At 52.7% G+C, this 427,711-nt stretch carries 340 protein-coding genes, 16 tRNA genes, 12 rRNA genes, 43 pseudogenes and 2 riboswitches (1 of these 413 only partly in view); of the genes and pseudogenes, 143 read left to right on the forward strand and 268 right to left on the reverse strand.

The features are described 5' to 3' along the window. The 3 genes from ghxP to soxR all read right to left on the reverse strand — a co-directional run. Nucleotides 1-188 carry the start of a guanine/hypoxanthine transporter GhxP gene (ghxP, locus tag P2W74_RS21380; RefSeq protein WP_276293142.1) on the reverse strand. It extends 1,162 nt beyond the left edge of the window, so the window shows 188 of its 1,350 coding nt (coding positions 1-188); it begins with the start codon at nt 186-188; its stop codon lies off the left edge, out of view. A 331-nt stretch (nt 189-519) separates the two neighbouring features. Further along, complete coding sequence (locus tag P2W74_RS21385) at nt 520-1,188, reverse strand: glutathione S-transferase family protein (RefSeq protein ID WP_276293143.1); 669 nt, start codon at nt 1,186-1,188, stop codon at nt 520-522. A gap of 357 nt (nt 1,189-1,545) precedes the next feature. Then, a complete protein-coding gene (gene soxR, locus P2W74_RS21390) occupies nt 1,546-2,004 on the reverse strand; it encodes a redox-sensitive transcriptional activator SoxR (protein WP_203359279.1) in 459 nt (152 codons plus the stop codon). 86 nt (nt 2,005-2,090) lie between these two features. On the opposite strand from soxR, the gene soxS reads away from it, so the two are divergent. Beyond that, entirely contained in the window at nt 2,091-2,414 is a 324-nt protein-coding gene (gene soxS, locus P2W74_RS21395) for a superoxide response transcriptional regulator SoxS (protein ID WP_162381798.1), read from the forward strand. Between the two features lie 2 nt (nt 2,415-2,416). Here soxS and P2W74_RS21400 read toward each other — a convergent pair whose 3' ends face one another. Next, nucleotides 2,417-4,003 carry an EAL domain-containing protein gene (locus P2W74_RS21400; protein ID WP_276293144.1) on the reverse strand — a complete coding sequence of 529 codons (1,587 nt, stop codon included), beginning with the start codon at nt 4,001-4,003 and terminating at the stop codon, nt 2,417-2,419. Between the two features lie 757 nt (nt 4,004-4,760). Between P2W74_RS21400 and P2W74_RS21405 the strand changes: the two genes are divergently transcribed. Continuing rightward, nucleotides 4,761-5,042, forward strand: a complete 282-nt coding sequence (locus P2W74_RS21405) for a YjcB family protein (protein WP_192613759.1) — start codon at nt 4,761-4,763, stop codon at nt 5,040-5,042. 105 nt (nt 5,043-5,147) lie between these two features. Here the strand turns inward: P2W74_RS21405 and ssb1 are convergent, their stop codons facing one another. Continuing rightward, entirely contained in the window at nt 5,148-5,666 is a 519-nt protein-coding gene (gene ssb1, locus P2W74_RS21410; RefSeq protein ID WP_276293145.1) for a single-stranded DNA-binding protein SSB1, read from the reverse strand. A 249-nt stretch (nt 5,667-5,915) separates the two neighbouring features. On the opposite strand from ssb1, the gene uvrA reads away from it, so the two are divergent. After that, a complete protein-coding gene (gene uvrA / locus P2W74_RS21415; RefSeq protein WP_276293146.1) occupies nt 5,916-8,738 on the forward strand; it encodes an excinuclease ABC subunit UvrA in 2,823 nt (940 codons plus the stop codon). Between the two features lie 61 nt (nt 8,739-8,799). Here uvrA and P2W74_RS21420 read toward each other — a convergent pair whose 3' ends face one another. Both P2W74_RS21420 and aphA read right to left on the reverse strand, forming a co-directional pair. Beyond that, nucleotides 8,800-9,150, reverse strand: a complete 351-nt coding sequence (locus tag P2W74_RS21420; RefSeq protein WP_192613762.1) for an MmcQ/YjbR family DNA-binding protein — start codon at nt 9,148-9,150, stop codon at nt 8,800-8,802. Between the two features lie 140 nt (nt 9,151-9,290). Next, nucleotides 9,291-10,004 carry an acid phosphatase AphA gene (aphA, locus tag P2W74_RS21425; RefSeq protein WP_276293147.1) on the reverse strand — a complete coding sequence of 238 codons (714 nt, stop codon included), beginning with the start codon at nt 10,002-10,004 and terminating at the stop codon, nt 9,291-9,293. 394 nt (nt 10,005-10,398) lie between these two features. Between aphA and P2W74_RS21430 the strand changes: the two genes are divergently transcribed. Beyond that, on the forward strand, nt 10,399-12,147 hold the full coding sequence (locus tag P2W74_RS21430; RefSeq protein WP_412767248.1) for an ATP-binding protein: 1,749 nt from the start codon (nt 10,399-10,401) through the stop codon (nt 12,145-12,147). Continuing rightward, nucleotides 12,137-13,495 carry a sigma-54-dependent transcriptional regulator gene (locus P2W74_RS21435; RefSeq protein ID WP_276293149.1) on the forward strand — a complete coding sequence of 453 codons (1,359 nt, stop codon included), beginning with the start codon at nt 12,137-12,139 and terminating at the stop codon, nt 13,493-13,495. Before P2W74_RS21430 ends, P2W74_RS21435 begins: the two co-directional genes overlap by 11 nt. On the opposite strand, the gene P2W74_RS21440 is transcribed toward P2W74_RS21435, so the two are convergent. From P2W74_RS21440 to dnaB, 12 genes are all read right to left on the reverse strand, one after another. Continuing rightward, nucleotides 13,484-14,557 (reverse strand): Ldh family oxidoreductase, encoded by a 1,074-nt coding sequence (locus tag P2W74_RS21440; RefSeq protein ID WP_276293150.1) that lies wholly within the window; start codon nt 14,555-14,557, stop codon nt 13,484-13,486. The two genes, P2W74_RS21435 and P2W74_RS21440, sit on opposite strands and share 12 nt — an antisense overlap. A gap of 11 nt (nt 14,558-14,568) precedes the next feature. After that, nucleotides 14,569-16,068 carry a DASS family sodium-coupled anion symporter gene (locus tag P2W74_RS21445; protein ID WP_203359286.1) on the reverse strand — a complete coding sequence of 500 codons (1,500 nt, stop codon included), beginning with the start codon at nt 16,066-16,068 and terminating at the stop codon, nt 14,569-14,571. Between the two features lie 211 nt (nt 16,069-16,279). Continuing rightward, on the reverse strand, nt 16,280-17,152 hold the full coding sequence (sucD, locus tag P2W74_RS21450) for a succinate--CoA ligase subunit alpha (RefSeq protein WP_276293151.1): 873 nt from the start codon (nt 17,150-17,152) through the stop codon (nt 16,280-16,282). A gap of 12 nt (nt 17,153-17,164) precedes the next feature. Next, nucleotides 17,165-18,334, reverse strand: coding sequence for an ADP-forming succinate--CoA ligase subunit beta (gene sucC, locus P2W74_RS21455; protein ID WP_276293152.1), 1,170 nt, complete (start codon nt 18,332-18,334; stop codon nt 17,165-17,167). Nucleotides 18,335-18,358: 24 nt separating this feature from the next. Further along, a complete protein-coding gene (lpdA, locus tag P2W74_RS21460) occupies nt 18,359-19,777 on the reverse strand; it encodes a dihydrolipoyl dehydrogenase (protein WP_276293153.1) in 1,419 nt (472 codons plus the stop codon). 11 nt (nt 19,778-19,788) lie between these two features. After that, complete coding sequence (gene odhB / locus P2W74_RS21465) at nt 19,789-20,946, reverse strand: 2-oxoglutarate dehydrogenase complex dihydrolipoyllysine-residue succinyltransferase (protein ID WP_276293154.1); 1,158 nt, start codon at nt 20,944-20,946, stop codon at nt 19,789-19,791. A gap of 23 nt (nt 20,947-20,969) precedes the next feature. Continuing rightward, nucleotides 20,970-23,714, reverse strand: a complete 2,745-nt coding sequence (locus tag P2W74_RS21470; RefSeq protein WP_276293155.1) for a 2-oxoglutarate dehydrogenase E1 component — start codon at nt 23,712-23,714, stop codon at nt 20,970-20,972. 200 nt (nt 23,715-23,914) lie between these two features. Continuing rightward, complete coding sequence (gene tyrB / locus P2W74_RS21475; protein ID WP_276293156.1) at nt 23,915-25,108, reverse strand: aromatic amino acid transaminase; 1,194 nt, start codon at nt 25,106-25,108, stop codon at nt 23,915-23,917. Between the two features lie 75 nt (nt 25,109-25,183). Then, a complete protein-coding gene (locus tag P2W74_RS21480) occupies nt 25,184-26,194 on the reverse strand; it encodes an AAA family ATPase (RefSeq protein WP_276295250.1) in 1,011 nt (336 codons plus the stop codon). Further along, the gene (pnuC, locus tag P2W74_RS21485) at nt 26,191-26,748 is read right to left on the reverse strand and encodes a nicotinamide riboside transporter PnuC (protein WP_276293157.1); all 558 of its coding nucleotides are present in this window, start codon (nt 26,746-26,748) and stop codon (nt 26,191-26,193) included. Before pnuC ends, P2W74_RS21480 begins: the two co-directional genes overlap by 4 nt. Before the next feature lie 22 nt (nt 26,749-26,770). Continuing rightward, nucleotides 26,771-27,850, reverse strand: coding sequence for an alanine racemase (gene alr / locus P2W74_RS21490; RefSeq protein WP_276293158.1), 1,080 nt, complete (start codon nt 27,848-27,850; stop codon nt 26,771-26,773). A gap of 145 nt (nt 27,851-27,995) precedes the next feature. Continuing rightward, a complete protein-coding gene (gene dnaB / locus P2W74_RS21495) occupies nt 27,996-29,411 on the reverse strand; it encodes a replicative DNA helicase (protein ID WP_276293159.1) in 1,416 nt (471 codons plus the stop codon). Between the two features lie 81 nt (nt 29,412-29,492). Here dnaB and P2W74_RS21500 point away from each other — a divergent pair, with 81 nt between their 5' ends. Then, complete coding sequence (locus P2W74_RS21500; RefSeq protein WP_276293160.1) at nt 29,493-30,476, forward strand: quinone oxidoreductase; 984 nt, start codon at nt 29,493-29,495, stop codon at nt 30,474-30,476. 174 nt (nt 30,477-30,650) lie between these two features. On the opposite strand, the gene pspG is transcribed toward P2W74_RS21500, so the two are convergent. The 3 genes from pspG to P2W74_RS21515 all read right to left on the reverse strand — a co-directional run bounded on the left by pspG (nt 30,651) and on the right by P2W74_RS21515 (nt 32,662). Then, the gene (pspG, locus tag P2W74_RS21505; RefSeq protein WP_162381757.1) at nt 30,651-30,893 is read right to left on the reverse strand and encodes an envelope stress response protein PspG; all 243 of its coding nucleotides are present in this window, start codon (nt 30,891-30,893) and stop codon (nt 30,651-30,653) included. 133 nt (nt 30,894-31,026) lie between these two features. Continuing rightward, entirely contained in the window at nt 31,027-32,022 is a 996-nt protein-coding gene (gene dusA, locus P2W74_RS21510; RefSeq protein ID WP_276293161.1) for a tRNA dihydrouridine(20/20a) synthase DusA, read from the reverse strand. 151 nt (nt 32,023-32,173) lie between these two features. Beyond that, entirely contained in the window at nt 32,174-32,662 is a 489-nt protein-coding gene (locus P2W74_RS21515) for a cupin domain-containing protein (protein WP_276293162.1), read from the reverse strand. 114 nt (nt 32,663-32,776) lie between these two features. Between P2W74_RS21515 and zur the strand changes: the two genes are divergently transcribed. Beyond that, nucleotides 32,777-33,292 carry a zinc uptake transcriptional repressor Zur gene (zur, locus tag P2W74_RS21520; RefSeq protein ID WP_276293163.1) on the forward strand — a complete coding sequence of 172 codons (516 nt, stop codon included), beginning with the start codon at nt 32,777-32,779 and terminating at the stop codon, nt 33,290-33,292. Between the two features lie 66 nt (nt 33,293-33,358). On the opposite strand, the gene P2W74_RS21525 is transcribed toward zur, so the two are convergent. From P2W74_RS21525 to P2W74_RS21540, 4 genes are all read right to left on the reverse strand, one after another. Beyond that, a complete protein-coding gene (locus P2W74_RS21525; protein WP_192614421.1) occupies nt 33,359-33,568 on the reverse strand; it encodes a CsbD family protein in 210 nt (69 codons plus the stop codon). A gap of 130 nt (nt 33,569-33,698) precedes the next feature. Beyond that, a complete protein-coding gene (dinF, locus tag P2W74_RS21530; RefSeq protein ID WP_276293164.1) occupies nt 33,699-35,024 on the reverse strand; it encodes an MATE family efflux transporter DinF in 1,326 nt (441 codons plus the stop codon). A gap of 67 nt (nt 35,025-35,091) precedes the next feature. Further along, nucleotides 35,092-35,700 (reverse strand): transcriptional repressor LexA, encoded by a 609-nt coding sequence (gene lexA / locus P2W74_RS21535; RefSeq protein WP_276293165.1) that lies wholly within the window; start codon nt 35,698-35,700, stop codon nt 35,092-35,094. Nucleotides 35,701-35,809: 109 nt separating this feature from the next. Continuing rightward, on the reverse strand, nt 35,810-36,178 hold the full coding sequence (locus P2W74_RS21540; protein WP_276293166.1) for a diacylglycerol kinase: 369 nt from the start codon (nt 36,176-36,178) through the stop codon (nt 35,810-35,812). Between the two features lie 165 nt (nt 36,179-36,343). On the opposite strand from P2W74_RS21540, the gene plsB reads away from it, so the two are divergent. Further along, the gene (gene plsB, locus P2W74_RS21545; protein WP_276293167.1) at nt 36,344-38,764 is read left to right on the forward strand and encodes a glycerol-3-phosphate 1-O-acyltransferase PlsB; all 2,421 of its coding nucleotides are present in this window, start codon (nt 36,344-36,346) and stop codon (nt 38,762-38,764) included. A 95-nt stretch (nt 38,765-38,859) separates the two neighbouring features. On the opposite strand, the gene ubiA is transcribed toward plsB, so the two are convergent. The 5 genes from ubiA to malK form a co-directional block, all read right to left on the reverse strand. Next, nucleotides 38,860-39,732: a 4-hydroxybenzoate octaprenyltransferase gene (gene ubiA, locus P2W74_RS21550; RefSeq protein WP_276293168.1), complete on the reverse strand. Its 873-nt coding sequence runs from the start codon at nt 39,730-39,732 to the stop codon at nt 38,860-38,862. An 11-nt stretch (nt 39,733-39,743) separates the two neighbouring features. Next, complete coding sequence (gene ubiC, locus P2W74_RS21555; protein ID WP_276293169.1) at nt 39,744-40,241, reverse strand: chorismate lyase; 498 nt, start codon at nt 40,239-40,241, stop codon at nt 39,744-39,746. Between the two features lie 180 nt (nt 40,242-40,421). Then, nucleotides 40,422-41,375: a maltose operon protein MalM gene (gene malM / locus P2W74_RS21560; RefSeq protein WP_276293170.1), complete on the reverse strand. Its 954-nt coding sequence runs from the start codon at nt 41,373-41,375 to the stop codon at nt 40,422-40,424. Nucleotides 41,376-41,488: 113 nt separating this feature from the next. Further along, complete coding sequence (locus P2W74_RS21565; RefSeq protein ID WP_276293171.1) at nt 41,489-42,814, reverse strand: maltoporin; 1,326 nt, start codon at nt 42,812-42,814, stop codon at nt 41,489-41,491. Nucleotides 42,815-42,888: 74 nt separating this feature from the next. Further along, nucleotides 42,889-43,998 (reverse strand): maltose/maltodextrin ABC transporter ATP-binding protein MalK, encoded by a 1,110-nt coding sequence (gene malK / locus P2W74_RS21570; protein WP_276293172.1) that lies wholly within the window; start codon nt 43,996-43,998, stop codon nt 42,889-42,891. A gap of 371 nt (nt 43,999-44,369) precedes the next feature. Here malK and malE point away from each other — a divergent pair, with 371 nt between their 5' ends. From malE to malG, 4 genes and pseudogenes are all read left to right on the forward strand, one after another. Then, a complete protein-coding gene (malE, locus tag P2W74_RS21575) occupies nt 44,370-45,560 on the forward strand; it encodes a maltose/maltodextrin ABC transporter substrate-binding protein MalE (protein WP_276293173.1) in 1,191 nt (396 codons plus the stop codon). A 13-nt stretch (nt 45,561-45,573) separates the two neighbouring features. Further along, nucleotides 45,574-45,732, forward strand: a pseudogene (locus tag P2W74_RS23730) (hypothetical protein); the annotation flags it as partial. Beyond that, a complete protein-coding gene (gene malF, locus P2W74_RS21580) occupies nt 45,687-47,231 on the forward strand; it encodes a maltose ABC transporter permease MalF (protein WP_276293174.1) in 1,545 nt (514 codons plus the stop codon). The pseudogene P2W74_RS23730 and the gene malF, both read left to right, overlap by 46 nt. Before the next feature lie 156 nt (nt 47,232-47,387). Further along, entirely contained in the window at nt 47,388-48,278 is an 891-nt protein-coding gene (malG, locus tag P2W74_RS21585; RefSeq protein ID WP_276293175.1) for a maltose ABC transporter permease MalG, read from the forward strand. 118 nt (nt 48,279-48,396) lie between these two features. On the opposite strand, the gene psiE is transcribed toward malG, so the two are convergent. Then, nucleotides 48,397-48,807, reverse strand: coding sequence for a phosphate-starvation-inducible protein PsiE (gene psiE, locus P2W74_RS21590; protein ID WP_276293176.1), 411 nt, complete (start codon nt 48,805-48,807; stop codon nt 48,397-48,399). 141 nt (nt 48,808-48,948) lie between these two features. Between psiE and P2W74_RS21595 the strand changes: the two genes are divergently transcribed. Next, nucleotides 48,949-49,401 (forward strand): acyltransferase, encoded by a 453-nt coding sequence (locus P2W74_RS21595; RefSeq protein ID WP_276293177.1) that lies wholly within the window; start codon nt 48,949-48,951, stop codon nt 49,399-49,401. An 84-nt stretch (nt 49,402-49,485) separates the two neighbouring features. Here the strand turns inward: P2W74_RS21595 and P2W74_RS21600 are convergent, their stop codons facing one another. The 5 genes from P2W74_RS21600 to pgi all read right to left on the reverse strand — a co-directional run bounded on the left by P2W74_RS21600 (nt 49,486) and on the right by pgi (nt 55,280). Beyond that, the gene (locus tag P2W74_RS21600; RefSeq protein ID WP_276293178.1) at nt 49,486-51,582 is read right to left on the reverse strand and encodes a YjbH domain-containing protein; all 2,097 of its coding nucleotides are present in this window, start codon (nt 51,580-51,582) and stop codon (nt 49,486-49,488) included. Then, nucleotides 51,579-52,319 (reverse strand): capsule biosynthesis GfcC family protein, encoded by a 741-nt coding sequence (locus P2W74_RS21605; RefSeq protein WP_276293179.1) that lies wholly within the window; start codon nt 52,317-52,319, stop codon nt 51,579-51,581. The genes P2W74_RS21600 and P2W74_RS21605 overlap by 4 nt, the downstream gene beginning before the upstream one ends. Continuing rightward, nucleotides 52,316-52,954 carry a YjbF family lipoprotein gene (locus P2W74_RS21610; RefSeq protein WP_276293180.1) on the reverse strand — a complete coding sequence of 213 codons (639 nt, stop codon included), beginning with the start codon at nt 52,952-52,954 and terminating at the stop codon, nt 52,316-52,318. The genes P2W74_RS21605 and P2W74_RS21610 overlap by 4 nt, the downstream gene beginning before the upstream one ends. A 63-nt stretch (nt 52,955-53,017) precedes the next feature. Then, nucleotides 53,018-53,266, reverse strand: a complete 249-nt coding sequence (gene yjbE, locus P2W74_RS21615; protein WP_276293181.1) for an exopolysaccharide production protein YjbE — start codon at nt 53,264-53,266, stop codon at nt 53,018-53,020. A gap of 364 nt (nt 53,267-53,630) precedes the next feature. Continuing rightward, nucleotides 53,631-55,280 (reverse strand): glucose-6-phosphate isomerase, encoded by a 1,650-nt coding sequence (gene pgi / locus P2W74_RS21620; protein ID WP_276293182.1) that lies wholly within the window; start codon nt 55,278-55,280, stop codon nt 53,631-53,633. 413 nt (nt 55,281-55,693) lie between these two features. Here pgi and lysC point away from each other — a divergent pair, with 413 nt between their 5' ends. The 4 genes from lysC to P2W74_RS21640 all read left to right on the forward strand — a co-directional run bounded on the left by lysC (nt 55,694) and on the right by P2W74_RS21640 (nt 59,851). Continuing rightward, nucleotides 55,694-57,043 (forward strand): lysine-sensitive aspartokinase 3, encoded by a 1,350-nt coding sequence (lysC, locus tag P2W74_RS21625; protein ID WP_276293183.1) that lies wholly within the window; start codon nt 55,694-55,696, stop codon nt 57,041-57,043. Nucleotides 57,044-57,135: 92 nt separating this feature from the next. Next, on the forward strand, nt 57,136-58,077 hold the full coding sequence (gene panS, locus P2W74_RS21630; protein ID WP_276293184.1) for a ketopantoate/pantoate/pantothenate transporter PanS: 942 nt from the start codon (nt 57,136-57,138) through the stop codon (nt 58,075-58,077). 280 nt (nt 58,078-58,357) lie between these two features. Further along, nucleotides 58,358-59,341 (forward strand): integrase core domain-containing protein, encoded by a 984-nt coding sequence (locus P2W74_RS21635; protein ID WP_276293185.1) that lies wholly within the window; start codon nt 58,358-58,360, stop codon nt 59,339-59,341. A gap of 237 nt (nt 59,342-59,578) precedes the next feature. After that, nucleotides 59,579-59,851 carry a YjbD family protein gene (locus tag P2W74_RS21640; protein WP_192613803.1) on the forward strand — a complete coding sequence of 91 codons (273 nt, stop codon included), beginning with the start codon at nt 59,579-59,581 and terminating at the stop codon, nt 59,849-59,851. On the opposite strand, the gene rluF is transcribed toward P2W74_RS21640, so the two are convergent. Both rluF and P2W74_RS21650 read right to left on the reverse strand, forming a co-directional pair. Then, the gene (gene rluF / locus P2W74_RS21645) at nt 59,852-60,721 is read right to left on the reverse strand and encodes a 23S rRNA pseudouridine(2604) synthase RluF (RefSeq protein ID WP_203359318.1); all 870 of its coding nucleotides are present in this window, start codon (nt 60,719-60,721) and stop codon (nt 59,852-59,854) included. A 168-nt stretch (nt 60,722-60,889) separates the two neighbouring features. Beyond that, a complete protein-coding gene (locus P2W74_RS21650) occupies nt 60,890-62,521 on the reverse strand; it encodes a Na/Pi cotransporter family protein (protein ID WP_203359319.1) in 1,632 nt (543 codons plus the stop codon). A 51-nt stretch (nt 62,522-62,572) separates the two neighbouring features. Between P2W74_RS21650 and P2W74_RS23735 the strand changes: the two are divergent. Further along, a pseudogene (locus P2W74_RS23735) lies at nt 62,573-62,668 on the forward strand (hypothetical protein); the annotation flags it as partial. Nucleotides 62,669-62,761: 93 nt separating this feature from the next. Here the strand turns inward: P2W74_RS23735 and metH are convergent. Beyond that, nucleotides 62,762-66,445 (reverse strand): methionine synthase, encoded by a 3,684-nt coding sequence (gene metH, locus P2W74_RS21655; protein WP_276293186.1) that lies wholly within the window; start codon nt 66,443-66,445, stop codon nt 62,762-62,764. Between the two features lie 195 nt (nt 66,446-66,640). Here metH and iclR point away from each other — a divergent pair, with 195 nt between their 5' ends. Continuing rightward, nucleotides 66,641-67,465 carry a glyoxylate bypass operon transcriptional repressor IclR gene (iclR, locus tag P2W74_RS21660; protein WP_276293187.1) on the forward strand — a complete coding sequence of 275 codons (825 nt, stop codon included), beginning with the start codon at nt 66,641-66,643 and terminating at the stop codon, nt 67,463-67,465. A 77-nt stretch (nt 67,466-67,542) separates the two neighbouring features. On the opposite strand, the gene aceK is transcribed toward iclR, so the two are convergent. From aceK to metA, 4 genes are all read right to left on the reverse strand, one after another. After that, the gene (gene aceK, locus P2W74_RS21665) at nt 67,543-69,276 is read right to left on the reverse strand and encodes a bifunctional isocitrate dehydrogenase kinase/phosphatase (protein ID WP_276293188.1); all 1,734 of its coding nucleotides are present in this window, start codon (nt 69,274-69,276) and stop codon (nt 67,543-67,545) included. Between the two features lie 111 nt (nt 69,277-69,387). Continuing rightward, entirely contained in the window at nt 69,388-70,692 is a 1,305-nt protein-coding gene (aceA, locus tag P2W74_RS21670; RefSeq protein WP_276295251.1) for an isocitrate lyase, read from the reverse strand. Nucleotides 70,693-70,810: 118 nt separating this feature from the next. Beyond that, nucleotides 70,811-72,412 (reverse strand): malate synthase A, encoded by a 1,602-nt coding sequence (aceB, locus tag P2W74_RS21675; protein WP_276293189.1) that lies wholly within the window; start codon nt 72,410-72,412, stop codon nt 70,811-70,813. Between the two features lie 269 nt (nt 72,413-72,681). After that, complete coding sequence (gene metA / locus P2W74_RS21680; RefSeq protein ID WP_276293190.1) at nt 72,682-73,611, reverse strand: homoserine O-acetyltransferase MetA; 930 nt, start codon at nt 73,609-73,611, stop codon at nt 72,682-72,684. A 156-nt stretch (nt 73,612-73,767) separates the two neighbouring features. Here metA and P2W74_RS21685 point away from each other — a divergent pair, with 156 nt between their 5' ends. Continuing rightward, nucleotides 73,768-74,211, forward strand: coding sequence for an acetyltransferase (locus tag P2W74_RS21685; protein ID WP_276293191.1), 444 nt, complete (start codon nt 73,768-73,770; stop codon nt 74,209-74,211). 400 nt (nt 74,212-74,611) lie between these two features. Here P2W74_RS21685 and rrf (P2W74_RS21690) read toward each other — a convergent pair. The 4 genes from rrf (P2W74_RS21690) to P2W74_RS21705 all read right to left on the reverse strand — a co-directional run bounded on the left by rrf (P2W74_RS21690) (nt 74,612) and on the right by P2W74_RS21705 (nt 79,729). Then, nucleotides 74,612-74,731 (reverse strand): 5S ribosomal RNA (rrf, locus tag P2W74_RS21690). Between the two features lie 96 nt (nt 74,732-74,827). Next, nucleotides 74,828-77,786: ribosomal RNA gene (locus P2W74_RS21695) — 23S ribosomal RNA — on the reverse strand. A gap of 221 nt (nt 77,787-78,007) precedes the next feature. Continuing rightward, nucleotides 78,008-78,081, reverse strand: a tRNA-Glu gene (locus P2W74_RS21700). Nucleotides 78,082-78,168: 87 nt separating this feature from the next. Next, nucleotides 78,169-79,729 (reverse strand): 16S ribosomal RNA (locus P2W74_RS21705). Together the 16S, 23S and 5S rRNA genes with 1 tRNA gene alongside form the textbook arrangement of a ribosomal RNA operon. 625 nt (nt 79,730-80,354) lie before the next feature. Here P2W74_RS21705 and purH point away from each other — a divergent pair. Together purH and purD are read left to right on the forward strand one after the other, a co-directional pair. Then, entirely contained in the window at nt 80,355-81,944 is a 1,590-nt protein-coding gene (gene purH, locus P2W74_RS21710; RefSeq protein WP_276293192.1) for a bifunctional phosphoribosylaminoimidazolecarboxamide formyltransferase/IMP cyclohydrolase, read from the forward strand. A 15-nt stretch (nt 81,945-81,959) separates the two neighbouring features. Continuing rightward, nucleotides 81,960-83,249 (forward strand): phosphoribosylamine--glycine ligase, encoded by a 1,290-nt coding sequence (gene purD / locus P2W74_RS21715; protein WP_276293193.1) that lies wholly within the window; start codon nt 81,960-81,962, stop codon nt 83,247-83,249. Here the strand turns inward: purD and zraR are convergent. Beyond that, on the reverse strand, nt 83,246-84,571 hold the full coding sequence (zraR, locus tag P2W74_RS21720) for a sigma-54-dependent response regulator transcription factor ZraR (RefSeq protein WP_276293194.1): 1,326 nt from the start codon (nt 84,569-84,571) through the stop codon (nt 83,246-83,248). The two genes, purD and zraR, sit on opposite strands and share 4 nt — an antisense overlap. Then, nucleotides 84,568-85,980, reverse strand: coding sequence for a two-component system sensor histidine kinase ZraS (zraS, locus tag P2W74_RS21725; protein ID WP_276293195.1), 1,413 nt, complete (start codon nt 85,978-85,980; stop codon nt 84,568-84,570). Before zraS ends, zraR begins: the two co-directional genes overlap by 4 nt. A gap of 251 nt (nt 85,981-86,231) precedes the next feature. Between zraS and zraP the strand changes: the two genes are divergently transcribed. Continuing rightward, on the forward strand, nt 86,232-86,675 hold the full coding sequence (gene zraP, locus P2W74_RS21730; protein WP_276293196.1) for a zinc resistance sensor/chaperone ZraP: 444 nt from the start codon (nt 86,232-86,234) through the stop codon (nt 86,673-86,675). An 11-nt stretch (nt 86,676-86,686) separates the two neighbouring features. Here zraP and P2W74_RS21735 read toward each other — a convergent pair whose 3' ends face one another. From P2W74_RS21735 to nudC, 6 genes are all read right to left on the reverse strand, one after another. Next, nucleotides 86,687-87,379 (reverse strand): DUF1481 domain-containing protein, encoded by a 693-nt coding sequence (locus P2W74_RS21735; protein WP_276295253.1) that lies wholly within the window; start codon nt 87,377-87,379, stop codon nt 86,687-86,689. Nucleotides 87,380-87,390: 11 nt separating this feature from the next. Continuing rightward, nucleotides 87,391-87,663 (reverse strand): nucleoid-associated protein HU-alpha, encoded by a 273-nt coding sequence (gene hupA, locus P2W74_RS21740; RefSeq protein ID WP_001044509.1) that lies wholly within the window; start codon nt 87,661-87,663, stop codon nt 87,391-87,393. A gap of 186 nt (nt 87,664-87,849) precedes the next feature. Further along, the gene (locus tag P2W74_RS21745) at nt 87,850-88,440 is read right to left on the reverse strand and encodes a YjaG family protein (protein WP_192613819.1); all 591 of its coding nucleotides are present in this window, start codon (nt 88,438-88,440) and stop codon (nt 87,850-87,852) included. A 42-nt stretch (nt 88,441-88,482) separates the two neighbouring features. After that, a complete protein-coding gene (nfi, locus tag P2W74_RS21750) occupies nt 88,483-89,154 on the reverse strand; it encodes a deoxyribonuclease V (RefSeq protein ID WP_276293197.1) in 672 nt (223 codons plus the stop codon). Nucleotides 89,155-89,163: 9 nt separating this feature from the next. Next, nucleotides 89,164-90,228: a uroporphyrinogen decarboxylase gene (gene hemE, locus P2W74_RS21755; RefSeq protein ID WP_276293198.1), complete on the reverse strand. Its 1,065-nt coding sequence runs from the start codon at nt 90,226-90,228 to the stop codon at nt 89,164-89,166. A 39-nt stretch (nt 90,229-90,267) separates the two neighbouring features. After that, a complete protein-coding gene (gene nudC, locus P2W74_RS21760) occupies nt 90,268-91,041 on the reverse strand; it encodes an NAD(+) diphosphatase (protein ID WP_276293199.1) in 774 nt (257 codons plus the stop codon). Between the two features lie 97 nt (nt 91,042-91,138). Here nudC and rsd point away from each other — a divergent pair, with 97 nt between their 5' ends. The 10 genes from rsd to P2W74_RS21810 all read left to right on the forward strand — a co-directional run bounded on the left by rsd (nt 91,139) and on the right by P2W74_RS21810 (nt 99,929). After that, nucleotides 91,139-91,627, forward strand: coding sequence for a sigma D regulator (rsd, locus tag P2W74_RS21765; protein ID WP_276293200.1), 489 nt, complete (start codon nt 91,139-91,141; stop codon nt 91,625-91,627). Nucleotides 91,628-91,679: 52 nt separating this feature from the next. Beyond that, a riboswitch (TPP riboswitch) is annotated at nt 91,680-91,789 on the forward strand. 82 nt (nt 91,790-91,871) lie between these two features. Next, nucleotides 91,872-93,767: a phosphomethylpyrimidine synthase ThiC gene (gene thiC / locus P2W74_RS21770; RefSeq protein ID WP_276293201.1), complete on the forward strand. Its 1,896-nt coding sequence runs from the start codon at nt 91,872-91,874 to the stop codon at nt 93,765-93,767. Next, nucleotides 93,767-94,402 carry a thiamine phosphate synthase gene (gene thiE / locus P2W74_RS21775; RefSeq protein ID WP_276293202.1) on the forward strand — a complete coding sequence of 212 codons (636 nt, stop codon included), beginning with the start codon at nt 93,767-93,769 and terminating at the stop codon, nt 94,400-94,402. The genes thiC and thiE overlap by 1 nt, the downstream gene beginning before the upstream one ends. Then, the gene (gene thiF / locus P2W74_RS21780) at nt 94,395-95,150 is read left to right on the forward strand and encodes a thiazole biosynthesis adenylyltransferase ThiF (protein ID WP_276293203.1); all 756 of its coding nucleotides are present in this window, start codon (nt 94,395-94,397) and stop codon (nt 95,148-95,150) included. Before thiE ends, thiF begins: the two co-directional genes overlap by 8 nt. Then, nucleotides 95,134-95,334: a sulfur carrier protein ThiS gene (gene thiS / locus P2W74_RS21785; protein WP_276293204.1), complete on the forward strand. Its 201-nt coding sequence runs from the start codon at nt 95,134-95,136 to the stop codon at nt 95,332-95,334. The genes thiF and thiS overlap by 17 nt, the downstream gene beginning before the upstream one ends. A gap of 1 nt (nt 95,335) precedes the next feature. Continuing rightward, nucleotides 95,336-96,106, forward strand: coding sequence for a thiazole synthase (thiG, locus tag P2W74_RS21790; protein ID WP_276293205.1), 771 nt, complete (start codon nt 95,336-95,338; stop codon nt 96,104-96,106). After that, nucleotides 96,103-97,236: a 2-iminoacetate synthase ThiH gene (thiH, locus tag P2W74_RS21795; protein ID WP_276293206.1), complete on the forward strand. Its 1,134-nt coding sequence runs from the start codon at nt 96,103-96,105 to the stop codon at nt 97,234-97,236. Before thiG ends, thiH begins: the two co-directional genes overlap by 4 nt. A 342-nt stretch (nt 97,237-97,578) precedes the next feature. Continuing rightward, nucleotides 97,579-99,120, forward strand: coding sequence for a sensor domain-containing diguanylate cyclase (locus P2W74_RS21800; RefSeq protein ID WP_276293207.1), 1,542 nt, complete (start codon nt 97,579-97,581; stop codon nt 99,118-99,120). A 181-nt stretch (nt 99,121-99,301) separates the two neighbouring features. Further along, nucleotides 99,302-99,607, forward strand: coding sequence for a PTS sugar transporter subunit IIB (locus P2W74_RS21805; RefSeq protein ID WP_271445733.1), 306 nt, complete (start codon nt 99,302-99,304; stop codon nt 99,605-99,607). Nucleotides 99,608-99,611: 4 nt separating this feature from the next. Continuing rightward, nucleotides 99,612-99,929 (forward strand): PTS lactose/cellobiose transporter subunit IIA, encoded by a 318-nt coding sequence (locus P2W74_RS21810; protein ID WP_061075636.1) that lies wholly within the window; start codon nt 99,612-99,614, stop codon nt 99,927-99,929. Nucleotides 99,930-100,044: 115 nt separating this feature from the next. Here P2W74_RS21810 and rpoC read toward each other — a convergent pair whose 3' ends face one another. The 13 genes from rpoC to P2W74_RS21875 form a co-directional block, all read right to left on the reverse strand. Continuing rightward, nucleotides 100,045-104,268 (reverse strand): DNA-directed RNA polymerase subunit beta', encoded by a 4,224-nt coding sequence (rpoC, locus tag P2W74_RS21815; protein WP_276293208.1) that lies wholly within the window; start codon nt 104,266-104,268, stop codon nt 100,045-100,047. A 76-nt stretch (nt 104,269-104,344) separates the two neighbouring features. After that, on the reverse strand, nt 104,345-108,373 hold the full coding sequence (gene rpoB / locus P2W74_RS21820) for a DNA-directed RNA polymerase subunit beta (protein WP_203359346.1): 4,029 nt from the start codon (nt 108,371-108,373) through the stop codon (nt 104,345-104,347). Nucleotides 108,374-108,692: 319 nt separating this feature from the next. Continuing rightward, nucleotides 108,693-109,058 carry a 50S ribosomal protein L7/L12 gene (gene rplL, locus P2W74_RS21825; RefSeq protein ID WP_162379677.1) on the reverse strand — a complete coding sequence of 122 codons (366 nt, stop codon included), beginning with the start codon at nt 109,056-109,058 and terminating at the stop codon, nt 108,693-108,695. 66 nt (nt 109,059-109,124) lie between these two features. Continuing rightward, nucleotides 109,125-109,622 (reverse strand): 50S ribosomal protein L10, encoded by a 498-nt coding sequence (gene rplJ, locus P2W74_RS21830; RefSeq protein ID WP_007704673.1) that lies wholly within the window; start codon nt 109,620-109,622, stop codon nt 109,125-109,127. 295 nt (nt 109,623-109,917) lie between these two features. Then, nucleotides 109,918-110,625 carry a 50S ribosomal protein L1 gene (gene rplA / locus P2W74_RS21835; RefSeq protein WP_213135426.1) on the reverse strand — a complete coding sequence of 236 codons (708 nt, stop codon included), beginning with the start codon at nt 110,623-110,625 and terminating at the stop codon, nt 109,918-109,920. Nucleotides 110,626-110,628: 3 nt separating this feature from the next. Further along, nucleotides 110,629-111,057 carry a 50S ribosomal protein L11 gene (gene rplK, locus P2W74_RS21840; protein WP_003033122.1) on the reverse strand — a complete coding sequence of 143 codons (429 nt, stop codon included), beginning with the start codon at nt 111,055-111,057 and terminating at the stop codon, nt 110,629-110,631. A gap of 156 nt (nt 111,058-111,213) precedes the next feature. Further along, nucleotides 111,214-111,759 (reverse strand): transcription termination/antitermination protein NusG, encoded by a 546-nt coding sequence (gene nusG / locus P2W74_RS21845; RefSeq protein ID WP_002438628.1) that lies wholly within the window; start codon nt 111,757-111,759, stop codon nt 111,214-111,216. 1 nt (nt 111,760) lies between these two features. Continuing rightward, entirely contained in the window at nt 111,761-112,144 is a 384-nt protein-coding gene (gene secE, locus P2W74_RS21850) for a preprotein translocase subunit SecE (protein ID WP_162379675.1), read from the reverse strand. Between the two features lie 229 nt (nt 112,145-112,373). After that, on the reverse strand, nt 112,374-113,558 hold the full coding sequence (tuf, locus tag P2W74_RS21855) for an elongation factor Tu (RefSeq protein ID WP_276293209.1): 1,185 nt from the start codon (nt 113,556-113,558) through the stop codon (nt 112,374-112,376). 117 nt (nt 113,559-113,675) lie between these two features. Then, a tRNA-Thr gene (locus tag P2W74_RS21860) sits at nt 113,676-113,751 on the reverse strand. A 6-nt stretch (nt 113,752-113,757) separates the two neighbouring features. Further along, nucleotides 113,758-113,832: transfer RNA gene (locus P2W74_RS21865), tRNA-Gly, on the reverse strand. Nucleotides 113,833-113,948: 116 nt separating this feature from the next. Continuing rightward, a tRNA-Tyr gene (locus P2W74_RS21870) sits at nt 113,949-114,033 on the reverse strand. Between the two features lie 8 nt (nt 114,034-114,041). After that, nucleotides 114,042-114,117: transfer RNA gene (locus P2W74_RS21875), tRNA-Thr, on the reverse strand. A gap of 391 nt (nt 114,118-114,508) precedes the next feature. Here P2W74_RS21875 and coaA point away from each other — a divergent pair. Continuing rightward, nucleotides 114,509-115,459 (forward strand): type I pantothenate kinase, encoded by a 951-nt coding sequence (gene coaA / locus P2W74_RS21880; protein WP_276293210.1) that lies wholly within the window; start codon nt 114,509-114,511, stop codon nt 115,457-115,459. Between the two features lie 31 nt (nt 115,460-115,490). Here coaA and birA read toward each other — a convergent pair whose 3' ends face one another. The 9 genes from birA to btuB form a co-directional block, all read right to left on the reverse strand. Then, a complete protein-coding gene (gene birA, locus P2W74_RS21885) occupies nt 115,491-116,453 on the reverse strand; it encodes a bifunctional biotin--[acetyl-CoA-carboxylase] ligase/biotin operon repressor BirA (protein WP_276293211.1) in 963 nt (320 codons plus the stop codon). Beyond that, nucleotides 116,450-117,478 (reverse strand): UDP-N-acetylmuramate dehydrogenase, encoded by a 1,029-nt coding sequence (murB, locus tag P2W74_RS21890; protein WP_276293212.1) that lies wholly within the window; start codon nt 117,476-117,478, stop codon nt 116,450-116,452. Before murB ends, birA begins: the two co-directional genes overlap by 4 nt. A gap of 147 nt (nt 117,479-117,625) precedes the next feature. Beyond that, nucleotides 117,626-117,741: ribosomal RNA gene (gene rrf, locus P2W74_RS21895) — 5S ribosomal RNA — on the reverse strand. 93 nt (nt 117,742-117,834) lie between these two features. After that, a 23S ribosomal RNA gene (locus P2W74_RS21900) occupies nt 117,835-120,763 on the reverse strand. 207 nt (nt 120,764-120,970) lie between these two features. After that, nucleotides 120,971-121,046, reverse strand: a tRNA-Ala gene (locus tag P2W74_RS21905). Between the two features lie 65 nt (nt 121,047-121,111). Continuing rightward, nucleotides 121,112-121,185: transfer RNA gene (locus P2W74_RS21910), tRNA-Ile, on the reverse strand. Nucleotides 121,186-121,257: 72 nt separating this feature from the next. Further along, nucleotides 121,258-122,809, reverse strand: a 16S ribosomal RNA gene (locus tag P2W74_RS21915). Nucleotides 122,810-123,188: 379 nt separating this feature from the next. Beyond that, nucleotides 123,189-124,040 (reverse strand): glutamate racemase, encoded by an 852-nt coding sequence (gene murI / locus P2W74_RS21920; RefSeq protein ID WP_276293213.1) that lies wholly within the window; start codon nt 124,038-124,040, stop codon nt 123,189-123,191. Then, complete coding sequence (gene btuB / locus P2W74_RS21925; protein WP_276293214.1) at nt 123,985-125,823, reverse strand: TonB-dependent vitamin B12 receptor BtuB; 1,839 nt, start codon at nt 125,821-125,823, stop codon at nt 123,985-123,987. The genes murI and btuB overlap by 56 nt, the downstream gene beginning before the upstream one ends. Before the next feature lie 65 nt (nt 125,824-125,888). Continuing rightward, nucleotides 125,889-126,083: riboswitch (cobalamin riboswitch) on the reverse strand. Nucleotides 126,084-126,197: 114 nt separating this feature from the next. Here btuB and trmA point away from each other — a divergent pair. Continuing rightward, entirely contained in the window at nt 126,198-127,298 is a 1,101-nt protein-coding gene (trmA, locus tag P2W74_RS21930) for a tRNA (uridine(54)-C5)-methyltransferase TrmA (protein WP_276293215.1), read from the forward strand. A gap of 52 nt (nt 127,299-127,350) precedes the next feature. Here trmA and P2W74_RS21935 read toward each other — a convergent pair whose 3' ends face one another. Beyond that, nucleotides 127,351-127,710, reverse strand: a complete 360-nt coding sequence (locus tag P2W74_RS21935) for a YijD family membrane protein (protein WP_203359353.1) — start codon at nt 127,708-127,710, stop codon at nt 127,351-127,353. Between the two features lie 15 nt (nt 127,711-127,725). Then, nucleotides 127,726-128,361 carry an HTH-type transcriptional repressor FabR gene (gene fabR, locus P2W74_RS21940; protein ID WP_162380271.1) on the reverse strand — a complete coding sequence of 212 codons (636 nt, stop codon included), beginning with the start codon at nt 128,359-128,361 and terminating at the stop codon, nt 127,726-127,728. Nucleotides 128,362-128,559: 198 nt separating this feature from the next. Here fabR and sthA point away from each other — a divergent pair, with 198 nt between their 5' ends. Beyond that, nucleotides 128,560-129,960 (forward strand): Si-specific NAD(P)(+) transhydrogenase, encoded by a 1,401-nt coding sequence (gene sthA / locus P2W74_RS21945; protein ID WP_203359354.1) that lies wholly within the window; start codon nt 128,560-128,562, stop codon nt 129,958-129,960. Here sthA and oxyR read toward each other — a convergent pair. From oxyR to argC, 6 genes and pseudogenes are all read right to left on the reverse strand, one after another. Continuing rightward, nucleotides 129,943-130,860 (reverse strand): DNA-binding transcriptional regulator OxyR, encoded by a 918-nt coding sequence (gene oxyR, locus P2W74_RS21950; RefSeq protein WP_192613843.1) that lies wholly within the window; start codon nt 130,858-130,860, stop codon nt 129,943-129,945. The genes sthA and oxyR overlap by 18 nt on opposite strands. Nucleotides 130,861-131,167: 307 nt before the next feature. After that, entirely contained in the window at nt 131,168-132,451 is a 1,284-nt protein-coding gene (locus tag P2W74_RS21955) for an MFS transporter (RefSeq protein ID WP_203359356.1), read from the reverse strand. Between the two features lie 116 nt (nt 132,452-132,567). Then, nucleotides 132,568-132,699 (reverse strand): annotated as a pseudogene (locus tag P2W74_RS23740) (bifunctional D-altronate/D-mannonate dehydratase); the annotation flags it as partial. 544 nt (nt 132,700-133,243) lie between these two features. Continuing rightward, nucleotides 133,244-134,617, reverse strand: a complete 1,374-nt coding sequence (argH, locus tag P2W74_RS21965) for an argininosuccinate lyase (protein WP_276293216.1) — start codon at nt 134,615-134,617, stop codon at nt 133,244-133,246. Nucleotides 134,618-134,734: 117 nt separating this feature from the next. Beyond that, on the reverse strand, nt 134,735-135,511 hold the full coding sequence (gene argB, locus P2W74_RS21970; protein WP_276293217.1) for an acetylglutamate kinase: 777 nt from the start codon (nt 135,509-135,511) through the stop codon (nt 134,735-134,737). A gap of 7 nt (nt 135,512-135,518) precedes the next feature. Further along, nucleotides 135,519-136,523, reverse strand: a complete 1,005-nt coding sequence (gene argC, locus P2W74_RS21975) for an N-acetyl-gamma-glutamyl-phosphate reductase (RefSeq protein WP_276293218.1) — start codon at nt 136,521-136,523, stop codon at nt 135,519-135,521. Between the two features lie 178 nt (nt 136,524-136,701). On the opposite strand from argC, the gene argE reads away from it, so the two are divergent. The 7 genes and pseudogenes from argE (at nt 136,702) to gldA (ending at nt 145,999) form a co-directional block, all read left to right on the forward strand. After that, nucleotides 136,702-137,853, forward strand: a complete 1,152-nt coding sequence (argE, locus tag P2W74_RS21980; protein WP_276293219.1) for an acetylornithine deacetylase — start codon at nt 136,702-136,704, stop codon at nt 137,851-137,853. Between the two features lie 344 nt (nt 137,854-138,197). Beyond that, nucleotides 138,198-140,849, forward strand: coding sequence for a phosphoenolpyruvate carboxylase (gene ppc / locus P2W74_RS21985; protein ID WP_276293220.1), 2,652 nt, complete (start codon nt 138,198-138,200; stop codon nt 140,847-140,849). A gap of 186 nt (nt 140,850-141,035) precedes the next feature. After that, nucleotides 141,036-142,769, forward strand: a complete 1,734-nt coding sequence (locus P2W74_RS21990; protein WP_276293221.1) for a phosphoethanolamine transferase CptA — start codon at nt 141,036-141,038, stop codon at nt 142,767-142,769. 98 nt (nt 142,770-142,867) lie between these two features. Then, nucleotides 142,868-143,728 (forward strand): AraC family transcriptional regulator, encoded by an 861-nt coding sequence (locus P2W74_RS21995; protein ID WP_276293222.1) that lies wholly within the window; start codon nt 142,868-142,870, stop codon nt 143,726-143,728. Between the two features lie 412 nt (nt 143,729-144,140). Then, nucleotides 144,141-144,209: pseudogene (locus P2W74_RS23745) on the forward strand (PTS sugar transporter subunit IIA); the annotation flags it as partial. A gap of 11 nt (nt 144,210-144,220) precedes the next feature. After that, the gene (gene fsa, locus P2W74_RS22005) at nt 144,221-144,883 is read left to right on the forward strand and encodes a fructose-6-phosphate aldolase (protein WP_276293223.1); all 663 of its coding nucleotides are present in this window, start codon (nt 144,221-144,223) and stop codon (nt 144,881-144,883) included. Nucleotides 144,884-144,895: 12 nt separating this feature from the next. Next, the gene (gene gldA, locus P2W74_RS22010) at nt 144,896-145,999 is read left to right on the forward strand and encodes a bifunctional L-1,2-propanediol dehydrogenase/glycerol dehydrogenase (RefSeq protein WP_276293224.1); all 1,104 of its coding nucleotides are present in this window, start codon (nt 144,896-144,898) and stop codon (nt 145,997-145,999) included. A gap of 81 nt (nt 146,000-146,080) precedes the next feature. Here the strand turns inward: gldA and P2W74_RS22015 are convergent, their stop codons facing one another. The 4 genes from P2W74_RS22015 to P2W74_RS22030 form a co-directional block, all read right to left on the reverse strand. Beyond that, nucleotides 146,081-146,995 (reverse strand): DMT family transporter, encoded by a 915-nt coding sequence (locus tag P2W74_RS22015; protein ID WP_276293225.1) that lies wholly within the window; start codon nt 146,993-146,995, stop codon nt 146,081-146,083. Between the two features lie 113 nt (nt 146,996-147,108). Further along, entirely contained in the window at nt 147,109-149,289 is a 2,181-nt protein-coding gene (gene katG / locus P2W74_RS22020) for a catalase/peroxidase HPI (RefSeq protein ID WP_276293226.1), read from the reverse strand. A 165-nt stretch (nt 149,290-149,454) separates the two neighbouring features. Next, a complete protein-coding gene (gene metF / locus P2W74_RS22025) occupies nt 149,455-150,345 on the reverse strand; it encodes a methylenetetrahydrofolate reductase (RefSeq protein WP_203359367.1) in 891 nt (296 codons plus the stop codon). Nucleotides 150,346-150,572: 227 nt separating this feature from the next. Next, on the reverse strand, nt 150,573-152,126 hold the full coding sequence (locus P2W74_RS22030) for a bifunctional metallophosphatase/5'-nucleotidase (RefSeq protein ID WP_276293227.1): 1,554 nt from the start codon (nt 152,124-152,126) through the stop codon (nt 150,573-150,575). 133 nt (nt 152,127-152,259) lie between these two features. Here P2W74_RS22030 and P2W74_RS22035 point away from each other — a divergent pair, with 133 nt between their 5' ends. After that, complete coding sequence (locus P2W74_RS22035) at nt 152,260-153,384, forward strand: cytoplasmic protein (protein WP_276293228.1); 1,125 nt, start codon at nt 152,260-152,262, stop codon at nt 153,382-153,384. Here P2W74_RS22035 and P2W74_RS22040 read toward each other — a convergent pair. Continuing rightward, a pseudogene (locus P2W74_RS22040) lies at nt 153,368-153,508 on the reverse strand (IS630 family transposase); the annotation flags it as partial. The gene P2W74_RS22035 and the pseudogene P2W74_RS22040 overlap by 17 nt on opposite strands. 223 nt (nt 153,509-153,731) lie before the next feature. On the opposite strand from P2W74_RS22040, the gene P2W74_RS22045 reads away from it, so the two are divergent. From P2W74_RS22045 to P2W74_RS22060, 4 genes are all read left to right on the forward strand, one after another. After that, a complete protein-coding gene (locus tag P2W74_RS22045; protein WP_276295254.1) occupies nt 153,732-155,282 on the forward strand; it encodes a bifunctional metallophosphatase/5'-nucleotidase in 1,551 nt (516 codons plus the stop codon). Nucleotides 155,283-155,333: 51 nt separating this feature from the next. Next, the gene (locus tag P2W74_RS22050) at nt 155,334-156,944 is read left to right on the forward strand and encodes a bifunctional metallophosphatase/5'-nucleotidase (protein ID WP_412767207.1); all 1,611 of its coding nucleotides are present in this window, start codon (nt 155,334-155,336) and stop codon (nt 156,942-156,944) included. A 125-nt stretch (nt 156,945-157,069) separates the two neighbouring features. Continuing rightward, entirely contained in the window at nt 157,070-157,930 is an 861-nt protein-coding gene (locus P2W74_RS22055) for a nucleoside-specific channel-forming protein Tsx (protein ID WP_276293230.1), read from the forward strand. Between the two features lie 430 nt (nt 157,931-158,360). Beyond that, nucleotides 158,361-159,344 (forward strand): MFS transporter, encoded by a 984-nt coding sequence (locus tag P2W74_RS22060; RefSeq protein ID WP_276293231.1) that lies wholly within the window; start codon nt 158,361-158,363, stop codon nt 159,342-159,344. Between the two features lie 83 nt (nt 159,345-159,427). On the opposite strand, the gene metL is transcribed toward P2W74_RS22060, so the two are convergent. Continuing rightward, entirely contained in the window at nt 159,428-161,860 is a 2,433-nt protein-coding gene (gene metL, locus P2W74_RS22065) for a bifunctional aspartate kinase/homoserine dehydrogenase II (RefSeq protein WP_276293232.1), read from the reverse strand. A 2-nt stretch (nt 161,861-161,862) separates the two neighbouring features. Continuing rightward, on the reverse strand, nt 161,863-163,023 hold the full coding sequence (metB, locus tag P2W74_RS22070; RefSeq protein WP_276293233.1) for a cystathionine gamma-synthase: 1,161 nt from the start codon (nt 163,021-163,023) through the stop codon (nt 161,863-161,865). Between the two features lie 264 nt (nt 163,024-163,287). Here metB and metJ point away from each other — a divergent pair, with 264 nt between their 5' ends. After that, nucleotides 163,288-163,605, forward strand: a complete 318-nt coding sequence (gene metJ / locus P2W74_RS22075) for a met regulon transcriptional regulator MetJ (RefSeq protein WP_162380293.1) — start codon at nt 163,288-163,290, stop codon at nt 163,603-163,605. A gap of 66 nt (nt 163,606-163,671) precedes the next feature. Then, nucleotides 163,672-164,277, forward strand: a complete 606-nt coding sequence (locus P2W74_RS22080; RefSeq protein WP_276293234.1) for a YiiX family permuted papain-like enzyme — start codon at nt 163,672-163,674, stop codon at nt 164,275-164,277. 76 nt (nt 164,278-164,353) lie between these two features. Here P2W74_RS22080 and P2W74_RS22085 read toward each other — a convergent pair whose 3' ends face one another. From P2W74_RS22085 to rpmE, 3 genes are all read right to left on the reverse strand, one after another. Next, nucleotides 164,354-165,778: an MFS transporter gene (locus tag P2W74_RS22085; protein WP_276293235.1), complete on the reverse strand. Its 1,425-nt coding sequence runs from the start codon at nt 165,776-165,778 to the stop codon at nt 164,354-164,356. A 296-nt stretch (nt 165,779-166,074) separates the two neighbouring features. Then, nucleotides 166,075-166,755, reverse strand: a complete 681-nt coding sequence (locus tag P2W74_RS22090) for an oligogalacturonate-specific porin KdgM family protein (protein WP_276293236.1) — start codon at nt 166,753-166,755, stop codon at nt 166,075-166,077. A gap of 339 nt (nt 166,756-167,094) precedes the next feature. Next, nucleotides 167,095-167,307 carry a 50S ribosomal protein L31 gene (gene rpmE / locus P2W74_RS22095; RefSeq protein WP_103177500.1) on the reverse strand — a complete coding sequence of 71 codons (213 nt, stop codon included), beginning with the start codon at nt 167,305-167,307 and terminating at the stop codon, nt 167,095-167,097. 201 nt (nt 167,308-167,508) lie between these two features. Here rpmE and priA point away from each other — a divergent pair, with 201 nt between their 5' ends. From priA to P2W74_RS22135, 8 genes are all read left to right on the forward strand, one after another. Further along, a complete protein-coding gene (gene priA, locus P2W74_RS22100) occupies nt 167,509-169,707 on the forward strand; it encodes a primosomal protein N' (protein WP_276293237.1) in 2,199 nt (732 codons plus the stop codon). A gap of 157 nt (nt 169,708-169,864) precedes the next feature. Next, complete coding sequence (gene cytR, locus P2W74_RS22105) at nt 169,865-170,890, forward strand: DNA-binding transcriptional regulator CytR (protein ID WP_276293238.1); 1,026 nt, start codon at nt 169,865-169,867, stop codon at nt 170,888-170,890. A 92-nt stretch (nt 170,891-170,982) separates the two neighbouring features. Further along, nucleotides 170,983-171,987: a cell division protein FtsN gene (gene ftsN / locus P2W74_RS22110; protein WP_276293239.1), complete on the forward strand. Its 1,005-nt coding sequence runs from the start codon at nt 170,983-170,985 to the stop codon at nt 171,985-171,987. A gap of 91 nt (nt 171,988-172,078) precedes the next feature. Beyond that, nucleotides 172,079-172,609, forward strand: coding sequence for an ATP-dependent protease subunit HslV (gene hslV, locus P2W74_RS22115; protein WP_007369227.1), 531 nt, complete (start codon nt 172,079-172,081; stop codon nt 172,607-172,609). 9 nt (nt 172,610-172,618) lie between these two features. Beyond that, on the forward strand, nt 172,619-173,950 hold the full coding sequence (gene hslU / locus P2W74_RS22120) for an HslU--HslV peptidase ATPase subunit (RefSeq protein WP_276293240.1): 1,332 nt from the start codon (nt 172,619-172,621) through the stop codon (nt 173,948-173,950). A gap of 66 nt (nt 173,951-174,016) precedes the next feature. Further along, entirely contained in the window at nt 174,017-174,946 is a 930-nt protein-coding gene (gene menA, locus P2W74_RS22125; RefSeq protein ID WP_276293241.1) for a 1,4-dihydroxy-2-naphthoate polyprenyltransferase, read from the forward strand. A gap of 92 nt (nt 174,947-175,038) precedes the next feature. After that, entirely contained in the window at nt 175,039-175,524 is a 486-nt protein-coding gene (gene rraA, locus P2W74_RS22130) for a ribonuclease E activity regulator RraA (RefSeq protein WP_103779966.1), read from the forward strand. A gap of 191 nt (nt 175,525-175,715) precedes the next feature. Continuing rightward, entirely contained in the window at nt 175,716-176,459 is a 744-nt protein-coding gene (locus P2W74_RS22135) for an SDR family NAD(P)-dependent oxidoreductase (protein WP_046493430.1), read from the forward strand. A gap of 93 nt (nt 176,460-176,552) precedes the next feature. On the opposite strand, the gene zapB is transcribed toward P2W74_RS22135, so the two are convergent. Next, nucleotides 176,553-176,798, reverse strand: coding sequence for a septal ring assembly protein ZapB (gene zapB, locus P2W74_RS22140; RefSeq protein ID WP_276293242.1), 246 nt, complete (start codon nt 176,796-176,798; stop codon nt 176,553-176,555). A 392-nt stretch (nt 176,799-177,190) separates the two neighbouring features. Here zapB and P2W74_RS22145 point away from each other — a divergent pair, with 392 nt between their 5' ends. From P2W74_RS22145 to fpr, 4 genes are all read left to right on the forward strand, one after another. Beyond that, nucleotides 177,191-178,036, forward strand: coding sequence for an MIP/aquaporin family protein (locus tag P2W74_RS22145; RefSeq protein WP_276293243.1), 846 nt, complete (start codon nt 177,191-177,193; stop codon nt 178,034-178,036). Nucleotides 178,037-178,056: 20 nt separating this feature from the next. Beyond that, nucleotides 178,057-179,565 carry a glycerol kinase GlpK gene (gene glpK, locus P2W74_RS22150; RefSeq protein ID WP_203361346.1) on the forward strand — a complete coding sequence of 503 codons (1,509 nt, stop codon included), beginning with the start codon at nt 178,057-178,059 and terminating at the stop codon, nt 179,563-179,565. Between the two features lie 139 nt (nt 179,566-179,704). Next, a complete protein-coding gene (gene glpX, locus P2W74_RS22155; RefSeq protein ID WP_203359379.1) occupies nt 179,705-180,715 on the forward strand; it encodes a class II fructose-bisphosphatase in 1,011 nt (336 codons plus the stop codon). A gap of 221 nt (nt 180,716-180,936) precedes the next feature. Then, nucleotides 180,937-181,683 (forward strand): ferredoxin--NADP(+) reductase, encoded by a 747-nt coding sequence (gene fpr / locus P2W74_RS22160; protein WP_276293244.1) that lies wholly within the window; start codon nt 180,937-180,939, stop codon nt 181,681-181,683. A 30-nt stretch (nt 181,684-181,713) separates the two neighbouring features. On the opposite strand, the gene P2W74_RS22165 is transcribed toward fpr, so the two are convergent. Further along, nucleotides 181,714-182,136: a DUF805 domain-containing protein gene (locus P2W74_RS22165; RefSeq protein ID WP_276293245.1), complete on the reverse strand. Its 423-nt coding sequence runs from the start codon at nt 182,134-182,136 to the stop codon at nt 181,714-181,716. A 100-nt stretch (nt 182,137-182,236) separates the two neighbouring features. Between P2W74_RS22165 and P2W74_RS22170 the strand changes: the two genes are divergently transcribed. Both P2W74_RS22170 and tpiA read left to right on the forward strand, forming a co-directional pair. Beyond that, nucleotides 182,237-182,833 (forward strand): YiiQ family protein, encoded by a 597-nt coding sequence (locus P2W74_RS22170; RefSeq protein ID WP_276293246.1) that lies wholly within the window; start codon nt 182,237-182,239, stop codon nt 182,831-182,833. Between the two features lie 109 nt (nt 182,834-182,942). Continuing rightward, on the forward strand, nt 182,943-183,710 hold the full coding sequence (gene tpiA, locus P2W74_RS22175; protein WP_276293247.1) for a triose-phosphate isomerase: 768 nt from the start codon (nt 182,943-182,945) through the stop codon (nt 183,708-183,710). 45 nt (nt 183,711-183,755) lie between these two features. On the opposite strand, the gene P2W74_RS22180 is transcribed toward tpiA, so the two are convergent. From P2W74_RS22180 to P2W74_RS22320, 28 genes are all read right to left on the reverse strand, one after another. Further along, nucleotides 183,756-185,228: a DASS family sodium-coupled anion symporter gene (locus P2W74_RS22180; protein ID WP_276293248.1), complete on the reverse strand. Its 1,473-nt coding sequence runs from the start codon at nt 185,226-185,228 to the stop codon at nt 183,756-183,758. A gap of 137 nt (nt 185,229-185,365) precedes the next feature. Continuing rightward, a complete protein-coding gene (locus tag P2W74_RS22185) occupies nt 185,366-186,670 on the reverse strand; it encodes an SLC13 family permease (protein WP_276293249.1) in 1,305 nt (434 codons plus the stop codon). Between the two features lie 72 nt (nt 186,671-186,742). Then, the gene (locus tag P2W74_RS22190; RefSeq protein WP_276293250.1) at nt 186,743-187,492 is read right to left on the reverse strand and encodes a CDP-diacylglycerol diphosphatase; all 750 of its coding nucleotides are present in this window, start codon (nt 187,490-187,492) and stop codon (nt 186,743-186,745) included. A 105-nt stretch (nt 187,493-187,597) separates the two neighbouring features. After that, complete coding sequence (sbp, locus tag P2W74_RS22195; RefSeq protein WP_276293251.1) at nt 187,598-188,587, reverse strand: sulfate/thiosulfate ABC transporter substrate-binding protein Sbp; 990 nt, start codon at nt 188,585-188,587, stop codon at nt 187,598-187,600. Between the two features lie 203 nt (nt 188,588-188,790). Continuing rightward, nucleotides 188,791-189,753 (reverse strand): 6-phosphofructokinase, encoded by a 963-nt coding sequence (gene pfkA / locus P2W74_RS22200; RefSeq protein ID WP_276293252.1) that lies wholly within the window; start codon nt 189,751-189,753, stop codon nt 188,791-188,793. Nucleotides 189,754-189,938: 185 nt separating this feature from the next. After that, on the reverse strand, nt 189,939-190,841 hold the full coding sequence (fieF, locus tag P2W74_RS22205) for a CDF family cation-efflux transporter FieF (RefSeq protein ID WP_276293253.1): 903 nt from the start codon (nt 190,839-190,841) through the stop codon (nt 189,939-189,941). 1,043 nt (nt 190,842-191,884) lie between these two features. Next, nucleotides 191,885-193,609, reverse strand: coding sequence for a hypothetical protein (locus P2W74_RS22210; RefSeq protein ID WP_276293254.1), 1,725 nt, complete (start codon nt 193,607-193,609; stop codon nt 191,885-191,887). 6 nt (nt 193,610-193,615) lie between these two features. Beyond that, nucleotides 193,616-194,167, reverse strand: coding sequence for a baseplate complex protein (locus tag P2W74_RS22215; RefSeq protein WP_276293255.1), 552 nt, complete (start codon nt 194,165-194,167; stop codon nt 193,616-193,618). Next, nucleotides 194,139-194,861, reverse strand: coding sequence for a hypothetical protein (locus P2W74_RS22220; RefSeq protein WP_276293256.1), 723 nt, complete (start codon nt 194,859-194,861; stop codon nt 194,139-194,141). The genes P2W74_RS22215 and P2W74_RS22220 overlap by 29 nt, the downstream gene beginning before the upstream one ends. Further along, nucleotides 194,851-195,393, reverse strand: coding sequence for a tail fiber assembly protein (locus P2W74_RS22225; protein WP_276293257.1), 543 nt, complete (start codon nt 195,391-195,393; stop codon nt 194,851-194,853). Before P2W74_RS22225 ends, P2W74_RS22220 begins: the two co-directional genes overlap by 11 nt. A gap of 18 nt (nt 195,394-195,411) precedes the next feature. Next, on the reverse strand, nt 195,412-197,109 hold the full coding sequence (locus P2W74_RS22230) for a phage tail-collar fiber domain-containing protein (RefSeq protein ID WP_276293258.1): 1,698 nt from the start codon (nt 197,107-197,109) through the stop codon (nt 195,412-195,414). A gap of 11 nt (nt 197,110-197,120) precedes the next feature. Further along, nucleotides 197,121-197,714, reverse strand: a complete 594-nt coding sequence (locus P2W74_RS22235) for a phage tail protein (protein WP_276293259.1) — start codon at nt 197,712-197,714, stop codon at nt 197,121-197,123. Further along, complete coding sequence (locus P2W74_RS22240; RefSeq protein WP_276293260.1) at nt 197,707-198,891, reverse strand: baseplate J/gp47 family protein; 1,185 nt, start codon at nt 198,889-198,891, stop codon at nt 197,707-197,709. Before P2W74_RS22240 ends, P2W74_RS22235 begins: the two co-directional genes overlap by 8 nt. Continuing rightward, entirely contained in the window at nt 198,884-199,219 is a 336-nt protein-coding gene (locus tag P2W74_RS22245; protein WP_276293261.1) for a DUF2590 family protein, read from the reverse strand. Before P2W74_RS22245 ends, P2W74_RS22240 begins: the two co-directional genes overlap by 8 nt. Further along, nucleotides 199,216-201,195 carry a phage tail tape measure protein gene (locus P2W74_RS22250; RefSeq protein WP_276293262.1) on the reverse strand — a complete coding sequence of 660 codons (1,980 nt, stop codon included), beginning with the start codon at nt 201,193-201,195 and terminating at the stop codon, nt 199,216-199,218. The genes P2W74_RS22245 and P2W74_RS22250 overlap by 4 nt, the downstream gene beginning before the upstream one ends. Before the next feature lies 1 nt (nt 201,196). Beyond that, nucleotides 201,197-201,376: a DUF6890 family protein gene (locus P2W74_RS22255; RefSeq protein ID WP_276293263.1), complete on the reverse strand. Its 180-nt coding sequence runs from the start codon at nt 201,374-201,376 to the stop codon at nt 201,197-201,199. 8 nt (nt 201,377-201,384) lie between these two features. Beyond that, entirely contained in the window at nt 201,385-201,654 is a 270-nt protein-coding gene (locus P2W74_RS22260) for a putative phage tail assembly chaperone (protein ID WP_276293264.1), read from the reverse strand. 102 nt (nt 201,655-201,756) lie between these two features. After that, nucleotides 201,757-202,140: a hypothetical protein gene (locus P2W74_RS22270; protein WP_276293265.1), complete on the reverse strand. Its 384-nt coding sequence runs from the start codon at nt 202,138-202,140 to the stop codon at nt 201,757-201,759. Next, a complete protein-coding gene (locus P2W74_RS22275) occupies nt 202,140-202,478 on the reverse strand; it encodes a M15 family metallopeptidase (protein ID WP_276293266.1) in 339 nt (112 codons plus the stop codon). The genes P2W74_RS22270 and P2W74_RS22275 overlap by 1 nt, the downstream gene beginning before the upstream one ends. Further along, entirely contained in the window at nt 202,465-202,776 is a 312-nt protein-coding gene (locus P2W74_RS22280) for a phage holin family protein (protein WP_276293267.1), read from the reverse strand. The genes P2W74_RS22275 and P2W74_RS22280 overlap by 14 nt, the downstream gene beginning before the upstream one ends. Nucleotides 202,777-202,780: 4 nt before the next feature. Then, complete coding sequence (locus P2W74_RS22285) at nt 202,781-203,236, reverse strand: phage protein (RefSeq protein WP_276293268.1); 456 nt, start codon at nt 203,234-203,236, stop codon at nt 202,781-202,783. Between the two features lie 3 nt (nt 203,237-203,239). After that, complete coding sequence (locus tag P2W74_RS22290; RefSeq protein ID WP_276293269.1) at nt 203,240-204,382, reverse strand: DUF2586 domain-containing protein; 1,143 nt, start codon at nt 204,380-204,382, stop codon at nt 203,240-203,242. Between the two features lie 2 nt (nt 204,383-204,384). Continuing rightward, a complete protein-coding gene (locus P2W74_RS22295; RefSeq protein ID WP_276295255.1) occupies nt 204,385-205,041 on the reverse strand; it encodes a hypothetical protein in 657 nt (218 codons plus the stop codon). Nucleotides 205,042-205,076: 35 nt separating this feature from the next. Next, entirely contained in the window at nt 205,077-205,553 is a 477-nt protein-coding gene (locus P2W74_RS22300) for a phage tail protein (RefSeq protein ID WP_276293270.1), read from the reverse strand. Continuing rightward, nucleotides 205,550-206,023, reverse strand: coding sequence for a head completion/stabilization protein (locus P2W74_RS22305; protein ID WP_276293271.1), 474 nt, complete (start codon nt 206,021-206,023; stop codon nt 205,550-205,552). Before P2W74_RS22305 ends, P2W74_RS22300 begins: the two co-directional genes overlap by 4 nt. Before the next feature lie 102 nt (nt 206,024-206,125). After that, the gene (gene gpM, locus P2W74_RS22310; RefSeq protein WP_276293272.1) at nt 206,126-206,827 is read right to left on the reverse strand and encodes a phage terminase small subunit; all 702 of its coding nucleotides are present in this window, start codon (nt 206,825-206,827) and stop codon (nt 206,126-206,128) included. A gap of 3 nt (nt 206,828-206,830) precedes the next feature. Next, the gene (locus P2W74_RS22315; RefSeq protein WP_276293273.1) at nt 206,831-207,853 is read right to left on the reverse strand and encodes a phage major capsid protein, P2 family; all 1,023 of its coding nucleotides are present in this window, start codon (nt 207,851-207,853) and stop codon (nt 206,831-206,833) included. Nucleotides 207,854-207,881: 28 nt separating this feature from the next. Then, nucleotides 207,882-208,934 carry a GPO family capsid scaffolding protein gene (locus P2W74_RS22320; protein ID WP_276293274.1) on the reverse strand — a complete coding sequence of 351 codons (1,053 nt, stop codon included), beginning with the start codon at nt 208,932-208,934 and terminating at the stop codon, nt 207,882-207,884. Nucleotides 208,935-209,111: 177 nt separating this feature from the next. Between P2W74_RS22320 and P2W74_RS22325 the strand changes: the two genes are divergently transcribed. Genes P2W74_RS22325 through P2W74_RS22335 form a run of 3 tightly spaced genes read left to right on the forward strand, consistent with a single transcriptional unit; the run spans nt 209,112 to nt 212,304 of the window. Further along, entirely contained in the window at nt 209,112-210,923 is a 1,812-nt protein-coding gene (locus P2W74_RS22325) for a terminase large subunit domain-containing protein (RefSeq protein ID WP_276293275.1), read from the forward strand. Beyond that, nucleotides 210,920-211,981 carry a phage portal protein gene (locus P2W74_RS22330; RefSeq protein ID WP_412767208.1) on the forward strand — a complete coding sequence of 354 codons (1,062 nt, stop codon included), beginning with the start codon at nt 210,920-210,922 and terminating at the stop codon, nt 211,979-211,981. The genes P2W74_RS22325 and P2W74_RS22330 overlap by 4 nt, the downstream gene beginning before the upstream one ends. Nucleotides 211,982-212,028: 47 nt before the next feature. Then, entirely contained in the window at nt 212,029-212,304 is a 276-nt protein-coding gene (locus tag P2W74_RS22335) for an Ogr/Delta-like zinc finger protein (protein ID WP_276295257.1), read from the forward strand. A 48-nt stretch (nt 212,305-212,352) separates the two neighbouring features. Here P2W74_RS22335 and P2W74_RS22340 read toward each other — a convergent pair whose 3' ends face one another. From P2W74_RS22340 to P2W74_RS22375, 8 genes are all read right to left on the reverse strand, one after another. Further along, a complete protein-coding gene (locus tag P2W74_RS22340) occupies nt 212,353-213,645 on the reverse strand; it encodes a hypothetical protein (RefSeq protein ID WP_276293276.1) in 1,293 nt (430 codons plus the stop codon). A gap of 119 nt (nt 213,646-213,764) precedes the next feature. After that, a complete protein-coding gene (locus P2W74_RS22345) occupies nt 213,765-216,344 on the reverse strand; it encodes a replication endonuclease (protein WP_276293277.1) in 2,580 nt (859 codons plus the stop codon). An 8-nt stretch (nt 216,345-216,352) separates the two neighbouring features. Further along, entirely contained in the window at nt 216,353-216,610 is a 258-nt protein-coding gene (locus P2W74_RS22350; protein ID WP_276293278.1) for a hypothetical protein, read from the reverse strand. Then, the gene (locus tag P2W74_RS22355) at nt 216,607-216,834 is read right to left on the reverse strand and encodes a ParE family toxin-like protein (RefSeq protein ID WP_276293279.1); all 228 of its coding nucleotides are present in this window, start codon (nt 216,832-216,834) and stop codon (nt 216,607-216,609) included. The genes P2W74_RS22350 and P2W74_RS22355 overlap by 4 nt, the downstream gene beginning before the upstream one ends. Then, nucleotides 216,834-217,817, reverse strand: coding sequence for a DNA adenine methylase (locus tag P2W74_RS22360; protein WP_276293280.1), 984 nt, complete (start codon nt 217,815-217,817; stop codon nt 216,834-216,836). Before P2W74_RS22360 ends, P2W74_RS22355 begins: the two co-directional genes overlap by 1 nt. Nucleotides 217,818-217,887: 70 nt before the next feature. After that, on the reverse strand, nt 217,888-218,277 hold the full coding sequence (locus tag P2W74_RS22365) for a hypothetical protein (protein ID WP_276293281.1): 390 nt from the start codon (nt 218,275-218,277) through the stop codon (nt 217,888-217,890). Nucleotides 218,278-218,292: 15 nt separating this feature from the next. Further along, nucleotides 218,293-218,523, reverse strand: coding sequence for a phage filamentation protein Fil family protein (locus P2W74_RS22370; protein WP_276293282.1), 231 nt, complete (start codon nt 218,521-218,523; stop codon nt 218,293-218,295). Then, nucleotides 218,520-218,792, reverse strand: a complete 273-nt coding sequence (locus P2W74_RS22375; protein WP_276293283.1) for a Cox family DNA-binding protein — start codon at nt 218,790-218,792, stop codon at nt 218,520-218,522. The genes P2W74_RS22370 and P2W74_RS22375 overlap by 4 nt, the downstream gene beginning before the upstream one ends. Before the next feature lie 161 nt (nt 218,793-218,953). Between P2W74_RS22375 and P2W74_RS22380 the strand changes: the two genes are divergently transcribed. Next, nucleotides 218,954-219,247: a helix-turn-helix domain-containing protein gene (locus tag P2W74_RS22380; RefSeq protein ID WP_276293284.1), complete on the forward strand. Its 294-nt coding sequence runs from the start codon at nt 218,954-218,956 to the stop codon at nt 219,245-219,247. 142 nt (nt 219,248-219,389) lie between these two features. Next, nucleotides 219,390-220,370 carry a phage integrase gene (locus tag P2W74_RS22385; protein ID WP_276293285.1) on the forward strand — a complete coding sequence of 327 codons (981 nt, stop codon included), beginning with the start codon at nt 219,390-219,392 and terminating at the stop codon, nt 220,368-220,370. Nucleotides 220,371-220,560: 190 nt separating this feature from the next. Here P2W74_RS22385 and cpxP read toward each other — a convergent pair whose 3' ends face one another. Next, on the reverse strand, nt 220,561-221,061 hold the full coding sequence (gene cpxP, locus P2W74_RS22390; protein WP_192613885.1) for a cell-envelope stress modulator CpxP: 501 nt from the start codon (nt 221,059-221,061) through the stop codon (nt 220,561-220,563). Nucleotides 221,062-221,211: 150 nt separating this feature from the next. Here cpxP and cpxR point away from each other — a divergent pair, with 150 nt between their 5' ends. Together cpxR and cpxA are read left to right on the forward strand one after the other, a co-directional pair. Further along, nucleotides 221,212-221,910: an envelope stress response regulator transcription factor CpxR gene (cpxR, locus tag P2W74_RS22395; RefSeq protein WP_038635960.1), complete on the forward strand. Its 699-nt coding sequence runs from the start codon at nt 221,212-221,214 to the stop codon at nt 221,908-221,910. Continuing rightward, on the forward strand, nt 221,907-223,280 hold the full coding sequence (cpxA, locus tag P2W74_RS22400) for an envelope stress sensor histidine kinase CpxA (RefSeq protein WP_203359388.1): 1,374 nt from the start codon (nt 221,907-221,909) through the stop codon (nt 223,278-223,280). Before cpxR ends, cpxA begins: the two co-directional genes overlap by 4 nt. A gap of 35 nt (nt 223,281-223,315) precedes the next feature. Here the strand turns inward: cpxA and yiiM are convergent, their stop codons facing one another. Next, nucleotides 223,316-223,990 carry a 6-hydroxyaminopurine reductase gene (yiiM, locus tag P2W74_RS22405; protein ID WP_276293286.1) on the reverse strand — a complete coding sequence of 225 codons (675 nt, stop codon included), beginning with the start codon at nt 223,988-223,990 and terminating at the stop codon, nt 223,316-223,318. 153 nt (nt 223,991-224,143) lie between these two features. Between yiiM and P2W74_RS22410 the strand changes: the two genes are divergently transcribed. Continuing rightward, complete coding sequence (locus P2W74_RS22410; RefSeq protein WP_276293287.1) at nt 224,144-225,040, forward strand: dihydrodipicolinate synthase family protein; 897 nt, start codon at nt 224,144-224,146, stop codon at nt 225,038-225,040. A gap of 45 nt (nt 225,041-225,085) precedes the next feature. Here P2W74_RS22410 and sodA read toward each other — a convergent pair whose 3' ends face one another. Continuing rightward, entirely contained in the window at nt 225,086-225,706 is a 621-nt protein-coding gene (gene sodA / locus P2W74_RS22415; RefSeq protein WP_192613889.1) for a superoxide dismutase [Mn], read from the reverse strand. A 286-nt stretch (nt 225,707-225,992) separates the two neighbouring features. Between sodA and rhaT the strand changes: the two genes are divergently transcribed. After that, nucleotides 225,993-227,027, forward strand: coding sequence for an L-rhamnose/proton symporter RhaT (rhaT, locus tag P2W74_RS22420; protein ID WP_276293288.1), 1,035 nt, complete (start codon nt 225,993-225,995; stop codon nt 227,025-227,027). Here rhaT and rhaR read toward each other — a convergent pair. Both rhaR and rhaS read right to left on the reverse strand, forming a co-directional pair. After that, a complete protein-coding gene (gene rhaR / locus P2W74_RS22425; protein ID WP_276293289.1) occupies nt 227,024-227,872 on the reverse strand; it encodes an HTH-type transcriptional activator RhaR in 849 nt (282 codons plus the stop codon). The genes rhaT and rhaR overlap by 4 nt on opposite strands. 88 nt (nt 227,873-227,960) lie before the next feature. Continuing rightward, nucleotides 227,961-228,797 (reverse strand): HTH-type transcriptional activator RhaS, encoded by an 837-nt coding sequence (rhaS, locus tag P2W74_RS22430; RefSeq protein WP_276293290.1) that lies wholly within the window; start codon nt 228,795-228,797, stop codon nt 227,961-227,963. A gap of 303 nt (nt 228,798-229,100) precedes the next feature. Here rhaS and rhaB point away from each other — a divergent pair, with 303 nt between their 5' ends. From rhaB to rhaM, 5 genes are all read left to right on the forward strand, one after another. Next, complete coding sequence (gene rhaB, locus P2W74_RS22435) at nt 229,101-230,570, forward strand: rhamnulokinase (RefSeq protein ID WP_276293291.1); 1,470 nt, start codon at nt 229,101-229,103, stop codon at nt 230,568-230,570. Next, nucleotides 230,567-231,826 (forward strand): L-rhamnose isomerase, encoded by a 1,260-nt coding sequence (rhaA, locus tag P2W74_RS22440; protein ID WP_276293292.1) that lies wholly within the window; start codon nt 230,567-230,569, stop codon nt 231,824-231,826. Before rhaB ends, rhaA begins: the two co-directional genes overlap by 4 nt. 149 nt (nt 231,827-231,975) lie before the next feature. Further along, on the forward strand, nt 231,976-232,800 hold the full coding sequence (gene rhaD / locus P2W74_RS22445) for a rhamnulose-1-phosphate aldolase (RefSeq protein ID WP_276293293.1): 825 nt from the start codon (nt 231,976-231,978) through the stop codon (nt 232,798-232,800). 70 nt (nt 232,801-232,870) lie between these two features. Continuing rightward, nucleotides 232,871-234,019, forward strand: a complete 1,149-nt coding sequence (gene fucO / locus P2W74_RS22450; RefSeq protein WP_276293294.1) for a lactaldehyde reductase — start codon at nt 232,871-232,873, stop codon at nt 234,017-234,019. Then, the gene (rhaM, locus tag P2W74_RS22455) at nt 234,016-234,330 is read left to right on the forward strand and encodes an L-rhamnose mutarotase (RefSeq protein WP_276293295.1); all 315 of its coding nucleotides are present in this window, start codon (nt 234,016-234,018) and stop codon (nt 234,328-234,330) included. The genes fucO and rhaM overlap by 4 nt, the downstream gene beginning before the upstream one ends. A gap of 41 nt (nt 234,331-234,371) precedes the next feature. Here the strand turns inward: rhaM and P2W74_RS22460 are convergent, their stop codons facing one another. Together P2W74_RS22460 and P2W74_RS22465 are read right to left on the reverse strand one after the other, a co-directional pair. Continuing rightward, nucleotides 234,372-235,763, reverse strand: coding sequence for a carbohydrate porin (locus P2W74_RS22460; protein WP_276293296.1), 1,392 nt, complete (start codon nt 235,761-235,763; stop codon nt 234,372-234,374). A 345-nt stretch (nt 235,764-236,108) separates the two neighbouring features. Further along, nucleotides 236,109-236,657, reverse strand: coding sequence for a helix-turn-helix domain-containing protein (locus P2W74_RS22465; RefSeq protein ID WP_276293297.1), 549 nt, complete (start codon nt 236,655-236,657; stop codon nt 236,109-236,111). Nucleotides 236,658-236,757: 100 nt separating this feature from the next. Here P2W74_RS22465 and P2W74_RS22470 point away from each other — a divergent pair, with 100 nt between their 5' ends. After that, the gene (locus P2W74_RS22470; protein ID WP_276293298.1) at nt 236,758-237,417 is read left to right on the forward strand and encodes an AzlC family ABC transporter permease; all 660 of its coding nucleotides are present in this window, start codon (nt 236,758-236,760) and stop codon (nt 237,415-237,417) included. Further along, on the forward strand, nt 237,417-237,740 hold the full coding sequence (locus P2W74_RS22475; protein WP_276293299.1) for an AzlD domain-containing protein: 324 nt from the start codon (nt 237,417-237,419) through the stop codon (nt 237,738-237,740). The genes P2W74_RS22470 and P2W74_RS22475 overlap by 1 nt, the downstream gene beginning before the upstream one ends. Before the next feature lie 41 nt (nt 237,741-237,781). On the opposite strand, the gene P2W74_RS22480 is transcribed toward P2W74_RS22475, so the two are convergent. From P2W74_RS22480 to fdhD, 10 genes are all read right to left on the reverse strand, one after another. Next, nucleotides 237,782-238,834 (reverse strand): YiiG family protein, encoded by a 1,053-nt coding sequence (locus tag P2W74_RS22480; protein WP_276293300.1) that lies wholly within the window; start codon nt 238,832-238,834, stop codon nt 237,782-237,784. 135 nt (nt 238,835-238,969) lie between these two features. Further along, nucleotides 238,970-239,530, reverse strand: coding sequence for a P-loop nucleotide/nucleoside kinase family protein (locus P2W74_RS22485; protein ID WP_276293301.1), 561 nt, complete (start codon nt 239,528-239,530; stop codon nt 238,970-238,972). Continuing rightward, on the reverse strand, nt 239,527-239,964 hold the full coding sequence (locus P2W74_RS22490) for a PTS sugar transporter subunit IIA (protein ID WP_276293302.1): 438 nt from the start codon (nt 239,962-239,964) through the stop codon (nt 239,527-239,529). Before P2W74_RS22490 ends, P2W74_RS22485 begins: the two co-directional genes overlap by 4 nt. A 32-nt stretch (nt 239,965-239,996) precedes the next feature. Next, complete coding sequence (locus tag P2W74_RS22495) at nt 239,997-240,266, reverse strand: hypothetical protein (protein WP_276293303.1); 270 nt, start codon at nt 240,264-240,266, stop codon at nt 239,997-239,999. 59 nt (nt 240,267-240,325) lie between these two features. Further along, the gene (locus P2W74_RS22500) at nt 240,326-241,168 is read right to left on the reverse strand and encodes a class II fructose-bisphosphate aldolase (RefSeq protein WP_276293305.1); all 843 of its coding nucleotides are present in this window, start codon (nt 241,166-241,168) and stop codon (nt 240,326-240,328) included. After that, nucleotides 241,155-242,522 (reverse strand): PTS sugar transporter subunit IIC, encoded by a 1,368-nt coding sequence (locus P2W74_RS22505; RefSeq protein ID WP_276293306.1) that lies wholly within the window; start codon nt 242,520-242,522, stop codon nt 241,155-241,157. Before P2W74_RS22505 ends, P2W74_RS22500 begins: the two co-directional genes overlap by 14 nt. Beyond that, nucleotides 242,515-242,829, reverse strand: a complete 315-nt coding sequence (locus P2W74_RS22510) for a PTS sugar transporter subunit IIB (RefSeq protein WP_276293307.1) — start codon at nt 242,827-242,829, stop codon at nt 242,515-242,517. Before P2W74_RS22510 ends, P2W74_RS22505 begins: the two co-directional genes overlap by 8 nt. Nucleotides 242,830-242,840: 11 nt before the next feature. Continuing rightward, nucleotides 242,841-243,821: a 6-phosphofructokinase gene (locus P2W74_RS22515; RefSeq protein ID WP_276293308.1), complete on the reverse strand. Its 981-nt coding sequence runs from the start codon at nt 243,819-243,821 to the stop codon at nt 242,841-242,843. Nucleotides 243,822-244,224: 403 nt separating this feature from the next. Further along, the gene (locus tag P2W74_RS22520) at nt 244,225-244,437 is read right to left on the reverse strand and encodes a YdgH/BhsA/McbA family protein (RefSeq protein WP_276293309.1); all 213 of its coding nucleotides are present in this window, start codon (nt 244,435-244,437) and stop codon (nt 244,225-244,227) included. Nucleotides 244,438-244,566: 129 nt separating this feature from the next. After that, complete coding sequence (fdhD, locus tag P2W74_RS22525) at nt 244,567-245,403, reverse strand: formate dehydrogenase accessory sulfurtransferase FdhD (RefSeq protein WP_276293310.1); 837 nt, start codon at nt 245,401-245,403, stop codon at nt 244,567-244,569. Nucleotides 245,404-245,594: 191 nt separating this feature from the next. Here fdhD and fdnG point away from each other — a divergent pair, with 191 nt between their 5' ends. Genes fdnG through fdhE form a run of 4 tightly spaced genes read left to right on the forward strand, consistent with a single transcriptional unit; the run spans nt 245,595 to nt 251,118 of the window. Beyond that, nucleotides 245,595-248,645 (forward strand): formate dehydrogenase-N subunit alpha, encoded by a 3,051-nt coding sequence (fdnG, locus tag P2W74_RS22530; protein ID WP_276293311.1) that lies wholly within the window; start codon nt 245,595-245,597, stop codon nt 248,643-248,645. A gap of 12 nt (nt 248,646-248,657) precedes the next feature. Continuing rightward, entirely contained in the window at nt 248,658-249,560 is a 903-nt protein-coding gene (gene fdxH / locus P2W74_RS22535) for a formate dehydrogenase subunit beta (protein WP_276293312.1), read from the forward strand. Next, the gene (fdoI, locus tag P2W74_RS22540; RefSeq protein WP_192613906.1) at nt 249,557-250,192 is read left to right on the forward strand and encodes a formate dehydrogenase cytochrome b556 subunit; all 636 of its coding nucleotides are present in this window, start codon (nt 249,557-249,559) and stop codon (nt 250,190-250,192) included. The genes fdxH and fdoI overlap by 4 nt, the downstream gene beginning before the upstream one ends. Next, nucleotides 250,189-251,118, forward strand: a complete 930-nt coding sequence (gene fdhE, locus P2W74_RS22545) for a formate dehydrogenase accessory protein FdhE (protein WP_276293313.1) — start codon at nt 250,189-250,191, stop codon at nt 251,116-251,118. The genes fdoI and fdhE overlap by 4 nt, the downstream gene beginning before the upstream one ends. Before the next feature lie 39 nt (nt 251,119-251,157). On the opposite strand, the gene P2W74_RS22550 is transcribed toward fdhE, so the two are convergent. Continuing rightward, nucleotides 251,158-251,532: a type II toxin-antitoxin system VapC family toxin gene (locus P2W74_RS22550; RefSeq protein WP_276293314.1), complete on the reverse strand. Its 375-nt coding sequence runs from the start codon at nt 251,530-251,532 to the stop codon at nt 251,158-251,160. Next, nucleotides 251,532-251,774, reverse strand: coding sequence for a ribbon-helix-helix domain-containing protein (locus P2W74_RS22555; RefSeq protein ID WP_192614423.1), 243 nt, complete (start codon nt 251,772-251,774; stop codon nt 251,532-251,534). Before P2W74_RS22555 ends, P2W74_RS22550 begins: the two co-directional genes overlap by 1 nt. A gap of 205 nt (nt 251,775-251,979) precedes the next feature. Here P2W74_RS22555 and P2W74_RS22560 point away from each other — a divergent pair, with 205 nt between their 5' ends. Continuing rightward, the gene (locus tag P2W74_RS22560) at nt 251,980-252,888 is read left to right on the forward strand and encodes an alpha/beta hydrolase (RefSeq protein ID WP_276293315.1); all 909 of its coding nucleotides are present in this window, start codon (nt 251,980-251,982) and stop codon (nt 252,886-252,888) included. Between the two features lie 181 nt (nt 252,889-253,069). Here the strand turns inward: P2W74_RS22560 and fabY are convergent, their stop codons facing one another. The 11 genes from fabY to yihU form a co-directional block, all read right to left on the reverse strand. After that, complete coding sequence (gene fabY / locus P2W74_RS22565) at nt 253,070-254,011, reverse strand: fatty acid biosynthesis protein FabY (protein WP_203359406.1); 942 nt, start codon at nt 254,009-254,011, stop codon at nt 253,070-253,072. A 44-nt stretch (nt 254,012-254,055) separates the two neighbouring features. After that, nucleotides 254,056-254,493, reverse strand: coding sequence for a D-aminoacyl-tRNA deacylase (gene dtd, locus P2W74_RS22570; RefSeq protein ID WP_276293316.1), 438 nt, complete (start codon nt 254,491-254,493; stop codon nt 254,056-254,058). Next, on the reverse strand, nt 254,490-255,362 hold the full coding sequence (locus tag P2W74_RS22575) for a virulence factor BrkB family protein (RefSeq protein ID WP_276293317.1): 873 nt from the start codon (nt 255,360-255,362) through the stop codon (nt 254,490-254,492). Before P2W74_RS22575 ends, dtd begins: the two co-directional genes overlap by 4 nt. After that, a complete protein-coding gene (gene yihX, locus P2W74_RS22580; protein WP_203359408.1) occupies nt 255,356-255,955 on the reverse strand; it encodes a glucose-1-phosphatase in 600 nt (199 codons plus the stop codon). Before yihX ends, P2W74_RS22575 begins: the two co-directional genes overlap by 7 nt. A 140-nt stretch (nt 255,956-256,095) precedes the next feature. After that, on the reverse strand, nt 256,096-258,834 hold the full coding sequence (locus tag P2W74_RS22585; protein WP_276293318.1) for an autotransporter outer membrane beta-barrel domain-containing protein: 2,739 nt from the start codon (nt 258,832-258,834) through the stop codon (nt 256,096-256,098). 511 nt (nt 258,835-259,345) lie between these two features. Further along, a complete protein-coding gene (locus P2W74_RS22590) occupies nt 259,346-260,221 on the reverse strand; it encodes an aldose epimerase family protein (RefSeq protein WP_276293319.1) in 876 nt (291 codons plus the stop codon). 4 nt (nt 260,222-260,225) lie between these two features. Next, nucleotides 260,226-261,578 carry an MFS transporter gene (locus P2W74_RS22595; protein ID WP_276293320.1) on the reverse strand — a complete coding sequence of 451 codons (1,353 nt, stop codon included), beginning with the start codon at nt 261,576-261,578 and terminating at the stop codon, nt 260,226-260,228. Between the two features lie 89 nt (nt 261,579-261,667). Continuing rightward, nucleotides 261,668-263,101 carry an MFS transporter gene (locus P2W74_RS22600; RefSeq protein WP_203359412.1) on the reverse strand — a complete coding sequence of 478 codons (1,434 nt, stop codon included), beginning with the start codon at nt 263,099-263,101 and terminating at the stop codon, nt 261,668-261,670. A gap of 69 nt (nt 263,102-263,170) precedes the next feature. After that, complete coding sequence (locus tag P2W74_RS22605; protein WP_203359413.1) at nt 263,171-264,181, reverse strand: zinc-dependent alcohol dehydrogenase; 1,011 nt, start codon at nt 264,179-264,181, stop codon at nt 263,171-263,173. Nucleotides 264,182-264,213: 32 nt separating this feature from the next. Next, nucleotides 264,214-265,101 (reverse strand): aldolase, encoded by an 888-nt coding sequence (locus tag P2W74_RS22610; RefSeq protein ID WP_276293321.1) that lies wholly within the window; start codon nt 265,099-265,101, stop codon nt 264,214-264,216. A gap of 25 nt (nt 265,102-265,126) precedes the next feature. After that, a complete protein-coding gene (gene yihU, locus P2W74_RS22615; RefSeq protein ID WP_276293322.1) occupies nt 265,127-266,017 on the reverse strand; it encodes a sulfolactaldehyde 3-reductase in 891 nt (296 codons plus the stop codon). Between the two features lie 172 nt (nt 266,018-266,189). Here yihU and P2W74_RS22620 point away from each other — a divergent pair, with 172 nt between their 5' ends. Together P2W74_RS22620 and P2W74_RS22625 are read left to right on the forward strand one after the other, a co-directional pair. Beyond that, nucleotides 266,190-267,086 (forward strand): sugar kinase, encoded by an 897-nt coding sequence (locus tag P2W74_RS22620; protein ID WP_276293323.1) that lies wholly within the window; start codon nt 266,190-266,192, stop codon nt 267,084-267,086. A gap of 39 nt (nt 267,087-267,125) precedes the next feature. Then, on the forward strand, nt 267,126-267,914 hold the full coding sequence (locus P2W74_RS22625) for a DeoR/GlpR family DNA-binding transcription regulator (RefSeq protein WP_276293324.1): 789 nt from the start codon (nt 267,126-267,128) through the stop codon (nt 267,912-267,914). A 69-nt stretch (nt 267,915-267,983) separates the two neighbouring features. On the opposite strand, the gene P2W74_RS22630 is transcribed toward P2W74_RS22625, so the two are convergent. The 4 genes from P2W74_RS22630 to typA form a co-directional block, all read right to left on the reverse strand. After that, on the reverse strand, nt 267,984-269,249 hold the full coding sequence (locus P2W74_RS22630) for an MFS transporter (RefSeq protein WP_276293325.1): 1,266 nt from the start codon (nt 269,247-269,249) through the stop codon (nt 267,984-267,986). 104 nt (nt 269,250-269,353) lie between these two features. After that, entirely contained in the window at nt 269,354-270,334 is a 981-nt protein-coding gene (locus tag P2W74_RS22635) for a sugar phosphate isomerase/epimerase family protein (RefSeq protein WP_276295258.1), read from the reverse strand. A 7-nt stretch (nt 270,335-270,341) separates the two neighbouring features. Next, nucleotides 270,342-271,052, reverse strand: coding sequence for a GntR family transcriptional regulator (locus tag P2W74_RS22640; RefSeq protein WP_276293326.1), 711 nt, complete (start codon nt 271,050-271,052; stop codon nt 270,342-270,344). 243 nt (nt 271,053-271,295) lie between these two features. After that, the gene (gene typA, locus P2W74_RS22645) at nt 271,296-273,119 is read right to left on the reverse strand and encodes a ribosome-dependent GTPase TypA (RefSeq protein ID WP_276293327.1); all 1,824 of its coding nucleotides are present in this window, start codon (nt 273,117-273,119) and stop codon (nt 271,296-271,298) included. Between the two features lie 378 nt (nt 273,120-273,497). Here typA and glnA point away from each other — a divergent pair, with 378 nt between their 5' ends. The 3 genes from glnA (at nt 273,498) to glnG (ending at nt 277,652) form a co-directional block, all read left to right on the forward strand. Further along, a complete protein-coding gene (glnA, locus tag P2W74_RS22650; protein ID WP_276293328.1) occupies nt 273,498-274,907 on the forward strand; it encodes a glutamate--ammonia ligase in 1,410 nt (469 codons plus the stop codon). A 274-nt stretch (nt 274,908-275,181) separates the two neighbouring features. After that, nucleotides 275,182-276,231, forward strand: coding sequence for a nitrogen regulation protein NR(II) (gene glnL, locus P2W74_RS22655; RefSeq protein WP_276293329.1), 1,050 nt, complete (start codon nt 275,182-275,184; stop codon nt 276,229-276,231). A gap of 11 nt (nt 276,232-276,242) precedes the next feature. Beyond that, the gene (glnG, locus tag P2W74_RS22660; RefSeq protein WP_203359422.1) at nt 276,243-277,652 is read left to right on the forward strand and encodes a nitrogen regulation protein NR(I); all 1,410 of its coding nucleotides are present in this window, start codon (nt 276,243-276,245) and stop codon (nt 277,650-277,652) included. 71 nt (nt 277,653-277,723) lie between these two features. Here the strand turns inward: glnG and hemN are convergent, their stop codons facing one another. From hemN to P2W74_RS22675, 3 genes and pseudogenes are all read right to left on the reverse strand, one after another. Next, nucleotides 277,724-279,097, reverse strand: coding sequence for an oxygen-independent coproporphyrinogen III oxidase (hemN, locus tag P2W74_RS22665; RefSeq protein ID WP_276293330.1), 1,374 nt, complete (start codon nt 279,095-279,097; stop codon nt 277,724-277,726). 188 nt (nt 279,098-279,285) lie between these two features. Further along, on the reverse strand, nt 279,286-279,792 hold the full coding sequence (gene yihI, locus P2W74_RS22670) for a Der GTPase-activating protein YihI (protein WP_412767209.1): 507 nt from the start codon (nt 279,790-279,792) through the stop codon (nt 279,286-279,288). A 117-nt stretch (nt 279,793-279,909) separates the two neighbouring features. Then, nucleotides 279,910-280,093: pseudogene (locus P2W74_RS22675) on the reverse strand (hypothetical protein). Nucleotides 280,094-280,373: 280 nt separating this feature from the next. Here P2W74_RS22675 and yihA point away from each other — a divergent pair. Next, on the forward strand, nt 280,374-281,006 hold the full coding sequence (yihA, locus tag P2W74_RS22680; RefSeq protein ID WP_192613922.1) for a ribosome biogenesis GTP-binding protein YihA/YsxC: 633 nt from the start codon (nt 280,374-280,376) through the stop codon (nt 281,004-281,006). Between the two features lie 244 nt (nt 281,007-281,250). On the opposite strand, the gene spfP is transcribed toward yihA, so the two are convergent. Together spfP and polA are read right to left on the reverse strand one after the other, a co-directional pair. Continuing rightward, the gene (gene spfP / locus P2W74_RS23855; protein ID WP_071892919.1) at nt 281,251-281,298 is read right to left on the reverse strand and encodes a small protein SpfP; all 48 of its coding nucleotides are present in this window, start codon (nt 281,296-281,298) and stop codon (nt 281,251-281,253) included. A gap of 165 nt (nt 281,299-281,463) precedes the next feature. Continuing rightward, nucleotides 281,464-284,250 carry a DNA polymerase I gene (gene polA, locus P2W74_RS22685; protein ID WP_276293331.1) on the reverse strand — a complete coding sequence of 929 codons (2,787 nt, stop codon included), beginning with the start codon at nt 284,248-284,250 and terminating at the stop codon, nt 281,464-281,466. 363 nt (nt 284,251-284,613) lie between these two features. Between polA and P2W74_RS22690 the strand changes: the two genes are divergently transcribed. Beyond that, nucleotides 284,614-285,549, forward strand: coding sequence for an acyltransferase (locus P2W74_RS22690; RefSeq protein WP_276293332.1), 936 nt, complete (start codon nt 284,614-284,616; stop codon nt 285,547-285,549). A 12-nt stretch (nt 285,550-285,561) separates the two neighbouring features. Here P2W74_RS22690 and dsbA read toward each other — a convergent pair whose 3' ends face one another. The 3 genes from dsbA to P2W74_RS22705 all read right to left on the reverse strand — a co-directional run bounded on the left by dsbA (nt 285,562) and on the right by P2W74_RS22705 (nt 287,543). Then, nucleotides 285,562-286,185 (reverse strand): thiol:disulfide interchange protein DsbA, encoded by a 624-nt coding sequence (dsbA, locus tag P2W74_RS22695; protein ID WP_276293333.1) that lies wholly within the window; start codon nt 286,183-286,185, stop codon nt 285,562-285,564. Nucleotides 286,186-286,210: 25 nt separating this feature from the next. Next, nucleotides 286,211-287,197 carry a serine/threonine protein kinase gene (locus tag P2W74_RS22700; RefSeq protein WP_276293334.1) on the reverse strand — a complete coding sequence of 329 codons (987 nt, stop codon included), beginning with the start codon at nt 287,195-287,197 and terminating at the stop codon, nt 286,211-286,213. A 76-nt stretch (nt 287,198-287,273) separates the two neighbouring features. Next, nucleotides 287,274-287,543: a YihD family protein gene (locus tag P2W74_RS22705; protein ID WP_276293335.1), complete on the reverse strand. Its 270-nt coding sequence runs from the start codon at nt 287,541-287,543 to the stop codon at nt 287,274-287,276. 69 nt (nt 287,544-287,612) lie between these two features. Here P2W74_RS22705 and mobA point away from each other — a divergent pair, with 69 nt between their 5' ends. Continuing rightward, complete coding sequence (gene mobA / locus P2W74_RS22710; RefSeq protein ID WP_276293336.1) at nt 287,613-288,197, forward strand: molybdenum cofactor guanylyltransferase MobA; 585 nt, start codon at nt 287,613-287,615, stop codon at nt 288,195-288,197. Further along, nucleotides 288,179-288,700 carry a molybdopterin-guanine dinucleotide biosynthesis protein MobB gene (mobB, locus tag P2W74_RS22715; protein WP_276293337.1) on the forward strand — a complete coding sequence of 174 codons (522 nt, stop codon included), beginning with the start codon at nt 288,179-288,181 and terminating at the stop codon, nt 288,698-288,700. Before mobA ends, mobB begins: the two co-directional genes overlap by 19 nt. Before the next feature lie 409 nt (nt 288,701-289,109). On the opposite strand, the gene rrf (P2W74_RS22720) is transcribed toward mobB, so the two are convergent. The 9 genes from rrf (P2W74_RS22720) to pepQ all read right to left on the reverse strand — a co-directional run bounded on the left by rrf (P2W74_RS22720) (nt 289,110) and on the right by pepQ (nt 298,738). Beyond that, a 5S ribosomal RNA gene (rrf, locus tag P2W74_RS22720) occupies nt 289,110-289,225 on the reverse strand. A gap of 94 nt (nt 289,226-289,319) precedes the next feature. Further along, nucleotides 289,320-292,296, reverse strand: a 23S ribosomal RNA gene (locus tag P2W74_RS22725). A gap of 212 nt (nt 292,297-292,508) precedes the next feature. Then, a tRNA-Ala gene (locus P2W74_RS22730) sits at nt 292,509-292,584 on the reverse strand. Nucleotides 292,585-292,645: 61 nt separating this feature from the next. Beyond that, nucleotides 292,646-292,728, reverse strand: a tRNA-Ile gene (locus P2W74_RS22735). Between the two features lie 71 nt (nt 292,729-292,799). Then, nucleotides 292,800-294,368 (reverse strand): 16S ribosomal RNA (locus P2W74_RS22740). A gap of 372 nt (nt 294,369-294,740) precedes the next feature. Further along, on the reverse strand, nt 294,741-295,292 hold the full coding sequence (gene hemG, locus P2W74_RS22745) for a menaquinone-dependent protoporphyrinogen IX dehydrogenase (RefSeq protein ID WP_276293338.1): 552 nt from the start codon (nt 295,290-295,292) through the stop codon (nt 294,741-294,743). 11 nt (nt 295,293-295,303) lie between these two features. Continuing rightward, a complete protein-coding gene (gene trkH, locus P2W74_RS22750) occupies nt 295,304-296,755 on the reverse strand; it encodes a Trk system potassium transporter TrkH (RefSeq protein WP_276293339.1) in 1,452 nt (483 codons plus the stop codon). Nucleotides 296,756-296,792: 37 nt separating this feature from the next. Beyond that, on the reverse strand, nt 296,793-297,407 hold the full coding sequence (locus P2W74_RS22755) for an IMPACT family protein (RefSeq protein ID WP_276293340.1): 615 nt from the start codon (nt 297,405-297,407) through the stop codon (nt 296,793-296,795). After that, complete coding sequence (pepQ, locus tag P2W74_RS22760) at nt 297,407-298,738, reverse strand: Xaa-Pro dipeptidase (RefSeq protein ID WP_276293341.1); 1,332 nt, start codon at nt 298,736-298,738, stop codon at nt 297,407-297,409. The genes P2W74_RS22755 and pepQ overlap by 1 nt, the downstream gene beginning before the upstream one ends. A 185-nt stretch (nt 298,739-298,923) precedes the next feature. Between pepQ and fadB the strand changes: the two genes are divergently transcribed. After that, entirely contained in the window at nt 298,924-301,113 is a 2,190-nt protein-coding gene (fadB, locus tag P2W74_RS22765) for a fatty acid oxidation complex subunit alpha FadB (protein ID WP_276293342.1), read from the forward strand. Between the two features lie 9 nt (nt 301,114-301,122). Then, a complete protein-coding gene (gene fadA / locus P2W74_RS22770) occupies nt 301,123-302,286 on the forward strand; it encodes an acetyl-CoA C-acyltransferase FadA (RefSeq protein WP_276293343.1) in 1,164 nt (387 codons plus the stop codon). A gap of 168 nt (nt 302,287-302,454) precedes the next feature. On the opposite strand, the gene fre is transcribed toward fadA, so the two are convergent. Then, the gene (fre, locus tag P2W74_RS22775; RefSeq protein ID WP_276293344.1) at nt 302,455-303,156 is read right to left on the reverse strand and encodes an NAD(P)H-flavin reductase; all 702 of its coding nucleotides are present in this window, start codon (nt 303,154-303,156) and stop codon (nt 302,455-302,457) included. A 41-nt stretch (nt 303,157-303,197) separates the two neighbouring features. Beyond that, nucleotides 303,198-304,691: a 4-hydroxy-3-polyprenylbenzoate decarboxylase gene (gene ubiD, locus P2W74_RS22780; protein ID WP_276293345.1), complete on the reverse strand. Its 1,494-nt coding sequence runs from the start codon at nt 304,689-304,691 to the stop codon at nt 303,198-303,200. A gap of 167 nt (nt 304,692-304,858) precedes the next feature. Here ubiD and rfaH point away from each other — a divergent pair, with 167 nt between their 5' ends. Then, nucleotides 304,859-305,347 carry a transcription/translation regulatory transformer protein RfaH gene (gene rfaH / locus P2W74_RS22785; RefSeq protein WP_276293346.1) on the forward strand — a complete coding sequence of 163 codons (489 nt, stop codon included), beginning with the start codon at nt 304,859-304,861 and terminating at the stop codon, nt 305,345-305,347. Here the strand turns inward: rfaH and tatD are convergent. The 9 genes from tatD to udp form a co-directional block, all read right to left on the reverse strand. Then, nucleotides 305,344-306,126, reverse strand: a complete 783-nt coding sequence (gene tatD / locus P2W74_RS22790; protein WP_276293347.1) for a 3'-5' ssDNA/RNA exonuclease TatD — start codon at nt 306,124-306,126, stop codon at nt 305,344-305,346. The two genes, rfaH and tatD, sit on opposite strands and share 4 nt — an antisense overlap. A 41-nt stretch (nt 306,127-306,167) precedes the next feature. Next, on the reverse strand, nt 306,168-306,965 hold the full coding sequence (gene tatC / locus P2W74_RS22795; protein ID WP_276293348.1) for a Sec-independent protein translocase subunit TatC: 798 nt from the start codon (nt 306,963-306,965) through the stop codon (nt 306,168-306,170). Nucleotides 306,966-306,967: 2 nt separating this feature from the next. Beyond that, on the reverse strand, nt 306,968-307,513 hold the full coding sequence (gene tatB / locus P2W74_RS22800) for a Sec-independent protein translocase protein TatB (RefSeq protein ID WP_276293349.1): 546 nt from the start codon (nt 307,511-307,513) through the stop codon (nt 306,968-306,970). A gap of 3 nt (nt 307,514-307,516) precedes the next feature. Then, on the reverse strand, nt 307,517-307,771 hold the full coding sequence (gene tatA / locus P2W74_RS22805) for a Sec-independent protein translocase subunit TatA (RefSeq protein ID WP_276293350.1): 255 nt from the start codon (nt 307,769-307,771) through the stop codon (nt 307,517-307,519). Nucleotides 307,772-307,849: 78 nt separating this feature from the next. Next, nucleotides 307,850-309,490 carry a ubiquinone biosynthesis regulatory protein kinase UbiB gene (gene ubiB / locus P2W74_RS22810; RefSeq protein WP_276293351.1) on the reverse strand — a complete coding sequence of 547 codons (1,641 nt, stop codon included), beginning with the start codon at nt 309,488-309,490 and terminating at the stop codon, nt 307,850-307,852. Next, complete coding sequence (gene ubiJ, locus P2W74_RS22815) at nt 309,487-310,092, reverse strand: ubiquinone biosynthesis protein UbiJ (RefSeq protein WP_276293352.1); 606 nt, start codon at nt 310,090-310,092, stop codon at nt 309,487-309,489. Before ubiJ ends, ubiB begins: the two co-directional genes overlap by 4 nt. 13 nt (nt 310,093-310,105) lie before the next feature. After that, nucleotides 310,106-310,861 (reverse strand): bifunctional demethylmenaquinone methyltransferase/2-methoxy-6-polyprenyl-1,4-benzoquinol methylase UbiE, encoded by a 756-nt coding sequence (gene ubiE, locus P2W74_RS22820; protein ID WP_276293353.1) that lies wholly within the window; start codon nt 310,859-310,861, stop codon nt 310,106-310,108. A 94-nt stretch (nt 310,862-310,955) separates the two neighbouring features. Next, entirely contained in the window at nt 310,956-312,383 is a 1,428-nt protein-coding gene (gene rmuC / locus P2W74_RS22825) for a DNA recombination protein RmuC (RefSeq protein WP_276293354.1), read from the reverse strand. A gap of 160 nt (nt 312,384-312,543) precedes the next feature. After that, nucleotides 312,544-313,305 (reverse strand): uridine phosphorylase, encoded by a 762-nt coding sequence (udp, locus tag P2W74_RS22830; RefSeq protein ID WP_192613944.1) that lies wholly within the window; start codon nt 313,303-313,305, stop codon nt 312,544-312,546. Nucleotides 313,306-313,565: 260 nt separating this feature from the next. On the opposite strand from udp, the gene P2W74_RS22835 reads away from it, so the two are divergent. After that, nucleotides 313,566-314,375 (forward strand): dienelactone hydrolase family protein, encoded by an 810-nt coding sequence (locus tag P2W74_RS22835; protein ID WP_276293355.1) that lies wholly within the window; start codon nt 313,566-313,568, stop codon nt 314,373-314,375. A gap of 74 nt (nt 314,376-314,449) precedes the next feature. On the opposite strand, the gene metE is transcribed toward P2W74_RS22835, so the two are convergent. Next, entirely contained in the window at nt 314,450-316,711 is a 2,262-nt protein-coding gene (gene metE / locus P2W74_RS22840; protein ID WP_276293356.1) for a 5-methyltetrahydropteroyltriglutamate--homocysteine S-methyltransferase, read from the reverse strand. Between the two features lie 249 nt (nt 316,712-316,960). On the opposite strand from metE, the gene metR reads away from it, so the two are divergent. Further along, nucleotides 316,961-317,914 (forward strand): HTH-type transcriptional regulator MetR, encoded by a 954-nt coding sequence (metR, locus tag P2W74_RS22845; RefSeq protein ID WP_276293357.1) that lies wholly within the window; start codon nt 316,961-316,963, stop codon nt 317,912-317,914. On the opposite strand, the gene P2W74_RS22850 is transcribed toward metR, so the two are convergent. From P2W74_RS22850 to pldB, 3 genes are all read right to left on the reverse strand, one after another. Beyond that, on the reverse strand, nt 317,802-318,701 hold the full coding sequence (locus P2W74_RS22850; RefSeq protein ID WP_276295260.1) for a carboxylate/amino acid/amine transporter: 900 nt from the start codon (nt 318,699-318,701) through the stop codon (nt 317,802-317,804). The two genes, metR and P2W74_RS22850, sit on opposite strands and share 113 nt — an antisense overlap. Nucleotides 318,702-318,781: 80 nt before the next feature. Continuing rightward, a complete protein-coding gene (gene yigL, locus P2W74_RS22855; RefSeq protein WP_276293358.1) occupies nt 318,782-319,582 on the reverse strand; it encodes a sugar/pyridoxal phosphate phosphatase YigL in 801 nt (266 codons plus the stop codon). Nucleotides 319,583-319,597: 15 nt separating this feature from the next. Continuing rightward, nucleotides 319,598-320,614, reverse strand: a complete 1,017-nt coding sequence (gene pldB / locus P2W74_RS22860; protein ID WP_276293359.1) for a lysophospholipase L2 — start codon at nt 320,612-320,614, stop codon at nt 319,598-319,600. A gap of 110 nt (nt 320,615-320,724) precedes the next feature. Between pldB and rhtB the strand changes: the two genes are divergently transcribed. Next, nucleotides 320,725-321,345: a homoserine/homoserine lactone efflux protein gene (gene rhtB / locus P2W74_RS22865; RefSeq protein WP_276293361.1), complete on the forward strand. Its 621-nt coding sequence runs from the start codon at nt 320,725-320,727 to the stop codon at nt 321,343-321,345. A gap of 40 nt (nt 321,346-321,385) precedes the next feature. Here the strand turns inward: rhtB and rhtC are convergent, their stop codons facing one another. From rhtC to pldA, 3 genes are all read right to left on the reverse strand, one after another. Then, nucleotides 321,386-322,006 (reverse strand): threonine export protein RhtC, encoded by a 621-nt coding sequence (gene rhtC / locus P2W74_RS22870; protein WP_276293362.1) that lies wholly within the window; start codon nt 322,004-322,006, stop codon nt 321,386-321,388. A gap of 64 nt (nt 322,007-322,070) precedes the next feature. Next, complete coding sequence (recQ, locus tag P2W74_RS22875; protein ID WP_276295261.1) at nt 322,071-323,900, reverse strand: ATP-dependent DNA helicase RecQ; 1,830 nt, start codon at nt 323,898-323,900, stop codon at nt 322,071-322,073. A 77-nt stretch (nt 323,901-323,977) separates the two neighbouring features. After that, nucleotides 323,978-324,847 (reverse strand): phospholipase A, encoded by an 870-nt coding sequence (pldA, locus tag P2W74_RS22880; protein ID WP_276293363.1) that lies wholly within the window; start codon nt 324,845-324,847, stop codon nt 323,978-323,980. 162 nt (nt 324,848-325,009) lie between these two features. On the opposite strand from pldA, the gene yigI reads away from it, so the two are divergent. Both yigI and rarD read left to right on the forward strand, forming a co-directional pair. Next, the gene (gene yigI, locus P2W74_RS22885) at nt 325,010-325,477 is read left to right on the forward strand and encodes an acyl-CoA thioesterase YigI (protein ID WP_192613959.1); all 468 of its coding nucleotides are present in this window, start codon (nt 325,010-325,012) and stop codon (nt 325,475-325,477) included. Nucleotides 325,478-325,528: 51 nt separating this feature from the next. Beyond that, nucleotides 325,529-326,425: an EamA family transporter RarD gene (rarD, locus tag P2W74_RS22890; RefSeq protein WP_276293364.1), complete on the forward strand. Its 897-nt coding sequence runs from the start codon at nt 325,529-325,531 to the stop codon at nt 326,423-326,425. Between the two features lie 82 nt (nt 326,426-326,507). Here rarD and corA read toward each other — a convergent pair whose 3' ends face one another. The 8 genes from corA to lptM form a co-directional block, all read right to left on the reverse strand. Then, nucleotides 326,508-327,458, reverse strand: coding sequence for a magnesium/cobalt transporter CorA (gene corA / locus P2W74_RS22895; RefSeq protein WP_276293365.1), 951 nt, complete (start codon nt 327,456-327,458; stop codon nt 326,508-326,510). A 153-nt stretch (nt 327,459-327,611) separates the two neighbouring features. Continuing rightward, on the reverse strand, nt 327,612-327,668 hold the full coding sequence (gene ysgD, locus P2W74_RS22900; protein WP_238340021.1) for a YsgD/CorL family protein: 57 nt from the start codon (nt 327,666-327,668) through the stop codon (nt 327,612-327,614). 148 nt (nt 327,669-327,816) lie between these two features. Beyond that, on the reverse strand, nt 327,817-329,979 hold the full coding sequence (gene uvrD, locus P2W74_RS22905) for a DNA helicase II (RefSeq protein ID WP_192613962.1): 2,163 nt from the start codon (nt 329,977-329,979) through the stop codon (nt 327,817-327,819). Between the two features lie 76 nt (nt 329,980-330,055). After that, nucleotides 330,056-330,772, reverse strand: a complete 717-nt coding sequence (gene yigB, locus P2W74_RS22910; protein WP_276293366.1) for a 5-amino-6-(5-phospho-D-ribitylamino)uracil phosphatase YigB — start codon at nt 330,770-330,772, stop codon at nt 330,056-330,058. Next, nucleotides 330,772-331,674, reverse strand: coding sequence for a tyrosine recombinase XerC (gene xerC / locus P2W74_RS22915; RefSeq protein WP_276293367.1), 903 nt, complete (start codon nt 331,672-331,674; stop codon nt 330,772-330,774). The genes yigB and xerC overlap by 1 nt, the downstream gene beginning before the upstream one ends. Continuing rightward, nucleotides 331,671-332,378: a DUF484 domain-containing protein gene (locus tag P2W74_RS22920; RefSeq protein WP_276293368.1), complete on the reverse strand. Its 708-nt coding sequence runs from the start codon at nt 332,376-332,378 to the stop codon at nt 331,671-331,673. Before P2W74_RS22920 ends, xerC begins: the two co-directional genes overlap by 4 nt. Next, entirely contained in the window at nt 332,375-333,199 is an 825-nt protein-coding gene (gene dapF, locus P2W74_RS22925) for a diaminopimelate epimerase (RefSeq protein WP_276295262.1), read from the reverse strand. Before dapF ends, P2W74_RS22920 begins: the two co-directional genes overlap by 4 nt. 36 nt (nt 333,200-333,235) lie before the next feature. Beyond that, nucleotides 333,236-333,439 (reverse strand): LPS translocon maturation chaperone LptM, encoded by a 204-nt coding sequence (lptM, locus tag P2W74_RS22930; protein WP_192613966.1) that lies wholly within the window; start codon nt 333,437-333,439, stop codon nt 333,236-333,238. A 137-nt stretch (nt 333,440-333,576) separates the two neighbouring features. Between lptM and cyaY the strand changes: the two genes are divergently transcribed. After that, nucleotides 333,577-333,897: an iron donor protein CyaY gene (gene cyaY, locus P2W74_RS22935; protein ID WP_276293369.1), complete on the forward strand. Its 321-nt coding sequence runs from the start codon at nt 333,577-333,579 to the stop codon at nt 333,895-333,897. 77 nt (nt 333,898-333,974) lie between these two features. Here the strand turns inward: cyaY and cyaA are convergent, their stop codons facing one another. After that, nucleotides 333,975-336,521 (reverse strand): class I adenylate cyclase, encoded by a 2,547-nt coding sequence (gene cyaA, locus P2W74_RS22940; protein WP_276293370.1) that lies wholly within the window; start codon nt 336,519-336,521, stop codon nt 333,975-333,977. Nucleotides 336,522-336,912: 391 nt separating this feature from the next. Here cyaA and hemC point away from each other — a divergent pair, with 391 nt between their 5' ends. The 4 genes from hemC to hemY are packed head-to-tail and all read left to right on the forward strand — an operon-like array spanning nt 336,913 to nt 341,023. Beyond that, nucleotides 336,913-337,854: a hydroxymethylbilane synthase gene (hemC, locus tag P2W74_RS22945; protein WP_276293371.1), complete on the forward strand. Its 942-nt coding sequence runs from the start codon at nt 336,913-336,915 to the stop codon at nt 337,852-337,854. Further along, nucleotides 337,851-338,591, forward strand: coding sequence for a uroporphyrinogen-III synthase (gene hemD / locus P2W74_RS22950; protein WP_276293372.1), 741 nt, complete (start codon nt 337,851-337,853; stop codon nt 338,589-338,591). Before hemC ends, hemD begins: the two co-directional genes overlap by 4 nt. A gap of 21 nt (nt 338,592-338,612) precedes the next feature. Further along, nucleotides 338,613-339,824 carry a uroporphyrinogen-III C-methyltransferase gene (gene hemX / locus P2W74_RS22955; RefSeq protein WP_276293373.1) on the forward strand — a complete coding sequence of 404 codons (1,212 nt, stop codon included), beginning with the start codon at nt 338,613-338,615 and terminating at the stop codon, nt 339,822-339,824. A gap of 2 nt (nt 339,825-339,826) precedes the next feature. Further along, complete coding sequence (gene hemY / locus P2W74_RS22960) at nt 339,827-341,023, forward strand: protoheme IX biogenesis protein HemY (protein ID WP_276295263.1); 1,197 nt, start codon at nt 339,827-339,829, stop codon at nt 341,021-341,023. Between the two features lie 594 nt (nt 341,024-341,617). On the opposite strand, the gene P2W74_RS22965 is transcribed toward hemY, so the two are convergent. From P2W74_RS22965 to trxA, 20 genes are all read right to left on the reverse strand, one after another. Further along, a tRNA-Pro gene (locus tag P2W74_RS22965) sits at nt 341,618-341,694 on the reverse strand. Nucleotides 341,695-341,736: 42 nt separating this feature from the next. Further along, a tRNA-Leu gene (locus P2W74_RS22970) sits at nt 341,737-341,823 on the reverse strand. Between the two features lie 22 nt (nt 341,824-341,845). After that, nucleotides 341,846-341,921: transfer RNA gene (locus tag P2W74_RS22975), tRNA-His, on the reverse strand. Nucleotides 341,922-341,977: 56 nt separating this feature from the next. Continuing rightward, nucleotides 341,978-342,054: transfer RNA gene (locus P2W74_RS22980), tRNA-Arg, on the reverse strand. A gap of 102 nt (nt 342,055-342,156) precedes the next feature. Next, the gene (gene thrP / locus P2W74_RS22985) at nt 342,157-343,542 is read right to left on the reverse strand and encodes a bifunctional threonine/serine APC transporter ThrP (RefSeq protein WP_276293374.1); all 1,386 of its coding nucleotides are present in this window, start codon (nt 343,540-343,542) and stop codon (nt 342,157-342,159) included. Nucleotides 343,543-343,818: 276 nt separating this feature from the next. Next, nucleotides 343,819-344,559 (reverse strand): lipopolysaccharide N-acetylmannosaminouronosyltransferase, encoded by a 741-nt coding sequence (wecG, locus tag P2W74_RS22990; protein ID WP_276293375.1) that lies wholly within the window; start codon nt 344,557-344,559, stop codon nt 343,819-343,821. A 2-nt stretch (nt 344,560-344,561) separates the two neighbouring features. Continuing rightward, nucleotides 344,562-345,914 (reverse strand): ECA oligosaccharide polymerase, encoded by a 1,353-nt coding sequence (wzyE, locus tag P2W74_RS22995; RefSeq protein ID WP_276293376.1) that lies wholly within the window; start codon nt 345,912-345,914, stop codon nt 344,562-344,564. Further along, a complete protein-coding gene (locus P2W74_RS23000) occupies nt 345,911-346,990 on the reverse strand; it encodes a TDP-N-acetylfucosamine:lipid II N-acetylfucosaminyltransferase (protein ID WP_276293377.1) in 1,080 nt (359 codons plus the stop codon). Before P2W74_RS23000 ends, wzyE begins: the two co-directional genes overlap by 4 nt. Further along, nucleotides 346,987-348,237, reverse strand: coding sequence for a lipid III flippase WzxE (gene wzxE / locus P2W74_RS23005; protein ID WP_276293378.1), 1,251 nt, complete (start codon nt 348,235-348,237; stop codon nt 346,987-346,989). The genes P2W74_RS23000 and wzxE overlap by 4 nt, the downstream gene beginning before the upstream one ends. Before the next feature lies 1 nt (nt 348,238). Continuing rightward, nucleotides 348,239-349,369: a dTDP-4-amino-4,6-dideoxygalactose transaminase gene (rffA, locus tag P2W74_RS23010; protein WP_276293379.1), complete on the reverse strand. Its 1,131-nt coding sequence runs from the start codon at nt 349,367-349,369 to the stop codon at nt 348,239-348,241. 4 nt (nt 349,370-349,373) lie between these two features. Next, nucleotides 349,374-350,051, reverse strand: a complete 678-nt coding sequence (rffC, locus tag P2W74_RS23015) for a dTDP-4-amino-4,6-dideoxy-D-galactose acyltransferase (protein ID WP_276293380.1) — start codon at nt 350,049-350,051, stop codon at nt 349,374-349,376. Next, a complete protein-coding gene (gene rfbA / locus P2W74_RS23020) occupies nt 350,029-350,910 on the reverse strand; it encodes a glucose-1-phosphate thymidylyltransferase RfbA (RefSeq protein ID WP_276293381.1) in 882 nt (293 codons plus the stop codon). Before rfbA ends, rffC begins: the two co-directional genes overlap by 23 nt. An 18-nt stretch (nt 350,911-350,928) precedes the next feature. Beyond that, entirely contained in the window at nt 350,929-351,996 is a 1,068-nt protein-coding gene (gene rffG, locus P2W74_RS23025) for a dTDP-glucose 4,6-dehydratase (RefSeq protein ID WP_276293382.1), read from the reverse strand. Continuing rightward, a complete protein-coding gene (gene wecC / locus P2W74_RS23030) occupies nt 351,996-353,258 on the reverse strand; it encodes a UDP-N-acetyl-D-mannosamine dehydrogenase (RefSeq protein WP_276293383.1) in 1,263 nt (420 codons plus the stop codon). The genes rffG and wecC overlap by 1 nt, the downstream gene beginning before the upstream one ends. Beyond that, nucleotides 353,255-354,385 carry a non-hydrolyzing UDP-N-acetylglucosamine 2-epimerase gene (gene wecB, locus P2W74_RS23035; protein ID WP_276293384.1) on the reverse strand — a complete coding sequence of 377 codons (1,131 nt, stop codon included), beginning with the start codon at nt 354,383-354,385 and terminating at the stop codon, nt 353,255-353,257. Before wecB ends, wecC begins: the two co-directional genes overlap by 4 nt. 55 nt (nt 354,386-354,440) lie before the next feature. Continuing rightward, a complete protein-coding gene (gene wzzE / locus P2W74_RS23040) occupies nt 354,441-355,487 on the reverse strand; it encodes an ECA polysaccharide chain length modulation protein (protein WP_276293385.1) in 1,047 nt (348 codons plus the stop codon). 12 nt (nt 355,488-355,499) lie between these two features. Then, nucleotides 355,500-356,603 carry a UDP-N-acetylglucosamine--undecaprenyl-phosphate N-acetylglucosaminephosphotransferase gene (wecA, locus tag P2W74_RS23045; RefSeq protein ID WP_276293386.1) on the reverse strand — a complete coding sequence of 368 codons (1,104 nt, stop codon included), beginning with the start codon at nt 356,601-356,603 and terminating at the stop codon, nt 355,500-355,502. A 225-nt stretch (nt 356,604-356,828) separates the two neighbouring features. Continuing rightward, nucleotides 356,829-358,088: a transcription termination factor Rho gene (gene rho, locus P2W74_RS23050; protein WP_002437993.1), complete on the reverse strand. Its 1,260-nt coding sequence runs from the start codon at nt 358,086-358,088 to the stop codon at nt 356,829-356,831. Between the two features lie 87 nt (nt 358,089-358,175). Then, complete coding sequence (locus P2W74_RS23055; RefSeq protein ID WP_276295264.1) at nt 358,176-358,295, reverse strand: rho operon leader peptide; 120 nt, start codon at nt 358,293-358,295, stop codon at nt 358,176-358,178. A gap of 130 nt (nt 358,296-358,425) precedes the next feature. Beyond that, the gene (trxA, locus tag P2W74_RS23060) at nt 358,426-358,755 is read right to left on the reverse strand and encodes a thioredoxin TrxA (RefSeq protein WP_001280776.1); all 330 of its coding nucleotides are present in this window, start codon (nt 358,753-358,755) and stop codon (nt 358,426-358,428) included. Between the two features lie 118 nt (nt 358,756-358,873). Between trxA and rhlB the strand changes: the two genes are divergently transcribed. Both rhlB and gppA read left to right on the forward strand, forming a co-directional pair. After that, complete coding sequence (gene rhlB, locus P2W74_RS23065) at nt 358,874-360,139, forward strand: ATP-dependent RNA helicase RhlB (RefSeq protein WP_276293387.1); 1,266 nt, start codon at nt 358,874-358,876, stop codon at nt 360,137-360,139. Nucleotides 360,140-360,145: 6 nt separating this feature from the next. Further along, nucleotides 360,146-361,633, forward strand: coding sequence for a guanosine-5'-triphosphate,3'-diphosphate diphosphatase (gene gppA / locus P2W74_RS23070; protein ID WP_276293388.1), 1,488 nt, complete (start codon nt 360,146-360,148; stop codon nt 361,631-361,633). A gap of 40 nt (nt 361,634-361,673) precedes the next feature. Here the strand turns inward: gppA and rep are convergent, their stop codons facing one another. Then, nucleotides 361,674-363,695: a DNA helicase Rep gene (gene rep, locus P2W74_RS23075; protein WP_276293389.1), complete on the reverse strand. Its 2,022-nt coding sequence runs from the start codon at nt 363,693-363,695 to the stop codon at nt 361,674-361,676. A gap of 84 nt (nt 363,696-363,779) precedes the next feature. Between rep and ppiC the strand changes: the two genes are divergently transcribed. Then, nucleotides 363,780-364,061: a peptidylprolyl isomerase PpiC gene (gene ppiC / locus P2W74_RS23080; RefSeq protein ID WP_015960967.1), complete on the forward strand. Its 282-nt coding sequence runs from the start codon at nt 363,780-363,782 to the stop codon at nt 364,059-364,061. Between the two features lie 86 nt (nt 364,062-364,147). Here the strand turns inward: ppiC and ilvC are convergent, their stop codons facing one another. Beyond that, entirely contained in the window at nt 364,148-365,623 is a 1,476-nt protein-coding gene (ilvC, locus tag P2W74_RS23085; RefSeq protein ID WP_276293390.1) for a ketol-acid reductoisomerase, read from the reverse strand. Nucleotides 365,624-365,790: 167 nt separating this feature from the next. Here ilvC and ilvY point away from each other — a divergent pair, with 167 nt between their 5' ends. Next, a complete protein-coding gene (gene ilvY, locus P2W74_RS23090) occupies nt 365,791-366,681 on the forward strand; it encodes an HTH-type transcriptional activator IlvY (RefSeq protein ID WP_276293391.1) in 891 nt (296 codons plus the stop codon). 75 nt (nt 366,682-366,756) lie between these two features. Here ilvY and ilvA read toward each other — a convergent pair whose 3' ends face one another. The 7 genes from ilvA to ilvL form a co-directional block, all read right to left on the reverse strand. After that, a complete protein-coding gene (gene ilvA / locus P2W74_RS23095; RefSeq protein WP_276295265.1) occupies nt 366,757-368,301 on the reverse strand; it encodes a threonine ammonia-lyase, biosynthetic in 1,545 nt (514 codons plus the stop codon). A 2-nt stretch (nt 368,302-368,303) separates the two neighbouring features. Then, nucleotides 368,304-370,154 carry a dihydroxy-acid dehydratase gene (ilvD, locus tag P2W74_RS23100; protein ID WP_276293392.1) on the reverse strand — a complete coding sequence of 617 codons (1,851 nt, stop codon included), beginning with the start codon at nt 370,152-370,154 and terminating at the stop codon, nt 368,304-368,306. Nucleotides 370,155-370,214: 60 nt separating this feature from the next. After that, nucleotides 370,215-371,144 (reverse strand): branched-chain amino acid transaminase, encoded by a 930-nt coding sequence (locus P2W74_RS23105; RefSeq protein WP_276293393.1) that lies wholly within the window; start codon nt 371,142-371,144, stop codon nt 370,215-370,217. 17 nt (nt 371,145-371,161) lie between these two features. Then, nucleotides 371,162-371,425, reverse strand: coding sequence for an acetolactate synthase 2 small subunit (gene ilvM / locus P2W74_RS23110; protein WP_276293394.1), 264 nt, complete (start codon nt 371,423-371,425; stop codon nt 371,162-371,164). Then, a complete protein-coding gene (gene ilvG, locus P2W74_RS23115; RefSeq protein WP_276293395.1) occupies nt 371,422-373,068 on the reverse strand; it encodes an acetolactate synthase 2 catalytic subunit in 1,647 nt (548 codons plus the stop codon). The genes ilvM and ilvG overlap by 4 nt, the downstream gene beginning before the upstream one ends. A 2-nt stretch (nt 373,069-373,070) precedes the next feature. Continuing rightward, on the reverse strand, nt 373,071-373,121 hold the full coding sequence (ilvX, locus tag P2W74_RS23750) for a peptide IlvX (protein ID WP_203361354.1): 51 nt from the start codon (nt 373,119-373,121) through the stop codon (nt 373,071-373,073). Nucleotides 373,122-373,207: 86 nt separating this feature from the next. Continuing rightward, the gene (ilvL, locus tag P2W74_RS23120; protein WP_015966468.1) at nt 373,208-373,306 is read right to left on the reverse strand and encodes an ilv operon leader peptide; all 99 of its coding nucleotides are present in this window, start codon (nt 373,304-373,306) and stop codon (nt 373,208-373,210) included. Nucleotides 373,307-373,657: 351 nt separating this feature from the next. On the opposite strand from ilvL, the gene P2W74_RS23125 reads away from it, so the two are divergent. Next, nucleotides 373,658-375,178: a YifB family Mg chelatase-like AAA ATPase gene (locus P2W74_RS23125; protein ID WP_276293396.1), complete on the forward strand. Its 1,521-nt coding sequence runs from the start codon at nt 373,658-373,660 to the stop codon at nt 375,176-375,178. A gap of 26 nt (nt 375,179-375,204) precedes the next feature. Here the strand turns inward: P2W74_RS23125 and maoP are convergent, their stop codons facing one another. Then, nucleotides 375,205-375,543, reverse strand: a complete 339-nt coding sequence (maoP, locus tag P2W74_RS23130; protein WP_162380306.1) for a macrodomain Ori organization protein MaoP — start codon at nt 375,541-375,543, stop codon at nt 375,205-375,207. A 118-nt stretch (nt 375,544-375,661) separates the two neighbouring features. On the opposite strand from maoP, the gene hdfR reads away from it, so the two are divergent. Next, nucleotides 375,662-376,495: an HTH-type transcriptional regulator HdfR gene (gene hdfR, locus P2W74_RS23135; protein WP_276293397.1), complete on the forward strand. Its 834-nt coding sequence runs from the start codon at nt 375,662-375,664 to the stop codon at nt 376,493-376,495. A gap of 116 nt (nt 376,496-376,611) precedes the next feature. Here the strand turns inward: hdfR and P2W74_RS23140 are convergent. The 6 genes from P2W74_RS23140 to P2W74_RS23165 form a co-directional block, all read right to left on the reverse strand. Next, a tRNA-Trp gene (locus tag P2W74_RS23140) sits at nt 376,612-376,687 on the reverse strand. A gap of 53 nt (nt 376,688-376,740) precedes the next feature. Continuing rightward, nucleotides 376,741-376,817, reverse strand: a tRNA-Asp gene (locus P2W74_RS23145). Between the two features lie 51 nt (nt 376,818-376,868). Beyond that, a 5S ribosomal RNA gene (gene rrf, locus P2W74_RS23150) occupies nt 376,869-376,984 on the reverse strand. A gap of 93 nt (nt 376,985-377,077) precedes the next feature. Then, nucleotides 377,078-379,988: ribosomal RNA gene (locus P2W74_RS23155) — 23S ribosomal RNA — on the reverse strand. Between the two features lie 219 nt (nt 379,989-380,207). After that, a tRNA-Glu gene (locus P2W74_RS23160) sits at nt 380,208-380,285 on the reverse strand. Between the two features lie 84 nt (nt 380,286-380,369). Further along, nucleotides 380,370-381,914 (reverse strand): 16S ribosomal RNA (locus tag P2W74_RS23165). Between the two features lie 481 nt (nt 381,915-382,395). Between P2W74_RS23165 and P2W74_RS23170 the strand changes: the two are divergent. Further along, nucleotides 382,396-383,101: pseudogene (locus tag P2W74_RS23170) on the forward strand (FadR/GntR family transcriptional regulator). A gap of 11 nt (nt 383,102-383,112) precedes the next feature. Beyond that, nucleotides 383,113-384,539, forward strand: a pseudogene (gene mdtD / locus P2W74_RS23175) (multidrug transporter subunit MdtD). Here the strand turns inward: mdtD and rbsR are convergent. The 7 pseudogenes from rbsR to kup form a co-directional block, all read right to left on the reverse strand. After that, a pseudogene (gene rbsR / locus P2W74_RS23180) lies at nt 384,505-385,477 on the reverse strand (ribose operon transcriptional repressor RbsR). The pseudogenes mdtD and rbsR overlap by 35 nt on opposite strands. 29 nt (nt 385,478-385,506) lie before the next feature. Then, nucleotides 385,507-386,441, reverse strand: a pseudogene (gene rbsK / locus P2W74_RS23185) (ribokinase). A gap of 147 nt (nt 386,442-386,588) precedes the next feature. Continuing rightward, nucleotides 386,589-387,483, reverse strand: a pseudogene (gene rbsB / locus P2W74_RS23190) (ribose ABC transporter substrate-binding protein RbsB). A 24-nt stretch (nt 387,484-387,507) separates the two neighbouring features. Then, nucleotides 387,508-388,474, reverse strand: a pseudogene (gene rbsC / locus P2W74_RS23195) (ribose ABC transporter permease). Between the two features lie 5 nt (nt 388,475-388,479). After that, a pseudogene (gene rbsA / locus P2W74_RS23200) lies at nt 388,480-389,989 on the reverse strand (ribose ABC transporter ATP-binding protein RbsA). Between the two features lie 17 nt (nt 389,990-390,006). Further along, nucleotides 390,007-390,418: pseudogene (gene rbsD / locus P2W74_RS23205) on the reverse strand (D-ribose pyranase); the annotation flags it as partial. Nucleotides 390,419-390,611: 193 nt separating this feature from the next. Continuing rightward, nucleotides 390,612-392,485, reverse strand: a pseudogene (kup, locus tag P2W74_RS23435) (low affinity potassium transporter Kup). A 220-nt stretch (nt 392,486-392,705) separates the two neighbouring features. On the opposite strand from kup, the pseudogene ravA reads away from it, so the two are divergent. Then, a pseudogene (ravA, locus tag P2W74_RS23235) lies at nt 392,706-394,203 on the forward strand (ATPase RavA). Further along, a pseudogene (gene viaA / locus P2W74_RS23240) lies at nt 394,197-395,651 on the forward strand (ATPase RavA stimulator ViaA). The pseudogenes ravA and viaA overlap by 7 nt, the downstream one beginning before the upstream one ends. A 26-nt stretch (nt 395,652-395,677) precedes the next feature. Here the strand turns inward: viaA and asnA are convergent. After that, on the reverse strand, nt 395,678-396,346 hold the full coding sequence (gene asnA, locus P2W74_RS23245) for an aspartate--ammonia ligase (protein WP_412767249.1): 669 nt from the start codon (nt 396,344-396,346) through the stop codon (nt 395,678-395,680). Continuing rightward, nucleotides 396,342-396,578, reverse strand: coding sequence for a class-II aminoacyl-tRNA synthetase family protein (locus tag P2W74_RS23755; RefSeq protein ID WP_412767250.1), 237 nt, complete (start codon nt 396,576-396,578; stop codon nt 396,342-396,344). The genes asnA and P2W74_RS23755 overlap by 5 nt, the downstream gene beginning before the upstream one ends. A 231-nt stretch (nt 396,579-396,809) precedes the next feature. On the opposite strand from P2W74_RS23755, the pseudogene asnC reads away from it, so the two are divergent. From asnC to phoU, 25 genes and pseudogenes are all read left to right on the forward strand, one after another. Next, nucleotides 396,810-397,271, forward strand: a pseudogene (gene asnC / locus P2W74_RS23250) (transcriptional regulator AsnC). Between the two features lie 87 nt (nt 397,272-397,358). Beyond that, a pseudogene (gene mioC / locus P2W74_RS23255) lies at nt 397,359-397,807 on the forward strand (FMN-binding protein MioC). A 374-nt stretch (nt 397,808-398,181) separates the two neighbouring features. Beyond that, nucleotides 398,182-398,427 carry an FAD-dependent oxidoreductase gene (locus P2W74_RS23760; RefSeq protein WP_412767210.1) on the forward strand — a complete coding sequence of 82 codons (246 nt, stop codon included), beginning with the start codon at nt 398,182-398,184 and terminating at the stop codon, nt 398,425-398,427. After that, the gene (locus P2W74_RS23765) at nt 398,315-398,941 is read left to right on the forward strand and encodes an FAD-dependent oxidoreductase (RefSeq protein WP_412767211.1); all 627 of its coding nucleotides are present in this window, start codon (nt 398,315-398,317) and stop codon (nt 398,939-398,941) included. The genes P2W74_RS23760 and P2W74_RS23765 overlap by 113 nt, the downstream gene beginning before the upstream one ends. After that, nucleotides 398,901-399,560 carry an FAD-dependent oxidoreductase gene (locus P2W74_RS23770; RefSeq protein ID WP_412767212.1) on the forward strand — a complete coding sequence of 220 codons (660 nt, stop codon included), beginning with the start codon at nt 398,901-398,903 and terminating at the stop codon, nt 399,558-399,560. The genes P2W74_RS23765 and P2W74_RS23770 overlap by 41 nt, the downstream gene beginning before the upstream one ends. Next, nucleotides 399,553-399,963 (forward strand): annotated as a pseudogene (gidA, locus tag P2W74_RS23775) (tRNA uridine-5-carboxymethylaminomethyl(34) synthesis enzyme MnmG); the annotation flags it as partial. The gene P2W74_RS23770 and the pseudogene gidA, both read left to right, overlap by 8 nt. Before the next feature lie 216 nt (nt 399,964-400,179). Beyond that, nucleotides 400,180-400,809: pseudogene (gene rsmG / locus P2W74_RS23265) on the forward strand (16S rRNA (guanine(527)-N(7))-methyltransferase RsmG). Between the two features lie 618 nt (nt 400,810-401,427). Further along, nucleotides 401,428-401,809, forward strand: a pseudogene (atpI, locus tag P2W74_RS23270) (F0F1 ATP synthase subunit I). An 8-nt stretch (nt 401,810-401,817) separates the two neighbouring features. Continuing rightward, nucleotides 401,818-402,636, forward strand: a pseudogene (gene atpB / locus P2W74_RS23275) (F0F1 ATP synthase subunit A). A gap of 46 nt (nt 402,637-402,682) precedes the next feature. Continuing rightward, the gene (gene atpE, locus P2W74_RS23280) at nt 402,683-402,922 is read left to right on the forward strand and encodes a F0F1 ATP synthase subunit C (protein WP_003023794.1); all 240 of its coding nucleotides are present in this window, start codon (nt 402,683-402,685) and stop codon (nt 402,920-402,922) included. A 59-nt stretch (nt 402,923-402,981) separates the two neighbouring features. After that, nucleotides 402,982-403,435, forward strand: a pseudogene (gene atpF / locus P2W74_RS23285) (F0F1 ATP synthase subunit B); the annotation flags it as partial. A 36-nt stretch (nt 403,436-403,471) separates the two neighbouring features. After that, entirely contained in the window at nt 403,472-404,005 is a 534-nt protein-coding gene (gene atpH, locus P2W74_RS23290) for a F0F1 ATP synthase subunit delta (RefSeq protein WP_276295266.1), read from the forward strand. 12 nt (nt 404,006-404,017) lie between these two features. Continuing rightward, nucleotides 404,018-405,568 (forward strand): annotated as a pseudogene (gene atpA / locus P2W74_RS23295) (F0F1 ATP synthase subunit alpha). 50 nt (nt 405,569-405,618) lie between these two features. After that, a pseudogene (gene atpG, locus P2W74_RS23300) lies at nt 405,619-406,483 on the forward strand (F0F1 ATP synthase subunit gamma). Nucleotides 406,484-406,509: 26 nt separating this feature from the next. Then, nucleotides 406,510-407,891 (forward strand): annotated as a pseudogene (gene atpD, locus P2W74_RS23305) (F0F1 ATP synthase subunit beta). A 20-nt stretch (nt 407,892-407,911) separates the two neighbouring features. Next, entirely contained in the window at nt 407,912-408,331 is a 420-nt protein-coding gene (locus tag P2W74_RS23310; protein ID WP_276293403.1) for a F0F1 ATP synthase subunit epsilon, read from the forward strand. Between the two features lie 330 nt (nt 408,332-408,661). After that, nucleotides 408,662-410,027: pseudogene (gene glmU, locus P2W74_RS23315) on the forward strand (bifunctional UDP-N-acetylglucosamine diphosphorylase/glucosamine-1-phosphate N-acetyltransferase GlmU). Nucleotides 410,028-410,226: 199 nt separating this feature from the next. Then, nucleotides 410,227-412,061, forward strand: a pseudogene (gene glmS / locus P2W74_RS23320) (glutamine--fructose-6-phosphate transaminase (isomerizing)). Between the two features lie 313 nt (nt 412,062-412,374). Continuing rightward, nucleotides 412,375-413,417: pseudogene (gene pstS, locus P2W74_RS23325) on the forward strand (phosphate ABC transporter substrate-binding protein PstS). A 144-nt stretch (nt 413,418-413,561) separates the two neighbouring features. Beyond that, nucleotides 413,562-414,522: pseudogene (gene pstC / locus P2W74_RS23330) on the forward strand (phosphate ABC transporter permease PstC). Beyond that, nucleotides 414,522-415,412 (forward strand): annotated as a pseudogene (gene pstA, locus P2W74_RS23335) (phosphate ABC transporter permease PstA). Before pstC ends, pstA begins: the two co-directional pseudogenes overlap by 1 nt. 135 nt (nt 415,413-415,547) lie before the next feature. After that, the gene (locus tag P2W74_RS23340; RefSeq protein ID WP_276293404.1) at nt 415,548-415,694 is read left to right on the forward strand and encodes a hypothetical protein; all 147 of its coding nucleotides are present in this window, start codon (nt 415,548-415,550) and stop codon (nt 415,692-415,694) included. Nucleotides 415,695-415,701: 7 nt separating this feature from the next. Continuing rightward, the gene (locus tag P2W74_RS23345; RefSeq protein ID WP_276293405.1) at nt 415,702-416,130 is read left to right on the forward strand and encodes an ATP-binding cassette domain-containing protein; all 429 of its coding nucleotides are present in this window, start codon (nt 415,702-415,704) and stop codon (nt 416,128-416,130) included. After that, nucleotides 416,084-416,326, forward strand: a complete 243-nt coding sequence (locus P2W74_RS23350; protein ID WP_276293406.1) for an ATP-binding cassette domain-containing protein — start codon at nt 416,084-416,086, stop codon at nt 416,324-416,326. The genes P2W74_RS23345 and P2W74_RS23350 overlap by 47 nt, the downstream gene beginning before the upstream one ends. Nucleotides 416,327-416,340: 14 nt before the next feature. Beyond that, nucleotides 416,341-417,070, forward strand: a pseudogene (gene phoU / locus P2W74_RS23355) (phosphate signaling complex protein PhoU). A 103-nt stretch (nt 417,071-417,173) separates the two neighbouring features. Here the strand turns inward: phoU and yieH are convergent. Continuing rightward, nucleotides 417,174-417,844 (reverse strand): annotated as a pseudogene (gene yieH / locus P2W74_RS23360) (6-phosphogluconate phosphatase). Nucleotides 417,845-418,010: 166 nt separating this feature from the next. Here yieH and P2W74_RS23365 point away from each other — a divergent pair. Continuing rightward, nucleotides 418,011-419,362 (forward strand): annotated as a pseudogene (locus P2W74_RS23365) (NCS2 family permease). Between the two features lie 52 nt (nt 419,363-419,414). Here P2W74_RS23365 and P2W74_RS23370 read toward each other — a convergent pair. The 10 genes and pseudogenes from P2W74_RS23370 to P2W74_RS23860 form a co-directional block, all read right to left on the reverse strand. Continuing rightward, a pseudogene (locus tag P2W74_RS23370) lies at nt 419,415-419,982 on the reverse strand (NADPH-dependent FMN reductase). Nucleotides 419,983-420,023: 41 nt separating this feature from the next. After that, nucleotides 420,024-420,772 (reverse strand): annotated as a pseudogene (locus P2W74_RS23375) (4'-phosphopantetheinyl transferase family protein). A gap of 113 nt (nt 420,773-420,885) precedes the next feature. After that, a pseudogene (yidZ, locus tag P2W74_RS23380) lies at nt 420,886-421,879 on the reverse strand (HTH-type transcriptional regulator YidZ). Continuing rightward, nucleotides 421,848-423,022, reverse strand: a pseudogene (locus P2W74_RS23385) (MdtL family multidrug efflux MFS transporter). Before P2W74_RS23385 ends, yidZ begins: the two co-directional pseudogenes overlap by 32 nt. Nucleotides 423,023-423,219: 197 nt before the next feature. Continuing rightward, a pseudogene (gene mnmE, locus P2W74_RS23390) lies at nt 423,220-424,588 on the reverse strand (tRNA uridine-5-carboxymethylaminomethyl(34) synthesis GTPase MnmE). Between the two features lie 70 nt (nt 424,589-424,658). After that, nucleotides 424,659-426,309 (reverse strand): annotated as a pseudogene (gene yidC, locus P2W74_RS23395) (membrane protein insertase YidC). Nucleotides 426,310-426,311: 2 nt separating this feature from the next. Beyond that, the gene (gene yidD / locus P2W74_RS23400) at nt 426,312-426,557 is read right to left on the reverse strand and encodes a membrane protein insertion efficiency factor YidD (protein WP_001347271.1); all 246 of its coding nucleotides are present in this window, start codon (nt 426,555-426,557) and stop codon (nt 426,312-426,314) included. Continuing rightward, a pseudogene (gene rnpA, locus P2W74_RS23405) lies at nt 426,533-426,893 on the reverse strand (ribonuclease P protein component). The gene yidD and the pseudogene rnpA overlap by 25 nt, the downstream one beginning before the upstream one ends. Nucleotides 426,894-426,911: 18 nt before the next feature. Continuing rightward, nucleotides 426,912-427,055, reverse strand: a pseudogene (gene rpmH / locus P2W74_RS23410) (50S ribosomal protein L34). A gap of 228 nt (nt 427,056-427,283) precedes the next feature. After that, entirely contained in the window at nt 427,284-427,439 is a 156-nt protein-coding gene (locus P2W74_RS23860) for a hypothetical protein (protein ID WP_459560536.1), read from the reverse strand. Nucleotides 427,440-427,711: the final 272 nt, after the last annotated feature.

Here is a 427,711-nt window from a genome sequence, read left to right on the forward strand (position 1 = left end):
GCCACAAATACGGCGGCTGGCGGGAATCCTGCTTTACCCAGCATCCCCGGGACGACGATCACAGAGTAGACCATCGCCAGAAACGTCGTTAATCCGGCAACCACTTCCTGACGGACGGTACTTCCACGGTGTGAAATTTTAAACCAGGCGTCGAGTGAACCGCCGGTACGCGCTGAAGGCGTAGACATAGAAAACATCCCCTGAGAGTTTATTTTTCGTCGATATGCGTGGTGGACAATCCACTGCCAGCGAAACGTCATCTCCATGTGCTACGTTTGCGACAATAGGGGTGTCGCAAAAAAGCAAACGTTTAGCTCCGCGCATAAAAAACGGGTAGTAAAAAAAAGCAAACGATTATCCAGCGATTCTACGGGGGTTTTCAACTGAACTTTGTCCCTTTTTACGCATTTCTTTTTAGAATGGCGAAGAAACAGACAATCGATGCGCAAACGTTATCGTCGCTGCGCAATCTGATAACAATTTTCGCCTGCATTGATTAAAACTCAACCAGTGGGATATTTACTCGCCCGGTATCTCAAAAGATCCCCCCTGATGAATCGCGCGTTGCCAGGCGGGTCGCGTTTCCACCCGTTTTTTCCAGGCGCTGATGTGCGTCAGGTCATCAATTCCGCTTCTGGCGAGCAGTGCAAACAGCGGGAAGCTCATTTGAATGTCCGCCATGCTGATATGATCTCCGGCAAACCAGGGACGTCTCGCCAGATGCGCATCAATATAGCGGGCGTGCGTTTCCAGTTGCGGATTGAGCCAGGCTTTTTGCACCCCTTGTCCCAGCACGCCACCCAGCGTACGCAACCCAAAGGGGACGGGATGTTTGCCGAGGCTAACAAAGACCAACTTCAACAGTAGCAGCGGCATCAGCGAACCTTCGGCATAATGAAGCCAGAACCGGTACTGCCGTTTCTGTTCGCTATCAACAGGTTTAAAGTGTCCTGCGCTGTCATAGGTTTCCTGCAAATACTCAAGTATTGCCCCAGATTCGGCGAGGATGGCGCCGTTGTCTTCAATCACCGGAGACTTACCAAGAGGGTGGATTTTTTTCAGCGCCGGCGGCGCCAGCATCGTCTTTTCACGCTGATAACGAATAATCTGGTAAGGCAGCGATAACTCCTCTAATGCCCACAGTACGCGCTGGGATCGGGACTGATTCAAGTGATGTACTGTCAGCATGGTTGCCTCCTGTTTTTCATTCCAATTAACTATAGAAAATTGTCGAAGATGACGTAAATATTTCGGCTAAAAAAGCGGCATTACACTGGCAAACCTGCGGTCGTGGCATACAATTACAGTATCAACACAGACCGGAACCTCCACCACGTGCTCGACTGAGGGGTGTTGACGTCGGGGGAAACCCTCCCGTGAACCAGCGGGATAGAGTGAAAGACAAAGACCGGAAACAAACTAAAGCGCCCTCCTGTGGCGCTTTAGTTTTGCCCTGTTTTTACGGGAGAGCGCGTTTTCCGTCCTGCAAAAGCGCGTAAATGACAGCCCCGATACACATCCCGCCAGCGGGTCAACATAAACCGTTTAATCATCTTCCAGCAATCGCGCGCCCGTTCCCTGCTCACCCAGCTGATCGCCAGGGTTACGCAATGGGCAGTCGCTACGTGAAAGACAGCCGCAGCCAATACAACCGTCCAGCTCATCACGCAACGCCTCCAGCGTGTGGATGCGTCGGTCCAGTTCCTCACGCCACTGCGATGAAAGCTGCCGCCACTCTTTTACACTCAATGTATGGCCTTCCGGCAGTACGCCCAGCGCCTCGCTAATGGTCGCCAGAGGAATGCCAATTCGCTGAGCAATTTTGATGATCGCCACATAACGCAACACATCGCGTTTATATCGTCGCTGATTGCCGCTATTGCGAATACTGCTGATCAGCCCTTTGCTTTCGTAAAAGTGCAAAGCGGATACCGCCACGCCGCTACGCTTTGCCACCTCGCCCGGCGTCAAAAGGGCTTTAATGCGGGGTAATTTCTTTTCCATAAATCGCTTTACCTCAAGTTAACTTGAGGAATTATACTCGCCCGCAGACAAAACGACGAATTGAACACTGAGAAAGAGGCAGCAATATGTCCCATCAGCAGATTATTCAAACCCTTATTGAATGGATTGATGAACATATCGACCAACCGCTGAACATTGATGTGGTCGCAAAAAAATCAGGTTATTCGAAGTGGTACTTGCAGCGAATGTTCCGAACGGTGATGCGCCAGACGTTGGGCGACTATATTCGCCAGCGTCGACTCCTGCTGGCCGCCGTTGAACTACGAACGACCGAGCGCCCCATTTTTGATATTGCGATGGATCTGGGATATGTGTCGCAACAAACCTTTTCGCGCGTCTTCCGCCGTGAGTTTGATCGCACCCCCAGCGACTACCGCCATAGCCTGTAGCATTACTGCTCGCGCTGCATCATGCTCGCGGGCGGTCGTTGTAACCATTGCATGAACTCTTGCGCCGATAGCGCTTTCGCAAAGTGCCATCCCTGACAATACTGGACGCCGCGCTTAAGCAGCCAGGTGACCTGCTCCGCCGTTTCCACACCTTCCGCAATGGTCTTCAGACGCAGGCTTTGCGCCATCTCAATAATATGTTCCGCGATAAGATGGCTGGTACTGTTGGTGGTCAACGTATCGACAAACGATTTGTCGATCTTCAGAATGTCGACATTCAACGAATACAGGTTGTGCAGGTTCGAATACCCTGTGCCGAAATCATCAATGGCAACTTCATAGCCTGCCTGACGAAACGCCTGAATCACCGGCGTCATTTTGGCTACATCAATAAATCCGCGCTCCGTCACTTCCACTTTAATTTGTTGCGCAAGCATCGAATGCTGGCGTGCTTTATCCGCAATGAACGCAATCAGGCGCGAGGAGTGAAAGTCGGAAGCCGAGAGGTTGATCGATATATACAGCTGGGGATGCCGCGCGAGGAAATGGCCCAAATCATTGAACACCCCTTCTACGACATAATCCGTAATCTGTTCGATCATGCCTTCTTTTTCTGCCAGTTGGATGAACTCCGTGGGGCTCATGACCTGACCTTCGCATCCCGGCCAACGCAACAATGCCTCCGCACCGACGCATTTTTCATTTTTGACATCAATGATCGGCTGGTAATGAACACAGAGTTGACGTTTATCAATCGCACGCTGCAGCAAACGGCGGGGAGAGTGATATTCCTGGCGGGTACGCCACCACATCAATAGCAGAATAATGCTACAGATAATGCCTAACGGCAGTGTCAGCGTGGCCTGGTGATACAGGTTCTGGTAAAAACGATCGCTTGAAGTCGAAACAATAACCGCAATCGGGCGTTTTGCGGAACGCACAATAGTGTAGAAACGATTGTCTTCCTGAAAAATTAATTTATCGCGACGTATCAGCGGCAGTAATTGTGCAACATTGGCCCACTCGCTGACCGAGAAAAATGATTCGGTGACCGTATCGTACACTCCCCAGGCCAGAGACTGATCGTCAGACATCACTTCGCTGTAAGATAACGGATTTATCACCGCCACATAGTTTCCCCTTTGCATATACGTCATTTTATAGCCTGCAAAAAAAGGGGTATCACGATAGTAATAAATAGCGGTATCTGGTTTTCGTTGATAATCGGCGGAGGGAATAATATAAGGGCTGGCGGGCGCCATAACGGTCGAACATAAGAAATGTTCGCCCTGAGCATAAATTAGCTCGCTAATATACAGGCGGCTACGAATAATATTCAGCATGCGTTGCTGATGCGCGGAAGTGCACGCTTTGCCATGATACTGTTCTGCTGCATCACGCGCTAAATCAGCCTGTAAGATCACCAGCTCTGTTTTATCTAACGCCAGCTGTGCAAAAGAGTGAAGCTGGTTATGCGTTTCTGATACCGCGCGTCCCTGAGCGAACCATAGCGCCAGCATCACGGGGAGCAATGCCACCATAATTGTTCCGAGGAACTTCAGCATCTTGCTGCGCGCACTACGATTCATTTCAGCCCTATTTCCCTGCAGTATATGTGCCCGTCATCATCAAGGCTGGATGTTCTGGCTCAATAATTCGAGTTGCAGGACCAGGCGTAGTGACACGGCACGTAAAAGCGAACCCAGGCACTAACAAAACGCAATGACCGGGGTGAACGAATGCAGCCGTAGCACATGCAACTTGAAGCACGTCGAGTCTATAACAAACAGGTGATTAAATTGCATGAATCTATCAACATTAGCAACAGACTTTTCTTAGTAAAGGTCTGATATTGACGGATGAAGATAATATTTTCCCGTAAGACAAACTTAAAGTTACGCTTATTTTTATTAAGGAATACGCACCCCGACAAGGATTCGGATTTGTCTTAAAAAATAACAAGCGTGTTTTTAAAAATTTCGTTAATTTTTCTGAATGGTTAATTTTACTGAAAATATAAAAGAGTAATAAAGATACATCTTTATTTTCCAACGCTTGCCGCTAAATAATTTGAGTAACCGCGCATACAACCTGAAGCATGACCACCAGAAAGCCTCTTCTCGCCATTTACCACACATTTATTATGGTTATAAAACAGACAAAAAAGGGCGCTTTACGCTAGCGGACAAATAACTCAATGTGATATAGTTCACAAAAATAATGAAACAGAAACGACGTTTCATTAAGTCTTGTTCTCAAAGCCCGCCGATAGCCAGAGTGCACCACGTCTCCCGTGAACAGCACCGTGCTGTCCAGGGCAGCAGCTACTCTCAGAGGATTTGTTTCATGGCAACCATCACCACTGGCGTGGTTCTTCTTCGCTGGCAATTGCTGAGCGCCGTGCTCATGTTTTTAGCCAGCACGCTGAATATTCAGTTTCGTAAATCAGACGCGATTGGGCTGTCAGTCATCAGTAGCGCTCTTGGCGTGGTCTCCGCCTGTTGGTTTGCAACCGGTCTGCTCGGTATTACTCTGGTGGATATCTCGGCCATCTGGAGCAATATCGAATCGGTGATGGTGGAGGTGATGAGCCATACGCCACCCGAGTGGCCGATGGTGTTAGTCTGACGTTGAGAAGAGCCTCCTCCGTGGAGGCTTTTTATTAGGCAATAAAAAACCCCCTGTCTCGACAGGGGGTTGCAGAAAACACGTTACCGTATTAACCCATACTTATCAGAACGGGATGTCGTCATCGAAATCCATCGGCGGTTCGTTAGACGGTGCTGGTGCAGACTGCTGCGGACGAGACTGCGCGCCGCCGCTGAACTGATTGCCACCCTGAGGCTGTTGAGGCTGACCCCAACCACCCTGCTGCTGACCGCCTGCCGGAGCACCGCCGCCCTGACGGCCACCCAGCATCTGCATGGTGCCACCCACGTTAACCACCACTTCCGTCGTGTATTTTTCTACGCCGGACTGATCGGTCCATTTACGGGTGCGCAGCTGACCTTCAATATAGACCTGAGAACCTTTACGCAGGTATTCGCTGGCCACTTCCGCCAGTTTGCCAAACAGCACAACACGGTGCCATTCGGTCTGCTCTTTCATCTCACCGGTCGCTTTATCACGCCAGGATTCGGAAGTAGCCAGCGTAATGTTGGCAACTGCGCCACCATTCGGCATATAGCGTACTTCCGGGTCCTGGCCCAGATTACCGACGAGAATCACCTTGTTTACGCCTCTGCTGGCCATGATCGTGTCTCCTGAAAAACGTTCTTAATAAGTGTAAGCGCGGGATTGTAGCATTTCCAATAGCGCTTTTACTACGTTGCGAGGTCGATTCCAGTCAACAACCTCAGCCAGACATTGTTGCACAGACACCTGCGTTTTGCATTCCAATACTGGATATCCACTCAGGCTTTATTGTGTCATAATTAACCGTTTGTAGTCACCGGTGGCTCCATGCGACCGGGCAAAAAGCGTTTAATCCGGGAAAGGTGAATGGATAAGATCGAAGTTCGGGGCGCCCGCACCCATAATCTCAAAAACATCAACCTCGTCATCCCCCGCGACAAATTAATTGTCGTGACCGGGCTTTCGGGTTCTGGCAAATCCTCGCTCGCTTTCGACACCTTGTATGCCGAGGGGCAGCGTCGTTACGTTGAATCCCTTTCCGCGTATGCGCGTCAGTTTCTGTCGCTAATGGAAAAGCCGGACGTCGACCATATTGAGGGGCTGTCGCCTGCCATCTCAATTGAACAGAAATCGACCTCCCACAACCCGCGCTCTACGGTCGGGACAATTACCGAAATCCACGACTACCTGCGTCTGTTGTTCGCCCGCGTCGGTGAGCCGCGCTGCCCGGACCACGATGTTCCGCTGGCGGCCCAGACCGTCAGCCAGATGGTGGATAACGTGCTGTCGCAGCCAGAAGGAAAGCGCCTGATGCTGCTGGCGCCGGTGATCAAAGAGCGTAAAGGCGAACACACCAAAACGCTGGAGAATCTGGCAAGCCAGGGCTACATCCGCGCCCGTATTGACGGCGAAGTGTGCGATCTCTCCGACCCGCCAAAGCTGGAACTGCAAAAGAAACATACCATTGAGGTGGTGATCGACCGCTTCAAAGTGCGCGACGATCTGTCCCAACGTCTGGCCGAATCCTTTGAAACGGCGCTGGATCTTTCCGGCGGTACGGCGGTGGTGGCCGACATGGACGACCCAAAAGCGGAAGAGCTGCTCTTCTCCGCCAACTTCGCCTGTCCGATTTGCGGCTACAGTATGCGTGAACTGGAACCCCGGTTGTTTTCATTCAACAACCCGGCGGGCGCCTGTCCGACCTGCGACGGCCTTGGCGTACAACAGTATTTCGACCCCGACCGGGTGATCCAGAATCCTGAGCTGTCGCTGGCGGGCGGTGCTATCCGCGGTTGGGACCGTCGTAACTTCTATTACTTCCAGATGCTGAAGTCGCTGGCTGAGCACTACAAGTTCGACGTGGATGCGCCGTGGGCCAGCCTGAGCGCGAACGTTCACAAAGTCGTGCTGTACGGTTCGGGTAAAGAGAACATTGAATTTAAGTACATGAACGATCGCGGCGATACCTCAGTGCGTCGCCATCCGTTCGAAGGCGTGCTGCACAATATGGAGCGACGTTATAAAGAGACGGAATCCAGTGCGGTACGCGAAGAGCTGGCGAAGTTCATCAGCAATCGTCCGTGCACCAGTTGCGAAGGTACGCGCCTGCGTCGTGAAGCACGCCATGTGTTTGTTGAAAATACGCCGCTGCCTGCGATTTCCGACATGAGCATCGGCCATGCGATGGACTTCTTCAACAACCTCAAACTCGCCGGTCAGCGTGCGAAAATCGCAGAGAAAATCCTTAAAGAGATCGGCGATCGCCTCAAGTTCCTCGTCAACGTCGGCCTGAATTACCTGACGCTTTCCCGTTCTGCGGAGACGCTCTCCGGCGGCGAAGCGCAGCGTATCCGTTTGGCCAGCCAGATTGGCGCGGGGTTAGTCGGCGTGATGTACGTGCTGGATGAGCCGTCGATTGGTTTGCATCAGCGTGACAACGAACGTCTGCTGGGGACGCTTGTCCATCTGCGTAATCTTGGTAACACCGTTATCGTCGTAGAACACGACGAAGATGCGATTCGCGCCGCTGACCATGTGATCGATATCGGTCCTGGCGCTGGCGTTCATGGTGGTCAGGTGGTCGCAGAAGGCACCCTCGACGATATCATGGCGGTTCCGGAATCCCTCACCGGCCAGTACATGAGCGGCAAACGCAAGATTGAAGTGCCCAAACAACGCGTTGCGGCGGATCCGGAGAAAGTGCTGCGACTGACGGGCGCGCGAGGCAACAACCTGAAAGACGTGACGCTGACGCTGCCCGTGGGCCTGTTTACCTGCATTACCGGCGTTTCCGGTTCCGGTAAATCCACCTTGATTAACGACACGTTGTTCCCGATTGCGCAAACGCAGTTGAATGGCGCCACGCTTGCTGAACCCGCACCGTATCGTGATATTCAGGGTCTTGAACATTTTGATAAGGTCATCGACATCGACCAAAGTCCGATTGGCCGTACACCGCGCTCCAACCCGGCGACCTATACCGGCGTGTTTACCCCCGTACGTGAACTGTTTGCCGGTGTGCCGGAATCACGCTCGCGCGGGTATACGCCAGGACGCTTTAGCTTTAACGTGCGTGGCGGACGCTGCGAAGCCTGTCAGGGCGATGGCGTGATCAAAGTCGAAATGCACTTCCTGCCGGATATCTATGTGCCGTGCGATCAGTGCAAAGGCAAACGCTACAACCGCGAAACGCTGGAGATTAAGTACAAAGGCAAGACCATCCACGAAGTGCTGGATATGACCATCGAAGAAGCACGCGAGTTTTTTGATGCCGTTCCGGCGCTGGCGCGTAAGTTGCAAACCCTGATGGATGTCGGTCTGACCTACATTCGTCTCGGTCAGTCGGCAACGACGCTCTCCGGTGGTGAAGCGCAACGCGTGAAACTGGCGCGCGAGTTATCCAAACGCGGTACCGGGCAGACGCTCTATATTCTGGATGAGCCAACAACCGGTCTGCACTTTGCGGATATTCAGCAGTTGCTGGACGTGCTGCATCAGTTGCGCGATCAGGGCAACACCATTGTGGTGATTGAGCACAACCTTGACGTGATTAAGACGGCGGACTGGATTGTCGATTTAGGCCCGGAAGGCGGCAGCGGCGGCGGGGAAATTCTCGTTTCCGGTACGCCAGAAACCGTTGCAGAGTGCGAAGCCTCACACACTGCCCGTTTCCTCAAACCGATGCTGTAGTCGTACAAATGCCGCTTCCTGGGATGTCAGGAAGCGGCACTCATCGCCCCGAAGTTCAGTGTTATATCAACTGTTTACGTTTCTCGTCGGGTAGCGTGTTCACTGCCTGCTGATAAGAGGCGTCAACCAGGTAATAGATCTGCGAATCCGGCAGAGAGCCGTCCAGATATACCGTGCTCCAGTGCGCTTTGTTCAGATGTCGACTGGGACGCACGTCGCTGTGTTGCTGGCGCAACAACTCTGCCAGTTCAGGGCTGGTTTTCAGAGAGACTGCAGGACGTTCTTCCACCTCTTTCACCATCGCGAAGAGGACATCTTCCACTTTAATTTGTGTGGCCTTCCAGTCGCTGTGCACGCTCTGCTCTGCGCCTGTTTTTGCCATGCAATATTGCAGTAACTCCGAATTGGTCATCTTTATTCCCCTTACACGCATGCCGCCCACTGAGAACATCTTTTATTCAGTGTGCAGCAAGTCAGCGAAAGGTAAAAGTGAACAGCTCAATTTTGTTTAAAAAAACAGCAATCAGGCAAGTGCAACGCGCCCCCGCTGTTTTAATATTCTGAGTTGACGATCACTTCTTCACCAAACGCACCCGCCTGCGGCAACGGTTTGTAGGTTGAGTTAGAGGCACGCAGAATACGAACACCACGAATCCCCACGTCGCGAGCGGCGGAGATATCGTTATCCGAATCTCCGTAGAACATCAGGATATTTTTACTCTGTAACCACTGTGTTTTCGTGTTCTGGCCTGATTTATCACCCGCGAAAATCACCGGATTCATCGCCGTTGCCGGAATATGGAAGTTATCGGCCAGCGTTTTGGAGACGGTTTCAGTTTTCGTCTGGCTGCGTCCGGTAACAAAGAAGATGCTGTCGCCGCGGCGAACGTGCATATCAATGAGATGACGCGCGACCTCTTTCGGAATGCTGAACTCATCCCAGCCATTATTCATCTTCTCCCAGAATGCCGGATTCTTCAGGTAATCCTCACTGTCCGGAGACCAGGTTTTTTTGCCGCGCCAGAAACCTGGGCTGGAAAACAGCACGGTGTCATCAATATCAAATCCGACGGCCATCGGGGGGCGCCCTGTCAGACTGTTTTCAATCTGTGCAACAGAGACCCAGTGAATGGGGGCTTGCTCTGCGAGCTTAGCGACATTGGTTCCGGGGTTTAACGGAGAAGGAGAAGAGGCCAGAGCTTCGGCGGGACCGTTTAGTGTGAACAATAAGCAAACGGCGCTCAATGCCAACGTTATCTTGCGCATATTTTTCCCTAAATAGTCATCTAGTTATGATTATAAAATTGAGCCTGCGCTCAATAAAACTCTCTGACCATAACCCCGGAGGGGGGTTAATGGAAGAATTATCTCCGGTTTTGTTATAGAAAAAGAGCATGATCACATCCGCCCCTTAATTTATGTTACTGAATGTAATAATTCTCGATATAACAACCTGTGTGATAAACCACACAAGACCTGATGTATTCTGCTCACTTACTCACACAATGGTACTATTTCATTTCTCATCATCACTGCGTAAGGAATATACTCGTCGCATTTATCATTACACATCCATGGATACTGAATGAGAACACCATGCTCTTTTATTATAAAAAATAGGTGGCGCTTTCACATCACAAGTATTTTTCTCCTGCTATTAATGCTGACTATCTCTATATTATTTTTGCATATGCGTTTTATGACATTAGTCGGCACTGATAAAATGCGTTTAGAGATGTACAAGTCAACATTATATTCAACGATAGATCAATACTATATTTTGCCTTATATGCTATCGATGGATAATGTAATAAAACAATCTATGGAGCAACCGGGCGATAATGTTTCCGAGAAACTGAATAAGCATGTTGAATTTTTCAACACACAATTAAAAACAGCTGCGATATTTATTCTTGATGCGCAAGGAAAAACAATTGCTTCCAGTAACTGGAAAGAACCCGGAAGCTATGTGGGTCAGGACTATAGCTATCGTCCCTACTATAAACAAGCGATGATGGGACTGAACGGCAGATTCTATGGTATCGGCAGCACCACGAACACCCCGGGATTCTTCCTGTCTACCGGTATCAAGCATGAGGGAAAAATCGTTGGCGTCGTGGTCGTTAAAATCAGCCTTAATGACATTGAAAACGTATGGGCAGAAGGTCCTGAAAACATTATCGTGAGTGATGAACACAGCATTATATTTTTAAGTTCAAAGTCACAATGGCGAATGAGAACCTTAGAACCATTACCGTCTCAAATAAAAGAAAAATTACAATTAACACGACAATACAGTTTAAATAACCTTTTACCTGCCGATTATTACCCATGTTTTACATTTAATAATTTTCTTTTTTTAAAAGAAAAAGCAAATCAATTTTGTTTATTACCGCGTTTTTATACTCAGCAAATTTCCATTCCAGAGTTTAACTGGAAAATGACGATCATTGTGCCATTAGATAATTTCTACTGGACATGGGTAATTTCACTGACCATCACCCTCATTTTGTATTTACTGGTACTGGTTATCATCAAATACTGGCGCATGCGCTCGCATGCTCAACAGTTATTAACACAGGCAAACGAAACGCTTGAGATGCAGGTTAAAGAACGTACTTATGCCCTTGAGTCCATGAACCAAAAACTGCTTCAGGAGATGAAAGAACGCAGCCAGGCAGAGCACATTATTCAGCTAACGCGCAGCGAACTGGCCGAATCCAACAAGCTTGCCGCCTTAGGCCAGATGGCAACAGAAATCGCCCATGAGCAAAACCAACCGCTGGCCGCGATCCATGCCCTGACGGACAACGCCCGCACGATGCTGGCGAAAAAGATGTATTCACAGACAGACCAGAATCTCAAATACATCATTTCCGTTGTCGAACGAATGACCCAGTTAATGTCGGAGCTAAAAACCTTCGCCTCCCGCCATCGGGTGCCAAAAGGTTCTGCGGATGTAATTAAAGTGATGTACAGCGCGGTCGCGCTGCTGAATCACAGCATGGAAAAAAATAATCTTGAACGCCGGATTAAAGCACCGTCCAGCCCCCTCTTCGTCGGTTGTGATGAATTGGGTCTTGAGCAGATCTTTAGTAATTTGATAACCAATGCGCTGGACGCAATGGAGGATCAGCAACGTAAACGTCTGGATATATCAATTTATAAGGAAGATCATAAAGTTATCATCACACTGAAAGATAATGGCTGCGGATTTTCACCCCAAATTATTGAGCGAATATTTGAAGCGTTTTTCACCACTAAACGTCGAGGTATTGGGCTCGGTCTCGCTATTGTCAGCGAAATAGTCAGAAACTCAAATGGAACAATCCACGCCAGTAATCATCCGGAAGGTGGTGCGATGGTTACTTTATCATGGCCAGAATGGAGAGAAGACAATGGTAAATAATGCAAGCGAGATTACCATTATTTATATTGAAGACAGCGATGATGTGCGCTTTGCCTGTGAGCAAACGCTGACCCTCGCAGGTTATCGAGTGATATCTTGTTCTAATGCTGAGCAGAGTTTACCCGTCATTGAGAGTCAAACGAATATTATTGTACTCACGGACGTCAGGCTTCCCGGCATATCCGGTTTAGAATTATTAAGTCGTATTATTGAAATCGATGCCAAAATTCCCGTCATTTTAATCACCGGCCATGGCGATGTTGAAATGGCCGTTGAAGCCATGCGTAATGGCGCCTGCGATTTTATCGAAAAACCCTGTAGCTCCGATAAATTGCTCAACATTATTGCAAAGGCGGTGGAAAAACGCCGACTGGTATTAGAGAACAAGCAATTACTCACCCGCCTGCAACAAGAAAATGGTCCGATTCTGATAGGCCGTAGTCCGCAAATGCAGCAGCTGCGGAAAATGATCATGAATGTCGCTGATACGGATGCCGACGTGCTTATTTACGGCGAAACAGGCTGCGGCAAAGAAGTTGTCGCCCGCATGTTGCACCACTGGAGCACCCGCCATAAAGGTCAGTTTGTCGCATTAAACTGTGCAGGATTACCTGAAACCCTTTTTGAGAGTGAAATTTTCGGTCATGAGCCCGGCGCTTTTACCGGCGCGCTGAAAAAACGGATTGGAAAAATAGAACACGCTAACGGTGGCACACTCTTTCTGGATGAAATTGAAGGCATGCCGCCTGGTATGCAGGTGAAACTTTTACGTGTATTGCAGGAAAGAACGATTGAGCGACTCGGCGCCAACCAGTTAATTCCGGTGAACTGCCGCGTTATTGCCGCGACGAAAGAAGATCTGCTGCGCCAGAGTGAAGAAAATCATTTCCGCGCCGACCTTTATTACCGTCTGAATGTGGTGAGTCTGAGTATTCCCCCTCTGCGCCAGCGCCGGGAAGATATTCCGGAGCTTTTTTACTGGTTCGCCAGTCAGGCCGCGCAAAAATACAATCGCCCCCTGCCCGATATTTCGCCCATGCTGCTTGCCTGGCTGCAATCACAAAGTTGGCCAGGCAATGTGCGGGAACTTAAACACAATGCCGAGCGCTTTGTATTAGGACTCCTGGCCCAGCACCAGTCAGTGCCGATGACCCAGCAAGAAGAACGTGGTCTGACCGCCTGTATTGATGCGTTTGAGAAAAAACTCATTGAGGATATGCTGCGACAAACAGAAGGTCAGGTCAGTTTGACTGCGCGGCTACTGCAACTGCCGCGCAAGACGTTATATGACAAACTGAATAAGCACCAGATCCAGCCCCAGCTCTACCGGCTGGATTCAACCAGCTAGCGCAGGTGTCTGGGGATGCAGACCCAAATCAATGCCTTTGCGGGCGTAGTGTTCCACGACCCATGACCAGAACTCTGCCGGGATCGCGATCGTTTTGCTATTGCGTTCCCGTGTTTCGGCCTCCGGCATTCCTGGATAAATGACCGGCCGGCCCCCCGGCTGCGGCCGGGTTGCCAGCAGGTAGTCGGCAAAAAACTGTCCTTTCGCCTCCGCCTGATCGCTGAATTTTGCGGGATCAATGACCAATGCGAAGAGATGGTTATGCGCGGATCCATCGGCCTGATGATCTTCTGCGATCGTATCCCCACCGGACAAGATCCCCGCCATCATTTCAATCATCAACGCCAGACCAAAGCCTTTATGTTCGCCAAACGGCAACAGCGCACCCGATGGCGAGGTAAACAGCACCCCCGGATCGGTGCTGGGATTGCCTTGCGCATCAATCACCTGCCCCGGCGCTGCCTGCTTACCCTCGACAGACATCACCCGCGCTTTGTTCAACGCCATACTGCTGGTCGCAAAATCAACCAGCATCGGCGGCCTGCCATCGTTAAACGGCCAGGCAAAACAGAACGGATTGGTCGTCATGCGGGCCTGCGCTCCCCCCCAGGGAGCGACCAGCGCCGGTCTTCCGGTAACATTGCTCATCGCCAGCATCGCCAGCCCTTTATCGCTCGCCATCTGACCGAAGTGTCCCATACGCCCTAAATGGTGCGCGTGGCACAAGGTGAGCAGGCAAAAACCATGCTCTTTTGCTCGCTCAATGGCTGCATTCATCGCCACTTTTGCCGCATGCTGGCCAAAACCATTATGGGCATGGTAACGCAGCAGATGGCCTTCGCTGACCAGCGCTTCCGGTCGGGCATTGGGTGTTACGTCGCCTCTGGCGATGTTCTCAAGATATTTGGGCAATAGTGTGACGCCGTGGCTGGGAAAACCATAACGTTCGGCCTCAATCATGTGTTCAGCGACATCCTGGGCGATATCCGCATCGCAGCCGTTCAACTCCAGTAATCCCGCCGTTAACCAACGGACTTTTTCCAGTGCAATTTGCAGTGACATGGCGTATCTCCTTACATCAGACCCAGAAATTTCCACCAGGTGGCGGCAAAAAACAGCAGTAGCAAATAGCCAATCACCGAGAGCCAAATCCCCACGCGGGTGAACTGGCGCGGCGAGAAGGTATCGGTCCCCAGACACACCATGTTTTGCGGCGCATTAATCGGCAAAATAAAACCAAAACTGACGCTAAAGGCCAACAGAATGGTCATACCGATCGGGTTAACACCCAACTCCGGCGGCAGACTGCTCAACAGGCTGATCAGAATCGGCAGCAGCGCGGCAGTTAACGCGGTGGCGCTGGCGAATCCAAGGTGGATGACAATCAGGAACGCGGCGAGAATGGCGAAGATCGCCAGCGGAGGTAACGCATCCAGACCAAAACCTTGCACGACGTAATTCGCCATCCAGGATGCCGCCTGAGTATCAAGCAGCGTAGAACCGAGGCTGATCCCGATACCAAACATCAGCAACGTCCCCCACTGCACGCGCTTCTCAACTTCTTTCCACTGCATCACACCAATGCCCGGCATCAGCATGACTGCCAGCCCTGCCAGCGTCACGGAGGTCGTGTCGATACTGTGCAGCTTTCCGCCAGTCGACCAGAACACCAGCAACAACAACGAGATAGCAATCAGGCGTTTTTCTTTGCCTGTCGTTGGCCCCAATTCCACCAGCGCTTTTTTAATCGCATCGCTGCCTCCTTCTACCGCTTCCGTTTCCGGCGGCAGCAGTTTTCGGGCCAGGAAGTAGAGGATCACTGACATCGCCAGGCTCCAGGGGGCGCCCGCTAACAGCCAGTCGAGCCAGCTGATCGAATGGCCAGCACCAAAGGTTTTATTGATAAATCCAATAGAAAGCAGGTTCTGCGCGGCGGAAGTCTGGATCCCCACGTTCCAGATACTGGTCGCCTGAGCGATAACGATCATCATGGATGCCGCAAGGCGGGAGTGTTTATCGACCTTAAATGCCGCAATGACCCCCATCATAATCGGCACTACACAGGCAGTACGGGCCGTGGCGCTGGGAACCACCAGGCTTAATACGATGGTCACGACAATCGCGCCAATAATAATGCTCCGGCTACTGGCGCCTATTTTTGACATGGTAAATAACGCGATCCGCTTATCCAGACCGGTTATTGTCATTGCCGCCGCAATAAACATCGCCGCAGCGACCAGGGCGAGCGCAGAGTTAGAAAACCCTGAAAGCGTCATTTTCAGGGCTTTCTCTGTTCCCAGAATAGTGTCCGGATGGTTCATATCCGGCGCAAAGCCAACCATGAAAATAATCAACGCCGAAATCACAATTGCGCTGGCGGTATAATCCATCGCTTCGCTTATCCAGACAATGATCGCAAAAACTAAAATCGCAATCATATGTTGCCCGGCGACCGGTAATGAGTCGCCTAGCGGCAGGAACATAATAATAAGACCGGCAATAATGGCGAGCAATAAACCGGGGTTAGGGATGATGCTACGCTTTTGCGCAACATTATTAGGGACTGATGACATAATCACCTCAATGTAAATGATAAAAGACCTGTTTCTCTAATGCAGGTGTTATGCCATCTTTTAAAAACACACTAACATTCTGTTATATAACGATTTTAATAAAAGCCATCATCAATAAAATGCGTGAATTTCCGCACAGGTAAAAAAAGGTGAATATAAAACCGCACACATAAAAAAGGGGGCTTATCGCCCCCTGTTACATTACCGTTAATTACTTAATGGCATTCCACAATGTCTCGCCGATTAATGCCGGGTTTCGTGTCCAAGCCATACCTGCTTGATCAAAGGCACGGAATTTATCTTCGGCGCTGCCGCTACCGCCAGAAATAATGGCGCCGGCGTGTCCCATACGTTTTCCTTTCGGCGCTGTAACGCCCGCAATATAGCCAATGACCGGTTTGTTCATTTCGTGACGAATAAACTCTGCGGCGCGTTCTTCTGCATTCCCACCAATTTCGCCAATCATAATGACCGCATTAGTTTGCGGATCATCAGCAAATAAACGTAGCGCATCAATAAAGTTCGTTCCGGGAACCGGATCACCACCAATACCGATACAGGTCGACTGGCCTAATCCCAGCGCCGTGGTCTGCGCAACGGCTTCATAGGTCAATGTCCCTGAACGGGAAATAATGCCTATGCGTCCTGGACGATGAATATCGCCCGGCATAATACCGATCTTACACGCCCCTGGCGTAATAATGCCCGGGCAGTTCGGGCCGATTAAACGGACATCCGGATGACAATCCAGCAGGCGGCGTACTTTCACCATATCCAGCGTGGGAACGCCTTCGGTGATCACCACAATCAATTTCACGCCAGCCTCAACGGCCTCAACAACCGAATCCAGCACAAACGGCGCAGGCACATAAATCACGCTGGCATCCGCTTCTGTCTGTTTCATCGCCTCTTTCATCGAATTGAAAACAGGGCGATCCAGGTGCAGTTGCCCGCCTTTCCCTGGCGTGATGCCGCCGACGATGTTTGTGCCATACGCAATCGCCTGCTCGGTATGAAACGTCCCATTTTTACCGGTAATGCCCTGCACCAGAACCCGGGTATGCTTATCAATCAAAACGCTCACGCTAACCTCCAGTTAATTCAGTAATGCGATAATGCGCTTAGCGGCATCATCCAGAGAGCCAACGGCTTCCACCGCGAGGCCGCTTTCCGCCAGCAAACGTTGCCCTTCGGCCGCATTATTGCCAGACAGACGTACAACGACCGGTAAGGTAATTTCCGTTTCCCGCAGGGAGTGAATGATGGCGCGGGCGATCATGTCGCAGCGCACAATCCCACCGAAAATGTTGACCAGAATGGCCTGTACTTTGTCGTCAGAGACAATCAGCCTGAACGCTTCGCTCACGCGTTCCTGTGTCGCACCGCCGCCCACATCGAGGAAGTTAGCCGGTTGCTCGCCATAGAGTTTAATGATGTCCATGGTCGCCATCGCAAGCCCAGCGCCATTGACCATGCAGCCGATATTGCCGTCCAGCGAGACGTAGTTGAGATCGAGTTTTGCCGCCTGGCTTTCGCGAGGATCTTCCTGCGTTTCATCACGCATCGCCTGCAATTCCGGGTGGCGATACAGTGCGTTGTCATCTAACGACACTTTCGCGTCAGCACACATAAATCCACCGTCTTCACGCAGCACCAGCGGGTTAATTTCCAGCAGGGCGAAATCCAGTTCGTTAAAGGCCTTCCATGCCTGATTCGCTAAACGACTGAACGCCGGGAACAGCGAATTTTCAAGGTTCAAAACCGTGAACATCTCCCGAATATGGCAGGGTTGAATGCCCGTCAGCGGATCCACGCTGACGCTGCCGATTTTCTCAGGCGTCTCATGAGCGACTTTTTCAATCTCGACCCCACCTTCCGCGCTGACAATAAACGTCACACACTGACTTTCACGATCCACCACCATGCCAAAGTAGAGTTCCTGGCGTACCGGATAGATGTTTTCACACACCAGGATGCTGCTGACATACTGGCCTTCGGGTCCGGTCTGATAGGTGACCAGCTGCGAGCCGAGCATTTGCTCAGCAAAGGCTTCAGCCTGCTGGAACTGCGTCAGCACCTTCACGCCGCCCGCTTTGCCGCGTCCTCCGGCATGCACCTGCGCTTTCAGCACGGCGCCTTTGCTTTCGCTGGCGATGCGGCTCCACGCTTCAGGTAACTCCGTAATATGTTGAATCGCAACTTCTTTCGGGCATGGCATTCCCATGCCGGCCAGTAAGGATTTGGCCTGATACTCATGTAAATTCATAATGTCTCTCGGTGGTATTGAACGTTATCCGTGGAGCGCCTGTTTATTCAGCGCCATTGCCGCTTCGTGTATGACTTCACTCAACGTGGGATGCGCATGTACCGCGCAGGCGATATCTTCGCCCGAGGCGCTAAACGTCATCGCCAACCCAATTTCGTTAATCAGTTCAGAAGCCTGCGGGCCGATAATCGCCCCGCCCAGTACACGATCGGTGCGTTTGTCGGCATAGAGCGTACAGCGCCCGCCATCCTGCCCCAGCGCCAGCGCGCGACCGTTGCCCGCAAACAGTGAATGACCTTTGGTGAAGTCGGTACCGGAGGCTTTCAGCGTCGATTCGCTTTCACCCACCCACGCCACTTCCGGCTGGGTGTAAATCACAGAAGGGATCAGCGAGAAATTGACCGGCTCGACGGGCAGTCCCGCGATTTGATCGGCCACGTTCAGGCCCTCTTCCATCGCTTTATGCGCCAGCATCGGCCCACGTACGACATCGCCAATCGCCCACAGACCGGGTTTTCCCGTGCGGCACAGCGCATCAACCTCAATACCGCCGCGCCCATTCGATGCCAGCCCCAGCGCCGCCAGATCAATCCCGGACAAACGTGGCTCACGGCCAATGGCGACAATCAGCTTGTCGACGCGCGTTTCCTGTACGTTTCCGCCCTGCTGCCAGCGAATAACGACCTCGTCACCCTGGCGTTCGACCGCATCAATGCTGACCCCGAACTGCATCTCCAGACCGCTGGCAACCATCGCTTTACGCACTTCGTTCGCCATTCTCGGCTCCAGGGCGGGCAGGAAGGTTTCCGCCATTTCCAGCAGCGTGACCTGTGCGCCCACGCGATTCCAGACAGAACCAAGCTCCAGGCCGATCACCCCCGCGCCAATCACCCCCAGACGCGCCGGGCATTCGGTTAATGACAGCGCGCCGCGATTATCCAGAATGTGCGTGTTGTCCGTCGCCACGTCCGCAAGCTGGCGCGGCTGTGAGCCGGTCGCAATCACCACATTTTTGGCGCTCACCGTCTGCTCGTTGACCTGCACCTGCCAGAGCCCCTCATGCTGTTCCCGCAGCGTTGCCTGACCAGAAATATGCGTCACCTTATTTTTTTCAAACAGCAGGCGAATCCCCTGTGTCAGGCGACGCACGATGGCGTCTTTACGCTGGATCATCGAAGGAACGTCAAACGACACCTCCTTGACCTTAACGCCGTGAACTGCCGCTTCATGCTGGATCTGGGCAAACAGTTCGGACGATTGCAGCAGCGATTTTGACGGGATGCAGCCAACGTTCAGGCAGGTGCCACCCGGCGACGGTTCGCCTTGCGCGTTGACCCCATCATCAATACACACAACATTCAGCCCGCGCTGCGCCGCCCGCAGCGCCGCCACATACCCACCGGGGCCGCCGCCGATGACCGCGACGTCAAAAAATGCACTCATCACTCTTCTCCTTACAGATCCAGCAACAGTTGTTCTGGCGCTTCCAGCAGTTCACGGATCGCCACCAGCGTTTGTACCGCTTCTTGTCCATCGATAATGCGATGGTCATAGCTGAGGGCGAGGTACATCATCGGGCGAATTACGACCTGACCGTTTTCGGCAACCGGACGCGGGGTAATGGCGTGCATACCGAGAATGGCTGACTGCGGCGGGTTGATAATCGGCGTGGACATCATGGAGCCAAACGTGCCGCCGTTGGTGATGGAGAACGAGCCGCCCTGCAACGCTTCCAGCGGCAGTTTTCCTGCACGTGCCAGCGCGGCGTAATCGGCGATTTGCCGTTCGATATCGACAAGAGAAAGGGTTTGCGCATTGCGCAACACAGGTACCACCAGCCCACGGTTGCTGCTGACCGCAATCCCGATATCGCAGTAGTCGCGCCAGACAATGTCATTGCCCACAACGCTGGCATTGACGATTGGAAAACGCTCAAGCGCGCGGGTGACGGCTTTCACGAAGAACGACATAAAGCCCAGCTTCACGCCGTGTTTTTCGGCAAAGCGGTCTTTCCAGCGGGCGCGCAAATCCATCACGTTCTGCATATTCACTTCGTTGAACGTGGTCAGAATGGCGTTATCCCGTTGCGAGGCCAGCAGACGTTCGGCGATACGTGCGCGCAAACGTGACATGGGCTCGCGACGTTCCTCGCGAGAACCGGCGGGGGCGACAGGACGCGGGGTAGCTGGTGTCATCGTCGGCGCTGGCGCTGGAGCGGCAGGCTGAGCATGTTGCAGCACATCTTCTTTCAGGATGCGACCCTGACGTCCGCTCCCGGCAACCTGTGCAAGATCCACATTGCTGCGCTGGGCTTCAAGACGCGCAGCCGGCATGGCGGTCGGTTCGACCTCTGCGATGACCGCTTCGGCAGCGGCGGCCTGCGGCTCCAGATAAGCCAACAGTTGAGAGGACGCCACCTCATTGCCTTCCTCGACCAAAATGCGCGCCAATACGCCATCCTGCGGCGCAGGAATTTCGAGGATCACTTTGTCGGTTTCCAGCTCCGCGACGACTTCGTCACGGCGAACGAAATCGCCTTCTTTTTTACACCACGTCGTCAACGTGCCTTCCGTTACAGACTCCGGTAATTGAGGGACAGTAATTTCAATCATCAGATATTTTCCTTGTTATTTTTTTATGGCTGGATGTGCGCGAACGCATCCGCAAGAAAATCGTCAATTTGTTGTTTATGAACGCGGCCATAGCCCGTTGCCGGTGCAGCAGCGGCCGGGCGTCCCGAGTAGTGCCAGAACGGTTTATCCAGCGTCAACGCCGTCAGTTCATGGTGAATTTGCCGCCACGCGCCCTGATTCTCCGGTTCTTCCTGTAGCCAGACCCAGCGTGAACACTGCGGCCATTGCGCCAGCGCGGCGTTAAGCTCGTCGGTCGGGAACGGATAGAGTTGCTCCACGCGCACAATCGCCACGCACTCATCAAGACCGCGCTGTTTGCGGGCTTCCAGAGCGTCGTAATAGACCTGACCACTGCACAGAATGACCTGCTTAACCTGCGCCGGGGAGCGCGGGAAGGTGTCGGTAATGACCGGGCTGAAACTCCCTGAACTCAACGCGGAAATCTCGCTCATCGCACCTTTGAATCGAAGTAAGCGCTTACTCATAAATACCACCAGCGGTTTGCGCATTGGGCGTAACGCTTGCCCGCGCAGCAGATGGAACATTTGCGCTGAATCCCCCGGCATCACCACATGCATGTTTTGTTCTGCACAGAGTTGTAGCCAGCGTTCAGGACGACCCGAAGAGTGCTCCGGCCCCTGTCCGTCGTAGCCATGTGGCAACAGAATGGTTAACCCGCTGTAGCGCCCCCATTTGGTTTCGCCAGAGCAGATAAACTGGTCGATGGCGACCTGTGCGCCATTGGCGAAATCGCCAAACTGCGCTTCCCAAATCACCAGTTGCTGCGGTGCAGAGGTGGAGTAACCGTATTCCCAGGCCAGCAGCGCTTCTTCGTTCAATACGGAGTCAAAAACCTCGAAAGACGCCTGCCCCTCGCGGATATGCTGTAACGGCAGATAGCGACTCGCATGCGTCTGGTGATGCACCACGGCATGCCGATGGCTGAACGTGCCGCGTCCAGAATCTTCGCCGGACAACCGCACGCCGATGCCTTGATCGACCAGCGAGGCGTAAGCCAGCGTTTCCGCCATCCCCCAGTCCACCGGTTGGGTGCCCGCCGTCATCTCTTTGCGCAAGGCAAGCTGACGCTTGATGGTGGGATGGGCGACCACGTCGTGTGGAAGTGTGGTGAGGAGGTCGCCGTAACGGGCCAGTTCTTCACCCGACAGGGCAGTTTCCGGCTGCGCGCTCCACTGCGGGTTGCTTAAGCCATCCCAGTTAGCGCTGAACGGATGTGTGGCATCCGGCACCGGCAGCGGATCGCGTTTCTGGCAGGCATCCAGCCAGTCGCGATAGGCACTGACTTTTTCATCCTGCTGGGCGGGTGTCAGAACACCACGGCGGGAAAGCATCTCACCGTAGCGGGTTCGCGTTCCCGGATGACTGTCTACCGCCTGGTACATCTGCGGTTGCGTCAGACGAGGTTCATCACTTTCGTTATGACCGTGCTTACGGAAACAGACCAGATCGATGACAATGTCGCGGTGAAAGGTATTTCGCCAGTCGCAGGCCAGCTCAATCGCCTGACAAACGGCGTCGACATCATCGCTGTTAACGTGGATCACCGGTGCCGCCACCATTTTGGCGATATCCGTGCAGTAGCGTGAAGAACGCATGTCCTGTAAACGGGCGGTGGTAAATCCGACCTGATTGTTGACAACCAGATGAACGGTACCGCCGGTACCGTAGCCTGTGGTTTGCGACAGGTTAAAGGTGGTCTGGTTTACGCCAAGCCCGCCGAGTGCGGAATCGCCATGAATCAATACGCCCAAGACGCAAGCCTGGCCATTTTCGCCACGCCGATTCTGCCGCGCCCGTACCTGCCCAAGCACCACCGGGTTAACAATTTCCAGGTGCGACGGGTTATAGGCCAGCGCAATGTGCAGCAACCCCGCCGGCGTCTGCATATTGGTGGAATACCCCATATGGTATTTCACATCGCCAGAACCGGTGCCAATTGTCTGTTTTCCTTCGAATTCCGCAAACAGTTGCGCCGGATCTTTACCCAGTAAATTGATCAGTACGTTCAGACGCCCGCGATGCGCCATACCGATGACCAGCTCATCGACGCCCTGCTCACGTACGCGTTTCGCCAGCGTATTCAGCGCCGGGATCGCGCTTTCCCCGCCTTCCAGCGAAAAGCGTTTTTGACCGACGTAACGGGTATGCAGATAGCGTTCCAGCGTTTCTGCGGCCACCAGGTTTTCGAATCGCTCCAGACAGGTTTGCGCATCCGCCTGCGGCGCATTACTGCGCTCAATTCGCGCCAACAACCAGGTGATTTCGTCACGGTTATCCAAATGCGCCAGCTCATATGCGCGGCTTCCCGCCCATGCCTGTTCCTGCATGGAGATAATCTGCTTAAGCGGCATCTGGGTGCTGTGTTCGCCAAAGGTGACGTTAAATTCCTGGCGTAAATCGTCCTCCGCTAAGCCCCAAAATGCGGGCGTCAGTTGCGGCACGTCGGGGAGTTCCACCAATGACAGCGGATCCAGCTTCGCTCTGAGGTGTCCGAAATGTCGCCAGGCATGAATCAACTGCGTTACCGCAGCCTGTTTTTTTAATGCCGGGCCAGACGCCATTACCGCTGAACAGGTTTCAGTGGAAGACAATTCCTGAGAAATAAAAAAACGCCGCCAGTCTTCCGGGAGCTGTTCGGGTGAGTGCAACCAGGTCTGGTAATACTCTTCAAGCCAGGTCGCATTGTCTCCATTGAGCAGCGTTCCGGGTGAGGTCATGTTCTCCATGTTGTTCTCCTGAGGGTCGTAGACTGCTGTTGTATTGCAGTATTCGTACCAACATAGAAAAACATGATTAATCAATGCATTAACAATAAAGGGGAGTGAGAAAGTGAGTGGAAACAGGAACAGTCATGCGAGGGGTGGCTGGAGTTAGAAACACCGGAAGAAAAAGAGGCTGGCCAGACGCCAGCCTCACAGGCAGGAGATTACATTACTGCGGCAAACGCCTTCGCGACACGCTGAACGTTATCGGAATTAAGACCGGCAACGCACATGCGTCCGCTGGCGATCAGGTAGACGCCAAACTCATCACGCAGGCGATCCACCTGATGCGCGCTGAGGCCGGTATAGCTGAACATACCGCGCTGTTGCAGCAGATAGTCAAAGTTACGCCCCGGGATTTCGGTACTCAGGACTTTCACCAGCTCCTGGCGCATCGCCAGAATGCGGGTTCGCATCGCTTCCACTTCCGCTAACCAGCTGGCTTTCAGCGCCTCATCACCCAATACGGCAGCAACCACCTGCGCACCAAAATTCGGCGGGCTGGAGTAATTGCGACGTACCGTGGCTTTGAGTTGACCCAGCACGCGAGTGGCAGCGTCAGCATCTTCACACACCACGGAAAGACCGCCGACACGCTCGCCATACAGAGAGAAAATCTTCGAGAAGGAGTTACTGACCAGCGCGGGCAGCCCGGCGCTGGCGATCGCGCGAATAGCGTACGCATCATCGTCCATGCCCGCGCCAAAGCCCTGGTAGGCGATGTCGAGGAACGGGATCAGATCGCGGGCTTTCAGTATCTCAATGACCGCGTCCCACTGCGCGTGCGTTAAATCTGCGCCGGTTGGGTTATGACAGCATGGATGCAGCAATACAATGCTACGCGCCGGTAAGGTATCAAGGGTCGCCAGCAGGTCGTTGAAGCGAACACCGTTGGTCGCCTTGTCATACCAGGGGTAAGTACTTACTTCGAACCCAGCGCCTTCAAAAATCGCAATGTGGTTTTCCCACGTCGGATCGCTGACCCACACGGCGGAGTCCGGAAAATAACGTTTCAGGAAATCAGCGCCCACTTTCAGCGCACCTGACCCTCCCAGCGTCTGAATGGTCGCGACACGCTGCTGCGCAAGCACAGGATGGTCAGCGCCAAACAACAGCGGCGCAATGGTGTGGCGGTAGGTGTTCAGACCTTCCATCGGCAGATACAGCGAAGCGCCATGCGGCTGGGCATTGAGACGGGCTTCCGCTTCGGCTACCGCCTTCAGTTGCGGGATAATCCCTTCCTCGTTGTAGTACAGACCGATGCTGAGGTTCACTTTGTCGCGGCGCGCATCTTCTTTGAAGCGCTCCATGAGCGAAAGAATCGGGTCGCCTGCGTAGGCGTCAACTTTTTGAAACACGTGAAGGTTCTCCAGGTTTACAGGCAGGGGGTGAAGACACAATAGACCGGAAGTGAGAGAAGATCGAGAGGATGTTTAGGCGAACATTGCCAGATGCTGGCGGATCTGTGCGATACGTTCCGACAGCGAGCCGTACACACGTAAAAAGGGGATCCCTCTGCGCGACAACTCAGCTTCATACCACGCCTGCTGCCGTGTCCGAAAATTCACACCCTGGCGAGTGCCATCCTGCACAAACGGAAATTCATCCCCGCAAAGGATCACCAATGAATAAGCCCGTTCCGCCAGGTCGTGCAGTTCCTGTGGCGCAACGCCGAACTGATCAAGCGTATAAAACAGCGTGGTTAACGGCGAGGTATCGCAGACAAGATATCGGTTCGGACGCGCCAGCTCCTCCCGGCGAACCTGTTCACGGGCGATATGCAGTAAGTCCTCATATTCCAGCAACCCGCGCTTTTCTTCCCAATACTCACGACCAAACTCTGCAATAAACTCCGTATTGAGCGCCGCCGCCAGCGCTTTTGAGAGCGTACTTTTGCCCGTAGATTCCCCACCCAGCAGGCAGAGACGAAAAACAAAGCTGCGATAAACATCAGCCGCCAGCAGAGTACGGTAACGGTGGACATCAGAGCGGATCAACGTTCCGGATGGGGCATCAGGCCCCACAGGGCGCTGCAGACGAACATGCGTCACCCGCTGCCCGAAACGCTGACTCAGCACGGCGGCAAACCCATCGCCATACGCTTCTGCGGTAAAGACGGCCTGCGGCTGGCAACACAAAACCTGCTGGCAGAGCGTCGCAACGTAATGGCGATGAACATCAGCCTCAGCATCATTATGTGGAACAGGAGCCAGCCCCTGGCGGGAGACAACCTCCGGCGAGAGCACCAGCGCTTCGCATTGGGGAAAACGCTGATGAAGCCACCATAAACGTTTTTCCGGCTCGCAGCCCGGCATTTCAGGTACCGAGTAGCTGATGATAAAGACCTTGTCACACTGCGCCAGCGCGGCGTTAATGAGCCGCTCATGACCCGAATGTAATGGGGCGAATTTGCCGACCACCAGTCCGCTGGAGAAAGGTTTCACTGTGCCCGGATCGCCTTTCGCCACTGATACAGACCATGCCAGGCATTGAACCAGAACACCAGATATAAGCCTGCAGTCAGGTTAAGCCCACGCGCCGCATACAATGGCACCGCCAGCGTATTGACCGCCAGCCAGACGTACCAGTTTTCTATACGCCGCCCCATCAACATAAATTGCGCCAGAACGCTGAAGGTGAGAATAAGCGAGTCCAGCCAGGGGGCCCACGCATTCGTGAACGTATGCAGCAGAAACCCGTAACCGCCCGCAACCAGAACGGCGCAGGCCAACAGCATTAAAAAGTGTCCCGAGCGGGTACGGCGAATCGGCAGAACATCGCCATGATGACCTTTCAGCCAGTGTATCCAGCCAGTGATACTGGTCGCAATGAAGAAGAGTTGCAGCGTGACGTCGGCGTACAGCTGTACTGACCAAAATACCCAGCCGTACAGCGCGCTGCCAATAATCCCAATCCACCACGTATGCACACTATTTCTGGCCGCCAAACCGACGGAAACAGCGTAAGCCAGGCAAGCGGCGATTTCAGACGGTGACATTGTCCCTCCCTGGAACGGTTCGTTAGTCGACGTACTTCATCGCCACCCTTGAAGTCAGGCGCGTGATAAGTTCGTAAGCACTTACTTTTGTCATTTCAGCGATGCGTTCAACCGGCAGTCCGTCACCCCATAAGATGACCGGATCGCCCGCTTTATCCTGTGCCTCTGGCCCCAGGTCAACGCAGATCATATCCATCGCCACGCGGCCCACAATCGGGACTTCGCGACCGTTTACCAGTACTGGTGTTCCGGAAGGTGCGGCTCGCGGGTAGCCATCGCCGTACCCCATCGCCACCACGCCCAGACGCGTGTCGCGTTCACTTCGCCAGGTTCCGCCGTAACCGACCGGCTCGCCCGCTTTATGCTCGCGTACGGCAATCAGGCTGGAGGTCAGCGACATCACCGGCTGGCAACCAAAATCAGCGCCCGTGGACTGGTTTTCCAGCGGCGAAACGCCATAGAGGATGATCCCCGGACGCGCCCAGTCAAAGTGAGACTGCGGCCACAGCAGAATACCGCCAGAGGCCGCAATGGAACGCTGCCCCGGCTTACCTTCACAGAAGGTGTTAAAAATATCGAGCTGCTGCTCGGTCGCGCCACATTCTGGTTCGTCTGCGCGGGCGAAATGGCTGACGATGTTCACCGGCTGGCGCACGTTTTTACACTGCGTCAGGCGCTGATAAAATGCCTCGGCCTGTTCGGGAAGGACACCCAGACGGTGCATACCGGTATCGAGTTTCATCCACACGGTCACCGGTTCATCCAGCACTGCTGACTCTAATGCGACGAGCTGTTCCTGATTGTGCACGGCGGTATGCAGATGCTGCGCGGAGATGGTCGGCAGATCGGCGGCATCAAAAAAGCCTTCGAGTAACAGGATGGGTTGCGTGATCCCACCTGCACGCAGTCGCAGGGCTTCTTCGAGACGCGCGACGCCAAAGGCGTCAGCGTCGGGGAGCGTCCGCGCGGTCTCTAACAGACCGTGTCCGTAAGCGTTCGCTTTCACGACCGCAACCAGTTTGCTGGCAGGTGCCAGTTCACGCAGTCGTTGCAGGTTGTGTCGCAGAGCGCGGCGGTTAATCACAACAGTTGCCGCTTGCATTTCAAATCCTTATAAAAAGAATCGCCTAAATCGTTCACGTTGCAGGACGGCGACAAGCCCGAGGCTCCCCGGGAACTTAGATAACTCAGTGACCGGGGTGATCGAGCGCAGTCAACGCATCTGCGGCGTGAAGAATGACGGAGATTTATTCGTCGTCGTACTGCGGCCCCGCATAATTATCAAAACGCGACCACTGACCGTTAAATGTCAGACGTACCGTACCAATGGGGCCGTTACGTTGTTTACCAATAATAATTTCTGCGATGCCTTTTAAGTCGCTGTTCTCGTGATAAACCTCGTCACGGTAGATAAACATGATCAAATCCGCATCCTGCTCAATGGAGCCAGATTCACGCAAATCGGAGTTAACCGGGCGTTTATCGGCACGTTGTTCCAGTGAACGGTTAAGCTGTGACAGCGCCACGACCGGAACATGAAGTTCTTTCGCTAACGCTTTGAGCGATCGGGAGATTTCGGCGATCTCCAGCGTACGGTTGTCGGAGAGCGACGGCACGCGCATCAGCTGAAGGTAGTCGATCATGATAAGCCCGATACCGCCGTGTTCGCGGGCGATACGCCGCGCGCGGGAGCGCACTTCCGTCGGCGTCAGGCCAGAGGAGTCATCAATATAAATATTGCGCTTTTCAAGCAAAATCCCCATGGTGCCGGAGATCCGCGCCCAGTCTTCATCGTCCAGTTGCCCGGTACGAATTTTGGTTTGATCCACGCGCGAAAGCGACGCCAGAGAACGCATCATAATCTGCTCTGAGGGCATCTCAAGAGAGAAGATCAGAACCGGCTTATCCTGCAACATCGCGGCATTTTCGACGAGGTTCATCGCAAATGTCGTTTTACCCATCGACGGACGCGCCGCAACGATGATCAGATCCGACGGCTGCAAACCCGCCGTCTTTTTATTGAGATCGTCATACCCGGTATTCACACCGGTGACACCATCGTGCGGCTGCTGGAACAACTGTTCGATACGCGCAACGGTGGCATCCAGCACATCCGCGATGTTTTTCGGGCCTTCGTCTTTATTGGCGCGGCTTTCGGCGATTTTAAAGACGCGTGATTCCGCCAAATCGAGCAGATCTTCACTTGAGCGACCCTGCGGGTCGAAACCCGCATCCGCTATTTCATGGGCGACAGAAATCATGTCGCGAACGACGGCGCGTTCGCGGACAATATCGGCATACGCGCTGATATTCGCCGCACTTGGCGTATTTTTGGATAACTCCGCCAGATACGCAAAACCGCCGACGCTGTCCAGTTGCCCCTGTACTTCCAGCGATTCCGCCAGGGTGATCAGGTCGATAGGCTTGCCCATCTCCTGCAAGCGGTGCATTTCGGTAAAAATGTGACGGTGCGGGCGGGTGTAAAAGTCTTCTGCCACCACGCGCTCAGCCACATCATCCCAGCGTTCGTTATCCAGCATTAAACCGCCCAACACCGACTGCTCCGCTTCAATCGAGTGCGGCGGCACTTTCAGCCCGGTAACCTGCGGATCGCGGTCACGAGCTTCAGTCTGTTGTTTGTTGAAGGGTTTGTTTCCTGCCATAGTGAATGGAGTTACCGAGATAAAGAGTGGGTCGAAAGATTACCATATAAGTAGACCCTAACGATACGTTCTGGAGGAAGCATGGCAACACGAATTGAATTTCACAAGCATGGTGGCCCTGACGTACTAAAGGTGGTGGACTTTATGCCCGCAGACCCGGCGGAGAACGAAATCCAGGTCGAAAATAAAGCCATTGGCATTAACTACATTGATACCTATATTCGCAGTGGCCTGTATCCGCCTCCCTCGTTACCCAGTGGATTAGGCACAGAAGCGGCGGGGATTGTCAGTAAAGTTGGCAGCAACGTCAAACATGTCAAAGCTGGCGACCGCGTCGTTTATGCCCAATCAGCGCTCGGGGCCTACAGTTCTGTGCACAATGTCCCTGCCGATAAAGCCGCCATTTTACCGAACGCTATCTCTTTCGAGCAGGCGGCGGCCTCTTTCCTCAAAGGCTTAACCGTCTATTATCTGCTGCGCAAAACCTATGAAATCAAACCCGATGAGCCTTTTTTATTCCATGCCGCCGCGGGCGGTGTAGGGCTGATTGCCTGTCAGTGGGCGAAAGCGCTGGGCGCTAAACTTATCGGTACGGTTGGCAACGCGCAAAAAGCGCAACGGGCTTTGCAGGCGGGCGCCTGGCAGGTGATCAACTACCGTGAAGAAAATATCGTCGATCGGGTCAAAGAGATCACCGGCGGCAAAAAAGTGCAGGTCGTTTACGACTCAGTTGGCAAAGATACATGGGAAGCTTCGCTGGATTGTCTGCAACGTCGTGGCCTGATGGTCAGTTTTGGCAATGCGTCAGGACCGGTCACCGGCGTCAACTTAGGTATTCTGAACCAAAAAGGCTCGCTGTATACGACCCGCCCTTCTCTGCAAGGGTATATCACCAATCGTGACGAACTCACCGAGGCCAGTAATGAGCTGTTCTCGCTGATTGCCAGCGGCGTTATCAAGGTCGATGTAACAGAAAATCAGAAGTATGCGTTGAAAGATGCACAGCGCGCGCATCAGGCGCTGGAGAGCAGAACGACGCAGGGTTCGAGCCTGCTAATCCCTTAATGGCGTAGAAAGAAATTGGGCTTCCACATGGGAAGCCCTTTCTTTTTTTTGTTCGGCTGTATGTAGGGTACAGCTCGATGAATTCGTTAGACGCGCAATAGTGACAGGTTTGATAATCAATTCCTAATGGGTTCTAAGAGCAAAGTTTCAGGTTGTGACGCATCCCTCACATCTTTAGTAACGCCAACGGTTATTGCGCTGATATTGTGGGATTTTCGGTGCTTTTATCGCCTTAATGGCCCACACCACCGCAATGGCCAGTAACAGCCAGGGCAGCAGTTTAAACATCAGTGCAAACAGCCCCCCCAGAAACATCACCACCGTCGCCACCACCAACGCGGCCAGAACGCCCAACAGGGAAACCCCCGTCGCCATCAACATGATGAAAAATCCAATTACAAACAGTAGTTCCAGCATGATGCTCTCCCCTAATGAAATCTGCACAGACCATTACAAGAAACATGCCAAAAAATAACACATTGATTTTAAAGAAAAACGCCCCGCAACATTGTGCAGGGCGTGGTGAATTTGACCAGGTTTTAGTGAAAAATTAACGCTTATCCGCCACCAACTTCAGCGCGTGCTCCAGCACGTTGATATCGGCACCGGCTTTATGGGCATTTTCACTCAGGTAGCGACGCCACTGACGCGCGCCCGGAATGCCCTGGAACAGACCCAGCATATGGCGGGTGATATGACCCAGATAGGTGCCGTTACTGAGTTCGCGCTCAATATACGGGTACATCGCACGCACCACCGCAACCGGATCGGCATCGCCCATCGTCGCACCGAAAATCTCACGGTCGACAGAGGCCAGAATACCGGGGTTTTGATAGGCTTCGCGCCCGACCATCACGCCGTCCATGTGCTGCAGATGCGCTTTCGCATCAATCAGCGATTTAATGCCGCCGTTGATCGACATCGTCAGATGCGGAAAATCACGCTTCAATTGGTAGACACGCGGGTAATCCAGCGGCGGGATCTCCCGGTTTTCTTTCGGGCTTAACCCGGAGAGCCAGGCTTTGCGTGCGTGGATGATAAACATCTCGCATTCGCCCTTACCGGCAACCGTATTAATGAAATCGCAGAGAAATTCGTAGCTGTCCTGATCGTCAATGCCGATTCGGGTTTTGACCGTCACCGGAATCGACACCACATCACGCATCGCCTTCACGCAATCCGCCACCAGTTGCGCATTGCCCATCAGGCAGGCGCCGAACATGCCGTTTTGTACACGGTCAGAAGGGCAACCCACGTTGAGATTGATCTCATCATAACCGCGCTCTTGTGCCAGCTTTGCACACTGCGCCAGCGCCGCAGGGTCGCTACCGCCCAGTTGCAGCGCGATCGGATGTTCTTCTTCGCTGTACGCCAGGTAGTCGCCCTTGCCATGAATGATCGCGCCAGTCGTGACCATTTCGGTATAGAGCAGCGTCTGGCGGGAGAGCAAGCGCAGGAAATAGCGGCAATGTCTGTCCGTCCAGTCGAGCATCGGCGCGATAGAAAAACGATGGGCAGGAAAAACGGGGGACGAAGTTTCTGACATGGCGATTAATTAAGCATTCTGAAAAAGGGGCGCTACTATAGCATAAAGCAAAACCAGAGAGGCAAGACCACACGCAGATGGCTGCATTGCGTGTGAGCCGGGCCGACGGCGCAGACCGTCCCTGCCCGATGGTCAACGACAAGGAACAGCACTATTTTCGCCCTGGTTTTCCGTCGTGCGAGCCAAAAAACTGCGGCGGATGGTCAACCCAGCGATCTTCTCGTGTGGCGGCATACACCGGATTAAGCGGGTAGTAGATGCGATTGTGTTTTTTATTCGCCTCCCCGACAACAAGCAGGCAAACCTCTGCACTGGTGTTATTGATAAAGGTGTGGCACACCCCTGTTCCCGCCGGAAAACCGACGCTGTCTCCGGGTTCTAATTTCCACAGATAGCCGTTTATCCAGACTTCGGGATAGCCTTCCAGCACATAGATGAACTCTTCTTCGTCGCTTTCCGCATGCGGATATGAGGTACGACGACCCGGCGGGAGGCGTTCATGGTGAATGCCAAGCCGACGCAATCCGAGCGTTCGCGCCAGCGGTGCCCCGATGGAAAATAGCTCATCGCTATCAGGATAGGTAGAGTCATCGGCGCCTTCTGCGTCGCGCCAGTGACGAATGCAATCAGGTCTTTTCATTTTGGTTTTCCAGTGTGCAATGCGTCAGGTATAGCACACCGCGGGGGATCTCGGTGTTTTAAGAAGAACATGATAAAGTAAGGGATTAACGTTTCACGTACTCCGGGGTGCCAAATGGAAAAGATCACAACACAAGACCTATTGGCGCAAGCTGAGAAACTCTGTGCGCAGCGCAATGTGCGACTCACTCCTCAGCGCCTCGAAGTGTTGCGTTTGATGAGCCTGCAACAAGGGGCCATCAGCGCCTATGATCTGTTGGACCTGCTACGTGAAACTGAACCGCAGGCCAAGCCGCCTACGGTGTACCGTGCGCTCGATTTTTTGCTCGAGCAGGGCTTTGTTCACAAGGTCGAATCCACCAATAGCTATGTGCTCTGCCATCTGTTCGATCAGCCGACCCATAGTTCAGCCATGTTCATTTGTGACCGGTGCGGCGTGGTGAAAGAAGAAAGCACCGAGGGCGTGGAAGATATTATGCATACGCTGGCGGCAAAAATGGGCTTTGCCCTGCGTCATAACGTGATTGAAGCGCACGGGTTATGCCCGGCGTGCGTTGAAGTTGAAGCGTGTCGCCATCCTGATGAGTGCCAGCACGATCATTCGATTCTGGTGAAGAAAAAACCGCGTTAAGCAGGTTGGGCGGCAAAACCGCCCAATGGACTGTACATCCTTGTACTTTCGGGTCACCGCGGCTGATTACCAGCGGTATTTATTACGCGTTTCCCAGTCGCTCACTTCCTTTTCCGCCTTGTCTCTGGCGTAACCGTAACGTTCCTGGACCTTACCGACCAACTGGTCGCGCTTACCTTCAATGACCGTCATATCATCATCGGTCAGCTTGCCCCATTGCTCTTTCACTTTCCCTTTGAACTGTTTCCAGTTACCGCTGACTTCGTCTTTATTCATCATCGAGTCCTCATGATTAGTGGTGATTAGCGATATTGCTTCGCCCAAATACACTACGTTTTCTGCTGGACGTGAGATTAATTGTAGTCAGTGATCCCATGTTCATTTTGATATTCGGAACTTTTAACCATCACGCTCGGGCAAACCAGGTTCCATGCCGCCAGTGACGTCGCCAGATCCAGGCCAACGAGAGTCCACGAAGCGCCAGAAAAACGGCTAACGCCAGCCACAGTCCATGATTGCCGAGCCAGGGCAACGCACACAGCGTGAGGGCAAATCCCAGCGCCGCAACGGCCATACTGTTGCGCATTTCCGCCGCACGCGTCGCCCCGATAAACATGCCATCCAGCAAATAACACCAGACACCGATTAACGGCAACACCACCTGCCAGATAAGGTAGCGATCGGCCAAAAGTTGAATTTGCGGCAACGACGTCAGCAGCGCGATGATGTGCTCGCCCGCCAGGGCATAAACGAGGGCAAAGAGCAGCGCCACAATCCCTGACTGCCGACATGCAGCACGCCAGACATCCAGCAACTGGCTGCCGTCACGCGCGCCATACGCCTGCCCGGAATGCGCTTCGACAGCATAAGCAAATCCATCAAGGGCATAGGCGGTAAAGGTCAGCAGGGTCATCAGAACAGCGTTCACCGCAATGATGTCGCTGCCCAGCCGCGCGCCCAGAACCGTGATCGCACCGAAGCACAGTTGCAACAGCAACGAGCGCAGCATGATGTCCCGGTTAAGCGCCAGCAAGCGGCGGAAATTCCCCCGCCAGGCGTGTTTCAGCATCATGGACGACACGCCGCGCAGAGGAAGAACCTTGCGCACCATCATCAGGCCAAGCAGCAACGTGGCATATTCTGCGATCACCGTCGCCAGTGCTGCGCCCTGCACGTTCATATGCAAGCCCATCACCAGCCACAGATCGAGCACAATATTGAGGATGTTGCCGACAACCAGCAGGATCACCGGCGCACGGGCATACTGAACGCCCAACAACCAGCCAAGCAGAACCAGGTTCGCCAGCGATGCCGGGGCGCTCAGCCAGCGGATCTCCAGAAAACGTCGCGCCTGTACCAGCACCGCTTCATTTCCACCGACGATATGCAATGCAAGATCGATTACTGGCGTACGGAACAACGCGATTAAGGCCCCCGCTCCCAGCGCCAGAATCAGTGGCTGCACCAGCGCGCGCGCCAGTGCCTGGGGGTTTTTGGCGCCAAACGCCTGAGCCGTCAGCCCGGTGGTGCTCATGCGTAAGAAGAGCAACAGCATAAAGAGAAAACTGGTTGCCGTTGCGCCCACGGCAACGCCGCCCAGATACACAGGGCTGTCCAGATGCCCAATGACCGCAGTATCCACCAGTCCCAGCAAGGGAACGGTGATATTGGAGAAGATCATCGGTAACGCGAGACGCCAGAGCGCTTTGTCGGAAGAGGTAAAGAAAGGCATGCAGGAAAGCCTGAGCAGGAGTTAAAACAAACAGTGGCGCGAGATGCGCCACTGTATCAAAACAATATTACAACCACTCACCGTTGCGGATGACACCGACCGCCAGCCCTTCAATCGTGAAGTTTTGCTCGCGCAGGTCAACCACGATCGGTTTGAATTCACTGTTCTCTGGCAGAAGCTCGATTTTATTGCCCTGTTTTTTCAGGCGTTTTACGGTGACTTCATCGTCAATACGCGCCACGACCACCTGGCCGTTACGCACGTCCTGGGTTTTGTGTACCGCCAGCAAATCGCCGTCCATAATCCCAATATCTTTCATCGACATACCGCTGACGCGCAGCAGGAAATCGGCATTAGGTTTAAACAGCGACGGGTCGACTTGATAGTGGCCTTCAATATGCTGCTGTGCCAGAAGGGGTTCCCCTGCCGCCACGCGGCCCACTAAAGGCAGCCCCTCTTCTTCTTCCACCAGCAGACGGATACCGCGAGAAGCACCGGAGACAATCTCAAGGACGCCTTTACGTGCCAGCGCTTTCAGGTGTTCTTCAGCCGCATTTGGGGAACGGAACCCCAAACGCTGCGCGATCTCCGCACGCGTCGGTGGCATGCCTGTCTGGCTGATGTGATCCCGAATGAGATCGAACACCTCTTGCTGCCTGGCCGTTAACGCTTTCATTCCGCCCCCTGGGTGTATATACAGTTATGCTGTGAGTATATACAGTTAAAGGCGATTTTGGAACCACAAACAGCACAAAAAACAAGAGATTTATCGGATTATGGAACCCTTATCGAAAATGCGACCACAGCAGGATTCCCCAGGTGATCATCGCGACAAAGATCGACAGCAATACTGCCGCCGACCCCATATCCTTCGCCCGCCCGGAAAGCTCATGGTATTCAGAGCCAATGCGGTCAACCACTGCCTCAATCGCGCTGTTGAGGATTTCCACTATCATCACCAACATGACAGAACCAATCAACAAAACACGCGTGATGGCATCCACATCCAGCCAGCAGGCAATCGCTACCCCCAGCAGTACAGCAACACTTTCCTGACGAAATGCTGCTTCATTAATCCATGCAGCACGAAAACCTTTCCAGGAATAACCAGCAGCTTTAATAATTCGGGTAAGTCCAGTGGTATTATTGGCCATCAAAAGAACCTTTTTGCATTATCAGCGTCAATGACATTATATCGTTAACCCACGAAATTCGGGTTACAGCGGCGCGAAGTATGACGGGATACACCAGAAATTCGCTAGACTTTCTGATATCCTTGCAGCGCATTTGCATTATTAACCAGAGGCTTTACATCGTTTATGTCTGGCTGGCCACGAATTTACTACAAATTACTGAATTTACCATTAAGCGTACTGGTAAAAAGCAAGTCTATTCCAGCGGAACCCGCTCCGGAATTGGGGCTCGATACATCTCGTCCCATTATGTACGTTTTACCGTACAACTCAAAAGCGGACTTGCTGACGCTGCGCGCCCAATGCCTGGCGCACGATCTCCCCGACCCGTTAGAGCCGTTGGAGATCGACGGAACTCTGCTGCCGCGTTATGTGTTTATTCACGGCGGCCCGCGCGTATTCACCTACTACACGCCGAAAGAAGAGTCGATCAAACTCTTTCACAATTACCTCGACCTTCACCGCAGTAATCCAGACCTGGATGTACAGATGGTGCCGGTATCGGTGATGTTCGGCCGCTCTCCGGGGCGTGAAAAGGGTGAGGTAAATCCCCCTCTGCGTATGCTGAACGGCGTACAGAAATTCTTTGCCGTCTCCTGGCTGGGACGCGATAGTTTTGTCCGCTTCTCGCCTTCCGTTTCCTTACGACGGATGGCTGACGAGCACGGAACCGACAAAATTATTGCCCAAAAACTGGCGCGTGTGGCGCGAATGCATTTCGCCCGTCAGCGTCTGGCGGCGGTCGGTCCGCGTCTGCCTGCCCGACAGGATCTGTTTAACAAGTTGCTGGCGTCAAAAGCCATTGCTCGCGCGGTAGAAGACGAAGCGCGCAGCAAAAAAATCTCTCATGAAAAAGCGCAGCAGAACGCTATTGCGCTGATGGAAGAGATTGCCGCCAACTTCTCCTACGAGATGATCCGCCTGACCGACCGCATTCTGGGTTTCACCTGGAACCGACTGTATCAGGGGATCAATGTCCATAACGCAGAGCGTGTACGCCAGTTGGCGCACGATGGGCATGAAATCGTCTATGTGCCCTGCCACCGCAGCCATATGGACTATCTGTTGCTCTCGTACGTACTCTATCATCAGGGGCTGGTGCCGCCGCATATCGCTGCCGGTATCAACCTGAACTTCTGGCCAGCTGGCCCGATTTTCCGCCGCCTGGGCGCGTTCTTTATTCGTCGAACCTTTAAGGGCAACAAACTCTACTCCACCGTCTTCCGCGAATATCTCGGCGAGCTGTTTAGCCGTGGTTACTCCGTTGAATATTTTGTGGAAGGCGGGCGTTCCCGTACCGGCCGTCTGCTGGATCCGAAAACCGGCACCCTGTCGATGACCATTCAGGCGATGCTGCGCGGCGGTACGCGTCCGATCACTCTGGTACCCATTTACATCGGTTACGAGCACGTGATGGAAGTGGGAACCTACGCCAAAGAGTTGCGTGGCGCGACGAAAGAAAAAGAGAGCCTGCCGCAAATGCTGCGTGGCTTGAGCAAGCTGCGTAATCTGGGTCAGGGCTACGTCAACTTTGGCGAACCGATGCCGTTGATGACGTACCTGAATCAGCATGTTCCTGAGTGGCGTGAATCTATCGATCCGATCGAAGCCGTGCGTCCCGCCTGGCTGACGCCAACGGTCAATGGTATCGCTGCTGAGTTGATGGTCCGCATTAACAAAGCGGGCGCGGCAAACGCCATGAACCTGTGTTGCACCGCGTTGCTCGCATCCCGTCAGCGTTCGTTAACGCGTGAGCAACTGACGGAGCAGCTCGAGTGTTATCTGGATCTGATGCGCAATGTCCCGTATTCCACCGACTCTACGGTTCCTTCGGTCAGCGCCAGCGCGCTGATTGACCACGCGCTGCAAATGAACAAGTTCGAGGTCGAGAAAGATACCATCGGCGATATCATCATTCTTCCGCGCGAGCAGGCGGTACTGATGACTTACTATCGCAACAACATTGCGCATATGCTGGTTCTGCCTTCACTGATGGCGGCCATCGTGACACAGCATCGCCGCATCTCCCGCGACGCGCTGCTTGAGCATGTTGAAATTCTCTACCCGATGCTGAAAGCAGAACTGTTCCTGCGCTGGGAGCGGGATGAACTGGCGGGCGTCATCGACGCGCTGGTAAGCGAAATGCAGCGTCAGGGGCTGATTACCGTCCAGAATGACGAGTTGAATATCAACCCCGCGCATTCCCGTACGCTGCAACTGTTAGCAGCGGGCGCGCGTGAAACGCTGCAACGTTATGCCATCACCTTCTGGCTACTGAGTGCAAATCCGTCGATTAACCGCGGCACGCTGGAAAAAGAGAGCCGCACCGTGGCTCAACGTCTTTCTGTGCTGCACGGGATCAACGCGCCGGAGTTCTTCGACAAAGCGGTATTCAGCTCTTTGGTGTTGACCCTGCGTGATGAGAAGTACATCAGCGATACCGGTGATGCGGAGCCTGAAGAGACGATGAAGGTTTATCAGATGTTGGCTAATCTGATCACCTCAGATGTGCGTTTAACCATTGAAAGCGCAACGCAGGACGAGTGATGTTAAAAAGCCGGGTAGCGGCTTCGCCTTACCCGGCCTACGGTTCTGCGCAATAATGTAGGCCCGGTAAGCGCGAGCGCCACCGGGCTTTTTTATCAGAAGTGCCAGTAACTCATCGCCAGCCCCAGAAACAGCACCAGGCCAACATAGTTGTTATTCATGAATGCTTTAAAACAGGCTTCGCGTTCACGGTGCGCAATCAGTTTTTGTTGATAGACAAACAGGGCGCCAGCCACCAGCAGCGACCAGTAATATCCCAGTCCCAGCCCGTTCATCCAGCCAATCAGCGCCATCAAGGCCAACACCCCCACCTGCAGGATGCCAATGATCGCCTTGTCATACTGACCGAACAGGATGGCCGTTGATTTAATGCCGATTTTCAGGTCATCGTCCCGATCCACCATGGCGTATTGCGTATCGTAAGCCACTGCCCAAAGAATGTTGGCGAGGAACATCAACCAGCAACTCAGCGGGACTGACTCACTGACGGCGGCAAACGCCATCGGTATCGACCAGCCAAACGCCGCACCCAGCACCACCTGGGGTAAATGCGTGTAACGCTTCATGAAGGGATAAACCCACGCCAGGGCCAGCGCGGCGACCGACAGCAGAATCGTCATCGTATTCAGCGTCAACACCAGCAGGAAAGCGAGGAGCACCAGAACCACAAAAAGCGCCCGCGCTTCTTTCTCGGTAACGGCGCCGCTGGGCAGCGGTCGGTTCGCCGTGCGTTTGACGTGCCCGTCGAATTTGCGATCGGCATAGTCGTTCACCACGCATCCCGCCGCGCGCATCAACCAGACGCCCGCCACAAACACCGCCAGAATCCACAGCGGCGGCGCACCGGGTGTCGCCAGCCACAGCGCCCACAGTGTTGGCCAGAGCAGCAGTAACGCGCCGATTGGCTTATCCGTACGCATCAAGCGGTGAAACGCCAGTAGCTTATTCTGCGTCAGACTCCACTCCATATCTTTTCCTCTCAGTACAACGGCGATGCAGGCAAAAACAATTCTGTCAGCAGGAGCGGTTTTCCGCTCAACCGCAGACGGGAACGACGCCCCCACAGCGCTGCATCACGACCAATCTCAATAAAATCGCGGGTCAACGTCGACGATGTAAACAGGTAACGCCCGAGCGGGGTTTTACCCAAATTTTGCAACGCCAGCTCAGGGCCGCACAACGTTGACTCAGGCACCACAGTACGCCCGGCAAGCCAGGGTTCGCCATCCGCGCATAACAGAATTTCACGTAACCAGTAGCGGGATTCCGTCGGCAATAGCGGCAGTTCTTCCGCCACTTCATGTTGGCCAACAAATCCTTCCCGAATCAACGTCACGCTTACCTGTTTTCCCTGCTGCTCAAAACGTTTGGTCATGGAATCTTCCAGTAACAGCCAGTCCAGCTGTTGGGAGTCCAGCGCAGGGATTGCGTCAAAATAGCGCAGCGCACGCAGTTGCGTTAACGCAGGGTGTGGCATGCCTTGCTCTCCAGTTCATAACGTGAGGGCATTGTATCGCAGAAAAGAGATTACGGGAGGCGTAAACATAATTAAGTGAACTGTTGCGCAACAGGAGTGTAACAATTCGCATGGAATGATAAAAAAAGGTGCGTCAGGAGACGCACCAGTTGTTGCAAAATCAGCAATGCGGGGAGACGGTTACCCCTTGCCTTTTACACTGCTGATAAAGGTGGAACGGGCAGATGTGGACCCCAGGCGTTCAGCTTCATCAAGCAGTTTCAGCGCTTTATCCACGTCACCTGCGGCGACGGCATCTTTGATGGCTTTGTTGAAGTAGCTCTCGGTATCGTTCAGCATGGGCTCACTTTTCTTCGCCGGTGCTGGCGCGACGACAGGCGCGGCAGCAACCGCCGCCGGGGAAGCATACGCTGGCGCAGGCGCCGCCGTGTTGCCGACGGTAACCGGACCCGGAGCGGAAGAGCCAAACAGCGGCCCCACCAACACACTGGAGCTGCTGTTGGTTTTCACTTTCAGTTTCAACAGGCCGTCGGTGGTATGACGCGCGATAGGATCAGGGATATCCGGAATGGCGTTACCGACGCCTTTTGCATATGCCTTAGCGGGATCGAGCAGCTTAGTGGTCTGCTGGAGATCTTTTTCGGTGGTAAAGACCAGAACATAGAGCTTCTGCTGGCCCAGGGCTGGCGTGAGACGCATCACCCCTTCCAGGCTATCCGCGCTCATCACGCCCGGCTCCTGGTAGGTAAAGTAGCTGCTGGGGAAGAAAGCAGAAGGCGTCATGTTCTGATCAAGAATAAGAACGTTCGGCGCAAATACGCTGGTTTGCTTGTTCACTTCGCTGGTCAGCGTCAGGTTCAGCTCACCAATGTTTGCCGGTACACTATAGGCAGCAACCGGGCCACTAATACCTGCGACATCAAGGCGTTGACCGCCGGTGGCAAGTTGTGTGGACTGCGTTTTGCTCTGGTCGACAGGCGTCCAGGTTAATTGTTGTAACGCAGCAGTTGGAATCGCAGGCGCAGCACTGGTGTTTTGCGGAACATAATTCACGTCCGCCAGCGTCACGCCCGGTGCGCTTGCGAATAACCCTGCAGATAAACAAAGGGCAACGAGACTTTTCTTCATTTTCATTGTTATCACCTCAGATAGCATGGGTTCAGCGGTGGCCAGGCAATAGCGCGCTAAACTCCAGAACAGAGGGGCTTGCGCCCCTCTTTAGGTCTTTACGTCAGATTAGCGATGTATTACCACCAGATTTCCATCTGGGCACCGAAGGACCACTCATCGTTGTCGCCACGGCTGTAGGTTGTGGTGCTGGTGTCGCTGAATGCAACGCCGTTGTCATAGCCCCATTTCTCATCCCACTTCGCGTAGGTTGCGAAGAGACGGATTGCCGGACGAGACCAAATACTGTCGCCAGCCTGCCACTGTTGCGCCAGGGTGATTTTGAACTGGTCGTTGGTATCGTCGGTTTTCTGAGATTTGACGTTGTCGTAGCCCACTTCCATCAGGGTGCTCATGATCGGCGTCCATTTGTACATCGGACGAATACCCACGGTGTACCAGGTGGTACCGTTGTTATCATCACGATCGATATCCTGATACATACCGACGTACATCAGGTCCCAGCTGTCACCCAGAGAGATGGCGCCGTGGTCAAGGATACGAACCAGGCTACCGTTGTTGTTGATGTCGTTGTTAACGAAACCATCGTTGTTGCCATTTGGGAAGGTATTGCCAGTGAAGGAACCTTGTGGAATGCCTTTACCCTGGGTGGTCATTGCGTCAGTCGCGTACTGAACCACAAACTTGTTGTAGCCTTTCAGCATGCTCTGGGTATGTTCAGCAGTAAACATCCAGCCGTCTTTGGAGGCGCCGTCAGCAAAGCTGAAGCCGTCGGTCTTATTAGCGCGGCCGTAGTCAACGCCCAGTTCCAGCACACCGTCCGGGTTAATTTCCATTTGCGCTAAACGAACGTCGAAGACGTCGTTTGCCGTGTCTTTGAAGTCACGATAGATATCGTTGCTGGAGAAAATGTAAGAACCGCCCGCTTCCTGGGAACGGGTCGCCGCCAGGGAGAGTTTACCGAAGCCCAGATCGATGTTTTCGATACCTGCACCAGGACCAGAGATATCCCAGTAGTAGAAGTCGATCATATGAACGTCGTGACGTTGATAGAAGCGCTTACCAGCCCAAATGGTCGAACCCGGCAGCCAGTCGATCAGGTTTTTACCCTGCACGTTCGCCTCACGGAATGCCGGATCAGTGGCTTCCCAGTCGTTCTGCTGTGCTACGGAGTAGGCGACGTTAGTGTCGAAGTAGAAGCTCTTATCGCCTTCTTTCCACACTTCCTGACCCAATTTCAATTCCGCATAGGTTTCACATTCGTTACCGAGACGGTATTTACTTTGAGCACCGGTTGCCTGGAAACATTGTTGTTCGCCGCCACTACCCGTCCAGCCAATGCCGGAACGAGCATAACCATGGAAATCCACGGCCATTGCCTGAGCAGACATAACGCCTGCTGCAACTGCAACTGCCAGAGGGAGTTTGCGCAGAGTAATCATCATTCTATCTCCTGAGATCATTGCTTTTCTTTTTTACACATCGTCTTTTGCAGACTTCGCGTATTTAATGGGAATGCTTAAACGCCCGGCTCTTGATGCAACCGACGACATGCAGTGCCATCCTCACGGAACAAATGGCAACGCTCTGGCGGCAGGCCGATAGCGAATGTGGCACCCTCTTCTACCAACACCACGTCATTCTGGCGGTACACCAGGTTTTGACGGATGGCGGGGATCTGGATATGAATTTGCGTTTCGTGACCAAGTTGTTCGACGACCTGAACCTCGCCTTCCAGGGTGACATCGGCGATATCACTGGGCAGCAGATGCTCCGGACGAATACCTAAAGACATATTTGCGCCGACCTGAACATCGCGGCTTTCAACCGGCAACCAGACGTGTTGGTGATTCGGCAACTCCACCTGAACCTGATCGATCGCCGTCGCGGTGACTTTCACCGGCAGGAAGTTCATCTTCGGAGAACCGATAAAGCCCGCCACGAAGCGGTCTGCCGGATAGTGGTATAACTCCAGCGGTTTACCGACCTGCGCGACGCGACCGGCGTCCAGCACGACAATCTTGTCGGCCAACGTCATCGCCTCGACCTGATCGTGGGTGACGTAAATCATCGTGCGACCCAGGCGTTTATGCAGACGGGAGATTTCGATACGCATCTGCACGCGCAGTGCGGCATCGAGGTTGGAAAGGGGTTCATCGAGCAGGAACACGCGCGGTTCAGCTACCAGAGTACGGCCAATCGCCACACGCTGACGTTGTCCGCCAGAGAGTGCTTTCGGTTTGCGTTCCAGCAGGTGCGCCAGCTGCAGCACTTCCGCCACCTGATTGACGCGTTGGTTCATCACCTCTTTTTTGGCGCCCGCCAGCCTGAGTCCAAACGACATATTTTCGGCAACAGAAAGGTGGGGATAGAGCGCATAAGACTGGAATACCATGCCGACGCCACGCTCGGCGGGCGGGATGTCGTTCATCCGGGTTTCACCGATGTACAGGTCCCCGCTGGTGATGGTCTCAAGCCCGGCGATCATACGCAGCAATGTCGATTTACCGCAGCCTGACGGTCCCACAAACACCACGAATTCCCCTTCGTGAATGTCGAGATTGATATCTTTCGATACCACCACGTCACCCCAGGCTTTCGTTACATTTCGCATCTGTACGCTCGCCATGCCCTTCTCCCTTCGTTACAACCTGTCATCGACAGCAACATTCATCATGTCCCGACTATGCGTTATCGATTGGCCGCGTGAATCCTCCACCCCCCGGCTTTTTTATGGGGGAGGAGGCGGGAGGATGAGAAAGCAGGCTCTGAGACCCGGGCTGCACACTGCAGGGGAATTTCGTGACGTAGCCTGCAAAAAGCAGTGTGTTTTTATGTGCGCCAACACGCATTACTCACATTTATGCAACACAAGTCACATAAAGCAGGGGTGGGGCGTAGTGACAAGGAGGATGGAAAGAGGTTGCCGTATAAAGAAACTAAGAACCGTCAAGCCACCTCTGAGTATCCACGAGCACTTCACCAAAAAGGATGGGGAATATGAAAATCAAGACTGGCGCACGCATCCTCGCATTGTCCGCACTGACGACGATGATGTTTTCCGCCTCGGCTCTCGCCAAGATTGAAGAAGGTAAGCTGGTTATCTGGATTAACGGCGACAAAGGCTACAACGGCCTCGCTGAAGTGGGTAAAAAATTCGAGAAAGACACCGGTATCAAGGTGACCATTGAGCACCCGGATAAGCTGGAAGAAAAATTCCCGCAGGTTGCCGCAACCGGTGACGGTCCGGACATTATCTTCTGGGCACATGACCGTTTCGGCGGCTACGCGCAGTCTGGCCTGCTGGCAGAAATTACCCCGGACAAAGCGTTCCAGGACAAACTCTATCCGTTCACCTGGGATGCCGTACGTTACAACGGCAAACTGATCGCCTACCCCATCGCGGTTGAAGCGCTGTCTCTGATTTACAACAAAGACCTCGTTCCAAACCCTCCGAAAACCTGGGAAGAGATCCCTGCCCTGGATAAAGAGCTGAAGGCGAAAGGTAAGAGCGCCCTGATGTTCAACCTGCAAGAACCGTACTTCACGTGGCCACTGATTGCCGCCGACGGCGGTTATGCGTTTAAGTTTGAAAACGGCAAATACGACGTGAAAGACGTGGGTGTCGATAGTGCGGGCGCGAAAGCGGGCCTGACGTTCCTGGTTGATCTGATCAAGAACAAACACATGAACGCAGACACCGATTACTCCATCGCTGAAGCGGCCTTTAACAAAGGCGACACCGCGATGACCATCAACGGTCCGTGGGCGTGGTCGAACATCGACAAGAGCAAAGTGAACTACGGCGTCACACTGCTGCCGTCCTTCAAAGGCAAACCGTCTAAACCGTTCGTTGGGGTTCTGAGCGCCGGTATCAACGCCGCCAGCCCGAACAAAGAACTGGCGAAAGAGTTCCTCGAAAACTACCTGCTGACCGATCAGGGTCTGGATGTGGTGAACAAGGACAAACCGCTAGGCGCCGTTGCGCTGAAATCCTTCCAGGATCAGTTAGCAAAAGACCCGCGTATCGCTGCCACCATGGATAACGCCCAGAAAGGCGAAATCATGCCGAACATTCCGCAGATGGCCGCTTTCTGGTACGCGGTTCGTACAGCTGTCATTAACGCCGCCAGCGGCCGTCAGACTGTTGACGCTGCGCTGAAAGACGCGCAGGGCCGTATCACCAAGTAATGCTGTCGATGCGCCTGATGGCGCTGCGCTTATCAGGCCTACAGAAGATCGTAGGCCGGATAAGGCATTTATGCCGCCATCCGGCGCATTTGCCACAAGATTTCAATGCTGTAGAGGAAGATCCCCATGGATGTCATTAAAAAGAAACATTGGTGGCAAAGCGACACACTGAAATGGTCAGTGATTGGTCTGCTGGGCTTGCTGGTGGGTTACCTTGTCGTTTTAATGTATGCACAAGGGGAATATCTGTTCGCCATCATGACGCTGATTTTAAGCTCAGCTGGCCTGTATATTTTCGCCAATCGTAAGGCTTACGCCTGGCGCTATGTTTATCCGGGTATGGCCGGTATGGGGCTGTTTGTTCTGTTCCCGCTGATTTGTACTATCGCCATCGCATTTACTAACTACAGTAGCACCAACCAGCTTTCCTTCGAACGCGTCCAGCAAGTCCTGATGGACCGTTCTTATCAGGCGGGAAAAACCTACAATTTTGGTCTGTATCCGGCGGGTGACGAGTGGCAACTGGCCCTCACCGACGGTGAAAGCGGTAAAAATTATCTCTCCGACGCCTTTAAATTTGGCGGCGAGCAAAAACTGCAACTGAAAGAGACCGACGCCCTGCCAGCCGGTGAGCGCGCGAATCTGCGTGTGATCACCCAGAACCGCCAGGCGCTGACCCAGTTAACCGCCATCCTGCCGGATGAAAGCAAAGTTATTATGAGCTCACTGCGTCAGTTCTCCGGCACACGACCGCTCTACTCGCTGGCTGACGACGGTACGCTAACGAACAACCAAAGCGGCGTGAAATACCGTGCGAATAACGACATTGGTTACTACCAGTCCGTCAACGCCGAGGGAAACTGGGATACTCAGAAACTGAGCCCGGGCTATACCGTGACCATTGGCTGGAAGAACTTCACCCGCGTCTTTACCGATGAAGGGATCCAGAAACCGTTCTTCGCTATCTTCGTCTGGACGGTGGTGTTCTCCGTTCTCACCGTGCTTCTGACCGTGGCGGTGGGCATGGTGCTGGCGTGCCTGGTACAGTGGGAAGCGCTGAAAGGCAAAGCGATTTACCGCGTGCTGCTGATTCTGCCTTACGCCGTTCCGTCGTTTATCTCGATTCTGATTTTCAAAGGTTTGTTCAACCAGAGCTTTGGTGAAATCAACATGATGCTGAGCACGCTGTTTGGCATAAAACCGGCCTGGTTCAGTGACCCGACCACCGCCCGTTCGATGATTATCATCGTCAACACCTGGCTCGGTTATCCGTACATGATGATCCTGTGCATGGGCCTGTTGAAAGCGATTCCGGACGACCTGTATGAAGCCTCGGCAATGGATGGTGCAACCCCGTTCCAGAACTTCTTTAGAATTACGCTGCCGCTGCTGATTAAGCCGCTGACGCCGCTGATGATCGCCAGCTTCGCCTTTAACTTTAACAACTTCGTACTGATTCAACTGTTGACCAACGGCGGTCCGGACCGACTCGGTACGACCACGCCAGCCGGGTATACCGACCTGCTTGTCAGCTACACCTACCGCATCGCCTTCGAAGGCGGCGGCGGCCAGGACTTTGGTCTGGCGGCGGCGATTGCCACGCTGATCTTCCTGCTGGTCGGTGCGCTGGCGATTGTGAACCTGAAAGCCACGCGTATGAAGTTTGATTAAGCCTGATTAACCAGGCGTTATTGGCGCAGCCAGTTTGGACACGGACTGCGCGGAAAAACCGGAGCGTACACGTAGTACGTGAGGATTTTGAGCACTGCCCGGGTTCAAAATGGCAAGCAAAATAGCCTGGAGCGATGCTAAGGAGTAATGAAAATTATGGCTATGGTACAACCGAAATCTCAGAAACTGCGCCTGTTTACCACGCATCTTCTGCTGCTGATCTTCATCGCGGCCATCATGTTCCCGCTGCTGATGGTTATCGCTATCTCACTGCGCGAAGGTAACTTCGCCACCGGGAGCCTGATCCCGGAAAACATCTCCTGGGAGCACTGGCGACTGGCGTTGGGTTTCAGCGTGGAACACGCTGATGGTCGCGTCACGCCGCCCCCCTTCCCGGTTTTGCTGTGGTTGTGGAACTCGGTGAAAATTGCGGGCATCACCGCGATTGGTATCGTCACGCTCTCCACGACCTGTGCTTACGCCTTTGCCCGTATGCGTTTCCCGGGCAAAGCGACCCTGCTGAAAGGGATGCTGATTTTCCAGATGTTCCCGGCGGTGCTGTCTCTGGTGGCGTTGTACGCGTTGTTTGACCGCCTAGGCCAGTACATTCCGTTTATCGGTCTGAATACCCACGGCGGGGTGATCTTCGCCTATCTGGGCGGCATTGCGCTGCACGTGTGGACCATTAAGGGCTATTTCGAAACCATCGACAGTTCGCTGGAAGAAGCGGCAGCGCTGGATGGTGCAACCCCGTGGCAGGCCTTCCGCCTGGTGCTGTTGCCACTCTCCGTACCGATTCTGGCCGTGGTGTTTATTCTGTCGTTTATCGCCGCCATCACCGAAGTGCCGGTCGCCTCTCTGCTGCTGCGAGATGTGAATAGCTACACCCTGGCCGTCGGTATGCAGCAATATCTCAACCCACAAAACTATCTGTGGGGCGACTTTGCCGCCGCCGCCGTACTGTCTGCTATTCCAATCACCCTCGTGTTCCTGCTGGCGCAGCGCTGGCTGGTTAACGGCCTGACGGCAGGCGGTGTGAAAGGCTAAGTTTCATCGAAGTACCTGTGTTAGACCCGCCCGGCAACGGGCAATGCCACTGCTACCCTCAACTTACGTTATCCCAACTTGTGACTGTGATTTGGCGCTCTACGGAGCGCCCTTTTTTTTATTCCCGTTTTAGCCGTTTTGAATTACACAGCCACAGGGTGATCACCAGCAGCAGGATCGCCGCCGAGTAGATCAATACATCCATGGGAGATTTATGATCGACGATGATCAACCGCACAATGGCCGTGATCCCGATATAGACAAAGTAACGCAGCGGAAAGTGAAAGCCTGACTGAAAATACTTCACAATCAGCGCGATAAACTCAAAATAGAGGAAATAGACCACCAGCCCTTCCACCAGCTGATACTTGCTGGTTTGCTCAGGCGCGAACAGCGCATCCGCCAGATGTAGGGTCTCTTTGCCAAGAAAGACGACCAGGATCAGGCCCAGGCTCAACAGTCCAAGGTTCAGCACGGTCTGGAGGATCGTGGAGATAAACTCAACACGCGGACGAGATAGCGACGTCATAACAGCACCTCTTTCTCAGTAGCGAGGTTCCTGTATAACGCAGAAATGTGACAGAGATCTACATTTTTTGTTTATATTTTGTTCAGGCAGAGTCAACAGGCGATCATCATTGCTTCAACTGATTTCAACGGAAAATGAAAAATGCAGTTAAAACAGTCCACCGTCCATAACGTTAGCTGCGGCGAAAATGTGGTGATCTATGAGCCCGCCAACCTCTATGACTGCACGCTCGGCGACAACGTCTTTGTCGGGCCTTTCGTTGAGATACAGGCCAACACGCAGATTGGCGCCGACACCAAAATCCAGTCGCACACCTTTATCTGCGAATATGTCACTGTCGGAAGCCGGTGCTTTATCGGGCACGGCGTGATGTTCGCCAACGATATGTTTCGGGAAGGAAAACCCAATGCCGACCGTAGCAGCTGGGGGCGAATTACCCTTGGCAATGAGGTTTCCATCGGCAGCGGTGCGACGATTCTGGCCGTCAGCATCTGCGATGGTGCCGTGATTGGCGCAGGCAGCGTGGTGACAAAATCAATTACCGAGAAAGGAGTCTACGCGGGAAATCCGGCCAGGCTCTTGCGCAGACTGTAGGCCTGATAAGACGCATCAGTGTCGCCATCAGGCACCGCGCAAATGCCTGATAGCCGCGTAAAAGCCTTATCCGGCAAAACCCCATCAACGGAAGTTGACGCTGCGATCGCTGGTCATATTGTACAGCTGGAACTTGCGACCCAGTTGCTGGCCGCCATCACGCGTCAACGGCGTCCAGCCGATCGCCGCGCGGCTACGGGTCGGGCCGGAAGAGAACAGATCCAGCGGAACGGAGATATAGACGCCTTTGGTGAAGTCCCCTTCCCCATACTCATCCGGCGAGACATCAGTGATGGTCGCGTAACCGCCCACCACCACACCGCTGTCAAAGCGTTTGGCAATTTCCAGCGTGCCGCCTTTATCTCCCGCCAGATACTGACCGACGCTCGCCTTCACCAGCACATCCTGGGCAAACGACGGCGTCCAGTACGCCGTTAAATGCCCGGTCTTCACGCTGTAGTCGGTAAACTTCATCATGTCCTGTGCGCTGCGCCAGTCACGCTGTTTCACATAGTTAGCATCCAGACCAAACGCCCAGTTGCTGTCTACCGGACGATAGAGCACTTCTGCCCCGGCACCGCCGAACATGGTCTCCAGATAACCGCCGTAGACCTGCCCATAGAAACCCTTCCCCAGATACTGGAAGTAGTTGGCCTGGAGATTATTGACGTAAATGTCATTCTCGACGTATTCACGCACGTGGGTACGCACGCGCGGCAGCTGCGAGTCATTCGGTGGATTGGTGTAATTGAACTTGTCGTAGTTGTTGGCGATATTCGCGAACAGACTGCCGGTGGTAAGCAGATGATCCGTCAGCCACAGATCCGCCGTTCCCATCACGCCTAGCTGATACATATAGAAGTTTTCCGGGCCGCCAATGGATTGGTTCAACACCGGATCGATGTGGAAATCAAAGCGCGATTTATCGATATACCAACCCTGTTCAGTGGCTTCCGGCACCACCGGCTCCACGCGTTTTTGCGCCAGTGGGGTTTCATGACCCAGAGGTTCGCCTTCCAGGTGACGCTTCAGGCTGGAAACCTCGGTTTCGGTCGTCACCTGCGGCATATTGAGCCGATTTTCCGTCACCCGGATCGTGCGGATCCCTTCCGGCAGATCGTTCATGATGATCCGGTTAGCGCGTTCGATCCCTTCGCGGGAGTCGCGGTATTTCACCTGCTCGCCGGTGACGTACAGCGTGTCGCCTTTCACCTGAATGTTCGGATCCGTCAGCCCGGCATTGTATTTCAGCAATGTCAGCTGATTCGCCACCACCGAATGCTGGAGGATGGGGTCCTGCGGCTCTGGCTGGTATTTCGGCCGGGCGTTATCGTTATAAGTGGGTCGCAGATCGTTAAAGTTGGTGCGCAACGTGACGCCAAACATGAAGGTGTTGCCGCGCTCATAGCTGAGGTTAACGTCGGCCCAATCGGTAACGCGATAAATGGCGCCGACGTTAAACTTGCTTTTCTGTTCCAGCTTACCGGCAAAATCCTGTTGATAGTTATTGCCTTCGTATTCCAGTTTCAGGCGCAGCGGCTGCCAGGGGGTCTGGTATTCCACGCCGCCAAACAGCGATGCCGGGCCGTGGAACATCTCGCTGCCATCGACAGAACCCGCCTGTTTGTAGCTGTTATCGCGATCGCAATATTTGTCGCTGACGGAACAAAATGGGTTGCTCACATTGCCGCTGGTGCCCAGGTAGCCCCAGCCAAGACCCAGCGAGAAATCAAACGGTCCCCAGGCTTTGTTGGCGACAATGTATTCCGCATCAAACAGGCCGGTACCGCCAATATCGCGTGCGCCGACCGCCACCTGCGGCATCCAGTAGCTCTCTTCCCACAAACGCAATTTCACGTCGAAGGCTTTATCTTTATAGGTCTGATCGCCGGAAAACGACGCCACGCTGCTGTACTGTTTGGTGCGAACATCGGTGTAGCGCAGCGTGGTTTCCAGCCATGGGAAAAGCTGCACGGAGGCGGAGTAGTAGCGGTACTGATCGTTATCACGGTAGTTCAGGCTCATCTCACCTTCCCGCGCCATGCGCGCCGTGGGCGTTTGTAGTAACCCCACGCCGCCAAAATCAGACTGTGACGGCCCAATGGGGGCGGGAAACGTTTCACCGTGACACGCCGCGCTGACGCCCAGCGCCAGTATGCTGAGCAGATATGTTTTTTTCATGATTCGGGTATCCGCTGCGTCAGGGTATGAAGAATGTCGGCATTAAGCGCATCGGGGGTGCTACTCCAGACGGAATCGGAAAGACCGACAAAAATAATGCTGCCGGGCATCGGCTCAACGTGGCGTTTATTCCAGTACGCCACCGGCACTTTTTGTGTGCGCCCGTCGGGATAAACGACCCATGCATAGCTGCGATCCGCTCCAGCAATCAGGCTTTGTCCTTCGAGGTAGCTCACAACATCGCGACCGGGGGTAAACGGCTGACTGCCCGGTCGGCTCACCAGACCGAACAGCGTGACGTTCGTTGGCTGCGGCCCCACCCACAGGGTGTAATTTCCCTGAAGCGGCGGATTACTCCGCTCACCGACGCGTACGATGTCCGGATCGAGGGGGATAAATTGCCTGCCGGTCACCTTCAGTGCCTGAATTTGCTGACAAAGCACACGGATTGCCGCTGCATCACCGCCGTTATCATCTCTCCCATACGCTGCCAGACGCGCTAACAGCGCCTGCTGCTCACGTTGCGCCGCAGCAGTCGCCTGTTCTTCGCTGATGACCGCAGCAGGCCACCAGCTGTTCACCAGTCTGGGCTGCCCTACCAGGTCAATCAGATGTTCCGCACCGGTCAGCGTTTTCGGCTCTGTCGTGCCTGTGGTGAAAACCTTAACGGTGCCCGCAGCAAAGACAGATGACGCGCTCAGACTGAGGATCAGCGCCGCAATAGACTGTTTCATCATGGTTTCGCCGCCTTAATGAGCGTGGTTTTCACCGGGAAGAAATTTGCCCCCAGATACTGCTCTGACTGGCGAATGTGTCCTTCGTTGTCAATCCAGTAGCGGTTATGCCAGCGTGTTTGGCTGGTCGTGACGTCCTCATCCAGCACACGCACCGGCGTCGCTTCACTGCCAAGTGTGAGGGTGTCGGTGCCAGCCCATGTGAAGACCGAACGGGCGGTGGCGTAGCGCACCTGCTTATACTCGGTCCAGCCCATCGTGCGGGTCCACGTTGCGCCATCCCTAATCTGCGAAGGTTTTGCCAGCGGATCAGCGGACAGGTTATTCACGTCAATGAGGTTGTCGCCGCCGAGCTGTGTTTTCACCAAACGGCCATGCTGGGTCACGAGGGTGGCCTGGTCCTGCGTCACCCATTTCTGCTGCCCGTTCTCTGCGAAAGCGAGCACCACAAACAGCTGAGGCCCGCCGTTAAGCTGCATATACTGGCTGGCGTAGGGCATGTTATGAATATCATCGTCCGTCAGTTGCACGCCCGGTGTGCCAAACAGACTTTCCCACAATGAATTACCCAGCCCTTTGGTGGTGGCTGAACATGCCTGTAGCAGCAGGCAAATGACGATGAGTACAGGTCGCTTCACGACTCTTCTCCAGAGGGGCAAAATAACCACACCGAAGTGTGGTTAGAATTAAACGTACCGGTATTACTGGGTACGGGTGGTCGTGGTAGTGGTAGTGGTGGTCCCGGTATTAGAACCATCACCACCGCCGGTCGCCGCCAGTGCGACGCCCACCGCAGAACTTACGGTGCTTACGCTGGTGGCGGAGGAACTTCCCGCCGATACCGACGTTGCTGCCACACCTGCCGCTTCTCCCACCTGAACGGGAGCTGCCCAGGCGGAGGCTGCCGTAAGCGCAGAGATGGCAAAAATGCCATACAGAACTTTTTTCATAGCTATTTCCCTTCATTGAATGAATGGAGATTTACCCAAAATAATTTCAGGCGGGATCGAGTATACACAATTAAGACAAGCCAACTGACGTGAGGGGAAATAGCAAAGCCGTTTTAGGATGATTAGACTTTTAGAATAAAAACAATTTAAGTTTAAATTAAAAACAACATTAAAATCATGTAATTATAATTTTTATAGTGTTATTTATTATCCGTATTATCTGAAAATGACACAGAGTGATTTGCAGGTTATTGGTTATTTTAGGATTAAGCTCAATATAGGAATGAGCACTAAAACACAGACAACAGGAATTATCCGATAAAAAAATGCCGGCATTTCGCCGGCATTCATTACGTAATATTAATTACCCACGCCATTGCTTATAACGGTTAATCAGACCGTTCGTCGAACAGTCATGGCTGTCGATTTCTTTATCATCATTCAGCTCCGGCAGAATACGGTTTGCCAGCTGTTTGCCCAGCTCTACGCCCCACTGGTCGAAGGTGAAGATGTTCAGAATTGCGCCCTGAGTAAAGATCTTGTGCTCATACAGCGCAATCAGCGCACCCAGGCTGAACGGTGTAATTTCACGCAGCAGGATAGAGTTGGTCGGGCGGTTGCCTTCAAACACTTTGAACGGCACGACATGATCCAGCGTGGCCGGATCTTTACCCTGGTCACGGTATTCCTGCTCAACCACGTCGCGGGATTTACCAAACGCCAGTGCTTCAGTCTGCGCGAAGAAGTTAGACAGCAGCTTCTGATGATGGTCAGACAGCGCGTTGTGGGTCTGCGCTGGCGCGATGAAATCGCATGGGACCATTTTGGTGCCCTGGTGAATCAGCTGATAGAACGCGTGCTGACCGTTGGTGCCTGGTTCACCCCAGATGATTGGGCCCGTCTGGTAATCCACGGCGTTGCCGTTACGGTCAACGTATTTGCCGTTGGATTCCATGTTGCCCTGCTGGAAGTAGGCCGCGAAACGGTGCATATACTGGTCATACGGCAGAATGGCTTCGGTTTCTGCGCCGAAGAAGTTGTTGTACCAGATGCCAATCAGCGCCAGCAGCACCGGCAGGTTTTTCTCAGCCGGAGTGGTGGAGAAGTGCTTGTCCATCGCGTGCGCGCCGGAGAGCAGCTCAACGAAGTTGTCGTAACCTACGGACAGAATGATCGACAGACCAATCGCTGACCACAGGGAATAGCGGCCGCCCACCCAGTCCCAGAACTCGAACATGTTTGCCGTGTCGATACCGAACTCGCCCACCGCTTTGCCATTGGTAGAGAGCGCCGCGAAGTGTTTCGCCACGTGCTTGTTATCGCCCGCCGTTGCCAGGAACCAGTCGCGCGCACTGTGGGCGTTGGTCATGGTTTCTTGCGTGGTGAAGGTTTTAGACGCGACCAGGAACAGGGTAGTTTCCGGGTTTACTTTCTTCAGCACTTCGGCGATGTGGGTGCCATCGACGTTGGAGACAAAGTGCATGTTCAGATGGTTTTTGTACGGACGCAGCGCTTCGGTCACCATGAATGGGCCGAGGTCAGAACCGCCGATACCGATGTTCACGACGTCGGTGATCGCTTTACCGGTGTAACCTTTCCAGTTACCGGAGATGATCGCTTCAGAGAAGGTTTTCATCTTCTCCAGCACCGCGTTGACTTCCGGCATCACATCTTTGCCGTCAACGATAATCGGGGTATTGCTACGGTTACGCAGTGCAACATGCAGCACCGCACGATCTTCGGTGCGGTTGATCTTCTCACCGGAGAACATCGACTTGATGGCACCCGCCAGGTCAGTCTCTTTGGCCAGCGCCTGTAACTTGCTCAGCGTCTCTTCGGTGATGCGGTTTTTGGAGAAATCCACCAGCATCAGATCGTCGAACGTTGCAGAAAATTTAGAGAAGCGATCGCTATCTTTCGCGAACAGCTCCGCGATCGTAACGTCTTTCATCTCTTCAAAGTGTTTTTGTAGTGCCTGCCAGGCTGAGGTCTGCGTTGGATTGATGTTTTTCATTAGCAATACTCTTCTGATTTTGAGAATTGTGACTGAGATCGATTGTAACGCCAGTCACAGAAAAGTGTGATTGTTTTAGTGCCGTAACCCAGGCATGTGTCAAACGCGGATGAAAAGCAGCAAAAATTCGAGTTGCAGGAAAACGGCACGCAAAAGAATCCCGAAGCGCCTGGTCAGATAAGTGATTCGGGCGTGCGGGCGTAGTCAACGCACAGGCGACTCGAAGTACGACGAGTATAGCTGTTATAAGCACCATTACTCAGAGCCTGGGCAGCATGAAAAATCCGCATAATCCCGTCGTTGACAGTGTCCTCCACACCTTTTATTTATAAATACGGTATTTGCGCCTGCACCGGTTTTTGTTTCGCCCTTGTGCCATGGTCGCTCTTTTCATTCCCTGACACGAGGTTGTAATGACAAATATTGTTGTCTCCAAGTTTGGTGGTACAAGCGTAGCCGATTTTGATGCCATGAACCGCAGCGCCGACGTGGTGCTTTCCGATACCAGCGTCCGTTTAGTGGTCCTTTCCGCCTCTGCCGGGATTACCAACCTGCTGGTTGCACTGGCTGAAGGTCTGGAGCCAACGGAGCGTTTTGAGAAACTCGACGCCATCCGCAAAATTCAGTTCGATATTCTGGAACGTTTACGTTATCCCAACGTGATCCGCGAAGAGATCGAACGTCTGCTGGAAAACATCACCACGCTGGCAGAAGCCGCGTCGCTGGCGACCTCAACGGCACTCACTGACGAACTGGTCAGCCACGGTGAACTGATGTCCACCCTGCTGTTTGTGGAGATTCTGCGCGAGCGCAATGTCCAGGCACAGTGGTTTGACGTGCGTAAAGTGATGCGCACCAACGATCGTTTTGGTCGTGCGGAGCCGGATATCGCGGCGCTGTCCGAACTGGCCGCGCAACAGCTGGCTCCACGACTGAATGAAGGATTAGTGATTACCCAGGGCTTTATCGGCAGCGAAAGCAAGGGCCGCACGACGACACTGGGCCGTGGCGGCAGCGATTACACCGCCGCGCTGCTTGCAGAAGCGCTACACGCGACGCGCGTTGATATCTGGACGGACGTTCCGGGCATTTACACCACCGATCCGCGCGTCGTCCCTTCCGCGCAGCGCATTGATGAAATAGCCTTTGAAGAGGCGGCGGAAATGGCCACCTTCGGCGCGAAAGTGTTGCACCCGGCTACCCTGCTACCCGCCGTGCGCAGTGATATTCCGGTCTTTGTCGGCTCGAGCAAAGATCCAAAAGCAGGCGGTACGCTGGTGTGCAACCAGACGCAAAATCCGCCGCTGTTCCGCGCGCTGGCACTGCGTCGTAAACAAACCCTGTTAACGCTGCATAGCCTGAATATGCTGCACTCCCGTGGCTTCCTCGCAGAAGTCTTCGGCATTCTGGCGCGCCACAATATCTCGGTCGATCTGATAACCACCTCTGAAGTGAGCGTGGCATTGACGCTGGACACCACCGGTTCCACCTCAACAGGCGATACGCTGCTGACACAGTCGCTGCTGATGGAGCTCTCAGCGCTTTGTCGGGTAGAGGTCGAGGAAGGTCTCGCGCTGGTGGCGCTGATTGGCAACGATCTGTCAAAAGCCTGCGGTGTAGGTAAAGAGGTCTTCGGCGTACTGGAGCCGTTCAACATCCGTATGATTTGCTATGGCGCCTCCAGCCATAACCTGTGCTTCCTGGTGCCTGGCACCGAAGCCGAGCAAGTGGTGCAGAAACTGCATCATAATTTGTTTGAATAAAATTCGAACACACGATAAATAATAACAATAGCCGGGCTCGAACCCGGCTTTTTTATAACAAGCAAACACAACATTATCGCAAGGAATATAACATGCTCGCTGTACTGACCCGGCTGTTCCCGTTATGGGCGCTGCTACTCTCTGTTATTGCCTACAACACGCCAACCACCTTTACCGCCATCGGCCCGTGGGTCGCCACGCTGCTGATGCTGATTATGTTCGGTATGGGCGTGCACCTGAAAATTGACGATTTCAAACGCGTGCTCTCGCGCCCCGCGCCGGTTGCGGCAGGGATATTCCTGCACTATCTGGTCATGCCGCTCGCCGCCTGGGTGCTGGCGCTGTTGTTTAAGATGCCGCCGGAACTCTCCGCCGGAATGGTGTTAGTCGGCAGTGTTGCCAGCGGCACGGCGTCCAATGTCATGATTTATCTTGCGAAAGGCGATGTTGCCCTGTCGGTGACTATCTCGTCCGTTTCCACGCTGGTCGGCGTCATTGCCACTCCACTACTGACGCGCCTGTATGTCGACGCGCATATTCAGGTGGATGTGATGGGCATGCTGCTCAGCATTCTGCAAATCGTGGTGATCCCGATTGGCCTCGGACTTATCGTGCACCATCTCTTCCCACGCGTCGTGAAAGCGGTGGAACCGTACCTGCCCGCCTTTTCGATGGCCTGCATTCTGGCGATCATCAGCGCAGTGGTTGCCGGTTCCGCATCGCATATTGCGTCGGTCGGTTTTGTGGTGATTATCGCCGTTATCCTGCATAACACCATCGGCCTGCTTGGCGGTTACTGGGGCGGGAAATTATTCGGATTTGACGAGTCCACCTGCCGTACGCTGGCCATTGAAGTCGGGATGCAAAACTCCGGCCTCGCGGCGGCGCTGGGCAAAATCTACTTCGGCCCGCTCGCTGCATTGCCTGGCGCGCTGTTCTCCGTCTGGCATAACCTTTCCGGCTCGCTGCTGGCAGGGTACTGGTCAGGAAAGCCGATTGATGAGAAGTCGCGTGACCAGGTAAAAGTGAATTAAAAAAGTGCCGGGTGGCCCGAGGTATGAACCGGAAACATGGGTAACACTTTAGACCGGATACATGGGTAACAGTTATAACTGGCATAGAAGAGGAGACTCCCTATGCCCTGGACTGAGACCCGACCTATGCAACGCCTTGATTTTATCCGTGCCTGCCATGCAGGTACGGACTCCTTTTCTGCCCTGTGTCGTCTCTTCGGCATCAGTCGCAAGACCCGGCTACAAATGGCTTGAAACGCTTCGACCCTTCCGATCTTTCGTCTCTTTCTGGACCGTTCACGTGCTTCCACTCTCTCATTCCCGGACAGTTCCGGACGATATCATCAGTCAACTGACCGCTCTGCGGCAAAAGCACCCTGACTGGGGTCCAAAAAAACTGCGGATGTGGTGCCTCAACCACCCGGTGGATTTTGCCGTACCGGCTGCCAGCACCATCGGCGACATTCTTAAACGGGAGGGACTGGTGCCGGATAAAAAACGAAAACGCAGAACACCGGGAAATCGCCAGCCGCTGACGACTATCAGTGCAAACAATCAGGTCTGGAGCGCTGATTTTAAAGGTTGCTTCAGACTGCTGAGCAGAGAGTACTGCCACCCTTTCACCCTGACAGACAATCACAGCCGGTATCTTCTGAGCTGCCGCGGAACATACCGTGAGAGCGAGCCCTTCGTCAGGCAGTGCCTGACGGATGCATTCCTGGAATACGGGCTCCCGGATGTGCTCAGAACGGACAACGGGCAGCCGTTCGCAGGAACAGGTATCGCCGGGTTAAGCAGCCTCGCGGTCTGGCTAATAAAGCTGGGCGTCAGACCGGAACGTATCCGGCTGGGACATCCGGAGGAAAATGGTCGTCATGAGCGAATGCACCGTTCTCTGAAGAGTGCGCTGAAGCTCGGAAACACCTTCATGACGATGGAAGAACAACAGCGATGGTTCAGTGACTACCGTGAAGAGTTTAACTATGAAAGGCCGCATGAAGCACTGGCCGGCGCAACGCCCGGAACGGTGTGGCGACCCTCGAGCCGACAGTGGGATGGCAGTGTTCCTGAATATGTTTATCCGGCAGAAGGTATGGTCTACAGGGTGAAATCGAGGGGAACACTTTATATGGGTAAAAAGGGGACTGTGTTCCTGAGTGAAGCGCTGACTGGCGAGTACATTATGCTGAAAGAACAAGATGATGACCTGGAGGCCATCATCTTTAATGGGATAACGCTTGCGTACTACGACCGAAAAACCCAGAGTGTGCTCCGGATAGACTAGAAAGTGTTACCTATGTTCCCGGTCTGATCTGTCACCTATGTCTTTAATGGGATAACGCTTGCGTACTACGACCGAAAAACCCAGAGTGTGCTCCGGATAGACTAGAAAGTGTTACCTATGTTCCCGGTCTGATCTGTCACCTATGTATCCGGTCATACACGAGCTTACCCGGCATGCCCTATCAGATTGCACCACATTACCGTACACTGGGTCATCTGGCTGACTGAGGGCACACCTATGGCACTCCCCCGCATTACCCAAAAAGAGATGACTGAACGCGAACAGCGTGAACTGAAAACGCTGCTGGACCGCGCCCGTATTGCACACGGTCGTCCGTTGACTAACGCGGAGACCAACAGCGTGAAAAAGGAATACATCGACAAACTGATGGCGCTGCGGGAAGCAGAAGCAAAAAAAGCCCGCCAGTTGAAGAAAAAGCAGGCTTATAAACCGGATGCCGAGGCATCTTTTTCCTGGTCGGCCAATACGCCAACGCGAGGTAAACGCTAACTAGCGCCCTTTCTTCTTACGTCCCGGCGCCGTAAAGCGCTTACCGTTTGACGCCGGGCGTGCTTTCTCGTTCGTTTTTTCCATCTTCACGACCGGGCGTTTGATGCCCGCCGTTTTCGGCTTCGCTTTCGCTTTTGGCTTCGCCTCGGAAGAGGATCCTTCGATAAGCTTGAAGAGGTCAATCAGCTCATCATCGGTTAAATCACGCCATTCACCCAGCGGAATACCGCTTAAGCTGACGTTCATGATCCGCGTACGCTCCAGCTTTTTGACTTCGTAGCCAAAGTGCTCGCACATACGGCGGATCTGGCGGTTCAGCCCCTGCACCAGCGTGATACGGAAGACAAACGGGGCTTCTTTTTTCACTTTGCACTTCTTGGTGACCGTGCCAAGAATCGGTACCCCTGCCGCCATCCCACTGACAAACTCATCCGTCACCGGTTTATCCACCGTGACCAGATACTCTTTTTCGTGATCGTTACCGGCGCGCAGGATTTTATTGACCAGATCGCCGTGGTTGGTGAGGAAGATCAGCCCCTGTGAGTCTTTGTCCAGACGACCAATCGGGAATACGCGTTTGCTATGGTTAACAAAGTCGACGATGTTGTCACGTTCGCCATCTTCCGTGGTGCTGACAATACCTACCGGTTTGTTCAGGGCGATAAGCACCAGATCTTCTGCTTCGCGCGGCTCAATCAACTGACCGTTAACTTTTACAACGTCGCCAGGGTTTACCTGATCGCCAATGGTGGCGCGTTTACCGTTCAGGAAAACGTTGCCTTGTTCGATATAACGATCGGCCTCGCGACGGGAGCAAATTCCACTTTCGCTGATGTATTTATTTAATCGGATGGATGAGTCGGGCAGCATAAATTCTCCTGTAAAAGCGAAATATACCTCACCTTGCGGGCGAGAAAAAATAATCGTGGCGCAACACATTGGCGATAAATGTGATCTACGGCGCTTTTCAGTCGTGGGGGTTATTCGTGAGTGAGTCGGAAACCTGACAGCGCGATGCGTATCAGGTTTCCGGTTTTATCAATAATCATCCCGCTCGTCGTCTTCATCCGCCTGCTCCAACACGTTATAGGCGACGGAACAGAACAGTGAATTGAGACGCTGCATATCCCCCAGCAGGCCCAGGTGCAGTGAGCTGGTTTCAATGCTTTGCACGTTCTGCTGATGCAGACGATCAACGTGAGCATGCGAGTAACGGCGATTGAGGATACGAAAACGATGTTTACTCCGGCGCAGACGACGCGCGGTTGTCACATCTCCTGAGAAGAAGACAGACATCGCCAGTCGCAGGTTATTGAGCAACTGGTCGTACAGTGCATCCAGTTCCTTCAGCCCTTCCACGGAGAAGGCCCGGCGCGCCGCCAGTGATTTGTCGGCAATCTCGCTCCCCATCCGTTCGACGATATCGGAGGCCTGCTCCAGGTTGAGTGACATTTCGATGATTTCAGCCCAGCGGCGTGACTCCTCTTCCGCCAGTTCCTCTTTTGGCATCCGCGCCAGGTAGAGCTTGATCGCGGTATACAGCACGTTGATATCATCCGCCATCTTGCGAAGCTCTTTCTCTTCGCGTGGCTCACCGTGCATCACGCGCTTAAGCCCTTCCATCATCTGCTCCATGGCATCGCCAATACGCAGCGCTTCACGCGCGGCATTGGCCAGTGCAAGGGTCGGGGTGTCCAGGGCGCTGACATCCAGATGTTTCGGTTTCAGGTGACCATCCAGTTCCGGTTCGTCGCGAATAATACGCTTACAAAATCGCGCCATCGACTCGGCAAAGGGCACCATGGCCAGACAACGCACCAGGTTGTAAAAGACGTGGAAGTAGATAACCAATTCAGATTTTGGCAGTGGCAGTTCATCCATCGCGTTCGCCAGCATGTGAACAAACGGCAGAATCAGCAGACTCCCCACCAGCTTGAACAACAAACTGCCGAGCGCCACACGACGCGCCGCCGCATTAGCCGCACTGTTGTTGAGCATCGCCAGCAGGCCGGAACCGAGGTTGGCGCCGATCACCAGACAGAGCGCCACCGGGAACGAAATAATCCCCGCCGCCGTCAGGGTTGCCGTCAGCAGCACAGCCGCCAGGCTGGAATAACTGATAATGGCGAACAGCGCGCCAATCAGCGCATCCAGCATGATATCGCCGGTTAACGAGGCGAAAATCACCTGCACCCCGTTGGCCTGCGTTATCGGCGTCACCGCCTGCACAATCAATTCCAGTGCCAGCAGAATCAGACCAAGGCCGATCCCTACCCTCCCCAGTTGCCCGACCCGGGACTGTTTACGCCCCAAAAAGAAGATCACGCCGATGAAAATCAGCAACGGCGACAGCCAGGACAAATCGAAGGTCAGGATACGCGCCATCAGCGCGGTCCCCACATCTGCGCCTAATACAATCACCAACGCGGGCGTTAGGGCGACAAGATCCTGGGCGACAAATGAGGTGACCAGCATGGTCGTGGCGTTACTGCTTTGTACCAGCGCAGTCACGCCAATGCCCGCGCAGAAGGCGAGCGGTTTCTTTTCAACGCTACGGCTGAGAACAGTACGCAGACGCGCGCCAAAAACACGCATCACGCCGGTACGCACAATGTGAGTGCCCCACACCAACAGAGCAACTGCAGAAAGTAGGTGCAACAGAGTTAACACGGAATCAGGTTCTCCTTATATTTATATGTTCCTGAGGTTCATGGCACCGGCATCATGCCTGATGGCGCTGCGCTTATCAGGCCTACAAATAACCCCGGTAGGCTGGATAAGGCGTTTACGCCGCCATCCGGCAAGCAACGCTCATGAACCTGCTTCCAGTATAAGGGTTTACCATCAATAAAGAGATAAGGCGCTCAAAGAGCGCCTTATGAGTGGTAAGGAAAGTAGATGTTTTATGAATTAATCTGCGTCATATCCCAGATTTGGTGCTAACCAGCGCTCGACCTCGGCAACCGGCATACCTTTGCGCAGCGCATAGTCCTCCACCTGATCGCGTTGAATCTGCGCGACGGCATAGTACTTGCTATCCGGATGGCTGAAGTACCAGCCCGACACCGACGCCCCCGGCCACATGGCGAAAGATTCGGTGAGCTTCATGCCGGTGTGTTTTTCCACCTCCAGCAGTTCCCAAATTGTGCCTTTCTCCGTGTGTTCAGGACAGGCCGGATAGCCTGGAGCCGGGCGGATACCCTGGTAGTTTTCGCGGATCAGCTCCTCATTGCTGAGGTTCTCGTGGGCCGCATAACCCCAGTAGACTTTACGCACGCGCTCATGCAGATATTCCGCGAAGGCCTCCGCCAGACGGTCGGCAATCGCTTTCACCATAATCTTGTTGTAGTCGTCGTGTTGGGCTTCAAATGCATCGGCCAGCGCATCTTCTTCCAGCCCACCGGTGACGGCAAAGGCACCGATGTAATCCGCTTTACCACTCAGTTTCGGCGCCACAAAGTCAGACAAGCAGTAGTTGGCGAAACCCACTTTCTCGGTTTGCTGGCGAAGATGGTGGCTGACCGCTTGCACATGAGTACGCGTCTCGTCACGATAGATTTCGATGTCATCACCGACGCGGTTCGCCGGGAACAGCCCCACCACGCCGCGCGGGTTAAGGGATTTCTCCGCACTTAACATATCGAGCATATCGTTGGCATCTTTAAACAAGCGCTGCGCTTCCTCACCCACCACTTCGTCTTCCAGGATGCGCGGATATTTACCGGCCAGCGACCAGGTCATAAAGAACGGTGTCCAGTCGATGTAATTGCGCAGGGTTTCAATACTGGCTTCGACTTCCTGTACGCCCAGACGATGCGCCACCGGCGGCGTGTAGCTTGCCCAGTCGAACGCCAGATCATTGTCACGCGCTGCCGCCAGCGTGACCGGCGGCGTGCGCGGTTTCTTGCGCCCGTGTTGGATACGCACGGTTTCGTACTCTTTGCGGGTACGGGCGACAAAGTCATCACGCTGCGCGTCGGAGAGCAAGGCCGCCACCACGCCAACAGTACGCGACGCGTTCTGCACATAGACCGTCGGACCGCTGTAGTTCTGCTCGATTTTCACCGCCGTGTGCGCTTTCGAGGTGGTCGCGCCGCCAATCAGCAGCGGAATGGTAAAGCCCTGACGCTCCATCTCCTTCGCCACGTTGACCATCTCATCGAGCGACGGAGTAATCAGCCCGGAAAGACCAATCAAATCCGCGTTCACTTCTCTGGCGGTTCTGAGGATTTTCTCCGCCGGAACCATCACACCCAAATCAACAATTTCGTAGTTATTACACTGCAACACCACGCCGACGATGTTTTTACCGATGTCGTGCACGTCGCCTTTTACGGTGGCGATGACCATTTTGCCGTTGCTGGAGCCTTTCTCTTTGCTGGCCTCAATATACGGTTCAAGGTAAGCCACCGCTTGCTTCATCACGCGGGCGGATTTCACCACCTGCGGCAGGAACATTTTCCCTTCGCCGAACAGGTCACCGACCACGTTCATGCCATCCATCAGCGGGCCTTCAATAACTTCAATCGGGCGTGCCGCCTGCTGACGCGCTTCTTCGGTATCCAGCTCAATGAACTCGGTGATCCCTTTCACCAGTGAGTATTCGAGGCGTTTTTTTACGTCCCAGCTACGCCATTCGGCCTGCTGAGCGTTAGCAGAATCATCCGTTTTGCTGCCACGGTATTTCTCAGCCAGCTCCAGCAGACGTTCGGTGCCGTCGTCACGACGGTTGAGGATCACATCTTCAACCGCGTCGCGCAGGTCGGCAGGCAAGTCGTCGTAAATCGCCAGTTGTCCAGCGTTGACGATCCCCATATCCATCCCGTTACGAATGGCGTAATAGAGGAACACGGCGTGAATCGCTTCGCGTACCGGGTCATTTCCACGGAACGAGAACGAAACGTTAGAGACACCACCGGAGATCAACGCATGCGGCAACTCGCGTTTAATGTCTTCGCAGGCGCCAATGAAATCCTGCGCGTAGTTGTTGTGCTCTTCGATACCGGTCGCCACCGCGAAGATGTTCGGGTCAAAGATGATATCTTCTGGCGGGAAACCGACCTCTTCGGTGAGGATTTTGTACGCCCGACGGCAGATCTCGATTTTGCGCGCGCGGGTATCGGCCTGGCCCTGTTCATCAAAGGCCATCACCACCACCGCCGCCCCGTAACGACGCAGCAACTTCGCTTGATGGGTAAAGGTCTCTACCCCCTCTTTCATCGAGATGGAGTTAACGATGCCTTTGCCCTGAATGCACTTCAGCCCTTTTTCGATGACCTCCCATTTCGAGGAGTCGATCATGATCGGCACGCGAGCGATGTCCGGCTCTCCGGCGATCAGGCTAAGGAAACGCACCATCGCCGCTTCGGCGTCAAGCATCCCCTCATCCATGTTGATGTCGATAATCTGTGCGCCGCTTTCCACCTGCTGCAACGCCACTTCCAGCGCTTCGCTGTATTTCTCTTCTTTGATCAGGCGCTTGAATTTAGCGGAACCGGTCACGTTGGTCCGTTCGCCCACGTTGACAAACAGGCTGTCCGCGCCGATGTTGAGCGGCTCAAGCCCGGCAAGACGGCAGGCCACCGGAATTTCCGGAAGCTGGCGCGGCGGTAACCCTGCAACCGCACGACTCATCGCCGCAATGTGTTCCGGCGTGGTACCGCAGCAGCCGCCGACGATATTCAGGAAGCCCGCTGTCGCCCATTCGCGAATCTGAACCGCCATGGTGTCAGCATCAAGGTCATATTCGCCAAAGGCGTTCGGCAGTCCGGCGTTCGGGTGCGCGGTAACATAGCATTCGGCAATACGCGACAGCTCCTGCACATACTGGCGCAGTTCGTCCGGCCCCAGCGCACAGTTGAGGCCAAAGGTGAGCGCTTCGGCGTGGCGCAGAGAGTTGTAGAACGCTTCCGTCGTTTGGCCGGAGAGCGTGCGCCCGGAAGCGTCGGTGATGGTGCCGGAGATCATAATGGGCAGTTCAACGCCCAGCGCTTCAAATTCTTCTTTCACCGCAAAAATAGCGGCTTTGGCGTTGAGCGTATCAAATACGGTTTCAATCAGGATCAGGTCACTACCGCCCTCCACCAGCGCTTTGGTGGATTCACGGTAAGCCGCCACCAACTGATCAAAGGTGATATTACGGAATGCCGGATCGTTAACGTCTGGCGAGATGGACGCCGTGCGGTTGGTTGGGCCGAGAACACCCGCCACGTAGCGTGGTTTTTCCGGCGTGCGCGCCGTCCACTCGTCGGCGCAGGCACGCGCCAGTTTTGCTGCGGCAAAGTTGATTTCCGCTGACAGGGATTCCATCTGGTAATCCGCCATCGCGATGGTCGTGGAGTTGAAGGTGTTGGTTTCGATGATATCCGCGCCCGCTTCAAAGTAGGCGTTATGAATCGCGGTTATCACCTCCGGTTTGCTCAGCACCAACAGATCGTTGTTGCCTTTGAGGTCACACGGCCAGTCGGCAAAGCGTTCGCCGCGGAAATCCTCTTCACTCAGACGATAGCCCTGGATCATGGTGCCCATACCGCCGTCCAGCACCAGAATACGTTCTTTTAACTGCTGACGTAATTGTTCAACTTTGCTGCTCACACTCGCTCCCGACAACGCTCAACCCAGACCAGAAATGGCCAACAAACCATACTGGCACAAACTGATGTGACGGAAAAGCAAACAGCGGGCAACATGAGACATGTTCAGCTTCACTCATCCGATCAGTACAGGAATTCTTGCATTATAATTAAATAAAACGAAAATGATTTCCACGATACAGAAAAGGAGACGGCTATGGTTGCCCCCGTTCCCGCAAAACGCGGTAGAAAACCCGCGGCTGCTACGACCCCCGCGACCGGACAGGTTCAGTCTCTCACCCGTGGACTGAAGCTGCTGGAATGGATTGCTGAGTCTAACGGTAGCGTTGCGCTGACCGAACTGGCGCAACAGGCGGGTTTACCGAATTCAACCACTCACCGTTTATTGACCACCATGCAGCAACAGGGATTTGTGCGCCAGGTCGGTGAACTGGGCCACTGGGCGGTAGGCGCTCATGCGTTTACCGTTGGCAGCAGTTTTTTACAAAGCCGGAATCTGCTGGCAATTGTTCATCCGATCCTGCGCAAGTTGATGGAAGACTCCGGCGAAACGGTCAATCTGGCGGTGCTTGACCAGAGCGACCATCAGGCGATTATCATCGACCAGGTACAATGTACCCAGCTGATGCGTATGTCTGCGCCTATCGGCGGCAAACTGCCGATGCACGCGTCCGGCGCGGGTAAAGCATTCTTATCGCAGTTGAGCGAAGAACAAGTCACCGGCTTACTGCACCGTAAAGGGCTGCACGCTTATACTCATGCCACGCTGGTGTCGCCCGTGCATCTTAAAGATGACCTTGCCCAGACGCGTAAGCGCGGTTATTCGTTTGATGATGAAGAACATGCGCTGGGTTTGCGCTGCGTGGCATCGTGCATTTATGACGAGCATCACGAGCCGTTTGCCGCGATTTCCATCTCTGGGCCGATTTCGCGCATCACCGATGACCGGGTGACTGAGTTCGGTGCTATGGCGATTAAGGCTGCGAAAGAGGTGACGCTGGCGTACGGCGGATTCCGCTAAGTCGGGTAAAGCGTTTTAAGCCGCCATCCGTCGACCAAATACCTGATGGCGCCACGCTTATCAGGCCTACGGATGACTTATCCGGCCTGATTATAGCGCACGCTAAACCGCTGACGGCGGCGGTAGGCGTAAACATCTTCCACGTGCCCCTCACGAATTCGTGTCTGTAATGCACGCCAGTAGTCGGCGCGAAACAGGTCAGCGTGCATCTCTTCAAACAGCGGCCCAATTCTGGGGTCTGCACAGAGCCAGTGACGAAACTCCTCCGGAAAAACATCGCCCGGCGAAACGCTGTACCACGGTTCGCTGGCCAGCTCATCTTCCGGATAACGCGGCGGCGGAATAGTGCGGAAATTCACTTCCGTCATGTAGCAAATTTCATCGTAGTCATAGAATACGACGCGCCCGTGGCGGGTGACGCCGAAGTTTTTAAACAACATGTCACCGGGAAAAATATTGGCGGCAGCAAGCTGGCGGATCGCGTTGCCGTACTCCTCAATCGCGTCACGCAGCTGTTGACCTTCCACCTGCTCCAGCCAGATATTGAGCGGCACCATACGACGTTCAATGTACAAATGACTGATGACAATGCGATCGCCGAGATCGGTGATTTTCTCTGGCACCTCCTGCATGAATAGCGCCATTAATGCCGGATCAATTTGCCGCTTCTCAAGGACGAAATTCTCAAACTCCTGGGTGTCCGCCATACGCCCCACGCGGTCATGTTCTTTAACCAACTGATAGCAGGCGCGCACGTGGGCGGCAGACATCTCTTTTTGTGGAGCAAATTTGTCTTTGATGATTTTAAAAACCCGGTCGAAGCCCGGCAGGGTAAACACCAGCATGACCATGCCGCGTATGCCTGGCGCTTCAATAAACGACTCATCGCACTCTGCCAGATACCACAAGTACTCACGGTAGCTTTCGGTTTTCGCATGTTTCTGGCAGCCGATCGCCATATACAGCTCCGCGGTTGTTTTGCCCGGCAGGATCTCTCGCAACCATTCAACCAGCGCGGCTGGCAGCGGCGCGTACACCATAAAATAGGAGCGGGCAAAACCAAATACGATGCTGGCTTCCGCCGTGGTGGTCAGGCAGGTATCGATAAACAACTCGCCTTCATCGGTGCGGTGAATCGGCAGCAAAAAAGGCAGCGTGCCTGTCGGGGTCATCAGCTTCCCCACCAGCCAGGCGGCTTTGTTGCGGTAAAACAGCTCGTTTGCCACCTGCAGATGACAATGGTGCAGCCCTTCCGCGCCGCAGGCCTCTGTCAGATGCTCAATGATGTAGTGAATATCACGACTTTTGTTCTGCCAGGGTAAGCGAAGCGGAAGATCGCTCAGCACGCGCGTTAATAGCGGTTCCCAACCATTCACAGGAAAAAAATCTTTTGCCAGCGGACGAGGAATCGTGCGGAAACGGCGTTCCGGCTGAGAACTAAAAATAAATAACCGCTCGGGGGTCAGTGAGCGGTGGTCAAATAACCGGCAATAGACAGAGTTAAAAAAGCTCTCCGCAATTTCGAAGCGCGGGTAATCCGGCAGCAGCCGGGTGTAATGTTCTTTGACGCACAGCAAAAACGCCGCATCGGCACTTTTGCCGCCAGTAATACAGCGCAGCTGTTCCACGACCAGACCCACATGGTGATCGTAAAGGTGGATACGGCTTTTCATTGCCTGCTGCACCGCATGCCAGTCGGCCTGTTCAAAGCGCTGTTGAGCGCCGGACGTCACTTCCAGAAATCGACCATACTGCGCGTCAAAGCCTTGCAGGATGGTTTGAGCAATCAGTAATTCCAGGCCACGCGACATATTCAACCTCGTTCAGTGCACGATGTTGCCGGATGGCGGTGCAAGCACCTTATCCGGCCTACAGGCTGTCGTAGGCCGGATAAGCAAATGCGCCATCCGGCTTGCGCTACATCAGAACTGAGATTCTTCAGTGGACCCCGTCAGTGCGGTGATCGAAGAGGTGCCCCCCTGAATAATGGTGGTAACTTTATCGAAGTAACCGGTACCCACTTCTTGTTGGTGCGAGACGAAGGTATAGCCGTCTTTGCCTGCGGCGAACTCCGGCTGCTGGACCTTCTCGACGTAGTGCTTCATGCCTTCACCCTGCGCATAGGAACGCGCGAGGTCGAACATGTTGAACCACATGCTGTGGATACCTGCCAGCGTGATGAACTGGTATTTGTAGCCCATATCCGACAACTGCTGCTGGAAGCTGGCAATCGTTTTGTCGTCCAGCTTCTTCTGCCAGTTAAATGATGGAGAACAGTTGTAGGCCAGCAGTTTGCCCGGATACTTCGCATGAATGGCATCGGCAAAACGTTTAGCCAGTTCGAGGTCTGGCGTAGAGGTTTCGCACCACACCAGATCCGCGTACGGCGCATAGGCCAGGCCACGGCTGATCGCCTGTTCGATACCGGCGTGCGTGCGATAGAAACCTTCACTGGTACGCTCACCGGTAATGAATTCGCTGTCATAGGGATCGCAGTCTGAGGTGATCAGGTCTGCCGCATCCGCATCGGTACGGGCAATCACCAGCGTCGGTACGCCCATCACGTCGGCCGCCAGGCGCGCAGCCACCAGTTTTTGAATCGCTTCCTGCGTCGGCACCAGAACCTTACCGCCCATGTGACCACATTTCTTCACTGACGCCAGCTGATCTTCGAAGTGAACAGCCGCTGCACCGGCCTCAATCATCGATTTCATCAGTTCAAATGCGTTCAGCACGCCGCCAAACCCGGCTTCCGCATCGGCGACGATCGGCAGGAAGTAATCCACATAGCGAGGATCGTTGGGTTCAATACCGGTGGACCACTGGATCTGATCCGCACGACGGAAAGTGTTGTTGATCCGATCCACCACGGCCGGGACGGAGTTCGCCGGGTACAGTGATTGATCCGGGTACATGCTCGACGCCAGGTTGGCATCCGCCGCCACCTGCCAACCAGACAGATAGACCGCTTCAATACCGGCTTTCGCCTGCTGCAATGCCTGACCACCGGTCAGCGCGCCGAGGCTATTGATGTAGCCTTTTTTCGATTCGCCGTGCAGCAGACGCCACATTTTGGCGGCACCCAGCTGTGCCAGCGTGCATTCCGGATTGACCGAACCGCGTAATTTCACCACTTCCTCCGCGCTATAAGGGCGACGAATGCCTTCCCAGCGCGGTTGTGTCCATTCTTGCTGTAATTCTTCGATTTGTTGAGTACGGGTTTTCATGTGCAGATGCTCCATATTATTTTCCTGGCTTCCCAGGCGTTATTGGTGAAAGCAGTTTGGTCACGGGCAGTGTGAGCACTGCCCGGGTACAAAATGGCGAACAAAATAACCAGGGTATTTACGCCAGCAGGCGGTAGCCTGGCAGGGTCAGGAAGTCGATTAACTCCTCAGAGGTGGTGATCTGCTCCATCAGACGTGCGGCCTCATCGAAACGCCCGCTGCTAAAGCGGTGCTCGCCCAGCTCTTCCTGAATCACCAGCATCTCTTCTGCCAGCATCTGGCGGAACAGCGCTTTAGTGACGGCTTTGCCGTTGCTCAGGGTTTTCTCGTGATGGATCCACTGCCAGATAGAGGTACGGGAGATTTCCGCCGTCGCGGCATCTTCCATCAGGCCGTAAATCGGTACGCAGCCGTTGCCGGAGATCCACGCTTCGATGTACTGCACCGCCACGCGAATATTGGCGCGCATCCCCTCTTCAGTACGCTCACCTTCACAGGGCGCCAGCAGTTGTTCTGCGGTAATCGGCGCATCGTCATCACGCGTGACGAACAGCTGGTTTTTATGCTCGCCGAGGATTTCATCGAACACCGCCATCGCGGTATCCGCCAGGCCCGGGTGAGCAACCCAGGTGCCGTCGTGGCCGTTATTGGCTTCCAGCGATTTGTCCGCTTTTACCTTGTTGAGTACCTGATTATTGCGTGTGGCATCTTTGCTCGGAATGAATGCCGCCATGCCGCCCATCGCAAATGCGCCGCGCTTGTGACAGGTTTTGATCAGCAGACGTGAGTAAGCGCTGAGGAACGGTTTGTCCATCGTCACCACCTGGCGGTCTGGCAGTACACGATCCGGGTGATTCTTCAACGTTTTGATATAGCTGAAAATGTAATCCCAGCGGCCGCAGTTGAGACCGACAATATGGTCACGCAGCGCATGCAGGATTTCGTCCATCTGGAACACTGCCGGCAGCGTTTCAATCAATAACGTCGCTTTGATGGTGCCCCGCGCCAGATTAAAACGATCTTCGGCATAGCTGAACACTTCACTCCACCACGCCGCTTCCTGCCAGGCCTGGGTTTTCGGCAGGTAGAAATAGGGACCGCTGCCTTTTGCCAGCAACGCTTTGTAGTTGTGGAAGAAATAGAGGGCAAAATCAAACAGGCTGCCCGGGATCGCTTCACCGCGCCAGGTGACATGTTTTTCCGGTAAATGCAGGCCGCGCACGCGGCAAATCAGTAACGCAGGATCGGGTTTGAGCTGGTAGATTTTTCCAGCTTCATTGGTGTAGCTAATGGTGCCATTGACCGCGTCGCGCAGGTTAATTTGGCCATCAATGACTTTATTCCAGTCCGGCGCCAGGGAATCCTCAAAATCCGCCATGAAGACCTTCACGTTAGCATTCAGGGCGTTAATCACCATTTTGCGCTCAACAGGACCGGTAATTTCTACGCGCCGATCTTGTAAGTCCTCGGGAATCCCACGAATTTTCCAGTCACCATTACGAATGGAAGCCGTTTCCGAAATAAAATCAGGCAACTTACCATTGTCGATATCCTGCTGTTGCTGGATACGTGCGGCCAGCAGTTTATTACGCTTCGGCGTAAACCGCGTCACCAGTTCGGTCAGAAACTCCACCGCTTCTGCGGTCAAAACGTGCTTTTCTTGCTCACCATATGGCCGGGTAAACAGCAATTCGTCAGTTGTCGTTACCTGTTGATTCATTGTGCAGCTCCTCGTCATGGATCCGAATACTTCCCCCAATGCGAACGAAGGATCGTTGTGTGGTTTTCGTTCAGCACAACTAAGACTACTCAATTAAAAATCAAAATCAAAAACAATTTCCATTTTTAATTTAATTTATAATTAACCTATTGATAACAATAAAAATAAAATTCAATTACACTGTGAGGTGCATTTCGGAAATAAAAAAGGCACCCGAAGGTGCCTGATTCAACATGCTGAAACGCTTTAGGATCGTTAGCTGCAGAAGATTAATCCAGTGTTGGATTCATGTGACGCAGATCATATGGCGTGATCTGATAGACGTAATAGTTGAGCCAGTTGATGAACAACAAATTGCCATGGCTACGCCATGTTGCGCGTGGTCTGTTTTGTGGATCGTTTTTCGGGAAATAGTTGTACGGTACATCCGGGTTTAGTCCCGCCTCAACATCCCGAAAATATTCACTGCCCAGCGTATTCGCATCGTATTCCGGATGACCCGTCACAAAGGCAATGCGCTTATCTTTACTGGCAAACAGGTAAGCATCGCCATCCTCGGTTTCAGCCAGGATCTCGAGATCGGTATAATCACGGATCAGTGCCGCCGGGAAATCCGCATAGCGTGAATGCGGGGCGAGAAACGAATCATCGAATCCGCGAGTCAGCAACGCATGAGGATGAAGAATATGGTGCTCATAAACACCAGAAAGTTTATCTGTGCGCGTCTGCTTCGGGATCCCGTAGAGGATATTCAGCGCGGCCTGTACTGCCCAACAGACAAACAACGTCGAGGTGACGTGATCCTTCGCCCATTCCAGTACCTGCCTGATCTGCGGCCAATAAGCGACGTCATTAAATTCAACCAGACCCAGCGGCGCGCCAGTCACAATCAGACCATCAAAGTTCTGATCGCGGATATCTTCAAAGTCACAGTAAAAGTTATTCAGATGTTCCGCTGGCGTATTACGCGACTCACGAGCATCAATACGCAGTAATTGAACATCAACCTGAAGCGGTGAGTTCGACAACAGACGCAGGAACTGGTTTTCCGTTTCAATCTTCTTCGGCATCAGGTTGAGAATAAGCACCTTCAGAGGGCGAATTTCCTGACCGGAAGCGCGAGACGTCGTCATCACAAAGACGTTTTCCTCACGCAAGAAATTGACGGCGGGCAGCTCGTCCTGTACGCGAATCGGCATAACCTGATAACCTCACTACATACGTTTAAACGTTTAGACATCCAGATAGCTGAAGATACCCAGGAATTGCACGGATGTCGAGCCTGCATGCTAAAGGTGAGAAAGTTTCACGACGGTATCTACGATAAAATATAAGCATAAATAAAAGGAGAAGATATGGTTATTAGCATTCGCCGGTCGCGGCGTGATGAAGGCGAGAAATTGATTGCCATCTGGTGTCGCTCAGTCGATGCCACACATGATTTCCTGTCAGCGGAATATCGCGTTGAACTGGAAGAGCTGGTCAGTTCGTTTTTACCGGAAGCACCATTATGGGTAGCCGTGACGGAACGGGATGAACCTGTAGGGTTTATGCTGCTCACCGGCGAACATATGGATGCGTTATTCGTCGATCCTGATGTTCGTGGTTGTGGCGTGGGGAAATGGCTGGTTGAGCATGCGCTGGCGCTGGCTCCCGGGTTAACGACCGACGTTAATGAGCAAAATGAACAAGCCGTTGGGTTCTATAAGAAGATGGGATTTACAGTGACGGGACGTTCAGAGGTTGATGATCTTGGAAAACCGTATCCGTTATTGAACCTGGCGTATGCCGGAGAATAAGAAGTTTAGTACGGTTTGTATTGCCGGATAGCGCTGCATCTGCGGTTCTCTGTAACCCACAGGCCGGATAAGGCGTGCAAACGACGCTATCCGGCATTTTTCACAAACCGCAGACGCAAAAAAGCCCATCCGTCAGGATGGGCTTTTCACTTGTTTGATGCCTGGCAGTTTATGGCGGGCGTCCTGCCCGCCACCCTCCGGGCCGTTGCTGCGCAACGTTCAAATCCGCTCCCGACTCCATAGTACTCGTATCATCCTGATACTCGCCCCTGCGGGGCCGCCGTAAACGGCGTTCAAAATCGTTCCCGACGATTTTGTCCTGCTCCGGAGAGCTTTCACCGACAAACAACAGATAAACAAAAGGCCCAGTCTTTCGACTGAGCCTTTCGCTTTGATTGATGTCTGGCAGTTCCCCTACTCCTCGCATGGGGAGACCCCACACACTACACATCGGCGCTACGGCGTTTCACTTCTGAGTTCGGCATGGGTCAGGTGGGACCACCGCGCTACAGCCGCCAGGCAAAATTCTGTTCTATTAACCCGCTTTTCGCCGGTTAATCTTATCTGTATCAAGCTGAATCTGATGTCTCTTCGCCAAAAACACCTTTGGCGTTGTAAGGTTAAGCCTCACGGTTCATTAGTATCGGTTAGCTCAATGTATCGCTACACTTACACACCCCGACCTATCAACGTCGTAGTCTTCAACGTTCCCTTCAGGAGACTTATAGTCTCAGGGAGAACTCATCTCGGGGCAAGTTTCGTGCTTAGATGCTTTCAGCACTTAATCTCTTCCGCAATTTAGCTACCGGGCCAATGCCATTGGCATGACAACCCGAACACCAGTGATGCGTCCCACTACGGTCCTCTCGTACTAGGAGCAGCCCCCCTCAATCTCCAGCGCCCACGGCAGATAGGGACCGAACTGTCTCACGACGTTCTAAACCCAGCTCGCGTACCACTTTAAATGGCGAACAGCCATACCCTTGGGACCTACTTCAGCCCCAGGATGTGATGAGCCGACATCGAGGTGCCAAACACCGCCCGTCGATATGAACTCTTGGGCGGTATCAGCCTGTTATCCCCGGAGTACCTTTTATCCGTTGAGCGATGGCCCTTCCATTCAGAACCACCGGATCACTAAAGACCTGCTTTCGCACCTGCTCGAGCCGTCACTCTCGCAGTCAAGCTAGCTTATGCCTTTGCACTAACCTCCTGATGTCCGACCAGGATTAGCCTAACCTTCGTGCTCCTCCGTTACTCTTTAGGAGGAGACCGCCCCAGTCAAAACTACCCACCAGACACTGTCCGCAACCGGATTACGGGTCTACGTTAGAACACCAGCCATTAAAGGGTGGTATTTCAAGGTTGGCTCCATGCAGACTGGCGTCCACACTTCAAAGCCTCCCACACTATCCTACACATCAAGACCAGTGTTCAGTGTCAAGCTATAGTAAAGGTTCACGGGGTCTTTCCGTCTTGCCGCGGGTACACTGCATCTTCACAGCGAGTTCCAATTTCACTGAGTCTCGGGTGGAGACAGCCTGGCCAATCATTACGCCATTCGTGCAGGTCGGAACTTACCCGACAAGGAATTTCGCTACCTTAGGACCGTATAGTTACGGCCGCCGTTTACCGGGGCTTCGATCAAGAGCTTCTCCTTACGGATAACCCCATCAATTAACCTTCCGGCACCGGGCAGGCGTCACACGTATACGTCCACTTTCGTGTTTGCACAGTGCTGTGTTTTTAATAAACAGTTGCAGCAAGCTGGTATCTTCGACTGATTTCAGCTCCACGAGTAAATCGCTTCACCTACATATCAGCGTGCCTTCTCCCGAAGTTACGGCACCAATTTTGCCTAGTTCCTTCACCCGAGTTCTCTCAAGCGCCTTGGTATTCTCTACCTGACCACCTGTGTCGGTTTGGGGTACGATTTCTGTGTTACCTGATGCTTAGAGGCTTTTCCTGGAAGCAGGGCATTTGTTACTTCAGCACCGTAGTGCCTCGTCATCACACCTCAGCGTTAATAAACGACCGGATTTACCTAATCGTTCCGCCTACATGCTTAAACCGGGACAACCGTCGCCGGCTAACATAGCCTTCTCGTCCCCCCCTTCGCAGTAACACCAAGTACAGGGAATATTAACCTGTTTCCCATCGACTACGCCTTTCGGCCTCGCCTTAGGGGTCGACTCACCTGCCCCGATTAACGTAGGACAGGAAACCCTTGGTCTTCCGGCGAGCGGGCTTCTTCACCCGCCCTTTATCGTTACTTATGTCAGCATTCGCACTTCTGATACCTCCAGCAACCCTCACAGGCCACCTTCAACGGCTTACAGAACGCTCCCCTACCCAACAACACATAGTGTCGCTGCCGCAGCTTCGGTGCATGGTTTAGACCCGTTACATTTCCGCCGCAGCCGACTCGACAGTGAGCTATTACGCTTTCTTTAAATGATGGCTGCTTCTAAGCCCAACATCCTGGCTGTCTGGTGCCCTCTCCACATCGCTTTCCCACCTTAACCATGACTTTGGGACCTTAGCTGGCGGTCTGGGTTGTTTCCCCTCTTCACGACGGGACGTTAGCACCCGCCGTGTGTCTCCCGTGATAACAATCTCTTCGGTATCGCAGTTTGCATCGGGTTGGTAAGTCGGGATGACCCCCCTAGCCGAAACCAGTGCTCTACCCCCGAAGATGAGTTCCACGAGAGCGCCTACCTAAATAGCTTCGGGGAGAACCAGCTATCTCCGGTTTGATTGGCCTTCTTCACCCCCCCAGCCACAAGTCATCCGCTAATTTTCAACAACTTAGTCGGTTCGGTCCCTCCCAGCTTAGTGTTACCAACCTTCAACCTGCCCATGGCTAGATCACCGGGTTTCGGGTCTATACCCTGCAAACTTAACGCCCAGTAAGACTCGGTTTCCCTTCGGCTCCCCCCCCCCACCTATTCGGTTAACCTTGCTACAGAATATAAGTCGCTGACCCCATTATACAAAAAGGTACGCAGTCACACCCCATAAAGAGGCTCCCCACTGCTTGTACGTACACGGTTTCAGGTTCTTTTTCACTCCCCTCGCCGGGGTCTTTTCCGCACCTTTCCCCTCACCGGTACTGGTTCACTATCGGGCAGTCAGGAGTATTTAGCCTTGGAGGATGGTCCCCCCCATATTCAGACAGGACTACCACGTGTCCCAGCCCCTACTCTTCGAGTTCACAACACATGCAGTTTGGTGTACGGGACTATCACCCTGTACCGTCGGACTTTCCAGACCGTTCCACTACCACACATGCTGATTCAGACTCTGGGCTGCTCCCCGTTCGCTCGCCGCTACTGGGGGAATCTCGGTTGATTTCTTTTCCTCGGGGTACTTAGATGTTTCAGTTCCCCCGGTTCGCTTCATTACGCTATGTATTCACGTAATGATAGTGTGACGGATCACACTGGGTTTCCCCATTCGGAAATCGCCGGCTATAACGGTTCATATCACCTTACCGACGCTTATCGCAGATTAGCACGTCCTCTCATCGCCTCTGACTGCCAGGGCATCCACCGTGTACGCTTAGTCGCTTAACCTCACAACCCGAAGGTGTTTCGTAAAACACATCGTGTTGCGAAAATTTGAGAGACTCGAACACACCGCTTATCTGTTCTTATTACGGAGAACAGACACAGTGTGTCGTTTCAATTTTCAGCTTGATCCAGATTTTTAAAGAGCAAATATCTCAAACATGACTCGGAAGTCAGTTTTGAGATACTGAGGCAGGTGACTTTCACTCACGAACCCAGCAAGTGGCAGTCCCCTAGGGGATTCGAACCCCTGTTACCGCCGTGAAAGGGCGGTGTCCTGGGCCTCCTAGACGAAGGGGACACTTAAGTCTCACATCGCAAGACCGCCTTGCTATTTACTTTTCATCAGACAATCTGTGTGAGCACTACAAAGGCAGGTTCTTTAAGGTAAGGAGGTGATCCAACCGCAGGTTCCCCTACGGTTACCTTGTTACGACTTCACCCCAGTCATGAATCACAAAGTGGTAAGCGCCCTCCCGAAGGTTAAGCTACCTACTTCTTTTGCAACCACTCCCATGGTGTGACGGGCGGTGTGTACAAGGGCCACGGGAACGTATTCACCGTGGCATTCTGATCCACGATTACTAGCGATTCCGACTTCACGGAGTCGAGTTGCAGACTCCTCGATCCGGGACTACGACATACTTTATGAGGTCCGCTTGCTCTCGCGAGGTCGCTTCTCTTTGTATATGCCATTGTAGCCACGTGTGTAGCCCTACTCGTAAGGGCCATGATGACTTGACGTCATCCCCACCTTCCTCCAGTTTATCAATGGCAGTCTCCTTTGAGTTCCCCGGCCGAACCGCTGGCAACAAAGGATAAGGGTTGCGCTCGTTGCGGGACTTAACCCAACATTTCACAACACGAGCTGACGACAGCCATGCAGCACCTGTCTCACGGTTCCCGAAGGCACTAAAGCATCTCTGCTAAATTCGTGGATGTCAAGAGTAGGTAAGGTTCTTCGCGTTGCATCGAATTAAACCCACAATGCTCCACCGCTTGTGCGGGCCCCCGTCAATTCATTTGAGTTTTAACCTTGCGGCCGTACTCCCCACGGCGGTCGACTTAACGCGTTAGCTCCGGAAGCCACTCCTCAAGGGAACAACCTCCAAGTCGGACATCGTTTACGGCGTGGACTACCAGGGTATCTAATCCTGTTTGCATCCCCACGCTTTCGCACCCTGAGCGTCAGTCTTTGGTCCAGGGGGCCGCCTTCGCCACCGGTATTCTCCAGATCTCTACGCATTTCACCGCTACACCTGGATTTCTACCCCCCTCTACAAGACTCTAGCCTGCCAGTTTCGGATGCAGTTCCCAGGTTGAGCCCGGGGATTTCACATCCGACTTGACAGACCGCCTGCCGTGCGCTTTTACGCCCAGTAATTCCGATTAACGCTTGCACCCTCCGTATTACCGCGGCTGCTGGCACGGAGTTAGCCGGTGCTTCTTCTGCGGGTAACGTCAAACGACACGGTTATTAACCGTATCGCCTTCCTCCCCGCTGAAAGTACTTATACAACCCGAAGGCCTTCTTCATACACGGCGGCATGGCTGCATCAGGCTTGCGCCCCATTGTGCAATATTCCCCACTGCTGCCTCCCGTAGGAGTCTGGACCGTGTCTCAGTTCCATGTGTTGGCTGGTCATCCTCTCAGACCAGCTAGGGATCGTCGCCTAGGTGAGCCCGTTACCCCACCTACTAGCTAATCCCATCTGGGCAACATCCGATGGCAAGAGGCCCGAAGGTCCCCCTCTTTGGTCTTGCGACATTATGCGGTAATTAGCTACCGTTTCCAGTAGTTATCCCCCTCCATCGGGCAGTTTCCCAGACATTACTCACCCGTCCGCACTCGTCACCCAAGGAGCAAGCTCCTCTGTGCTACCGTTCGACTTGCATGTGTTAGGCCTGCGCCAGCGTTCAATCTGAGCCATGATCAAACTCTTCAATTTAAGTTTGATGCTCAAAGAATTAAACTTCGTAATGAATTACGTATGTTCACTCTTGAGACTTGGTATTCATTTTTCGTCTTGCGACGTTAAGAATCCGTATCTTCGAGTGCCCACACAGATTGTCTGATAAATTGTTAAAGAGCAGTGCAACGCGGCTTTCGCTCACCGTTGCGAGGTGGCGTATATTACGCTTTCCTCTTTCAGAGTCAACCCTGATTTTCAGGATTTTTCTCTTCAACCGAACCGGCTGTTTGTGTGAAGTTGATTCACATCCGCCGTGTCGATGGAGGCGCATTATAGGGAGTTCTCTGGCGCCCGCAACCCTTAAATGACAGAAAAATGACTGACTGCTGCATTCCACAGCAAAACCCCGCCTTATACCCATTTACACACAGAGTTATCCACAAAAGACCCGATCATTTCTGCGATCTTCTTTCTATATGTACGATCTTCAGTGAGCGAAAGTGGGGTCAATATTGAAAAAGAAAAATTCGCGAGCGTTGCGCAAACGTTTTCGTTACAATGCCACCGCCAGACAAGGATGCCCCGTAAGGGGCGTTAGCTGAGTTTTTCACGAAAAATTCAGCTAACGCTCTCTGTAATCGTCAAATCCAGGGGATTTACCATGCAACAACGTCGTCCAGTCCGCCGCGCTCTGCTCAGTGTTTCTGACAAAGCCGGTATCGTCGAATTCGCCCAGGCACTTTCCGCACGCGATGTGGAGCTGCTGTCCACAGGCGGTACAGCCCGTCTGTTAGCAGAGAAAGGTCTGCCAGTGACCGAAGTTTCCGATTACACCGGTTTCCCGGAGATGATGGATGGACGTGTGAAGACCCTGCATCCAAAAGTCCACGGCGGCATTCTCGGTCGTCGCGGCCAGGACGACGGGATTATGGAACAGCACGGTATCGCCCCCATTGATATGGTGGTCGTTAACCTTTATCCGTTCGCTCAGACCGTTGCCCGTGAAGGCTGCTCACTGGAAGATGCGGTAGAGAATATTGATATCGGCGGCCCGACCATGGTGCGCTCCGCCGCCAAGAACCATAAAGATGTCGCCATCGTAGTAAAGAGCAGCGACTATGACGCCATTATTAAAGAGATGGATGCCAACGACGGTTCTCTTACCCTCGACACCCGTTTCGACCTCGCCATCAAAGCGTTTGAGCACACCGCCGCCTATGACAGCATGATCGCCAACTACTTCGGCAGCATGGTTCCGGCCTACCATGGCGAAAGCAAAGAAGCCGCTGGTCGCTTCCCGCGCACCCTGAACCTCAACTTCATTAAGAAGCAGGATATGCGTTATGGTGAAAACAGCCACCAGCAGGCGGCCTTCTATATAGAAGAGAATGTGAAAGAAGCCTCCGTTGCCACCGCAACCCAGGTTCAGGGGAAAGCCCTCTCTTATAACAACATCGCGGATACCGACGCAGCGCTGGAGTGTGTGAAAGAGTTCGCCGAACCCGCCTGTGTGATTGTGAAGCACGCCAACCCATGCGGCGTCGCCATCAGCAACTCTATCCTCGACGCTTACGATCGCGCATACAAAACCGACCCGACCTCCGCATTCGGCGGCATTATCGCCTTTAACCGCGAGCTGGATGCAGAAACCGCGCAGGCCATTATCTCCCGTCAGTTTGTCGAAGTGATCATTGCGCCGTCCGCCAGCGAAGAAGCATTGAAAATCACCGCAGCCAAACAGAACGTGCGCGTACTGACCTGCGGCCAGTGGGCTGAGCGTGTTCCGGGCCTCGACTTCAAACGTGTGAACGGCGGTCTGTTGGTTCAGGATCGTGATCTGGGGATGGTCGGCGCGGAAGATCTGCACGTGGTCACCCAACGTCAGCCGACCGAACAGGAACTGCGTGACGCGCTGTTCTGCTGGAAAGTGGCGAAATTCGTGAAATCCAACGCCATCGTCTATGCCAAAGGCAATATGACTATCGGTATCGGCGCGGGCCAGATGAGTCGCGTTTACTCAGCGAAGATTGCAGGCATCAAAGCGGCCGACGAAGGTCTGGAAGTGAAAGGGTCATCGATGGCCTCTGATGCCTTCTTCCCGTTCCGCGACGGTATTGACGCTGCAGCCGCGGCTGGCGTGACCTGCGTCATTCAGCCTGGCGGTTCTATTCGTGATGATGAGGTGATTGCCGCCGCCAACGAGCACGGTATTGCGATGCTCTTCACTGACATGCGCCACTTCCGCCATTAATTCACGGAGCAGACGATGAAAGTATTAGTGATTGGTAACGGCGGGCGCGAGCATGCGCTGGCCTGGAAAGCGGCGCAGTCGCCGCAGGTTGAAACTGTCTTTGTGGCACCGGGCAACGCAGGTACGGCGCTGGAGCCAGCCCTGCAAAACGTCGCTATCGGCGTGACCGATATCCCGGCGCTGCTGAGCTTTGCCCAGAATGAGAAGATTGACCTGACCATCGTCGGTCCGGAAGCGCCGCTGGTCATTGGCGTGGTTGACGCGTTCCGTGCTGCGGGCCTGAAAATCTTCGGCCCAACCGAAGGCGCCGCACAGCTGGAAGGGTCGAAAGCGTTCACCAAGGATTTCCTGGCACGCCATCAGATCCCAACGGCGGAATACCAGAACTTTACCGAGATTGAGCCAGCTCTGGCTTATCTACGTGAGAAAGGCGCGCCTATCGTCATCAAAGCTGACGGTCTGGCGGCGGGTAAAGGCGTTATCGTCGCGATGACGCTGAGCGAGGCCGAAGCGGCCGTTCACGATATGCTGGCGGGTAACGCCTTTGGCGACGCGGGTCACCGCATTGTCATTGAGGAGTTCCTCGACGGTGAAGAAGCCAGCTTTATCGTGATGGTTGACGGCGAGCACGTGCTGCCGATGGCCACCAGCCAGGATCACAAACGCGTGGGTGATAAAGACACCGGGCCTAATACCGGTGGGATGGGCGCTTACTCCCCTGCCCCGGTGGTAACGGATGAAGTCCACCAGCGCACCATGGAACGCATCATCTGGCCAACCGTGAAAGGCATGGCGGCGGAAGGCAACACCTACACCGGTTTCCTGTATGCTGGTCTGATGATCGATAAACAGGGCAATCCGAAGGTTATTGAGTTCAACTGCCGCTTTGGCGACCCGGAAACCCAGCCAATCATGCTGCGCATGAAGTCCGATCTGGTTGAGCTATGCCTGGCCGCCTGCGAAGGCAAGCTGGACGAGAAGACCTCCGAGTGGGACGAGCGTGCTTCTCTGGGCGTTGTCATGGCTGCGGGCGGTTATCCGGGCGACTACCGCACGGGTGACGTGATCCACGGCCTGCCGCTGGAAGAAGTCGCGAACGGTAAGGTGTTCCACGCCGGGACTAAACTCGCCGATGACGATCGGGTACTGACCAGCGGTGGGCGCGTGCTGTGCGCCACTGCGCTGGGCCATACCGTCGCCGAAGCGCAGAAACGCGCTTACGCGCTGATGAATCATATCCACTGGGACGGCAGCTTCAGCCGTAACGATATCGGCTGGCGCGCCATCGAACGAGAGCAGAACTAGCGCGACAGTTTTGCCAGCAGCGTTTTGCGCGTAATCCCTAACTGACGGGCGGCTTCGGTTTTGTTGCCGCCCGTTTTCTCCAGCGCCGCCAGAATCACCTCTTTCTCAACATCCACCAGCGGTTGGATCTCGCGATCATCGTCGACATTCACCTGCGTCGTCGCAATGGCCAGCGGCAGTTCTCGCTCAGAGATGTATTCCCCCGTTAGCAAAACCACCGCGCGCTCAATGGCGTTTTCCAGTTCACGGATATTCCCGGGCCAGTCATAGTGAATCAACAGATCCATCGCCTGCGGGGTAAATCCCTTCACCGCTTTACGGTTTCGCTCAGCAAATCGCCGACGAAAATGTTCGGCCAGTAGTGGAATATCTTCCCGACGCTGGCGCAAAAGCGGCATCTCAATCGTCACCACATTCAGACGATAATAGAGATCCTGACGAAAACGCCCGGCACTGACTTCCGCCGCCAAATCACGGTGAGTCGCCGCAATCAGCCTGACATCAACAGAAATCGTCTGATTACTCCCGACCCGCTGCACCTCACGCTCCTGAATAACCCGCAGCAGACGAACCTGCATCATCGGCGAGATATCGCCAATTTCGTCGAGAAACAGCGTGCCGCCGTCGGCTTCCACAAAACGCCCTTCGCGCCGTTTATCTGCTCCTGTGAAGGCGCCTTTTTCATGCCCAAATAGCTCAGACTCCAGCAGCGACTCATTCAGCGCCGCGCAGTTAAGCGTTATCAATGGTTTTTCGCAGCGTGCACTGCTGGCATGGAGCGCCCTGACCACCAACTCTTTACCGGTTCCCGAGTCGCCATGAATCAATACCGTGGCATCGGAGGGCGCAACCATCGCAATTTCAGTGAGCAAATGCTGCATCGCCGGGCTTTCGCCGATCATGCCGAACTGAGCGGCAGAGGCTGAAGGTGATTCAACGGCGATGTTTCGCGTATGTGCCAGCGCTTTCTCGATCGTGTCCTGTAAGCTGTCGAAATCCAGCGGTTTAATTAAGTAATCCAGCGCGCCTGCTTTAAGTGCTTCTACCGCAGTTTCTACGCTGGAGTAAGCCGTCATAATCAAAATGGGAATCGCCGGATTCAGCGCTTTGATCTCTTTGAGCGTTTCGATGCCGTCCATCTCTGCCATACGCACATCGCATAACACCAGATCGAAAACATGTTCGCGTACCTGCGCTATGGCCTCGCGCCCACCGTAAGCCAGCGCCACGTCATAACCCCATCCACGAAGCAACGCCTGTAAAATCGTGCAATGGCTGATGTCGTCATCCACGACCAGAATATCGATTTTTACGCGTGTCATCCTTGTCTGTCCTGTTCTCTCGCTTTCATCGGTAGATAAAGAGTAAAGACGGCGCCTTTACCTGGAACGCTTGTCGCCTGAATGGTTCCGCCATGCTGCTCAACGATGTTCTGTACCACCGCTAATCCAAGCCCGGTACCGTCGGCTTTGGTCGTAAAGTAAGGCGTAAATATCGCATCCAGGTCTTCTGCCGCAATCCCTTTTCCACTGTCGGTGACCACAATTTTAACGCGATCGCCTCCGCATTCGCCCACCTCGACCGTAATGACGCCCTGATGACCAATAGCATGAATCGCGTTCAGATAGAGGTTCAGTAATACCTGCGTTAGCCGGTCAGGATCGGCCTGAATAGCAGGCAGCGACACATTGGCGGTAAACTGCAGCTGAATCGCCCTGCTCCGCGCATCCTGGCTGACCAGCTGTAACGAGTGGGTGATGATGTCATTGAGATCCACCGACTGCAGTGTCAGATGCGTGGGCCTCACCAGTTCTAGCAGTTCGCTCACCACCCGATTTAGCCGATCGGCCTCTTTTGCCATCACCTGCGCCAACTCATAGGATTCGCCACCCGCAGGTGAGCGCTCGGCAAAATACTTCGCCAGCCCTTTGATGGAAGAGAGCGGGTTGCGAATTTCATGCGCCACCCCCGCCGCCAGATGCCCGAGCGCCACCAGCTTCTCTTTGCGTTTCATCTCGTCCTGCAACAGCTGACGAGAACGCAAGTAGCGACGATATAAGAAATAAGAGAGCATTGTTGCCAGCAATACACCTGCCAGCGCAGAAAGAACAATTACCGTATTGCGCCACTCTCTTGCCTGAGTCGCGACCAGATCGCTGGCGTCGAACGCAATAAAAATGGTCTGCGGTGCAGATGCCGCTTGCCCGCCACTCTCCTCACAACGTGGCTGACTACGCATGCCATGCCGTTTTGACGCAAACATGGGCTGGAACTGACGATAAATTTCCAGCGCCGGTGTGGGTTCTCCGCCATTCTGATGAATGGCGATCGGCCGCGAGCTTTCCTCATCGCCGGGATTTAACTGGCGCATTTCGTCCGCAGAGTAGAGTGATTTTCCGACGCGGCCAGGGTCGCTGTGGGTCACGATAATGCCCTGCGCATCGGTGATGGCAAACCACAGCACGCCCGGTTGTCCGGCCATTTCCTCCAGCAGGGTCTGCTGCTGAGCATGGTGCATACGCATTCCCATCCCCACCCGAGAGCCAGATTCCAGCGCACGGATCAGCACGCTGCCTTTTTCCAGCAGCGTTTGTCGCGCAGCATCACTCTCACGTCCGTAATCCCGTAGGGTCATGACGGAAAAAAAACCAACCAGGACGAGAATAGCCGCAGGAAGAACGCCGCTCAGCCATCTCGCCACCGTATCCTTATGTTGCCGCATATCACGCATACGCTCTCTCTATTGCCAGATCCACTCCTTGTTCCAGCAGAAATCATGCCACTTTTCGCTCCCTGTAACCCTGTCTTTCGACACAAACTGCTGATGCCACTGAGTAAAAATGACCCGCATCGAAAAACCGGCGAGTCATTTTTACTCGCGTTAACCGCTCAACGGCTCACATTTCTCCCGCAGACTGGGGATGTCTCACCTGGCATGAAAGATGCAAAAGGGAAGGAAGTTAATCAACAAGAGGACAAAATATGAAACGGAATAACACGACTGGTCTGGCGCTGATCGCACTCTCCCTGATGGTTCTGGGCTCCAGCCCAGCCATAGCCCGAAATCACTGGGGGAATGGCGACGGTGAGATGTGGCAACAAAATGTCAGCGCGCTCACAGCGGAACAGCAAACCGCCGCCCAGAAAATCGATAATGATTACGACTCACAGACCCGTTCGTTACGTCAGCAATTAACGTCCAAACAGTATGAGTACAATGCGTTATTAACCGCCAGCTCACCCGATAGCGCGAAAATTAGCGCCGTGGCGAAAGAGATGACCTCTTTGCGTCAGTCGCTGAATGATCAACAGGTGAAACGCGATATTGCGATGGTGGAGGCAGGCGTGCCGCGTGGTACAGGAATGGGTTGCGGCGGTGGTGGATATCATCGGGGTGGCGGCCATATGGGGATAGGCCACTGGTAAACCCCGATGTATCAGAAACTTTTCTCTTTTGGCTGCCAGCGACAGAAGTCTTCATTCGCCACCAGTAGCAACTGAGAACCTGCAGGCGCCTCCAGCCATGCCACGCTCACCTCAACCGACGAGCGGCTCTGGCGGCGCTCAATATGGCTGATTGCCCACGCGTCTAAATCGGGCTTCAGCGTTTCGCCTTCGCAGGTGGTGATGGTCTGATTGGCGTGCCAGCGTCCCTGGCGTAAAACCACCCGCCCCTGACGCAACGCGTCGCTGGTCTGGCGGATTTGATCGGCGCGATAGCGGTATAACGCAATTTGATCGCTGGAAAGCTGCTGTTTTTGCCCGCCAACCTCACGCTGCATAAAGCTCAGTTCACCACGATCGTCGAAACGGGTGCGGATATGCTCTGCCGGTTTGCCGTAAACGTTGAATTCAATCAGAGAGAGCGTATCGCCCTGCCAGCGATATTCAGCCGTGGTCGTCTCGCCGCCACGCCATGGGCTAAAGACGGAAAGCAGATGGACATCACCACCGGAATCTTTACGCCAGATACGCACCGCCCCCTGATCGTCCGCGTAACCGCTGGCCGTAAAGGGGGGAAGCGCAGAGTTATGACTGCACGCGGTCAGCAATAGCGCGCCTGCCAGCGTCAGCGTACGACGCCAGACAGACAAAAGGGGCGAACCCGCCCCTTCGCTAAAACTGTTCACTGCCACGCGAATTACTTAACTGCGTCTTTCAGTGCTTTGCCAGAAACAAATGCCGGCACGTTAGCTGCGGCGATTTTGATTTCTTTACCGGTCTGCGGGTTGCGGCCAGTGCGCTCAGCGCGGTGGTTCACTTTGAAGGTACCGAAACCAACCAGTTGTACAGCATCGCCTTCTTTCAGAGACTCAGTAATAGCAGCCAGAGTGGATTCCAGAGCAGCTTTAGCCTGGGTTTTGGACAGTTCTGCTTTGTCTGCAATTACATCAATCAGTTGAGTCTTGTTCATAAGTTATCCTTACAATGTGTTTATCGCTTGCTAAGCATCGAGTGCGACGAAAATGCCAGAAAAGCACTCTCCTGCATACACGCACCGATAGCCACTTTTTTTCGCCCCCCAAATGTAGACCAGACGGGGGGCGGAAGGGAAGCCTTCAGGCATGACAAATCAGGCGTTAAATCACGTTTTCTGGTCTCATTGCTGAAAATTTATACCGATGTTGCTCTCGCCGGACTCGCGCAGGTCTGCGCGTAACCCTTTTATCAGCTCAATATCGCGTTCTTCGCAATCGGCCAAAAGTCGGAATATTTCCCACTGAATGTCCCATTCTTGCTCAACCGCAGGGTTCTCTTTGAGCTCCTCATCGGTCATTTCTCGCCCGGCCTGGGTCATTTCCAGCATGGCAACGGTGGTAATAGACGTCTTACTGACTTCAATTGCGTGTTCCAGCGTTTCGCCGCTCAGACGCGAGTGCATCAATTCACTTAATGCCACGCAGGCATCAATCGCGGGATAAACGCCGTACAGATCGTAATCATCTGCCGACGGAATGGCCTCTTCAAACTTTTCCAGCTGGCTGTCGAAATTGATTTTCGCATCTTTGACCGTCAGCACTTCCCAAATCAAATCCAGAATTCGGCGGTAAATCTGCCCATCGCCAAATTCAGTCTGCTGACAGAACATGGCGTAGTTGGGGTACATGCGTTCGCACAAACAGGCCATAAAAGTGACATGTTGCCAGCTTTCCAGCTTCTCAAGGCGCAGATGAATCGGGTTTTGTAACATGATGAGATCTCGAAAACGATAATTAGCGGAAGTGTACCTGAATCAAGGCTGAATTTCTTGCCAACGCGCAAATGCCGGACGGTCCGACGCCACAGCGTCTGCCCAACGCGTAGGCTCAGGTAAGCGATACCCTTTCGTACAGCGTTGTACCCATGCCAGGGCGCTGTCCAGCCCAACCCGATGCCCGGTAGAAACAAACAGCGGATTGCAGCGCGCTTTGCTACGCCAGACCCATGCCAGTTGCTCGCCCTTATCCATTAACGGCGCCAGAGCACCGGGTTCGGCAGAGAGAGGGTCAAATTTGCCGCACAGCCGTTTTTTCGCCACGCCGATGGTCGGCACATCCACCAGCAGCCCAAAATGGCTGGCAACGCCGAGGCGACGCGGATGAGAAATACCGTGACCATCGACAAACACTAAATCAGGCTTTTGCGAGAGTTGTTCCCACGCGGCCAGCAGCGCGGGATATTCACGAAAGGAGAGAAAACCAGGAATATACGGCATGGTGGTGGCGATACGCGCCACCTTGTACTCCACCAGTTCAAGCGAAGGATACTTCAACAGCACCATTGCGGCTCGCGTCACTTCACCGCCCTGCTCAAACCCAACATCAGCGCCTGCGATCAGATCCGGGGGATCGTTATCCAGACGATCTTCGCGGGAAACCGATGCAGCCAGTTCACATTGTTGAGCGCGTAGCGACGCGAGATCCATGCCGATCCCTTACTGGTGATACTGCGCTGAAATCCGGTGTACTGCCTCCACAAAGGTGCCAGCATGTTCTGGCGGCACATCCTGGTGAATGCCGTGCCCGAGGTTAAAGACGTGGCCTTCACCCTGGCCGAATCCCGCCAGAATCGTCGCGACTTCTTCTTCAATACGCGCCGCAGGGGCATACAGCATGGAGGGGTCCATATTCCCCTGCAGCGCCACTTTGTGTCCTATGCGACGACGCGCATCGGCAATGTCTGTGGTCCAGTCGAGCCCCAGCGCATCACAGCCCGTTTCCGCCATCGCTTCCAGCCATTGGCCGCCGCCTTTGGTAAACAGCGTGACCGGCACACGACGCCCTTCATTCTCACGCAGGAGACCATCGACAATTTTATGCATGTAATAAAGTGAGAACTGCTGATAATCGCGCCCGGTCAGCACGCCGCCCCAGGTATCGAAAATCATCACCGACTGCGCGCCCGCTTTGATCTGCGCATTGAGATACAGCGTGACGCTTTTCGCCAGTTTATCGAGCAGTAAATGGAGCGCTTGCGGGTCTGCATACATCATCTTTTTAATGACGGTAAAGGCTTTGCTGCTACCGCCTTCCACCATGTATGTCGCCAGCGTCCATGGACTGCCGGAAAAACCAATCAACGGGACTTCGCCTTTCAGTTCGCGACGAATAGTACGTACCGCATTCATCACGTAGCCCAGTTCATCTTCGGGATCAGGGATTGGCAGTTTATCGACGTCGGCTTTGCAGGTCACCGGCGCGGTAAAGCGCGGGCCTTCTCCGGCTTCAAAGTAAAGCCCCAGGCCCATCGCATCCGGAATGGTCAGGATGTCCGAAAAGAGGATCGCCGCATCAAGCGGGTAACGGCGCAGCGGCTGGAGGGTGACTTCGCACGCCAGCTCGGCATTTTTGCACAGTGACATAAAATCGCCCGCTTGTGCACGGGTGGCTTTATACTCCGGGAGATAACGGCCTGCCTGCCGCATCATCCATACAGGGGTGATATCAACGGGCTGGCGCAGCAGCGCACGCAGGTAACGATCGTTTTTCAGTTCGGTCATTTTTACATTCCTTTAGCGTTATGCGCCCAGTGTATCATGTCACTCGTACTCTGCCCGACACATTGCCACCGTATCTTCGATCAACCGACGTGCGACAGTGCCCGGCGGCGGCAGTAACGGAAGATCGTCATAACGGTACCAACCCGCGTCCAGTAACTCCTTCGGATCGATCACAATCTCCCCGCTGTCGTACTCCGCCATAAACGCCGTCATGAGCGACATCGGGAAGGGCCACGGCTGAGACGTGACATAGCGCAGGTTCTTCACTTTAATACGGCTTTCTTCCATGACTTCACGCGCCACCGCTTGTTCCAGGGTTTCCCCCACTTCAACAAATCCGGCCAGCACCGTATGCACACCATTGCGATGGCGGGTATGTTGGGCGAGCAAAAGGGTGTCATCCCGGCGAATAGCCACAATAATACAAGGGGCTATTTGAGGGTAATAGCGTTCGCGGCAATGGCTGCACAACATGGCCCATTCGGTTTTACTCGGGTACATCGAATGACCGCAGTAGCCACAGAATTTATGCGAACGGTAAAACTCCGCCAGTTGCACGCCGCGCCCGGCCAGTTGAAACAGGCCGACATCCTGATCGATAACCTGCCGTACGGATCCCATATCATGGCGGCGATGCTGCTGTACCAACCAGACGGGTTCGCCTTCCCACTCCCCGATCTGGAGTGCGCGCTGCCCCGTCAGATCAAAACTTGCCGCTTCGCCATGTGGCAGCTCTCCGCGAGGTAGCCATATTTTTTGCTCATGACTGACAATCCACCAGCCGCTGTCTAATTTTTCAATTATACGATCCATATCTCTTGCGCTACCTTTGCTTCACAGGCATGTTGTTTACATTATTTTTACATTTTTGAGTGAGCAGTTTTTTGAATCTAAACTTGCGGAGTCAATCATGTTAAACCAGCTGGATAACCTGACAGAACACGTCAGAGGAAGTAATAAACTGGTTGATCGCTGGCTACATGTACGTAAGCATCTGCTCGTGGCTTACTACAATCTGGTTGGCATTAAGCCTGGCAAAGAATCGTATATGCGCTTAAACGAAAAAGCGCTGGATGATTTTTGTCAAAGCCTGGTCGATTACCTTTCCGCCGGACACTTCAGTATTTATGAACGTATTCTCCATAAATTGGAAGGTAACGGGCAGCTTTTAAACGCAACGAAAATCTGGCCATTGCTGGAAGCCAATACCCAATGCATTATGGATTACTACGACTCCAGCCTGGAAATGGCCATCGATCATGATAACTACCTTGAATTTCAAAAGGTTTTATCAGATATCGGCGAAGCGCTGGAATCCCGATTTATCCTTGAAGATAAGCTAATTATGCTGGTCTTTGACGCGATGCACGACAGCGCCAGGGATAAACGTCCTGCTTGAGTTCGACGCTATTAACGCGTAACTTACTTTTATCGCCCCCTTTAGCGGGGGTTATTTCTTGTCGGAGTGCCCAGTGTGAAAGCACGGGCTGAGACCGTTAATTCGGGATCCGCGGAACCTGATCAGGTTAAAACCTGCGAAGGGAACAAGAGTCAATCTGCTATTGCATCGCCATTGCGGCGATCGTCTCTCTTGCTTCATCCGTCGTCTGACAAGCCATGTCCTTACTTTTTTGGAATGAGCTATGTCTGCAACAAAATTAACCCGTCGCCAGCAACGCGAACACGCCCAACACTTCATCAATACGCTGGAAGGCACCGCCTTTCCGAACTCCAGACGGATCTATATCACCGGCTCGCAGTCGGATATCCGCATCCCAATGCGCGAAATCCAGCTTAGTCCGACGTTAACCGGCGGCACAAAAGACCATCCACAATACGAAGAAAACGAAGCCATTCCGGTGTATGACACCTCGGGCCCGTATGGCGATCCTGATATCGCGATTAATGTTGAACAGGGTCTGGCAAAACTGCGTCAACCGTGGATTGACGCCCGCGCCGATAGCGAAGCACTGACCGACCGCAGCTCTGCCTATACCAAAGAGCGTCTGGCCGATGACGGCCTCGATGAACTGCGTTTTAGCGGCCTGTTAACGCCGAAACGTGCCAAAACCGGAAAATGCGTCACGCAATTGCATTATGCGCGCCAGGGTATCGTCACGCCGGAGATGGAGTTCATCGCTATCCGTGAAAACATGGGGCGCGAGCGCATTCGCAGTGAGGTGTTACGCCACCAGCATCCAGGCGAAGGCTTTGGCGCACGCCTGCCGGAAAACATCACCCCGGAGTTTGTCCGTGATGAAGTGGCCGCCGGACGCGCGATTATTCCTGCGAACATTAACCATCCGGAATCTGAGCCGATGATTATCGGCCGCAACTTCCTGGTCAAAGTAAACGCCAATATCGGCAATTCGGCGGTCACGTCTTCCATCGAAGAAGAAGTCGAAAAACTGGTCTGGTCCACCCGCTGGGGGGCAGATACGGTGATGGACCTTTCAACGGGCCGCTATATCCACGAAACCCGCGAGTGGATCCTGCGTAACAGCCCGGTGCCGATCGGTACTGTGCCGATCTACCAGGCGCTGGAGAAGGTCAACGGGATCGCCGAGGATCTGACCTGGAAAGCCTTCCGCGATACGCTGCTGGAACAGGCGGAACAGGGGGTGGATTACTTCACCATCCACGCAGGCGTGCTGCTGCGCTACGTGCCGATGACCGCTAAACGGCTGACCGGGATTGTCTCGCGCGGCGGTTCGATTATGGCGAAATGGTGCCTGTCCCATCATCAGGAAAACTTCCTCTACGAGCACTTCCGCGAGATTTGCGAAATCTGCGCCGCCTACGACGTTGCGCTCTCTCTCGGCGATGGCCTGCGTCCTGGCTCAATTCAGGATGCCAACGACGAAGCGCAGTTTGCCGAACTGCACACCCTCGGTGAACTGACCAAAACCGCCTGGGAATATGACGTGCAGGTGATGATCGAAGGCCCAGGGCATGTCCCGATGCAGATGATCCGCCGCAACATGACCGAGGAACTGGAGCACTGTCATGAAGCGCCGTTCTACACCTTAGGCCCATTGACCACTGATATCGCACCGGGTTATGACCATTTCACTTCCGGGATTGGCGCGGCGATGATTGGCTGGTTTGGCTGCGCGATGCTCTGCTACGTCACCCCGAAAGAGCACCTCGGCCTGCCAAACAAAGAAGACGTGAAACAGGGGCTGATTACCTACAAAATCGCCGCGCACGCCGCCGACCTGGCAAAGGGCCATCCGGGCGCACAAATCCGCGATAACGCCATGTCGAAAGCGCGTTTTGAATTCCGTTGGGAAGACCAGTTTAATCTGGCCCTCGACCCGTTCACCGCCCGCGCGTACCACGATGAAACGCTGCCGCAGGAATCGGGCAAAGTCGCCCACTTCTGCTCAATGTGTGGGCCGAAGTTCTGCTCGATGAAAATCAGCCAGGAAGTTCGCGACTACGCCGCCGCACAAACCATTGAAGTGGGCATGGCAGACATGTCGGAGAACTTCCGTGCCAAAGGCGATGAAATCTATCTGAAGCGGGAGGAAGCCTGATGTACCAGCCTGATTTCCCAACTGTCCCTTTCCGTCTCGGACTTTATCCGGTGGTGGACAGCGTACTCTGGATTGAACGCCTGCTGGAGGCGGGCGTGCGCACGATTCAACTGCGGATTAAAGATAAGCGCGATGAAGACGTCGAAGCGGACGTTATCGCCGCGATTACGCTGGGGCGTCGTTTTGACGCCCGGTTGTTCATCAACGACTACTGGCGACTGGCGATCAAGCACAACGCGTACGGTGTCCATCTGGGTCAGGAAGATCTCGAAACCACCGATCTGAAGGCGATTCAGGCGGCAGGGCTGCGCCTTGGCGTCTCGACCCATGATGATATGGAAATTGACGTGGCGCTGGCCGCGCGTCCTTCGTATATCGCGCTGGGGCATGTCTTCCCAACACAAACCAAACAGATGCCCTCCGCCCCGCAAGGGCTGGAACAGCTGGCACGCCATATTGAACGTCTGGCTGATTATCCTGCCGTCGCCATCGGCGGGATTAGCCTTGAGCGCGCGCCTGCGGTACTGGCTACCGGTGTCGGCAGTATTGCCGTCGTCAGCGCGATTACGCAGGCAGCAGACTGGCGTGCTGCCACCGCGCAGTTGCTGGAGATCGCAGGAGCTGGCGATGAATGATCGTGACTTTATGCGCTACAGCCGCCAGATCATGCTTGGCGATATCGCGATTGAAGGGCAGCAAAAGCTGCTCGCAAGCCACGCGCTGGTCATCGGTTTAGGCGGATTAGGCTCGCCCGCCGCGCTCTATCTTGCGGGTGCGGGCATCGGCACGTTGGTTCTGGCTGACGATGACGATGTGCATCTGAGCAACCTGCAACGGCAAATCCTCTTCACCACCGATGATATCGCCCGCCCAAAATCGCACGTCACGAAGCAGAGGCTGGCGCGCCTCAACCCGGATATTGAACTGGTGGCGTTACAGCAACGGCTCACCGGCGATGCGCTTCGACACGCGGTAGCAAATGCTGATGTGGTGCTGGATTGTACCGATAACATGGCCACCCGCCAGCAGATCAACGCCGCCTGCGTCGCGCTCAATACTCCACTGATTACCGCCAGCGCCGTTGGTTTTGGCGGTCAATTGATGGTTCTGACACCCCCCTGGGAGCAGGGTTGTTATCGCTGCCTGTGGCCGGACGACGAAGAACCGGAACGCAACTGCCGTACCGCAGGCATCGTTGGGCCAGTGGTCGGCGTGATGGGCACATTGCAGGCGCTGGAGGCCATTAAACTCCTGAACGGCATGGAAACGCTCACGGGTAAACTGCGTCTGTTTGACGCCAAAACCAGCCAGTGGCGCAGCCTGGCGTTACGACGCGCCAGCGGCTGCCCGGTATGCGGAGGGCAACATGCAGATTCAGTTTAATGATCAGCCGATGCAGTGCGCCGGGGGAATGTCTGTTACCGACCTGCTGAATCAGCTCGACCAACTCAAGCCTGGTGCCGCGCTGGCGCTGAATCAACAGATCCTGCCGCGCGAACAGTGGGAACAGCAAATCGTGCAGGACGGTGATCAGATCCTGCTTTTTCAGGTTATTGCCGGGGGCTGATATGTTACGTATTGCAGATAAAACGTTCGACTCACATCTGTTCACGGGGACCGGGAAATTCGCCTCTTCATCCTTAATGGCAGAGGCGATTCGTGCCTCCGGCAGCGAGCTTGTGACGCTGGCGATGAAGCGCGTTGACTTGCGTCAGCACAACGACGCTATTCTGGCACCGCTCATCGAAGCGGGCGTCACGCTGTTGCCCAATACCTCTGGCGCCAAAACGGCGGAAGAGGCCATCTTTGCCGCGCAATTAGCGCGGGAAGCGCTGGGCACTCACTGGCTGAAACTGGAAATTCACCCCGACGCGCGCTGGTTGCTACCAGACCCGATAGAAACACTGAAAGCCGCCGAGGCGCTGGTCAAGCAAGGTTTTGTGGTGTTGCCCTACTGCGGGGCCGACCCGGTGCTGTGCAAACGTCTTGAAGAGGTCGGCTGTGCCGCCGTGATGCCACTCGGTGCGCCGATTGGTTCAAATCAGGGGCTGGAAACCCGCGCCATGCTGGAGATTATTATCCAGCAGTCAACCGTGCCGGTCGTCGTCGATGCGGGGATCGGTGTCCCTAGCCACGCCACACAGGCCCTGGAATTGGGTGCCGACGCCGTGCTGGTGAACACGGCGATTGCGGTGGCTGACGATCCGGTGATGATGGCGAAGGCCTTCCGTTTGGCGGTGGAAGCGGGCATTCTGGCGCGTCAGGCCGTACCGGGAAGACGTAGCGCACATGCTCACCCCACCAGCCCGTTAACCGGATTCCTGGAGACATCGGCATGAAGACGTTCACCGACCGCTGGCGCGAGTTGGACTGGGACGATATCCACCTGCGCATCAACAGCAAAACGGCTGCTGACGTCGAACGGGCGTTGAACGCCACGCAACTGAGTCGCGATGACATGATGGCGCTGCTCTCTCCTGCTGCAAGTGCGTACCTGGAGCCGCTGGCACAACGGGCGCAACGCCTCACCCGCCAGCGGTTTGGCAATACGGTCAGTTTTTACGTCCCGCTCTATCTTTCCAACCTTTGTGCCAATGACTGCACCTATTGCGGCTTTTCGATGAGCAATCGCATCAAGCGCAAAACGCTGGATGACAATGAGATTTCCCGTGAATGTGAAGCCATTCGTGCCCTGGGATTTGAGCACCTGCTGCTGGTAACCGGAGAGCATCAGGCGAAAGTAGGCATGGACTACTTTCGCCGCCATCTGCCGGCCATCCGCCGCCAGTTCGCCTCTTTACAGATGGAAGTACAACCGCTGTCAGAGGCAGAGTACGCCGAGCTCAAAACCCTGGGACTGGATGGCGTAATGGTCTATCAGGAAACCTACCATCAGGCGATGTACGCACAGCACCATCTAAAAGGGAAAAAGCAGGACTTCTTCTGGCGGCTGGAAACGCCAGACAGGCTGGGTCGTGCGGGGATCGATAAAATCGGGCTGGGTTCGCTGATTGGTCTGTCTGACAGTTGGCGGGTTGATTGTTATATGGTGGCTGAGCATCTGCTCTGGATGCAGAAACAGTACTGGCAGAGCCGCTACTCAATCTCTTTCCCGCGTCTGCGTCCGTGCACGGGAGGGATTGAGCCCGCGTCCATCATGGATGAGCGTCAACTGGTACAAACCATCTGCGCATTTCGCCTGCTTGCTCCGGAGATCGAACTGTCGCTCTCTACGCGTGAATCGCCGTGGTTTCGCGATCACGTTATCCCCCTGGCGATTAACAATGTCAGCGCGTTTTCGAAGACACAACCTGGCGGTTATGCTGATGATCACCCTGAACTGGAGCAGTTTTCCCCGTACGACGCCCGGCGTCCTGAAGATGTTGCCGGGGCGCTGGCAGCGCAAGGATTACAGCCGGTCTGGAAAGACTGGGACAGCTACCTGGGGCGTGCCTCGCAAGCGCGGTGAATCAGATTGTAATCGGCTGAATAGTTTACGAGACAATACGTAATGTGAAAAACGGGAGATAGCGTTCAGACTCCCGTTTTTTTATGTTGTCGATGTCAGCAACGGAAGCTGACCAGGGCGGAATTTTTCTTCCTCATTTTCGCCCTGCCCTCAAACCGCTGTGTAGCACAAAATTCTCTTTACGCCATAAGCAGAGACAATCTTATTTGTTATTAAGATAAATCATCTTTAGCTATATCCCCACAGTTATAATTGCATACATTCTGTCCTGATGTGCGGAACTCTGTTGTCGGCTTTACTCACCTTTTCAGGACTTACACCTTCAGGGATGACTCACAGCCAATGGCACGTCACAATAGAAAACTTTCCTTCACGACCCCCATGTTAGTGAGTTTCGGGGGGATTTTGCTCAGTTTCATTCTGATCGCAATTTTCATCACCTTCACGCAGCGAAAAGATTTCCTGGAGGATTACCACAACATTAACCGCAACTTCACGCATAACCTTGCGGTTAACTATACGGAGACGTTGCTGCGCGAAAACGACTATATCCTCGCGCGTGCGGCAACCTTTTTTTCTCGTGAGGACAAGCTCAATGAAACGGTGAATATCAACCCAGAGGAAGGTCTGAGGTTGCTAATGCAGTTACAGACGCTGATGCCAACCGTCTCTTCCATTTCGCTGGCGGATACCGAGGGCAATTACCTGCGAGCCCCGGAAGTGTTAACCGATGAAAATAGCAAAGCATTTGATGCAAAAACGCGTCCATGGTTTGTACACCAGGCAAAAGCCAGTACATTCAGCCACTATACAAATCCTCACATGGACTACTTCACCCATTACCCAACGGTGGCCATCTACAAGCCGGTCATTTCGCCCGAAGGCAAACTGAAAGGCAGTGTCGCGTTTCACCTTGATCTCACGTCAATGAGTTATACCCTGCGTCAGATGGTTGCCCCTGTTCAGGGTGAATTTTTTGTCGCTGACCGTGATGGGAAAGTTGTGTTGCATCCGGATACTGGCGCGTTATTTAAACAGTATGTCAGTGAAAAGATGATGGACAAGATGACCAGTGGTGAAGGGTATGTTTTAGATTCAGAAAGTAATGTCTGGTACTACTATTACTCTTTTACGAATCCAGACTGGTTTGTCGTTTACCGGGTCTCTGACACCATGCTGATGGATCTCACTCGCCACGAAACCAATATTGTGTCCTGGGGATTCGCGCTGGCAGCCATGATGGTCGTGCTGTTTGGGCTTTATCTGCGGCATACCTCCCGAACGGTATTGATGAACATCATCAACGCCATCAAGACAGGGGATGTGAATCGGGCGCCCCGACTGGAAGCCATGCTCAGTAAGGCCATCGAGTTAAATAAAGAGCGTGAGATGGCCTATGTCCGCCAGGCGACGATTGACGCACTGACTGGCTGCAAAAACCGTCGCGCGTTCGACAGTGACATTGCCGTGCTGATGAACGATCACCAACCCTTCACCCTGGCGCTGGTGGACATTGATAATTTTAAATCTATCAACGACACCTGGGGACATCTGAGCGGCGACATTGTTCTGCGTAACGTAGCCCGCGAAGGCATTCAGGTGATGCAGCCCCGTTCTGTTTCGCTTTACCGTTATGGCGGTGAAGAATTTGCCGTTCTCTTTGCAGGCGATCATGCTAAAGAAGCTTTTACGTTGCTTGAACAATGGCGCACGATCGTCGAGCAGAGAACCTGGCGCGAAGAGAATCTGGTCGTCACCTTCAGCGCGGGTATGAAAGAGTGGAATATGGAATCGCTGGAGCAGTTAATCATCAGTGCCGATGAAGCGCTCTATCGCGCCAAACAACAGGGGAAAAACCGTATCCTGCCAATTCCTCATCTGTAAATATTCTCAAGCACCAGGCCCGTCACGACGGGCCTTTTTGATGCGTCCTGCCTTACCGTAACCGGTTTCATTTTTTATGGCGTATCTTTGTGATGCTTTACACACATTCACTTTAAGACAGTTGTCCTCTCCCCTGTCAGGGACTAAAGATGAATGACCAGGGAAATTGTGAGAGCCCATTATGAAGAATATCGTTTTATGCTGTGCTGCCGGAATGTCCACCAGTATGTTGGTACAACGAATGAAAGACGCTGCGCAAAAAAAAGGCGTTGAGGTCAATATCAAGGCTGTTCCTGTTGCTGAATTCAAAGAGAATATTGCCGCGGCGGATATTGTCCTGCTTGGTCCACAGGTGAAGTATGAGCAGGCGAAGCTTCAGGCGCTTGCCGACCCATTAGGGAAGAAAGTCGCGGTGATCGATATGATGGATTACGGCATGATGAAAGGTGATGTCGTGCTGGAGAAAGCCCTCAAGCTTATGGAGTAAGGACATGGAAGAGTTAGAAACTATCATCATGGAGCTACTGGTGAATGCAGGCGCCGCGCGCAGCCAGGCGCTGACAGCACTACAACTGGCACGTAAAGGCGATTTTGCGGGCGCAGAGCAGGCAATGGAAGAGTCACGCGATTACGTCAAACTGGCGCATAAAATCCAGACGCAGCTTATCGGTATTGACGAAGGTACGGGCAAATTACCGGTGAATCTCATCACCGTTCACTCCCAGGACCATTTGATGAACGCCATGGTGATTCAGGATCTGGCGGGAGATATGATCGAACTTTATCGTCGATTGCCGCCGGTAAATTAATACGCATCATGTTTTGCCGGATGGCGTCACAAGCGACTTATCCGGCCTACAAACGGCATGCCCGAGGGCAAAAAAAAACCCGCCGAAGCGGGTTTTTTATTATGGTCATCAACGATTAATCGTTGTCAGACCCACCCAGGCCTGCGTTCAGCAGCTCTGCCAGGCTGGCAGTCGCATCTTCAGCAGTCACCTGCGGCGCTGCAGGCATTTCGCCAGCGGCACGGCGGCGCATACGATCCTGGTGGTACGCATAACCGGTACCCGCCGGGATCAGACGACCCACGATGACGTTCTCTTTCAGACCGCGCAGTTCGTCGCGTTTGCCCGCCACAGCTGCTTCGGTCAGGACACGCGTGGTCTCCTGGAACGATGCTGCAGAGATGAAGGACTCGGTTGCCAGAGACGCTTTGGTGATACCCAGCAGGTCGCGGGAATACGTTGCCGCAACTTTGCCGTTCGCTTCCAGATCGCGGTTAGCGATCTTGACGCGGGAGTATTCAACCTGCTCGCCTTCCAGGAAGTCGGAGCTACCTGCACTTTCGATGGTCGCTTTACGCAGCATCTGACGAACGATAACTTCAATGTGTTTATCGTTAATCTTAACGCCTTGCAGACGGTATACGTCCTGTACTTCGTTGGTGATGTAACGCGTTACCGCGTGTACGCCACGAAGACGCAGGATGTCATGCGGTGCTTCCGGACCGTCGGAAACCACATCACCACGTTCTACACGTTCACCTTCGAACACGTTGAGCTGACGCCATTTCGGAATCATCTCCTCGTACGGATCGCTGCCGTCTAACGGAGTGATCACCAGACGACGCTTCCCTTTGGTTTCTTTACCGAAGGAAATGATACCGCTGATTTCCGCCAGGATTGCCGGCTCTTTCGGACGACGTGCTTCGAACAAGTCCGCAACGCGCGGCAGACCACCGGTGATGTCCTTGGTACCGCCGGATTCCTGCGGTACACGCGCCAGGGTGTCACCAGAACTGATCTGTACGCCATCTTCCAGCTGAACAATCGCTTTACCCGGCAGGAAGTACTGAGCAGGCATATCGGTGCCTGGGATCAGAACGTCGTTGCCCTGAGCATCAACAATTTTCAGTGCCGGACGCAGGTCTTTACCACCCGCAGTACGCTCTGCAGAATCCAGAACCACCAGAGAAGACAGACCGGTCAGCTCGTCGGTCTGACGAGTAATGGTCTGGCCGTCGATCATGTCAGTGAAGCGGATGAAACCACTCACTTCGGTGATAACCGGCATGGTGTGCGGATCCCAGTTTGCAACGGTTTCGCCGCCGGCAACCTGTTCGCCATCACCTTTCGCCATAACAGAGCCGTAAGGCACTTTATAGCTTTCTTTGGTACGGCCGAATTCGTCGATCAGTTTCAGTTCGGTGTTACGGGAGGTGATAACCAGTTTACCACTGGAGTTCACAACCGACTTCGCGTTGCTCAGACGGATGCTACCTTTATTTTTCACCTGGATGCTGGATTCAGCAGCCGCACGAGATGCCGCACCACCAATGTGGAACGTACGCATCGTCAGCTGTGTACCCGGCTCACCGATGGACTGTGCCGCGATAACGCCGATGGCTTCACCTTTGTTGATGATGTGGCCACGCGCCAGGTCACGACCATAGCAGTGCGCACATACACCAAAGTCGGTGTCACAAGATACAACGGAACGTACCTTGACGGAGTCAACAGAGTTCGCTTCCAGCAGGTCACACCACTGTTCGTGCAGCAGCGTGTTGCGTGGAACCAGAATGTCTGCCGTACCCGGCTTCAGCACGTCTTCTGCAGTCACACGACCCAGAACGCGATCGCGCAGCGGCTCTTTAACGTCACCACCCTCGATAACCGGGGTCATGGTGATGCCTTCCAGCGTGCCACAATCGTCTTCGGTCACAACCAGATCCTGCGCGACGTCAACCAGACGACGAGTCAGATAACCGGAGTTCGCTGTTTTCAGTGCGGTATCCGCCAGACCTTTACGCGCACCGTGCGTGGAGATGAAGTACTGGAGTACGTTCAGACCTTCACGGAAGTTCGCGGTGATTGGCGTTTCGATGATGGAGCCATCTGGCTTCGCCATCAGACCACGCATACCAGCCAGCTGACGAATCTGTGCTGCAGAACCACGCGCACCGGAGTCGGCCATCATGTAGATGCTGTTGAAAGACACCTGCTGCTCTTCTACGCCGTCACGGTTAATAACGGTTTCAGTTTGCAGGTTGTCCATCATCGCTTTGGATACACGATCGTTCGCCGCAGCCCAGATATCGATAACTTTGTTATAGCGTTCGCCCGCGGTTACCAGACCAGACTGGAACTGCTCCTGGATCTCAGCAACTTCAGCTTCCGCTTCAGAGATGATCTCGTGTTTCTTCTCTGGGATGACCATGTCATCAATACCAACAGATGCACCTGAACGCGCTGCATAAGCAAAGCCGGTGTACATGGTCTGGTCAGCGAAGATAACGGTCGGCTTCAGGCCCAGAATGCGGTAACAGGTGTTCAGCATTTTGGAGATAGCTTTCTTACCCAGCGCCTGGTTGACGATGGAGAAAGGCAGACCTTTCGGTACGATCATCCACAGAATGGCACGGCCAACGGTCGTGTCTTTAATGCTGGTAACCGCGACGAATTCGCCGTTTTCATCTTTTTCGTATTCAGTGATACGCACTTTAACGCGCGCATGCAGAGAGGCCAGGCCAGCGCGATAAATACGCTCAGCTTCTTTCGGGCCAGTCAGCACCATGCCTTCGCCTTTGGCGTTAACACAGTCACGGGTCATGTAGTACAGACCCAATACAACGTCCTGAGACGGAACGATGATAGGTTCGCCGTTCGCAGGTGACAGGATGTTGTTGGTAGACATCATCAGCGCACGCGCTTCGAGCTGGGCTTCCAGCGTCAGCGGTACGTGAACAGCCATCTGGTCACCATCGAAGTCGGCGTTATATGCCGCACAAACCAGCGGGTGCAGCTGGATAGCTTTACCTTCGATCAGTACCGGTTCAAATGCCTGGATACCCAGACGGTGCAGTGTTGGTGCACGGTTCAGCAGTACCGGGTGTTCGCGGATAACTTCGTCCAGGATATCCCAAACGACAGCTTCTTCACGCTCAACCATTTTCTTAGCGGCTTTGATGGTGGTGGCGAGGCCACGCAGTTCCAGCTTGCCGTAGATGAACGGTTTGAACAGTTCCAGTGCCATTTTCTTCGGCAGACCGCACTGATGCAGACGCAGGTATGGACCTACGGTGATAACAGAACGACCGGAGTAGTCAACACGCTTACCGAGCAGGTTCTGACGGAAACGACCCTGTTTACCTTTGATCATGTCGGCCAAAGATTTCAGAGGACGTTTGTTAGAACCGGTGATCGCACGACCGCGACGACCGTTATCCAGCAGGGCGTCAACCGCTTCCTGCAGCATACGTTTTTCGTTACGTACGATGATGTCCGGCGCAGCCAGATCCAACAGACGTTTCAGACGGTTGTTACGGTTGATAACGCGACGATACAGATCGTTCAGATCCGACGTTGCGAAACGACCACCATCCAGCGGAACCAGCGGACGCAGATCTGGCGGCAGAACCGGCAGAACGGTCAGGATCATCCACTCCGGCTTGTTGCCAGACTGAACGAACGCTTCCAGCAGTTTGATACGCTTGGTCAGCTTCTTACGCTTGGTTTCAGAGTTGGTTTCGTTCAGCTCTTCACGCAGAGTTTCACACTCTTGCTCCAGATCCATGCTCTTCAGCAGGGCCTGAATAGCTTCCGCACCCATCTTCGCGTCGAATTCGTCACCGAACTCTTCCAGCGCATCCAGATACTGTTCTTCAGTCAGGATCTGCTGGCGTTCCAGGTTAGTCATACCGCCTTCGATAACCACATAGGATTCGAAGTACAGTACGCGTTCGATATCGCGCAGCGGCATATCGAGCAGCAGGCCGATACGGGACGGCAGAGATTTCAGGAACCAGATGTGCGCAGTTGGAGACGCCAGTTCGATGTGGCCCATACGCTCACGGCGTACTTTAGTCTGGGTCACTTCAACGCCGCACTTCTCACAGATCACACCACGGTGTTTCAGGCGCTTGTACTTACCGCACAGGCACTCGTAGTCTTTTACTGGCCCAAAGATACGGGCGCAGAAAAGGCCGTCACGCTCAGGCTTGAACGTACGGTAGTTAATGGTTTCCGGCTTCTTAACTTCACCAAAAGACCATGAACGGATCATGTCTGGCGAGGCCAGAGCAATTTTGATCGCATCAAACTCTTCGGTTTTAGTTTGCGCTTTCAGAAACTTTAATAAGTCTTTCACGGATTTGCTCCCGTCGGAGTTAGCACAATCTGGTGCTGGCTGTTACGCCAGCACCAGTGACCTGTTTGAGCGAGAGTTACTCGTCTTCCAGCTCGATGTTGATACCCAGCGAACGAATCTCTTTCAACAGTACGTTGAAGGATTCTGGCATGCCCGGCTCCATCTGATGGTTGCCGTCCACGATGTTCTTATACATCTTGGTACGACCGTTCACGTCATCAGACTTAACGGTGAGCATTTCCTGCAGGGTGTATGCCGCGCCATATGCTTCCAGCGCCCACACTTCCATCTCCCCGAAGCGCTGACCACCGAACTGCGCCTTACCACCCAGCGGCTGCTGAGTAACCAGGCTGTAAGAACCGGTAGAACGCGCATGCATCTTGTCATCAACCAGGTGGTTCAGTTTCAGCATGTACATGTAGCCAACGGTAACCTGGCGCTCGAATTGCTCACCGGTACGACCGTCGAACAGTGTGATCTGACCGGAAGTCGGCAGGCCACCCAGCTGTAACAGTTCCTTGATTTCAGACTCTTTCGCACCGTCGAAGACCGGCGTTGCGATCGGCATACCTTTTTTCAGGTTTTCAGCCAGACGCAGAACTTCATCATCGCTGAAGGTGTTCAGGTCAACTTTCTGACGAACGTCAGAGCCCAGATCGTACGCACGCTGGATGAACTCGCGCAGTTTCGCGACTTCTTGCTGCTGTTTCAGCATGGCGTTGATCTTATCGCCAATGCCTTTCGCAGCCATACCCAGGTGGGTTTCCAGAATCTGACCGATGTTCATACGAGACGGTACGCCCAGCGGGTTCAGTACGATGTCTACCGGCGTGCCGTTTTCATCGTAAGGCATATCTTCGATCGGGTTGATCTTAGAAATAACACCCTTGTTACCGTGACGACCCGCCATCTTATCACCAGGTTGGATCCGACGTTTAACCGCCAGATAAACCTTAACAATCTTCAGCACGCCCGGTGCCAGATCGTCGCCCTGAGTGATTTTGCGGCGTTTCGCTTCGAGTTTCTTCTCGAACTCGTGCTTCAGCTCGTCGTACTGTTCAGCCAGCTGTTCCAGCTGATTTTGTTTCTCTTCGTCGGTCAGGCCGAGTTCCAGCCAGCGATCGCGAGGCAGTTTGTCGAGCTTCTCAGCTTCAACGCCACCGGCAACCAGCACCGCATAGATACGGCTAAAGAGGCCAGCTTCGAGAATCTGCAGTTCTTCAGACAGGTCTTTCTTCGCCTGCTTCAGCTGCATTTCTTCGATTTCCAGCGCACGTTTGTCTTTTTCTACGCCATCGCGAGTAAAGACCTGAACGTCGATAATCGTACCGGAAACACCGTTTGGTACGCGCAGAGAAGAGTCTTTAACGTCAGACGCTTTCTCACCGAAGATCGCACGCAGCAGTTTCTCTTCCGGGGTCAGCTGAGTTTCACCTTTCGGCGTTACTTTACCTACCAGAATGTCGCCACCGGTCACTTCTGCGCCAATATAAACGATACCGGATTCATCCAGTTTGGAGAGCGCAGCTTCACCCACGTTCGGGATGTCAGCGGTGATCTCTTCTGGCCCCAGCTTGGTGTCACGGGACACACATGCCAGTTCCTGAATGTGGATAGTGGTGAAACGGTCTTCCTGAACAACACGCTCGGAAACGAGGATGGAGTCTTCGAAGTTGTAACCGTTCCATGGCATGAACGCCACGCGCATGTTCTGACCGAGCGCCAGTTCACCGAGGTCAGTGGACGGGCCGTCTGCCAGCACATCACCACGTTCAACCGGCTCACCCAGAGACACACACGGCATCTGGTTGATACAGGTGTTCTGGTTAGAACGGGTGTATTTGGTCAGGTTATAGATGTCGATACCTGCTTCGCCCGGGTACATCTCGTCTTCGTTAACTTTGATAACGATACGGGAAGCATCCACGTACTGAACGGTACCGCCACGTTTAGCCACCGCAGTAACACCGGAGTCAACGGCAACAGCACGTTCCATACCGGTACCAACCAGCGGCTTATCAGCGCGCAGAGTCGGAACCGCCTGACGTTGCATGTTCGCACCCATCAATGCACGGTTGGCGTCATCGTGTTCCAGGAACGGGATCAGGGACGCACCGACGGATACCACCTGTTGAGTGGATACGTCCATGTAGTCAACCTGGTCGCGGCTGAACAAGCTGGATTCGCCTTTGCTACGGCAGGTAACCAGATCTTCTACAAAGTGCCCTTCGTCATCCAGGTTGGAGTTCGCCTGAGCGATAACGAAGTTGCCTTCTTCAATAGCAGACAGGTAATGAATTTCGTCAGTCACCACGCCATCAACAACACGACGGTACGGCGTCTCAAGGAAGCCATATTCGTTAGTCTGTGCATACACGGACAGGGAGTTGATCAGACCGATGTTCGGACCTTCAGGCGTTTCGATTGGACATACGCGACCGTAGTGAGTCGGGTGTACGTCTCGAACTTCAAAGCCTGCGCGTTCACGGGTCAGACCGCCTGGGCCGAGTGCGGAGATACGACGTTTGTGCGTAATCTCAGACAGCGGGTTGTTCTGGTCCATAAACTGAGACAGCTGGCTGGAACCGAAGAACTCTTTCACTGCGGCAGAAATCGGTTTGGCGTTGATCATATCCTGAGGCATCAGGGTATCCAGATCGCCCAGAGACAGACGCTCTTTCACCGCACGCTCTACACGTACCAGGCCAACGCGGAACTGGTTTTCCGCCATTTCGCCGACGGAACGGATACGACGGTTGCCGAGGTGGTCGATATCATCGACTTCGCCTTTACCGTTACGGATATCGATGAGCTTCTTCATCACTTCAATGATGTCGTCTTTGCTCAGGATACCGGAACCTTCGATTTCGTCGCGCAGCAGAGAACGGTTGAACTTCATACGACCAACCGCAGACAGGTCATAGCGGTCTTCGGAGAAGAACAGATTCTCAAACAGGCTTTCAGCCGCTTCACGAGTCGGCGGTTCACCCGGGCGCATCATGCGGTAGATTTCTACCAGCGCGCTCAGACGATCGTTAGTTGGGTCGACGCGTACAGTCTCAGAGATGTACGGACCGTGGTCCAGATCGTTGGTGAACAGCGTTTCGATACGTTTGTGGCCGGACTGGCTCAGCTTAGCCAGCAGATCCAGGCTCAGCTCCATGTTCGCGGCGCAGATCAGCTCGCCAGTAGATTCGTCAACGTAATCTTTAGACGCCACTTTGCCAGCAATGTACTCAACCGGAACTTCGATATGTTTGATATCGTCTTTTTCCAGTTGGCGAATGTGGCGCGCAGTAATGCGGCGGCCTTTTTCGACGTACACTTTGCCGTTAGCTTCGATGTCAAAAGATGCGGTTTCGCCACGCAGGCGTTCCGGCACCAGTTCCATCTGCAGCTTGTTGTCACGAATTTCGAAAACAACTTTCTCAAAGAACAGGTCAAGGATCTGCTCAGTGGTGTAGTTCAGCGCACGCAGAATAATGGTCGCAGGCAGTTTGCGGCGACGGTCGATACGTACGAACAGGTTGTCCTTCGGATCGAATTCGAAGTCCAGCCAGGAACCACGGTAAGGGATGATACGCGCGTTATACAGTACTTTACCCGAAGAGTGGGTTTTACCTTTGTCGGAGTCAAAGAAGACGCCCGGACTACGGTGCAACTGAGAAACGATAACACGCTCAGTACCGTTGATTACAAAGGTACCGTTGTCAGTCATGAGCGGAATTTCACCCATGTAGACTTCTTGTTCTTTAATGTCTTTTACGGTGCCTTCCGGCGCTTCGCGCTCGTAGATCACCAGACGTAGTTTGACGCGCAGCGGTGCGGAATAGGTCACGCCACGGATCTGACATTCCTGAACGTCAAACACCGGTTCGCCAAGGCGGTAGCTGACGTATTGCAGCTCGGAATTACCGCTGTAGCTCTGAATCGGGAACACGGAACGGAAGGCTGCTTCCAGACCATACTGCCCTTCAGGATCTTGCTCGATAAACTTCTGAAACGAGTCAAGCTGGATAGAAAGGAGATAAGGTATGTCCAGAACTTGTGGACGTTTACCAAAATCCTTACGAATACGTTTTTTCTCGGTATAGGAGTAAACCATAGGGTTCCTCAGCTCGCTGACAAGTCGACCCATCTGTCCGACGAAGGGACAGTTTGTGCAACACTATTTTGTTGATCGGAAAATTGAATACTTTCCGCAATGCCTGTTGCTATCACGCTTAAACCATTTCGTTGCGATTTACACAGAGCGAGCACCCTGTCGCAGTATATTAAGTCGTCGATAGAAACAAGCATTGAAAGGCACAACAGTAGTCAAACAGTGTGAAATGCTACTGGCGCCTTACAGCGCAAAAAGGCTGGTGACTAAAAAGTCACCAGCCATCAGCCTGATTTCTCAGGCTGCAACCAGAAAAGTTGGCTTATTTAACTTCAACTTCAGCGCCAGCTTCTTCCAGAGATTTTTTCAGTGCTTCTGCGTCATCTTTGCTCACGCCTTCTTTCAGAGCGGCCGGAGCAGATTCTACCAGGTCTTTAGCTTCTTTCAGACCCAGGCCAGTTGCGCTACGTACTGCTTTGATAACAGCAACTTTGTTAGCGCCAGCAGCTTTCAGAATTACGTCGAATTCAGTTTTTTCTTCAGCAACTTCAGCCGGGCCAGCAGCTACAGCTACAGCAGCAGCAGCGGAAACACCGAATTTTTCTTCCATTGCAGAAATCAGTTCTACAACGTCCATTACAGACATAGCGGATACTGCTTCAATGATTTGATCTTTAGTGATAGACATTTAAATTGTTCCTGAAAATCAGAATAAGTTTATACGTAAGCAGATGCTTGATAAAGATAACTGCGATTAAGCAGCTTCTTTCGCATCGCGAACAGCAGCCAGAGTGCGAACCAGTTTGCCAGCCGAAGCTTCTTTCATGGTTGCCATCAGGCGTGCAATTGCTTCTTCGTAGGTCGGCAGAGTTGCCAGGCGATCGATTTGCGATGCCGGGATCAATTCACCTTCAAAGGCTGCGGCTTTGACCTCAAATTTTGCATTCGCTTTCGCGAAATCTTTGAACAGACGAGCAGCTGCGCCCGGGTGTTCCATAGAATATGCAATCAGGGTCGGACCAACGAACGCGTCTTTCAGGCACTCAAACTGAGTACCTTCAACAACACGGCGCAGCAGGGTGTTACGAACAACACGCATGTATACGCCGGCTTCGCGACCTGCTTTACGCAGTTCAGTCATTTTGTCTACAGTTACGCCACGGGAATCCGCAACTACTGCAGACAGCGCGCCTTTGGCTACTTCGCTGACTTCAGCAACAATCGCTTGTTTGTCTTGAAGATTTAAAGCCATTAGCTTTGCTCCTGGATGTTTGCCGGAACTCATGTTCCGGAACTCACTTCACTCTTCCCAACGGACAGAGCGTCTAAATACGGTGAGCAGAAACAAGCCAGAGTATCAAAAATAATCTTAGCGTTCTGTCACCGTCTACGCAGGGCATTAAGCTTCTTACGAAACACCTGCGGTCTTCGACGGAGGCCTGGATTAGGCCAGGCTCCAACGAACAAATCTTTTTATCTGCTAACTTTCGTTAACAAACGTGGGGGTAGAATTGTAGACAAATCCACCGCCCACGTAAAGGCGAATATTAGTTCGCCACAGTCGCAGTCAGACCGGACTGATCAACGGCAACGCCAGCACCCATGGTGGTGGAGAGGCTAACTTTCTTGATGTACACGCCTTTTGCCTGAGTCGGCTTCGCTTTTTTCAGCGCAACCAGCAGAGATTCCAGGTTTTCTTTCAGTTTGTCAGCGTCAAAATCCACTTTACCGATGGTGGTGTGGATGATGCCGTTTTTGTCGTTACGGTAACGAACCTGACCTGCTTTAGCGTTCTTAACCGCTTCAGCAACGTTAGGGGTTACAGTACCGACTTTCGGGTTTGGCATCAGGCCGCGCGGACCCAGAACCTGACCCAGCTGGCCAACAACGCGCATTGCATCCGGGGAAGCAATAACAACGTCAAAGTTCATTTCGCCTTTCTTGATCTGGTCAGCCAGATCTTCCATACCTACCAGTTCAGCACCTGCAGCTTTAGCAGCTTCAGCGTTTGCACCCTGGGTAAATACGGCTACGCGAACGGAACGGCCAGTACCGTGCGGCAGTACAGTTGCACCACGTACGTTCTGGTCAGATTTACGAGCGTCGATGCCGAGGTTAACAGCAACGTCTACGCTTTCTACGAATTTAGCAGTGGCCAGCTCTTTCAGCAGAGCAATAGCTTCGTTGATGTCGTACTGTTTAGTTGCATCAACTTTGTCACGGATCACGCGCATACGCTTGGTCAGTTTAGCCATTTCTTAGTCCTCCACTACCAGGCCCATGGAACGTGCAGTACCTTCAATGGAGCGAGTCATCGCTTCAATGTCGGAACCAGTCATGTCGGCAGCTTTGGTCTGCGCGATTTCCTGCAACTGAGCGCGGGAAATTTTACCCACTTTGTCTTTGTTCGGCTTGCCGGAACCAGACTTGATACCAGCCGCTTTCTTCAGCAGTACTGCTGCCGGAGGCGTTTTGGTAACGAAAGTGAAAGAACGGTCAGCGTAAACGGTAATAACAACCGGGATTGGCAGACCTTTTTCCATGGAATCAGTTTTTGCGTTGAACGCTTTACAGAATTCCATGATGTTCACGCCTTGTTGACCCAGTGCTGGACCTACCGGCGGACTCGGGTTAGCCATACCAGCTGCAACCTGCAGCTTGACATAGGCTTGTACTTTCTTAGCCATTCTAAAATCCTCTAATTGGGTTATAGCGCCTCAAGGAGGCTCCCCGTGATAAATATCGTCTTTACGGGCTGGGCCCATAAAAACAAAAGGCGCGAAATTGTATTCCAATATCGCGCCTTGTGCAACGATTAAATCGCCGCTTTTTTGATCGACGTGTTACGCTTTTTCTACCTGAGCAAAGTCCAGTTCTACCGGGGTCGCACGACCGAAGATAGAAACGGAAACTTTCAGGCGGGACTTCTCGTAGTCGACTTCTTCAACCACGCCGTTAAAGTCAGCAAACGGACCATCGCTAACACGAACCATCTCACCCGGTTCAAACAGCGTTTTCGGACGCGGCTTATCACCCACCTGCTGCAGGCGGTTCATAATTGCATCAACTTCTTTGTCGCTGATTGGCGCCGGACGGTCGGAAGTACCACCGATGAAGCCCATCACACGCGGTACGCTGCGCACCAGGTGCCAGCTTGCGTCGTTCATTACCATCTGGACCAGTACGTAGCCCGGGAAGAATTTGCGCTCGCTTTTGCGACGCTGGCCACCACGGATTTCGACCACTTCTTCGGTCGGCACCATGACTTCACCAAACAACTCTTCCATATTGTGTAATTTGATATGCTCACGCAGCGACGTCGCTACGCGGCCTTCAAAACCGGAAAACGCCTGAACGACGTACCAGCGCTTTTTAGGAGCTTCAGACATCTCAGAACCTCAGGCCAGTGATAAAGGATACCAGGCGGACCAGAATACCATCCAGTCCCCACAGGATTAGTGACATTACTGCAGTAACCGCAGCCACAATCAGTGTGGTGTGCAATGTTTCCTGGCGAGTCGGCCAAATGACCTTACGGACTTCAGTACGCGCTTCACGGGCAAAAGCAACCGTCGCTTTACCTTTTGTCGTCAACAGCGCAACACCACCCGCTGCCGCAATCAGAATCACTACGGCCAGCGCACGCAGCGGCAGCATCATGTCACGATAGAGGTAGTTGCCAACGATAGCCACAAGCAGCAATAGGGCTACAGCCACCCACTTCATCGCTTCCAGGCCACGCCCGCTTCCTTGAGCTTCGGTATTCGCACTCATAAACCAACCTGTCAGAAGTATTCTACAAACATTTTCACCCCGCGTAAGCGAGGCAATCCAAACCGAAATGCTCTGATGAGTTTCGGACTAAACGCCCTCTTCAGAGCCTGTCTCAGCAATGATTATGACAAAAAAAATCACTGATGAGCCAGGTTCTGGTTCGAAAGCGTGCAAAAAGGGCATCAAATGATGCCCTTTTATTGCGCATTGCGTCAAATGTTATCAGCGATTAAGCGATAACTTTAGCAACAACGCCCGCGCCTACAGTACGGCCGCCTTCACGGATTGCGAAACGCAGACCGTCGTCCATCGCGATCGGGTGAATCAGGGTAACAACCATTTTGATGTTGTCGCCCGGCATTACCATCTCTACGCCTTCCGGCAGTTCGATGGTGCCAGTCACGTCAGTAGTACGGAAGTAGAACTGCGGACGGTAGCCTTTGAAGAACGGAGTATGACGGCCGCCTTCATCTTTGGACAGGATATAAACTTCAGATTCGAACTGGGTGTGCGGCTTGATGGTACCCGGCTTAGCCAGTACCTGACCACGTTCGATTTCTTCACGTTTGATACCACGCAGCAGAACACCAACGTTCTCACCAGCACGGCCTTCGTCCAGCAGTTTGCGGAACATTTCAACGCCAGTACAGGTAGACTTGGCAGTCTCTTTGATACCAACGATTTCAACTTCTTCGCCCACTTTGACGATACCGCGCTCTACACGACCGGTAACAACGGTACCACGACCGGAGATGGAGAATACGTCTTCGATAGGCAGCAGGAACGGCTTGTCAATCGCACGCTCTGGTTCTGGGATGTAAGAATCCAGGAAGCCAGCCAGTTCGATGATTTTCGCTTCCCACTCTGCTTCGCCTTCCAGCGCTTTCAGAGCAGAACCACGAACGATCGGAGTGTCGTCGCCCGGGAAATCGTACTGAGACAGAAGTTCACGAACTTCCATTTCTACCAGTTCCAGCAGCTCTTCGTCATCAACCATGTCGCATTTGTTCAGGAACACGATGATGTACGGAACGCCTACCTGACGACCCAGCAGGATGTGCTCACGAGTCTGCGGCATCGGGCCGTCAGTCGCAGCAACAACCAGGATCGCGCCGTCCATCTGCGCAGCACCAGTGATCATGTTTTTAACATAGTCGGCGTGGCCCGGGCAGTCTACGTGTGCGTAGTGGCGAGTCGGGGTGTCATATTCAACGTGAGACGTGTTGATGGTGATACCACGAGCTTTTTCTTCCGGTGCGTTATCGATCTGGTCGAATGCGCGAGCAGCACCGCCGTAGGTTTTAGCCAGTACGGTAGTGATGGCAGCGGTCAGCGTTGTTTTACCATGGTCAACGTGGCCGATAGTACCGACGTTAACGTGCGGTTTTGTACGTTCAAACTTTTCTTTAGACATCGATTGTCCCTCTAAGACACGGATAAATCGGTGATATCACCACATCAACCAGGCGATATGCCTGAACTGTTGAATGCTTTTAACGTAAACAGAGAGAAACGGGAAGGAGAAGTGAAGTGGTGCTGATACCCAGAGTCGAACTGGGGACCTCACCCTTACCAAGGGTGCGCTCTACCAACTGAGCCATATCAGCACGTCTTGGAGCGGGCAGCGGGAATCGAACCCGCATCATCAGCTTGGAAGGCTGAGGTAATAGCCATTATACGATGCCCGCATCCTGAAACTCGGCTACCCAGTTCTTTCTGTAACAAAAAAGAGATTGCTCTCTTTTTATGTTTTGAGTTGATTAATTTTTTAACCAACCCAGGCGGCGAAAACGCTGCCAGAAAGTGGTGGTGGGGGAAGGATTCGAACCTTCGAAGTCTGTGACGGCAGATTTACAGTCTGCTCCCTTTGGCCGCTCGGGAACCCCACCGGACTTGATGGTGCCGACTACCGGAATCGAACTGGTGACCTACTGATTACAAGTCAGTTGCTCTACCTACTGAGCTAAGTCGGCATCAAGTAGCGCGCATTCTATGGAGACATTCGCACTCATGCAACTAAAAAATTGCATAAAATGTTCTTTCGCTCACATTTTGCACTATGAGATCGATAAATAGTCGATTTTCATTGCCGCATGTGCATTTTTTCAGCTCTCGCTCCGTTTACCACCACTATCTGACATCACCTAACAGAGCGCGCATGTCTTATATATAGGGTATATCCGTCACATTGCTCCTCAGTTAAAGCTTCTCATGAGAGATTTTTTCTTATTATTCCCTCCCATCTGGTGTTACCCTCCTGCCCATTGTCCAAATTAACTGAAATGTGACGTGCCATTGCATGCCGGGGATGATTCGCCTTTTTATCATTGACCTGATAGAGCAGTGACCGTCAGAAACATGCTTATGAGTATAAAAGAGCAAACGTTAATGACGCCTTACCTACAGTTTGATCGCAACCAATGGGCTGCACTCCGTGATTCCGTGCCAATGACGTTGGCAGAGGATGAGATTGCGCGACTCAAAGGTATTAATGAAGATTTGTCGCTGGAAGAAGTTGCCGAGATCTATTTACCTCTTTCACGCCTGCTCAATTTTTACATCAGTTCAAACCTGCGTCGGCAGGCTGTTCTGGAGCAATTTTTAGGTACTAACGGTCAGCGTATCCCCTACATCATCAGTATTGCGGGTAGTGTTGCTGTAGGTAAAAGCACCACTGCGCGTGTCCTGCAAGCACTACTGAGTCGCTGGCCCGAGCACCGTCGCGTTGAATTGATTACGACTGATGGTTTCCTTCATCCTAATCAGGTTTTAAAAGATCGCGGCTTGATGAAGAAGAAAGGATTCCCTGAGTCTTACGATATGCGTCGACTGGTGCAATTCGTTTCTGATCTTAAATCAGGCGTGCCAAACGTCACGGCCCCAGTCTACTCACACTTAATTTATGACGTGATCCCGGATGGGGATAAAACGGTTGCGCAGCCTGATATATTGATTCTTGAAGGATTAAATGTATTGCAAAGCGGAATGGACTATCCGCACGATCCGCATCATGTATTTGTTTCTGATTTTGTCGATTTTTCTATCTATGTCGACGCACCAGAAGAGTTACTTCAATCGTGGTATATCAACCGCTTCCTTAAGTTCCGCGAAGGGGCGTTTACCGATCCAGACTCCTATTTCCATAACTATGCAAAATTAACTAAAGATGAAGCTATCAATACGGCTACATCGCTATGGAAAGAAATCAACTGGTTGAATTTAAAGCAAAATATATTGCCAACTCGTGAGCGTGCCAGTCTTATCATGACGAAGAGTGCCAATCACGCAGTTGAACAAGTACGGCTGAGAAAATAATTTAACAGGGGAGCCATAGCTCCCCTTTTTATTATTCTGCGCTTCTCAGCGATATTTCCCCGCCCATCCAGGATTTAATCTCACCATCCTGTTCAAGTAGTAATGCTCCTTGAGTATCGATTCCTCGAGAAATACCGAATATCTCTTTATCACCGATGATCAACTTCACAGGGCGATTAATAAAGTTATCCAGTTTTTCCCAGCGAGACAGATAAGGAGTCAAACCTTCTTGTTCAAATAATTCCAGCGCGGCGCGCAGTTCTCTAATGAGTCTCGCTGCCAGTGTATTGCGATCAAGGGTAATCCCGGCTTCCTGAAGGTTAATCCATCCCTGATTCACAATCCCTTCTTCAACACGGCGCATCGCCATATTGATCCCTGCCCCGATGACAATTTGCGCGGCATCACCTGTTTTTCCTGTTAACTCGACAAGAATACCGGCAAGTTTCCGATCCAGAAGGTAAAGGTCGTTGGGCCATTTAACCCGGACTTTATCGGCACCCAGTTCACGCAACACCTCTGCCATGACGATACCGATAACCAGGCTCAGGCCAATCGCCGCGGCTGGGCCTTGCTCCAGACGCCAGAACATAGAGAGGTACAGATTGGCGCCAAACGGTGAAAACCATTTGCGCCCACGTCGGCCACGACCAGCCTGCTGGTATTCTGCCACGCAGGCATCACCAGAATTCAACTGGCCGATACGGTCCAGTAAGTACTGATTAGTAGAATCTATAACGGGAAGTACTGAAACATTGCCGCCATCCAGTTGGCTAAGGATACGAGAAGCATCCAGTAGCTGTATCGGCTCCGGCAAACTGTATCCTTTGCCTGGAACGGTAAACACATCCACACCCCAGTCGCGTAACGTCTGGATATGCTTGTTAATTGCCGCGCGACTCATTCCCAGCTTTTCACCCAGTTGCTCACCGGAATGAAATTCACCATCGGCCAATAATGAAATGAGCGTCAGAGGAACGGTATTATCCTTCATGCGATGACCTCCACAGCGTTTATTTCACCTGTAGGTCCAATGAAGCGAACCTCTGGCTCCAGCCAGACATTAAATTTTTCGCCCACTTTCTCACGCACAAGGTGTGCAAGCTGCACAACGTCTTCACTTGTCGCATTATCTGCATTGATCAGCACCAGTGCCTGCTGCCGGTGTACAGCGGCACCACCGATACCCACGCCTTTCAATTGACACTGGTCGATGAGCCAGCCTGCAGCCAGTTTCACCGAACCATCCACCTGCGGATAATGTGGCGCTCCAGGGAATTTTGACAGCAGTACCTGTGCAATCTCAGCTGTGACAACCGGATTTTTAAAGAAGCTCCCCGCATTACCGTTTACTTTTGGATCGGGCAGCTTTGTGGTACGCATATGGCAGACGGACTCAAAAACTTGCTGAGGTGTGACCGTTGCAGGATCCAGACGCGCGAGATCTCCGTAAGTCAGTACCGGCTGCCAATGTTTAGGCAAGCGCAGGCCAACGGCGACAATCACGAAGCGATCCTGATATTCATGTTTGAAAATACTGTCGCGGTAACCAAAACGGCATTCTTCAGCACTTACGCGCAGATGTTTACCTGTCGACAACTCAACGCAGTCAACATATTCGCAGACACGTTGTAGCTCTACGCCATAAGCACCGATATTCTGGATAGGGGATGAACCAACACAGCCGGGAATTAGCGCCAGATTTTCCAGGCCAGGCATTCCCTGCTGAAGAGAGTACTGCACCAGATGATGCCAGTTTTCACCCGCACCGACGTGCAAGTGCCACGCATCCGTTTTTTCCGTCACTGCAATTCCCTTGATACGGTTAATGATCACCGTACCCCGGAAAGATTCAAGGAAGAGCACATTACTCCCCTCACCCAGTATCAATACCGGATGACCAAGTGAGTCTGCTAATTGCCATGCGTTCAGTACTTGTTGTTCATTTTCAGCACAAACAATTGCATTGGCGCATTGTTCAATACCGAAGGTATTCCAGGGTTTAAGGGAGTGATTCATAGACGCTTTCCTGATGCAAAATCGCGCTTAGTTTACAGCATAAGCAGCAGTATGGCTTGTGGTTATAGCGAGGGGGAGAGACAAGAGGATGTATGTGAAAACGCAAAAAGCCCTGTACGTCAGTACAGGGCTTTTCACTTGTTTGATGCCTGGCAGTTCCCTACTCTCGCATGGGGAGACCCCACACTACCATCGGCGCTACGGCGTTTCACTTCTGAGTTCGGCATGGGGTCAGGTGGGACCACCGCGCTACAGCCGCCAGGCAAATTCTGTTTATTAACCCGCTTTTCGCCGGTTAATCTTATCTGTATCAAGCTGAATCTGATGTCTCTTCGCCAAAACACCTTTGGCGTTGTAAGGTTAAGCCTCACGGTTCATTAGTACTGGTTAGCTCAATGTATCGCTACACTTACACACCCCAGCCTATCAACGTCGTAGTCTTCAACGTTCCTTCAGGAGACTTATAGTCTCAGGGAGAACTCATCTCGGGGCAAGTTTCGTGCTTAGATGCTTTCAGCACTTATCTCTTCCGCATTTAGCTACCGGGCAATGCCATTGGCATGACAACCCGAACACCAGTGATGCGTCCACTCCGGTCCTCTCGTACTAGGAGCAGCCCCCCTCAATTCTCCAGCGCCCACGGCAGATAGGGACCGAACTGTCTCACGACGTTCTAAACCCAGCTCGCGTACCACTTTAAATGGCGAACAGCCATACCCTTGGGACCTACTTCAGCCCCAGGATGTGATGAGCCGACATCGAGGTGCCAAAACACCGCCGTCGATATGAACTCTTGGGCGGTATCAGCCTGTTATCCCCGGAGTACCTTTTATCCGTTGAGCGATGGCCCTTCCATTCAGAACCACCGGATCACTAAGACCTGCTTTCGCACCTGCTCGAGCCGTCACTCTCGCAGTCAAGCTAGCTTATGCCTTTGCACTAACCTCCTGATGTCCGACCAGGATTAGCTAACCTTCGTGCTCCTCCGTTACTCTTTAGGAGGAGACCGCCCCAGTCAAACTACCCACCAGACACTGTCCGCAACCCGGATTACGGGTCTACGTTAGAACACCAAGCCATTAAAGGGTGGTATTTCAAGGTTGGCTCCATGCAGACTGGCGTCCACACTTCAAAGCCTCCCACCTATCCTACACATCAAGGGACCAGTGTTCAGTGTCAAGCTATAGTAAAGGTTCACGGGGTCTTTCCGTCTTGCGCGGGTACACTGCATCTTCACAGCGAGTTCAATTTCACTGAGTCTCGGGTGGGAGACAGCCTGGCCATCATTACGCCATTCGTGCAGGTCGGAACTTACCCGACAAGGAATTTCGCTACCTTAGGACCGTTATAGTTACGGCCGCCGTTTACCGGGGCTTCGATTCAAGAGCTTCTCCTTACGAGATAACCCCATCAATTAACCTTCCGGCACCGGGCAGGCGTCACACCGTATACGTCCACTTTCGTGTTTGCACAGTGCTGTGTTTTTAATAAACAGTTGCAGCCAGCTGGTATCTTCGACTGATTTCAGCTCCACGAGCAAGTCGTTTCACCTACATATCAGCGTGCCTTCTCCCCGAAGTTACGGCACCCATTTTGCCTAGTTCCTTCACCCGAGTTCTCTCAAGCGCCTTGGTATTCTCTACCTGACCACCTGTGTCGGTTTGGGGTATCGATTTTGTGTTACCTGATGCTTAGAGGCTTTTCCCTGGAAGCAGGGCATTTGTTACTTCAGCACCGTAGTGCCTCGTCATCAACCTCCAGCGTTAATAAACCGACCGGATTTACCTAATCGTTCCGCCTACATGCTTAAACCGGGACAACCGTCGCCCGGCCAACATAGCCTTCTCCGTCCCCCCTTCGCAGTAACACCAAGTACAGGAATATAACCTGGTTTCCCATCGACTACGCCTTTCGGCCTCGCCTTAGGGGTCGACTCACCCCTGCCCCCGATTAACGTTGGACAGGAACCCTTGGTCTTCCGGCGAGCGGGCTTTTCACCCGCTTTATCGTTACTTATGTCAGCATTCGCACTTCTGATACCTCCAGCAACCCTCACAGGCCACCTTCAACGGCTTACAGAACGCTCCCCTACCCAACAACACATAGTGTCGCTGCCGCAGCTTCGGTGCATGGTTTAGCCCCGTTACATCTTCCGCGCAGGCCGACTCGACCAGTGAGCTATTACGCTTTCTTTAAATGATGGCTGCTTCTAAGCCAACATCCTGGCTGTCTGTGCCTTCCCACATCGTTTCCCACTTAACCCATGACTTTGGGACCTTAGCTGGCGGTCCTGGGTTGTTTCCCTCTTCACGACGGACGTTAGCACCCGCCGTGTGTCTCCCGTGATTAACATTCTTGCGGTATTCGCAGTTTGCATCGGGTTGGGTAAGTCGGGATGACCCCCTAGCCGAAACAGTGCTCTACCCCCGAAGATGAATTCACGAGGCGCTACCTAATAGCTTTCGGGGAGAACCAGCTATCTCCCGGTTTGATTGGCCTTTCACCCCCAGCACAAGTCATCCGCTTAATTTTTCAACATTAGTCGGTTCGGTCCTCCAGTTAGTGTTACCCAACCTTCAACCTGCCCATGGCTAGATCACCGGGTTTCGGGTCTATACCCCTGCAACTTAACGCCCAGTTAAGACTCGGTTTCCCTTCGGCTCCCCTATTCGGTTAACCTTGCTACAGAATATAAGTCGCTGACCCATTATACAAAAAGGTACGCAGTCACCCCATAAAAGAGGCTCCCACTGCTTGTACGTACACGGTTTCAGGTTCTTTTTCACTCCCCCTCGCCGGGGTTCTTTTCGCCTTTCCCTCACGGTACTGGTTCACTATCGGTCAGTCAGGAGTATTTAGCCTTGGAGGATGGTCCCCCCATATTCAGACAGGATACCACGTGTCCCGCCCTACTCTTCCGAGTTCACACCACATGCGATTTTGTGTACGGGACTATCACCCTGTACCGTCGGACTTTCCAGACCGTTCCACTACCACACATGCTGATTCAGACTCTGGCTGCTCCCCGTTCGCTCGCCGCTACTGGGGGAATCTCGGTTGATTTCTTTTCCTCGGGGTACTTAGATGTTTTCAGTTCCCCCGGTTCGCTTCATTACGCTATGTATTCACGTAATGATAGTGTGTCGAAACACACTGGGTTTCCCCATTCGGAAATCGCCGGTTATAACGGTTCATATCACCTTACCGACGCTTATCGCAGATTAGCACGTCCTTCATCGCCTCTGACTGCCAGGGCATCCACCGTGTACGCTTAGTCGCTTAACCTCACAACCCGAAGGTGTTTCGTAAAACACATCGTGTTGCGAAAATTTGAGAGACTCGAACACACCGCTTGCCTGTTCTTATTACGGAGAACAGACACAGTGTGTCGTTTCAATTTTCAGCTTGATCCAGATTTTTAAAGAGCAAAACTTCGCAGTGAACCTTTTCAGGTACACTCTGAAGTTTTCTTGGTATTTTTGCAGTAAGTAATGGTGGAGCTATGCGGGATCGAACCGCAGACCTCCTGCGTGCAAAGCAGGCGCTCTCCCAGCTGAGCTATAGCCCCATCGAAGTTATCTCGTTCACCTTAGTTCATTCTGAAGCACCCTACGGTATCAGAAGGAATTTGGTTAGGCCTGAGTGGACTTGAACCACGACCTCACCCTTATCAGGGGTGCGCCTCTAACCACCTGAGCTACAAGCCTTGCAGAGATTTCTTACTGCTAATTTTCAATCAGACAATCTGTGTGAGCACTACAAAGGCAGGTTCTTTAAGGTAAGGAGGTGATCCAACCGCAGGTTCCCCTACGGTTTACCTTGTTACGACTTCACCCCAGTCATGAATCACAAAGTGGTAAGCGCCCTCCCGAAGGTTAAGCTACCTACTTCTTTTGCAACCCACTCCCATGGTGTGACGGGCGGTTGTGTACAAGGCCAGGGGAACGTATTCACCGTGGCATTCTGATCCACGATTACTAGCGATTCCGACTTCACGGAGTCGAGTTGCAGACTCCGATCCGGAGCTACGACATACTTTAGGAGGTCCGCTTGCTCTCGCGAGGTCGCTTCTCTTTGGTATATGCCATTGTAGCACGTGTGTAGCCCTACTCGTAAGGGCCATGATGACTTGACGTCATCCCCACCTTCCTCCAGTTTATCACTGGCAGTCCTCCTTTGAGTTCCCGGCCTGAACCGCTGGCAACAAAGGATAAGGGTTGCGCTCGTTGCGGGACTTAACCCAACATTTCACAACACGAGCTGACGACAGCCATGCAGCACCTGTCTCACGGTTCCCGAAGGCACTAAAGCATCTCTGCTAAATTTCGTGGATGTCAAGAGTAGGTAGGTTCTTCGCGTTGCATCGAATTAAACCACATGCTCCACCGCTTGTGCGGGGCCCCCCGTCAATTCATTTGAGTTTTAACCTTGCGGCCGTTACTCCCCAGGCGGTCGACTTAACGCGTTAGCTCCGGAAGCCACTCCTCAAGGGAACAACCTCCAAGTCGACATCGTTTACGGCGTGGACTACCAGGGTATCTAATCCTGTTTGCTCCCCACGCTTTCGCACCTGAGCGTCAGTCTTTGTCCAGGGGGCCGCCTTCGCCACCGGTATTCTCCAGATCTCTACGCATTTCACCGCTACACCTGGAATTCTACCCCCCTCTACAAGACTCTAGCCTGCCAGTTTCGGATGCAGTTCCCAGGTTGAGCCCGGGGATTTCACATCCGACTTGACAGACCGCCTGCGTGCGCTTTACGCCCAGTAATTCCGATTAACGCTTGCACCCTCCGTATTACCGCGGCTGCTGGCACGGAGTTAGCCGGTGCTTCTTCTGCGGGTAACGTCAATGGCTAAGGTTATTAACCTTAACCCCTTCCTCCCCGCTGAAAGTACTTTACAACCCGAAGGCCTTCTTCATACACGCGGCATGGCTGCATCAGGCTTGCGCCCATTGTGCAATATTCCCCACTGCTGCCTCCCGTAGGAGTCTGGACCGTGTCTCAGTTCCCAGTGTGGCTGGTCATCCTCTCAGACCAGCTAGGGATCGGTCGCCTAGGTGAGCCGTTACCCCACCTACTAGCTAATCCCATCTGGGCACATCCGATGGCAAGAGGCCCGAAGGTCCCCCTCTTTGGTCTTGCGACATTATGCGGTATTAGCTACCGTTTCCAGTAGTTATCCCCCTCCATCGGGCAGTTTCCCAGACATTACTCACCCGTCCGCCACTCGTCACCCAAGGAGCAAGCTCCTCTGTGCTACCGTTCGACTTGCATGTGTTAGGCCTGCCGCCAGCGTTCAATCTGAGCCATGATCAAACTCTTCAATTTAAGTTTGATGCTCAAAGAATTAAACTTCGTAATGAATTACGTATGTTCACTCTTGAGACTTGGTATTCATTTTTCGTCTTGCGACGTTAAGATCCGTATCTTCGAGTGCCCACACAGATTGTCTGATAAATTGTTAAAGAGCAGTGCCGCTTACGCTTTTTCTCAGCGGCGCGGGGTGTGCATATTACGCCATCCCGCTACAGAGTCAAGCATTTATTTTTGCTTTCTCTGCCGGAGTTCTCAGTGGAACCCCGCTGACCCGGCGGCTTGCGTGCCGTTGTTCCGTGTCAGTGGAGGCGCATTATAGGGAGTTATTTCTGGCTGACAAGCGGAAATTTAAAATAACTTTCCAAGTGTTTTCTTTTTAAGCAAAACACATTTAAACAGCCAGTTTTTCGAGCGTTTTGAAGCCATAGCGCTGTAAAACGGGTAATAACTGTTCAGTCTCTGGCGTAGCCGCCATGCAAAACGCAATGTTCGCATCCGTTGATTTTGCATCTGGTGCTTCATGTTCTAACAGCCAGGCCGTACGGCGCGCAATTGCTGCACCGGAATCTACCAGCCGCGTCCCTTCAGGAAGCACCTGTAATAATTCTTCCTGTAATAGAGGGAAATGCGTGCATCCCAATACCACCGTATCGGGCGGCTCTTGCATGCGAAGCCAGGGACGCAGGATGCGTCGCAACTCTTCCAGGGGAACAGGAGCGCCGTGCAGCTTGGCTTCAGCCAGCTCTACCAACTCTGCAGAACCCAACATGGAAATCTGACATTCATTAGCAAAGCGCGCAATCAGCTCATGGGTATAAGGTCGTTTAACCGTCCCTCGCGTCGCCAGTAGCCCCACCACGCCATTCGCCGTCAGTCTCGCCGCCGGTTTAATGGCAGGAACGACCCCCACAACCGGGAAAGCAAACTTTTCACGTAATGCAGGAAGTGAAACCGTACTGGCCGTGTTGCAGGCAATAACGGCCAGCGCGAGTGGGTAACGCTGCTGAACTGCAGTGACAATTTCAACAACACGCTCAACGATAAACTCTTCGCTTTTCTCCCCATAGGGAAAAGCGACGTTGTCGAATGCGTATATATAGTGGAGATCCGGCAGGAGATGCCGAATCTCATCATAAACTGACAGCCCACCGACGCCGGAATCAAACACCAGCACGGTGGGACGTGGATCAGAAGGTGTAGCTGCCAGACAAGGTGTATTCCCGTCCTGCAGTTGGGTAGCCATAAACCGTCTCGTAATCTTTGTCGAACAGGTTAGCTATTTTACCACGAACTGTCAGTTGTGAGGTGAGTGGATATGAAACAGCAAGATCCCACAAACTCACGCCGCCCATTTTGACGTTCTCATAAGTGACAAAGTCAGTATCGTAGCGGGTGCCTAAATACTGGTACGTCAGGCCCCAGTCAAAATCATGCACCTGCCAGTCAAGTTGGTATTTGACCAGTTGTTTTGAGCGACGAGGCAGCGGTTGGTCGGTAATGGCATTACGGGCATCAACATAATCGTAGCTGAGCGTATGCGCCAACGGCCCGGTATCAAAGTTCGCGGTTGCCTCAACCCCTTTAATACGGACCTCCCCCTCGTTGTAATATTTCTGGGCATGATCGTCATAATCGATCATGTCATCGATATCGTTACGATAACCTGAAATACGCCAGCTAACGCCTGCCGTTAACCCTTCAAACGCGCCTTCCCACTGCTTACTTTCTTCAGGATTCAGATTTGAATTGCCGTAGAAGCCATACAGTTGGCCCAGATTCGGGGCTTTGTAAGAGGTGCCGTAGGAAGCAATAAAACGATAGCCTTCAATAAATTCCCATCCGGCGCTGGTTTGCCAGGTACTATGACGGCCAAACTGAGAATTATCATCACTGCGCACTGCACCTTCAAAGGTGAAGTCACCCAGTTGCTGCAGCCCTGTCAGGTAGAGCCCCGTGTTGCGCTGTTCATTGCCTTCAGCCACATAACCCGTTCCGGGCGTCGTGGTTTGTTTCTGCCAGTCGATACCTGTCCCGACATTACCGTGACCAACAACGACACTGTTTGACCACTGGACATTGTATTGCTTCATATCATCCAGCGTTGCGGAATCATCATAGCGACCATATTCAGGGTCGTAGTTATAGTCCTTACTGTGGCTATAACTGGAAACCAGTTGAGATTGAATGCTCTCGCCGTTGAAGCGTAATCCGGCATCCCAGCTCTGGCTATAGAGTTGACGAGTGTCGATCAGCGGTGTGCCCGGCCAGTAGTAGGAGTCATAATTAGTACGATTATCATAGCCATAGCCGCGCACAAACCCGCTCCAGGTCTCGGAAAAATTGTGCTCCAGCGCGCCATAAAGCGTCTTGCTCTGGAAGCCATCCCGATCGGATTGCGGCTGAACGCCTGTACCACCGTAAGCGACAACATCAAAACCACGGGTATAGGCATAATCCCCCATCAGCGTGACGCGTGTGTTTTCACCAAGCTGTTGCTGCGTTGAAATATTATAGTTCTGATAATTGTTCGTTCCCCATCCGGCAGACAACTCTGTGCCAGGTTTCTCGCGCGTTGTAATGATGTTTACCACGCCGCCAATCGCATCCGAACCATAAATGGCTGAGCGCGGGCCCCGGATGTATTCAATACGCTGAACGAGAGACACCGGGAACTGACTGAGATCCGCAGATCCACTGACCCCCGCCAAATTCAAACGGACACCGTCAACCAACACCAGCACATGGCTGGAATTCGTCCCACGAACAAAAATGGAAGAGAGCTGTCCGGAGCCGCCGCTTTGCGAAATATCTACCCCAGGCAGACGGCGCAGTACATCGTTCACGGAAGTCGATTGCCAGCGATCAATATCCTGACGCGTAACCACAGTCACAGGAGCAAGTACGGCACTGAGGGGCTGTTGAAAACGGTTTGCGGTAACGACCATGGTGTCCGGGTTAACATCCTGCGCCCACCCAGAAAATGCCGTGACGGAGAGCGCCGTCAACAGCGAGGTTTTTTTTATCATTGTAAAGCATCCACAATATAAGAAGGATGCCGCAGGCCCCATCGATAGTACGCGATGATGAAAACCAGATGCGACGTTAGCCGGCAGGTCTTCGGGCTTGGAAGATTATCTATGTACCAGATAAACAGAGATGAAGACTTCCCACCTGACGGCAGTGTCTGCTTACGCTCCCATCTCATCTTTCCTTACCGCTGCGCGTCAGCCCCAGATTTACACTGGGTTCCCTTTTAACTCACAGGACCGGAGCACAGATGCTACATTCTGCTATAACCTATTGTCCAGGCTGGATATCACAAATCCGTAATCATCAATGACTGGACATCTGATGAGCAATCCCTACAATCCCCGCGTACTTTTATTATTCAGGATGCATCATGACCCCCGAACACCTTCCGACAGAACAGTATGACGCGCAGCTTGCCGAGAAAGTCGTCCGTTTGCAGAGTATGATGGCGCCGTTTTCTGACCTGATGCCGGAAGTGTTTCGCTCGCCGGTCAGTCACTACCGTATGCGTGCCGAATTTCGTTTATGGCACGATGGTGATGACCTTTACCACATCATGTTTGATCAGCAGACCAAAAACCGCATTCGCGTCGACAGCTTCCCGGCCGCCAGCGAGCTGATCAACCAACTGATGACTGCCATGATTGAAGGCGTTCGTGGCAATCACACGCTACGCCACAAACTGTTCCAGATTGATTACCTCACCACGATGAGCAATCAGGCGGTGGTATCGCTGCTGTACCATAAAAAACTGGATGATGCCTGGCGTAAAGAAGCCGAAGCCCTACGCGATGCGTTACGCGCAAAAAATCTGAATGTGCATCTGATTGGCCGGGCGACCAAAACCAAAATTGAGCTGGACCAGGATTTCATTGACGAACGTCTACCGGTTGCCGGGAAAGAGATGATCTACCGCCAGGTAGAGAACAGTTTTACCCAACCCAACGCAGCGATGAACATTCAAATGCTGGAATGGGCGCTGGATGCCACCAAAGGATCGACGGGCGACCTGCTTGAGCTGTACTGCGGTAACGGTAACTTTTCGTTAGCGCTGGCGCGCAATTTTGACCGCGTACTGGCGACGGAAATCGCCAAACCGTCAGTGGCAGCAGCACAGTACAATATTGCTGCGAATCACATTGATAACGTGCAAATTATTCGTATGGCTGCGGAAGAGTTTACCCAGGCGATGAACGGCGTGCGCGAATTCAACCGTCTGCAGGGCATTGATCTGAAGAGTTATCAGTGCGAAACCATTTTTGTTGATCCGCCACGTAGCGGTCTGGACAGTGAAACCGAAAAAATGGTGCTGGCGTATCCGCGTATCCTCTACATCTCCTGTAACCCACAGACGCTCTGCAAGAACCTGGAAACATTAAGCCAGACGCACAATGTGTCACGCCTGGCGTTGTTCGATCAGTTCCCGTATACGCACCATATGGAGTGCGGGGTCTTGCTGACAGCGAAGTAAAACGTGTTGCCGTTGTAGGCCTGATAAGCGTAGCGCCATCAGGCCTACAACATTACTCTGCCAATTCCTGCTTACGATTGCGAACCTTAAAGCCAATCCAGAACACCAGAGCCACCGACAGTACCGCCGGGAAGAAGTTGGAGCCGATATCCGGATATTCCGCACGCACCACGGTACTGTAAAGCAGCACACCCAGAATAAAGCAGGCGGCAGCAAGACCTGGTAGCCCTACAGGCATCGTGCGATTTTGATAGCGTTGATGCAGGCAATACACCGCCAGTATCAGCGCAATTAACGGGAAGACAGAAAATGGCACAATGGAGCTAAACAGCGCCGCAAATGTACCATTGATTGACAAGCCAGCGACCAGCGCCAGCAATAGCGTACCTTTATCTTGACCTGACTGTTTCATTGCTCATCCTTCACGTTACTCGGAGTGATGTGACATTTTCTCTTGTTCACGGCGATACCAGTAATATGCCCCTTTCGCAATCATGCGCAGTTGCAATACCAGTCGCTCTTCTAATTGCCGACGCTGTTCTGCGCCAACATCCAATGCCTCCGCGCCCGCACTGAAGACAATCGTCACCATGGCTTCGGCCTGAGCTTCAGTGAACGCACGCGGCATATGGTTTTCGAGTTCAAGATAGTCCGCAAGTTCCGCGATGAAATGTTGAATTTCACGCGCAACGGCCGCACGAAACGCGGCAGAGGTACCCGAACGTTCACGCAATAATAAACGGAAGGCGTTTGGATTGTTGCCTATGAACTCCATAAATGTGGAGACCGAGGTGCGGATCACACTCCCGCCTTTAGCAATACGCTGACGCGCCTGACGCATCAGTTGGCGTAGCATTAAACCGCTTTCATCTACCATCGTCAGACCAAGTTCATCCACATCACGGAAATGGCGGTAAAACGAGGTTGGCGCAATGCCCGCTTCCCGCGCAACTTCACGCAGGCTCAGACTGGCGAAACTACGCTCAGCACTCAGTTGACTGAATGCGGCTTCTACCAGCGAACGCCGGGTTTTTTCTTTTTGTTGCGCTCTAACGCCCATCACGATGTCTGAATCCTTCCATATGCCTTGTCTGGCACTATACCAGAGATTAAAAGTAACGGGTTTACGCCGGATTGTGAATGATTGTTTACGCGCAGTTTGTGCTTCGACTTCGCAAAAAAGCACAACGATAATTGGGTTATCCCGGCAATAATGTTACTATCCTGTTGCTTTTATGTATAAGAACAGGTAAGCCTTACCATGCCACATTCCTACGATTACGATGCAATAGTAATAGGTTCAGGCCCCGGCGGCGAAGGCGCTGCAATGGGTCTGGTTAAGCTTGGAGCGCGCGTCGCCGTCATTGAGCGCTATCATAACGTTGGCGGCGGTTGTACCCACTGGGGCACTATCCCGTCAAAAGCGCTCCGTCACGCCGTCAGCCGTATCATCGAATTCAATCAGAACCCTCTTTACAGCGACCATTCCCGACTGCTTCGTTCTTCCTTTGCCGATATTCTCAACCATGCCGATAACGTAATAAATCAGCAAACTCGCATGCGGCAGGGTTTTTATGAGCGTAATCACTGCGAAATTCTGCAAGGTAACGCCCATTTTGTTGACGAACACACGCTTGCACTGGAATGCCGTGACGGTACAGTAGAAACGTTGACGGCCGAGAAATTTGTCATCGCCTGCGGTTCTCGCCCGTATCATCCTGGCGATGTCGACTTCTCGCATCCCCGAGTGTATGACAGTGATTCCATTCTCAGCCTGCAACATGAACCGCGCCACGTGCTTATCTATGGCGCAGGGGTCATTGGCTGTGAATACGCCTCGATATTCCGGGGAATGGATGTCAAAGTCGACCTGATCAATACCCGCGATCGTCTGCTGGCATTCCTCGATCAGGAAATGTCCGACTCCCTCTCTTACCACTTCTGGAACAGCGGCGTCGTCATTCGCCACAATGAAGAGTACGAGAAAATCGAAGGGTGTGATGATGGCGTGATCATGCACCTGAAATCCGGCAAAAAACTGAAAGCGGATTGCCTGCTGTACGCAAACGGGCGCACCGGTAACACGGATTCGCTGGCGCTGGAAAATATTGGCCTGGAAACAGACAGCCGCGGTCAGTTGAAAGTCAACAGCATGTACCAAACGGCATTACCGCACGTGTATGCCGTGGGCGATGTGATCGGTTACCCGAGCCTTGCCTCTGCAGCTTACGATCAGGGACGTATCGCAGCACACGCGCTGGTCAAAGGTGAAGCCACCGCCCATCTTATCGAAGATATCCCCACCGGGATTTACACCATTCCGGAAATCAGTTCTGTCGGTAAAACCGAACAGCAGCTGACAGCGATGAAAGTGCCATATGAAGTAGGACGTGCCCAGTTTAAACATCTGGCGCGGGCGCAAATCGTTGGGATGAATGTCGGAACGCTGAAAATCCTGTTCCATCGTGAAACCAAAGAAATTCTGGGAATCCATTGCTTTGGCGAGCGTGCGGCAGAAATTATTCATATCGGCCAGGCGATCATGGAACAAAAAGGTGGCGGTAACACGATCGAGTACTTCGTTAACACCACCTTTAACTACCCAACCATGGCGGAAGCCTATCGGGTAGCGGCGTTAAATGGTTTAAACCGCCTGTTTTAACGCGTTGTCGAAATGGCCATCCATCGAACCACGGATGGCCTCCGCCAACTGCTCATAGCGGCTGCGCAGCGGTGATCCTGGACGATAAACCAACCCAACCGTACGACGCGGTTCAGGCTTAATACAAGGCAGATAAACCACGCCATCACGCTTACGCTCCCGCGGAACCGCCAGCGCAGGCAACAGGGTAATCCCGCTTCCTGCCGCTACCATATTGCGTAATGTTTCCAGACTGGTCGCCCGGAAATGGGTATCTTCATCCGCACCGGCTTCAAAACAGAACCCCATCGCCTGGTCGCGCAGACAGTGGCCATCTTCCAGCATCAGCAGTTTTTCACCCGCCAGATCGGACATCGGCACGCGATCGCGGTTCGCCCACGGGTGATCTTCATAGATCGCCAGCATCATCGGTTCATCAAACAGCGGGACTTCGATAAACGCCTCGCTCTCCTTCACCAGCGCCAGAATAACGCAGTCGAGTTTGCCGCTATCCAGTTGCGCTAACAATTGATGCGTCTGTGCCTCATGCAAGTACATTTCTAACTTCGGGAAGGTCTGATGCAGCATGGGAATAATATGCGGCAGCAAATAAGGGCCAACCGTTGGGATCAAACCAATATGCAGCGGACCAGACATTGTCTCGCCTTGCTGGCTTGCCATCTCCTTGAGCACTTTGACCTCACGCAGTACGGTACGCGCCTGATCCACCAGCAGCAAACCTGCCTGAGTGAACAGAACTTTGCGACTCGTACGCTCCAGCAGCATCACGCCCAGCTCATCTTCCAGCTTGCGGATCTGTCCGCTCAGCGTCGGTTGGCTAACGTGACAGGAGTCCGCCGCCCTCCGGAAGTGACGATGTTCGGCTAATGCCACCAGGTATTCAAGATCACGAATATTCATTATTCATCCTCCGTCGCCACGATAGTTCGTGGCGATAGGTAGCATAGCAACGAACGATTATCCCTATCAAGCTTTCTGACTAATAATACATCACAGAAACGGAGCGGTATCTCTTTAACCCCTTGAAGCCACTGCCCGTTCAGAGAGTTTCTCTCATACTCGACATAACGAAAGCCAACGTGAACTTTTGCGGACCCCGTGGTCCGCTTTTTTTTTGCATAAATATGACCACCACCGTCAATCACGACCTGCTGTAAGCAGGAAAGCCCCCGATAAAGGGGGGCTGAGAAGCATTAAATAGCGATCTTCACTCAATGCGATCCTTCACAATGAAGAAATAGCAAACCGCCCCGGTAAACGTAACGCAGGCCGCGATCACCAGTGCAAGATTAAAGGAATGGGTCGTATCCACCACCCACCCCGTAACGACGGGAGCAAAAGAGGCAAAAATGAAGCTACCAAAATTTTGAATCGCGGCCACCGAGGCCACTTTTGTTTCAGACACCATAACCTGAACCAGTCCCCAGGCCGACGTGCCAGCAAAATGTACGCAGAATAGCGCCATTGAAATAAAGGCGACGGCCTGCGCAGGCGTAGAAGATTGAACAACCAGCAGAGTCCCCAGCGCTGACATTATCAGTCCTACAACAATTGCCGTTTTACGCGTTTTCGCAAGGTCATAGCCATGTTTAGCCAATCGGTCTACGGCAATCCCGTTTACCCACATTCCCACCGCCGCGGCAAGAAAAGGGATGGCTGCCACCCAGCCCGTCTTCGCTAAACTAAATCCTTGCTCTGCCTGTAAATACCCCGGCAACCAGGCAATATAGAGCCAGCCTGTATAGTTGACGCCTGAAAATCCAAGAATCATCCCCCAGGTGGTACGGTGCCTGAAAAGCGCCAGCCATTCTTTAAAATGCAGTTTAGGCCGAGGCTTGGCAGGTACAGACAGCCAGGCCCGCTCATCATCCATCAAAACGAACTGCGCACGATTGCGATACCAGGCATACCAGCAGAGGCCAACCAATATCCCCGCGACACCAATAATGACGAACATGGTTCTCCACCCCCATGCAATTTGCATAAGAACCAGTGCGGGAGGCGCAATAGCCTGGCCGATAACCGTGGAGGAGTTAAAAATTCCCAGCGCAGTCCCTCGCTCTTTTTGCGCATACCAGTCCGTAATGGATTTCACACCCGCAGGCATAAAAGGGGCTTCACCGATGCCAAGGCCAATCCGCATGATGATAAAATGGCTAAATGAGTTAACCATGCCGGTTAATACTTGCATTAATGACCAGAAAATTAAGCCGGCACCCAACACAATTCTTGGGCCAAAACGATCGAGCAAAATGCCCGAGGGTAGCTGTGAAAACCCATATGAAAGTGAAAATGCAGAAAGTAGTACACCAAATTCTGTAGCCGATAATCCCAATTCACCACGAATAGCTTCACCTGCTACGCTCAGAGAAGAGCGATCTAAGAAATTAACTATTCCAGCCATGAATAATAAAACTAATGTTACCGTCTGGATATTGCTAATTCGTTTTGGTTTATTTTTAATTGCATCAACTGATACTTCAACATCCATTTTTAGTTCCTCCGGGCGGATTAATAAATGCAATTACTATTTTGAATATGATTGACACACTGAACCAATAACAATAGAGAGGATGAGGAGGTTGTTATTCGTTGTGTTTTGAAGAATTACCCATTCCATAGCGTACCGTCTTCCAGACGTGCTACCGGTAAGGATGTGGGCTTATGCGGGGATTTTGCTGCTCTCTTTTCGCCAAATGAGAGACCTGGCCCAACGCCTCCATCATCAGTCGTCATATTGAGCGTGATAAAATTACGCCCCGGACAAGTCATAAAAACTTCAGCGCCTACAGTTTTCATTGTTTATTTCCTGAAATGTAAATAAGCACTTAAAATGCTATGCTTTTAACCTACTACCATACAAGATTAAAAAATTGAAAACAGAAGACTGATCACATAAAAAATGACCTATCCGACAATAGAAATAATAGTAAGTGAATCTCTAACCCTATTCTAAGTAATCATTAAAATAACACGTTACAGGTTTTCGTTATTACCAACAAGCCATCACCAATAGATACCACTTAATACTGTCGCAACAATAAAATTCATAACCCCCTTTATTAAAACACTTTAAATTCGATAACTCATACGGCAATAAAAGAGATGAAAAACCATTAGCAGATGAAGTAATAAAGAAGGGTGATGGCATGCCAAATAATGATTTAATTATCAGGACTGATTGTGGATGGTTAAGATTGAGGAGTATCGTGAATGGCAGAGATTTCAGATATGACAGAAAACTCACACTCTCCCATATTCCGGAGAGTGTGAGTAGAAATCGTTAACCCAGGCGCGCCTTCGCGTAGTCGATCGCCTGAGCAACCTGCTGCGGCGAAACACCGCCTTTTGCCGCCCGTTTATCCAGACAGGATTGCAGCGACAGGATTGGATAAACATCATCGCCAATCGCCGCACTGAACTTCTGCAAATCCTTCAGCGACAACGCTTCCAGCGGCTTACCCTGGCGAATTGCTTCAACCACCGCTTCGCCCACAATATGATGCGCTTCGCGGAACGGTACGCCTTTGGCGACCAGATAATCCGCCAGTTCCGTCGCATTGGCATAGCCCTGCTGCGCCGCTTCCTGGCAACGAGGACGCTTCACCTGAATGCCATCCAGCACCAGCGCCGCCATGTGCAGACAATCCAGCCAGGTGTCGAGCGCGTCGAACAACCCCTCTTTGTCTTCCTGCATATCTTTGTTATACGCCAGCGGCAGACCTTTCAGCGTCATCATCATGCCGGTCAGTGCGCCCTGCACACGGCCGCATTTCCCACGGATCAGTTCCAGCGCATCCGGGTTTTTCTTCTGCGGCATCAGAGAAGAGCCAGAAGTCACACGATCGGAAAGCTCAACAAAGCCCGCTTCGCCGGTATTAAAGAAAATCAGGTCTTCTGCGAAGCGTGACAGGTGAACCATCCCGATAGACGCATCGGACAGCAGTTCAAGGACATGGTCACGATCGGAAACGCTGTCCAGGCTGTTACGGGTAGCCGACGCAAAGCCCAGCCAGCCAGCCAGCTGTTCACGGTCAATCTCGTAAGCGGTACCCGCCAACGCGCCGCAACCTAATGGGCTGACGTCCAGACGCTTAAGCGCATCCTGCAGGCGACTCTCATCGCGGGCCAGCATTTCAACGTAAGCCAGGCACCAGTGGGCAAACGTGACTGGCTGCGCACGTTGAAGATGGGTATACCCCGGCATCACCGCGTCCTGGTTATTTTGCGCGGTTTCCACCAATGCGCTTTGCAGTTGACGGTTGGCGCTCAGCAGCTCCGCGACGGTCTCTTTGCACCACAACTTCAGATCGGTCGCGACCTGATCGTTACGGCTACGTCCGGTATGCAGCTTTTTACCTAGCTGGCCGACTTTGTCGATCAGCTTGCCTTCCACCCAGCTATGAATATCTTCAGCATCACTTTTCAAGATCTGCTGCGGGTCCAGACGCACCTCTTCCAGCAGATTGTTCAGAGCTTCTTCCAGCTGTAGCTGTTCATCTGCGGTCAACACGCCAACGGTCACCAGCGCTTTGGACCAGGCCACAGAGCCGACGATATCCTGCTCCGCCAGGCGATAGTCGAAGCGCAAAGAGTCATTGAACTGTTTGAACCGTTGATCCGCAGCCTGTGTAAAACGCCCACCCCAAAGTGCCATAACATGCTTCCTTAATTTCTTGAAATTTATTGCCGGATGGCGCTTCGCTTATCCGGCCTACACGTTTTGTTTACGTTGACCCGATCAGGCGCAGCCGCCATCGGGCACAGAAATAGATTACGCCAAAATACGCGTACCGATCGGCGTACCATTAAACAGCGCCGGAAGCTGTTCCGCATGACGCCAGGAGGCGATATCCACCGGACGACCCAGCGTCCGCGCCGCATCCAGAGCCGCATTCACCTTCACAATCATGCCATCAGTAATGATACCCTGATCAATCAGTTGCTCCGCTTTGTCGGCAGTGATTTCCGCAATACGCTGACCTTTCCCATCGAGAATCCCGCTCACATCGGAGAGCAGGATGAGATCCGCGCCGAGCGTTGCCGCCAGCGCTGTCGCCGCCTGATCGGCGTTAACGTTCATCAGCTGGCCTTCTTCGGTCACGCCGATTGAGCTAACCACCGGCAGAAAACCACTTTCCAGCAGGGTGTTAATCAGCTTAGGCGAACCCGGCTGCGCCAGTCCAACATGGCCTAACGCTTCGTCGAGCTGAGTCACTTTTACGCTGTCACCGTCGCCAAGATAAAGACCTACGGAGGCAATATGATGTTTCTTCGCCCACGCCAGCAGGGTTTTGTTTGCCGTTCCCGCCAGCGCGCCGGTAATAATGTTGATCTGGTCGGCAGGCGTTACACGCAGGCCGTTTTTCTTTTTCACCGGCAGGTTGAGCCCTTTCATCAGCTCATCCACCACACAGCCACCGCCATGCACGATGACCAGCGGACGCTGATGCGACTCACGATAGTTCACCAGCGCGGTAAACAGACGCTCCAGCGCTTCTTCGCTATCCAGTAATACGCCGCCCAGCTTGATAATCAATGGATTCATCATTGCACCCTTAAATAAGAGACTGCGTTTCGGCAAAGCCAAAACGGATGTTAGCGCACTGCATGGCCTGCGCCGCTGCGCCTTTCAATAAGTTGTCTTCGGTCGCCACAATAATCAGGTGCTCACCCTGCACTGCGAATCCGATATCGCAGAACGGTAACCCAACAACGTTCTTCAGCGCCGGAACGCCTTTGTCATACAGACGCACCAGCGGTTTATCGCCATACGCCTGCTGCAATACCTGCCCTACCTGAGCCTGCGTGACACCCGGTTTCAGGCGGCAGGTAATGGTTTCCAGAATGCCCCGTGGGAAGTTACCCAGATGCGGCGTGAAGATCACGTCTGCCCCCAGATGCGTTGCGATTTCCGGCTGATGGCGGTGAGTAAACACGCCGTACGGTTGCAGGCTCACTTCGCAGAAGCTATTCGAAATTGCGGCCTTGCGCCCGGCACCGCTCACGCCGCTGGTGGCGTTAATCACCGGCCACTGGGAGAGTTCAAGAAGATCGGCATCAATCAGCGGTTTCAGCGATAACTGCGCTGCCGTGGGATAACACCCCGGTACGGCAATCAGGTTTGCCTCTTTCAGTTTATCGGCGCTCCACTCAGCCAGACCGTACACCGCCTGCTCCAGCAGTTCAGGGTGCTGATGCGTAAAACCATAATATGTCTCGTAGAAGGCGCCATCATTAACGCGGAACGCACCGGAGAGGTCGAACACCACACAGCCTGCCGCCAGAAATTGCGGCGCGAGATCGTGGCTCACCTCATGGGCAGTGGCGAGGAACACCACATCCACCCCTGCGCTAAACTCGCTAATATCAGACATCGGTTGCAACGCCAAATCGACAATGCCCTTTAACTGCGGATGTAAATCGGAGATTAATTTTCCTGCATCATTGCTTTGCGCTGAGACGGTCAAAGCGGTTATGGTCATATCAGGATGGCGATTTACATAGGTCACAAGCTCTGCGCCAGCGTAACCACTGGCACCCACAATCAGCGTATTCAACATCGGGGCTGTTCACCTTCTTACGTCTATGTGATCGGGAAGACGGGAATCTTCCTCACCGGGTTAAGGTTTTTCACCTCACCTTACACTTGGTGGGTTTTATTACGCTTAACGTTATTGTATTTTTATTCACAAATACTGCATGAATATTGATACTATCATGACCTAAGGTGTGTCAACAATGAAAAACGATTTACCGCCATTTATCGAGATTTACCGCGCTCTGATTGCCACACCATCGATTAGCGCAACCGAAGAAGCGCTGGATCAAAGCAATGCGTCTTTAATCACTCTGCTGGCTGAATGGTTTAAAGATTTGGGCTTTCAGGTTGAAGTTCAGCCCGTCCCCGGTACCCGCAATAAATTCAATATGCTGGCAAGCGCCGGACAAGGTGCCGGTGGCCTGTTGCTGGCTGGGCATACCGACACGGTACCGTTTGATGATGGACGCTGGACGCGCGACCCTTTCACGCTGACCGAACACGACAATAAGCTCTACGGTCTGGGCACGGCTGACATGAAAGGTTTCTTCGCGTTTATTCTCGACGCCCTACGCGACATGGATGTGACAAAGCTGAAGAAACCGCTCTACATTCTGGCGACCGCCGATGAAGAAACCAGCATGGCGGGCGCACGCTATTTTGCGGAGACCTCCTCTCTGCGCCCGGACTGCGCGATTATTGGCGAACCGACATCGCTGCAACCGGTACGCGCCCACAAAGGCCATATTTCAAATGCGATACGCATTCTGGGTCAGTCGGGACACTCCAGCGATCCGGCGCGCGGCGTTAACGCAATTGAACTGATGCATGACGCTATTGGCCGCATCATGCAACTGCGTGACGACCTGAAAGAACGTTATCACTACGAGGCGTTTACCGTCCCGTACCCAACGTTAAATCTGGGTCATATTCATGGCGGTGATGCAGCGAACCGCATCTGTGCGTGTTGTGAACTGCATATGGATATCCGTCCGCTGCCGGGCATGACGCTGAATGATCTTAACGGCCTGCTCAATGATGCTCTGGCACCGGTGAGCGAACGCTGGCCTGGTCGCCTGACGGTGTCAGAATTGCACCCGCCCATCCCAGGCTATGAGTGTCCGCCCAATCATCAACTGGTTGAAGTGGTCGAAAAGCTGCTGGGGACGCAAACGGACGTGGTGAACTACTGCACCGAAGCGCCGTTTATCCAGACGCTATGCCCAACGCTGGTGCTCGGACCGGGTTCCATTAACCAGGCCCACCAGCCGGATGAGTATCTGGAAACCCGCTTCATTAAGCCAACCCGTGAATTGATCACTCAAGTGGTACATCACTTCTGCTGGCATTAACGATCCCTCGCCTCGCTCATCCGAAGGGAATACGCGAGGCGATGTCTTTACATTTCTATTAGCAATGCTTATCTGATTCTTGCTGAATTAAATAGCGTAAATTGCTGCCATATATTCGTTTGCTGAACCGATTTCGCAGCAATTGACGCCACGTCTTTTACGTGGCTTTATAAAAGACGACAAAGAACAATGTCCGAAAGATTCCATATTGCAGCAAGGCCGCGCACAAGCACTTTCCAGGGAACTGACATCAGCCAGTGACCCAGGTGGGCGAGCGCAGCCAGCACCGCTGCGGCGTGAAAGATACAGGGCAATCAAATTAAAGATGGGGTGTCTGGGGTCATATGAACGAACAATATTCCGCGTTGCGTAGTAATGTCAGTATGCTCGGCAAAGTGCTGGGAGAAACCATCAAAGATGCGTTGGGAGAGAGCATTCTTGATCGCGTAGAAACAATCCGTAAGCTGTCGAAATCTTCTCGTGCTGGCAATGAAGCCAACCGCCAGGAGTTGCTCACTACGCTACAGAATCTGTCCAACGACGAGCTTTTACCGGTTGCCCGTGCGTTCAGTCAGTTTCTGAATCTGGCCAACACCGCTGAGCAATACCACAGTATTTCGCCGCATGGCGAAGCTGCCAGCAACCCGGAAGTGATCGCCCGCACCCTGCGTAAACTGAAAAACCAACCCAATCTCGATGAAGCCACCATCAGAAAGGCCGTGGAGTCCTTGTCCCTGGAACTGGTGCTCACCGCACACCCGACAGAGATCACTCGCCGCACGCTGATTCATAAAATGGGTGAAGTTAACGCCTGCCTGAAGCAGCTTGATAACAAAGACATCGTCGATTACGAACGTCATCAACTGATGCGCCGTCTGCGTCAGCTGATCGCCCAGTCCTGGCATACCGATGAGATCCGTAAGCTACGCCCAAGCCCGGTGGATGAAGCCAAATGGGGCTTTGCCGTTGTTGAAAACAGTCTGTGGCAGGGGGTACCTAACTACCTGCGTGAGCTGAACGAACAGCTCGAAGAGAATCTGGGTTACACACTGCCGGTTGATTTCGTTCCCGTCCGTTTTACCTCCTGGATGGGCGGTGACCGTGACGGCAACCCAAACGTAACGGCAGATATTACCCGCCATGTGATGTTGCTAAGTCGCTGGAAAGCCACCGACCTCTTCCTGAAAGACATTCAATTTTTAATTTCCGAACTGTCCATGGTCGATGCCACGCCTGCGCTCCTGGAACTGGTGGGTGAAGAAGGTGCATCGGAGCCTTACCGCTACCTGATGAAAAATCTGCGTTCGCGCCTGATGGCGACACAGTCCTGGCTGGAAGCCCGCCTGAAAGGTGAAAAACTGCCGAAACCGGCAGGTCTACTGACCCAAAACGAACAGCTATGGGAGCCTCTGTACGCCTGTTATCAGTCGCTTCAGGCATGTGGTATGGGCATCATCGCCAACGGCGAACTCCTCGACACCCTTCGCCGCGTAAAATGCTTTGGCGTACCGCTGGTCCGCATTGATATCCGTCAGGAGAGCACCCGTCATACTGAAGCGCTGGGTGAATTGACCCGTTACCTGGGTCTTGGCGATTATGAAAACTGGTCAGAAGCCGACAAGCAGGCCTTCCTGATCCGCGAACTGAACTCCAAACGTCCGCTGTTGCCGCGTCAATGGGAGCCGAGCAATGAAACCCGCGAAGTGCTTGATACCTGCCAGGTCATCGCCGAAGCACCGCTCGGTTCCATCGCCGCTTACGTCATTTCGATGGCAAAAACCCCGTCTGACGTACTGGCCGTTCATCTGCTGTTGAAAGAAGCCGGCATTGGCTTTGCCATGCCTGTTGCGCCACTGTTCGAAACGCTGGATGACCTGAACAATGCCGATAGCGTGATGACGCAGTTGTTGAATATCGACTGGTATCGCGGGTTTATCCAGGGCAAGCAGATGGTCATGATCGGCTACTCTGACTCCGCGAAAGACGCCGGTGTGATGGCCGCGTCCTGGGCGCAGTATCAGGCGCAGGACGCGCTGATCAAAACCTGTGAAAAAGCAGGTATTGAGCTGACGTTGTTCCATGGGCGCGGCGGCTCCATTGGTCGCGGCGGTGCCCCAGCCCATGCGGCGCTCCTCTCCCAACCGCCAGGCAGCCTAAAAGGCGGACTGCGCGTCACCGAGCAAGGTGAGATGATCCGCTTCAAATACGGTCTGCCGGAAGTGACCATCAGCAGTCTGTCTTTGTACACCAGCGCGATTCTGGAGGCCAACCTGCTGCCGCCGCCGGAACCGAAAGAAGACTGGCGTCATATTATGGATGAGTTGTCTGTCATCTCTTGCGACATGTATCGTGGCTACGTGCGTGAAAACAAAGACTTTGTGCCGTATTTCCGCTCTGCAACGCCAGAACAGGAACTGGCTAAATTGCCGCTTGGCTCGCGTCCGGCAAAACGTCGACCCACCGGTGGCGTTGAATCACTGCGCGCCATCCCGTGGATCTTTGCCTGGACGCAAAACCGCCTGATGCTCCCGGCCTGGTTAGGTGCAGGTACCGCGCTGCAAAAAGTGGTCGAAGATGGCAAGCAAAGCGAACTGGAAACCATGTGTCGTGACTGGCCGTTCTTCTCCACGCGTCTTGCGATGCTGGAAATGGTGTTCTCAAAAGCTGACCTGTGGCTGGCGGAATACTACGATCAGCGGCTGGTCAAAAAAGAGCTGTGGCCGCTGGGTGAAGAGTTGCGCCATCTGCAGGAAGAAGACATCAAGGTGGTGCTGGCGATCGCCAACGACGCCCACCTGATGGCTGACCTGCCGTGGATTGCCGAGTCTATCCAGTTAAGAAACGTCTACACTGACCCGCTGAACGTCCTGCAGGCAGAGTTGTTACACCGCTCGCGCCTGGCGGAAGAACAGGGTAAAGAACCTGATCCGCGCGTTGAACAAGCGCTGATGGTCACCATCGCTGGCGTGGCTGCCGGCATGCGCAATACTGGCTAATTCCCCCGCCCCTTCGCGTTTTTGCGCGAAGGGGCCAAAATTCTGCTGTCATATTTTCTGCTTATTCAATATATTTCTGTCTGTATTTTATTCACCCATGGATATTTATTATTCGTCTTGATGGTTCAGATTCTCTTAAGGTTCCGGTGCTACGTTTGGCGCCACAATTAAAGACAGGCTCACTATATGCAATCCATAAAATTCCAGCCTAAGCCAGCATTCAGCTGGAAAGCTCTAGGCTGGGCGCTTCTCTATTTTTGGTTCTTTTCCACATTATTACAGGCCATTATCCTTCTTAGCGGTTACAGTGGAACCAACGGGTTACGTGACTCGATGTTGTTCAGTTCGCTGTGGCTAATCCCTGTTTTCCTGTTTCCAAACCGTATCCGCATCATCGCTGCCGTCATTGGCATCGTGCTATGGGCGGCGTCACTGGCCGCGTTGAGCTATTACGTCATTTACGGGCAAGAGTTCTCGCAAAGCGTGCTGTTCGTGATGTTCGAAACCAATGCGAACGAAGCCAGCGAGTTTCTGAGCCAGTATTTCAGCCTGAAAATAGTCCTCATCGCGCTGGCATATACGGCTATCGCGATTTTGCTGTGGACGCGCTTACGCCCGGTCTATATTCCGTCGCCCTGGCGCTGGCTGGTCTCGTTCGCTCTGCTATACGGACTGGTACTGCATCCCCTTGCCGCCAATACGCTCATCAAAGATAAACCTTTCGAGAAGTCGCTGGACGGTCTGGCATCCCGTATGGAGCCCGCCGCGCCATGGCAGTTTATCTCCGGGTATTATCAGTATCGTCAGCAGCTCACGTCGCTGAACAGCTTACTGAATGAGAATGGCGCGCTGCCGCCGCTGGCGAACTTTAAAGACAACTCCGGCGATGCTCCGCGCACACTTGTCCTGGTGATTGGCGAGTCCACCCAACGTGGCCGCATGAGTTTGTACGGCTACCCGCGTGAAACCACGCCGGAACTGGACGCCCTGCACAAATCAGACCCTAAGCTGACCGTCTTCAATAACGTGGTGACCTCACGGCCATACACGATTGAGATCCTGCAGCAGGCGCTGACCTTCGCCAATGAAAAGAACCCGGATCTGTATCTGTCGAAACCGTCACTGATGAACATGATGAAACAGGCGGGCTATAAGACCTTCTGGATCACCAATCAGCAGACGATGACCGCCCGTAACACCATGCTGACCGTGTTCTCAAAACAGACCGACAAGCAGTTCTACATGAACCAGCAACGCACTCAAAGTGCCCGTGAATATGACACCAACGTGCTGGCACCGTTTAAAGAAGTGATGGCAGACCCGGCACCGAAGAAATTCATTATCGTTCACCTGCTGGGTACCCACATTAAGTACAAATTTCGCTACCCGGAAAACCAGGGCAAGTTTGATGGTAAGACCGATAACGTCCCTGCGGGCCTGAGCGACGAAGAGCTGGAGTCGTATAACGATTACGATAACGCCAACCTGTATAACGATCACGTTGTCGCCAGTCTGATTAAAGACTACAAAGCAACCGATCCGAACGGCTTCCTGCTCTACTTCTCCGATCACGGCGAAGAGGTGTACGACACGCCACCGCATAAAACACAGGGGCGCAATGAAGACAACCCAACGCGCCGTATGTATACGGTGCCGTTCCTGTTGTGGACGTCGGAAAAATGGCAGGCTGCGCATCCGCGTGATTTATCACAGGATGTCGATCGTAAGTACAGCAGCTCCGAGCTTATCCACACCTGGTCTGACTTAGCAGGACTAACCTACGACGGCTATGACCCAACGCGTTCCGTCACCAGCCCGCAATTTAAAGAAATTACGCGCTGGATTGGCAATCCCTACAAGAAAAACGCGCTGTTTGATTACGACACCCTACCGTATGGGGATCAGGTCGGTAATCAGTAACAGACGTCGTTGGCAGATTGAAGGCCACTCTTTTTAGAGTGGCCTTTTTTTATGATGCCAGTTAATGTTGCCCTGTCAGCGCCAGGTAAGGGATCAATATGTATCACGACGTCAGCCACCTTCTTTCTCGTCTCATTAATGGCCCAACGGCGCTGCGCCAGATATATTTCGCCACTGCCAACGCCCCGATCCCCGAGCTGGCTTATCGGGTCGATTTTCCGCGTCTGGAGATTGTGCTGGAAGGTGAGTTCGTTGATGCAGGGATCTCTGGGATTCCTGCCGCGCTGACACCCGGCGACGTTCTGTACGTCCCGGCTGGCGGCTGGAATTTTCCGCAATGGAATACGCCTGTCACCACGCTCAGTATCCTGTTTGGCAAGCAGCAGTTAGGTTTCAGCGTCGTTCACTGGGACGGAAAGCGATACCAAAATCTGGCCAAACAGAATGTGGCGCGCCGTGGCCCCCGCATTGGCTCTTTCTTGCTGCAAACGCTGAATGAAATGCAAATGCAGCCGCAGGAACAGCAGACCGCCAGACTGATCGTGGCCAGCCTGCTGAGCCATTGCCGCGATCTGCTCGGCAGTCAGATCCAAACCGCATCACGAAGCCACGCGCTTTTCGAAGCCATTCGCGACTATATTGATGAACACTACGCCACGCCGCTCACCCGGGAATCTGTCGCCCAGGCCTTCTACATCTCGCCAAACTACCTCTCGCACCTGTTTCAAAAAACCGGCGCCATCGGCTTTAACGAATACCTGAACCACACACGGCTGGAGCATGCGAAGACGCTGCTCAAAGGTTACGATCTTAAAGTCAAAGAAGTGGCCCACACCTGCGGGTTTGTCGACAGCAACTATTTCTGTCGCCTGTTTCGTAAAAATACGGAGCGTTCACCGTCAGAGTATCGTCGGCAATACCACAGCCAGCTCACAGAGAAGGACGTGACTCCAGAATGAGGTGGGTATGCTGCGGTGCCGTGAGAAGTTTACGCGCCGCACGCATCACGCGCTGCGGCTCGCGAAAAAAGGCATTAATGCCCGACGGATATCCACCTCCGTTAAACGAGTAACAGGTCTTTCTCAGAATCTGCACCGACTCAACCCCATGTCCATCATGTTGCGGTGACAAGCAACAGGCAATCCAACGCGGCGCAGACAGTGGATAAAAATGTCATTTACTGGATTTTTGTAATATCAAAGCAAGAATGATATCCGCATTATGGCGACTTGTGAGGCATATCGCACTTTGATACTTACATTACATTTGTCCAGTTTTTGGCAGATTTGTCACATAGCGTAGCGTGGCACAACTCTTTTATCCTGTAACCAGAAAACGGTTATGGGGAGAGGCAGTACCCAATCATTCCACCACGCGCCGGTTAACGCTGCCTCTGCCGATGCGATTGCCAGCCTGCTGCAACACGAACTGGAACTGTAAAAGGACAAATTATGGAACTGTATCTGGATACCGCCAACGTGGCGGAAGTTAAACGTCTGGCGCGTCTCTTTCCTCTCGCGGGGGTGACGACGAATCCCAGCATTGTGGCAGCAAGTAAAGAGTCCGTCTGGGATGTGCTGCCCCGGCTGCAAAAAGCGATTGGTGAAGAAGGGACGCTGTTTGCCCAGACAATGAGCCGAGACGCACAAGGCATGGTGGAAGAGGCCAAACGTCTGAGCGATGCGGTTCCGGGGATCGTGGTAAAAATCCCGGTCACGTCCGAAGGGTTAGCCGCCATAAAACAGCTGAAAAAAGAAGGCATCACTACGCTGGGTACCGCCGTGTACAGCGCAGCGCAAGGGCTACTTGCCGCGCTGGCTGGCGCGAAATATATCGCCCCCTATGTGAACCGCATTGATGCTCAGGGTGGTGATGGTATTCGTACGGTACAGGAACTGCAAATCTTGCTGGAACTTCACGCGCCAGAAAGCATGGTGCTCGCCGCCAGCTTCAAAACCCCGCGCCAGGCGCTGGATTGCATGTTGGCAGGATGCGAAGCAATCACCCTGCCTTTAGATGTAGCGCAACAAATGCTGAATACCCCTGCGGTAGAGTCGGCTATAGAGAAGTTTGAGCAGGACTGGAAAAATACGTTTGGTCATATCAACCTGTGAGGGAAATAGAGTATGGATCGCATTATTCAATCACCTGGTAAATACATCCAGGGTGCAGATGTTATCACCCGTCTTGGCGACTACCTCAAACCAATGGCGGAACGCTGGCTGGTGGTCGGCGACAAATTTGTCTTAGGTTTTGCCCAGACAGCCCTGGAAAAAAGCTTTAAAGATGCCGGACTGGTGCTGGAAATTGCGCCGTTTGGCGGTGAATGTTCGCAAAACGAAATTGATCGCCTACGTGGCGTGGCTGAAAAAGCGCAGTGCGGCGCGGTGCTGGGTATCGGCGGCGGTAAAACGCTGGATACCGCAAAAGCGTTGGCCCACTTTATGGGAATTCCTGTTGCCATTGCGCCGACCATTGCCTCGACCGACGCACCGTGCAGCGCGCTCTCCGTTATCTACACTGACAAGGGTGAGTTCGACCGCTACCTGCTGTTGCCGCACAACCCGCATATGGTCATCGTTGATACCAAAATCGTTGCGGGCGCGCCTGCGCGTCTGTTAGCCGCAGGTATCGGCGATGCGCTGGCGACCTGGTTTGAAGCCCGAGCCTGTTCACGTAGCGGTGCGACCACCATGGCAGGTGGTAAGTGCACGCAGGCGGCGCTGGCGCTGGCCGAACTGTGCTACAACACGCTGATCGAGGAAGGTGAAAAAGCCATGCTGGCCGCTGAGCAGCATGTGGTGACGCCAGCTCTGGAGCGCGTCATTGAAGCCAACACCTACCTGAGCGGCGTGGGCTTTGAAAGCGGCGGTCTGGCGGCAGCGCATGCCATACACAACGGCCTGACGGCTATTCCGGATGCGCATCACTACTATCACGGTGAAAAAGTCGCTTTCGGGACGCTGACACAACTGGTACTGGAAAATGCGCCGGTCGAAGAGATCGAAACCGTTGCCGCGCTGTGCCATTCCGTCGGTTTGCCTATCACCCTGGCGCAACTGGATATTAAACAGGATATTCCGGCAAAAATGCGCACGGTTGCAGAAGCCTCTTGCGCAGAAGGCGAAACGATTCACAACATGCCTGGTGGTGCCACACCGGATGAGGTCTATGCCGCCCTGTTGGTTGCCGACCAGTACGGTCAGCGTTTCCTGCAAGAATGGGAATAAAACCCGACTGACACTCCCGGCTCGTCCGGGAGTTTTTTTATGTTCTTTTTACGGCGGCACATTGCCGGGGAAAGATTGCCTTCACGACGATGACGTCACCTTTTGCACCTGCGCCTCACGCTTTTTATAGCTGACGATTGCCAGCGCCAGAACGATCAGCATAATGCCGCCACCTTCCACGACGCCGGGGTTTTCACCGAGCAGCCACCAGGAAAACAGAACGCCGCAAACCGGAACCGCCAGGGTACTTAAGCTGGCAATACTGGCGGGCAGATTCCTCAGAACAAACAGCCACAAACTCCAGGCCAGCGCCGTCGCCAGAATAGCGCTATAGCCCAGCGCCCAGAATACGATGGGTTGCCAGTCAACCTCGGGTTGCGGAACCCACCAGGCCACAGCGCTCATGATCAGCGCCGCATACAACATCTGCCATGCGGTTAACGCGAGTAAATCAATGTGAGGATGGCGGGCATACATCCGCTTGGCGACAATGGCGCTCGCTCCCCAGCTTACTCCGGAAAGGATCGCCAGCAACGCGCTCTTCAGCGAGGAGTAATCCAGCTGCCACGGCTGCATCACCAGCAGTAAACCGATTGCCGCAATCATAATCGCCGCGTATTGCAAACGCCGTAGTCGTTCGCCCAGAAACAGCGCCGCCAGAATCACCACCCAAAACGGCATGGTATAGGTCAGAATAGCCACCTTCCCCGCACCGCCGCTCATCAGCGCCCACTGCGCCAGCCCTATCATGCCGCAGGTCTGTAATAGCGCAATCGCCAGCGTATATTTGAACGGCGTTGGACGCAGCCCACGGCCGCGTAAGAGCAGTACGAGAAATAATATTAAGGCTCCGAAGATACAGCGCAGTGAAGTGAAGTCGAACGCGCCAATATAGGCCGTGACTTGCTTCATAAAGATCCAGCTATAGCTCCAGATAAGGGTGAGGATGATAAGACCACTGATTGCCAGTGAGTGACTCTTTCCTGAGGCTGACATGATAAATCCAGTAAATTGGCGTTCCCTGAAAATACTATACGCCGACAAATACACTTCAGCGACGACAATCACGCCGCCGCTGAAGTGTTATCCGGTTACATCACTACTAGTGATTACAGCAGATCGAAACGGTCCAGGTTCATCACTTTCACCCATGCCGCGACAAAGTCTTTCACAAACTTCTCGTGGGCATCGCTACACGCGTAAACCTCCGCCAACGAACGCAACACGGCATTTGAACCAAATACCAGGTCAGCGCGAGTCGCCGTGTATTTCACTTCGCCGTTTTGACGATCGCGGCCTTCAAACAGCTCCGCAGACTCATCGGTCGCTTTCCATTCGTTGCGCATATCCAGCAGATTAACAAAGAAATCATTGCTGAGTACGCCTGGACGCTCAGTGAAAACGCCATGCTGGCTACCATCAAAGTTGGCCCCCAGAACACGCATCCCACCCACCAGCACCGTCAACTCCGGTGCGGTGAGCGTCAGCTGCTGCGCTTTATCAATCAGCAGAGATTCCGTTGTCGCCTCGCCTGGCTCGCCGCGATAGTTGCGGAAACCGTCTGCAACAGGCTTAAGCAGTTCAAACATTTCAACGTCGGTCTGATCCTGACGCGCATCGACACGGCCCGGTGTAAACGGCACGCTAATGCTCACGCCCGCTGCGCTTGCCGCATGCTCTACCCCCACCACGCCAGCCAGAACGATAATATCGGCCAGTGACGCTTTAGCGGAAGATTTCTGAATGCCTTCCAGTACAGGCAGAACGCGGGCGGCCGTCGCGTTAACATCCCAGTATCTCTGTGGATCCAATGCCAGCCGCGCACCGTTGGCGCCACCGCGTTTATCACCACCACGGAATGTCGATGCAGATGCCCATGCCACCGACACCAGCTCGCTGACGGAAAGACCGGAACCCGCAATCGCAGACTTCAGGTTAATAATGTCTTCCTGAGTCGGATTGAATACCGGCTGTGGCAGCGGATCTTGCCAGATCAGATCTTCTTTCGGCACTTCCGGACCAATGTAACGCGCTTTTGGCCCCATATCTCTGTGCGTCAGTTTGTACCAGGCACGTGCGAAAGCTTCGTTAAACGCCTGAGGATCGTTCAGGAAACGACGGGAAATTTTCTCGAATTCCGGATCGAAACGCAGCGTCAGGTCCGTCACCAGCATGGTAGGTTTGCGTTTCTTCGACGGATCAAACGGATCCGGAATGATTTCAGGCGCATCAACCGCTTCAAACTGGATCGCGCCCGCCGGGCTGCGCGTCTGCACCCATTCGTATTTGAACAGGTTTTCAAAGAAATAATTGCTCCACTGGGTTGGCGTCTGTGACCAGACCACTTCCAGGCCGGAGGTAATGGAATCCGCCCCGACGCCGGTGCCATGGCTGCTCTTCCAGCCTAAACCTTGTTGCTCAATAGGCGCCGCTTCCGGGTCCGCGCCCACATGCGATGCAGAGGCAGCACCGTGAGTTTTACCCAGCGTATGTCCGCCCGCAATAAGCGCTACGGTTTCTTCGTCGTCCATCCCCATGTTGCCGAAGGTGGCGCGAATAGCGGATGCCGCAGACAGAGGTTCCCCGCTGGCGTTTGGCCCTTCCGGGTTGACGTAGATCAGCCCCATTTCGGTGGCGGCTAACGGACGTTTTGCCAACGCTTCCGGGTCGCGATGGGTCAGCCACGCCTTCTCATCACCCCAGTTGACGTCGAGATCCGGTTCCCACACATCTTCACGACCGGCACCAAAGCCAAAGGTACGGAAGCCTGAGTTTTCCAGCGCGACGTTACCCGCCAAAATAAACAGGTCGGCCCATGAGATTTTCTGGCCATATTTCTGTTTGATTGGCCACAGTAAGCGGCGTGCTTTGTCCAGGCTGACGTTATCCGGCCAGGAGTTTAACGGCGCAAAACGTTGCTGTCCGCGCCCGGCGCCACCGCGACCATCCACAGAACGGTAAGTCCCGGCACCGTGCCATGCCATACGGATAAAGAGACCGGCATAGGTGCCCCAATCCGCAGGCCACCACGGTTGAGAGTCGGACAGGAGCGCTTTGAGATCCCCTTTCAGGGCAGAGTAGTCGAGTTTGCTAAATTCTTTACGGTAGTCGAAGTCTTCACCCAGCGGGTTCGAACGGTTGGAGTGTTGATTAAGGAGGTCAACGCGAAGTTGCTTTGGCCACCAATCGCGGTTATTCATACCAGCGCCTGCGCTCTGGTCCGGGCTTGCTTGATGGAAAGGACACTTCCCGGCGGACACGTTATTCTGGCTATCGTCGGACATGCTCATCTATATGCTCCCTTTACAGTGTTCTAACTACGATATACACCACCAGAGATAAGATATAGTTGAAATAATCCACAGATTCGATAGCTGATACCTTTTATATTTTTAGTTACAGAGATGTAGATCAATGTGATCGAAAAAAAGCCCTCCGAAGAGGGCCGAGGCATTTTATAAACCAGGCCTTACACCCAGCGTGTGGCAAATGGCATAACTCATCTCTGCCCGGTTCAAGGTGTAGAAGTGAAAATCTTTTACCCCTTCACGACTTAGGATCTTCACCATGTCCATCGCGATGTTCGCGCCGACCAGTTTTCGGGTTTCCGCATCATCGTCCAGGCCCTCAAACATTTGTGACATCCAGGCCGGAATACGCACGTTGGTCATGTCAGCAAACTTCTTCGCTTGCTTAAAGTTGGAAACCGGCAGGATGCCCGGAATGATTTCAACATCGATGCCCGCAGAGACACAGCGATCGCGAAAACGCAGATAACTTTCCACATCAAAGAAAAACTGGGTGATAGCACGGCTGGCGCCGGCATCCACTTTACGCTTCAGGTTGAGCAGATCGGCCTGGGCGCTTTTCGCTTCAGGATGCACCTCCGGATAAGCGGCAACGGAGATATCAAAGTCCGCGACCTCTCTCAGCAATCCCACCAAATCAGCCGCATACATCTCCGGCTTGCCGCTGCCCGGCGGCAAATCGCCACGCAGCGCAACAATATGGCGAATACCGTTATTCCAGTAATCCTGCGCAATCGTGCGCAGTTCATCACGTGTCGCATCGATACAGGTCAGGTGCGGTGCCGCTTCCAGACCGGTACGATCTTTAATCCCTTTAATAATGCTGTGCGTCCGGTCGCGCTCACCCGAGTTGGCGCCGTAGGTCACAGAGACAAACTTTGGCTTCAGGCTACTCAGACGATCGATGGAGTTCCATAAGGTCTGCTCCATTTCACTGGTGCGCGGCGGGAAAAATTCGAACGAAACGTTAATCTGACCCTGGACTTCCGCCAGGCTCTGATTCAGGGCTTCCCGCTGGTTGGCGTGAAAAAAGCTCATACCTTACCTCATCAATCTTTTGTCATTATATGTTGTGTTGTGAACATCTATCCATTTAGACGTCTAGATGTAAAAATGACGGAAAAGCGGGATGCCGTCAACTGAAAAATCACCATTAATGGTGAGGAATCCTCAGCCAACGTGAAATAAATTCAACATCACGACCCACACCCCTGCGTTGATAATCTTACGGCCGGCCCGCATTCAGGCCGACCAACTCACTAATTTCACTTCACATCTTTCACACGCATGCCTTTTAACTGCTCATCCGTCAGGGTGTTTCCCTTTTTGAAATAGTCCACTACGGCATTAGAGACGTAGTAACCGCCGGATGTATTTCGCGCTGTACCTTCGGTAAACACCGTAAACCCATCTCCACCATCGGCAAGGAAACTATTGGTGGCAACAAGGTAAACCGTCGCATCCTCAACCGCTTTTCCATTGAGTGTAAACGTGATGACCCGCTGGCCAACAGGCTTGCTGCTGTCATATTTCATCTCCACGCCTCTGGAAACCTGCAGTACGCCGTTGCTCAGTCCCGCCCCGTGCTCCATCAGGCTACGCAGCTGCTTACCCGTCAATTTCATCGTGACCAGCTCGTTAGGGAATGGGAAGGTACTGATGACTCCGCCCATCGTTACCGCACCCGCCGGAATTTCATTACGAATACCGCCGGAATTGGTCAACGCTATTTGAGTGTCTTTACCCGCCGCGACCAGCAATGCGTCTGTCGCCAGATTCCCCAGCGAGGACGATTCGCCATAGGCACGGGTCAGCTCAACTGGCGACTGCGCCACCGTCTGCTGTACCACTTTATCGAGCTTTTCATTCCAGCCGTCAATGACCCGTTTGGTCTGCGGATCGGGCTTCCACTCATCGGCAAAAATGGTCTTCAGCTCGAAGGTCTTCACTGCAAAATGATGCGGTTTCTCTTTGTAATCAAGCACCAACTTACCGACATCGATACCACCGCTGTCGGTCGAGAGGATCAGGGTATCGCCCACTTTGATCGGTTCTGGCGTTCCTACGTGCGCATGCCCGGTGATAAGAATATCCAGCCCCTTCACCTGGCTTGCGGTCTGAATATCTTTATCCAGCGCACGACGCACATCGGTACTGCCCTGGCTGGACTGACGCGCAGGTACGCCTTCATGAATCAACGCCACGGTCAAATCCACTTTGCCTTTCAGTTCATCGATATAGCGCTGCAGCCACTTAACTTCATCCCGCGCTTCAATCCCCACGCGCGTCGCAGCGGAAACGGTATCATCGAAGGCAAACACGCCGTGCAAACCGATAACGCCAATTTTCACGCCATCCTTCTCAATAATGGTGTAAGGCTTGTCCCAGAACGCTTTACTGCTGTTCTGATAGAAAATATTCCCCTGCACAACCGGGAACTTCGCCTGGCTTAGCTGTAACAGCGTGTTGTCCCAGCCGTGATCGAATTCATGATTCCCCATGGTGACAGCGTCAAACTGCATGGTATTCATGATATCAATAATCGCTTTGCCCTTTGTCAGGCTGCTGATATACGGCCCGGTGAAATAATCTCCCGCATCCAAAAACCACGTGGCGCTGTTTTTGGCTTTCTCCTGTTTTACCAGAGTGGTGATATTCGCCCAACCACCAATATCGCGTTTGCCATCGGCAATCCATGGCACTTTATAAGGTTCGACGTGAGCATGGAGATCGTTGGTATAGATAATCGTGACATCTTTCGCGGATGCCCAGAATGGCAGTGAGACCAACACACCGACAGCAAGCATTTTTAATTTCATGATCAATCCCTTTCAGTGATTTAAAGAAGCGCTACGTTACGTTCTGAAAGGTTTTTTTATGTGAGAAAACTCACATCCATCGGTGGTAATTGCAGGCCAAAATCAACGACCATTAAAAATCGTTGGTAATACGATGTCTTCTCTGTTCACCATCAACTGCTGCAAGTCCTTCGGCTGCCACAATCTGGGGCTGGCGCGCTCGCCAGATTACACCTGGCCAGATTATCGGCTGGGTTATGCCGCACTGCACTGCCGGGCCTGCGGGAGTAATCCTCCCTTATTCAACGACGCGGAGTTTCGGATCTGGGCATCGGCCGGGTTATCAGATTACGCCAAAGAGAGCGGTCATTTTTGCCCTGCCTGCTATCAAAAGGAGATTATCCGCTATGGTCATAATCCGGGTGGGACACAGCGCGTACAGTGTCTGCATTGTAAAAAAGTCTGGACGCCCCGGCAGCAGCTGACCCCCATCGATCCGCCAGAGCAATTCGCGACGATCCCCCTTATCGTACCTTTTCAGGGGGCAAGCGCAGACCAGCAACTCTATGTATTACTCAGCTTTGACGCTATTCGCGGCAATGTGCTGCATATTTCCAGCAATTTCACGCCTCACCCTGCTGGTGATTCACTACTTTACCGCTGGCATGGCATGGGTGAGTCAGCGGATATTCATAACGATATTATTCAGCGTGTGAATCAACGAGAAACCGAGTTTTTACGCCGCAGCCAGTTTGATGAAATTCAGTACGGGAGCGCCGCGCTCAAGCGTAACGCCAGCGGCGCTGTTTTGCGCCCAGTGATTGCTGCCCACAGTCATTTCCGGGTGCTGAAAACGCGTTTCCCGGAGGTGGCGGAACATATCGTGGCGCATGAATGCTTTCTACGCGGTGCAGTGATTACCGCCTGGGCGGATCTGTTTCGCCATCGTCGCGGCGCGCTTTGGTTCGTTGAAGAAGACATAAAAGACACCGCATGTTCCGCACCCTGGCAATTGCTGGGTAAAACGCATCAGGGATGGTGGCAAAACCAATGGCAGTTATGGGGACAGAGTGACAACCGAAAGATGGTCTGCCTGCTAACAAAAGCCCCTTTAGAAAAAGGAGCAACCGTCACTCTGGCAGCCAGTCATCGCTTTATCACATGGCTGAAAGAGCAGCCCGAATTTACCCACAGCGCCCTGTTTTCCGCCGGACGCGTAACGAAAATACTGGCTTCGCTGGCTCGCAAATACAATGCATTACTCTCTTTGACCAGTTAGCACCGACTTTGGGGTTGAGGTGAATATCTACCTCATAAAACACCCGATGCCCCTGACTACGCTGCGTCAATGTTGCACTTACTGCAGCCATTTTTTCTTATTTCTGCAGGTCACGAATACGCAGTATGAAACAGTTTTTATTTTACCCTTGTAGAAACACTTACTGTTTTTCAATAAAAATAATTTATTGTTTATCTCAATATATACATATTTTCAATGTTTAATTAATAACATTTTTTGTAGCTAAGATCACATAACATCCCCTTCATGTAGCGTTAAATAGATTGGCATTTTATAAATAAGCTTAATTTTATATCTATTTAACGCCATCGTATCCAGGAGGAATGATGCGAACTACATTTAATGTAATATCAGTTATATTCGCCACGATATTTTTCCACAGCGCCTTAGCACAAGACGTCACTATTTATTACACTAACGATATTCATGCCCATGTAAATCCAGCAAAAATCCCCGCAGTTGATAAAAACAGGGCGGTTGGTGGAATGGCAAATATCGCAGGCGTAGTTAATGAAGCGAAGAAAAAAAATAAAGATGTTTTCTTCTTTGATGCTGGCGACTACTTTACTGGCCCATATATCAGTACATTGACTAAAGGTGAAGCAATTATTGATATAATGAATGCCATGCCTTTTGATGCTGTATCTGTTGGTAATCATGAATTTGATCATGGTGTATCTAACATGGTTACACAACTATCAAAAGCGAAATTTCCTGTGTTGCTGGGAAATATTTACTACACCGATACCAATAAACCCGTCTGGGATCACCCGTGGACCATCATTGAAAAAGACGGGTTAAAGATCGGTGTAATTGGAATACATGGCGCATTTGCCTTTTATGATACTGTCGCAGCAAAAGCGCGTGAAGGCGTCGAAGCCAGAGATGAAATTAAGTATTTAAATAAAGCACTTTCAGAACTAAAAGGAAAAGTAGACATTACCGTTTTACTGATTCATGAAGGTGTCCCGGCGCGACAATCAAGTTTTGGCAATAAAGATGTGGAAAGACTATTACAAGCAGATATCGATACAGCTAAAAAAGTAAATGGTGTTGATGTGTTGATTACTGGTCACGCACATGTCGGAACACCTCAACCTATAAAAGTTAATAATACATTAATTGTATCTACCGATGCATACGGTACTGATATTGGCAAACTGGTACTTGATTACAACCCGCAAACAAAGAAAATTGATAGTTATAAAGGTGAGCTAATCACCATGTTTGCAGATAAATTTAAACCTGACACTATCGTTCAAAATACTATTAATAAATGGAATGAAAAGCTTAATAAAATCACCAAGGAAGTTGTCGGTCATTCTCCAGCAGTTTTAACACGTGAGTACGGTAGTTCTTCTTCTACAGGCAACCTTATTCTTGATGCAATGATGGAAAAAATACCTGATGCGGTTGCCGGATTTCAAAATAGCGGAGGAATGCGCGCTGATTTCCCTAAAGGAGATATCACGCTAGGAGATGTCATTAGCACTTTTCCCTTCAATAACGATCTCATTGAGATGGATTTGACTGGTCGCGATCTCAAATCGTTGATGGTACATGCGACAAATTTAACTAATGGCGTTTTACAGGTTTCAAAAAGCGTTGTTGTTGTCTACAACAGCAGTAAACCTCTCAACCAACGGCTGATCTCGTTCACCATCAATGGTAAGCCAGTAGAAGATAACCAAACATATCGTATTGCCACTCATTCTTTCTGTGCCAGTGGCGGCGACGGGTTTGAAGCATTTCTAAATGGAAAAAATGTGAAAACGCTTCCTGGAGTAACGTCGGCAGATTCGATTATTGATTATTTAAAAAATCACAACCCTATTACACCAGACTTAACTAAACGAGTTATGGACGTAGCAAAATAAATTTTAATGTATAGAACTCATTTATTCAACAAGGGACGTAGGATGCAAATAATGAAACGTACATTTATTTCCGCAGCGTTACTAGCCGTTTTTTCGGCTTCCAGCATGGCGCAGAATGTCACTATTATTTATACCAATGACCTTCACGCTCATGTTGATACTTACAAACTCCCATATGTCGCAGACGGTAAACGCGCAATTGGTGGATTCGCTAATATAACCACGTTAGTGAAGCAGGAAAAATCAAAAAACAAAGCGACCTTTTATTTTGATGCCGGAGACTATTTTACCGGTCCATATATCAGCAGTCTGACTAAGGGTCAGGCAATAATTGATATTATGAATACCATGCCCTTTGATGCGGTATCGATCGGTAATCATGAGTTTGACCATGGCTGGGATAATGCCCTCCGACAGTTAAGTAAGGCAAACTTCCCCGTACTGTTGGGGAATGTTTTTCATAAAGACAGCGAGATACCTTTCTGGAACAAACCGTATACCATCCTGGAAAAGGATGGCGTAAAGATTGGCGTTATTGGGCTACACGGTGTGTTTGCGTTTAATGACACTGTTTCAGAACTCTCGATCCAGGGTCTCGATAATGACAAAAATAACCGCTTCGATAAATCAGCCGCCGCCCTCAAGAACCAAGAGATTGAGGCACGCGATGAGGTGAAATATCTGCAGCACTATCTGGATGAGTTGCGGGGTAAAGTTGACATCACCGTCGCTCTCATTCACGAAGGCGTACCGGCACGCCAGTCCAGTATTGGTAATACAGATGTCAGGCGCGCGTTGGACAAAGATATTAAGACAGCCAGCCAGGTCAAAGGGCTTGATATACTCATCACCGGACACGCTCACGTAGGGACACCAGAGCCTATCAAAGTGGGAAATACGTTAATCCTTTCTACTGACAGTGGCGGTATTGATGTGGGTAAATTGGTACTCAACGTTGACCCTGCCGCCCATACCCATGAAGTGAAAAGCTTCGAGCTGAAAACGCTTTATGCCGATGAATGGAAACCTGACCCGACAACACAAAAGGTTATCGATGGCTGGAATAAAAAACTCGCAGATATCGTGCGCCAACCAGTAGGTGAATCGCCTATCACGTTGACCCGCGCCTATGGTGAATCATCACAACTAGGCAACCTGTTTACGGATGCAATGCTTGTCGCTGCGCCGAATGCACAGATAGCGCTGATTAATTCCGGCAGTTTACGTGCTGATATAAATGCCGGCTCCATTACTTTTGGCGATATTACCAGTACATTTCCCTTCAAGAATGAGCTTACGGAGATGGATCTCAGTGGTAAGGATCTGCGCAGTCTAATGGAACATGGAGCATCACTCACTAATGGCATACTGCAAATGTCAAAGGGTGCTGAAATGCATTATATTCCGCAGAAACCAGTAGGGCAGCGCATGGCGTCTTTCACAATCAACGGCAAAGCGATTGTGGATACGGAGACATACCATGTTGCGACAACGACATTCCTTGCCCTGGGGGGAGATGGTTTTATGGCATTTAAAGAAGGGAAAAATGTACAAGTCCGTGCCGGACATAATATGTCCGATGTCGTGATTGATTATCTGAAGTCAGGGCACAAAATCATTCCTGCACAGGTTAATGAAATGCGGGTCGAAGTTAGTAACTAATAAGAAGTAATTTTGATGATGTCATTCATTTTTTGGATGACATCACCCATTTTCTACATATTACAAGATCAATAACATACAGTGCCGAAATGAACAACCAACATTGTTTTTTAGGATATATAATTATGAGCATAAAAAAACATGGAATAGTTTTATATATTCTATTAGTACCTTTTGTGGGGAAAGCGCAAGAAGTCAAAAATGATATACATTGGTTACATCAAAGTCTGAGTGTAATCGGGAGAACTGACTCTCGCTTTGGACCGAGACTGACTAATGATCTGTATCCTGAGTATACTGCTGTAGGGAGAAAAGATTGGTTTGATTTTTATGGTTACGCTGATTTACCAAAATTCTTTGGTACTGGAAACCATTATGATAAAGGCATATGGGATGAAGGGTCGCCATTATTTATTGAAATAGAACCGCGCTTCTCAATTGACAACTTAACAGGATTAAACCTGGCAGTAGGCCCATTTAAAGAATGGTTTATTGCAAACGACTATGTCTATGATATGGGCGATAATCAGGCATCCCGACAAAGCACCTGGTACATGGGGTTGGGTACAGACATCAATACGGGCCTACCCATAAAACTTTCCGCAAACATTTATGCCAAATATCAGTGGCAAAATTATGCTGCGGCCAATGAAAACGAATGGGATGGATATAGATTTAAAATAAAATATAGCATCCCTCTTACTAATGTATTAGGAGGGCGGTTGGTGTATAGCGGATTTACCAACTTTGATTTTGGTTCAGACCTGGCAGAAAAGACATATAATAATACACGCACCAATGATGCCATTGCATCAAGCCATATCCTTTCACTTATTTATGAACACTGGAAGTTTGCATTTACGCTGCGTTATTTTCATAACGGTGGACAATGGAATTCGGGTGAGGCGCTTAATTTTGGCGATGGCCCATTTGAATTAAAGAATACTGGATGGGGAACGTATACTACTATTGGCTATGAATTCTGAAATGAGTAATACATAAGAAATTTCATTTAATATTGAATTTAAAGTCAGGTGCTTTTTTATCAACCAATCCGTTTAGTTCACCAGCTAAAATAACAGCGGATCCCTTTTCCAATGGGGCCGCTGACCAAAGGAAAAACGATAATGAAAAGTTGCCATTAACGGTGAGGAATCCTCAATGAAGTTGAAAATAATTCAAGTAATTCAAGTTAGTCAAAAGAAGAGAACATATCTGACAATGACGGTATCAGGCATTCAAAGTTGTCCTGATAGTTTCTTAGGTTTACCACCCACAATAATAGACCCGCTTACCGAAACACAAGGGAAATTGACATCCGAATCCGGCTATTTTTTGTGCGGGTAATTCTATAGCAAGGCGCTAACGGTGGCGCTATGATTCGCTTGGGATTGTACATTAAAAGGACAGAGGGATATGGAAATTTCATTACCGGGGGATACAGGGAAACGATGGACTTGCGCCGATTTGTTGAGCAGCTATCGGTTCTGGGGAATGCTCGCTTTTTACTCGTTGCTGTCGATAGTCCATGCCTTAGGCTCCTTATATGGCATCTCTTTCTGGATATCGACGCTACAAATTCCGTCTAAATCTATCGGTATTATCGTCATTAGCAGTCATTTTGGGATCCTGGCGGGCATCATCCTTAGTTGGTTGCTTTGTCGAATTAAAAATCGGTATTCGCTCTTTATTCCCGCGCTTTTAGCACTCATAGGTTCCGTGTTGAGTTGGCTCGTTCACGATGCTTCCGGGAGCATTTTGCTCGCTGTAGGGCAATTTCTGATTGGCATGAGCCAGGGGGTCATTATTCTGCTGATCCCCGTAATGCTTATCGGGGGCGTTAGCAGTGTAGAGACATTCGCTATCGTATTAGGCATTTGTCTGCTGTTTAAATATTTAATCACAGACTTGCTGCCAATGGTTGTCATCATACCAGAATACTTTTCGATAATAGCAATCGCTGTGTCGCTCACCGCATTCCTGTTGCTGCTACCAATAAAAAAAGCGCTGTTCTATGCATCCCCGGCCAAAAGAAGCTCTTCAACCCAACAACCCCGCATCGCGACACCAATCTTCGCGGCGCTGCTGTCGTTATGCATCCCAGTGTATATCGTGTATTGGTTCTTTAAAACCCATCAGCAACTCCAGTTTATCGCCCCTTCTTCCCGACTAATGACTGCACAAGGCGCGGGGTGGCTGTCAGCGCTGGCGCCGTTTGGTAACGCCACGTTATGCATGATGCTCAGTGATGAAATCCACTTGCTGCTATCAGATAAAAAAGAAAATACAGGAATGAAAACGGGCTGGGTGCTATTTTGGGCGCTGCTGCTTCCTCCTGTCGGCGTAGCCATTGTCCAGGCAAAGATGAACCGGGTTATTGCTGTCACCACTGCAGAGTGAATGTCTCCAGAAGCAAATGGTATTGATGACAATGACAGAAGTCAGTAAGCCGGATAAGCGTAGCGCCATCCGGCTATACCTAACTACAGCAGTTGCGCCAGACGGTTGATGTCTGACTGAATGGCCCCGGCGGTCACGTCACGACCAGCGCCCGGACCGCGAATGACCAGCGGGTTATCGCGATACCAGCGGCTTTCGATGGCGAACACGTTGTCGCACGGCAGCAGCGCCGCCAGCGGGTGTTCCGCCCGCACCGCTTCCACGCCGACGCGCGCTTTGCCGTTGGCATCGAAACGCGCCACATAGCGCAGCACCAGCCCCATTTCGCGGGCGGCTTCCAGACGCTGCACCATCTGCTCATTCAGCTCATCGCCATTCTCAAAGAAATGGTCGATCGATCCCTCTTCACAATGCGCAGGCACCAGCGACTCTACACGCACCTGATCCGGCTCGATGTCGTAACCCGCTTCACGCGCCAGAATCACCAGTTTGCGCATCACATCCTTACCGGAAAGGTCAACGCGCGGATCCGGTTCTGTCAGCCCCTGCTGCCACGCCTGATCCACCAAATCGGTAAAGGGAACCGTGCCGTCAAACTGCAGGAACAGCCACGATAACGTGCCGGAGAAGATCCCGCTGATCGACAGAATGGTATCGCCGCTGTCGATCAGATCGCGCACCGTGTGGTTGATCGGCAAGCCGGCACCCACCGTGGCGTTGTACAGCCAGTGACGCCCGGTTTTTTCAAACGCGTCATGGATCTGGCGATACTTATCGCTGGTACTCGCCCCTGCCAGCTTATTGGCGCTGATCACGTGGAAACCGTGGCTGGCAAAATCAAGATACTGATCGGCCAGTTGCTCACTGGCGGTCACATCCAGCACCACCAGATCGTCATACGGGTGCGCACGCATCCACAGAAACAGCGACTCTTCATCTTGCTCAATGGCTTCGTCGTTAAAGAACGCCAGCGCGCGACTGGCATCTAGTCCTTCGTAGTTCAGCAGACTACGACGGCTGTCCACCACGCCTGCCAGTACGAATTCAAAACCGGTACGCGCCGAGAGCGTGCTTTGCTCGCGGGCAAACAGTTCCAGCCAGCGTGAGCCAATGTTGCCTTTGCCAAACAGCATCAGACCGATCCGCTTTTCCGCCCGGAAAATAGACTGGTGCAAGCCCTGAATCAGGCTCTCAGTCGGCCCGGTGCGCAGAACCGCCACCAGACTGATGCCCTCTTCCGACTGCCAGGTAAACTCAACCGGTTGGCCTTTCAGCTGCTGCCAGAAACGGTGGCAGTGCAGCGGGTTACGGGTGACGCCAGCGCCGACCATAGCCACCAGCGCCAGCCCCTGACGCAAACGCAGCTCGCCCGGTAAACCCGCTTCATCGAGGATTTTCAGCGCGCTGTCGGCCACTTCGGAGGTGTAGCAAAACTGCAGCAACTGGCGGTCATTATGAACGCCAACGGCCAACGGACGCACCTGCGCCCGTTTCAGAATCTGTTCGATATCTTTGTATGCCAGCTTAAAATCCTGGCTTGCAGGTACCTGAAACTCAATCAGGCAGACATCATCATGGCTGGTCACGATACGCGCGCCTGTACCGGAGGCCAGCACGCGTTCAATACGGGTGGAACCCTGATCCGGCGTGTAGCTACAGCGCAGTTGCAGGTCGATATCGCTCCCGGAGACTGGCTGCAACGTACGGGCATGCAGAACCGGTGCCGCCAGACGCGCCAGCTCGCTGGCTTCATCCAGACGCAGCAGCGGTAACAGGCAGGCATCTTTCACTTTACGTGGGTCAGCGCTGTAGACCCCGGCCACATCGCTCCAGATAGTGACGCGGGAGGCTCCGGCCAGTGCGCCAATTTGCGTGGCGGAGTAGTCAGAGCCGTTACGGCCCAGCAGTACCGTTTCGCCCGCATTACAGCGGCTGATAAATCCGGTCACCACCAGGCGTTTTCCCGGGTGCTGCGCCAGCAGTTGCTGCAATAATGGATAAGAGAGCCCCTCATCCACCTGCGGCTGCGCGGCGCGCTCGGCGCGTAAGAACTCACGCGCGTCCAGCCATGCGGACGCCAGTCCCTGCTGGTTAAGCACCGCCGACATCAGACGCGCCGACCACACTTCACCGTGCCCGACCACTTCCGCATACACGGCATCGGTCACGCCGCTGTCGAGCAAACCCGCCAGCCGTTCCAGGTCATTGACGAAGGCGCTGAGCAGTTCATCTGCGACCTCTGCCGGTAATAATCCACTGATAAGATCGCTCTGATAGCGACGCAACGTCTGCTGAACCTGATGCGCAGAGAGTCTGTCGGTCTGGCTTAATTTCAGCCAGCTAATCAACTGGTTAGTGGTACTGCCTGCGGCGGAAACCACCATCATATCATCGGGCTGCGAGTACTCCGCCATGATGCCTGCGACACGCAGATAACATTTCACGTCGGCCAGACTACTGCCACCAAATTTATGCAGTTGACGACCCGTCGTCCCTGCCTGCGCAATCACACTCATGTTTACCCCTTGTTTGCAGCCCGGAAGCCATTTTCCAGGTCGGCAATTAAATCTTCGCCATCTTCAATACCTGTGGAGATACGCAGCAACGTCTCGGAGATCCCGGCGGCGGCACGCGCTTCCGGTGCCATGCCCGCATGCGTCATCGTCGCGGCATGAGAGATCAGACTCTCCACGCCCCCTAAGGATTCCGCCAGCGTAAACAAAGACAGCCCGCTCAGGAAGCGGCGCAATGTCTGCTCATCGCCACCCAGTTCAAAACTCAGCATGGCGCCAAAGCCTTTTTGCTGGCGCGCGGCAATCTCATGCCCCTGATTCTCCGGCAAAGACGGATGATACAGTTTTTTCACCAGCGGCTGGGTTTGCAGATAATCAACAATGGCCTGCGCATTGCGTTGAGCCACTTCCATACGCGGCGACAACGTACGCAGCCCACGCAACAACAGATAGCTATCAAACGCGCCGCCAGTTACGCCGATATTATTCGCCCACCACGCCAGTTCAGTCACGGTATCCGGATCTTTGGCAATCACCACGCCCGCCACCACATCCGAGTGACCATTCAGATATTTAGTGCATGAATGCAACACCAGATCGGCACCCAACGCCAGCGGATTTTGCAACGCCGGGCTTAAAAACGTGTTGTCCACAACGCTTACCGCACCAGCCTCACGCGCCAGCGTACAAATTTTCGCAATATCCACCACGCGTAACAATGGATTACTTGGACTTTCCACCAACACCAGTTTGGGTTTTTCTGCCAGCGCGGCCAGCAGAGCCTGCTCATCACCTTGATCCACAAACAGCACACGATAGCAGCCACGTTTAGCCAGGCTGTCGAATAAACGGTAACTGCCGCCGTAACAGTCATGCGGCGCTACCAGCAGATCGCCAGGCTTCAGAAACACCGTCGTCACCAGGTGAATCGCCGACATGCCGGTATTGGTGAGCACCGCGCCTGCGCCGCCTTCAAGCTCTGCCAGCGCGCGCTGGACCACATCACGGGTGGGATTGCCACGTCGGGAGTAATCATGTGCACGAGGTTCATTAAAACCGGTAAAGTTATAGGTGCTGGAAAGGTGAATCGGCGGGACAACGCAACCGTACTGCTCGTCGTCGTTTAACCCGCTACGCACTGCGATGGTGGCCTGTTTACGCGTCATGTTGAGAAGTTCCTGGGCTGAGTCAGTGAAAGTCAGGCCTCAGAGTAATCATTGTTATAATAGACGTCAATACATCTGGACATCTAAACTTCTTTGCGTATAGATTGAGCAAACGGAAAATAGCCGTTAAAATTATACGCATTAGCGCACATCTGCGACGGCTAACTTCGTGTAAGGGCCGCGCCACTACGGTAAACTACGCGCAATTATGGCCTGGATTCAGTTTCCGGCCTCATATTAATGACGAAGAGGATGAAGTATCTCATGGCTGAATGGAGCGGCGAATATATCAGCCCATACGCTGAGCACGGTAAGAAGAGTGAGCAAGTCAAAAAAATTACGGTTTCCATTCCTCTGAAGGTGTTAAAAATCCTCACCGATGAACGTACGCGTCGTCAGGTGAATAACCTGCGTCACGCCACCAACAGCGAACTGCTGTGTGAAGCGTTCCTGCACGCGTTCACCGGGCAACCCTTGCCGAATGACGACGATCTGCGTAAAGAACGCAGTGATGAAATCCCGGAAGCGGCAAAAGAAATTATGCGTGAACTGGGCATCGACCCGGAGACGTGGGAATACTAAATCAGAAAAGAGCGGCGCGGGTTTCACCAGCCGCTTTTTTTAATGGTGTAACAAGGACGTTTACCGATGAAACACGGGCTTCTGATCTTCAGCCTGCTGGTTGCTGTACCCGCTTTTGCCTGGCAGCCGCAAACCGGCGATATCCTCTTTCAAATTTCTCGCTCATCGCAAAGTAAAGCCATTCAACTGGCGACACATTCCGTTTACAGCCACACCGGTATGCTGGTCATGCGCAATAAAACGCCGTATGTCTTTGAAGCGGTTGGTCCGGTGAAATATACCCCGCTGAAACAGTGGATCGCCCAAGGCGAGGAGGGCAAATATATTGTCCGCCGTGTCAGCGGTGGGTTGACCACCGGGCAGCAGCAAAAGCTGGCGCAAGCGACGAAGCATTATCTCGGTAAGCCCTACGATTTCGCCTTTTCCTGGACCGACGATCGCCAGTACTGCTCTGAAGTGGTGTGGAAGGTGTATGACAATACGCTGGGAATGAAAATGGGTCAGCTGCAAAAGCTAAAGGATTTCGATCTCAGTAACCCGGCGGTGCAAGCCAAACTTAAAGAACGCTACGGTAAAAATATCCCGCTGAATGAAACGGTTATCTCTCCACAGGCGGTGTTTGATGCGCCAGGGCTGGAAACGGTTGGGAAGGAGTGGCCACTGCTGTGGTGATGAAACAACAAAGGCAGAGGTTTCCCCCCTGCCTTTCAGACTCATTGCCCCATCATTTTCATAAGGTATTCACGGGTTATTTGCTAATCCCATTGAATTTGTTCAATGTTTCTTCCATTTTGAGCGTTTCTTTACGGTTCAGTGGATAGAAGTAAATCAAAATCACTGCGGCCAAAAACAGGCATAACGCCGGTAAGAGATTCGCCATCGTGTAAATATTTTCCTGCACGATGCTGGTTTGAACAGCACCGCCCGTTGACGAAGATTGATAGCCGATGATAGCCAGCATAAAACCGCCGATGGCCCCTGCACATGCCTGACCCACTTTGCGGGCAAAGAAGTTCACACCATAAACGGTGCCATCCTCACGGTTACCAGTGACATACTGATGATAGTCGCAAACATCAGTCATAAACGCCCAAATCATCAGGTTGAATAACCCGGCCCCCAGCGTCGCAAGGAACAGGAAGACCAGATAGACTTTCGCATCCGTAATGTGGATGAAGTACATAATCAGATACATCACCACCGAAAAGAACAGTGCGCCTACGCTGGCTTCTTTTTTACCAAATCGCTTCGTGAGCCAGGACGCCGATGGCGCCAGCAGAATCAGGGAACCAAAGGTAAACAGTAGTGCGACAGACATTGCTGCTTTATTGTGGAAATAGTCATTAAACAGATAGGTCATATTGGTGCCGGAGAGCCCCTGATTAATAACAATAAGCAGATCAACAACAACCAGAACAATCAACGCCTTATTCCGTAACAATCCCTTCAGCAAAACAGAAACGGGCACGCTCTCTTTCTTTTCCACGCGCACGCGTTCTGTCGTTAAGTGACAGGTCAGTGTTAAAAAGATAAAAGCCAGTATTGAGCAGCCAATCGCAATCCAGAAGAAATGTTGCCCGGAAATAACCTGACTTCCGTCAACAAGAGTTGTATACATCAGAATGGGAATAAAAAAGCCGGTTGCCCCGCCACCAATCGCCGAGCCAATGCTGCGGTAGGTTGAAAGCGAAACACGATCGTCCGGATTCGAGCTAATCGCTGCTGACATTGCACCATAAGGAATGTTAACGGTCGATAACAACGAACCATAAATAAAATAGGAACAACAGATATAGATAATTTTCGCCGTTTCAGAAAATTCATGAACAAACGGCAGAAAAAGAACGACCGAAATGATGCAGAAAGGGTATCTCATGCGACGAACCCAGGGATTAAAACGCCCATAAGCGGTCAGTTTAGACGTATCGCATAAGCGCCCTACGGCGACATCAACAAATGCATCAAAGAGTTTTGTCACAAAATAGAGCGACCCGACAATGACGCCGGAAACACCGAGCACGTTAGTGTAATAAATCATCAAAAAACTATTCACCAACCCAAGAATAAAACAGTTCCCCAGGTCGCCACACAAATAACCAATTTTATCTCTGAATCCGAAAGGCCTAATGGCAATGCTTGCATTACTTCCTATAACATGTTCATCACTAGACATTATGTTAACTCCTTAGGCACGTTATTCACGCGAATTATTCGTACGTCCTGATGGTCAGGGTAATAATAAATCGCGCTACCACTAACTCTATTTTCTATACTCGCCATACTTCAAATTGCATGTGCGTTGGTTGCACTCGCTCGCCCTAATCACTTATTATCGGAATTCACGCCCTTGCGGCGTTATTCGGCTTGTAGTCTCGCGCCTGCATGATCAGGGAAAACGTTGTTCAAGACGCTGATGCGTGTTGAAATGCAATTCGAATGATGTTTTGTATATATAAATGGGATTAACAATTAGAAGTTATAACCAAGGCCAACACGATAACGTGTCTGGCGATCGTCCGTCGTTGTCGTGTTATAACCTGAGGAGACGTTACCAATTTCAACAAACGGAACCCAGGAGCCTATCTTATAAGCAACACGGAAGTTATATTCATAATCTTCTTTTTTGTTATTATACAAATCTTCACTATCAGCAATTTTATAAATGCCGTTTAGTTCAAACATCCAGTCATTGATGTTATAACCGAGCCAGGCTTCTGGACGATAAACCATGCGGTCATCTTTACCGTCAGCGTTTCTACGCGCATATTCCTGACGGTAGCGGAACGCCGTCCACCAGTTGTCATTGATATTATATTGTACGCGAAGGTAAGGCTTATAAATCGTGATATTATCACCCGTTTCAACTGCAATACCTGGCTGCCAGATAAGATCCCGCCAGGTGAATTGATAACTTGCAGTATACTCGTTACCGTTGCTTTCCATATTATTCCACGCATCATTAGATTGCGCATCATCGGAACGTGAAATGGCTTCTACTGCCACACCAAAACCAGTAGCAAAACGGTGAGACATATAAACACGATCATAGTTACGTCCATCGTCATAATATTCATGACGATAATCAACATAACCCGCGTGTGCGGCCGCAGAGAATAATGGAATAAGTAGTAACGCGGACTTTAATTTCATGACCATCCCTTTTTATACAAAATTAAGAAATCAATCCACATGCTTCTCCGAAAAGGAGCAGACAAAAAGGATTTATGAATAATTTTAAATTTCTAAATGATTGTATTTAAGCAGGAGAGATAAAACCTTTTAAATTTTGCCAACAAAAAAAATAAATGGCAAAAACGAAAAGATAAAAACGATGAAGGTCACTAATAGAAACAATTTACCTATAAAATAGAAACGATGTTTTATTTTATAGGTAAATATTATTCATTCAGCAAAGAAATGGGTTTTTCAATTTTAAATCTGCAGACACAAAAAAAGCGCCGTAAGGCGCTTTTTTCTGAGGAGCAAAACTTATTTGCTGCCCGGGATGCTGAAACGCTTGTTGAAGCGGTCAACACGGCCACCGGTTGCAACATCACGCTGCTTACCAGTGTAGAACGGGTGGCACTGGCCACATACGTCCAGGTTCAGATCGTGACCAACGGTGGAGCGGATCTGGATGGAGTTACCGCAAGAGCAGTTTGCAGTAATCATTTCGTATTTCGGGTGAATATCTTTTTTCATGGGAAACCTCAGTTAAGGCCGCGTCGCTCTTCCAGCCCTAACGCCAGACACCACGCGATGTTGATAGTATAGTTTTGACGCAATCAATTTGCATCAAAGGCGGCGAATCATACAGAAATTAACCAGCGTATGCAAACTGATCCGCGCTCCCTTACCACAATGTGTATACTAACCCGCCAGATTTCAAGTCAGGATGATGACATGCCCGTTGCGCACGTTGCCTTGCCCGTTCCGCTTCCCCGTACCTTTGACTATCTCTTGCCGCAGGGCATCAGCGCCAAAGCCGGGTGTCGTGTGCGCGTGCCGTTTGGTAAACAGCAGAAACGCGTTGGGATTGTTGTCTCCGTCAGTGATCAAAGCGAATTACCGCTGAATGAGCTAAAAGCGGTGATCGAGGTGCTGGACGTCGAACCGGTTTTTTCGACCTCGGTCTGGCGTTTACTGCTGTGGGCTGCGGATTATTATCATCATCCTGTCGGCGATGTGCTGTTTCATGCCCTGCCTGTTTTGTTGCGCCAGGGGAGACCCGCCAGCAACGCCCCAATGTGGTACTGGTTTGCCACAGAAGAGGGACAGGCTGTCGACCTCAATAGCCTGAAACGCTCGCCAAAACAACAGCAGGCGCTGGCCGCGCTACGCCAGGGAAAAATCTGGCGTGATCGGGTAGCGGAACTCGAATTTAATGATGCGGCACTGCAGGCGCTACGTAAAAAAGGGCTGAGCGACCTGGCGAGCGAGACGCCCGCCTTCACCGACTGGCGCACGCACTATGCCGTCTCGGGTGAACGCCTACGGTTGAACACAGAGCAAGCCACAGCGGTTGGCGCAATTCACAGCGCATCAGACTGTTTCTCGGCCTGGCTGCTGGCCGGTGTCACGGGATCTGGCAAAACGGAAGTGTATCTCAGCGTACTGGAAAACGTGCTTGCCCAGGGAAAACAAGCGCTGGTGATGGTGCCGGAGATCGGCCTGACCCCACAAACGATTGCCCGTTTTCGCGAGCGTTTTAATGCGCCTGTCGAGGTGTTGCACTCCGGCCTGAATGACAGCGAACGTCTCTCGGCATGGCTGAAGGCTAAAAATGGCGAAGCGGCGATTGTTATCGGCACCCGCTCATCGCTGTTTACGCCGTTTAAAAATCTCGGCGTCATCGTCATTGATGAAGAACACGACAGCTCCTACAAGCAACAAGAAGGCTGGCGCTATCATGCCCGCGACCTCGCTGTTTATCGCGCCCACAGCGAGCAGATCCCCATCATTCTCGGCTCCGCCACACCGGCGCTGGAAACGCTCTGCAATGTGCGGCAGAAAAAGTACCGCATGCTGCGCCTGACCCGTCGGGCAGGCAATGCCCGTCCCGCCATGCAGCATGTGCTCGACTTGAAAGGCCAGAAGGTGCAAGCCGGACTGGCTCCCGCGTTAATCACGCGTATGCGCCAGCATCTGCAGGCCGATAATCAGGTCATTCTGTTCCTTAACCGTCGGGGGTTTGCCCCCGCGCTGTTGTGTCACGACTGCGGCTGGACCGCAGAATGTCCGCGCTGCGATCACTACTACACGCTGCATCAGGCACAACACCATTTACGCTGTCACCACTGCGACAGCCAGCGCCCGGTGCCGCGCCAGTGTCCTTCCTGCGGCTCCACGCACATGGTGCCGGTCGGATTAGGCACTGAGCAACTTGAACAAGCGCTGACGCCCTTCTTCCCGGGTGTACCGATTTCTCGTATCGATCGCGACACCACCAGCCGTAAAGGGGCGCTGGAGCAGCATCTGGCGGAAGTACATCGCGGCGGCGCCCGCATTTTGATCGGCACGCAAATGCTGGCCAAAGGCCACCATTTCCCGGACGTCACCCTGGTGGCGCTACTGGACGTTGACGGCGCGCTGTTCTCCGCGGATTTCCGCTCGGCAGAACGCTTTGCCCAGCTCTATACCCAGGTTGCCGGGCGTGCCGGGCGCGCGGGTAAACAGGGTGAAGTCGTGCTGCAGACACATCATCCGGAACACCCACTGCTGCAAACCCTGCTGCACAAAGGTTATGACGCATTTGCAGAGCAAGCGCTGGCAGAACGGCAAACGCTCCAGCTTCCTCCCTGGACCAGCCACGTTATTGTGCGGGCGGAAGATCATAACAATCAGCAGGCGCCGCTATTCCTGCAGCAGCTGCGCAACCTGATCCAGGCCAGCCCGCTGGCGGATGACAAACTCTGGGTTTTGGGGCCGGTTCCCGCCCTGGCGCCCAAACGCGGCGGCCGCTATCGCTGGCAAATTTTACTCCAGCATCCGTCCCGGATACGGCTGCAACATATCGTCAGCGGCACGATGGCGCTGATCAATACGCTGCCCGATTCACGCAAGGTCAAATGGGTACTGGATGTCGATCCTATTGAGGGATAACCCCCTCATGATGCGAGGAGGATCGAAATATTCAGGACTCATCACACTTTTTATGAAAATTCTGTAACCGCTTCCATTAACTATCTGATAAAAATGATCCTGACATTAGTTTTCCAGGGATAGGTCTGCGCCTGCATGCCCCAGGCGAGGAGAGAGAGTGAAACCGAAGAATCAGGTTGCTGCCGCTACAATGAAAGATGTTGCTCTAAAGGCGAAAGTCTCAACAGCAACCGTGTCCCGCGCGTTAATGAACCCCGATAAAGTCTCCCAGTCGACCCGTAGTCGGGTTGAACAGGCAGCCATGGAGGTGGGGTATTTACCGCAATCGATGGGGCGAAACGTTAAACGCAATGAATCACGCACTATCCTGGTGATAGTTCCGGATATTTGCGATCCGTTTTTCAGTGAAATTATCCGTGGCATCGAAGTGACCGCGGCAAAGCAAGGCTATCTGGTGTTGATCGGCGATTGCGCCCACCAGAATCAGCAAGAGAAAACGTTTATCAATCTGATCATCACCAAACAGATTGACGGCATGCTGTTGCTCGGTTCACGTCTCCCCTTTGACGCCAGTATCGAAGAACAGCGCAATCTGCCGCCCATGGTGATGGCGAACGAATTTGCACCCGAACTGGAGTTGCCAACCGTTCACATCGATAACCTGACCGCCGCCTTTGATGCAGTGAATTATCTGCATGAACAAGGGCATCAGCGTATTGGATGTATCGCCGGACCCGAAGAGATGCCGCTTTGCCACTACCGTTTACAAGGCTATGTCCAGGCATTGCGCCGTAGCGGTATTACGGTTGATCCGCATTATATCGCTCGCGGTGATTTCACCTATGAGGCGGGGGCAAACGCGCTTCAACAACTGCTCGAACTGCCGCAACCGCCTACGGCCGTGTTCTGCCATAGCGATGTTATGGCGCTCGGGGCGCTTTCCTGGGCCAAGCGCCGTGGTCTGAAAATCCCCGACGACCTGTCCATTATTGGTTTCGATAACATTGCGCTGGCGGAATTTTGTGATCCACCCCTGACTACCGTTGCACAGCCACGCTTTGAAATTGGACGAGAAGCTATGCTGTTATTGCTCGATCAACTGCAAGGACAGAATGTCAGCAGTGGTTCACGTTTACTGGACTGCGAGCTTATTATTCGGGGTTCAACACGCGCTTTAACTTAAAGTAAACGCTTTAAGACTCCCCTGTCTGGTCAAAGGCCCGTCGCTTAAGTAACATGGCGGGCTGACGAACGAATAAATACAGCGAAACGATAGTGGCACAACGAGATTATGTACGTCGCGGCCAACCGGCACCTTCGCGGCGCAAAAAGAGCACCTCACGGAAAAAGCAACGCAACATGCCTGCGGTCTCACCAGCAATGGTCGCGATTGCAGCCGCCGTCCTTGTGGCCTTTATCGGTGGTCTGTACTTCATTACTCATCACAAGAAAGAAGAGTCCGAAACACTGCAGGGCCAGAAGGTCGCCGGTAATGGATTGCCGCCAAAACCGGAAGAGCGCTGGCGCTACATCAAAGAGCTGGAAAGTCGCCAGCCTGGCGTACGTGCGCCTACCGAACCCTCTGCGGGCGGCGAAGTCATGAACCCGAACCAGCTCACCAATGAACAACGCCAGTTACTGGCGCAGATGCAGGCGGATATGCGCCAGCAGCCGACACAGCTGAACGAAGTGCCGTGGAACGAGCAGACGCCTGAACAGCGCCAGCAAACGTTGCAGCGCCAGCGTCTGGCCCAGCAACAAGTGCAACAACAACAGTGGACCAATACCCAGCAGGTTCAACAGCCGCGTACGCAACCTCGTGTGACTGAGCAGCCTTATCAGCAGCCGCAGCAGCAAACACGCACAGCGCAGACCGCCCCTGTACAGCAGCCTCGTCAGACGCAGCAACCCAAACAGACTGCGGCCGCACAGCCTTATCAGGATCTGCTGCAAACACCGGCGCACACCACCGCTGCACAGCCGAAAACGCAGCAGGCCGCACCGATTGCGCGAGCAGCGGAAGCGCCGAAGCCAACGACAGAGAAGAAAGATGAGCGCCGCTGGATGGTGCAGTGCGGTTCGTTTAAAGGCGCAGAGCAGGCAGAAACCGTACGTGCACAGCTGGCCTTTGAAGGTTTTGATTCCCGAATTACCACCAATAACGGCTGGAATCGCGTGGTTATCGGCCCTGTGAAAGGGAAAGAAAATGCCGACAGCACCATCAACCGCCTGAAGATGGCGGGTCACACAAACTGCATTCGACTCGCTACTGGGGGTTGAAACCCCCAAAATCCCCCCCATCTATACTTGCATTACGCCCCGTAGACTGTGCGGGGCCAGTATTCTGCATTTGTAACCAAGGGGTCTGCTCGTGACAACAATAGTAAGCGTACGCCGTAATGGCCATGTAGTCATCGCCGGTGATGGTCAGGCCACACTGGGTAATACCGTAATGAAAGGCAACGTGAAAAAAGTCCGCCGCCTGTACAACGACAAAGTCATTGCGGGCTTTGCGGGCGGCACTGCGGATGCCTTCACACTGTTTGAATTGTTTGAGCGCAAATTAGAAATGCATCAGGGCCACCTGGTCAAAGCCGCCGTGGAGCTGGCGAAAGACTGGCGTACCGATCGCATGCTGCGCAAACTCGAAGCGCTGCTGGCGGTAGCGGATGAAAACGCCTCCCTTATCATCACCGGTAACGGTGACGTCGTGCAGCCCGAAAACGATCTGATTGCCATCGGCTCAGGCGGCCCGTACGCCCAGGCGGCAGCACGCGCTCTGCTGGAAAACACCGAGCTCGGCGCGCGTGAAATCGCTGAAAAGGCGTTGGATATTGCAGGTGATATCTGCATCTATACCAACCACTTCCATACCATCGAAGAATTACCGTCTAAAGCGTAAGGATCTCCCATGTCTGAAATGACCCCACGCGAAATCGTCAGCGAACTGAACAAGCACATTATTGGCCAGGACGCAGCGAAACGCTCCGTTGCTATCGCCTTACGTAATCGCTGGCGCCGCATGCAGCTCAACGAAGAGCTGCGCCATGAAGTGACCCCGAAAAATATTCTGATGATAGGCCCAACCGGCGTCGGTAAAACCGAAATCGCCCGTCGTCTGGCAAAACTGGCCAATGCGCCGTTCATCAAAGTTGAAGCGACCAAGTTCACCGAAGTGGGCTATGTCGGCAAAGAAGTTGATTCTATCATCCGCGATCTGACGGATTCAGCCATCAAAATGGTTCGCGTCCAGTCTATCGAGAAAAACCGCTTCCGCGCGGAAGAGATGGCGGAAGAGCGTATTCTTGATGTGCTGATCCCACCGGCGAAAAATAACTGGGGCCAGGCTGAACAACAGTCTGAACCGTCTGCTGCACGCCAGGCATTCCGCAAAAAACTGCGTGAAGGTCAGCTCGATGATAAAGAAATCGAGATCGATCTCGCCGCAGCACCGATGGGCGTTGAAATTATGGCGCCTCCGGGAATGGAAGAGATGACCAGCCAGTTGCAGTCTATGTTCCAGAACCTGGGCGGCCAGAAACAAAAACCGCGCAAACTGAAAATCAAAGATGCAATGAAGCTGTTGATTGAAGAAGAAGCAGCGAAACTGGTCAATCCGGAAGAGCTGAAACAGGACGCAATCGACGCGGTCGAGCAGCACGGTATCGTGTTTATCGACGAAATCGACAAAATCTGTAAGCGCGGCGAATCCTCCGGCCCGGATGTCTCTCGTGAAGGCGTACAGCGCGACCTGCTGCCGCTGGTTGAAGGCTGCACCGTCTCCACCAAACACGGTATGGTCAAAACTGACCACATTCTGTTTATCGCTTCCGGCGCATTCCAGGTGGCAAAACCATCTGACCTGATCCCTGAGTTACAGGGTCGTCTGCCGATTCGCGTTGAGCTGCAGGCGCTGACCACCAGCGACTTTGAGCGTATTTTGACTGAACCTAACGCTTCTATTACCGTCCAGTACAAAGCGTTGATGGCGACCGAAGGTGTGAACATTGAGTTCACCGAAGACGGTATCAAACGTATCGCTCAGGCAGCATGGCAGGTGAACGAAACCACCGAGAACATCGGTGCGCGTCGTCTGCACACCGTGCTGGAACGTCTGGTGGAAGATATCTCTTATGAAGCCAGCGATCTGAACGGTCAAAGCATAACAATTGATGCGGATTATGTGAGCAAACATCTGGATGCGCTGGTCGCAGATGAAGATCTGAGCCGTTTTATCCTATAATCGCGTTCAATGCATTTTCATCATTGTTGATGGGGCTGAAAAGCCCCATTTTTATTGGCGCTAAATATGACTGAACAACAACAAATTAGCCGCTCACAGGCCTGGCTGGAAAGTTTACGACCCAAGACCCTACCGCTCGCCTTCGCGGCGATCATCGTCGGTACGGCCCTGGCATGGTGGAAAGGATTCTTCGACCCGCTGGTTGCTCTGTTGGCATTGATTACTGCAGGGCTGCTGCAGATCCTGTCAAACCTCGCTAACGACTATGGCGATGCCGTCAAAGGCAGCGACAAACCTGACCGCATTGGCCCACTGCGTGGAATGCAAAAAGGGGTTATCACTCAGCAGGAGATGAAGCGGGCGTTGATCGTCACCGTCGCGCTCATTTGCCTGTCCGGTCTCGCGCTGGTCTTCGTGGCATGCAACACGCTGACAGATTTTGTCGGTTTCCTGGTGCTGGGCGGCCTGTCGATTATCGCGGCCATCACCTACACCGTAGGTAACCGCCCGTATGGTTACATCGGTCTGGGCGATATTTCCGTACTGGTGTTCTTTGGCTGGCTGAGCGTCATGGGTAGCTGGTATTTGCAGGCACACTCGCTGATTCCTGAACTCATTCTACCGGCAACCGCCTGTGGTCTGTTGGCAACGGCGGTGCTCAATATCAATAACCTGCGTGACATCAACAGTGACAAGGAAAACGGTAAAAACACGCTGGTTGTGCGTTTAGGCGCGGTCAACGCCCGTCGCTATCACGCCTGCCTGCTGATGGGGACGCTGGTCTGCCTGGCGTTGTTTAACCTGCTCTCTTTGCACAGCCTGTGGGGATGGTTGTTTATTCTGGCGGCGCCGCTTCTCATCAAACAGGCGCGGTATGTGATGCGCGAAATGGAACCGACGGCAATGCGCCCAATGCTGGAACGAACGGTCAAAGCCGCGCTATTAACTAACCTACTGTTTGTGGTTGGCATTTTCTTAAGTCAGTGGCCCGTTTAACTGACAAATATCAATTAACAATTGATGATTTTGCCAACAGTACACATAGCGCGATATACTAAAAATTCTCGCAGCAACTGAACGTTGATCCTATGAAATACGATACTTCCGAGCTTTGTGACATCTACCAGGAAGATGTCAACGTCGTGGAACCGCTGTTCTCTAACTTTGGAGGACGGTCGTCGTTTGGCGGACAAATCATTACGGTAAAATGTTTCGAGGACAACGGGTTGCTGTATGATCTGCTCGAACAAAATGGCCGTGGACGCATCCTGCTGGTCGATGGCGGTGGTTCTGTCCGTCGTGCGCTGGTCGACGCCGAACTGGCGCGTCTGGCTGTACAGAATGAATGGGAAGGTCTGGTCATCTACGGCGCAGTGCGTCAGGTAGACGATCTGGAAGAGCTGGACATTGGTATTCAGGCGATTGCCGCCATTCCGGTGGGTGCCGCAGGTGAAGGCATTGGGGAAAGCGATGTGCGCGTCAATTTTGGCGGCGTGACGTTCTTTTCCGGCGACCATCTGTATGCCGACAATACCGGGATAATCCTTTCCGAAGACCCCCTCGATATCGAGTAAAGAAAATACCGCAATTCGGTGTGATGCCAGTCGGTTAAACAACTGACTGGCAATTTACTTCGATTCTGGAAATCTCCAGACCCTCTTTTTTGCCACTTCACCCTTTCGATTCCCCCATTCAGCGCATTGACGAAGAAAAAACTCTCTCTATACCTAATGATGAATCTCATCACTCTCGTCACGGGGTCATCATGCATATCGATCTGACAGGTAAAAAAGCGCTGGTCACCGGAGCCAGTCGTGGATTAGGGCGCGCTATTGCACTGTCGCTGGCGAAAGCCGGTGCTGATGTTGTTATAACCTATGAAAAATCTGCGGAGAAAGCCCAGGCCGTTGCCAATGAAATTACAGCACTCGGCCGCCATGGCGAGGCTATTCAGGCAAACAGTGCAAACGCTCAGGCTATTCAGAACGCCGTAAATCACACGATACAGTCACTAGGAGGATTAGATATTCTGGTCAACAACGCAGGGATCGCACGCGGTGGCCCGCTGGAGTCGCTGTCACTGGAAGACATCGACGCGTTGATTAACGTGAATATCCGTGGCGTGGTGGTAGCCATACAGGCCGCGTTGCCACATCTCCCTGAAGGTGGGCGAATTATCAATATTGGCAGTTGCCTTGCCAACCGTGTCGCCCAGCCGGGGATTGCTGTCTACGCGATGACTAAATCAGCGCTCAACTCGCTAACCCGTGGCCTGGCTCGTGATCTCGGCCCACGGGGTATTACCGTCAACCTTGTCCATCCCGGCCCAACAGATAGTGATATGAACCCAGCAGATGGCGAACAGGCGGACTCCCAACGACAACTTATTGCGACAGGGCATTACGGTACACCGGAGGATGTTGCAGCGGCGGTGACGTTTCTGGCAAGCCCAGCGGCTGGGCAGATTTCCGGCACTGGTCTGGACGTGGATGGGGGTTTGAATGCCTGAAACTAACGTTGTATCGCGGTAAAACTATGATATTGCCGGATGACGGCTTGCGCTTTATCCGGCCTACATGCTGGTACTCAATTCCTCTGAGGATTAGACTTCTTCCATACGCCCTAAAAGAGCCTGCAGACGATCCTGCCAGCCGTTCTGCTGTTCTCTCAGACTGCTGTTCTCGCGCTCCAGTTCTTCACGCTGGTGCTGTGCAGACTGAACATCTTGCGCCAGGCTGTTGTTCTTTTCTTTCAGCTCTTCAATTTCCATCTGTAGCAGCGTGATGGTATCAATCGCCTGCTGTACTTTTGCTTCCAGTTTCTCAAACACTTCTAATGACATGGTCATACCTCTCCTGAATTGCAAGGCGACGCTTTAATGTAAACGCGCACAACATATAGTGCCGATTGTATGAAGCCCCGTCGCCGCTGTCCAGCGACATACCGCGTAGATCGCGGTTTGCAACACTTTTCATCTTTGTCCTGGTGACATCAATTCAATATCGCTAAAGTGTTAACATATTGGTTAATGAAATGATTCAGCTCACACTCTTGCTTTGTCTCAAAATGCGCTTCATAGCGCGATAACGCTCATTTTGTTGACGCAGTACACACATTTCAATTTCGATATTTCTCGCTTTTGCTCGTTAACGCTAAATTAACAGCATGCCTACAGGGCATCGCGGATGTCAGTGACCTCCTCGCATACAATAAACATTAAACTCTCTTCAGGATCCGATCATGAGTCAAACATCAACCTTAAAAGGCCAGTGCATTGCTGAATTCCTCGGTACCGGGTTGTTGATTTTCTTCGGTGTGGGTTGTGTCGCTGCACTCAAAGTGGCCGGGGCTACTTTTGGTCAGTGGGAAATCAGTATCATCTGGGGTCTGGGAGTAGCGATGGCTATCTACCTGACAGCAGGCGTTTCTGGTGCACATCTGAATCCAGCAGTGACCATCGCACTGTGGCTGTTCGCGTGTTTTGACAAGCGCAAAGTTGTTCCTTTCATTATTTCTCAATTTGCCGGTGCTTTTTGCGCTGCGGCGTTAGTTTACGGGCTCTACTACAACCTTTTTGCCGACTTTGAACAAACGAATCATATCGTGCGTGGCAGCGTCGAAAGTCTCAATCTGGCAGGGACTTTCTCTACTTATCCAAACCCACATATCAATTTTGTGCAGGCCTTCGCGGTTGAAATGGTGATTACCGCTATTCTGATGGGGGTCATTCTGGCACTGACTGATGACGGTAACGGCGTGCCTCGTGGCCCGCTGGCGCCACTTCTCATTGGCTTACTGATCGCCGTTATCGGTGCATCAATGGGTCCATTGACGGGATTCGCGATGAACCCGGCACGTGACATCGGCCCGAAAGCATTCGCCTGGCTCGCTGGCTGGGGCAATATTGCCTTTACCGGTGGCAAAGACATCCCTTACTTCCTGGTACCGCTGTTCGGCCCTATTGTGGGCGCCATTTTGGGTGCATTCGCTTATCGCAAACTGATTGGCCATCATTTACCTTGCGATACCTGTGTCGTGGAAGAGAAAGACGCCACGACGACTTCACAACAAAAAGCTTCGCTGTAATGTGACTACGGGAAAAAAAGATGACTGAGAAAAAATATATTGTTGCGCTCGACCAGGGCACTACCAGTTCTCGCGCGGTCGTAATGGACCACGATGCAAATATCATCAGTGTTTCGCAACGCGAATTTGAGCAAATCTATCCGAAAGCAGGCTGGGTAGAACATGACCCAATGGAAATCTGGGCCACCCAAAGCTCTACGCTGGTAGAAGTGCTGGCGAAAGCAGACATCAATTCCGATCAGATTGCGGCTATCGGTATCACTAACCAGCGTGAAACCACCATCGTCTGGGAACGGGAAACCGGTAAACCAATCTACAACGCGATTGTCTGGCAGTGTCGTCGTACCGCCGACATTTGCGAGCGCCTGAAGCGCGATGGCATGGAAGAGTATGTTCGCAACAATACCGGTCTGGTGATTGACCCGTACTTCTCTGGCACCAAAGTGAAGTGGATCCTCGATCACGTAGAAGGCTCACGTGAGCGCGCCCGTCGCGGCGAACTGCTGTTTGGCACCGTGGATACCTGGCTCATCTGGAAAATGACTCAGGGACGCGTTCACGTCACGGATTACACCAACGCCTCACGTACCATGCTGTTCAACATCCACACGCTGGACTGGGATGACAAGATGCTGGACGCGCTGGACATCCCGCGCGCCATGCTACCGGAAGTCCGTCGCTCTTCTGAAGTGTACGGTCAGACCAACATTGGCGGTAAAGGCGGCACGCGTATTCCAATCGCGGGTATTGCCGGTGACCAGCAGGCCGCGCTGTTCGGCCAGCTGTGCGTAAAAGAAGGGATGGCGAAAAACACCTACGGCACCGGCTGCTTTATGCTGATGAATACCGGAGAGAAAGCCGTTAAGTCAGAAAACGGTCTGCTAACGACCATTGCCTGCGGCCCGACAGGCGAAGTGAACTATGCGCTGGAAGGTGCTGTGTTCATGGCAGGCGCGTCTATTCAGTGGCTGCGCGACGAGATGAAACTCATCAGCGACGCGTTCGACTCCGAATACTTTGCGACCAAAGTGAAAGATACCAACGGCGTGTATGTCGTACCGGCCTTTACCGGGCTGGGCGCCCCCTACTGGGACCCGTATGCGCGTGGCGCTATCTTTGGCCTGACCCGTGGCGTGAACTCTAACCACATCATCCGTGCCACCCTGGAATCCATTGCCTATCAGACGCGTGACGTGCTGGAAGCGATGCAGGCTGACTCCGGTATTCGTCTGCACGCCCTGCGCGTGGACGGCGGCGCAGTCGCTAACAACTTCCTGATGCAGTTCCAGTCAGACATTCTCGGCACTCGCGTTGAGCGCCCGGAAGTGCGCGAAGTTACCGCGCTGGGTGCAGCCTATCTGGCAGGTCTGGCGGTGGGTTTCTGGCAGAATCTGGATGAGCTGCAGGAAAAAGCGGTCATCGAACGTGAATTCCGCCCAGGTATCGAAACCACCGAGCGTAATTACCGTTACAGCGGCTGGAAGAAAGCGGTCAAACGCGCCCTGGCGTGGGAAGATCACGAAGAGTAATGTTGTAATACCGGATGGCGGCTTCGCCATCCGGTAAAACCTTCGCGTGAAGGCGACTCTGCACACGCACACACATCAATAATCCCATCCCCTCCCCTGTGCTACACTTCGCGCAATTTCTTTCTGCTACGGGTTTGCTATGAGACGAGAACTTGCCATCGAATTTTCCCGCGTGACCGAAGCGGCTGCGCTGGCTGGCTACAAATGGTTGGGGCGCGGCGATAAAAATACCGCTGACGGCGCGGCCGTTAACGCCATGCGCATTATGCTCAATCAGGTCAACATTGACGGGACGATTGTCATCGGCGAAGGCGAGATCGATGAAGCGCCAATGCTGTTTATCGGCGAAAAAGTCGGTACCGGACACGGCGACGCGGTAGACATTGCTGTCGATCCGATCGAAGGCACCCGCATGACGGCGATGGGTCAGGCTAACGCGCTGGCGGTTCTGGCCGTCGGTGACAAGGGCTGCTTCCTGAACGCGCCGGATATGTACATGGAAAAGCTGATCGTGGGTCCGGGAGCAAAAGGGTCTATCGATCTCAACCTGCCGCTGGAAGAGAATCTGCGTAATGTCGCAAACGCGCTGGGCAAGCCGTTGCGCGATCTGACCGTCACCATTCTGGCGAAACCACGCCATGATGACGTTATCGCAGAGATGGCGAAGCTGGGCGTGCGCGTATTTGCGATTCCTGACGGTGACGTTGCCGCCTCTATTCTTACCTGCATGCCAGACAGCGAAGTCGACGTGCTGTACGGGATTGGCGGTGCGCCGGAAGGTGTTGTATCCGCCGCCGTGATCCGCGCACTGGATGGCGATATGCAGGGCCGCCTTCTCGCGCGTCATGACGTCAAAGGCGACAGCGAAGACAATCGTCGCATTGGCGAGCAGGAACTGGCGCGCTGCGAGGCCATGGGCATTGAAGCGGGTAAAGCGTTGCGTCTGGACGAAATGGCGCGCAGCGACAACGTCATCTTCTCCGCAACCGGGATCACCAAAGGCGACCTGCTGGAAGGGATCAGTCGTAAAGGCAACATCGCGACCACCGAAACGCTGCTGATCCGCGGGAAGTCACGCACCATTCGCCGCATCCAGTCAATTCACTACCTCGATCGCAAAGACCCGGACGTACAGGCGCATATCCTTTAAAATATTACACAAATTCCTTCACATTGCGTCGCGGCGGCAAGCGAGCAAAACCCCAGCAGCATAGATAACGATGTGACTGGGTTGCGCGAATGCTGCCAACAAAGAGGCAGCGTGAAGGATGAAATGTCATTTGATCAATCGAGCCTTCCAGCCCATATGGGCTGGAAATCTTTCGCTCAACGAACGAAGATAGGGCTATAGGATCAGAACAGGAGAAGACCATGGCAGAGTGGGTAACAGGCAAAGTGACTAAAGTGCAGTACTGGACTGAGGCCCTGTTGAGTCTGACCGTTCACGCCCCGGTTCATCCCTTCACTGCAGGTCAATTTACCAAGCTCGGACTGGAGATTGACGGCGAGCGCGTCCAGCGCGCCTATTCTTATGTCAACGCCCCCGAGAATCCCGATCTGGAGTTTTACCTGGTCACCGTTCCCGACGGTAAACTGAGTCCACGTCTGGCGGCGCTGAAACCCGGCGATGAAATCCAGGTCGTCAGTGAAGCTGCCGGTTTTTTTGTGCTGGATGAGGTTCCCGAGTGCGACACGCTGTGGATGCTGGCGACGGGGACGGCGATTGGCCCTTACCTGTCAATTCTTCAACAGGGTAAAGACGTCGATCGTTTTAAAAATCTGGTGCTGGTGCATGCTGCACGTTACGCCGCCGACCTAAGCTATCTGCCGCTCATGCTGGAGCTGCAGGCTCGCTACGAAGGTAAATTACGTATTCAAACGGTGGTCAGCCGGGAAACGATCGCGGGCTCGCTAACCGGGCGTATACCGGCGCTGATTGAAAGCGGTGAGCTGGAAAAAGCGGTTGGCCTGCCGATGGATAAAGAAACCAGTCATATCATGCTATGCGGCAATCCACAGATGGTTCGCGACACGCAGCAATTGCTGAAAGAGACCCGGCAAATGACCAAACACCTGCGCCGCCGACCGGGCCATATGACCGCCGAACACTACTGGTAATTTTTTGCCCGATGACGGCAGTGCAATCCATCACGCCTTGTACTTCACGTCCTGCGTATCTTTACCAAATTTATTCTCGCCCTGGGTGCCGACAAATGCGCCCAGGTCTACCAGCATCATGACCAGAATCAATGTTGGAACAAAACGTCCGACGACCCACTGCCACATTCCCGGCAGCATCACCCAGTTGCCCGCCAATAGCATCCACGCCAGAATCATCAGTAACGCCCACAGGCCTGAACGCCCTCGGTCATGCAGGCGTTTTACCATTACCGCCGCCGTCGGCCAGAGCATGCACACCAGAGCAAACGCCGCCGTTTTAATCTCAAGCCATTGTTTACTGGCCAGAGTGAACAGAACCAGCATACCGACAAACCAGAGGCCGACCCAAATCCAGAAATCACGGCGCCCGATACGCCCTTTAAATGAGAATAACCACTGCTGTATGGTCATGTAAGTTCCTTTATTATTGCCCTACCCCACAGTTTACCCTTTTGACAAGCCAGGCAGTTATCGTTTTAATCGTGAGCAGCCATAACGAAAGGTAAGATTGATGAAGCCAGGATGTACGCTGTTTTTACTATTGTTTTCTGTGATTTCCGTAAGCACAACGGTGCAGGCAGCAGAACCCTCGACGACGACGGCGCCGTATCTGCTGGCTGGCGCCCCGACGTTCGATCTCTCGATCAGCCAGTTTCGCGAAAACTTTAACAGCCAAAACCCTAAGCTTTCACTGAACGAATTTCGCGCTATCGACAGCAGTCGGGACAAAGCCAATCTGACGCGCGCCGCCAGCAAGATCAACGAAAACCTGTACGCCTCTACGGCGCTGGAGCGCGGCACGTTAAAAATCAAAAGCATGCAGATAACCTGGCTCCCCATTCAAGGGCCAGAGCAAAAAGCGGCAAGAACGAAAGCGCTGGAGTACATGGCGGCGGTCATTCGTAGCGTCGCGCCGTTACTGACGAAGGAACAAAGCCAGAAAAAACTGCAGCGGTTGCTTATTGCAGGCAAGAATAAGCGCTACTACGCTGAAACCGAAGGCGCAATTCGCTATGTTGTCGCAGATAACGGCGAAAAGGGACTGACCTTCGCTGTTGAACCGATTAAGCTGGCACTATCTGAAGGCCTGGAAGGGGCGAATAAATGACAAAAAGCAAAGCCTTTCCAGCGACGAATCTCTATACTGTTTCACAGACCATGCTGCCCTGAAGGGCGGCCATATTCCTTAATTCGCTGATAAAGCGTGGAGAATTGAAATGCGACATCCTTTAGTGATGGGTAACTGGAAACTGAACGGCAGCCGCCACATGGTAAACGAGCTGGTTGCTAACCTGCGCAAAGAGCTGGCTGGCGTTGCTGGCTGTGGCGTTGCTATCGCTCCGCCGGAAATGTACATCGACCTGGCGAAACACGCTGCGGCCGGTAGCCACATCATGCTGGGCGCGCAGAACGTTGACCTGAACCTGTCTGGCGCGTTCACCGGTGAAACCTCGGCTGAAATGCTGAAAGATATCGGCGCTCAGTACATCATCATCGGTCACTCAGAGCGTCGTACTTATCACAAAGAGTCTGATGAACTGATCGCTAAGAAATTCGCAGTTCTGAAAGAGCAAGGTCTGACCCCGGTTCTGTGCATCGGTGAAACCGAAGCAGAAAACGAAGCAGGCAAAACAGAAGAAGTATGTGCACGTCAGATCGACGCCGTGCTGAAAACTCAGGGCGCAAGCGCATTCGAAGGCGTGGTTATCGCTTACGAACCTGTATGGGCGATCGGTACGGGCAAATCTGCCACTCCGGCACAGGCTCAGGCGGTTCACAAATTCATCCGTGACCACATTGCTAAAGCTGACGCGGCAATCGCACAGCAGGTTATCATCCAGTACGGCGGTTCTGTAAACGCGTCCAACGCAGCAGAACTGTTCGCTCAGCCGGACATCGACGGCGCGCTGGTTGGCGGTGCTTCACTGAAAGCTGATGCTTTCGCCGTGATCGTCAAAGCTGCAGAAGCGGCTAAACAGGCGTAATCGCTGTTGTGGCGGTAGATGCGTCATCTACCGCCACATTTTTATTTACCAGTATCCCAGCCAGTGCCACCAGACCGCCCCGACGATCCCCCAGACAGTCAGGTTTACCACGCTCATCACCAATCCCGTTTTCCACCATTCCGCAAGTGTGACGTATCCGGAGCCAAAGATGATCGGCGCGGTGCCCGTACCATAATGCGTTAACGACATCATCAGCGATGAGGAAAAAGCGAGCATTAAGCCCAGCAATGCCGGCGGCGCGCCCAGAGCTAATCCTGCAGCGAAGAACGCCGCAAACATCGCCGTAATATGCGCGGTGGTACTGGCAAAAAAGTAGTGAGAGTAAACATAGAGCAGAACCAGCAACAGTGTGGCGACGCCCCAGTGCACGCCGAGCTGATCGATTGTATTCCCCACGCTCACGGCTAACCAACTCACCAGACCCAGCTTGCTGAGAAATTCAGCCATCATGACCAGTGCCGCAAACCACACGACGGTATCCCAGGCGCCGCGACATTTAAGAATGTCATCCCAGCTCAATACCCCTGAGATCAGCAATATAGAGAGTCCAATTAAGGCGGCGCTGGTCGGGTTAACAGTCCAGCCACTCCCCATAATGAGCGCCGGGATCCCCGCCCACAAACACAGCAGCAGGGCAAAAACAGCGAGCGTAATTTTCTCGGCAAGCGCCAACGGACCAAGTGATTCCAGCTTTTGTCGCGCGAACTGCGGCGCATCAGGCGTGCGGGTAATGGCAGGGGGATAAAGCCACCAGATGACGAGCGGCATCAGCACCAGTGACACCACCGCAGGGAGCAGCGCGGCTATCGCCCACATCCCCCAGGTCATGTTCAAAACCCCATCAGTGCCTTTGGTTAAAAAGCTCACTATCAGTGGGTTAGGCGCAGTCGCAGTAATAAACATCGCCGAGCTGATGGGGTTAATATTGTAGTTCACCAGTGCCAGGTAACGACCCGTCGACCCATTTTCGCTGTTCCCCGGTTGCGACCCCAGACTTTCAGCGATAGCGCGCATGACCGGATGGATGATACCGCCACCGCGCGCGGTGTTACTGGGGGTCACTGGCGCAATCAATGTTTCAGCCAGCGTCAATGCCCAGGCGATACCCAGCGTTCGTTTACCAAACAACGCGATAAATCCATAGCCAATACGCGCCCCCAGCCCCGTTTTCAACAAACTTTGCGAGAGCATAATCGACAAACCAATCAGCCAGATCAGTTGGTTAGAAAAGCCGCTCAGCGCATCGTTAAGCGCCGCAGAGGGCTTGCCTGGGTTGGTAACGCCCGTCATTGCCACCAGCATAATCGCAATGATTGCGATAGCGCCAATGGGCAGGGCTTTACCGATAATAGCCGCGATAGTACCAATAAACAGCGCCAGCAAATGCCACGCTTCAGGCGTCACACCGGAAGGGTTGGGGACAGCAAACCACAACATCAGGGTAATGAAAACCGAAAGAAATGCAGGCCAAAGACGAATGGGGGTTAACCGGTCCATGAATTAATCCTTGAATTTCTTCTGAACGAGTGTGTTCACGGCTATTAACCGATATTTATGCTGATAAAACAATCAGCTACATCACAAAACAGAAGGAGTTAACGTTCAAAATATATCGGGTCTGTGACACCGCGCAATTACAATTTTCCCAGCACGCTAAACCACAGATAATCCAGCGGCAGCAACACCAGCCAGGTGACCAGCGCCAGCGCCAGACACAGCAACATCCCTGCCCTGGCCGGTACTTTCCCTAACGCCATCGCCACGATAATCGGTGAGGCCTGATACGGCAGTAGCGGCGTGGAATAGCCCAGCACCTGAATCATAATGACCGAAAGCAGCGGGAACCCTGTCGCATCAGAAAAACTCTCTGCCAGCGTGGTATACAACGCCGGAACGCCGTTGGCGGTCATGATAAAGTTGAGAACGGTGGTGATCCCGGTCAGCGTGACAAAGTTGGTGAAAGGATTTTCTGCGTCCAGCGGCATAATCTGCAACAGCGCCTCTCCTACCGCGCTGCCAATCCCGGTATGCGTAACGGTAATGGCCAGTCCCAGAATACCCGCCACATAGATGCACGTGCGGATATTCACTCCGCTGGAAAACTCTTCGCCATTGATAAAACCTACGCGCGGCAGCAGGGTAATCACGGCCGCCGCCAGCCCGGTCCACGCCGGACCAATACCATGCCAGGTTTCACTAACCCACATCACCAGCACCACCGCCAGCATCCAGGATAACCGCTTTTCATCGCGACTCATGGGCGCAGGAGATGAGGTATCGGTCGGCGCATGGGGCTTACCCGGAAACAGCCAGCAAATCAGGAGGACCAGCGCCGCCCCTTTGAGCCAGCCGAGAACGGGGGTATGCAGCAACAAATACGGCAAATAATTCAAGTGGATGCCATACGAACCTTCCGTTGCGCCACTCATGACAAGGTTAGGTACGTTAGCAGGGAGGATCGTGGCGGAAAGCTGGAAGGTGCCGAAACCCACCGCCAGCGCCAGACCGAACCAGGCACGCGAATTCTCAGCAATTCCGGCGCGTTTTGCCATCGCCGCAACAATCGGCATCAGCAATGCGATACGCCCCATGTTGGAAGGCATGACAAACGCCAGTGCATAACTGAGTAACACCACGCTCGCCACCATCAACGGCCAGGAGTCGGTTAGCCTTGCCGATAATGCCCTCGCCGCCCGGTCCGCAAGCCCCGTTTTACGGATCGCAATTCCCAGCACAAATCCGCTAAATACCAGCCAGAATGCCGAAGAAGCAAAGCCGCCGAAGATAACGTCCGGCGGCGCAATCTTTGCCACCATCGCGACGGTAAAAAACAACAACGCCGTAATAAATTCCGGCAGCAGGGACGTCGCCCAGAGCAGAATGGTGATACCGACAAGCAGTGAAGGGATAAACAGCGGGTGCGAAAACCAGAGCGACATGCCTGTCTCCTGTTGTTTTTTTCAACAAGAATACGGGGACAGGCTGATAGAGTAAACGCCAGATATGGTGGGTTACTTCAGAATATCACATTGATGATCCTGAATTTCCTCGGCAGACGCCAGGTTGAACGCCAACAGATTGCGCTGTGTAGCCAGCAATACAAAGGTGTCATCGCTCTGGCGCACCATCGCCAGCGCGTAGCTGCCCATATGATCGCGCGCTTCTGGCACCTCTTCCGCCAGCATCATAAAGGGACTGCGTTGCGCCAGTTCGTTCTCGGTGACCCGACGGGCCAGATACTCGTGCCCGCGTAATCCGCCCGCGAGCGGCAACCAGCGAGTGCCGATTTTTGCCATATTGTCATCAAGTTGAGTTCGTACGTCCTTGCGCAAACAGGAGATATGGATGTGGAAATGGTTTTGCGTCCGCCCGGTGCGTGAGTTGATCGCCAATGATACGGCGCTGTCAGGGATCTCCTGTCCATACTTTTGGCTCATAAAGCTACGCGCCTGCCAGGCCAGCCAGAAGAAGTTGGGCGTGAACGGTTCCGTCAATAAGGGACTTTCCGTGCCGTTAATGCGGTAAGTTGGCATTAACAGATATTGCAGAGGGCCATTTCGGTCTTTAAACACCACATAACCGGCCTCTGGATTCACTTCTGTACACGGCGCCGGATTGTGATGCTGACGCTGATTTGGTACGCACTGTTCCAGGACTTTCTCCCGTAGCGCATCCGGATTTCCTGCAAATTTCCAGTAGCCGATACCCGCTGCGGCGGCGATGACGACAATCGCCAGTGAAAGATAGCCTGTTTTTTTCATTGTGCGTTTCCTGTATCTCATTGAAGTGCAAGAGTAACGCAAAATGATGACAATTAAAAAAGCCCGATGGCATAGCGCCAGCGGGCCTGAAAATCGCAGAAATGGTTAGCGTTTGCTGATCTGGTCGAAGGTTCCGCCGTTTGCGAAGTGCTCTTTTTGCGCTTTTGTCCACCCGCCGAACGCCTCATCAATGGTGAAGAGTTTCAATTTCGGAAAGGCGCTTTCATATTTCTTCGCAACATCAGGATTGCGCGGGCGATAGTAGTTTTTCGCCGCAATCTCCTGGCCTTCCGGCGAATAGAGGTACTTCAGATAGGCTTGCGCCACCTCGGTGGTACCTTTTTTCTCAGCCACTTTATCGACAACCGAAACGGTCGGTTCCGCCAGGATTGACTCGCTCGGGGTCACAATCTCGAATTTGTCTTTACCGAGTTCATGGGTTGCCAGCAGCGCTTCGTTCTCCCAGGCAATCAGGACATCACCAATCCCGCGTTCTACGAAGGTGTTGGTTGAACCACGAGCGCCGGAATCGAGGACTTCCACATTCTTAAACAGCGCCTTCACGAAGTCCTGGGCTTTCGCCTGGTCGTTGTTGTTGTGGTGCAGGGCGTAACCCCACGCCGCCAGATAATTCCAGCGTGCGCCGCCTGAGCTTTTCGGGTTCGGCGTGATGACGGATACGCCAGGTTTTACCAGATCGTTCCAGTCATGAATTTGCTTTGGATTCCCTTTACGCACCAGGAAGACGATGGTGGAGGTATAAGGCGCAGAGTTGTCCGGCAGACGTTTGATCCAATTTTTATCAATGCGGCCACGTTCCGCAATGGCGTCTACATCGTAGGCCAGCGCCAGGGTCACCACATCCGCCTCAATGCCGTTAATCACGGAGGTCGCTTGCTTGCCGGAACCACCATGAGACTGGCGGGTCACCACGTTATCACCCGTTTGCTGTTTCCAGTGCGCGCTAAACGCTTTGTTGTACTGCTCGTACAACTCACGCGTTGGATCATACGAAACGTTAAGTAATTGAATATCCTTCGCCAGAACGCTGGTGGATGCCAGCAACAACGTTAATCCCACGCCCCATTTGTTCATCGCCCAATTCTCTTATGCTGTGTTGTGATGATCAGAGCGTGCCAGAAAGGAATTCAAACATTAAAGAATAAAAAAAGATTTGCTATAACTTGAGGGAATATGAAGAGGATAATTGCCGGATGACGGATAACGTCTTATCCGGCCTACAAACCGGTACGATCTGTAGGCCCGATAAGCATAGCGCCATCAGGCGCGGCGAGGAATCAGTACAGTTTCTTCGCGCAGTCCAGCCAGTCACCTTTGAATGGGCGCTTCATGTTTTCGATAGCGTCGATGATGTCGTGGTGAACCAGCTGTTCGTTCTGGATACCGACGCAACGACCGCCGAAACCTTCCTGCAGCAACTCAATGGCATACGCCCCCATGCGGGACGCCAGAATACGGTCATAAGGCACCGGAGAACCGCCACGCTGAATGTGTCCCAGCACGGTTGCGCGGGTTTCACGTTTGGTCTCTTTCTCGATGAAATGCGCCAGTTCGTCAACGTCACACATGTGTTCAGTGATAGCGACGATGGCGTGTTTTTTGCCTTTCGCAATACCGGCTTTGATTTCAGCGACCAGATCTTCGCGGCTGAATTCCACTTCCGGCACCACCACAAACTCACAACCGCCAGCAATCGCTGCCGCCAGGGTCAGGTCGCCACAGTAACGCCCCATCACTTCAACGATAGAGATACGTTGGTGAGAGGAGGAGGTATCACGCAGACGGTCAATCGCTTCAACCACCGTCCCCAGCGCCGTAAAGTAACCAATGGTGTAGTCGGTGCCTTTAATGTCGTTGTCGATAGTGCCTGGCAGACCAATGCATGGGAAACCCATTTCAGTCAGACGTTTTGCACCCATGTAAGAACCGTCACCGCCGATGACCACCAGCGCGTCAATGCCCCGTTTTTTCAGGTTTTCGATAGCCACGGCACGCACATTTTCATCGCGGAATTCAGGGAAACGCGCGGAACCGAGGAAGGTACCGCCACGGTTGATCATGTCGGACACGCTGTAACGGTCAAGCTGAGCCATACGGTCTTCATACAGACCCAGGTAGCCGTCATAAATACCCATTACTTCCAGCCCTTCCGTCAACGCTGCGCGCACAACGCCACGGATTGCTGCGTTCATGCCCGGCGCATCACCGCCGCTTGTCAACACACCGATTTTCTTAATCATGACTACCTCTGAACTTTGGAATGCAAAATGAAATCTGTTGCCGGAAGCCGATTCTGCATATCGACACGATCCAACGCATATGCAGATAGTATAGCAATCACTTCCTGCTGAATTGATTCAGGTCAGGCCAAAAGGCGGTAATTTATACACAAAATGCTGGCCTGGTTCACTTTTTTTACAACGAATTACGAAAGCTCAAACCTTTTACCTTCCTTGGGTACGACGGAACACGGGTCCTGATGGATAATGACATCAGAGCCCGGAAAACGCCGCAAAATCGCCTGCTCTACCTGTTCAGCCACCAAATGGGCCTGAACGAGAGGCAGATGATCTTCCATTTCCAAATGAATCTGAATAAAGCGAGTCGGCCCTGACTGCCGTGTGCGAAGATCGTGAGCGCCGCTGACGCCCGGCCATGATGTCACGATACCAATAATTTCCTGACGTTCGTCGTCGGGTAATGCGCGATCCAACAACGATTGCACCGCCTCATATCCCATTCGTAACGCGCTATATAGAATATAGATGCCGATTCCCAACGCAAACAAGGCATCTGCACGATGCCAGCCATACCAGGCGAGGCCAAGCGCAACAAGAATCGCTCCGTTCATCATAACATCAGACTGATAATGAAGCATATCTGCCCGCACAGCCTGGCTTTGCGTCCTGCGCACGACCCAGCGCTGAAACGTGACCAAAATAAGCGTGCAGACCAGTGCGATAACCGTCACCACGACGCCAACGCCCGGATCTTTCATCGGCGTGGGTTGGATGAGGTGTTGAATGCCGGTCAAAAATAAAAACAGCGCAGAACCCGAAATAAACATACTTTGCGCCAGCGCCGCCAGTGATTCTGCTTTGCCGTGCCCGAAAGTATGTTCATCGTCTGCCGGTTGCAGCGAGTAGCGCACCACCAGAAGATTCGTTAACGACGCGGCGATATCCACCAGCGAGTCCACCAGCGCAGCCAGAATACTCACCGACCCGGTGTACCACCACGCAAAAATCTTGATTAAAAGTAACAACGACGCCATCACTGTCGCAGCGATTGCCGCCCGGCTTACCAGCCGTCCATAGGTTTGATTCATAAACACTCCTGCCAGGACATGCCGGTAGTATAACGGATGGCGCAAAACAGTCAGACAATAACCGGATGACAAATTGAGGACAAAAAAAACCCCCACATCATGTGGGGGGAAGACAGGGATGGTGATTTAATTTTCATCATAACTGAATGAAACAAAAGGATTTGTTTTATCCGATGTCCACACATCGTCCACACATCGACAAAATGGCCCCATCAAACGGGGCTATTTTTTTCGCGATTATTTTCAATTGCTGAAATTAATATAGTTTTTTACTATATTAAAAATAGCCACACCAACGGAGTTAACCAGCACCATGCCCCTGATTGACTACATCAAGAAATACTACAACGGGAATCAGGCATCGTTTGCCAGGCTTACTGGTGTACAACCCGCACAGGTTACACAATGGATTCTCAAAGGGTTTATTGTGGTCGATCACACTCTATACAGCCCACGCCGAAAACTCGGCATTTAGTTTCCCGCCCCTCTTTTCTCCACCTGCGGCGCGGCACAGCCCACGCAGATCTTTTTATTTAAATCCGCGCATCACTTTGCAAAACCCCAGACCATACGAATTTAACGCCAGCCCGCGCCCCGCAAGGCTTCACCGATTAACAGCCAGACCGCCAGCCAGTCACGTCACGCTGATTTGATCGTGACAAAAACTAAAACGATCCTTTTAAAAACATTAAGTTATCCAATCAGTTAGCCGCGTGGGCTGTGGCGTTTTTTGCAAAACATCGCAATCCCTTGCGCAGCGTGCAAACGCCAGCAGACCGCAAACGCCCAGCAGTGGCACGGGCTGGCGGGTTGCTTTGCGCAAAATTTCTTTTGCAAAATTTTAATGATCCAAATAGTGCAGGCGGGTGCGGTGTAGCGCCGTTTCCGTCTCGGATCCGCTTCCGTCTGCGTGCTGTCGCTGGCGTAGCGGGTCGCTGTTGAGCGAACGAAAGAAAGGCCGCACGGTGGCGACCTTTAATATTTGCGCTTGCTGTGGCGCGTTCTGTGGTGTCTGGTGAGGTGTGCGGTTATCCCGCTTTCTGTCAGGCTATCAGGGGACCGTATTTGCTTTTCAATGTACTGGTTTTATTGGCCGTTGCAGTGAACTGCGCAGATTGCCCACTGGCTCCGGTATTGGGGTGAGTATGCGACGCGGCTGTCTCTGCCAGTTCCCTCACCACATCCAGGGTGTCGGTGAGTAATGTCAGGACATTAATCTCTTCACTTCCCAGCTTAACCACCGGGGCAATCAGCTGTTGCGCCTGGGCAACGCTTCGGCGGATGCCGCTGATTTTTTCAGTCAGTGCGCCGCCGACGTCCGACGTGATATTCCCTTTTACTTCGTCTGTAACATCACCCCCAACGTCTCGTTTTACGTTCCGGCCAACACTGACAGAATTGTCCTTGCTGCAGGTTACTGTCAGGTTGCCGGATGTGCCGACGCTGTAATCGCCCTCGCTAATATGGACTACCGCTCCGGCCAGAAGTGTGGCCGTGCCAAGAACAGTTGTTTTATCCGTTGCCTGGACCGTGGTTTCACGGACAACCACTTTACGGATCTCTTCGTCTGTAGTGACTTCGCGCGTCATGGAGTTTTCGCGGATTGTCTGGTCCGTCTGGCGTTCCCAGTCCCCGGCAACGGTCACGCGCTGCGATACACCATCGCGCTGTTGCTGCAACTGTTCACCGGGTTTAACCGCTGGCAGGTTATGACCCTCCGCCATAATCTGGCGCACAAAGGGCTTATCCTGCCGCCCATCCGTGAACCCAACTTCAACCAGCGTGCCAGGTGGCGGAAACTGAAACATTCCCGACTCGCTGCCCGCCATTGGTACAGGCAACGGAACGGCAGAATAAACCGGCGTATCTGTAGCCGGTTTACCGTCCTCATCAAGCAGCTGGAGATCCACGGCATAACGCGGGCGGAATGGGTCGGCGATATTGCCGCCTGAAACATCCTCGCTCGGTGCTTCAACCCTGGCAAATTTTGGAAGATGCAGGCCGCTTGCCAGCTCCGGGAATGCGTTTTCAATCTGGCGCTGAATGGGTGATTTCTGCAACGGCTGGCCGGTGGCTTTATTGCGTGGCTGCCAGGTGATCGCCATATCGTCGTTATTTAGCCGGACCTGGTTTAGCCGCTGGCCGTTAACGTCTACGCCGGGGCGCAGGCTCTGGATCATTGGCACAACCATTGAATTACCGCCCGCCGAAGCCTGGCTAAATTCGTGCGGGATCTCCACGGGCTTGCCTGCAAAGAGACTGTGCTCCGCAGCGCCGACGAAAACATCCCCGTCCGGCAACTGATACCAGAGATAATCCATCACTGAAAATGCGCGGCCCAGGCTGGCAAGAAGCTGATAGCCCGTACCGTTGTGCGTAAAGTGAGGGATAGGTTTTTCCGCATAAACTGCACCGACCGGCACGGTAACGGTTAGCCCGCTTTGCTCACTTATCCAGTCAGTTATCTGGCGCAGCGTGGGATGCTGGAAAGAACACGGCCACAACTTGTCAAAGATGCCGACCAGCTCGCGCACGAATAGCCGACAGGTTCCATTATCAGCAGGTTGCGACCGTTCAACGTACCCGGTAAACCAGCGCAGGACCAGACCATCATAACCAGCATCGATACGCACCATCTTGCCGGTGTAATCTGTCTCTGTCCCCGCAGTAATGAACCCCCGACCGCACGCGTTTAGCTCCAGCACGATATTGCAGTCAATCAGATGGACCGGATCAGAGGAAAGGTACAGGCGTTTAATCGGTTTCATCGTTAATTACCCCAGCGCATCATTGACCGGCTTTAAGACCTTTTCTTCAAACCAGCTCATTTTATCGGCTGGCTCATCAGCACCGGCAGCAGCCCCCGCCCCCCCGGCACCCTTTGACCCTGTTTGCTTGGTACTGGCCGTCGCGTTACCTTTTCGGGCCTGTCGTTTTTCCGGGACGCTGCCTTTTTCACGCAAAGTAAAACTCACCTGCCAGGCAAGACGATCCTCCTGCGGTACGGCGTCAATCTGACCGGTGAAAGTGGCTTCGCGAAAGTTGATAGCCGTTGCCGTCGCATTGGCGACACGGTACGTTTTCAGCGATCCGCTGGCTTCGGTTGCGGATGCCAGCTGGAAAAGCCGCTGTAAAACGGCTTCGTCGTCGAATGTCACCAGGCCTGATACACGCAGCTCTTTTGCCTTGATACCCTGTTCAGCATTGGCCGTGCTCGATGTCTGGCCCGACTGGTCCTTCTCCTGAAACTGCATGGAAGGTGAAACCAGCATGTTTTGCATGTTAATACCTTCACCATCAAGCGCGAGTAGTGCGGTCTGGCTCATGTAACATCTTCCCTAAATCAGATAATGAATCCCCGATAAACATCATCGCAGCGGTATGCACTGCCGTTATTTGGGGGATACCTTTCAGTAATTCAGCGGCGGCAACGGCATAGCTCCCGCTGTAACTGAATGAAAAAATATTCGCACTGGCGGCTTTCAGGTCGTCCAGCCCCTGGCTTAGCGAAGTCAGCAAAGCGGCCCGTTCCTGAATGAATCCCGTCACCTGATTTTTTATCTCTGTGATAGTGGTACCGGCTGCGGCGTCCAGCTGCGCAGCGGCAACACGCTGGGCATTAAGCGCCAGGCGATTCGTTGAGACCGATAAAGGCGCACTGGCGGGCAATACATCGGCTTTAACCGGCAACTGCATTTTTACCGTGCTAAGTTCTGCGGCCGCCGCTGCCATACGGCTTACCTGCGTAAATACCGGTGCCGGAAATACGGTGGACAGTTTATTCAGCCCCTGCATAAAAGCATCGTGGGTATTTTCCGCCACCATCATGACGATCACATCGCCGCTTCCGTTGCCGGATAACAGCTTTTTGGCAAGGTATCCCAGCGCATTGGCCGGACTCAGATAACCGCCTGAATCCGTGCTCTGTCCCAGACCATAAACCCAGGGATGCGCCGGAATAATGGAACAGGATAAAGCCGACATATCGTCGGCTATTTTAATTATTGATTCACGCCACATAATCCGGGATCTCCGGCCAGTTAATTTCCTGTGGTTTACTGGTATCAACTCTGCTCAGAAGTACGGAATATTTTTCCCATTCAGTGAGCATTGATGTTTCTTTATCCGTTGCCATACCCAATTTTACGGCGCGGGAAAGCGGAGCAATAGCGGTCTCTGCATCGGCAAGAAGCATTTTTTTCCTGGAATCTGCCTGCCGTTGTAATTCTTCCGAGGTGTAAGTACGGGGAGCAAATTTATTGCCATCAAATACCCACTCTCCGCGAATATCCGCCCGGCGATTAGCTGTTGTATCCGGAACCTCTGCCACACTCAGATTTTCAGGCCATAGCATAGAAACATCTTTGCTAATACTACGGATAATATTATCGCTGTCGTAAGTGAATTTTATTGTGTCTGCTGAAAATAGCTTTTGGCTTTCGTACCACTCCTGACCCCCCTCAGAAAATAAAAATAATACGTTGTGTTTTGCAAGTTCCATTTGCTCAGCGGTGGCGGGATTACCACGGCTGAAATTTTTAATATTTTGCATGGTTAGTTATTCCCTTTGTTATTGCCCAATGACAAACCAACCCCGTGAAGGGAAAAAAATCTGTAATGTGCGGCGGTAAACATTATCAGGAACACGATCCCCGTCGTTCTGGGTCAGCCCTGTCAGTACATACCCGGCCTGATCATTAAACCCACCAAACGGAACAGTCTGAACCAGTGCGGATTCAACCGCGCCAAATCTGACATTCGAAACAAAGTTCTGGTTAACCCAGTCCCACGTTGCACGGGTATTAATGTTGTTGTCACGTGAGGAAAAGTTTGCACTGAGCCAGTCATGAAGCCATCCGCTCCATCTGGTGCCATAAACACTTCCATCGGGTGTATATGCAGCAGCACCGGCTCTCAGGTAACCTGGTACAGACCAGTCACCGTTATTGAGATTGAATGACGCTATACGAGTTTGCCCAGCACCGGAACCTTTACCAAAGATACGAAACTCTGCGCCCAGGAGGTCTATGTTGACGTCAGCACCCGATTGCGTGTTCACAATAGAATATTGTGGACTGTCGCCATTTGACGTTTTAATTGTTACACCAGACTCAGACAACGCCAGTGGTCCCGTCATCGTGTCGCCATTTTTTTGGACAGCATTAGCGGCCCTGTCAACCGTAGTCTTTAAACCGATATTCTGGACAAATAAAGCCGGATTTGGGATATCAGAACCATTGCGGTCTTTTGCCAGTCGCGCATTCGCATTATCCATCGCGATTTTTACTGCTTTCGGCGTTGCGGCCTGTTCTTCGCTGACGCTGTCTGTCGCACTGTTCAGGCGCGTAAAACCCTTTTCGCTGGTTGACGCGTCCGGGTGATTTCGGGACTGTTCATGTTTTTTCAGCGCATCACTGGCCTGTTGTTCGTCCAGAGTACCTTTGGGGCGCAAGTCCGTGATGTTGCCAGCGGCATCAATACTGGCGAGCGCAAAAACATAATGTTGCACGCCGTTACTGACATAATCAGCGACATTTTCCGCAACCGTGATTTTACTTTGTGCAACCCATTCACTGGTCAGCGTCCCGGTCCAACTGACATCAAGCCAGACCTTTGTCAGCTTCGCAGATGCGGTAATGTTCAGGTCTGCGGGCAATTCAGCACGCAGCCCGGCAACGTATCCGACCCCCTTTGTGACAAAAAATTGATTGCCGGACTTTGCGACCAGATAGCCCGAATCAAAAAATGCAGCTATCCCATAAAGATCGATATTTTCTCGGCGCTGGCGTTCATCCATTGCCGCCAGGCGGGCAGTGAAATCAATCTGCCATGTCTCTGCCGGGGTGGTAATTTCCGTTGCTTCCCTGGCTCCGCTGTATTCCATCAGCATGGAACGAACCAGCACGTTTCCCTGTTGGCCGTTCGCATTTTTTATTTTGCGCTGGGTCGGAGCGTGAATAATCATCGCCAGTGTACCGGTGGCTTTATTTGCCAGCCCTATCCAGTTGAAATCGTAATCGCCCACATCCGCCCCCATAGTGACGGAATAAACGACAGCATTTTCATTCACAACGCCGGTTTTACTTACCGGCAGGCGATCGACAATTTTATCCGCTGCGGGAATTGTCTCAGTATTATCAATTGGCTTATCGGTATCCAGCCCCGGGATATACGCGAAAATAAATTCATCCAGCACGACGGGCTGATTATTAATTGCCTGCTGGGCTTTCCATTCTGAAAATACTTTTGTAATAACGGCCTGTGACATAGGTCATTCCTCTACTTCAAACTTGCGCTGTACGTTGCTTCGGACTGGTTGTTCACATCGCCCAGGGTGGCAGGCCAGCAAATATATTCCCCCTGATACCAGCCGATATTGATATTCAGCGGCAGGGCGGTGATCACTTCAAACCGGTAGCGGCGACATGTGCGCCCGTATTTACGGATGATTTCCAGTAACAGATCACCATTTTCAGCAATCTGGTTGTTTGTCACGCGAACGACAATAACGTCCCAGTCAAGACCGTCCTGTCTTTCCAGCAATTCAACGTAACCAATCCCCAGTCGCTCAAAAATGGCAATAAAGCCCGCCACTTCTCCGGCCTGCTGCGCATTGATAAATGCGTAATTCACCCGTTTGCGGTAGATGTCGAGCGGTTCACCCTTAAACCTGTCTATGTCACGTTCCCAGGCAATCAGATTTAACAACGGCTCCGGGCAGACCAGTGGGTCAAACTGTTTTAACGGCCAGGTGATCCACCCGTACACCTGCGACCAGAACTTCACGCAGGCACGCAGCAGCCTGGCGGGGTCGCCTTTGTTCATCCACGACGGCAATTTAAGACCGGCAAGCAACTTCGCGAAATCAGTCATTTTTAACCTCAACCGTTAACCCTGACAGTCGTGGGACTGACAGTTCGCTGACAATATCCGTCAGTGAAAAACTCAGTGAATCGACAACCGGAAAAGCTTTGTGGATCTCCCGCCCCAGATTCGAAAAGGAATAGCGCGAATAGGGCTGCGTTTTTTTTACGTCGTAATTGGCGTTCTCACGAAAAGCACAACGAATCAGGTCGGTAATACCGGTTTTTAACTTGCTCAGGTCTTCCACTTCCATGTTTTCCACGCTTTCGATGTAGACCGTTACCGCCAGGGTGTGGCTGGTTTCCGGCATGGCATAACACTGCAAATCATCACCGTGTCCGTGGTGTCCCTGGGTATTCACATAATCGTTAACCGCATCAATAAAGGGCTGTGATATTTCGCCGCTGTCCAGCAACAGGTAAGCATTTGCCGTCCCCGGCCCCCGTGGGGCATCGTGCAAAAAGTAAATACGATCAACGCTCAGGCCCAGAACGCTGGCAATCATGCTGCGGTAGATAGCGTCAGAGTGGTAATTCCCCACCAGATTAAACTGGTTGCGGGTGCGGTCGCGCAGCTCGTCGTCGCTTTCCTCGTTAGCCCCCGGTGTAACAAGCCATTCGTCCTCGTTTACCGCGCTGGTAATCCCGGCCACCGCAACGGGTAAAATCCGGTAATAGCCTGGTGCAAGGTTGTAGCCGCTGCCGGTGCCGGTCGCTGTGACGGGAACAAGCCCGCTTTCAACCCCGGCAGCCAGCGTCACATCTTCATCCACGGCCAGCACGTAAACCACGCCGTTAATACGCTCCGTTTGCACCAGCGTTCCGGCAGGTACGACGACCACATCCGCCGCATTCAGCTTGTAGAACCGCAGCACGCCAGCAGCAGCACTGGCCGGTTTAGGCACGATATTGACCGCCCATGCCAACAAGCGCAGCATGGGACCGGTAGCGGTCGCAACAAACATATTGCGCAGCACCACATCGATCAGCGCGGCCCGCAGCCATAACACCGGCGTGGTGACAATCGTCGAAATCAACCGCCAGAAAGGCGACATTCTCGACGTGTTTGTGACGACCCCTTCCGCCTGCACGGTGGCCTTAAATGCTGCTGTAATTTCGGCTTCCGTTGCGGGCATCCCGCTGTCATTCAGCACCTTTTCAAAATCAACGTCTGGTTTCTCAGTCATAGTTAACCTCTGTACTGACAGCGCCGAAATCGTAGGTTTCTGCCGTGATATACAACCGCGAAAGGGTTTCTTCGGTGATCACAATGGTTCCGGGGATCAGACGTTCGTCGCTTTCCACCAGTAAAGACAACTGGGTCAGGACGTCGCCGCGCATTGTCGGGCTGCGCTCACCGATGAGACGTGTGGTGATGCCGCTTTCCAGAATGCTGTGGATGATGTCCTGGGTGATGCTGTCGCGGTTATCGCAACGGCGCGGCTCGTTGCCACTGTCCAGCGTGAAATCTCCGTCAGTGATCAAAAGGTCGATGTATAACGGTTCGGTACTCATCCTGCGTTAAGCTCCTGCCATTCAGCCAACTGGGCCGGGGTAATTCCATTAGGGGCGGTGATATAGGTGTCACCCCATGTTTTACGGTTATCAATAGCGGTCTTGCTGTCGGATTTAACCTGGCTCATCAGCCCGCCGCGTGGGATGTCTGCATTAATCTGACCACCTGCCAGCAAAGGCGCACCGGTCATTTTTGGCGATGCTGCAGCTGCACTGGCGGCGATTGCTGATTGAGGCATATCGGCTTTTACGTCGATATTCACACCAGGCAGTTTGTTTAACTTCTCCACAATCCAGCTGTAGGCCGACGTAAATCCATCGGTGATGGATGCCCAGACCTCGACAAACACCTGCCCCACCTGTCTGGCAACATCCATCACCCATTCAAAGGCTTTTGTGTCCATCAGCGCGGCGGTCAGTTCTTCCCAGTGCGTCACGACATACCAGACCCCCACGGCCAGCAGCGCCAGTGCGGCAATAATCAGGGTGATAGGGCTGGTCAAAACCTGCATGGCGACACCGGCGAACATGGTCGCCATACCGTAAACACGCATGGCGACAGCTCCGGCATTTAACACAGCATTCCAGGCAACAAGCGCAATTCGACACACACCCGCCCAGAGCGCCAGTAATTTTGACTGGACCCACAATGCAGCCAGACCAATGCGGGTTGTAAGCAAGGACGGGCGTAGCATGTTTAAGGTCCACAACAGGGCTTTCCATGCCCCCCCCAACACTTTGGCGATACCTGTCAGCCCCATCATGGTGAAACCAAACACCCCCATTACGATGTTGGTTGCAGCACCGGCCAGACCGAACGACAACACCGCCAGAGTGATATAACCCAGCCAGCGGGCAATATTCGGGAACATATCCAGCCAGCGGGCAAATTTGGTCCCCACGTCGGCAACACCGTTCATCAGAGGCGAAAGGATGGGGATCAGCGTGTTACCAATCGCCACACGAATGGCGAAGAAAGACGCTTTGATTCGCTCCCACGGCGCGGCCATTTGTTCGGCCATTTCCTGGGCGCGTTTCATGCCGTCGTTGCGGCCCAGCTCGGTGATGCTGCGATTAAGATTGTTTTGCTGTCCGTACAGTTTTTTGATGACATCCGCACCGCCACCGAACGCATCATCCAGTGCCTGCTGGGCTTTGACGTTTCCTTCAATGCTCTGGCCGTATTTGTCCTGGAGTTTTTGCAGAATATCGCCCATCGGCAGCATTTTGCCGGTGGCATCAACAAAGCTCATGCCCAGCTTTTCAGCGGCAGCTGGGGCGCTGCGTAAAAACTCCTCGTAGACCCCGCTGGCCTCCGTTCCCAGTGTGCGCGAAAGCGTACCCAGCACGGCGAACTGCTCATCCAGGCTGATACCGAAGTCAGCACCGGCGTTTCTTGTCCCCTCGATAAGCTCCTGCATGGTCTGCATTTTCACGCCGAAGTTTTGCACCATCCAGGCGGTTTTACCTGCCAGCTCTTCAGCAAAACCAACATGGCCCAGACTGGATAACTCGCTGTTAAAACGGGATGCCATAGCGCTGATATACTCTGCGGCCTCCTCGCCAGTGGCTTTAACGCCTGCTGCAAGGGTATTGGCTGCGATGGTGACGCGGGGCAGGTCGGCATCAGAAAGACCGGCCATCGCCCCTTTGATCGCATAGCTTGAATTGACCACATCAACTGCGCTTTTACCGTAGCGAATGCTGAATTTCAGGGCTTCGCTGGACAGCTGCTTCAGCGTGTTTTCTGTCACGCCTTTGGCGCCCACTTCGGCAAGCGCTGCATTCATTTCATATGCCGGACCCACCACGCCCGCGATGGACTGCGCCACGCCCCAGACGGCTGCCGCACCGATGCCGATTTTTGTAAAAGACTCCTGCGACTTTTCCGCAAAGCCGGTCAGCGAAGACTGAGCCGTCTTTAATGGCCGCGTCAGCTTATCAATCAGGCTTAATGTAAAATCCAGGTGGCTCATATCATTTTCCGGTCAGTGCAATGGCTATGCCTTCAGCCGTCTTATTGGCGCGAGTCTCGGCGAAATATTCATCCAGCCAGATGGCGCGGGCGATGCTCTCTTCGTCGTCGTTTTCGTGCGGGAGGTAGTAGCGGCGCAGGGCTAAATACTGCTCAAGCCCGTTCGTGCGAATGGCCGCCACCCGCGCCCTTAGTTTTTTACTTCGATCTCAAGCTTCGGTGAGTAAACCTCGTTCACCTTCTCGACGATCTGCATTTCACTGCCCGGGTACTGTTCCAGCAGCTTGTTTAAGGCCTCTTTCGAATCAGGTGAAACGACGCGGCCCAGATAGGTGGCGATGGGCGCAACCTTGTTGGTCATGGTCATTTCGTTGATCAGGTTGTTGTAGGCGGTCTTGTTCGGCTCGAATGACAGCTCCACACCTGCAACGGTCATGACGATTTTGTTAGATTTACTCATTGTGCTAATTCCTTTCGCTGTCGGATGATGCCCACCAGGGCGTTATGTCGGGCGGCGCAGTCGGTATACATTTGCCGATAGGCTGTCAGCGCCGCATCAAAGTCATTTCCGGTCGGCCCGGCCAGACGGGGCAGGGTGACCGGGCAAAGAGTCAGCTGGTTTTCCTGATAATTTTCGTTCGGCTTGATCTGCACTTTCGTTGAACAACCGGACGTAATCATCAGAAGCGCAAACGTTGCTAAAAACCGGCTTAATGGTTTCCGTGCGGATAACCCGTTCAGTGTGGATCTCATTAGCTCTCAGCTCCGCGAGTTTTGCTTCCAGCGCTTCACCAGACTGCCGTGTCGCTTCCACGACAATCTGGCGCGTTTGTTCAGCCGTTTTATTGGCGGCCAGCTCCAGCTTTGCGTCATGCCAGTCATGCGCCTGCCATCCCGCTGACATCGCAGCAATCAGAATCAGAAGCAGCCCCAGCAAATTACGCATCAGCGCACCCCGTTATGCTCAAGGCTGAAATGGTTGCCGTCGGGCTTGCTGAAACGGCCACCCCACGAACCGCCCAGGGATTCCCAGTATTCGCCCAGCGGGCGATAGGCGGCGCTGTCGGTCTGATACTCACCGTTAACAAACAGGTTAAAATCCACGGCAAGGCGCTGGGTATGCAGGCTGTTGGCAATGCCACTGCCTTTTTTAGCGTTTAGCGCGGCCTGTTCCGGTGTGCGGTACGCTTCGCCAAACGTCAGGCGGCAGCCCTTTTCTTCGGCAAAATGAATCAGGTTGGCGATCATTACCGTGAAAAGTTGCTGTTTTTCACTTAGTTTCATGCTGTCCGTTTCCCCATCGTTTGAGATAAAAATCAACGCAGCGCTTTAAGCCTGCTTCAATAAACACGCTGCCCAGAATGCCCAGGGCGCAGGCCAGACCGATAACCACCAGTTCCGGCATATCGGGAAATTTCAGCAGTGGAATTGCCGCCAGTGGCGCAACCGCAGACCCCAGAATCATGCGGCCAATCAGCAGCCGCGTTGTGATCTGCTCGTTGCTGACCATCAGTTGACCCAGTCCGATCACCGCCCCGATTAGCAGCAGTTTGGCTAATAGTGATGTTTCTCCATTTGGCATGTTGTTAGCCTTTCAGGTCGCGGGTATCGCGGGCTGACAGATACGGGACGCCATCAATCGCGACAAAATCTGGACTGGTCACCATGAATTTAATTTTCTTCGTGGTTTTACTGGCCTCGTTGGGGTTGATATTGACGATGTCAGACAGCGAAGGTACGCAGCCAAACACCTCGATCTTCTCTTCGTCCTCCCCTGCATTGGCGTAGAACAAAAAGTCCTTTGCCGGAATACCTCGCCAGGAACCTGCCGCGCGGGCCACGGCGGTAAACTTTTTAAAGTTCTGGGAATCAACTTCGATTTCCACATCCGCCGAAACTGACCCTTTCGTGTGGCCGTTCGGGATGCCACGCGACTGCGCAACCGCGCTGTTATCCGTAATGGTGACGGTGGCGTTTTCGACGTGAATCATGATGGCGTCGTAGTTCACATCGAACGATCCGCCGCTGATACGTTCAGTCATTGATTAGCTCTCCAGTGAGGTGTCCAGTTCGATGCTGACGCCGATTTCTTTCGCGCTCTCATACGGTCGAACCACAAGATAAATCTGCACCGCTTCGTTACTGGTCCAGGTGATGGTGATATCGCCGTCCTTTGGCGGCTTCACTTCCCCCGGAAATTCCACGCCATTGATTTGACTTGAAATCGCCATTTCACGCAGCGGCTTACCGAAATAGGTTTCATGCGCGGCAATGCTGCCTGGCGTGCTGTTCAGCGAACGATCAGCAATCTTGGGGATTGCACGCAGACGGACGCGACGGGAGGCTTTATCAACCACGCGCACATTTTCAATGACCTGATAATCGCCGCCCTCAACGTCCAGGGTGCGACCGTCAGCCCAGTAGATGCCGTCATAATCGTGGTACCACATAGGCACGCTGTAGCGGTTCGCCTGCAAAGACTGCAACACGGCCAGATCAATTTCTGCTCCCGTCCCGTCTACCGGCAGGCTGTCACGCCCCAGCGCGGTGACTGCGCCGGTTGCGACGCGGGCGGGGCTGTCTGCCACTGTGACCGAACGGTTACATAAGCGACCGGCCAGGACGCCTGGTTCGTTACCCCACAGGCGCGGGATTAGTTGCACTCCCGGCGATGCAATACCGTCCTGGAGTTCCGCCAGGCGTGTTACATAATCGGCCCATGCTTCGTCCTTTTCCGGCCCGCCAACGGCAAGGCCAAACCAGATAAAACGCCCAAAATTAGCCTGTAAGGTGATGCGCATTTCCGTCGCGCGGTTAATGGTGGCCGCGTCGGCTGTATCAAATGCCAGGAAAACCCCTTCCACTGATGCCACGCTCTGGGCCAGTTTGACCGCGTTCATCCAGTCTTCGTCTGGTTTATAACCCTCTGCGCTCGCGTCTGGTTTAGCCAGCACATGCACGTAAACAAACCAGTTCTGTCCGGCGTTATTGGCCGCTGCGGCCACAATGCTTTTTAACAGGCTGTCTTTGTCGCCCAGGGCTTTATCCAGATCGCTGCCGGTATTCAGTGACTGGGTTTTCCCGATGTTGGTATCGCCGTAACCCACAAAGAGGATGACGCGTTCGACATCGTTCGTTGTGCCGTTGAAGCGGTTTTTCTGACTGACGTTGACTGTAGGCCAGGTCATCTTTACCCCCTGATGTTCTGCGCGTTGACATCCCAGCCGAAGCCGATAGCCTGCATTTGCCGCACAATAATTTGGTTAAATTCGTCATCGTTAACACCCAGAAAAACGCGCCCCGGAATATCAATGGTCCATGTGCGTTTTGAGGGTGTGCCTTTCAGTTTTCGAATGATTAATCCCGCCTGGGCCATGCTCATGGTTTCCATGATTTGCCTGCTGGACGGCTTAACCCATCGTTTACCCTTGCGGGTTTTGTAGCCCAGCGCCCGCAGCCGTTTGGCCTGTCGCGGTAACGCGGGCTGGTTCGCCTGCGGTTTGCGCGGTGCAGTGCTGGCTTTCATCTGGATCTGCGCGCCATCCTGCTGGACTGCGCCGACAAGGCCCGCCGCGATGGGCTTCGGTCCGTTCCGGTAGTTCCCACCCTTGAGGTAAATTCTTACCCCCTGAATCTCCGGCATTTCCCGCACGGCCAGCAGTTTGGGCAGCCCTTTTAACATCTTCCCTTTGCCACGCTTGCGCGGCTCCCACGGCGTACCGTCCGGGGCCGCCTGCTGGCGCTGGTGACGTTTCGCCGCCGCAACAATGCCCAGCTTTGCAATACGCCACAAAAGGCGCTGGCGCTTGCGCGGGGGCAGGTCAGCTTTTGCCAGCGTTTCCCGCATTTGCTTAAGCTGTTGCTTATTCAGTTCCCCACGGATCACGACGCATCACCACGCTGGACAACTAAATCCAGCTCTGTCGCTTCCCAGATTTCGGGGTTTACGATGTCCCATTTCTTACCCTTGTAGGGGATCGGTCCTTTTTCCACTTCACGCAGGACCAGCGGATCAACCAGCGGGACAACCACATCCAGAATGCATGACCCTTCATCGTCGAATTCCGGGTCCACAGTGGGATCGGCTAACTTCAGCTCGTCGCGCAGCTCGTTGGCGAACTCATCCACCCAGGCCAGCACCAGGGCATAAATCAGCCCCGGCGAATACTTGCGGTAGGGAAAGTCATCCCACGACAAACGGGCGGTGTAGGTCAGCACCCCGATCCGGCGCTGGTTGTTTCCCAGTGCTTTGGCGCTACGTGCCAGCTCGCAATCTTCCATTGAACTGGAAAACATCTGCATGGCATCAGGCGGCAGGTTTGCCGTAATAAACGCCGTCAGGCTTTCAAGCTGACTCATATCAGATGCACCCCAACGCGTGGTTGTCGCAGCATGTTTCGCATCACGTTGGCCGCCTCGGCCAGCAGACTGGCGCGAGTGTCCTGGCTTTCCTGCCCGGGATGCGATTCACGCCGCCCGATGGTGGCAAACTCCCCCAGTAAATCGGCCTTTGCGCGGGCGTATACCGCCTTTTTGTACTGGGCTGTTAGCTGGGTTTCGTCGCCCATCTTTGCGCCTGGTACGTCTGCGGCTCGTTCGCAGGCTTTCGCATTCCAGTACGTCACCACCTCGGCCAGCGCGTCGTTAACTTCAGCAATGGCCGCCAGCAGGGCCACGCCTGCGGTTTCTGGCGGCAGGTCAGCAGGCAGCGTGCGCACCTTCTGAAACTCAGCCAGATCCAGATTGGGCCAGAACGCCACGCCGTTGGTGATGACAGTTGGCGTGACCGTCACCGGTTTACCGCTGATACTGAAACTTGGGCCACTCATTGACACACCTCGGTTTTGCAATAGAAACGGGCTAACGGGTTCCACGGCCAACAACCACATGGTTGATGCCTCCCCCGCGCCCGTCCCGGCTTGCGGGAGTCGTTAAGGCTGGGCCAGGCCATTAATACGGGCGCGGATTTTTTCGCGCATGGTCTTAACCCCGGCATTTTTGTTGAACGCTGCCGCCTGGGCCAGCAGGGCGTCGGCCTGTTCCAGCGTGTTCACATCATCCACAGCAGTGGCACGCGGCTGCCCCTTCTCGTCGCGCAGCAGGTAAAGACCAGCGAACTTGAACCACTTCGCGTTAATGTCTTCGTGCAAACGCCACTTATCGCGGACGTTTTCAAACGTGCGGCTGAAATAAGGTTCAATGCTGTGACCGGCTTCCGCTTCGTTCGTCGCCCACTCCAGCACCGTATCGGCCACAAATGTGGGCAGGGTGCTTTTGAAGTTTTCCGGGGTTACCTGGCTTTCGCTGATTGCCACGTCGGCCCAGTCCAGCGCCTTACCCATTTCCCCCGTATCGAACAACCAGATCACGCAGTAAACCAGGGCCGGATTGGTAAAGCGGATTTCACCGGCAAGGTAAGACTCAACGGTCGGCATCCAGCGCGGCAGAAGGACATTGCGTTTCATGTCCATTCGGTCTGCACGCGTCAGGCTGCGAAGTCGTTCAACATCCTTTTCCAGATCCAGCATTTGCAGGTGGAAGCTGACCGGCGAGGCGGTCAGGGCTTCGCGCTTATCCAGCGCCTGAGCGGTTTTCACGCGTGCGCGGTGTCGCTGACACGGGGACATAGCCATGGTTTATTCGCCTCCACCCGTTGCGGGTGCGTCTGTCGCCAGGGTGACTTTGTCGAATGCCGCATACAGCTCGTCATGCTCAACGCCGTAACCTTCCATGCGCAGGTAGTTATTTTCAAAGCGCTTGCGGTCATCGTTCCACTCGGCTTTACGTTTACGCGTGCCGCCCTGGGTGTAAATGTGCAGGTTGTCCAGCGTGGTGACAATCAGACGCCCCTCCGGCATAAACGGCGGGGTGTATACGGTACGGCCAGCAATCTGACGGCCAATAAGCTGCGCGGCGACTTTCTCTGTCGGGCGATCAATCTTATTCATCATTGTGGTGGCGTCGTTACCGATAAGGTCAGCGGAAGCCAGTACAACCAGGCGCGGGTCATTACGGAATGGCTCATAAATGCAGGTATGCACCAGATCGGTGACCGCCGCATCCAGACCGATAAAGTCAGCACCTGCCGCCCCGATGGTGACGGGATCAGAAATAATCTGCGCTGCGGAACGGTCTTTAACAATTTTGTGCCAGCCGATGTTGACGTCTTCGCCGTTCGGGTTAGCTTCCGGGTCGGTATCGTCTGCGGCACTCGTGCCGTTAAATGCAACGCGCAGCATGTCCAGCGCGAAAGATTCGTTGCTGAATGCCTGAATACGCTGGAAGAACTCCTCTTCACTGCCCGCATTAGCCCAGACAACCAGCAGGGAGTAAGGCAGATACGAACCGGAATCCGTTTCAACCAGTTTGTATTCATTACCGTTCACGCCCAGGGCGCGAGAGAAACGACCGTCTTTTTTACGCCCGGTGTAAATACCCGGCTTACCGGTGCTGACCACCTGGCCGGTGATCTGGTCCACATCCAGCACGTTTGGCAGCAGGCGCAGGAACTCAGAACTTTGCAGCAGGGCATTGCGCAGCTGGGTTTCTTTCGGATTGGTCAGCGAGAAGTAACGCGACGTGTCCACCTGGCCGTTGGCTTTCGCCAGACCTGCGGCAAACTTACGCAGCATCTGCTCTGCTTTTGGGGTTAATTGCATAATCTTTTATTCCTGAAAAGAATGGCTGTTAAACAAACTCGAACGGTTCTTTGCTGCCGCCTGGTGCATTGCCTGGGCGGCGCGTACTGCCGTTTTCCATCGCTGACAACTTGGTCAGGACGGTAGTCAGTTGCGTGGTGAGGTTGTCCATCTGGTTGCCTGCGGGCTGGCGACGGGCGGAAAACTCACGGCGACGGCTGGCGCGTGGGCGCTTCGCAGGTGTCACGTTGAATGACTTCATGACTTTTGCTAGGTTGGCTTTAGCTGCGCTGAACTCTTCCGCTTTGACTTCGTCTTCCGGGTTTTCGATAACGTCCTGCGCCAGCTCGGCCACGTCGTCAGCAGCGTCAGCAATCTGGGCGGCAACATCCGCCACCACATCGGCAGCCTGTTCCGGTGTATCAACCGTGTCGGCGTCACCCGCTGCGGCGTCTTTCCCGCTTTTAAGCAGATCCAGCATTTGCTGAATAAGTGCTTTTAACTCTTCCATTTTTTGTTCCTCGCCCTCGTTGGGCTTATCAGTGTTAGGCTCTGGTGTTGGCGTAAACTCTTTGCTGGTCGAAAACAGGCGCGACCAGAAAGAATCTTTTTTATTCGTCTGCAAATTGCCCAGGCTGAACGTTTCAAGATTTCCGCGCTCCGCGTCTTTTTCCTCTCCAGCCAAAACGAATTTAAGTTTTTCAGTCCCCAGACTCGCCGGAATATCTGTTACCGCCAGCCCGAAAAGATATTCACGACCGCTACCTGCAAAGTCAGTGACAAATTCGGCTGAAGTAAATAACTTTTGCCCCATACGATTGGCATCAATTAAAAATTGATTCGGGATTAACTGGGCATATAACTTCGTGACGTCATCTTCCGTTTCCACTTTCAGTGCATCCACTTCCCCCAGATTGCAGGTAAATTCACGCTCGCCGATATCGTATTGCGGATGGTGAGGCCATATCATGGCCGTGTAGGTTTTGCGGGTGTAGGTTTCTGCCGCATCAATCAACCATTGCGGTTCAATGGTGCGACCGTCCACGGCCTGTCCAGACGTGGCAATACATAACCAATCAGTACGGTAATGAGATTGCGGCATAGCTGACCTTCATTGATGAATATTAATAGCGATAATTCGTTCGTGATGGTCAGTATTACTAATTGATTAAAATGGCGCGACCGCTTTATTTCTTATGTATTCGGTTATAAATGGTTAGCCACCTTTTACCGATATTTAATTATCAATTCTGCAAAATAATCCCGCCATAATAACCGCATGGCTAAATATTCCGATGAATTAAAAGAAGCGGCCCGCACGCTTTATATTAAAAGCTGGTCGCCGAAAGATATCGCGCAGGAACTGAATATTCCACCGCGTACAATTTACCACTGGGCTGACGCCGGGGAGTGGGCATCACTGCTGCCTGTTGAATCGGTGGAAAATGTCATTGCCCGCCGTATCGACCAACTCTCCCGCCGCGAGAAAAAAACAGCGCTGGAACTGGAGGAACTGCGCGATCTGATTGCCCATCATGTGAAGCTCATGGCGCAGCGCAACAAGCACGCCGAAAAACTGGCAGAAATACAGGCCCAGAAAGCGGCTTATGATGGTGAAGGGTACTGCCTCAGCAGCGCAGGCGGGGAACCAGGGGAAAGAAAGCGCCGGTATAAGAAAAACGACGTTTCCGGGCTGACGCCGGAAATGCTCGATACATGGGCGCGGGAACATCTCTTCGAGTACCAGCTGCACTGCCGCGAACATAAAGGCGAAGACTGGCGCTTCATTCTGAAAAGCCGCCAGGTTGGCATGACCTATTATTTCGCCTGGGAGGCATTCGAAGACGCCGTCATTACCGGTGACAACCAGGTCTTTTTCTCCGCAAGCCGCGCCCAGTCGGAAATCTTCCGCGAATACATTGTCCAGATTGCCCAAAATCATTTTGGCGTCACGTTGACGGGTAAAAATATCCGCCTCAGTAATGGTGCAATACTGCGCTTTTTGTCCACGAACGCCAGCACCGCGCAGGGCTTCAACGGCCACCTGTATGGCGATGAGGTTTTCTGGATCCCGAAATTCACGCGCCTGCACGAAGTTGCCAGCGCAATGGCAACGCATAATAAATACCGCACGACCTACTTTTCAACGCCCAGCGCTAAAACGCACCAGGCTTATCCGGTATGGACTGGCGAAGCCTGGCGCGGGGACGACCCGAAACGCAAAGGGGTGGCGTTCCCAAAAGAAAGCGAAATGCGCAAAGGCATTCTCTGCCCGGACCAGATCTGGCGCTACATCATCACGATGGAAGACGCCATCGAAGGCGGCCTCGGTGCGCTTGTTGATATTGAACGGCTGCGCAATAAGTACAGTCCGACCGCGTTTGCCATGCTCTACATGTGCCAGTTTGTTGACAGTAAAGACGCGGTGTTCAAGTTCTCCGCGCTTATTTGCTGCGAAGTGGACCGGGCCACATGGGGCGACTTTGATCTGACCGCTGCGCGTCCCTTCGGCAATCGCGAAGTATGGGCAGGCTTTGACCCGTCCCGTTCCGGCGACAACTCCACCTTTGTGTTAATCGCGCCCCCAATCGAGGACGGCGAGCGCTTCCGCGTGCTGGCCGTCTGGCAATGGCAGGGCTTTAACTTCAGCTGGCAGGCTGACCAGATAAAGCAGCTTATGCGCCGCTTTAACATTACCTACATAGGGATCGATACAACCGGCATTGGCAAGGGTGTTTATGACCTGGTCAGCAAATTTGCACCGCGTGAAGCCACCCCCATTCTTTACAGCGTCGAAAGTAAAAACCGCCTGGTGATGAAGATGATCGACGTCGTCGAACGTAAGCGTATCGAATGGGCAAAAGACGCCATAGACGAAACGAACAAAGAGCGCGTCGAAATCCCAGCCAGCTTTATGGCTATCCGTCGCACCACAACCAACAGCGGCAACGCGCTGACGTTTGTTGCTGAACGTTCAGACGCGACCGGCCACGCGGATGTTTTCTTCGCTATCTCGCACGCCGTAATTAACGAACCTATCGATCACGAATATGACCGCCCATCGGGCTGGCACTTTGGGAACGCAGCATGACAAAGAAACAGCGTAAAAATAAAAAATTCAGGTCCATGACCGGCAGCAATGCTGAAACCTTCACGCCAGGACGTGGAAGCGTGATCACCTTTGGCGAACCAGAACCCATCCTGACGACCGGCACGGATTATCACAATATCTGGTATGACAATGAATATGACCACTGGCGACTCCCAATTGATCGCCTGGCGCTGGCCCAGTTGCCGAACCTTAACGGCCAGCACGGCGGGGTACTGTATGCACGACGCAATATGGTGGCCGGTGGCTATATCGGCGGCGGCCTGACGCCGGACCAGGTCGAACAGGCTGTCTTTGATTACCTGCTGTTTGGTGACGTCGCTATCCTGAAAATTCGTAACGTATTCGGTGATGTGATCGACCTGCTGCCGCTGCCGTCGCTGTACCTGCGTTGCCGGAAAGACGGCTCTTTTGCTATTTTGCAGGAAGGGCCGGCGCTTATCTATGACCCAGAAGACATCGTCTTCTTTAAAATGTACGACCCGCGCCAGCAGGTTTATGGGCTGCCTGACTATATCGGCGGCATCCATTCGGTGTTACTCAACAGTGAGGCAACCATCTTCCGACGCCGTTACTACAACAACGGGGCGCACATGGGCTTTATCCTCTATACCAGCGATCCGAATCTCACGCTGGAAATGGAAAACGAAATCAAAGACAAGATCGCCCAGTCCAAAGGGCTGGGTAACTTCCGCAATATGTTTATCAACATCCCGAAGGGCGACCCGGAAGGGGTTAAAATCCTGCCGGTGGGCGAAGTCAGCGCAAAGGATGAATTTGCCAACATCAAAGGGATCACCGCACAGGACATCTTTACCGCCCATCGCTTCCCCGCAGGCCTGGCGGGTATCATCCCGACTAATGGCGCGGTAATGGGCAACCCGGAAACGGCCCGCACAACCTATCGCAAGGATGAAGTTATCCCGCTACAGCGCAAACTAATGAACGGGGTCAATAATGACCCGGAGATTCCCCCACATTTGCACCTGAATTTTGATGTGGAAATTCCGGCAATTACCGCCGAAAGGGGCGAAAAATGAACGTAATTAAGATAAAATCATCCCCATTGTTAGCAATGGCGTGCGGGATGGTAAACATGCGAGTTTTTAAAATTAAATGTCCTGAATGCGGCTCACCGGCCATCATTCGTAAATCTGACTGGAAAGATAAGAAACTGGCGGATTTATATTGCGCGTGCAGTGAAGTTGAATGCGGTCACACATTTGTATTTAACGCCTCGTTTTCTCACACCCTCAGCCCCAGCGGGCTGACAGGTAACAAACTGGTTAAATTCCTGATTGACCGGCTCAAGCCTGAGGAGAAACAAATGGCTTTAGATTTATTAAATCAACATGCTTTTTAATAAAAATGCCTCCCGCTGTTTGGGAGGCGATTTGGCTATGTTATGTAATTAGATATCTATTTCTTTTTGTATTGCTTCTTTAGGCACAACTGTTGGCCCAGTTTTTTTACTTATTAAATCTTTTACGAAATTCACATTTTCAATAGAAGAGTTAAGGAACTTATCAAATGCCTTTGAGTTTAACATCTCCATCCAAGGAGTCGAATGATCAGGGTCTTGTACAAATCTTAACGGGGCTTCTTCAAGTCTTGAAAGAGCAGAGTCGAATAAACGAACTTTAAATGATTCATCAACTAAATCTGATGCTTCTTTCCGATATCCCTCGTAGGCTTTAGCTACGGAAGATTTAAAGGCATAATCTTCTGCCAGCTTAAATCTCTGATTTATTTGCTTTGTCGATAGCCAAGAGAACCATAACGGAGCACCAATACTTAACACGGATAATAATATTTGTGTTACCACAACGACAGCACTCGGTTCTGGCCGATTAAGTACCTCTGACAACGCCTGAAGCCTTTCATATCCAACGAATCCGCCCGCAGCCAAAGCACAGGTAAGACCAGCAACCCAAAAACGGATACTCCAATTTAGTTTATTTGCTTTTATCTCAAAAGCGCCAGCTAAACCTTTAGATGTGGATGCTCTAAATGCTTCTTCACATTTCTCTAGATAATTTTCAGCAAGTGAGTTTCTTGAATTCAATAATTTTAGTGTTTCAATGCTATCATCATTCAATGAATCAATATTAAATTTAATTTTTAAAACGGATTCTCTTACCTCGTTGATATCTTTATTTGCTTTCTTTAAGTCTTCAAGATCAATCGGAAGATTTTCCGCAGCTGCATGCGCACTAAGAATAGTTTGTATTTTTGTTTCCAATGTTTCTATTTCTGGAGATACTTGGTCAACGCGTGCATTAAGGCTCTTTAACTTCCTAGATATGTTCTTAGGTATAAGATTTAAATCTTGTAACCTCTCAAATGTAAACATTGAATCAAGAAAGTGAGAGATGTAATTTATAGTGAGTGAAAATGCAGGGATAGCCTGCGCCCCATTTGCATTAAAAAGATGAGGAACTAATGAATTTTTTGCAATTACTAGTTTTGCTATAATGTTGTCAATTTCATCACTTTCATCATCACTAATATCTATAGTGGCATTGGTTTTTATCTTTTTTATTAAAAATTTTACTGAATCACTAAAATCCAATGGATACATTGCAGGATAACCGATCCCAGACTGACTGGTTAAAATCACTGATGTTATTGTTTTCGATTGCTCAATTATCGCTTTCTCTAACCCTGTTAGTGATTCAACAAGTTCCTGTAATTTATCATTCATAGAAATCCCTGTTCAACAGTTGATTGTATATAGATAGTGTGTAAAAAGCCGCAAAAACATTCTACCCAACTCCGTGAAATTTTCCCTATAAAATTTTGAGCAAAGCTTCATTTTTTGCATTACTTACATATTCTCAAGTATTGACCTATAGGATCAAAACGAAGTTGTTTTATGTCTATATTGTGGTTATCTCTCAGCCGTTCCCACAACTTATTAACCCGCTGTCCCAGCTCTGGTTGCAGATTGGCGATCAGTTCTCCATTTTCCTTGGCCCGGTAAATCTGATTCCCAACCATCATGCGCCCCCCTTTCAGCATAGAAATTGCCTGTACTTCGCTGATATCCAGTTTATGGACTGCCACCTCTGCCAAAAGGCGGGCAACAGCCGGGGCTAATTCCATATTTCTGGCGGCCTCCGTACTGGATTTGCTCTGGACTTTTTCCACTGCGTCACGCCAGGCGACATCAAGATCACTCCCTGGGTAATAAGGTGATCCGCTTTGCTGCCTTTTGAATGGTGTTTCACGTAGTCGCCGCATCAATCTGCGTCGCGTCGGCTGGTCCATACTTTCAAAATCGACGATTTCCTCCTCTGAACCTTCTGTCATAGCCTCCACATCAGGCGACAAATCGGTGATTTTTTCGTCTTCCGTAGAGTTATTGACAGAACTCCAAGCGTCGCCCGAGGGCGACGTAGAAAGGTCAACCCCCAAACCGGGGCCGCTTTTGGCCTCGGTGCTGGATGATTTGGCGCGAATTGTCCACTTCACCAAACGTGTACAAATGCGGGAGATCTCCCCCAGTCTCGGCGACCAAACGCCATAAACCTTTTCGGGGATCTCGCAATAGGCGTTCATTTCGTCAGCGGGCTGGTATGCCAGATGCACAACATAACGATCTCGCGGAATTAACACACCGCCCTGGTGAGTGATGTAGTCTGCAAAATTCCCGACATCAGCAGCGGCCCGCACAGCATCCATTACGGGATCAGTAATCTGCGCCGCACCGGGCTTGAATTTGTTGGCGATTTTTTGCCGGGCCTTAATCTGGTTACTCAGCTTGCGCAGCTCGCGATAAACGGTAACGGATGGTTGGCCCAGCGGCTGGAATTGGCGGATACGGTGAAGCGACGCCCAAGACATGGCGTATTTAGCGGTATCATTCAGCGGCTTGCCGCTTTCATTATCCAGCTCACCGGCGAGCGCATACCCATCGATATTTTTCGAAATATATTTCGCGATGTAAGCTGTCGCAGATCCCTTGCTCGGATCCATATTTTTGGATTTAAAGCGGGCACCTGTATTGCGCCCCAGTTCTTCGCGGTCTTCCCTGGTGAAGTAATCTCGCAAAATAGCGACAGTTCCTTTGACATCCGCAGGCGGCATAAATAGCAGCGCGTGCCAGTGCGGCGTGCCGTCGTGATGAGGTTCGGCGACGCGGAAGCCATAAGGGCGCAAATCTTTACGCTTCAGCTTTGCCGTGGCGCGATTCCAGACGCGGCATAAATACTGCTGCGCTTCGGCTGGCGTGGTGTGATTCCACTTACGGTTATGGTGGCCGGATTGAATATTGCTGTGATATTTCGACGGGCATGTGATGGTCAGGAAGATACCAACATCGCCGCGCCTCTGCGCGACCAGCTCAACGCCAGCCATACGGGCCATAAGCTCATTACGGCGCAGCACCGGATTGGACGTAGACTTGTAGATCATGTCCTCAAGTGATGAGACATTGCCGTCTTCGTCTACCAGCTCATGACTTTTGAAAAAATCCCGGTTCTTACGTCGCTGTTCCTGCCACTCAATCAGGCTTGAGGCACTAACATAGGCGTGCGCTTTTTTATTTACAGCGCCAACAGCACGCAACTGGTTCTCGCGCCAGTCACAACGTAAGCGCCAGATTTTGCGCCCCCACCAGTCTGGCGAACACATACGCAGAATGGCTGTATAGATTCGCTCGCGTTCCCATGGCGCATTCCATGCAGGTGGCACTATGCGAAGAGCCAGCATTTCGCGGCCCATGTGGCAATAAAGCCAGTCCAGTTCTTCGACGTTCATATCCGCAACGGCCAGCTCTAGGGCTTCGCATTCCGTTTCTAACATTTCAGCCAGACGGCTGCCGATCTCATGTGCGGCGCTTAACGCTTCCCGCTTAGTGAAATCGGCCAGTCGTTGCCAGCGGCCATGCCAGTATGCAGTCAGTTCACTTGTCACATCTGTCGCAACACCTTGACTGGTGCGGACGACATCAAGACGCAGCAATGATTTTTTCACGGTTCCCATAAGAAAATCATTGGTGTGTCTGGTTTCACGGTTAGCGCGTAACCATTCGATTTTTTTGCGCCATACTTCGCGAATGAAGAATGGCTCTGATAATAAACGCGCTTCGACACCTTCCGGCGTATCTTCCCAGGCCGCAGCCGCAGCTTTCGCGGCTGCACATTCCTGACGGATAAAATCCTGATGGGTAGCCAACGGCAGACCGCGCGGCTCGTACCTGTCCAGCGCCTGGATTAGCGCATCGCGGTCGCGAACTTCGTCGGGGTTATATCCGGCACGCTTGAAGAGGTGATCGATGTGTTTTTTTACGGCAGGGTGATGCGCCACCGCCCCGGCAAGCGGGGCGATTTTTTTCGGTTCGTAGGTGTACAGGCCAACAGCTGGGCGCGGCGCGTTCCAGGGCCATGCGAAATCAGTCACGGCGGCCCTCAGAACTGCAATTCATCGGGATCGGTAGCGCATGAAACCAGGCTGCCACGCTGAAAACTTAATGCTTTGTCATAAGTGACAAAAGCCACCGTGTCGCGAATGCAAACATCTTCATGTAATGCATCGAACTCGGCCAGCCAAAGGTTGCTGCATAGTTGCCAGCGACCCAGAATATTTTCCACGACTATCACCTCGGAAAAATCCCCGGCAGGGCTTGCAGGATCAAAGCCGGTAACCACTTGTGCTGTCTGGCTCATTTTTTACACTCCACGTTGTATTTTTCATGCGTCATCAGTGACCAGACTTTGCCGCCGTTTTTACTCAGCAAGCGCCAGCGTCTACCGATGCGGATCACCAGGTAAAAATTGGGTTTGATGCGGGAATAGTTTTTGATGCCGCGAGAAAAGCGGCTCAGCTCGGCAGCTGCGTGACCGCAAACGCCTACCGGCGCAGCGCATGAGATTTGCAGTTTAGTGACCATTAGAACGGCTCCACGCCATAGGCCGCAGCCGTTGCCAGCATTTCGTTATAGGTCGCGTTACCCATTACCGGGCCACAATCAGGGCAACGGCCACCACCGGCACGACCGCAGCCGCTGCACACTTTGAGGACGCCGATCACTTCACTAGCGGCCCCTCTTGTAATGGCGTTCGCGCTGACAGAACGGTTAACGCTGATTTCCTGGAAGTTGAAAGAGCGATAAATCTCGCGGGTGGCTGGAGTGTCGCTATTGGACAGGATCACCGGCGAACCAGTAAGGCGGTTAATATCCAGTATGGCGGCAGCTAACTGGCGATGCTCTTTAATGCCAAACGGGGCGGTGTGGTATTGGGTGAAATTAGCGGTTTCGCTTGCTGGCAGGTATGGCGGATCGCAGTAGATAACCGCGTCACTACCAATCATGATTTTTAACGTGCTCTGGAAATCGCAGCACACGAAAATAGCTTTTGTGTCGTTAGCTTTTTCAGAGAACAAACGGATCTGTTCTTCCGGGAAGTAAGGCGGGGTTTTGTGCTTCCCAAAGGGAACGTTATATCCGCCCTGTTGGTTGTAGCGCACAACGCCGTTATAACCGTGACGGTTCAGGTAAAGGAATTGTGCCGCACGAAGAATCTTGCCCGCGTCCGGTCCGTCTTCAAACACATTGCGCGATGATAGAAGGTCACGGGTGCGGGCGTTGAAATCGTCACGGATCCACTTATAGCCGTCTTTATCACCATAAACTTTAAACAACGGGCGGGCGGCGTCGATCACTGCATCAGGCCAGCGGGTTATCTGGCGATACAGGTTAATTAAATCGGGGTTGATATCGCCCAGAATGTAACGGCGATAATCAGTATTGAGGAAAACAGAAGCACCGCCGACAAATGGTTCAACAAGGCAATCGGCTTTAGGCAGTACAGGCAGAAGATCAGGCATTACGCGGCTTTTACCACCGGGCCATTTAACGAGAGATCGAATCATTTTTACTTTCTCCAGGGCGCAAGAACCCCGACGCGTTAGCGCCTGTTTCTTTTTTGTAGGTAGTTAGTTGTTAATTGACTGCGTTATCTGGCGTGGGGGGCTTATCGCGTATCGCCTGAATTTCGGCGCGCGGCGCGGCGTAATCTTCAAATTCCCACGGCATTGATGCCGCGAACTCTGAAAGGCGCTTAATACCCATCATCAGGCAGGTTTGCTCCGCTTCGCTCAGATCTGCATAGGCTAAATTCAGGTGACGGCGGGTCAGTTGTGGTAAACCGGCCACGCGACTGGCGGCATCATTCGCCAGGATGAAAACCACTTTTTTGCGAGTTTCATCCAGGCGATTGAAGCGGGTTGCTGTGTCATTCGCGCGGTCAGCATTCAAACTGGCTTGCAGTCGGGCGCGTTGCTCCAGAAAGCTGCGGCGTCCTGGTTGCTGTCCGGTTTTATCCGTGAACATAACCACCTCCCAAAATTAAGCGAAGATGCCCATAAGGCGGGCAAACCAGCGACGCGTATTGCGCGAACGAGACATAAACGGCAAACGTGAGTGCTTGATGAATTGCACGTCGGCAGCCTTTGGCTGGAAGAAGCGCCCGTCCGGGGTTTCAATCCAGCCGCGGGTGTGGGCGCGATGTGTTATCTGCTGGCTTTTGGTTAACAGGCTTGCGAAAGAAGGGCTAGTTGTCAGGGTCGTCATAATCATAACCCCATCCATAAGAGCCACGCGTCGCGCTGTTCAACCGGGCGGTTATAAAACGCTTCACGGACGCCCCGATTGAACTCAGGTACAAAGACCAGCTTTTCACCAACGCGGGCTTTTGGTTTTGTCGGATCGCGAAACTCTATGACCGGCAGTTTGTTTTTTTCAATCATGGTTTGTACGGCAGTACGAGGTTTCCCCAACAATTCCGCGAATTTATCAGGGTGTACCGCATCCAGCGGGTACTGGATTACGTAATCACTCGTGTCCACAACACTCTCCTTTCTCATTTGGTTACATGCTAACCTTGTAGGATCCAGCTGCTTTAAAACGGTTCAGGATGCTTCCTGAGTCGCTGGACTCACGCCCCAAAAGGTTTCCGATTGAGTACCTTTCGGGGGCAAATATAGTCTCCATAGGGGAACCATGTCAAATGAAAACATCTGAGAAACTACGAGCCATCAGAAAAGCTGAAGGGCTAACGCAAGCGAAATTTTGTGAAATCAGTGGGGTAGCACTTAGCTCGCTTAAGAATTACGAGGGGGGTCATAAAGAACCAGGCTTACAAATCGTGAAGCAGGTTGTTAACGCCGCCCCATTTAAAAAATACACACTCTGGCTAATGACAGACGAAACAGCACCTGAAGCCGGACAGATTAGCCCGGCCGTCGCACACTGTGGGCAAGACGACACAAACTTGTCCCCCTCAGACCGCAAAACTGGCTAACGATCAATTATTCATACATTTATTTCAAATCTTGTTTACTAGTCGATAGATATAACCAGCACTCAAGAAAAAATACAGTTAATAAAACCAGTAAGAAATCAAAAAGCAGAACTAAAAACCTAGCGAATTATCGGAGGGTCTTATGACAATTAAAAGACTCGATGATGGTCGTTATGAAGTGGACATCAGACCGCGCGGACGCGAAGGAAGTCGCATTCGTCGGAAGTTTGAAAGAAAGGCTGAAGCGGTTGCCTTTGAACGTTACACGCTGGCGAACGCCAACACCAAAGAATGGGTAGGCCAACGGGCAGACCGGCGCACCCTAAAAGAGTTGTTGGACGTTTGGTGGAAGTATCACGGCCAAAACCATGAACATGGACAGAAGGAGTTTAACCACCTTCTGAAGACGATCACCAGCTTGGGCGACATCCCGATCAGCAGAATGAACAAAAGATTATTGATGGATTATCGTTCCTCCCGGCTTCGCGACGGGATTAGCGCATCAACAATCAATCGCGATATGTACCGTTTTTCCGGCATGTTCACAAAGCTGATCCAACTGGAAGAGTTTGTCGGGGCTCACCCGGTGCATGGGCTGCCACCGCTGGCAGAAACCAACCCGGAAATGACGTTCCTGGAGAAGCAAGAGATCGCAAACCTGCTGAATGCTGTTACCGGTGATGATTTGCTAGTTGCATTGCTGGGAATTAGCACAGGGGGAAGATGGACGGAAATTGCCACGTTGAAGCCGTCGCAAATTGTTAACTGTCGCGTCACGTTCCTGAAGACGAAAAACGGTAAGAAACGCACGGTCCCGATCTCGAAAGAACTTGAAAAGTTGATCAAAGAGAAAGCCAACGGGAAGCTCTTCAAGGTTGATTATGAAAAGTTTTGCAAGATACTGCGTATGGTCAAACCCGACATTCCGCCCAACCAGGCGACGCATATCTTACGCCACACCTTCGCCAGTCATTTTATGATGAACGGGGGAAACATAATTGCCCTTCAGCAAATACTGGGTCACGCGAGCATTCAGCAAACAATGGTTTACGCGCACTTGTCGCCGGACTATCTGCAAAATGCTGTCGCATTGAATCCGCTTGCCGGTGGTACTAAGTTGTAAGATACAAATGGCCCGGAGTGTCCACATTGCGTCCACACTCAGGGAAATTTAAAACGGTTCAGGACGGTTCCAGCTTTTTGTAATTAGCTGTTTTTACATAGAGTTGGATGTAAGTTACTGATAAAAAAAACCCCCACATCATGTGGGGGGAAGACAGGGATGGTGTCTATGGCAAGGAAAACAGGGTTTGTTACTGGGAACGTGAGTTGCTACTACTCAATAAATTCAACGATGAACCTTTTTGCCATTGCGCCACGTCGCGCAACTGCTCCATTCGTTGCTGATGTTTCTCATTTAAAACCGCTTGCTGCTCCGGCGTTAACAGGCGATACATCTGGTTGCGAACCCTGGCCATTTCGACCTGGCGGGCAACCTGTTCTTGTGCCATTTTTTCTGCCTGAGCGCGCACAGCGCTTTCATCAAATTTTTCTGCGGTGACAAGGCGATGCATTGTCTCCACTTCGCTAACATTAACAGGAGGCTGTTCGTGTCTTGCCTGCTGCATCAGATCTCTCATCTGTTGACGCTGATGTTCGGTTAAACTTATGCCGTCAAACATATGGCTCTGCGTACTGCGCTGCGTAGGCCCTTCGCCCTGGTGCCAGTTATCGCCTGTAACGACTTCAGCAGCGTGGCTTAAAGAACTGAGTGCCAGCGTTGAGGCCATGACGGCAGCGGTAACTTTGCGCATCACTTGCTCCCAAAATCTTTTCTGTCGCGATTCAACGAGAGACAGTTTACGATTCGGGCTGCAAACATGCGTCAGGGGGTGTAAAACAACGTAAAGTCATGGATTAGCGACTCCTGATGACGTAATTTCTGCCTCGGAGGTATTTAAATAATGAATAAAATCCTGTTAGTTGATGATGACCGAGAGCTGACTTCCCTGTTAAAGGAGCTGCTCGAAATGGAAGGCTTCGATGTGCTGGTTGCCCATGACGGGGAGCAGGCGCTTGAACTTCTGGACGACAGTATTGATTTACTTTTGCTCGATGTCATGATGCCGAAGAAAAACGGTATCGATACATTGAAAGCGCTTCGCCAGACACACCAAACCCCCGTAATCATGCTGACCGCGCGCGGCAGCGAACTGGATCGCGTACTGGGTCTCGAGCTGGGCGCGGACGACTATTTACCCAAGCCGTTTAACGACCGCGAACTGGTCGCACGCATCCGCGCTATCCTGCGCCGCTCTCACTGGAGCGAACAACAGCAAAGCAGCGACAACGGCTCGCCAACGCTGGAAGTGGATGCATTAAGTCTCAATCCAGGCCGCCAGGAAGCCAGCTTTGATGGTCAAACCCTGGAGTTAACCGGCACCGAATTCACCCTGCTCTATTTGCTGGCTCAGCATCTCGGCCAGGTGGTTTCGCGTGAACATTTAAGCCAGGAAGTGCTGGGCAAACGCCTGACGCCGTTTGACCGTGCGATTGATATGCACATCTCGAACCTGCGCCGTAAGCTGCCGGAACGTAAAGATGGGCATCCGTGGTTTAAAACCCTGCGTGGCCGCGGCTATCTGATGGTCTCCGCTTCATGATAGGGAGCCTTACCGCGCGCATCTTTGCTATCTTCTGGTTGACGCTGGCACTGGTGTTAATGTTGGTTTTGATGTTACCCAAGCTCGACTCACGCCAGATGACCGAGCTACTGGACAGCGAACAGCGCCAGGGGTTGATGATTGAGCAACACGTTGAAGCTGAACTCGCGAACGATCCACCCAACGACCTGATGTGGTGGCGTCGCTTGTTCCGGGCGATTGACAAGTGGGCGCCGCCTGGACAGCGGTTATTGCTTGTCACTACAGAAGGACGCGTGATCGGCGCAGAACGCAACGAAATGCAGATCATTCGTAACTTTATTGGTCAGGCGGATAACGCCGATCATCCGCAGAAGAAAAAGTATGGCCGCGTTGAGATGGTGGGACCGTTCTCCGTCAGGGATGGCGAAGATAACTACCAACTCTATCTGATCCGCCCGGCCAGCAGTTCGCAATCCGATTTTATTAATCTGCTGTTTGATCGTCCTCTGCTATTGCTGATTGTGACGATGCTGGTCAGCACTCCACTGCTTCTCTGGCTGGCCTGGAGCCTGGCAAAACCGGCGCGTAAGCTCAAAAACGCGGCGGATGAAGTGGCGCAGGGGAACTTACGACAACATCCGGAACTGGAAGCAGGTCCGCAGGAATTTCACGCGGCAGGCGCCAGCTTTAACCAAATGGTGACCGCGCTTGAGCGGATGATGACCACGCAACAGCGTCTGCTGTCGGACATCTCTCACGAACTGAGAACTCCGCTGACACGTCTGCAGCTCGGCACAGCCCTGCTGCGTCGCCGTAGCGGCGAGAGTAAAGAGCTGGAGCGTATTGAAACCGAAGCGCACCGACTCGACAGCATGATCAACGACCTGTTAGTGATGTCGCGCAATCAGCAGAAAAACGCGCTGGTCAGCGAAACGATGAAAGCCAATCATCTGTGGGGCGATGTGCTGGATAACGCCGCCTTCGAAGCCGAGCAGATGGGTAAATCGTTGACGGTGAATTTCCCGCCGGGACCGTGGCCGCTCTATGGCAACCCGAATGCCCTGGAAAGCGCGCTGGAGAATATTGTCCGTAACGCCCTACGCTATTCACACACGAAGATTGAAGTCGGCTTCGCGGTGGACAAAGACGGGATCACGATTACCGTGGACGACGATGGTCCGGGCGTCAGTCCTGAAGACCGGGAACAGATTTTCCGACCGTTCTACCGTACCGACGAGGCGCGCGATCGCGAATCCGGCGGTACCGGCCTGGGTCTGGCGATCGTTGAAACCGCCATTCAGCAACATCGTGGCTGGGTCAAAGCGGAAGACAGCCCGCTGGGTGGTTTACGCCTGGTGATCTGGCTACCGTTGTATAAACGCGCTTAATTGTGGCGCCGGGCATCTACCCGGCGCACAATTTTTTATTTTCCCCACAAACGACGCGAATAATCTTCGAACTTTCCGCTCAAGCGCCGCTTCTGCATCGTTCTGGTCCAGCTTTTTGATAATCCTGCCGCCGACAACAAACGGTGATACTGAGCATCATCAAACGGCATATGCCAGGCGATGGCGATCGCCTCCTGTACCGTGACATCACTGACGCGCGACACCAGAACCAGCGGCGCATCCGCCGAGACTTTCCCGGCAGCGATGACGCTGTACAACCAACCCGTTTTACCGGCGTTTTGCATCTGGCTCGCCATGTCACTGATGCCGAAATGGTAGTTTAATTTGAAGCAGGGCGAACGCGGTTGCGTCACCTGAATCAGCGTCTCTCCCCACTGGAAGATATCGCCAATATAGACATTCTGTTCAGTCAGACCGTCGGTTGAGAGGTTTTCACCAAACGCGGGCGCGACAAACCGATCCGCCTGCTCCGGGAATTCCCGAGCCCAGTGCAGGTAATGCTCTCGCGGATAATGGCACAGTGCGCGATCGGGCCCACCGTGGATTTTCGCCTCCGCCTGCTCATCGCCCGCCAGACCCAGCTCCGTCAGCATCAGTTCGCCATCGACCTGGATCTTCGCAATGGCGCTGGGACGGCTTCCCGTATAGTCCAGAACCTTGCCTGTAAACACCTCGACTGGATATCGCATCTGTCCCCTCTCCCCAATAAATAATCCTCATTAGAGCATATTTATTTTACCTCAGCCGCTCAAAATGAGAGCCGGATTCACACGATGAATGGCCAGACATGCTATCAATTAGGATGATTTTAAAACGCCATTTCATAACAAGGAGTCAACAACGTGACAGTACAATCGCAATTTGCTGGTGTCTGGTGTCCCTCCATTACGCCGATGGATAATGATGGAAACGTCGATCTCTCCGGTCTGAAGCATCATCTCAAGCGCCTTACCGACGCCAAAATCGATGTTATTTTGCTGATGGGCAGCATCGGCGAATTTGCCTCTTTTAGCCTCGAAGAACGGCTGATGCTGATCCGGGAAGCCAGAGCAATGAGCTCGCTGAAGATGGTCGCCAACGTCTCCTCCACCTGTATGAACGACGTTTTACAGATGGCGCAGGAAGCCGACAAAGTGGGTTACGATGCGGTGATGGTATTGCCGCCGTACTATTACGGACAAACAGCAAAACAGCTCCTGAGCTATTTCCGCAAGCTTGGCGGCGCATTGCGCGGAAAATGGTTTGCCTACAATTTCCCGGCACGCACCGGCTGTGATTTAACCCCTGACATGGTAGCGACTCTCGCCTCCGAGTTCCCCAATTTTGCCGGTATTAAGGATACCGTCGATTGCCAGTCCCACACCCGCAGCATGATTCAGACCACCCGTGCCGTGCGTGATGACTTTGCCGTACTCTCCGGCTATGACGAGTATTACATCCCTAACCTGATGGCGGGAGGCGCAGGGATCATTTCCGGATTAAACAACGTGATGCCTGAGCTTTTTGTCAACGCGCGCGAGGCGTTTAAACAGGGCGATTTGCACGCGTTACGTGAAATTCAAGACAAGATCGGTACCTATATGTCCATTTACGCGATCGGTGAAGATTTTGTCACCACGATTAAAACCGTGGTATCGCGTAAATTTGGTTATTGCACCGGGGTTTCGCGCAATGCAGGCGGTGAGCTGAGCGAGAATGAATGTCGAACGATTGACGAGGTGTTTTTGACAAAAGGTTGAGTCATGCAGCCTGATGGCGTTACCGCCATCAGGCAACAATCAGACTTATTTTTTCGCGGCGAAACGCGCTGCAGCTTCGTCCCAGTTCACCACGTTCCAGAACTCTTTAATGTAGTCCGGACGGCGGTTCTGGAATTTCAGGTAGTAAGCGTGTTCCCACACGTCCAGACCGACGATCGGGAAGCCAGACGCGCCAGAGACAGCTTCGCCCATCAGCGGGGAATCCTGGTTTGCGGTAGACACTACAGCCAGTTTGTCGCCTTTCAGCACCAGCCATGCCCAGCCAGAACCAAAGCGGGTAGCCGCCGCTTTCTCAAACTCAGCTTTGAAGTTATCAACGGAACCGAAGTCACGCTCGATAGCGGCTTTCAGGTCGCCCTGCAGGGTGGTGCCGATTTTCAGGCCTTTCCAGAACAGGCTGTGGTTAGCGTGACCGCCCGCGTTGTTACGCAGTACGGTTTTCTTGTCCGCTGGCAGTTGATCCAGTTTTGCAATCAGCTCTTCGGCAGACAGGCCAGCGAATTCTGGCAGGCTTTCCAGCGCCGCATTGGCATTGTTGACATAGGCTTGATGGTGTTTGGTGTGGTGAATTTCCATCGTCTGCTTATCGAAGTGCGGTTCCAGTGCATCGTAAGCGTACGGCAGGGATGGCAGGGTATAACTCATAATCATCTCCATTATTATCGAGCGGCTGGGTGTTAATGCCGCGTAAGCAGTTGGTTCATTATAGTTAATTAAATGATATTGAAAATGATTATCAATGCCGTACTTTTCATAAGGGTATAACCTCTCGCCCACATACCAAAGATGTGAACTAAATCACCCGCTTAACGCGCCTATTGCCAAAAAGAACAAAAAAGCGGCAACGGGAAGAAGGTTAAGAAACTGCGCAATTTTTACACTCATCACGTCGAAGGGGTAACGCGACAATAAAAACGATGAGGATGACGTTATGAGTAACGCGATTACGATGGGTATTTTTTGGCATTTGATAGGTGCGGCCAGTGCAGCCTGTTTCTATGCCCCGTTTAAGCAAGTAAAACAGTGGTCATGGGAAACGATGTGGTCGGTTGGCGGGATTGTCTCCTGGATTATCCTGCCGTGGACCATCAGCGCCCTGCTGCTGCCCGATTTTTGGGCCTACTACAGCTCTTTTAACCTTTCTACTTTATTACCTGTTTTCCTGTTTGGCGCCATGTGGGGTATCGGCAATATTAACTACGGTCTGACCATGCGCTACCTCGGTATGTCGATGGGGATTGGTATCGCGATTGGCATTACGCTGATTGTCGGTACGCTGATGACGCCCATTCTCAACGGTAACTTCGATGTCCTGATCAACACGGAAGGCGGACGCATGACGCTGCTTGGCGTGTTGGTGGCGCTGATCGGCGTGGGGATTGTGACCCGTGCCGGGCAGTTGAAAGAGCGTAAAATGGGCATCAAAGCCGAAGAGTTCAACCTGAAAAAAGGTCTGCTGCTGGCGGTAATGTGCGGGATCTTCTCTGCCGGAATGTCCTTCGCGATGAACGCCGCCAAACCGATGCATGAAGCCGCTGCCGCCCTCGGCGTAGACCCGCTGTATGTCGCCCTGCCCAGCTACGTGGTGATCATGGGTGGCGGCGCACTGGTCAACCTGGGCTTCTGCTTCGTTCGTCTGGCAAAAGTAAAAAATCTGTCGATAACAGCCGATTTCTCGCTGGCAAAATCCCTGATCATCACCAACGTGCTGCTGTCGGCGCTGGGCGGTCTGATGTGGTATTTGCAGTTCTTCTTCTACGCCTGGGGCCACGCACGCATTCCGGCGCAGTATGACTACATCAGCTGGATGCTGCACATGAGTTTCTACGTCCTGTGCGGCGGTATTGTCGGGCTGGTGTTGAAAGAGTGGAAAAACGCCGGTCGACGTCCTGTGAGTGTGCTGAGTCTGGGCTGCGTGGTGATTATCATCGCCGCCAATATTGTCGGAATGGGAATGGCGAGTTAGTCGCTATGATGACTGAGATGACGCCACTGGCTTGGCGTCATCCCGGTTTCCCGCGTGAACACCACTGAAAAATAGTTACTGTCCTCAAACCCACATTGCATCGAAATCTCACCGATCATCAGGCGGCTATGCTGGAGCAAATATTGTGCGTGGCAAACGCGGATCTGGCGCAAATATTGGTTGATGGTCATGCCGGTTTGGGCGCGAAACTGCTGGCGCAACACGCGTTCACTGCAGGCTTCCCTGGCGCAAAATTCATCCAGCGCAAACGGGTGCTCCAGGCTGCCCGCCAGCGCAGTAATCAGTTTGTCCAATAGCGTTTCACTTGAGGTAGCAGGAAGATTATCCGTGGCATAGCGATGGCGTTTCAGGATCATCACCAGTTGCCCAAACAGCAGCTCCGCCATACCGTTAGCCAACGGGCAGCGCTGCTGACTTTCATGCTCAAGTTGGCTGATAACCTGCCGCGCCTGAGTCATACCTGCGCTGGTCAGACGCCAGTGCGGCTGCCATTGGGTGCCGTTAAATCCAGGTATCGCCTCTTCCCACTGCAGATTCAGCTTCAGCCGCTCCGGGCAGTAGATGATGTTCTGTAATACCAGATCGTTAACAGACGTGTAGGAGTGTTTATCTTCGGCGCGAATATAGAACAGGTCGCCGCGCGTAATGCGATACGGGCGTTCATTGAGCACATGCAAACCGTTGCCACGCCAGACCAGCACCAGTTCACAAAAATCATGGGTGTGTTCCGCAAATACATTTTGCGGATAGCGATCGGCGACAGCAACCGCCTGCGCGTCGCTTGCAAAAAAGTCGGCTTTATGAAGAACGAGCTGATTTGCCACCACATCACCCCAACCAATAACAACATTATATTATGCGTCAAGCGGCGGCAAAAAACGTTGATATACTCGTCATACTTCAGCATCTGCGTTATTGCAGCAATGCGTCGCGTCCCTGGCGGATATCACGCGGCGACCAGTCAAATTCGCGGCGAAAAAGCGTCGAAAAGTGGTTACTGTCGCCAAATCCGCAGCGATAGGCGATATCGGTAACACTGTCATCGCTGTGGCGTAGCAGATGACGCGCTTTAATTAAACGCAGCCGGTTCAGATAGCGCTGCGGCGTCAGCCCGGTTTGTTGTTTCAACTGACGGTGCAAGGTGCGTAATGAGAGCGAAAACCGATCGGCCACGGCTTCCCAGCAAACCTCTTCGGCAAAGTGATCTTCCAGCCAGGCCATCAGGTGATTCAGCCGCGCATCATTATCCGTCGCCCCTTCCATCAGACTGCTTCTGCGTAGCAATACCAGCAACTGCATAAACACGATTTCGCGGTTGGCAATCGCTGGCGTATCCATCTCTTCATCGGGTTGTTCCAGCTGAGCAACCAACTGGCGCACCTGCTGTAACACCCCCTGGTTTACCCGCCAGTGGGACGGATACAGCCCATCCTGTTCCTGCGGTAAAAGCTGGTTCAGCCCTGCCAGAAACTGGAACGCATCCGGCGAACGATAGAGCACATTGGTCAGGCACAGATTGTCAGTATGTTCATACATGTGTCGGTCATGATCGCGAACAAAACAGACGGTGCCGCCGCTAATGGTGTACGGCTGTCCGTTGAACACATGAATGCCCGTGCCATGTTCAACGATCACGATTTCATGAAAATCATGATGGTGTTCAGGAAAAGCAGACTGAGGAAGCCGGGGTTCAATGGCGATGGGGGCTTTACCTGACGGAAAAAAATCCACGCTGTGCAATAGGGTCATGATGGCTTCCTGACATGAAGTGGAACATGACCGAAATAGTAATTAAGGGGTCGCCACCTCACCTTAAAGTTTTGACACGAAAGCACGCATATCCGGTCATTTTTTCAAGACAGGGCAGGAAAGTTCGCTAAATGCGGTCGCCGTCACATCAGCTAAAAACAGGCTCATTACTGGAAACTGTGAACGTCATCACGTTCATCTTTGCTTTCTTGCCAGCGGCTAATTTTGGCTGTCAGTAGCAAGAAGGTACCTTTTCCCCGGGGTTCTTAGACTCATTGCCATCACTCCTGGAAGGACCTCATTATGACTTTTCGCCATTGTGTCGCTGTCGATCTCGGCGCATCCAGTGGACGCGTTATGCTGGCGCGTTACGACAGCGCACACCGCACCCTGACGTTGCGTGAAATCCACCGTTTCGTGAATTGCCTGCAAAAAACAGACGGCTTCGACGCCTGGGATATCGACAGTCTGGAAGAGGCCATCCGTCTTGGGCTGGAGAAAGTCTGCGATGAAGGCATCCGCATTGACAGCATCGGGATTGATACCTGGGGCGTGGACTATGTCCTGCTGGATAAACACGGTCAGCGCGTCGGTCTGCCCGTCTCCTACCGTGACAGCCGTACCACAGGCGTGATGCAACAGGCGCAGGAACAACTCGGGAAAGCGGAAATTTATCGCCGCAGCGGTATTCAGTTTTTGCCGTTTAACACGTTGTATCAGTTACGCGCGCTGGTTGAACAACAACCGGAGCTGGTCCCCCAGGTGGCGCACGCCCTGCTGATTCCTGATTACTTTGCCTATTGCCTGACGGGCAAAATGAACTGGGAATACACCAACGCCACCACCACGCAACTCGTCAATATTCATAACGACGACTGGGATGAAACGCTGCTGGCGTGGACTGGAGCGGATCAAGCCTGGTTTGGTACTCCAACGCATCCGGGCAATGTCATCGGCCACTGGATTTGCCCGCAGGGGAATCAGATCCCGGTCGTTGCCGTCGCCAGCCACGATACCGCCAGCGCGGTGATTGCCTCTCCGCTGGCAGAAAAAAACAGTGCCTACCTCTCTTCCGGTACCTGGTCGCTGATGGGCTTCGAGAGCAGAACGCCCTATACCAATGACGTTGCGCTAAGCGCCAATATTACCAACGAGGGCGGCGCGGAAGGTCGCTACCGCGTGCTGAAAAATATCATGGGACTGTGGCTGCTTCAGCGCGTCCTGAAAGAACGCCAGATTACCGATCTGCCTGCGCTGATCGAGCAAACGCAGGCGCTGCCCGCTTGCCGTTTCGTGATTAATCCTAATGACGATCGCTTTATCAACCCTGCCGATATGGGCGCGGAAATTCAGGCTGCCTGTCGTGAAACCGGTCAACCGGTGCCCACGCAAGACGCCGAACTGGCCCGCTGCATTTTCGACAGCCTGGCGTTGCTGTACGCCCGCGTCCTGCAGGAACTGGCCGACCTTCGCGGTGAAGCCTTCACCAGCCTGCATATCGTCGGCGGCGGTTGCCAGAACGCATTACTGAACCAACTGTGCGCCGACGCCTGCGGTATCCGTGTGATGGCCGGTCCCGTAGAGGCGTCCACGCTCGGCAACATCGGTATCCAGCTCATGACGCTGGACGAACTGACCAACGTTGATGATTTCCGTCAGGTGGTGAGCGCCAACTACGACCTGACCACCTTTATTCCTCATCCTGATAGCGAAATTGCCCGCCATGTTGCGCAGTTTCAATCCACACGACAGACAAAGGAGCTTTGCGCATGACCACTCAACTTGAACAAGCCTGGGACCTGGCGAAACAGCGTTTTGCTGCGGTAGGTATCGATGTCGAAGAGACCCTGCGTCAGCTCGATCGTCTGCCGGTCTCTATGCACTGCTGGCAGGGCGATGACGTCGCCGGTTTTGAAAACCCGGAAGGCAACCTGACCGGCGGTATTCAGGCGACGGGTAACTACCCGGGCAAAGCGCGTAACGCGACCGAATTACGTGCCGATCTGGAGCAGGCGCTGAGCCTGATCCCTGGGCCGAAGCGCCTGAATCTGCATGCGATCTATCTGGAATCCGACACGCCGGTTTCTCGTGACCAGATCAAGCCAGAACACTTCAAAAACTGGGTGGAGTGGGCGAAAGCCAACCAACTGGGTCTCGATTTTAACCCGTCCTGCTTCTCACATCCGCTGAGCGCTGACGGTTTCACCCTTTCCCATCCGGATGCGAAAATTCGCCAGTTCTGGATCGATCACTGCAAGGCCAGCCGCCGCATCTCCGCCTATTTCGGTGAGCAACTGGGCACCCCGTCGGTGATGAACATCTGGATCCCGGATGGCATGAAAGACATCACTGTTGACCGTCTGGCACCACGTCAGCGTCTGCTGAATGCGCTGGATGATGTCATCAGCGAGAAACTGGACCCGGCGCATCACATTGATGCCGTTGAGAGCAAGCTGTTCGGTATTGGCGCAGAAAGCTACACCGTCGGCTCCAATGAGTTCTATATGGGCTACGCCGCCAGCCGCCAGACCGCGCTGTGCCTGGATGCGGGCCACTTCCACCCGACTGAAGTGATCTCTGACAAGATCTCCGCCGCCATGCTGTATGTACCGCGTCTGCTGCTGCACGTGAGCCGTCCGGTGCGTTGGGACAGCGACCATGTGGTGCTGCTGGACGATGAAACGCAGGCGATCGCCAGCGAGATTGTACGCAACGATCTGTTCGATCGCGTGCACATCGGCCTCGACTTCTTCGACGCGTCTATCAACCGCATCGCCGCGTGGGTTATCGGCACCCGCAACATGAAGAAAGCGCTGCTGCGCGCCCTGCTGGAACCCACTGCCGAGCTGCGTAAGCTGGAAGCCGAAGGCGATTACACCGCGCGTCTGGCGTTGCTTGAAGAGCAGAAATGCCTGCCGTGGCAGGCCGTGTGGGAGATGTATTGCCAGCGTCACGATACGCCAGCGGGCAGCCAGTGGCTGGAGAACGTGCGCGCGTACGAAAAAGATATTCTGAGCAAACGCGGCTAACTGAGCGCAATTGGTCTGTAGGCCGGATAAGACGCATCGCGTCGCCATCCGGCAATAAATAAAACACGAATGCCGGATGGCGCTGTGCTTATCCGGCCTACGTAAGACCCGAGCGATTTCGGGCAACAAAATATACAGGAACACCGAACATGCAGAACATTATGAATTCCTGGTTCGTCCAGGGGATGATCAAAGCCACTTCTGACGCCTGGCTGAAAGGCTGGGATGAGCGCAACGGCGGCAACCTGACATTGCGTCTGGATGAAGCGGATATTGCGCCATTTGCCGGCGATTTCCACGCAGAACCGCGCTATATCGCGCTGAGTCAGCCGATGCCGTTACTGGCAAACACCCCGTTTATCGTGACCGGCTCCGGTAAATTCTTCCGCAACGTTCAACTCGACCCGACGGCAAACATCGGCGTGGTGAAAGTCGACAGCGACGGCGCGGGCTATCACATCCTGTGGGGCTTAACCCACGAAGCGGTGCCGACCTCCGAATTGCCAGCGCACTTCCTTTCCCACTGCGAGCGCATCAAGGCCACCGGCGGCAAAGACCGCGTGATCATGCACTGCCACGCCACCAACCTGATCGCCCTGACCTACGTGCTGGAAAACCGCACCGACGTCATTACCCGCCAGCTGTGGGAAGGTAGCACCGAGTGTCTGGTGGTCTTCCCCGATGGCGTCGGCATTCTGCCGTGGATGGTGCCGGGCACCGACGAGATCGGCCAGGCGACTGCGGTCGAAATGCAGAAACATTCGCTGGTACTGTGGCCGTTCCACGGCGTATTCGGCAGTGGCCCTACCCTGGACGAAGCGTTCGGTTTGATAGATACCGCAGAGAAATCTGCTGAAGTTTTAGTCAAAATCTATTCGATGGGTGGCATGAAACAAACGATCACGCGTGAAGAGCTGATTGCGCTCGGTAAACGTTTTGGCGTGACCCCGCTGGCCAGCGCCCTGGCGCTGTAATAGCACCGCCCGCACCCGGCGACACGGACACTGCCGCCGGACATACAGCTATAATTTAAGGAGAGTAATCATGAGCTTTATGTTGGCACTTCCGAAAATCAGTCTGCATGGCGCAGGGGCAATTGGCGATATGGTTAACCTCGTGGCGAATAAGCAATGGGGTAAAGCGCTGATCGTCACCGATGGTCAACTGGTCAAACTGGGTCTGCTGGATAGTCTGTTTGCCGCACTGGATGCGCATCAAATGTCTTACCATCTGTTCGATGAGGTGTTCCCAAACCCGACCGAAGCGCTGGTGCAAAAAGGCTATGCGGCATACCAGGACGCGAACTGCGATTACATCATCGCGTTTGGCGGCGGCAGTCCGATCGATACCGCCAAAGCGGTGAAAATTCTGACGGCGAACCCTGGCCCATCAACGGCGTATTCCGGCGTCGGAAAAGTGAAAAATGCAGGCGTGCCGCTGGTCGCGATTAATACCACTGCCGGTACCGCAGCAGAAATGACCAGCAACGCGGTGATCATTGATTCTGCGCGTCAGGTCAAAGAGGTCATCATCGACCCGAACATCATTCCGGACATTGCCGTCGATGACGCCAGCGTCATGCTGGAAATCCCGGCGTCCGTCACGGCCGCAACCGGTATGGATGCGCTGACGCATGCGATCGAAGCGTATGTCTCCATTGGCGCGCACCCGCTCACCGACGCCAACGCGCTGGAAGCCATCCGCCTGATCGCCCTATGGCTGCCGAAAGCGGTAGACGAGGGTCATAACCTCGAAGCGCGTGAGCAAATGGCGTTTGGCCAGTATCTGGCGGGCATGGCGTTCAACAGCGCCGGTCTTGGTCTGGTTCACGCGCTAGCACACCAGCCGGGCGCCACCCACAACCTGCCGCACGGCGTCTGCAACGCCATTCTGCTGCCCATCATCGAAAACTTTAACCGCCCAAATGCCATTGCGCGTTTTGCTCGCGTGGCGCAGGCGATGGGTGTCGACACGCGCAATATGAGTGATGAAGCGGCCAGTATGGAAGCGATCAACGCCATTCGTGCATTGAGCAAGCGCGTCGGTATTCCGGCAGGTTTCAGCCAGCTTGGCGTGACCAAAGAGGATATCGAAGGCTGGCTGGACAAAGCCCTGGCCGATCCGTGCGCGCCATGTAACCCGCGTACCGCCAGCCGCGACGACGTCCGCGAGCTGTATCTGGAGGCGTTATGATCCGCAAAGCCTTTGTGATGCAGGTGTATGCCGACTCGCACGAAGAGTATCAGCGTCGTCATAACCCCATCTGGCCGGAACTGGAAGCAGTGCTAAAAGCACACGGCGCGCATCACTACGCGATTTATCTCGATAAAGAACGCAGCCTGCTGTTCGCGACCGTCGAGATTGAGTCAGAGGAGCGCTGGAACGCGGTTGCCAGTACCGACGTCTGCCAGCGTTGGTGGAAACACATGCGTGAAGTGATGCCGACTCACCCGGACAACAGTCCGTTGAGTGCAGAGTTAAAAGAGGTGTTTTACCTGGCGTGAGTTGTGTGCCCGGTGGTGAAAACGCCACCGGGCCATTGCAGTTAGAAATAGTATTTAAAGCGAACGCGGGCACCATAGCGATCGTCTGAGTCGTCGCCATTTATGCCATCGCCGTCGCTATCCAGAATCGAGTAATACAGACCGAGGTAGATATTGAAGTTTTGCATATCCATCACGTTGGCGAACTGATACGAAGCGTGGATAGTATGGATGTCATAGGTGCCTTCATTGTTAATCCAGCAGTCGTCATCACACACGACCCCTTCAAAATCATCAATCTTGTTATGTGCATAGATATAACCTAGCTCAAAGCGTTTCCACAGCGCATTCAGCCCGGCGGTAAAATCTTGTTCATCGCTGGCGTCAAGATACGCGGTATTCAGGTTCACCACCACGCCGTTATCCGCATCGGTTTTGAGTCCATTCCACGTCATTGTCAGACCGTAACCGGTGCGGTCTGACTGATCGACAAACTTGCCTTCACCGTTGGTGTAGCCGTAAGCGTTATTGACCACGTTCGATTCCATCGCCGCAGCAACCGAGAATGCACCCTGCGACCACGAGATTACCGGACGCAAATAGGCAACGTTTTTCTGCTGCTCCATTGTGCGACCATGGAAATCGTCATCGTTATAAAGTGATGTACCGTCTTCCAGCAGCGTGTTTAATTCAAAGTACCAGTTATCGATCTGTTTACTGACCAGGAAGTTACCGCCCGCATCAGAACGTCCACGGCCCTCTTTCATCATGTAGATATAGCCACTGCCGTCGTCATAAAGATCGTTGGCGGTATTACCCGAATGCTCAATAAAGGTATCCTGATTGAGTGGGAACATATCATATGCTTCGAAGCGCCCAACCTTCACTTTCCAGTCATTCTCTTTACCAAAGAAGAAGACCGAGTCATCGATATTCACCGAGCCTGATAGATCACCCAACGGTTGGGCGGAGAATCCAGCATAATAGCCATTATCCAGCTTACGCATGCCATCAAAGCCCAGCAAAATTCGGCCATTAATATTCCACTTTTCGTTGGTCGGATCGTGATCAATATTGGCATTGGTCATGGCCAGCAGCCCATGATTACTTTCCGCATCCATGTTGAATTCCACGTCGCCGTAGATTTTCAGATCGCCATAACCGGAAAGCAGCAGATGAGGTGCAGAAGCATTCTTTTTGGTCTCTTCCGCAGTCGTTTGACCATTTACTGGCGTATTTCCCTGCGCGGCTTTAATTTCACGAATTTCGCTCGTCTGTTGCGTCTGTAATTGCTGGAGCTGAGTTTCCGCTTTCGCCGCCCGGTTTTCTGCGGCCTCCAGCCTGGATTCAAGTTGCTCAAGGCGTTGCTCCAGCGTCATTTTTTGCGTTTTAGCAATACTATTATTTGCCACTAATAATAAACCGATGGCTAACGCTAACGTCGATTTCTTCATTTATTCTCGTTCCTTGAAGTAAAGAATAACCCTCGTATTTTTCAGGAATACGCGTAATGAATATAAAAATAAAATGTATTTTGTTTTTATATTTAACAACAACTGCAATCGATCATATAAATAACTCAAAATCGTTTGCTCAGTTGCTACGGGCTAATAAGTATTAGCATGCTGATTTTTTAGTGTAAATGCAGTGTTTTTTCAGTTCGTGAGGAATATAACAATAGTGGCGAAATAAACGAAATATCGTAAAAACAAATAAATATAGTTTGTGCAAAAAAATAATCATGAATGATAAATCAGCGTGGTTCGATTAAAACCACGCCTGTACTATTTGGCACTCTCTTAATTTTGCTCAGCCACCAGAATCGCCTGGGTATCCGGTTCCAGCGCTTTGAAAATATGCTCCTGATCGGCGGGGTAACAAATATAATCACCCTCGTTTAACTCTTCTGCCGCTTCCGTCAGACCGACCAGCGCTTTTCCCTTCGTCACAATAATGTGCTCAATCGACCCCGATGAATGTGGATGTGAAATACGATCCGCACCGGGTTGCGTCAACAGCAGATAGATGTCACGCCGTGCGCCGGGCGGACAACTTGCCAGCAAAATGGCCTGATAGTGCGCCAGTTCTGCCACAACTTTCGTCCCTTCTCCGCGACGGAGCACCTGCGTTTTTTGTACCTGGGGCTCAAGTAAGCGTGCAAAAGGAATATCCAGCGCCACGCAGAGCGACCAGAGCGTTTCCAGGCTAGGATTACCATTCCCCGCTTCCAGTTGCGAAAGCGTGGATTTTGCAATCCCTGCCCGCCGGGCGATTTCTGCCAGCGACAAGCCTGTACGTTGACGCTCACGCACCAGGCTTTTGGCAATCACGCTGATGGGTTGTGTCATACACGACTCCATGTTTTTTATATCGAACGAATCGTTCGTCTTGTAATGCGAATCTGTTGCGTTCATTATAATGGAAATTCGTTCGATATGGCTAAATAACATGAAGCACTTTCTCTCTTGTCTCAAAGGAGACACGATCAAAGCGATATTTTTAGTCTGTCTGGCTGTGGGGGTTGTCGGCATGTCCTACGGCTCGCTGGCGATGGCCTACGGTTTCCCTCTCTGGGTGCCGTTTGTGCTCTCCATCACCGTGCTGGCTGGCGCATCCGAATTTATGTTCATTGGGATCATCGCCAGTGGGGGGAACCCGCTGGCCGCAGCGGCAGCCGGTTTATTGGTGAATGCGAGGCACATCCCGTTTGGCGTCACGGTCCGCGATCTGGTGGGCACACGCGCGGCCAGCTTTCTCGGTTGTCATATTATGAACGATGAAAGCGTCGTCTTTGGCCTGTCGCAAAAAACACCGGAACAGCGTAAAGCGGCCTACTGGCTGTGCGGCGCGGGTGTGGCGATTTTATGGCCGCTGGGCACACTGCTCGGTGCAGTGGTCGGCAAAATGCTGCCAGATCCGGAAACCATCGGGCTGGATGCCGTATTCCCGGCTATTTTACTGGCGCTGGTTGTCCCGGCATTCAGGAATCGTACAACGCTGGTCCGCGCCTGTAGCGGGGCGACACTCTCTCTCGCCGCCGTTCCTTTTGCTCCCGTGGGACTGCCTGTGCTGCTTTCCCTGCTTGGCTTACTGACGAGGAAAAAATAATGGGCAACATGACGCTGTTTATTATCGGTATCGCCATCCTGTCGGCAGGCACCTATCTGATGCGACTGGGCGGAGCAAAACTCGGGAGTCGCTTAGCCCTTTCAGAGCGTTCTCAGGCATTACTCTCCGACGCGGCCACCGTGTTGCTGTTTTCTGTGGCGTTGGCGACCACCTTTTATGAAAGCGACCATTTTGCCGGAATGGCACGCGTGTTGGGCGTCGCCTTTGCCGTATTTTTAGCCTGGCGCAAAATGCCATTGATTGCGGTCATTATCGCAGCGGCCGTGGTCACGGCATTGCTGAGACTGGCGGGCATAAACTAAAAAAGCGCCCAAGGGCGCTTTCACATATTGATATTACAGGATTAACGGCCCATCGCATTAAACCACGTCACCATCTGGTTATAGCTATCCATAACCTTCTCAAAAGTGCCATCAACCATTTGCGGGGCATTTTCCATCAACATCTTCTCCCCCGTCGTCAGAGGCGTATTGTCCCGGATGCGGCGGACACGCGTTTTAGCATCCAGAAGATATTTTTCCGCTGCATCGATAAACGTTGAGGCCTGAGGCTTACGATCCCGTGAGTCGTTTTTGGCTTCGCCTTGCTTCGATTTCAGTTGCTCAATTTGCTCGCCCAGGTCCTGCACCTGTTTCATCGTAGCATCTGTATCCAGCTTATCGGACTGAATTGCCTGATTAATCTTTTTGCTGGTCAACATGATCGACAGCGCATAGTAGTCAAAAGATTTACCTTCTTGCGCTTCAATCTTTTTAAGCAGTTGCGCCTGACGTCTGTCATTGATTTCATGGATAGCTTCGGAGTACGTGTCAGATGTGGATTTGAAGGCCGAAAATGCCTGCATAAACTGAGTATGCAACTCTTTGCCTTTTGCGAAAGCATCATCTTTATAGTCTTGCTGCTCGTAGTATTTATTCATCTTATTTATTACGTTCACTATATCAATTGATGAATTGATATAGGGTAAAGCCGCTTTATCAATAGGCTCCAGTTCTGGCTTTAATGCCGCAACCTCAGATATATTGGCATGGCACTTATCTAAATTAGCCGTAATCTTAGAAATACCGTAGACATACTCCTCCTTACCGGTAGGTCCCTTTTTTAGATCGGCTAACCATGTGGAGTATGATTGAATACTGCGGTAAATAGTTTCATCAATATCATTATAACATTCAATGTAAACATGCATTTTTTCGCTAACAATGCTTTCTGAATCCGTACTCTTTTCTTCATTTTTACTGACATTTGAAGAGGTTGATGGGTTAGCCGGAACCGGAGTTGCAGAAGCCGTCGAAGATACAGGCGCACTTTCCGCTGTTTTATTATCATCACATCCGACAACTCCTGCCAATAATAAAGCACAACCTATTACTGTAGACAATAAATCCCTTTTCATTGATATCCCTTCCATTAAAATTAACGTATCAGCGTGTCAATCCAGAAAAAGAATCATACCGTAATGGCGATATTATTCAGATACAAAAAAAGCGCCACCAGGGCGCTTTTAAAAATAATGATGACGATCGGCCGTTCACTTTTTCCGTATTTGTGCATCGATCCAGGAGATTACCGGCTTAATATCTAGCGGTTGTTGCTGGTCAACCGTAAACACGGGTCCCAACCGCATCGGTTCGGCGTGCTCTGCAAGCAGAGCTAACTCAGGCAAATACTCCTCGCCAGGATGACCCGGCTTACGATCCTGTAACCGCATGGCGTAACGCGTCACCGCCAGTTCGGGCGTGATGTGATTCCACACTTCTACCACCTTCTCAACGCCCGCCTGCTGCAGTAGTCGCAGTAACGTTTCACGAGACTGAAAACCAAACCAGGCATCCACTAACCAGACGACGCTTGCCGGAGAGTGTCCGATAATCGACCAAATCACTTCATAGGCCGCACAGCCTAACTGGCGATTAAAAGGTCGGTCGATATCAGTAAAGCGCGCCATAAATGGCTCTTTGATACCATCAATCGTCAGCAGCGGTAGGCTGAATGCTTCTGATAGCTGCCGGGTGATCGTGCTTTTACCTGAAGCGGGGATCCCGTTAATTAAGATGACTGTTTTACAATCCGGCACGAGATGTCGTTTCATAGCAGCGCGACCACCTCTTCTCTGGAATTTGCCGCCCGTAGCTTCGCCATACGTTCATCGTTATCAAGTAAGGCGACAATAGCGCGAATGCCCTCTTCAATATGTGAATTACTGTCCTGTGCACCAAACATAATGACAATGTCGGCGGCTTCACTGTCGGCAAACTGAATGGGCTTATCCAGCAACACCAGGCTAAAACAGTTACGCTTCACCCCGCACTCTGGCCGTGCATGGGGAATGGCTACGCCTTCATCAAACACATAATACGCCCCGTGACTGAGGGTATTATCAATCACTGCCTGACCATATTCCGCTGAAATATACCCTTTAGCGACCAATGGACTGGCCGCCAGTTGAATCACTTTCTGCCAGTCAGTTTCCGATACTCCAACCTGAATCGCATCAGCCTCGATAAGTAATTCTTTTATCGTCATGACTACTCCCTAAGAGTCTAATTAACCAGGCTCTAAATATTTCGGCGAATAACATTACGCAACTCATCTATACGTACAAAAAGCGAATCAATCTCTTGCCGGTGCGTTTTGCTTTTGGCATAGACAGATAACGCCCGGTTATATATCAATATTAATGCTTTTTGTATTTCGCCATTACCGGGATTGCCCTGAAGTTCACCTTCCAACCTGACGATCTCTCCCGCCAGGACACGGGATTGTTCATCATAATCTTCTGGCGGGTGTTTTTCTTTCTTCCATAATGATTTCAAAGATTCAAACATAGCGATCTCCCGCCCTGATGGACGACAGGGCAACAAAACAGAATTTATTAATAACGGAATTATTTAAATAAAGCGATCTTTTCCATTAATACATTAGCCACAGCGTTATTGGCAGGAATTAAAAACTTGCGCACGCTGTCATTCACTTTGCCTTTCTCAAACGTATTTTTACACTGGTCGACCCATTGCACGTTCATTTCCGTGCCGACATTCACTTTATTAATGCCTTCAGTGACCGCCAGGCGCATATCATCGTCGCTCACGCCCGTTCCACCATGTAACACCAGCGGAACGCCGGTCGCAACGCTGATCTCTTTTAGCCGCTGATGCTGAATCTGCGCCTTCCCGGTATACAGGCCGTGTACCGTGCCAACGGATACCGCCAGCATGTCAACCTGCGTTTCGTCAACAAAGCGTTTGGCATCTTCTACCGTCGTAAAGCAGATATCTTCTGCCGCAACGGCTTTGCCATCCTCTGACCCGCCGATGGCCCCAAGCTCGCCTTCAACCGTAATATTTCGCGGACGCGCCATCTCCACGACGATGCGGGTATTACCGATATTCTCTTCCAGCCCCAGGTGCGAGCCGTCATACATGACCGAGGAAAATCCGGCGTTCATCGCCGTCTCGATCGCACTGATATCAGAGCAGTGATCCAGGTGCAGACAGGTCGGGACATTTTCACTCTCCGCCAGCGAACGAACCGCATCCACCAACAGGCGATAGCCCAGATATTCAGCCGTCCCGGTCGAAATCTGAATCATTAACGGGCTGTTCGTTTTTTGCGCAGCCTTGAAAAAGGCGGGCAGCATTTCAATACAGTGCAGATTAAAAGATCCAATCGCTTTGAAATTTCTTTCCTGGCCGATTTTAAGAATCTCGTTGAAGTTATACAGACTCATGAACATTTTCCCCTTTTGGCTTAGCTGATTTACCGTTTACGAACCATGCCAGTGCGGCAACAAAAACAATGAACAATGCAACGAAGAGCCAGTTATTCTGGAAGGCGTGACCCAATACGAGGCCAGAGCTGATGACGTCTGAATCGCTGAACGTGACGCCGGTAAAACCGTATGTTTCAAGCATCGGCACCAGAATAGCGGGCAGGAAAGTGATAAACAGACCATGAACCACGCCACCGATCATGGCCCCGCGACGGCCGCCCAGCGCATTGCCGAACACACCCGCCGTACCACCGGCAAAGAAGTTGGTTAACAGACCCGGCAGAATCATCGCCAGACCAAACATCGGGAAGACCAGCATGCCGATGATAGAGCCGACGGTCGTAGCCAGGAATCCCACAATCACCGCGTTGGGTGCATAGGGGAATAGAACCGGGCAATCCAGCGCTGGCTTTGCGTCCGGGACGATACGCATGGCAATACCGCGAAACGCCGGAACCAGCTCATTCAGCAATAAACGCACGCCGCTGTAGAGCACGAAGACGCCGGCCACAAACTGAATGGACTGCATGAAGGCATACATCAGGTAGTTAATGCCGTTAGAAAACTGGGCGATATATTCCGGGCCCGCCGCCAACGCCGGAATCAGGTACATCGGCACCATCACCACCGCCATCGCGAGGTAAGTATCCTGTAAGAACTTGAAGTTATCGGGTAATTCGAGATCTTCCGTGGAGCGAGACCCTTTGCCCACGACTTTAGCAACAGCGGCCTGCACCAGGTAACCGATGGTACAAAAGTGCCCCAATGCCACATCATCCGAACCGGTGATGCGTCTGACCACCGGTTGCGCCAGCGCAGGCATCAGTACCGCCATCACGCCACCAAAAATCCCGCCGGTCAAAATCAATGGAAGCCCGGTGAGACCCGATTTATAGCCAATTACCGCGCCAATGGTCGCCATCCACAGCAAGGCCTGTCCGGTCAGGAAGATGTATTTCAGCGGCGTCAGACGCGCGATAATAATATTGACGGCAAAAATCACCATCAATGTTAACGCCACTTCCGATCCCAACTCGCGGTTGGCTAACCCGGCGATGGCGGCCACATCGGTAATGTAGCCTTTCATGCCAAACCCCTGGGTGAAGATATCGTTCAGGAAGGTCAGCGTGGCGACAATAATGTTGATCCCGGCCATCATGATTAAAAAACCAAGCAACGTTTTAAACGTTCCTTCAGCGGTTTTCCCCGGCGATTTTTTTTGCAAAATCAGCCCGAACATCGCGATAAAGGCGATTAATATCGATGCCTGACCGAGCAAATCTTTTACGATGAACTCAACGAAGCTATTCATAATGGGCTACCTTTAGATTGCGTTCTTTTAAAAACGCGACGATCTTGGTTTCAATTTCGTCTTTATCCGTGAGCTTATTCAGTACCACGACCCGTTTAATTTCTTCCTCACTGGCATCTGCCGTTAAGATGTCAGCAAAGGTTTTTTGCGTCAGAATCATATCGGATTTAAACGCTCCTGCTTCGGATACCGTGGTATGTTCAATATGGGCAGGAATTTCCAGTTTCTTTAAAACAGCTTTCGCCGTCATTTCAATAGCAAAACTTGAACCGAGGCCGCAGCCACATACGCAAAGAATTTTCAGCATGTAAGGTCTCCTCAAATAATATTGAGTTGTTTGGCAAGTTTGTAATGATGTCCGTCTGTATCGACCAGACGTTTTTTCATACTGACTAAATCAATCGGAATAGGTTTATTACTTTGATTTATAATAATGGCTTTATTTTTCATCCCTGACTGAACGCACCGAACCACTTCGTTCGCCATAATGGTGCCCTGATAAATTTCTTCACAGGTTGGGTCGCCATTACGCAAACCGTACCCGACAATCGTTTTACGAATTCGCTCGCCGATGCGCGGTTCGAGTTGCTTGATCATCGTATCAATGGCCCCCTGAAAGCCGGGAGAGTATTCCCTGGTATAGCCTTCTGAGCACAGGATAATCACGCTGTTTTGGACTGCCAGTTTCTGTTTCACCCGCTGCGCTAACGTTTCAAGCGGCATCTGGGATTCTGGTATCAAGGCGATATCCGCATTGCATTTAATGGCTGACTGCAGTGTCAATTCGCCACAATATCCCCCCAATAACTCCACCATAAAAACGCGCCCAGGAAGCGCTCTGCCCGTATTTCGTAAACGCGAAACCTCCTTAATAATCTGTTCGCAGGCGGTCGAAAATCCGATCGTATAATGGCTGCCATAAACATCATTATCGATGGTCATTCCCACGCCAAAGCAATTGATATCAAATTCACTCAGAGTATTCAGAAACTGCAAACTGCCGTCGCCGCCGGCCATAATGAGCACGTCAATACGCAGCGACTTTATTTTTTTCGCGATCGCTTCGTATTCGCTACGTTGCAATTTACGGATTGTTCTTCCCGACGTAATGATCGGTATTGCCGCGATGGAAAAATCAACCAAATCGCGCCAGGTGACGTCATGGTGATTTTTCTCCAGTAAACCAGGAATACCACCATTGAATAATGTAATTTCCGCATTCGCGAGTTTAGCCACCTGGAATATAAAATTATTAATTCCAGAAACGTCTCCACCACTAATGACAATACCCATTTTCATCGCGTTTCCTCCGAAGCGTCCGTGGAAACATTTTTCCCTGACTTCAAGCTAGTTATTTGCAATGAAGATCACAAAATGCCGATAATTTTGCCAATCCGTGGTATTGACAGCGCTTAATTAACAGTGTTTTTTGTGATCAATGTCTCTATTTAAAACAGCGACGGAGTTAACATTTGTTTTTGAATTTAGTTAATTATCATTGAGTTAAAGACCGAAGGTAAATCCATTATCTTCGCAATGCTATTCGATGAGGAAGCGTATTTTATGAAAAGGCAAAAATGTGATTAAGGCCCTGTTTTTTATTTTCAGGGTGCCTCATTAACTGGAATAATAGCGGCGGGAAGGAATAGCAGATACAAAAAAAGCGCCGCAAGGGCGCTCTTTCGACAGTTGGCTGGAATACTTATTTCAGCAGTTCGGCCGTCATATGCACACGGTTACCGGTGTAAGCCTGAGTGATTTTGTAGGCGCTGGCACCCGCCTGTTCAGCCTGAGCGGCAATTTTCGCTTCAGCGCTTTCCAGCGTCGAACCTGTCGCAGTAATCGACTGTGCGGCAAAAGAGCCGAAAGACGTAGCGAGAGCGATAGCTGCGACAAAAATTTTGATGCTTTTCATGGTATAACCCTTTTAATTTAGTTGTTTTGATAAGGCATTTTGCCTTGATGTGATAAATAATAGCCTTCACATCACACAACTAAAAGCGGAGGGATTTGCCAAACTAATTCAAAATTTTTGACTATTATTTTACTCAGCAATCAATCGCTGTGGATGGGTATAAATCGTCGCTCTGCCCGGTTTGCAAAAACCCACCAGCGTCAAATTACAGCGCTCGGCGACTTCAATCGCGAGCGTGGTGGCGGCGGAAACGGCGAACAGGATCTCGACGCCGCACATCGCTGACTTTTGCACCATCTCATAGCTGGCGCGACTGGAAACCAGCGCGGCACCACTTTTCCAGGTGTCATCTTCCCTGCCACGCCGACCCAGCAGTTTATCCAGTGCAACGTGTCGACCCACATCCTCATGTCCCCCAGCCAGATGACCGGAGGGCAGAACCCATGCCGCGGCGTGAGTACACCCGGTGAGCTGCCCAATCGGCTGAAAATCGCTCAGATGCCTGAGGGCATGATCAAGGTTCGCAAGGTCAAACCTCTGGGTAAATGGCAGAGGTTGAACGGGTTTACCGATGTCGTTGAGTTGCTCAACGCCACAAACCCCGCAACCGGTTCTCCCGGCCAATGCCCGGCGGCGTTCTTTCAGCCCCATGAAACGGCGGCTGGAGAGTTCGACCTGGACTTCAAGGCCATTGCAGGAAGGTACAACCTCCATCCCATAAATATCGCGCGGGTGGTCGATAATGCCTTCAGAAAGCGAAAAGCCCATCGCGAAGTGCTCAAGATCTTTTGGAGAAGCCATCATCACGACGTGAGAAATCCCGTTGTATACCAACGCGACGGGCACTTCTTCAGCTACCTCATCCGGCTGAGGATGTTGTAAATCCTCACGTTTCCATAAGGTCACCTGGCGAGAACCTGTGACGCACGTCACGTTTTGAACCTCTTCGGGATGTATCTTATTCACTTTCTTTTAACCGTATAAGAACACGCATACCAACATTGTGGTATTCTTTACAAACCCCTCCTGGATGGAGGGAAATTACCCCAATTCTGGACCTTTACGGGCACATCCGTAAAGAAAAATAACAACCACTCCCCGCGCATCTGGATACAAATGTAAAAGGGAAGTGACAATGTCGAAACAAGGAGCAAACCATGCAGGTCAGCAGAAGGCAGTTCTTTAAGATCTGCGCTGGCGGTATGGCAGGCACCACGGCAGCGGCACTGGGCTTCGCGCCCGGCGTAGCGCTCGCGGAAACACGGCAATATAAACTGCTGCGCACCCGCGAAACCCGTAACACCTGCACTTACTGTTCCGTCGGCTGTGGGCTGTTAATGTACAGTCTCGGCGATGGAGCTAAAAACGCCAAAGCATCTATCTTCCACATCGAAGGCGATCCGGACCATCCGGTAAACCGCGGTGCGCTCTGCCCGAAAGGGGCTGGTCTGGTGGACTTCATTCACTCAGAAAGCCGCCTGAAGTTCCCGGAATACCGTGCACCAGGCTCTGATAAGTGGCAACAAATCAGTTGGGATGAGGCATTTGACCGCATCGCCAAACTAATGAAAGAAGACCGCGACGCCAACTACGTTGCACAAAACGCCGAAGGCGTTACCGTTAACCGCTGGCTCTCCACCGGGATGCTGTGCGCATCCGCTTCCAGTAACGAAACCGGCTATTTAACACAAAAATTCTCCCGCGCGCTGGGTATGCTCGCGGTCGACAACCAGGCGCGCGTCTGACACGGACCAACGGTAGCAAGTCTTGCTCCAACATTTGGTCGCGGTGCGATGACCAACCACTGGGTCGACATCAAGAACGCCAACCTGATCGTGGTGATGGGCGGTAATGCCGCTGAAGCTCACCCTGTAGGTTTCCGCTGGGCGATGGAAGCCAAAATTCACAACGGCGCGAAGCTGATTGTGATTGATCCTCGTTTCACGCGTACAGCGTCGGTGGCCGATTTCTATGCGCCAATCCGTTCCGGTACTGACATTGCCTTCTTGTCAGGCGTCATGCTGTACCTGCTGAACAACGAAAAATTCAACCGCGAATATACCGAAGCCTATACCAACGCCAGCCTGATCGTGCGTGAAGATTATGGCTTCGACGATGGCCTGTTTACCGGCTATGACGCGGACAAACGCAAGTACGATAAAACCAGCTGGAACTACGAGCTGGACGAAAACGGCTTCGCTAAACGCGATACCACTCTGCAACACCCGCGTTGCGTATGGAACCTGCTGAAACAGCACGTCTCCCGCTACACGCCGGACGTGGTGGAAAACATCTGTGGTACGCCGAAAGCCGACTTCCTGAAAGTGTGTGAGTACATCGCAGAAACCAGCGCGAAAGACAAAACCGCTTCGTTCCTGTATGCCCTCGGCTGGACCCAGCACTCCGTTGGCGCGCAGAACATCCGCACCATGGCGATGATCCAGTTGCTGCTCGGCAACATGGGGATGGCAGGCGGCGGCGTTAACGCCCTGCGTGGTCACTCAAACATTCAGGGTCTGACCGACCTTGGCCTGTTGTCACAGAGCCTGCCGGGCTACATGACGCTGCCAAGCGAGAAGCAAACTGACCTGCAAACCTACCTTGCCGCCAGCACACCAAAACCGCTGCTGGAAGGCCAGGTGAACTACTGGGGCAACTATCCGAAATTCTTCGTCTCAATGATGAAGGCCTTCTTTGGTGATAAAGCGACAGCCGAAAACAGCTGGGGCTTTGACTGGTTGCCGAAGTGGGACAAGGGCTACGACGTTCTGCAGTATTTCGAGATGATGAGCCAGGGCAAGGTCAACGGCTATATCTGCCAGGGCTTTAACCCAGTTGCTTCATTCCCGAACAAAAACAAAGTCGTAGCGTCACTCTCCAAACTGAAGTTCCTGGTGACCATCGACCCGCTCAACACTGAGACGTCCACCTTCTGGCAAAACCATGGTGAGTCGAACGACGTTGATCCGTCAAAAATCCAGACTGAAGTGTTCCGTCTGCCGTCCACCTGCTTTGCCGAAGAGAACGGTTCTATCGTGAACTCCGGTCGTTGGCTGCAGTGGCACTGGAAAGGCGCGGATGCCCCAGGGATTGCCGCAACCGATGGTGAAATCCTCGCCGGTATCTTCCTGCGCCTGCGCAAGATGTACGCCGAACAGGGTGGTGCGAACCCGGAACAAGTGCTGAGCATGAGCTGGAACTACTCCACGCCACATGAGCCGGCTTCGGAAGAAGTGGCGATGGAGAGTAACGGTAAGGCGCTGGCCGATATCATCGACCCGGCAACGGGTGCCGTGATCGTCAAGAAAGGCCAACAGCTCAGTTCGTTCGCGCAACTGCGTGACGACGGCACCACCTCCAGCGGTTGCTGGATCTTCGCCGGTAGCTGGACGCCGGAAGGCAACCAGATGGCGCGTCGCGATAACGCCGACCCGTCAGGTCTCGGCAATACGCTGGGCTGGGCGTGGGCGTGGCCGCTTAACCGTCGCATTCTGTATAACCGCGCTTCCGCTGACCCGCAGGGCAACCCGTGGGATCCAAAACGTCAGATCCTGAAATGGGACGGCGCAAAATGGAGCGGGATGGATATTCCGGACTACAGCGCCGCCGCACCGGGCAGCAATGTCGGGCCGTTTATCATGCAACCGGAAGGGATGGGACGCCTGTTTGCTATCGATAAGATGGCGGAAGGACCGTTCCCGGAACACTACGAGCCGTTTGAAACGCCGCTGGGCACGAACCCGCTGCACCCGAACGTTATCTCCAACCCTGCCGCTCGTATCTTTAAAGGCGACGAAGAGGCGCTGGGTAAAGCCGATAAATTCCCGTATGTCGGGACCACGTATCGTCTGACCGAGCACTTCCACTACTGGACCAAGCATGCGCTGCTTAACGCTATCGCACAGCCGGAACAGTTCGTGGAGATCGGCGAGAAGCTGGCGAATAAACTCGGCATCGCTCATGGCGATACCGTGAAGGTCTCTTCCAACCGTGGCTACATCAAAGCCAAGGCGGTGGTGACCAAGCGTATTCGCACGCTGAAAGCAAACGGTAAGGATATCGATACCATCGGTATTCCTATTCACTGGGGCTACGAGGGCGTGGCGAAGAAAGGCTTTATCGCCAATACGTTGACGCCGTTCGTCGGTGATGCGAACACGCAGACACCGGAATTTAAGTCCTTCCTGGTGAACGTGGAAAAGGTGTAACGGAGACGACTTATGGCTTATCAATCGCAAGACATTATCCGTCGTTCCGCGACTAACGGTTTCACCCCCGCGCCTCAGGCGCGGGACCATCAGGAAGAGGTGGCGAAGCTTATTGACGTCACCACCTGTATCGGCTGCAAAGCCTGTCAGGTGGCCTGTTCTGAGTGGAACGATATTCGTGATGAAATCGGTAGCAACGTCGGGGTGTATGACAACCCGGCGGATTTAACCGCCAAATCCTGGACGGTGATGCGCTTCTCGGAAGTAGAGCAGGACGACAAACTGGAATGGCTGATCCGCAAAGACGGCTGTATGCACTGCGCCGATCCGGGCTGCCTGAAGGCGTGTCCGGCAGAAGGCGCGATCATTCAGTACGCCAACGGCATCGTCGACTTCCAGTCTGAGCAGTGCATCGGCTGCGGCTACTGCATTGCTGGCTGCCCGTTCGACGTGCCGCGACTGAATCCGGAAGACAACCGCGTCTACAAATGTACGCTGTGTGTTGACCGTGTGAACGTCGGGCAAGAACCGGCCTGTGTAAAAACATGTCCGACGGGTGCGATTCACTTTGGCACCAAAGAGGATATGAAAACGCTGGCGAGCGAACGCGTGGCTGAACTGAAAACGCGTGGCTACGACAATGCGGGTCTGTACGATCCGGCAGGCGTTGGCGGTACGCACGTGATGTACGTGCTGCACCATGCCGACAAGCCGAATCTGTACCACGGTCTGCCGGAGAACCCGGAAATCAGCGCGACCGTGAAATTCTGGAAAGGCATCTGGAAACCTCTCGCAGCGGTCGGCTTTGCCGCGACCTTTGCCGCCAGTATCTTCCACTACGTTGGCGTAGGTCCGAACCGTACGGAAGAGGAAGATGACAATCTGCACGAAGAGAATGACGAGGTGCGCAAATGAAACGACGTGACACCATCGTGCGCTACTCCGCGCCGGAACGTATCAACCACTGGGTCACCGCCTTCTGCTTCATCCTGGCGGCGGTGAGCGGGCTGGGGTTCTTCTTCCCCTCCTTCAACTGGCTGATGCAGATCATGGGCACTCCACAACTGGCGCGAATTCTGCACCCGTTTGTTGGCGTGATCATGTTTGCCTCGTTCATCATCATGTTTTTCCGTTACTGGCACCACAATCTAATCAATCGGGATGATATCTTTTGGGCGAAGAATATTCGTAAGATTGTCGTCAACGAGGAAGTAGGTGACACCGGGCGGTATAACTTCGGTCAGAAATGCGTTTTCTGGGCGGCGATTATCTTCCTGGTACTGTTGCTGGTGAGCGGTGTGATCATCTGGCGTCCGTACTTTGCGCCTGCTTTCTCAATCCCGGTGATCCGATTCGCGTTAATGCTGCATTCATTTGCCGCAGTGGCGTTAATTGTGGTTATCATGGTGCATATTTACGCCGCCCTTTGGGTGAAAGGCACCATTACCGCGATGGTGGAAGGATGGGTAACCAAATCGTGGGCGAAGAAACATCACCCGCGCTGGTACCGTGAAGTTCGCCAGAAACAGGAAAAGTCATCTGAATGAGTATTCGCATAATCCCGCAAGATGAGCTGGGTTCGAGCGAAAAACGCACGGCGGATATGATTCCGCCGTTGTTATTCCCCAGACTCAAAAATGTATATAACCGCCGCGCTGAACGTCTGCGCGAGCTGGCCGAGAATAACCCACTGGGCGATTACCTGCGCTTTGCCGCGCTGATCGCGCATGCCCAGGAAGTGGTGCTGTACGATCATCCGTTAGAGATAGATCTCACTGCACGCATCAAAGAGGCAAATGAGCAGGGTAAGCCTCCACTGGATATTCACGTTTTACCGCGTGATAAACACTGGCAGAAACTCCTGCTTTCGCTGATTGCCGAGCTGAAACCCGAAATGAACGGCCCGGCACTGGCGGTGATTGAGAATCTGGAGAAAGCGTCCTCTCAGGAACTGGAAATGATGGCCAGCGCGCTGTTTGCCTCTGACTTCTCGTTAGTGAGCAGTGATAAAGCGCCGTTTATCTGGGCCGCACTGTCGCTTTACTGGGCGCAAATGGCGAGCCTGATTCCGGGGAAAGCCCGTGCGGAATATGGCGAGCAACGCCAGTTCTGCCCGGTGTGCGGCTCAATGCCGGTCTCCAGCATGGTGCAAATTGGCACCACCCAGGGCCTGCGTTACCTGCACTGCAACCTGTGTGAAACCGAGTGGCACGTGGTCCGCGTGAAATGCAGCAACTGCGAACAGAGCCGCGATTTGCACTACTGGTCTCTCGATAACGAGCAGGCAGCGATTAAAGCGGAAAGCTGCGGTGACTGTGGCACTTACCTGAAGATTCTTTATCAGGAAAAAGACCCGAAAGTAGAAGCCGTTGCCGACGACCTCGCCTCACTGATACTGGACGCACGTATGGAGCAAGAGGGCTTTGCCCGCAGTTCCATCAACCCGTTCCTGTTCCCAGGAGAGGGGGAGTAAGTTCCCTTGTATATTACCGGGCGGCGTAAGTCGCCCGAGTTACAGTTCATAGGGCGTCACGACGCCAGGTATTCCCGCAAAATCCTTCGTATTGCGCGTGACCAGTTCAAGACGGTGAATCTGTGCGGTAGCCAGAATAATGGCATCCGGAAGCTTCAGTCCATAATCCTGCCGTAGAACAACGCTTCGCTCAGCAATCTCCTGCGAAACACCAATGATGTTAAATGCGCTCATCGCAACCCGTGTGCGATGTTCCTGATTGTATTTCCTGGCGCCAACCAGCACTTCCATCCAGGTGATGAGGCTTATCGCATTCTGCGGCGGCCATGCGTCCAGCGCTTGCTTTGCTTCCCCTCGCCCGCTGAACAAATCGATTAAAATATTGGTGTCAAAAAGTGCCGATCCTTTAGCCATTACCACTCCTCGCGAAGTTTGCGCTGGTATTCAACGCCATCTTCTTCACAGCCTTGCCACAGGCCAAGTGCGTTAGAAATTGTTGTTTCTGCCTGATCCTGTCTTTCCAGATACTGCTCAACCGCTTCCCGTAACAGTTCGGCACGCGGAAGATTGCGCTGCACCTTGAGATCGTCCAGCCGTTTAATCACTTCATCAGATAAATCGAGTAAAATTCTGCCCATATCCAGTCCAGTCATTATGCTCATATATATCTCCAGCATATCACCTAAGATTAAAGTATGAGCAATTTACACCCGGTTTATTTTAAAAAATAGAGGGCTCGTGGAGGTCTTTTCACTTTTGCGAGCACCTTTCCAGAATGCGCATTTCCCCGCCTCTCTCTATTCCCATCCGCCAAAATCAGGCGTATAAACTGTACATCCATACAGCAAAAAGGATTTCACCATGGCACTGGAAAAAGGTATTGCTGAGCAAGTTGCCGCGTTTATCGCAGCGGGTCGCCCCTCTTCACGTCAACAGAGTATTGATGATCGGAGGGCGGGGTACATCGCCAGTTCAGTCCTGGCGGGAGAGACTGAATCACGCGTCCATATCCAGACTATCGAACGGGAGGGGATAACGTTTCGCGTCTATTCGCCGCTTCGTGGTTCCACGATTCTGCCCACGATTATCTACTACCACGGTGGCTGTTTTGTTAGCGGTGGCTTTGCCACTCATGACAAACAGCTACGCCAGTTGGCGTTCTATGGCGAATGTCGGGTGATCGCCGTCCAGTATCGACTGGCACCAGAACACTCTTTTCCCGCTGCCCATGATGACGCGCTAAAAGGGGCAGACCTGATCTGGCAACATGCCGAACTGTTTGGCGTGGATAAGCATCGTATCACTCTGGCGGGCGATAGCGCGGGTGGGCACCTGGCGTTGGTGACAGCCTTACGGCTCAAGGCGACTGGTGAGTGGCAACCTGCGCAGCTTATCCTGATTTACCCCATGCTCGACGCAACGGCTTACTTTGAAAGCTATACCCGTAATGGACTGGATTACATCATCACCCGCGATACGCTGCTTAGCGGTTATGAGATGTACCTGCCGGGCATCGATCGCCACCATCCGGAAGCCAGCCCGCTGTGGCGAGATGATTTCAATGGCCTGCCGCCTGTTCATATCATTACTGCAGAATTCGACCCGCTATGCGACGAAGGGGAAGCGCTTTATCAGAGAATGACAGAGCAAGGCGTAGCGTGTACCTGCCAGCGCTATCTCGGAGTCATTCATGGCTTCTTTCAGTTGGGTGGCATCAGCCTGGCGGCACGGGAAGTCATACGGAATGTGGCATTGAAGGCGGGAAGGTAATATTCCCCGTGTCATTTTGCATTGCCATCGGGTGTTAATAGATAACACCAGGATGTGTTGCTGCCAGGAAGAACCAGCATCACCATTGCCGATCACCCCGACCGTTTCATTATCAAAATGGTCAACACTGCCGCTCTGGTTCAACCCGTGAAGTGGTCCGATCCGCCCTCTGAGATAACCTCTACTCTTCCTCGTTACCGCCCTCTTCGTACGCGCCAAACGGCTTCGCGGGTAGCACAATGTAAGTGCCTTCAAACACCACGCCCGGCGCGTCATCACCGAAGAGTTCCACCTGCATCTGGACGCGCGCTTTGCGGCCTCTTGCCAGACGATCCAGATCGCCGCTCAATGAGCCTAAATCAGCGACGGCACTCGGTTTGCCGCTGATGGGCTTGCTGTAACGAATATGGGCATCAGCAAGAATAATAGTGCCGCCAAGATGGCGTTCGCGCAGCATTAACCAAATAAGTCCCCACCCCGTCAGCGTTGCCAGAGAAAAAAGACTTCCGGCAAATAAGGTTTTATGCGGATTCTGGTTGCCCATTTCAGGCATGGTGGTGATAAATTTTTGCCCGGTGTACTGCTGAATACGCACCCCCATTTTCTCACTCAGAGGGATGTGCTCATACCAGGCACTCTGTAGCTGCCCGCACCAGTCGCCGCGATGCAGAATGTCATCCAGTGTGGCAACAGGCTTAATCATTAAAAAGTGTCGAACCGGCGTGGTTTGCGGTGTGGTAATTTCGCCCTGATTAACAAAACCCAGTTTGGCGAAAAATTCGACCGCATCTTCACGGGCGCTACAGGTAACGCGTTTTACCCCTTCCTGGCGCGCCACGGACTCCAGGGTCATCGCCATCAATGTTCCCAGCCCCTTCTCTTGCACCGCAGGATCAACAGCCATAAAGCGGATGGAGGCTTCGTTGTCGGCATTGATATACAGCCTGCCAACAGCGACCAGATTCCCCTCTTCGTCCACGACCATCTGATGATGCGCCATGGCATCCCAGGCATCACGTTCGGAGCCTTTTGGCTGATGTAGGGGTTTACGCAGCATCTCCCAGCGAAACTGATAGTAACGCTCTAATTCTTCTTCTGTTTGCGGTACTCGAAGGTGATACATAGATGTACTCTCTCTTGTTACCTGCGGCCACACCGGAAGCTGGCTCATACCTGTAACCAGAACGTCACGGGGCCATCATTAACCAGCGAAACCTGCATATCGGCAGCGAAACGCCCGGTTTGCGTGTTCATTTCCTGTTGGCGGCAACGCTCAACAAAGTATTCATATAGCGCTTCTGCGCGATCCGGCGCGGCCCCCTTCGAGAAACTCGGACGCATGCCGCGTTCGGTATCGGCTGCCAGCGTAAACTGCGAAACCACCAGCACGCTGCCTCCTGCCTGCTGCACGTTCAGATTCATCTTGCCTTCGGCATCGCTGAAAATTCGATATCCCAGTACGCGTTCGCACAAGCGATTCGCTTTCAGTTCGTCATCATCCTTTTCGACACCCAATAACACTAAAAGTCCTGGGCCGATTTCACCCGTCACCTCTCCCTCCACGGTGACGCTGGCACGGGTTACGCGCTGAATTAATGCAATCATGGTTGGTCTGCTTCTTCTTGTTCTGCGGCTAGTTTGAGTTTGCGGTATTCCCCGAGAGTGACAGTTATTTCTGCACCAAGCAAGACGATACACCACGTCCAGTAAACCCAGACAAACAAAATTGGGATCACCGCCAGTACGCCGTAAATAAGCTGATAAGACGGGAACATAGTGATATAGAGCGCAAATCCTTTCTTCCCCGCCTCAAACAGTATGGCAGCGACAAATGCCCCGACGATCGCATCCCGGTTTGGGACGCGTATGGTGGGGACAACGCTATACAGCAACCAGAACGAGATCCAGGAAAGCAACAGCGGAAAAATGCGCAGCACATCATCAATAACGCTATTGAGTTCACTGGCCCAGCGAAGAGAGAGTAGATATGAACTGATCGCCAGGCTGGCGCCTGCCAGCAGCGGGCCCAGCGTCAGGATCATCCAGTAAACGGCAAAAGAGTAGACTTTTGGGCGCGTGCGCTTGCTGCGCCAGATGGCATTCAGCGCACTATCAACAGCATACATTAGCAGCAACGCCGTCACGATCAGCCCGCAGGCTCCCACCACCGTCATCTTGTTGGAATTGGCGACAAACTGTTCGATATAACGCTGAATGACATCCCCGGTCGCGGGGAGAAAGTTGGAGAAGATAAAGTGACGCAGTTGAAGACTCACGTCAGAAAACATGGGAAATGCAGCGAAAAGGGCAAAAACAACAGCAATGAAGGGCACTAATGAGAGCAATGAGACGTAGGCCAGATTACCTGCCAGGGTCGTCATATTGTCCTCATCAATGCGCTGCCACAATAACTTAAGCCAGGCCCATATTGGACGCGTATGATGCCTGGCTTTTTGGTGAACGTTTTTTAGCATAACAACTTCGCGAAATAGTCCGGGATGGTTGTTTTGTCGGTCACCCTGATGCTGGTGATCCCCAACTGGTTAGCCCCTTCTATATTATCGCCGTTGTCATCAAAAAAGACGGCATCGTCCGCAGAAAAACCTTCTGCCTGCAGGACGTGCTGGTAAATACGCGCTTCCGGTTTACGCATCCCCAGTTCCTGGGAAAGATAAATATGGTCGGCGGCCTGGCGAACCTCCGGGTATTCGTCCGGCCAGAATGTGGTATGCAGCCTGTTGGTGTTAGAAAGAACGACGACGCGATGCCCTTGCTCGCGCAGCTTGTGCATAATGCCGATAACGTCTGGCCGTATGCCAACGAAAACGGCCTGCCAGCCGTGAGAAAATTGTTCGTAACTCAGCGGCAGCGCCATTTCATGACAGACAGCCTCCGCGAAAGCCTCATCGGTTATTTCACCCCGTTCATGCTGGCGAAAAGCCTCCCCCATCGTAAAGCTGTGCTTCAACGAAGCCAGCGGGACACGGCTCAGATCGCTCCAGGTACCTAACACGCGGTTGAAGTCGATATCGACAATCACATTACCTAAGTCAAAGATATAGAGCATGTTCTTCTCCTTGCTAGCCGTGGATGAATAACTGTAGCGGGAAAGGAGAGGTTTGACTATGTGCCACATCGTGAAACCGGTAACGGTCATATCTGAAAAAGGCGATGCCATGCATCGCCTTATTTCCCCTGGTGTCGCGTTTAGAAACTGTACTTAACACCCAACATAGCCGCAGTATCGCTATAACTGTTGTCGCCAACCTGCTGAGCGACGTTGCCCCACACCTGCAGGCGCGGATTAATTTGCCCTTCAACCCCCACTTTCAGCTCACCGATATTTTTAGTGCCGCTGATTTCATCCTGAATTGCCCCCATCTGGACACTCTGGTTGTGGGTATTGTGGATCCAGTTAGCTTCTACAAACGGCTGGAACTCACGGTTTTTACCATCATCGATCGCGTTATGGCCTTTCAGGTATGCACGCACGCCGAGTCGGGTCATCAGGTTGCCGTCGGTTGTATCTTTCACCTGGGTGCCGTTGCTTTCGCGGTGCGAATCAGCCTGCACGTCCATCCAGATAACCTGTGCTTTGGGTTGGATCCAGTAACTTGCACGCTCACTTTTCCCCAACAGGACGCTGTAACCGCCTTCAATAGAGGCCGTAATACCGTCTGACTTATATTTCTCGCTGGCCAGATGATCGCCGCTCACGGTGTTATCAAACCAGTTATACAGAATCCAGCTGTCCAGGTAGGTTCCTGTTTTATCCGCTTCGTTTGCATACCAGGTCGCATACAGACCTGCACTGTAGCCATTCACATGACCGCGGGACGCATACCCGGTGTATGTGTTATGCGTTTTACTTTTCTGATTGGCGTAACCCGCCATTACACCCAGATGCCATCGATCCAGGCCATCACTGCTCCATTGCGCCAGATCACCACCTATCTGCATCACATAGCGGTTCGCTTTCGTTTTCAACTGGTTGCTACCGTCAGTAAAGCGAGTATGTCCCCCTTCGTTACGCAGCCACAGGCTGGTCACTTTTCGTTCACCCGTCAGCATGTCCGTATATTGCGTTTCCCCCAATCGGTCATGCAATCGGGTGATAAACAGGGTATTGGCCGCATAGTTGTTCGCCAGGTAGCTACCAAATTCCGGGCGATACTGATGTTCACCGGGAGCGGGGGCTGGCGGCGTTGGTGGTTCCACCGGGTCAACCGGGCCTGGAGGTGCTGGCGGGTCAACAGGGTCGACCGGGCCCGGAGGCGCAGGGGGATCAACAGGGTCAACCGGACCAGGAGGTGTTGGCGGATCAACGGGATCAACAGGCCCCGGTGGCGTTGGTGGATCGACCGGATCGGGATCTTCCGGCTCTGGGTCGGGTTCCGGGTCAGGATCAACTGGGCTCAATTGACTGGTGAGATACCAGTTGCTGGCATTCTTCACCACATCGTAGTCGTAGCCACCCGCCACGATACGCCCGGCTTTGGTGAAAGTGCCGTTGGAGTTCCCCTCAACCTGCACAATCTCAATACCATTAAGGGTCAGATCGCCCATACCACCGATATTGTTAATACCGACATTGGTATTCCCGACAGTATCACCTTTCACAATCAGTTTATCGGTTAAGGATTCATCGCCTTCAAGCACGGTGTTGAGTACCAGTAACGCATCGGTACCAATATAGTTCCCCATCACAGTCAGCGTCTTAAAGGTACTTTCATCATCTCCAGACACGCCATCGGCACTGTAGCGCAGTGTGGATTGATCCAACGTCAGATTAGAGAGAACGGAGGTCCCGGTCATCGTCCATTCACTATTGGCACCCTTCATGCTCAGATCCAGCGTGCCATGATAGTTGGTATTACTGTTCTGTTGTGAAGAGTCGGTTTTACCCACAAAACGACTCCCCTCTTCCATACGCAGATCCATGATGCCGCCATAGTAGGCACGCAGGTTGCCTTTTATGTCATACACACCGGATGATGCGCTATCAGAAACGTAATCCCAGGAGCGAATCAACGCCTGCGTACCATAGGCGTAAAGCGCGCAGGCGTTACTATCCGAAACTTCAATGAATGTATTGCCACCCAGGTTCACAATGGCAGGCTCATAGCTCGAATAAGCGTAAACGCCATGTGCAGTCGCCCCCGTGGTTTTTACATCCACATGGTTCAAGTTAATCTCGCCCAGCCGTCCGGCATATATTGCATGCGCACTTCGACCTGATGTGGCGATTTTTGTGGTGCCATTTATCGTGACATCCGGGTCGCCTTTCCCGGTACCGGTATACTGAGCAGGATCTTTCCCTGCATATATTCCATATCCTGTGTTGGCCCCCCCAGGGCCACGAGTCACAATATCGGCATTACCATGAATAATAATGGACGATCGCGCGTTATCTTTGTTCGCCGAAGCATTCGCACGCAGCCCCATACCGTTTTCAGTATCAATCGTGACGTTGCCGCTGACTTCAACAATGGAATAATCAGCCTGTAATTCGCGACCGATATTTATACCATCTGAACTACTGCCGGTCGCTGTAATATAAATATTATCTGCAACCAGCTTGCCACCCGCATTTTTGGAGTGAATACCATCGGCAGCCTTGCCGGTGGTATTAATGACCAGATTTTTAAATTTATATCCCATATTATCAATATAGACACCCCACCCCGTTAACCCCGACGTTGTGCCTTCTGACGTTGTATCAATACGAACTTCATCAAATCCGCTGTAATCCCGGCCTGCTCCGCCAAGTGGATTTCCATAGTGGTAGATAGTCGTATTGTCACATAACAACTGTGCCGTGGTTGTGTAACTACACCCCGCAGCTGTTACCTGTCCGCTGAGTCCACCGAGTGCCAGCGCACAGGCAATACAAAGTGAGAGCTTTGTTGGAGGAAATCGTTTTTGAATAAAACCAGGAGTTTTCATGAGAGTTCACCTTTTCCGTAAGGCTTTTTGGGCAAAGTGCATCAACGTTGCATTTAAATAAAAGCTGAAGGCAAAACAAACCTGTAACTCTTTAAGGAAATAAAGAATATGTAATACAAGAAATGAGTGAGCCACTGCCTTTTTAAATTAAATATAATTAATCATTCAATATGTCAATAAATAGCCAGCGACGACAGGACGGCAAAATTAAAATTGCAGTCACTATATTCGCATTATTCTTATCCGATAATTACATAAAATAAAAACCTGAATTTTCATGAAATAAAAAGCTTATAAAACAATGACGATGAGAAGCACATGTGAACGTAGAGTAAGGCTTTAGGAATTTTGCAAGAAACGCCAGGAAGATTATCTATTTATAAAAAATGTGAAGGGAACCGTCTTTGCAGACGGTTCTTTAATGAAACACCTCTTGTACATAGGCACAAAACAGTCAACATGCACTGCCATGAGGTGTGCTGAGGATAAAAAGCTTATTCAATGATATACGCTAGCCTGGCTGATTAAACTGCCAGCATGATTCAATGACCAGAGGAGCATCTGTCGTGACAAACTGCGGCGTGAGGTTAATCGCATTCGGCGCCTGAGTGAGCGGATTAACGCACGTCGCATCGGGTTGTTTATCAAAGACCACCAGGCTTTGTGCAGCCGATGTCATGTTCAAGCTCAGTTTTCCTGGCCATTGCAATTTGACATCTAAGCCAGAGGAAAAACCAAAACAGTCGTCCCACGGCCCTGGTTGAGGCGACGTTCTTCTGCTTGTTGGCAGTTCGTCACTTCCCGCTTCTTCCTGCCAGTCTGCATCAAAAACGACCTGTAATTGACCGTCGCTATTCTGTTGATTCAGTTGTTTGACAAACCATGGATGCCAACCCGCAGATGCAGGAAAGGATTCCGCCTTTGAGTGGATCTCAAGACGTAAGACCAGCGAATTCTCTTTAAGCGTCAGTATTTGCAGAACCTCTCCCGACCAGGGCCATGGAGAACCAAGTGGCATTCGCAGCGTCAGCGTATCCGTTTTATGCTCGACGATTTCCCATGATGAGTAGCATGCCATTCCGTGCAATGCGTGAGGCGGTTTATTCGCGGGTAAGGCATAACTTTGCTCGTTAACTTTCAATGTCGCATACCCGAGACGTCCAGCCCAGGGCACCATCGGAAAGCACCCATACTGGAATGCTTTTCGTTGTGGCTCCCACTGTCGCAAAACCTCAAAACCAAATGCCTGTAATGAGGTTATCCTTGCCCCGTCATGGGGATAAATCCGCAGGCAAATATGTTTATTTTCCAGGTGCACGGGATCGCCCATAGGGCCGGGCCAGGTGGCGTCAAAAGCGTGTTGTAGCGCTTGCTGGTGCTCATTCATGTCGTTACTCCCTGATATAGCGGTAAGGTTTTAATTGTTTTTTCACATCGGGGTTATCGTGTGAATGTGGTTCGATAAGCCAGACGCAAATAAATGAGAGGATTGAAATACCAAAAAGGAACAATGCCACATACCATGGTTCACCTCCGCCCAACGCGAGTAGGCTTGATGCGATAAGTGGGCTTAAACCGCCAAGAATTGCGGAAAATTGATAGGCAAAAGAAAGGCCCGTATAGCGAACCCGGGTACCAAACATGCGGGTAAACAGCGTGGGCTGTACCGCAAACATCATCGTTGGGCCTAAGTTATAGCCCAGGATCATACTGCACCAAATAATGAGTGTACTTTTTGTATCCAGCAGCAAGAAAAATGGAAATGCAAACAGGATGCAAAAACCGGCACCGAACAAATATAATTTACGCTGACCAACCCGGTCAGAAAGCCATCCAACCAAAGGGCAACAAAAAATACCAATCGCTGAAGCGATAAGCATACCTGTTAATGGTACATCCCTTGATAACGCCAGTTGGCTGGAAATATAAACAATGCCAAAGGCATTAATAATATTTGATGAAACGCTCTCTGCTAACCGGGCTCCCACCGCGAGAAGAATATTACGCGGGTGCTTGCGGAAGAGTTCAATCAGCGGCAATGGTGCTTTATCGTCGGTCTCAACCGATTTTTGTTTTTGAAAATCCAGTGTTTCTTCGGTATGCAATCGTATAAACATACCGACAATCAGCATCACGGCAGATAACCAAAATGGAATACGCCATCCCCAGGAAAGAAATTGCTCCTGGGTCAGAAAATGATTACAGAGCGCAAAAACCCCTGTAGCCAGCATAATGCCCACTGAAGCTGCCGTTTGCGGCAACGAACCCAGAAATCCACGTTTTGCCTCCGGCGCAGACTCTATCGTCATCAACGCCGCACCGCCATATTCTCCGCCAAGGCCAAATCCTTGAATCAGGCGAAGCACCATCAGAATGAGCGGAGCCCAAATGCCAATCTCCTGATATGTTGGAATAAAACCAATTAAAAAGGTTGAAGTCCCAACAATACCCAGAGTCCAGATCAGCGTTATTTTTCGCCCGACTTTATCACCAAAATGGCCAAAAACAATGCCACCCAACGGGCGGGTTAAAAAACCCACACCAAAGGTAGCAAAGGCGGCAATCAGACCAATAAAGGGATCGCTGTCAGGGAAGAACAGAGGAGCAAAAACCAGTCCTGCTGCCGTTCCAAAAATAAAAAAATCATACCACTCCATCAACGCACCAGCGAAGCTTCCCATGACGACACGTCTCATGGCTTTGCCGGATAGCCCTTCACTCGATCCAGATAATTTCTCAGACATAATTTTCCTCTCCATCTCGGCGAGAAAGCTGCGGAACAAAACCACTTTCTATGAGTCAGCGCATCGGCAGAAGCCGACGCGCATTGTGATTACTTTTCCAACTCCGCTAATACCTGTTCATCCTCAGCATCGACATTCGCTCCCAGCGGTTCCCACTTAATCAACACACAAGTAAGGAATCCAAGGAAAGGGACGATCGCCAGCCAGTAAAACGCCTCAGTCTTCAACGCCCCCCATAACATAGGCCAGAAGATAAGCCCGGCAATGGCCCCGGTACGCATGATGGCGCGCGCAAACCCGACACCTGTGGGTCGTATAGTGGGTGGGTAAGAGAGTGTTGCAATGGTCATTCCTAATCCGCCAGGACCGGCAGAGTGGAAGAATATAATCGTGCCCAGCAGACTTAAAGAAAGCCAGGGACTCGTGGTTGCCAGGGCACCTAACGCCAGCAGCGCCACGGTCACTAACGCAAATCCATACATCGACTGGAGACGCGTCCCCAATCGCTGGAGAATGAGCGAGCCGATTAAGCCGCCGGTGACCCCACAAAGTGCGTTCACTACCGCGGAACCTGTTAATGCGCCGGTTAATCCCCCACTCAGTATTCCCGCCAGCGTCAGCGGTAAATAAACGCCCACGGCGTTATATTGCCAGGCTTGCATGGTTGCCACGACACAGCCAAGAATGGTGCGTTTACGGTAGCGTGAATTGAACAAGATGCCATAACCGCCACGAAATTTACTTTCTGGTTTTTCAGCAGAGGTAGCATCTGATTTAGATGACTTAGCAACCTGAGCTTTAACGCCATAGCGTTTTTCCAGAATCCCGCAGGCTTCTTCATAGCGACCGACCCTTGCAGCCCACATCGCAGATTCACCGATAAAAAAGTAACGCAGGATCATGATAATGACGGCAAAGATGGCACCCGCGAAAATTCCGTAGCGCCAGAGTTGTTCTTCAGCAATACCAGACAGAAGCAACGGAAGCAGAACGAGATAAACAACGGTGGTTGAAACATACCAGGCCATTTGCCAAAGATTAACGGACGAACCGGTCTTCTTCGATGTTGATCCCCGTAATTCCGCCACAGCGTTAGTGGCCAGTGGGAAATCAATACCTAACCCAAAGCCCATCACGACACGGCATACCAGCACCCACCAGATATTAGGCGCAATGGCGACGGCTGCCGCCCCGATCGTGCACAACCCCATTCCGATGATAAATGCACGCTTTTGACCAAAGCGGTTAATCACACGGTTCGCTAATAGCCCGCCAATCAGTGCCGCCACTAACACGGAAGCGTTAACTGTCGCCGCCAGACCCGGAGAAATGCCAAACTCGGCTGCAATGTACTTATTACCAAAACCCACCATCGCAGCCTGATACGCATCAATAAGAATGCCACCCAATGCGATAAAAATGACACCGATGCTGGTATTAACTGCTGAGTTTTTATTTACTATATCAATCACATCCTGTGGACGACCGATTGAATATGGTGCAGGACTGGTGATTTGACTCATCGCAGTGTCCTTCTTCGTTGTTGTAGGGTGGCGCTGCTGTTACGCAGCGCCAGACAGAGGTTTACACCATCAATCTTCAGCGAACTGCAGCATGACTTTTATTGAGTCATTTTGCTGCGCGCGTTCAAATGCCTTCGCCGCATCATCGACAGGGAACAAATCGGTTACCAGTTCACTGGTATCAAACCGACCATCCGCCAACCACTCAATAACGGCATCAAAATCCTCTGGTATATACATGCCGGAATTGAGCAAATCGCGCTCAAAGCGTTGCATCATCGGAAGTGGGACTTCGCGAGGCCCACTCGGCACGCCCATACACACCACCGTACCGCCCGCATACACGCGCATGAATGCATCGTTAATCGTGGCCTGAGCCGCAACCACATCAATCGCGCCCGTGAAACGAACATCCGCATCAAGCTCGCCCGGCGCCCAGACATCTGCGGCGCCGAGTTTTAATGCCAGCGCGCGTTTAGCTTCATCGGGTTCGATAACGGTAATTTTTCCCGCGCCCATGATGCGTAATGCCTGAACAATAGAGAGTCCAATGGTTCCTGCTCCGATGACTAACACGCTCTCCAGCGAGGCTTGCGGCATGCGGTTTACACAATGACGCGCGCAGGCTGCCGGTTCAGCAAAGGCCAGAACCTTCAGCGGTAAAGACGCAGGAGCAACATGGCAGTTCCGGGCAGGGACGATATGCTGTGAACGGGCAAATCCTGGTGCACGAAAGCCTGCAACCTGCGGTGGTTCACAGAGATTAAAGCGCCCCGCCTTACATGCACGGCACTCCATGCAGGCCATAATCGGATCGACAACAACATGGTCGCCTGCGTGAATGTGGGTCACTTCGCTCCCCACCTCCGTTACACGTGCCGCAATTTCATGCCCTGGCACGACAGGAGGTTTCGCGAATGGATGCCCCCCTTTCAGGACGTGCAGATCAGAGCCGCATATTCCATAAAACACAGGAGCAATGCGGACTTCATGTGGTTTAAGTTCCTGGTGCGGCACTTCCACATACTGGGTGGTGACTTTTCCAATATCAGAAAATAAAACCTGGGTAATCTTATCCATTGTTATTCTCCAGAATCGTTATGATTGGGTGATTAGCGTTGCGCGATACCTTCATCAACAATTTCCGCCAGGCGTTGAAGACGTGGAACGGAAACATCACGCAGCATCGTTTGCGGATCTTTCGCCCCGACGACGGAGGCCCACACGGCACGCCCAGCCAGGAACCCAGAAGCGCCAGCTTTCATGGCAATGCGAACCGCACGCCCGAAGACATCCGCATCAACACCAGATGAGAGAATGACCCAGGGCATCTTCATCTGGTCGTTAAGTTTCTGGCACGCAGCCAGTAAAGTCTGTTCATCGCCTTTGCCACCTAATGGCATTTCTGCCTTGTAGAGATCGGCTCCCGTACCGCCAAGCTCTGCAGCCGCCGCAACAATGGCAGCTTCTTTATCAAATTCCCAACCCTGGCGAGGCGGGCGCACTACAGGTTCAATAATGCTCACCAACCCGGCGCTCCGGCAGCGCTCGACAAATTCCTCGACCATCGCCAGACGCACTTCGGCTGGCTCATCTTCCCGCCACAGCACCAGCAGTTTCATCGCTTTTGCGCCCATCTGACGCGTCTGATGCGGATCGACCGTTTTGTCGATTTCAACACTATCAACCGGAATGCCGTTGCCAGGCACAAAGTGGTCAGCAGCAACGATCAGGCCGCAAGAATCAGCCACGGCTCCCTGAGAGACAATTTCATCAAGACAAAACTGTTTATCTGCCAGAACCGCCGAAGCATAAGGAGAAAGGATCTGTGTTGCGGCAACTTTAAAGTCAGTCAACACGCTATCGGCAACGGGTTTTGGATGTCCGGATGCGGCGAACATCAGACGCATGGCTTCACGTTGATCAACGGCCAGCATAGCGAATCCACCACCTGGGCGAGAAATATCTTTCAGCGTGTACGGGGTATTTTGGGAAGACATAGTAACTCCTGTGAATGTTTTAAATTTAAAGTGAATCCGGACGGCCAGCCTGCTGGCGAACCTGAGATAACAGCGCACTCCAGTCCTGGCGTCCTCTGCCGTTTTCGCTGGCCGTGGTGTAGTAGGCTTCTGCCGCAATACCCATGTTCAACGGCGCGCCGGTCTGGTGTGCAACATCAACGGCAATGCGCAGATCTTTCAGTGCGAGGTCCACCATAAATGCCGGAGACAGATCCCCCATCAGCACTTTCCCAGGCCAGGTTGTCGTAAAGTGTCCCTTGCCTGCGGCAGTTCCACTCATGACCTTAATCGCCACATCCAGGCTAAGACCCAGAGACTCACAAAGGACTGCGGCTTCTGCCGACAGCGCGTTCAGCGCAATACTCATGTAGTTGTTAATCAGCTTCACGCGGATCCCCATTCCCGGGCCGCCTGCTTCTACCAATTCGTTCCCCATACACATCAGAATTGGACGCGCCTGTTCGACTTGCTCAGGCGTACCGCCCGCAAGAATCAGTAATGTGCCATCAATAGCATTCACTGAGGTTCTGCCGACCGGGGCGTCCATCATGCTGATGCCTTTCTCTTTCAACTCATTGATCAGCGCATCCGTCTGGAGGGGGTGGATGGTGGACATATCGATAACTAACGCATCATGGGATACGGTTTCATGCACCCCGGAATCGCCCAACATCACCTGCCGAACAATGTCGCCATTTGGCAGCATGGTGATGATGAACTCTGCACCTTTAGCTGCTTCAGCAGGTGTTTGAGCTGCAGTTGCCCCTTGTAGGACTAACTCATTGACGGCCTGCTGATTAACGTCAAATACGCGTAAAGCATGCCCCTTTTGCAACAGATTACTGGCCATTGGGCTACCCATCTGGCCCAATCCCAGGAATGCAATGGTGGTCATGAACGATCTCCTGTCTTTAGTTGACAAAATAATTACAAATAAAAAGTCATTTTCGTCTGTTTTTGAGCATATTTGTAATTTATGACTAAAAACTAGAGGTGCGTCACTAATTTGATCATTTATGTCATTAAAATGAACAAAACAAGACAACTTCACACAGGACCAAACACATATGACCAGAATTGCTTGCGTCGGAATCGCCGTTCAGGATCGCATTTATTCTCTGAACACTTTGCCTGATGGAGGTGGTAAGTATCAGTCAAGTCAATATCTTGAGACGGGAGGTGGGCCAGCAGCGACTGCGGCGGTTGCCATCGCCAGGCTCGGGATTGAAGTCGACTTCATTGGGCGACTGGGTGACGATAGCTGTGGAAAAACGCTGATCAGCGAGCTTCAGGGCTGGGGAGTGAATACAACCTATTGTCGCCAATACACCAATGCGCGCTCATCACAATCCGCCATTCTGGTCGATAATCACGGGGAACGAATCATCGTCAACTACCCGAGTCCAGACCTGGACACTGATGCGCAATGGCTGGAAGAGATTGATTTCACAGGTTATGACATCGTGCTGGCCGATGTACGTTGGCACGAAGGTGCATTAAAAGCCTTTACGCTAGCGCGGGCAGCCAGCGTACAGACACTGCTGGATGCAGATATGACACCGCAGGATATTACGCCTCTGGTTGCTCTTTCCGATCATGCGGTTTTTTCGACGCCAGGGCTAAAACGCATGACCGGTCAAGATGACCCAACCAAAGGTTTGAGTCTGGCGGCGACACAAACTGAAGGCCTGGTTTATGTCACACTTGGCGGGGAAGGATCGCTATGGATTGAAGATCAGCGCCTCCACCAGCAGTCTGCGTTTTCTGTTGATGTCGTTGATACAACCGGGGCTGGCGATGTCTTTCACGGGGCATTGGCCGTCGCGTTGGCAGAAAAAATGACGATTGAACAGTCAATTAGGTTCGCCAGTGCAGTAGCAGCAATGAAATGTACTCAGCCTGGGGGACGCGCCGGAATTCCTAATCGTGAGCAAACCGAATCATTTTTGTCACTTTATGCGTAAAATAGTGAACATTTACAGGGGAAGAGTACAGGAGTATTCATGAGCATCACCGAAGTCACCGGTAACCCTCGACACGATCAGCTTGTTCATTACATCGCTGAACGAGGCTATATGAATATCGAGGAACTGGCACAATTGCTTGATGTTTCCACACAAACGGTCCGCCGTGATATTCGTAAACTTAGTGAACAAGGACTGATTACACGACATCATGGTGGTGCCGGGCGCGTATCAAGCGTTATGAATACCGCTTTTGAGCAAAGAGAGCTATCGCTCACTCAGGAGAAAGGGGCGATAGCAGAAGCTGTTGCCGATTATCTGCCAGAACGCTGTACGGTTTTTATTACCATAGGAACCACAGTGGAAGCGGTCGCCAGAGCATTGCTCAATCGCCGGGACTTGCGCATCATCACCAACAGCCTGCGAGTTGCTCAAATTCTGTATAAAAACCAGGATATTGAAGTAATGGTGCCAGGAGGGACTCTGCGTGCGCATAACGGGGGAATTATTGGTCCTGCTGCAGTGAGCTTTATTGAGGAGTTCAGGGCCGATTATTTGATCACCAGCATTGGCGCTATTGAGCATGACGGGGCGCTACTGGAGTTTGATGTCAACGAAGCCCTCGTCGCCAGGACGATGATGAAACATGCGCGTAATACGTTATTAGTTGCCGATCACACCAAATTTACGGCATCCGCCGCAGTGTCCATCGGTAACGCGCGTAAAGTGCAGGTATTTTTTACCGATGCCCCTCCTCCAACTTCATTCCAACAATTACTCAATGAGGAAAATATTGAGCTAGTGGTTGCCGATCAGGAGGCTTCCTGACGCTTTAAATAGAAAAGCCGCTGGTCAGTTACCCAGCGGCTTTTTTACATGCTTATCTCGGAGAATGCATCAGGCTTCGGCTGCCTGCAACTCTTTCTTACGCTGGCTAATACGTTTAACCAGCATCACCGACACTACCGCGCCGCAGAATGCGAAGCAGGCCATAATGCCGAAGACAATCTTATAACCGACCATGCCTGGGTTTAAATCCAGGATGTAGCCATAGAGACTGAAACAGAACATGGCGGGTGCATAACCAATAAAGCTGCCCAGCGCCATCGCGGCCCCGGTATGGTTTTCCGCAATTTTCGCTTCACCAATCGGTGCGAAGAAAACAGCACGCTGCGTAAATACGATCGCGCCAAATCCTAACGTACACGCCATCCCTAAATAGACCGGCATACTTTCATGAGGCAGCATAATGAGAAGCACCAGTGCGACCGTGCTGATCATGAAGGTGTAACATAAGTATTTACTCGGTGATTTCAGTATCTTATCTGAAATCATACCGCCAACCGGACCACCGATCATTTTCAGGCAATATTGGTTAATGATGCCGTAGGCCCCCACCAGCGCGACTGGCAGCATATAAATATTTTTCAGGAACGGAATGAAGAACGTTAAACCGCAGTAGACGGCATAGACAAAGAAGACGTTGAAGGCGATTAGCCAAATCGTTTTGTCCTTCAGTACCGTCGTCATACCCGGGCTTTTTTTCGTGTCTTCGGTATCGCTGACATTGACCGTAGGTGCATCCTCTTTATCGTTCAGAACAAAGAAGATGATGATCCCAACCGCAATGACAATAATGGAATAGAACCAGATACCGGCTTTGAACCCCAACAACCCACTGCCAAACCAGGTAAAGACCGCCAGAGCAGAAAACGCCACAATCGTATCAACGATTCCGCGACCGGTTTCGAAGAAACCAAACAAGCGTCCTTGTTGTTCGCTATTACCCAATCGGCTCACCGATTTTAGTAGCACTGGCCAGTTCATCATGTCGCAGGTGACGCCAAACAACGCCCATACAAAGAGTATTCCCCAATAGCCAGGCATTGTTGTCAGATAGACCCCTAACAGCCCTGTGGCAATCAGCGAAAACGACATGGTGTATTTACGTGGCAGTTTGTCGGCAAAATAGATAGACAGGAAAAAACCCACCGTCGTAACAAATGAGTTCACCGACATCGCATTACCAATTTGACCATTGGTCAAATGAAAGTATTCCTGCATTGGTATATAAAACGCATCTTTTAATGACGGTAATTTATAAATCGTACCGCCACACAGCGTTAACAGGCTAAACAACGCCCATTTCTTTTTGGTGAGCATAATATCCCCTAAAGTATGACTAAATTCATTATTTTATAGGCAATAGCAACCTGACCATTCTCGAAGAATGGTTTTCCATGCACATAAGAGAAATTAAAACAACATTACGTATTTAGAATATCAATCGCCTCTTTTTTTATTTGTTGCAGAACACTGCGCACAAATTTTATCTGGTTAATCGCATCTTCTTTTTCTTTTATTAGGCGCTCTTCCAGGGCATTAGCTTCAGGCAGAGGTGTTTCACTCATTTGACGCCATGGGATCCAGGGGTTGTCGCCTTCATTTTCGAAACGAAATGCCGGGGCATAATAATCAACTTCTTCTTCCAGGCCATAGGCCATAACCTGAGGTTTTTCATCACCTAAACAGATCAGTTTTGTTAGCAATGCTTTGAACGGCATATCGCCCTGACCAGAGATACAGGCTTTATGACCCAGTCCACCTTCTTCATTAACGATCAGCGCATCTTTAATATGCACCTGAGTAATATACGGTGCCATTGCGTCCAGTGCGTCGAGGGGATGCTCATTAGCATTAATCATATTGGCAAAGTCAAACAGCAGAGAGAGTGACTCCATTTCACTTTGCTTAATTAATGAGGCCAGCTCATGGCTTTTCAGATCTTCATGCTGTTCAAGTGTGAAGGTTAAGCCGCTGTTCTGGTAAGTGTCACGAATATAGGCGATATCTTTGGCGATAATCGACATGACCTCCTGCAGATTACCTTCATAGCGCGGATAAAAACGGACGGATGACGCACCTGTTTTTAATGCAATAGCGGCAACCTGATCAATGGCTTTTTTATCTGAGGCACTGGTCTCAATATGAACATCAAGATTCAGCTGACGCGCTTTATCACCAAAAGCAGAAAGTTCGCTGTCATTCATGTTTTCGAGTGAATAGCGTTCCCCATCCAGAACATGAATTTTTACACCACGTAACTGGTTCGCATGCGCGATATCCAATAAGTCATTCGGCAAAATTCGCTCAAGTCGCATATTCAGATGATAAGCATATGCATGAAGATAAAGGGGAAGGTTGTCTACACGCGCCAGAATTTTTTCTGCATTATTCATTGTGACCATAATACACCTACAAGTTAATAAAGAGATCAACAGCCTCAAATCGCCAGTATTCAAGGTCTATTTGTACGATATTCCCATCGCGGTCAGCCCGATGCTTTTCAATAAGAATGGCTGGCATCCCGGCGGAGCCGCCAATAAATTTACTGATATCGCCAGGCATGCGAACCGGTTTGAAAACCAGCTTCTTTACCACCGTTTCTTTTTTATAGACTTGTTCCCACACGGTAGAAAAAGATTGGTTTTCAAGCTGATCAATAAAACCTGGAGCCACTACGGGATTAATAAACGTTTCATGGTAGAAAACTTTATGCCCTTCCAGTGCGCCCCACCCCGTCACCCGATACAGCTCGTCGGATGCGGTGACGGTTGTCAAAGGAGCAACCATCTCTGGAAAATCGGAAATACGGCTTTTCTCAGTAAATCCCCATGACGGTTCCCTGCCCTGTTCAAGCGCAGCACGCTGAAAGCTCGCCGATAATTCCGGGCTGTAATTGAAGCGTGGCTGGGTGACGAACCATCCTTTACGATCCTTACGGAATATTTTGGATTCAGCCTCAAGATTTAACAGCGCCTGGCGTAGCGTCATACGCTTAATACCCAGCAGCTCACCTAATTCCCGCTCAGAAGGCAGCTTTCCACCTGACGTGGTGATCCCATCTTTTAACCAACGGTCCAGCTTCTCTTTCGCATTTTCAACGGTCGACTGATTGCTCGTCATTGTTTAACCCATTTGGTTTAAACCAGTGAAAGTATCATACGCTGACGCTAAAAAAGAAAGCAAACAGCGCCGACATGCTTTGAAGATAAATGTGACAAAGCTCTCTTAAGGCAAGAATACGGGCGTTTGGCAGGGGAAGAGAGACGAGAAGAAACAGCGTCGGTGAGGTCGCTGTGCGGCCAGCAAGATCCAAAAAAAAACCCCGCCACGAAGGCAGGGTCTTATCGTAGAAAGAAGCGTTAATTACTCTTCTTTCGCGCCGCGCATTGCGCGTTTACGATCGTTTTCAGTCAGGTGACGTTTACGGATACGGATGGAAGTTGGGGTAACTTCTACCAGTTCGTCATCATCGATGAATTCCAGAGCCTGCTCCAGAGTCATTTTCTGAGCTGGGACCAGCGTGGTTGCTTCGTCAGTACCGGAAGCACGCATGTTGGTCAGTTTCTTACCGGTCAGGCAGTTTACAGTCAGGTCGTTAGAACGACTGTGAATACCGATGATCTGGCCTTCGTAAACTTCTGCACCGTGACCCAGGAACAGCTTACCGCGATCCTGCAGGCTGAACAGTGCGAACGCAACCGCTTTACCCTGACCGTTGGAGATCAGCACGCCGTTCTGACGCTGGCCAACATCGCCCGCACGAACATCGTCGTAATGGCTGAAGGTGGAGTACAGCAGACCGGTACCGGAGGTCATGGTCATGAATTCTGAACGGAAGCCGATCAGACCACGGCTTGGGATCACGTAGTCAAGACGTACGCGGCCTTTGCCATCTGGATTCATGTTTTTCAGGTCGCCTTTACGCTCACCCAGAGCCTGCATGACAGAACCCTGATGCTGCTCTTCGACGTCCAGCGTTACGTTTTCGAACGGCTCTTGTTTACGGCCGTCGATTTCGCGGAAGATAACTTTCGGACGGGAAACCGCCATTTCGAAACCTTCACGACGCATGTTTTCGATAAGAACGGACAGGTGCAGCTCACCACGACCAGATACACGGAACGCATCCGCATCCGGCGTTTCTTCAACGCGCAGTGCCACGTTGTGCACCAGCTCTTTGTTCAGGCGGTCAAGGATCTGACGAGAGGTAACGTACTTACCTTCTTTACCACAGAACGGAGAGGTGTTTACGCAGAAGAACATGGTTACGGTCGGTTCATCAACGGACAGCGCCGGCAGCGCTTCAACATTCTGCGTATCGCAGATGGTATCAGAGATGTTCAGCTCGCCGAGACCGGTGATCGCGATGATATCGCCCGCTTCTGCAACGTCACTCTCGATACGTTCCAGACCCAGATGGGTCAGAACTTTACCGACTTTACCGTTGCGGGTTTTGCCTGCGCTATCAATGATAGTGATCTGCTGGTTCGGTTTAACTTTACCGCGCTTGATACGACCGATGCCGATAACACCAACGTAGTTGTTGTAGTCCAGCTGAGAGATTTGCATCTGCAGCGGGCCATCAAGGTCAACGTTCGGTGCAGGTACGCGATCGACGATGGTCTGATACAGCGGAGTCATATCTTCAGCCATATCTTCGTGATCCAGACCCGCGATACCGTTCAGCGCAGAAGCGTAAACGATAGGGAAGTCCAGCTGTTCGTCAGTTGCATCAAGGTTAACGAACAGGTCGAATACCTGATCAACAACCCAGTCAGGACGTGCGCCCGGACGGTCAACTTTGTTGATAACAACAATAGGCTTCAGGCCATGAGCAAAGGCTTTTTTGGTCACGAAGCGCGTCTGCGGCATCGGACCATCCATTGCATCAACGACCAACAGCACGGAGTCTACCATGGACATTACACGTTCAACTTCACCACCGAAGTCGGCGTGCCCTGGGGTATCAACGATGTTGATACGGTAGTCATTCCATTTGATAGCGGTGTTTTTCGCGAGGATGGTAATCCCACGCTCTTTCTCCAAATCGTTGGAGTCCATCACACGCTCTTGGGTTTCGGCACGCGCATCAAACGTACCGGATTGCTGCAGCAGCTTGTCGACCAGGGTAGTTTTACCATGGTCAACGTGCGCGATGATGGCGATGTTACGCAAATTTTCGATCACAACTTTGCCTCGGGCATTAGGAATAGCGCGTTATTGTACACGGATTAATCGCACTACAAAACAGGATCACAAACATCCTCCGCAAACAAGTATTGCAGAGTTTCTTTGTGATCGCTTTCACGGAGCGTTAAAAGGGTTACTCATTGCTCATTGCACCAACATGGTGCTTAATGTTCACATTGAAGCACTATATTGGTGCAGCGTGCTCACCATGGTGCAGCCCTTTTGCACGATGGTGCGCATGATAACGCCTTTTAGGGGCAATTTAAAAGTTGGCACAGATTTCGCTTTATATTTTTTACGGCGACACGGCCAATTTTTGCAGAATTGCAGACCTCGTTACCACGACGACAATGACCAATCCGGGAGAGTTAAAGTATGTCCGCTGAACACGTATTGACGATGCTGAACGAGCACGAAGTGAAGTTTGTTGATTTGCGCTTCACCGATACCAAAGGTAAAGAACAGCACGTCACTATTCCTGCTCATCAGGTAAATGCCGAATTCTTCGAAGAAGGCAAAATGTTTGACGGCTCCTCCATCGGCGGCTGGAAAGGCATTAACGAATCTGACATGGTTCTGATGCCAGATGCGTCCACTGCGCTCATCGACCCGTTCTTTGAAGATTCTACCCTGATTATCCGTTGTGATATCCTGGAACCTGGCACGCTGCAGGGCTATGACCGCGACCCGCGCTCCATCGCCAAACGTGCTGAAGAATATCTGCGCGCTACCGGCATCGCAGACACCGTTCTGTTCGGGCCAGAGCCAGAATTCTTCCTGTTTGATGACATTCGTTTCGGCGCATCCATCTCCGGTTCCCACGTGGCCATCGACGATATCGAAGGCGCATGGAACTCCTCCACCAAATATGAAGGTGGTAACAAAGGTCACCGTCCTGGCGTGAAAGGCGGTTACTTCCCGGTTCCTCCGGTAGACTCTTCTCAGGACATTCGTTCCACCATGTGTCTGATCATGGAAGAGATGGGTCTGGTTGTCGAAGCACATCACCACGAAGTAGCGACCGCAGGCCAGAACGAAATCGCAACCCGCTTTAACACCATGACCAAAAAAGCGGACGAAATTCAGATCTACAAATATGTGGTTCACAACGTTGCGCACCGCTTCGGTAAAACCGCAACCTTTATGCCAAAACCGATGTTTGGCGATAACGGTTCCGGTATGCACTGCCACATGTCTCTGTCCAAGAACGGCGTAAACCTGTTCTCTGGCGACAAATATGCCGGTCTGTCTGAGCAGGCGCTGTTCTACATCGGCGGCGTAATCAAACACGCTAAAGCGATCAACGCCCTGGCAAACCCGACCACCAACTCCTACAAGCGTCTGGTCCCGGGTTATGAAGCACCGGTCATGCTGGCTTACTCTGCCCGTAACCGTTCTGCCTCTATCCGTATTCCGGTGGTTGCTTCTCCGAAAGCGCGTCGTATCGAAGTGCGCTTCCCGGATCCGGCAGCTAACCCGTACCTGTGCTTTGCTGCCCTGCTGATGGCGGGTCTTGACGGTATTAAGAACAAGATCCACCCGGGCGAAGCGATGGACAAAAACCTGTATGACCTGCCGCCGGAAGAAGCGAAAGAGATCCCACAGGTTGCTGGCTCTCTGGAAGAAGCACTGAAAGAACTGGATCTGGACCGCGAGTTCCTGACCGCAGGCGGCGTGTTCACCGACGAAGCGATCGATGCGTACATTACGCTGCGTCGTGAAGAAGATGACCGCGTGCGCATGACGCCACACCCGGTAGAGTTTGAACTGTACTACAGCGTTTAACCGTATCTTAAAAATTCGACGAATTTCGCGTTGCGGCAAGGCGGCAACTGAGCAAATCCCCAGGAGCATAGATAGCTATGTGACTGGGGTGAGCGAAGGTAGCTAACGTAGCTGCGGTGTGAAAGGCGTCAGGCGTTTTTTAGTTGCCGTGGAAACTTTTAGCCCATCCCCGGATGGGCTTTTTTCTCCACCAGCCACCTGACTTTACGCGCTTTTTATCAGTAAAAAGCTATAATGCACTAAATTGGTGCAAACTTTTCCAGGAGACTGCTGAATGGCAACTGGCATGCTGCCCGATGCTGGGCAGATCCTTAATTCTTTAATCAATAGCATCTTACTTGTCGATGACGAGTTGGCGGTGCATTACGCCAATCCCGCCGCGCAGCAGTTGCTCGCCCAAAGTTCCCGCAAACTGTTTGGCACACCGTTACCTGAACTGCTGAGTTACTTTTCATTAAACATCGGTCTGATGCGAGAGAGCCTGCTAGCGGGCCAGGGCTTTACAGACAACGAAGTCACACTGGTGATAGATAGTCACTCACATATCCTCTCCGTGACCGCACAAAGGCTGCCAGATGGCCTTATCCTGCTGGAAATGGCGCCGATGGATAACCAACGCCGTTTGAGCCAGGAACAGCTGCAGCATGCTCAACAAATTGCTGCCCGCGATCTGGTGCGTGGTCTGGCGCATGAAATTAAAAATCCGCTTGGCGGTTTACGCGGCGCGGCGCAGTTACTGAGCAAGGCGCTTCCCGATCCGGCGTTGACGGAGTACACCAAAGTCATTATCGAGCAGGCGGACAGACTGCGTAATCTGGTTGACCGCCTGCTGGGGCCACAACATCCGGGCATGCACATCAACGAAAGTATTCATAAGGTCGCAGAACGTGTGGTGGCGCTGGTTTCAATGGAGCTGCCAGAAAACGTGACGCTGATTCGTGATTACGATCCGAGTCTGCCGGAGCTACCGCACGACCCGGACCAAATCGAGCAGGTGCTGCTGAATATCGTGCGCAACGCCCTCCAGGCGCTGGGGCCGAACGGTGGCGAAATTATTCTGCGTACCCGCACTGCTTTCCAGCTAACCCTGCACGGAATGCGTTATCGCCTGGCGGCGCGTATTGACGTAGAAGACAACGGTCCGGGCATTCCTTCCCATTTGCAGGACACGTTGTTTTACCCCATGGTGAGCGGTCGCGAAGGTGGTACCGGGCTGGGTCTGTCCATCGCCCGTAATTTGATTGATCAACATTCCGGCAAAATTGAATTTACCAGTTGGCCGGGTCATACCGAGTTCTCGGTTTACCTGCCTATCAGGAAATAAAGGTGACGTTTATGCAACGAGGAATAGTCTGGGTAGTCGATGACGATAGTTCCATCCGTTGGGTGCTTGAACGTGCGCTCGCCGGGGCAGGGCTGAACTGCACCACGTTTGAAAGCGGTCACGAGGTACTGGACGCGCTGGCAAGCAAAACGCCAGATGTTCTGCTGTCTGATATCCGTATGCCGGGAATGGACGGTCTGGCGCTGTTAAAACAGATTAAGCAACGCCACTCTATGCTGCCGGTCATCATTATGACGGCCCATTCCGATCTGGACGCTGCCGTCAGTGCTTATCAGCAGGGCGCATTTGATTACCTGCCAAAACCTTTTGATATTGACGAAGCAGTCGCGCTGGTTGAGCGTGCTATCAGCCACTATCAGGAACAGCAGCAACCCCGGAATATCCAGAACAACGGCCCGACCACCGATATCATTGGTGAAGCCCCTGCTATGCAGGATGTATTTCGTATTATTGGCCGGTTGTCTCGCTCTTCAATCAGCGTGCTGATCAACGGCGAATCCGGCACTGGCAAAGAGCTGGTTGCCCATGCGCTGCATCGCCACAGCCCGCGTGTCAAAGCGCCGTTTATTGCCCTGAATATGGCGGCCATTCCGAAGGATTTGATTGAATCTGAGTTATTTGGTCACGAAAAAGGCGCATTTACTGGCGCGAATACCATTCGCCAGGGGCGTTTTGAACAGGCTGACGGCGGGACGCTGTTTCTGGATGAAATAGGCGACATGCCGCTGGACGTGCAAACGCGCTTGCTGCGAGTCCTCGCTGACGGGCAGTTTTATCGCGTCGGCGGATATGCGCCCGTGAAGGTGGATGTGCGTATTATTGCCGCCACTCACCAGAACCTGGAATTACGCGTGCAGGAAGGCAAGTTTCGTGAAGACCTGTTCCATCGCCTGAACGTGATTCGCGTTCATTTGCCGCCGCTGCGTGAGCGCCGGGAAGATATTCCCCGTCTGGCGCGTCATTTTCTGCAAGACGCCGCACAGGAATTAGGGGTTGAAGCCAAACAATTGCACCCGGAAACCGAAGCCGCCCTGACGCGCCTGGCATGGCCGGGTAACGTGCGCCAGCTAGAAAACACCTGCCGCTGGCTAACCGTTATGGCCGCCGGACAGGAAGTGTTAATTCAGGATCTCCCCAGCGAGTTGTTTGACGTCGCCGTTCCCGACAGTCCTTCACATATGCAGCCGGACAGTTGGGCCACCCTGTTGGCGCAGTGGGCCGATCGGGCGCTGCGTTCCGGTCATCAAAACCTGCTCTCGGAAGCGCAACCGGAAATGGAACGCACACTGTTAACGACCGCGTTACGTCATACGCAGGGGCATAAACAGGAAGCGGCAAGATTGCTTGGCTGGGGTCGTAATACCCTGACACGCAAGCTTAAAGAGTTAGGAATGGAATAACGCCTGATGGCGCTGCGCTTATCAGGTCTACGAAACGTAGCCCCGGTTAGCACAGCGCCACTGGGAAGTTGTTAAATGACGCGTGAGAACTGCTGCATCCGCGCTTTACGGCGCAGATACGCATCAAAGCACATGCAAATGTTACGGATCAGCAAGCGCCCTTTTGGCGTCACCTGAATCCCTTTCTCATTCACGTCCACCAGCCCATCTTTTGCCAATGGCGCCAGCAGTTTCAGATCTTCAGCAAAGTATTCGGTAAAGGTGAGTTCCCACTGAGATTCGACGTCGGCAAAATCGAGACGGAAGTTGCAAATCAGCGACTTAATAACATCCCGGCGAATACAGTCATCCTGGGTCAATGCAATACCGCGCCATAGCGCATTTCCCTGCTCATCAACGAGCTGATAATAGTGCTTCAGCTCCTTTTGGTTCTGCGCGTAGCAGTCGCCAATCATACTGATGGCGGAAACGCCCATCCCCAGCAGGTCGGTATCGCCCTGGGTGGTGTAGCCCTGGAAATTACGGTGCAGAACGCCTTCACGTTGCGCGACGGCTAACTCATCATCCGGACGGGCAAAATGGTCCATCCCAATAAACTGATAACCCGTTTCGGTTAACGAAGAGATAGTTTCCTGCAGAATATCCAGTTTCTGCTGCGCGCTGGGCAGATCGGCATCTTTAATTTTACGTTGAGCGGCAAACAGGGTCGGCAGATGCGCGTAGTTAAAAACGCTTAGACGGTCGGGTTTCAGTTCCGCCACGCGTTTCAGGGTGAATGCGAAGCTTTCCGGCGTCTGTTTCGGTAAACCGTAAATCAGATCGATGTTGGTGGAGGTAAAACCGATATCGCGCGCGTGATTAAGCAGCGCAAAAATAAACGCTTCGTCTTGCTCACGGTTGACCAGACGCTGAACCTCTTTGTTGAAGTCCTGTACGCCCATACTCAGGCGGTTAAAACCTTCTGCGCGTAAATGATCGAGCACATCCAACTCAATCTCACGGGGATCGACCTCGATCGAGATTTCCGCATCCGCATTAAACTGGAAGTGTTCGCGCAACAACGTCATTAAGCGACTGATTTGCGCTTTATTCAGATAGGTTGGCGTACCGCCACCCCAGTGCAGTTGGCTAACGTTGCGTCCGGAAAAAAGCGGCGCACGGTGCACTATTTCTTGCTCTAAGGCATCAAGATACTGATCGGCTTTATGCTGCTGGCGGGTCACAATCTTGTTGCAGCCGCAGAAGTAGCAGAGCTTATGACAGAATGGGATGTGTACGTAGAGAGACAGCGGGCGCTCAGGATAACGCGCCACAGCGTGCCGGAATGCCTCTTCGCCAAAGTCTTCAGAAAACTCCAGCGCGGTGGGATACGACGTATATCGTGGCCCGGAATAGTTATATTTCTGGATCAGGGCCAGATCCCAGTCTATTAGCTGTTCAGACATGCTCACTCCTTCCGATGGCGTCGCTGGCGGGTACGGCGTACCGGCTTTCCTCCACTACGGGTGATAAGCCGGCTGCGCAGCCACTTCTGTCGCCGCGACAACCGCTGTAGTTTAACGAATAACCACACCAGATAACATATAACCGGAAGGGTTATAAGCAGGACGGGGAGGCCCACGGTGTAAACCCGTTAGTTGCCGCCTTTGAGCAGGCGCATCATGTCTTCCTGCTTCTCGTCCTCTTCTTCTTCATCGTCATCATAAGAAAGGCCCAGCTTCTGCATCAGCTCATCAATGCGGTCCAGCTTAGTATCCACCCAGGACTGATCTTCTTCACTGAGGGTTTCGCCTGTTTCAAGACGTTCTAGCAGCGCATCCAGGCGCTCATCCGTTTCCAGTAAATCCAACTCAGCCTGCGGTGAAAGCATAGGTTTCTCACTCTTCGGTTTGTGCTGTTTGGTGACTTTTTCAGTCACTCCCAATGGAATGGGGGTTTTACTGCCAATACGTGGATCTTTTTGTTTGTTCGCATTCTTAGAACCAGAAGCACCTTCACTGCCCGTCGCACGGCTACCCGCCGCATGGCCACGGTGCTTTTTCTGATGCTTACGGTCACGAGCTTCCTGGTTAAGCTCTTCGCGTGTTTTACGGCGCGCTTTTGCGGGACCTTTGCCGCGTGGTGTAGAAGTTGATTTCATAATAATTCGTCTTTGGCCGTTTTATTCAGTATACATTTGCGGCGGAATCTAGCAGAAAGCAAGTAAAGAAAAAAGGCGACAGAGTCATCTGTCGCCTTTTTTCTTTACTCATAGCCCTTAACGGGTTCTACATTCCCTGTCGGCCATCAACACACCCTGTCTTTCCTTTAGCCTGAAACGTTCCGTGTTGTTTCCATTTCCTTTTACATACGTCTCCGGACGTTTGTCTTCCTGACAATCCTGTGTCTTCGCCTCCTGGCGCTCCTGACCCTCATCCTGAGTCCGTCTGTCCTGTCAGCATCCTCGCTATGAACACTACTTTACGCCATCAGGTCAGGCAGACAAGTGACCAACACGATGTTTTCGACATGTAAGAGCACCATTAAAAAAATAACTTAATGATTTCTTTACGCTATATTGCTTTTCACCCAGTAATGACTCTGAAATTTCGTATATCTACAATCGTCAATGTCTCACAAACCACGTGGTTTTTACTTACACTGGCATATGTCGAAACATCCGTCTTTTGCTGGGGTTCAGGTATAATCGCTGCAAAGCTTTGACTGACGGAGACGACCCCTTTGATTAATTTGAATTATCAACAGACGCACTTTGTAATGAGTGCGCCTGATATTCGCCACTTACCTTCCGATACCGGAATCGAAGTGGCGTTCGCTGGCCGTTCCAATGCAGGCAAATCCAGCGCGCTGAATACCCTGACGAACCAGAAGAGCCTGGCGCGTACCTCCAAAACACCCGGTCGCACACAGTTGATCAACCTGTTTGAAGTCGTGGACGGTAAACGTCTTGTCGACCTGCCAGGATACGGTTACGCCGAAGTTCCGGAAGAGATGAAACGCAAATGGCAGCGTGCGCTGGCGGAATACCTGGAAAAGCGTCAGAGCCTGCAAGGGTTGGTGGTGCTGATGGACATTCGCCACCCGCTGAAGGATCTCGACCAACAGATGATTCTGTGGGCCGTTGAGAGCAATGTTCAGGTTTTGGTTCTGCTGACTAAAGCAGACAAACTGGCCAGCGGAGCGCGTAAAGCTCAGCTCAATATGGTGCGTGAAGCCGTTCTGGCGTTTAACGGTGATGTGCAGGTAGAAGCATTTTCGTCGCTGAAGAAGCAAGGCGTGGATAAGTTACGTCAGAAGCTGGATACCTGGTTTAGTGAGCTGGCGCCAATTGAAGAGAGCCAGGACGCAGAATAATCCCTTCCTGCGAATGTTGTACCGGATAATGTCGCTACTGCAGCTTATCCGGTCTACGGATCGTGTTTTCGCTTTTACTCAAAATAATTCAAGTTGCAGGAAGGCGGTGACGCAGTGAATCCTCAGGAGCTTACATCAGTAAGTGACTGAGGTGAGCGAGGAAACCAACGCACCTGCAGCGTGAAGTATGAAGAGTACAATAAAAAACGCCCCAGTCATTAACTGACTGGGGCGGCTAAAATATTCAGCCAAATCCGATTACGTGAAGTAAAAGGTCTGAAAGATAGAACATCTTACCTCTGTACCCTACGCGAATAACTTTACTCTTTTTTGAGCAGCTCAGAAAGCACTTTTTGTAATTTTTTTTCATTCCTTACATAGGGAATTCCAATAATCATCACAAAATGTTCTATCTTATGTTGCTTAGTTACGAAAAAATGCGCTGTTCAGTAAACCCTTAGTGCGCTTGATCCCAGTTTTCACCGCTTCCCACTTCCACCAGCAGCGGCACATCAATGTGCGTACAGTTTTCCATCAATTGATGGATCTTTTTCGATACGGTATCGAGATCGTCTTTGTGCACTTCAAACACCAGTTCATCGTGCACTTGCATGATCATGTGGACACGAGGTTGCTCGGTTTGCAGCCAGTCATCAACGGCAATCATCGCACGTTTGATAATGTCTGCCGCAGTCCCCTGCATCGGTGCGTTGATCGCCGCACGTTCAGCACCTGCACGTCGCGCAGCATTGCTGGACTTGATGTCTGGTAAGTACAGGCGGCGCCCTTCCAGGGTTTCAACGAATCCCTGCTCTTTGGCCTGTGCTCGCGTGCGCTCCATATACTCCAGCACGCCAGGGTACCGTTCGAAGTACAAATCCATATACTTCTGCGCTTCTTTACGCGGAATGTTCAACTGACGCGCAAGTCCGAAGGCGCTCATACCGTAGATCAGACCAAAGTTAATGGCTTTTGCGCTACGACGCTGTTCGCCCGTCACGCTCTCCAACGGTAAACCAAAGACTTCAGCTGCCGTTGCACGGTGAATATCTTTTCCTTGTGCAAAAGCGGCTAACAGCCCTTTGTCTCGCGAGAGATGCGCCATAATACGCAGCTCGATTTGCGAGTAATCCGCCGAGACAATCAGATAATCCTGCGGCGGAATAAATGCCTGACGGATACGGCGGCCTTCGTCGTTACGTACTGGAATATTTTGCAGGTTTGGATCGGTTGATGATAAACGCCCTGTTGCAGTTACCGCCTGATGATAAGAGGTATGCACGCGTCCGGTTTTCGGGTTGATCATCAGCGGCAGCTTATCGGTGTAGGTCGATTTCAGCTTCGCCAGACCGCGATACTCCAGAATCACCTTCGGCAACGGGTAGTCTAATGCCAGCTCTTCCAGCACCTCTTCCGACGTTGACGGCGCGCCACCCGGAGTTTTCTTCAGCGGCTTAATTCCCTGTTTTTCAAACAGAATCGTTTGCAGCTGTTTTGTGGAAGAGAGATTAAACGCTTCTCCCGCGATCTCATGCGCCTTTTGCTCCAGCTCCGCCAGGCGTAACGACAGCTCTTCCGAATGTTTGTGCAACACGGCGGGATCAATCTTCACGCCGTTACGCTCAACACGAGACAGCACTGGCACCAGCGGCATTTCGATGTTCTCAAAAACATTCAGCGGCCCTTTGTGCTTCTGCAGTTCAGGCCACATTTTCAAATGCAGTTGTAGTGTGACGTCGGCGTCTTCTGCGGCATAACGCCCGGCTTCTTCCAGAGCAATCTGGTTAAACGTCAGCTGGTTTTTACCTTTGCCGGCAATCTCTTCGAATGTGATCGTTTTGTGCTTCAACCAACGATCGGACAGGCTGTCCATGTCGTGTCGACCCGCAACGCTATTCAGGATGTAAGACTCCAGCATCGTATCGAAAGCGATACCGCGCAGCTCAATGCCATAGTTTTGCAATACGCCACGGTCATACTTCAGGTTTTGCCCCACCTTACGGGCATCCTCATCTTCCAGTAGCGGTTTTAGCAGTTCCAGTGCGCGGTCGCGGGCAATCTGATCGGGCGCATCAAGATAATCATGAGCAACAGGGACGTAAGCCGCCACACCGGGTTCAATGGCAAAAGAGAGGCCTACCAGATTCGCAGAGTGGTTATCGAGACTGTCGGTTTCTGTATCAAATGCAAAGACTGGCGCTTTTTTCAGTTTCTCAATCCAGCTTTCCAGCGTGGCTTCGTCCAGTATCGTCACATAGTGGTCATAGGAGAGTGCCGCCACTGGTTCTTCAGGCGTTTCGTCAGCCACGATGGTTTCTTGCGGTTTTGCCGCTGGTTTTGCGCCTTTTGCCTGCAGCCATTTCCCGGCTTCAACATCGACAATCCAGCGCTTAAATTCGTACTTTTTAAACAGATCCAGCAACGTGTCTGCGGCAGGCTGCTGAACGGTAAGTTGCTCGCAGGCCAGTTCCAGTTCGACGTCGGTTTTGATCGTCGCCAGCTTGTAAGACAGATATGCCACATCTTTATTCTGCTCAAGCTTCGCCGCCATGGTTTTCGCACCGCGGAAAGTCAGGCCGGCAATTTTGTCTGATTCTGCATACAACGTATCGAGGCCGCCCAGCCCCTGCAGCAAAGCCTGCGCGGTTTTTTCGCCGACTCCCGGAACGCCCGGAATGTTATCGGAGGAGTCCCCCATCAGGGCCAGGAAGTCGATGATCAATTCTGGCGGGACACCGTACTTATTCACCACCTCATCCGGGCCAAGGATCGTATTGGTCATGGTGTTGATGAGCGTAACGTTCGGCGTCACTAGCTGGGCCATGTCCTTATCGCCAGTACTAATGAGTACCGGGCGACCGACTTTCTCCGCTTCACGCGCCAGCGTACCGATAACGTCATCCGCTTCGACACCGGAAACCGCCAACAACGGCAAGCCCATCGCTTTTACCATTGCATGCAGAGGCTCGATCTGCGCACGCAGATCGTCAGGCATCGGCGGGCGATGAGATTTGTAATGCTCGAACAACTCATCACGGAAGGTTTTACCCTTAGCATCAAATACCACGGCGGCATGCGTCGGCTGATACTGCATAATCAGGCTGCGCAGCATGTTAAGAACACCGTACATCGCACCCGTGGGCTCCCCCGCACCATTCGTCAGCGGTGGGAACGCGTGATATGCGCGATAGAGATAAGATGAACCATCTACAAGGATAAGTGGGTTTTCTGGGATCTGAACCATAATGTCCGTGCCTGTTTATCAGATTATGGTTAAAGGATGCCACAGACGGGATGAAAACATGAGTTTTTCACCGTATTTGTCGTAAAACTTTTGCAGATCTTCTGGAACGCTCGCAAAGCAAATTGTGGATAACTTTGTGTATAAATAATTTAATTCAGTTTATCTCAGGTATTATGTTTTAAATATCATAATTTTTATTCAATTTTTTCATCACGTTAGACAGGCGCCCAGAGATTTATTCTTAAAATAACGCCGATATCAGGATGTGGATAGATATAGTTAACTTTTCTATTTCGCGAAGACCCATTATTTGGTCCGTTTTCTGATAAAATCGGCCCCTTGCGCGTCTTTAGCGCACTATTTATGGCTAACCTTTTGAATAATTTAATTATGACGAGAATACTCGCTGCGATAACGCTTTTGCTGAGTATCGTATTGACCATTTTGGTCACGATTTTATGTTCTGTACCGATCATTATCGCCGGAATTGTGAAACTGCTTTTGCCCATTCCCTTCGTCTGGCGCAAGGTTTCCGTCTTTTGCAATTTCATGATGTATTGCTGGTGCGAAGGCCTTGCACTGCTCCTGCACCTCAACCCATGGCTAAAGTGGGATGTAGAGGGGTTGGAGGGGCTGAACAAGAAAAACTGGTATCTGCTCATTTGTAATCATTACAGCTGGGCGGATATTGTCGTGCTTTGCGTTCTGTTCCGTAAGCACATCCCCATGAATAAATATTTCCTCAAACAGCAACTGGCCTGGGTACCGTTTATCGGTCTGGCATGCTGGGCGCTGGATATGCCCTTTATGAAGCGTTACTCGCGCAGTTATCTGCTGCGTCACCCTGAGCGGCGTGGCAAGGATGTGGAAACCACCCGACGCTCCTGCGAGAAGTTTCGTGCGCATCCAACCACCATTGTGAATTTCGTCGAGGGCTCACGGTTTACCGATGAGAAACACCAGCAGACGCGATCACCCTACAAAAACCTGCTGCCTCCAAAAGCGGCCGGGATTGCTATGGCGTTGAACGTCCTGGGATCGCAATTTGATAAGTTGCTCAATGTAACGCTGTGCTATCCGGAAAACAGCCGTCATCCTTTCTACGACATGCTGAGCGGCAAACTGACCCGGATCGTCGTACGTGTGAATCTGGAACCTGCGCAGGAAGAATTGCACGGCGATTATGTTAACGACAAAGGATTTAAACGCCGCTTCCAGCTTTGGTTGAATACGCTGTGGGCTCAGAAAGACGAACTGATAGAAGAGATTAAAACATCAAATAAAAACGCCGGTCAGTGACCGGCGTTTTTGTTATTTCTTCTCAACCAGGTGTTTTACGGTATCAGCGTACTGCTGCACGAAGATATCCATGCTGCTGGTATCCATCCCTTGCGGGTTAATCTGATATTTACCGTTAACGAACATCGCCGGTACGCCCTGAAGCTGCAGGTCAGCAGCGGCTTTTTCCTGCTGCGCAACCAGTGATTTCACCACAAAGCTGTTCCATGCAGCATCGTAATCTTCACCTTTGATCCCCGCATCAACGAAGACTTTGCGAATGTCCGCGACAGACTGGACGGTCTGCAGTTTCTGCACACCTTCAAACATCGGAACGGTGATTTTGTCTTCCACACCCAGCGCCAGAGCAACAGCCCACGCCTGCGTCAGATCCTTGCCCAATGGCCCCAGGAACTCAACGTGGTATTTGGTCATTTTCACGCCTTCCGGCAGTTTTTTCTTCACGTTGTCAGAAACATGAAGAACTTCTTCAAATTGATAGCAATGCGGGCAATAGAACGAGAAAAACTCTAAAACCTGAGGCTCACCAGCGATCGGCTTATCCAGCGTGATGTATTGTTTGCCATCACTGAACTGCGCTGCCGATGCGCTAAATGCTAAAACCATACCAGCCAGCGCCAGCCAAATCTTTTTCATGTAATCTCTCTCCTGATGTGTTCGATTAATACATTGGCGTTAATTGTAAAGGGGGCTCCTGCAGAGTTTTGGTCTGCTGTATAAAAGTCGCCGTTTGCTGCAGCCAGTAATCTTCCCCGGTGAGCCACGGGAAGTTTTTAGGAAATGCAGGATCAGCCCAACGACGCATAAGCCAGGCAAGATAATAAACTAAACGCATAGCGCGTAAAGGTTCAATCAGTCCGAGTTCAGAGGTATCAAATTCACTCACCTCTTCATAAGCCTCAATGATCGTTTCAAGCTGCATCCGCTGCTCTGCTTTATCGCCATTGAGCAGCATCCAGAGATCCTGCACGGCAGGTCCATTGCGGGCATCGTCTAAGTCGACAAACAGCGGGCCGTCACGCCACAGAATATTTCCTGCATGGCAATCGCCATGTAAGCGTAGCGTGTCAAAGCGGGTATGCCATCTTTCGGTAACAGCAGAAATGAGCCCATCGGTTGCTTTCAGAAAAGCGACTCTTTGACCTGACGGAATAAGCGGCGCATCTTCGAATAACTTACGAGGTTCAATGAGATACTCTTCGAGGCCGATTGTCGGTCGGGAGGCAAAAGGACGTTTACGTCCGGTCTGATGCAAGCGGCCAAGATAGCGGCCTACGGCTTCCATTTGATCAATGTTGTCGGCTTCAAACTGCCTGCCGCCGACACTGGGAAAGATCGCATAGTGGAAACCCTCGTGGTTTAGCAACGTCTGGTCGTTAAACACAATGGGGGCCGCAACCGGAACCTCATCGTTGACCAACTCTAACGCAAACTGGTGTTCTTCCAGTATTTGATCCACAGACCAACGCTCAGGACGGTAAAACTTAACGACAAAACGTCGACGGTCTTCGTCCTGAAATTGATAGACGCGGTTTTCATAACTGTTGAGCGGGGTAAGACCGGAATCCACCCGGATCCCCTGTTCAAACAGTGCATCCACGATGGTATCCGGGTGTAGTGTCTGGAAAGTAAAAGCGCTGTCGTTCATCCCATCATCCGGAAAATACTACGAATAATTCAGGATATCATTTCATAACGCTTTCTGTGGAGCCACTTACAAGGTTTTACTCTTTAATGACACCACGTGCACGCAATAACGCCGTTTTGAAATCTTCTTCATAATCTTTTTGAATGCCAGGGATCACGGCATCTTTTGCTGAGTCACGCATTTTCAGGTGATAGATCAGAATGTCGTCAGTTAAATCCGCCAGCTCACCGTCAAAACCTGACTCTTTCGCCAGTTTCTGCAAAAATTGCATTAGGTTAAGATCGGGCTCTTTCTCCCATGCTGGCTGCAGGAGTTCGATAACTTCATTCAGGCGTTTACATTTCATGGTTGTGCTCCTTACTCTTGATATAGATACGTTAGCAGGGTCAATCCCACAATAAAAGAGGCGATATCAGTGAATCTGGATAGTGCAATAACTGGGGTTGTACTGGCGGGAGGCAAAGCTCGCCGAATGGGGGGCGCCGACAAAGGTTTACTTGAGCTGGACGGCAAACCTCTCTGGAAACACGTTGCCGATAACCTTTTATCGCAGCTTGAAACTGTTGTGATTAATGCCAATCGCCATCGAGATATTTACCAAAAAAGTGGTCTGCGAGTGATCCCCGATTCGCTCGCCGATTTTCCGGGTCCATTGGCGGGTATGCTTTCCGTTTTTCTGCAGGAAAAAGGCGACTGGTTCCTGTTCTGCCCCTGTGACACACCGTATATTCCTCGCGATCTGGTTGCGCGTTTAAAGGCCCAACGCAGCGATGCAGCTGTAGCGTGGGTCCATGACGGCGAGCGGGATCACCCTACTATCGCTTTGGTCAACCGCTCAGTACAACCTTTATTACAGGATTACCTTCAATCCGGAGAGCGACGAGTGATGGTCTTTATGCGTCTCGCCGGTGGGCATGCCGTCGATTTTAGCGACCAAAAAGACGCATTTGTTAATGTGAATACCCCTGAAGAACTTGCCAGATGGCAGGAGAAACGATGATCCCACTACTTGCCATTGCCGCATGGAGCGGTACGGGTAAAACCACACTGCTCAAAAAGCTGATCCCAGCCTTGCACGACAAAGGGATCCGGCTGGGTTTGATAAAGCATACCCATCACGATATGGATGTCGACAAACCCGGTAAAGACAGCTACGAGCTACGCAAAGCTGGCGCTGCACAAACTCTGGTTGCCAGCCAACAGCGTTGGGCACTCATGACTGAAACACCGGATGAAGAGGAGCTGGATCTCGCATTTCTGGCCAGCAGAATGGATGCCTCAAAGTTGGATTTGATTCTGGTAGAAGGGTTTAAGCATGAGGACATTGCGAAGATTGTGTTGTTCCGTGAGGGGATCGGGCACAGCCAGGAAGAACTGGTGATTGATGCACATGTGATTGCCGTCGCCAGCGATGTGCCGTTGAGAATTGATGTTCCGCTATTAGATATCAATGACGTTTGGCAACTCGCTGATTTCATTGAGCAATGGATGCGGCGTTTATGAGCTGTGTTATTTGGATTGCCTGATGGCGCTGTGCTTATCAGGCCTACCGGTTATGCTCACTGATATCTGATCCACAGGTCTGATAAAACGCCGCCATCCGGTATTTTCCGCAGAGCGCAGACGCAAAAAAGCCCATCCTGACGGATGGGCTTTTCACTTGTTTGATGCCTGGCAGTTTATGGCGGGCGTCCTGCCCGCCACCCTCCGGGCCGTTGCTGCGCAACGTTCAAATCCGCTCCCGACTCCATAGTACTCGTATCATCCTGATACTCGCCCCTGCGGGGCCGCCGTAAACGGCGTTCAAAATCGTTCCCGACGATTTTGTCCTGCTCAGGAGAGCCCTCACCGACAAACAACAGATAAAACAAAAGGCCCAGTCTTTCGACTGAGCCTTTCGCTTTTATTTGATGCCTGGCAGTTCCCTACTCTCGCATGGGGAGACCCCACACTACCATCGGCGCTACGGCGTTTCACTTCTGAGTTCGGCATGGGGTCAGGTGGGACCACCGCGCTACAGCCGCCAGGCAAATTCTGTTTATTAACCCGCTTTTCGCCGGTTAATTTTATCTGTATCAAGCTGAATCTGATGTCTCTTCGCCCAAAACACCTTTGGCGTTGTAAGGTTAAGCCCTCACGGTTCATTAGTACTGGTTAGCTCAATGTATCGCTACACTTACACACCCAGCCTATCAACGTCGTAGTCTTCAACGTTCCTTCAGGAGACTTATAGTCTCAGGGAGAACTCATCTCGGGGCAAGTTTCGTGCTTAGATGCTTTCAGCACTTATCTCTTCCGCATTTAGCTACCGGGCAATGCCATTGGCATGACAACCCGAACACCAGTGATGCGTCCACTCCGGTCCCTCTCGTAATAGGAGCAGCCCCCCTCAATTCTCCAGCGCCCACGGCAGATAGGGACCGAACTGTCTCACGACGTTCTAAACCCAGCTCGCGTACCACTTTAAATGGCGAACAGCCATACCCTTGGGACCTACTTCAGCCCCAGGATGTGATAGAGCCGACATCGAGGTGCCAAACACCGGCCGTCGATATGAACTCTTGGGCGGTATCAGCCTGTTATCCCCGGAGTACCTTTTATCCGTTGAGCTGATGGCCCTTCCATTCAGACCACCGGATCACTAAGACCTGCCTTTCGCACCTGCTCGAGCCGTCACTCTCGCAGTCAAGCTAGCTTATGCCTTTGCACTAACCTCCTGATGTCCGACCAGGATTAAGCTAACCTTCGTGCTCCTCCGTTACTCTTTAGGAGGAGACCGCCCCAGTCAAACTACCACCAGACACTGTCCCGGCAACCCGGATTACGGGTCTACGTTAGAACACCAGCCATTAAAGGTGTGTATTTCAAGGTTGGCTCCATGCAGACTGGCGTCCACACTTCAAAGAGCCTCCCACCTATCCTACACATCAAGGACCAGTGTTCAGGTGTCAAGCTATAGTAAAGGTTCACGGGGTCTTCCGTCTTGCCGCGGGTACACTGCATCTTCACAGCGAGTTCAATTTCACTGATGTCTCGGGGTGGGAGACAGCCTGGCCATCATTACGCCATTCGTGCAGGTCGGGAACTTACCCGACAAGGGAATTTCGCTACCTTAGGACCGTTATAGGTTACGGGCCGCCGTTACCGGGGGCTTCGAGTCAAGAGCTTCTCCTTACGGATAACCCCATCAATTAACCTTCCGGCACCGGGCAGGCGTCACACCGTAATACGTCCACTTTCGTGTTTGCACAGTGCTTGTGTTTTTAATAAACAGTTGCAGCCAGCTGGTATCGTTCGACTGATTTCAGCTCCACGAGTAAATCGCTTCACCTACATATCAGCGTGGCCTTCTCCCGAAGTTACGGCACCATTTTGCCTAGTTCCTTCACCCTGAGTTCTCTCAAGCGCCTTGGTATTCTCTACCTGACCACCTGTGGTCGGTTTGGGGTACGATTTTGTGTTACCTGATGCTTAGAGGCTTTTCCTGGAAAGCAGGGCATTTGTTACTTCAGCACCGTAGGTGCCGTCGTCATCACACCTCAGCGTTAGTAAGCGTCGGGATTTACCTAAACGCTTCCGCCTACATGCTTAAACCGGGGACAACCGTCGCCCGGCCAACATAGGCCTTCTCCGTCCCCCCTTCGCAGTAACACCAAGTACAGGAATATTATCCTGTTTCCCATCGACTACGGCTTTCGGCCTCGCCTTAGGGTCGACTCACCCTGCCCCGGATTAACGTTTGGACAGGAACCCTTGGTCTTCCGGCGAGCGGGCTTTTCACCCGCTTATCGTTACTTATGGTCAGGCATTCGCACTTTCTGATAGCCTCCAGCAACCCTCACAGGTCCACCTTCAACGGCTTACAGAACGCTCCCCTACCCAACAACACATATTGTTACGCTGCCGCAGCTTCGGTGCATGGTTTAGCCCCGTTACATCTTCCGCGAGCCGACTCGGACCAGTGAGCTATTACGCTTTCTTTAAATGATGGCTGCTTCTAAGCAACATCCCTGGCTGTCTGTGCCTTCCACATCGTTTCCACTTAACCATGACTTTGGGACCTTAGCTGGCGGTCTGGGTTGTTTCCCTCTTCACGACGGACGTTTAGCACCCGCCGTGTGTCTCCCGTGATAACATTCTTTCGGTATTCGCAGTTTGCATCGGGGTTGGTAAGATCGGGATGACCCCCTAGCCTGAAACAGTGCTCTACCCCCGAAGATGAGTTCACGAGGCGCTACCTAAATAGGGCTTTCGGGGAGAACCAGTCTATCTCCCGGTTTGATTGGGCCTTTCACCCCCCAGCCACAAGTCATCCGCTAATTTTTGCAACATTAGTCGGTTCGGTCCTCAGTTAGTGTTACCCAACCTTCAACCTGCCCCATGGCTAGAATCACCGGTTTCGGGTCGTAGTACCCTGCAACTTAACGCCCAGTTAAGACTCGGTTTTTCCCTTCGGCTCCCCTATTCGGTTAACCTTGCTACAGAATATAAGTCGCTGACCCATTTATACAAAAGGGTACGCAGTCACCCCATAAAAGAGGCTCCCACTGCTTGTACGTACACGGTTTCAGTGTTCTTTTTCACTCCCCTCGCCGGGGGTTCTTTTCGCCTTTCCCTCACGGTACTGGTTCACTATCGGTCAGTCAGGAGTATGTTAGCCTTGGAGGATGGTCCCCCCAGATTCAGACAGGAGTACCACGTGTCCCCGCCCTACTCTTCGAGTTCACGACCACATGCATTTTGTGTACGGGACTATCACCCTGTACCGTCGGACTTTCCAGACCGGTTCCACTACCACACATGCTGATTCAGACTCTGGGCTGCTCCCCGTTCGCTCGCCGCTACTGGGGGGAATCTCGTGTTGATTTCTTTTCTCGGGGTACTTAGATGTTTCAGTTCCCCCGGTTCGCTTCATTACGCTTATGTATTCACGTAATGATAGTGTGACGGATCACACTGGTTTCCCCCCCCCCTCCCATTCGGAAATCGCCGGCTATAACTGGTTCATATCACCTTACCGACGCTTATCGCAGATTTAGCACGTCCTTCATCGCCTCTGACTGCCAGGGCATCCACCGTGTACGCTTAGTCGCTTAACCTCACAACCCGAAGGTGTTTCGTAAAACACATCGTGTTGCGAAAATTTGAGAGACTCGGAACACACCGCTTATCTGTTCTTATTACGGAGAACAGACACAGTGTGTCGTTTCAATTTTCAGCTTGATCCAGAGTTTTAAAGAGCAAAACTTCGCAGTGAACCTTTTCAGGTACACTCTGAAGTTTTCTTGGTATTTTTGCAGTAAGTAATCGGTGGAGCTATGCGGGATTCGAACCGCAGACCTCCTGCGTGCAAAGCAGGCGCTCCTCCCCAGCTGAGCTATAGCCCCATCGAAGTTATCTCGTTCACCTTAGTTCATTCTGAAGCACCCTACGGTATCAGAAGGAATTTGGTAGGCCTGAGTGGACTTGAACCACCCGACCTCACACCTTATCAGGGGTGACGCCTCTAACCACCATGAAGCTACAAGCTGCTCAGAGATTTCTTACTGCTAATTTTCATACAGACAATCTGTGTGAGCACTACAAAGGCAGGTTCTTTAGGTAAGGAGGTGATCCCAACACGCAGGGTTCCCCTACGGTTACCTTGTTACGACTTCACCCCAGTCATGAATCACAAAGTGGTAAGCGCCCTCCCGAAGGTTAAGCCTACCTACTTCTTTTTCGAACCCACATCCCATAGGTGTGAGGCGCGGTGCTGTACAAGGCCCGGGGAAACGTATTCACCGTGGCATTTCTGATCACACGATTACTAGCGATTCCGACTTCACGGAGTCGAGTTGCAGACTCCGATCCGGACTACGACATACTTTATGAGGTCCGCTTGCTCTCCGCGAGGGTCCGCTTCTCTTTGTATATGCCCATTGTAGCACGTGTGTAGCCCTACTCGTAAGGGCCATGATGACTTGACGTCATCCCCCACCTTCCTCCAGTTTATCACTGGCAGTCTCCTTTGAGTTCCCGGCCGAACCGCTGGCAACAAAGGATAAGGGTTGCGCTCGTTGCGGGACTTAACCCAACATTTCACAACACGAGCTGACGACAGCCATGCAGCACCTGTCTCAGAGTTCCCGAAGGCACTAAGCTATCTCTAGCAAATTCTCTGGATGTCAAGAGTAGGGTAAGGTTCCTTCGCGTTGCATCGAATTAAACCACATGCTCCACCGCTTGTGCGGGCCCCCGTCAATTCATTTGAGTTTTAACCTTGCGGCCGTACTCCCCAGGCGGTCGACTTAACGCGTTAGCTCCGGAAGGCCACTCCTCAAGGGAACAACCTCCAAGTCGACATCGTTTACGGCGTGGACTACCAGGGTATCTAATCCTGTTTGCTCCCCACGCTTTCGCACCTGAGCGTCAGTCTTTGTCCAGGGGGCCGCCTTCGCCACCGGTATTCCTCCAGATCTCTACGCATTTCACCGCTACACCTGGAATTCTACCCCCCTCTACAAGACTCTAGCCTGCCAGTTTCGGATGCAGTTCCCAGGTTGAGCCCGGGGATTTCACATCCGACTTGACAGACCGCCTGCGTGCGCTTTACGCCCAGTAATTCCGATTAACGCTTGCACCCTCCGTATTACCGCGGCTGCTGGCACGGAGTTAGCCGGTGCTTCTTCTGCGGGTAACGTCAATCGACACGGTTATTAACCGTATCGCCTTCCTCCCCGCTGAAAGTACTTTACAACCCGAAGGCCTTCTTCATACACGCGGCATGGCTGCATCAGGCTTGCGCCCATTGTGCAATATTCCCCACTGCTGCCTCCCGTAGGAGTCTGGACCGTGTCTCAGTTCCAGTGTGGCTGGTCATCCTCTCAGACCAGCTAGGGATCGTCGCCTAGGTGAGCCGTTACCCCACCTACTAGCTAATCCCATCTGGGCACATCCGATGGCAAGAGGCCCGAAGGTCCCCCTCTTTGGTCTTCCGACATATGCGGTATTAGCTACCAGTTTTCCAGTAGTTATCCCCCTCCATCGTGGCAGTTTCCCAGGACATTACTCACCCGTCCGCCACTCGTCACCCAGAGAGCAAGCTCTCCTGTGCTACGTTCGACTTTGCATGTGTTAGTGCCTGGCCGCCAGCGTTTCAATCTGAGCCATGAACAAAACTCTTCAATTTAGTTTGATGCTCATAGAATTAAACTTCGTAATGAATTACGTATGTTCACTCTTGAGACTTGGTATTCATTTTTCGTCTTGCGACGTTAAGAATCCGTATCTTCGAGTGCCCACACAGATTGTCCTGATAAATTGTTAAAGAGCAGTGCCGCTTCGCTTTTTCTCAGCGGCGCGGTGCTGCATATTACTGTCCATCCCGCTACAGAGTCAAGCATTTATTTTTGCTTTCTCTGCCGGAGTTCTCAGTGGAACCCCGCTGACCCGGCGGCTTGCGTGCCGTTGTTCCGTGTCAGTGGAGGCGCATTATAGGGAGTTATTTCTGGCTGACAAGTGGAAATTTAAAATAACTTTCTAAGTGCTTATTTTTTATTCTTTACGCCTGCTTTGACGACGAATTGCTGGTTAATTGTGCGATTTCACGGGCAAATACCGCCACTTGTTCCCAGTCTGTATATACCACTTCTTTACTCGTGTCCGTTTCACCACCTGACATCTTCATGATGAGCTTAATCATTATGCGGTCATACCAGCGGTAACGAGGATAACGAAGCGCCCCCGCAATCACTGCGCAACGATCGGGACGCCACGGCGAGTTCATCAGAAACTTGCGTGCATAGCTGTTTGTCTGCGGCGTCCGCTTTTCCGGCTTACGCGCAACAAGATTCACCGAATAGAACGCACTCGGCATTGCGTTCAATCTTGCAGAATGTGTCTTCACGAACGCCTGGAAAGCAGCATGATAATGACCGTAGCGAATAGACGCGCCAATCACTACGCGATCATAACTTTGCCAGTCCGGCTCCTCAGTGCGATGAAGATTAACGACATCTGCCCAGATCCCCAGCTCTTTTAATTCAGAAGCCAAATACGAGGCAATCTCGCGTGTTTGTCCATCCCGGGTTGAGAAGAGAATGAGTGTTTTCACGTGTTACTCCATTATTCACGCCAGAAAGTGGGGGTAAACAGCACCAGCAAAGTGAAGACTTCCAGACGACCAAACAGCATATTGGCGATCAGGATCCATTTCGCAACCGGGTTCATGCTGGCAAAGTTGTCTGCAACGACGCCCAGCCCTGGCCCCAGGTTGTTAAGCGTTGCAACAACAGAAGCAAACGCAGAGAAGTCATCCACACCGGTGGCGATAATCGCCAGCATGCTGACGATAAAGACTAACGCATAAGCAGAGAAGAAACCCCAGACGGCTTCGAGGATACGTTCCGGCAGCGCACGGTTCCCCAACTTTATGCTGTACACCGCGTTCGGGTGGACCAGTCGCTTCAGTTCGCGATTCCCCTGCTTAAACAGCAACAGAATGCGAATCACCTTCAGGCCACCACCGGTTGATCCCGCACAACCGCCGATAAAGGCAGAACACAACAGGAGTACAGGAAGAAAGAGCGGCCAGCGCGCAATGCTGTCCGTTGTAAACCCGGCGGTTGTCGCCATCGACACCACCTGGAAAAAGGCCTGATTCAGGGTCGTTAGCGCCGAGGCGTAGGTACTATGGATCCATAAGACCAATGTGCAGATGACCACCAGCGTCAACTGTACGCCAATAAACATCCGGAATTCCGGGTCGCGCCAGTAAACTTTCAGGCTGCGCCCGCTTAATAAAGAGAAGTGCAGACCGTAGTTACAACCGGAGATCAGTAAGAAGATAGCAATAATGGTATTGATCGCAGGGCTGTCAAAATACCCCACGCTGGCATCATGCGTTGAAAAACCGCCAATGGCGATGGTGGCAAAACTGTGCCCAATGGCATCAAACGCAGGCATACCCGCAAACCATAGCGCCAGCGCACACGCCACGGTCAGTAACACATAAATCAGCCACAGGGTTTTTGCGGTTTCGGCAATGCGCGGGCGCATTTTGTTATCTTTCAGCGGTCCTGGCATTTCTGCCCGATAAAGCTGCATCCCCCCAACGCCGAGGATAGGGAGAATGGCCACCGCCAGGACGATGATCCCCATACCGCCAAACCATTGCAGCATCTGACGATAAAAAAGAATGGCATGCGGGAGCGAATCAAGCCCCACCAGCGTGGTCGCGCCGGTCGTCGTCAATCCGGAAAAGGATTCAAAAAACGCATCAGTAACCGTGAGGTTCGGCTGCTCAGAGAAGATAAACGGTAGCGCACCCACGCTACCCAGTACGGTCCAGAACAGAACCACGATGAGAAACCCTTCGCGGGATTTCAGTTCCCCCTTCTCCCGGCGGTTTGGCCACCACAGCAAAGACCCAATTGCCAACGCGACAAAGAAAGTTTGTGTAAATGCCCGACCTGCCCCATCACGGTAGATCAACGCAACCAACCCTGGGAGAATCATTGTCCCCGAAAATAAGATGACCAGTAGTCCAACGATTCGGGTAATGGCGCGAAAATGCATCTCTGCCGCTTCCTTTGTTCTAAAAATGAGGTGGGGATTATTCTTCAATCGCTAATAATTGCAATGAACCACGGCTAAAATCCGCCAGTTTTGCTGTAAATTCATCCACTTTTGCATAAGGAAGCGCCACCCGTAACAGAACATATGCCTGATAATCGCTGGTAACGATCTTGCCGGAAAACTGTCCCAGCAATGCTTCAATCCCGGTCAACTGACCATATTCACACTGCAAAGTATATTCGGTTAATGGCGTCTTGCGTTGCGTTGTTAACTGCCGCAGCGCCTGATTTACTCCGCCGCCGTAGGCCTTCACCAGCCCCCCAGTGCCCAGCAGAATACCGCCATAGTAGCGAACCACCACGGCGGTGATCTCACCGACACCGCTACCCATCAATTGTGCGAGCATCGGTTTCCCTGCCGTGCCCGCCGGTTCGCCGTCATCCGAGAAACCCAGTTGCTGCGAGTCATCCGGCGCACCCGCCACCCACGCCACACAATGGTGGCGAGCAGTCGGGTGCTCCGCTCTGACTGAGTCTACAAACGCTTTCGCCGCTTCTACGCCGTCCGTATGGGCCAGCAGCGTAATAAAGCGGCTCTTTTTGATCTCTTCAACAACAGTGACCGGCGATGCAGGGATTAACCAGCTGTCCATTACGCCAGTTTCAAATCGCGCGTCATGTTTTCAACGTTGTTTTCGTGGATCACCACGTTGTCTTCAATACGAATGCCGCCAAAGGGTTTCAGCGCTTCAATTTTCTGCCAGTTGAAGTGTTTGCTGAATTGTCCTTCGCGCCACGGCGCCAACAGTGACTCGATGAAATAAATACCCGGTTCAATGGTCAATACCATTCCCGGCTCGAGCACACGAGTGCAACGCAAATAAGGGTATTTCGACGGCGCAGCGAGATGCGTTCCAGTATCATCCTGCATAAAACCCGCCACATCATGTACCTGCAGACCCAGCGGATGACCAATACCGTGCGGCATAAACGGCCCAGTAAGATTGTTTTCCACCATCGCCTCTTCGCTCATGTCGGTAACGAGCTGATGCTTACGCAGCAGCTTCGCGATGCGCTGATGGAACTGGATGTGATAATCCACATAGCTCACCCCAGCCTTCATCGTGGCAATCAGCGCCAGCTGTTCGTCATTCACATCTTTAACCAACTGAGCGTAGTCATTATCGCTGTTGGCAGACCAGGTACGCGTCAGATCCGCCGCATAACCGTTGTACTCCGCACCTGCATCCAACAGGAAGCTGCGAATTTCAGACGGTGCCTGATGATCCAGTTTCGTGTAATGCAGGACTGATGCATGATCGTTGAGCGCGACGATGTTGCTGTACGGGACATCCGTGTCACGATGCCCGGTCGCCGTCAGATAAGCCAGATTGATGTCAAACTCGCTCATGCCGGAACGGAAGGCTTCTTCCGCGGCACGGTGACCGCTCACCGCCATTTTCTGCGCTTCACGCATGCAGGCCAGTTCATAATCCGTTTTATAGGAACGGTAATAATGCAGGTAGTCGATCACCCCTTTCGGGTTGATGTTGCTGGCAGCAATATCCAGCTGCAGCGCGCGCTCCGGAACCGGACCGATATAACCGATATTGCCGCGCGCGGCAGGCAGTTGGCTACCAATGCCGTCGGCTTTTGGCAGCGCAATGATTTCAACGTCTTCGGTCCAGAAGGAGGTCGGCAGCGGCTCGACGTTGTGCCAGTAATCGACCGGCAGGTAGAACCATAATTTAGGCTTATTAACGCCATCTACCAGCAACCAGCAATTGGGAACCTGCGTCACCGGCACCCAGGCTTTAAACTGCGGATTGACCTTGAACGGATACGGGTGATCGTCGAGGAAGACGTTAATAAGCTCACCGGAGTGAATAAGTAACGCATCCAGCTTAAAACGCGCCAGCGCGTCGCGGGTCCGTTCCTGTAAGGTAACAATATGATTTTTATAGAGTGCGGCCAGTGATTCCATTTTTTTCCCTTCTGTTTTTGACCTCAGGTCTCCGCATCTTAGCACATCGCATTGTGGCTGCGTGATTTCTGCCGAGCGTGATCGAATCGTCATTTTTTAATCAATCATTTGCATTTTATTAACACAAAATACACACTCACTTAATCTGGTATGACCAGATCACCTTGCGGATTCAGGAGACTGACATGCTTTACAAAGGCGACACCCTGTACCTCGACTGGCTGGAAGATGGCATCGCCGAACTGGTGTTCGATGCCCCTGGCTCGGTCAATAAACTCGACACGGCAACCGTTGCCAGCCTTGGCCATGCGCTTGATGTGCTGGAAAAACAAACAGATTTAAAAGGGCTGCTGCTACGTTCCAATAAAGCGGCCTTTATTGTCGGTGCCGATATCACCGAATTCCTTTCGCTGTTTCTCGTTCCCGAAGAACAGTTAAGCCAGTGGCTGCATTTTGCCAACAGCGTCTTTAACCGTCTGGAAGATTTGCCCGTCCCCACCCTTTCCGCCGTCAACGGCTATGCGCTGGGCGGCGGCTGCGAATGCGTTCTGGCGACCGACTACCGCCTGGCGACGCCGGATCTGCGTATCGGTCTGCCAGAAACGAAGCTGGGGATCATGCCAGGCTTTGGCGGTTCCGTCCGTATGCCCCGTATGCTGGGTGCGGACAGCGCACTGGAGATCATCGCGGCAGGTAAAGATGTCGGTGCCGAGCAGGCACTGAAAATCGGTCTGGTCGATGGCGTGGTGAAGCCAGAGAAATTGATTGATGGCGCACTGGCGGTACTGCATCAGGCGATCAACGGTGACCTCGACTGGAAAACCAAACGTCAGCCGAAGCTCGAGCCGCTGAAACTCAGCAAAATTGAAGCCGCAATGAGCTTCACCATTGCCAAAGGGATGGTGGCGCAAACCGCAGGTAAACATTACCCGGCGCCGATCACTGCGGTGAAGACCATTGAAGCCGCTGCCCGCTTTGGTCGTGAAGAAGCGTTGAAACTGGAAAACCAAAGTTTTGTCCCGCTGGCGCACACTAATGAAGCCCGCGCACTGGTCGGTATCTTCCTCAACGATCAGTACGTTAAGGCCAAAGCGAAGACGCTCACCAAAGACGTTGAAACACCGAAGCAGGCTGCCGTGCTGGGTGCCGGTATCATGGGTGGTGGTATCGCTTATCAGTCCGCCTGGAAAGGCGTACCGGTGATCATGAAAGATATCAACGACAAATCGCTCACGCTCGGTATGTCTGAAGCCGCCAAGTTGCTGAACAAACAGCTTGAGCGCAGTAAGATCGACGGTCTGAAAATGGCAGGTGTGATCTCCACCATTCATCCAACGCTGGACTATGCCGGTTTTGAGCGCGTAGACGTGGTGGTGGAAGCGGTCGTTGAGAATCCGAAAGTGAAAAAAGCGGTACTGGCAGAAACGGAAGATAAGGTGCGGCCGGATACCGTGCTGGCGTCGAATACGTCCACTATTCCTATTAGCGAACTGGCTAGCGTCCTGAAGCGCCCGGAAAATTTCTGCGGTATGCACTTCTTTAACCCGGTTCACCGGATGCCACTGGTTGAGATCATTCGCGGCGAGAAAAGCTCCGATGAAACCATTGCCAAAGTAGTGGCCTGGGCCAGCAAGATGGGCAAGACACCGATTGTGGTGAACGACTGCCCTGGCTTCTTCGTCAACCGCGTGCTGTTCCCCTACTTTGCCGGTTTCAGCCAGTTGCTACGCGACGGCGCGGACTTCCGCAAAATTGACAAAGTGATGGAGAAACAGTTTGGTTGGCCAATGGGCCCGGCATACCTGCTGGATGTCGTGGGCATTGATACCGCACACCACGCGCAGGCGGTGATGGCAGCAGGTTTCCCACAGCGTATGCAGAAAGACTATCGCGATGCGATCGATGCGCTGTTTGAGGCTAACCGTTTCGGTCAGAAAAACGGTCTGGGTTTCTGGCGCTATAAAGAAGACAGCAAAGGCAAGCCGAAGAAAGAAGAAGACGCCACCGTGGACAACTTGCTGGCTGACGTCAGCAAAGCGAAGCGTGATTTCAGCGACGAAGAGATTATCGCCCGCATGATGATCCCGATGGTCAACGAAGTGGTGCGTTGCCTGGAAGAAGGCATCATTGCCAGCCCGGCAGAGGCCGATATGGCGCTGGTTTACGGTCTGGGCTTCCCTCCGTTCCACGGCGGCGCGTTCCGCTGGCTGGATACGCTCGGTAGCGCAAAATATCTCGATATGGCGCAACAGTATCAGCATCTCGGCCCTATGTATGAAGTGCCGGAAGGTCTGCGTAACAAAGCGCGTCATAACGAACCGTACTATCCCCCGGTTGAGCCTGCCCGCCCGGTTGGCGACCTGAAAACGGCTTAAGGAGTCACAATGGAACAGGTTGTAATTGTTGATGCGATCCGTACCCCGATGGGCCGTTCGAAAGGAGGCGCGTTTCGTAACGTGCGGGCGGAAGATCTCTCCGCCCACTTAATGCGTAGCCTGCTGGCGCGTAACCCGGCGCTGGAACCCGCCGCCCTTGACGATATTTATTGGGGTTGTGTACAGCAGACGCTGGAACAGGGCTTCAACATTGCCCGTAACGCCGCGCTGCTGGCGGAAGTCCCGCATTCTGTCCCAGCGGTCACCGTCAACCGTCTGTGTGGTTCATCAATGCAGGCGCTCCATGACGCCGCGCGTATGATCATGACCGGCGATGCGCAGGCGTGTCTGATCGGCGGTGTGGAACACATGGGCCATGTGCCAATGAGTCACGGCGTCGATTTCCATCCCGGCTTAAGCCGCAATGTGGCAAAAGCCGCAGGCATGATGGGATTAACGGCAGAAATGCTCTCCCGCATGCACGGTATCAGCCGTGAAATGCAGGATGCCTTCGCTGCGCGTTCACACGCCCGCGCCTGGGCGGCCACGCAGTCCGGCGGCTTTAAAAACGAAATCATCCCGACCAGCGGTCATGATGCCGACGGCGTGCTGAAGCAGTTTAACTACGATGAAGTGATCCGCCCGGAAACCACCGTCGAAGCGTTGTCCACGCTGCGACCGGCGTTTGATCCGGTCAGCGGGACGGTCACCGCAGGCACGTCTTCTGCCCTCTCCGATGGTGCTGCCGCCATGCTGGTAATGAGCGAAAGTCGCGCACGTGAACTGGGTCTGAAACCGCGCGCGCGCATTCGCTCAATGGCCGTCGTGGGTTGCGACCCGTCGATCATGGGTTATGGTCCTGTACCTGCCTCAAAACTGGCACTGAAAAAAGCAGGGCTTTCGACCCGTGATATTGGCTTGTTTGAGATGAACGAAGCGTTCGCCGCTCAGATCCTGCCGTGCATTAAAGATCTGGGACTGATGGAGCAGATCGACGAGAAGATCAACCTGAATGGCGGCGCGATCGCCCTGGGTCATCCGCTCGGTTGTTCTGGCGCGCGTATCAGCACCACGCTACTAAACCTGATGGAACGCAAAGACGTACAGTTTGGTCTGGCGACGATGTGTATCGGATTGGGTCAGGGTATCGCGACGGTGTTTGAGCGGGTTTAAGCAAGATAACGTAGGCCCGATAAGTAACGCGCTATCGGGCAAAATGCCGGGGGCGCTTCGCTTGCCCGGCCTACAACAGTGTTATCTCAACGCCATTGGTGCCAATGGCGAAGAAAGAAAGTTTAGTTGCCGTTCTTCCCGCCTGTCAGGGGCGGGTTTTTTATGGCTTTAAATAAAGGCGAAGGCATCACCAAACAGACGGTCTTCCCGCGCGCTGCGCTCGTTGCAGAACAGGTCGCGTGCGATTTTCGCCATCTCGAAACGTCCGGCAATGTAGATATCATGACCCACCAGCGTGCCATGATCCTGCAAGACTGCGGTTAATACCGTTCCCGTGCGGCCACGCCACCCCGCTTCTGGCTGCTCAACCACCGGCTCAATACGCAGATTAGGATGATTGATCGAAAGCGCTTCCAGCTCTGAGAGATCGTAAAGATGTTTTTCTTCCCGACCGCCCCAATAAATAGTGACATCGCGTTGCGGATTACGCGCCAGCGCAGTAAGCAGAATTGAGCGTACGTAAGAGAATCCGGTTCCTCCGGCGATCAGAATCAGCGGACGCTCTTCATCGTCACGCAACCAGGCTTCACCGTGTGGCATATCCACCACGATTTCGCTGTCTTTCAGGATGCGGTCCATTACGGCCATGGCATACAGATTGAGTTCAGAGGCACCAATGTGCAACTCAATAAACCCTTGCTCATCCGGCGTGGATGCCATCGAAAACGGGCGCTTATCCCGCTCGTCCATCACCACCATCAAATACTGACCAGCGCGAAATGAAAACGCCGCGTCTGGCACTAAACGTACGCGATATACGGTATCGGTGATAGCTTCTACCGAGGTCACTTTACAGCTTAAGGTTGTCATGCGCTCCCTCTGTCGGGTCTATAGGGCAAAACGATCGCGCCTCAGGCGCCTTTACCGTTGTTGAAGATGGCCAGCTCATCCCAGATCGCATCGATACGCGCGGTAACGTCAGGATCTTTTTTAATGGGACGCCCCCACTCACGTTGGGTTTCACCAGGCCATTTGTTGGTGGCATCCAGCCCCATTTTTGAACCAAGCCCAGAGATTGGCGAGGCAAAATCCAGATAATCAATAGGCGTATTTTCTACCAGCACGGTGTCCCGAGCCGGGTCCATACGGGTTGTGATCGCCCAAATGACATCATTCCAGTCGCGTGCGTTGACATCATCATCGCAGACGATAACAAACTTGGTGTACATAAACTGGCGTAAAAATGACCACACTCCCATCATGACGCGCTTGGCATGACCGGCGTACTGTTTTTTTATGGTCACAACGGCCAGTCGATATGAGCAGCCTTCCGGCGGCAGATAAAAATCGACGATTTCCGGAAACTGCTTTTGCAAAATGGGAACGAAGACTTCGTTTAGCGCTACACCCAGCACCGCCGGTTCGTCGGGCGGTCGGCCAGTGTACGTCGAATGATAGATAGCATCTTCACGCTGCGTCACGTGCGTCACGGTAAAGACCGGGAAGCTATCCACTTCATTGTAGTAGCCAGTATGGTCGCCATAAGGGCCTTCCGGCGCCAGTTCACCCGGCTCGATATAGCCTTCCAGCACGATTTCCGCACTGGCAGGGACCTCAAGATCGTTGGACAGGCATTTGACGACTTCCGTCTTTGTGCCACGCAACAGACCTGCAAATGCATATTCCGAGAGGGTATCAGGCACAGGCGTTACCGCACCGAGAATTGTCGCCGGATCGGCGCCCAGCGCCACAGCAACCGGGAAACGCTCGCCTGGATGGGCTGCGCACCACTCCTGAAAATCCAACGCGCCGCCGCGATGAGATAACCAACGCATGATCAGTTTGTTCTTGCCAATCAACTGCTGGCGATAGATGCCAAGATTCTGCCGCTCTTTGTGCGGACCACGCGTCACCGTAAGACCCCAGGTGATGAGCGGGGCGGCATCTTCCGGCCAACAGGTCATGATGGGAATGCGGTTTAAATCCACCTCTGAACCAGAGAACACTTTCTGCTGACAGGGCGCGCCGCGCAGACGCTTTGTTGGCATATTGAGGACTTGTTTGAACTGCGGAAGTTTATCAAACAGATCGCGAAACCCTTTCGGCGGTTCCGGCTCTTTTAAAAACGCCAATAGCTTACCCACTTCCCGCAAAGCAGAAACATCCTCTTGCCCCATCCCCATGGCAACACGCTTCGGCGTACCAAAAAGATTGCACAGCACCGGCATTGAATAGCCTTTGGGGTTTTCAAACAACAGGGCAGGCCCACCAGCACGCAGCGTGCGGTCAGCAATTTCGGTGATTTCCAGATGAGGATCTACCTCAAGCGAGATGCGCTTGAGCTCGCCCCGCTGTTCAAGCAGCGTCAGGAAGTCGCGTAAATCGTGATATTTCATGGCGTCCATTATGGCCTCTTCGTAAGCGCCTCATTATACGGCGTTCATCATCGTGATGCTGTATTTTTGTTAAATTAGCGTGAACTTCGGCGGAGCAAGCAAACCCGGGGATTATAATTAACTTAGCGCATAGCTTTTGCTATGCTTGCGCCCGGAACAAGTCAATAAGAGTCATTATGCAATCCTGGTATTTACTGTACTGCAAACGCGGGCAACTTCAGCGTGCCCAGGAACACCTCGAAAGACAGGCGGTGAGTTGCCTGACGCCGATGATCACCCTGGAAAAAATAGTACGCGGTAAACGTACCACGGTCAGTGAGCCTCTTTTCCCTAATTATCTGTTCGTCGAGTTTGATCCGGAAGTGATTCATACCACGACGATCAACGCCACGCGCGGCGTCAGTCATTTCGTACGGTTTGGCGCACAGCCCGCAACAGTCCCCTCCAGCGTGATTCATCAGCTCTCTATCTGCAAACCTCACGATATTGTCGATCCAGAGACGCCTTATCCAGGCGACAGCGTGCTCATCACAGAAGGGGCATTCGAGGGTCTGAGGGCTATCTTTACCGAACCCGATGGCGAAGCACGTTCAATGCTGCTGCTCAACCTGTTGAATAAAGAGGTTAAGCAGAGCGTAAAAAACACCGGATTTCGTAAGATTTAAAACGCGATCCCAAACAGCGCCCTGACGTTATCGTCCGTTATTGCTGCCAGGTGTTGCGGATCGTCCCCACGCCACGTCGCGATGCGCTCAAGAATATGCGGCAACCAGGCGGGTTCATTACGTCTTGATGCAGGTTTGGGGGAGATGTCCCGGGGCAGAAGATACGGCGCATCCGTCTCAATCAGCAGTTTTTCTGCCGGGATAAAGGGTAACAACTCGCGCAGCTCAAGCCCTCTGCGCTCATCGCAAACCCACCCCGTGATGCCGATATAAAGCCCTCTGTCCACACACTCCTGCATCTCCTGGCGAGAGCCAGTAAAACAATGCAGCACAGCGCCAGGAAGTTTATCCAGCCAGGGTTCCAGTAGCGTCAAAAAACGCGCATGCGCATCGCGGCAGTGCATGAAAACAGGCATCTGTAATTCTGCGGCAATATGTAACTGCGCCAGAAAAGCCCGCTCCTGCTCTTGCGGCGTGGAGAAATTGCGATTGAAATCCAGACCGCATTCGCCAATTGCCACAACTTCTGGCAGACCTGCCAGCGCGACTATCGCCTCTTCGGTTGATGCTTGCCAGTGGCTACTATCATGCGGATGAACGCCAGCCGTCGACCAGCAACGCGTATATTGCCGCGCCAGCGCTTGCGCCTGCTGGCTTTCATGCAGGTTGGTTCCTGTCAGAAGCATGCCATCCACACCCGCAGCAACGCTACGCGACATGACCTCGTCGCGATCTTTCACAAACTGCGAGCTGGTTAAATTTACCCCGATGTCAAACATGCTGTCTCCAATACGACAACCGCCCTGACGGGCGGTTGTGTTTATTCTTCGGGTTTCTCTGCTTTCTCAGCGTTTTCAGCTTTCTCGTTCTCAGCCTCGTTATCTTCATCTCGCGTTTGTCGTTTACCCACATAGAAACGAGAGAAGAAGACGCCAACTTCAAACAAGCAATACATCGGTATCGCTAACAGTGTTTGCGAGAAGACATCAGGCGGGGTCAGCAACATCCCCACAACGAACGCGCCGACCAAAACATAAGGGCGCTTCTTGCGTAAATCGTCGGGGGTCGTTACACCCATCCAGCAAAGCAGCACAATGGCGACCGGAACCTCAAAGGAGATGCCGAATGCCATAAACAGCGCCATCACAAAGCTGAGATAACTGGCGATATCAGTAGAAACCTGTACGCCTTGCGGTGCTGTGTTAGCCAGAAAACCAAATGCCAGCGGGAAGACCACAAAGTAGGCGAACGCCATACCGATGTAGAACAGCAGTGAGCTGGATACCAGCAACGGCATAACAAGACGACGTTCGTGCTTATACAGTGCAGGAGCAATAAACGCCCACACCTGGTACAGGATCACCGGCGCTGACAAAATCAACGACACCATGAAGGTGAGTTTGATCGGGGTGAAAAACGGCGAGGCCACATCTGTGGCGATCATCGTCGCCCCCTGAGGCAACTGTTTGATCAGCGGCGCAGCAACCAGATGATAAATATCGTTGGCAAAGTAAACCAACGACAGAAAAATCACGATAACCGCAATAATGCAGTTCAGAAGGCGCTTACGCAGCTCAATCAGATGCGTAATAAGGGGTTGAGTATCATCTACAGCCATGTTTACGGTTTATCACTCGGCGAAGGGGAGGATTCGAGAACAGGCGCGGCGGATTTCTTTTCTGCGTCCATCACGTTTGCGGAAACGGTCTCCGTCGGCGCAGGCGTTGCAGCAGCCGTCTCCGGTTTCTGTTCCGGTGAACTGGCCTGTGTTTCAGCGGTGGCAGGGGTGACGCCCTCGTGCTGCGCTTCGTTCCCTTTCACCACCGGATTATGGATGGTGTGCACTTCGTCACTCGACTTTTCAGGATCGTTAGCACTGTAGGAACGTTTCATTGACTCCGCAGCCTGACGAAGTTCATCCATTGATGCCTTCAGTTCAGGGGTCAGGGTATCCAGGCTCGCCTTTTCAACCTTCTTCAGGCTGTCCTGAAACTCCTGGAGCTTAAGCTCCTGGGTCAGTTCGTTCTGAACTGTGGTTGCAAGGGATCGCAATGCGCGAACCCAGCCCGCTACCGTTTTTACCGCAATAGGTAATCGTTGAGGCCCCAGAACGATGAGGCCAATGACAAACACCAATAGCAGTTCGCTAAAACCGATATCAAACACGAATTATACCTGCTCTTTATCGTGGCTCTTGGCGTCTTCTTTTTTAGGCTCGCTTTGCTGATCAGCGATAGATTTAGCAGTAAAATCAGCATCCTGACTGGTTTTATCCTGCTTCGTATCATCATCGCCCATGGCTTTTTTGAAACCCTTAATTGACGCGCCGAGATCGGAACCGATGGAGCCGAGCTTTTTGGTGCCAAATAGCAGTACAACGATGACGGCAATGATCAACAACTGCCAAATACTGATACCACCCATACATGTTCCTCTGTGATAGATGATGAATTATTAAGGTCGTATTATACGTTACACGACCTACCTTGAGCGATGAAAAAATCAGCGCGTTTTACGCCAACCGATAATCCAGGCAACCAGACCACCCGCCATTAACCAGCCTGGCATCAAACCCCATTCGGGACGGTTGATGAGCAGGAATGTCCCACTTAACAATAAGGTGGCACCAATCCCCAGTAAATAACGTGATTGTCCCTGGCGTACATGATTCGCCTGAAGCTCGCGCGCAATCTTATCAACACTGTGCTGTAAATATTTGCCCTGGCGCAAACTGTCATACACCAATTCAGGTAATTCTGGCATTTTTTCGACCCAGAACGGGGCTTTTTCCTTAAATGCTCTCACCAGAGCAGGAATTCCGACCTGATCTTTAATCCAGGATTCGAGGAATGGCTTGGCGGTTTTCCACAGATCAAGTTGCGGATAAAGCTGCCGTCCAACACCTTCAACATACAGCAAGGTCTTCTGCAGCAATACCAACTGCGGCTGAACTTCCATATTAAATCGGCGTGCTGTATTAAACAGATTCAACAACACATGGCCAAAGGAGATTTCCGCCAGCGGCTTTTCAAAGATCGGCTCACATACCGTACGAATGGCAAACTCAAACTCTTCGATATTGGTGTCTGGTGGAACCCAACCGGAGTCCACATGCAGTTCCGCGACTTTACGGTAATCACGATTAAAGAACGCGATGAAGTTCTCCGCCAGGTAGCGCTTATCTTCTTTATTTAGCGAGCCGACGATCCCACAATCAATGCCAATGTATTTGGGATTTTCAGGATGCTCATAGCTAACAAAAATATTCCCCGGGTGCATGTCCGCATGGAAAAAACTGTCGCGAAAGACCTGGGTAAAAAAGACCTGCACCCCACGTTCAGCCAGAAGCTTCATGTTGGTACCGTTCTTCTCCAGCGTCACCACATCCGAGACAGGAATGCCGTAAATCCGCTCCATAACCATCATATTTTGGCTACAGTAATCGGAATAGACTTCCGGGATGTAGAGCATCGGACTGCCTTCAAAATTACGACGCAGTTGAATGGCGTTGGCAGATTCACGCAGCAGATTAAGTTCATCAATCAGCGTTTTTTCATACTCTCTTACCACTTCGGTCGGACGCAGACGGCGGCCATCCGGCAATAAGCGTGGTACCCAGCGAGCAAGTCGGTAGATCAACTTCATGTCCGCTTTGATAACCGGCAGAATGTCCGGGCGGATCACTTTAATCACCACCTCTTTGCCATTCGATTTCAGGCGCGCGGTATGCACCTGAGCAACCGACGCAGAGGCCAATGGCTGTATTTCAAAATCATCAAACCAGGCATCGACAGGTAATCCTCCCATCGCTTCCTCAATTTGTGCTTTTGCGAGATTTCCATCAAACGGGGCAACCCGGTCCTGCAGTAACGCAAGCTGATCGGCGATATGAGGAGGGAAAAGATCACGGCGAGTGGAGAGCATTTGACCAAACTTGATCCACACCGGCCCTAACTCCTGCAAAGCGAGTCTTAGTCGCTCTCCCAGCGGTTTGTCTTCGTGCTTATTCGGCATCCAGAACAATGTGTAACGCCATAGCCGAAGCGGCAGCGTAATACGCATTTTGGGGATGAGTTCATCAAGGCCGTAACTTAAAAAGGTGCGAACGATGAAATAAAGGCGCCGTACTTCACCTGGCGTCATTTGGCCTCCAGTTTTTCCAGCCGTTTAGCCAGCGCGTCGACTGCACGCTCCACGGCGGCAGTTTCTTCTGCAAACCAGGCAACTTCGAGCGCTCCGGGTGCCATTCGCCACTCTTCAGTGATCGCTTCAGCGATATAGCGTTGCTGGCGTTGAACCCCGTGACACAGAAATTTCGCCCCACCGCGCAACGCTTTACTGATCCCTTCCGCAGCGATGTCGCCGGTGTAGGGAGCCAGCAGTTCCGCAGGGTCTAACTCAGCCAGATCGGCCAGCGCAACAAAATTCTGCACCACCTGAATATCGCCCTGCACTTCAAGTTCACCACTGCGAATAAGCGCAGTGAGCTGCTGCCGGTCGCGTAATTTTGGCAATACGCTGGCATGCGTTATCACCGTACAGTCGGCCTCACCTTCCCATGCCCCCAGTACATCGACCTGGCGTTCACTGAACACCAATACTAATGGCGTCGAAAATCCTTTCAGCTCTACACGCAGTACCTTGCTTTGCAAGCGCGCTCGCGCCGACTTTAATGCAGTCGAACGGTACAGAAAGGTGTTGAGCAAACTTTCGATTCCTGCGGTCACTAAGGGTTTAAAAGGCATCCCCGATCTCCTGTCAGAACTTGTAACCACGATGCAGAGCAACAACACCGGCCGTCAGGTTGTAATAGTCGACGCTTTCAAATCCGGCGTCCTGCATCATCACTTTTAGAGTGTCCTGATCGGGATGCATACGGATGGACTCAGCAAGATAACGGTAACTTTCCGCATCACTTGCGACCATCGAACCAATTCGCGGCAGGATGTGGAATGAATACGCATCATACGCTTTGCTCAGCGGTTCAATGATGGGTTTGGAGAACTCCAGCACCAACAGACGACCACCTGGCTTCAATACGCGATACATCGAACGCAATGCTTTATCTTTATCCGTTACGTTACGTAGCCCGAACGAAATGGTAATGCAGTCAAAGGTGTTGTCTGGGAATGGCAATGCTTCCGCATTCGCCTGAACGTACTCAACGTTGCCAATGACGCCGATATTACGCAGCTTCTCACGCCCCATTTTGAGCATTGAGTCGTTAATATCCGCCAGAATGACTTTACCTGTCTCACCCACCATACGTGAAAACTTCGCGGTCAGGTCGCCCGTACCGCCCGCCAGATCCAGAACGGTCTGCCCACGTCGAACGCCGCTACAATCAATGGTGAAGCGCTTCCACAAACGATGAATGCCAAATGACATTAAGTCATTCATGACGTCGTATTTTGACGCCACAGAATGAAAAACGTGGGCCACCATGTCAGCTTTCTGCTCTTTAGCGACGGTCTGAAAGCCAAAGTGCGTCGTTTCTTGTGAATCTTCCACCATCTCAGTGCCTGCTCATCAATAAAATGTTCGAGAAGTGTAACAGATTGGGGCAATTTGCCCTACCCTTCTACTGGGTTCAACTACCCCGAATGGGCTAGCGTGATTGCTGCTTTGCACCCTCATCATCAGGGTAAGCTGCGTCCTTTGTCTGCTCTGGAACAGAGCGTAAACGGTACTCTTCATCCTGCGTCGTGGCTTGCTCAACCAAATCCGGATTGATTTCGCGTTTAATTTCCACCCCCAACCCGCGAAAAGCCTCCGCCTGAGCCAGGACGTTTCCACGGCCCGAGGAGAGTTTTTTCATCGCCTGCCGATAGTTGTCCTGCGCCTTATCCAGGCTCTGACCAATAGACGACATATCATCGACAAACAGCCGCATTTTGTCATAGAGCTTGCTGGCCCGATCGGCAATTTGCTGGGCATTACGGCTTTGATGTTCATAGCGCCACAAGTTGGCGATTGTGCGTAGCGCCACCAACAGGGTCGTTGGGCTCACCAGCATAATATTATTTTTAAGCGCTTCGGTAATCAGTTCGGGCTGTTTGTCCAACGCCAGCAGAAAAGCAGGTTCGACAGGGATAAACATCAGGACATAGTCCAGCGTACGCAGCCCTGGCAACTGTTGATAATCTTTACGCCCCAGCAAACGGATATGGTTGCGTACCGAAGCAATGTGTTCCTGCATCGCGCTTTCGCGGGTGTAATCATCTTGTGCGTTGAAATAGCGCTCGTATGCAACCAGCGTCATTTTGGCGTCAATCACGACGTCCTTGCCCTGCGGTAAACGCACAATCACATCCGGTTGCATCCGGGAGCGGGCATCGTTTTCAATACTCACCTGCGTTTCGTATTCATAACCTTCACGCAAGCCCGATGCCTCCAGCACGCGCGTCAACACCACTTCTCCCCAGTTACCCTGGGTTTTGTTGTCACCTTTGAGCGCACGCGTCAGGTTGACCGCTTCCTGAGCCATCTGTGCATTCAACTGTTGGAGATTGCGAATTTCGTGCGCCAGAGTGTGACGTTCACGCGCTTCCTGACCAAAGCTGTCCTGCACCTGACGCCGGAAACCATCCAACTGTTCACGCAGTGGCGTAAGCAGGCCATTAAGGCTCTGGCGATTTTGCTCATCGACCCGGCGGTTACTTTGCTCAAATATCCGGTTTGCCAGGTTTTCAAACTGCTCGCTCAGACGCTGTTCGCTATTGATCATCTGGCGGATTTTGTCTTCTGCATGCTGCTGTGTTGCTTCCATACGGGTGGTGACTTCACGCAGGTCAGCTTCCAGGGAGGTATTAATACTACGCAGACTGCGTAACTCATTGTTGAGCAATTCGCATTCATCGCGCCAGTGATCGCTCTGAGCAAGCTGCTGTTTTGTCGCGCTTAAATCCGCGACCAGCTCTTCACGCTCGGCAAATTGTTCGGCTTTCTGTTGCGCATGCTGGTAGCTGGCCATCAACCAGCCAATCGCAATGCCCACCAATGCGATAACCGCATAAACAATGATTGAGATATCCACAACGCCTCCTGCATAAACGACGTAAGCCTGATGGAACAGACTTTACCCGCACAAAATAGAATTGTGCTGTATAAACGTCCAGTTTAAAAGGAATTTCCTGCGAGGGGCTACGCAAAATAAAAAGGCCGAACGCATCGGCCTTTGACAAGAGAAGAGAGAATTACAGCAGACGACGCGCCGCTTCCACCACAATTTTCACTGCGTGGCTTTCTGTTTGCTTCATCGTTTCTGCATTGGGAATCTCTTGCTGGGTGCGGTTGACGATAACGCCCGCCACCATACCAGCACGCAGACCCTGGCTTGCACACATGGTTAGCAGCGTTGCGGATTCCATTTCATAGTTCATGACACCCATTGACTGCCACTCTTCCATGGAGCCTTTGAAGTTGCGGACTACACGACCAGAGAAGGTATCGTAACGTTCCTGGCCTGGATAGAAGGTGTCAGAAGACGCCGTAACACCAATGTGTGTCGTCGCGCCAATGGATTTCGCCGCTTCAACCAGCGCGGTGGTACAGGCAAAGTCTGCCACGGCCGGGAACTCCATCGGCGCGAAATGCAGGCTTGCACCGTCCAGACGAACAGAGGCGGTGGTGACCAGTACGTCGCCAACGTTAATGTGCGGTTGAATCGCGCCGGTAGTGCCAATGCGCAGGAAAGTACGAATGCCCAACTGTGCCAGCTCTTCCACAGCGATAGAGGTAGACGGGCCGCCAATACCGGTAGAGCAAACAATCACTGCTTTGCCATCCAGTTCAGCACGCCACGTAGTGAACTCGCGATGGGATGCCAGCTTAACCGGCTTATCCATCAGCGCAGCGATCTTTTCCACACGCTCCGGATCGCCAGGGACGATGGCAAGCGTAGCCCCTTGTAAATCGTTTTTAGTGAGGCCGAGATGAAAAACATCAGACTTGGACATATACAACTCCTCTGTGAATTGGTTTTGTCAGAAGCAGCAAAAAGACACTCTACCGAAGGACTCAAAACATTTTCGTGACACCCATCACCATGATGTAAATAAATTGCATTGGATTTCCATAAAATAGCGATCCACATCACACAAACCTATCGATATCACTCACCGTTGCACAAAAGATAGACCGTTTCAGGCAATGTGATTTGTTGCATGCTGTCTATATTTAACATTGCGCTAATTTTCTTAAGGGTACGGAGAATACCATGACGAAGACACAACAACCGGGTTTTGCACCTGCAGCTTCACCTCTTGCCTCTACCATTGTTCATACGACGGATGACGCCATCATCGCTGGACTGACGTCGATTCCCTCTCAGGGCGATGATATGCCGGCATATCACGCTCGCCCTAGAAACAGTGACGGCGCACTGCCAATTGTCATCGTGGTGCAAGAAATTTTTGGCGTGCATGAACATATTCGCGACGTTTGCCGCCGCCTGGCACTGGAAGGGTTTCTGGCTATCGCACCAGAGCTCTATTTCCGTGAAGGCGATCCTAACGATTTTGCCGATATACCCACGTTACTGAGTGGTCTGGTGGCCAAAGTTCCTGATTCGCAAGTGCTGGCGGACCTGGACCATGTCGCCAGTTGGGCTTCCCGCAACGGCGGTGATGTCCATCGCCTGATGATTACCGGTTTCTGTTGGGGTGGACGTATTACCTGGCTGTATGCTGCGCATAATCCACAGTTAAAGGCTGCCGTGGCGTGGTACGGCAAACTGGTGGGCGACAAAACGCTGAACTCCCCGAAACAGCCCGTGGATATCACAACGGATCTGAATGCCCCGGTCTTGGGACTGTACGGCGGGCAAGACACCAGCATTCCTGTTGATTCCGTGGAAACCATGCGTCATGCGCTCCGTGCCGCCAACGCCAAAACGGAGATTGTCGTCTACCCGGATGCGGGACATGCGTTTAATGCGGATTACCGCCCGAGCTATCACGAAGAGTCAGCGAAAGATGGCTGGCAGAGAATGCTGGCGTGGTTTGCGCAGTATGGAAGTAAAAAGTAACTCCTGGTCGGGTGAGGCGAAGCCACCACCCGACAAAATGCCCGGTGGCGCTTTCGCTTACCGGGCCTGGAGTACTACCCCTGACGCAAATTCTGCGCCGCCTGCACCATGTTCGCCAGCGCCGCGCGGGTTTCCGGCCAGCCGCGGGTTTTGAGGCCGCAGTCCGGGTTCACCCACAGACGCTCCGCCGGGATACGCTGCTCGGCTTTCTTCAGCAGTGCTTCGATCCACTCCACGCTCGGCACGTTCGGCGAGTGAATGTCATACACGCCCGGCCCGATTTCGTTCGGGTAATCAAACTCTTCGAAGGACTCCAGCAACTCCATGTCGGAACGCGAGGTTTCAATGGTGATAACGTCAGCGTCCAGCGCCGCAATCGAATCCATGATGTCGTTAAACTCGCAGTAACACATGTGAGTGTGGATCTGGGTGTCATCCTTCGCCACAGCGGCGTTGATGCGGAAGGCTTCCACGCCCCACGCCAGATACGCCACCCAGTCGCTGCGACGCAGCGGTAAACCTTCGCGCAGCGCCGGTTCGTCGATCTGGATGATGCCAATCCCTGCGGCTTCCAGATCTGCCACTTCGTCACGCAGCGCCAGGGCAATCTGTTTGGCGATGGTTTCGCGGGTTACGTCTTCGCGCGGGAAGGACCAGCACAGAATGGTCACCGGACCGGTCAGCATGCCTTTCACCGGTTTGTCGGTCAGGGACTGGGCGTACTTCGCCCACTCGACGGTAATCGCTTCCGGGCGGCTGACGTCGCCGATCACCACCGGCGGCTTCACGCATCGGGAACCGTAGCTCTGTACCCAACCGTTCTGGGTAAAGACGAACCCGTCGAGGTGCTCGCCAAAGTATTCCACCATGTCGTTACGCTCGGCTTCGCCGTGCACCAGCACGTCGAGGCCTAAGCGTTCCTGCTCAACAATCGCCTGTTTGATGTGCTCTGCGATGCCGGTACGATAGTTGTTGGCGTCGAGATTGCCTTTTTTGAAGTCCAGGCGCAGGCCACGAATTTCCGTGGTTTGCGGGAATGAACCGATGGTCGTGGTCGGCCATGCGGGCAGTTTAAAGCGTGCACGTTGGGCTTCGGCACGTACTTCATAGGCATTCGCGCGCTGGCTGTCCTGGGCGGTGATCGCCGCCAGACGTTTTTCCACTGCCGCATTATGTACACGGGTTGAGTGGCGACGCGCCTGAATCGGGGCGCTCCATTCCGCCAGTTTCGCGGTATCGCCGCTGTTCAGCGCATCGCGCAGCAGCGCCAGCTCGCCACATTTTTGCAGGGCGAAGGCAAACCAGCTTTTCACTTCCGCATCCAGACGCGTTTCCACGCTGAGATCGATCGGGCTGTGCAGCAGGGAGCAGGAAGAGGCGACCCACAGGGAACGTTTGCCAACGATATCTTTAATTTGTGCGTACTTCTCGGTGAGATCGGCACGCCAGACGTTACGACCGTTCACCAGCCCGGCGGAAAGCAGCCATTCAGACGGCAGGCGTTTATGCAGCTCTGTGACGTCATCTTTCCCATGAACCAGGTCAACGTGCAGACCCTGCACCGGCAGCGCGGTGATGGTGTCGAGGTTCGGCGTCACGCCTTCAAAATAGGTGGTCAGCAGCAGTTTCACCTGACCCGTGAGCGCGTCATACGCAGGTTTGAACGCGTTCAGCCATTCCTGCGGCAGTTCCAGCACCAGCGCCGGTTCGTCGATCTGCACCCACTCAACGCCGCGTTTTGCCAGCTCGGCCAGCACCTGCTGGTACACCGGCAGGATGTCTTTCAGCAGGCTCAGGCGGTCAAACTGCTCGCCTTTCACTTTACCCAACCACAGGTAGGTGACTGGCCCCAGCAGCACAGGTTTAATTTTGTGGCCCAGCGCCAGCGCTTCGTCCACTTCATCCAGCAACTGGGTCCAGGTCAGTTTGAACTGCTGGCCTTTCACGAACTCCGGCACCATGTAGTGGTAGTTGGTGTTAAACCATTTGGTCATTTCCGCCGCCGCCGCCGGTTTGCCAGTTGGCGCACGACCGCGGCCAATGCGGAACAGGGTGTCGATATCCACCGATCCATCGTTGTTCTGATGACGAGCCGGAACATTACCCAGCAGCAGGCTGGTGGTCAGAACATGGTCGTACCAGGCGAAATCGCCTACCGGCAGCAGGTCGATACCGGCTTGCTTCTGCTGATCCCAGTGGCGAGCGCGCAGTTCGCGTCCAACCGCCAGCAGTTCTTCACGAGATGTCGTGCCCGCCCAGTAGCTTTCTTGTGCTTTTTTCAGCTCGCGACGCAGGCCAACGCGAGGGAAACCGAGGGTGTGATTTAATATTGTCATTTTTCTTCCTCTCATTATTTTATTGAATCTGAAAGCAAAACTCTAAATAGTTCGGCTGGCAGGAAGGCAGTGACACAGCGCATCCCCTGGAGCTTACTGAAGTAAGTGACTGGGGTAAGCGAGGAAGCCAACGCACCTGCAAGTCGAAATATGACGAGTTTTGGACGTCCAGATGTTTACACATCCATAATGTAAAGGTACTGTGTATTCCTCAAGCGCAATTTGTTCATGCCGAAGTGAAGGACTTTCATGATCGAAATTAAACACCTGAAAACGCTACAGGCGTTGCGGAATAGTGGTTCGCTGGCAGCAGCCGCGGCAACGTTGCATCAGACCCAATCCGCCCTGTCTCACCAGTTCAGCGATCTGGAGCAGCGCCTCGGTTTCCGGCTCTTTGTGCGTAAAAGCCAGCCGCTGCGTTTTACGCCACAGGGAGAGATTCTCCTGCAGTTGGCAAACCAGGTGCTACCGCAGATTAGCCGGGCGCTTCAGGCATGCAACGAACCGCAACAGACCCGGCTACGTATTGCGATTGAATGTCATAGCTGTATTCAGTGGCTGACCCCGGCGCTGGAAAATTTCCACGCGAAATGGCCGCAGGTGGAGATGGATTTCAAATCCGGCGTGACGTTTGACCCACAACCCGCGCTGCAGCAAGACGAGCTGGATCTGGTGATGACCTCCGATATCCTGCCGCGCAGCGGACTGCACTATTCGCCCATGTTTGATTTTGAAGTGCGTCTGGTACTGGCTCCGGATCATCCGCTGGCCAGCAAAACGCTGATCACGCCGGAAGATCTCGCCAGCGAAACGCTGCTGATCTATCCGGTGCAGCGCAGCCGCCTCGACGTGTGGCGCCACTTCCTGCAGCCTGCGGGCGTCAGCCCGTCGTTGAAAAGCGTCGATAATACGTTGCTGTTGATTCAGATGGTGGCCGCCAGAATGGGTATTGCAGCCCTGCCGCACTGGGTGGTGGAGAGTTTTGAACGCCAGGGCCTGGTGGTGACCAAAACCCTGGGTGATGGATTGTGGAGCCGCCTCTACGCCGCCGTCCGCGATGGCGAACAACGGCAGGCGGTCACGGAAGCCTTTATTCGTTCAGCGCGGAACCACGCTTGCGATCATCTGCCGTTCGTACGGAGCGCGGAGCGACCCAATAGCGATGTACCCACAGTGAGGCCAGTATCACCGTCGCCCCAATGATAAAGCTTGGCCAGTGGGGCTGTTCTTGCCAGATAGCAAGGTTGACCAGCAGTCCTGCGGGCACATGCACGTTATTCATGATGCCCAGCGTGCCTGCATCCACCTGTGTCGCCCCGTAGTTCCACATAAAGTAACCCAGTCCGGAAGCCACCACGCCCAACCAAACCAGGATGCCCCATTGTAATGGGGTTGTCGGGAGTTTGTTGGGATTTCCCAACATGAACCAGGCGGCGACAGCCACCAGAAATGCCCCCATGTAGAACCAGGCAAACGCGTTGTGCTGCGGCATCGGGTGGATCTCCATCAACCGCTTGTAGCCCACCATTCCAATGGCAAAACTGATATTCGCCAGCTGTACCAGCAATAAACCGGTCCAGAAGTGGTCGCTGACTTTGTCATAGCGAATGATCGCGGCTCCAACCACCGCCAACAGCGCGCTCAACACATAGCCCCAGCGCAGTCTGCGCTTACTCAACAGATCGTAGATCAGCGTGATATAAAGCGGTGTAAGGACGGTAAACAGTAAAAATTCAGAGACGGTCAGGTACAGGTAAGCGCGGAAACTGAGCAGGTACATGATGCCTAGCTGCATCGCGCCGACCAGCATGTAGAGCACAATGGTCCGCGGCGACTGCCCGCGCGTGCGCAGAAACGGCAGGAATACCAGCGCCGCCAGCCCCACACGCATCAACACGGAAAAATAGCTGTCGACATGCCCGGCAAGATACTCGCCAATTAAGCTAAAAGAAAAGGCCCACAGGATCGTGGTAATGATGAGTAGCGCCACAATGGATGTCTCTTTGAACAAGGAGCATCCATTGTAGCGGAGAGTTCAGTTGACAACTGGTCAACGAAAGAACAGTTACATCAGGATAAAAACAGCTCACGCAGGTAATGCGGCACAGCGTCGTCAGCGTTGGTGCCGATCACGTCCAGTCCCGGATGCAGGTCTTTCAGGCGCTGGTGCGCATTGCCCATAATGCAGCCTTTACCCGCCATGGAGAGCATCTCGGCGTCGTTCATGCCATCGCCAAAGGCAATGCAATCCTTCAGGCTGTAGCCCATTGCTTTAGCGACGGCCTCCAGCGCATGCCCCTTCGAAACGCCCCCGGCCATCACTTCCAGGCACGTCAGCGTAGAGAAACTCACATTGACACGATCGCCCCAACGCGCATTTATCGCCTGTTCAAGCGGCAGCAGTATTTCATGAGAATTGCTGGTGAAGAACACTTTGCTGATGCCTTCCGGCTCCAGTAAGCCGGGTTCAAACAGCGAGTAATTGAAAACCGCCTCTTTGAAAAAACGCATCTCATCCGGACGATGACGATTCATAAACCATTCGTCGTTGCGATAAACGTTGGTGATGATATCGGGGTTCGTGTTCACCACGCCAAACAGATCGCTGGCAATGTCGCGATCCAGATTATGCGTAAACACCAGATTTCCTTCGGGATCGTGCACACGCGCCCCGTTGGAGGTGATCATGTAAGACTGAATCCCGAGGTTATCGCGGATTTGCCCTACGTCGACATGGTGACGCCCGGTCGCAAAAACAAAATTGACGCCACGGGCAGTCAACAGTTTCAGTGTCTCTTTAGCGTAAGGGGATAACGTGTGGTCGGGAGAGAGTAGCGTACCATCTAAATCAGACGCAACAACCTGATACATAAGAAAATTAAACCTCTATGCAAAGCGATTTTCGCTGGATGAATTATGCCTGTTGAAAAATTCAACAATAGCGTTGAGCGCGACTGAGCGCATTGCGTCCTTTTCAAAAAGGATCTCATGGTACGCGCCTTTGATGACAAGCGGCTGACCTCCTTCTACAGGATGGCCTGCTGCGGCGCGGATTTCACAAAAACGGTCATGCATGCGGTTATCCACCACACGCTCTTCTTCTGCCTGGATGAGCAGCGTAGGCGTCGCATCATCGCCCGCCCCTGCCAACACCTGTTCGCCAGCCTGAATACCTTCACGTACCCAGTGATATGTAGGCCCACCAACCCGCAGTTGCGGTTCGTCGGCATAAAAACGTAAGTTGCGACGGTAGCGTTGTCGGCTGTGGGTTAGCGCATTCATGCTAAACGGCAGCGCCCGCCAGCGACCCGTGCCAATCGCGTACCCTTCACGGATACGTTGATGCCCTTCCGCCCAGTCGAGAATATGGCGCACCATAAACGAGGGCAGACGCATCACAATACCAAACATCGGCGCACAAAGCGCGATGGCATCGCAATGCGCGGGGTGACGTTGCAGAAACAGGGTGGCAATCGCACCGCCCATGGAATGGGCGAGAATGTAGCGTTTTCGCCACGGCCCCGGTTGAACTTCTTGCCGCCAAAAGTCGGTTAAATCATCGACATAATCATTAAAACTCACCACATGCCCACGGTGCGTATCCGACAATAACCGCCCGGATCGCCCTTGCCCACGATGGTCGATAATGAGCACGTCAAAACCCGTCTGAAACAGGTCATACGCCAGCTCGGCGTACTTGACATAGCTTTCAATGCGGCCAGGACAAATCACGACCACACGATCATTTTTTTCTGCGTGAAAACGGACAAAGCGTACCGGAACACTGTCCACGCCCGTAAACTCCGCTTCCTCCCGCTGACGCCAGAAATCTGTCAGGGGTCCCATGGAAAAAGCGGCAAACGCGTTTTCTCTTGTTTCCCAGTCTTTTTGCTGCTGAAACATCGGGTATCGAGCCTCGTTAACCACGTAAAATCGTTTTTTTTGTCATGTCTGACACAACACAGCAACAGTAGCGTATTGTGGCATAAAAATAGACAATCCGGGAGTTTCTCATGACCTTTGAATGGTGGTTCGCCTACCTGCTGACATCCATTATTTTGAGTCTTTCTCCAGGCTCCGGCGCCATCAATACCATGACCACCTCAATCAACCACGGCTATCGTGGCGCAGCGGCGTCCATTGCGGGTCTGCAAACCGGACTTGGCATTCACATCGTTCTGGTGGGGATCGGTCTGGGGACGCTATTTTCACGCTCGGTCATCGCCTTTGAAGTTCTGAAGTGGGCGGGGGCCGCCTATCTGATCTGGCTGGGCATCCAGCAATGGCGCGCGGCGGGCGCTATCGATCTGAACACGATGGCAAACACACAATCGCGTGGCCGATTGTTCAAACGCGCCGTCTTTGTCAATCTGACCAACCCAAAGAGCATTGTTTTTCTTGCCGCCCTGTTTCCGCAATTTATCCTGCCGCAGGAACCACAACTGATGCAGTACGTCATCCTCGGCATCACCACCATTGTGGTCGATGTTATTGTGATGATCGGTTACGCGACGCTAGCGCAACGCATCGCGGCGTGGATTAAGGGGCCAAAACAAATGAAGGCGCTGAACAAAGTGTTCGGTTCGCTGTTTATGCTGGTCGGCGCGCTATTGGCCTCAGCAAGACATGCCTGAAATGTTGCCGGAAAGCGCGAACGCTTATCCGGCTTACCACTTAGCGCGAAATAATCAGATGAATGCCAAAACCTGCGAATAACGCACCAGCAAAACCGTCGATCCATTTCGCCAGGCGCTGATAACCGCGGCGCATTTTCGGCAGGGCAAACAGACTGGCAACGATGGTAAACCACGCCAGCGTTTCCACGATAATCAGCGCAAAAATACCCCAGCGCGCAGTCGTACCGACATTATCACCGACGAACAGTGAGAACACCGAGCCGAAGTAAATAATCGCTTTCGGGTTCGCCAGGTTGGTCAGCAAGCCTTTCAGGAAGCTACGCCCGCTTTGCGCCAGTTCTACCTGCGGCGCGGGTGCTGCCGTTTCCTGTTTTTTCAACGCGCCACGGAGCATTTGATACCCCATCCAGCACAGGTACAGACCGCCGCCTACCATGATAATGGTGTGCAACCAGGCCATTTTCTCAATGATCAGATGCAGCCCAAGCAGCGCCACGCTCGCCCAGACCATCACGCCACAGGTAATGCCCAATACACCCATCATCGCTTCTTTACGTGAACGGCTGACAGCCGTTTGGGAGACAAAGAAAAAGTCTGGTCCAGGACTCATCAGCGCAACAATGTGCACCATGGCCACGGTGAGGAATAGCATCAACATAAAAAATGACTCGCGGGGAAATAGTTCAGTGAGTCACCATCCTGGCACTTTTTTTCCTGGCTGACTACTCTTCGTCGTCGCCATCGACATGCGCGCGGATCAGCGCCATAAACTCTTTGCCAAAACGCTCCAGTTTCCGCATACCAACACCGTTAACGCTGAGCATTTCACTCGGTGACACCGGCATCTGTTCCGCCATTTCGATAAGCGTTGCGTCGTTGAAAACCACATAGGGCGGGATATTCTCTTCGTCAGCAATCGCTTTACGCAATTTACGCAATTTGGCGAACAGCTTACGATCGTAGTTACCGCCGAAGGATTTCTGCATCACGCGCGGCTTCAACGCGACGAGGCGCGGCACGGCAAGCTGAAGAGCCACATCGCCACGCAATACCGGACGCGCCGCTTCAGTTAACTGGAGCGCCGAGTGGTGGGCGATGTTTTGCGTCACCAGCCCAAGATGAATCAGTTGGCGGATGACGCTCACCCAATGCTCGTGGCTCTGCTCGCGGCCAATGCCGTAGACCGGCAGTTTGTCATGGGCTAATTCACGAATGCGCTGGTTATTCGCGCCGCGAAGGACCTCCACGACATACCCCATACCAAAGCGCTGGTTAACACGATAGATCGTCGACAGCGCTTTGCGCGCATCCATTAATCCGTCGTACTGTTTTGGCGGGTCGAGACAGATATCGCAGTTGCCGCACGCTTCCTGACGCCCTTCGCCAAAATAGTTGAGCAACACCAGACGACGGCAGGTTTGCGCCTCAGCAAACGCCCCCATCGCATTCAGTTTATGACGTTCAATATCCAGCAATTGTCCGGCAGGCTTTTCTTCAAGACAGCGTCTGAGCCACGCCATATCCGCCGGATCATAAAACAGCATCGCTTCCGCAGGCAGGCCGTCGCGTCCGGCACGCCCGGTTTCCTGATAGTAGGATTCGATATTACGCGGAATGTCGAAGTGCACCACGAAGCGGACGTTGGGTTTGTTAATCCCCATACCGAACGCCACGGTCGCCACGACGATTTGCAGATCGTCACGCTGGAATTTTTCCTGCACATCGGCGCGAACGCCGTTTTCCAGCCCCGCATGATACGCCGCCGCGCTGATCCCGCGACTTTGCAAACGCGCGGCGGTGTCTTCTACCTTCGCCCGGCTATTACAGTAAATAATGCCCGACTTACCGCGCTGCTCCTGAACGTAACGCATGAGCTGATCGAGCGGCTTAAACTTCTCCATCAACATGTAGCGAATGTTCGGGCGGTCAAAACTGCTGATCTGAATTAACGGATCGTTCAGCCCCAGCAGGCGAACAATGTCCAGCCGCGTGGTTTCATCGGCTGTCGCGGTCAACGCGACGAACGGCAGGGCGGGGAAACGCTGGCGAAGCTGGCCCAGTGTGGCGTATTCCGGGCGGAAATCGTGCCCCCACTGTGAAATACAGTGGGCCTCGTCAACGGCTAATAACACCGGGTTCCAGTGCGCCAGATGTTCAAGAAAGTTATCCAGCATCAGGCGTTCAGGGGCGATATACAGCAGACGGATTTGCCCGGTACGGCAACCCGTCATGACCTCAAGCTGTTGTTCACGGCTCTGGGTTGAGTTCAGACACGCCGCCGCCACGCCGTTGGCCAGCAGTTGATCAACCTGGTCTTTCATCAGCGAGATGAGCGGCGAAACGACCACGGTTAACCCGTTCAGAAGCAGCGCCGGGATTTGATAGCACAGGGATTTGCCGCCACCGGTTGGCATCACGACCAGACAGTCGCGACCGGAAAGAACGGTGTCGATAATCTGTTCCTGACCTGGGCGAAACTGTTGGTAGCCGAAGGTTTCCTGCAAAACCTGTTTAGCTCCCGACTCCAGATTCAACACTTCCGCCTGCGCCACATTAACCCCATTCACCAGAATAAAAACAGGCGCTATTTTCAGCGCCTGAGAGAGAAACTGCAATGTTTAACTGCTTATCAGAAGATATCGTTCAGCATCACGCCCACACCGACACGCGTCTGATTAAAGTTATAGTCGATCAGGGATTCGCCATATCCGCTGTAAACCTGGGTATAGAGGCGAACGTGCTTCGTTATCGGATAGCTGAGCCCAAGTTCTGCGCCGCCGTATCCGGTATTCCAGTTGTACTGCCCTTTTGCACTTAACACCGCGTCACCGAGGTGGTAGCCGATTTTAAGCTGGTAATAGCCCATGTATTTGGTGATATCGGGGTTATCATCGGTACTGCCCACGACATACCACGGCTTCACTTCCACCAGCCAGTTGCCATTTTCAGCCATCAGACGGGTATAGAGACGGTTCCAGCTACGCGAGGTCGGATCTGAACGGCCATTAGAATCGTGGTTATACCCCATCTCTACATCGCGCAATGTCCAGCCCGCAAAGCGATAATCGGTGGCAAATCCCAGGAACAGCTGCGGTTCGTAGTTCGTTTCGCGGAAAGGCGATGACTCTTCGCTATTCGACAGTTGCCACCAGGATTTCTGGGTGTAGGACGCCCCCAGCACCGAATTCGCCCCCAGGATGCCACGCCAGAGAGGGAAAGCCAGACTCAGCTGAAACTTCACTTCATCTTTTCGGGCATTATCCGACCAGTTATAGCTACTGATAGCCTCTTTATTCAGGTCACTGGTACTGGTGTAAATCAGATAGTTGGTGTCATAAGGATACAGTGTGAACGGATTGTCATGTTCTAGCAGCATGTTGGCGATAATACTGCCTCGCACCGCTGGTGCATCATGAATATCTTTCACTGTCGCTTCCTGCGCATACGCGGCCAACGGCAGCATTGCTGCAGGTAATAACCATCCCAGAATCGCCCGCATCGGTACTCTTCTCCTGAACTAAATATTGATGATTTGTATAATTATCTACCAAGCATTCTACATACTTACTCAATTCCTGTTTAGTTATCCTCTCCTAAAGTAGAAAACAACAAACAAGAAGCATAATATCAACATTTCATTAACCACGGAGTATCCAATCGTATGTCTGCTGTACTTACTGCTGAAGAAGCCCTGAAATTAGTGGGTGAAATGTTTGTCTACCATATGCCGTTTAACCGGGCATTGGGGCTGGAACTGGAGCGCTATGAAAAGGAGTTTGCCCAATTAGCTTTCAGTAATCAGCCGATGATGGTTGGGAACTGGTCACAGAGCATTTTGCATGGCGGGGTGATTGCCTCTGCATTAGATGTTGCTGCCGGGCTGGTTTGCGTGGGGAGTACGCTGACCCGTCACGAAACCATCAGTGAAGATGAACTACGCCAGCGGATGTCACGCATGGGCACCATCGATCTACGCGTCGATTACTTACGTCCAGGCCGAGGTAATCGTTTTACCGCCACCAGCAGTTTACTCCGGGCGGGCAATAAGGTCGCCGTGGCACGCGTGGAGTTACATAACGAGGACCATCTTTATATCGCCAGCGCGACCGCCACTTATATGGTGGGGTAAGTACGTGAAAAAAGGTAAACTGCCGTTACATTTCTGATATGAGTTTTCCCGATGGATGCTAAGCAAACGCGGCAGGGCGTATTACTCGCTCTTGCTGCTTATTTTATTTGGGGTATCGCACCCGCGTACTTCAAGCTGATCTCTTACGTTCCAGCGGACGAAATCCTGACGCACCGCGTAATTTGGTCATTCTTTTTTATGGTGGCGCTGATCAGCGTCAGTCGTCAGTGGTCGTATTTAAAAACGCTGCTGCAAACGCCGAAGAAAATCTTCCTGTTGGCGTTGTCGGCGGTTCTGATCGGCGGAAACTGGCTGCTCTTTATCTGGGCGGTGAATAACCACCACATGCTGGAAGCCAGCCTGGGCTACTTTATCAACCCGCTGGTGAACATCGTGCTGGGGATGATTTTCCTCGGCGAACGCTTCCGTCGAATGCAGTGGCTGGCCGTCGCGATGGCGGCCTGCGGCGTGCTGGTGCAACTCTGGACGTTCGGCTCGCTACCGATTATCGCGCTGGGGCTGGCGTTTAGTTTCGCCTTTTACGGTCTGGTGCGTAAAAAGATTGCGGTGGAAGCGCAAACCGGCATGCTGATTGAAACGCTGTGGCTTTTGCCGGTCGCCGCGATTTATCTGTTTGGCATTGCCGACAGCGCCACCAGCCATATGGATAAGAACCCCATGTCGCTGAACCTGCTGTTGATCGCCGCAGGGGTTGTCACCACGATACCGCTGCTCTGTTTTACCGGCGCAGCAACGCGTCTGCGTCTCTCCACTCTGGGTTTCTTCCAGTATATCGGCCCCACATTGATGTTTATTCTGGCGGTCATGTTTTACGGCGAAACGCCGGGAGCCGATAAAATGGTGACGTTTGCCTTTATCTGGGCGGCGCTGGCGATTTTCGTGATGGATGCGATTTATACCCAGCGCAGAACGCACAAAGGGATGTGATTGTACCCGATGGCGCTTCGCTTTAAGGCCTACGCAACCTGTAGGCCCGATAAGGCGTTAGCCGCCATCCGGCAGCAAAACGTTAAAGCCAGTTCTTGCGCTTAAAGTACAGATACGGCGCCAGTCCGGCGAGAAGCATAAAGATAATCGCCCCAGGATAACCAAAACTCCACTTCAGCTCCGGCATAAATTCGAAGTTCATCCCGTAGCTGGAGGCCACCAGCGTCGGCGGCAGGAACACCACGGAAACCACCGAGAAGATCTTGATGATGCGGTTCTGCTCGATGTTGATAAAGCCCATTGCCGCCTGCATCAGGAAGTTCACTTTCTGGAACAGGGATTCGTTATGCGGCAGCAGGGATTCGATATCGCGCAGGATCTCACGCGCCTGCTCCAGTTGTCCGCCCGGTAAACGCGCTTTACGTACCAGGAAGTTGAGTGCGCGCTGGGTATCCATCAGACACAGGCGAACCTTCCAGCCGATATCTTCCAGTTCCGCCAGTGTGGAGAGCGCTTCGTCATATTCATCGCCCTGACGCCCTTCCATAATCACACGGCTGAGTTTTTCCAGGTCGCTGTAGATGTTTTCAATTTCATCCGCCAGCTGTTCGATTTTGGTTTCAAACAGATCCAACAGCAGCTCATACGCATTGCCGTCCACCATCGCCTGGCTACGCGCACGCATACGATAGAGACGAAACGCAGGCAGTTCACGTTCACGCAGGGTGAACAGACGGCCATCACGGATGGTAAATGCCACCGTGGAGTTACCGGCGTGGTCTTCCGCATCTTCAAAGAAGAAAAAGGAGTGGATGTGCAGACCGTCTTCGTCTTCGAAGAAACGGGCGGATGCTTCGATGTCTTCCAGTTCAGGGCGTGTTGCCAGGCTCTGACCCAGTTCAGATTGTACGCGCAGGCGCTCGTCGTCGTCCGGTTCGACCAAATCGACCCATACGGCATCAATCAGGGTTTGTGACTCTTCGACTTCCAGCCGGGTCAGTCGATTTTTTTCCAGTTGAAATGCGCTCAGCATGACCGGGACTCCCAATGCATAAAAATATCGGACGCTCGGTGGGCACACAGAAACAAATTGGGTTTCAGACCATTAAACAGCCTGACTCAACGCGACGGGAAAAGAGAGAAAGTCGCTGACAACCGCGAAGGCTATCAGCAAAAAGGGATAGCCTTAGGAGTTGATCCTGGATGACAGGATAATGAGCCAGCATCTACTGGGTGTGTCCAAGGCGAATGTCCTCTTAGCGTAATCGTGCGCGCATGTTACGCCAGCATAAATTTGACGTCAACACGCAACGGAACGCGAAAAAGTAATAATTCCCCCTAATGCTTTAAGGTTAGCAGAGAGGGGAAATATAATGATAAATATCGATATGTTAGACCGTTTCCAGCCTGGCGTACGCCGCCACTAACCATTTGATTCCCTGCCCCTGGAACGCCACCTGCAAGCGACTGTGTTCACCGCTGCCTTCCAGATTCACAATGGTGCCCTCGCCGAACTTGGCGTGGCGCACGCGCTGGCCGAGCTTGTAGCCGGTGTCGTTCTCCGCCATTGGCGTCCCCATCCGCTGATGGCTGACCGGGCGGCTCACCGTCGCGCGCAGACGCACTTCTTCCACGCAGTTTTCCGGAAGTTCACCGATAAAGCGCGACGGGCGATGGTAAACCTCTTTTCCGTACAGACGACGCGTTTCGGCGTAGGTCAGGGTCAGTTTTTGCATCGCTCGGGTAACGCCGACATAGGCCAGACGACGCTCTTCTTCCAGACGCCCGCCCTCATCCAGCGACATCTGGCTCGGGAACATCCCCTCTTCCATACCGACGATAAACACCTGCGGGAACTCCAGCCCTTTCGCCGAGTGCAGGGTCATCAATTGTACCGCGTCCTGCCAGGTATCCGCCTGCCCTTCGCCCGCTTCCAGCGCGGCATGGGAAAGGAACGCCTGTAACGGCATTAAATCTTCGTCTTCTTCGTTGTAGCTGAACTGGCGCGTTGCCGTCACCAGTTCGTCTAAGTTTTCGATACGCGTCTGACCCTTCTCGCCCTTTTCCTGCTCATACATCATGCGCAGGCCGGAGTCTTTCACCACACGGTCAGTCTGCACGTGCAGCGGCATATCCGCCGTTTCTTGTGCCAGCGCATCAATCAGTTCCATAAAGCGCTGTAACGCGCTCGCAGCGCGGCCCGCCAGTGCTTTTTCCTGCAACAGCTCGCGGCAGGCTTGCCACAGCGTCAGTTGACGGTCACGTGAGGTCTGGCGTACCACGTCCAGGGTGCGATCGCCGATGCCGCGCGTTGGCGTATTCACCACACGCTCAAACGCCGCATCATCGTTGCGGTTGGCAATAAGGCGCAGATAAGAGAGGGCGTCTTTGATTTCCTGGCGTTCGAAGAAGCGCATACCGCCGTAAATGCGGTACGGCATGCTCGCCTGCAGTAACGCCTCTTCCAGCACGCGCGACTGGGCGTTGCTGCGATAGAGAATAGCGCACTGATCCAGCGCGCCGCCGTTGTCCTGCCAGGTTTTGATGCGGTTGACCACGAAGCGCGCTTCGTCGAGTTCATTAAAGGCGCAGTAGAGCGAGATAGGCTCGCCGTCCGCGCCATCGGTCCACAGCTTCTTACCGAGACGACCGTTGTTGTTCTCAATCAGGGCGTTCGCCGCGCTCAAAATATTGCTGGTCGAACGGTAGTTCTGCTCCAGGCGGATCGTCTCCGCGCCGGGGAAATCGTTGAGGAAGCGCTGGATGTTTTCAACCTGCGCGCCGCGCCAGCCGTAGATTGACTGGTCATCGTCGCCCACGATCATCACTTTGCCGGTATCGCCCGCCAGCAGGCGGATCCACGCATACTGAATGTTGTTGGTATCCTGGAATTCGTCGACCAGGATATTGGTGAAGCGTTCACGGTAGTGCTGAAGAATGTGCGGCTTATTGAGCCACAGTTCGTGAGCGCGCAGCAGCAGTTCGGCGAAATCGACCAGCCCAGCACGGTCACACGCTTCCTGGTAAGCCTGATACACCTTCTGCCAGGTCTGCTCAACCGGGTTACCGTAGCTCTGAATATGGTGCGGGCGCAGCCCTTCGTCTTTCTGGCTGTTGATGTACCACATCGCCTGACGCGGCGGCCACTGCTTCTCGTCGAGATTCATGGCTTTGATCAGGCGCTTAAGCAGACGCAGCTGGTCTTCGCTATCGAGGATTTGGAAATCCTGCGGCAGATTGGCGTCCAGATGATGTGCGCGCAGCAGACGGTGCGCCAGCCCGTGGAAGGTGCCGACCCACATCCCGCCCTGCGTCGTCCCCATCAGTTGCCCGATACGGTGGCGCATCTCTGCCGCCGCTTTGTTGGTAAAGGTCACCGCCATAATGGAGTACGGCGAGCAGTTTTCCACGCTCATCAGCCAGGCGATGCGGTGTACCAGCACACGCGTCTTACCACTGCCCGCCCCCGCCAGCACCAGCATGTTGGTGCGCGAAGCAGCGACGGCTTCGCGCTGTTTGTCATTAAGGCTGTCGAGCAGGTAAGAAACGTCCATTGATGGCACCGTGTGTAGGGCGGACGGCAAACGCCCTCCGCAAAAACCCTGTTAATTTATACAATACTGCTGGTGATTATATCAGCGAGGTCAGCGATGCCAACCGGGAAATTTCCAGATGCGGTAACAAACGGCTGTCATTGGTCTGCATCAGGTCGGCATTCTCCGGCTTGATCCAGCACGCCTGCATGCCGCAGCGAATGGCGCCAGCGACGTCGGTGGTGAGATCGTCGCCCACATGCAGGATCTCGCCGATCGGGACGTTGAGCTTCTCAGCGGCTAAGGCATACATGTCGCTAAACGGCTTCGAACGACCGTCCGGACCCGCCCGCAGGACAAACTTAAAATAGTCGCCCAGCCCAAACAATTCCGGCTGCGCATTGCCGTTGGTAATCGCCACCAGCGGCCATTTTTTTGCCAGTTGCGTAAGCGTGTCGTGTGTCTCCTGCGGGACGTCGATCCGACTGCGCCACTTTGCGAAATTCATCATCGCGGCGTTGGCGCCTGCCGTCGCCTCTTCTGCTGATAATCCCGCATTCAACATGGCACGTTCTACGGCACGATACCGCCACTCAGTGACATCATGGTAAATGTCCGGCTCCGCTTCGCGTATTGCCTGGCGTAAACGCTGCAGGTCAGCGTTTTGTAATGTGCGCAGCGCAGGGTGATAGTTTTGCACAAAGGCGAGCGCTTCCTGCTCCGTGCGCAGAATAACCTGACGGTTATCATAAAGGGTGTCATCCAGGTCAAAGGTGAGCGCAGAGATGCGCCCCAACGGCCGGTAAAAACGCATTATTTCCCCCGTTTGGCGCGTGGATGCGCCGCATCGTACACCGAGGCCAGGTGTTGAAAATCAAGATGAGTATAGATTTGGGTGGTCGAGAGGTTGGCATGCCCCAACAGCTCCTGCACACCGCGCAGATCGCCGCTCGACTCCAGCATATGGGTGGCAAATGAGTGGCGCAGTTTATGCGGATGCACATGGCTATTCAGCCCCTGCTTGATGCCCCATTCGGCAAACCGTTTTTGCACGTTACGCGCCGAAATCCGTTTCCCCAGTTTGGAGAGAAACAGCGCGTCGTCGTCACCGCCAAACAAACCGCGGAGATCCAGCCAGTGTTCAATCCACGCCACCGCATTGCGTCCGATGGGCAGGCGTCGCTCTTTGCTGCCTTTCCCCATCACCCACACTTCGCCAGTGTCGAGATCGAGATGTTTGATATCCAGCCCAACCAATTCTGACAAACGTAGCCCCGCGCCGTACATCACCTCCAGCATTGCGCGGTCACGCACGGCAAGCGGGTCATTGAGGTCGATATTCAGCAGGCGATTCACATCGTCAACGTCGATATTTTTCGGCAGATGGCGCGGCGCTTTGGGTGCGGAGATCCCTTTCGCCGGGTTGGCCGGCAACTCGCCCTGGCTCACCAGCCAGTCGAAGAAACTGCGTAATGCCGAGAGGCGCAATGCCAGACTGGCTGGTCCAAGCCCTTTGCGACGACTGCGCACCGCAAAACTGCGTACTCTCGCAGCATCACATTGTTGCCAGCTCTGCATTCCGGTTTCCCCGGCTAAAGCGATAATGGCATCAAGCTGACGCTGATAATTCAGGAGCGTTATTGGGCTAAGCTGCCGCTCCACGCCCAGATAACGCAAAAAGCGGGCAACGTCCTGAGAAAGCGGCAAATCCGTCATATGCGTTCAATCCAACGCTCAAGCAACTCCGGCAACATCAGCGCTATCTCTTGCAGCAACTGCGTCCCTTGTCCCTGTTGATAGTGGTGCGCGTCACGACTGCTGAAAAGCATGACGCCGAGATCGCCCTCTCGCCCCAGCATTGACATCGCCACCGAGCCTATCGCTTTGGCTTCCGGCAGCACCACCAGCAGTTCCGGGCCGTTGAGCGGGCCAAGATAGTGCTGCTCGTGCCCCAGACGTTGAATACGCAACGGTTCGAAGGCCTGACGGCTTAATGCCAGATGCGTGAAACTCGACGGCGCGCCGAGTCGCCAGCGATCGGGGAATAAGCGGATTGTTGCCCCTGCCAGCCCCAGATCGCGCGCCCAGCGATGAAAACGTATCAGCAGCTCATCCAGACTACTGGCTGACGCCAGCCGCCCCTGGAGATGCAACAGACGATTAAACAGGCTTTCGTTGGCGTTCGCCTGCTCCATCAGCAGCGTCATGTTCTCTTCGAGCTCATTGATATGGTTGCGCGCGCGCGCCATATGCCATTCAACTAAAGAGATGGTTCCACGCACCGGATGCGGGACACGCATCGCTTCGACAGCGCGAGCATTGCGGATAAAAAACTCAGGGTGACGCTGTAAATACTCGACGACCGCACGGTCATCCAGTTCCATGAGTGTTTCCTGTAGTTCTTCCCCTGGTTGTTTCATAGATGAATAAACCCGTCGTAGACATGTGCCGCCGGGCCAGTCATATATAACGGATGGCCCGGACCTTTCCAGGCGATATCAAGGCGACCGCCCGGTAATTCCACGCGTACTTCTTCTGCCAGCAAACCCTGCTGAATACCGACCGCCACGGCAGCGCACGCACCACTGCCGCAGGCCTGGGTTTCTCCTGCCCCACGCTCATAAACGCGTAACCGGATATGCTCGCGTTTGACCACTTGCATAAACCCGATATTGGCGCGCTCAGGAAAGCGTTCATGATTTTCCAGAACCGGCCCCAACGTTTCTACGGCGGCCGTATCAACATCATCAACCTGAATCACGCAATGCGGGTTCCCCATCGAAACGACGCCGCACAATACTGTCTGTTCGGCGACTCGCATAATATAGGTCTTTTCCGCTTTGTTGGCGCGAAAAGGCACCTGCGCCGGTTCAAAGTTGGGCTCGCCCATGTTGACCCGCACCAGTTCGTCGTCGGTGACGCTCAGAATCATGCGGCCATTGGCCGTGCTGACGCGAATATCGCGCTTGTTCGTCAACCCTTTCAGGCGAACAAACCGGGCAAAACAGCGTGCACCGTTACCGCACTGCGAGACTTCACTCCCATCCGCATTAAAGATGCGGTAATGAAAATCCAGCTCGGGATCGTAAGGCGGCTCGACCACCAACAGTTGATCGAATCCGACCCCCAGATGTCTGTCCGACAGACGGCGGATCAACTCCGGCGAGAAAAAGACATTCTGCGTTACCGCGTCGACGACCATAAAATCGTTGCCAAGGCCATGCATTTTAGAGAATTGCATCATTCGCTCCATTCACGCGGGTACAGAAGTTTACCGTCAGTAATTCACCTGAGTAGGGCCGTCGCCTGTTGCACGATCATTGCGTTCTGGCATGGTGGATTGCGTTTGCGGTTCAACCTTATGCGTCGGAGGCGGTGCATTTTTGTCCTCTGGCGGAAAATAGAGCGGGCCTTTAAGACCACAGCCCGTCAGGCTGAACAGAGTAAGAAGTACAGCGAGTGCCTGAAACACGTTTTTCATTGTGGATTGCCTGTAAGTTCATGCTTTCTGTTTTCTATCATCGCAGGAGAAGACGTAAAAGCAAGAGTTTGCCTGCAAACTGCAACGTGTTTTGTTTCGCGTTATACTGCGAACATCACGAAAAATGGGATAAAAAAATGAACGACAGTGAATTTCATCGCCTTGCAGATACTCTGTGGATGACCATTGAAGAGCGTCTGGACGACTGGGACGGCGACAGCGATATCGACTGCGAAATTAACGGTGGTGTGTTGACCATTACCTTTGAAAACGGCAGTAAAATTATTATCAATCGCCAGGAGCCGTTGCATCAGGTGTGGCTGGCGACCAAACAGGGCGGCTACCATTTTGATCTGAAAGGCGACGAATGGATCTGCGACCGCAGCGGTGAAACCTTCTGGGCGCTGCTTGAGCAAGCGGCAACGCAACAAGCGGGTGAAGAGGTTAGCTTCCGTTAAGTTTTTTGCCGAATTATCCGGCCTGCGGCCCGGGTCGTTGTAGGCCGGATAAGCGTCAGCGCCATCCGGCACAACCATCAAGAGAAATACTGCTGTAACAGCGGGGTGTCGTTGTCCTGACTGGCCGGAGGTACCGTACCAATCGACTGCGTGCGGAATGGGATCACCTGCGTACGACCCTCGGTATTCACGATCTGGTAGAACTGAGGCAGGTTAAAGTTGATAAAACTGGAGCCATAAGTAAAGCGGTCGTGGGAAGATGAATAGAAGCGGCTAACGTCGCGCACCAGCTCCTCTTTGCTCCCTTCGCAGTGATGATACACTTCCGCCCGGTTACTTTCGTCCAGAATGTAGATATTAAAGCCTTTATCATCGCCCGTTTCTTCAAAGAAGAACTGAATAATGCCTTCACTGGCGAAACCATCCACCACTGACGGTAACTTCACATGGTTTGTCTCAACCTGCACAGAAAGCCCATGCAGCTTGTTATGTGAAATAGCGCCATAGAACTCGATGGCGTTTTCCAGCTTCTGTACTGAAACGTTCAGACGTTCAAAGAACAGTCCCCAGGTCTGGCCTGCAACGCGTAGCGCTTTGAAGCGCCCCGTTTCCTGCCGCGTGCTGGAAAGACGCAGTTCAATACACTCAGAAACCAGTTGCTGTACGCGGGTACGAATCAGCCCACGCAAATGCTGGCTGTAGCAGAACACTTCCACGCTGTCCGGCGGAGCGGCATCCTGGTGCATTTTGCCCAGAATCGTTTTCAGCGCTTCAATCATCGCCTGTTCGCCGTTGAAATGCAGAGTACGCACTTCGTTCCATGAGTTGCGATACAGCAGGTCAACGCTGCCCACCAGGCAATTTTGTTCTTCGCCAAAGCTGAAGACATCCAGCTTGCGGAAGTCAAAATGCACCACCTGATTACGGAACGCCGCCGTCGGGTCATATTCAAGGTTGACGATAATCGCCAGGTGGCGAATTTCACACGGACTGTAGAGCGCTTTTGGCGTTGGCGCTGGCAAACGCAGAGGGAAATGGTGCGACACGTCCGCCACCATCTCCTGCAGCTTCGGCAAATCAACAATGCCGTTGCCTTTAATAAACAGATGCGTACGTGAGGTCAGCAGGCCATTAAACCACGCCCAGGCCACCAGCTTGTTCAGGTAACGGTTATATTCCAACGGCTGATGGCTGATGATGGAATCCATGTTCGGCGCGCGGTTGTAGAGATACCAGCCTGAACGGTTGGCACGACCCGGCGGCACATGGATAAACGTCAGATTCGGCTCGGAGAGATCCGGCGAAATCTGCGGGTTCACCAGCGTCACTTTACCCGGCAACGCCTCAAATGCGGCATACAGTTTACGGGTCAATACCCCGATATCCTGTGGACTGGCACTAACGCTGAGGTTGTTACGGCGCGCAAAGCGGATCAGGTTACGATAGCTCTGCATCATGGCATCGAGCAGTTCGTTGTGCGCTTCGCGGACTTGATCGATCTTCCAGTTAGCGCGGTTGTCGAGCATGGCCAGACGCGCTTCGTCCCATCCCCACTCTTTGACTAACTGACTTAATACTTCACGGCGCCAGCCAACACAGGCGCGTTCACGACTCAGTTTCTCGCAAACTTTCAGGTAGAAACATCGACGCACCAGATCCAGGCGCGTTGGGTCTTCAATCGCCGTGAGATATTCGGTAACACGTTCCAGCATCATGCAGTAGGGATCAAGACCAAAGGAAACGATCTCGCCATCGTGCAGACGCTGTTTGATGTCTTTCGCCAACAGGCGCGGATCCGGGTATTCCCAGGAATACGCTTCCAGCAGCAGCGTTTTCAGCACCGCTTTGTACGGTGAATCAATGCTTTTGTAGAGCTGCCAAAGGCTGGCACCAAAGTACTCTTCCGCTGAAAGTGAGCTCAGTCCGCCCAGATCCAGCCATTCGTTTGGCGTCAACACCCCCTGTGCGTAGAGCGTCATCACGTAATCGTCGTAATGCTCTTCTTCGTCGCACGGCACCATATTCCACAGAATACGTTTACCGGCCAGACGCACGGCGGTGCGATAAAATTCGTCGAGCAGCAGGATATGCTGCGTGGAGCCACAGTCTTCACCACCCAGACTGCCGCTTTCATTGTGGCGGAAACGGTTTTCGTCGATCAGAAAGAAGCTGACTTCAACGCCCAGCGAGGCGGCCCAGCTTTCCAGAAGGCTGCATTTGCGTTGCAGTAACTGGCGCTCTTCGCTATCGAGCCAGGATTGGTGGCAGACCCAGATGTCGAGGTCAGAAGAGCAGCTTTGCCCTACTGAAGACGTACTGCCCATCGAGTAAACGCCGGTAATCGGCAATTCACCTTGCGGGGGATTCTGCACAGACATGCCACGGTGCAGTTCCAGTTCATTCAGATAGTGACGTTGAGTTTCATCAGGCGAGTAGAAACAGATGCCTCTGGGAACGTTACCATCCAGGTAACCCGGCATCAGCGGATGGTGATAATGCAATAATGTCGGCAGCAGACTGTATACCTGCTGAAAAGCAGGTCCCATGGCAGCAAGCGCGCGGTCCACACGCAGTTGATTTATGGCATCCAGTCTCTGTTTCAAAGTCTCAATATAGAGGTACAAGACGTATCGCCTGATGTTGCTACCCGTCATGTTTCTGTTTGCCGCCACCGTTACGTGGTTTCGCAAACGTCATCATTCGGGATATACCGTATGTCAAAAATAGCCGTTACCTTTTTTCGCCCTCCTTATTTTGAGGTACAGACGAAAAAATGGTCTAAAACGTGATCAATTTAACACCTTGCTCATTGACCGTAAAGAAAGTTGCACTACTTACCAGTGTAGCACCGTTCGCTTCGTGTAAATTCCGTAATACGGCAAGGCGCTTTCTCGTCACGCTTCACGGCCATTGACGACACAACACCTTCTCTCTCACTCACCTTTGACCGTAACACTGACATCCCACTTGTAAGGATGTTAGGATGGTCCACGGACGATAATGACGGTAACAAGCATGTTAGACAATGTTTTAAGAATTGCCACACGCCAAAGCCCCCTTGCGCTCTGGCAGGCACATTTTGTCAAAGACGCCTTGCTGGCGAATCATCCTGGACTGGTTGTTGAACTGGTGCCAATGGTGACGCGTGGCGACGTAATTCTTGACACCCCTTTGGCGAAAGTGGGCGGAAAAGGCTTGTTCGTCAAAGAGCTGGAAGTCGCGCTTCTGGAAAAACGCGCGGATATCGCGGTGCATTCCATGAAAGATGTACCGGTTGAATTCCCGCAAGGCCTTGGACTGGTCACCATTTGCGAACGCGAAGACCCGCGCGATGCGTTTGTTTCAAATACGTATCATCATCTGGATGAACTGCCGGCAGGCAGCATCGTAGGCACCTCCAGTCTGCGTCGCCAGTGCCAGTTGGCCGAACGACGTCCGGATCTCATTATCCGCTCGCTGCGCGGCAATGTCGGAACGCGCCTCAGCAAACTGGATAACGGTGACTATGACGCCATTATTCTGGCCGTTGCCGGGTTAAAACGCCTGGGTCTGGAGTCACGTATTCGCGCCGCCATGCCGCCAGAAATTTCGCTTCCCGCGGTTGGGCAAGGCGCGGTTGGCATTGAGTGTCGACTTGATGATACCCGTACCCAGGAACTGCTGGCACCGCTAAATCATGATGAAACCGCCGTGCGTGTCAAAGCGGAGCGCGCCATGAACACCCGCCTGGAAGGTGGCTGTCAGGTGCCTATTGGCAGCTATGCTGAAATCATCGACGGTGAAATCTGGCTACGTGCGTTAGTCGGAGCCCCTGATGGTTCACAGATGATTCGCGGCGAACGACGCGGCTCGCCTCAGGATGCCGAACAGATGGGCATCTCCCTGGCGGAAGAACTGCTGGAGAATGGCGCCCGCGCCATTCTGACTGAGATTTATAACGGAGAAGCCCCCGCATGAGTATTCTGGTCACCCGCCCGTCTCCCTCAGGGGAAGAGTTAGTGAGCCGTCTGCGCACACTGGGGCAGGTGGCCTGGAGCTTTCCGCTCATTGAGTTCACGCCAGGTCGTGAGCTCAATACACTTGCCGATCGCCTGGCCACGCTGACTCAGAACGATCTCGTCTTCGCCCTTTCCCAACATGCTGTCGCTTTCGCTCATGCTCAACTTCAGCAGCAAAGGCAAAACTGGCCAACGCTCCCACAGTATTTTGCTATTGGCCGCACCACGGCGCTGGCGCTCCATACGGTGAGCGGGTGCGATATTCGTTATCCTCTGGATCGGGAAATTAGCGAAGTCTTGCTACAATTACCTGAATTACAAAATATTGCAGGTAAGCAGGCGCTTATTTTACGTGGCAACGGTGGACGTGAACTGTTAGGAGACACCCTAATGGAACGCGGGGCTGATGTCACTTTTTGTGAATGTTATCAACGCAGTGCAAAACATTACGACGGTGCAGAAGAGGCCATGCGCTGGCACTCTCGTGGTGTCACAACGGTGGTTGTCACCAGCGGAGAGATGTTGCAACAGCTCTGGTCAATGACACCACAATGGTATCGGGAACACTGGTTACTACGCTGTCGGCTGCTGGTCGTCAGCGAGCGTCTGGCGCACCTCGCCCGGGAACTGGGCTGGCAAGATATTAAGGTCGCTGATAACGCCGACAACGATGCGCTACTGCGCGCATTACAATAACTCTCATAATGGGATGCCATAATGACGGAACAAGAAAAATCCTCCGCCGCGGTTGAAGAGACCAGGGAGGCCGTGGAAACCACATCACAGCCAGTCAACGCTGAGAAAAAGAGCAAAAACAGCACCGCGCTGATCCTGAGCGCAGTAGCCATCGCCATTGCCCTTGCGGCAGGTGTTGGACTTTATGGCTGGGGGAAACAGCAGGCGACGACGCAGACAGCCACCAGCGATGCGTTGGCTAACCAACTGACAGCGTTGCAAAAAGCGCAGGAAGCCCAAAAAACAGAACTCGAAGGCATTATTAAAAAACAGGCAACGCAGCTGGATGAGGCGACCCGTCAGCAGACGTCACTGGCGAAACAACTCGCCGACGTACAGCAGAAAGTCGCCACCATCTCTGGAAGCGATGCCAAAACCTGGCTGCTGGCACAGGCTGATTTTCTGGTGAAACTCGCCGGCCGTAAGCTGTGGAGCGATCAGGATGTCACCACCGCCGCAGCGCTGTTAAAGAGCGCGGACGCCAGCCTTGCAGATATGAACGATCCGAGCCTCATCACCGCTCGCCGGGCCATTACCGATGATATCGCCAGCCTGTCATCTGTCTCGCAGGTGGACTACGACGGTATTATCCTCAAGGTCAACCAACTCTCTAACCAGATCGATAATCTGCGTCTGGCTGACAACGACAACGATGATTCACCGATGGATTCCGACAGCAGCGAGCTTTCGAGCTCCATCAGCGAATGGCGCATTAACCTGCAAAAAAGCTGGCAGAACTTTATGGACAGCTTCATCACCATTCGTCGTCGCGATGAGACTGCCGTGCCGCTGCTGGCGCCAAATCAGGATGTTTACCTGCGTGAAAATATCCGTTCACGCTTGTTAGTCGCGGCGCAAGCCGTTCCGCGCCACCAGGAAGAAACCTACCGCCAGGCGCTGGATAACGTTTCCACCTGGGTTCGCGCGTACTACGACACCGAAGATGCGACGACCAAAGCGTTCCTTGATGACGTGGACAAACTGAGCCAGCAGAGCATCACCATGGATGTGCCGGAAACGCTGAAAAGCCAGGAAATTCTTGAGAAGCTGATGCAGACTCGCGTACGTAATTTGTTGGCGCAATCAACAACTTCTGCACCTGCACCTGCACCTGCACCTGCACCTGCACCTGCACCTGCACCTGCACCTGCACCGCAAGCTGACACTCCGTCCGCTGCGCCGCAAGGAGAATAATGATGCTAAAAGTATTATTGCTCTTTGTATTGTTGATCGCAGGTATCGTGGTGGGCCCGATGCTCGCGGGTCATCAGGGATATGTGCTGATCCAGACCGACAATTACAACATTGAAACCAGCGTTACTGGGTTGGTGATTATCCTGATCGTCATGATGGTGGTTCTGTTTGCGATCGAATGGCTGCTACGCCGCATTTTCCGCACCGGCGCACACACGCGCGGCTGGTTTGTGGGTCGTAAACGCCGCCGTGCGCGCAAGCAAACAGAGCAGGCGCTGCTCAAACTGGCAGAAGGTGATTATCAGCAGGTTGAAAAGCTGATGTCGAAAAATGCCGATCATGCTGAACAGCCGGTAGTGAACTACCTTCTGGCCGCCGAAGCGGCGCAGCAGCGTGGCGATGAAGCGCGTGCGAATCAACATCTCGAACGCGCTGCCGAGATAGCAGGTAACGACACTATCCCGGTGGAAATCGCCCGCGTACGTCTGCAACTGGCGCGTCATGAGGACCACGCGGCGCGCCATGGCGTAGACAAGCTGCTGGAAGTGACGCCACGCCATCCGGAAGTATTACGTCTGGCAGAGCAAGCCTATATCCGTACCGGCGCATGGGGATCGTTGCTGGAGACTATCCCGTCGATGGCAAAAGCCAACGTCGGTGATGAAGAACACCGCGCTATGCTGGAACAGCAGGCGTGGATTGGTCTGATGGATCAGGCGCGCGCCGATCAGGGCAGTGAAGGGTTACGCGCCTGGTGGAAAAACCAAAGCCGTAAAACCCGCCATCAGGTTGCCCTGCAGGTTGCCATGGCAGAACATCTGATCGAGTGTGACGATCACGACACCGCGCAGCAGATCATCATCGATGGCCTGAAACGCCAGTATGACGATCGTCTGATATTGCCGATCCCACGTCTGAAAACCAACAATCCGGAGCTGGTGGAAAAAGTACTCCGTCAACAGATTAAAAATGTTGGCGATCGTCCGCTACTGTGGAGCACGTTGGGTCAGTCGTTGATGAAACATGGTGAGTGGCAAGAGGCTGCCCTTGCCTTCCGCGCTGCGCTCAAGCAACGTCCGGATGCCTATGACTACGCCTGGCTTGCCGATGTGCTGGACAGACTCCATCAGCCGGAAGACGCTGCAGCTATGCGTCGCGATGGCCTGATGCTGACGTTGCAGAATAATCCCCCGCAATAACGCCCTCATGCCCGGTGGCACGCAGCTTACCGGGCCTGCCACTCTACGGTAACACCCATAAAAAAACGCCCACTCCATCAGGAGCAGGCGTTAAACAGGTCTGTATGACAACATAAATGGGTGCTTCACTCAACGTTATGCCCATGGTGTTTGATGAGGCGAAAGCGACATCTGTCTGTGGACGATAAGCACCGTAAACGGCTCTGCATCATTCCTGAGTTTATGAGGCACTAAGGCGAGCATAAGAGATGGAATGAGCATCTACCCGTATATTATTGCACAATGCGTGCCATGATTGAACTGCAAAAAGCAGGGATTCAGACGATTCGGGGAACCGCGCCCAGAGCGGGTCTGCGACGGTTGACTTCCATCCCCTTCTTCACCGCAAGGTGCCGTTTGTCTCTGTATAACGACAACTCTCTGCGAATATAAAGAAACACTGTAAAAACATAAAATTACTTGTCGCCAGACAGCGACAATCTCACGCAATGACGTCGCCAGGTGGTGACATATCGTATGTGGATGAATTCGGGGATAAAACAAAAGAAGGGAACAGCAGAAAACAAAAAACCCCGCCGAAGCGGGGTTCAAAATTGGTCGGCGAGAGAGGATTCGAACCTCCGACCCACTGGTCCCAAACCAGTTGCGCTACCAAGCTGCGCTACTCGCCGATGTACTGCTTTTTTGAATTTTTAGTTCAATTCTTTAAGTCGTGGTGCGAGGGGGGGGACTTGAACCCCCACGTCCGTAAGAACACTAACACCTGAAGCTAGCGCGTCTACCAATTCCGCCACCTTCGCATTGTCACAACTTATCAAATAATGGGGTGGCTAATGGGATTCGAACCCACGACAACTGGAATCACAATCCAGGGCTCTACCAACTGAGCTATAGCCACCACTGCAAATCTTTTACGCGGTCTTTAAAACCACCGCAGCTCTAGCACCGGGTAAATGGTGCGCCCGACAGGATTCGAACCTGAGACCTCTGCCTCCGGAGGGCAGCGCTCTATCCAGCTGAGCTACGGGCGCTTAGCGCCGTTGCGGGGTCGGATAATACGGACTTCCCCCCCCGCTGTCTAGTGTCTTTTTAAAGAAAATTATCGTTTGCTCATGGTTTGTGCGTTTTGTCGCTTATTTCTCCACTTTCTGAATATCAACACCCCTATTCAGGCCAAAAACCTTGTAGACGAGGGTAATGACAAGCAGAAAGAGAATGCCGACAAACAGCGACATACGCGTATCATCATTAAAGTACATGCCAATTAAAACGCAAACCAGGAACGCCATCGTCAAATAATTCGCCCAGGGGAACATAATCGAGCGGAAAGGATGGCTAACGATCGCCTCTTTATGTGCCTGACGGAAGCGCAGCTGGCTAATCAGGATCACAAACCACGGCACCATGCCCGGTAAGACGCTCGCACTGTAGACATAGACAAAGACACGCTGAGGATTTGGGATGATGTAGTTGAGGCAAGAGCCAATCAGCAAAATCACGATAGAGAGCGCCACACCGGCAACCGGCACGCCGTGACGAGTCACTTTGGCCATCGCTGCCGGAAGCTGGCGGTTTTTCGCCAGCGCGTACAGCATACGCCCACAGCTATACATCCCGCTGTTACAACCGGAAAGCGCCGCCGTCAGCACCACAAAGTTAATAATGCCCGCCGCTGCGGTAATGCCGATTTTGGCAAAGGTCAGAACAAATGGGCTACCGCTGCTGCCAATTTCGTTCCACGGGAAGATGGTCACAATAACGAAAATCGCGCCCACGTAGAAAATCAGGATACGCCACAACACTTTGCCCACCGCGCTACGCAGCGTCACCTGCGGGTTTTTCGCTTCACCGGCGGTAATGCCGATCAGCTCAACGCCCTGGTAGGACGCCACCACAATGCACAATGCCGTGAGAAAGCCTTTCCAGCCACCGGCAAAGAAACCGCCGTGCTCCGTCAGGTTGCCAAAACCAATGGCCTGACCGCCGTTACCAAAGCCGAAGAAAATCACCCCCAGACCGACCACTATCATCACAATAATGGTGGTGACTTTGATCATCGCAAACCAGAACTCAATTTCGCCATACAGACGAACGGCGGCGAGATTCGCGAGCGCGACCAGCCCTACGGCGATCAATGCGGGTATCCATTGCGCCATTTCTGGAAACCAGAATTGCACATAGACCCCAATGGCGGTTATTTCCGAGATCCCCACCGCCATCCACATAAACCAGTATGACCATGCCGTGAGATACCCAAAGAAAGGACTCATGTAGCGGTGAGCGTAGACGGCAAATGAACCGGCAACGGGCTCAAGGAACAGCATCTCGCCCATTGAACGCATAATGAAAAAAACAAAAAGCCCGGCGACAATATACGCCAGCAGGACTGACGGTCCGGCCCATTTCAGCGTACTGGCTGCGCCCATAAACAAGCCGACGCCAATAGTGCCCCCGAGAGCAATCAATTCGATATGACGAGCTTCCAGCCCACGCTGTAGCTCCGGTTTCTTCTCTGCCATAAATCCTCTTGTCGTGTTTGCCTTTTTCCCGGTATGACCGGTTATTGTTATGAATACATCTTTTGCCATAACAGACCATGCGGCGCCGGGCGGTTAACGGCTGGCGCAAAAAACACCACGGCACTGCAATGATGGGGGCGAATAATTTCTTAAATTTTCCAAAATGGCAAACGAAGCATTAAAAAAATGAATGCGCTGAGCAATAAAGCAGCAATTATTGTGCGGCAGGGTAGCGCATTACGCAGCGTGCACTACCCGAAGGTTCAAGAGGGAAATTTAGAGGTCGCCGGTATAGTGCCAGCGGAGGTAACGCAGTAAACGTAACTGTCGGGTAATACGGCTCGGCTGTGATAATAAGCGGTACAGCCATTCCAGCCCCAGTTTTTGCCATACTTTTGGCGCGCGCTTAACGTGCCCGGTAAAAACGTCATACGTGCCGCCCACCCCCATGTATAAGGCATGTGGATGAATAAGACGACAATCACGCATCAGGATTTCCTGTTTTGGCGACCCCATCGCAACCGTCACAATCTTCGCGCCACTGGCGTGAATACGCTCAAACAGCGCCTGACGGTCTTCAGGCTTAAAATATCCATCCTGGCTGCCGACGATATTAACATTCCATTGCGCGCGTAATTTTGCTTGTGTTTGCGCCAGCACCTCCGGCTTGCCGCCAACCAGAAAAACAGGCGTGCCTTCCTCACCTGCCCGCGCCATCAACGCTTCCCAGAGATCGGCACCGGCAACACGCGAGATACGAGCCTGGGGGAATTTTTTGCGCACCGAGCGCACAACGCTAATACCGTCCGCGTATTTAAACTCAGCGGCGTTAATCAACGCCCGGACGTCGGGGTTATCTTCCGCCGTCAGCATCTTCTCAGCGTTAATCGCCACCAGCGTTCCCTGCCTGATCTGGCCTTCTGCAAACAGGTAATTGAGCGCGTGCTGCATATCACGCCATCCAATCAACTGTAATCCACGCAGCGCGTAGACGGGTGCAGTCGTGTTATCTGTCATCTTTACCCTTCAACCTGTGTCTGCGGCAGCGAGGATTTTCGTTTTTGAATGAGCCCGGCAGAGTCAAAAAGCCAGAACAACAGTTTCGCCACCAACAGACAAACACCAAAAATCACGAGGAAAAAAACCACCCGTGAGACAAACGAATCCAGACCTTCTCGCGCCAGGACAATCATATTGAAGATGGCGCCAAAGCAAAAACTGTGCAGAATCGCCGTCTTATAACGATTGGTCTCCCGATTCCCCAGTTCATACAGCCAGTCGAACCACTTGATAATCAAGCCAACCACAATAGCCCCGAGCGGAATAAACAACGCCCCTCCCATCACCACCAGCGAACCGATAAGGGTTGGTGAGATGGCCAGGCCCGAATGGTTGTTGAGCACTTCCCAGGTAAAATAATTCGCGGAGTTGAGCACAATACCAGGCCGTCCAGGCCAGAGCCAGGAAGGGATAAAGACGTAAAAATCACGGACGATCGGCGCCAGCCCCTGAAATTCGATATTGCTATAGTTCTGCAATAACAGCGCCAGGTTCTCCCACGGGGAGAAGGTGTCCCGGGTCAGATACAGGAAAGTGTAGAACGCTTCATCACCGCTGACGTTCATCCCGTAGCGCTTCAGCGCCAGCCAGAACATGCCGACGATCCCCAGCACACCCGCCGCCGCCAGCATCCACAGCGAAATCCAGCCGCGAATAATGCCAATGAACAGGAAGATGGCAAATGCGATGATGATATTCGCGCGCGTGCCGCCGACAATCATGTAGGTAAGCAAACCGAACGCGACGGTGCTGACCAAAAAGAACAGCCACGCTTTGCTGTCCTGGCGTAAAAAATAAATCACCAGCATCGCCGGAATAAAGAAGTAGAAGAAGCGTTTCAATGCCACGCCGGAGACTTCGCTGGAGAATATCTGACTGTATGAATTGAGCTTGAACAGCAGAAATCCGTTGTGCATGAAGAAGATCCCCACGCTCACCAACGCAATCCCCATCAACAATACCCAGGTAAGATGCGTCTCTACCCGGTTCATGGTAAACAGCAGCTTACGCGGTGTATCGGAAACCCGCTTACGTAAACGGGTCTTATACGTCACGTAATATACGGCGTAGAAACAAGTTGCAGATAACAGTGCCTGCAGCAGAATTTCCGGTGGCGCAACACCAACGTCAAAACGAAAAACCAGAACGCTGGTCAGCGGGAATCCAAAAAAGAACGTCAGCAGAAACAACAAGGTGAAAAACACATTAAAGTTAAAACGGACGCGACGGAATTCAAACCAGGCCAGCGTGCCGATAAACAGGGTGGAGAGCAGCCAGACCACCAGCAGACCGCTGAATTGCATCAAACTCATACAACGTCTCCTGCAGCAATCTGTAACGCTTTATGCCAGGGCTGCAGATAGTTCGGGCTAAAGAAGGTAATCCCGCCCTTATCGACAGACGCCAGCTGACGCTGCGCTTCACGGATGACGGGTTCATTGAGAAGATCGGTCGTGAACAGTACCGGGAGATGCTGCTCCGCCATATCCTGCCAGAACGGGTTGTCGCGGTTAAGTACGCACGGTATTCCGGCCTGAATCAGAAGGCACAGCGTGCCAATCCCCTGCTGGCGCGCAAAAATAAAATACCCCAAATCACACTGACGAAGCAGCGCAAGATACGCATCAAACGCCAGCTTTTCGCTGAGGATCTGTAGATTTTCAGCGCTAAACAGCACCAGTCCCGCCTGACGAACCTCTTCGATATAGGTCTCGTTATTCGCCGGATACCCCATTGGCACGATCACATTCACCGTATCGCCAAACTGCTGGTGTACAGCGCGTAACGCAGCAATATGTTCGTTGCTACGATCGCCGGAATTCCCCACCAGAATCGTCATTTTCCCTTCACGCTGGCGTCCATTTGCCATGTTATTCAGCGAAGGATCCATTCGCGTCGGGAAATAGAGCAATTCTCCACGCACACGCGGATGACGCTGGGCGAAATAGCTGAGGTCGCCGCGTGTGGCAAACACACAGCCCACACGGCCTTGCGCCATACGGCGAATCGGGTAAAACAGTTTGAATTTCAGCCCACGGGAGACTTCATACAGATCCGCCCCCCAAATGTGCCAGTAAAACTGTTCCGGCTTAATTCCGCCGCTCAACAGCGCCAGCCACAGGCTGGTATTGAACTGACCGTGGAAGAAGAAGCGCTGTTGGCGATTGGCTTTCGCAAGGGCTATCACCGCATCCGCCAGTGTTTTTTTACCGGTATAGAAACTCAGTGAGAGCGCCGGGCAGCTTTCACTGTATCCCGCATCCTGGCCTGCAACCATAAAGACGCGCGCATGCTCGCTCGTGGCGGCCAGCGCATCATTGAAAAACCGCAATACGGTTTGATTATGGTGAGGGATATCCGATCCCAGTACGTGAATCAGTACAGTCATACCCGCCTACGCCAGAGTAAAAATACGCCACAACAAAGAGAAAAATAGACGATATAGGTTGCCATATACGCCTGCGCGGCTCCCAGCGCGCCATGCGCGGGGATCAGCCAGTGGGCAAATGCCGTCAGCAAAATGAACTGGCTGATTTCAGCCAGAATATAAAACCGCAGCGATGCTTTGGCGATCACCAGATAGCCAAAAACATATGCGCCGACTTTCAATACATCGCCGACCAGCTGCCAGGCGAATAAATCGCGCATCGCCGTGAATTTGGCAGAAAACAGCAGCCAGATGGCAACATCGCGCAGCAACCAAACGGTAAAACTCGCTGCCGCGACTGCCGGTAAAACAAACCTGAGTGACTTCACGACTTCCCGCGTAATATCGCGCTTCTCCGTCAGACGCGACAATGTCGGCAGTAGATAAACGCTAAACGAGGCGGTAATAAATTGCAGATACGCGTCGGAGATACTGCTGACACCTTGCCAGATCCCAACGTCATCCCAGCTATAGTGCGCCGCCAGCAGATTTCGCATCATCACGTACGCCACCGGGATCGTGATGGAGGTGATCAGGGCCATCAGCGTAAATTTACTTAACTGTCTGGCAAGGACGCTATTCCAGGAGGGCTTAAGATAGCGCAGAGGGAGTGTTCCACGCTTAAGCAGCAGCACCGCAGCAGGCACCACGACCAGCGCGGGCACCAACGCCATCCCCAGCAATGCGCCTTCGTAGCCGCCGACGCGGTAGCAGAGGTACCAGGCGACCACACCCAACACGCTCCCCACGATCAGAGACAGTGCATTACCCGCCGCGTCACGAAAGCCTTTCATCAGCGCCAACAGCAGATTTGCCCAGGCAATCCCCATTTGCACCAGTGCGACCAGACGCACCAACCCCTGATAGTGAGTATGGCCAAATAGTCCCTGGCTGATGGGGGCCGCTGCCAGCAAAAAGATCAACGCCAGCAGGGTCGAGAACCCTAAAACCATCGCCGAGGAGGTGCCGACCACATTGCGCAATTGCGCCGGATTGTCGTGATGCTGGGCAACGTATTTAGTGACGCCGTTAAAGATGCCAGCGCCAGCCAAAACGCCCAGCACGGTCACCATCTGGCGAAAGTTACCCGCCTGGCCGACGCCTGCGGGACCAAACGCTACAGCCAGCAGTTTCACCACCAGTAGCCCCGCGCCAATTTTTACCAGCGTGCTGGCGGCCGTCCACAGGGACGCTTTTGCGAGCGACATTTCAGGAGAAGTAGTTGAGCAAGGTCGTGATCACCGTGCGCTGATTGGCGGGTGACAGATTGTAAAACAGCGGCAGGCGCAATAAACGCTCGCTCTCTTTGGTGGTGTAGCGATCTTCGCCGATAAACTCACCAAATTTGTCGCCCGCCGGGCAGGCATGCAGAGGAATATAGTGGAAGACCGCCATAATTTCGGCTTCTTTCATGAAGTTAATCAGTGCGCTACGATCATCAATATCCCGCAATTTGATGTAGAACATATGGGCGTTTTGCGCACAATCATCAGGAATTGAAGGTAAGGTAATGCGTCCGGCGCGCGCCAGCGGAGCGAGGGCGTCATAATAGGTCTGCCACAGGGTCAGACGCTGTTGATTGATACGATCTGCCGCTTCCAGCTGCGCCCACAGATACGCTGCCTGAAGATCGGACATCAGATAGCTGGAACCAATATCCCGCCAGGTGTACTTATCCACCTGACCACGGAAGAACTGGCTACGGTTGGTGCCTTTTTCGCGGATAATTTCCGCGCGTTCGATCAACGATCGGTCATTAATCAGCGTCGCGCCGCCTTCACCACCGGCAGTATAGTTTTTGGTTTCATGGAAGCTGAAACAGCCAATATGTCCAATAGTGCCTAACGCGCGACCTTTATAGGTGGACATGACGCCCTGCGCGGCATCTTCGACCACAAACAGGTTGTACTTTGCCGCCAGCGCCATGATGACATCCATCTCACAAGCAACGCCTGCGTAATGTACCGGAACAATGGCTCGCGTTTTCTCAGAAATGGCGGCTTCGATGAGCGTTTCATCGATGTTCATGGTATCCGGGCGGATATCGACAAAGACGATTTTAGCCCCGCGCAATACGAAAGCATTCGCTGTCGACACAAAGGTGTAGCTCGGCATGATGACTTCATCGCCAGGCTGAATGTCCAGCAGCAGTGCCGCCATCTCAAGCGAGGCGGTGCAGGACGGCGTCAGCAGCACTTTTGCGCTGCCGAAGCGTTGCTCCAGCCACTGCTGACAGCGGCGTGTAAAGCCGCCGTCTCCGCAAAGTTTGCCGCTGCCCATGGCCGATTGCATGTATTCGAGTTCGGTTCCCACCACCGGCGGTGCGTTAAATGGAATCATTTTGTCACCTGTATAACCAGTACGTGGTGCTTTCTATGTTGGCACCACTCTGTATGTAACGTTTAAGCGCGGCGGTGTTGCCCATCTGGGTCGCCACCCGCAATGTTGTCTTTCCGCGAGATTGCGCCCAGCTGAGCGCAGCCTGCATTAATTCAGCTCCCGCTCCGCGCCCGGCCAATAAGCCAATTCGCGCATCGGCGTCATTCAGCTCACGCAGCGAAACATAACCGCGAATCTCGCCCCCCGTCCCCCGGAGAACCATACACTGGTGGTCAAACGTGCCCAGCACGGCGTTCTCGATCCATTGTGCATAGAAGCGGCCGCTGGCATCCGGCGCATACCACGGCGCGCGAAAGCGACTTTGCGAGAACGCTTCGCTGGCCAACTGGCGTAACGCCGGAATATCGCCTCGTTGCGCCACTTCCGCATTGCCGCCATCGCTGACGTTTGCGACCGACAGCGCGAAATCGACTTCACCCTCGACCAGCGAGAACCCCAGCGCTTGTAAGGCATCCAGCTCATCCGCACGCGCCGCTGAAATTTTCGCCTGAATCCGCGCCCAGGGCTGTAATGCCTCCGGCGTCAAAAGCGGCGCGTCGGGGCTGATACGCACAATGGCGCTGTTCACGCCAAAGAACGCATTTTCCCAGTTCAGCGGTTCAATACTGGCGCGGACGAGCACGAAGCAACTCCAGTAAATATTGACCGTAACCTGTTTTCGCCAGCGAACTGGCGGCACGCTTCACGCCTTCGTCATCCAGCCAGCCGTTACGCCAGGCGATCTCTTCCAGGCAGGCTATCTTAAAGCCCTGCCGTTTCTCCACCGTCTGCACAAAAGTGCTCGCTTCAATCAGGCTGTCGTGCGTTCCAGTATCCAGCCAGGCAAAACCACGCCCCAGCAGCTCAACCGTCAGATTGCCCGCCTCCAGATACATCTGGTTGATGGAGGTAATCTCCAGTTCGCCGCGTTCTGAAGGTTTTACCTGTTTCGCATACTCAACCACCTTGTGGTCGTAGAAATAAAGCCCGGTTACCGCCCAGTTGGATTTCGGCTGTTTCGGTTTCTCTTCCAGCGAGACAGCGCGGAAATTGTCGTCAAACTCCACCACACCAAAACGCTCAGGATCCATCACCTGGTAGCCAAATACCGTCGCCCCTTCCGTGCGCGCGGCAACGTGGCGCAGCTTCGGACTAAACCCCTGACCAAAAAAGATATTATCACCAAGGACCAGGCAGGAAGGTTCACCGTTCAGAAAGGTTTCACCGATGATAAACGCCTGCGCCAGGCCGTCTGGGCTGGGTTGTTCGGCATACTGCAATACAATGCCAAACGCCGAACCATCGCCCAGCAAGCGCTGGAAATACCCTTTGTCTTCCGGCGTGGTGATGATCAGGATTTCGCGGATCCCCGCCAGCATCAGTACCGAGAGCGGGTAGTAGATCATCGGTTTGTCGTAGATCGGCAATAGCTGTTTTGACACGCCGCGCGTAATCGGATGCAACCGGGTGCCTGAACCGCCTGCCAGAATGATACCTTTCATGTATGCCTCCCCCGCAATTTAGCCCTTCAGACCTAAACGTTCACCCTGATAACTGCCGTCCTGCACCTGTTTCCACCAGGTTTCATTAGCCAGATACCACTGCACAGTCTTACGCATCCCGCTTTCAAACGTTTCCTGCGGCATCCAGCCAAGTTCGCGGGCAATTTTCGACGCATCAATGGCATAGCGCAGGTCGTGCCCCGGGCGGTCGGCGACAAAGGCGATCAGATCGCGATAGTGCGCCACGCCGTGGGGTTTGTTCGGTGCCAACTCTTCCAGCAACGCGCAAATAGTTTCCACCACGTCGAGATTCTTACGCTCGTTGTGACCACCAATATTATAGGTTTCACCCACTTTCCCGGTGGTCACCACGCAATAAAGCGCACGAGCGTGATCTTCCACAAAAAGCCAGTCGCGGATTTGCTGTCCATTGCCATACACCGGCAGCGGTTTTCCCGCCAGCGCGTTGAGGATCACCAGCGGGATCAGTTTTTCCGGGAAGTGGTAAGGACCGTAGTTATTGGAACAGTTGGTAATCAGCGTTGGCAGGCCATAGGTACGCAGCCAGGCGCGTACCAGATGGTCGCTGCTGGCTTTCGAGGCAGAATAGGGGCTGCTCGGCGCATACGGGGTGGTTTCGGTGAAGAAATCATCCGCGGAGTGCAGATCGCCGTAGACTTCATCAGTGGAGATATGATGGAAGCGAAACGCTGATTTTTTCTCATCGGTCAGCACGTTCCAGTAAGCTCTTGCCGCTTCCAACAGCGTATAAGTCCCAACGATGTTGGTTTCAATAAACGCCGCCGGCCCATCAATGGAGCGGTCTACGTGGCTTTCAGCCGCCAGATGCATAACGTAATCCGGCTGATACTGTTGGAACACTTTTTCAAGAGAAGCCCGATCACAAATATCTACTTTTTCAAACGCAAAGCGGTCATTTTGAGCCACGGGAGCCAGCGACATGAGGTTTCCTGCGTAGGTGAGTTTATCGACTACCACCACCGCATCAGACGTATTGCTGATAATATGTCGCACGACAGCAGAGCCGATAAATCCGGCGCCACCGGTGACCAGGATCCGTTTCATTAACGCCAGACTCCTTTGGTATCCACCACGTATTGCTGGTGAACCGCATCACCTTTAATCGCTTTAAAGTCGTTGTGATCAACCAACATCACCAGCACATCGGCGTCGGCCAGCGCGCTTTCCAGCGTGGCTAAAGTACAATGACCATCCAGTTTTTTCGGCAACTGGTGAATGTTCGGCTCCACCACCAGCGTTTCACCCGCGTGCCACTGGGCAATGTTCAACGCAATTCCCATCGCCGGGCTTTCGCGCAGGTCATCAATGTTGGGTTTAAATGCCAGACCAAAGCAGGCAATTTTCACTTCGCTGGCGCGTTTATTCGTTGCGGCCAGGCAATCCGCCACTGCCGCTTTTACCTGATCGACCACCCAATGTGGTTTACCGTCGTTCACTTCGCGGGCGGTACGGATAAGACGCGCCTGCTGTGGATTCTGCGCCACGATAAACCACGGATCGACGGCAATGCAGTGCCCGCCGACGCCAGGACCAGGCTGGAGAATATTCACGCGCGGATGGCGGTTCGCCAGACGAATCAGTTCCCAGACGTTGATCTCCTGAGCGGCGCAAATGAGCGACAGTTCGTTTGCGAATGCAATGTTGACATCACGAAAACTGTTTTCGGTCAGCTTACACATCTCTGCCGTGCGGGAGTTTGTTACCACACATTCGCCTTCAAGGAAGATGTTGTAGAGTTCGCTGGCGCGCGCTGAGCAAACGGGCGTCATACCGCCAATCACGCGGTCATTCTTGATCAGCTCCACCATCACCTGACCCGGCAACACGCGCTCCGGACAGTACGCAATATTCACCTCTGCCTGCTCGCCCGCCTGCTGCGGGAACGTCAGATCAGGGCGCATTTCCGCCAGCCACTCAGCCATCTGCTCCGTCGCCCCGACCGGAGAGGTCGACTCGAGGATCACCAGCGCGCCTTTCTTCAGTACCGGCGCAATAGACTTAGCCGCAGCCTCGACATACACCATATCGGGGTCATGATCGCCTTTGAAGGGTGTCGGTACCGCTATCAGATAGGCATCGGCTTCAACAGGCGTCGTTGTGGCACGCAGATATCCCCCTTCAACCGCCGTTTTCACGACGCTGCCCAGGTCCGGTTCAACGATATGGATCTCACCGCGATTGATGGTGTCCACCGCATGCGGGTTAACATCCACGCCAATGACATGCTTTTGGCGGGAAGCAAAGGCGGCTGCCGTTGGCAGTCCAATGTATCCCAGCCCAACAACAGAAATGGTCGTAAAACTCATAGCGATACCCGATTATTTTTTAACGCGTGCAAAATCCGGCCACATGCCTGACCGTCACCATAAGGATTATGGGCGCGGCTCATGGTTTGATATTCATTTTCGTCGTGCAGTAAGCGTGTGACCTCTTCCACAATACGCTGCTGATCGGTACCAACCAAACGCACCGTACCTGCAGTAATGGCTTCAGGTCGTTCCGTTGTTTCACGCATTACCAGCACAGGCTTACCTAAGGATGGTGCTTCTTCCTGAATACCGCCTGAGTCTGTCAGGATCAACCAGGCGTGGTTCATCAGCCAAACGAACGGCAAATAGTCCTGCGGTTCAATCAGAACCACATTTTCAACGTGACCGAGAATGCGGTTGACCGGTTCGCTGACATTCGGATTCAGGTGCACCGGATAGACAATCTGCACATCCTGATTAGCGGCCGCAATCTCTGCCAACGCATGACAGATGTGCTCAAAACCCTTGCCAAAACTTTCGCGACGATGGCCTGTTACCAGGATCATTTTTTTATTGTTGTTGAGGAAAGGGTACTGCTGCGCCAGTTCTGCCCGTAAGGTATCGCTCGCCAGAACACGGTCACGAACCCAAATCAGCGCGTCAATGACGGTATTACCGGTAACGAAAATGCGATTATCAGGAATATTTTCGCGCAGCAAATTCTGGCGAGAGTTTTCGGTCGGCGCAAAATGATACATCGCCAGGTGTCCGGTCAACGTGCGGTTGGCTTCTTCTGGCCAGGGGGAGTACAAATCGCCGGTACGCAATCCGGCCTCTACATGCCCGACCGGAATACGTTGGTAAAAGGCGGCAAGACTGGTGGCAATCGTCGTTGTCGTATCGCCATGAACCAGCACCACATCTGGCTTGAAGTCAGCAAGGATAGGCTTTAATCCTTCCAGGATCCGACAGGTTATTTCCGTTAGCCCCTGACCCGGTTGCATTATATTGAGATCGTAGTCAGGTTCGATGGAAAAGAGGTTTAACACTTGATCGAGCATCTCCCGATGCTGCGCAGTGACGCACACTTTGGCCTCAAAATAAGGGTCTTTTGCCAGCGCATGAACCAGAGGCGCCATTTTAATCGCCTCCGGTCGCGTGCCAAATACAGTCAGTACTTTCACATCGATTCTCTTCGGATTGGCAGTGAGGGCCCAGCCCCTCACTGCAACGGTATTGCTAAATCGTGCGGCGACGGGTTAGTGCGACACCAGCACCGATCAGCCCTCCCACAATGCCCCACATAATCATCAGGAAGGCACGGCGTGGGCTATCACGTTTTACCGGTTCTTCCGGCGTACGCAAATAACGATAGGTCTGAAAACGCGGATCCAGTGTTGGACCTACATTCAGTGTGTTCAACATTGCCCGGTTTTGGAAGTAATCCAGATCGAACGCGGGACCGACGGCCTGCAGGTTTTCGAGTCGAGCCTGCAACATCGGACGTCCAAGCAAAAATAGCTCAGAATCGGGCAATTCATCGGCAGGAATATCGGTAGAAGTGCGAGAAATATTATGTTGCTCTGCGATTTTAAGCGCTTGTTCTATGCTGTGAACGCGACGAGAGAAAATGGCTTTGGCGACCTCTTCCTGGCGTTTCACCTGCGCTTTCATTTGGACCGTACGCGCCGCCCATGCCCCTTTTAATTCTTCGTTGAGGTGACTTGCCGCCCGCTGACTGGCAAATGAGACATACTGTCGCAGCAGATTATTGGCATCGGGAGCCGTTTCTGCCACCAGCTTCACACTGTCATTGGTATTGCGGACAACATCGCCAGGTGTAAACAGTATGTTGTTGATCATCTCATCAAGCATTGCCGCATCGGCCTTGCTGTTTCCGACCATGCGCTGCTTGTAATAATCAGTCTGTAACCAGAAATCGCGACGCGTATCCCACGAGGCCAACTGCATCACGAACTCTTTATACGCTTCATCCATGACTGAAGGTTGATCGGGGGGCGCGCCGCTCGCCTTTACGTCCAGGTTTCGTAAGAACTGTTGCTGAGAATAATACCCTCCCAGCATATTAACGGTTGGACGGTCTGAGATAGCAGTTGTGCTCCACTCCTGGCGAGCAAAAAAAGTGTAGGCTAGCGCAACCAGCGCAAATACCAGCGCCACTCCTACAATCCATAGTTTTCCAGCCCATAAGGTACGAAACAACCCACGAATATCCAGCTCATTTTCAGCGTTCACAGCGTGTGCCCCCGGTAATGGTTGTATCATCGCATCCTCAATTTACTTGGTTAAGTTTGGCTTGTTATCACGGTTCCTACGGAGTCTGCGCTTCACACGCTTGATAAATCTTGCCACCTTCCAGGCACGTTTAATACAGTAACCGTAAAGGAAGAATGCTAGCAAAAAGAGCACCAACATGACCCATTCGGGGACAAAACGAGAATATTCTGCCGCAACGCCGATTGATGCCAGAATCGCCGCAGCCAGCGTAATAAGCACAAAAGCCTGTCGGGAAGTAAACCCTGCTCGCATGATCAAATGATGAATGTGTTGGCGATCGGGAGAGAAAGGGCTCATCCCTTTGCGTAAGCGGCGGTACATGATCGCCACCATGTCCATCAATGGAATGGCAATAATCCATAGCGCCGTGACCGGGCTTATCGGGTGTGTCTTACCCTGTGTCGTTTCCAGCAGAACCCAAATGATGGTGAAACCAATCAGCGTACTGCCCGCATCGCCCATAAAGACTTTGTAGCGACGTCCCAGAATCCCCAGGTTCAGCATAATGTAAGGCAGGATGGCGGCAATCATCGCAAAGCACCAAATTGCCAGGCTCGTCTGTCCGTCAAACCACAGGATAAGCCCCATTGCCGCGAACGAGACGCTGGAAAGCCCGCCGAGCAATCCGTCAATACCGTCAACCATGTTAAAGGCATTAATGGCAGCCCACACGGCAAACAGCGTGAGAAAATAACCGAAAGGACCGAGAACCATCTCCCAGGGTCCAAAAATGTACCCAAGACTGCGTAAATAGAGTTGACCAACGACCATCATGACGATGCCGATAGCGGCCTGAACTATTGCACGAATCCTGACGCTAATATCAAAGCGATCATCAAGTGCCCCCACAAGAACCAGAACCCCAGCACAGAAAAGATAAAGCGATGCATGCGGGATGTAGTAATCTGAGAAGCAGAACATGAAGCTGATTCCTGTAAAGACAGAAATCCCACCAACCAAAGGAACAACACCCTGGTGTCGCTTGCGGAAGTTCGGTTTATCCACCAATCCAATTTTTATCGCAACTTTTCGCGCAAGAAATATAAAAATAGTGGTGAATAAAAAAATACTGATCAACTCAGATAAAGCAGTGAGTAAGTTCACAGTGATGTGCTCTCAGCATATATAATTTCCTTAAAGTATAATGCCTTGCTATGGATCTCTGGAAGAACTCATTGAGACATTATATTGTCGCCACCCTAGTTTAACCTAAGCGCAGCCGCCTCTCATTCAGATTATGACATGAATTAGCCAACCAAGACTTGAACTTAAGTAAATTGCAAAGAAAAACGCCACGTTTTTACGTGGCGTTTTCGGGTAAAAACTGACTTACGAACGTTTCATCATGTCGAAGAAGTCGTCGTTGGTTTTGGTCATCGCCAGTTTGTTGATGAGGAATTCCATCGCATCGATTTCGCCCATTGGGTGAATGATTTTGCGCAGGATCCACATCTTCTGCAGCTCTTCCTGAGTGGTAAGCAGCTCTTCTTTACGGGTACCGGAACGGTTGTAGTCGATAGCCGGGAAGACGCGTTTTTCAGCGATCTTACGAGAAAGGTGCAGTTCCATGTTACCTGTACCTTTAAACTCTTCGTAGATGACTTCGTCCATTTTGGAGCCGGTATCAATCAGCGCCGTGGCGATGATAGTCAGGCTACCGCCCTCTTCCACGTTACGTGCGGCACCGAAGAAGCGTTTCGGACGGTGCAGGGCGTTAGCGTCCACACCACCAGTCAGTACTTTACCGGAAGCTGGCACCACGGTGTTGTAAGCACGCGCCAGACGGGTGATGGAGTCAAGCAGAATGATAACGTCTTTCTTGTGCTCAACCAGGCGTTTCGCCTTCTCGATCACCATTTCCGCAACCTGAACGTGGCGAGATGCCGGCTCGTCAAAGGTGGAAGCAACCACTTCACCTTTCACCAGACGCTGCATCTCGGTCACTTCTTCCGGACGTTCGTCAATCAGCAGAACCATCAGTACGCAGTCCGGGTGATTGTACGCGATGCTCTGCGCGATGTTCTGCAGCAGCATCGTTTTACCGGCTTTCGGCGGCGCCACAATCAGACCACGCTGACCACGACCAATTGGTGAAGCCAGATCCAGTACGCGAGCGGTCAAATCTTCTGTTGAACCGTTACCACGTTCCATACGCAGACGAGAGTTTGCGTGCAGCGGGGTTAAGTTCTCAAACAGGATTTTATTACGGGCGTTCTCCGGTTTGTCATAGTTAACTTCGTTAACTTTCAACAGCGCAAAGTAGCGTTCGCCTTCTTTCGGCGGACGAATCTTACCAGAAATGGTATCACCAGTGCGGAGGTTGAAACGGCGGATTTGGCTGGGGGAAACGTAGATGTCATCAGGACCGGCGAGGTAGGAGCTGTCTGCAGAGCGGAGGAAACCAAATCCATCCTGCAATATCTCCAGCACACCGTCACCAAAGATATCTTCGCCACTCTTTGCGTGCTGCTTCAGGATGGCAAAAATAATGTCCTGCTTGCGCATACGAGCCAGGTTTTCCAGCCCCATATTTTCGCCGAGAGTGATCAGCTCAGAAACCGGCGTATTCTTTAATTCGGTAAGATTCATAATGGTGTGAGTTCTTAAACTTGGGGTAAATCTCGAACTTAATGTTGTGAATGGTATGGCAGGATCATCCATGCCTGTTTACGGCCATCAACTCATGTCTGTTCGCTGTCTGGTCACAGGAAAGTACACAGAACTGAAACGACAAGACGGATTGAGTGACAAGCCAGAAATCTGTCCACTTCTCGCGTGAGATAAAACGGGAAGTATTGGATAAAACTAGATTCAAACTTAATAAGGTATGTTTAATACGAAGTCAACACTAACTTAGCATGACTCAAGCCGGGCGTCCAGTCATCCGCATAATTTTGGATGCCGGTCGCCCGAACCTGATATTTCCTTACGCCAGGTTGGCGTCGAGGAACTCTTTCAGCTGACCTTTGGACAGAGCGCCCACTTTGGTTGCAGCCACTTCACCGTTCTTGAACAGCAGCAGGGTCGGGATGCCACGAATACCATACTTCGGCGCAGTGCCTGGGTTCTGGTCGATGTTCAGTTTAGCAACCGTCAATTTGCCCTGATATTCGTCAGCGATTTCATCCAGAATCGGGGCGATCATTTTGCACGGTCCGCACCACTCTGCCCAGAAATCAACGAGGATCGCCCCGTCCGCTTTGAGTACATCCGTGTCAAAACTGTCGTCAGTCAGGTGAATAATTTTATCGCTCATATATAACTCCACAGGAATAAGCCTGGCGTGTTGGTGTAGCATTAACCAACTAAAGGTTGACTTTATTTCACCGGATACGCTTTCGTAAAGCAATAGTAAGCTGATATTCTACCACACTATGAGCAAAACACATTTAACAGAACAGAAGTTTTCCGACTTCGCCCTGCACCCTAAGGTGATAGAAGCCCTTGAAAATAAAGGGTTTCATAACTGCACGCCCATTCAGGCACTGGCCCTCCCGCTAACGCTGGCAGGTCGTGATGTTGCAGGGCAGGCGCAAACCGGTACCGGGAAAACGATGGCGTTTCTGACGTCAACGTTTCATTATCTTCTCTCTCATCCCACGATTGCCGATCGCAAGGTGAACCAGCCGCGCGCGCTAATTATGGCGCCGACGCGCGAATTAGCCGTGCAGATCCACGCTGATGCGGAGCCGCTGGCTCAAACAACTGGCCTGAAGTTAGGTCTGGCTTACGGCGGCGACGGTTACGACAAACAGCTTAAAGTGCTGGAAAGCGGCGTCGATATTCTGATCGGCACCACCGGTCGTCTGATCGACTACGCGAAACAGAATCATATCAACCTTGGCGCCATTCAGGTCGTCGTGCTCGATGAAGCCGATCGCATGTACGATCTGGGCTTTATTAAAGATATCCGTTGGCTGTTCCGCCGCATGCCGCCAGCCGCTCAGCGCCTGAACATGCTGTTCTCCGCCACCCTGTCTTACCGCGTACGCGAACTGGCGTTCGAGCAGATGAACAACGCCGAATACGTTGAAGTTGAGCCGGAACAAAAAACGGGTCACCGCATTAAAGAAGAGCTTTTCTACCCTTCTAATGAAGAAAAGATGCGTTTACTGCAAACGCTGATCGAAGAAGAGTGGCCAGATCGCGCCATTGTTTTCGCGAATACCAAACATCGTTGCGAAGATATCTGGGGCAGCCTTGCCGCTGATGGCCATCGCGTGGGTCTGTTGACCGGCGACGTGGCGCAGAAAAAACGTCTGCGCATTCTCGAGGAATTTACCCGTGGTGACCTCGATATTCTGGTGGCGACCGATGTTGCGGCGCGCGGTCTGCACATTCCTGCGGTGACGCACGTCTTTAACTACGATCTGCCGGATGACTGTGAAGATTACGTCCACCGTATCGGTCGTACGGGTCGTGCAGGCGCAAGCGGTCATTCCATCAGTCTGGCCTGCGAAGAGTACGCGTTGAATCTGCCAGCCATTGAGACCTACATTGGTCACTCTATTCCGGTGAGCAAATACAATCCGGACGCGCTGATGACCGATTTGCCTAAGCCATTGCGTCTGACGCGTTCACGCCCTGGCAATGGGCCACGCCGTACTGGCGCGCCTCGTAACCGTCGTCGTTCAGGTTAAGAAAATATGCTCAGCTCCACCTCGTCGCTTTATGCAGCTATCGATCTCGGTTCCAATAGTTTTCATATGCTGGTTGTACGCGAGGTGGCTGGAAGCATCCAGACGCTTACCCGCATCAAGCGCAAGGTGCGTCTGGCTGCTGGGCTGAACAGTGATAATGCCCTTTCTACAGAGGCAATGGAGCGCGGCTGGCAGTGCCTGCGTCTGTTTGCTGAACGCCTGCAAGATATTCCCCAGCCGCAAATCCGCGTGGTTGCAACGGCAACATTGCGCCTTGCCGTCAATGCGGGCGAGTTTATTGCTAAAGCACAAGATATTCTCGGCTGTCCCATCCAGGTGATTAGCGGCGAAGAAGAAGCCCGTCTGATTTATCAGGGTGTCGCCCACACCACTGGCGGTGCAGACCAGCGTCTGGTGGTCGATATCGGCGGTGCCAGTACTGAAATGGTCACCGGTACCGGTGCGCAAACCACCTCCCTGTTTAGTCTGTCGATGGGTTGCGTTACCTGGCTTGAGCGTTACTTTACCGACCGCAACCTGGCGCAGGAAAACTTTGATGAGGCGGAAAAAGCCGCACGCGAAGTGCTGCGTCCCGTTGCTGATGAGTTGCGCTATCATGGCTGGAAAGTGTGCGTGGGTGCCTCTGGCACCGTGCAGGCGCTACAAGAAATTATGATGGCGCAAGGCATGGATGAGCGTATTACGCTGGCGAAGCTCCAACAGTTAAAGCAGCGAGCCATTCATTGCGGCCGTCTGGAAGAGCTGGAAATTGAAGGATTAACGCTCGAGCGCGCACTAGTCTTCCCCAGCGGTCTCGCCATTCTTATCGCCATTTTCACCGAACTGAACATTCAGTGCATGACCCTTGCCGGCGGTGCGCTGCGTGAAGGTCTGGTCTACGGTATGTTGCATCTTGCCGTCGATCAGGATATTCGTAGTCGCACACTGCGTAACATTCAGCGGCGATTTATGGTCGATACTGAACAGGCAAACCGTGTCGCGAATCTCGCGGCCTCATTCCTCGAACAGGTGGAGAATGAGTGGCATATTGAGCCGATCAGCCGCGAAATATTGATCAGCGCCTGTCAGTTACATGAGATTGGGTTAAGCGTCGATTTCAGGCAAGCGCCACAACATGCGGCCTACCTGGTGCGCAATCTTGATTTACCGGGCTTTACGCCTGCGCAAAAGAAATTGCTGGCGACGTTATTATTAAATCAGACCAACCCTGTCGATCTCTCGTCGCTCCACCAGCAAAACGCGGTTCCACCGCGGGTGGCAGAACATCTTTGCCGTTTACTGCGTCTGGCGATTATTTTTGCCAGTCGTCGACGCGACGATCTGGTGCCTGATATTGTGTTGCAGGCACAGAATGAAAATCTGGCGTTAATTCTCCCCGAAGGCTGGATTGCGCGCCATCCGCTGGGCAAAGAGCTTATTGATCAAGAAAGCCAGTGGCAAAGCTATGTCCACTGGCCTCTGGACGTGTTGTAAGACGCTTTTTGCCGGATGGCGCTAACGCTTATCCGGCCAACTATTTCGCTCTCTTTGCCGCCATCATCGCTTTCAAATTTGCCAGATGGTTCTGCCCTTTCTGCATTCGCTCTTCGGCCGTCACGACTTTACGTTCCTGCTCCCAAATGAGATCGTCCTGCGGCAACTCCAACAGAAAACGACTCGGTTCAGGCCGTACCAGCTCGCCGTACTGACGACGTTCTTTGCACAATGTGAAGATAAGCTCTTTTTGCGCGCGAGTGATCCCCACATAGGCCAGACGGCGCTCTTCATCGATATTATCTTCATCAATACTGCTCTGGTGCGGCAGGAAGCCCTCTTCCATCCCCACCATAAAGACATACGGAAACTCGAGGCCTTTTGAAGCATGCAGCGTCATCAGTTGAACCTGATCTAACTCCTCTTCACTTTCGCCACGTTCCATCATGTCGCGCAGGGTGAAGCGCGTCACCACCTGGGTGAGCGTCATCGGTTCATCAATTTCACTGCCTTCCAGCATCTCCGTCATCCAGCTAAACAGCTGGTTGACGTTTTTCATCCGCATCTCCGCCGCTTTTTGACTTGGCGAGGTTTCATACAACCAGGATTCATAGTCGATGCCGTGAATGAGGTCACGTACTGCCGCAATCGGTTCACGCTCCGCCAGGCGCTGAATTTCGCCCAGCCACTGCGTAAAGCGGGTTAGCGAATCATACCCACGCCCGGTCAATGTCTGGCTAAGCCCCATATCAAAGCTGGCGGTAAACAGACTCTTGTTGCGGGTCATCGCCCATTCGCCCAGTTTTTGCAGCGTGGCCGAACCGATTTCGCGTTTTGGGGTGTTCACAATGCGCAAAAACGCGCTGTCATCGTCCGGATTGGTCAAAACGCGCAGGTAGGCAAGCAGATCTTTAATCTCCGGGCGGGAGAAGAACGACGTGCCGCCGGAAATTTTGTACGGGATCCGGTTCTGCATGAGGAATTTTTCAAACACCCGCGACTGGTGATTCCCGCGGTACAGAATGGCGTAATCCTTGTATTCGGTTTTATTTACAAAGTGATGGGCAATAAGCTCGCCGGTGACGCGCTCGGCTTCATGCTCTTCATTGTTCGCACTCAACACTTTAAGCTCGGCGCCATAACCCAGCTCGGAAAATAGACGCTTTTCAAAGACGTGCGGATTGTTGGCGATGAGGATATTTGCCGCCTTCAGGATGCGCCCGGAGGAACGGTAGTTCTGTTCGAGTTTAATCACCTGCAGGGCCGGAAAATCCTGGCTCAGCAGCACCAGGTTTTGCGGGCGGGCGCCACGCCAGGAGTAGATCGACTGGTCATCATCCCCCACCACGGTAAAGCGTGCGCGTTGACCCACCAACAGCTTAACCAGCTCGTACTGGCTGGTGTTGGTGTCCTGATATTCATCCACCAGCAGGTAGCGGATCTTGTTTTGCCAGCGCTCTCGCACCTCTTCATTACGTTGCAGCAGCAGCGTGGGTAGCAGGATCAGGTCATCAAAATCCAGCACGTTACACGCCTTCATATGCGCATCGTACAAACCATAGCAGTGAGCAAAAATGCGGTCCCGCTCGCCCTTCGCGCTGGCCGCCGCCTGCGCAGGGGTTTTCAGATCGTTTTTCCAGTTAGAGATCGTCGAGATCAGCTGTTGCAGCACCACTTTATCGTCTTCGATCAGCCCTTCGGTCAGATCCTTCAACAACGCAACCTGATCGGTGTCGTCGAACAGCGAGAAGTTGGATTTCATCCCCAGCGCAGCGTACTCCCGCTTGATGATGTCCAGCCCCAGCGTATGGAAAGTGGAAATCATCAGGCCGCGCGCTTCTTTGCGTCCCAGCGTCTGCCCGACACGTTCTTTCATCTCACGCGCCGCCTTGTTGGTAAAGGTCACCGCTGCAATGTGGCGCGCCTGGTACCCACAGCCACGAATGAGGTGGGCAATCTTGTTAGTGATAACGCGTGTTTTACCAGAACCGGCCCCCGCCAGCACCAGGCAAGGTCCGGTGACGAATTCGACGGCGTGTTGTTGTCCGGGGTTTAAACGCATAAAGATCACTCAATGAAAGTCAGGAGGGGAAATTTAGAGCATGGTAGTATAGCCAGCCTCAACCACCCCACTCAAGGCACGATCATGGCAAAAACAGCAGCAGCACTGCATATCCTTGTTAAAGAAGAGAAACTGGCTCTGGATCTTCTGGAACAAATTAAAAACGGCGCAGACTTCGAAAAGTTGGCGAAGAAACACTCTACCTGTCCGTCAGGCAAAAAAGGCGGCCATTTGGGTGAATTCCGCCAGGGTCAGATGGTTCCGGCGTTCGATAAAGTGGTTTTCTCCTGCCCGGTGCTGGAGCCAACCGGCCCGCTGCACACCCAGTTCGGTTACCACATCATTAAGGTGCTGTACCGTAACTAAGAAAAAGCCCGAGGTCTGAACCTTCGGGCTTTTTTTGTAGGCCGGATAAGGCGTTTACGCCGCCATCCGGCAATTCGTGCTACACCTTATCCGGCAACAGCAATACGTTTCATATCGGTCATATAGCCACGCAGTTTCTGGCCCACTTTCTCAATCGCATGACCGCGAATCGCTTCGTTCACATCACGCAACTGCGCGTTATCGACAGCACCTTCGGCAATGGCTTTGCCCAGGTCGCCCGGCTGAATTTCAGTCATGAACGATTTCAGCAGCGGTACGCAAGCGTAAGAGAACAGGTAGTTACCATATTCAGCGGTATCAGAGATAACCACGTTCATTTCATACAGACGCTTACGGGCGATGGTATTCGCAATCAGCGGCAGTTCGTGCAGTGATTCGTAGTAAGCAGACTCTTCGATGATGCCGGAATCCACCATGGTTTCAAACGCCAGCTCAACGCCCGCTTTCACCATCGCGATCATCAGCACACCTTTATCGAAGTACTCCTGCTCGCCAATTTTGCCTTCAAACTGCGGCGCGGTTTCAAACGCGGTTTTGCCGGTCTCTTCACGCCAGGTCAGCAGTTTCTTATCGTCGTTAGCCCAGTCAGCCATCATGCCGGAGGAGAATTCGCCGGAGATGATGTCATCCATGTGCTTCTGGAACAGCGGCGCCATGATCTCTTTCAGCTGCTCGGACAGCGCGTAAGCACGCAGTTTCGCCGGGTTAGACAGGCGATCCATCATCAACGTGATACCACCCTGTTTCAGCGCTTCGGTAATGGTTTCCCAGCCAAACTGAATCAGTTTTTCGGCATAGGCCGGATCGGTGCCTTCTTCCACCAGCTTGTCGAAGCACAGCAGAGAACCGGCCTGCAACATACCGCACAGGATAGTCTGCTCGCCCATCAGGTCAGATTTCACTTCCGCAACGAAGGAGGATTCCAGTACACCCGCACGGTGACCGCCGGTTGCTGCGGCCCAGGCTTTGGCAATCGCCATACCTTCGCCTTTCGGATCGTTTTCCGGGTGAACGGCGATCAGGGTCGGTACGCCGAAACCGCGTTTGTACTCTTCGCGCACTTCGGTGCCCGGGCACTTCGGCGCCACCATCACGACGGTAATGTCTTTACGGATCTGCTCGCCGACTTCAACAATGTTGAAACCGTGAGAGTAGCCCAGCGCCGCGCCGTCTTTCATCAGCGGCTGAACGGAACGCACAACGTCAGAGTGCTGTTTGTCTGGCGTCAGGTTAACCACCAGATCCGCCTGCGGGATCAGCTCTTCGTAGGTACCGACTTTGAAGCCGTTTTCGGTCGCTTTACGCCAGGAAGCACGCTTCTCAGCAATCGCTTCTTTGCGCAGGGCGTAGGAGATATCCAGACCGGAGTCACGCATGTTCAGGCCCTGGTTCAGACCCTGTGCGCCACAGCCGACGATGACCACTTTTTTACCCTGAAGGTAGCTCGCGCCATCGGCGAATTCGTCGCGGCCCATAAAGCGACATTTACCCAGCTGCGCCAGCTGCTGGCGCAGGTTCAGTGTATTGAAGTAGTTAGCCATGGTGAACTCCGTGATGTTGTGTTGTCGTGCTTTATTGTTAGGTTCGCTTGCCGTGTCATTGCAAGAGAGAATGAACTCACTATATGACAGGAAATTTATTGCGGAAATTGATATATTCACAACGTCACGTTGCAATTTCTGCAATATAAAAGAGTGGAGTGCGATCTGTGGATTTACGCGATCTGAAAACCTTTCTGCATCTGGCGGAGAGCCGCCATTTTGGCCGCAGCGCGCGGGCAATGCACGTCAGCCCCTCGACGCTTTCCCGGCAGATTCAGCGCCTGGAAGAAGATCTCGGCCAGCCGCTGTTTGTGCGCGATAACCGCACCGTGACGCTGACCGAAGCGGGTGAAGAGCTACGCGTTTTTGCCCAGCAAACCTTGCTGCAGTACCAACAACTGCGCCATACCATCGACCAGCAAGGGCCGTCGCTTTCCGGCGAGCTGCATATCTTCTGCTCGGTGACCGCCGCCTACAGCCATCTGCCGCCAATTCTCGATCGCTTCCGCGCGGAACACCCGTCGGTGGAAATTAAGCTCACGACCGGTGATGCCGCCGATGCGATGGAAAAAGTGGTAACAGGCGAAGCGGATCTGGCAATTGCCGGGAAACCGGAAACGCTACCAGGCGCGGTGGCATTTTCGATGCTGGAAAATCTGGCGGTGGTGCTGATCGCCCCCGCATTGCCCTGCCCGGTGCGCAATCAGGTCTCCGTCGACGAACCCGACTGGTCGACGGTGCCGTTTATCATGGCCGACCAGGGACCGGTACGCCGCCGTATTGAATTGTGGTTCCGGCGCAACAAGATCAGCAATCCTTTGATTTACGCCACGGTGGGAGGCCATGAAGCGATGGTCTCGATGGTCGCGCTCGGCTGCGGTGTAGCGCTGCTGCCGGAAGTGGTGCTGGAAAACAGCCCGGAGCCGGTACGCAATCGCGTGATGATTCTGGAGCGCAGCGATGAAAAAACACCGTTCGAACTTGGTGTCTGCGCACAAAAAAAGCGGCTGCATGAGCCGCTGATTGATGCGTTTTGGGCGATTTTGCCGAACCATTAACCCCATGCCGGATGGCGGCGCAAGCTACAAACGGCGTGTAGGCCTGATAAGCGAAGCGCCATCAGGCATCCCGTCCTAACCCGCCAGGAAGAACCTGAACGCCGGGTTATGCGTCTCATCGTGGCAGTCATAGCCCAGCTCGTTCAGCCGCGTTTCGAAATCCGGTTCGTGCTCGCCCAGTTCGAATGCCGCTAACACACGCCCGTAGTCGGTACCATGGCTGCGGTAGTGGAACAAAGAGATGTTCCAGTGTGTGCCCAACGTATGCAGGAATTTCAGCAATGCCCCCGGTGATTCCGGGAACTCAAAGCTGAACAGACGTTCCTGTAATGGCTTCGACGGACGGCCACCGACCATATAGCGCACGTGCAGTTTCGCCATTTCATCATCGGAGAGATCGACCACGCTGTAACCGCCGTCCTTGAGCAGTTGCAGAATTTCTTTACGCTCGTCCAGACCTCGGCTCAGACGCACCCCCACGAAAATGCAGGCATCTTTAGCATCGGCAAAGCGGTAGTTGAACTCGGTAACCGAACGCCCGCCAAGCAATTGGCAGAACTTCAGGAAGCTACCCTTTTCTTCCGGGATGGTTACTGCCAGCAGGGCCTCGCGCTGTTCGCCCAGTTCACAGCGTTCGGAAACGTAGCGCAGACCGTGGAAGTTGACGTTAGCTCCGGAAAGCACATGCGCCAGCCGTTCGCCACGGATATTGTGCTGGGCGATATACTTTTTCATCCCCGCCAATGCCAGCGCACCTGACGGTTCCGCCACCGCACGCACATCTTCAAACAGATCTTTCATCGCCGCACAAATCGCATCGCTGTCGACGGTGATGATGTCGTCGAGATACTCCCGGCACAGACGGAAGGTTTCATCGCCGATGCGTTTGACCGCCACGCCTTCAGCAAACAAACCTACGCGCGGTAGGTCGACCGGATGACCGGCTTCCAGCGCCGCCTTCAGGCAGGCGGAGTCTTCCGCTTCTACGGCAATCACTTTGATTTGCGGCATCAGTTGCTTGATCAGCACCGCCACGCCCGCCGCCAGTCCACCGCCGCCGACCGGCACAAACACGCGGTCCAGGTGAGCGTCTTGTTGCAGCAGTTCCAGCGCCAGCGTGCCCTGGCCAGCAATCACCATCGGATGATCAAACGGGGGTACCCAGGTGAAGCCCTGTTGCTGCGACAGCTCAATCGCTTTGGCTTTCGCTTCATCAAAATTGGCGCCGTGCAGCAGCACTTCACCGCCGAAGCCGCGCACGGCATCGACTTTGATGTCGGCGGTGGCGGTTGGCATGACAATCAGCGCTTTTACGCCTAAACGCGCGGAGGAGAACGCCACGCCTTGTGCGTGGTTACCCGCGGATGCGGTGATCACCCCCTGCGCTTTCTGTTCTTCCGTCAGCCCCGCCATCATGGCGTAGGCACCACGCAGCTTGAAGCTGTGCACCGGTTGGCGGTCTTCGCGTTTCACCAGGATCACGTTATCGAGGCGCGACGAGAGTTTTTCCATTTTTTGCAGCGGCGTGACCTGCGCTGCTTCGTAGACCGGTGCGCGTAGCACCGCTCTGAGATATTCGGCACCTTCAGGGGTGCCGGACAGGGGTTGCGAGTCAGCCATCATTAACCCCCCAGTTTTGATTTATCGCGCACCGCACCTTTGTCGGCGCTGGTCGCCAGGCTGGCATAGGCACGCAGGGCAAAGGAGACCTGACGCTCACGGTTCTTCGGCGTCCAGGCTTTATCGCCACGGGCTTCCTGCGCCTCACGACGTGCCGCAATTTCCTGCTCGCTCAGTTGCAGTTGGATGCCGCGATTTGGGATATCAATTTCGATCAGATCGCCGTCTTCGATGATCGCAATATTGCCGCCGCTCGCCGCTTCCGGGGAAACGTGGCCGATGGACAGGCCAGAAGTACCGCCGGAGAAACGACCGTCGGTCACCAACGCACAGGCTTTGCCGAGGCCCATCGATTTCAGGAACGTGGTGGGGTAAAGCATCTCTTGCATTCCTGGGCCGCCTTTCGGACCTTCGTAGCGGATGACAACCACATCGCCCGCGACCACCTTGCCACCGAGGATAGCATCTACGGCATCGTCCTGGCTTTCGTAGACTTTGGCCGGGCCGGTGAATTTGAGGATGCTGTCGTCGACGCCTGCCGTTTTGACGATGCAGCCGTTTTCCGCGAAGTTGCCGTAAAGCACAGCCAGCCCGCCGTCTTTGCTGTAAGCATGCTCCAGCGAGCGGATACAGCCATTCGCGCGGTCATCATCCAGCGTATCCCAGCGGCAATCCTGAGAGAATGCCTGGGTGGTGCGGATACCCGCAGGCCCGGCGCGGAACATGGTTTTCACCGCATCGTCCTGGGTCACGACAACGTCATATTGCTCCAGGGTTTGCGGCAGCGTCAGACCGAGCACGTTTTTCACGTCGCGGTTAAGCAGTTTGGCACGGTCCAGTTCGCCCAGAATCCCCAATACGCCGCCCGCGCGGTGTACGTCTTCCATATGGTATTTCTGCGTGCTCGGCGCGACTTTACACAGCTGAGGCACTTTGCGGGAGAGTTTGTCGATGTCACTCATGGTGAAGTCGATTTCCGCTTCCTGCGCCGCCGCCAACAGGTGAAGAACGGTGTTGGTGGAACCGCCCATGGCGATGTCCAGGATCATGGCATTTTCGAACGCCGCTTTGTTCGCGATGTTACGCGGCAGCGCGCTGGCGTCGTCTTGTTCGTAATAGCGTTTGGTCAGTTCAACGATGCGCGTGCCTGCATTGAGGAACAACTGCTTACGGTCAGCGTGGGTCGCCAGCAGTGAACCATTACCCGGCTGTGAAAGACCCAGCGCTTCGGTCAGACAGTTCATGGAGTTAGCGGTGAACATCCCGGAACAAGAGCCGCAGGTCGGACACGCGGAGCGTTCTACCTGATCGCTCTGTTCGTCGGAGACTTTCGGGTCCGCGCCCTGAATCATCGCGTCAACCAGGTCGAGCTTGATGATTTGATCGGAGAGTTTGGTTTTCCCGGCTTCCATCGGGCCACCGGAAACAAAGATCACCGGAATGTTCAGGCGCAGGGAGGCCATCAGCATCCCCGGGGTGATTTTGTCGCAGTTGGAGATGCAAACCATCGCGTCAGCGCAGTGGGCGTTGACCATATACTCAACAGAATCGGCGATCAGCTCGCGAGACGGCAGTGAATAAAGCATGCCCCCGTGGCCCATGGCGATACCGTCGTCCACCGCAATGGTGTTGAACTCTTTGGCAACACCGCCTGCCGCTTCAATCTGTTCAGCAACCAGTTTACCGAGGTCGCGCAGGTGCACATGGCCCGGCACGAACTGGGTAAACGAGTTTACAACCGCAATAATCGGCTTGCCGAAATCGGCGTCGGTCATCCCGGTTGCGCGCCACAGTGCGCGGGCCCCCGCCATATTACGGCCATGGGTGGTGGTAGCGGAACGATACTTAGGCATGCTTTATTTACTCCCGTCTGACTATTTAGCGGGACGGTGCGTGCCGTCCCGAATTTATATTTATGGATTAACCTGATCCAACCAGCCCCATTTATCTTCCGTTTCACCGGTGAAGAGGCCAAAGAATGCTTGCTGAATGCGTTTGGTGACCGGGCCACAGCGACCTTCACCCACCTGGATACCATCTACGCTGCGAACTGGCGTGATTTCTGCTGCGGTTCCGGACATGAACACTTCATCCGCCAGATACAGTGATTCGCGGGACAGTACTTGCTCACGTACTTCGATATCCAGCTCTTTCGCCAGTTTGATGATGGCGTCGCGGGTGATACCCGGCAGCGCGGATGAAGTGAACGGAGGGGTGAACAGGATGCCGTCTTTCACTTCAAACAGGTTCTCGCCTGCGCCTTCGGAAATGTAGCCGTTCACATCCAGCGCAATCCCTTCCTGATAACCGTGGCGACGCGCTTCGCTACCGACCAGCAGAGAGGAAAGATAGTTACCGCCCGCTTTTGCGGCAGTCGGGATGGTGTTCGGCGCAACGCGGTTCCAGGAAGAAACCATCGCATCGATCCCCTGCTCCAGCGCTTCAGCGCCCAGATAGGCTCCCCACGGGAATGCAGCGATGATCACATCAGTGGTGTATCCCGCAGGCGGGTTAACGCCCATACCCACATCACCCACAAAGACCAGTGGGCGAATATACGCGCTGGTCAGATTGTTTTTGCGGATAACGGCGCGGCAGGCTTCCATTAACTCATCAACGCTCTGAGAAACCGGGAAACGATAAATTTTTGCTGAGTCGCGAAGGCGCTGCATGTGTTCGCGATGGCGGAACACCACAGGTCCTTTGTGAGAATCGTAGCAACGGATCCCTTCAAACACTGAAGTACCGTAGTGCAACGCGTGGGACATTACGTGAACTTTCGCATCTTCCCAACGAATCATCTCGCCATTGGACCAAATGTAATCAGCTTTTTTCGTCGTCATTTTTCTTCCTTTTGCGCTCAGGCGCGGATCTGTTGTGATGTGGTTGTGCTCTGGCAAATGGCAACATGTGCAACGTCTACCAGTTTACTTAACTGACTAAACAGTAAGTCGACCGACCGGGGGCTGGCAACGGTCAATTCGATATTTATATTCTGTGCATCGCCAGCTGTTTCCATATTCATAGCGCACACCTGAAAACCGCGATGACGTACCACACGTAAAACACGCTCTAACGTTTCCGGACTGAAACGCGCCGCCACATTAACCTGATGTTGCATCATGATAATTTCTCCAGCATTTCTGAGTTACTGGCGCCGGGGGGCACCAGGGGCCAGACATTCTCAAGCTCGTCGATTGAGACATGAAGCAGGTAAGGCCCCTCACTGTTCAGCATGGTGTCGAGTGCCGCTTCAACCTGGTCTTTACGGGTGATGTGTTGGCCAGGAATGCCGAAGGCGCTGGCTAACATGAGGAAATCGGGATTATCGGTAAGGGTGGTTTCGCTATAACGTTCCTGAAAAAACAGTTGCTGCCATTGTCGCACCATCCCTAAACGCTGATTATCGAGTAAGACGATTTTCAACGGTAACTGCTTGCGTTTTACGGTGCCCAGTTCCTGCACATTCATCATGAAAGAACCGTCACCGGAGATACAGATAACGGTGTCATCCGGCCGCGCCACTTGTGCGCCCACCGCCGCTGGCAGGCCGAAGCCCATCGTGCCTAAGCCGCTGGAGGTGATAAAGTTTTCCGGGCGGGTATAGGTCATATGCTGCGCCGACCACATCTGATGTTGGCCAACATCCGTCGTCACGACGCTGTCTGCCGGTTTACGATCTGACAACTGCTTTAACAACAGCGGGGCATAGATAGCCTCACCGGGGTGATCATAGCGCCAGCTATGCTCGGTGCGCAGTTGAGCGCAATGCTGACGCCAGTCTTCAATATTCAACGACTGCTGCAGAGCGGGCAGCAGGGTATTCAGATCGCCCTGAAGGGCGACGTGCGCCTGACGCAGTTTGTTCATTTCTGCGGGATCGATATCCATGTGGATCACGCTGGCTTTTGGCGCAAAAGTATTTAACTTGCCAGTCACCCGGTCATCAAAACGCGCACCGACAGCCACCAGCAGATCGCATTCCTGCACCGCAAAGTTTGCCGCTTTCGTGCCATGCATCCCCAGCATGCCAAGATAATACGGATAGTCTGCATCAACAGCGCCAAGCCCTTTCAACGTGCAGGTGACTGGCATGCGGGTCGCATCGAGAAATTCACGCAACGCGGGTACCGCCTGCGCCATCCCCACGCCTCCCCCGACGTACAGCATCGGCTTTTGCGCTTGCGCTATCATTCGACACGCCTGCTCAACATCAGCGTGCGGGAACGTAACATCATTTTTCACTGTGGAAAAATAGGGCTCAAGAGAACCGTTGGCCAGCTGGATATCTTTAGGGATATCAACCAGAACAGGGCCTGGTCGTCCAGAATTCGCTATCCTGAAGGCGTCGGACATGATACGGGGTAACTCTTCCAGCGACGGCACCAGGAAGCTGTGTTTGGTGCAGGCCAGGGACAGTCCTAACACGTCCACTTCCTGAAAAGCATCGGTGCCAATGAAAGGCGCAGAAACCTGGCCAGTGATGGCGACTACGGGAACGGAATCTAACAGCGCATCAGCCAGACCGGTGATCAGATTGGTCGCCCCTGGCCCAGAGGTTGCGATACAGACGCCGGTTTTACCGGTCGAACGCGCATACCCGATGGCTGCCATGGCTGCCCCCTGCTCGTGTCTGCACAACAGGTGTTCCACGCCGCCGTCATACAACGCATCGTAAACCGGCATAATTGCGCCACCGGGATAACCAAAAACGGTTTTAACACCCTGCGCTCGCAAAGCATGTACTACCCATTGCGCCCCATTCATAGTTACTTCCCCGCCATAAATTTGGAGAAACAGAATTTTATGCTGTTATTCATTTTCTGCTCCTCGGTTATGTTTTTAAGGTCAAAAAAAACCCCCGGACCTTTCGGTGCGGGGGTCTTAGTTCGTTAAGGCTTGATTTTTAAGCCTTTCCTCGTCCAAGTGCAGCCCCGCACGGTGGGATAATAATCACCACCACGCTAATCACGACCAGGCTAATCACTCGTAGAAGGGCTTTCATTTTCGTATATTCTTGCATCTTGTTCGAAGGAATGCCTAAAGAGTTATCATAGATTTCACAAATAGCACAAGATATTTTTATTCTCTTTTTTCTGACACAGATAACGGTTTAGCAAAAACATATTGTTTTATATAAGAAAAATAAAATATGAAAATATTTCATTTTCTTTCCCACCGAATGGTCATTTCCCTCCCGGAATCTCGCATATCTTCCCTTTTGCGAGCAGCATTCCGCTCATCGGCCTTCCGTTTCAAGGTTGCACAAAACTTCATGAATCAGCCGCTAAAAGTCGTTATTTAGCCAAACATTGTCATCATTAACTTCGACATAATGGCTGCATCAGGAGGAGTTATGTCACTTTCGATTGTTCACACTCGCGCCGCCCTTGGCGTTAATGCCCCCCCTATAACTATCGAGGTCCATATCAGCAATGGCCTTCCTGGTTTAACCATGGTGGGATTACCTGAAACCACAGTAAAAGAGGCTCGCGATCGGGTGCGCAGCGCCATTATCAATAGTGGGTATGAATTTCCGGCGAAGAAAATCACGATCAACCTCGCCCCGGCCGATCTCCCCAAAGAGGGAGGGAGATATGATTTACCTATCGCTGTCGCGCTTCTGACTGCATCAGAGCAGTTAACAACACACAGACTTAGCGAATATGAATTAGTAGGTGAATTGGCGCTTACAGGGGCGTTACGCGGCGTTCCCGGAGCGATTTCGAGCGCAACAGAAGCGATTCGTGCTGGCAGGAGAATTATTGTCGCCAGTGATAATGCCGCTGAAGTCGGTTTAATCAGTGGCGAGGGGTGCCTGATAGCCGATCATTTGCAATCCGTATGCGCATTTCTGGAAGGTAAGCATGAGCTTGAAAGGCCTGTAACTGGCGATCTGGCTTCCGCTGCGTCATCGGATGATCTCAGTGATGTCATAGGCCAGGAACAAGGAAAGCGAGGACTGGAAATTACAGCATCGGGTGGCCATAACTTGCTACTGATAGGGCCTCCCGGCACAGGAAAAACAATGCTTGCCAGTCGCTTAAATGGGCTGCTTCCACCGCTCAGCAACGAAGCAGCATTGGAGAGTGCAGCGATTCTAAGTCTGGTAAATTCCGACACCGTACAAAAGCACTGGAAGCAGCGCCCATTTCGCTCACCTCACCACAGTGCATCATTAGCCGCCATGGTCGGTGGTGGCTCAATACCCGCCCCAGGAGAAATCTCGCTGGCGCACAATGGCATTCTGTTTCTTGATGAACTGCCTGAATTTGAACGACGTACGCTGGACGCGCTGCGGGAACCCATTGAGTCCGGGAAAATTCATCTTTCCCGCACGCGAGCTAAAATTACCTATCCCGCACGTTTCCAGTTGATTGCGGCCATGAATCCCAGTCCCACAGGTCACTATCAGGGAAACCATAATCGCTGTACTCCTGAGCAGACACTGCGCTATCTCAACCGTCTATCCGGTCCCTTTCTCGATCGCTTTGATCTTTCACTTGAGATCCCACTCCCACCACCAGGCATTCTCAGCCAGCCGATAGCCAAAGGAGAAGATAGTTTTACGGTTAAACAACGTGTTATCGCTGCCCAGGAACGTCAGTACACACGACAGGGGAAATTAAACGCGCAAATGAATACTCAGGAAATTCGGAAGTACTGCAACTTGCTCAGTGATGATGCACACTGGCTTGAGGAAACGCTGCTGCAGTTGGGGTTATCTGTACGCGCCTGGCAACGACTACTGAAAGTTGCACGTACCATTGCCGATATTGATCACTCAGACGGTATTAAACGACAGCACTTGCAAGAAGCCGTCGGCTATCGGGCGATAGACAGACTACTCATTCATCTGCAGAAACTGCTGGCATAAAAAAAGGGCAAAATGCCCTTTTTTTATTAATCGTCAGATTCGGTGTAATCTTCAGCACCTTCCATCTGCGGCTTACCACCAGACAGCGTGTGAAAACGCTTGGGACGCTTGATACGCGTCATGTATTTAGACCAAACGCGTTCAGCCTCTGTAACAGGTTCACGTTCGCCACGACATACCGCGACAAACAGTTTTTCTTCTTCAGTGACTGGCTCACGTTTACCCAGATCCAGCTCATTAAAGGCATAACCATAACGTTCAAGCAGTTGTGCCTCTTTGATGGTGAAATCACCATGACGAGAGAATCCACGAGGATAATATTTATTGTCGAAATATCGATTAGTCGTCGTAAAGCTTTCCGCCATCCTGCACGCTCCTAATTCTTTGGCCGAGCTATTTATGGCGCGGAGTATTAGTTACGCTTGACAGAGTGTAAAACAAAAGATTTAAATCATAACGACAAATAATTTTGCGGAGAGCATTGTGGATACGGAATTGTTGAAAACTTTCCTGGAAGTGAGTCGGACACGCCACTTTGGTCGGGCAGCAGAAGCACTCTATCTGACTCAATCAGCAGTAAGTTTTCGTATTAGACAACTGGAAAATCAGCTTGGCGTGAACCTGTTCACTCGCCACAGAAACAATATCCGTTTAACTGCGGCCGGAGAGAAACTTCTGCCTTACGCAGAAACACTGATGAATACGTGGCAGGCCGCACGCAAAGAGGTCGCACATACGTCACGGCATAATGAATTTTCTATCGGTGCCAGCGCCTCTCTCTGGGAGTGCATGCTAAATGGCTGGCTGGGGCGGCTGTACCAGTCTCAGGACCCGCAAACCAGTCTGCAATTTGAGGCCAGAATCGCTCAGAGACAGTCGTTAGTTAAGCAACTCCATGAGCGCCAGCTGGATCTGCTGATTACCAGTGAAGCGCCCAAAATGGACGAATTTAGTAGCCAGCTTCTCGGCCACTTCACATTAGCGCTTTACAGCGCGACGCCATCACGAACAAAAGACGAGTTGAATTACTTACGTCTTGAGTGGGGCCCAGACTTTCAACAACATGAAACAGGGCTGATCGCGAGTGAGGACATCCCTGTACTCACAACCAGTTCAGCAGAACTCGCACGGCAGCAACTTTCTCCCCTCAACGGTTGCAGTTGGCTACCGGTGACCTGGGCTAAAGAGAAAGGTGGACTCCACACGGTAACTGATAGCTCAACGCTTTCACGGCCGTTATATGCAATATGGCTACAAAATAGCGATAAAAATGCGTTAATTCGCGATCTTCTAAAAACAAGCGTACTGGAAGATTAAGGTAGTAGGATCTGGCAAGGATGCCGGGTGAAATGCAATGACAGGTAATATGGGCACTACTTTCAGGCAAATTTTAGGCAAAAAAAATCCTTAGCAAAAATGCTAAGGATTATTTCTGGCAGGGGCGGAGAGACTCGAACTCGCGACACCCGGTTTTGGAGACCGGTGCTCTACCAACTGAGCTACGCCCCTAAATTTTCTTATCATTAAGCCTGCTAAGATAGCAGGCTTAATTTTCTAATAAGTGGCGGAACGGACGGGACTCGAACCCGCGACCCCCTGCGTGACAGGCAGGTATTCTAACCAACTGAACTACCGCTCCACCGAATTTTTCTACAACTACCGGAATACTCCGGTTACTGCTTAATTTGATGCCTGGCAGTTCCCTACTCTCGCATGGGGAGACCCCACACTACCATCGGCGCTACGGCGTTTCACTTCTGAGTTCGGCATGGGGTCAGGTGGGACCACCGCGCTACAGCCGCCAGGCAAATTCTGTTTATTAACCCGCTTTTCGCCGGTTAATCTTATCTGTATCAAGCTGAATTTCGTGTCTCTTCGCCAAAACACCTTTGGCGTTGTAAGGTTAAGCCTCACGGTTCATTAGTATCGGTTAGCTCAATGTATCGCTACACTTACACACCCGACCTATCAACGTCGTAGTCTTCAACGTTCCTTCAGGAGACTTATAGTCCTCAGGGGAGAACTCATCTCGGGGCAAGTTTCGTGCTTAGATGCTTTCAGCACTTATCTCTTCCGCATTTAGCTACCGGGCAATGCCATTGGCATGACAACCCGAACACCAGTGATGCGTCCACTCCGGTCCTCTCGTACTAGGAGCAGCCCCCCTCAATTCTCCAGCGCCCACGGCAGATAGGGACCGAACTGTCTCACGACGTTCTAAACCCAGCTCGCGTACCACTTTAAATGGCGAACAGCCATACCCTTGGGACCTACTTCAGCCCCAGGATGTGATGAGCCGACATCGAGGTGCCAAACACCGCCGTCGATATGAACTCTTGGGCGGTATCAGCCTGTTATCCCCGGAGTACCTTTTATCCGTTGAGCGATGGCCCTTCCATTCAGAACCACCGGATCACTAAGACCTGCTTTCGCACCTGCTCGAGCCGTCACTCTCGCAGTCAAGCTAGCTTATGCCTTTGCACTAACCTCCTGATGTCCGACCAGGATTAGCTAACCTTCGTGCTCCTCCGTTACTCTTTAGGAGGAGACCGCCCCAGTCAAACTACCCACCAGACACTGTCCGCAACCCGGATTACGGGTCTACGTTAGAACACCAGCCATTAAGGGTGGTATTTCAAGGTTGGCTCCATGCAGACTGGCGGTCCACACTTCAAAGCCTCCCACCTATCCTACACATCAAGGACCAGTGTCAGTGTCAAGCTATAGTAAAGGTTCACGGGGTCTTTCCGTCTTGCCGCGGGTACACTGCATCTTCACAGCGAGTTCAATTTCACTGAGTCTCGGTGGAGACAGCCTGGCCATCAGTTACGCCATTCGTGCAGGTCGGAACTTACCCGACAAGGAATTTCGCTACCTTAGGACCGTTATAGTTACGGCCGCCGTTTACCGGGGCTTCGATCAAGAGCTTCTCCTTACGGATAACCCCATCAATTAACCTTCCGGCACCGGGCAGGCGTCACACCGTATACGTCCACTTTCGTGTTTGCACAGTGCTGTGTTTTTAATAAACAGTTGCAGCCAGCTGGTATCTTCGACTGATTTCAGCTCCACGAGCAAGTCGCTTCACCTACATATCAGCGTGCCTTCTCCCGAAGTTACGGCACCATTTTGCCTAGTTCCTTCACCCGAGTTCTCTCAAGCGCCTTGGTATTCTCTACCTGACCACCTGTGTCGGTTTGGGGTACGATTTTTGTGTTACCTGATGCTTAGAGGCTTTTCCTGGAAGCGGGGCATTTGTTACTTCAGCACCGTAGTGCCTCGTCATCACACCTCAGCGTTAATAAACGACCGGATTTACCTAATCGTTCCGCCTACATGCTTAAACCGGGACAACCGTCGCCCGGCCAACATAGCCTTCTCCGTCCCCCCTTCGCAGTAACACCAAGTACAGGAATATTAACCTGTTTCCCATCGACTACGCCTTTCGGCCTCGCCTTAGGGGTCGACTCACCCTGCCCGATTAACGTTGGACAGGAACCCTTGGTCTTCCGGCGAGCGGGCTTTTCACCCGCTTTATCGTTACTTATGTCAGCATTCGCACTTCTGATACCTCCAGCAACCCTCACAGGCCACCTTCAACGGCTTACAGAACGCTCCCCTACCCAACAACACATAGTGTCGCTGCCGCAGCTTCGGTGCATGGTTTAGCCCCGTTACATCTTCCGCGCAGGCCGACTCGACCAGTGAGCTATTACGCTTTCTTTAAATGATGGCTGCTTTCTAAGCCAACATCCTGGCTGTCTGTGCCTTCCCACATCGTTTCCCACTTAACCATGACTTTGGGACCTTAGCTGGCGGTCTGGGTTGTTTCCCTCTTCACGACGTGACGTTAGCACCCGCCGTGTGTCTCCCGTGATAACATTCTTCGGTATTCGCAGTTTGCATCGGGTTGGTAAGTCGGGATGACCCCCTAGCCGAAACAGTGCTCTACCCCCGAAGATGAATTCACGAGGCGCTACCTAAATAGCTTTCGGGGAGAACCAGCTATCTCCCGGTTTGATTGGCCTTTCACCCCAGCCACAAGTCATCCGCTAATTTTTCAACATTAGTCGGTTCGGTCCTCCAGTTAGTGTTTACCCAACCTTCAACCTGCCCATGGCTAGATCACCGGGTTTCGGGTCTATACCCTGCAACTTAACGCCCAGTTAAGACTCGGTTTCCCTTCGGCTCCCCTATTCGGTTAACCTTGCTACAGAATATAAGTCGCTGACCCATTATACAAAAGGTACGCAGTCACCCCATAAAAGAGGCTCCCACTGCTTGTACGTACACGGTTTCAGGTTCTTTTTCACTCCCCTCGCCGGGGTTCTTTTCGCCTTTCCCTCACGGTACTGGTTCACTATCGGTCAGTCAGGAGTATTTAGCCTTGGAGGATGGTCCCCCCATATTCAGACAGGATACCACGTGTCCCGCCCTACTCTTCGAGTTCACAACACATGCAGTTTGGTGTACGGGACTATCACCCTGTACCGTCGGACTTTCCAGACCGTTCCACTACCACACATGCTGATTCAGACTCTGGGCTGCTCCCCGTTCGCTCGCCGCTACTGGGGGAATCTCGGTTGATTTCTTTTCCTCGGGGTACTTAGATGTTTCAGTTCCCCCGGTTCGCTTCATTACGCTATGTATTCACGTAATGATAGTGTGTCGAAACACACTGGGTTTCCCCATTCGGAAATCGCCGGCTATAACGGTTCATATCACCTTACCGACGCTTATCGCAGATTAGCACGTCCTTCATCGCCTCTGACTGCCAGGGCATCCACCGTGTACGCTTAGTCGCTTAACCTCACAACCCGAAGGTGTTTCGTAAAACACATCGTGTTGCGAAAATTTGAGAGACTCGAACACACCGCTTATCTGTTCTTATTACGGGAGAACAGACACAGTGTGTCGTTTCAATTTTCAGCTTGATCCAGATTTTTAAAGAGCAAATATCTCAAACATGACTCGGAAGTCAGTTTTGAAGATACTGAGGCAGGGTGACTTTCACTCACGAACCAGCAAGTGGCGTCCCCTAGGGGATTCGAACCCCTGTTACCGCCGTGAAAGGGCGGTGTCCCTGGGCCTCTAGACGAAGGGGGACACTTAAGTCTCAATCGCAAGACGCCTTGCTATTTACTTTTCATCAACAATCTGTGTGAGCACTACAAAGGCAGGTTCTTTAAGGTAAGGAGGTGATCCAACCGCAGGTTCCCTACGGTTACCTTGTTACGACTTCACCCCAGTCATGAATCACAAAGTGGTAAGCGCCCTCCCGAAGGTTAAGCTACCTACTTCTTTTGCAACCCACTCCCATGGTGTGACGGGCGGTGTGTACAAGGCCCGGGAACGTATTTCACCGTGGCATTCTGATCCACGATTACTAGCGATTCCGACTTCACGGAGTCGAGTTGCAGACTCCGATCCGGGACTACGACATACTTTATGAGGTCCGCTTGCTCTCGCGAGGTCGCTTCTCTTTGTATATGCCATTGTAGCACGTGTGTAGCCCTACTCGTAAGGGCCATGATGACTTGACGTCATCCCCACCTTCCTCCAGTTTATCACTGGCAGTCTCCTTTGAGTTCCCGGCCGAACCGCTGGGCAACAAAGGATATGGGTTGCGCTCGTTGCGGGACTTAACCCAACATTTCACAACACGAGCTGACGACAGCCATGCAGCACCTGTCTCACGGTTCCCGAAGGCACTAAAGCATCTCTGCTAAATTCCGTGGATGTCAAGAGTAGGTAAGGTTCTTCGCGTTGCATCGAATTAAACCACATGCTCCACCGCTTGTGCGGGCCCCCGTCAATTCATTTGAGTTTTAACCTTGCGGCCGTACTCCCCAGGCGGTCGACTTAACGCGTTAGCTCCGGAAGCCACTCCTCAAGGGAACAACCTCCAAGTCGACATCGTTTACGGCGTGGGACTACCAGGGTATCTAATCCTGTTTGCTCCCCACGCTTTCGCACCTGAGCGTCAGTCTTTTGTCCAGGGGGCCGCCTTCGCCACCGGTATTCCTCCAGATCTCTACGCATTTCACCGCTACACCTGGAATTCTACCCCCCTCTACAAGACTCTAGCCTGCCAGTTTCGGATGCAGTTCCCAGGTTGAGCCCGGGGATTTCACATCCGACTTGACAGACCGCCTGCGTGCGCTTTACGCCCAGTAATTCCGATTAACGCTTGCACCCTCCGTATTACCGCGGCTGCTGGCACGGAGTTAGCCGGTGCTTCTTCTGCGGGTAACGTCAATCGACACGGTTATTAACCGTATCGCCTTCCTCCCCGCTGAAAGTACTTACAACCCGAAGGCCTTCTTCATACACGCGGCATGGCTGCATCAGGCTTGCGCCCATTGTGCAATATTTCCCACTGCTGCCTCCCGTAGGAGTCTGGACCGTGTCTCAGTTCCAGTGTGGCTGGTCATCCTCTCAGACCAGCTAGGGATCGTCGCCTAGGTGAGCCGTTACCCCACCTACTAGCTAATCCCATCTGGGCACATCCGATGGCAAGAGGCCCGAAGGTCCCCCTCTTTGGTCTTGCGACATTATGCGGTATTAGCTACCGTTTCCAGTAGTTATCCCCCTCCATCGGGCAGTTTCCCAGACATTACTCACCCGTCCGCCACTCGTCACCCAAGGAGCAAGCTCCTCTGTGCTACCGTTCGACTTGCATGTGTTAGGCCTGCCGCCAGCGTTCAATCTGAGCCATGATCAAACTCTTCAATTTAAGTTTGATGCTCATAGAATTAAACTTCGTAATGAATTACGTATGTTCACTCTTGAGACTTGGTATTCATTTTTCGTCTTGCGACGTTAAGAATCCGTATCTTCGAGTGCCCACACAGATTGTCTGATAAATTGTTAAAGAGCAGTGCAACGCGGCTTTCGCTCACCGTTGCGAGGTCCCGTATAATACGTTTTCCTCATTCAGAGTCAAGCATTTAATTTTGCTTTTCTCTACGAGGTTCTCAGTGGAACCCCGCTGACCCGGCGGCTTGCGTGCCGTTGTTCCGTGTCAGTGGAGGCGCATTATAGGGAGTTATTTCCGGCTGACAAGCGGAAATTTGAAATAACCTTCCGAGTGTCTCTTTTTTCACCAAAACCACCATTAAGACGCCACAAAATAAGCAAATTGTCGTTTTTGCAGCCGCAATCACACTTCCTGGTGGCATACTAAAGAGTGAGAATTCGAGAAAGGAAGACCATTCATGCCTTTAAGCGCACAACAGTTAGCCGCACAGAAAAATCTTTCCTATGTTCTGGCCGAAAAGCTGGCGCAGCGGATATTAAAAGGTGAATACGCACCCGGAACCATTCTGCCCGGTGAAATAGAGTTAGGTTCACAATTTGGCGTAAGCCGTACCGCAGTGCGTGAAGCCGTGAAAACATTAACCGCCAAAGGCATGGTTTTACCACGTCCACGAATTGGTACACGGGTGATGCCGCAAGCGAACTGGAATTTTCTCGATCAGGAGTTGCTCACCTGGTGGATGACAGAAGAAAACCTCCATCAGGTCATCGAACATTTTCTGGTGATGCGCATTAGCCTGGAGCCTCAGGCATGTTTACTGGCAGCAACAATAGGTACAGCTGAACAGAAGGCATATCTGAACGCATTAATGGAAGAGATGGGTTGCGCTGAAAAAGAACTTTAAGCGTGAGCGCTGGGTTGAAGTCGATATGGCCTGGCATGAGCACATCTATAAGATGAGTGCTAATCCCTTTCTTATCTCTTTTGCGACCTTATTCCATTCTGTCTACCACACCTACTTTACCTCTATTACTTATAACGACGTGGTGAAGCTTGATTTGCACCAGGCTATTGTCGATGCAATAGAAAAAAGCGATGGCGAACTCGCCTTCAAAGCTTGTCAGGCATTACTCATTGCGCCAAACGAGCTACCAGACAAATAACGAGATACTGAATGTCAGAAAAAAAAGCGCGCAGTATGGCCGGGTTGCCGTGGATAGCAGCCATGGCCTTTTTTATGCAGGCCCTGGATGCCACTATCCTTAATACTGCCCTCCCCGCCATTGCGCAGAGCCTTAACCGTTCCCCGCTGGCAATGCAGGCTGCCATTATCAGCTACACCCTGACGGTCGCAATGTGATTCCGGTAAGTGGATGGTTGGCAGACCGTTTTGGCACCCGCCGCATTTTTATGATTGCCGTTAGTTTATTTACGCTAGGCTCTCTGGCATGCGCGCTTTCAGGATCGTTAACCGAATTAGTCATTTTTCGCGTGATACAAGGGATCGGCGGCGCAATGATGATGCCGGTCGCCCGTCTGGCATTATTGCGGGCATATCCTCGCAGTGAACTGCTCCCGGTACTCAACTTTGTGACGATGCCAGGGCTGGTCGGTCCAATCCTCGGTCCTGTGCTGGGGGGAGTGCTGGTAACCTGGGCAAGCTGGCACTGGATCTTCCTGATTAATATTCCTATTGGCGTGGCCGGTATTTTGTATGCGCGCAAATACATGCCTAACTTTACGACGCCACGCCGCAGCTTCGATATGACCGGCTTCTTTCTTTTTGGCTTGAGCCTGGTGTTATTTTCCAGCGGAATGGAGTTGTTTGGAGAGAAGATTGTCGCAAGCTGGATCGCGCTGAGCATTATTGCCTGCAGTGTTGTATTGCTGCTGACGTATATTCGTCATGCTCGCCGCCACCCTACTCCTTTAATCGCCCTGCCTATTTTCAAAACGCGGACCTTTTCTGTCGGCATTGCTGGGAATCTCGCAACGCGCCTGGGTACTGGCTGTGTTCCTTTCTAATGCCACTCATGCTGCAGGTGGGGATTCGGTTATCCGGCGCTGATTGCCGGTTGTATGATGGCGCCGACGGCGTTGGGCTCCATTCTGGCTAAATCTACCGTTACGCAGGTGCTGCGTCGTCTTGGATACCGGAAAACGCTGGTGGGTATTACCGTATTTATCGGCCTGATGATTGCTCAGTTTTCTCTGCAATCCCCCGCAATGCCAGTGTGGATGCTGATTCTGCCGCTGTTTGTGCTGGGGATGGCGATGTCTACCCAGTTTACCGCCATGAACACGATCACGCTTGCCGACCTGACCGATGACAATGCCAGTAGCGGTAATAGCGTACTGGCTGTCACACAGCAACTTTCGATCAGTTTAGGGGTCGCCATCAGCGCCGCCGTGCTGCGCATTTATGAAGGAATGGAAGGCACCAACACGGTTGAGCAGTTCCACTATACCTTTATGACCATGGGCGCGATTACCGTGGTATCCGCACTCATGTTCATGTTGCTAAAAACCAAAGACGGACGCAATCTGATCAAAGAACGGCACACGTCTAAACCGACCCCCGCGCCATCAAAACCGGAGTAAGCTGCAAACGCTGCTGTTGTAATGCGGGCTGAGCCATACGATGAATTAACACATCGATGGCCAGCTCGCCCAACTCATCTTTGGCTTGATGAATCGTGGTGAGCGGTGGCGTCATATAACGCGCCAGTTCAATGTCGTCATAACCAATCACCGCCATATCCTGTGGTATACGCAACCCAGCCTGGTATAACGCCTGATAAGCACCAACGGCCATTGCATCGTTGGCCCGTGAAGACAGCTTGCGGCCCGTTCCTGATGTGACAGTAGTGTTTGCATCGCTTCAAACCCACCGCCAAACTCAAAATCACCGGTGATCTCGTAACCTTCCGGGATAGTCAGCCCGGCACGGTTCATCGCCGCCCGGTAGCCTTCCAGTCGCAAACGCGCCGGCGTTTTATCCAACGGCCCGGTAATACACGCTATACGAGTAAAGCCTTTATCTATCAGGTACTGCGTCGCTAATCCCCACCTAACAGCGAGTTATCCTGAATCAGATCGCTTTCGCCTTCACCATCAAAGGGGGGACCAGTCCATCATGACTGTCGGAATGGAAGGATAGCGCTGCATGATCTCCCTGGAAGGCTGATGTGTTTCGGTGCAGAGCAGCAGTAAACCATCACCCGCTTTTGCATCAGCGTTTCCAGGTTACGGTTCATACGTTGTTCATCGCCTTCGGTATTACATAACACCAGGCTATAGCCCCGCTCAAAGCAGCTACGCTCAACGCCGCGAACAAGTTCTGAATAAAAGGGGTTGGTACTGGCGGTGATCAACATACCAATCGTGCGGGTCTGATTTAGCTTCAGGCTACGCGCCAGGGCGGAAGGGCGCGTAGTTTAATTCTTTATTGCTGCTTCGACTTTCCCGGTAATGGTCTCGCTAACAAAGCGATCCTTATTAATCACGTGAGAGACTGTCGAAGTAGAAACGCCCGCCAGGCGGGCAACATCCTCATTGTAGCCAAGCGTTACCTCTGCTGACCCAAAAACGCCTCAATCTCTTCGCGCCACGGAACGGAGGGCTGCGCACCTTTACGCGTTACCGCAATGGCGGGCAGCGGCATGCGCAAAGCGAATGGCTTCAGGCAACGGAGTCTCTTCCAGTAACGCGGTAATCAGTGCGGCCGTTAAAGGTATCTCCGGCTGCAATCGTGTCGACAGCGTCGACTTTAAAACCAGGAACCCGGTGGCCTTCTCCCTCTACACTGGCCCAAACACCACGACTTCCTAATGTTATCAATACAGTATGAATACCTTTGGCATGCAATGCCTGAGCAGCCTTCGCGGCATCTTCATCGTTTTCCACCCGAATACCGGTCAGCTTCTCAGCTTCCGGTTTCGTTTCGGCGTAATAATATCCACCAGCGCCAGCAGTTCGTCGGAAAGTTCACGGGCAGGCGCGGGGTTAAGCGCCACGGTAGTTTTATGCTGATGGGCAATTTTGGCCGCCGCCAACACGCTTTCAATAGGAGACCTCCAGCTGCATCAATAATGCAGAGGCCTGGGCAATTCGCTCGCGTTGCGCTTCCACCAGCTCGGGCGACAGCGCCGCATTTGCACCCGCATGGATGCCAATGACGTTTTCCCCTTCGCCATTGACGAAAATCAGCGCCACTCCCGTAGCTTCACCCTTGATCACGCTAATTGGCGCGATATCGATATTGTCGCTGGTTAGCTGTTTGCGAACGCTTTCGCCAATGTCGTCATCGCCCGTACAGGCAATAAACGCAATATTTGCACCACTACGGCCCGCAGCAACCGCCTGATTAGCGCCTTTTCCACCAAAAGCTACCTGATAGTGGTTACCTGTTACGGTTTCGCCTGGGGTTGGAAAGGATTTTAGATTAAGGATGTGATCGGCATTAATGCTGCCAAGAACAACGAGGTTGCCTGCGGTTTTCATGTTCGGTATGTCCAGTAAAGTGCGCCACCGTATTAGGGTGGCGCGTGCCCTGCTTTTCTTTTTACGCTTTCATCTTCAGAATGTTTGTACCTTCTGAGGATGGCGTATTTATGTCGCCATCAGGCAGTTGACTGCCTGAATCGCTTATTACTGCTTGATGACCAGCTTCAGGTCAACCGGATATTTAGCCTGAACCTTCGCACCTTTCAGCACTTTATCAGCTGTCTCAACACCTTTAGCGCCGATCTGATCCGGCAACTGAGCAATGGTCGCAGCCAGTTTGCCATCATTTACCGCTTTTTCGCCATCCGGCGTGCCGTCAAATCCAACCACCATCACATCAGATTTACCTGCGGTTTGCAGAGCACGCAGCGCACCGAGCGCCATCTCGTCGTTTCTGAGCAAATACGGCCTGTACATCCGGATGGCGCGGTCAGCAGGTTCTGCATCACGTTCAGACCTTTGGTACGGTCAAAGTCAGCTGGCTGGCTGGCAAGTACATTGAATTTGTGAGGCAGCAACGGGCCTGCTGGAAGCCTTCACCACGCTCGCGGGCGGCGGAGGTACCCGCAATCCCCTCGCAGTTCAATAACTTTCGCGCCTTCACCCGCTTTCTTCGCGATGTAATCACCCGCAATCTTACCGCCCAGCACGTTATCTGAAGCGATATGGCTGACCACTTCGCCTTTAGACGCCACACGGTCCAGGGTGATTACCGGGATTTTGGCCTGATTCGCCATCTTCACAGCGTTACCTACCGCGTCGAATCAGTCGGGTTGATCAGCAGAATTTTGGTGCCGCGTACCGTTAAATCCTGCACGTTCGCCAGCTCTTTTGCCGGGTTATTCTGCGAATCCAGCACCACCAGGTTATAACCCAGTTTATCGGCTTCTTTCTGAGCCCCTTCTTTCAGGGTGACAAAGAACGGGTTGTTCAGTGTGGAGATCACCAGCGCAATGGTGTCTTTTGCCATCGCATTCGCGCTCACGGTGGCGCTAGGCGCAACAGCAGAAACCAGGGTAGCCAGTTTTTTCATGTTCATATTTAAGATGTCCTGTAGTCGTTGTTACTGCTTTTTGTTGTCTACCAGTACCGCAAGCAAAATCACCACCGCTTTGACGATCATCTGGTAATAGGAGGAAACACCTAACAAATTCAAACCATTATTAAGGAAGCCAAGGATCAGTGCGCCGATCAATGTCCCCACAATACGTCCTTTGCCGCCAGCAAGGCTGGTACCGCCCAGAACGACCGCGGCGATGGCATCCAGCTCATACCCCGTACCTGCCGTGGGTTGCGCTGATGAAAGACGAGCCACTTCGATAATGCCCGCCAGTGATGCCAGTAGCCCACATAATGAATAGACGATAATTTTGACTTTGCTGACACTAATGCCGGACAAGCGCGTTGCGGCTTCGTTGCCGCCCAACGCGTAGATGTAGCGCCCCAGACGGGTATGGTGCAGCATGTACCACGCCGCAAGGAAGACAATCCCCATAATCCAGACCGGCGTTGGGACGCCCAACGGACGGCCAATCCCGAACCAGCCGAACAGATCCGCATTATCCGTAAATCCGGTATTCACTGGGCTACCGTTGGTATACACCATCGTGACGCCACGCAGCAGCAGCATCATCACCAGCGTGGCGATAAACGCCTGCACGCGGCCTTTCGCGACAATCACCCCAGTCACCGCGCCAATGGCAGCACCTAACGCCAGGGCCGCAGCAACCGCCACCAACGCGTTAACTTCAATCCCGACAATAGACGCCGCAACGGCACCGGTGAGCGCCAGCAGAGAACCGACTGACAAATCGATACCCGACGTCAGAATGACCAGCGTCATCCCCACCGCCATAATGGCGTTGACCGAAGTTTGCTGAAGAATGTTGAACAGGTTAATTAACGGTAAAAAAGTTGGGGCTCATGGTGGAAACAATCGCGATCAGCACTAACAGAGCGATGAGCGACTTTTGCTCAAGAAGCCATGCTTTGGTGAAATAACGGCGACCAGAAACAGCCTGGGTAGTCATCTTTTTTACTCCTGATTCACGCGATTAAGCTTGCCCACAGCGGCAGCCATTAATACTTCCTGGGTGGCCTGCTCGCGAGTGAATTCACCGCCGAGATGCCCTTCATGCATGACGATGATGCGATCGCTCATGCCTAATACTTCTGGCATCTCAGATGAGACCAGAATGATGCTCAGGCCATCGGCCTTAAACTGGTTAATAAGCTGATAAATCTCTTTTTAGCGCCCACGTCCACGCCACGGGTCGGCTCATCAAGGATCAGCACTTTTGGGACGCGTCATTAAACCGCGGGCAATCGCCACCTTCTGTTGGTTTCCTCCGGAGAGTAAGCCAATCGCCTGTTCCATTGACGGCGTTTTCACGTTGAACAGGCGGATGAAATCACTGACCGCCTGTTGTTCATCTTTGTGTTTAAGGCTACCGCCGGTACGACTGAAGTAACCTAACGCGGTCAACGACATGTTCTCTTTCACCGACATACCAAGCACTAAGCCGTCACGCTTACGGTCTTCAGAAATGTAGACAATACCGTTCGCCAGGCCATCCTGCGGCGAACGCGCCACCACTTCATTGACCGTCGAGAGTGACATAGCCGCTGGTGCGAGGCAGCGCGCCATACAGCACCTTCATCAGTTCGGTACGCCCGGCGCCCATCAAGCCCGAAATCCCCAGGATCTCGCCCTTGCGTAGCGTAAAGGAAACTCCATTAACGCCGGGACCGCACAGATTATCCACTTTCAGACGGACCTCTCCCGGCGCGTTATTCAGGCGCGGGTACTGATCCTCAAGCTTACGACCGACCATCATTTCAATGAGTGAATCTTCGGTCAGCGAGGCCACTTCACGTTCAGCAATAAATTGCCCGTCACGAAAAAACGGTCACGTCATCGCAAATGTCGAAGATCTCTTTCATACGATGAGAAATATAGACAAACCCGCGCGCCCTGCGACTTCAATTCGCGAATAACGCGGAACAACGATTCCGTTTCGGTATCGGTAAGCGCATCCGTTGGTTCATCCATAATGATGACTCTGGATTCAAAGCTCAGCACTTTGGCGATTTCCACCATCTGCTGATCGCCAATCGACAGTTCGCCCACCAGCCTGTCGCTTTTAAAGCGCAGGTTGAGCTTTGAGAGCAGGACGTCGGCTTCGGCATACATCTTTTTCCAGTCGATTTTGCCAAAGCGATTCACAAACTCACGGCCCAGAAAAATGTTCTCGGCGATGGTGAGTTGCGGGATCAGGTTCAGTTCCTGGTGAATGATGCCGATACCGGCTTCCTGAGAAGATTTAGGGCCGTTAAAGGTGGTCTCTTTTCCCAACCACAACAAAGAGCCCGCATCACGTGAGTAGATGCCGGTTAACACTTTCATCATGGTGGATTTGCCCGCGCCGTTCTCGCCTACCAGCGCCATGGACGCGGCCTGGATAAACATTCAACGCGGCGCCGGACAGCGCTTTTACGCCCGGGAACGCTTTATCGATCCCTTTGAGTTGCAGTAATGCGTCCATGATGGCCTCAGAACGTGGACGCCAGCACAGAGAATAATATTCGCGTACGGAGAACACTCTCCGCTGCGAATGACCGCCTGACTTTCTGCGGTTTGTTTTTTGAATTGTTCGTGCGTGGTGTAACGAATTTCTATGGTATTTCCCTGGTGTTGTTGCAGTTGCTCAATGTGTTTGAGCAACGTTTCGTGGAGGCTGCGGATTATGTTGTTTGATTTCCGTCGCGAGAATAGCCGACTCGACCTGCATTTCACGGGTGACGACATCCAGTACCTGCATAAACGAAGGCACCCCCTGGGTTAATGCCATATCAATACGCGATGTGCTGCCCGGAATGGGTAAACCCGCATCACACACCACCAGCGTATCGGTATGCCCCAGACGGGAAATCACCGATGAAATTTCAGAATTGAGTACCGTGCCTTTCTTCATTTTCTTACCCCACTAGCGAAACGTTTCGCTGACGATAAGTTTAGTCGCAACAATGCGCAGAAAAACCACCTTGAGGTTACTGAAATGTGATCGGCATCGAAACGTTTCGCAAACCGTATCATAGCGAAGAATAAAATCTGAGATGGGATAAACAAAACGCCCCCTTTCATCATGAAAGAGGGCGTTGTGAGGTTTAAATCTCGACCTGGGTACCCAGTTCAATAACCCGGTTAGGCGGGATCTCAAACTGATCCGGCGCACGCAGCGCATTACGCTGCAACAGCAGATACAGTTTGCCGCGCAAACGGAGATACCACGGGCGTTTTCCGACGATTAACGATTCGTGTGACATAAAGAAAGAGGTTTCCATCATTCGGCAGCTTAATCCTTCCAGACCGCAGCGATGGAAAACTTCCTCAACGTTCGGCGTTTCGCGCCAGCCGTAACTGGCCACCACGCGCCAGAAGGTTGGCGACAGTTGCTCTATCTGCACACGACGCACGTTGTGTACGTAAGGCGCATCTTCCGTGCGCAACGTCAGCAGGATCACCCGCTCATGCAGTACCTTGTTATGCTTAAGGTTATGCATCAAGGCAAACGGGATAACGTTCAGTGCGCGCGACATATACACCGCGGTGCCCGGCACACGGACCGGCGGTGATTTCTCCAGAGAGGCGATCATCGCTTCCAGAGAGTTACCGTGCTCATGCATGCGACGCAGCAGACGGAAGCGCTCGCTTTTCCAGGTCGTCATGATGGTAAACATCACCAGACCCAGACTGAGTGGCAACCAACCGCCTGAAAGCAGTTTATCGAGGTTTGCCGAGAACAGCGGAACATCAATGCACAGGAACGCCACCAGAATCAGCGCGACGAAGTACTTGTTCCAGTGCCAGTTTTTACGCGCTACGGTGGTAGAGAGGATTGACGTCAATACCATTGTTCCCGTCACCGCAATACCGTACGCCGCCGCCAGATTGCTGGAATGCTCGAAGCTGATAATCACAATCACCACAGCGACGTAAAGCATCCAGTTCACAAAAGGAATGTAGATCTGCCCCGACTCCATCTCTGAAGTGTGGATAATGCGCATTGGCGACAAATAGCCAAGACGTACAGCCTGGCGCGTCAGTGAGAAAACGCCAGAGATGACGGGCCTGCGAAGCGATAACCGTCGCCAGTGCGGCGAGAATCAGCAGCGGAATCAACGCCCAATCCGGTGCCAACAGGAAGAACGGGTTTTTTGATGGCTTCCGGGTGTTTGAGCAACAACGCCCCCTGACCGAAATAGTTCAGCACCAGCGAAGGCAATACCACGGAGAACCATGCCAGGCGGATAGGGAGCTTACCAAAATGGCCCATATCGGCGTACAGCGCTTCGACACCGGTAAGTAGACAGCACCACAGCGCCTAATGCGATAAAGGATAGGGTTTTAAATTCCAGAAAGAAATGCACAGCCCACAGCGGATTTAAAGCTTGTAACACTTCTGGGTTGGCTATAATGCTGCGCAAACCCAGCCCGGCAAGCACCAGGAACCAAATCAGCATGATTGGTGCAAACAGCTTACCCACCATCCCGGTACCATGCTTCTGAATCATAAACAGCAGGGGTGAGGACGATAATAGAAAGCGGGACAATCCAGGTATCGAGCTGCGGCGCAATGATTTCCAAACCTTCAATCGCCGACATGACCGAGATTGCTGGAGTGATCACCACTTCACCATAGAAAAAACTCCCCCCGATCAGTCCGATAATGACCAACGCGGAAGTTGTTCTTGCCGATGTATTCCGCCCGGGCTAGCGACATGAGTGTCAGGATCCCGCCTTCACCAGCGTTATCTGCACGCATGACAAACGTCAAATACTTGATGGAGACAACAAAAATCAACAGCCAAAAAATCAGCGACAGAAAGCCAAACACAGCGTCGCGCTCAACGCCAAAACCAAACTGACCGGACAAACATTCACGAAGCGTATATAGGCGGGCTGGTGCCAATATCACCATAGACAACCCCAATCGCCGCGAGGTAATCGCAGACAATGATTGCTTATTATCAGTGCTCATAGACTAGTCTTTCGTTTATATATGAAATGTGTGCGTAGTCCCTTGGCCCACAAAAAAGCGCAAGTATGCACGATTAATTGCAAAATCGTACCCCTAAATTGCACCAGATTAATCTGGCGCAAGAAAAATGAAACAGCGCTTCAGTCTATTAATGCCCTGGAGCGAAACGTCTATACTCGCTGTTTACATGGTACAACTGATGAAAGGACGCCACTCTATTATGGCTCACCCACATTTATTAGCGGAAAGGAATTTCCCGCCTGAGCAGTGCTTTGGAAAAGGGACTTTATGAACGCAGCCATGCCGTACGCTTGTGTCTTTGGCCGCATTGAGCGGAGAGAGCGTTTTTTTACTCGGCCCCCCTGGTATTGCCAAAAGCCTGATTGCCCGTCGACTCAAATATGCTTTTCAGCATGCCAGAGCCTTTGAATATCTGATGACGCGTTTTTCCACGCCTGAAGAAGGTCTTTGGACCACTTTCCATTCAGGCATTAAAAGATGAAGGGCGCTATGAGCGATTAACCGCCGGATATTTGCCCGAAGCTGAAATCGTCTTTCTGGACGAAATCTGGAAAGCAGGCCCGGCGATCCTCAATACATTGCTGACCGCCATCAACGAACGTCATTTTCGCAACGGCGCGTACGAAGAAAAAATCCCCATGCGCCTGCTGGTGGCAGCGTCAAACGAACTGCCGGAAGCAGACAGCAGTCTTGAAGCGCTGTATGACCGTATGCTGATCCGCCTGTGGCTGGATAAAGTGCAGGACAAAGCCAATTTCCGCTCGATGCTGATAAGCCAACAGGATGAAAGCGAAAATCCAGTACCAGCCTCGCTACAGGTCACCGATGACGAGTATAATCAATGGCAAAAAGCCATTGGCGCTATTTCGTTGCCCGATCACGTATTTGAACTGGTTTTTACCCTGCGCCAACAGCTTGATGCGCTGCCAAATGCGCCCTATGTCTCCGATCGGCGCTGGAAAAAAGCATTCACCTGTTACAGGCCAGCGCCTTCTTCAGCGGCCGCGAAGCCGTCGCGCCTATCGACCTTATTCTGCTGAAAGATTGCCTGTGGTATGACGTACAAAGCCTGAATCTGATGCAGCAACAGCTGGAAGTATTGATGACCAGTCATGCCTGGCAGCAGCAGGCGATGCTGACGCGACTGGGTGGCATCACTCAACGCCGTATTCAGCTGCAACAACAGCAAAGCGACCAAACTGCGTTCACCGTTGTGCGTCTGGGGGGCATGTTCAGCCGTCGTCCGCATTACGATCTGCCGCCAGACGTCAGTGCCACCACCCCTGACACTGCTGCTGCAAAAACCGTTGAAGCTGCACGATATGGAAGTTATACACATTACGTTTGATCGTGGCGCTCTGGAGCAGTGGCTGTCAAAAGTGGAGAGATCCGGGGCAAACTGAATGGGATCGGTTTTGCTCAAACGCTGAATATGGAAGTCGACAGGCGCCCAGCATTTGGTTGTTCGCGACGTCAGCTTGCAGGGCACTCGCCTGGCACTGCCTGGCTCATCCGAAGACAATATGCCCAGCGAAATCAAACAACAACTGGAAGCGCTGGACAATGACTGGCATCAGCAGCACAACCTGTTTAGCGAACAACAAAAATGTCTCTTTATCCATAGCGACTGGTTAGGTCGTATCGAAGCCAGTCTGCAGGATGTAGGCACACAAATTCGTCAGGCACTGCAATGCTAACCCTTGATATGCTCAATATCATGCTGGCTGTCAGCGAAGAGTGGATCATCGAAGAGATGATCCTCGCGCTGCTTGCATCACCAAAACTGGCGGTATTTTTTGAACGATACCCCCGGTTAAAAAATGCGATTACCGATGATTTGCCGCGCTGGCGCGAAGCACTACGCAGCCGAATTAAGGATACGCTTGTTCCACCTGAATTGACGGAAGAGGTGATGAGCTATCAGCAAAGCCAGCTTCTCTCCACACCGCAATTTATTGTGCAGCTACCGCAAATATTAACGCTGCTGCACCGGCTGCACTCTCCCTACGCCGGACAAGCGCAACAGCTGGTGGACAGCAATAGCGTCTTTACCCCCTCTTTGCACACCCTTTTTCTACAACGCTGGCGTTTGAGCCTCGTGGTTCAGGCCACCAGCCTAAACCAGCAGATGCTGGAGGAAGAACGCGAACAATTACTGAGTGAAGTCCAGGAACGTTTGACACTGAGTGGACAACTGGAACCGGTACTGGCGGAAAACAGACACCGCAGCGGGTCGCCTGTGGGACATGAGCGCAGGTCAGCTCAAACGTGGGGATTATCAGTTAATTGTTAAGTACGGCGATTTTCTGACTGAGCAGCCCGAGCTCAAAAACTGGGCGGAACAATTAGGCCGATCGCGGGAAGCCAAATCAGTGCCGCGCAAAGATGCGCCGATGGAAACGTTCCGCACACTGGTTCGCGAACCCGCCACGGTGCCAGAGCAGGTAGACGGCATTCAGCAAAGCGACGACATTCTGCGTTTACTCCCGCAGAACTGGCGACGCTCGGCATCACCGAACTGGAGTATGAGTTCTACCGGCGGCTGGGTGGGAAAAACAGTTGCTCACCTATCGTCTACACGGTGAAGCATGGCGCGAGAAAATCACTGAACGTCCGGTGGTGCACCAGGATTTCGACGAACAGCCCCGCGGCCCGTTTATCGTCTGTGTAGATACCTCCGGTTCAATGGGTGGGTTTAATGAACAGTGCGCCAAGGCATTCTGTCTGGCGCTAATGCGCATTGCGCTCGCCGATAACCGTCGCTGTTTCATCATGTTGTTTTCCACCGAAGTGGTGCGCTACGAGCTGTCTGGCCGGGAAGGTATTGAGCAGGGCTATTCGTTTTTTGAGCCAGAGTTTTCGTGGCGGTACGGATATTGCCAGTTGTTTTCGCGCCATTATTGAGCGCATGCAAGGCAGGGAATGGTTTGACGCAGATGCGGTGGTGATTTCCGATTTATCGCGCAGCGGCTACCGGACGATGTGGTAAGTAAAGTGGGAGAGTTACAACGGGTGCATCAACATCGCTTTCATGCGGTGGCGATGTCAGAACATGGTAAACCCGGTATCATGCGTATTTTCGATCATATCTGGCGCTTTGGATACCGGGATGCGTAGCCGCCTGCTGCGACGCTGGCGGCGTTAAATTTTTAGAGCAGAGAAGAGACGCTTTCACGAACCTGCGCTGGCCATACGCCGCATTGCACCTGACCAATGTGCGGCAGTTGCAGCAGTATGCATAGTCAGGCGTGACTGACCGATACCGCCGCCGATAGTTTGCGGCATCTCACCGCGCAGCAACGCCTGGTGCCATTCCAGACTCAGGCGGTCTTCGTCACCGGTCAGCGACAGCTGGTGTTTCAGCGCATCGGCATCGACGCGAATCCCCATCGAAGAAAGTTCAAACGCATCTTCCAGTACCGGGTTCCAGACCAGGATATCGCCGTTCAGACCGGCATAGCCCAGCTCGGAGGCGGAACTCCAGTCATCATAATCCGGCGCACGAATGTCATGACGATGCCCGTCGCTCAGTTTACCGCCGATCCCCACCAGGAAAACAGCGCCCAACTCTTTGGCGATCGCACGTTCACGACCTTTCGCATCCAGCTCAGGATAACGGGAAAGCAGATCCTGACTATGAACAAAGTGGATCTGATCCGGCAGGAACGGTGCCAGGCCAAATTCTTTGCTAACTGCAGCTTCAGTGGCTTTAATTCCTGCCCAGATCGCCTCTACTGTGCTTTTCAGGGTAGAAAATTGACGCTCACCGTCACCCATGACGCGTTCCCAGTCCCACTGGTCAACGTAGACCGAATGGAGTGGAGAAAGACGGTCTTCAATCGGGGCGAAGTGCTTTCATGTGCGTGGTACAGCCCTTCGCCCGCGCTGAAGTCGTGTTTGCCCCAGGGTTTGCCGTTTCCAACTTTGCCCAGAGAAATGCACTACTTCGAACTTGGGCATCTGGCAATGCTTTCACTTTTACCTGTACCGCTTTTTCACAGCCCGACAAGTTATCTTGCGTGCCATCCCAACACGGCTGAGGATCGGTGCCCTGAACTTCAATCAGACCCAGACGCCTCCTCCAGTTGACGAGAAAAGTGTGATTTCACGAAGCTAATTTGGCGTTGTTTGGCAATGTAAGCCGGTTTTCATTATTTATACTCCTGCGTCCTGTTGGTTATGATTAAGCAACAGAATGCAGGTGATTTTCAATAATCATCAAACAAAAAGGCTGCTTAGGTTTTGATTCATTAATATAAGAGGCTAAAATAGAGTGAATCTCTAATCTACATAAGAAAAACCAATGGAAAATTATCAGATCGACAATCTGGACCGCGGCATCCTTGAGGCATTAATGGCAAATGCGCGTACGGCATACGCTGAACTGGCCAAACAATTTGGCGTCAGCCCTGGCACAATTCACGTTCGCGTAGAGAAAATGAAACAAGCGGGGATCATTACCGGAGCGCGTATTGACGTCAGCCCGAAACAGCTGGGATACGACGTCCTGCTGTTTATCGGCATTATTTTAAAAAGTGCGAAAGACTATCCTTCGGCACTAGCCAAACTGGAAAGGTCTGGATGAAGTGACGGAGGCGTATTACACCACCGGTCACTAACAGTATCTTTATTAAGGTCATGTGCCGCTCGATCGACGCACTGCAGCAAGGTACTTATCAACAAGATCCAAACAATTGATGAAATTCAGTCCACTGAAACGCTGATCTCTTTGCAGAACCCGATCATGCGGACTATCCGTCCATGATCATTTTTTTAAATCCCCTGCTTTTCCACAGGTAGATCCCAGCTCGCTCACAGCGTACAATAGCCCATCTTATTAGGATGGGCTCGTATGGCAGACATAACTCTTATTAGCGGCAGCACCCTTGGCGGTGCCGAATACGTTGCAGAACATCTGGCTGAAAAGCTGGAAGATGCGGGTTTTTCAACAGAAACCCTACACGGACCGCTGTAGAGGATCTCCCCACTTCCGGGATCTGGCTGGTGATAAGCTCCACGCACGGCGCAGGAGACATTCCGGACAACCTTCTTCCTTTCTATGAAGATCTCCAGTCTCAAAAAACCGCTCTGTCCCAGGTGCGTTTCGGCGCAATTGGCATCGGTAGTCGCGAATACGACACCTTCTGTGGTGCTATCGATAAAATAGAGGCAGAACTGAAGCGTTCTGGAGCAAAACAGGTCGGCGAGACACTCAAGATCAACGTCCTTGAACACGATATTCCGGAAGATCCGGCAGAGGTTTGGCTGGGATCCTGGATTAATTTACTCAAAATAGTGTAAAGATCGTGCGATCAACTGTGGATAACTATGGTGAAAAGCTTGGATCAACCCGTAGTTATCCAAAGTATAACTCTTGTTCAGTTTTTGAGTTGTGTATAACCCTTCATTCTGATCCCAGCTTATACGGACCAGGATCACCGATCATTCACAGCTAATGATCCTCAACAACTTATTGATCTTAATAGCCGGATCCTGGTTATCCACAGATACTGGCGATCCTTAATAAGAGATCACAATAAAACAGATCTCTAAATAAAAAGATCTTCTTTTTAATACCCAGGATCCCGGGTCTTTCTCAAGCCGACAAATGTGAGTAGAATCCACGGCCCGGGCTTCAATCCATTTTCACACCGCCGTAATGCGAGGCAATTACCATGTTTTATCCGGATCCTTTTGACGTCATCATCATTGGCGGGGGTCATGCAGGCACTGAGGCCGCTATGGCCGCAGCGCGTATGGGTCAACAAACCCTGCTTTTGACACACAATATCGACACGTTGGGGGCAAATGAGCTGCAACCCGGCTATTGGCGGTATTGGGAAGGGACATCTGGTAAAAGAAGTGGATGCGCTCGGTGGGCTGATGGCCAAAGCAATCGACCATGCAGGCATTCAGTTTAGGATACTAAACGCCAGCAAAGGTCCTGCCGTTCGTGCAACCCGGGCACAGGCGGATCGCGTGCTCTACCGTCAGGCAGTGCGCACCGCACTGGAGAACCAACCGAACCTGATGATCTTCCAGCAGGCGGTTGAAGATCTGATTGTCGAAAACGATCGTGTTGTTGGCGCCGTGACTCAAATGGGTCTGAAATTCCGCGCGAAAGCCGTTGTACTGACCGTCGGAACCTTTCTGGATGGCAAAATTCATATCGGGCTGGACAACTACAGCGGTGGCCGTGCTGGCGATCCGCCGTCGATCCCGCTCTCCCGACGTCTGCGTGAATTATCTTTGCGTGTGAGTCGTCTGAAAACCGGTACACCACCACGTATCGATGCGCGCACCATCGATTTCAGCGTGTTGGGTCAGCAAAATAGCGACAATCCGCTGCCGGTCTTCTCATTCCTGGGCAACGCGTCTCAGCAATCCACGCCAGATGCCGTGCTACGTCACCCACACCAACGAGAAAACCCATGACGTGATCCGTAATAACCTCGATCGTAGCCCGATGTATGCTGGCGTGATCGAAGGGATCGGCCCACGTTACTGCCCGTCGATCGAAGACAAAGTGATGCGCTTTGCCGACAGGAACCAGCACCAGATCTTCCTGGAGCCGGAAGGGCTGACGTCTAACGAAATTTACCCGAACGGTATTTCCACCAGCCTGCCATTCGATGTGCAGATGCAGATCGTCCGCTCCATGCAGGGGATGGAAAACGCGAAGATTGTTCGCCCGGGTTATGCTATCGAGTATGACTTCTTCGATCCGCGTGACCTGAAACCAACGCTGGAAAGCAAATTTATCCACGGCCTGTTCTTCGCCGGGCAAATCAACGGTACGACCGGTTACGAAGAAGCAGCTGCGCAGGGTCTTCTGGCCGGTTTGAATGCTGCCCGTCTGTCTGCGGACAAAGAGGGCTGGGCGCCAGCGCGTTCCCAGGCGTATCTGGGGGTATTGGTGGACGATCTGTGCACCCTGGGTACCAAAGAACCGTACCGCATGTTTACCTCCCGCGCGGAATACCGTTTGATGCTGCGTGAAGATAACGCCGATCTCCGCCTGACGAAATGGGCCGTGAACTGGCCTGGTGGATGATGAGCGTTGGGCTCGCTTCAATGAGAAGCTGGAAAACATTGAACGTGAGCGTCAGCGTCTGAAATCAACCTGGGTGGCCCCATCCTCCCGAATCTGCGGGCGAAGTGAATGCTCACCTAAGCGCGCCGCTCTCGCGTGAAGCGAGTGGTGAAGATCTGCTGCGCCGCCCTGAAATGACCTCTATGAACAACTGACCGCGCTGACGCCGTTTGCTCCGTCTCTGGACGATGTTCAGGCTGCTGAGCAGGTTGAGATTCAGGTGAAGTACGAAGGGTACATCGCCCGTCAACAGGATGAGATTGAAAAACAGCAGCGCAACGAGAATACAATTTTGCCCGCGACGCTGGATTACCGTCAGGTTTCTGGTTTGTCGAATGAAGTTATCGCCAAGTTGAACGATCATAAACCGGTCTCAATTGGCCAGGCATCGCGCATCTCCGGCGTTACGCCTGCGGCGATTTTCCATTCTGCTGGTCTGGCTGAAAAAACAAGGCATGCTGCGCCGCAGTGCGTAAATGCGCAGCTTTGGCGGGTGGCGCTTCGCTTACCCGCTCTACAGGTTCGTAAGGCCCGGTACGTGCTAGCGCCACCGGGCAAATTTTATAGACAGGTAATCACCGTGCTCAACAAACTCTCTCGTCTGCTGGATCAAGCAGGTATTTCGCTCACCGATCACCAGAAAAATCAGTTGGTCGCGTATGTTGATATGCTGAACAAGTGGAACAAGGCTTATAACCTGACCTCTGTCAGAGATCCCGGTGAGATGCTGGTTCGCCATATTCTGGACAGCATTGTGTGTCGCGCCGTAATTTGCAAGGGCAGCGTTTTATCGATGTCGGTACAGGACCGGGCCTGCCGGGAATTCCGTTGTCGATTGTACGCCCTGAGTCGCATTTCACCCTGCTGGACAGTTTGGGCAGCGCGTGCGTTTTCTGCGCCAGGTTCAACATGAGCTTAAACTGGATAACATCACGCCCGTTCAGAGCCGTGTTGAGGCGTTTCCTTCCGAGCCGCCGTTTGATGGTGTGATCAGCCGTGCGTTTGCCTCACTCAATGATATGATCAGTTGGTTGCCATCATCTGCCGGGCGAAAACGGTCGCTTTTACGCGCTGAAAGGGCTGTTACCAGAGGATGAAATCGCCTCGTTGCCTGCTGAATTTTAGTGTGGAATCGGTCGTTAAACTGCGGGTTCCACAGCTGGAAGGGGTGAACGTCAGCCCTGTCGTCGTTAAGGCAAACAAAATTTAATATTTGTCAAAAAAAATAGAAAAAAAACGGTATATCACGAGTTAAAAAATCGTGGGGTATCGTGTCGTTATAACTGGTTACACTTAACGATGGTGTCACCATTTGTTTTCATCTCGACAACGACTCTTTTTTTGTTAATGACAAAAGTAGTCAACATTGAAATATTCAGTCTGCTAAAAATCGGGTTTGCAAATCACCCCTTGATGTTAAAATTTTATTATAAATGTCAATGGGTGGTTTTTATGTTGTAGTTCGATGTTTTTAAAATGGTGAGTGACTTTACTCTTAAATATCAAAAAGTTGAAAAGGGCACCATTTGCCAAGTAAATAAATACTGCCATGGGCGGAATATGCTCAATATGTGATCTTAAGCACGCTTTATCGCCAGTGTTTTCGCGCTATTTGCAGTTTTGTACGATCGTTCACACTTTGGCTAAAAGTTAAAAATGCGGGACAGAGAAAAATATTTAAACATTTATTCACCTTTTAGCTACTTATTGTTTGAAATCACGAGGACGCACCGTATAATTTGACCGCTTTTTGATGCTTGACTCCAGGTCTTAAAGAACGTTTTATACGACACGCGGCATACCTCGATGGAGCAGGAGTAAAAACGTGATGTCTGTGTCGCTCTTGAGTCGAAACGTTGCTCGTAAGCTTCTGTTCATTCAGCTACTGGCTGTAATGGCAAGTGGATTGCTGTTTAGCTTCAAAGACCCCTTCTGGGGCATCTCCGCGATATGTGGAGGGATGGCAGTGTTGCTGCCTAATATGTTGTTTATGATATTTGCCTGGTGTCACCAGGCGCAGATACCCAGCAAAAGGCCGAGTGGCCTGGTCGTTCGCCTTCGGCGAAGCGTTTAAGGTGTTAGCGATGCTGGTTTTACTGGTGGTGGTGCTGGCGGTTTTGAAGGCGGTATTTTTACCGCTGATCGTTACGTGGGTTTTGGTGCTGGTGGTTCAGATACTGGCGCCGGCTGTAATTAACAACAAAGGGTAAAAGGCATCATGGCTTCTGAAAATATGACGCCGCAGGATTACATAGGACACCATCTGAATAACCTTCAGTTGGACCTGCGTACATTCTCGCTGGTGGATCCGCATAACCCCCCAGCCACCTTCTGGACGCTCAATATTGACTCCATTTTCTTCTCGGTGGTGCTGGGTCTGTTGTTCCTGCTTATGTTCCGTAGCGTTGCGAAAAAGGCAACCAGCGGCGTACCAGGTAAATTTCAGACCGCGATAGAGCTGGTGATCGGCTTTGTGCATGGTAGCGTGAAAGACATGTACCATGGTAAAAGCAAGCTGATCGCACACCGCTGGCCCTGACGATTTTTGTCTGGGTGTTCCTGATGAACATGATGGATTTACCTGCTATCGACCTGCTGCCGTACATCGGTGAGCATGTTCTCGGCTTGCCTGCACTGCGTGTGGTTCCGTCTGCTGACGTGAACATCACCCTGTCTATGGCTCTGGGCGTATTTATCCTCATTCTGTTCTACAGCATCAAAATGAAAGGCCTCGGCGGCTTCGCGAAAGAGCTGACGCTGCAGCCGTTCAATCACTGGGCGTTCATCCCTGTCAACTTAATCCTTGAAGGGGTAAGCCTGCTGTCCAAACCGATTTCTCTCGGTCTGCGACTGTTCGGCAACATGTATGCCGGTGAGCTGATTTTCATTCTGATTGCTGGCCTGTTGCCGTGGTGGTCACAGTGGATCCTGAATGTGCCCTGGGCCATTTTCCACATACTGAATCATTACGTTGCAAGCCTTCATCTTCATGGTTCTGACGATTGTCTATCTGTCGATGGCGTCTGAAGAGCATTAATTTACCAACACTACTACGTTTTAACTGAAACAAACTGGAGACTGTCATGGAAAACCTGAATATGGATCTGCTGTACATCGCTGCCGCTGTGATGATGGGTCTGGCGGCGATCGGTGCTGCGATCGGTATCGGCATCCTCGGGGGTAAATTCCTGGAAGGCGCGGCGCGTCAGCCTGATCTGATTCCTCTGCTGCGTACTCAGTTCTTTATCGTTATGGGTCTGGTGGATGCTATCCCGATGATCGCTGTAGGTCTGGGTCTGTACGTGATGTTCGCTGTCGCGTAGTAAGCGTTGCTTGAATTAAAAGCAATATCAGAACGTTAACTAGATAGAGGCATTGTGCTGTGAATCTTAACGCAACAATCCTCGGCCAGGCCATCGCGTTTGTCCTGTTCGTTCTGTTCTGCATGAAGTACGTATGGCCGCCGTTAATGGCTGCCATCGAAAAACGTCAAAAAGAAATTGCTGACGGTCTTGCTTCTGCAGAACGAGCACATAAGGACCTTGACCTTGCAAAGGCCAGCGCGACCGACCAGCTGAAAAAAGCGAAGGCGGAAGCTCAGGGTTATCATTGAGCAGGCGAACAAACGCCGCTCTCAGATCCTGGACGAAGCCAAAACTGAAGCAGAACAGGAACGTACTAAAATCGTGGCGCAGGCGCAGGGCGGAAATTGACGCCGAGCGGTAAACGTGCCCGTGAAGAGCTGGCGTAAGCAAGTTGCTATCCTGGCTGTTGCTGGCGCCGAGAAGATCATCGAACGTTCCGTGGATGAAGCTGCTAACAGCGACATCGTGGATAATACTTGTCCGCTGAACTGTAAGGAGGGAGGGCTGATGTCTGAATTTATCACGGTAGCTCGCCCCTACGCCAAAGCAGCTTTTGACTTTGCCGTCGAACACCAAGGTGTAGAACGTTGGCAGGACATGCTGGCGTTTGCCGCTGAGGTAACCAAGAACGAACAAATGGCAGAGCTTCTCTCTGGCGCGCTGGCGCCGGAAACGCTCGCTGAGTCGTTTATCGCAGTCTGCGGTGAGCAGTTGGACGAAAACGGACAGAACCTGATTAGGGTGATGGCTGAAAACAATCGTCTGAACGCGCTCCCGGATGTTCTGGAGCAGTATATTCATCTGCGTGCAGCCAGTGAGTCTACCTCTGAGGTAGAAGTCACTTCTGCAACCACGCTGAGTGAAGCACAGCTTGCGAAGATCAGCGCTGCGATGGAAAAACGTCTGTCACGCAAAGTTAAGCTGAATTGCAAAATCGATAAGTCTGTAATGGCAGGCGTTATCATCCGTGCGGGTGATATGGTCATTGACGGTAGCGTACGCGGCCGTCTTGAACGCCTTGCAGACGTCTTGCAGTCTTAAGGGGACTGGAGCATGCAACTGAATTCCACCGAAATCAGCGAACTGATCAAGCAGCGCATTGCTCAGTTCAGTGTTGTGAGCGAAGCTCACAACGAAGGTACTATTGTTTCTGTAAGTGACGGTGTTATCCGCATTCACGGCCTTGCCGACTGTATGCAGGGTGAGATGATATCCCCTGCCGGGTAACCGTTACGCTATCGCACTGACCTGGAGCGCGACTCCGTAGGTGCAGTTGTGATGGGTCCGTACGCTGACCTTGCCGAAGGTATGAAGGTTAAGTGTACAGGTCGTATTCTGGAAGTTCCGGTCGGCCGTGGCCTGCTGGGTCGTGTGGTGAACACTCTGGGTTCCCCTATCGACGGTAAAGGTCCGGTTGATAACGATGGCTTCTCGCCAATCGAAGTTATCGCACCGGGCGTAATCGAACGTCAGTCCGTCGAATCAGCCCGGTCCAGACCGGTTATAAATCCGTTGATGCCATGATCCCAATCGGTCGTGGTCAGCGTGAATTGATCATCGGTGACCGTCAGACCGGTAAAACCGCGATGGGCAGTCGATGCGATCATCAACCAGCGCGATTCCGGCATCAAATGTGTGTACGTGGCTATCGGCCAGAAAGCGTCCACCATTTCTAACGTGGTGCGTAAACTGGAAGAGCATAATGCTCTGTCCAACACCATCGTTGTTGTGGCGACCGCGTCTGAATCCGCTGCTCTGCAATACCTGGCGCCATATGCTGGTTGCGCAATGGGCGAATACTTCCGTGACCGCGGCGAAGATGCACTGATCGTTTACGATGACCTGTCCAAACAGGCTGTTGCTTATCGTCAGGTTTCCCTGTTGCTCCGTCGTCCGCCAGGACGTGAAGCATTCCCGGGCGACGTATTTTACCTCCACTCCCGTCTGCTGGAGCGCGCATCCCGCGTTTAACGCGGAATACGTTGAGAAATTCACCAACGGTGAAGTTAAAGGGTAAAACCGGCTCCCTGACCGCTCTGCCGATTATCGAAACCCAGGCGGGTTGACGTTTCTGCGTTCGTTCCGACCAACGTAATCTCCATTACCGATGGTCAGAATCTTCCTGGAAACCAACCTGTTTAACTCCGGTATTCGTCCGGCGGTTAACCCGGGTATCTCCGTATCTCGTGTCGGTGGTGCATGCGCAGACCAAGATCATCAAGAAACTGTCCGGTGGTATTCGTACCGCACTGGCACAGTATCGTGAACTGGCTGCGTTCTCTCAGTTCGCTTCCGACCTGGATGACGCTACGCGTAAGCAGCTGAGCCATGGGTCAGAAAGTAACTGAACTGCTGAAGCAGAAACAGTATGCCCCAATGTCTGTTGCACAACAGGGTGTGGTGCTGTTTGCGGCTGAACGCGGTTACCTCGAAGATGTGGAACTGGCGAAAATCGGTAGTTTCGAAGCTGCTCTGCTGGCTTACGTCGACCGTGACCACGCTCCGCTGATGCAAGAGATTAACCAGTCCGGTGGCTATAACGATGAAATCGAAGGCAAGCTGAAAGCTATCCTCGATTCCTTCAAAGCAACCCAGTCCTGGTAACGTCTGGCGGTCTGTCTTAGGGCAGACCGCAAGGCATTGAGGAGAAGCTCATGGCCGGCGCAAAAGAGATACGTAGTAAGATCGCAAGCGTCCAGAACACGCAGAAGATCACTAAAGCGATGGAGATGGTCGCCGCTTCCAAAATGCGTAAATCGCAGGAGCGCATGGCGGCCAGCCCGTCCTTATGCAGAGACCATGCGCAAAGTGATTGGTCACCTTGCGAACGGTAATCTGGAATATAAGCACCCTTACCTGGAAGAACGCGACGTTAAACGTGTGGGCTACCTGGTGGTGTCGACCGATCGTGGTCTGTGTGGCGGCTTGAACACTAACCTGTTCAAAAAAACTGCTGGCAGATATGAAAGCATGGTCCGAAAAAGGCGTTCAGTGCGAACTCGCAATGATCGGCTCTAAGGGCGTGTCTTTCTTTAGCTCCGTTGGCGGTAATGTGGTTGCTCAGGTAACCGGTATGGGGGATAACCCTTCCCTGTCCGAACTGATCGGTCCGGTTAAAGTGATGCTGCAGGCCTATGATGAAGGCCGTCTGGACAGACTGTACGTTGTCAGCAACAAATTTATTAACACCATGTCTCAGGTGCCTACTCTCACTCAACTGCTGCCATTACCGGCATCGGAAGATGAAGAGTTAAAACAAAAAGCCTGGGATTACCTGTATGAACCCGACCCGAAACCGCTGCTGGATACCCTGCTGCGTCGTTACGTTGAATCTCAGGTTTATCAGGGTGTGGTAGAAAACCTGGCCAGCGAGCAGGCCGCACGTATGGTGGCGATGAAAGCCGCGACGACAATGGCGGCAGCCTGATTAAAGAGCTGCAGTTGGTATACAACAAAGCTCGTCAGGCCAGCATTACTCAGGAACTCACCGAGATCGTCGGTGGTGCATCCGCGGTATAACCAGGTTAATTCGTAGAGGATTCAAGATGGCTACTGGAAAAATTGTCCAGGTAATCGGCGCCGTGGTTGACGTCGAATTCCCTCAGGATGCCGTACCGCGCGTGTACGATGCTCTTGAGGTTATGAATGGTAATGAGAGCCTGGTGCTGGAAGTTCAGCAGCAGCTCGGTGGTGGTATCGTACGTACTATCGCCATGGGTTCTTCCGACGGTCTGCGTCGTGGTCTGGAAGTTAAAGACCTCGAACACCCGATCGAAGTCCCGGTAGGTAAAGCAACCCTGGGTCGTATCATGAACGTCCTGGGTCAGCCGATCGACATGAAAGGCGACATCGGCGAAGAAGAACGTTGGGCGATTCACCGCGCAGCACCTTCTTATGAAGAGCTGTCCAGCTCTCAGGAACTGCTGGAAACCGGTATCAAAGTAATGGACCTGATCTGCCCGTTGCGAAAGGCGGTAAAGTCGGTCTGTTCGGTGGTGCGGGTGTAGGTAAAACCGTAAACATGATGGAGCTGATCCGTAACATCGCGATCGAGCACTCCGGTTATTCCGTGTTTGCAGGCGTGGGTGAACGTACTCGTGAGGGTAACGACTTCTACCACGAAATGACTGACTCCAACGTTCTGGATAAAGTATCCCTGGTTTATGGCCAGATGAACGAGCCACCGGGAAACCGTCTGCGCGTTGCGCTGACCGGCCTGACCATGGCTGAGAAGTTCCGTGACGAAGGTCGTGACGTTCTGCTGTTCGTTGATAACATCTATCGTTATACCCTGGCCGGTACTGAAGTATCCGCACTGCTGGGCCGTATGCCTTCAGCGGTAGGTTATCAGCCGACCCTGGCGGAAGAGATGGGTGTTCTGCAGGAACGTATCACCTCCACCAAAACCGGTTCTATCACCTCCGTTCAGGCGGTATACGTACCTGCGGATGACTTGACTGACCCGTCACCAGCCACCACCTTTGCTCACTTAGATGCAACCGTGGTACTGAGCCGTCAGATCGCGTCTCTCGGTATCTACCCGGCCGTTGACCCGCTGGACTCCACCAGCCGTCAGCTGGACCCGCTGGTGGTTGGTCAGGAACACTACGACACCGCGCGTGGCGTTCAGTCCATCCTGCAGCGTTACCAGGAACTGAAAGACATCATCGCGATCCTGGGTATGGACGAACTGTCCGAAGAAGACAAACTGGTGGTAGCACGTGCGCGTAAAATTCAGCGCTTCCTGTCCCAGCCATTCTTCGTTGCTGAAGTCTTTACCGGTTCTCCAGGTAAATTCGTATCGCTGAAAGATACTATCCGTGGCTTTAAAGGCATCATGGATGGCGAATACGATCACCTGCCAGAGCAGGCGTTCTATATGGTTGGCACCATCGAAGAAGCTGTCGAGAAAGCCAAAAAACTTTAACGCCTTAATCGGAGGGTGATATGGCAATGACTTACCACCTGGACGTCGTCAGCGCAGAGCAACAAATGTTCTCTGGTCTGGTCGAAAAAATCCAGGTAACGGGTAGTGAAGGTGAACTGGGTATTTACCCGGGCCACGCCCCGCTGCTCACCGCCATTAAGCCTGGTATGATCCGCATCGTTAAACAGTTCGGTCATGAAGAGATTTATCTACTGTCCGGCGGCATTCTTGAAGTGCAGCCTGGCAACGTGACCGTACTGGCTGATACCGCGATTCGCGGGCAGGATCTCGATGAAGCGAGAGCCCTGGAAGCGAAACGTAAGGCTGAAGAGCACATTAGGAGCTCTCATGGTGACGTGGATTACGCTCAGGCATCTGCGGAACTGGCCAAAGCGATCGCGAAACTGCGCGTTATCGAGTTGACCAAAAAAGCGATGTAACACCGGCTTGAAAAGCATAAAAACCAGTCTGAATTCAGGCTGGTTTTTTTTTTGCCTTTTCTTCGGTTTCCCTCTTTTTAAGCCCTTTCTTCTCCTTTATTCATGGATCAAAAAAAGAGCAAAAACATCAGCCTAAGGCATTAATGAGAGGTATGTCTTACTTTTTCAGAAGACAAAAGGCGCGACGATGGACGAAAATGTCTCATTATCAAGTGGGGAGAACCCCCTGGTGAGCATTTTATCTACACCCCATTTCACTGGCGAAAAAAATGTAGTATTTTCAATGTGAAACGGTATAAAATTCGTTCTCTTATCACAGTCAGGATGCGTATGTTGAACAGTGCTATGAGCGTAGTGATCCTTGCCGCAGGTAAAGGCACACGCATGTATTCCGATCTTCCTAAAGTGCTACATACTCTCGCGGGAAAAGCGATGGTTCAGCATGTCATTGATGCAGCTAATGAAGTCGGCGCATCTCACGTTCATCTGGTCTATGGGCACGGTGGCGATCTGCTAAGCAGACACTGAAAGAAGACAACCTGAATTGGGTTCTGCAGGCCGAGCAGTTGGGTACAGGTCATGCAATGCAGCAGGCTGCGCCATTCTTTGGCGACGACGAAGACATTTTGATGCTCTATGGCGACGTACCGCTGATTTCGATCGACACATTGCAGCGCCTGCGTGATGCAAAACCGCAGGGCGGCATTGGTTTGCTGACGGTGAAGCTGGATGATCCAACCGGCTATGGCCGTATTACGCGTGAGAACGGTAAGGTCACCGGCATTGTTGAACACAAAGATGCGAGCGACGAGCAACGTCAGATCCAGGAAATTAATACCGGCATCCTGATTGCCAACGGCGCAGACATGAAACGTTGGCTGTCAAAACTGACCAATAACAATGCCCAGGGTGAGTATTACATCACCGATATTATTGCGCTGGCATACCAGGAAGGTCGCGAAATCGCAGCCGTTCACCCTGACAGACTCAGCGAAGTGGAAGGTTGTGAACAACCGCCTGCAACTCTCCCGTCTGGAGCGCGTTTACCAGTCTGAGCAGGCTGAAAGCTGCTGCTGGCGGGCGTTATGCTGCGTGATCCTTCGCGTTTTGATCTGCGCGGTACGTTAACGCACGGGCGAGATGTCGAAATTGATACTAACGTTATCATCGAAGGCAACGTTACGCTCGGTCATCGCGTGAAGATTGGCGCGGGCTGCGTTATCAAAAACAGTGTGATTGGCGACGATTGTGAAATCAGCCCGTACAGCGTAGTGGAAGATGCACATCTGGCAACGGCCTGCACCATCGGCCCCGTTCGCGCGTCTGCGCCCTGGCGCAGAACTGCTGGAAGGCGCGCACGTCGGTAACTTTGTCGAGATGAAAAAAGCGCGTCTGGGTAAAGGCTCGAAAGCCGGTCATCTGAGCTACCTGGGTGATGCTGAAATTGGCGATAACGTGAACATTGGTGCAGGAACGATCACCTGTAACTACGATGGCGCGAACAAGTTTAAAACCATTATGGCGATGATGTGTTTGTCGGCTCTGATACCCAACTGTGGCGCCAGTGACGGTGGGTAAGGTGTGACAATCGCGGCGGGTACTACGTTACCCGTGACGTTGCTGATAACGAACTGGTGATAAGCCGTGTACCTCAGGTCCATAAACAGGGCTGGAAGCGTCGGTGAAGAAGAAGTAAATTCAAATTTTGTAGGCCGGGGCAACGCGTTTACGCTGCCCTCCGGCAAACAGGGTTGAGGGGATAACATAATCCCCCGCCCAAAAAGCAGTACTTATAAAAATAACCCACTCTCTACAAGGCTCGGGGCGCCCGAAAATACGGGCATACAGGTTGACCGACAACGACTGGCATACTGCCAAAATCGGAATTAAAAACTATGTGTGGAATTGTTGGCGCTATCGCGCAACGTGATGTAGCAGAAATTCTTCTCGAAGGTTTACGTCCGTCTGGAATACCGCGGCTATGACTCTGCAGGTCTGGCTGTGGTCGACAACGAAGGGCACATGACCCGTCTGCGTCGCCTCGGTAAAGTTCAGATGCTGGCACAGGCAGCGGAAGAACACGCGTTGCACGGCGGTACGGGGATAGCTCATACCCGTTGGGCAACTCACGGCGAACCTTCAGAAGCAAATGCGCATCCGCATGTTTCTGAGCACATTGTGGTGGTGCATAACGGCATCATCGAAAACCATGAAACCGCTGCGTGAAGAACTGAAAGCGCGTGGTTATACGTTTGTTTCTGAAACCGACACCGAAGTGATTGCTCACCTGGTGCACTGGGAACTGGAACAAGGCGGCACGCTGCGTGAAGCGGTGCTGCGTACGATCCCGCAACTGCGCGGCGCGTACGGTACTGTGATCATGGATACCCGTAAACCAGATACTTTGCTGGCGGCGCGCTCTGGTAGCCCGCTGGTAATTGGTCTGGGTATGGGGGAGAACTTTATCGCTTCCGATCAGCTGGCGCTGCTGCCTGTCACCCGTCGCTTCATCTTCCTGGAAGAAGGCGATATTGCGGAAGTGACCCGTCGTTCCGTCTCTATTTTTCGATAAAACGGGCGCGGAAGTGAAACGTCAGGATATCGAATCCAATCTGAAGTACGACGCTGGTGATAAAGGTATTTATCGCCACTACATGCAGAAAGAGATCTACGAACAGCCTAACGCGATCAAAAACACCCCTGACTGGCCGTATTACTCACGGTGAAGTGGATCTGAGCGAGCTGGGTCCGAAGGCAAACGAACTGTTGGCTCAGGTTGAGCACATCAGATTATCGCCTGCGGTACTTCCTACAACTCCGGTATGGTATCCCGCTATTGGTTTGAATCTCTGGCTGGGATCCCGTGTGACGTGGAAATCGCGTCTGAATTCCGCTATCGCAAATCAGCCGTGCGTCGCAATAGCCTGATGATCACCCTTTCGCAGTCTGGGCGAAACGGCAGATACGCTGGCCGGTCTGCGCTTATCGAAAGAGCTGGGTTATCTGGGTTCCCCTGGCGATTGTAACGTGCAGGGATCTTCCCTGGTTCGTGAATCTGACCTGGCGATGATGACCAATGCCGGTACCGAAATCGGTGTTGCCTCACGAAAGCGTTTACCACTCAGTTGACCGTTCTGCTGATGCTGGTGGCGAAACTGGCGCGTCTGAAAGGTCTGGATGCCTCTATTGAGCATGACATCGTTCACGGCCTGCAGGCACTGCCGAGCCGTATTGAGCAGATGCTGTCTCAGGATAAAACGCATTGAAGCGCTTGCTGAAGACTTCTCTGACAAACACCACGCGCTGTTCCTGGGTCGTGGCGATCAGTATCCGATTGCGCTGGAAGGCGCGCTGAAACTGAAAGAGATCTCGTATATTCACGCAGAAGCCTATGCCGCAGGTGAACTGAAGCATGGCCCGCTGGCGCTGATTGATGCAGACATGCCGGTTATTGTGGTGGCTCCGAACAACGAACTGTTGGAAAAACTGAAATCCAACATTGAGGAAGTTCGCAGCGCGCGGTGGTCAGCTGTATGTCTTCGCCGATCAGGATGCCGGATTCACCAGCAGCGATAACATGCACATTATTGAAATGCCGCATGTGGAAGAGGCCATTGCGCCAATCTTCTACACGGTACCGCTGCAATTGCTGGCGTATCACGTCGCGCTGATCAAAGGCACCGACGTGGATCAGCCGCGTAACCTGGCAAAATCGGTTACGGTTGAATAATCTGTGTAATGCCCTGCGAAAGCGGGGCATTTTTTATCCCCGTTTTTTTTGAACAATTCCCCCTCCGTTTTTATGTGACAAAGCGTCATATTCAGCTACTGTTTCAGTGTCATAAAAAGAAAATTTCCGCGAAATATTAGTGCCATAAAAACACGTAACGTATTGTTTATTTATGATGTTTTTTAGAAAATGAACACCATTTCTTTCGCTGTCATAAAACTGTCATATTTCGTACATTTAACTGTCACCTGTTTGTCCTATTTTGCTTATCGTAGCCACTTAACAATGATTTACGAATCTTGCAGGAGACATTATGAAAGTTATGCGTACCACTGTCGCAACTGTTGTCGCCGCGACCTTATCCATGAGCGCTTTCGCTGTAAACGCAGCGGCAAGCCTGACAGGTGCGGGTGCAACTTTCCCTGCGCCAGTGTATGCCAAATGGGCAGATACCTATCAGAAAGAAACGGGTAATAAAGTCAATTACCAGGGTATCGGCTCCTCCGGTGGTGTTAAACAAATTACTGCAAATACGGGTTGATTTCGGCGCCATCTGATGCCCCGCTGTCTGATGAAAAACTGGCTCAGGAAGATCTGTTCAGTTCCCGACCGTGATCGGTGGTGTGGTGCTGGCGGTGAATATCCCTGGTCTAAAGTCTGGTGAGCTGGTGTTGGATGGTAAAACACTCGGTGACATCTACCTCGGCAAAATCAAAAAGTGGGACGATGAAGCCATCACCAAACTGAACCCAGGTCTGAAACTGCCTTCCCAGAATATTGCCGTTGTGCGTCGTGCTGATGGCTCCGGTACTTCCTTCGTCTTTACCAGCTATCTGGCGAAAGTGAACGAAGAGTGGAAATCGAAAGTCGGTTCCGGCTCGACAGTAAACTGGCCGACCGGTCTGGGTGGTAAAGGCAACGACGGTATCGCTGCGTTCGTACAGCGTCTGCCGGGTTCCATTGGTTACGTTGAATACGCGTATGCCAAGCAGAACAGCCTGGCCTACACCAAACTGATCTCCGCCAATGGTAAGCCGGTAAGCCCGACAGAAGAGAACTTCGCCAACGCGGCAAAAGGCGCTGACTGGAGCAAATCGTTCGCGCAGGACCTGACCAACCAGAAAGGTGAAGAAGCGTGGCCAATCACCTCCACGACCTTCATCCTCGTGCATAAAGTGCAGAAAAAACCCGAGCAGGGCGCTGAAGTGCTGAAATTCTTCGACTGGGCATACAAAAATGGCGGCAAACAGGCTAACGACCTGGATTATGCCAGCCTGCCCAGACAGCGTGGTTGAGCAGGTTCGCGCTGCATGGAAAACCAACGTGAAAGACGGCAGCGGTAAAGCGCTGTATTAACAGAATATCTTTGACGAATTGGCGGATGGCGCTACGCTTATCCGCCCTACGGTTCAGACTGTAGGCCCGATAGGTAGGCCGGATAAGCGTAGCGCCATCCGGCTTGGGCAACTTCGTAAACGCGTTCAACGGAAAGAGTAATTTATGGCTGCAACTAAGCCTGCTTTTAACCCACCGGGTAAAAAGGGTGACATGATATTCAGCGCGCTGGTAAAACTGGCTGCGCTGCTTGTGCTGTTGATGCTGGGTGGCATTATTGTCTCTCTGATCATCTCCTCCTGGCCAAGTATCCAGAAGTTTGGCTTTTCATTCCTGTGGACCAAAGAGTGGGACGCGCCAAACGATATCTACGGTGCGCTGGTCCCCATTTATGGCACGCTGGTGACCTCTTTTATCGCATTGCTGATCGCCGTTCCGGTAAGCTTCGGCATTGCCTTATTTTTAACGGAACTGGCGCCAAACTGGCTGAGACGCCCGCTGGGGATCGCGATTGAACTGCTGGCCGCTATTCCGAGTATCGTTTATGGCATGTGGGGGTTGTTTATTTTTGCCCCGCTGTTTGCGACCTGGTTTCAGGAGCCGGTAGGGAACGTCCTTTCCAACATTCCGTTTGTTGGCGCACTGTTCTCAGGTCCGGCTTTTGGTATCGGTATTTTAGCCGCTGGCGTGATCCTCGCCATCATGATCATCCCCTACATTGCGGCGGTAATGCGTGATGTATTCGAACAGACTCCGGTGATGATGAAAGAGTCGGCCTACGGTATTGGCTGCACTACCTGGGAAGTTATCTGGCGTATCGTTCTGCCGTTCACCAAAAATGGTGTCATCGGCGGCATTATGCTGGGCTTAGGTCGTGCGCTGGGCGAAACCATGGCCGTGACCTTTATCATCGGTAACACCTACCAGCTCGACAGCGCCTCGCTGTATATGCCGGGCAACAGTATTACCTCTGCGCTGGCGAACGAGTTTGCCGAAGCGGAATCTGGTCTGCACGTTGCCCGCGCTGATGGAACTGGGTCTGATCCTGTTCGTCATCACCTTTATCGTCCTGGCAGCGTCTAAATTTATGATCATGCGCCTTGCTAAGAACGAGGGGGCACGTTAATGGCTACGATCGAGATGCAATCTACTGCAGCACTGGCGGAATCCCGCCGCAAAATGCAGGCGCGTCGTCGCATGAAAAACCGCATCGCGCTGACGCTCTCTATGGCGACAATGGCGTTCGGGCTGTTCTGCTCATTTGGATCCTGTTCTCTACCGTGGTACGCGGTATCGACGGAATGTCTCTGGCGCTGTTTACCGAAATGACGCCGCCGCCTAATACAGCGGGTGGCGGTCTGGCAAACGCCCTGGCCGGTAGTGGTTTACTCATTCTGTGGGCGACCGTATTGGGTACGCCACTGGGCATTATGGCGGGGATTTATCTGGCGGAATATGGCCGCAAATCCTGGCTGTCTGAAGTTATTCGCTTCATCAACGACATTCTGCTTTCTGCGCCGTCGATTGTGGTCGGTCTGTTCGTCTACACCATTGTGGTTGCGCAGATGGAACAATCTCTCCGGCTGGGCAGGCGTGATTGCACTGGCGTTGCTGCAGGTGCCTATCGTCATTCGAACCACAGAGAACATGTTGAAACTGGTGCCGGATAGCCTGCGTGAAGCGGCTTATGCGCTGGGTACGCCAAAGTGGAAGATGATCTCGGCGATTACCCTGAAGGCGTCAGTCTCCGGCATCATGACCGGTATCCTGCTGGCGATTGCGCGTATCGCGGGTGAAACCGCCCCGCTGTTGTTTACCGCGCTCTCGAACCAGTTCTGGAGCACCGACATGATGCAGCCGATCGCCAACTTGCCGGTGACCATCTTTAAATTTGCGATGAGTCCATTTGCTGAATGGCAGCAACTGGCCTGGGCTGGGGTGTTGATTATCACCCTGTGCGTTCTGCTGCTGAATATTCTGGCGCGCGTCATTTTTGCGAAGAATAAACACGGTTAAAGCATATTGCCGGATGGCGGTGTGAAAGCCTTATCCGAATTACTCCTGGTCTGATAAGCGAAGCGCCATCAGGCATGAAATACGGTTAATTTTTGCGGCGCGGCGAATGCGGCGTCGAATGAGGAAAAGATTGAAATGAGTATGGTTGAGACAGCCTCAGGTAAGATTCAGGTTCGTGATTTGAACTTCTACTATGGCAAATTCCATGCCCTGAAGAACATCAACCTGGATATCGCGAAGAACCAGGTCACGGCATTCATCGGTCCCGTCTGGCTGTGGTAAATCCACGTTGCTGCGCACCTTTAACCAAAATGTATTCGCTGTACCCCGATCAACGCGCGGAAGGCGAAATTCTGCTGGATGGCGACAATATTCTCACCAACACCCAGGAATATCGCGCTGCTGCGCGCTAAAGTGGGCATGGTGTTTCAGAAGCCGGACACCGTTCCCGATGTCCATTTACGACAACATCGCGTTTGGCGTGCGTCTGTTTGAGAAGCTCTCCCGTGCCGATATGGATGAGCGTGTTCAGTGGGCGTTGACCAAGGCCGCATTGTGGAACGAAACCAAAGATAAATTGCACCAGAGCGGGTACTCTCTCTCCGGTGGTCAGCAACAGCGTCTGTGCATCGCGCGCGGTATCGCTATTCGTCCGGAAGTGTTGCTGCTGGATGAGCCATGTTCAGCGCTGGACCCCTATTTCTACAGGGCGTATTGAAGAGCTGATCACCGAGCTGAAGCAGGATTACACCGTGGTTATCGTAACGCACAACATGCAGCAGGCGGCACGTTGTTCCGACCACACGGCGTTTATGTATCTGGGCGAGTTGATTGAGTTCAGCAACACGGACGATCTGTTCACCAAGCCCGCTAAAAAGCAAACAGAAGACTACATCACCGGTCGCTACGGCTGATTCAGGAGTGCAACATGGATAACCTCAATCTCAATAAACACATTTCCGGCCAGTTCAATGCTGAACTGGAGAGCATTCGCACTCAGGTGATGACCATGGGCGGAATGGTGGAACAGCAACTGTCTGACGCTATTACCGCCATGCACAACCAGGACGGTGGACTGGCAAAGCGCGTGATTGAAGGCGACAAACAGGTCAACATGATGGAAGTCGCGATTGATTGAGGCCTGCGTGCGCATCATTGCCAAGCGTCAGCCAACGGCCAGCGACCTGCGTCCTGGTGATGGCGGATCATCAAAACCATCGCAGAGCTGGAACGCATTGGCGACGTCGCAGATAAAATCTGTCGTACTGCGCTGGAGAAGTTCTCTTCTCAGCATCAGCCGCTGTTGGTGAGCCTGGAATCGTTGGGTCGCCCATACCGTACAGATGCTGCATGACGTTCTGGATGCGTTTGCGCGCATGGATCTGGACGAAGCGGTACGTATCTACCGTGAAGACAAAAAAGTCGACCAGGAATATGAAGGCATCGTGCGTCAGTTGATGACGTACATGATGGAAGATCCGCGAACCATTCCGAGCGTGCTGACGGCGCTGTTCTGCGCCCGATCGATTGAACGTATCGGCGACCGCTGCCAGAACATTTGTGAATACATCTTCTACTTCGTGAAAGGGCAGGATTTCCGTCACGTCGGGGGGGATGAGCTGGATAAACTGCTGGCGGGTAAAGACCCAAAAGAGTGATGTTTGTGTGATTTGTCAGCCCGGTAAGCTTGCGCCACCGGGCAATTCGCCGGATGGCGCTAACGCTTATCCGGCCCACAATACATTGACCATTCTGACGAAATTATCGCGTAATATCCCACCCGCGCGCCTTCCACAATTCCGGCAACTGCGCCAAATCGGTAAAGGTCGTCACTTTTGGATGATCGATCTCGGTTTGTTGTGCGGATCGGCGCAGAAGTAAAACACCTCATACCCGCATCCAATTCCTGACTGTGCGCCCCGCTGAAGAGTCATCCACCAGAATGCAGTTCTCGACATTGACGTTCATCGCTTTCGCTGCGTGGAACATCAGCGCCGGTCGGGTTTCCAGCGTTGAATATCGTAGCCGCCTGAAACAGTTTTTCTGGGAAATGGTGCAACATGCCCAGTTTTCCCAGCGAATGCTGCATTTTACTGACCGGCCCGTTAGAGACCACGCACATTGGCACCGCCATGCTGTCCAGCAATGCGTTTGCACCCGCGATCACCTCAAGTTCAGTGTCGAACAGGCGTGCGACCTCGGCGCGGAAGACGCGTTCCAGCTCGGTTTTTCGCCAACTCAACATGATGCTCCTCGTTGATGATGTCGATGATCTCGTAGAGTTTTTATGCCCTTAAAGCGTTTAAAAACCTCTTCGAGATCGAGCTTTATGCCAAATTCCTGGAACATGGCGACATACGCGCGGGAACAGATCACTCGCTGTCGACCAGCGTACCGTCGCAGTCGAAAAATACCGCTTCAATCTGGGACATGCCTTTCCTTTTTTACAAGTTTAACGTTTACGTAATGCAGAATTGAGAGACGCAATCGTTGCCGTATTAGCAAAATCAAAGAAAAAAAGTATCTCGCAACTGCCCCTATTGTCGCATTTTGGTATAGGATAGCGACGAATTTTCCCTCCTTGTTCGGAAATTGATAATGAGTCAACAACACACAACCCAGGCTTCTGGTCAGGGTATGCTAGGAACGCGTGTTTAAACTGCGCGAACATGGCACGACGGCACGCACCGAAGTGATCGCCGGTTTCACGACTTTCCTGACGATGGTCTATATCGTTTTTTGTTAACCCGCAAATTCTTGGCGTTGCTGGCATGGATACCAGTGCTGTCTTCGTCACCACTTGTTTGATTGCTGCATTTGGTAGCATCCTGATGGGCCTGTTTGCCAACCTGCCGGTTGCGCTGGCGCCGGCAATGGGTCTGAACGCCTTCTTCGCGTTTGTTGTGGTTCAGGCAATGGGCCTGCCGTGGCAGGTGGGGATGGGGGCCATTTTCTGGGGCGCCGTTGGCCTGCTGCTGCTGACCATCTTCCGCGTACGTTACTGGATGATCGCCAACATTCCGGTCAGTCTGCGCGTAGGCATCACCAGCGGTATCGGCTTGTTCATTGGCATGATGGGGCTGAAAAATGCGGTGTGATTGTCGCGAATAAAGACACGCTGGTGGCGATTGGGAATCTGACGTCGCACAGCGTTCTGCTGGGCGTACTGGGGTTCTTTATCATCGCTATTCTGGCATCGCGCAACATTCACGCTGCGGTGCTGGTGTCTATCGTGGTCACAACGTTGCTGGGCTGGATGTTGGGTGATGTGCACTACAACGGTATCGTCTCTGCGCCGCCAAGCGTCACTACTGTGATTGGCCATGTGGATCTGGCCGGTTCACTGAATCTGGGTCTGGCCTGGCGTCATTTTCTCTCTTCATGTTGGTTAACCTGTTGACTCCTCCCGGTACGCTGATTGGCGTGACCGACCAAAGCGGGTCTGGCCGATGAGACAAGGGAAGTTCCCCACGCATGAAGCAGGCGCTGTTTGTCGACAGCCGTATCATCGGTGGCGGGTTCGTTATATCGGTAACCTCTTCCGTGACGGCGTATATGAATCTTCTTCCGGTGTTTCTGTCGGTGGAACGTACCGGTCTGACGGCGGTTGTCGCTGGGTCTGCTCGTTCCTGCCTGGTTATCTTCCTGTCGCCGCTAGCGGGAATGGTAGCCGGGTTCATGCGGCGCGGGTGCGCTGATTTATGTTGGTGTATTGATGACCTCCAGCCTGGCGCGCGTGAAGTGGGACGACTTGACGGAGTCAGTACCCGCCTTTATCACCGCCGTGATGATGCCGTTTAGCTTCTCTATTACGGAAGGTATCGCGCTGGGCTTTATCTCTTACTGTGTGATGAAAATTGGCACCGGCCGCCTTACGCGATCTCAGCCCTTGCGTGGTCGTAGTGGCGTTGCTGTTCATTCTGAAGATTGTGTTTATCGACGCGCACTGATCCTGAAAGGATGTAAAAAGCCCGCCACGTATCACTGGCGGGCTTTTTGTTTTTACGCTTTCACGCGCTGAATGTAATCGCCAAACGCGGTCAGTTGACCGGGTCAGATGGTCCAGCGTGCTTTGGTCAATCACTTCGCCGTTTTGCGGGTCCACTTTGTTTTGAATCACGCCCCCCATAAATTCAGGCTTGTTCATTACCATGGCATCGAGGAAGACCAGAATCTGACGCAGATGATACTGACAGCGCGCGCCGCCGATAGCCCCCATTGAACTGGTCTGGATCAGCACGGGTTTTCCGGACAGTGGCTGGTCGGGCAGGCGGGACAGCCAGTCGATGGCGTTTTTCAGGCCACCCGGCACGGAGTAGTTATATTCCGGCGTCACAATGACCACCCCATCCGCTTTACGAATTTGCTCCGCCAGCGCTTCTACGCTCTGTGGAAAACCCTCCTCTTGTTGCAGATCGGCGTCATACAATGGGATGTTGCCAATGGACGGCAGTGCGTTGACTTCCATGCCTGTCGGGGCAATTTTTGGCAGGGTACGGGCAACCATCCCATTAAATGAGCCTTTGCGCAGGCTTCCCAGTAACGTAACAACCTTCAACGTTTCAGACATGATTACTCCTTTTTCATCATGATGGCCGGGATGTGGCCGGGTCAGTTATGTGTACAAGATTTAACGGTGGATAATTGGGCGAATCGCATCAGGCGACCGGTGGGTGCATTGGCGCGCGTCTGGATATTGGGCAGGCTTTTCCACCCCTGTTGACTATCAAACTCCCAAACTTTCAGCTTTTCAATGGCGGGCGAGACGGCAACCGACCACACCAGCACATCTTCCGCATCGCAGAGGGCTTCGATCTGCGCAACATGAGCACACTTCAGACGACCGGCAACGGGGAGCAACTGGAGTTCACGCGGGTCATCGTTGAGGACATCGCCAGTGAGTTTCAGTACGCTCTGGCGCAAAGTGATGAGCTGCGCGCGTGCCTCGTTAGGATCGTTTTGATTGTTGATCCACAGGGTCTCATTGCTGGAGAACACCGGGTTCCCTGCTGAATGTGGGCTATGAAATCCACGGGTTGCTCGTTGCAGCTCCATGTCCAGACCGCATTCGCCTTCGGTGGTCAGCGCAATTCCGACCATATTTCCGGCGTACGCGATGGAGAACCCGGGTAGGTTCCGATCGCGAAACGTGGGTTTACCTTTCGCCTGGACAGTGATCTCTGGTAGTTCGCTGATGCCATAAAGCATAACATCAGTTCAGCGAGTAAGGCCCGGGAGGCAAGGACCGCGTGCGGCGATGAGTGGGAAGATTGCTGGCCTCAATATGGCATTGAGAAGGGAGCCGGACTGAAACCAGGTTGTCCCTCCGTAAGAATCCCTCTGGCAAAATGTGTCGCCATTTTTCGCTCCGTGATTAATGGTCCGTGATTATTACGAGAGTAACATTTACATGAATTATGGACAGATTTAACCGACCAAAAGTTCGACTGAATCAGGGTACCTTACGCGACATTTACATTTCCCTTGCTGTAGTGACTAATTTAGCGTCAGCAAAGAGGCTATAGAGGGCTTTGAGAGTCTCTCTTAACCACATAATTTTCGGGTTATGGCTGTTGCGTTTATGCCAGAGGAAGGTGAACGGCACCATGAGCTTTTCCCGCTGTGCGGCGTCAAAAGGCAAAGGGCGCGCAACTAACGGGAGTTGGTGAAGTTGGTTATAACGCTGACAATACAGCGGCGCGGTCGCCAGAAGCGAGTGATCGGGTTGTGCCGCCATAAACAGCGACTGTTCAAACCCTGGCAGACTTAGGGCTATGTTGCGTTCCCGCCCCATCTCTTGCAGCACGTCATCGAGCGCCCCAGGTATCGCTCTGCTCCCAGCAGATGCTGATATGCGGATAGCGCAGGAAGGTCTCGAGATTCCACTCTTCCCGCAGCGCCGGATGATCTTCCCGCAGCCATACCCACGGTAAATCGGTGAACAGCACTTCAAAATCGATCGATAAAGGCAGCAGACTCAGCAACTCTCGCGAACGTGGATGGCTCTCACGGCCGGTAAAACCAATATCCACCTCACCGCGCGTAATGGCGTCCAGCGAGTCGTAATCCCAGTTGCGTACTTTAATGGAGGCCTGCGGATAGCGCTGATAGATCTGTTGAGACAGAGTATTGAACATGATCATCATCAGTGGCGTCTCGGCGACCAGATCGAACTTCAGCCCACGTGGCGTCTCATGATGTGGCTTATCCAGCAGTTGATTGCCCATCTGCATCCAGTCCGCCAGATTCTGCTCCATACTCAGCATCAGCGGCGTTGGCGTCAGCCCGAGCGGCGTATTCACGAACAGCGGGTCGTCGAACCACGCCCGCAACTTCGACAGCGATTTGCTCACTGCCGAAGGGGTAACGCTCATCCGTTTTGCCGCTTTGGTTACGCTGCGCTCCTGCATCAGAAGCTGCAGGCATAACAACAAATTAAGATCGAGACTGGTGATGGATTTCTTCATGGTCGGATGCAGACCTGTTGGGTGCGACAAGCATAATCAGCAAGAGGACTGACTATGCTACAACCAATCAGAATCCCGATCAGCATATTCAAACGCATTGATGCCGAACAATGGCTGCCAGCCAAATCCACAGCGACGAACCGCAGACACTGCGCAATCCCCAGCGCTGAACTGGCGACGCCAGCCCGCAAAGAAAAGGGACCCAACGCCCTGGCTCATCGCCACGCCAAAGCCGACCGAGAAACCCGCGCAGATGAGGCGTCAGGCCAAACAGCGTTACCGCGTTGCTGGTGGCAAGACTGAGGACCATACCTGCCGCCAGAAACAGCCCCTGCGAGGTAACCATTAATGTACGTGGCTTAAACACGCCTAACGCAAATGGAGTCGAGAACGAAACCGCCATGCTGACGCCTGCGGTCAGCGCCATGGTGGTGGCATATTCCACCGCGGTCAAAACCCATTACTTCCATCAGCAGGACCGGTGAGGTATTCACAAAGGTGAGGAGTCACGGAGACGCTCAGCGTGGTGATTGCCAGACGGCTGAGGAAAAAACGATTGATCAGCGACTCTGCGCTCTGTGGCGAACATGAAGATGATGAACGGGTGGTCGGGCGCGTTTCCCGCAAGATGAACAGCGACAGCAGACACACAGCGATGCCCATCGCAATCATGGTGTAAAACAGGCTTTGCCACGGGAATCGAAGCATGATCAGATGTCCCAGAACCGGTGCCAGCACCGGGACAATACAGGTGATCCCGTTAAGCAGTGACAGCACTTTCGCCCGGCGGCGATCGTCCAGCGTATCGCGCAAGATGGCAAAGGCCACCACGTAGCAGCTACCCGCGCCAATGCCCTGAATAAAGCGTCCGGTTAAAAACATCGAACCGTCCTGCGCGAGCGAACAGAGCGTAGAGGCAAAGATGAATATCACCGCACCGACGATGGCGACAGGTTTACGCCCGGAGCGGTCGGCCATTTTCCCGGCGAACAGCATGGCAGTTGCCATCCCGGCCAGATAGACGGAGAACGCAATATGCAACTGCGCTTCACTGGCATTCAGGTCGGCGGCAATCGCGGTAAACCCACCAGATACATATCAATACCGGCGGGATAGAGTAAAACAAGGGCCAAAACTGCAGATTAGAAAGGCGGGTCATAGCGTCCTCACAATAAGCGTGGCGCTAAGCATACGGGGAGGTGTTCGGTGATACGAGTTGCCATTTGGACAACAGTGATTTCCTGCAAGGAAAACACCTATTGCCAGGTAACGCTTCGATTACCGGGCAATAGGCGTTGGGTAGGCCGGATAAGGCGTTAGCCGCCATCCGGCAATACTGCTTACTTGCCGATACAGAAGCTGGAGAAGATCCGCCCCAGCAGATCGTCGGAGGTAAACTCTCCGGTGATCTCACTCAACGCTTGCTGTGCCAGGCGCAGTTCTTCTGCCAGCAGTTCACCTGCCCCACGCGCCCAACAGTTGTGCTTTACCCTGCTGGAGATGTTCAGCGGCTTCTGCCGAGTGCCTGCAAATGACGACGGCGCGCCAGGAAGCCGCCTTCCATGTTGGTGTCAAAGCCCATGCTTTGCTTGAGATGGTTACGCAGCACGTCCACACCTTCACCCGTACGTGCGGAGAGGCGAACCAGTGAGTGATTGTTCACCTCGCTGATACCCAGCGTCTCGCCGGTAATATCCGCTTTGTTGCGCACGACGGTGATCGGCAGCTTGGCAGGCAGACGAGCGATAAAGTCCGGCCAGATCTTCTGCCGGGTCGGTCGCGTCGGTCGTTGTGCCATCCACCATAAACAGCACGCGGTCGGCCTGTTCAATCTCCTGCCACGCGCGCTCAATGCCGATACGTTCTACCTCATCGTTAGCTTCGCGCAGACCAGCGGTAATCGATGATGTGCAGTGGCATACCGTCAATGTGAATATGCTCGCGCAGTACGTCGCGCGTTGTCCCGGCAATATCTGTCACAATCGCGGCTTCACGCCCCGCCAGCGCATTCAGCAGGCTCGATTTCCCGGCGTTAGGACGGCCAGCAATGACCACCTTCATCCCTTCACGCAGCAGGCTGCCCTGACGAGCCTCAGCACGCACGGCATCGAGATCGGCGATAACGCCATTCAGCTGCGCTTCAATTTTGCCGTCCGAAAGGAAGTCGATCTCCTCATCCGGGAAGTCAATGGCCGCTTCCACGTAGATGCGCAGGTGAGTGAGTGCTTCCACAAGATGATTTACACGCGCGGAAAACGCCCCTTGCAGAGAGTTCAACGCTGAACGCGCCGCTTGCTCTGAGCTGGCGTCAATCAGGTCGGCAATCGCCTCAGCCTGGGCCAGATCGAGCTTATCGTTGAGGAACGCCCGTTCGGAGAATTCACCGGGTTTTGCAATGCGCAGACCAGGGATCGTCAGAATGCGTTTTAACAGCAGGTCGAGAATCACCGGGCCGCCGTGCCCTTGCAGTTCCAGCACGTCTTCACCCGTGAACGAGTTCGGGCCGGGAAACCACAGCGCGATCCCCTGGTCCAGCGCGGTGCCATCGGCATCTTTGAACGGCAGATAGTCGGCATAACGCGGTTTTGGTAGCTTGCCCAGTACAACTTCGGCAACCTCACGCGCCTTGAGGCCGGAGATACGCAGGATACCGACGCCACCGCGTCCCGGTGGGGTAGCCTGGGCGACGATAGTGTCGTTGTGGCTCATGATATGTCTCGTTGAATACAAATAAAAAAGGCGGTCATTTGACCGCCTTCCATAGAGCTATGACTTACTGTCAGGAGCTTTTCTTCTCGCGGCTATGCAGGCCACGTTTCTCCAGACCACGGTAAATCAGCTGCTGCTGGATAATGGTCACCAGGTTGCTGACGATATAGTACAGCACCAGACCTGACGGGAACCACAGGAAGAACACGGTGAAGATGACCGGCATAAAGGTCATGATCTTCTGCTGCATCGGGTCGGTCACCGTGGTCGGCGACATCTTCTGGATGAAGAACATCGTCACGCCCATCAGGATCGGCAGGATGTAGTACGGGTCCTGTGCAGACAGGTCATGGATCCACAGTGCGAACGGGCGCATGACGCAGTTCAATGGAGCCCATCAGCATGTAGTACAGCGCAAGGAAGATTGGCATCTGGATGATCAGCGGGAAGCAGCCACCCAGCGGGTTAACCTTCTCAGCTTTGTACAGTGCCATCATTTCCTGGCTCTGACGCTGTTTGTCATCGCCCAGACGCTCGCGCATTGCCGCAATTTTCGGCTGCAGCATACGCATCTTCGCCATGGAGGTGTACTGCGCTTTAGTCAGCGGGTACATGATGCCACGAACGATAAAGGTGATAACGATGATGGAGAAGCCCCAGTTACCCAGGAAGCTATGGATCCATTTCAGCAGTTTAAACAGCGGCTGAGAGATGAACCACAACCAGCCGTAATCCACGGTCAGATCCAGGTGCGGTGCAACGGCCGCCATTTTATCCTGAATTTCCGGGCCGACCCACAGGGTGCTGGTCATCGCGCCAGTCTGACCTGGCTGTACCAGCACCGGCTGAGATTTATAGCCGATTGCAGCAATGCCGTTACCCAGATTAGCGGTGTAGAAGTTGTTGGTGCCGTCATTACGCGGAACCCATGCCGTTGCGAAATACTGTTGCAGCATTGACACCCAACCGTTGTGTGCGCTGACGTTCAGGTTTTCGTTTTCGGCAATGGTCTCGAATTTGTATTTCTCATACTTCTCATCAGGCGTGGAGTACGCAGCGCCACGGAAAGTATGCAGCGCAAAGTTGCTGCTACCGGTGTCGCGATGAGATGGCAGATTGATGGATTGCTTCAGCTGACCAAAGGTGGAGATCTCCAGCGGTTTCTCGCCGGCGTTCTGCACGCTGTAGTTCACATTGACAGCATACTCACCGCGCTTCAGGACAAACGTTTTAGTAAACGTGTTGCCAGCGGCGTCAGTGTAGGGTCATCGGGATCTGCAGTTCGTTCTGACCATCTGCCAGCACAAAGGCGTCTTTTTCGACGTTGTACTGTGGACGTGGGCCGTTACGCGGGTTATCCGGACCGTCACGACCCTGTCAGGCCGCTTTGTGCCTGATAAATGAACTGCGGAGTTGTTTCCAGTAACTGGAACGGCTCTTTGGAACCGAGCTCTTTCGGGTAAGCCGGCAGCAGGGCCTGCTCAACATCACCACCACGGGTGTTGATGGTCAGATCAAGCACGTCGGTTTTAACCGTAATCAGTTTCCCCTGGCCACTGGCCGGTACGCCCTGGTCTGCGGCGCTACCCCGCTGCGGTGGTCGTTGTCTGCGTGGTCTGTTGAGTCTGAGGTTGCGGATTTTTATCCTGCTCCCAGGCTTGCCAGATCATGAAAGACACGAACAGCAAAGCGATGACTAAAAGATTGCGTTGCGAATCCATCGTTAGTGTTCTCTGGTATCAAATGGTCCAGGCGGGACGGGATCGTCACCACCAGGGTGTAAAGGGTGGCATTTTAATACGCGTTTCACCGTCAACCAACTGCCTTTTATCACTCCAAACCTGCGCAATGCCTCAATTCCATAGCTTGAACAGGTTGGCGTGAAACGACAATGCGGCCCAAGCAGCGGACTGATCAGGCGTTGATAGACCCGAATAAGGGCTATCAGGACCCGCGAGCCAGGCGACAGTGGCGCGCCATAATTTTTCCAACGCTTCCGAGAGAGCACGGTTATCCGAGGTCAGCAACCCCTTTTTTCGCCACGACCACGAAATCCATTGCTGGAAGTTCGTGCTGACGCAGACGGAAGCTTTCACGCGTCAGACGTTTAATCCGATTGCGTTCATGGGCACGTCGAACGTTTTTCTTGGCGACGGTAAGACCGATGCGGGGATGCCCCAGCGAATTTTGGGCGGCCGAGGATGGTGATTTGCGGCGTGCCAGCCCGTTGTGGCTGCTGGAAGACGAATGTGAAATGATTGGGAGTTAACAAACGTAACTCCCTGGGAAATGCGAGCTTAACCACTCAGGGGGTTAGCTTTTATTACTTAGAAACGGTCAGGACGAGAGCGGCCTTTAGCACGACGACGTGCCAGAACCTGACGACCATTTTTAGTACGCCATACGAGCACGGAAGCCGTGAGAACGGTTGCGCTTCAGTACAAGACGGTTGAAAAGTGCGTTTCATGGCGATTTCTACCTAAACTTGAATAAATTCAATGCTTTTACAGATATCCGAGCAAACATCGAACGACGGACGTCGAAGCCATGGGTGATTAAAGAGGCCGGATTGTAATAATTGTACACTCCGGAGTCAATTCTCTTTCCTTAAATCCCTGTGTTTTTCGCACGTTTTCGCGTGGAAAATGAGCAGCGTTAACGCCGTAATTACGGGCATTACGCGCCGGGAGGAAGATTATAAAGGCTGTCGGGCAAAGCGCAAGGATCGTGCGGGATCTTTATTAGATCGTTTAAGCAGCAAAGTGGCTTTACTCAGTAATTTTTCCAATATGTGTGCGAAATCCTGCAGCACTTCCCCAGGATCGTTTACACTTACCCGCTTCTGGATCATCCTGTGGATAAATCGGGAAGAATCTGTGAGAAACAGAAGATCTCTCGCGCAGTTTAGGCTATGATCCGCGGTCCTGATCGTTTCAACGGATCCTGGTCAGGCTTTAACGCGACATTCTTCAGGTGCGCCATGGTGTCGCCTTTAGGATCCCGTGTATAACCGCAGAAAGCGGTTCGTGCGTCACCCTCATGCAGGGTCTTTTCGACGTGCGCCAACAATCATGAATGTTTCAGCCTTTGTCATTATCGACTTTTGTTCGAGTGGAGTCCGCC

Origin of the sequence: Citrobacter enshiensis (assembly GCF_029338175.1) — a bacterium.
Classification (GTDB): domain Bacteria; phylum Pseudomonadota; class Gammaproteobacteria; order Enterobacterales; family Enterobacteriaceae; genus Citrobacter_D; species Citrobacter_D enshiensis.

Excerpts from the sequence above, each read along its gene's own strand:
- P2W74_RS23340 (WP_276293404.1), top strand. The coding sequence starts at position 415,548 with ATGAGTATGGTTGAGACAGCCTCAGGTAAGATTCAGGTTCGTGATTTG.
- glnL (WP_276293329.1), top strand. The coding sequence starts at position 275,182 with ATGGCAACTGGCATGCTGCCCGATGCTGGGCAGATCCTTAATTCTTTA.
- fdhE (WP_276293313.1), top strand. The coding sequence starts at position 250,189 with ATGAGTATTCGCATAATCCCGCAAGATGAGCTGGGTTCGAGCGAAAAA.
- P2W74_RS22700 (WP_276293334.1), bottom strand. The coding sequence starts at position 287,197 with ATGAACGACAGCGCTTTTACTTTCCAGACACTACACCCGGATACCATC.
- hemN (WP_276293330.1), bottom strand. The coding sequence starts at position 279,097 with ATGTCTGAACAGCTAATAGACTGGGATCTGGCCCTGATCCAGAAATAT.
- P2W74_RS22215 (WP_276293255.1), bottom strand. The coding sequence starts at position 194,167 with ATGAGCCAGACCGCACTACTCGCGCTTGATGGTGAAGGTATTAACATG.
- P2W74_RS22575 (WP_276293317.1), bottom strand. The coding sequence starts at position 255,362 with ATGCTAAAAAACGTTCACCAAAAAGCCAGGCATCATACGCGTCCAATA.
- atpE (WP_003023794.1), top strand. The coding sequence starts at position 402,683 with ATGGAAAACCTGAATATGGATCTGCTGTACATCGCTGCCGCTGTGATG.
- P2W74_RS22280 (WP_276293267.1), bottom strand. The coding sequence starts at position 202,776 with ATGCCAAATGGAGAAACATCACTATTAGCCAAACTGCTGCTAATCGGG.
- trkH (WP_276293339.1), bottom strand. The coding sequence starts at position 296,755 with ATGCATTTTCGCGCCATTACCCGAATCGTTGGACTACTGGTCATCTTA.
- P2W74_RS22620 (WP_276293323.1), top strand. The coding sequence starts at position 266,190 with ATGACCAGAATTGCTTGCGTCGGAATCGCCGTTCAGGATCGCATTTAT.
- pepQ (WP_276293341.1), bottom strand. The coding sequence starts at position 298,738 with ATGGAATCACTGGCCGCACTCTATAAAAATCATATTGTTACCTTACAG.
- thiS (WP_276293204.1), top strand. The coding sequence starts at position 95,134 with ATGCAGATTCAGTTTAATGATCAGCCGATGCAGTGCGCCGGGGGAATG.
- P2W74_RS21800 (WP_276293207.1), top strand. The coding sequence starts at position 97,579 with ATGGCACGTCACAATAGAAAACTTTCCTTCACGACCCCCATGTTAGTG.
- P2W74_RS21435 (WP_276293149.1), top strand. The coding sequence starts at position 12,137 with ATGGTAAATAATGCAAGCGAGATTACCATTATTTATATTGAAGACAGC.
- P2W74_RS21445 (WP_203359286.1), bottom strand. The coding sequence starts at position 16,068 with ATGTCATCAGTCCCTAATAATGTTGCGCAAAAGCGTAGCATCATCCCT.
- aceA (WP_276295251.1), bottom strand. The coding sequence starts at position 70,692 with ATGAAAACCCGTACTCAACAAATCGAAGAATTACAGCAAGAATGGACA.
- P2W74_RS21685 (WP_276293191.1), top strand. The coding sequence starts at position 73,768 with ATGGTTATTAGCATTCGCCGGTCGCGGCGTGATGAAGGCGAGAAATTG.
- fieF (WP_276293253.1), bottom strand. The coding sequence starts at position 190,841 with ATGAATCAAACCTATGGACGGCTGGTAAGCCGGGCGGCAATCGCTGCG.
- panS (WP_276293184.1), top strand. The coding sequence starts at position 57,136 with ATGCTCGCTGTACTGACCCGGCTGTTCCCGTTATGGGCGCTGCTACTC.
- P2W74_RS22260 (WP_276293264.1), bottom strand. The coding sequence starts at position 201,654 with ATGAGTAAATCTAACAAAATCGTCATGACCGTTGCAGGTGTGGAGCTG.
- rplJ (WP_007704673.1), bottom strand. The coding sequence starts at position 109,622 with ATGGCTTTAAATCTTCAAGACAAACAAGCGATTGTTGCTGAAGTCAGC.
- P2W74_RS21640 (WP_192613803.1), top strand. The coding sequence starts at position 59,579 with ATGGCACTCCCCCGCATTACCCAAAAAGAGATGACTGAACGCGAACAG.
- P2W74_RS23860 (WP_459560536.1), bottom strand. The coding sequence starts at position 427,439 with ATGATCCAGAAGCGGGTAAGTGTAAACGATCCTGGGGAAGTGCTGCAG.
- wecG (WP_276293375.1), bottom strand. The coding sequence starts at position 344,559 with ATGACAGATAACACGACTGCACCCGTCTACGCGCTGCGTGGATTACAG.
- P2W74_RS21405 (WP_192613759.1), top strand. The coding sequence starts at position 4,761 with ATGGCAACCATCACCACTGGCGTGGTTCTTCTTCGCTGGCAATTGCTG.
- murB (WP_276293212.1), bottom strand. The coding sequence starts at position 117,478 with ATGAATCACTCCCTTAAACCCTGGAATACCTTCGGTATTGAACAATGC.
- argC (WP_276293218.1), bottom strand. The coding sequence starts at position 136,523 with ATGTTGAATACGCTGATTGTGGGTGCCAGTGGTTACGCTGGCGCAGAG.
- wzxE (WP_276293378.1), bottom strand. The coding sequence starts at position 348,237 with ATGTCGCTCGCAAAAGCGTCCCTGTGGACGGCCGCCAGCACGCTGGTA.
- psiE (WP_276293176.1), bottom strand. The coding sequence starts at position 48,807 with ATGACGTCGCTATCTCGTCCGCGTGTTGAGTTTATCTCCACGATCCTC.
- P2W74_RS22335 (WP_276295257.1), top strand. The coding sequence starts at position 212,029 with ATGGTAAACATGCGAGTTTTTAAAATTAAATGTCCTGAATGCGGCTCA.
- P2W74_RS22465 (WP_276293297.1), bottom strand. The coding sequence starts at position 236,657 with ATGACACAACCCATCAGCGTGATTGCCAAAAGCCTGGTGCGTGAGCGT.
- nusG (WP_002438628.1), bottom strand. The coding sequence starts at position 111,759 with ATGTCTGAAGCTCCTAAAAAGCGCTGGTACGTCGTTCAGGCGTTTTCC.
- atpH (WP_276295266.1), top strand. The coding sequence starts at position 403,472 with ATGTCTGAATTTATCACGGTAGCTCGCCCCTACGCCAAAGCAGCTTTT.
- coaA (WP_276293210.1), top strand. The coding sequence starts at position 114,509 with ATGAGTATAAAAGAGCAAACGTTAATGACGCCTTACCTACAGTTTGAT.
- P2W74_RS21990 (WP_276293221.1), top strand. The coding sequence starts at position 141,036 with ATGCAATCCATAAAATTCCAGCCTAAGCCAGCATTCAGCTGGAAAGCT.
- btuB (WP_276293214.1), bottom strand. The coding sequence starts at position 125,823 with ATGATAAAAAAAACCTCGCTGTTGACGGCGCTCTCCGTCACGGCATTT.
- rplK (WP_003033122.1), bottom strand. The coding sequence starts at position 111,057 with ATGGCTAAGAAAGTACAAGCCTATGTCAAGCTGCAGGTTGCAGCTGGT.
- rfbA (WP_276293381.1), bottom strand. The coding sequence starts at position 350,910 with ATGAAAGGTATCATTCTGGCAGGCGGTTCAGGCACCCGGTTGCATCCG.
- ubiE (WP_276293353.1), bottom strand. The coding sequence starts at position 310,861 with ATGGTGGAAGATTCACAAGAAACGACGCACTTTGGCTTTCAGACCGTC.
- gppA (WP_276293388.1), top strand. The coding sequence starts at position 360,146 with ATGCTCAGCTCCACCTCGTCGCTTTATGCAGCTATCGATCTCGGTTCC.
- sthA (WP_203359354.1), top strand. The coding sequence starts at position 128,560 with ATGCCACATTCCTACGATTACGATGCAATAGTAATAGGTTCAGGCCCC.
- metA (WP_276293190.1), bottom strand. The coding sequence starts at position 73,611 with ATGCCGATTCGCGTACAGGACGAGCTGCCCGCCGTCAATTTCTTGCGT.
- rluF (WP_203359318.1), bottom strand. The coding sequence starts at position 60,721 with ATGCTGCCCGACTCATCCATCCGATTAAATAAATACATCAGCGAAAGT.
- fadA (WP_276293343.1), top strand. The coding sequence starts at position 301,123 with ATGGAACAGGTTGTAATTGTTGATGCGATCCGTACCCCGATGGGCCGT.
- ubiC (WP_276293169.1), bottom strand. The coding sequence starts at position 40,241 with ATGCCACACCCTGCGTTAACGCAACTGCGTGCGCTGCGCTATTTTGAC.
- P2W74_RS22055 (WP_276293230.1), top strand. The coding sequence starts at position 157,070 with ATGAGCATAAAAAAACATGGAATAGTTTTATATATTCTATTAGTACCT.
- ilvD (WP_276293392.1), bottom strand. The coding sequence starts at position 370,154 with ATGCCTAAGTATCGTTCCGCTACCACCACCCATGGCCGTAATATGGCG.
- P2W74_RS21810 (WP_061075636.1), top strand. The coding sequence starts at position 99,612 with ATGGAAGAGTTAGAAACTATCATCATGGAGCTACTGGTGAATGCAGGC.
- malE (WP_276293173.1), top strand. The coding sequence starts at position 44,370 with ATGAAAATCAAGACTGGCGCACGCATCCTCGCATTGTCCGCACTGACG.
- nfi (WP_276293197.1), bottom strand. The coding sequence starts at position 89,154 with ATGGATCTCGCGTCGCTACGCGCTCAACAATGTGAACTGGCTGCATCG.
- rffA (WP_276293379.1), bottom strand. The coding sequence starts at position 349,369 with ATGATTCCATTTAACGCACCGCCGGTGGTGGGAACCGAACTCGAATAC.
- malM (WP_276293170.1), bottom strand. The coding sequence starts at position 41,375 with ATGAAAATGAAGAAAAGTCTCGTTGCCCTTTGTTTATCTGCAGGGTTA.
- pnuC (WP_276293157.1), bottom strand. The coding sequence starts at position 26,748 with ATGTCACCGTCTGAAATCGCCGCTTGCCTGGCTTACGCTGTTTCCGTC.
- P2W74_RS22370 (WP_276293282.1), bottom strand. The coding sequence starts at position 218,523 with ATGATTATGACGACCCTGACAACTAGCCCTTCTTTCGCAAGCCTGTTA.
- fre (WP_276293344.1), bottom strand. The coding sequence starts at position 303,156 with ATGACAACCTTAAGCTGTAAAGTGACCTCGGTAGAAGCTATCACCGAT.
- aceK (WP_276293188.1), bottom strand. The coding sequence starts at position 69,276 with ATGTCGCGTGGCCTGGAATTACTGATTGCTCAAACCATCCTGCAAGGC.
- P2W74_RS23105 (WP_276293393.1), bottom strand. The coding sequence starts at position 371,144 with ATGACGACGAAAAAAGCTGATTACATTTGGTCCAATGGCGAGATGATT.
- metR (WP_276293357.1), top strand. The coding sequence starts at position 316,961 with ATGATCGAAATTAAACACCTGAAAACGCTACAGGCGTTGCGGAATAGT.
- rhtB (WP_276293361.1), top strand. The coding sequence starts at position 320,725 with ATGACCTTTGAATGGTGGTTCGCCTACCTGCTGACATCCATTATTTTG.
- P2W74_RS22595 (WP_276293320.1), bottom strand. The coding sequence starts at position 261,578 with ATGTCTGAGAAATTATCTGGATCGAGTGAAGGGCTATCCGGCAAAGCC.
- P2W74_RS22035 (WP_276293228.1), top strand. The coding sequence starts at position 152,260 with ATGTCTTCTCTGTTCACCATCAACTGCTGCAAGTCCTTCGGCTGCCAC.
- dinF (WP_276293164.1), bottom strand. The coding sequence starts at position 35,024 with ATGCCTTTCTTTACCTCTTCCGACAAAGCGCTCTGGCGTCTCGCGTTA.
- argH (WP_276293216.1), bottom strand. The coding sequence starts at position 134,617 with ATGGCACTTTGGGGTGGGCGTTTTACACAGGCTGCGGATCAACGGTTC.
- P2W74_RS21600 (WP_276293178.1), bottom strand. The coding sequence starts at position 51,582 with ATGAAAAAAACATATCTGCTCAGCATACTGGCGCTGGGCGTCAGCGCG.
- P2W74_RS23310 (WP_276293403.1), top strand. The coding sequence starts at position 407,912 with ATGGCAATGACTTACCACCTGGACGTCGTCAGCGCAGAGCAACAAATG.
- pgi (WP_276293182.1), bottom strand. The coding sequence starts at position 55,280 with ATGAAAAACATCAATCCAACGCAGACCTCAGCCTGGCAGGCACTACAA.
- P2W74_RS22180 (WP_276293248.1), bottom strand. The coding sequence starts at position 185,228 with ATGGACCGGTTAACCCCCATTCGTCTTTGGCCTGCATTTCTTTCGGTT.
- glnG (WP_203359422.1), top strand. The coding sequence starts at position 276,243 with ATGCAACGAGGAATAGTCTGGGTAGTCGATGACGATAGTTCCATCCGT.
- P2W74_RS22325 (WP_276293275.1), top strand. The coding sequence starts at position 209,112 with ATGGCTAAATATTCCGATGAATTAAAAGAAGCGGCCCGCACGCTTTAT.
- P2W74_RS22015 (WP_276293225.1), bottom strand. The coding sequence starts at position 146,995 with ATGTCAGCCTCAGGAAAGAGTCACTCACTGGCAATCAGTGGTCTTATC.
- P2W74_RS22060 (WP_276293231.1), top strand. The coding sequence starts at position 158,361 with ATGGAAATTTCATTACCGGGGGATACAGGGAAACGATGGACTTGCGCC.
- rhaA (WP_276293292.1), top strand. The coding sequence starts at position 230,567 with ATGACCACTCAACTTGAACAAGCCTGGGACCTGGCGAAACAGCGTTTT.
- P2W74_RS21745 (WP_192613819.1), bottom strand. The coding sequence starts at position 88,440 with ATGTTACAAAACCCGATTCATCTGCGCCTTGAGAAGCTGGAAAGCTGG.
- P2W74_RS21400 (WP_276293144.1), bottom strand. The coding sequence starts at position 4,003 with ATGAATCGTAGTGCGCGCAGCAAGATGCTGAAGTTCCTCGGAACAATT.
- thiH (WP_276293206.1), top strand. The coding sequence starts at position 96,103 with ATGAAGACGTTCACCGACCGCTGGCGCGAGTTGGACTGGGACGATATC.
- ppiC (WP_015960967.1), top strand. The coding sequence starts at position 363,780 with ATGGCAAAAACAGCAGCAGCACTGCATATCCTTGTTAAAGAAGAGAAA.
- lysC (WP_276293183.1), top strand. The coding sequence starts at position 55,694 with ATGACAAATATTGTTGTCTCCAAGTTTGGTGGTACAAGCGTAGCCGAT.
- ilvL (WP_015966468.1), bottom strand. The coding sequence starts at position 373,306 with ATGAAAGCCCTTCTACGAGTGATTAGCCTGGTCGTGATTAGCGTGGTG.
- glnA (WP_276293328.1), top strand. The coding sequence starts at position 273,498 with ATGTCCGCTGAACACGTATTGACGATGCTGAACGAGCACGAAGTGAAG.
- P2W74_RS22360 (WP_276293280.1), bottom strand. The coding sequence starts at position 217,817 with ATGATTCGATCTCTCGTTAAATGGCCCGGTGGTAAAAGCCGCGTAATG.
- metB (WP_276293233.1), bottom strand. The coding sequence starts at position 163,023 with ATGACGCGTAAACAGGCCACCATCGCAGTGCGTAGCGGGTTAAACGAC.
- zraS (WP_276293195.1), bottom strand. The coding sequence starts at position 85,980 with ATGCGTGATATGCGGCAACATAAGGATACGGTGGCGAGATGGCTGAGC.
- hslU (WP_276293240.1), top strand. The coding sequence starts at position 172,619 with ATGTCTGAAATGACCCCACGCGAAATCGTCAGCGAACTGAACAAGCAC.
- rho (WP_002437993.1), bottom strand. The coding sequence starts at position 358,088 with ATGAATCTTACCGAATTAAAGAATACGCCGGTTTCTGAGCTGATCACT.
- udp (WP_192613944.1), bottom strand. The coding sequence starts at position 313,305 with ATGTCCAAGTCTGATGTTTTTCATCTCGGCCTCACTAAAAACGATTTA.
- hemX (WP_276293373.1), top strand. The coding sequence starts at position 338,613 with ATGACGGAACAAGAAAAATCCTCCGCCGCGGTTGAAGAGACCAGGGAG.
- wecC (WP_276293383.1), bottom strand. The coding sequence starts at position 353,258 with ATGAGTTTTACGACCATTTCTGTTGTTGGGCTGGGATACATTGGACTG.
- pspG (WP_162381757.1), bottom strand. The coding sequence starts at position 30,893 with ATGCTGGAACTACTGTTTGTAATTGGATTTTTCATCATGTTGATGGCG.
- ssb1 (WP_276293145.1), bottom strand. The coding sequence starts at position 5,666 with ATGGCCAGCAGAGGCGTAAACAAGGTGATTCTCGTCGGTAATCTGGGC.
- P2W74_RS21470 (WP_276293155.1), bottom strand. The coding sequence starts at position 23,714 with ATGGAGAACATGACCTCACCCGGAACGCTGCTCAATGGAGACAATGCG.
- P2W74_RS22490 (WP_276293302.1), bottom strand. The coding sequence starts at position 239,964 with ATGACGATAAAAGAATTACTTATCGAGGCTGATGCGATTCAGGTTGGA.
- rffG (WP_276293382.1), bottom strand. The coding sequence starts at position 351,996 with ATGAAACGGATCCTGGTCACCGGTGGCGCCGGATTTATCGGCTCTGCT.
- aceB (WP_276293189.1), bottom strand. The coding sequence starts at position 72,412 with ATGAATCAACAGGTAACGACAACTGACGAATTGCTGTTTACCCGGCCA.
- iclR (WP_276293187.1), top strand. The coding sequence starts at position 66,641 with ATGGTTGCCCCCGTTCCCGCAAAACGCGGTAGAAAACCCGCGGCTGCT.
- gpM (WP_276293272.1), bottom strand. The coding sequence starts at position 206,827 with ATGGCTATGTCCCCGTGTCAGCGACACCGCGCACGCGTGAAAACCGCT.
- trxA (WP_001280776.1), bottom strand. The coding sequence starts at position 358,755 with ATGAGCGATAAAATTATTCACCTGACTGACGACAGTTTTGACACGGAT.
- cpxP (WP_192613885.1), bottom strand. The coding sequence starts at position 221,061 with ATGCGCAAAGTTACCGCTGCCGTCATGGCCTCAACGCTGGCACTCAGT.
- trmA (WP_276293215.1), top strand. The coding sequence starts at position 126,198 with ATGACCCCCGAACACCTTCCGACAGAACAGTATGACGCGCAGCTTGCC.
- yjbE (WP_276293181.1), bottom strand. The coding sequence starts at position 53,266 with ATGAAAAAAGTTCTGTATGGCATTTTTGCCATCTCTGCGCTTACGGCA.
- P2W74_RS22625 (WP_276293324.1), top strand. The coding sequence starts at position 267,126 with ATGAGCATCACCGAAGTCACCGGTAACCCTCGACACGATCAGCTTGTT.
- fsa (WP_276293223.1), top strand. The coding sequence starts at position 144,221 with ATGGAACTGTATCTGGATACCGCCAACGTGGCGGAAGTTAAACGTCTG.
- nudC (WP_276293199.1), bottom strand. The coding sequence starts at position 91,041 with ATGGATCGTATAATTGAAAAATTAGACAGCGGCTGGTGGATTGTCAGT.
- wzzE (WP_276293385.1), bottom strand. The coding sequence starts at position 355,487 with ATGATACAACCATTACCGGGGGCACACGCTGTGAACGCTGAAAATGAG.
- P2W74_RS22605 (WP_203359413.1), bottom strand. The coding sequence starts at position 264,181 with ATGGATAAGATTACCCAGGTTTTATTTTCTGATATTGGAAAAGTCACC.
- P2W74_RS21540 (WP_276293166.1), bottom strand. The coding sequence starts at position 36,178 with ATGGCCAATAATACCACTGGACTTACCCGAATTATTAAAGCTGCTGGT.
- aphA (WP_276293147.1), bottom strand. The coding sequence starts at position 10,004 with ATGCGCAAGATAACGTTGGCATTGAGCGCCGTTTGCTTATTGTTCACA.
- P2W74_RS22380 (WP_276293284.1), top strand. The coding sequence starts at position 218,954 with ATGAAAACATCTGAGAAACTACGAGCCATCAGAAAAGCTGAAGGGCTA.
- P2W74_RS23350 (WP_276293406.1), top strand. The coding sequence starts at position 416,084 with ATGAGCCATGTTCAGCGCTGGACCCCTATTTCTACAGGGCGTATTGAA.
- P2W74_RS23770 (WP_412767212.1), top strand. The coding sequence starts at position 398,901 with ATGCCGTGCTACGTCACCCACACCAACGAGAAAACCCATGACGTGATC.
- P2W74_RS22225 (WP_276293257.1), bottom strand. The coding sequence starts at position 195,393 with ATGCAAAATATTAAAAATTTCAGCCGTGGTAATCCCGCCACCGCTGAG.
- yihU (WP_276293322.1), bottom strand. The coding sequence starts at position 266,017 with ATGACCACCATTGCATTCCTGGGATTGGGCCAGATGGGTAGCCCAATG.
- P2W74_RS22480 (WP_276293300.1), bottom strand. The coding sequence starts at position 238,834 with ATGAAAAGGGATTTATTGTCTACAGTAATAGGTTGTGCTTTATTATTG.
- metJ (WP_162380293.1), top strand. The coding sequence starts at position 163,288 with ATGGCTGAATGGAGCGGCGAATATATCAGCCCATACGCTGAGCACGGT.
- tuf (WP_276293209.1), bottom strand. The coding sequence starts at position 113,558 with ATGTCTAAAGAAAAGTTTGAACGTACAAAACCGCACGTTAACGTCGGT.
- soxS (WP_162381798.1), top strand. The coding sequence starts at position 2,091 with ATGTCCCATCAGCAGATTATTCAAACCCTTATTGAATGGATTGATGAA.
- P2W74_RS22210 (WP_276293254.1), bottom strand. The coding sequence starts at position 193,609 with ATGAAACCGATTAAACGCCTGTACCTTTCCTCTGATCCGGTCCATCTG.
- mobB (WP_276293337.1), top strand. The coding sequence starts at position 288,179 with ATGGCAGGAGAAACGATGATCCCACTACTTGCCATTGCCGCATGGAGC.
- dnaB (WP_276293159.1), bottom strand. The coding sequence starts at position 29,411 with ATGGCAGGAAACAAACCCTTCAACAAACAACAGACTGAAGCTCGTGAC.
- dtd (WP_276293316.1), bottom strand. The coding sequence starts at position 254,493 with ATGATTGCATTAATTCAGCGCGTAACCCGTGCCAGCGTCACCGTGGAG.
- P2W74_RS23125 (WP_276293396.1), top strand. The coding sequence starts at position 373,658 with ATGTCACTTTCGATTGTTCACACTCGCGCCGCCCTTGGCGTTAATGCC.
- tatA (WP_276293350.1), bottom strand. The coding sequence starts at position 307,771 with ATGGGTGGTATCAGTATTTGGCAGTTGTTGATCATTGCCGTCATCGTT.
- rhlB (WP_276293387.1), top strand. The coding sequence starts at position 358,874 with ATGAGCAAAACACATTTAACAGAACAGAAGTTTTCCGACTTCGCCCTG.
- rhaM (WP_276293295.1), top strand. The coding sequence starts at position 234,016 with ATGATCCGCAAAGCCTTTGTGATGCAGGTGTATGCCGACTCGCACGAA.
- thiF (WP_276293203.1), top strand. The coding sequence starts at position 94,395 with ATGAATGATCGTGACTTTATGCGCTACAGCCGCCAGATCATGCTTGGC.
- metE (WP_276293356.1), bottom strand. The coding sequence starts at position 316,711 with ATGACAATATTAAATCACACCCTCGGTTTCCCTCGCGTTGGCCTGCGT.
- P2W74_RS22630 (WP_276293325.1), bottom strand. The coding sequence starts at position 269,249 with ATGCTCACCAAAAAGAAATGGGCGTTGTTTAGCCTGTTAACGCTGTGT.
- P2W74_RS22585 (WP_276293318.1), bottom strand. The coding sequence starts at position 258,834 with ATGAAAACTCCTGGTTTTATTCAAAAACGATTTCCTCCAACAAAGCTC.
- P2W74_RS22165 (WP_276293245.1), bottom strand. The coding sequence starts at position 182,136 with ATGACCATACAGCAGTGGTTATTCTCATTTAAAGGGCGTATCGGGCGC.
- cyaY (WP_276293369.1), top strand. The coding sequence starts at position 333,577 with ATGAACGACAGTGAATTTCATCGCCTTGCAGATACTCTGTGGATGACC.
- P2W74_RS21805 (WP_271445733.1), top strand. The coding sequence starts at position 99,302 with ATGAAGAATATCGTTTTATGCTGTGCTGCCGGAATGTCCACCAGTATG.
- P2W74_RS21565 (WP_276293171.1), bottom strand. The coding sequence starts at position 42,814 with ATGATGATTACTCTGCGCAAACTCCCTCTGGCAGTTGCAGTTGCAGCA.
- yihI (WP_412767209.1), bottom strand. The coding sequence starts at position 279,792 with ATGAAATCAACTTCTACACCACGCGGCAAAGGTCCCGCAAAAGCGCGC.
- rhaD (WP_276293293.1), top strand. The coding sequence starts at position 231,976 with ATGCAGAACATTATGAATTCCTGGTTCGTCCAGGGGATGATCAAAGCC.
- P2W74_RS22690 (WP_276293332.1), top strand. The coding sequence starts at position 284,614 with ATGGCTAACCTTTTGAATAATTTAATTATGACGAGAATACTCGCTGCG.
- P2W74_RS22550 (WP_276293314.1), bottom strand. The coding sequence starts at position 251,532 with ATGGCTAAAGGATCGGCACTTTTTGACACCAATATTTTAATCGATTTG.
- rhaS (WP_276293290.1), bottom strand. The coding sequence starts at position 228,797 with ATGACCCTATTGCACAGCGTGGATTTTTTTCCGTCAGGTAAAGCCCCC.
- rplL (WP_162379677.1), bottom strand. The coding sequence starts at position 109,058 with ATGTCTATCACTAAAGATCAAATCATTGAAGCAGTATCCGCTATGTCT.
- P2W74_RS21995 (WP_276293222.1), top strand. The coding sequence starts at position 142,868 with ATGTATCACGACGTCAGCCACCTTCTTTCTCGTCTCATTAATGGCCCA.
- glpK (WP_203361346.1), top strand. The coding sequence starts at position 178,057 with ATGACTGAGAAAAAATATATTGTTGCGCTCGACCAGGGCACTACCAGT.
- murI (WP_276293213.1), bottom strand. The coding sequence starts at position 124,040 with ATGGCTACCCAACTGCAGGACGGGAATACACCTTGTCTGGCAGCTACA.
- pldA (WP_276293363.1), bottom strand. The coding sequence starts at position 324,847 with ATGCGGGCGATTCTGGGATGGTTATTACCTGCAGCAATGCTGCCGTTG.
- alr (WP_276293158.1), bottom strand. The coding sequence starts at position 27,850 with ATGCAAGCGGCAACTGTTGTGATTAACCGCCGCGCTCTGCGACACAAC.
- P2W74_RS22560 (WP_276293315.1), top strand. The coding sequence starts at position 251,980 with ATGGCACTGGAAAAAGGTATTGCTGAGCAAGTTGCCGCGTTTATCGCA.
- ilvC (WP_276293390.1), bottom strand. The coding sequence starts at position 365,623 with ATGGCTAACTACTTCAATACACTGAACCTGCGCCAGCAGCTGGCGCAG.
- metL (WP_276293232.1), bottom strand. The coding sequence starts at position 161,860 with ATGAGTGTGATTGCGCAGGCAGGGACGACGGGTCGTCAACTGCATAAA.
- hemE (WP_276293198.1), bottom strand. The coding sequence starts at position 90,228 with ATGACCGAACTGAAAAACGATCGTTACCTGCGTGCGCTGCTGCGCCAG.
- P2W74_RS22755 (WP_276293340.1), bottom strand. The coding sequence starts at position 297,407 with ATGGACAGCTGGTTAATCCCTGCATCGCCGGTCACTGTTGTTGAAGAG.
- hupA (WP_001044509.1), bottom strand. The coding sequence starts at position 87,663 with ATGAACAAGACTCAACTGATTGATGTAATTGCAGACAAAGCAGAACTG.
- metF (WP_203359367.1), bottom strand. The coding sequence starts at position 150,345 with ATGAGCTTTTTTCACGCCAACCAGCGGGAAGCCCTGAATCAGAGCCTG.
- P2W74_RS21935 (WP_203359353.1), bottom strand. The coding sequence starts at position 127,710 with ATGAAACAGTCAGGTCAAGATAAAGGTACGCTATTGCTGGCGCTGGTC.
- P2W74_RS22230 (WP_276293258.1), bottom strand. The coding sequence starts at position 197,109 with ATGTCACAGGCCGTTATTACAAAAGTATTTTCAGAATGGAAAGCCCAG.
- yihX (WP_203359408.1), bottom strand. The coding sequence starts at position 255,955 with ATGCTCTATATCTTTGACTTAGGTAATGTGATTGTCGATATCGACTTC.
- P2W74_RS22340 (WP_276293276.1), bottom strand. The coding sequence starts at position 213,645 with ATGAATGATAAATTACAGGAACTTGTTGAATCACTAACAGGGTTAGAG.
- lpdA (WP_276293153.1), bottom strand. The coding sequence starts at position 19,777 with ATGAGTGCATTTTTTGACGTCGCGGTCATCGGCGGCGGCCCCGGTGGG.
- wzyE (WP_276293376.1), bottom strand. The coding sequence starts at position 345,914 with ATGAGTTTGATGCAATTCAGCGGTCTGCTGGTGGTCTGGCTGCTCTCC.
- ubiA (WP_276293168.1), bottom strand. The coding sequence starts at position 39,732 with ATGGAGTGGAGTCTGACGCAGAATAAGCTACTGGCGTTTCACCGCTTG.
- rpmE (WP_103177500.1), bottom strand. The coding sequence starts at position 167,307 with ATGAAAAAAGATATTCACCCGAAATACGAAATGATTACTGCAAACTGC.
- P2W74_RS22520 (WP_276293309.1), bottom strand. The coding sequence starts at position 244,437 with ATGAAAAGCATCAAAATTTTTGTCGCAGCTATCGCTCTCGCTACGTCT.
- thrP (WP_276293374.1), bottom strand. The coding sequence starts at position 343,542 with ATGGCAGAGAAGAAACCGGAGCTACAGCGTGGGCTGGAAGCTCGTCAT.
- P2W74_RS22330 (WP_412767208.1), top strand. The coding sequence starts at position 210,920 with ATGACAAAGAAACAGCGTAAAAATAAAAAATTCAGGTCCATGACCGGC.
- P2W74_RS22090 (WP_276293236.1), bottom strand. The coding sequence starts at position 166,755 with ATGAAATTAAAGTCCGCGTTACTACTTATTCCATTATTCTCTGCGGCC.
- P2W74_RS21420 (WP_192613762.1), bottom strand. The coding sequence starts at position 9,150 with ATGACCAATTCGGAGTTACTGCAATATTGCATGGCAAAAACAGGCGCA.
- thiE (WP_276293202.1), top strand. The coding sequence starts at position 93,767 with ATGTACCAGCCTGATTTCCCAACTGTCCCTTTCCGTCTCGGACTTTAT.
- ubiJ (WP_276293352.1), bottom strand. The coding sequence starts at position 310,092 with ATGCCTTTTAAACCCTTAGTGACCGCAGGAATCGAAAGTTTGCTCAAC.
- P2W74_RS23765 (WP_412767211.1), top strand. The coding sequence starts at position 398,315 with ATGAGCTGCAACCCGGCTATTGGCGGTATTGGGAAGGGACATCTGGTA.
- yiiM (WP_276293286.1), bottom strand. The coding sequence starts at position 223,990 with ATGCGATATCCAGTCGAGGTGTTTACAGGCAAGGTTCTGGACTATACG.
- fdxH (WP_276293312.1), top strand. The coding sequence starts at position 248,658 with ATGGCTTATCAATCGCAAGACATTATCCGTCGTTCCGCGACTAACGGT.
- P2W74_RS22300 (WP_276293270.1), bottom strand. The coding sequence starts at position 205,553 with ATGAGTCAGCTTGAAAGCCTGACGGCGTTTATTACGGCAAACCTGCCG.
- P2W74_RS22235 (WP_276293259.1), bottom strand. The coding sequence starts at position 197,714 with ATGACTGATTTCGCGAAGTTGCTTGCCGGTCTTAAATTGCCGTCGTGG.
- zraR (WP_276293194.1), bottom strand. The coding sequence starts at position 84,571 with ATGACACGCGTAAAAATCGATATTCTGGTCGTGGATGACGACATCAGC.
- rhtC (WP_276293362.1), bottom strand. The coding sequence starts at position 322,006 with ATGTTGATGCTATTCCTCACCGTGGCCATGGTGCACATTGTTGCGCTG.
- rhaT (WP_276293288.1), top strand. The coding sequence starts at position 225,993 with ATGAGTAACGCGATTACGATGGGTATTTTTTGGCATTTGATAGGTGCG.
- P2W74_RS22505 (WP_276293306.1), bottom strand. The coding sequence starts at position 242,522 with ATGAATAGCTTCGTTGAGTTCATCGTAAAAGATTTGCTCGGTCAGGCA.
- P2W74_RS22135 (WP_046493430.1), top strand. The coding sequence starts at position 175,716 with ATGCATATCGATCTGACAGGTAAAAAAGCGCTGGTCACCGGAGCCAGT.
- P2W74_RS22365 (WP_276293281.1), bottom strand. The coding sequence starts at position 218,277 with ATGTTCACGGATAAAACCGGACAGCAACCAGGACGCCGCAGCTTTCTG.
- P2W74_RS22245 (WP_276293261.1), bottom strand. The coding sequence starts at position 199,219 with ATGAGTACCGAACCGTTATACATCGACCTTTTGATCACTGACGGAGAT.
- P2W74_RS22170 (WP_276293246.1), top strand. The coding sequence starts at position 182,237 with ATGAAGCCAGGATGTACGCTGTTTTTACTATTGTTTTCTGTGATTTCC.
- P2W74_RS22500 (WP_276293305.1), bottom strand. The coding sequence starts at position 241,168 with ATGAGTCTGTATAACTTCAACGAGATTCTTAAAATCGGCCAGGAAAGA.
- P2W74_RS22320 (WP_276293274.1), bottom strand. The coding sequence starts at position 208,934 with ATGCCGCAATCTCATTACCGTACTGATTGGTTATGTATTGCCACGTCT.
- P2W74_RS21595 (WP_276293177.1), top strand. The coding sequence starts at position 48,949 with ATGCAGTTAAAACAGTCCACCGTCCATAACGTTAGCTGCGGCGAAAAT.
- P2W74_RS22920 (WP_276293368.1), bottom strand. The coding sequence starts at position 332,378 with ATGAAACAACCAGGGGAAGAACTACAGGAAACACTCATGGAACTGGAT.
- plsB (WP_276293167.1), top strand. The coding sequence starts at position 36,344 with ATGTCTGGCTGGCCACGAATTTACTACAAATTACTGAATTTACCATTA.
- P2W74_RS22085 (WP_276293235.1), bottom strand. The coding sequence starts at position 165,778 with ATGTCTAGTGATGAACATGTTATAGGAAGTAATGCAAGCATTGCCATT.
- P2W74_RS21525 (WP_192614421.1), bottom strand. The coding sequence starts at position 33,568 with ATGAATAAAGACGAAGTCAGCGGTAACTGGAAACAGTTCAAAGGGAAA.
- sodA (WP_192613889.1), bottom strand. The coding sequence starts at position 225,706 with ATGAGTTATACCCTGCCATCCCTGCCGTACGCTTACGATGCACTGGAA.
- P2W74_RS22635 (WP_276295258.1), bottom strand. The coding sequence starts at position 270,334 with ATGGTCACAATGAATAATGCAGAAAAAATTCTGGCGCGTGTAGACAAC.
- rhaB (WP_276293291.1), top strand. The coding sequence starts at position 229,101 with ATGACTTTTCGCCATTGTGTCGCTGTCGATCTCGGCGCATCCAGTGGA.
- rpoB (WP_203359346.1), bottom strand. The coding sequence starts at position 108,373 with ATGGTTTACTCCTATACCGAGAAAAAACGTATTCGTAAGGATTTTGGT.
- P2W74_RS21500 (WP_276293160.1), top strand. The coding sequence starts at position 29,493 with ATGGCAACACGAATTGAATTTCACAAGCATGGTGGCCCTGACGTACTA.
- P2W74_RS22350 (WP_276293278.1), bottom strand. The coding sequence starts at position 216,610 with ATGAGCCAGACAGCACAAGTGGTTACCGGCTTTGATCCTGCAAGCCCT.
- maoP (WP_162380306.1), bottom strand. The coding sequence starts at position 375,543 with ATGGCGGAAAGCTTTACGACGACTAATCGATATTTCGACAATAAATAT.
- P2W74_RS21605 (WP_276293179.1), bottom strand. The coding sequence starts at position 52,319 with ATGATGAAACAGTCTATTGCGGCGCTGATCCTCAGTCTGAGCGCGTCA.
- P2W74_RS21955 (WP_203359356.1), bottom strand. The coding sequence starts at position 132,451 with ATGGATGTTGAAGTATCAGTTGATGCAATTAAAAATAAACCAAAACGA.
- cpxR (WP_038635960.1), top strand. The coding sequence starts at position 221,212 with ATGAATAAAATCCTGTTAGTTGATGATGACCGAGAGCTGACTTCCCTG.
- argE (WP_276293219.1), top strand. The coding sequence starts at position 136,702 with ATGAAAAACGATTTACCGCCATTTATCGAGATTTACCGCGCTCTGATT.
- P2W74_RS22470 (WP_276293298.1), top strand. The coding sequence starts at position 236,758 with ATGAAGCACTTTCTCTCTTGTCTCAAAGGAGACACGATCAAAGCGATA.
- P2W74_RS22385 (WP_276293285.1), top strand. The coding sequence starts at position 219,390 with ATGACAATTAAAAGACTCGATGATGGTCGTTATGAAGTGGACATCAGA.
- fpr (WP_276293244.1), top strand. The coding sequence starts at position 180,937 with ATGGCAGAGTGGGTAACAGGCAAAGTGACTAAAGTGCAGTACTGGACT.
- P2W74_RS22485 (WP_276293301.1), bottom strand. The coding sequence starts at position 239,530 with ATGAAACGACATCTCGTGCCGGATTGTAAAACAGTCATCTTAATTAAC.
- rsd (WP_276293200.1), top strand. The coding sequence starts at position 91,139 with ATGTTAAACCAGCTGGATAACCTGACAGAACACGTCAGAGGAAGTAAT.
- P2W74_RS21515 (WP_276293162.1), bottom strand. The coding sequence starts at position 32,662 with ATGAAAAGACCTGATTGCATTCGTCACTGGCGCGACGCAGAAGGCGCC.
- zapB (WP_276293242.1), bottom strand. The coding sequence starts at position 176,798 with ATGACCATGTCATTAGAAGTGTTTGAGAAACTGGAAGCAAAAGTACAG.
- zraP (WP_276293196.1), top strand. The coding sequence starts at position 86,232 with ATGAAACGGAATAACACGACTGGTCTGGCGCTGATCGCACTCTCCCTG.
- P2W74_RS22240 (WP_276293260.1), bottom strand. The coding sequence starts at position 198,891 with ATGACTGAGAAACCAGACGTTGATTTTGAAAAGGTGCTGAATGACAGC.
- P2W74_RS22285 (WP_276293268.1), bottom strand. The coding sequence starts at position 203,236 with ATGACTGAACGTATCAGCGGCGGATCGTTCGATGTGAACTACGACGCC.
- dusA (WP_276293161.1), bottom strand. The coding sequence starts at position 32,022 with ATGTCAGAAACTTCGTCCCCCGTTTTTCCTGCCCATCGTTTTTCTATC.
- purD (WP_276293193.1), top strand. The coding sequence starts at position 81,960 with ATGAAAGTATTAGTGATTGGTAACGGCGGGCGCGAGCATGCGCTGGCC.
- katG (WP_276293226.1), bottom strand. The coding sequence starts at position 149,289 with ATGAGCATGTCCGACGATAGCCAGAATAACGTGTCCGCCGGGAAGTGT.
- P2W74_RS22030 (WP_276293227.1), bottom strand. The coding sequence starts at position 152,126 with ATGAAATTAAAAATGCTTGCTGTCGGTGTGTTGGTCTCACTGCCATTC.
- P2W74_RS22590 (WP_276293319.1), bottom strand. The coding sequence starts at position 260,221 with ATGAATGAGCACCAGCAAGCGCTACAACACGCTTTTGACGCCACCTGG.
- P2W74_RS22275 (WP_276293266.1), bottom strand. The coding sequence starts at position 202,478 with ATGAAACTAAGTGAAAAACAGCAACTTTTCACGGTAATGATCGCCAAC.
- fabY (WP_203359406.1), bottom strand. The coding sequence starts at position 254,011 with ATGTATCACCTTCGAGTACCGCAAACAGAAGAAGAATTAGAGCGTTAC.
- hemD (WP_276293372.1), top strand. The coding sequence starts at position 337,851 with ATGAGTATTCTGGTCACCCGCCCGTCTCCCTCAGGGGAAGAGTTAGTG.
- lexA (WP_276293165.1), bottom strand. The coding sequence starts at position 35,700 with ATGAAAGCGTTAACGGCCAGGCAGCAAGAGGTGTTCGATCTCATTCGG.
- pldB (WP_276293359.1), bottom strand. The coding sequence starts at position 320,614 with ATGTTTCAGCAGCAAAAAGACTGGGAAACAAGAGAAAACGCGTTTGCC.
- P2W74_RS22835 (WP_276293355.1), top strand. The coding sequence starts at position 313,566 with ATGACGAAGACACAACAACCGGGTTTTGCACCTGCAGCTTCACCTCTT.
- P2W74_RS23760 (WP_412767210.1), top strand. The coding sequence starts at position 398,182 with ATGTTTTATCCGGATCCTTTTGACGTCATCATCATTGGCGGGGGTCAT.
- rraA (WP_103779966.1), top strand. The coding sequence starts at position 175,039 with ATGAAATACGATACTTCCGAGCTTTGTGACATCTACCAGGAAGATGTC.
- P2W74_RS21385 (WP_276293143.1), bottom strand. The coding sequence starts at position 1,188 with ATGCTGACAGTACATCACTTGAATCAGTCCCGATCCCAGCGCGTACTG.
- malK (WP_276293172.1), bottom strand. The coding sequence starts at position 43,998 with ATGGCGAGCGTACAGATGCGAAATGTAACGAAAGCCTGGGGTGACGTG.
- P2W74_RS21440 (WP_276293150.1), bottom strand. The coding sequence starts at position 14,557 with ATGTCACTGCAAATTGCACTGGAAAAAGTCCGTTGGTTAACGGCGGGA.
- purH (WP_276293192.1), top strand. The coding sequence starts at position 80,355 with ATGCAACAACGTCGTCCAGTCCGCCGCGCTCTGCTCAGTGTTTCTGAC.
- P2W74_RS22045 (WP_276295254.1), top strand. The coding sequence starts at position 153,732 with ATGCGAACTACATTTAATGTAATATCAGTTATATTCGCCACGATATTT.
- P2W74_RS22315 (WP_276293273.1), bottom strand. The coding sequence starts at position 207,853 with ATGCAATTAACCCCAAAAGCAGAGCAGATGCTGCGTAAGTTTGCCGCA.
- P2W74_RS22050 (WP_412767207.1), top strand. The coding sequence starts at position 155,334 with ATGAAACGTACATTTATTTCCGCAGCGTTACTAGCCGTTTTTTCGGCT.
- thiG (WP_276293205.1), top strand. The coding sequence starts at position 95,336 with ATGTTACGTATTGCAGATAAAACGTTCGACTCACATCTGTTCACGGGG.
- corA (WP_276293365.1), bottom strand. The coding sequence starts at position 327,458 with ATGCTGAGCGCATTTCAACTGGAAAAAAATCGACTGACCCGGCTGGAA.
- P2W74_RS22250 (WP_276293262.1), bottom strand. The coding sequence starts at position 201,195 with ATGAGCCACCTGGATTTTACATTAAGCCTGATTGATAAGCTGACGCGG.
- odhB (WP_276293154.1), bottom strand. The coding sequence starts at position 20,946 with ATGATTGAAATTACTGTCCCTCAATTACCGGAGTCTGTAACGGAAGGC.
- P2W74_RS22220 (WP_276293256.1), bottom strand. The coding sequence starts at position 194,861 with ATGTGGCGTGAATCAATAATTAAAATAGCCGACGATATGTCGGCTTTA.
- soxR (WP_203359279.1), bottom strand. The coding sequence starts at position 2,004 with ATGGAAAAGAAATTACCCCGCATTAAAGCCCTTTTGACGCCGGGCGAG.
- ubiB (WP_276293351.1), bottom strand. The coding sequence starts at position 309,490 with ATGACGCCAGGTGAAGTACGGCGCCTTTATTTCATCGTTCGCACCTTT.
- secE (WP_162379675.1), bottom strand. The coding sequence starts at position 112,144 with ATGAGTGCGAATACCGAAGCTCAAGGAAGCGGGCGTGGCCTGGAAGCG.
- birA (WP_276293211.1), bottom strand. The coding sequence starts at position 116,453 with ATGAAGGATAATACCGTTCCTCTGACGCTCATTTCATTATTGGCCGAT.
- malG (WP_276293175.1), top strand. The coding sequence starts at position 47,388 with ATGGCTATGGTACAACCGAAATCTCAGAAACTGCGCCTGTTTACCACG.
- yigI (WP_192613959.1), top strand. The coding sequence starts at position 325,010 with ATGTCTGCTGTACTTACTGCTGAAGAAGCCCTGAAATTAGTGGGTGAA.
- ubiD (WP_276293345.1), bottom strand. The coding sequence starts at position 304,691 with ATGGACGCCATGAAATATCACGATTTACGCGACTTCCTGACGCTGCTT.
- P2W74_RS22305 (WP_276293271.1), bottom strand. The coding sequence starts at position 206,023 with ATGAGTGGCCCAAGTTTCAGTATCAGCGGTAAACCGGTGACGGTCACG.
- P2W74_RS23000 (WP_276293377.1), bottom strand. The coding sequence starts at position 346,990 with ATGACTGTACTGATTCACGTACTGGGATCGGATATCCCTCACCATAAT.
- P2W74_RS22190 (WP_276293250.1), bottom strand. The coding sequence starts at position 187,492 with ATGAAAAAAACAGGCTATCTTTCACTGGCGATTGTCGTCATCGCCGCC.
- tatD (WP_276293347.1), bottom strand. The coding sequence starts at position 306,126 with ATGTTTGACATCGGGGTAAATTTAACCAGCTCGCAGTTTGTGAAAGAT.
- rep (WP_276293389.1), bottom strand. The coding sequence starts at position 363,695 with ATGCGTTTAAACCCCGGACAACAACACGCCGTCGAATTCGTCACCGGA.
- xerC (WP_276293367.1), bottom strand. The coding sequence starts at position 331,674 with ATGACGGATTTGCCGCTTTCTCAGGACGTTGCCCGCTTTTTGCGTTAT.
- tpiA (WP_276293247.1), top strand. The coding sequence starts at position 182,943 with ATGCGACATCCTTTAGTGATGGGTAACTGGAAACTGAACGGCAGCCGC.
- cpxA (WP_203359388.1), top strand. The coding sequence starts at position 221,907 with ATGATAGGGAGCCTTACCGCGCGCATCTTTGCTATCTTCTGGTTGACG.
- yigB (WP_276293366.1), bottom strand. The coding sequence starts at position 330,772 with ATGCGTTTTTACCGGCCGTTGGGGCGCATCTCTGCGCTCACCTTTGAC.
- fdoI (WP_192613906.1), top strand. The coding sequence starts at position 249,557 with ATGAAACGACGTGACACCATCGTGCGCTACTCCGCGCCGGAACGTATC.
- ilvG (WP_276293395.1), bottom strand. The coding sequence starts at position 373,068 with ATGAATGGGGCGCAATGGGTAGTACATGCTTTGCGAGCGCAGGGTGTT.
- P2W74_RS22185 (WP_276293249.1), bottom strand. The coding sequence starts at position 186,670 with ATGTCGCTCTGGTTTTCGCACCCGCTGTTTATCCCTTCACTGCTTGTC.
- rarD (WP_276293364.1), top strand. The coding sequence starts at position 325,529 with ATGGATGCTAAGCAAACGCGGCAGGGCGTATTACTCGCTCTTGCTGCT.
- tatC (WP_276293348.1), bottom strand. The coding sequence starts at position 306,965 with ATGGCTGTAGATGATACTCAACCCCTTATTACGCATCTGATTGAGCTG.
- P2W74_RS22640 (WP_276293326.1), bottom strand. The coding sequence starts at position 271,052 with ATGACGAGCAATCAGTCGACCGTTGAAAATGCGAAAGAGAAGCTGGAC.
- ilvM (WP_276293394.1), bottom strand. The coding sequence starts at position 371,425 with ATGATGCAACATCAGGTTAATGTGGCGGCGCGTTTCAGTCCGGAAACG.
- ppc (WP_276293220.1), top strand. The coding sequence starts at position 138,198 with ATGAACGAACAATATTCCGCGTTGCGTAGTAATGTCAGTATGCTCGGC.
- dapF (WP_276295262.1), bottom strand. The coding sequence starts at position 333,199 with ATGCAATTCTCTAAAATGCATGGCCTTGGCAACGATTTTATGGTCGTC.
- P2W74_RS22475 (WP_276293299.1), top strand. The coding sequence starts at position 237,417 with ATGGGCAACATGACGCTGTTTATTATCGGTATCGCCATCCTGTCGGCA.
- P2W74_RS22080 (WP_276293234.1), top strand. The coding sequence starts at position 163,672 with ATGAAACACGGGCTTCTGATCTTCAGCCTGCTGGTTGCTGTACCCGCT.
- glpX (WP_203359379.1), top strand. The coding sequence starts at position 179,705 with ATGAGACGAGAACTTGCCATCGAATTTTCCCGCGTGACCGAAGCGGCT.
- fucO (WP_276293294.1), top strand. The coding sequence starts at position 232,871 with ATGAGCTTTATGTTGGCACTTCCGAAAATCAGTCTGCATGGCGCAGGG.
- uvrA (WP_276293146.1), top strand. The coding sequence starts at position 5,916 with ATGGATAAGATCGAAGTTCGGGGCGCCCGCACCCATAATCTCAAAAAC.
- P2W74_RS22600 (WP_203359412.1), bottom strand. The coding sequence starts at position 263,101 with ATGAGTCAAATCACCAGTCCTGCACCATATTCAATCGGTCGTCCACAG.
- lptM (WP_192613966.1), bottom strand. The coding sequence starts at position 333,439 with ATGAAAAACGTGTTTCAGGCACTCGCTGTACTTCTTACTCTGTTCAGC.
- P2W74_RS22145 (WP_276293243.1), top strand. The coding sequence starts at position 177,191 with ATGAGTCAAACATCAACCTTAAAAGGCCAGTGCATTGCTGAATTCCTC.
- P2W74_RS22495 (WP_276293303.1), bottom strand. The coding sequence starts at position 240,266 with ATGTTTGAATCTTTGAAATCATTATGGAAGAAAGAAAAACACCCGCCA.
- P2W74_RS22270 (WP_276293265.1), bottom strand. The coding sequence starts at position 202,140 with ATGCGTAATTTGCTGGGGCTGCTTCTGATTCTGATTGCTGCGATGTCA.
- sucC (WP_276293152.1), bottom strand. The coding sequence starts at position 18,334 with ATGAATTTACATGAGTATCAGGCCAAATCCTTACTGGCCGGCATGGGA.
- argB (WP_276293217.1), bottom strand. The coding sequence starts at position 135,511 with ATGATGAATCCATTGATTATCAAGCTGGGCGGCGTATTACTGGATAGC.
- oxyR (WP_192613843.1), bottom strand. The coding sequence starts at position 130,860 with ATGAATATTCGTGATCTTGAATACCTGGTGGCATTAGCCGAACATCGT.
- P2W74_RS22290 (WP_276293269.1), bottom strand. The coding sequence starts at position 204,382 with ATGACCTGGCCTACAGTCAACGTCAGTCAGAAAAACCGCTTCAACGGC.
- thiC (WP_276293201.1), top strand. The coding sequence starts at position 91,872 with ATGTCTGCAACAAAATTAACCCGTCGCCAGCAACGCGAACACGCCCAA.
- P2W74_RS22610 (WP_276293321.1), bottom strand. The coding sequence starts at position 265,101 with ATGTCTTCCCAAAATACCCCGTACACGCTGAAAGATATTTCTCGCCCA.
- uvrD (WP_192613962.1), bottom strand. The coding sequence starts at position 329,979 with ATGGACGTTTCTTACCTGCTCGACAGCCTTAATGACAAACAGCGCGAA.
- hemC (WP_276293371.1), top strand. The coding sequence starts at position 336,913 with ATGTTAGACAATGTTTTAAGAATTGCCACACGCCAAAGCCCCCTTGCG.
- P2W74_RS22515 (WP_276293308.1), bottom strand. The coding sequence starts at position 243,821 with ATGAAAATGGGTATTGTCATTAGTGGTGGAGACGTTTCTGGAATTAAT.
- dsbA (WP_276293333.1), bottom strand. The coding sequence starts at position 286,185 with ATGAAAAAGATTTGGCTGGCGCTGGCTGGTATGGTTTTAGCATTTAGC.
- yigL (WP_276293358.1), bottom strand. The coding sequence starts at position 319,582 with ATGTATCAGGTTGTTGCGTCTGATTTAGATGGTACGCTACTCTCTCCC.
- menA (WP_276293241.1), top strand. The coding sequence starts at position 174,017 with ATGACTGAACAACAACAAATTAGCCGCTCACAGGCCTGGCTGGAAAGT.
- priA (WP_276293237.1), top strand. The coding sequence starts at position 167,509 with ATGCCCGTTGCGCACGTTGCCTTGCCCGTTCCGCTTCCCCGTACCTTT.
- P2W74_RS22510 (WP_276293307.1), bottom strand. The coding sequence starts at position 242,829 with ATGCTGAAAATTCTTTGCGTATGTGGCTGCGGCCTCGGTTCAAGTTTT.
- ilvA (WP_276295265.1), bottom strand. The coding sequence starts at position 368,301 with ATGGCTGACTCGCAACCCCTGTCCGGCACCCCTGAAGGTGCCGAATAT.
- rfaH (WP_276293346.1), top strand. The coding sequence starts at position 304,859 with ATGCAATCCTGGTATTTACTGTACTGCAAACGCGGGCAACTTCAGCGT.
- pfkA (WP_276293252.1), bottom strand. The coding sequence starts at position 189,753 with ATGATTAAGAAAATCGGTGTGTTGACAAGCGGCGGTGATGCGCCGGGC.
- P2W74_RS22355 (WP_276293279.1), bottom strand. The coding sequence starts at position 216,834 with ATGGTCACTAAACTGCAAATCTCATGCGCTGCGCCGGTAGGCGTTTGC.
- P2W74_RS22705 (WP_276293335.1), bottom strand. The coding sequence starts at position 287,543 with ATGAAATGTAAACGCCTGAATGAAGTTATCGAACTCCTGCAGCCAGCA.
- zur (WP_276293163.1), top strand. The coding sequence starts at position 32,777 with ATGGAAAAGATCACAACACAAGACCTATTGGCGCAAGCTGAGAAACTC.
- polA (WP_276293331.1), bottom strand. The coding sequence starts at position 284,250 with ATGGTTCAGATCCCAGAAAACCCACTTATCCTTGTAGATGGTTCATCT.
- gldA (WP_276293224.1), top strand. The coding sequence starts at position 144,896 with ATGGATCGCATTATTCAATCACCTGGTAAATACATCCAGGGTGCAGAT.
- P2W74_RS22460 (WP_276293296.1), bottom strand. The coding sequence starts at position 235,763 with ATGAAGAAATCGACGTTAGCGTTAGCCATCGGTTTATTATTAGTGGCA.
- malF (WP_276293174.1), top strand. The coding sequence starts at position 45,687 with ATGGATGTCATTAAAAAGAAACATTGGTGGCAAAGCGACACACTGAAA.
- sbp (WP_276293251.1), bottom strand. The coding sequence starts at position 188,587 with ATGAACAAATGGGGCGTGGGATTAACGTTGTTGCTGGCATCCACCAGC.
- P2W74_RS22295 (WP_276295255.1), bottom strand. The coding sequence starts at position 205,041 with ATGCGGGAAACGCTGGCAAAAGCTGACCTGCCCCCGCGCAAGCGCCAG.
- P2W74_RS21430 (WP_412767248.1), top strand. The coding sequence starts at position 10,399 with ATGCTGACTATCTCTATATTATTTTTGCATATGCGTTTTATGACATTA.
- hemY (WP_276295263.1), top strand. The coding sequence starts at position 339,827 with ATGCTAAAAGTATTATTGCTCTTTGTATTGTTGATCGCAGGTATCGTG.
- fadB (WP_276293342.1), top strand. The coding sequence starts at position 298,924 with ATGCTTTACAAAGGCGACACCCTGTACCTCGACTGGCTGGAAGATGGC.
- rplA (WP_213135426.1), bottom strand. The coding sequence starts at position 110,625 with ATGGCTAAACTGACCAAGCGTATGCGCGTGATCCGTGACAAAGTTGAT.